The 448,614-nt window shown below is 62.9% G+C and carries 439 protein-coding genes, 4 tRNA genes, 1 other RNA gene, 10 pseudogenes and 2 riboswitches (1 of these 456 only partly in view); of the genes and pseudogenes, 202 read left to right on the top strand and 252 right to left on the bottom strand.

Going from position 1 to position 448,614, the window contains the following annotated elements; all coding sequences use genetic code 11:
* From secA to NKH03_RS02260, 3 genes are all read left to right on the top strand, one after another.
* Window positions 1-2,364: the 3' portion of a preprotein translocase subunit SecA gene (gene secA / locus NKH03_RS02270; RefSeq protein ID WP_352966926.1), read on the top strand. It extends 369 nt beyond the left edge of the window; 2,364 of the gene's 2,733 nt are visible here — the last part of the coding sequence; its start codon lies off the left edge, out of view; its stop codon occupies window positions 2,362-2,364.
* A 472-nt stretch (window positions 2,365-2,836) separates the two neighbouring features.
* Window positions 2,837-4,237: a lipopolysaccharide biosynthesis protein gene (locus NKH03_RS02265; protein ID WP_352966924.1), complete on the top strand. Its 1,401-nt coding sequence runs from the start codon at window positions 2,837-2,839 to the stop codon at window positions 4,235-4,237.
* Window positions 4,237-5,517, top strand: a complete 1,281-nt coding sequence (locus NKH03_RS02260) for a GNAT family N-acetyltransferase (protein ID WP_352966922.1) — start codon at window positions 4,237-4,239, stop codon at window positions 5,515-5,517. The genes NKH03_RS02265 and NKH03_RS02260 overlap by 1 nt, the downstream gene beginning before the upstream one ends.
* A 42-nt stretch (window positions 5,518-5,559) precedes the next feature.
* On the opposite strand, the gene NKH03_RS02255 is transcribed toward NKH03_RS02260, so the two are convergent.
* Window positions 5,560-5,644: transfer RNA gene (locus NKH03_RS02255), tRNA-Leu, on the bottom strand.
* Between the two features lie 238 nt (window positions 5,645-5,882).
* Here NKH03_RS02255 and NKH03_RS02250 point away from each other — a divergent pair.
* Window positions 5,883-6,470, top strand: a complete 588-nt coding sequence (locus tag NKH03_RS02250) for a YqaA family protein (protein WP_352966920.1) — start codon at window positions 5,883-5,885, stop codon at window positions 6,468-6,470.
* A 35-nt stretch (window positions 6,471-6,505) separates the two neighbouring features.
* Window positions 6,506-7,024: a disulfide bond formation protein B gene (locus NKH03_RS02245; protein ID WP_352966918.1), complete on the top strand. Its 519-nt coding sequence runs from the start codon at window positions 6,506-6,508 to the stop codon at window positions 7,022-7,024.
* A 276-nt stretch (window positions 7,025-7,300) separates the two neighbouring features.
* On the opposite strand, the gene NKH03_RS02240 is transcribed toward NKH03_RS02245, so the two are convergent.
* The gene (locus NKH03_RS02240; RefSeq protein WP_006328497.1) at window positions 7,301-7,858 is read right to left on the bottom strand and encodes an HNH endonuclease; all 558 of its coding nucleotides are present in this window, start codon (window positions 7,856-7,858) and stop codon (window positions 7,301-7,303) included.
* A gap of 128 nt (window positions 7,859-7,986) precedes the next feature.
* Complete coding sequence (locus tag NKH03_RS02235) at window positions 7,987-8,628, bottom strand: DNA-3-methyladenine glycosylase family protein (RefSeq protein WP_352867842.1); 642 nt, start codon at window positions 8,626-8,628, stop codon at window positions 7,987-7,989.
* A 73-nt stretch (window positions 8,629-8,701) separates the two neighbouring features.
* Here NKH03_RS02235 and gluQRS point away from each other — a divergent pair, with 73 nt between their 5' ends.
* Window positions 8,702-9,577, top strand: coding sequence for a tRNA glutamyl-Q(34) synthetase GluQRS (gluQRS, locus tag NKH03_RS02230; protein WP_352966981.1), 876 nt, complete (start codon window positions 8,702-8,704; stop codon window positions 9,575-9,577).
* Between the two features lie 150 nt (window positions 9,578-9,727).
* Window positions 9,728-10,603 (top strand): DMT family transporter, encoded by an 876-nt coding sequence (locus NKH03_RS02225; RefSeq protein ID WP_352966916.1) that lies wholly within the window; start codon window positions 9,728-9,730, stop codon window positions 10,601-10,603.
* A 113-nt stretch (window positions 10,604-10,716) separates the two neighbouring features.
* On the opposite strand, the gene NKH03_RS02220 is transcribed toward NKH03_RS02225, so the two are convergent.
* The gene (locus NKH03_RS02220) at window positions 10,717-11,568 is read right to left on the bottom strand and encodes a YihY/virulence factor BrkB family protein (protein WP_032906951.1); all 852 of its coding nucleotides are present in this window, start codon (window positions 11,566-11,568) and stop codon (window positions 10,717-10,719) included.
* Between the two features lie 55 nt (window positions 11,569-11,623).
* On the opposite strand from NKH03_RS02220, the gene NKH03_RS02215 reads away from it, so the two are divergent.
* From NKH03_RS02215 to NKH03_RS02185, 7 genes are all read left to right on the top strand, one after another.
* The gene (locus NKH03_RS02215) at window positions 11,624-12,490 is read left to right on the top strand and encodes an SDR family oxidoreductase (RefSeq protein WP_352867851.1); all 867 of its coding nucleotides are present in this window, start codon (window positions 11,624-11,626) and stop codon (window positions 12,488-12,490) included.
* Window positions 12,491-12,513: 23 nt separating this feature from the next.
* Entirely contained in the window at window positions 12,514-12,705 is a 192-nt protein-coding gene (locus tag NKH03_RS02210) for a twin transmembrane helix small protein (RefSeq protein WP_352867854.1), read from the top strand.
* 24 nt (window positions 12,706-12,729) lie between these two features.
* A complete protein-coding gene (locus tag NKH03_RS02205; RefSeq protein ID WP_352966914.1) occupies window positions 12,730-13,311 on the top strand; it encodes a cob(I)yrinic acid a,c-diamide adenosyltransferase in 582 nt (193 codons plus the stop codon).
* Between the two features lie 27 nt (window positions 13,312-13,338).
* Entirely contained in the window at window positions 13,339-14,139 is an 801-nt protein-coding gene (locus NKH03_RS02200) for a rhomboid family intramembrane serine protease (RefSeq protein WP_352867860.1), read from the top strand.
* A gap of 184 nt (window positions 14,140-14,323) precedes the next feature.
* The gene (locus NKH03_RS02195; protein WP_352966912.1) at window positions 14,324-15,073 is read left to right on the top strand and encodes an electron transfer flavoprotein subunit beta/FixA family protein; all 750 of its coding nucleotides are present in this window, start codon (window positions 14,324-14,326) and stop codon (window positions 15,071-15,073) included.
* Between the two features lie 157 nt (window positions 15,074-15,230).
* Window positions 15,231-16,160, top strand: a complete 930-nt coding sequence (locus NKH03_RS02190; protein ID WP_352966910.1) for an electron transfer flavoprotein subunit alpha/FixB family protein — start codon at window positions 15,231-15,233, stop codon at window positions 16,158-16,160.
* A 116-nt stretch (window positions 16,161-16,276) separates the two neighbouring features.
* Entirely contained in the window at window positions 16,277-17,155 is an 879-nt protein-coding gene (locus NKH03_RS02185; RefSeq protein ID WP_352867869.1) for a 3-hydroxybutyryl-CoA dehydrogenase, read from the top strand.
* Between the two features lie 296 nt (window positions 17,156-17,451).
* Here the strand turns inward: NKH03_RS02185 and NKH03_RS02180 are convergent, their stop codons facing one another.
* Both NKH03_RS02180 and NKH03_RS02175 read right to left on the bottom strand, forming a co-directional pair.
* Window positions 17,452-18,090 (bottom strand): NrsF family protein, encoded by a 639-nt coding sequence (locus NKH03_RS02180; protein ID WP_352966908.1) that lies wholly within the window; start codon window positions 18,088-18,090, stop codon window positions 17,452-17,454.
* Between the two features lies 1 nt (window position 18,091).
* Window positions 18,092-18,643 carry a sigma-70 family RNA polymerase sigma factor gene (locus NKH03_RS02175; RefSeq protein WP_352966906.1) on the bottom strand — a complete coding sequence of 184 codons (552 nt, stop codon included), beginning with the start codon at window positions 18,641-18,643 and terminating at the stop codon, window positions 18,092-18,094.
* Between the two features lie 203 nt (window positions 18,644-18,846).
* Between NKH03_RS02175 and NKH03_RS02170 the strand changes: the two genes are divergently transcribed.
* From NKH03_RS02170 to NKH03_RS02160, 3 genes are all read left to right on the top strand, one after another.
* Window positions 18,847-19,854 carry an iron ABC transporter substrate-binding protein gene (locus NKH03_RS02170; protein WP_352966905.1) on the top strand — a complete coding sequence of 336 codons (1,008 nt, stop codon included), beginning with the start codon at window positions 18,847-18,849 and terminating at the stop codon, window positions 19,852-19,854.
* A 174-nt stretch (window positions 19,855-20,028) separates the two neighbouring features.
* Entirely contained in the window at window positions 20,029-21,609 is a 1,581-nt protein-coding gene (locus NKH03_RS02165; protein WP_352966979.1) for an ABC transporter permease, read from the top strand.
* Window positions 21,606-22,688: an ABC transporter ATP-binding protein gene (locus NKH03_RS02160; protein WP_352966903.1), complete on the top strand. Its 1,083-nt coding sequence runs from the start codon at window positions 21,606-21,608 to the stop codon at window positions 22,686-22,688. The genes NKH03_RS02165 and NKH03_RS02160 overlap by 4 nt, the downstream gene beginning before the upstream one ends.
* A 38-nt stretch (window positions 22,689-22,726) precedes the next feature.
* Here NKH03_RS02160 and NKH03_RS02155 read toward each other — a convergent pair whose 3' ends face one another.
* The 5 genes from NKH03_RS02155 to NKH03_RS02135 form a co-directional block, all read right to left on the bottom strand.
* The gene (locus NKH03_RS02155) at window positions 22,727-23,536 is read right to left on the bottom strand and encodes a phosphodiesterase (protein WP_352966978.1); all 810 of its coding nucleotides are present in this window, start codon (window positions 23,534-23,536) and stop codon (window positions 22,727-22,729) included.
* Between the two features lie 62 nt (window positions 23,537-23,598).
* The gene (locus NKH03_RS02150) at window positions 23,599-24,699 is read right to left on the bottom strand and encodes a sn-glycerol-3-phosphate import ATP-binding protein UgpC (protein ID WP_352966901.1); all 1,101 of its coding nucleotides are present in this window, start codon (window positions 24,697-24,699) and stop codon (window positions 23,599-23,601) included.
* An 18-nt stretch (window positions 24,700-24,717) separates the two neighbouring features.
* A complete protein-coding gene (locus NKH03_RS02145) occupies window positions 24,718-25,632 on the bottom strand; it encodes an ABC transporter permease subunit (protein ID WP_352878974.1) in 915 nt (304 codons plus the stop codon).
* A gap of 7 nt (window positions 25,633-25,639) precedes the next feature.
* Window positions 25,640-26,524 carry a carbohydrate ABC transporter permease gene (locus NKH03_RS02140; RefSeq protein ID WP_352867887.1) on the bottom strand — a complete coding sequence of 295 codons (885 nt, stop codon included), beginning with the start codon at window positions 26,522-26,524 and terminating at the stop codon, window positions 25,640-25,642.
* A gap of 111 nt (window positions 26,525-26,635) precedes the next feature.
* Window positions 26,636-27,988 (bottom strand): extracellular solute-binding protein, encoded by a 1,353-nt coding sequence (locus NKH03_RS02135; RefSeq protein WP_352867890.1) that lies wholly within the window; start codon window positions 27,986-27,988, stop codon window positions 26,636-26,638.
* Between the two features lie 244 nt (window positions 27,989-28,232).
* On the opposite strand from NKH03_RS02135, the gene NKH03_RS02130 reads away from it, so the two are divergent.
* Complete coding sequence (locus NKH03_RS02130) at window positions 28,233-29,273, top strand: endonuclease/exonuclease/phosphatase family protein (protein ID WP_352966899.1); 1,041 nt, start codon at window positions 28,233-28,235, stop codon at window positions 29,271-29,273.
* Between the two features lie 64 nt (window positions 29,274-29,337).
* Here NKH03_RS02130 and tlpA read toward each other — a convergent pair whose 3' ends face one another.
* Entirely contained in the window at window positions 29,338-30,027 is a 690-nt protein-coding gene (gene tlpA / locus NKH03_RS02125) for a thiol:disulfide interchange protein TlpA (RefSeq protein WP_352867897.1), read from the bottom strand.
* 34 nt (window positions 30,028-30,061) lie between these two features.
* Here tlpA and argH point away from each other — a divergent pair, with 34 nt between their 5' ends.
* The 3 genes from argH to lysA all read left to right on the top strand — a co-directional run bounded on the left by argH (window position 30,062) and on the right by lysA (window position 33,127).
* A complete protein-coding gene (gene argH, locus NKH03_RS02120) occupies window positions 30,062-31,462 on the top strand; it encodes an argininosuccinate lyase (RefSeq protein ID WP_352867899.1) in 1,401 nt (466 codons plus the stop codon).
* A 117-nt stretch (window positions 31,463-31,579) separates the two neighbouring features.
* The gene (locus NKH03_RS02115) at window positions 31,580-31,786 is read left to right on the top strand and encodes a lipoprotein (protein ID WP_352878959.1); all 207 of its coding nucleotides are present in this window, start codon (window positions 31,580-31,582) and stop codon (window positions 31,784-31,786) included.
* 72 nt (window positions 31,787-31,858) lie between these two features.
* A complete protein-coding gene (gene lysA / locus NKH03_RS02110; protein ID WP_352867905.1) occupies window positions 31,859-33,127 on the top strand; it encodes a diaminopimelate decarboxylase in 1,269 nt (422 codons plus the stop codon).
* Between the two features lie 32 nt (window positions 33,128-33,159).
* On the opposite strand, the gene NKH03_RS02105 is transcribed toward lysA, so the two are convergent.
* Entirely contained in the window at window positions 33,160-33,462 is a 303-nt protein-coding gene (locus NKH03_RS02105; RefSeq protein ID WP_352659115.1) for an ArsR/SmtB family transcription factor, read from the bottom strand.
* 50 nt (window positions 33,463-33,512) lie between these two features.
* On the opposite strand from NKH03_RS02105, the gene NKH03_RS02100 reads away from it, so the two are divergent.
* The 3 genes and pseudogenes from NKH03_RS02100 to NKH03_RS02090 all read left to right on the top strand — a co-directional run bounded on the left by NKH03_RS02100 (window position 33,513) and on the right by NKH03_RS02090 (window position 37,692).
* Window positions 33,513-34,454: a threonine/serine dehydratase gene (locus NKH03_RS02100; protein WP_352867908.1), complete on the top strand. Its 942-nt coding sequence runs from the start codon at window positions 33,513-33,515 to the stop codon at window positions 34,452-34,454.
* Between the two features lie 219 nt (window positions 34,455-34,673).
* Window positions 34,674-37,262 carry a TIGR02302 family protein gene (locus NKH03_RS02095; protein ID WP_352966897.1) on the top strand — a complete coding sequence of 863 codons (2,589 nt, stop codon included), beginning with the start codon at window positions 34,674-34,676 and terminating at the stop codon, window positions 37,260-37,262.
* Between the two features lie 116 nt (window positions 37,263-37,378).
* A pseudogene (locus NKH03_RS02090) lies at window positions 37,379-37,692 on the top strand (glyoxalase superfamily protein).
* Here NKH03_RS02090 and NKH03_RS02085 read toward each other — a convergent pair.
* The gene (locus tag NKH03_RS02085) at window positions 37,671-38,552 is read right to left on the bottom strand and encodes a LysR family transcriptional regulator (RefSeq protein ID WP_352966893.1); all 882 of its coding nucleotides are present in this window, start codon (window positions 38,550-38,552) and stop codon (window positions 37,671-37,673) included. The pseudogene NKH03_RS02090 and the gene NKH03_RS02085 overlap by 22 nt on opposite strands.
* A 223-nt stretch (window positions 38,553-38,775) precedes the next feature.
* Here NKH03_RS02085 and NKH03_RS02080 point away from each other — a divergent pair, with 223 nt between their 5' ends.
* Complete coding sequence (locus tag NKH03_RS02080; protein WP_352878943.1) at window positions 38,776-39,723, top strand: DMT family transporter; 948 nt, start codon at window positions 38,776-38,778, stop codon at window positions 39,721-39,723.
* Here the strand turns inward: NKH03_RS02080 and NKH03_RS02075 are convergent, their stop codons facing one another.
* The 3 genes from NKH03_RS02075 to NKH03_RS02065 form a co-directional block, all read right to left on the bottom strand.
* Entirely contained in the window at window positions 39,724-40,101 is a 378-nt protein-coding gene (locus tag NKH03_RS02075; RefSeq protein WP_352966892.1) for a response regulator, read from the bottom strand. It lies immediately after the preceding gene.
* Between the two features lie 75 nt (window positions 40,102-40,176).
* Entirely contained in the window at window positions 40,177-40,719 is a 543-nt protein-coding gene (gene hpt / locus NKH03_RS02070; RefSeq protein ID WP_352966890.1) for a hypoxanthine phosphoribosyltransferase, read from the bottom strand.
* Window positions 40,720-40,739: 20 nt separating this feature from the next.
* Complete coding sequence (locus NKH03_RS02065; protein WP_352966889.1) at window positions 40,740-41,381, bottom strand: hypothetical protein; 642 nt, start codon at window positions 41,379-41,381, stop codon at window positions 40,740-40,742.
* Window positions 41,382-41,576: 195 nt separating this feature from the next.
* Between NKH03_RS02065 and ftsE the strand changes: the two genes are divergently transcribed.
* The 3 genes from ftsE to NKH03_RS02050 all read left to right on the top strand — a co-directional run bounded on the left by ftsE (window position 41,577) and on the right by NKH03_RS02050 (window position 44,036).
* The gene (gene ftsE / locus NKH03_RS02060; protein ID WP_010911739.1) at window positions 41,577-42,236 is read left to right on the top strand and encodes a cell division ATP-binding protein FtsE; all 660 of its coding nucleotides are present in this window, start codon (window positions 41,577-41,579) and stop codon (window positions 42,234-42,236) included.
* Complete coding sequence (locus NKH03_RS02055) at window positions 42,229-43,224, top strand: cell division protein FtsX (RefSeq protein WP_352966887.1); 996 nt, start codon at window positions 42,229-42,231, stop codon at window positions 43,222-43,224. The genes ftsE and NKH03_RS02055 overlap by 8 nt, the downstream gene beginning before the upstream one ends.
* Before the next feature lie 86 nt (window positions 43,225-43,310).
* A complete protein-coding gene (locus NKH03_RS02050; protein WP_352966886.1) occupies window positions 43,311-44,036 on the top strand; it encodes a YdcF family protein in 726 nt (241 codons plus the stop codon).
* A gap of 4 nt (window positions 44,037-44,040) precedes the next feature.
* Here the strand turns inward: NKH03_RS02050 and NKH03_RS02045 are convergent, their stop codons facing one another.
* Both NKH03_RS02045 and NKH03_RS02040 read right to left on the bottom strand, forming a co-directional pair.
* Window positions 44,041-44,691 (bottom strand): pyridoxamine 5'-phosphate oxidase family protein, encoded by a 651-nt coding sequence (locus NKH03_RS02045; protein WP_352966885.1) that lies wholly within the window; start codon window positions 44,689-44,691, stop codon window positions 44,041-44,043.
* 21 nt (window positions 44,692-44,712) lie between these two features.
* Window positions 44,713-45,183, bottom strand: a complete 471-nt coding sequence (locus tag NKH03_RS02040; protein WP_352966884.1) for a nuclear transport factor 2 family protein — start codon at window positions 45,181-45,183, stop codon at window positions 44,713-44,715.
* A gap of 122 nt (window positions 45,184-45,305) precedes the next feature.
* Between NKH03_RS02040 and NKH03_RS02035 the strand changes: the two genes are divergently transcribed.
* Both NKH03_RS02035 and NKH03_RS02030 read left to right on the top strand, forming a co-directional pair.
* Complete coding sequence (locus tag NKH03_RS02035; protein WP_352966882.1) at window positions 45,306-46,208, top strand: LysR family transcriptional regulator; 903 nt, start codon at window positions 45,306-45,308, stop codon at window positions 46,206-46,208.
* Between the two features lie 115 nt (window positions 46,209-46,323).
* On the top strand, window positions 46,324-47,112 hold the full coding sequence (locus tag NKH03_RS02030; protein WP_352966881.1) for a lysophospholipid acyltransferase family protein: 789 nt from the start codon (window positions 46,324-46,326) through the stop codon (window positions 47,110-47,112).
* A 22-nt stretch (window positions 47,113-47,134) separates the two neighbouring features.
* Here the strand turns inward: NKH03_RS02030 and NKH03_RS02025 are convergent, their stop codons facing one another.
* The 3 genes from NKH03_RS02025 to NKH03_RS02015 all read right to left on the bottom strand — a co-directional run bounded on the left by NKH03_RS02025 (window position 47,135) and on the right by NKH03_RS02015 (window position 49,443).
* A complete protein-coding gene (locus tag NKH03_RS02025) occupies window positions 47,135-47,761 on the bottom strand; it encodes a LysE family translocator (protein ID WP_352966880.1) in 627 nt (208 codons plus the stop codon).
* A 90-nt stretch (window positions 47,762-47,851) separates the two neighbouring features.
* Window positions 47,852-48,799 (bottom strand): aldo/keto reductase, encoded by a 948-nt coding sequence (locus NKH03_RS02020; RefSeq protein WP_352966879.1) that lies wholly within the window; start codon window positions 48,797-48,799, stop codon window positions 47,852-47,854.
* Window positions 48,800-48,921: 122 nt separating this feature from the next.
* Window positions 48,922-49,443, bottom strand: a complete 522-nt coding sequence (locus tag NKH03_RS02015; RefSeq protein WP_352966878.1) for a gamma-glutamylcyclotransferase — start codon at window positions 49,441-49,443, stop codon at window positions 48,922-48,924.
* Between the two features lie 151 nt (window positions 49,444-49,594).
* Here NKH03_RS02015 and NKH03_RS02010 point away from each other — a divergent pair, with 151 nt between their 5' ends.
* Window positions 49,595-50,593 (top strand): DUF2125 domain-containing protein, encoded by a 999-nt coding sequence (locus tag NKH03_RS02010; protein ID WP_352966877.1) that lies wholly within the window; start codon window positions 49,595-49,597, stop codon window positions 50,591-50,593.
* 10 nt (window positions 50,594-50,603) lie between these two features.
* Window positions 50,604-51,527: a sugar kinase gene (locus NKH03_RS02005; RefSeq protein ID WP_352966876.1), complete on the top strand. Its 924-nt coding sequence runs from the start codon at window positions 50,604-50,606 to the stop codon at window positions 51,525-51,527.
* A gap of 7 nt (window positions 51,528-51,534) precedes the next feature.
* Here the strand turns inward: NKH03_RS02005 and NKH03_RS02000 are convergent, their stop codons facing one another.
* Window positions 51,535-52,470 carry a prephenate/arogenate dehydrogenase family protein gene (locus tag NKH03_RS02000; protein WP_352966875.1) on the bottom strand — a complete coding sequence of 312 codons (936 nt, stop codon included), beginning with the start codon at window positions 52,468-52,470 and terminating at the stop codon, window positions 51,535-51,537.
* A gap of 6 nt (window positions 52,471-52,476) precedes the next feature.
* Window positions 52,477-53,586 carry a histidinol-phosphate transaminase gene (hisC, locus tag NKH03_RS01995; RefSeq protein WP_352966874.1) on the bottom strand — a complete coding sequence of 370 codons (1,110 nt, stop codon included), beginning with the start codon at window positions 53,584-53,586 and terminating at the stop codon, window positions 52,477-52,479.
* Window positions 53,587-53,721: 135 nt separating this feature from the next.
* Window positions 53,722-53,799: riboswitch (SAM riboswitch) on the top strand.
* Window positions 53,800-53,911: 112 nt separating this feature from the next.
* Between hisC and metX the strand changes: the two genes are divergently transcribed.
* The 4 genes from metX (at window position 53,912) to NKH03_RS01975 (ending at window position 57,633) form a co-directional block, all read left to right on the top strand.
* The gene (metX, locus tag NKH03_RS01990) at window positions 53,912-55,081 is read left to right on the top strand and encodes a homoserine O-acetyltransferase MetX (protein WP_352867951.1); all 1,170 of its coding nucleotides are present in this window, start codon (window positions 53,912-53,914) and stop codon (window positions 55,079-55,081) included.
* Window positions 55,078-55,692, top strand: a complete 615-nt coding sequence (metW, locus tag NKH03_RS01985; protein ID WP_337123558.1) for a methionine biosynthesis protein MetW — start codon at window positions 55,078-55,080, stop codon at window positions 55,690-55,692. Before metX ends, metW begins: the two co-directional genes overlap by 4 nt.
* 11 nt (window positions 55,693-55,703) lie before the next feature.
* Complete coding sequence (locus tag NKH03_RS01980; protein ID WP_352966977.1) at window positions 55,704-56,504, top strand: Stf0 family sulfotransferase; 801 nt, start codon at window positions 55,704-55,706, stop codon at window positions 56,502-56,504.
* Window positions 56,505-56,625: 121 nt separating this feature from the next.
* Complete coding sequence (locus tag NKH03_RS01975) at window positions 56,626-57,633, top strand: glycosyltransferase (RefSeq protein WP_352966873.1); 1,008 nt, start codon at window positions 56,626-56,628, stop codon at window positions 57,631-57,633.
* Between the two features lie 57 nt (window positions 57,634-57,690).
* Here NKH03_RS01975 and NKH03_RS01970 read toward each other — a convergent pair.
* A pseudogene (locus NKH03_RS01970) lies at window positions 57,691-58,007 on the bottom strand (DUF1330 domain-containing protein).
* A 370-nt stretch (window positions 58,008-58,377) separates the two neighbouring features.
* On the opposite strand from NKH03_RS01970, the gene NKH03_RS01965 reads away from it, so the two are divergent.
* Window positions 58,378-59,313, top strand: coding sequence for a glycosyltransferase family 2 protein (locus tag NKH03_RS01965; RefSeq protein WP_352966871.1), 936 nt, complete (start codon window positions 58,378-58,380; stop codon window positions 59,311-59,313).
* Between the two features lie 67 nt (window positions 59,314-59,380).
* Here the strand turns inward: NKH03_RS01965 and NKH03_RS01960 are convergent, their stop codons facing one another.
* The 3 genes from NKH03_RS01960 to NKH03_RS01950 all read right to left on the bottom strand — a co-directional run bounded on the left by NKH03_RS01960 (window position 59,381) and on the right by NKH03_RS01950 (window position 63,039).
* On the bottom strand, window positions 59,381-60,184 hold the full coding sequence (locus tag NKH03_RS01960; protein ID WP_352966869.1) for a DUF1194 domain-containing protein: 804 nt from the start codon (window positions 60,182-60,184) through the stop codon (window positions 59,381-59,383).
* An 81-nt stretch (window positions 60,185-60,265) separates the two neighbouring features.
* Window positions 60,266-62,098, bottom strand: coding sequence for an ABC transporter ATP-binding protein/permease (locus NKH03_RS01955; protein ID WP_352966868.1), 1,833 nt, complete (start codon window positions 62,096-62,098; stop codon window positions 60,266-60,268).
* 152 nt (window positions 62,099-62,250) lie between these two features.
* Window positions 62,251-63,039, bottom strand: a complete 789-nt coding sequence (locus NKH03_RS01950; RefSeq protein WP_352870748.1) for a class I SAM-dependent methyltransferase — start codon at window positions 63,037-63,039, stop codon at window positions 62,251-62,253.
* Window positions 63,040-63,254: 215 nt separating this feature from the next.
* Here NKH03_RS01950 and gloB point away from each other — a divergent pair, with 215 nt between their 5' ends.
* Complete coding sequence (gene gloB / locus NKH03_RS01945; RefSeq protein WP_352966866.1) at window positions 63,255-64,022, top strand: hydroxyacylglutathione hydrolase; 768 nt, start codon at window positions 63,255-63,257, stop codon at window positions 64,020-64,022.
* Window positions 64,023-64,045: 23 nt separating this feature from the next.
* A complete protein-coding gene (locus tag NKH03_RS01940) occupies window positions 64,046-64,474 on the top strand; it encodes a cupin domain-containing protein (RefSeq protein WP_352966865.1) in 429 nt (142 codons plus the stop codon).
* On the opposite strand, the gene NKH03_RS01935 is transcribed toward NKH03_RS01940, so the two are convergent.
* Genes NKH03_RS01935 through NKH03_RS01925 form a run of 3 tightly spaced genes read right to left on the bottom strand, consistent with a single transcriptional unit; the run spans window position 64,471 to window position 66,875 of the window.
* Window positions 64,471-65,145 carry a lysoplasmalogenase family protein gene (locus NKH03_RS01935; RefSeq protein WP_352966864.1) on the bottom strand — a complete coding sequence of 225 codons (675 nt, stop codon included), beginning with the start codon at window positions 65,143-65,145 and terminating at the stop codon, window positions 64,471-64,473. The two genes, NKH03_RS01940 and NKH03_RS01935, sit on opposite strands and share 4 nt — an antisense overlap.
* Window positions 65,142-66,056: an aromatic amino acid exporter YddG gene (yddG, locus tag NKH03_RS01930; protein ID WP_352966863.1), complete on the bottom strand. Its 915-nt coding sequence runs from the start codon at window positions 66,054-66,056 to the stop codon at window positions 65,142-65,144. Before yddG ends, NKH03_RS01935 begins: the two co-directional genes overlap by 4 nt.
* A gap of 33 nt (window positions 66,057-66,089) precedes the next feature.
* Window positions 66,090-66,875: a DUF3108 domain-containing protein gene (locus NKH03_RS01925; RefSeq protein WP_352966861.1), complete on the bottom strand. Its 786-nt coding sequence runs from the start codon at window positions 66,873-66,875 to the stop codon at window positions 66,090-66,092.
* A 257-nt stretch (window positions 66,876-67,132) separates the two neighbouring features.
* Here NKH03_RS01925 and rpmB point away from each other — a divergent pair, with 257 nt between their 5' ends.
* From rpmB to NKH03_RS01910, 3 genes are all read left to right on the top strand, one after another.
* Window positions 67,133-67,429, top strand: a complete 297-nt coding sequence (rpmB, locus tag NKH03_RS01920) for a 50S ribosomal protein L28 (RefSeq protein WP_056583698.1) — start codon at window positions 67,133-67,135, stop codon at window positions 67,427-67,429.
* 162 nt (window positions 67,430-67,591) lie between these two features.
* Window positions 67,592-68,272, top strand: a complete 681-nt coding sequence (locus NKH03_RS01915) for a queuosine precursor transporter (protein ID WP_352966860.1) — start codon at window positions 67,592-67,594, stop codon at window positions 68,270-68,272.
* 59 nt (window positions 68,273-68,331) lie between these two features.
* On the top strand, window positions 68,332-69,012 hold the full coding sequence (locus tag NKH03_RS01910) for a spermidine synthase (RefSeq protein ID WP_352966858.1): 681 nt from the start codon (window positions 68,332-68,334) through the stop codon (window positions 69,010-69,012).
* Window positions 69,013-69,247: 235 nt separating this feature from the next.
* Here the strand turns inward: NKH03_RS01910 and NKH03_RS01905 are convergent, their stop codons facing one another.
* The 4 genes from NKH03_RS01905 to NKH03_RS01890 all read right to left on the bottom strand — a co-directional run bounded on the left by NKH03_RS01905 (window position 69,248) and on the right by NKH03_RS01890 (window position 74,039).
* Window positions 69,248-70,213: an esterase-like activity of phytase family protein gene (locus NKH03_RS01905; RefSeq protein WP_352966857.1), complete on the bottom strand. Its 966-nt coding sequence runs from the start codon at window positions 70,211-70,213 to the stop codon at window positions 69,248-69,250.
* Between the two features lie 185 nt (window positions 70,214-70,398).
* Window positions 70,399-72,297 (bottom strand): cobaltochelatase subunit CobT, encoded by a 1,899-nt coding sequence (cobT, locus tag NKH03_RS01900; protein ID WP_183448136.1) that lies wholly within the window; start codon window positions 72,295-72,297, stop codon window positions 70,399-70,401.
* An 11-nt stretch (window positions 72,298-72,308) separates the two neighbouring features.
* Window positions 72,309-73,295: a cobaltochelatase subunit CobS gene (gene cobS, locus NKH03_RS01895; RefSeq protein WP_109671608.1), complete on the bottom strand. Its 987-nt coding sequence runs from the start codon at window positions 73,293-73,295 to the stop codon at window positions 72,309-72,311.
* Window positions 73,296-73,418: 123 nt separating this feature from the next.
* On the bottom strand, window positions 73,419-74,039 hold the full coding sequence (locus NKH03_RS01890) for a J domain-containing protein (RefSeq protein WP_352870737.1): 621 nt from the start codon (window positions 74,037-74,039) through the stop codon (window positions 73,419-73,421).
* Between the two features lie 189 nt (window positions 74,040-74,228).
* On the opposite strand from NKH03_RS01890, the gene NKH03_RS01885 reads away from it, so the two are divergent.
* Window positions 74,229-74,531: a BolA family protein gene (locus NKH03_RS01885; RefSeq protein ID WP_352870736.1), complete on the top strand. Its 303-nt coding sequence runs from the start codon at window positions 74,229-74,231 to the stop codon at window positions 74,529-74,531.
* 30 nt (window positions 74,532-74,561) lie between these two features.
* Here the strand turns inward: NKH03_RS01885 and NKH03_RS01880 are convergent, their stop codons facing one another.
* Both NKH03_RS01880 and NKH03_RS01875 read right to left on the bottom strand, forming a co-directional pair.
* Window positions 74,562-76,115 (bottom strand): acetolactate synthase large subunit, encoded by a 1,554-nt coding sequence (locus NKH03_RS01880; protein ID WP_352966856.1) that lies wholly within the window; start codon window positions 76,113-76,115, stop codon window positions 74,562-74,564.
* A 106-nt stretch (window positions 76,116-76,221) separates the two neighbouring features.
* Window positions 76,222-77,028: an alpha/beta hydrolase gene (locus tag NKH03_RS01875; RefSeq protein ID WP_352966855.1), complete on the bottom strand. Its 807-nt coding sequence runs from the start codon at window positions 77,026-77,028 to the stop codon at window positions 76,222-76,224.
* Between the two features lie 410 nt (window positions 77,029-77,438).
* Here NKH03_RS01875 and NKH03_RS01870 point away from each other — a divergent pair, with 410 nt between their 5' ends.
* From NKH03_RS01870 to NKH03_RS01860, 3 genes are read left to right on the top strand one after another with little or no spacing between them, the layout of a single operon-like run.
* Complete coding sequence (locus NKH03_RS01870; protein WP_352870733.1) at window positions 77,439-79,388, top strand: PrkA family serine protein kinase; 1,950 nt, start codon at window positions 77,439-77,441, stop codon at window positions 79,386-79,388.
* 18 nt (window positions 79,389-79,406) lie between these two features.
* On the top strand, window positions 79,407-80,714 hold the full coding sequence (locus tag NKH03_RS01865; protein WP_352966853.1) for a YeaH/YhbH family protein: 1,308 nt from the start codon (window positions 79,407-79,409) through the stop codon (window positions 80,712-80,714).
* Between the two features lie 9 nt (window positions 80,715-80,723).
* On the top strand, window positions 80,724-82,268 hold the full coding sequence (locus NKH03_RS01860) for a SpoVR family protein (protein ID WP_352870731.1): 1,545 nt from the start codon (window positions 80,724-80,726) through the stop codon (window positions 82,266-82,268).
* 116 nt (window positions 82,269-82,384) lie between these two features.
* On the opposite strand, the gene NKH03_RS01855 is transcribed toward NKH03_RS01860, so the two are convergent.
* The 3 genes from NKH03_RS01855 to NKH03_RS01845 are packed head-to-tail and all read right to left on the bottom strand — an operon-like array spanning window position 82,385 to window position 85,028.
* Window positions 82,385-83,281 carry an HlyC/CorC family transporter gene (locus NKH03_RS01855; protein ID WP_352870730.1) on the bottom strand — a complete coding sequence of 299 codons (897 nt, stop codon included), beginning with the start codon at window positions 83,279-83,281 and terminating at the stop codon, window positions 82,385-82,387.
* Window positions 83,278-84,420: a 3-dehydroquinate synthase gene (aroB, locus tag NKH03_RS01850; RefSeq protein WP_352870729.1), complete on the bottom strand. Its 1,143-nt coding sequence runs from the start codon at window positions 84,418-84,420 to the stop codon at window positions 83,278-83,280. The genes NKH03_RS01855 and aroB overlap by 4 nt, the downstream gene beginning before the upstream one ends.
* Window positions 84,417-85,028: a shikimate kinase gene (locus NKH03_RS01845; protein WP_352870728.1), complete on the bottom strand. Its 612-nt coding sequence runs from the start codon at window positions 85,026-85,028 to the stop codon at window positions 84,417-84,419. Before NKH03_RS01845 ends, aroB begins: the two co-directional genes overlap by 4 nt.
* Window positions 85,029-85,238: 210 nt before the next feature.
* On the opposite strand from NKH03_RS01845, the gene NKH03_RS01840 reads away from it, so the two are divergent.
* The 5 genes from NKH03_RS01840 to NKH03_RS01820 all read left to right on the top strand — a co-directional run bounded on the left by NKH03_RS01840 (window position 85,239) and on the right by NKH03_RS01820 (window position 89,143).
* The gene (locus NKH03_RS01840; protein WP_183454671.1) at window positions 85,239-85,391 is read left to right on the top strand and encodes a histidine kinase; all 153 of its coding nucleotides are present in this window, start codon (window positions 85,239-85,241) and stop codon (window positions 85,389-85,391) included.
* Between the two features lie 17 nt (window positions 85,392-85,408).
* On the top strand, window positions 85,409-86,326 hold the full coding sequence (locus NKH03_RS01835; protein WP_352966851.1) for a site-specific tyrosine recombinase XerD: 918 nt from the start codon (window positions 85,409-85,411) through the stop codon (window positions 86,324-86,326).
* Between the two features lie 99 nt (window positions 86,327-86,425).
* Complete coding sequence (locus tag NKH03_RS01830) at window positions 86,426-87,376, top strand: acetyl-CoA carboxylase carboxyltransferase subunit alpha (RefSeq protein WP_352870726.1); 951 nt, start codon at window positions 86,426-86,428, stop codon at window positions 87,374-87,376.
* A gap of 217 nt (window positions 87,377-87,593) precedes the next feature.
* Window positions 87,594-88,892 carry a L,D-transpeptidase family protein gene (locus NKH03_RS01825; protein ID WP_352966850.1) on the top strand — a complete coding sequence of 433 codons (1,299 nt, stop codon included), beginning with the start codon at window positions 87,594-87,596 and terminating at the stop codon, window positions 88,890-88,892.
* Between the two features lie 8 nt (window positions 88,893-88,900).
* Entirely contained in the window at window positions 88,901-89,143 is a 243-nt protein-coding gene (locus NKH03_RS01820) for a sulfurtransferase TusA family protein (protein WP_352870724.1), read from the top strand.
* A 3-nt stretch (window positions 89,144-89,146) separates the two neighbouring features.
* Here the strand turns inward: NKH03_RS01820 and NKH03_RS01815 are convergent, their stop codons facing one another.
* Window positions 89,147-90,277, bottom strand: coding sequence for a CobW family GTP-binding protein (locus NKH03_RS01815; RefSeq protein ID WP_352966848.1), 1,131 nt, complete (start codon window positions 90,275-90,277; stop codon window positions 89,147-89,149).
* Window positions 90,278-90,365: 88 nt separating this feature from the next.
* The gene (locus NKH03_RS01810) at window positions 90,366-91,529 is read right to left on the bottom strand and encodes a D-alanyl-D-alanine carboxypeptidase family protein (RefSeq protein WP_352966847.1); all 1,164 of its coding nucleotides are present in this window, start codon (window positions 91,527-91,529) and stop codon (window positions 90,366-90,368) included.
* A 216-nt stretch (window positions 91,530-91,745) separates the two neighbouring features.
* On the opposite strand from NKH03_RS01810, the gene NKH03_RS01805 reads away from it, so the two are divergent.
* The 3 genes from NKH03_RS01805 to NKH03_RS01795 all read left to right on the top strand — a co-directional run bounded on the left by NKH03_RS01805 (window position 91,746) and on the right by NKH03_RS01795 (window position 93,816).
* On the top strand, window positions 91,746-92,909 hold the full coding sequence (locus NKH03_RS01805; protein ID WP_352870721.1) for a M20 aminoacylase family protein: 1,164 nt from the start codon (window positions 91,746-91,748) through the stop codon (window positions 92,907-92,909).
* An 85-nt stretch (window positions 92,910-92,994) separates the two neighbouring features.
* Window positions 92,995-93,071, top strand: a tRNA-Arg gene (locus NKH03_RS01800).
* 133 nt (window positions 93,072-93,204) lie between these two features.
* On the top strand, window positions 93,205-93,816 hold the full coding sequence (locus NKH03_RS01795; protein WP_352870720.1) for a cytochrome b: 612 nt from the start codon (window positions 93,205-93,207) through the stop codon (window positions 93,814-93,816).
* Here the strand turns inward: NKH03_RS01795 and NKH03_RS01790 are convergent.
* The 3 genes from NKH03_RS01790 to NKH03_RS01780 form a co-directional block, all read right to left on the bottom strand.
* Window positions 93,799-94,233 carry a YqaA family protein gene (locus NKH03_RS01790; protein ID WP_352870719.1) on the bottom strand — a complete coding sequence of 145 codons (435 nt, stop codon included), beginning with the start codon at window positions 94,231-94,233 and terminating at the stop codon, window positions 93,799-93,801. The genes NKH03_RS01795 and NKH03_RS01790 overlap by 18 nt on opposite strands.
* Complete coding sequence (locus NKH03_RS01785) at window positions 94,227-95,747, bottom strand: multicopper oxidase family protein (RefSeq protein ID WP_352966845.1); 1,521 nt, start codon at window positions 95,745-95,747, stop codon at window positions 94,227-94,229. The genes NKH03_RS01790 and NKH03_RS01785 overlap by 7 nt, the downstream gene beginning before the upstream one ends.
* 215 nt (window positions 95,748-95,962) lie before the next feature.
* Window positions 95,963-96,316 (bottom strand): cupin domain-containing protein, encoded by a 354-nt coding sequence (locus NKH03_RS01780; RefSeq protein WP_352870717.1) that lies wholly within the window; start codon window positions 96,314-96,316, stop codon window positions 95,963-95,965.
* A 158-nt stretch (window positions 96,317-96,474) separates the two neighbouring features.
* On the opposite strand from NKH03_RS01780, the pseudogene NKH03_RS01775 reads away from it, so the two are divergent.
* Both NKH03_RS01775 and NKH03_RS01770 read left to right on the top strand, forming a co-directional pair.
* Window positions 96,475-96,897 (top strand): annotated as a pseudogene (locus tag NKH03_RS01775) (carbohydrate kinase); the annotation flags it as partial.
* Window positions 96,893-97,520 (top strand): annotated as a pseudogene (locus NKH03_RS01770) (TIGR01459 family HAD-type hydrolase); the annotation flags it as partial. The pseudogenes NKH03_RS01775 and NKH03_RS01770, both read left to right, overlap by 5 nt.
* On the opposite strand, the gene NKH03_RS01765 reads toward NKH03_RS01770, so the two are convergent.
* Window positions 97,507-98,517: a sugar-binding transcriptional regulator gene (locus NKH03_RS01765; protein WP_352870716.1), complete on the bottom strand. Its 1,011-nt coding sequence runs from the start codon at window positions 98,515-98,517 to the stop codon at window positions 97,507-97,509. The pseudogene NKH03_RS01770 and the gene NKH03_RS01765 sit on opposite strands and share 14 nt — an antisense overlap.
* 157 nt (window positions 98,518-98,674) lie before the next feature.
* Here NKH03_RS01765 and NKH03_RS01760 point away from each other — a divergent pair, with 157 nt between their 5' ends.
* On the top strand, window positions 98,675-99,475 hold the full coding sequence (locus NKH03_RS01760) for a hypothetical protein (RefSeq protein WP_352966844.1): 801 nt from the start codon (window positions 98,675-98,677) through the stop codon (window positions 99,473-99,475).
* A gap of 15 nt (window positions 99,476-99,490) precedes the next feature.
* Here the strand turns inward: NKH03_RS01760 and ptsP are convergent, their stop codons facing one another.
* Genes ptsP through NKH03_RS01735 form a run of 5 tightly spaced genes read right to left on the bottom strand, consistent with a single transcriptional unit; the run spans window position 99,491 to window position 104,208 of the window.
* Entirely contained in the window at window positions 99,491-101,470 is a 1,980-nt protein-coding gene (ptsP, locus tag NKH03_RS01755) for a phosphoenolpyruvate--protein phosphotransferase (RefSeq protein ID WP_352966843.1), read from the bottom strand.
* Between the two features lie 55 nt (window positions 101,471-101,525).
* Window positions 101,526-101,906 carry a PTS glucitol/sorbitol transporter subunit IIA gene (locus NKH03_RS01750; protein WP_352879157.1) on the bottom strand — a complete coding sequence of 127 codons (381 nt, stop codon included), beginning with the start codon at window positions 101,904-101,906 and terminating at the stop codon, window positions 101,526-101,528.
* 27 nt (window positions 101,907-101,933) lie between these two features.
* Window positions 101,934-102,932 carry a PTS glucitol/sorbitol transporter subunit IIB gene (gene srlE, locus NKH03_RS01745; protein ID WP_352870712.1) on the bottom strand — a complete coding sequence of 333 codons (999 nt, stop codon included), beginning with the start codon at window positions 102,930-102,932 and terminating at the stop codon, window positions 101,934-101,936.
* A 16-nt stretch (window positions 102,933-102,948) separates the two neighbouring features.
* A complete protein-coding gene (srlA, locus tag NKH03_RS01740) occupies window positions 102,949-103,710 on the bottom strand; it encodes a PTS glucitol/sorbitol transporter subunit IIC (RefSeq protein ID WP_352870710.1) in 762 nt (253 codons plus the stop codon).
* Between the two features lie 60 nt (window positions 103,711-103,770).
* On the bottom strand, window positions 103,771-104,208 hold the full coding sequence (locus NKH03_RS01735) for a transcriptional regulator GutM (protein ID WP_352870709.1): 438 nt from the start codon (window positions 104,206-104,208) through the stop codon (window positions 103,771-103,773).
* A gap of 195 nt (window positions 104,209-104,403) precedes the next feature.
* Here NKH03_RS01735 and NKH03_RS01730 point away from each other — a divergent pair, with 195 nt between their 5' ends.
* Both NKH03_RS01730 and NKH03_RS01725 read left to right on the top strand, forming a co-directional pair.
* Window positions 104,404-105,045 carry a hypothetical protein gene (locus tag NKH03_RS01730; protein WP_352870708.1) on the top strand — a complete coding sequence of 214 codons (642 nt, stop codon included), beginning with the start codon at window positions 104,404-104,406 and terminating at the stop codon, window positions 105,043-105,045.
* A gap of 92 nt (window positions 105,046-105,137) precedes the next feature.
* Window positions 105,138-105,812: an HAD family hydrolase gene (locus NKH03_RS01725; protein WP_352966976.1), complete on the top strand. Its 675-nt coding sequence runs from the start codon at window positions 105,138-105,140 to the stop codon at window positions 105,810-105,812.
* A 4-nt stretch (window positions 105,813-105,816) separates the two neighbouring features.
* Here the strand turns inward: NKH03_RS01725 and NKH03_RS01720 are convergent, their stop codons facing one another.
* The 6 genes from NKH03_RS01720 to NKH03_RS01695 form a co-directional block, all read right to left on the bottom strand.
* The gene (locus NKH03_RS01720; protein ID WP_352966975.1) at window positions 105,817-106,980 is read right to left on the bottom strand and encodes a DUF930 domain-containing protein; all 1,164 of its coding nucleotides are present in this window, start codon (window positions 106,978-106,980) and stop codon (window positions 105,817-105,819) included.
* A 163-nt stretch (window positions 106,981-107,143) separates the two neighbouring features.
* A complete protein-coding gene (locus NKH03_RS01715) occupies window positions 107,144-107,902 on the bottom strand; it encodes a 5'/3'-nucleotidase SurE (RefSeq protein WP_352966842.1) in 759 nt (252 codons plus the stop codon).
* Entirely contained in the window at window positions 107,899-109,068 is a 1,170-nt protein-coding gene (locus NKH03_RS01710) for an MBL fold metallo-hydrolase (RefSeq protein ID WP_502913477.1), read from the bottom strand. Before NKH03_RS01710 ends, NKH03_RS01715 begins: the two co-directional genes overlap by 4 nt.
* On the bottom strand, window positions 109,065-110,144 hold the full coding sequence (locus NKH03_RS01705; RefSeq protein ID WP_352966841.1) for an ABC transporter ATP-binding protein: 1,080 nt from the start codon (window positions 110,142-110,144) through the stop codon (window positions 109,065-109,067). Before NKH03_RS01705 ends, NKH03_RS01710 begins: the two co-directional genes overlap by 4 nt.
* Window positions 110,132-111,835 (bottom strand): ABC transporter permease, encoded by a 1,704-nt coding sequence (locus tag NKH03_RS01700; protein WP_352966840.1) that lies wholly within the window; start codon window positions 111,833-111,835, stop codon window positions 110,132-110,134. Before NKH03_RS01700 ends, NKH03_RS01705 begins: the two co-directional genes overlap by 13 nt.
* A 92-nt stretch (window positions 111,836-111,927) precedes the next feature.
* Entirely contained in the window at window positions 111,928-112,914 is a 987-nt protein-coding gene (locus NKH03_RS01695; RefSeq protein WP_352966839.1) for an ABC transporter substrate-binding protein, read from the bottom strand.
* Window positions 112,915-113,174: 260 nt separating this feature from the next.
* On the opposite strand from NKH03_RS01695, the gene NKH03_RS01690 reads away from it, so the two are divergent.
* A complete protein-coding gene (locus NKH03_RS01690) occupies window positions 113,175-114,146 on the top strand; it encodes a sugar-binding transcriptional regulator (protein WP_352879167.1) in 972 nt (323 codons plus the stop codon).
* Window positions 114,147-114,176: 30 nt separating this feature from the next.
* On the opposite strand, the gene NKH03_RS01685 is transcribed toward NKH03_RS01690, so the two are convergent.
* The 5 genes from NKH03_RS01685 to NKH03_RS01665 all read right to left on the bottom strand — a co-directional run bounded on the left by NKH03_RS01685 (window position 114,177) and on the right by NKH03_RS01665 (window position 119,401).
* The gene (locus NKH03_RS01685) at window positions 114,177-114,545 is read right to left on the bottom strand and encodes a hypothetical protein (protein WP_352870700.1); all 369 of its coding nucleotides are present in this window, start codon (window positions 114,543-114,545) and stop codon (window positions 114,177-114,179) included.
* Window positions 114,546-114,645: 100 nt separating this feature from the next.
* Window positions 114,646-116,040 (bottom strand): pyruvate dehydrogenase complex dihydrolipoamide acetyltransferase, encoded by a 1,395-nt coding sequence (locus NKH03_RS01680; protein ID WP_352966838.1) that lies wholly within the window; start codon window positions 116,038-116,040, stop codon window positions 114,646-114,648.
* A 3-nt stretch (window positions 116,041-116,043) separates the two neighbouring features.
* Complete coding sequence (locus tag NKH03_RS01675) at window positions 116,044-117,042, bottom strand: alpha-ketoacid dehydrogenase subunit beta (protein ID WP_352966837.1); 999 nt, start codon at window positions 117,040-117,042, stop codon at window positions 116,044-116,046.
* Window positions 117,042-118,070 (bottom strand): thiamine pyrophosphate-dependent dehydrogenase E1 component subunit alpha, encoded by a 1,029-nt coding sequence (locus NKH03_RS01670; RefSeq protein WP_352966835.1) that lies wholly within the window; start codon window positions 118,068-118,070, stop codon window positions 117,042-117,044. Before NKH03_RS01670 ends, NKH03_RS01675 begins: the two co-directional genes overlap by 1 nt.
* Before the next feature lie 2 nt (window positions 118,071-118,072).
* A complete protein-coding gene (locus NKH03_RS01665) occupies window positions 118,073-119,401 on the bottom strand; it encodes an NAD(P)H-dependent oxidoreductase (RefSeq protein ID WP_352966834.1) in 1,329 nt (442 codons plus the stop codon).
* A 150-nt stretch (window positions 119,402-119,551) separates the two neighbouring features.
* On the opposite strand from NKH03_RS01665, the pseudogene NKH03_RS01660 reads away from it, so the two are divergent.
* Window positions 119,552-119,686: pseudogene (locus NKH03_RS01660) on the top strand (Lrp/AsnC family transcriptional regulator); the annotation flags it as partial.
* Between the two features lie 17 nt (window positions 119,687-119,703).
* On the opposite strand, the gene NKH03_RS01655 reads toward NKH03_RS01660, so the two are convergent.
* Entirely contained in the window at window positions 119,704-120,237 is a 534-nt protein-coding gene (locus NKH03_RS01655) for a TetR/AcrR family transcriptional regulator (RefSeq protein WP_352870695.1), read from the bottom strand.
* Between the two features lie 145 nt (window positions 120,238-120,382).
* Here NKH03_RS01655 and NKH03_RS01650 point away from each other — a divergent pair, with 145 nt between their 5' ends.
* Together NKH03_RS01650 and NKH03_RS01645 are read left to right on the top strand one after the other, a co-directional pair.
* Window positions 120,383-121,720 (top strand): efflux RND transporter periplasmic adaptor subunit, encoded by a 1,338-nt coding sequence (locus NKH03_RS01650; protein ID WP_352966832.1) that lies wholly within the window; start codon window positions 120,383-120,385, stop codon window positions 121,718-121,720.
* Complete coding sequence (locus NKH03_RS01645; RefSeq protein WP_352870693.1) at window positions 121,717-124,800, top strand: efflux RND transporter permease subunit; 3,084 nt, start codon at window positions 121,717-121,719, stop codon at window positions 124,798-124,800. Before NKH03_RS01650 ends, NKH03_RS01645 begins: the two co-directional genes overlap by 4 nt.
* A gap of 111 nt (window positions 124,801-124,911) precedes the next feature.
* Here NKH03_RS01645 and NKH03_RS01640 read toward each other — a convergent pair whose 3' ends face one another.
* Complete coding sequence (locus tag NKH03_RS01640; RefSeq protein ID WP_352870692.1) at window positions 124,912-125,367, bottom strand: L,D-transpeptidase; 456 nt, start codon at window positions 125,365-125,367, stop codon at window positions 124,912-124,914.
* Window positions 125,368-125,722: 355 nt separating this feature from the next.
* Between NKH03_RS01640 and NKH03_RS01635 the strand changes: the two genes are divergently transcribed.
* Window positions 125,723-126,055 carry a hypothetical protein gene (locus NKH03_RS01635; RefSeq protein ID WP_352879182.1) on the top strand — a complete coding sequence of 111 codons (333 nt, stop codon included), beginning with the start codon at window positions 125,723-125,725 and terminating at the stop codon, window positions 126,053-126,055.
* A gap of 55 nt (window positions 126,056-126,110) precedes the next feature.
* Window positions 126,111-126,278 carry a hypothetical protein gene (locus tag NKH03_RS01630; protein WP_352870690.1) on the top strand — a complete coding sequence of 56 codons (168 nt, stop codon included), beginning with the start codon at window positions 126,111-126,113 and terminating at the stop codon, window positions 126,276-126,278.
* 72 nt (window positions 126,279-126,350) lie between these two features.
* Here the strand turns inward: NKH03_RS01630 and NKH03_RS01625 are convergent, their stop codons facing one another.
* A complete protein-coding gene (locus NKH03_RS01625; RefSeq protein ID WP_352966831.1) occupies window positions 126,351-127,052 on the bottom strand; it encodes a winged helix-turn-helix domain-containing protein in 702 nt (233 codons plus the stop codon).
* 46 nt (window positions 127,053-127,098) lie between these two features.
* On the opposite strand from NKH03_RS01625, the gene NKH03_RS01620 reads away from it, so the two are divergent.
* Window positions 127,099-127,872, top strand: coding sequence for a response regulator (locus tag NKH03_RS01620; RefSeq protein ID WP_352870753.1), 774 nt, complete (start codon window positions 127,099-127,101; stop codon window positions 127,870-127,872).
* A gap of 79 nt (window positions 127,873-127,951) precedes the next feature.
* Window positions 127,952-130,039 (top strand): ATP-binding protein, encoded by a 2,088-nt coding sequence (locus NKH03_RS01615; protein ID WP_352870688.1) that lies wholly within the window; start codon window positions 127,952-127,954, stop codon window positions 130,037-130,039.
* Window positions 130,040-130,154: 115 nt separating this feature from the next.
* On the opposite strand, the pseudogene NKH03_RS01610 reads toward NKH03_RS01615, so the two are convergent.
* Window positions 130,155-130,564: pseudogene (locus NKH03_RS01610) on the bottom strand (hypothetical protein).
* Window positions 130,565-131,058: 494 nt separating this feature from the next.
* On the opposite strand from NKH03_RS01610, the gene NKH03_RS01605 reads away from it, so the two are divergent.
* Window positions 131,059-132,261: an aromatic ring-hydroxylating oxygenase subunit alpha gene (locus NKH03_RS01605; protein ID WP_352966830.1), complete on the top strand. Its 1,203-nt coding sequence runs from the start codon at window positions 131,059-131,061 to the stop codon at window positions 132,259-132,261.
* Between the two features lie 202 nt (window positions 132,262-132,463).
* Here the strand turns inward: NKH03_RS01605 and NKH03_RS01600 are convergent, their stop codons facing one another.
* Window positions 132,464-133,885, bottom strand: a complete 1,422-nt coding sequence (locus tag NKH03_RS01600; RefSeq protein ID WP_352966973.1) for an aminotransferase — start codon at window positions 133,883-133,885, stop codon at window positions 132,464-132,466.
* A 271-nt stretch (window positions 133,886-134,156) separates the two neighbouring features.
* Here NKH03_RS01600 and NKH03_RS01595 point away from each other — a divergent pair, with 271 nt between their 5' ends.
* The 3 genes from NKH03_RS01595 to NKH03_RS01585 are packed head-to-tail and all read left to right on the top strand — an operon-like array spanning window position 134,157 to window position 137,006.
* Window positions 134,157-135,074 carry an ABC transporter permease gene (locus NKH03_RS01595; protein ID WP_109665225.1) on the top strand — a complete coding sequence of 306 codons (918 nt, stop codon included), beginning with the start codon at window positions 134,157-134,159 and terminating at the stop codon, window positions 135,072-135,074.
* Window positions 135,071-135,895: an ABC transporter permease gene (locus NKH03_RS01590; protein WP_352879197.1), complete on the top strand. Its 825-nt coding sequence runs from the start codon at window positions 135,071-135,073 to the stop codon at window positions 135,893-135,895. Before NKH03_RS01595 ends, NKH03_RS01590 begins: the two co-directional genes overlap by 4 nt.
* Window positions 135,896-135,932: 37 nt before the next feature.
* Complete coding sequence (locus tag NKH03_RS01585; RefSeq protein ID WP_352966829.1) at window positions 135,933-137,006, top strand: ABC transporter ATP-binding protein; 1,074 nt, start codon at window positions 135,933-135,935, stop codon at window positions 137,004-137,006.
* On the opposite strand, the gene NKH03_RS01580 is transcribed toward NKH03_RS01585, so the two are convergent.
* From NKH03_RS01580 to betI, 4 genes are all read right to left on the bottom strand, one after another.
* On the bottom strand, window positions 136,970-138,280 hold the full coding sequence (locus tag NKH03_RS01580) for a flavin monoamine oxidase family protein (RefSeq protein WP_352966828.1): 1,311 nt from the start codon (window positions 138,278-138,280) through the stop codon (window positions 136,970-136,972). The two genes, NKH03_RS01585 and NKH03_RS01580, sit on opposite strands and share 37 nt — an antisense overlap.
* Window positions 138,277-139,353, bottom strand: coding sequence for an extracellular solute-binding protein (locus tag NKH03_RS01575; protein ID WP_352966826.1), 1,077 nt, complete (start codon window positions 139,351-139,353; stop codon window positions 138,277-138,279). Before NKH03_RS01575 ends, NKH03_RS01580 begins: the two co-directional genes overlap by 4 nt.
* A 111-nt stretch (window positions 139,354-139,464) precedes the next feature.
* Window positions 139,465-140,547 (bottom strand): ABC transporter substrate-binding protein, encoded by a 1,083-nt coding sequence (locus tag NKH03_RS01570; RefSeq protein ID WP_352966824.1) that lies wholly within the window; start codon window positions 140,545-140,547, stop codon window positions 139,465-139,467.
* A gap of 30 nt (window positions 140,548-140,577) precedes the next feature.
* Window positions 140,578-141,285, bottom strand: a complete 708-nt coding sequence (gene betI / locus NKH03_RS01565) for a transcriptional regulator BetI (protein ID WP_352871842.1) — start codon at window positions 141,283-141,285, stop codon at window positions 140,578-140,580.
* A gap of 339 nt (window positions 141,286-141,624) precedes the next feature.
* On the opposite strand from betI, the gene NKH03_RS01560 reads away from it, so the two are divergent.
* Genes NKH03_RS01560 through NKH03_RS01545 form a run of 4 tightly spaced genes read left to right on the top strand, consistent with a single transcriptional unit; the run spans window position 141,625 to window position 146,322 of the window.
* Window positions 141,625-143,244: a phytoene desaturase family protein gene (locus NKH03_RS01560; protein WP_352966822.1), complete on the top strand. Its 1,620-nt coding sequence runs from the start codon at window positions 141,625-141,627 to the stop codon at window positions 143,242-143,244.
* Window positions 143,231-144,796, top strand: a complete 1,566-nt coding sequence (locus tag NKH03_RS01555; RefSeq protein WP_352966821.1) for a phytoene desaturase family protein — start codon at window positions 143,231-143,233, stop codon at window positions 144,794-144,796. The genes NKH03_RS01560 and NKH03_RS01555 overlap by 14 nt, the downstream gene beginning before the upstream one ends.
* A 3-nt stretch (window positions 144,797-144,799) precedes the next feature.
* Window positions 144,800-146,065 carry an aminomethyl transferase family protein gene (locus NKH03_RS01550; protein ID WP_502913476.1) on the top strand — a complete coding sequence of 422 codons (1,266 nt, stop codon included), beginning with the start codon at window positions 144,800-144,802 and terminating at the stop codon, window positions 146,063-146,065.
* Window positions 146,062-146,322, top strand: a complete 261-nt coding sequence (locus tag NKH03_RS01545) for a hypothetical protein (protein WP_352871851.1) — start codon at window positions 146,062-146,064, stop codon at window positions 146,320-146,322. Before NKH03_RS01550 ends, NKH03_RS01545 begins: the two co-directional genes overlap by 4 nt.
* A 6-nt stretch (window positions 146,323-146,328) precedes the next feature.
* Here NKH03_RS01545 and NKH03_RS01540 read toward each other — a convergent pair whose 3' ends face one another.
* From NKH03_RS01540 to NKH03_RS01525, 4 genes are all read right to left on the bottom strand, one after another.
* The gene (locus NKH03_RS01540) at window positions 146,329-147,387 is read right to left on the bottom strand and encodes a dipeptidase (protein ID WP_352966819.1); all 1,059 of its coding nucleotides are present in this window, start codon (window positions 147,385-147,387) and stop codon (window positions 146,329-146,331) included.
* Between the two features lie 144 nt (window positions 147,388-147,531).
* Window positions 147,532-147,831, bottom strand: coding sequence for a GNAT family N-acetyltransferase (locus tag NKH03_RS01535; RefSeq protein WP_023763762.1), 300 nt, complete (start codon window positions 147,829-147,831; stop codon window positions 147,532-147,534).
* A gap of 2 nt (window positions 147,832-147,833) precedes the next feature.
* The gene (locus NKH03_RS01530) at window positions 147,834-148,454 is read right to left on the bottom strand and encodes an alpha/beta hydrolase (protein ID WP_352966818.1); all 621 of its coding nucleotides are present in this window, start codon (window positions 148,452-148,454) and stop codon (window positions 147,834-147,836) included.
* A gap of 3 nt (window positions 148,455-148,457) precedes the next feature.
* A complete protein-coding gene (locus NKH03_RS01525; RefSeq protein ID WP_352871857.1) occupies window positions 148,458-149,390 on the bottom strand; it encodes a VOC family protein in 933 nt (310 codons plus the stop codon).
* 226 nt (window positions 149,391-149,616) lie between these two features.
* Between NKH03_RS01525 and NKH03_RS01520 the strand changes: the two genes are divergently transcribed.
* Window positions 149,617-151,188, top strand: coding sequence for an alkaline phosphatase family protein (locus tag NKH03_RS01520; RefSeq protein ID WP_352966816.1), 1,572 nt, complete (start codon window positions 149,617-149,619; stop codon window positions 151,186-151,188).
* A gap of 50 nt (window positions 151,189-151,238) precedes the next feature.
* On the opposite strand, the gene NKH03_RS01515 is transcribed toward NKH03_RS01520, so the two are convergent.
* Complete coding sequence (locus tag NKH03_RS01515; RefSeq protein WP_352966813.1) at window positions 151,239-152,543, bottom strand: PRC-barrel domain-containing protein; 1,305 nt, start codon at window positions 152,541-152,543, stop codon at window positions 151,239-151,241.
* Between the two features lie 277 nt (window positions 152,544-152,820).
* Here NKH03_RS01515 and NKH03_RS01510 point away from each other — a divergent pair, with 277 nt between their 5' ends.
* A complete protein-coding gene (locus NKH03_RS01510) occupies window positions 152,821-153,741 on the top strand; it encodes a diacylglycerol/lipid kinase family protein (protein WP_352966812.1) in 921 nt (306 codons plus the stop codon).
* A 29-nt stretch (window positions 153,742-153,770) separates the two neighbouring features.
* On the opposite strand, the gene NKH03_RS01505 is transcribed toward NKH03_RS01510, so the two are convergent.
* Window positions 153,771-153,944 (bottom strand): hypothetical protein, encoded by a 174-nt coding sequence (locus NKH03_RS01505; RefSeq protein ID WP_023757374.1) that lies wholly within the window; start codon window positions 153,942-153,944, stop codon window positions 153,771-153,773.
* A 137-nt stretch (window positions 153,945-154,081) separates the two neighbouring features.
* Here NKH03_RS01505 and NKH03_RS01500 point away from each other — a divergent pair, with 137 nt between their 5' ends.
* On the top strand, window positions 154,082-155,614 hold the full coding sequence (locus NKH03_RS01500) for a sensor histidine kinase (protein ID WP_352966810.1): 1,533 nt from the start codon (window positions 154,082-154,084) through the stop codon (window positions 155,612-155,614).
* An 88-nt stretch (window positions 155,615-155,702) separates the two neighbouring features.
* On the opposite strand, the gene NKH03_RS01495 is transcribed toward NKH03_RS01500, so the two are convergent.
* Both NKH03_RS01495 and NKH03_RS01490 read right to left on the bottom strand, forming a co-directional pair.
* Window positions 155,703-156,161: a hypothetical protein gene (locus NKH03_RS01495; protein ID WP_352966809.1), complete on the bottom strand. Its 459-nt coding sequence runs from the start codon at window positions 156,159-156,161 to the stop codon at window positions 155,703-155,705.
* A gap of 12 nt (window positions 156,162-156,173) precedes the next feature.
* The gene (locus NKH03_RS01490; RefSeq protein WP_023757377.1) at window positions 156,174-156,500 is read right to left on the bottom strand and encodes an ElaB/YgaM/YqjD family protein; all 327 of its coding nucleotides are present in this window, start codon (window positions 156,498-156,500) and stop codon (window positions 156,174-156,176) included.
* A 341-nt stretch (window positions 156,501-156,841) separates the two neighbouring features.
* On the opposite strand from NKH03_RS01490, the gene NKH03_RS01485 reads away from it, so the two are divergent.
* Entirely contained in the window at window positions 156,842-157,246 is a 405-nt protein-coding gene (locus NKH03_RS01485) for a response regulator (RefSeq protein WP_502910878.1), read from the top strand.
* Window positions 157,247-157,280: 34 nt separating this feature from the next.
* Here the strand turns inward: NKH03_RS01485 and NKH03_RS01480 are convergent, their stop codons facing one another.
* The gene (locus NKH03_RS01480; RefSeq protein WP_027037058.1) at window positions 157,281-157,832 is read right to left on the bottom strand and encodes a sigma-70 family RNA polymerase sigma factor; all 552 of its coding nucleotides are present in this window, start codon (window positions 157,830-157,832) and stop codon (window positions 157,281-157,283) included.
* Window positions 157,833-157,835: 3 nt separating this feature from the next.
* Window positions 157,836-158,039 carry a NepR family anti-sigma factor gene (locus NKH03_RS01475; RefSeq protein WP_352966808.1) on the bottom strand — a complete coding sequence of 68 codons (204 nt, stop codon included), beginning with the start codon at window positions 158,037-158,039 and terminating at the stop codon, window positions 157,836-157,838.
* Between the two features lie 222 nt (window positions 158,040-158,261).
* On the opposite strand from NKH03_RS01475, the gene NKH03_RS01470 reads away from it, so the two are divergent.
* The 6 genes from NKH03_RS01470 to NKH03_RS01445 all read left to right on the top strand — a co-directional run bounded on the left by NKH03_RS01470 (window position 158,262) and on the right by NKH03_RS01445 (window position 161,712).
* Complete coding sequence (locus NKH03_RS01470) at window positions 158,262-159,056, top strand: response regulator (protein WP_352871874.1); 795 nt, start codon at window positions 158,262-158,264, stop codon at window positions 159,054-159,056.
* 203 nt (window positions 159,057-159,259) lie between these two features.
* Window positions 159,260-159,424, top strand: a complete 165-nt coding sequence (locus NKH03_RS01465; protein WP_006203859.1) for a DUF1328 domain-containing protein — start codon at window positions 159,260-159,262, stop codon at window positions 159,422-159,424.
* Window positions 159,425-159,611: 187 nt separating this feature from the next.
* Entirely contained in the window at window positions 159,612-160,643 is a 1,032-nt protein-coding gene (locus tag NKH03_RS01460) for a sensor histidine kinase (RefSeq protein WP_352871876.1), read from the top strand.
* A gap of 44 nt (window positions 160,644-160,687) precedes the next feature.
* A complete protein-coding gene (locus tag NKH03_RS01455) occupies window positions 160,688-160,945 on the top strand; it encodes a hypothetical protein (protein ID WP_352966807.1) in 258 nt (85 codons plus the stop codon).
* Between the two features lie 111 nt (window positions 160,946-161,056).
* On the top strand, window positions 161,057-161,383 hold the full coding sequence (locus NKH03_RS01450) for a hypothetical protein (protein ID WP_352871880.1): 327 nt from the start codon (window positions 161,057-161,059) through the stop codon (window positions 161,381-161,383).
* A gap of 83 nt (window positions 161,384-161,466) precedes the next feature.
* On the top strand, window positions 161,467-161,712 hold the full coding sequence (locus NKH03_RS01445) for a YMGG-like glycine zipper-containing protein (RefSeq protein WP_023757387.1): 246 nt from the start codon (window positions 161,467-161,469) through the stop codon (window positions 161,710-161,712).
* 97 nt (window positions 161,713-161,809) lie between these two features.
* Here NKH03_RS01445 and NKH03_RS01440 read toward each other — a convergent pair whose 3' ends face one another.
* The 4 genes from NKH03_RS01440 to xylF all read right to left on the bottom strand — a co-directional run bounded on the left by NKH03_RS01440 (window position 161,810) and on the right by xylF (window position 166,939).
* Entirely contained in the window at window positions 161,810-163,456 is a 1,647-nt protein-coding gene (locus NKH03_RS01440; protein WP_352966806.1) for a CHASE domain-containing protein, read from the bottom strand.
* Window positions 163,457-163,608: 152 nt separating this feature from the next.
* Window positions 163,609-164,409 carry an ATP-binding cassette domain-containing protein gene (locus NKH03_RS01435; RefSeq protein WP_352966804.1) on the bottom strand — a complete coding sequence of 267 codons (801 nt, stop codon included), beginning with the start codon at window positions 164,407-164,409 and terminating at the stop codon, window positions 163,609-163,611.
* A 13-nt stretch (window positions 164,410-164,422) separates the two neighbouring features.
* Complete coding sequence (locus tag NKH03_RS01430; RefSeq protein ID WP_352879227.1) at window positions 164,423-165,754, bottom strand: sugar ABC transporter permease; 1,332 nt, start codon at window positions 165,752-165,754, stop codon at window positions 164,423-164,425.
* Window positions 165,755-165,898: 144 nt separating this feature from the next.
* Complete coding sequence (gene xylF, locus NKH03_RS01425) at window positions 165,899-166,939, bottom strand: D-xylose ABC transporter substrate-binding protein (RefSeq protein WP_352486460.1); 1,041 nt, start codon at window positions 166,937-166,939, stop codon at window positions 165,899-165,901.
* A gap of 271 nt (window positions 166,940-167,210) precedes the next feature.
* Here xylF and NKH03_RS01420 point away from each other — a divergent pair, with 271 nt between their 5' ends.
* On the top strand, window positions 167,211-168,455 hold the full coding sequence (locus NKH03_RS01420) for an ROK family protein (RefSeq protein ID WP_352966803.1): 1,245 nt from the start codon (window positions 167,211-167,213) through the stop codon (window positions 168,453-168,455).
* Between the two features lie 116 nt (window positions 168,456-168,571).
* On the opposite strand, the gene NKH03_RS01415 is transcribed toward NKH03_RS01420, so the two are convergent.
* The 12 genes from NKH03_RS01415 to NKH03_RS01360 all read right to left on the bottom strand — a co-directional run bounded on the left by NKH03_RS01415 (window position 168,572) and on the right by NKH03_RS01360 (window position 184,960).
* On the bottom strand, window positions 168,572-169,891 hold the full coding sequence (locus tag NKH03_RS01415; protein ID WP_352966802.1) for an HlyD family type I secretion periplasmic adaptor subunit: 1,320 nt from the start codon (window positions 169,889-169,891) through the stop codon (window positions 168,572-168,574).
* Window positions 169,892-169,894: 3 nt separating this feature from the next.
* Window positions 169,895-171,652, bottom strand: coding sequence for a type I secretion system permease/ATPase (locus tag NKH03_RS01410; protein ID WP_352966801.1), 1,758 nt, complete (start codon window positions 171,650-171,652; stop codon window positions 169,895-169,897).
* A gap of 44 nt (window positions 171,653-171,696) precedes the next feature.
* Complete coding sequence (gene eglC, locus NKH03_RS01405) at window positions 171,697-173,121, bottom strand: endo-1,3-1,4-beta-glycanase EglC (RefSeq protein ID WP_352871894.1); 1,425 nt, start codon at window positions 173,119-173,121, stop codon at window positions 171,697-171,699.
* A gap of 737 nt (window positions 173,122-173,858) precedes the next feature.
* Window positions 173,859-174,548, bottom strand: a complete 690-nt coding sequence (gene phoB, locus NKH03_RS01400) for a phosphate regulon transcriptional regulator PhoB (RefSeq protein ID WP_010911896.1) — start codon at window positions 174,546-174,548, stop codon at window positions 173,859-173,861.
* 19 nt (window positions 174,549-174,567) lie between these two features.
* Complete coding sequence (phoU, locus tag NKH03_RS01395; RefSeq protein WP_023757396.1) at window positions 174,568-175,275, bottom strand: phosphate signaling complex protein PhoU; 708 nt, start codon at window positions 175,273-175,275, stop codon at window positions 174,568-174,570.
* Window positions 175,276-175,300: 25 nt separating this feature from the next.
* Window positions 175,301-176,104 carry a phosphate ABC transporter ATP-binding protein PstB gene (pstB, locus tag NKH03_RS01390; protein WP_352879239.1) on the bottom strand — a complete coding sequence of 268 codons (804 nt, stop codon included), beginning with the start codon at window positions 176,102-176,104 and terminating at the stop codon, window positions 175,301-175,303.
* Entirely contained in the window at window positions 176,101-176,952 is an 852-nt protein-coding gene (pstA, locus tag NKH03_RS01385; protein ID WP_352633396.1) for a phosphate ABC transporter permease PstA, read from the bottom strand. Before pstA ends, pstB begins: the two co-directional genes overlap by 4 nt.
* A 3-nt stretch (window positions 176,953-176,955) precedes the next feature.
* Window positions 176,956-177,939: a phosphate ABC transporter permease subunit PstC gene (pstC, locus tag NKH03_RS01380; RefSeq protein ID WP_352871899.1), complete on the bottom strand. Its 984-nt coding sequence runs from the start codon at window positions 177,937-177,939 to the stop codon at window positions 176,956-176,958.
* Between the two features lie 65 nt (window positions 177,940-178,004).
* Window positions 178,005-179,060 (bottom strand): phosphate ABC transporter substrate-binding protein PstS, encoded by a 1,056-nt coding sequence (pstS, locus tag NKH03_RS01375; RefSeq protein WP_352871901.1) that lies wholly within the window; start codon window positions 179,058-179,060, stop codon window positions 178,005-178,007.
* A 512-nt stretch (window positions 179,061-179,572) separates the two neighbouring features.
* The gene (locus tag NKH03_RS01370; RefSeq protein ID WP_352966800.1) at window positions 179,573-184,129 is read right to left on the bottom strand and encodes a PAS domain-containing protein; all 4,557 of its coding nucleotides are present in this window, start codon (window positions 184,127-184,129) and stop codon (window positions 179,573-179,575) included.
* Between the two features lie 334 nt (window positions 184,130-184,463).
* On the bottom strand, window positions 184,464-184,649 hold the full coding sequence (locus NKH03_RS01365; RefSeq protein WP_352966799.1) for a hypothetical protein: 186 nt from the start codon (window positions 184,647-184,649) through the stop codon (window positions 184,464-184,466).
* A gap of 74 nt (window positions 184,650-184,723) precedes the next feature.
* Window positions 184,724-184,960, bottom strand: a complete 237-nt coding sequence (locus NKH03_RS01360) for a hypothetical protein (RefSeq protein WP_352871906.1) — start codon at window positions 184,958-184,960, stop codon at window positions 184,724-184,726.
* 314 nt (window positions 184,961-185,274) lie between these two features.
* Between NKH03_RS01360 and NKH03_RS01355 the strand changes: the two genes are divergently transcribed.
* A complete protein-coding gene (locus NKH03_RS01355; protein ID WP_352966798.1) occupies window positions 185,275-185,490 on the top strand; it encodes a hypothetical protein in 216 nt (71 codons plus the stop codon).
* A 52-nt stretch (window positions 185,491-185,542) separates the two neighbouring features.
* Here NKH03_RS01355 and tolA (NKH03_RS01350) read toward each other — a convergent pair whose 3' ends face one another.
* Complete coding sequence (gene tolA, locus NKH03_RS01350; RefSeq protein WP_352966797.1) at window positions 185,543-185,911, bottom strand: cell envelope integrity protein TolA; 369 nt, start codon at window positions 185,909-185,911, stop codon at window positions 185,543-185,545.
* A gap of 132 nt (window positions 185,912-186,043) precedes the next feature.
* Between tolA (NKH03_RS01350) and NKH03_RS01345 the strand changes: the two genes are divergently transcribed.
* A complete protein-coding gene (locus NKH03_RS01345) occupies window positions 186,044-186,247 on the top strand; it encodes a hypothetical protein (RefSeq protein WP_352966796.1) in 204 nt (67 codons plus the stop codon).
* A gap of 29 nt (window positions 186,248-186,276) precedes the next feature.
* On the opposite strand, the gene NKH03_RS01340 is transcribed toward NKH03_RS01345, so the two are convergent.
* The 6 genes from NKH03_RS01340 to NKH03_RS01315 all read right to left on the bottom strand — a co-directional run bounded on the left by NKH03_RS01340 (window position 186,277) and on the right by NKH03_RS01315 (window position 189,457).
* Window positions 186,277-187,086: a glutathione S-transferase family protein gene (locus NKH03_RS01340; RefSeq protein ID WP_352966795.1), complete on the bottom strand. Its 810-nt coding sequence runs from the start codon at window positions 187,084-187,086 to the stop codon at window positions 186,277-186,279.
* Window positions 187,087-187,107: 21 nt separating this feature from the next.
* The gene (locus NKH03_RS01335) at window positions 187,108-187,689 is read right to left on the bottom strand and encodes a VOC family protein (protein WP_352966793.1); all 582 of its coding nucleotides are present in this window, start codon (window positions 187,687-187,689) and stop codon (window positions 187,108-187,110) included.
* 395 nt (window positions 187,690-188,084) lie between these two features.
* The gene (locus NKH03_RS01330; RefSeq protein ID WP_352871918.1) at window positions 188,085-188,261 is read right to left on the bottom strand and encodes a Flp family type IVb pilin; all 177 of its coding nucleotides are present in this window, start codon (window positions 188,259-188,261) and stop codon (window positions 188,085-188,087) included.
* Window positions 188,262-188,470: 209 nt separating this feature from the next.
* Window positions 188,471-188,545: transfer RNA gene (locus NKH03_RS01325), tRNA-Glu, on the bottom strand.
* A 90-nt stretch (window positions 188,546-188,635) separates the two neighbouring features.
* On the bottom strand, window positions 188,636-189,043 hold the full coding sequence (locus NKH03_RS01320; protein WP_352871920.1) for a VOC family protein: 408 nt from the start codon (window positions 189,041-189,043) through the stop codon (window positions 188,636-188,638).
* Between the two features lie 30 nt (window positions 189,044-189,073).
* On the bottom strand, window positions 189,074-189,457 hold the full coding sequence (locus NKH03_RS01315; protein WP_352966792.1) for a fimbrial protein: 384 nt from the start codon (window positions 189,455-189,457) through the stop codon (window positions 189,074-189,076).
* A gap of 26 nt (window positions 189,458-189,483) precedes the next feature.
* Here NKH03_RS01315 and NKH03_RS01310 point away from each other — a divergent pair, with 26 nt between their 5' ends.
* Both NKH03_RS01310 and rpoH read left to right on the top strand, forming a co-directional pair.
* The gene (locus NKH03_RS01310) at window positions 189,484-190,524 is read left to right on the top strand and encodes an RluA family pseudouridine synthase (protein WP_352966791.1); all 1,041 of its coding nucleotides are present in this window, start codon (window positions 189,484-189,486) and stop codon (window positions 190,522-190,524) included.
* A 189-nt stretch (window positions 190,525-190,713) separates the two neighbouring features.
* Window positions 190,714-191,625 (top strand): RNA polymerase sigma factor RpoH, encoded by a 912-nt coding sequence (gene rpoH, locus NKH03_RS01305; protein WP_023757412.1) that lies wholly within the window; start codon window positions 190,714-190,716, stop codon window positions 191,623-191,625.
* 318 nt (window positions 191,626-191,943) lie between these two features.
* Here rpoH and NKH03_RS01300 read toward each other — a convergent pair whose 3' ends face one another.
* The 4 genes from NKH03_RS01300 to NKH03_RS01285 form a co-directional block, all read right to left on the bottom strand.
* Window positions 191,944-192,816, bottom strand: coding sequence for an MBL fold metallo-hydrolase (locus NKH03_RS01300; protein ID WP_352878284.1), 873 nt, complete (start codon window positions 192,814-192,816; stop codon window positions 191,944-191,946).
* 145 nt (window positions 192,817-192,961) lie between these two features.
* Entirely contained in the window at window positions 192,962-193,621 is a 660-nt protein-coding gene (locus NKH03_RS01295; protein ID WP_352966789.1) for a peroxiredoxin, read from the bottom strand.
* A gap of 221 nt (window positions 193,622-193,842) precedes the next feature.
* Window positions 193,843-194,208: a cell division protein ZapA gene (locus tag NKH03_RS01290; RefSeq protein WP_352871927.1), complete on the bottom strand. Its 366-nt coding sequence runs from the start codon at window positions 194,206-194,208 to the stop codon at window positions 193,843-193,845.
* Window positions 194,209-194,228: 20 nt separating this feature from the next.
* A complete protein-coding gene (locus tag NKH03_RS01285) occupies window positions 194,229-194,501 on the bottom strand; it encodes a DUF4164 domain-containing protein (RefSeq protein ID WP_013529251.1) in 273 nt (90 codons plus the stop codon).
* 263 nt (window positions 194,502-194,764) lie between these two features.
* Between NKH03_RS01285 and tkt the strand changes: the two genes are divergently transcribed.
* The 7 genes from tkt to NKH03_RS01250 all read left to right on the top strand — a co-directional run bounded on the left by tkt (window position 194,765) and on the right by NKH03_RS01250 (window position 204,291).
* Window positions 194,765-196,756: a transketolase gene (tkt, locus tag NKH03_RS01280; protein ID WP_352966787.1), complete on the top strand. Its 1,992-nt coding sequence runs from the start codon at window positions 194,765-194,767 to the stop codon at window positions 196,754-196,756.
* 153 nt (window positions 196,757-196,909) lie between these two features.
* A complete protein-coding gene (gene gap, locus NKH03_RS01275) occupies window positions 196,910-197,920 on the top strand; it encodes a type I glyceraldehyde-3-phosphate dehydrogenase (RefSeq protein WP_352966786.1) in 1,011 nt (336 codons plus the stop codon).
* Window positions 197,921-198,137: 217 nt separating this feature from the next.
* Complete coding sequence (locus NKH03_RS01270; protein WP_352966785.1) at window positions 198,138-200,027, top strand: potassium/proton antiporter; 1,890 nt, start codon at window positions 198,138-198,140, stop codon at window positions 200,025-200,027.
* A gap of 144 nt (window positions 200,028-200,171) precedes the next feature.
* Window positions 200,172-201,368 carry a phosphoglycerate kinase gene (locus NKH03_RS01265; RefSeq protein WP_352966783.1) on the top strand — a complete coding sequence of 399 codons (1,197 nt, stop codon included), beginning with the start codon at window positions 200,172-200,174 and terminating at the stop codon, window positions 201,366-201,368.
* 126 nt (window positions 201,369-201,494) lie between these two features.
* On the top strand, window positions 201,495-202,520 hold the full coding sequence (locus NKH03_RS01260) for a class I fructose-bisphosphate aldolase (protein WP_352966782.1): 1,026 nt from the start codon (window positions 201,495-201,497) through the stop codon (window positions 202,518-202,520).
* 257 nt (window positions 202,521-202,777) lie between these two features.
* Entirely contained in the window at window positions 202,778-203,518 is a 741-nt protein-coding gene (locus NKH03_RS01255) for a DUF899 domain-containing protein (protein WP_352966781.1), read from the top strand.
* 59 nt (window positions 203,519-203,577) lie between these two features.
* Window positions 203,578-204,291: an SGNH/GDSL hydrolase family protein gene (locus tag NKH03_RS01250; RefSeq protein ID WP_352966780.1), complete on the top strand. Its 714-nt coding sequence runs from the start codon at window positions 203,578-203,580 to the stop codon at window positions 204,289-204,291.
* Between the two features lie 32 nt (window positions 204,292-204,323).
* Here the strand turns inward: NKH03_RS01250 and NKH03_RS01245 are convergent, their stop codons facing one another.
* Both NKH03_RS01245 and NKH03_RS01240 read right to left on the bottom strand, forming a co-directional pair.
* Complete coding sequence (locus NKH03_RS01245; protein ID WP_352871938.1) at window positions 204,324-204,503, bottom strand: hypothetical protein; 180 nt, start codon at window positions 204,501-204,503, stop codon at window positions 204,324-204,326.
* A 98-nt stretch (window positions 204,504-204,601) separates the two neighbouring features.
* On the bottom strand, window positions 204,602-205,549 hold the full coding sequence (locus NKH03_RS01240; protein ID WP_352966779.1) for a ring-cleaving dioxygenase: 948 nt from the start codon (window positions 205,547-205,549) through the stop codon (window positions 204,602-204,604).
* 309 nt (window positions 205,550-205,858) lie between these two features.
* Here NKH03_RS01240 and NKH03_RS01235 point away from each other — a divergent pair, with 309 nt between their 5' ends.
* The 4 genes from NKH03_RS01235 to NKH03_RS01220 all read left to right on the top strand — a co-directional run bounded on the left by NKH03_RS01235 (window position 205,859) and on the right by NKH03_RS01220 (window position 207,992).
* Window positions 205,859-206,026: a hypothetical protein gene (locus tag NKH03_RS01235; protein ID WP_352864666.1), complete on the top strand. Its 168-nt coding sequence runs from the start codon at window positions 205,859-205,861 to the stop codon at window positions 206,024-206,026.
* A gap of 95 nt (window positions 206,027-206,121) precedes the next feature.
* Window positions 206,122-206,712, top strand: coding sequence for a DJ-1/PfpI family protein (locus NKH03_RS01230; protein WP_352966778.1), 591 nt, complete (start codon window positions 206,122-206,124; stop codon window positions 206,710-206,712).
* 74 nt (window positions 206,713-206,786) lie between these two features.
* Window positions 206,787-207,200, top strand: a complete 414-nt coding sequence (locus NKH03_RS01225; RefSeq protein ID WP_352966777.1) for a hypothetical protein — start codon at window positions 206,787-206,789, stop codon at window positions 207,198-207,200.
* Between the two features lie 72 nt (window positions 207,201-207,272).
* Entirely contained in the window at window positions 207,273-207,992 is a 720-nt protein-coding gene (locus NKH03_RS01220) for a helix-turn-helix transcriptional regulator (protein ID WP_091578656.1), read from the top strand.
* Window positions 207,993-208,070: 78 nt separating this feature from the next.
* Here the strand turns inward: NKH03_RS01220 and NKH03_RS01215 are convergent, their stop codons facing one another.
* The 3 genes from NKH03_RS01215 to NKH03_RS01205 form a co-directional block, all read right to left on the bottom strand.
* Entirely contained in the window at window positions 208,071-208,766 is a 696-nt protein-coding gene (locus tag NKH03_RS01215) for a DUF1013 domain-containing protein (protein ID WP_352864675.1), read from the bottom strand.
* A gap of 277 nt (window positions 208,767-209,043) precedes the next feature.
* Window positions 209,044-209,184: a DUF1127 domain-containing protein gene (locus tag NKH03_RS01210; protein ID WP_352864678.1), complete on the bottom strand. Its 141-nt coding sequence runs from the start codon at window positions 209,182-209,184 to the stop codon at window positions 209,044-209,046.
* Window positions 209,185-209,365: 181 nt separating this feature from the next.
* Window positions 209,366-210,376 (bottom strand): NAD(P)H-quinone oxidoreductase, encoded by a 1,011-nt coding sequence (locus tag NKH03_RS01205; RefSeq protein ID WP_352878306.1) that lies wholly within the window; start codon window positions 210,374-210,376, stop codon window positions 209,366-209,368.
* A 113-nt stretch (window positions 210,377-210,489) separates the two neighbouring features.
* On the opposite strand from NKH03_RS01205, the gene NKH03_RS01200 reads away from it, so the two are divergent.
* The 3 genes from NKH03_RS01200 to NKH03_RS01190 all read left to right on the top strand — a co-directional run bounded on the left by NKH03_RS01200 (window position 210,490) and on the right by NKH03_RS01190 (window position 212,314).
* On the top strand, window positions 210,490-210,681 hold the full coding sequence (locus NKH03_RS01200) for a DUF1192 domain-containing protein (RefSeq protein ID WP_023757432.1): 192 nt from the start codon (window positions 210,490-210,492) through the stop codon (window positions 210,679-210,681).
* A gap of 90 nt (window positions 210,682-210,771) precedes the next feature.
* Window positions 210,772-212,019, top strand: a complete 1,248-nt coding sequence (locus tag NKH03_RS01195) for an MFS transporter (RefSeq protein WP_136618343.1) — start codon at window positions 210,772-210,774, stop codon at window positions 212,017-212,019.
* Between the two features lie 31 nt (window positions 212,020-212,050).
* Window positions 212,051-212,314 carry an ArsR/SmtB family transcription factor gene (locus NKH03_RS01190; protein ID WP_352864683.1) on the top strand — a complete coding sequence of 88 codons (264 nt, stop codon included), beginning with the start codon at window positions 212,051-212,053 and terminating at the stop codon, window positions 212,312-212,314.
* A gap of 26 nt (window positions 212,315-212,340) precedes the next feature.
* Here the strand turns inward: NKH03_RS01190 and NKH03_RS01185 are convergent.
* The 3 genes and pseudogenes from NKH03_RS01185 to NKH03_RS01175 all read right to left on the bottom strand — a co-directional run.
* Window positions 212,341-212,457: pseudogene (locus NKH03_RS01185) on the bottom strand (transcriptional regulator); the annotation flags it as partial.
* A gap of 5 nt (window positions 212,458-212,462) precedes the next feature.
* Window positions 212,463-213,119, bottom strand: coding sequence for a glutathione S-transferase family protein (locus NKH03_RS01180; RefSeq protein WP_352966776.1), 657 nt, complete (start codon window positions 213,117-213,119; stop codon window positions 212,463-212,465).
* 118 nt (window positions 213,120-213,237) lie between these two features.
* Entirely contained in the window at window positions 213,238-214,074 is an 837-nt protein-coding gene (locus tag NKH03_RS01175) for an alpha/beta fold hydrolase (protein ID WP_352966775.1), read from the bottom strand.
* Between the two features lie 98 nt (window positions 214,075-214,172).
* Here NKH03_RS01175 and NKH03_RS01170 point away from each other — a divergent pair, with 98 nt between their 5' ends.
* The 3 genes from NKH03_RS01170 (at window position 214,173) to NKH03_RS01160 (ending at window position 215,597) form a co-directional block, all read left to right on the top strand.
* The gene (locus tag NKH03_RS01170) at window positions 214,173-214,694 is read left to right on the top strand and encodes a winged helix-turn-helix transcriptional regulator (RefSeq protein WP_352966774.1); all 522 of its coding nucleotides are present in this window, start codon (window positions 214,173-214,175) and stop codon (window positions 214,692-214,694) included.
* 78 nt (window positions 214,695-214,772) lie between these two features.
* Window positions 214,773-215,006, top strand: a complete 234-nt coding sequence (locus tag NKH03_RS01165) for a hypothetical protein (RefSeq protein WP_352864693.1) — start codon at window positions 214,773-214,775, stop codon at window positions 215,004-215,006.
* A 159-nt stretch (window positions 215,007-215,165) separates the two neighbouring features.
* Window positions 215,166-215,597, top strand: a complete 432-nt coding sequence (locus tag NKH03_RS01160) for a GlcG/HbpS family heme-binding protein (protein ID WP_352864695.1) — start codon at window positions 215,166-215,168, stop codon at window positions 215,595-215,597.
* A gap of 73 nt (window positions 215,598-215,670) precedes the next feature.
* Here the strand turns inward: NKH03_RS01160 and NKH03_RS01155 are convergent, their stop codons facing one another.
* From NKH03_RS01155 to NKH03_RS01145, 3 genes are all read right to left on the bottom strand, one after another.
* Window positions 215,671-216,072, bottom strand: a complete 402-nt coding sequence (locus NKH03_RS01155) for a hypothetical protein (protein WP_013529226.1) — start codon at window positions 216,070-216,072, stop codon at window positions 215,671-215,673.
* 243 nt (window positions 216,073-216,315) lie between these two features.
* Window positions 216,316-216,498, bottom strand: a complete 183-nt coding sequence (gene rpmF, locus NKH03_RS01150; protein WP_008834724.1) for a 50S ribosomal protein L32 — start codon at window positions 216,496-216,498, stop codon at window positions 216,316-216,318.
* A gap of 140 nt (window positions 216,499-216,638) precedes the next feature.
* Window positions 216,639-217,400 carry a biosynthetic peptidoglycan transglycosylase gene (locus NKH03_RS01145; protein WP_352878316.1) on the bottom strand — a complete coding sequence of 254 codons (762 nt, stop codon included), beginning with the start codon at window positions 217,398-217,400 and terminating at the stop codon, window positions 216,639-216,641.
* 77 nt (window positions 217,401-217,477) lie between these two features.
* On the opposite strand from NKH03_RS01145, the gene NKH03_RS01140 reads away from it, so the two are divergent.
* The 3 genes from NKH03_RS01140 (at window position 217,478) to NKH03_RS01130 (ending at window position 221,930) form a co-directional block, all read left to right on the top strand.
* Window positions 217,478-218,395, top strand: a complete 918-nt coding sequence (locus tag NKH03_RS01140) for a polyprenyl synthetase family protein (RefSeq protein ID WP_352966773.1) — start codon at window positions 217,478-217,480, stop codon at window positions 218,393-218,395.
* 160 nt (window positions 218,396-218,555) lie between these two features.
* Window positions 218,556-219,362 (top strand): class I SAM-dependent methyltransferase, encoded by an 807-nt coding sequence (locus NKH03_RS01135; RefSeq protein WP_352966771.1) that lies wholly within the window; start codon window positions 218,556-218,558, stop codon window positions 219,360-219,362.
* 231 nt (window positions 219,363-219,593) lie between these two features.
* Window positions 219,594-221,930: a response regulator gene (locus NKH03_RS01130; protein WP_352966770.1), complete on the top strand. Its 2,337-nt coding sequence runs from the start codon at window positions 219,594-219,596 to the stop codon at window positions 221,928-221,930.
* Here NKH03_RS01130 and NKH03_RS01125 read toward each other — a convergent pair.
* From NKH03_RS01125 to NKH03_RS01110, 4 genes are all read right to left on the bottom strand, one after another.
* Complete coding sequence (locus tag NKH03_RS01125) at window positions 221,899-222,852, bottom strand: Stf0 family sulfotransferase (RefSeq protein WP_352966769.1); 954 nt, start codon at window positions 222,850-222,852, stop codon at window positions 221,899-221,901. The two genes, NKH03_RS01130 and NKH03_RS01125, sit on opposite strands and share 32 nt — an antisense overlap.
* Window positions 222,853-222,854: 2 nt before the next feature.
* Window positions 222,855-223,709, bottom strand: a complete 855-nt coding sequence (locus NKH03_RS01120) for a transglycosylase SLT domain-containing protein (protein WP_352966767.1) — start codon at window positions 223,707-223,709, stop codon at window positions 222,855-222,857.
* 5 nt (window positions 223,710-223,714) lie between these two features.
* Window positions 223,715-224,965 carry a flavodoxin-dependent (E)-4-hydroxy-3-methylbut-2-enyl-diphosphate synthase gene (gene ispG, locus NKH03_RS01115; protein WP_352878323.1) on the bottom strand — a complete coding sequence of 417 codons (1,251 nt, stop codon included), beginning with the start codon at window positions 224,963-224,965 and terminating at the stop codon, window positions 223,715-223,717.
* Between the two features lie 333 nt (window positions 224,966-225,298).
* Window positions 225,299-225,478 (bottom strand): YdcH family protein, encoded by a 180-nt coding sequence (locus NKH03_RS01110; protein WP_013529217.1) that lies wholly within the window; start codon window positions 225,476-225,478, stop codon window positions 225,299-225,301.
* Between the two features lie 240 nt (window positions 225,479-225,718).
* On the opposite strand from NKH03_RS01110, the gene NKH03_RS01105 reads away from it, so the two are divergent.
* Window positions 225,719-225,922, top strand: a complete 204-nt coding sequence (locus tag NKH03_RS01105) for a YdcH family protein (protein ID WP_023757446.1) — start codon at window positions 225,719-225,721, stop codon at window positions 225,920-225,922.
* A 23-nt stretch (window positions 225,923-225,945) separates the two neighbouring features.
* Here the strand turns inward: NKH03_RS01105 and NKH03_RS01100 are convergent, their stop codons facing one another.
* Window positions 225,946-226,734 (bottom strand): IclR family transcriptional regulator, encoded by a 789-nt coding sequence (locus tag NKH03_RS01100; protein WP_352966766.1) that lies wholly within the window; start codon window positions 226,732-226,734, stop codon window positions 225,946-225,948.
* Window positions 226,735-226,855: 121 nt separating this feature from the next.
* Here NKH03_RS01100 and NKH03_RS01095 point away from each other — a divergent pair, with 121 nt between their 5' ends.
* The 14 genes from NKH03_RS01095 (at window position 226,856) to NKH03_RS01030 (ending at window position 240,064) form a co-directional block, all read left to right on the top strand.
* Window positions 226,856-227,728: a transporter substrate-binding protein gene (locus NKH03_RS01095; protein WP_292643047.1), complete on the top strand. Its 873-nt coding sequence runs from the start codon at window positions 226,856-226,858 to the stop codon at window positions 227,726-227,728.
* 174 nt (window positions 227,729-227,902) lie between these two features.
* On the top strand, window positions 227,903-228,568 hold the full coding sequence (locus NKH03_RS01090; RefSeq protein WP_352966765.1) for an amino acid ABC transporter permease: 666 nt from the start codon (window positions 227,903-227,905) through the stop codon (window positions 228,566-228,568).
* A 1-nt stretch (window position 228,569) separates the two neighbouring features.
* Window positions 228,570-229,220, top strand: a complete 651-nt coding sequence (locus NKH03_RS01085; protein ID WP_352966764.1) for an amino acid ABC transporter permease — start codon at window positions 228,570-228,572, stop codon at window positions 229,218-229,220.
* A gap of 2 nt (window positions 229,221-229,222) precedes the next feature.
* Window positions 229,223-230,017 (top strand): amino acid ABC transporter ATP-binding protein, encoded by a 795-nt coding sequence (locus NKH03_RS01080; RefSeq protein WP_352864728.1) that lies wholly within the window; start codon window positions 229,223-229,225, stop codon window positions 230,015-230,017.
* A 37-nt stretch (window positions 230,018-230,054) separates the two neighbouring features.
* Window positions 230,055-230,516: a RidA family protein gene (locus NKH03_RS01075; RefSeq protein WP_352966763.1), complete on the top strand. Its 462-nt coding sequence runs from the start codon at window positions 230,055-230,057 to the stop codon at window positions 230,514-230,516.
* Window positions 230,517-230,539: 23 nt separating this feature from the next.
* A complete protein-coding gene (locus NKH03_RS01070; RefSeq protein ID WP_352966762.1) occupies window positions 230,540-231,745 on the top strand; it encodes an aminotransferase class V-fold PLP-dependent enzyme in 1,206 nt (401 codons plus the stop codon).
* A gap of 235 nt (window positions 231,746-231,980) precedes the next feature.
* Entirely contained in the window at window positions 231,981-232,970 is a 990-nt protein-coding gene (locus tag NKH03_RS01065; protein WP_352966761.1) for a sugar phosphate isomerase/epimerase family protein, read from the top strand.
* Window positions 232,971-233,014: 44 nt separating this feature from the next.
* The gene (locus NKH03_RS01060) at window positions 233,015-234,067 is read left to right on the top strand and encodes a sugar ABC transporter substrate-binding protein (protein ID WP_352864736.1); all 1,053 of its coding nucleotides are present in this window, start codon (window positions 233,015-233,017) and stop codon (window positions 234,065-234,067) included.
* 69 nt (window positions 234,068-234,136) lie between these two features.
* On the top strand, window positions 234,137-235,651 hold the full coding sequence (locus NKH03_RS01055; protein ID WP_352966760.1) for a sugar ABC transporter ATP-binding protein: 1,515 nt from the start codon (window positions 234,137-234,139) through the stop codon (window positions 235,649-235,651).
* 9 nt (window positions 235,652-235,660) lie between these two features.
* Window positions 235,661-236,629: an ABC transporter permease gene (locus tag NKH03_RS01050; RefSeq protein WP_352864741.1), complete on the top strand. Its 969-nt coding sequence runs from the start codon at window positions 235,661-235,663 to the stop codon at window positions 236,627-236,629.
* Complete coding sequence (locus NKH03_RS01045; RefSeq protein ID WP_352864744.1) at window positions 236,626-237,501, top strand: MurR/RpiR family transcriptional regulator; 876 nt, start codon at window positions 236,626-236,628, stop codon at window positions 237,499-237,501. Before NKH03_RS01050 ends, NKH03_RS01045 begins: the two co-directional genes overlap by 4 nt.
* Window positions 237,498-238,391 carry a ribokinase gene (locus NKH03_RS01040; RefSeq protein WP_352864748.1) on the top strand — a complete coding sequence of 298 codons (894 nt, stop codon included), beginning with the start codon at window positions 237,498-237,500 and terminating at the stop codon, window positions 238,389-238,391. Before NKH03_RS01045 ends, NKH03_RS01040 begins: the two co-directional genes overlap by 4 nt.
* A 102-nt stretch (window positions 238,392-238,493) precedes the next feature.
* Complete coding sequence (gene purE, locus NKH03_RS01035) at window positions 238,494-238,991, top strand: 5-(carboxyamino)imidazole ribonucleotide mutase (protein WP_352966758.1); 498 nt, start codon at window positions 238,494-238,496, stop codon at window positions 238,989-238,991.
* Window positions 238,988-240,064, top strand: a complete 1,077-nt coding sequence (locus NKH03_RS01030) for a 5-(carboxyamino)imidazole ribonucleotide synthase (protein WP_352966757.1) — start codon at window positions 238,988-238,990, stop codon at window positions 240,062-240,064. The genes purE and NKH03_RS01030 overlap by 4 nt, the downstream gene beginning before the upstream one ends.
* 14 nt (window positions 240,065-240,078) lie before the next feature.
* Here the strand turns inward: NKH03_RS01030 and NKH03_RS01025 are convergent, their stop codons facing one another.
* Window positions 240,079-240,501: a lysozyme inhibitor LprI family protein gene (locus tag NKH03_RS01025; protein ID WP_352966756.1), complete on the bottom strand. Its 423-nt coding sequence runs from the start codon at window positions 240,499-240,501 to the stop codon at window positions 240,079-240,081.
* Between the two features lie 229 nt (window positions 240,502-240,730).
* Here NKH03_RS01025 and ykgO point away from each other — a divergent pair, with 229 nt between their 5' ends.
* From ykgO to NKH03_RS01010, 3 genes are all read left to right on the top strand, one after another.
* Window positions 240,731-240,856 carry a type B 50S ribosomal protein L36 gene (gene ykgO, locus NKH03_RS01020; RefSeq protein ID WP_006327841.1) on the top strand — a complete coding sequence of 42 codons (126 nt, stop codon included), beginning with the start codon at window positions 240,731-240,733 and terminating at the stop codon, window positions 240,854-240,856.
* Window positions 240,857-240,967: 111 nt separating this feature from the next.
* On the top strand, window positions 240,968-241,573 hold the full coding sequence (locus NKH03_RS01015; RefSeq protein WP_352966755.1) for a tetratricopeptide repeat protein: 606 nt from the start codon (window positions 240,968-240,970) through the stop codon (window positions 241,571-241,573).
* A 155-nt stretch (window positions 241,574-241,728) separates the two neighbouring features.
* On the top strand, window positions 241,729-242,796 hold the full coding sequence (locus tag NKH03_RS01010; RefSeq protein WP_352966754.1) for an alpha/beta fold hydrolase: 1,068 nt from the start codon (window positions 241,729-241,731) through the stop codon (window positions 242,794-242,796).
* Window positions 242,797-242,823: 27 nt separating this feature from the next.
* Here the strand turns inward: NKH03_RS01010 and pyk are convergent, their stop codons facing one another.
* Together pyk and NKH03_RS01000 are read right to left on the bottom strand one after the other, a co-directional pair.
* Window positions 242,824-244,260: a pyruvate kinase gene (gene pyk / locus NKH03_RS01005; RefSeq protein WP_352864763.1), complete on the bottom strand. Its 1,437-nt coding sequence runs from the start codon at window positions 244,258-244,260 to the stop codon at window positions 242,824-242,826.
* The gene (locus tag NKH03_RS01000) at window positions 244,257-244,703 is read right to left on the bottom strand and encodes a DUF1036 domain-containing protein (RefSeq protein WP_352966972.1); all 447 of its coding nucleotides are present in this window, start codon (window positions 244,701-244,703) and stop codon (window positions 244,257-244,259) included. Before NKH03_RS01000 ends, pyk begins: the two co-directional genes overlap by 4 nt.
* A gap of 286 nt (window positions 244,704-244,989) precedes the next feature.
* Between NKH03_RS01000 and NKH03_RS00995 the strand changes: the two genes are divergently transcribed.
* The 3 genes from NKH03_RS00995 (at window position 244,990) to NKH03_RS00985 (ending at window position 247,381) form a co-directional block, all read left to right on the top strand.
* Window positions 244,990-245,787, top strand: coding sequence for an N-formylglutamate amidohydrolase (locus NKH03_RS00995; protein WP_352864765.1), 798 nt, complete (start codon window positions 244,990-244,992; stop codon window positions 245,785-245,787).
* A gap of 10 nt (window positions 245,788-245,797) precedes the next feature.
* Window positions 245,798-246,106, top strand: a complete 309-nt coding sequence (locus NKH03_RS00990) for a DUF1244 domain-containing protein (protein WP_352966753.1) — start codon at window positions 245,798-245,800, stop codon at window positions 246,104-246,106.
* 99 nt (window positions 246,107-246,205) lie between these two features.
* Window positions 246,206-247,381 carry an MFS transporter gene (locus NKH03_RS00985; RefSeq protein ID WP_352966752.1) on the top strand — a complete coding sequence of 392 codons (1,176 nt, stop codon included), beginning with the start codon at window positions 246,206-246,208 and terminating at the stop codon, window positions 247,379-247,381.
* On the opposite strand, the gene NKH03_RS00980 is transcribed toward NKH03_RS00985, so the two are convergent.
* On the bottom strand, window positions 247,345-248,253 hold the full coding sequence (locus tag NKH03_RS00980) for a LysR family transcriptional regulator (RefSeq protein WP_352966751.1): 909 nt from the start codon (window positions 248,251-248,253) through the stop codon (window positions 247,345-247,347). The genes NKH03_RS00985 and NKH03_RS00980 overlap by 37 nt on opposite strands.
* A 114-nt stretch (window positions 248,254-248,367) precedes the next feature.
* Between NKH03_RS00980 and NKH03_RS00975 the strand changes: the two genes are divergently transcribed.
* Together NKH03_RS00975 and NKH03_RS00970 are read left to right on the top strand one after the other, a co-directional pair.
* A complete protein-coding gene (locus NKH03_RS00975; protein ID WP_352864773.1) occupies window positions 248,368-248,577 on the top strand; it encodes a DUF680 domain-containing protein in 210 nt (69 codons plus the stop codon).
* A 90-nt stretch (window positions 248,578-248,667) separates the two neighbouring features.
* Window positions 248,668-249,627 (top strand): SDR family oxidoreductase, encoded by a 960-nt coding sequence (locus tag NKH03_RS00970; protein ID WP_352966750.1) that lies wholly within the window; start codon window positions 248,668-248,670, stop codon window positions 249,625-249,627.
* A gap of 68 nt (window positions 249,628-249,695) precedes the next feature.
* On the opposite strand, the gene NKH03_RS00965 is transcribed toward NKH03_RS00970, so the two are convergent.
* The 6 genes from NKH03_RS00965 to NKH03_RS00940 form a co-directional block, all read right to left on the bottom strand.
* Window positions 249,696-249,854 (bottom strand): DUF3309 family protein, encoded by a 159-nt coding sequence (locus tag NKH03_RS00965; protein WP_032908138.1) that lies wholly within the window; start codon window positions 249,852-249,854, stop codon window positions 249,696-249,698.
* A 96-nt stretch (window positions 249,855-249,950) separates the two neighbouring features.
* Window positions 249,951-253,130, bottom strand: a complete 3,180-nt coding sequence (locus NKH03_RS00960; RefSeq protein WP_352864778.1) for an efflux RND transporter permease subunit — start codon at window positions 253,128-253,130, stop codon at window positions 249,951-249,953.
* Between the two features lie 76 nt (window positions 253,131-253,206).
* Window positions 253,207-254,382: an efflux RND transporter periplasmic adaptor subunit gene (locus NKH03_RS00955; protein WP_352864780.1), complete on the bottom strand. Its 1,176-nt coding sequence runs from the start codon at window positions 254,380-254,382 to the stop codon at window positions 253,207-253,209.
* A 155-nt stretch (window positions 254,383-254,537) separates the two neighbouring features.
* Window positions 254,538-255,146: a hypothetical protein gene (locus tag NKH03_RS00950; protein WP_352966748.1), complete on the bottom strand. Its 609-nt coding sequence runs from the start codon at window positions 255,144-255,146 to the stop codon at window positions 254,538-254,540.
* A complete protein-coding gene (locus tag NKH03_RS00945) occupies window positions 255,143-257,416 on the bottom strand; it encodes a xanthine dehydrogenase family protein molybdopterin-binding subunit (RefSeq protein WP_352966746.1) in 2,274 nt (757 codons plus the stop codon). Before NKH03_RS00945 ends, NKH03_RS00950 begins: the two co-directional genes overlap by 4 nt.
* Window positions 257,417-257,418: 2 nt before the next feature.
* Complete coding sequence (locus tag NKH03_RS00940) at window positions 257,419-257,880, bottom strand: (2Fe-2S)-binding protein (RefSeq protein ID WP_352966745.1); 462 nt, start codon at window positions 257,878-257,880, stop codon at window positions 257,419-257,421.
* A gap of 123 nt (window positions 257,881-258,003) precedes the next feature.
* Here NKH03_RS00940 and NKH03_RS00935 point away from each other — a divergent pair, with 123 nt between their 5' ends.
* Window positions 258,004-258,600, top strand: coding sequence for a TetR/AcrR family transcriptional regulator (locus NKH03_RS00935; protein ID WP_352966744.1), 597 nt, complete (start codon window positions 258,004-258,006; stop codon window positions 258,598-258,600).
* Window positions 258,601-258,633: 33 nt separating this feature from the next.
* On the opposite strand, the gene NKH03_RS00930 is transcribed toward NKH03_RS00935, so the two are convergent.
* The 3 genes from NKH03_RS00930 to NKH03_RS00920 form a co-directional block, all read right to left on the bottom strand.
* Complete coding sequence (locus NKH03_RS00930) at window positions 258,634-259,764, bottom strand: patatin-like phospholipase family protein (RefSeq protein ID WP_352966743.1); 1,131 nt, start codon at window positions 259,762-259,764, stop codon at window positions 258,634-258,636.
* A 49-nt stretch (window positions 259,765-259,813) separates the two neighbouring features.
* Window positions 259,814-260,596, bottom strand: coding sequence for a 3-hydroxybutyrate dehydrogenase (locus NKH03_RS00925; RefSeq protein WP_502910879.1), 783 nt, complete (start codon window positions 260,594-260,596; stop codon window positions 259,814-259,816).
* A 216-nt stretch (window positions 260,597-260,812) separates the two neighbouring features.
* Complete coding sequence (locus NKH03_RS00920; protein WP_352966742.1) at window positions 260,813-261,901, bottom strand: citrate synthase/methylcitrate synthase; 1,089 nt, start codon at window positions 261,899-261,901, stop codon at window positions 260,813-260,815.
* 94 nt (window positions 261,902-261,995) lie between these two features.
* Here NKH03_RS00920 and NKH03_RS00915 point away from each other — a divergent pair, with 94 nt between their 5' ends.
* Window positions 261,996-263,135, top strand: coding sequence for a citrate/2-methylcitrate synthase (locus NKH03_RS00915; protein WP_352966740.1), 1,140 nt, complete (start codon window positions 261,996-261,998; stop codon window positions 263,133-263,135).
* Window positions 263,136-263,223: 88 nt separating this feature from the next.
* Here the strand turns inward: NKH03_RS00915 and phaR are convergent, their stop codons facing one another.
* On the bottom strand, window positions 263,224-263,835 hold the full coding sequence (gene phaR, locus NKH03_RS00910; RefSeq protein WP_352864801.1) for a polyhydroxyalkanoate synthesis repressor PhaR: 612 nt from the start codon (window positions 263,833-263,835) through the stop codon (window positions 263,224-263,226).
* Between the two features lie 309 nt (window positions 263,836-264,144).
* On the opposite strand from phaR, the gene NKH03_RS00905 reads away from it, so the two are divergent.
* The 6 genes from NKH03_RS00905 (at window position 264,145) to NKH03_RS00880 (ending at window position 272,256) form a co-directional block, all read left to right on the top strand.
* Complete coding sequence (locus tag NKH03_RS00905; protein ID WP_352966739.1) at window positions 264,145-265,329, top strand: acetyl-CoA C-acetyltransferase; 1,185 nt, start codon at window positions 264,145-264,147, stop codon at window positions 265,327-265,329.
* A 123-nt stretch (window positions 265,330-265,452) separates the two neighbouring features.
* Window positions 265,453-266,178 (top strand): acetoacetyl-CoA reductase, encoded by a 726-nt coding sequence (gene phbB / locus NKH03_RS00900; RefSeq protein WP_352966738.1) that lies wholly within the window; start codon window positions 265,453-265,455, stop codon window positions 266,176-266,178.
* A 721-nt stretch (window positions 266,179-266,899) separates the two neighbouring features.
* Window positions 266,900-270,334: a helicase-related protein gene (locus tag NKH03_RS00895; RefSeq protein ID WP_352966737.1), complete on the top strand. Its 3,435-nt coding sequence runs from the start codon at window positions 266,900-266,902 to the stop codon at window positions 270,332-270,334.
* Between the two features lie 15 nt (window positions 270,335-270,349).
* A complete protein-coding gene (locus NKH03_RS00890; RefSeq protein ID WP_352966736.1) occupies window positions 270,350-270,736 on the top strand; it encodes an RNA-binding S4 domain-containing protein in 387 nt (128 codons plus the stop codon).
* A 234-nt stretch (window positions 270,737-270,970) separates the two neighbouring features.
* Entirely contained in the window at window positions 270,971-271,309 is a 339-nt protein-coding gene (fdxA, locus tag NKH03_RS00885; protein ID WP_352864812.1) for a ferredoxin FdxA, read from the top strand.
* 365 nt (window positions 271,310-271,674) lie between these two features.
* A complete protein-coding gene (locus NKH03_RS00880) occupies window positions 271,675-272,256 on the top strand; it encodes a CarD family transcriptional regulator (RefSeq protein ID WP_013529179.1) in 582 nt (193 codons plus the stop codon).
* An 87-nt stretch (window positions 272,257-272,343) separates the two neighbouring features.
* Here the strand turns inward: NKH03_RS00880 and NKH03_RS00875 are convergent, their stop codons facing one another.
* The 3 genes from NKH03_RS00875 to NKH03_RS00865 form a co-directional block, all read right to left on the bottom strand.
* Entirely contained in the window at window positions 272,344-273,117 is a 774-nt protein-coding gene (locus NKH03_RS00875) for an amino acid ABC transporter ATP-binding protein (RefSeq protein ID WP_352966735.1), read from the bottom strand.
* Window positions 273,114-273,794, bottom strand: coding sequence for an amino acid ABC transporter permease (locus NKH03_RS00870; RefSeq protein WP_352966733.1), 681 nt, complete (start codon window positions 273,792-273,794; stop codon window positions 273,114-273,116). Before NKH03_RS00870 ends, NKH03_RS00875 begins: the two co-directional genes overlap by 4 nt.
* Before the next feature lie 138 nt (window positions 273,795-273,932).
* Complete coding sequence (locus NKH03_RS00865) at window positions 273,933-274,706, bottom strand: amino acid ABC transporter substrate-binding protein (protein ID WP_352864821.1); 774 nt, start codon at window positions 274,704-274,706, stop codon at window positions 273,933-273,935.
* A gap of 329 nt (window positions 274,707-275,035) precedes the next feature.
* Here NKH03_RS00865 and NKH03_RS00860 point away from each other — a divergent pair, with 329 nt between their 5' ends.
* The gene (locus NKH03_RS00860; RefSeq protein WP_352966732.1) at window positions 275,036-275,899 is read left to right on the top strand and encodes an RNA polymerase factor sigma-32; all 864 of its coding nucleotides are present in this window, start codon (window positions 275,036-275,038) and stop codon (window positions 275,897-275,899) included.
* Between the two features lie 40 nt (window positions 275,900-275,939).
* On the opposite strand, the gene NKH03_RS00855 is transcribed toward NKH03_RS00860, so the two are convergent.
* From NKH03_RS00855 to thiB, 4 genes are all read right to left on the bottom strand, one after another.
* On the bottom strand, window positions 275,940-277,409 hold the full coding sequence (locus NKH03_RS00855; protein ID WP_352878381.1) for a M48 family metalloprotease: 1,470 nt from the start codon (window positions 277,407-277,409) through the stop codon (window positions 275,940-275,942).
* A gap of 260 nt (window positions 277,410-277,669) precedes the next feature.
* Entirely contained in the window at window positions 277,670-278,446 is a 777-nt protein-coding gene (gene thiQ, locus NKH03_RS00850; protein WP_352864830.1) for a thiamine ABC transporter ATP-binding protein, read from the bottom strand.
* The gene (thiP, locus tag NKH03_RS00845; RefSeq protein ID WP_352966730.1) at window positions 278,439-280,058 is read right to left on the bottom strand and encodes a thiamine/thiamine pyrophosphate ABC transporter permease; all 1,620 of its coding nucleotides are present in this window, start codon (window positions 280,056-280,058) and stop codon (window positions 278,439-278,441) included. Before thiP ends, thiQ begins: the two co-directional genes overlap by 8 nt.
* A 240-nt stretch (window positions 280,059-280,298) precedes the next feature.
* A complete protein-coding gene (thiB, locus tag NKH03_RS00840) occupies window positions 280,299-281,297 on the bottom strand; it encodes a thiamine ABC transporter substrate binding subunit (RefSeq protein ID WP_352966729.1) in 999 nt (332 codons plus the stop codon).
* 43 nt (window positions 281,298-281,340) lie between these two features.
* Window positions 281,341-281,455, bottom strand: a riboswitch (TPP riboswitch).
* Window positions 281,456-281,542: 87 nt separating this feature from the next.
* Between thiB and NKH03_RS00835 the strand changes: the two genes are divergently transcribed.
* Window positions 281,543-282,187 (top strand): thiamine diphosphokinase, encoded by a 645-nt coding sequence (locus NKH03_RS00835; RefSeq protein WP_352966728.1) that lies wholly within the window; start codon window positions 281,543-281,545, stop codon window positions 282,185-282,187.
* 1 nt (window position 282,188) lies between these two features.
* A complete protein-coding gene (locus NKH03_RS00830) occupies window positions 282,189-284,009 on the top strand; it encodes an ABC-F family ATP-binding cassette domain-containing protein (RefSeq protein WP_352966727.1) in 1,821 nt (606 codons plus the stop codon).
* A gap of 94 nt (window positions 284,010-284,103) precedes the next feature.
* On the opposite strand, the gene dcd is transcribed toward NKH03_RS00830, so the two are convergent.
* Together dcd and NKH03_RS00820 are read right to left on the bottom strand one after the other, a co-directional pair.
* Complete coding sequence (dcd, locus tag NKH03_RS00825; RefSeq protein ID WP_352966726.1) at window positions 284,104-284,634, bottom strand: dCTP deaminase; 531 nt, start codon at window positions 284,632-284,634, stop codon at window positions 284,104-284,106.
* Between the two features lie 592 nt (window positions 284,635-285,226).
* Complete coding sequence (locus NKH03_RS00820; RefSeq protein ID WP_352966725.1) at window positions 285,227-285,508, bottom strand: DUF6471 domain-containing protein; 282 nt, start codon at window positions 285,506-285,508, stop codon at window positions 285,227-285,229.
* A 54-nt stretch (window positions 285,509-285,562) separates the two neighbouring features.
* On the opposite strand from NKH03_RS00820, the pseudogene NKH03_RS00815 reads away from it, so the two are divergent.
* A pseudogene (locus tag NKH03_RS00815) lies at window positions 285,563-286,472 on the top strand (IS1595 family transposase).
* Here NKH03_RS00815 and NKH03_RS00810 read toward each other — a convergent pair.
* The gene (locus NKH03_RS00810; protein WP_352966723.1) at window positions 286,469-287,062 is read right to left on the bottom strand and encodes a hypothetical protein; all 594 of its coding nucleotides are present in this window, start codon (window positions 287,060-287,062) and stop codon (window positions 286,469-286,471) included. The pseudogene NKH03_RS00815 and the gene NKH03_RS00810 sit on opposite strands and share 4 nt — an antisense overlap.
* 564 nt (window positions 287,063-287,626) lie before the next feature.
* Between NKH03_RS00810 and NKH03_RS00805 the strand changes: the two genes are divergently transcribed.
* Window positions 287,627-287,830, top strand: a complete 204-nt coding sequence (locus tag NKH03_RS00805) for a hypothetical protein (RefSeq protein ID WP_352966722.1) — start codon at window positions 287,627-287,629, stop codon at window positions 287,828-287,830.
* Between the two features lie 21 nt (window positions 287,831-287,851).
* Here the strand turns inward: NKH03_RS00805 and NKH03_RS00800 are convergent, their stop codons facing one another.
* Window positions 287,852-288,322, bottom strand: coding sequence for a hypothetical protein (locus NKH03_RS00800; RefSeq protein ID WP_352966721.1), 471 nt, complete (start codon window positions 288,320-288,322; stop codon window positions 287,852-287,854).
* Window positions 288,323-288,426: 104 nt separating this feature from the next.
* Between NKH03_RS00800 and NKH03_RS00795 the strand changes: the two genes are divergently transcribed.
* Window positions 288,427-288,696 carry a type II toxin-antitoxin system CcdA family antitoxin gene (locus tag NKH03_RS00795; protein ID WP_352966719.1) on the top strand — a complete coding sequence of 90 codons (270 nt, stop codon included), beginning with the start codon at window positions 288,427-288,429 and terminating at the stop codon, window positions 288,694-288,696.
* A gap of 32 nt (window positions 288,697-288,728) precedes the next feature.
* Here NKH03_RS00795 and NKH03_RS00790 read toward each other — a convergent pair whose 3' ends face one another.
* Together NKH03_RS00790 and NKH03_RS00785 are read right to left on the bottom strand one after the other, a co-directional pair.
* The gene (locus tag NKH03_RS00790) at window positions 288,729-290,378 is read right to left on the bottom strand and encodes a hypothetical protein (protein WP_352966718.1); all 1,650 of its coding nucleotides are present in this window, start codon (window positions 290,376-290,378) and stop codon (window positions 288,729-288,731) included.
* Window positions 290,379-290,454: 76 nt separating this feature from the next.
* A complete protein-coding gene (locus NKH03_RS00785) occupies window positions 290,455-291,753 on the bottom strand; it encodes an adenylosuccinate synthase (RefSeq protein ID WP_352864843.1) in 1,299 nt (432 codons plus the stop codon).
* 206 nt (window positions 291,754-291,959) lie between these two features.
* Between NKH03_RS00785 and NKH03_RS00780 the strand changes: the two genes are divergently transcribed.
* Window positions 291,960-292,871, top strand: a complete 912-nt coding sequence (locus NKH03_RS00780; protein WP_352864845.1) for a DMT family transporter — start codon at window positions 291,960-291,962, stop codon at window positions 292,869-292,871.
* Between the two features lie 55 nt (window positions 292,872-292,926).
* Here the strand turns inward: NKH03_RS00780 and serA are convergent, their stop codons facing one another.
* From serA to glmM, 5 genes are all read right to left on the bottom strand, one after another.
* Complete coding sequence (gene serA, locus NKH03_RS00775; RefSeq protein ID WP_352966717.1) at window positions 292,927-294,525, bottom strand: phosphoglycerate dehydrogenase; 1,599 nt, start codon at window positions 294,523-294,525, stop codon at window positions 292,927-292,929.
* A 175-nt stretch (window positions 294,526-294,700) separates the two neighbouring features.
* Entirely contained in the window at window positions 294,701-295,876 is a 1,176-nt protein-coding gene (locus NKH03_RS00770) for a phosphoserine transaminase (protein ID WP_352966716.1), read from the bottom strand.
* Window positions 295,877-296,076: 200 nt separating this feature from the next.
* Entirely contained in the window at window positions 296,077-296,841 is a 765-nt protein-coding gene (locus tag NKH03_RS00765; protein WP_352966715.1) for an outer membrane protein, read from the bottom strand.
* Window positions 296,842-297,049: 208 nt separating this feature from the next.
* A complete protein-coding gene (locus tag NKH03_RS00760; protein ID WP_352864854.1) occupies window positions 297,050-297,886 on the bottom strand; it encodes an outer membrane protein in 837 nt (278 codons plus the stop codon).
* A gap of 253 nt (window positions 297,887-298,139) precedes the next feature.
* Window positions 298,140-299,492, bottom strand: coding sequence for a phosphoglucosamine mutase (gene glmM, locus NKH03_RS00755; protein WP_352864855.1), 1,353 nt, complete (start codon window positions 299,490-299,492; stop codon window positions 298,140-298,142).
* Window positions 299,493-299,859: 367 nt separating this feature from the next.
* On the opposite strand from glmM, the gene NKH03_RS00750 reads away from it, so the two are divergent.
* Entirely contained in the window at window positions 299,860-300,723 is an 864-nt protein-coding gene (locus NKH03_RS00750; protein ID WP_352966714.1) for a hypothetical protein, read from the top strand.
* A gap of 454 nt (window positions 300,724-301,177) precedes the next feature.
* Here NKH03_RS00750 and ftsH read toward each other — a convergent pair whose 3' ends face one another.
* The 10 genes from ftsH to ybgC all read right to left on the bottom strand — a co-directional run bounded on the left by ftsH (window position 301,178) and on the right by ybgC (window position 311,577).
* Entirely contained in the window at window positions 301,178-303,106 is a 1,929-nt protein-coding gene (gene ftsH / locus NKH03_RS00745) for an ATP-dependent zinc metalloprotease FtsH (protein WP_352864859.1), read from the bottom strand.
* 124 nt (window positions 303,107-303,230) lie between these two features.
* On the bottom strand, window positions 303,231-304,601 hold the full coding sequence (tilS, locus tag NKH03_RS00740; RefSeq protein WP_352966713.1) for a tRNA lysidine(34) synthetase TilS: 1,371 nt from the start codon (window positions 304,599-304,601) through the stop codon (window positions 303,231-303,233).
* Between the two features lie 52 nt (window positions 304,602-304,653).
* On the bottom strand, window positions 304,654-305,760 hold the full coding sequence (gene ybgF, locus NKH03_RS00735; RefSeq protein ID WP_352966712.1) for a tol-pal system protein YbgF: 1,107 nt from the start codon (window positions 305,758-305,760) through the stop codon (window positions 304,654-304,656).
* 223 nt (window positions 305,761-305,983) lie between these two features.
* A complete protein-coding gene (gene pal, locus NKH03_RS00730; protein WP_352966711.1) occupies window positions 305,984-306,490 on the bottom strand; it encodes a peptidoglycan-associated lipoprotein Pal in 507 nt (168 codons plus the stop codon).
* A gap of 246 nt (window positions 306,491-306,736) precedes the next feature.
* Complete coding sequence (locus tag NKH03_RS00725) at window positions 306,737-307,114, bottom strand: four helix bundle protein (protein WP_352966709.1); 378 nt, start codon at window positions 307,112-307,114, stop codon at window positions 306,737-306,739.
* 24 nt (window positions 307,115-307,138) lie between these two features.
* A complete protein-coding gene (tolB, locus tag NKH03_RS00720) occupies window positions 307,139-308,449 on the bottom strand; it encodes a Tol-Pal system beta propeller repeat protein TolB (RefSeq protein WP_352864870.1) in 1,311 nt (436 codons plus the stop codon).
* Window positions 308,450-308,489: 40 nt separating this feature from the next.
* Window positions 308,490-309,647 (bottom strand): cell envelope integrity protein TolA, encoded by a 1,158-nt coding sequence (tolA, locus tag NKH03_RS00715; RefSeq protein WP_352966708.1) that lies wholly within the window; start codon window positions 309,645-309,647, stop codon window positions 308,490-308,492.
* A gap of 8 nt (window positions 309,648-309,655) precedes the next feature.
* Window positions 309,656-310,108 carry a protein TolR gene (tolR, locus tag NKH03_RS00710; RefSeq protein ID WP_352966706.1) on the bottom strand — a complete coding sequence of 151 codons (453 nt, stop codon included), beginning with the start codon at window positions 310,106-310,108 and terminating at the stop codon, window positions 309,656-309,658.
* Window positions 310,109-310,118: 10 nt separating this feature from the next.
* Window positions 310,119-310,829, bottom strand: a complete 711-nt coding sequence (gene tolQ, locus NKH03_RS00705) for a protein TolQ (RefSeq protein ID WP_352966705.1) — start codon at window positions 310,827-310,829, stop codon at window positions 310,119-310,121.
* 271 nt (window positions 310,830-311,100) lie between these two features.
* Window positions 311,101-311,577: a tol-pal system-associated acyl-CoA thioesterase gene (ybgC, locus tag NKH03_RS00700; protein WP_352966704.1), complete on the bottom strand. Its 477-nt coding sequence runs from the start codon at window positions 311,575-311,577 to the stop codon at window positions 311,101-311,103.
* Between the two features lie 57 nt (window positions 311,578-311,634).
* Here ybgC and NKH03_RS00695 point away from each other — a divergent pair, with 57 nt between their 5' ends.
* Entirely contained in the window at window positions 311,635-312,885 is a 1,251-nt protein-coding gene (locus tag NKH03_RS00695; protein ID WP_352966703.1) for a glycoside hydrolase family 5 protein, read from the top strand.
* A 201-nt stretch (window positions 312,886-313,086) separates the two neighbouring features.
* Here the strand turns inward: NKH03_RS00695 and ruvB are convergent, their stop codons facing one another.
* The 7 genes from ruvB to NKH03_RS00660 all read right to left on the bottom strand — a co-directional run bounded on the left by ruvB (window position 313,087) and on the right by NKH03_RS00660 (window position 317,477).
* Window positions 313,087-314,124, bottom strand: a complete 1,038-nt coding sequence (gene ruvB / locus NKH03_RS00690) for a Holliday junction branch migration DNA helicase RuvB (protein ID WP_352864883.1) — start codon at window positions 314,122-314,124, stop codon at window positions 313,087-313,089.
* A gap of 40 nt (window positions 314,125-314,164) precedes the next feature.
* A complete protein-coding gene (gene ruvA, locus NKH03_RS00685; protein WP_352966702.1) occupies window positions 314,165-314,785 on the bottom strand; it encodes a Holliday junction branch migration protein RuvA in 621 nt (206 codons plus the stop codon).
* 15 nt (window positions 314,786-314,800) lie between these two features.
* Complete coding sequence (locus NKH03_RS00680; RefSeq protein WP_352966701.1) at window positions 314,801-315,214, bottom strand: type II toxin-antitoxin system VapC family toxin; 414 nt, start codon at window positions 315,212-315,214, stop codon at window positions 314,801-314,803.
* 2 nt (window positions 315,215-315,216) lie between these two features.
* Window positions 315,217-315,468, bottom strand: coding sequence for an AbrB/MazE/SpoVT family DNA-binding domain-containing protein (locus NKH03_RS00675; protein WP_224700539.1), 252 nt, complete (start codon window positions 315,466-315,468; stop codon window positions 315,217-315,219).
* A 61-nt stretch (window positions 315,469-315,529) separates the two neighbouring features.
* On the bottom strand, window positions 315,530-316,039 hold the full coding sequence (gene ruvC / locus NKH03_RS00670; RefSeq protein ID WP_352864890.1) for a crossover junction endodeoxyribonuclease RuvC: 510 nt from the start codon (window positions 316,037-316,039) through the stop codon (window positions 315,530-315,532).
* Between the two features lie 75 nt (window positions 316,040-316,114).
* A complete protein-coding gene (rcdA, locus tag NKH03_RS00665) occupies window positions 316,115-316,648 on the bottom strand; it encodes a protease adaptor protein RcdA (RefSeq protein ID WP_352864892.1) in 534 nt (177 codons plus the stop codon).
* Window positions 316,649-317,096: 448 nt separating this feature from the next.
* Complete coding sequence (locus NKH03_RS00660; RefSeq protein WP_352864895.1) at window positions 317,097-317,477, bottom strand: hypothetical protein; 381 nt, start codon at window positions 317,475-317,477, stop codon at window positions 317,097-317,099.
* A 332-nt stretch (window positions 317,478-317,809) separates the two neighbouring features.
* Between NKH03_RS00660 and NKH03_RS00655 the strand changes: the two genes are divergently transcribed.
* The gene (locus NKH03_RS00655) at window positions 317,810-318,361 is read left to right on the top strand and encodes a DUF2269 family protein (protein WP_352966700.1); all 552 of its coding nucleotides are present in this window, start codon (window positions 317,810-317,812) and stop codon (window positions 318,359-318,361) included.
* 32 nt (window positions 318,362-318,393) lie between these two features.
* On the opposite strand, the gene NKH03_RS00650 is transcribed toward NKH03_RS00655, so the two are convergent.
* Both NKH03_RS00650 and NKH03_RS00645 read right to left on the bottom strand, forming a co-directional pair.
* A complete protein-coding gene (locus NKH03_RS00650) occupies window positions 318,394-319,164 on the bottom strand; it encodes a sulfite exporter TauE/SafE family protein (protein ID WP_352864900.1) in 771 nt (256 codons plus the stop codon).
* Between the two features lie 202 nt (window positions 319,165-319,366).
* Window positions 319,367-319,846, bottom strand: a complete 480-nt coding sequence (locus tag NKH03_RS00645) for an Lrp/AsnC family transcriptional regulator (protein ID WP_352966699.1) — start codon at window positions 319,844-319,846, stop codon at window positions 319,367-319,369.
* A gap of 132 nt (window positions 319,847-319,978) precedes the next feature.
* Here NKH03_RS00645 and NKH03_RS00640 point away from each other — a divergent pair, with 132 nt between their 5' ends.
* From NKH03_RS00640 to NKH03_RS00605, 8 genes are all read left to right on the top strand, one after another.
* Entirely contained in the window at window positions 319,979-320,896 is a 918-nt protein-coding gene (locus tag NKH03_RS00640; RefSeq protein WP_352966698.1) for a DMT family transporter, read from the top strand.
* A gap of 132 nt (window positions 320,897-321,028) precedes the next feature.
* Complete coding sequence (locus NKH03_RS00635; RefSeq protein WP_352864906.1) at window positions 321,029-321,676, top strand: thiamine phosphate synthase; 648 nt, start codon at window positions 321,029-321,031, stop codon at window positions 321,674-321,676.
* Between the two features lies 1 nt (window position 321,677).
* Window positions 321,678-322,712, top strand: a complete 1,035-nt coding sequence (locus NKH03_RS00630) for a tetratricopeptide repeat protein (RefSeq protein WP_352966697.1) — start codon at window positions 321,678-321,680, stop codon at window positions 322,710-322,712.
* A gap of 139 nt (window positions 322,713-322,851) precedes the next feature.
* A complete protein-coding gene (gene efp / locus NKH03_RS00625; protein WP_013529127.1) occupies window positions 322,852-323,418 on the top strand; it encodes an elongation factor P in 567 nt (188 codons plus the stop codon).
* Between the two features lie 24 nt (window positions 323,419-323,442).
* Complete coding sequence (locus NKH03_RS00620; RefSeq protein ID WP_352864910.1) at window positions 323,443-324,243, top strand: inositol monophosphatase family protein; 801 nt, start codon at window positions 323,443-323,445, stop codon at window positions 324,241-324,243.
* Window positions 324,244-324,364: 121 nt separating this feature from the next.
* Window positions 324,365-325,051, top strand: coding sequence for a PAQR family membrane homeostasis protein TrhA (gene trhA, locus NKH03_RS00615; protein WP_352864912.1), 687 nt, complete (start codon window positions 324,365-324,367; stop codon window positions 325,049-325,051).
* Between the two features lie 107 nt (window positions 325,052-325,158).
* Complete coding sequence (locus tag NKH03_RS00610; RefSeq protein ID WP_352864914.1) at window positions 325,159-326,184, top strand: MotA/TolQ/ExbB proton channel family protein; 1,026 nt, start codon at window positions 325,159-325,161, stop codon at window positions 326,182-326,184.
* A 1-nt stretch (window position 326,185) separates the two neighbouring features.
* On the top strand, window positions 326,186-327,217 hold the full coding sequence (locus NKH03_RS00605) for a peptidoglycan -binding protein (RefSeq protein WP_352966696.1): 1,032 nt from the start codon (window positions 326,186-326,188) through the stop codon (window positions 327,215-327,217).
* Window positions 327,218-327,344: 127 nt separating this feature from the next.
* Here NKH03_RS00605 and NKH03_RS00600 read toward each other — a convergent pair whose 3' ends face one another.
* Window positions 327,345-327,698, bottom strand: coding sequence for a DUF1304 domain-containing protein (locus tag NKH03_RS00600; protein WP_352966695.1), 354 nt, complete (start codon window positions 327,696-327,698; stop codon window positions 327,345-327,347).
* A 141-nt stretch (window positions 327,699-327,839) separates the two neighbouring features.
* Here NKH03_RS00600 and NKH03_RS00595 point away from each other — a divergent pair, with 141 nt between their 5' ends.
* On the top strand, window positions 327,840-329,327 hold the full coding sequence (locus tag NKH03_RS00595) for a carboxypeptidase M32 (RefSeq protein ID WP_352966694.1): 1,488 nt from the start codon (window positions 327,840-327,842) through the stop codon (window positions 329,325-329,327).
* 35 nt (window positions 329,328-329,362) lie between these two features.
* Here NKH03_RS00595 and NKH03_RS00590 read toward each other — a convergent pair whose 3' ends face one another.
* The gene (locus tag NKH03_RS00590; RefSeq protein WP_352966693.1) at window positions 329,363-331,162 is read right to left on the bottom strand and encodes an ABC transporter transmembrane domain-containing protein; all 1,800 of its coding nucleotides are present in this window, start codon (window positions 331,160-331,162) and stop codon (window positions 329,363-329,365) included.
* Between the two features lie 206 nt (window positions 331,163-331,368).
* Here NKH03_RS00590 and rpmE point away from each other — a divergent pair, with 206 nt between their 5' ends.
* Window positions 331,369-331,590: a 50S ribosomal protein L31 gene (rpmE, locus tag NKH03_RS00585; protein ID WP_352966691.1), complete on the top strand. Its 222-nt coding sequence runs from the start codon at window positions 331,369-331,371 to the stop codon at window positions 331,588-331,590.
* An 84-nt stretch (window positions 331,591-331,674) separates the two neighbouring features.
* Here rpmE and NKH03_RS00580 read toward each other — a convergent pair whose 3' ends face one another.
* Window positions 331,675-332,316, bottom strand: a complete 642-nt coding sequence (locus NKH03_RS00580) for a TetR/AcrR family transcriptional regulator (RefSeq protein WP_352966689.1) — start codon at window positions 332,314-332,316, stop codon at window positions 331,675-331,677.
* A gap of 127 nt (window positions 332,317-332,443) precedes the next feature.
* Between NKH03_RS00580 and NKH03_RS00575 the strand changes: the two genes are divergently transcribed.
* Window positions 332,444-332,923 (top strand): anthrone oxygenase family protein, encoded by a 480-nt coding sequence (locus NKH03_RS00575; RefSeq protein WP_352966687.1) that lies wholly within the window; start codon window positions 332,444-332,446, stop codon window positions 332,921-332,923.
* Between the two features lie 79 nt (window positions 332,924-333,002).
* The gene (locus tag NKH03_RS00570; protein ID WP_502913475.1) at window positions 333,003-333,152 is read left to right on the top strand and encodes a glycine zipper domain-containing protein; all 150 of its coding nucleotides are present in this window, start codon (window positions 333,003-333,005) and stop codon (window positions 333,150-333,152) included.
* Window positions 333,153-333,170: 18 nt separating this feature from the next.
* Here the strand turns inward: NKH03_RS00570 and NKH03_RS00565 are convergent, their stop codons facing one another.
* The 3 genes from NKH03_RS00565 to NKH03_RS00555 all read right to left on the bottom strand — a co-directional run bounded on the left by NKH03_RS00565 (window position 333,171) and on the right by NKH03_RS00555 (window position 334,749).
* Window positions 333,171-333,467 (bottom strand): Rdx family protein, encoded by a 297-nt coding sequence (locus tag NKH03_RS00565; protein WP_352966683.1) that lies wholly within the window; start codon window positions 333,465-333,467, stop codon window positions 333,171-333,173.
* Window positions 333,464-334,213, bottom strand: coding sequence for a YebC/PmpR family DNA-binding transcriptional regulator (locus tag NKH03_RS00560; protein ID WP_352864930.1), 750 nt, complete (start codon window positions 334,211-334,213; stop codon window positions 333,464-333,466). The genes NKH03_RS00565 and NKH03_RS00560 overlap by 4 nt, the downstream gene beginning before the upstream one ends.
* Window positions 334,214-334,425: 212 nt before the next feature.
* Window positions 334,426-334,749, bottom strand: a complete 324-nt coding sequence (locus NKH03_RS00555; RefSeq protein ID WP_352966682.1) for an ArsR/SmtB family transcription factor — start codon at window positions 334,747-334,749, stop codon at window positions 334,426-334,428.
* A gap of 51 nt (window positions 334,750-334,800) precedes the next feature.
* On the opposite strand from NKH03_RS00555, the gene NKH03_RS00550 reads away from it, so the two are divergent.
* Entirely contained in the window at window positions 334,801-335,283 is a 483-nt protein-coding gene (locus NKH03_RS00550; RefSeq protein ID WP_352966680.1) for an SRPBCC domain-containing protein, read from the top strand.
* A 65-nt stretch (window positions 335,284-335,348) separates the two neighbouring features.
* Window positions 335,349-335,811 (top strand): annotated as a pseudogene (locus NKH03_RS00545) (SRPBCC family protein).
* Window positions 335,812-335,832: 21 nt separating this feature from the next.
* Here NKH03_RS00545 and NKH03_RS00540 read toward each other — a convergent pair.
* The 4 genes from NKH03_RS00540 to ssrS form a co-directional block, all read right to left on the bottom strand.
* Window positions 335,833-336,600 carry a TerC family protein gene (locus NKH03_RS00540; protein WP_352864933.1) on the bottom strand — a complete coding sequence of 256 codons (768 nt, stop codon included), beginning with the start codon at window positions 336,598-336,600 and terminating at the stop codon, window positions 335,833-335,835.
* A gap of 74 nt (window positions 336,601-336,674) precedes the next feature.
* Window positions 336,675-337,499: a TIGR00282 family metallophosphoesterase gene (locus NKH03_RS00535; RefSeq protein ID WP_352631978.1), complete on the bottom strand. Its 825-nt coding sequence runs from the start codon at window positions 337,497-337,499 to the stop codon at window positions 336,675-336,677.
* Window positions 337,500-337,569: 70 nt separating this feature from the next.
* The gene (locus NKH03_RS00530; RefSeq protein WP_352878689.1) at window positions 337,570-338,157 is read right to left on the bottom strand and encodes a 5-formyltetrahydrofolate cyclo-ligase; all 588 of its coding nucleotides are present in this window, start codon (window positions 338,155-338,157) and stop codon (window positions 337,570-337,572) included.
* Window positions 338,158-338,252: 95 nt separating this feature from the next.
* Window positions 338,253-338,408: non-coding RNA, 6S RNA (gene ssrS / locus NKH03_RS00525), on the bottom strand.
* 162 nt (window positions 338,409-338,570) lie between these two features.
* Between ssrS and NKH03_RS00520 the strand changes: the two genes are divergently transcribed.
* The 6 genes from NKH03_RS00520 (at window position 338,571) to msrB (ending at window position 342,423) form a co-directional block, all read left to right on the top strand.
* Window positions 338,571-339,410, top strand: a complete 840-nt coding sequence (locus NKH03_RS00520; protein ID WP_352864935.1) for an AAA family ATPase — start codon at window positions 338,571-338,573, stop codon at window positions 339,408-339,410.
* A 90-nt stretch (window positions 339,411-339,500) separates the two neighbouring features.
* Window positions 339,501-339,947 (top strand): GNAT family N-acetyltransferase, encoded by a 447-nt coding sequence (locus NKH03_RS00515; protein WP_352966679.1) that lies wholly within the window; start codon window positions 339,501-339,503, stop codon window positions 339,945-339,947.
* Between the two features lie 62 nt (window positions 339,948-340,009).
* Entirely contained in the window at window positions 340,010-340,204 is a 195-nt protein-coding gene (locus NKH03_RS00510) for a type II toxin-antitoxin system HicA family toxin (protein ID WP_352966678.1), read from the top strand.
* Window positions 340,205-340,215: 11 nt separating this feature from the next.
* Window positions 340,216-340,620, top strand: coding sequence for a type II toxin-antitoxin system HicB family antitoxin (locus NKH03_RS00505; RefSeq protein WP_023758609.1), 405 nt, complete (start codon window positions 340,216-340,218; stop codon window positions 340,618-340,620).
* A gap of 6 nt (window positions 340,621-340,626) precedes the next feature.
* The gene (locus tag NKH03_RS00500; RefSeq protein WP_352966677.1) at window positions 340,627-341,817 is read left to right on the top strand and encodes a vWA domain-containing protein; all 1,191 of its coding nucleotides are present in this window, start codon (window positions 340,627-340,629) and stop codon (window positions 341,815-341,817) included.
* A 201-nt stretch (window positions 341,818-342,018) separates the two neighbouring features.
* Complete coding sequence (gene msrB, locus NKH03_RS00495) at window positions 342,019-342,423, top strand: peptide-methionine (R)-S-oxide reductase MsrB (RefSeq protein ID WP_352864945.1); 405 nt, start codon at window positions 342,019-342,021, stop codon at window positions 342,421-342,423.
* A 187-nt stretch (window positions 342,424-342,610) separates the two neighbouring features.
* Here msrB and NKH03_RS00490 read toward each other — a convergent pair whose 3' ends face one another.
* From NKH03_RS00490 to NKH03_RS00430, 13 genes are all read right to left on the bottom strand, one after another.
* A complete protein-coding gene (locus tag NKH03_RS00490; RefSeq protein ID WP_352966675.1) occupies window positions 342,611-342,922 on the bottom strand; it encodes a hypothetical protein in 312 nt (103 codons plus the stop codon).
* A 6-nt stretch (window positions 342,923-342,928) separates the two neighbouring features.
* Complete coding sequence (locus NKH03_RS00485; RefSeq protein ID WP_352864949.1) at window positions 342,929-343,369, bottom strand: hypothetical protein; 441 nt, start codon at window positions 343,367-343,369, stop codon at window positions 342,929-342,931.
* 50 nt (window positions 343,370-343,419) lie between these two features.
* Window positions 343,420-343,680 (bottom strand): DUF2312 domain-containing protein, encoded by a 261-nt coding sequence (locus NKH03_RS00480; protein ID WP_013529099.1) that lies wholly within the window; start codon window positions 343,678-343,680, stop codon window positions 343,420-343,422.
* Between the two features lie 180 nt (window positions 343,681-343,860).
* Window positions 343,861-347,319, bottom strand: coding sequence for a pyruvate carboxylase (pyc, locus tag NKH03_RS00475; protein ID WP_352966674.1), 3,459 nt, complete (start codon window positions 347,317-347,319; stop codon window positions 343,861-343,863).
* A gap of 301 nt (window positions 347,320-347,620) precedes the next feature.
* Entirely contained in the window at window positions 347,621-348,739 is a 1,119-nt protein-coding gene (locus NKH03_RS00470; protein ID WP_352864953.1) for a branched-chain amino acid ABC transporter substrate-binding protein, read from the bottom strand.
* A 137-nt stretch (window positions 348,740-348,876) separates the two neighbouring features.
* Entirely contained in the window at window positions 348,877-349,224 is a 348-nt protein-coding gene (locus NKH03_RS00465; protein WP_352864956.1) for a DUF6867 family protein, read from the bottom strand.
* A 111-nt stretch (window positions 349,225-349,335) separates the two neighbouring features.
* Window positions 349,336-350,064: an ABC transporter ATP-binding protein gene (locus NKH03_RS00460; protein ID WP_352966673.1), complete on the bottom strand. Its 729-nt coding sequence runs from the start codon at window positions 350,062-350,064 to the stop codon at window positions 349,336-349,338.
* Complete coding sequence (locus NKH03_RS00455; protein WP_352966672.1) at window positions 350,064-351,617, bottom strand: ATP-binding cassette domain-containing protein; 1,554 nt, start codon at window positions 351,615-351,617, stop codon at window positions 350,064-350,066. The genes NKH03_RS00460 and NKH03_RS00455 overlap by 1 nt, the downstream gene beginning before the upstream one ends.
* Complete coding sequence (livM, locus tag NKH03_RS00450; RefSeq protein WP_352864961.1) at window positions 351,617-353,212, bottom strand: high-affinity branched-chain amino acid ABC transporter permease LivM; 1,596 nt, start codon at window positions 353,210-353,212, stop codon at window positions 351,617-351,619. The genes NKH03_RS00455 and livM overlap by 1 nt, the downstream gene beginning before the upstream one ends.
* Window positions 353,213-353,216: 4 nt before the next feature.
* Entirely contained in the window at window positions 353,217-354,119 is a 903-nt protein-coding gene (locus tag NKH03_RS00445; protein ID WP_352966670.1) for a branched-chain amino acid ABC transporter permease, read from the bottom strand.
* Window positions 354,120-354,453: 334 nt separating this feature from the next.
* Window positions 354,454-355,455 carry a 4-hydroxyproline epimerase gene (locus tag NKH03_RS00440; protein WP_352966668.1) on the bottom strand — a complete coding sequence of 334 codons (1,002 nt, stop codon included), beginning with the start codon at window positions 355,453-355,455 and terminating at the stop codon, window positions 354,454-354,456.
* A gap of 32 nt (window positions 355,456-355,487) precedes the next feature.
* Window positions 355,488-356,738, bottom strand: a complete 1,251-nt coding sequence (locus tag NKH03_RS00435; RefSeq protein WP_352966667.1) for an NAD(P)/FAD-dependent oxidoreductase — start codon at window positions 356,736-356,738, stop codon at window positions 355,488-355,490.
* A gap of 56 nt (window positions 356,739-356,794) precedes the next feature.
* Window positions 356,795-357,688, bottom strand: a complete 894-nt coding sequence (locus NKH03_RS00430) for a dihydrodipicolinate synthase family protein (RefSeq protein ID WP_352966666.1) — start codon at window positions 357,686-357,688, stop codon at window positions 356,795-356,797.
* Window positions 357,689-357,757: 69 nt separating this feature from the next.
* Here NKH03_RS00430 and NKH03_RS00425 point away from each other — a divergent pair, with 69 nt between their 5' ends.
* Complete coding sequence (locus NKH03_RS00425) at window positions 357,758-358,450, top strand: GntR family transcriptional regulator (protein WP_352864969.1); 693 nt, start codon at window positions 357,758-357,760, stop codon at window positions 358,448-358,450.
* A gap of 47 nt (window positions 358,451-358,497) precedes the next feature.
* On the opposite strand, the gene NKH03_RS00420 is transcribed toward NKH03_RS00425, so the two are convergent.
* Both NKH03_RS00420 and NKH03_RS00415 read right to left on the bottom strand, forming a co-directional pair.
* Window positions 358,498-358,701: a hypothetical protein gene (locus tag NKH03_RS00420; protein ID WP_352966663.1), complete on the bottom strand. Its 204-nt coding sequence runs from the start codon at window positions 358,699-358,701 to the stop codon at window positions 358,498-358,500.
* 409 nt (window positions 358,702-359,110) lie between these two features.
* A complete protein-coding gene (locus NKH03_RS00415) occupies window positions 359,111-360,607 on the bottom strand; it encodes a CoA-acylating methylmalonate-semialdehyde dehydrogenase (RefSeq protein ID WP_352864972.1) in 1,497 nt (498 codons plus the stop codon).
* Window positions 360,608-360,769: 162 nt separating this feature from the next.
* Between NKH03_RS00415 and NKH03_RS00410 the strand changes: the two genes are divergently transcribed.
* Window positions 360,770-361,651 (top strand): LysR family transcriptional regulator, encoded by an 882-nt coding sequence (locus tag NKH03_RS00410; RefSeq protein ID WP_352878646.1) that lies wholly within the window; start codon window positions 360,770-360,772, stop codon window positions 361,649-361,651.
* A gap of 132 nt (window positions 361,652-361,783) precedes the next feature.
* Here NKH03_RS00410 and NKH03_RS00405 read toward each other — a convergent pair whose 3' ends face one another.
* The 8 genes from NKH03_RS00405 to rsfS form a co-directional block, all read right to left on the bottom strand.
* Window positions 361,784-363,040, bottom strand: coding sequence for a D-amino acid dehydrogenase (locus NKH03_RS00405; protein WP_352966661.1), 1,257 nt, complete (start codon window positions 363,038-363,040; stop codon window positions 361,784-361,786).
* An 89-nt stretch (window positions 363,041-363,129) separates the two neighbouring features.
* A complete protein-coding gene (gene alr / locus NKH03_RS00400) occupies window positions 363,130-364,269 on the bottom strand; it encodes an alanine racemase (RefSeq protein ID WP_352966660.1) in 1,140 nt (379 codons plus the stop codon).
* 78 nt (window positions 364,270-364,347) lie between these two features.
* Entirely contained in the window at window positions 364,348-364,863 is a 516-nt protein-coding gene (locus NKH03_RS00395) for an RNA pyrophosphohydrolase (protein WP_352864980.1), read from the bottom strand.
* 156 nt (window positions 364,864-365,019) lie between these two features.
* Window positions 365,020-366,201 carry a divergent polysaccharide deacetylase family protein gene (locus NKH03_RS00390; RefSeq protein ID WP_352966659.1) on the bottom strand — a complete coding sequence of 394 codons (1,182 nt, stop codon included), beginning with the start codon at window positions 366,199-366,201 and terminating at the stop codon, window positions 365,020-365,022.
* Between the two features lie 199 nt (window positions 366,202-366,400).
* A complete protein-coding gene (locus tag NKH03_RS00385) occupies window positions 366,401-367,732 on the bottom strand; it encodes a S41 family peptidase (RefSeq protein WP_056586250.1) in 1,332 nt (443 codons plus the stop codon).
* The gene (locus NKH03_RS00380) at window positions 367,733-369,070 is read right to left on the bottom strand and encodes a murein hydrolase activator EnvC family protein (protein ID WP_352966658.1); all 1,338 of its coding nucleotides are present in this window, start codon (window positions 369,068-369,070) and stop codon (window positions 367,733-367,735) included. It abuts the gene before it with no gap.
* 179 nt (window positions 369,071-369,249) lie between these two features.
* Window positions 369,250-369,732 carry a 23S rRNA (pseudouridine(1915)-N(3))-methyltransferase RlmH gene (rlmH, locus tag NKH03_RS00375; protein WP_352864985.1) on the bottom strand — a complete coding sequence of 161 codons (483 nt, stop codon included), beginning with the start codon at window positions 369,730-369,732 and terminating at the stop codon, window positions 369,250-369,252.
* 56 nt (window positions 369,733-369,788) lie between these two features.
* Window positions 369,789-370,166, bottom strand: a complete 378-nt coding sequence (gene rsfS / locus NKH03_RS00370; RefSeq protein ID WP_023758584.1) for a ribosome silencing factor — start codon at window positions 370,164-370,166, stop codon at window positions 369,789-369,791.
* A 241-nt stretch (window positions 370,167-370,407) separates the two neighbouring features.
* Here rsfS and NKH03_RS00365 point away from each other — a divergent pair, with 241 nt between their 5' ends.
* Window positions 370,408-371,259: a mechanosensitive ion channel family protein gene (locus NKH03_RS00365; RefSeq protein WP_352966657.1), complete on the top strand. Its 852-nt coding sequence runs from the start codon at window positions 370,408-370,410 to the stop codon at window positions 371,257-371,259.
* Between the two features lie 4 nt (window positions 371,260-371,263).
* On the opposite strand, the gene NKH03_RS00360 is transcribed toward NKH03_RS00365, so the two are convergent.
* The 5 genes from NKH03_RS00360 to obgE form a co-directional block, all read right to left on the bottom strand.
* Window positions 371,264-372,553, bottom strand: a complete 1,290-nt coding sequence (locus NKH03_RS00360; RefSeq protein WP_352966655.1) for an MFS transporter — start codon at window positions 372,551-372,553, stop codon at window positions 371,264-371,266.
* A 68-nt stretch (window positions 372,554-372,621) separates the two neighbouring features.
* Window positions 372,622-373,254: a nicotinate-nucleotide adenylyltransferase gene (locus tag NKH03_RS00355; RefSeq protein ID WP_352966653.1), complete on the bottom strand. Its 633-nt coding sequence runs from the start codon at window positions 373,252-373,254 to the stop codon at window positions 372,622-372,624.
* Between the two features lie 204 nt (window positions 373,255-373,458).
* Complete coding sequence (locus NKH03_RS00350) at window positions 373,459-374,745, bottom strand: glutamate-5-semialdehyde dehydrogenase (protein ID WP_352966652.1); 1,287 nt, start codon at window positions 374,743-374,745, stop codon at window positions 373,459-373,461.
* A gap of 2 nt (window positions 374,746-374,747) precedes the next feature.
* Complete coding sequence (proB, locus tag NKH03_RS00345; protein ID WP_352864991.1) at window positions 374,748-375,920, bottom strand: glutamate 5-kinase; 1,173 nt, start codon at window positions 375,918-375,920, stop codon at window positions 374,748-374,750.
* A gap of 4 nt (window positions 375,921-375,924) precedes the next feature.
* Window positions 375,925-376,956: a GTPase ObgE gene (gene obgE, locus NKH03_RS00340; protein ID WP_352864992.1), complete on the bottom strand. Its 1,032-nt coding sequence runs from the start codon at window positions 376,954-376,956 to the stop codon at window positions 375,925-375,927.
* Window positions 376,957-377,090: 134 nt separating this feature from the next.
* Here obgE and NKH03_RS00335 point away from each other — a divergent pair, with 134 nt between their 5' ends.
* Window positions 377,091-377,960: an endonuclease/exonuclease/phosphatase family protein gene (locus NKH03_RS00335; protein ID WP_352966651.1), complete on the top strand. Its 870-nt coding sequence runs from the start codon at window positions 377,091-377,093 to the stop codon at window positions 377,958-377,960.
* 177 nt (window positions 377,961-378,137) lie between these two features.
* Here the strand turns inward: NKH03_RS00335 and NKH03_RS00330 are convergent, their stop codons facing one another.
* The 3 genes from NKH03_RS00330 to NKH03_RS00320 form a co-directional block, all read right to left on the bottom strand.
* Window positions 378,138-378,725 (bottom strand): GNAT family N-acetyltransferase, encoded by a 588-nt coding sequence (locus tag NKH03_RS00330; protein ID WP_352966649.1) that lies wholly within the window; start codon window positions 378,723-378,725, stop codon window positions 378,138-378,140.
* Between the two features lie 118 nt (window positions 378,726-378,843).
* On the bottom strand, window positions 378,844-379,113 hold the full coding sequence (gene rpmA / locus NKH03_RS00325) for a 50S ribosomal protein L27 (RefSeq protein ID WP_015315190.1): 270 nt from the start codon (window positions 379,111-379,113) through the stop codon (window positions 378,844-378,846).
* Between the two features lie 98 nt (window positions 379,114-379,211).
* A complete protein-coding gene (locus tag NKH03_RS00320; protein ID WP_352864996.1) occupies window positions 379,212-379,895 on the bottom strand; it encodes a 50S ribosomal protein L21 in 684 nt (227 codons plus the stop codon).
* A gap of 403 nt (window positions 379,896-380,298) precedes the next feature.
* Between NKH03_RS00320 and NKH03_RS00315 the strand changes: the two genes are divergently transcribed.
* The 4 genes from NKH03_RS00315 to NKH03_RS00300 all read left to right on the top strand — a co-directional run bounded on the left by NKH03_RS00315 (window position 380,299) and on the right by NKH03_RS00300 (window position 383,001).
* Window positions 380,299-380,388: transfer RNA gene (locus NKH03_RS00315), tRNA-Ser, on the top strand.
* 160 nt (window positions 380,389-380,548) lie between these two features.
* A complete protein-coding gene (locus tag NKH03_RS00310; protein WP_352966647.1) occupies window positions 380,549-381,829 on the top strand; it encodes a tyrosine-type recombinase/integrase in 1,281 nt (426 codons plus the stop codon).
* Window positions 381,830-381,874: 45 nt separating this feature from the next.
* Complete coding sequence (locus NKH03_RS00305) at window positions 381,875-382,120, top strand: hypothetical protein (RefSeq protein WP_352966646.1); 246 nt, start codon at window positions 381,875-381,877, stop codon at window positions 382,118-382,120.
* Window positions 382,121-382,236: 116 nt separating this feature from the next.
* Window positions 382,237-383,001 (top strand): hypothetical protein, encoded by a 765-nt coding sequence (locus tag NKH03_RS00300; protein WP_352966645.1) that lies wholly within the window; start codon window positions 382,237-382,239, stop codon window positions 382,999-383,001.
* 81 nt (window positions 383,002-383,082) lie between these two features.
* On the opposite strand, the gene NKH03_RS00295 is transcribed toward NKH03_RS00300, so the two are convergent.
* Window positions 383,083-383,565 (bottom strand): hypothetical protein, encoded by a 483-nt coding sequence (locus NKH03_RS00295; protein WP_352966644.1) that lies wholly within the window; start codon window positions 383,563-383,565, stop codon window positions 383,083-383,085.
* Window positions 383,566-383,746: 181 nt separating this feature from the next.
* Here NKH03_RS00295 and NKH03_RS00290 point away from each other — a divergent pair, with 181 nt between their 5' ends.
* Window positions 383,747-385,579, top strand: a complete 1,833-nt coding sequence (locus NKH03_RS00290; RefSeq protein WP_352966643.1) for a competence protein CoiA family protein — start codon at window positions 383,747-383,749, stop codon at window positions 385,577-385,579.
* Window positions 385,580-386,014: 435 nt separating this feature from the next.
* On the opposite strand, the gene NKH03_RS00285 is transcribed toward NKH03_RS00290, so the two are convergent.
* Both NKH03_RS00285 and NKH03_RS00280 read right to left on the bottom strand, forming a co-directional pair.
* On the bottom strand, window positions 386,015-386,494 hold the full coding sequence (locus NKH03_RS00285) for a hypothetical protein (RefSeq protein ID WP_352966642.1): 480 nt from the start codon (window positions 386,492-386,494) through the stop codon (window positions 386,015-386,017).
* 2 nt (window positions 386,495-386,496) lie between these two features.
* On the bottom strand, window positions 386,497-386,688 hold the full coding sequence (locus NKH03_RS00280) for a hypothetical protein (protein ID WP_352966641.1): 192 nt from the start codon (window positions 386,686-386,688) through the stop codon (window positions 386,497-386,499).
* Window positions 386,689-387,416: 728 nt separating this feature from the next.
* Here NKH03_RS00280 and NKH03_RS00275 point away from each other — a divergent pair.
* Complete coding sequence (locus NKH03_RS00275; RefSeq protein WP_352966639.1) at window positions 387,417-388,031, top strand: hypothetical protein; 615 nt, start codon at window positions 387,417-387,419, stop codon at window positions 388,029-388,031.
* Window positions 388,032-388,431: 400 nt separating this feature from the next.
* Here the strand turns inward: NKH03_RS00275 and NKH03_RS00270 are convergent, their stop codons facing one another.
* On the bottom strand, window positions 388,432-389,073 hold the full coding sequence (locus NKH03_RS00270; protein ID WP_352966638.1) for a recombinase family protein: 642 nt from the start codon (window positions 389,071-389,073) through the stop codon (window positions 388,432-388,434).
* A gap of 1,048 nt (window positions 389,074-390,121) precedes the next feature.
* Here NKH03_RS00270 and NKH03_RS00265 point away from each other — a divergent pair.
* Complete coding sequence (locus NKH03_RS00265; protein ID WP_352966637.1) at window positions 390,122-390,964, top strand: hypothetical protein; 843 nt, start codon at window positions 390,122-390,124, stop codon at window positions 390,962-390,964.
* A gap of 33 nt (window positions 390,965-390,997) precedes the next feature.
* Here NKH03_RS00265 and NKH03_RS00260 read toward each other — a convergent pair whose 3' ends face one another.
* The 4 genes and pseudogenes from NKH03_RS00260 to NKH03_RS00245 all read right to left on the bottom strand — a co-directional run bounded on the left by NKH03_RS00260 (window position 390,998) and on the right by NKH03_RS00245 (window position 396,406).
* Window positions 390,998-391,438 (bottom strand): hypothetical protein, encoded by a 441-nt coding sequence (locus tag NKH03_RS00260; protein WP_352966636.1) that lies wholly within the window; start codon window positions 391,436-391,438, stop codon window positions 390,998-391,000.
* Window positions 391,439-391,561: 123 nt separating this feature from the next.
* Entirely contained in the window at window positions 391,562-391,969 is a 408-nt protein-coding gene (locus NKH03_RS00255; protein ID WP_352966635.1) for a hypothetical protein, read from the bottom strand.
* A gap of 1,186 nt (window positions 391,970-393,155) precedes the next feature.
* Window positions 393,156-393,515: pseudogene (locus tag NKH03_RS34975) on the bottom strand (primase-helicase family protein); the annotation flags it as partial.
* Between the two features lie 2,474 nt (window positions 393,516-395,989).
* Window positions 395,990-396,406 carry a hypothetical protein gene (locus NKH03_RS00245; RefSeq protein WP_352966633.1) on the bottom strand — a complete coding sequence of 139 codons (417 nt, stop codon included), beginning with the start codon at window positions 396,404-396,406 and terminating at the stop codon, window positions 395,990-395,992.
* A 364-nt stretch (window positions 396,407-396,770) separates the two neighbouring features.
* On the opposite strand from NKH03_RS00245, the gene NKH03_RS00240 reads away from it, so the two are divergent.
* Window positions 396,771-396,920, top strand: coding sequence for a hypothetical protein (locus NKH03_RS00240; RefSeq protein WP_352966632.1), 150 nt, complete (start codon window positions 396,771-396,773; stop codon window positions 396,918-396,920).
* Window positions 396,921-397,234: 314 nt separating this feature from the next.
* Here the strand turns inward: NKH03_RS00240 and NKH03_RS00235 are convergent, their stop codons facing one another.
* Both NKH03_RS00235 and NKH03_RS00230 read right to left on the bottom strand, forming a co-directional pair.
* Window positions 397,235-397,528, bottom strand: a complete 294-nt coding sequence (locus NKH03_RS00235) for a type II toxin-antitoxin system RelE/ParE family toxin (RefSeq protein WP_352864998.1) — start codon at window positions 397,526-397,528, stop codon at window positions 397,235-397,237.
* Window positions 397,528-397,782, bottom strand: a complete 255-nt coding sequence (locus NKH03_RS00230; protein ID WP_352865000.1) for a type II toxin-antitoxin system ParD family antitoxin — start codon at window positions 397,780-397,782, stop codon at window positions 397,528-397,530. Before NKH03_RS00230 ends, NKH03_RS00235 begins: the two co-directional genes overlap by 1 nt.
* On the opposite strand from NKH03_RS00230, the gene NKH03_RS00225 reads away from it, so the two are divergent.
* Both NKH03_RS00225 and NKH03_RS00220 read left to right on the top strand, forming a co-directional pair.
* A complete protein-coding gene (locus tag NKH03_RS00225; RefSeq protein WP_352966988.1) occupies window positions 397,748-397,981 on the top strand; it encodes a hypothetical protein in 234 nt (77 codons plus the stop codon). The genes NKH03_RS00230 and NKH03_RS00225 overlap by 35 nt on opposite strands.
* Before the next feature lie 485 nt (window positions 397,982-398,466).
* Entirely contained in the window at window positions 398,467-398,961 is a 495-nt protein-coding gene (locus NKH03_RS00220; RefSeq protein WP_352878606.1) for a hypothetical protein, read from the top strand.
* A gap of 77 nt (window positions 398,962-399,038) precedes the next feature.
* Here NKH03_RS00220 and recQ read toward each other — a convergent pair whose 3' ends face one another.
* The gene (gene recQ / locus NKH03_RS00215) at window positions 399,039-400,874 is read right to left on the bottom strand and encodes a DNA helicase RecQ (RefSeq protein WP_352966631.1); all 1,836 of its coding nucleotides are present in this window, start codon (window positions 400,872-400,874) and stop codon (window positions 399,039-399,041) included.
* A gap of 248 nt (window positions 400,875-401,122) precedes the next feature.
* On the opposite strand from recQ, the gene NKH03_RS34970 reads away from it, so the two are divergent.
* Complete coding sequence (locus tag NKH03_RS34970; RefSeq protein WP_502913473.1) at window positions 401,123-401,800, top strand: hypothetical protein; 678 nt, start codon at window positions 401,123-401,125, stop codon at window positions 401,798-401,800.
* On the opposite strand, the gene NKH03_RS00205 is transcribed toward NKH03_RS34970, so the two are convergent.
* The 8 genes from NKH03_RS00205 to uxaC all read right to left on the bottom strand — a co-directional run bounded on the left by NKH03_RS00205 (window position 401,797) and on the right by uxaC (window position 409,015).
* The gene (locus NKH03_RS00205) at window positions 401,797-402,132 is read right to left on the bottom strand and encodes a cupin domain-containing protein (RefSeq protein WP_352966630.1); all 336 of its coding nucleotides are present in this window, start codon (window positions 402,130-402,132) and stop codon (window positions 401,797-401,799) included. The two genes, NKH03_RS34970 and NKH03_RS00205, sit on opposite strands and share 4 nt — an antisense overlap.
* A gap of 112 nt (window positions 402,133-402,244) precedes the next feature.
* Window positions 402,245-403,009: a 2-dehydro-3-deoxy-D-gluconate 5-dehydrogenase KduD gene (kduD, locus tag NKH03_RS00200; protein WP_352966628.1), complete on the bottom strand. Its 765-nt coding sequence runs from the start codon at window positions 403,007-403,009 to the stop codon at window positions 402,245-402,247.
* A complete protein-coding gene (gene kduI, locus NKH03_RS00195) occupies window positions 403,006-403,857 on the bottom strand; it encodes a 5-dehydro-4-deoxy-D-glucuronate isomerase (protein ID WP_352966627.1) in 852 nt (283 codons plus the stop codon). The genes kduD and kduI overlap by 4 nt, the downstream gene beginning before the upstream one ends.
* 21 nt (window positions 403,858-403,878) lie before the next feature.
* Window positions 403,879-404,655 (bottom strand): FadR/GntR family transcriptional regulator, encoded by a 777-nt coding sequence (locus NKH03_RS00190; RefSeq protein WP_352865016.1) that lies wholly within the window; start codon window positions 404,653-404,655, stop codon window positions 403,879-403,881.
* Window positions 404,656-404,724: 69 nt separating this feature from the next.
* Window positions 404,725-406,005, bottom strand: a complete 1,281-nt coding sequence (locus NKH03_RS00185; protein ID WP_352865019.1) for a TRAP transporter large permease — start codon at window positions 406,003-406,005, stop codon at window positions 404,725-404,727.
* Window positions 406,005-406,532: a TRAP transporter small permease gene (locus NKH03_RS00180; RefSeq protein ID WP_352966626.1), complete on the bottom strand. Its 528-nt coding sequence runs from the start codon at window positions 406,530-406,532 to the stop codon at window positions 406,005-406,007. Before NKH03_RS00180 ends, NKH03_RS00185 begins: the two co-directional genes overlap by 1 nt.
* 59 nt (window positions 406,533-406,591) lie before the next feature.
* The gene (locus NKH03_RS00175; protein WP_352966625.1) at window positions 406,592-407,569 is read right to left on the bottom strand and encodes a TRAP transporter substrate-binding protein; all 978 of its coding nucleotides are present in this window, start codon (window positions 407,567-407,569) and stop codon (window positions 406,592-406,594) included.
* 33 nt (window positions 407,570-407,602) lie between these two features.
* Window positions 407,603-409,015, bottom strand: coding sequence for a glucuronate isomerase (uxaC, locus tag NKH03_RS00170; RefSeq protein ID WP_502913472.1), 1,413 nt, complete (start codon window positions 409,013-409,015; stop codon window positions 407,603-407,605).
* 143 nt (window positions 409,016-409,158) lie between these two features.
* Between uxaC and NKH03_RS00165 the strand changes: the two genes are divergently transcribed.
* Window positions 409,159-410,676 carry a mannitol dehydrogenase family protein gene (locus NKH03_RS00165; protein ID WP_352966624.1) on the top strand — a complete coding sequence of 506 codons (1,518 nt, stop codon included), beginning with the start codon at window positions 409,159-409,161 and terminating at the stop codon, window positions 410,674-410,676.
* 140 nt (window positions 410,677-410,816) lie between these two features.
* On the opposite strand, the gene NKH03_RS00160 is transcribed toward NKH03_RS00165, so the two are convergent.
* The 7 genes from NKH03_RS00160 to NKH03_RS00130 all read right to left on the bottom strand — a co-directional run bounded on the left by NKH03_RS00160 (window position 410,817) and on the right by NKH03_RS00130 (window position 417,424).
* Window positions 410,817-411,224, bottom strand: coding sequence for a F0F1 ATP synthase subunit epsilon (locus tag NKH03_RS00160; protein WP_352865027.1), 408 nt, complete (start codon window positions 411,222-411,224; stop codon window positions 410,817-410,819).
* A 100-nt stretch (window positions 411,225-411,324) separates the two neighbouring features.
* Complete coding sequence (gene atpD, locus NKH03_RS00155) at window positions 411,325-412,917, bottom strand: F0F1 ATP synthase subunit beta (RefSeq protein ID WP_352865030.1); 1,593 nt, start codon at window positions 412,915-412,917, stop codon at window positions 411,325-411,327.
* 70 nt (window positions 412,918-412,987) lie between these two features.
* Entirely contained in the window at window positions 412,988-413,872 is an 885-nt protein-coding gene (locus NKH03_RS00150) for a F0F1 ATP synthase subunit gamma (RefSeq protein WP_352966623.1), read from the bottom strand.
* Between the two features lie 31 nt (window positions 413,873-413,903).
* A complete protein-coding gene (gene atpA / locus NKH03_RS00145; protein WP_352865033.1) occupies window positions 413,904-415,433 on the bottom strand; it encodes a F0F1 ATP synthase subunit alpha in 1,530 nt (509 codons plus the stop codon).
* Window positions 415,433-415,993, bottom strand: a complete 561-nt coding sequence (locus tag NKH03_RS00140; protein WP_352966621.1) for a F0F1 ATP synthase subunit delta — start codon at window positions 415,991-415,993, stop codon at window positions 415,433-415,435. Before NKH03_RS00140 ends, atpA begins: the two co-directional genes overlap by 1 nt.
* A gap of 246 nt (window positions 415,994-416,239) precedes the next feature.
* The gene (locus tag NKH03_RS00135; RefSeq protein WP_109664413.1) at window positions 416,240-416,635 is read right to left on the bottom strand and encodes an AGROH133_08824 family phage infection protein; all 396 of its coding nucleotides are present in this window, start codon (window positions 416,633-416,635) and stop codon (window positions 416,240-416,242) included.
* A gap of 93 nt (window positions 416,636-416,728) precedes the next feature.
* Window positions 416,729-417,424, bottom strand: coding sequence for an aspartate/glutamate racemase family protein (locus NKH03_RS00130; RefSeq protein WP_352966620.1), 696 nt, complete (start codon window positions 417,422-417,424; stop codon window positions 416,729-416,731).
* 76 nt (window positions 417,425-417,500) lie between these two features.
* Between NKH03_RS00130 and NKH03_RS00125 the strand changes: the two genes are divergently transcribed.
* Complete coding sequence (locus tag NKH03_RS00125) at window positions 417,501-417,737, top strand: type II toxin-antitoxin system Phd/YefM family antitoxin (protein ID WP_352966966.1); 237 nt, start codon at window positions 417,501-417,503, stop codon at window positions 417,735-417,737.
* A complete protein-coding gene (locus NKH03_RS00120) occupies window positions 417,734-418,189 on the top strand; it encodes a type II toxin-antitoxin system VapC family toxin (protein WP_352966618.1) in 456 nt (151 codons plus the stop codon). Before NKH03_RS00125 ends, NKH03_RS00120 begins: the two co-directional genes overlap by 4 nt.
* 10 nt (window positions 418,190-418,199) lie before the next feature.
* Here the strand turns inward: NKH03_RS00120 and NKH03_RS00115 are convergent, their stop codons facing one another.
* Window positions 418,200-420,383 (bottom strand): primosomal protein N', encoded by a 2,184-nt coding sequence (locus tag NKH03_RS00115; protein WP_352966617.1) that lies wholly within the window; start codon window positions 420,381-420,383, stop codon window positions 418,200-418,202.
* Window positions 420,384-420,473: 90 nt separating this feature from the next.
* Between NKH03_RS00115 and fsa the strand changes: the two genes are divergently transcribed.
* On the top strand, window positions 420,474-421,130 hold the full coding sequence (gene fsa / locus NKH03_RS00110) for a fructose-6-phosphate aldolase (protein ID WP_352865039.1): 657 nt from the start codon (window positions 420,474-420,476) through the stop codon (window positions 421,128-421,130).
* 74 nt (window positions 421,131-421,204) lie between these two features.
* Here fsa and NKH03_RS00105 read toward each other — a convergent pair whose 3' ends face one another.
* The 3 genes from NKH03_RS00105 to leuS all read right to left on the bottom strand — a co-directional run bounded on the left by NKH03_RS00105 (window position 421,205) and on the right by leuS (window position 427,322).
* Window positions 421,205-423,910 (bottom strand): DNA translocase FtsK, encoded by a 2,706-nt coding sequence (locus NKH03_RS00105; RefSeq protein WP_352966614.1) that lies wholly within the window; start codon window positions 423,908-423,910, stop codon window positions 421,205-421,207.
* 222 nt (window positions 423,911-424,132) lie between these two features.
* Window positions 424,133-424,711, bottom strand: a complete 579-nt coding sequence (locus tag NKH03_RS00100) for an LPS assembly lipoprotein LptE (RefSeq protein ID WP_352966613.1) — start codon at window positions 424,709-424,711, stop codon at window positions 424,133-424,135.
* Complete coding sequence (gene leuS, locus NKH03_RS00095; protein ID WP_352966611.1) at window positions 424,698-427,322, bottom strand: leucine--tRNA ligase; 2,625 nt, start codon at window positions 427,320-427,322, stop codon at window positions 424,698-424,700. The genes NKH03_RS00100 and leuS overlap by 14 nt, the downstream gene beginning before the upstream one ends.
* 155 nt (window positions 427,323-427,477) lie before the next feature.
* Between leuS and NKH03_RS00090 the strand changes: the two genes are divergently transcribed.
* The 3 genes from NKH03_RS00090 to NKH03_RS00080 all read left to right on the top strand — a co-directional run bounded on the left by NKH03_RS00090 (window position 427,478) and on the right by NKH03_RS00080 (window position 429,831).
* A complete protein-coding gene (locus NKH03_RS00090; RefSeq protein ID WP_352966610.1) occupies window positions 427,478-428,140 on the top strand; it encodes a YggS family pyridoxal phosphate-dependent enzyme in 663 nt (220 codons plus the stop codon).
* 105 nt (window positions 428,141-428,245) lie between these two features.
* The gene (locus NKH03_RS00085; protein WP_352966609.1) at window positions 428,246-428,665 is read left to right on the top strand and encodes a hypothetical protein; all 420 of its coding nucleotides are present in this window, start codon (window positions 428,246-428,248) and stop codon (window positions 428,663-428,665) included.
* A 116-nt stretch (window positions 428,666-428,781) separates the two neighbouring features.
* On the top strand, window positions 428,782-429,831 hold the full coding sequence (locus NKH03_RS00080; protein WP_352865053.1) for an aldo/keto reductase: 1,050 nt from the start codon (window positions 428,782-428,784) through the stop codon (window positions 429,829-429,831).
* A 48-nt stretch (window positions 429,832-429,879) separates the two neighbouring features.
* On the opposite strand, the gene NKH03_RS00075 is transcribed toward NKH03_RS00080, so the two are convergent.
* Window positions 429,880-430,788, bottom strand: coding sequence for a LysR family transcriptional regulator (locus NKH03_RS00075; RefSeq protein WP_352966608.1), 909 nt, complete (start codon window positions 430,786-430,788; stop codon window positions 429,880-429,882).
* A 119-nt stretch (window positions 430,789-430,907) separates the two neighbouring features.
* Here NKH03_RS00075 and NKH03_RS00070 point away from each other — a divergent pair, with 119 nt between their 5' ends.
* Both NKH03_RS00070 and NKH03_RS00065 read left to right on the top strand, forming a co-directional pair.
* Window positions 430,908-432,089, top strand: a complete 1,182-nt coding sequence (locus NKH03_RS00070) for an MFS transporter (RefSeq protein WP_352966607.1) — start codon at window positions 430,908-430,910, stop codon at window positions 432,087-432,089.
* Between the two features lie 57 nt (window positions 432,090-432,146).
* Window positions 432,147-433,181, top strand: a complete 1,035-nt coding sequence (locus NKH03_RS00065) for an aldo/keto reductase (RefSeq protein WP_352966606.1) — start codon at window positions 432,147-432,149, stop codon at window positions 433,179-433,181.
* Between the two features lie 308 nt (window positions 433,182-433,489).
* Here the strand turns inward: NKH03_RS00065 and NKH03_RS00060 are convergent, their stop codons facing one another.
* Window positions 433,490-433,762, bottom strand: coding sequence for an usg protein (locus NKH03_RS00060; protein ID WP_352865063.1), 273 nt, complete (start codon window positions 433,760-433,762; stop codon window positions 433,490-433,492).
* Window positions 433,763-434,077: 315 nt separating this feature from the next.
* On the opposite strand from NKH03_RS00060, the gene acs reads away from it, so the two are divergent.
* Both acs and NKH03_RS00050 read left to right on the top strand, forming a co-directional pair.
* Complete coding sequence (gene acs / locus NKH03_RS00055; protein ID WP_352966605.1) at window positions 434,078-436,033, top strand: acetate--CoA ligase; 1,956 nt, start codon at window positions 434,078-434,080, stop codon at window positions 436,031-436,033.
* Window positions 436,033-436,782 carry an MOSC domain-containing protein gene (locus NKH03_RS00050; RefSeq protein ID WP_352966964.1) on the top strand — a complete coding sequence of 250 codons (750 nt, stop codon included), beginning with the start codon at window positions 436,033-436,035 and terminating at the stop codon, window positions 436,780-436,782. Before acs ends, NKH03_RS00050 begins: the two co-directional genes overlap by 1 nt.
* A 1-nt stretch (window position 436,783) precedes the next feature.
* On the opposite strand, the gene NKH03_RS00045 is transcribed toward NKH03_RS00050, so the two are convergent.
* The 3 genes from NKH03_RS00045 to NKH03_RS00035 all read right to left on the bottom strand — a co-directional run bounded on the left by NKH03_RS00045 (window position 436,784) and on the right by NKH03_RS00035 (window position 441,060).
* Entirely contained in the window at window positions 436,784-438,052 is a 1,269-nt protein-coding gene (locus NKH03_RS00045; protein WP_352966962.1) for a class I SAM-dependent methyltransferase, read from the bottom strand.
* A gap of 390 nt (window positions 438,053-438,442) precedes the next feature.
* Entirely contained in the window at window positions 438,443-439,861 is a 1,419-nt protein-coding gene (locus tag NKH03_RS00040) for a pilus assembly protein TadG-related protein (protein ID WP_352966604.1), read from the bottom strand.
* A 329-nt stretch (window positions 439,862-440,190) separates the two neighbouring features.
* A complete protein-coding gene (locus tag NKH03_RS00035) occupies window positions 440,191-441,060 on the bottom strand; it encodes a transglutaminase-like domain-containing protein (RefSeq protein WP_352966603.1) in 870 nt (289 codons plus the stop codon).
* Window positions 441,061-441,226: 166 nt separating this feature from the next.
* Here NKH03_RS00035 and NKH03_RS00030 point away from each other — a divergent pair, with 166 nt between their 5' ends.
* On the top strand, window positions 441,227-441,892 hold the full coding sequence (locus NKH03_RS00030) for an HAD-IA family hydrolase (RefSeq protein ID WP_352966601.1): 666 nt from the start codon (window positions 441,227-441,229) through the stop codon (window positions 441,890-441,892).
* Between the two features lie 82 nt (window positions 441,893-441,974).
* Here the strand turns inward: NKH03_RS00030 and NKH03_RS00025 are convergent, their stop codons facing one another.
* Window positions 441,975-442,196 (bottom strand): DUF1674 domain-containing protein, encoded by a 222-nt coding sequence (locus NKH03_RS00025; protein WP_352865076.1) that lies wholly within the window; start codon window positions 442,194-442,196, stop codon window positions 441,975-441,977.
* Window positions 442,197-442,301: 105 nt separating this feature from the next.
* Here NKH03_RS00025 and htpX point away from each other — a divergent pair, with 105 nt between their 5' ends.
* The 4 genes from htpX to purH all read left to right on the top strand — a co-directional run bounded on the left by htpX (window position 442,302) and on the right by purH (window position 448,445).
* Window positions 442,302-443,318, top strand: a complete 1,017-nt coding sequence (gene htpX / locus NKH03_RS00020; RefSeq protein ID WP_352966599.1) for a zinc metalloprotease HtpX — start codon at window positions 442,302-442,304, stop codon at window positions 443,316-443,318.
* A complete protein-coding gene (locus NKH03_RS00015) occupies window positions 443,315-444,703 on the top strand; it encodes an RsmB/NOP family class I SAM-dependent RNA methyltransferase (RefSeq protein ID WP_352966598.1) in 1,389 nt (462 codons plus the stop codon). The genes htpX and NKH03_RS00015 overlap by 4 nt, the downstream gene beginning before the upstream one ends.
* A gap of 249 nt (window positions 444,704-444,952) precedes the next feature.
* Window positions 444,953-446,677 carry a heparinase II/III family protein gene (locus NKH03_RS00010; protein ID WP_352966596.1) on the top strand — a complete coding sequence of 575 codons (1,725 nt, stop codon included), beginning with the start codon at window positions 444,953-444,955 and terminating at the stop codon, window positions 446,675-446,677.
* A gap of 151 nt (window positions 446,678-446,828) precedes the next feature.
* Window positions 446,829-448,445 carry a bifunctional phosphoribosylaminoimidazolecarboxamide formyltransferase/IMP cyclohydrolase gene (gene purH, locus NKH03_RS00005; RefSeq protein WP_352966595.1) on the top strand — a complete coding sequence of 539 codons (1,617 nt, stop codon included), beginning with the start codon at window positions 446,829-446,831 and terminating at the stop codon, window positions 448,443-448,445.
* Window positions 448,446-448,614: the final 169 nt, after the last annotated feature.

The following is a 448,614-nucleotide window of genomic DNA, read 5'->3' as shown; positions in this document are numbered from 1 at the left end:
GCTGGCAAGGGCGTCCACGTCGTCACCGTCAACGACTACCTTGCCACCCGCGACTCCGAATGGATGGGCCGCGTCTACAAATTCCTCGGCCTCTCGGTCGGCGTCATCGTGCACGGCCTGTCCGACGAGGAGCGCAGCGCCGCTTACGCCGCCGACGTCACCTACGCGACCAACAACGAGCTCGGCTTCGACTATCTGCGCGACAACATGAAATACGAGCGCGCCCAGATGGTGCAGCGCGGTCACAATTACGCGATCGTCGACGAGGTCGACTCCATCCTGGTCGACGAGGCGCGCACGCCGCTGATCATTTCCGGTCCGCTCGAGGACCGTTCGGAAATGTACAACACCATCGACACCTTCATCATCCAGCTGCAGCCGCAGGATTATGAGATCGACGAGAAGCAGAAGACCTCGATCTTCACCGAGGAAGGCACCGAGAAGCTCGAAAACCTTTTGCGCGACGCCGACCTGCTCAAGGGCGAGTCGCTCTACGACGTCGAGAACGTCGCCATCGTCCACCATGTCAACAACGCGCTGAAGGCGCACCGGCTGTTCCAGAAGGACAAGGACTACATCGTCCGCAACGGCGAAATCGTCATCATCGACGAGTTCACCGGCCGCATGATGCCGGGCCGCCGCTATTCGGAAGGCCTGCACCAGGCGCTCGAAGCCAAGGAGCATGTGGCGATCCAGCCGGAGAACCAGACGCTCGCCTCCGTCACCTTCCAGAACTACTTCCGCCTCTACAAGAAGCTTTCCGGCATGACCGGCACGGCGCTGACCGAGGCCGAGGAATTCGGCAACATCTACAATCTCGACGTCACCGAGATCCCGACCAATTTGCCGGTCATCCGCATTGACGAGGACGACGAGGTCTACCGGACGGTCGAGGAGAAATACAAGGCGATCGTCAGGGAGATCCGCGAAGCCAGCGCCAAGGGCCAGCCGACGCTGGTCGGCACCACCTCCATTGAAAAATCCGAGCAGCTGGCCGAACGCCTGCGCAAGGAAGGCTTCAAGGACTTCGAGGTGCTGAACGCCCGCCACCACGAGCGCGAGGCGGCGATCGTCGCCCAGGCCGGCAAGCCCGGCGCCATCACCATCGCCACCAACATGGCCGGTCGCGGCACCGACATCCAGCTCGGCGGTAACGCCGACATGCGCATCGCCGACGAGCTGGGCGACATGCCGGAAGGCCCCGAGCGCGAGGCCATGGAAAAGGCCATCCGTGACGACGTCGAGCGCCTGAAGGAAAAGGCGCTCGCCGCCGGCGGCCTCTATGTGCTGGCCACCGAGCGCCACGAATCGCGCCGCATCGACAACCAGCTGCGCGGCCGCTCCGGTCGTCAGGGCGACCCCGGCCGCTCGAAATTCTTCCTGTCGCTGCAGGATGACCTGATGCGCATCTTCGGCTCCGAGCGTATGGACGGCATGCTGCAGAAGCTCGGCCTCAAGGAAGACGAGGCGATCATCCATCCCTGGATCAACAAGGCGCTGGAAAAGGCGCAGAAGAAGGTCGAGGCGCGCAACTTCGACATCCGCAAGAACCTTTTGAAATACGACGACGTCTCCAACGACCAGCGCAAGGTGGTGTTCGAGCAGCGCATCGAGCTGATGGATGGCGAAGGCCTCTCTGAAACCATCGGCGAGATGCGCGAGGGCGTCATCGACGAGATCGTCGCCAAGGCCATTCCCGAAAACGCCTATGCCGAGCAGTGGGATGTCGCCGGCTTGAAGGCCGAGGTCGCCGAGTTCCTCAATCTCGACCTGCCGATCGACGAGTGGGCCAAGGAAGAGGGCATCGCCGAGGACGACATCCGCGAGCGCATCACGCAGGCCGCCGACGCCGCCGCCAGGGAGCGCGCCGAGCGCTTCGGCCCTGAGGTGATGAGCTATGTCGAACGTTCGGTGGTGCTGCAGACGCTCGACCATCTGTGGCGCGAGCACATCGTCAATCTCGACCATCTGCGTTCGGTCGTCGGCTTCCGCGGCTACGCCCAGCGCGATCCGCTGCAGGAGTACAAGAGCGAGGCGTTCGAGCTGTTCCAGGCGATGCTGGGCAATCTGCGCCAGGCCGTCACCGCGCAGCTGATGCGCGTCGAACTGGTCCGCCAGGCCGCCGAAGCACCGCCGCCCGAGGCGCCCGACATGTTCGGCACCCACATCGACGGCACCACCGGCGAGAACGACTTCGAAGGCGGCGAGACCGCCCTGCTGGTCCGCCCGGAGACAACCGCCGTCGTCGCTCCCGAAGACCGCGACCCCAACAACCAGGCCACCTGGGGCAAGGTCGGCCGCAACGAAGCCTGCCCCTGCGGCTCGGGGAAGAAGTACAAGCATTGCCATGGGGCGTTCGCGTAAGCGCGGCGCCTCTTTCCCTTCTCCCCGTCACTATACGGGGAGAAGGTGCCCGAAGGGCGGATGAGGGGCGGCGCTGGCGTTCGCGATTAGCCAATCTCCCCACCTGAGGGGGAGATGGCCGGCAGGCCAGAGGGGGGCGATATGGCACCTCGCGCAGTCAGGCAGCCTCGCCCACGGATATATATTGTCTTCGACTAGCCGGCGATCTGCATGGCGCCAAAGCCGCATCCTGCACCGGCCGGACGGGGCCTTTGCCTCCGGCAACTCTCCGGCGTTCGCTCGCCCTTCGTCGTGCCACCGGCGCACCAGCGGCCTGCCGGCCCTCCGCTATGGCTCCGGGCGTTCGTCGCTCGAAAAGCCAAATCGTTGGCTTTTCGTCCGCTGCGCGGACCGCTCCCCACCCAACCGTTTCTTAATGTGTTTTCGCTACACCCAACCTCGAAAAAGAAGCGGAAAACGGAGAGAAATCGGGGTGCGCTTTTCCGCGGCCACGACTGCCGGGCGGTTCTTGCCGCAGCGTTGGGCGCTGCGCATGGGGCCGCTGCTTGGCCGCATCGATGCCGCGCTGTTCACCGCCGACGAGCGCGGCGAGGCCGGCCGCATGTCGGTCATCGCCTTCTCCATCCGCATCGTCAGCGCCGTCATCGCCTTCATCAGCCAGGTGCTGATGGCGCGCTGGATGGGCTCGTTCGAATACGGCATCTTCGTCCTCGTCTGGGTGACGATGGTCATCGTCGGCAACCTCGCCTGCCTAGGCTTCCACACCTCGGTCATCCGCTTCATTCCCGAATACCGCGAGCGCGGCCTGATGGACGAACTGCGCGGCATCGTGCTGGCCAGCCGTCTGTTCGTGCTGCTCGCCTCCACGCTCATCGCCGGGCTCGGTGCGCTCGGCGTCTGGCTGGCGGCACCCTGGATCGAAAGCTACTATGTGATCCCGTTCATCCTCGGCGTCATCTGCCTGCCGATGATCGCCATGTCCGACCTTCTGTCGGGACTGGCACGCGCCAACAGCTGGGCGCTGTTTGCCCTGTCGCCGACCTATCTGGTGCGACCCATCCTGATCCTGCTGTTCATGGCGCTGATGCTGCTGGCCGGCTACGCTCCTGACGCCAGGACGGCGATCTTCGCCTCGATCGCCGCCACCTACGCCACCACGCTTGGTCAGCTGATCGGTGTCACCCAGCGCATGGAACGGCAGATCCCGGCCGGGCCGATGAAGGTGCATTTCGCGCAATGGTTCGTCGTCTCGCTGCCGATCTTCCTGGTCGAGAGCTTCTTCTTCCTGCTCACCAATGCCGACGTGCTGATGGTCGGCGCCTATATGGATCCCAACGACGTCGCCGTCTATTTCGCCACGGTGAAGACGCTGGCGTTGGTGCATTTCGTCTATTTCGCCGTCAAGGCAGGCGTTGCCCAGCGCTATGCGCAGTTCACCCATGGCGACCCCCAAAGGCTCGCCGCCTTTGCCCGCGAGACGGTGTCGTGGACGTTCTGGCCATCGCTGTTGATGGCGCTGCTGGTGCTGGCGCTCGGCGAGCCGATGCTGGTGCTGTTCGGCCCTGAGTTCAGCAGCGGCTATCCCTTGCTGTTCCTGCTCGTCTTCGGCGTCGTGGCCCGCGCCGCCGTCGGCCCCTGCGAAAGCCTGCTGACGATGAGCGGCAACCAGAACATCTGCGCGGCCGTCTATGCCATGACGCTGGCCTTCAACATCGCCCTCAACGTGGTGCTGATTCCGATGTTCGGCCTATGGGGCGCGGCCATGGCCACCGCCTTTGCCATGATCTTCGAAGCCGGCGCGCTGTCCTTCACGGTGTGGCGCAAGCTCGGCATCGTCATGCTCATCTTCGTGCCCGCGAAAGGAGCCGCGTGATGGCCGCCATCCCGTTGCTTGAGGAAACCAGCGGCGGCACCGCCGGCGCCATGGTGTCCGGCCTTGCCGGGCTGGCCCGCGACCCCGACCCCGCTCATATCGAGATCTTCGCCAACAACCGGCCCGAGCGCAAACTCGCCATCTACCCGGCATCGGCCGGCTTCGACCTGGTCGAGGAGCTGGATTACCTCTGCGCCCGCGCGATCGAGCCCAACGTCTTCTTCAATCCGCGCTTCCTGGCGCCGGCCATGCCCCGGCTGGAGGATCGCGAGGTGCGGCTGGCGGTCATCCGCGACGGCGACGAATACCGCAACCGGCTGCGCCTTCTGGTGCCGTTCTCGGTGGAACGGCCGGCCATGCCGCTCGGCGTGCCGGTCATGCGCACATGGTCGAGCCCGTTCGGCCCGCTCGGCACGCCGCTGGTCGACCGCGACGACCCGGTCGGCGTCGTCGAGGACTTCTTCTCGATGCTGTCGCGCCCTCACCTCAAGCTGCCGAAAGTGTTCGTCCTGCCCGATATCCGGCTCGATGGCCCGGTGGCGAGCCTGCTTGCCACCGTGGCCGAGACGCGCGGTCTGATGCTGGTCACCACCGGCCAGACCCAGCGCCCGGCGCTCGAGAGCGAAACCGATGGCGACGATTATCTGAAGGCTTCGCTGCGCGCGCACCATTATCGCGAATTCCGCCGCCTGAAGCGGCGGCTTGGCGACCTCGGCAGGCTTGAGCATGTCGTGGCGCGCGGACCCGAGGACATCCGCCACGCCATCGAAAGCTTCCTGACGCTGGAAGCGGCCGGCTGGAAGGGTCGCGAGCGCACCGCCATGGCGATCGACCGCTACCGCGCCGCCTTCGCCCGCGAGGCCGTGCACCGGCTGGCCGAGCAGGACATGTGCCGCATCCATTCGCTGACGCTCGACGGCCGCACCATCGCCTGCCTGATCGTCTTCGTCGAAACCGGCATCGCCTACACCTGGAAGACGGCCTATGACGAGACGCTGGCCAGCTATTCGCCCGGCACGCTGCTGATGATCGAGGTGACCAGGCAGCATCTCGACGATCCCAACATCATGATGACCGATTCCTGCGCCGTGCCCGACCACCCGGTGATGAGCCGGCTGTGGGCCGAGCGCAAGCCGATGGGCACGCTGGTGATCGGCCTGACGCCGGACGCCGACCGCCTGACCCGCCAGGCCGCCTCGCAACTGCACCTCTACCGCGAAACCCGCAACATGGCCCGCCTGCTGCGCAACCGCATGAAGAGCCTGCTGGGACGGCGGTAGGAGCCTGTCCCAAAACACGGATTGGCTGCCGGGAGAAAAGTTTGGTGCCCCTAGCCGGGATCGAACCAGCACTCCTTGCGGAACTCGATTTTGAGTCGAGCGCGTCTACCAATTCCGCCATAGGGGCTCAGGCCGGGCGGCCTGGATGGCGCGGGACTATACGGTTGGGAGCCTGTTCGTCAACTGGCCAATTCTCCGGCATGAATTCTCCGGCATGCCGGATGCGACCAAACTGCGCCTTTCGATTTCGTGACGGCGCTGCCATTGTGCAGTGCGGAAAATCTTTCTAGACAGGCGGCGCGTCAAAGCGCGGCATGTTCGGAAAGATCGCCGCGCACCTTTGGGGCGACATGCTAGGAGTGGCGATGCTTCGCGGACTTTACGACTGGACCTTGTCGCTGGCGGCCCGCAAATCCGCCGAATGGTGGCTGGCCTTCATCGCCTTCGTCGAAAGCTCGGTGTTCCTGGTGCCGGCCGACGTGCTCTATCTGCCGATGGCGCTGTCGCGGCCGGATCGCGCCTACCGCTATGCGCTGATCGCCACCGTCGCCTCGGTGCTGGGCGGCATCGCCGGCTGGTTTATCGGCCATTACGCCTATGACGCGGTGGCGCGGCCGATCCTCGAATTCTACGGCAAGTACGACGAGTTCGAGACGCTGCGCGCGGGCGCGGGTGTCGGCTTCATCATCCTGATGCTGGTCACTTCGGGCGCGGCCCATTTGCCGCCGATCAAGGTGGTGACGATCCTGTCCGGCGTCATCGGCGTCAATTTGCTGCTGTTCATCGTGCTGGCGATCGTGGCGCGCGGCGGCCGCTTCCTGCTGCTCGCCTGGCTTTTGCGCCGCTATGGCGAGCCGATCCGCGATTTCATCGAAAAGCGTCTCGGCCTGATCGCCGGTGGCGCGGCCGCTGCCCTGATTTTGCTCTATATAACAGTCAAATACGCCCTCTGAAGACAGCCATCGCGAGCCGGACGGAGCCGATTGAAATGACCGCGACGATGAATGCCGATCCCGCACGCCAGCGGACGCGCACGGCCCTGTTCCTCGCCGTCGCCATGGCCGCCACCGTCGGCTCGGCGCTCGGCTTCCAGTATCTCGGCGGCTACATCCCCTGCCACCTCTGCCTGGAGCAGCGCACACCCTACTACATCGGCGTGCCGCTGATGGTGCTGGCGGCGATTGCATCGATGCTGCACGCACCGGCTTGGCTGACGCATGGCCTGCTGGCTGTCGGCGGCCTGCTGATGCTCTACGGCCTCTATCTCGGCGTCTATCACTCCGGCGTCGAATGGCAGTGGTGGGCCGGCCCGACCGATTGCACCGCGGGTGCTGGACCGGTCGACACCGGCGGCAAGGGCGTGCTCGACGCGCTCGACAAATTCGTGCCGCCATCCTGCGACAAGGCCGCACTGCGCATCCTTGGCCTGTCGCTGGCCGGCTGGAACGCCATCGCCAGCCTGATCCTCGCCGCCGTCGCCTTCCGCGGCGCTTTCGCGCGCGACTGAGCCAGCGCGAGACAGAAACTCGCGCCGCCCGGCCTGCGGCTGGACTTGAGGTGTTGCCGCCGCCCCTTTGCCCTGCCGGGCATTTCTCCCGGTATGGCGACGGGGAGAAAGACGCTGTCATCGCCGATTTCGCCAATCACCAACGTTGCGAGGAATGCGCCGAGGGTGCCGCAGCTTCCCTTCTTCCCGTCACTATACGGGGAGAAGGTGGCGGCAGCCGGATGAGGGGCAGCACCAACTTCGGCAGTTGCCTTGCCATAGCTGATGTGCCGAACTCTACGGCTCCAGCTCGACATCCCAGTACAGGTAATCCATCCAGCTCTCATGCAGATGGTTGGGCGGGAACAGGCGGCCGTTATTGTGCAGATCATGCACTGTCGGCTGGAAGGGCTTCTGCAGCGGCCACATCTTGGCGTGCGCCGGCATCATGCCGCCCTTCCTCAGATTGCAGGGCGAGCAGGCGGCAACGACATTCTCCCACGTCGTGGCACCGCCGCGATGGCGGGGGATAACGTGATCGAAGGTCAGGTCCTCCGGCGTGCCGCAATACTGGCACTGGAAGCGGTCACGCAGGAAGACGTTGAAGCGGGTGAAGGCCGGATGCCTCGACGGCTTCACATAGGCCTTGAGGCTGACCACGCTCGGCAGCTTCATCGAGAAGGTCGGCGAGGAGACGGCGTGCTCGTATTCGGCGACGATGTTCACCCGATCGAGGAACACCGCCTTGATCGCGTCCTGCCAGGACCAGAGCGACAACGGGTAATAGCTGAGCGGGCGGTAATCCGCATTCAGCACTAGTGCTGGAAGCCCATCCGGAGATACGGCAACCGTCACGTGTTTACCTCCTTGGTTCTAGAACCGAACGGCGAGGATACTGTAAGCCCGACATGACAGGGATGTGAAGCGGATTGTCGCGTCGTCGAAGCGGCAAAAAGACATGATTTTCAGGCTTTTTTGCGGTTTCAGGCCGGCGGTGCGGCGTCCCGACCTCTGGTTTCGCGATAATAGGACCAGAAAAGCCGCGACGCGACACCTCGCCAGGGGCTCCATGATTCGGCGAGTTGGATCAGTGTTTTCTCCGGCGGACGCGGGTCGATGCCGAGCGCGTGGCCGACCGCGCTCTGCAAGGCGACGTCGCGCGCTGGGAAGATGTCGGGGTGCCCAGCGGCAAACAGCAGGTACACTTCCGCCGTCCATGGACCGATGCCGGACACCGCCGTCATCGTCGTAATCGCCTCCTGGGCATCGAGCGAACAGAGGTGATGCAGGTCGAGGCCGTCGACCACCGCCTGGGCAACAGCGATCAGGCCACGCTGCTTCGGCCGCGACAGGCCGGCCTCGCGAAACATGTCTTCGCCGGCGGCAAGGATAGCCCGCGGCGTCAGCGGATCGACGAGTTTGACCAGCCGGCCGAAGATCGCATCGGCGCTGGCGCGCGACACTTGCTGAGAGACGACAATCGAAGCCAGGCTTCGAAACCCCGGTTCGGAAAGCCGCAGCGGCACCTCGCCGGCCATGCCGCGTACCTTTTCCAGGCGCGGGTCGATCACGCAAAGCGCATCGAGCCCCCGGGCAATGTCGTCCGATGTCACGATACGCTGCATGCTTTCTTGTTCCTTGACCGTCGACAGGGTAGCAATTGGCGAAGCGCCGCAAAACATGTTTGCCGCCCGAGAGATGACACTCCTGACATTCCGCTTCGCGCCCAGCCCCAACGGCGACCTGCATCTCGGCCACGCCTATTCGGCGCTGCTCAACCAGAAACTGGCGACGCAGGGTGACGGCCGGCTGCTGCTGCGCATCGAGGATATCGACACGGTGCGCTGCACGCCGCAATTCGAGGCCGGCGTGCTTGCCGACCTGAAATGGCTGGGGCTTGGCTGGGAAGAGCCGGTGCGCCGCCAGTCCGAGCATTTCGCCGAGTACAAAGCGATGCTTGACCGGCTGATCGCGGAAGAACTCGTCTATCCCGCCTTCATGAGCCGTGGCGAGATCCGCGCCTTTATCACCGACAGCGAAAAGCACGGACGCGACTGGCCGCGCGATCCCGACGGCGTACCGCTCTATCCCGCCGCCGACAAGGCGCTGCCGATGAAGGAACGCAAGCGGCGGATCGCCGAGAATACGCCCTTCGCCTGGCGACTGGATGTCGGCGCCGCCATGGCGCGTGTCGGCAAGGCCCTGTCATGGACGGAGTATTCCGACGAGACGCTGCTTGCGACGCGCTCTGTCGAAGCCCGCCCGCGGGAGTGGGGCGACGTGATAGTGGCGCGCCGCGACATCCCGACGAGCTACCATCTCGCCGTCGTCATGGACGATGCGCTGCAAGGCATCAGCCACGTCGTGCGCGGGCAGGATCTGTTTTCCGCCACCGGCGTGCAGCGCCTGCTGCAGCAACTCCTCGGGCTGCCGCAGCCTGCCTATTTCCATCATCGTCTCATCCTCGGGCCGGATGGACGAAAGCTGTCCAAGAGCCTCGGCGACACCGGCCTTGCCGCCTTACGCAACGCCGGCGCATCGCCTGATGACGTCAGGCGGATGGTCGGGCTTTAAGCCGGGCGAGATCGGGGAAACCACCTGCCAAACGTCCCGGCCGTTGAATTCCGATGATGCATGGATCAATGGTTTCGCTTTGCGCGTCGGATTGAAGCGCAGTAGAGCAGCGTCACGGTCAACTCTCCCCAGCACGGCGGTCTCCGGAACATGCACAGCATAAAGCGGTTCATTCCCGCCACCTTCGTTGTCCTGTGGGCGACCGGCTTCATCGGCGCGCGCTACGCCATGCCGTGGGCGGAGCCGTTCACCTTCCTTGCCGCGCGTTTCGTCATCGCCGCCATTCTGCTGGCTGTTTTGATGCTTGTGCTGGGCTCCAAGAGAGCCACCCGCGAGGAAGCGCTGCATGCCACCGGCGCCGGCATCCTGATGCACGGCGTCTATCTCGGCGCCGTCTTCTGGGCCATCCACAGGGGCATGCCGGCCGGCTTTTCGGCCCTGATCGTCGGCCTGCAGCCGCTGATCACGGCGGTGGTCGCCGGCAAGTTTCTCGGCGAGGCGATCCTGCCGCGCCACTGGCTGGGCCTTGGCATCGGCCTCATCGGCATCGTCATCGTGCTGTGGCCGAAGCTCGGCGCGCTCGGTGGCGGCGTAACGGCGGCGACACTGACCGCCTCGCTGGTCTCGGTGCTCGGCATGAGCGCCGGCACCATCTGGCAGAAGCGCTTTGCCTCCGGCGGCGACCTCGTCGCGGCGACCATGTGGCAATATGTCGGTGGTGCGTCGCTGATGCTCCTGGCCGCGCTGGCCTTCGAGACGCACACTGTCGTCATCAACGGCGAATTGATCTTCGCCATGGCCTGGCTGGTGCTGGTGCTGTCGCTCGGCGCCATCTTCCTGCTGATGGTGATGATCCGCGACGGCGAGATGTCGAAAGTGGCCTCGCTGTTCTATTTGGTGCCGGCGGTGACGGCCATCATCGCCTGGGCCTTGTTCGACGAGCAACTCAACGTGCTGCAGATTGCCGGCATGGCGATCACGACATTCGGCGTTGGCCTGGCAACAGCTCGGCCGAACAAGGGATGAATTGAGGAACTGAGGAACTGAGGAACTGAGGAACTGAGGAACTGAGGAACCCAAGCGACAGCCCATTCTTCAATTCTTCAATTCTTCAATTCCTCTATCCGCCCAGCACCGACTCATCCGACCCGCGCGCGTGCCTCAAGATAGCGGCTGATCGCGGCATTGAGTTCGCCGCCAAGGATGAAGATCGCCGAGACCATGTAGAGGAAGACCACGGCGATCATGATCGAGGCGAGGCCGGCGTAGGTCGTCACGTAGGACGAGAAATGGTCGAGATAGGTGGCGAAGACAGTCGAACCGACAAGCCATCCGGAAAGCGTGAAGATGATGCCCGGGACGATCGACACCAGGCGGCGCTTGCCCGCCGGCAGCCAGAAATGGACGGCAAACAATCCGCCGACGATGACCGCCGAGGCGATCACGTAACGCCACAGCGTGATCGTGCCCATATAAGGCTTGATCCAGTCGATATGGGCTTCGGCGAGCCGCGCCAGCAGCGGCGCGAACACTAGGAGCACGCTGATCGCCAGAAACCCGGCCGTTGCGATGAGCACGAAGATGATGCTCTGCACCCGGCGGTAGATGATGCCGCGCGTTTCCGAGACGCGATAGGCGCGGTTGAGCGATGTGCGCAGCGCCTCGATGCCGTTCGAGGCAAAATAGGCGGCAAGCAGCACGCCGTAGGTCAAGAGGTCGGTGCGCCTGACGGTCAGCACATTGAGCACTTCGCGCGCGATCGGCTTGGCGATCTGTTCGGGCCAGGTGTCGAACACCAGGTGCACGGCCGTGTCGGAGAACGCCTGCGCGCCGAGGAAGCTCGCCAGCGTCGTGGCGAAGATCAGGAACGGGAACAGCGCCATCAGCGATGTGATCGCCAGATGGCTGGCCATCGCCCAGCCATCATCGGTATTGAAATGGCCAAGCGCGTCGTAGAGGACCCGTTTGAGGGCAACGATCTTCCGCAACAAGAACCGTGCCCTCCAATTGTCTCCACGCCGGGAATATGGGAAGGGATTGCGGCAAATGGCAACCCTTGGCGAAACCACGAGCAGTCCGGCGCAAGAATTGCGCTCGATCATCGTCACCGGCGCATCCTCAGGAATAGGCGCGTACTGCGCCCGCGCGTTGAAGGCGGAAGGCTGGCGGGTGTTCGCGACGGCGCGCAAGCCCCGGGACATCGCCGCACTCGAGGCCGACGGCATCGAGGCCTTCTATCTCGATTATTGCGAGCCGGACTCCATCGCCGCGCTGGTTACGGCGGTGCTCGACCGCACGGGCGGCAGGCTCGATGCCCTGTTCAACAACGGCGCCTATGCGCAAGCCGGCGCCGTCGAGGATTTGCCGGTGGCAGCGCTCAAGGAGCAGTTCGAGGCGAATTTCTTCGGCTGGCATGACCTGACCCGCCGGCTGGTGCCGGTGATGCGCCGCCAGGGTTACGGCCGCATCGTCCACTGCTCGTCGATCCTCGGCCTGACGCCAGTGCGTTTTCGCGGCGCCTATTCGGCGTCGAAACACGCGCTGGAAGGTCTGATGCTGTGCCTGCATCAGGAAGTTGGGGGCAGCGGCATCCATGTCTCGCTGATCGAGCCGGGGCCGGTAACGTCGAAGATCGCCAGCAATGCGCTTCCCTGGTTCTTGAAGAACATCGAGCACGAGACTTCGGTCCACCGCCTCGATTATGCGGCGCAACTGGAGCGGCTGCGGGCTGGCGGCAGCCAATCGGCCTTGAAGCCCGGGCCGGAAGTGGTTCACGCGGCGCTGCGCCATGCACTTCTGTCGCGGCGCCCGCGCGCCCACTATGTGGTAACGGTGCCGGCCAGGATCGGTGCGGTGCTCAAACGCATCCTGCCCGCATCGATGCTCTACCGCATCCTTGCCAAACGCGCCTGAATCAACCGAACTGGGAACACACCATGGCAACCGCCTTCAACATCCTCGCCATTCTGGTCATGGTCGCCGTGGTGATCGTGCTTGTTCGCGGCCTCATCAACATGATGCGCGGCGGCTCCGGCGTCACCTCGAACAAGCTGATGCAAGCACGCGTTCTGTTGCAGGCCGTGGCGCTGGCGCTGATCCTGCTTGCGGTGTATTTCACCCGCAAGTGAGGATATCGGCGGCCGGGAGGCGACGTGGTCAAGCTCAACAAGATCTACACCCGCACCGGCGATGATGGCACCACGGGTCTCGGCACCGGCGAACGGCGGCTGAAATCCGATCTGCGGGTGGACGCCTACGGCACGGTCGATGAGGCCAATGCCTGCATCGGCATCGCCCGGGTGCATACGGCATCGGCTCACCCCGCGATCGACGCCATGCTTTCCCGCATCCAGAACGATCTATTCGACCTCGGCGCCGATCTCGCCGTGCCCGACGACGGCAAGCCGCTCGGCTATGAGCCGCTTCGCATCGTCGCCGTGCAGACCGACCGGGTCGAGAAGGAGATCGATATGCTCAACAAGGAGCTTCAGCCGCTCAAATCCTTCGTGCTCAATGGCGGCACACCGGCGGCCGCCGCCCTTCACCTTGCCCGCACCGTGGCGCGGCGGGCTGAACGGCTGATGGTGGCCCTGGCCCAGGACCCGAACGAACACGTCAACCGCGACGGGCTGAAATACATCAACCGCGTCTCGGATTTCCTGTTTGTCGCCGCCCGGGCGGTCAATGACAACGGAAACGCCGACGTGCTATGGGTTCCCGGCAAGAACCGCTGATGGTCGAAAGCGGAAGAGGGCCTGGGCATGTTCATCCCGCTTTACGACACCAACAGGCTGCGGCACATCCGCCTGCAATATGTGACGATCGGGCTGATCGTGGCCAACGCGCTGGTCTATTTCGCCACCGCGCTAGGCGGCGAGAGTTTCACCAATGCCGCCGTGCTTGGCCTCGGCTTCATCCCGTCGGTCGTGCATGACACCGCCGAGCTTGACCCTCGCTTTATCGTCATCCCCGAAAGCCTGAGCTATCTCAGCTATTCCTTCCTGCACGCCGACATCTTCCACCTCGGCGGCAACATGCTGTTCCTGTGGGTGTTCGGCGACAATGTCGAGGACGCGCTCGGCCACATCCGCTACCTCATCTTCTACCTGTTATGCGCTGTTGCGGGAGCGGCCTTCCAGGGGCTCGTCGCCTGGGATTCGCAGGTGCCGCTGATCGGCGCGTCCGGGGCCATCGCCGGCGTGGTCGTCGCCTATCTGATCCTCTATCCCAGGGTGAAGGTCTGGGTGCTGGCCTTTGCCCGCATCCCGTTGCGCATTCCAGCGTTCATCCCGCTCATTCTGTGGGTGCTGTTCCAGGTGGTGATGTTTGCCGCCGGCGGCGAGGATCAGATCTCCTGGGCCTGCCACATCGGCGGCATCATCGCCGGCGCCATTCTGGTGCTCATATTGCGCAGCCGCGGTGTGCCGCTGTTTGCAGGCCCTGACGAAGACGTCGCGCCCACCGCTCCCAACCAACAGCACGTTGCCACGGAACCGCTGATCCCCGACCCACCCGCCGCGACGCCGCGCTGGGGGCGAGGAAGCGCTCCCAGTTCGGACTGAACCGATTTGAGCTGCTTGCAGCGTATTGACGTGCAGGGTTGCCGCAACTACGGAAACGTCTCCGCCGCGGCCAAAAGGCGGTCAAAGACCAGAATTTCCATCCGGAATGTCGGCTTTCGACAACTCAGCAGGGGCGCAGGCTGCTATAGGCGCGCCCAACTATCTCAAGAGAGGTGACAGGCAAATGAAGATCCTTGTGCCCGTGAAGCGGGTTGTGGATGCGAACGTCAAGGTTCGCGTGAAGGCTGACGGTTCGGCGGTGGAACTCGCCAACGTCAAGATGGCGATGAACCCCTTCGACGAGATCGCGGTGGAAGAAGCGATCCGGCTGAAGGAAGCCGGCAAGGCGGAAGAGATCATCGTCGTTTCGATCGGCCCGCAGCAGGCGCAGGAAACCCTGCGCACCGCGCTCGCCATGGGCGCCGACCGCGCCATCCTGGTCAAGACCGACGAACAGACCGAGCCGCTCGGCGTCGCCAAGGTGCTGAAGGGCGTCGTCGACGCCGAACAGCCCGGCCTCGTCATCCTCGGCAAGCAGGCGATCGACGACGACAGCAACCAGACAGGCCAGATGCTGGCGGCCCTGCTGGGCTGGGCGCAGGGCACCTTCGCTTCCAAGATCGTGCTCGAGGGCGACAAGGCCAAGGTGACGCGCGAGGTCGACGGCGGCCTGCAGACGGTGGAACTGAAGATGCCGGCGATCGTCACCGCCGACCTTCGCCTCAACCAGCCGCGCTATGCCTCGCTGCCCAACATCATGAAGGCCAAGAAGAAGCAGCTCGACGAGAAGACCCCGGCCGACTACGGCGCCGACGTCAAGCCGCGGCTGAAGGTCATCAAGACCGAGGAGCCGAGCGGCCGCAAGGCGGGCGTCAAGGTCAAGAGCGTCGCCGAGCTGATCGACAAGCTCAAGAACGAAGCCGGCGTGCTCTAGGAAATCCGATGAGGCCGGCCTGCAAACGGCCGGTTTCTCCGCTTGCCGAGGCGACGTACTGAAGTACGCTCCGCTCCGGTTCTCGAAACCAACCGTTTTCGACTCGGCCTGACCGGATTTCAGGGAGCCGCGAAAACGAAAGTCAGGAATATCATCAATGGCTATTCTTCTGATTGCAGAACACGACAACGCGACCCTTTCCGACCAGACCGCCAAGGCGCTGTCGGCCGCCCTGCGGATCGGTTCGGACGTGCATGTGCTGGTTGCCGGCAAGGGGGCCAAGCCGGCGGCCGACGCTGCCGCCAAGCTGAAGGGCGTCAGCAAGGTGCTCTTGGCCGAAGCCGACGAACTCGCCGAGCGCCTCGCCGAACCGACTGCGGCACTGGTTGTGTCGTTGGCCGGCGCCTACGACACCATCATCGCGCCGGCGACCTCGTCGGGCAAGAATGTCGCGCCACGCGTGGCTGCCCTGCTCGACGTCGCGCAGGTGTCCGAGATCATCGAAGTCGTCTCGCCCGACACCTTCAAGCGGCCGATCTATGCCGGCAACGCCATCCAGACGGTGCAGTCGACCGACGCCAAGAAGGTGATCACGGTCCGCACCGCCTCTTTCCAGGCCGCCCCCGAGGGCGGCTCGGCCCCCATCGAGACCGTCAAGGCCGCGGCCAATCCGGGCCTGTCCACCTTCGTCGAGAACAAGCTCTCGGAGACCGACCGTCCGGAGCTGACCTCGGCCAAGATCATCATCTCGGGCGGCCGCGCGCTGGGTTCGGCGGAGAAGTTCCAGGAAGTCATCCTGCCGGTCGCCGACAAGCTCGGTGCAGCCGTCGGCGCTTCCCGCGCCGCCGTCGATGCCGGCTATGCGCCGAACGACTGGCAGGTCGGCCAGACCGGCAAGGTCGTCGCCCCCGATCTCTACATCGCGGTGGGTATCTCCGGCGCCATCCAGCACCTCGCCGGCATGAAGGATTCGAAGGTCATCGTCGCCATCAACAAGGACGAGGAGGCGCCGATTTTCCAGGTTGCCGACTACGGCCTCGTCGGCGATCTCTTCGTCATTTTGCCGGAGCTGCAAAAGGCGCTTTGACGCTTTCTGCCAAAGCGTATTAAATGGTGAGGGTGGGGTAGACGAAGTCGCCCCGCCCTTTTAGTTTGCACCGCACAAAAAGCAGGCCGCAAAGGCCTTTTGACGGGATCGGTGTAATGAGCAAGATCGAGACGATCGGCATCATCGGCGCGGGCCAGATGGGCGGCGGCATCGCCCATGTCTCCGCGCTTTCGGGCTACAAGGTGCTGATCCACGATATATCCCCCGACCGCATCGAGAAGGGCATCGCCACCATCAGCGGCAACATGGCCCGCCAGGTGGGGTCCGGCAAGCTCGAGGAGAAGGTGCGCAACGACGCGATGGCGCGCATCTCTTCCGCGCCGGCGATGGCGGATCTTGCCGGCGCCGATCTGGTGATCGAGGCGGCGACCGAGGACGAGACGGTCAAGCGCAAGATCTACGCCCAGCTTTGTCCGCAGCTCAATCCCGAAGCTATCCTGGCGACCAACACCTCGTCGATCTCGATCACGCGGCTTGCCGCGCAGACCGACCGGCCGGAGCGGTTCATCGGCATACATTTCATGAACCCGGTGCCGCTGATGAAGCTGGTCGAGCTGGTGCGCGGCATCGCCACCGAGGACCAGACCTTCGAGGCGGCCAAGACCTATGTGAAGCAGCTCGATAAGACGATCACGGTCTCGGAGGATTTTCCGGCCTTCATCGTCAACCGCATCCTGCTGCCGATGATCAACGAAGCGATCTACACGCTCTATGAGGGTGTCGGCTCGGTCGATGCCATCGACACCGCCATGCGGCTCGGCGCCAACCATCCGATGGGGCCGCTGCAGTTGGCTGACTTCATCGGGCTCGATACCTGTCTGTCGATCATGCAGGTGCTGCATGACGGCCTGTCGGACTCGAAGTACCGCCCTTGCCCGCTGCTGGTGAAATATGTCGAAGCCGGCTGGCTCGGCCGCAAGACCGGGCGCGGCTTCTACGACTATCGCGGCGAGCATCCCGTTCCGACGCGCTGATCAAACCGCGTCAGCAGCAGGCTCTTTTCGGGACCGGTTCTGATCAAGACGCAACGGCCAGTGGCGCGGGCGGTTCTTCCCGATCGGCCCTGCTTTCGCCGTCCGGCGCCAAGGAAACGCAGCCATGGCCGGCCGCCTCGCCGCCATTGGCGTTGATCGCAGCCAGCCCATGCTGGCGCCGATCGCGTGAGTGCGGCGGTCCCAGGTGAAGTCCATAGCGGTGCTGTCGCTAACCGACAAACGGTTGCCGGCATGATTAAGGATCGGCGAGCACGGATCGTGATCGCGGTGGCGCACTACCAGCGCACGAAGAATCGCCCGCCAAGCGCGCCAAGCAGCGCGAGCGCCGCGATCGCCAGCGAGTACCAGGTGGCGACGAAAAGCGGCGAATCGTCGAAGCAGTGCGCGGCGTAGAAGGTCGCCGCCAGCCCGCCGGCGAGCAGGCCCGCAGCCGCGCCGGCAAGCACCGGCCGTGTCGGTGCGCCATAGCGCAGCATCCACAGGAAAATGGCAAGCGGACCGACGCCGATCAAAGGGATGAATGCCATGCAGATCATCATGTTGGAGCCGACCATCCTTGTGCCCCACAGCGCCTCCGGCACCATGAAAAGCTCCAGAACCACCGCCACGGCTATCAACACCGGCGCAGCGGCCATCCAGGCCATTGCCCGGCCCGTCGAGGCTCCCGGCGTCGACAAGGCGCGGACCAGGGCAAAGGCACTGACGGCAAGCACGATGGTGAAGACGAATTTGGAAAGAAAGCGTATCGTGTGGGCGGCCGCCATGAAGTCCGGGCGCGGGCCGATGGTCAGCAGGAAAACGACGGCGGCGATCACCGCTGCCGCACCGGCGGCCATCCACCAGGCCGATTGCAACGGCATCGCCTTGCTACGGGCATCGGCGTCCAGCGCCTTGATGAGATCGTCCGTCCTCATGTCATTCCCGCCCGAATCGCCCCTGCCCGAACCGCTTGGCAATCGCGGCAAGTCCCCGATGCAGCGACACACGCACCGCCGTCTCGCTGATACCGAACTTTGCCGCCGTCTCTCCAATGGAGCGACCTTCCACCGACACGGCTGAGACCACCGAGCGCTGCGCCGGCGACAGGCCGTCCAAAGCCCGGTTGATTTCGCGCTCGCTGACGGTTTCCGTTTCCGGCTCGGCGAACGTCTCGGCGATATCTTCGACATCGATCTCGATACGCCGTCCACGCCGCCGGAACGCGTCGATGAGCTTGAAGCGAGCGATTGCATAGATCCACGGCAACACCGGCGCATCCTGGCGCCAGGTATGCCGTTTCACATGAATGGCCAGCAAGGTTTCCTGCACGACATCCTCGGGATCGACCCCGCCCCGCACGATCTTGCGCCTGACAAAACCGCGCACCAGCGCGGCAATCCGGTGCAGAAAGTCGGCATAGGCCCTTTCATCTCCCGCGATCGCGGCCCGCATCAGCCGGGAAAGCTCGGCCTCGTCCTTGCCGCTCACAAGAGTTCACTCCCCCGATTTTCGCGTCTCGGCGCTGATTTGTTACGTGGCCGGCGAAATAATGTCCAAGCCAAACTAGCGGCAAATCACGAAAGTTTGCAGGCGCTCGATCAAAATCAGCAAAGCAATGTTGACTATCCTGGTCAGGTATCGATAGGTGCGGCCCTGAAAGACCGAAGACCCCGGAGATCGAGGACAATGCGATGAAATACGCTCTTTCCACCCTCGTCGGCGCCACCGCGCTGGCAATCACCCTGCTCGCCGGTCCGGCCATGGCGGAGGATGATGGCATCATTGTCTACAATGCCCAGCACGAGAGCCTGACCAAGGCATGGGCCGAAGGCTTCACCAAGGAGACCGGCATCAAGGTCACCGTGCGCAATGGCGGCGACAGCGATTTCTCGAACCAGATCGTCGCCGAGGGCGCTGCTTCGCCCGCGGACGTGTTCCTGACGGAAAACTCGCCGGCCATGGTGCTGGTCGAAAATGCCGGCCTGTTCGCGCCGGTCGAAGCCGACACACTGGCCCAGGTTCCCCAGGACTATCAGCCGGCCAGCGGCAAATGGGTCGGCGTCGCGGCGCGCAGCACGGTGTTTGCCTATAACAAGACCAAGCTGGCCGCCGACCAGCTGCCCAAGTCGATGCTTGACCTCGCCGATCCGAGCTGGAAGGGCCGTTGGGCGGCCTCCCCCTCGGGCGCCGATTTCCAGGCCATCGTCAGTGCGCTGCTTCAGCTCAAGGGCGAGGCCGCCACGGCGGACTGGCTGAAAGCGATGAAGACCAATTTCACTGCCTACAAGGGCAACAGCACGGTGATGAAGGCGGTCAACGCCGGCGAAATCGAAGGCGGCGTGATCTACCATTATTACTATTTCGGCGATCAGGCCAAGACCGGCGAAAACAGCAAGAATGTCGAGCTGCATTATTTCAAGAACCAGGATCCGGGCGCGTTCGTCTCGATTTCCGGCGGCGGTGTGCTGGCTTCGAGCAAGCATCCGAAGGAAGCCCAGGCCTTCCTGAAATGGGTGACCGGCAAGGGCGGCCAGGACGTGCTGAAGACCGGCGATTCCTTCGAATACGCGGTCGGCAAGGGTGCGGAGTCCAACCCGAAGCTGGTGCCGCTCGCCGATCTGCAGGCGCCGAAAGTCGATGCCACGACGCTGAACTCCAAGAAGGTCACCGACCTGATGACGGCAGCCGGCTTGCTTTAGTTGCCATTCCTCCTAAAAGGACAACCGACCACGCTCCCGCGGGAATTCGCCTTCCGCGGGAGTGATTTTGCTTTTCGAGATGGCATTCGTCGATGACGACACGCTGTGTTCCCGACCGCGATCGCGGTCCTTCAATTGCTGCCGCTGGACGGCAACGGCGCGGCGTCTGACCTGATGCCGTCTGCGGTCGATCTCGCGCGCTCGGGCCTGCCTTCGGGCACAGGCCGAAGGGCTCGGCGACGCGCACCGCTTTGGCTGGTCATCGCCGCCGTCTTCGTTGCGCTGCTGGCGCTGCTGCCGCTTGCCTTCATCATCTGGATCGCGGTGCGGACCGGCTGGGAAGCCGTCTCGGCGCTGGTCTTCCGGCCACGTGTCGGCGAGCTTCTGGTCAATACTATCCTGCTGGTCGCGCTCTGCGTGCCGATCACCATCGTGCTGTCGGTTGCCCTGGCCTGGCTGACCGAGCGCAGCGACTTGCCGGGCGCCCGGTTCTGGGCCTGGCTGTGCGTGGCGCCGCTCGCCATCCCCGCTTTCGTGCACAGCTATGCCTGGATCACCATGGTGCCAGGACTGCACGGCCTGTGGGCCGGCGTCCTGATTTCCGTGATCGCCTATTTCCCGTTCCTGTATCTGCCGGTGTCGGCGGCGTTGCGCCGTCTCGATCCCGCTCTCGAGGACGCCGCCGCCGCACTCGGCCTTGGGCCCCGGCGCGTGTTCTGGCGTGTCGTGCTGCCGCAATTGCGGCTGGCCATCTGCGGCGGTTCGCTGCTGGTCGGGCTGCATCTGCTGGCCGAGTACGGCCTCTATGTCTTCATCCGCTTCGACACCTTCACCACGGCGATCGTCGACCAATTCCAGTCGACCTTCAACGGCCCGGCCGCCAACATGCTGGCCGGCGTGCTGGTGAGCTGCTGCTTCGTGCTGCTCGGCCTCGAAGTGCTGGTGCGCGGCGAGGAGCGCTATGCCCGCGTCGGCTCCGGCGCCGCGCGCTATCAGCAGCGCACAAGCCTCGGACGGGCCACCGTCCCTTGCCTCGCCTTGCTTGTCGTCACCACGCTGCTGGCGCTTGGCGTGCCGTTCGTCACCATCGGCGGCTGGCTTGCCGCCGGCGGCGCGGCTGTCTGGCGCTTCGACGAGATCGGGCTGGCGCTTGGCCAAACGCTGTTCCTGGCGCTCGCCGGCGCATTGCTCGCCACGGTCGCCGCCATGCCGATGGCCTGGATCTCGATCCGCGCGCCGGGGCCATTGCAGCGTCTGCTGGAGGGCTGCAACTACATCGTCGGCTCGTTGCCGGGGGTCGTCATCGCGCTGGCGCTGGTCACCATCACCGTGCGCATCGCGCTTCCGCTCTACCAGACCCTGTTTACCATCCTGATGGCCTATGCGCTGATGTTCCTGCCGCGCGCTCTGGTCAGCCTGCGGGCGTCGATCGCGCAGGCGCCGGTCGAACTCGAACGCGCCGCTTCCAGCCTCGGACGGCCGCCGCTGCAGGCGCTGTGGTCGACCACGATCCGCCTGTCGGCGCCAGGTGCCGCGGCCGGCATGGCGCTGGTGGCGCTCGGCATCATGAACGAACTGACCGCCACCCAGATGCTGGCGCCGAACGGCACCCGCACGCTGGCGATGGCGTTCTGGTCCTACAGCGGCGAGATTGATTATGCCTCCGCGGCCCCTTACGCCTTCATCATGGTGGCCATGTCGCTTCCCTTGACCTGGCTGCTTTATGTCCAGTCGAAACGGATGGCCGGACGATGAGCTTTCTCGAAATCAGCGGCCTGCACAAGCATTACGGCCCGGTGGCGGCGCTTGCCGGCGTCGACCTGAGCGTCGCCAGTGGCAGCCGCACGGCAATCGTCGGTCCGTCCGGCTGCGGCAAGACGACTTTGCTGCGGCTGATCGCCGGCTTCGAGGCCCCGGACCGGGGCCGCATCACGCTCGACGGCGAGGTGCTGGCCAATGGCGGCGCGGCGGTGCCGGCATATCGCCGCGGCATCGGCGTGGTGGCGCAGGATGGCGCCCTATTCCCGCATCTGACCATTGGCGACAATATCGGCTTCGGCATGGCCCGCGGCGAGGACAAGCGCACCGAGCGCATCGTCGAGCTCGCCTATATCGTCGGGCTCGACAAGGCGATCCTCAAACGCCGCCCGCACGAGCTCTCCGGCGGCCAGCAGCAGCGTGTGGCACTGGCCCGCGCCATGGCGATGAAGCCGAGACTGATGCTTCTCGACGAGCCGTTCTCGGCGCTCGATACCGGCCTGCGCGCCTCGATGCGCAAGGCGGTGGCCGAGCTTCTGGAAACCGCTGGCATCACCACCATCCTGGTGACGCACGACCAGGCCGAGGCGCTGTCCTTCGCCAGTCAGGTCGCGGTGATGCGCGACGGCAAGTTCTCGCAGATCGGCACGCCGCGCGAACTCTATTTCAAGCCGAAGGACAGGATGATCGCCGAGTTCCTCGGCGACGCCATCATCCTGCCGGCAAAGATATCCGGTGGCTTCGCCAGCTCGCCGCTCGGCCGCATCGCGCTCGACACCAATGAAAGCCGCGACATTGCCCGCATCATGCTGCGGCCGGAGCAGATCGCGCTGAAAAGAACGTCGCGCGAGGGAATGTCGGGCACTTCGGACATGCTGTTCGGCGAAGTCACGGAATCGGAATTCGCCGGCTCGATGTGCACGATCGCGGTGCGGCTCTTGAACAATGCCGATCCGCCCGATGCGGCCGCCATCGGCAACACGCCGCTGGTGCTGCGCAAACCGGGCATGGACGCGCCGGCGGTCGGCGAGATCGTCCGGCTGACCGTGTCGGGAAAGGCGCATGTCTTCGCCTGAACGGTCGAAAGCTTTTCGGCGCTGCGCCTCAATCCGACTCACACGGTGATGCGTTCGCCGGTCTCGCCGGAATAGATCGGCCACTGTTCGAGAAAATCGCAGCCGTGCACGACCACGTGCTCGTTGGCGCTGTCGACGAGGACGACCGCGTAGGAGGGCGGCGCTTGCTCGACAATCTCGCTCGATCTGTCGAGGGCAAGCTCGAACCTGGCATGCAGGCCGCGCTGCGCCGAGAACGGAATGCCGGCGACCGTGCCTGCGATGTCGCGATGGACGTGGCCGAAGAAGATGTGGCGGACGTTACCATGCCCCCGAAGCAGGCCCAGCAACCGTTCGGGTTGCTCAAGGGCGAGCGGATCGAGTTGCGGCAGGCCGAGCGTGACCGGCGGATGATGCATGAAGACATAGGCGGGCCGGCCTGCCGCTTCTTCGAGCCGGGCTTCCAACCAGGCAAACCGCTTGTCGCACAATTCGCCTTCGACACGGCCCTCCGCCAGGCAATCGAGGAACAGCAGCACCTCGTCGGCTGTTTGGCGAGCCGACTGCACGAAGCCGTTCTCGTCGACCGGAATTTCAGGAAACGCCGCAACAAGATTGGCCCGCCGGTCATGGTTTCCCGGAAGCAGTTGAAAGGGCACCGACAGCTCGCTCAGAGCGGCGCGGAGATCGGCATAGCTTTCGGGCGCGCCGGTCTCGGTCAGGTCGCCGGTGAAGACGCAAAGCGCGGCATCGGTGTGATGCGCATTGATGTGCGCGATGCATGAAGCCAGCCGCTGATGCAGGTCGACGCCATAGCGGCGCTCGCCTTGCCGGCCAAGATGGACGTCGGTGACCTGGATAATCTTCATTGCGGGCTTCTTCGCCTTGCCGGTGGTGCCGGTCCCGTCATCGGCGACAATGGCTTTAGAAATCAAAGTGCCGGTTCCGGCACCGAAGCCTTGAAGACCTCGAGACGGGTTCCCGCATCCGACGAGAAGAAATGCAGATCGTCGGGCGAAAACCGCAGACCCACCGCGCTGCCGGGTTCCGGGTGGACGGCCTCCGAGGTCATGACGGAAAACGGCGCGCCGTCTAGATCGACATAGATGACGCGGCCCGCGCCCAGTTCCTCGACCAGGTCGACGGTCGCATTGAGCGCGCCTGCGGTGCCCGGCGCCACCAGCCGCACGGCTTCCGGCCGGATACCGACCGCCACCTGCGTGCCGACCGCCAGGCCGGCGCGCGGAACGGCAAGATGCCGGCTGCCGGCGAGCAGCGAGACCCCGTCGAGGTCCACCGTGCCTTCAAGAATGTTCATGGCCGGCGCACCGACGAAGGTGGCGACGAAACGGCTGGCCGGACGGCTGTAGATCTGGGCTGGCGTGCCGACCTGTTCGACGCGCCCGCCATTCATCACCACCAGCCGGTCGGCAAGCGTCATCGCCTCGACCTGGTCATGGGTTACGAAGACAGACGTCGCTTTCAGCCGGCGATGCAGCTTGCGTATCTCCGAGCGCATCTGGACGCGCAGTTTCGCGTCAAGATTGGACAGCGGTTCGTCAAAGAGAAAAACCTTGGGCTCGCGGATCATCGCCCGGCCCATGGCGACGCGCTGCCTCTGGCCGCCGGACAACGCCATCGGCTTGCGGTCGAGCAGATGTTCGAGCTCCAGCGTGCGGGCGACCGCCTGGATGCGCAGCTGGCGCTCGGCGGCGGCAACGCCCGCGACCTTGAGCGAATAGCCGATGTTCTGCGCTACGCTCATATGCGGATAGAGCGCGTAGTTCTGGAACACCATGGCGCAGCCGCGCTCACGCGGCTCCAAATTGTTGACCACGGTGTCATCGATAGCGATCTCGCCGCCGGATATGTCCTCCAGTCCCGCGATCATCCGAAGCAGCGTGGACTTTCCGCAGCCTGATGGCCCGAGGATGACGACGAATTCGCCCGATGCGATGTCGAGGTCGACGCCATGCACGACCTGCATTTTGGCGTAGCTTTTCTTGACGTCGCGAATGGTGATGGAGGCCATCTTTCGTCTCCTTTCAGGTCACTTTTCGGTGGCGATCAGGCCGCGCACGAACCAGCGCTGCATGGCCACGACAACGATCAGCGGCGGCAACATGACGATAAGCGTTCCGGCCATGGCGATGTTCCATTCCGGAATGCCGCCGACATTGGGGATGAGCTGCTTGAGTTCCGTGACCGCCGTCGCATGCGACTGGTCGGTGGTGATCAGCAACGGCCACAGATACTGGTTCCACGCCCACAGGAACATGATGGTCCCAAGCGCGGCCATGTTGTTGCGCGACAGCGGCAGCAGGATGTCGATGAAGAAACGCAGCGCGCCGGCGCCGTCCATGCGCGCGGCCTCGGTCAGTTCATCCGGAACGGTGAGGAAGAACTGCCGGTACAGGAAGGTCCCGGTGGCGGTCGCGACCAGCGGCAGGATCAGGCCGGTATAGGAATTGAGAAGGCCGAGGTTGAGCGAAACCTGGACGCCCGATACCTTCTCGATCAGCCAGCTGATTCCGGTCAGGTCGAGGATGGTCTGATAGGGCGACAGCACATTGGCGACGACCGCGTAGGTCGGCACGATGCGCACTTCCAGCGGCAGCATCAGCGTCACGAAGATCAGCCAGAATATGAAGGTGCGGCCGGGATAGCGGAAATAGACGATCGAGAAGGCGGTGAGCGCCGATATGATCACTTTGCCCGCCGCGACGCCGACGGCCATGATGAAACTGTTCAGAAGCTTGGGGCCGAGGTCGGCCGTCGTCCAGGCCGTCTTGATGTTCAGCCAGAAGTCGCTGCCCGGCAGCAGCGACATCGGTACGTCGTTGACATCCCTGAGATTGTGCGACGCCGCGATGGCGACGATCACGAACGGCGCGACGCACAAGACGAAGCCGATGAACAGGATCAGATGCGTGAAGAAATTGAGGAAGGGGGTGCGCTCTACCATATCGGCATCACCTGTAGTGCACGCGCCGCTCGATGAAGCGGAACTGGAAAATGGTCAGCACGACGATGAGCACCATCAGGATGATGCTCTGCGCGGCGGCGCCCGAATAATCGAGGCCTTTGAAGCCGTCGGAATAGATCTTGTAGACCATCAGATTGGTGGCGTTCGCAGGGCCGCCGGCGGTCATGATGTCAACGATGCCGAAGGAATCCTGGAAGCTCTCGGTGATGTTGATGACCAGCAGGAAGAAGATCGTCGGCGTGATCAGCGGGAACTGGATGTCACAGAAGCGCCTGACGACGCCGGAGCCGTCCATTGCGGCTGCCTCTATCAGCGAACGCGGAATGGCCTGGAACGCGGCGAGGAAGAAGATGAAGTTGTAGCCGACATACTTCCAGGAAAAGGCGATGATGATCGAGGCCATGGCATCTGTGCCGTCAAGGCCGGGATCCCAGAAGCCGGGCCAGACCTGGTTGACGACGGCCATGAAGCCGGCTTCCGGCGCAAGGATGAAGCGGAACGCCATTGCCAGCGCCGGCGCCGCGATGCCGTAAGGCCAGATCAGCACCACGCGATAGAAACGCGATCCGGCAAGTTGCCGATCGGTCAAGGCGGCCAGCACGAGGCCAATGAACATCGCAAGCCCGGTGCTGACGGCGGCAAAGACAACACTGGCGATGATCGAGTTCCAGTAGTCGGTATTGGAGAGGATCGAGCGGAAATTGTCGAGCCCGACCCAGATGTTGCCGCCGCCCCAAGGCTGCTGCAGCGTCAGCGACCAGTACACGGCCTGACCGGCGGGCCAGTAGAAGAAGGTGAAGATCAAGAGGAGCTGAGGCACCGCGAAAAGGATGCCGATCGTCCAGCTGCCAAAGGTAACGCGTTTTTCCATCGGTCCGCCGATGCCGCTCAACGGCCAGTCACGTGTGCATTAGATACGCGAAACACCCGCCCGTCGACTCAAGCATGAGGCTCGACGGGCGGCCTGAAAATCGCCTGTGGGTCAGGGCAGGGTCTTGCCCGGATAGGTCTGCTGGAAGCGGTCGAGGATGGCGTCGCCATTCTTGACCAGCGTGTCGAGGCCTTCCTGGACACTGACCTTGTTGGCGAAGATCGCCTGCATCTGGGTGCCGAACTCGGCGCGGATCTGGGTGAAATTGCCCAGCCGCACGCCGCGGGTGATTTCGGTCGGCTCGGACGCGGTCAGGCTGGCGATCGCGACTTCGCGGCCCTTGTAGGGCGCCTTGTCGTAGAAGCCGGTGGACTTCATGTAGTCGAAGCCCGACTTGGTCACCGGGATGTAGCCGGTGTTGGTCGACCAGAACAGGGCGGTCTTGGGGTCATGGATGAAGTTGAGGAACGCGGCCGCGCCCTTGTATTCGGCATCCGACTTGCCGGAGAGAACCCAAAGCGAAGCGCCGCCGACGAGTGAATTCTTGCGCTCGGTGCCGGCATAGACGGGCAATTCGGCGACATCCCAGTTCATGCCTGCCTTCTGCGTCTTGCCGACCGTGCCGTGGTCGCCGACCGAAGTCATGATGACCTGGCAGGTGCCGGAGGCGAAGGCCTGGACCATGTCCTGGCCGAGGTCCTTCGACTTGATCTTGATCAGGCCGGCATCATACCACTTCCTTAGGTCGGTCACGTATTGGACGAACTTGGTCTTGTTGACTTCCAGACGCGCGTCGAGGCCGTCATAGCCATTGTTCCTGGTGGCGATCGGCTGATTGTGGATGGCCGAGAACTGCTCCATCAGCTGCCAGCTTTCGTTGGCCGAGATATTGATCGCCATCGGGCATTCATAGCCGGCGTCCTTCATTGCCTGAAGATCGGTGCCAACGTCTTCCCAGGTCTTCGGCGCTTCGGTCTTGCCAATCTTGGCGAAGGCGTCCTTGTTCCAGTACATCAGCGCGGTCGAGGAATTGAACGGGAAGGACAGCATCTCGCCCTTCGAGGTCGCGTAGTAGCGGGCGATGCCGGGGAAATAGTCGGCGTAGTCGATCTTGTAGCCGTTTTCTTCCATCAGCTTGTCGGCCGGCTTGTAGGCGCCCGACAGCATCATGGTGGCAGTGCCGACATCATAGACCTGGACGACGGCCGGCTGCTTGCCGGCGCGGAAGGCGGCGATCGTGTTCTGCAGCGTGGCGTCGTAGTTGCCCTGGCTGGTGCAGACGACTTCATAGTCGGCCTGCGAGGCGTTGAAGTTCTTGCACAGAGTGTCGACGACGCGGGCAAGGTCGCCCGAAAGGCCGAACCAGAAATCGAATTTCACCGGCTCTGCGACGGCGGGCATGGCAAGCGCGATGCTGAGCGCGCCTACGGCAAGGGCGGCAAAGCCCCGCTTGATGATGGTCATGATTTCTTCCCTCTTGAGTGGCTGTTGACAAGGGTCTTGCGCAAGTCCTTGCCCGCTCTCTTAGAGAAGGTATGTGACAGTTCTGCTGTGGCCCCTCAGGCCTGTGGACAGCCTGTCTCTCCTCCCTCCAGCGGTTGCGCCGGCATGAAAATGTCATGCTGGCGCTCTAGGTAGCTAGGGCGGCTGTCAAGGACGTAAAGACCTGAAGAGCAGTCATGATTATCCGGCTAAAGGGATGAATGAAATGCTGGTGCCACAGCTGACACATGTTCCACTCGCCGAGCGCCAGGCCATGCGCGACGGTCCCCGTGATAGCGCCACCCATCTTCGTTTGGCCGGCGCCACACCGGCACTTGGCCAGATCGAGATCGGCGGTAAGGCTTCACGCGAAGGCACGGGCGAAACGCTCACCGTCGTGGCCTGGAACGTCGAACGGCTGCGCCATGGCGATGCCATCGCGGCAACGCTTGCCGACCAGTCACCGGATGTCGTGCTGCTGTCCGAGGTCGACGAAGGCATGGCGCGCTCAGGCAACGGCCATCCCTTGCGCGCCCTTGCCGACCGTCTCGGTCATGCCTTCGCCTATGGCGTCGAATTCGTCGAGCTCGGCGGCGGCAATGAGACTGAGCAGGCTGCAACCGGCGCCGTCCAGAATACGGAAGGCTTCCACGGCAATGCCGTGACCAGCGCCATCCCGCTGCTTCGCCCTTTCCTGGTCCGCCTCGACGCGGCTGGCGGCTGGTTCCGGCCGGAGCGGGGCCAGCCGCGAATCGGCGGGCGCATGGCCATCGGTGGCCAAGTGCAGATCGGCGACCGCAGGGTGACGATCGTCTCGGTGCATCTGGAAAACCGCACCGATCCCGCCGGCCGGGCCATCCAGGTCAGCCATCTTCTCGATGCCATCGACAGATATGATCCAGAGGCGCCGGTGCTGCTCGGCGGCGACTTCAACACGCTGACATCGAGCCATGAGAACCGCCACGACGATCCCGACGCCTGGGCGGCGCGCATCGCGGCCGAGCCTGATCGGCTGATCGATGTCGAACGCCATGAACCGCTGTTCGCGGTCTTCGCCGGGCGCGGTTACGACTGGAAGGCCGCCAACAGGCTCGACCTGCCCACGCAGCGGCGCGAGTTCGGCGATCCTACCCCGACCGGCCACATCGACTGGTTCTTCACGCGCGGCCTTGTCGCAACAGCCCCCGCCGTCCTTCCGGCTGTGCTGGCGGACGGCAGCCCGAGCTCCGATCATGAAGCAATTGTCGTGACGGTTCGCATCGCCTGACTAGCGCGGCCAGCCGGCTACACCAGAGAAGTAGTCAGTCGCCCTTCTCCGGAAAAACCCGACGCTAGAAGCTTTCGGGCTTGAGCGCCGTCTCGACCAGTCTCCTGGCGTCCGGTCCCGACCATTCGGCCGGGCCGTTCATATGGGCGAGCAGGCAGCCCTCGCCGTCGATCAGCATGGTGACGGGAAGGCCGAGCGCCAGGCCGCGCTTCTTAAGGTCATTGAACAGCGCCATCGTCGAATCCCGGTAATAGCCGAGCGTCGTGACGCCGGTATCGCTGAGGAATTTCTTCGGCTTCACATCGTCGCCGGCATCGACATTGACGGCGACCACCTGAAAGGCATCGCTGCCCATTTCCTTCTGCAGCGCATCAAGCGCCGGCATTTCGGCGCGGCACGGCGCGCACCATGTCGCCCACAAATTAAGCAGCACCGTCTTGCCGGCATGGTCGGCAAGCGTCATCAGCTTGCCGTCCGGACCGTTAAAGGCGAGGCTTTTCAAGGATTGCGGCGGATCGGCCGGCAACAGTGCAGCGACCTGACCGGTGGCCGAGGCCGCGACCTTCTTGGCGCGATCGCTCTTGGCGGCGCAGGCGACATCGTCCTTGCTGTCGCCGACGACAGCTTGTGCCGGTGCATTGTTGCCAGACCGGCTCTCGCTGACATATACCGCGACCGCGCCGGCCAGCGCGCCCGCCACCAAGGCGGCGAGGATCAGGCGCGAGGCCGGGAAGAATCTATTGCCGTCTGCCATTTTCTCAAACTGCTCCGAAGCACGGGTTATAGCCATGAGCGACAAGAAAACCAGCAACCAGATGTGGGGCGGACGTTTTGCCTCGGGTCCGGCCGCGATCATGGAAGCGATCAACGCGTCGATCTCCTTCGACCGCAAACTCTATGCGCAGGACATCAAAGGCTCGATCGCCCATAGCGAGATGCTGGCGCAAACGGGCATTATTTCGGCGGCCGATCAAGAAAAAATCGCTCACGGGCTGAACACGATCCTGAAAGAGATCGAGGCCGGCAGCTTCGAGTTCTCGACCCGGCTGGAAGACATCCACATGAATATCGAGGCGCGCCTTGCCGACCTGATCGGTCCGGCGGCCGGCCGGCTGCACACCGCCCGCTCGCGCAACGATCAGGTGGCGGTCGACTTGAGACTGTGGGTCAAGGATGAGTGCTTTCGTGTCGCCGAGGCGTTGAAAGGGCTGATCAAGGCACTGCTGGAGCGGGCCGAGGAGCATGCGGCGACGGTGATGCCGGGCTTTACCCATATGCAGGCGGCCCAACCGGTGACCTTCGGCCATCACTGCATGGCCTATGTCGAAATGTTTTCGCGCGACCTGTCGCGTGCGCGCGATGCAATCGAGCGGATGGACGAAAGCCCGCTCGGTGCCGCGGCCCTCGCCGGCACCAGTTTCCCGATCGACCGCCACCGGACCGCCAAGGCGCTCGGCTTCCGTGAGCCGATGCGCAATTCGCTCGACAGCGTTTCGGACCGCGATTTCGCGCTGGAGTTCCTCGGCATGGCGGCGATCTGCGCCACGCATCTGTCGCGACTGGCCGAGGAGATCATCATCTGGTCGACGCCGCAGTTCGGCTTCGTCAGGCTGTCGGACTCGTTTTCCACCGGCTCCTCGATCATGCCGCAGAAGAAGAACCCAGATGCGGCCGAATTGGTGCGCGGCAAGACAGGCCGCGTCACCGGCCATCTGGTCGGCCTGCTGACGGTGATGAAAGGGATGCCTTTGACCTATGGCAAGGACATGCAGGAAGACAAGGAATCGGTGTTCGATGCCGCCGAGACGCTGGACCTGATGCTGGCCGCGATGACCGGCATGGTTTCGGACATGACGGTCAACGCGGCCGCGATGAAGAAGGCCGCCGGCGCGGGTCACGCGACAGCGACCGATCTTGCCGACTGGCTGGTGCGCACGCTCGGCCTGCCGTTCCGCGAGGCGCATCATGTCACCGGCCGGGCGGTGGCTCTGGCCGAAGAGAAGAAGGTCGGGCTGGAGAAGCTTTCGCTGGAGGATCTGCAGTCGATCGATCCCGCCATCACGGCGGACATATTTTCGGTGCTGGCGGTGCAGAACTCGGTCAAGAGCCGCACCAGTTTCGGCGGCACCGCGCCGTCGGAAGTGAGGAAACAGATCCGCACCTGGAAAAAGCGACTGGCGAAAGCGTGATTCCGGCTGCTGCGACCAGCAATATCCCTGATATTGCGACCAGCAATATCCGGGGTGCAATACGCCGAGAACTCGGCTAAAAGCGGCGGCTGGCAAACGTTTCGGACGGATGGATCGATGACCGGAAGCAGGATTTTGGTGACTCTGACGCTTCTGGCGGCGATCGCGGCCGTTTCGGCCTGCGGCAGGAGGGGCGGTCTCGACACGCCCTATGAGGCAGCCGTGCAAGCGCGCAAGGATGCCTCGAAGGCGCACCAGCCAGTACCGCCGGAGCCGGAAAAACCGGTCGAGGACAAGAAGTTCATCCTCGACCCGCTGATCTAGAGCAGCCATGCGACTGGGTTTTGGTCCTTCTAAACCCGATCTCATCGTGCTCCAACTTCCGGAACCACTCTCGTGAACCATTTCGACTACCGCGACGGCGTGCTCCATGCCGAGGACGTGGCGATCCCCGATATCGCCGCGCAGGTCGGCACGCCGTTCTACTGCTATTCGACGGCCACGTTGACCAGGCACTACCGGGTGTTCGCGCAGGCCTTTGCCGGGCTCGAAACGCTGGTCTGCTACGCCATGAAGGCCAATTCCAACCAAGCCGTTCTGCGGACGCTGGCGAAGCTCGGTGCCGGCGCCGACGTGGTTTCGGAAGGGGAGTTGCGCCGGGCGCTGGCCGCCGGCATCCCGGCAAGCAAGATCCTGTTTTCGGGCGTCGGCAAGACCGCACGGGAAATGGACTTTGCCCTTGCCGCCGGCATCCTCTGTTTCAACGTTGAATCCGAGCCTGAACTCGAGCTCCTGTCGGCGCGAGCCGTGGCGCTCGGCAAGGTGGCGCCGATCTCGCTGCGCATCAATCCCGATGTCGACGCCAGGACCCACAAGAAGATTTCCACCGGCAAGGCCGAGAACAAGTTCGGCGTTCCGTGGCAAAAGGCGCGTCAGGTCTATGCCCGCGCGGCAAAGCTTCCCGGCATCAAGATCACCGGCATCGACACCCATATCGGCAGCCAGATCACCGAGCTGCAGCCTTTCGACGACGCCTTCGCCCTGCTTGTCGATCTGGTCGGCGCGTTGCGAACTGACGGCCATGTCATCGAGCATATCGATCTCGGCGGAGGCCTCGGCATTCCCTACCGCATCGACAACAATCCGCCGCCCCTCCCCGATGCTTATGCCCAGATCGTCAGGAAGCATGTCGGCAAGCTCGGATTGAAGGTGATGTTCGAGCCGGGCCGGCTGATATCAGGCAATGCCGGGATCCTCGTCTCGGAAGTGATCTTCGTGAAGGAAGGCGACGCCAAGAACTTCCTGGTCGTCGACGCCGCCATGAACGATCTCATCCGACCGACGCTCTACGATGCTTTCCACGACATCCGTCCGGTCGTGCAGCCGCCGGCCGACGCGCCGCGCATGATGGTCGACGTTGTCGGCCCGGTCTGCGAGACCGGCGATTATATCGGCCTCGACCGCGATCTGCCCAGGCTGAAGTCCGGCGACCTGATTGCCGTCTTCACCGCCGGCGCCTATGGCGCGGTGCAGGCAGGCACCTACAACACTCGCCTGCTGGTGCCGGAAGTTCTGGTCGACGGGGACCGCTTCCACGTCGTGCGTCCGCGCCTGTCCTATGACGACCTGATCGGGCTGGATTCCGTACCCGATTGGCTCGCATAGAGGCCACATCGTCTCGAACGCCGACGGTAGCGCTATAGCCGGTTCTGGATGAGCGCCCTTGTTTCGGCGATCCTATCCTCGTCGCGGCGATAGAATGTCCATTGCTTGATGCGCCTGGCACGCAACAAGCCGGCTTGGGTGAGCACGCGCATATGCTCGCTGAGCGTCGCCTGTGTGATGCCGAGCTTCTCGGCGATCAGCAGCGCGCAGACGCCGTCCTCGACCAGATCGCCATCCGCCTGGGGTGGGAAATGCGCGCGCGGATCCTTCAGCCAGTCGAGTATCTGCAGCCTGCGTTCGTTGGCAATCGCCTTGAAGACATCGACCTCTTGCATTTAGCCATTTTGCCAAGTTACTAATTACTGTCAATCCCGAGGAGACGTCGATGACGAACGGCAACACTGTCACACGCGAGCGCATTGCCGCGATGGAACCGCGCATCCGTCCCTATGTGCGCCACACACCGGTGCTGCGCGTCGACATGGCCGACTTCGACCGGCCGCCGCTGGCGATCGACCTGAAGCTCGAATGCCTGCAGCATTCCGGCTCGTTCAAGGCGCGCGGCGCCTTCACCAATCTCCTGGAACGGCCGGTTCCCGAGGCCGGTGTCGTCGCCGCGTCGGGCGGCAACCATGGTGCTGCCGTCGCCTATGCCGCCATGCGGCTTGGCCACAAGGCGACCATTTTCGTGCCCGAAGTGAGCCCGCCGGCCAAGCTCGAGCGGATCCGCTCCTACGGCGCCGATCTGATCGTCGGCGGCGCCCGCTATGCCGAGGCACTGGCCGCCAGCGAACGGTTCGCCGAGGAAACCGGCGCCTTGCAGATCCATGCCTTCAACCAGCAGGAGACGCTGATCGGCCAGGGCACGCTTGGGCTGGAAATCGAGAGCGATTTGCCTGAGATCGACACATTGCTGGTCGCCGTCGGCGGCGGCGGCCTGATCGGCGGCATCGCTGCCTGGTTTGCCGGCCGCATCCGCATCATCGCCGTCGAGCCGGAAGGGGCACCAACGCTTTACCGCGCCTTTGAGGCCGGACACCCCGTCGATGCGCCGGCCGAGGGCATCGCCGCCGATTCGCTGGCGCCAAAGCGTGTCGGCGAGATGATGTTCCCGATCGCCGAGGCCTTTGTCGAACGCTCGATCCTGGTCAGCGACGACGACATCATCGCCGCGCAAAAGGCGTTGTGGAACCGGGTTCGCATCATTTCCGAGCCGGGTGGCGCCGCCGCCTTTGCCGCGATCCTGTCCGGCCGCTATTCGCCAGCGCCGGGCGAACGCGTCGCCGTGCTGGTCTGCGGGGCAAATGCGAACCCCGCAACCTTCTGACTGCAGCATGGAACTATAATAGCGGCCTTCACGTTTTTCCAAACCGCCTCGCCTTTGCCGTGTTTGCTGGTATTCTTCGAGTCGTGAGGCTTGGGCTATCCTGCCCGCCCACAGCATGATCCCCGAAAAGTGGAATCCGGTTTTCGGAACAGATCATGCTCAAGGAGACAGAGCCCCGTCCCGGTTCTTTCGGATGGAATAGGGCTCGAGGAAGGGCCGATGACGCGACGACCCACCTTCAGCAGCGATCCCGGCCTGGCCGGGCGCCTAGCCTTGAGCCGGCTGGCGACGCGGGTCTCGATTATGGTCGAGCGTGGCTGGCCGTTGCTGCTTCCGCTCGTCATCGTCGCCAGCCTGTTCCTCAGCGTCTCCTGGCTCGGCCTCTTCTCCCGGCTGCCGGATATGGCGCGCATCGGCCTTGTCGCCGCCTTCGCCATCGCGGCGCTGGCCGCGCTCTATCCCCTGCGCTTCTTCCACTTGCCGGGTGCCGCCGAAATCGACCGCCGCATCGAGGCGGCCAATCAATTGCTGCACAGCCCGGTGCTGGTGCAGACCGACCGGCCTAGCGGCAGGGAAAGCAGCTTCTCGCAAGCGCTCTGGCGCGAGCACCAGAAGCGCATGGCCGGAAAGCTCGACAGCCTCGGCGCCGACCTGCCGCGCACACGGGTGCCGGAGCGCGACCCCTGGGGGCTGCGCGCGGTGGCGGCACTTTTGCTCGTTACCGCCTTCGCCTTCTCCTTCGGGCCGACGGGCGGCAGGGTCAGCGACGGGTTCAATGCCCGTGGCGCGCAGGATACCGTGCCGCCGCGCATCGACGCCTGGGTGACGCCACCGGCCTACACCGGCAAGCCACCGATCTTCCTGACCGCCGACGCCAACCAGGCGACGCCGACCTTCACCGTTCCCGAAGGCAGCGATGTGTCGTTGCGCGTAACCGGCGGTTCGGGCGAGGAAACGCTTGCCTACGCCGACAAGAGTGGCAATTCCCGCGCCATCGACCCGGCCGGTCCGCAGGCCGCCACGGCCAAGCCAGCGGCAAGCCCGGCGACGCCGTCCAAGATACGCCAGTTCACCGGCAAGCTGACCGGCGACGGCACGCTGACGCTGACGTCGGGCGAGGATCAGCTCGGCCGCTGGGCCTTTGCGGTCATAACCGACAAGCCGCCGCGGATCCGCTTCGTTGGCGAGCCGAAGCGGGCGGCCAACGGCGCCTTCGAACTCAACTACCAGATCGACGACGACTATGGCGCCGCCACCGCCAAGACGGTGTTCACGCTCGCCGATCCGCAGGCACCGAATGCGCATCCGCTCTATGGTCCGCCTGAAATGCCGCTTTCGCTGCCGCGACGCGGCGGCAAGTCGAATGCGGCCAAGACCTCCAAGGACCTGACCGAGCATGTCTGGGCCGGCAGCAACATCAAGCTGACGCTGGTTGCCACCGACGATGCCGGGCACACCGCATCAAGCGAAACCAAGACGCTGATGATGCCGGAGCGGCCGTTCGCCAATCCGCTGGCGCGAGCCGTGATCGAGCAGCGCCGCCTGCTCGCGCTCGACGCCAATGCCAAGCCGCGCGTGCTCGACCTGATGGACGCCATTACGCTGCGGCCGGAAGACACGTTCGACAACATGTCCCACTACCTCGCCATCATGAGCGCCCGCAGCCGGTTGAAGATGGCCGACAGCGACGATCAATTGCGCAGCGAGGTCTCCTATCTCTGGGAAATCGCGCTCGGCATTGAGGAAGGCAATCTCTCGGCCGCGGAAAAGCGGCTGCGCCAGGCACAGCAGGCATTGCAGGACGCCATCAAGAATGGCGCCAGCGACGCCGAAATCGAAAAGGCGATGAAGGAACTGCGCGAGGCGATGAACCAGTTCCTGCAGGAATTCGCGGAGCGCGCCAAGCAGAATCCCAGCGCCCCGCAGATGCAGCAGAATGGCCAGGAACTGCGCCAAAGCGATATCGACCGCATGATGGATCAGATCGAGAATCTGGCGAAGTCGGGCGACCGCGACAAGGCGCAGCAATTGCTGTCGCAACTGCAGGACATGATGAACAATCTGCAGGCCGGCCGTCAGCAGCAAGGCGGCCAGCAGGATAGCGAGATGCGCCAGCAGATGGATAAGCTCGGCGATATCCTGCGCCGCCAGCAGGAGATGATGAACGACACCTTCCGCATGGACCAGATGCAGCGCGGCGAACGCCAGCGCGGACAGAACCGCGACGAACAGCTCGGCCAGGACGAGCAACAAGGTCAATCAGGCGAAAACGGCAAGCCGAACGAGGGCGGCCAGCCGAAGCCGATGACGCCGCAGGAATTCGCCGATGCGCTGAAGCAGTTGCAGCAAGGCCAGGGCCAGCTGAAAAGCGACCTCGAGCAGTTGAAGAAGGGGCTCGAGGGCATGGGCATGGAGCCCAATGAAGGATTTGGCGAGGCCGGCAAATCTATGGGCAATGCCGAACAGGCGCTCGGCGAGGGCGAAGGCGATGAGGCCGTCGGCCATCAGGGCCGGGCGCTGGAAGCGCTGCGCAAGGGCGCCAAGGACATGATGAAGCAGATGCAGGCCATGCAGGGCGACCAGGGCGGCAGCGAACAAGGCGGCCGCCAGCAGAATGCCGATCGTGACCCGCTCGGCCGGCCACGCGCCAGCCAGGGGCCCGATTTCGGCGATTCGGTGAAGGTGCCCGACGAGATCGATGTGCAGCGCGCCCGTCAGATTCTGGAAGCGATCCGCAAGCGGCTCGGCAACGCGCTGAGTCCCGACATCGAACGCAGCTATCTGGAACGGCTGCTCGAGCTGAAATAGAGCAATTCCAGGAAAAGTGTGAAGCGGTTTTCCGTCCGGAATTGCGATAAAACAACAAAGGGATTGCGGCCCCGCCTCGACCACACCCGAAAACCCTCCCGGACGGTTGCAGCACCATGCCTAAACTTGGCGCTGTCACCCCTATCCTGCGCATCTTCGATATTGCCAAGGCGCGTGAATTCAACGTCGGCTTCCTCGGCTTCGAAGTGCGGTGGGGGCATAGCTTTGACGACAACGCGGCGACGGTGCCTCGGCGTTGCCGTGCGCATAAGGGTCGGGGATATCGCGGCGCTGCATGGCGAATTGATCGGCAAGAAATACCGCTTCGCCAGGCCCGGCCTGGAAGAAAACGCCGTGGAAGACCCGCGAGGTATCGGTCGCCGACCCGTTCGGCAACCGCCTGCATTTCTACGAGGATGCCGCCGGCTGATTCAGCCTGTTGACGAACGCCTCGCGGATTGCCTCCTGCATGCCGTCGATCGCCTCACCTGAGGCATTGGGGTTGCGGTGCATCACCACATTCGAGGAATCGATGTCGCCGAACCCGTCCGCGGCCGTCAGTTCGCGACAGCCGCTTGGGATGTTGCTGCGCGAAATCGGCGCGATCGCCAGTCCGGAGGTGACGGCGAGCTTGAGGCCGCCGGTGGTGTCGCTGGTATAGGCGACACGATAGGCAAGACCGCGCTGCTCCAGTGATTTGATGGCGAAGTCCTTGCACCAGCCGGCCCGGTTGTAGAGCGCGATCGGCACCGGCTGTTCCTCATGCATGTGATGCAGGGTCGACGTCACCCACACGGTAGGATCGTGCATCAGCACTTCGCCGCCCGCAGGATCCTGCCATTCGAACACCACGCACAGATCGAGTTCGCCCGCAGCAAGCGCCGCTATCTGTGCCCCCGAATGCGCATAGCGCACGGTGACCTCGACCTGCGTGTGGCGCTTCGAAAAGGCGCCGAGCGCGCGCGACAGGATGGCGTGGCCATACTCCTCCGGAATGCCGATGCGCACCGGCCCGCCAAGCGGCGCCGCCGCCATCGACGCCGCCGTCTCGTCGAGCAGCGAGACGATGCGGCGGGCATTGACGATGAGTTCGCCGCCGCGCCGCGTCAGCGCGACGCCGCGCGAGCCGCGCTCGAACAGGCTGTCGCCGATCAGCTCTTCGAGCTTCTTCATCTGCATCGACACCGCCGACTGGGTGCGGCCGGCCTGCTCCGCCGCCTTGGTGAAATTGCCGGTCTCGGCAATCGCGACGAAGGTGCGCAGGAGGTCGCTGTCGAGGGTCGGTCGCATGAAATCCGCCATAAGGAAATTTGATCGCTGGTATCATCCCAATTCGTTTGCAACATGTCAAACGCAGGATGATAGTGGCCACTCCCATTGGATATGCGGCTGCGAAATCAGCCGCGGACCAATCAAGAGTCCTCACTCGTGCCCGCTGCCCGAAACGGTGGCGGGTTCTTTTTAGCTTGCGGCAAGCGTGCTTGCGGTCGCGGTACTGGAGCCTGGAATCGTCATGCGGAACCGGATGGTGCGCGGCATCCTGAGCCTGTGTCTCGGCGTGCTGGTCTTCTCGTTGCAGGACCCGCTCGTCAAAGCCGTGTCGGGCGGTTATCCGGTGACCGAGGTGATGGCGATCCGATCGATCGTCGCCTTGCCGATCCTGATTGTTCTGGTCCATGCCGATGTCGGCCTGCCGGCGATCCTGTCGAAGCGATTCGGCATGCTGACGATGCGCGCCTTCATCCAGTTCACCTCCTATACGATGTACTATCTCGCCATCGCCGCTTTGCCGCTCGCAGACGCGGTGGCGCTCTACTTCATGGCGCCGCTGTTCATCATGGCGCTGGCCGGGCCGTATCTTGGCGAGCGCGTCTCCTGGCAAACGATGGCAACCGTGCTGATCGGGCTGTTCGGCGTCCTTGTGATGCTGCGCCCGGGCGCTGGGCTGTTCGACTGGGCGGCACTGCTGTCGCTGGGCTCGGCGGCGCTCTACGGTTTTTCGCAGTTGATGGCCCGCAAGATCGGCGATACCGAATCGTCCACCGTCATGGCCTTCTATCAGAACGGCGCCTATCTGGTAGGCGCCGCCGTGGTTGCCGGCGCGTTTCACCTGGCCGGCATCACCCACGCCGCCCACCCGAGCCTGGAATTCCTGGTGCGGCCCTGGCTTTGGCCGACCCTGCCGGATTTTCTCAAGATGGCGGCCTGCGGTTTCGTCGCTTCCGCCGGCATGATCCTGCTGTCGCAGGCCTACCGGATGGCGCCGGCCAACCGCGTTGCCACCTTCGAATACACCGGCATTCTGTGGTCGCCGCTGTGGGGTTTCCTGTTCTTCGCCGAAGTGCCGCGATCGACGACCGTGATCGGAGCGGCCCTCATAATCGGCGCCGGCCTGCTGGCGCTCAACACCGAACGGCGCAAGAGCGCTCCACCCGCGCTCACTGCTGCCGATCCCGCCTGATCAGGCGAAGCAGATCAGAGCCAGAGCCCGTTCGACGCGCGAGCGAATTTCTGCCAGCGTAAAGGGCTTCTGCACGACATCGAGGATGATGCCGTTCAATTCCTCGGCGCGTTCGCGCTGGTCGGCATAGCCGGTCATCAGCATGATCTTCATCGCCGGAAAGAGCGCTGCCGCCGCGATCGCCATCTCGATGCCGTCCATCTCCGGCATGCGGATGTCGGAGACGACGAGATCGTAGCCGCCACGCGCGGCCTGGATCAGCGAAAGCCCTTGCGCGCCGTCCGCCGCGATATCGATTGTATGCCCGGCGCGTTCAAGCGCGCGGGCGGCCAGGGTGCGTACGGACTCATCGTCCTCGACGATCAGAAGCTTTGCCATGACCGGCATACTTGGCGCTGAAAAGTTGACTTTTTCTGAAAGCGCGGAGGATCAACAAACCTTTTTTGAAGTCGCTCACGCGTCCCCTTTCACGACGCCGACAAACGGCAGTTCGCGAAAAGCGTGCGCGACATCCATGCCGTAGCCGACGACGAAATAGTCGGGGCAGTCGAAGCCGACATGGTCGGCATTGAGCGCGGTCTGGCGGCGCATGCGCTTGTCGAGCAGCACGGCGACGGAACAGCTCTTGGCGCCCCTCGACAGCATCAGGTCGCGGGTGAAGCTCAGCGTCTTGCCCGATTCGAGAATGTCGTCGATCAACAGCACGTCGCGGCCGGCGACCTCATTGTCGATGTCGCGCAGCACCTTCACCTCGCCGCTGGTGGTGCCAGCGCCATAGCTGGAGATGAAGATGAACTCGACCTCCGGCGACAGGCCGACATCGTGCATGGCGCGGATAAGGTCAGCGGCGAAGATGAACGAGCCCTTCAGCACCGAAATCACCAGCAGATCGTGATAGTCGTGGCCGGCGATCTCCTTGGCGAGCTCAAGGTTGCGCCGGGCGATCGCCGATGCTGAAAACAGGACTTCGATGTCCTTGCCGCGTACGATTGGCATTGGTGTTCCTCGATAGTCGCCTATTGAGCGAAAGTGACTAAAACGGTTCTTACGCCGTTCTTAGGCACGTCGAGCCGGCTGGCAAAGCCGAATCTTTCGCGCGGCGCCAGCGCGCGGCCGGATGTCCCCAACGTATAGCGGGTTGTACGCCCGTCATTGCTCGTCACCCGAATTTCGAGCGGCGGCAGCCGCACCGGTTTCGCACCATCATTGGCGGCCTCGCCACCGACGAACAGCGCGGGGTTCGGCCCCGACGCGTCGATGCGAGACGTGACGCCTGAAATGCTGAGCGCCGACGCCTGCGCGCCGGACAGGAACGGCGCCTGGCGCACCAGCGCATGCCCACCGGAGACCCAGAAGGCGGCAAGGGCGGCCCCTAGGCCGGCGACCCAGAAGATCGGCCCGCCGCGCGAGGCCGGCGGCCGCTCCGCCGGGGCCTCGGGCTTGCGCAGCATGTCCATGCCCTCGATGGCCGGTGTGACGATCACACGCGGCAGCGGCAAAACGCTTTCCACGACAGGGACAAGACGCGGCATCACCACATAGTCGGCATCGACGATGTCGGCAGCCGAACCACGCATGAACCGGTCCGCTACGGCAATTGCCGCCGGATCGGTCATGATTTCGCCGGAAACCGGGCGCGCGGTTCGATCGTCAGCCATATGGCCCCAGCATTGCAGAACGTGTTCGCTTTTCGTTTCTTTTTGCGTAAACACAAATGGTTAACGCTTCCCCACCGGAGCCCTCGTGACGAACCGAAAGAACGCAGGAATTAACCGCCGGTTAACCATGCCGGCCGATGGTCTTTACCCAGAACAGGCCGGCTCGCCGCCGTGCCGAATTTCAGGTCGCCGAAATTGATTCGCTTCGAAAATGTCGGCCTCCGTTATGGCATGGGTCCGGAAATCCTCCGCGACATCTCCCTGCACATTCCGGAGCGCTCCTTCCAGTTCCTGAGCGGGCCTTCGGGCGCCGGCAAGACGACGTTGCTGCGCCTGCTGTTCATGTCGCTGAAGCCGACGCGCGGGCTGATCACCATCTTCGGCAAGGACCGCTCGCGCATCTCGCGCACCGAGTTGCCGCATCTGCGGCGCCGCATCGGCGTGGTGTTCCAGGACTTTCGCCTGCTCGACCACATGACCACCTACGAGAATGTCGCGCTGCCGCTGCGCGTGCGCGGGCGCGAGGAGGCGAGCTACCGCACCGATGTCACCGAACTGTTGAAGTGGGTTGGGCTGGGCGAGCGCATGCATGTGCTGCCGCCGGTTCTGTCCGGCGGCGAGAAGCAGCGCGCCGCGATCGCCCGCGCGCTGATCGAGCAGCCGGAGATCCTGCTGGCCGATGAGCCGACCGGCAATGTCGATCCGCCGCTGGCGCGACGCCTGCTGCGGCTGTTCATCGAACTCAACCGTCTCGGCACCGCCGTGGTGATCGCCACCCACGATCTCGGCCTGATGGAACAGGTCGACGCGCGCCGCATGATCCTGGCCGGCGGAAGGCTGGACATTTATGACTGAACTGTCCGCCGGACATCTTGTCGAACGAACGCAGGACGCCGAGGCGACCGAGGCAAGGCCGCGCGCCCAGCGCAGGATGGCACCGATCGTGCCGGCGCAGAACATCGCCGGCCGGGCGCTGGTGCTGGTCATCGCCATCATGACCTTCCTTTCCTGCCTGACCTTCGGTGCGGTGACGCTGGTGCGCGACACGGCTTCCGTCTGGGAGAACCAGATCTCGCGTGAGGCGACGATCCAGGTTAAGCCGGTCGACGGCCTCGACATGGAGGCAGCCCTTGCCCAGGCTTCGCAGATCGCCGGCGAATTTCCCGGCGTCAAGGCGACCCGGATCATCGATCGTGAGGCGACCGCCAGGCTGTTGGAGCCGTGGCTCGGTTCGGGCCTTAACATCGACGAGCTGCCGGTGCCGCGCCTGATCATCGTCACCATCGACGAGAGCAGCCCACCCGATTTCGCCGCCATGCGCGCCGCGATCACGCCGAAACTGCCGAGCGCCTCGCTCGACGATCACCGCACCTGGGTCGACCGGCTGGTGGCCATGGCCCGCACGACGGTGACCATCGGCATCGCCGTGCTGGCGCTGATGCTGTCGGCGACCGTGCTGACCGTGGTGTTCGCCACACGCGGCGCCATGGCCGGCAACGGCCACATCATCGAAGTGCTGCATTTCGTCGGCGCCGAGGCGCGCTTCATCGCACGCGAGTTCCGCCGGCATTTCCTGGTCACCGGCATGAAAGGCGCGGCAGCCGGCGGCGCGGCCGCGGTGCTCGTCTTCATCGTCTTTTCCTGGTGGTCGTCGCGCAACATGGCAACGCCGCAGGCCGACCAGGCGACCGCCCTGTTCGGCAATTTCGCCATCGGCTCGGCGGGCTATCTCGGTGTCGTCTTGATGGTGCTGGTGATCGGCGGACTGACGGCGGCAACCTCGCACGCCACCGTCGTTGCCTATCTCAGCGACATCGACGTCCGCCAACCGGACGCGGGCTAACGACATGGACAGATCACGGATGGAGAATTCACGTAACGCAAAGTGCGTCTTTTAACTACCCAAGGTCGCATTTCAGGATTAACCATATGGCGATGGACTCGCGGGATTCAACCGGTACGGCTGGGCAGATGCCAGTGGTGGTTGCCCGTTCGCATGACCGCCGCGCAGTGAGCCGGATAAGGGCCGCGTTGCGTATGTCCGCTCTCTCCTTGCTCATCCTCGCGACATTGTTTGCCGGCGGCTTCGGCTGGTTCGCGAACAAGGTCAGCCACCTGACCACGCCCGCCAATCCGGCCAGGGCAGACGCGATTATCGTGTTGACCGGCGGCCAGTCCCGCCTTGACGCGGCGATGGACCTGCTTGCGTCCGGCAAGGGCGAGCGGCTGCTGATCAGCGGCGTGCATCCTTCCGCCAGCCGTCGTCAGCTGCAGGCGGCGACCGGTGGCGACAAGCGATTGTTCTCCTGTTGCGTCGACATCGACCGCGCCGCGCTCGACACGATCGGCAATGCCGAGGAAAGCGCCAAATGGGTGGAGAGCCATGCCTATGGCACTGTGATCCTCGTCACCAACAATTATCATATGCCGCGCAGCCTGCTGGAAATGGGCCGGCTGCTGCATGGCGCCAAGCTTGAGCCCTATCCGGTGGTCAATTCCAACCTCGACAATGGCGGCTGGCTGACCAAGCCGCGGGCATTGCGCGTTCTGTTCACCGAGTACAACAAATACTTGCTGGCGCTGGCGCGTGGCATCGTGCCGGTGAAGCCAACTCCAGCCGGTATAGCACTGGCCGAAACCGCGGCCGGCGGCTGAACCATTATTCCCCGGCGGCCGCGCCTGCCCTGGAGGCAGCGCCCGACATCCCCTTGAGCCGCGCGACCTCCCGTTCGAGGCGCTCGATCCGCTTGTCTCTCTCGCCGAGTGCAGCCGCCACGTCGGCCGCCTCGAAACGCTGCGGAATATGTTGTGGGCAATTGGCATCCCAGGCCGAGACCGTGAACAGGATCACCTGCTCGGGACGGGCCTTGTAGTCCTGAGGCATCAGCTTCGCCATCAGCTCGGCATCGTTCTCGACAACGCGCGCCGTACCCCAGAGCTTGATGCGCTGGCGGTGCATATAGTCGATCAGGAACAGGAAGGCCTGCGGATTGTCGGCCAGATTGCCCTGCGTGATGAACTGCCGGTTGCCGGCAAAATCCGCGAAGCCGATCGTGTGTTCATCCAGCACCTTGAGGAAGCCGGCCGGTCCGCCGCGATGCTGGATGTAGGGCTGGCTATCGCCATTGGCCGTCGCCAGGAAGACGCTGGTCTGCATCTCGATGAAGGCGGCAAGGTCAGGCGTGATCACGGCTTGCCAGCCGCCACGCTCCTCGACGCGGGCATAGGACTGGCGTGAACCCTTGCGTGCCTGGATCGCCTTGACGGTCGGCGTGAAGGCGACGTCGCTGGTGAAAGCATGCGCGTTCATCGAAAGCCTCCTGGAATTGCTCTAAAGCCCGAGTTCCGACAGTGTTGGGTGATCGTCCGGCCGCCGGCCGAGCGGCCAGTCATACTTACGATCAGCCGCGCCGATCGGCAGGTCGTTGATGCTGGCGATACGCAGGCGCATCAAGCCGTGGTCGTCGAATTCCCAGTTCTCGTTGCCGTAGCTGCGGAACCATGAACTGCTGTCGTCGTGCCATTCATAGGCGAAGCGCACGGCAATACGGTTGCCGTGGAATGCCCAGACCTCCTTGATCAGCCGGTAGTCGAACTCGCGGCTCCATTTGCGCGCCAGGAACGCCTGGATTGCATCGCGGCCTTGCAGGAATTCGGCCCGGTTGCGCCAGCGGCTGTCCGTCGTATAGGCAAGCGCGACCCGTGCCGGATCGCGGGAGTTCCAGGCATCCTCGGCCATGCGCGCCTTTTGCGCTGATGTCTCGGCTGTGAACGGCGGCAGCGGTGGCCGGGCTTCGGACATGGTTGCTCCTTGCAGGCTGTGGCCATGCTACAGGCAGGCCGACAATGACAATATAAAGCCTTCCATCGTTCCGATGCAGATGGCATATTTGCAACTCGTCCTTCCATTTTCCGGAAGAAGCTGTGGATCGTCTCGAAGCAATGTCTCTCTTTGTCGCCGCGGTGGAGGCCGGCAGCCTGTCCGCGGCAGGCCGCCGTTTCGGCATTCCGCTGGCGACGGTCAGCCGCAAGGTTTCCGATCTGGAACGCCATCTCAACACACGCCTCTTGAACCGCTCGACGCGCCGGCTGACGCCGACCGATGCCGGCCAGGCCTATCTTGCCGCCTGCCGCCGCATCCTCGACGACGTCGGTGAGGCCGAACGCACGGCTGCCGGAGAATACAGCGCTCCAACCGGCGAACTGGCTATCACCGCGCCGGTCGTCTTTGGCCGCCTGCACGTGCTGCCGGTCGTCACCGGCTTTCTCGCAGCCTACCCCGACGTGGACATACGCCTGACATTGGCAGACCGCATAATCCAGCTGGTCGAGGACCATTTCGACCTCGCCATACGCATCGGGCAGTTGCCCGATTCGAGCCTGGTCGCCATGGGCGTCGGCGCGATCCGCCGCGTCGTTTGCGCCAGCCCCGCCTATCTGGCCGAACACGGCACGCCGACCACCCCGGAGGACCTCGAAACACACGATTGCATCACCTTCGAGGGACTTGCTTCCGCCGCCGCCTGGAGCTTCACCAAGGGCAAGGCCGAAATCCCGGTCCAGGTCCGTTCACGGCTTCAGGTCAACAGCGCCGAAGCGGCCATCGACGCGGCGATCGCCGGCGTCGGGCTGACCAAAGTGCTCTCCTACCAGATCGAGGCCGCGCTGCGGTCCGGCTCGCTGCGCGTCCTGTTGGAGGAGTTCGAGCCGGCGCCATGGCCGGTAAGCCTGGTGCATGCGGGCCACGGCCTGTTGCCGGTGAAGCTGCGTGCCTTCCTCGATTTTGCCGCGCCGCGCCTGAAGGAGCGGTTGGCGCGGTTGATGTAGCGGAACCTGGACCGTCGACGGATCGCTCTTCATCGCGATCGGAGCGCCCGTCGGCCATTTCCTTTTTCCCCGCGCTTGGTGTAACCAACGCTCACCTCCTCACCGGGCCTCCCCCATGCTCTATGCCAGATCGCTGACGTTCAATTTCGTCTTCTACGTCAACCTGATCGTCCAGATGATCCTCTGGACCCCCTATTATTTCCTGTCGCCCCGTCACCGCGCCTGGTTCGTGCCGAAATTCTGGTCGCGCACCTCGATGTGGCTCTTTGACAAGATCGCCGGAACGAAGAATGACATCACCGGCCAGGAAAACCTGCCGGCAGGCTCGTTCATCCTGGCGCCCAAGCACCAGTCGTTCTGGGACGCGATCGCCTTCTTTCCCTTCCTCCAGGACCCGCTCTACATTTTGAAACGAGAGCTGACCTGGATCCCGTTCTTCGGCTGGTACATCATGAAGATGCGGATGATCCCGGTTAACCGCGGCAGCCGCTCGAAGGCGCTGAAGGCCGTGGTCGCCGCGACCAAGGAGGAGATGGCGTGCAACCCTCGCCAGCTGATCATCTATCCCGAGGGCACGCGCCGGGCGCCGGGCGACGAGCCGGCCTACAAATACGGCATCGTCGAAATCTATGCTCAGCTTGGCGTTCCGGTCGTGCCGGTTGCCCATGTCGCCGGCCTTTATTGGCCGAGGCGGAAATTCCTGCGCTACCCCGGCACGATCAAGGCGCGCTTCCTGCCGCCGATTCCACCGGGACTGAGCAAGGACGAATTCATGGCCCGGCTGATCGGGGAAACGGAAGCTGCCTGCGACCAGTTCCTGATTGATGCGGCGCGCGGCCCGAACCCACCCGCCTTGCCGCCGACAGCGGTGAAGCGGTTGCGGGAACTCGGCGCTAAAGCCTGAGCGAAAACTCCGGGGCCAGTTTTCAGCGGAACACGGCCAGCGCGGTGGTCAACACCAGCGTCCCGGCAAAGACCAAATTGACGATCCGCGAGGTTGCCGGCTGGCGCAGGAACCGCGCGAACGCTGCTCCCGCGACGAGCCACACCGCATGGATGGCGACGATCATCAGGGCGAGAACCGTCAGCCCAAGCCATGGACCGATCTCAGCGACGCCTTGTTTCGACGAAGCGCCGGCGAACACGGCGGCGATCGCCACATAGGCCTTTGGGTTGGCGACAGCGAGAAGAAACCCGGCCACCAATGTCGGGCGCGAAGCCTCGGCGGCGCGTGCCGCCAAGGGTGGTGCCGTGGCGATCTTAAAGGCGAGATAGAGAATGTAGGCCGCGGACGCGACAGCCAGCAGCGGCGCCAGCTTCGGCATCGAGGTGAGCACAGCCATGACCCCGGTCGCGACAACCAAAAGCACGGCGATCGTGCCCAGGATGATCCCGCAGGCATAACCCAGCGAGTGGCGCAGGCCGAAGGCGGCACCGACGGCGGTGACGCTTATCGTTGCCGGCCCCGGGCTGCCCATGACGACCGTGGCGGCAAGCACCAGCGCGAGCAGCTGACGCCAAAGGTCCGGCCGCGAAAGCAGCGGCTCAGTCATCTCACCCTCTGCCTTGCCCCTGCGAAAAACGGTATGGCAAGACGAGAGGGTGGTCTTGGACGTTCGTGCGAGGAGCGGTCGCCGAAAGCTTCAGCCGCTCGCCTTGTCGAGTTCGGCCATGTCGTTGCCGCTCAGTTTCAGCGACGCCGCCTTGATCAGGCTGTCCATCTGCTCGGGCTTGGTCGCGCTGGCGATCGGCGCGGTCACACCTGGCCGCGCGATCACCCAGGCAAGTGCGACTTCCGCTTGCTTGGCCGAATGCCTGGCCGAGACCGCGTCCAGTGCCGCGAGGATGCGATATCCGCGCGCATTGAGATAGTCCTTCACCCCGCCGCCACGCGGGCTTTGGCCAAGATCGGCCTCGCGGCGGTATTTGCCGCTGAGAAAGCCCTTGGCCAGGCTGAAATAGGTGATGACACCGATGTCCTCGGCCACGCACAGATCGCGCAATGGCCCATCGAAGGACGAGCGATCGTAAAGATTGTATTCCGGCTGCAGCACTTCGTAGCGTGGCAGGCTGCGCAGGCTCGCCACATCGAGTGCGGCGCGCAACTGGGCGGCGTCGAGGTTCGAGCAGCCGGCATATCGGATCTTGCCCTTGGCGAGCAGCTTTTCATAGGCGCCAAGAGTTTCCTCGTAGGGCGTCGTCGGGTCCGGCCAGTGCGACAGATAGAGATCGATCGTGTCGGTCTGCAGCCGCTTCAGCGATGCGTCGACGGCCTTTTCAATGTATGCGGCGGACAGGTCCTTGTGGCCCTGCCCCATATCCGAACCGACCTTGGTGACCACGATGACCTTGTCACGATTGCCACGGTCCTTCATCCACTTGCCGATGATGGTTTCCGACTCTCCCCCTTTGTGGCCGGAGACCCAGCGCGAATAGGCGTCCGCCGTATCGATGGTGTTGAGGCCGGCGCCGACGAAGCGGTCGAGCAGGTCGAACGAGGTTTTCTCGTCGGCGGTCCAGCTGAAGACATTGCCGCCCAGAACCAGCGGCGCGATGGAAAGGTCGGTGCGACCGAGACGGCGTTTCTGCAAGGCGTATCTCCGGGATAATTGGGGCGGGCGAATGGCGCCCGCGGGGCTGAGGTTCGGAGCCTAACCTAGGTCTTGACTGATCGAGGTCAAAAGCCTGGCCGCCTTTTTCCGCAGCGCCAGCTTCACAAAGGCGCGACCTGCCGCGCCACCTCTTCCAGCCAGTGGTCGCGAATGCCCAGCGCCTCGAGGTGCTCCAGAGTGCTCTGCACATAGTCCTCGTTGATGCCGGACTGGCCCGCCGCACCGCGCACCACGGCCGCCGCCTCCGCCGCGTCGAGGGCGCCGGCATATTGCTCGTGCTGGCGGTCGACGATATAGGCCACCGCCTCGACCGTGGGGCCTCCGTCGAGACGAATCTTGAGCATACGCTCGAGATAGACGTTGGTGACCAATTCGCGCTCGCGCAGATAGGCGATGACCTCGTCGCGCAAGTCGCCGGGAACGCGGAACGCCAAGCCGATGCAGGAGCCGCCACGATCCAGGCCGAGCACCAGCCCCGGCCGTTCACGCGTGCCGCGATGCACGAAGGAATAGACGCAAAGCGAGCGCCGGTAGCCGTGCAGGCGGGCACGCTGTGTCTCGACATGCGCGAAACCCGGCCGCCACATCAGCGAACCATAGCCAAACACCCAAAAATCGCCCATATCGCCGCGCCTGATTGCAAAAGATGCCAACACCGCACCGGGACCGGTGTCTTTTCCGCCTGTCCCCGTCTACCCATTCGTCTCTGTCTACCTATTGTTGGCGGGATCGACTGTCCGTCCGCGACACACATGCGTTAACGAGAGCCAAAGTATGACGTCAAGTGACGAACGCCAGCCGAGTAAACGTCGCCGCCTGTTGTGGCTTGCCGCGCTCGTCGTGGTGCTGTTTGCCATCTACAGCGGCGGCTGGTTCTATCTGGCTGACCGGGTGAGGAGCGAGGCCGACAAGGCGGTTGCCACGCTGAACAAAACTGGCGTCGAAGCCGGCTGCGCCAACCTCCAGGTCAGCGGCTATCCCCTGAGCTTTACCGTCTCCTGCGACAATTTGGCTTACGAGGACGATGCCAGGAACATCGCCGCTTCGGCCGGCAGTTTCAACGCAGCCGCCCAGATCATCCAGCCTCTGTCACCGGTTGCCAATCTGCGCGGCCCGCTCAGGACTTCCGTTCCAGGCATGGCGCCGCTGTGGATCGACTGGGACAATCTGCAGGCCAACGTGAAATTGTGGTGGCCGTTACCGCAACGGATTGCCCTGGAGGCGGAGGGCTTGTCCGGCCAGACCGATCCGGCCGACGATACCGATCCGGTGCAATTGTTCAGCGCCGGCAAGGCGGCCGGCCAACTGCGGCCGAATGGGTCGGACATCGACTATCTCGGCAGTTTCGGCGATCTCGAGATCGACCCCGGCGCGATCGGCGGGCGCGTGCTGCCGGCGCTCGATGCCAGCGGCGACGCAACGCTGAAGAACGGCGTCGCGTTGATTGGCACGCAGGTGAAAAGCCTGCGCGGCCAGGCGATCGAAATCCGCAACCTCGACCTGTCGTCGGGGACGGCGCGCATCACTGTTTCGGGACCGCTCTCGGTCGATGCCGAGGGCCTGGTCAACGCCAATCTGATGATCAGGCTGAAGGACCCGAAGGCGGTGGCGGCCATCCTCGGTGCCGCCATACCCGAGCAGAAAAGCCAGATCGAGCAGGGCTTTTCTGCCCTGGCGGTGCTCGGCAACGAACCGTCGATGCCGCTCAAGGTGGTCAAGGGCAAGGCCTCGCTCGGCTTCATCCCACTGGGCAAGATCAAGCCGCTCAATTAAGCATCCCAGTATGAACAGACCGGCAAAGCTTCTAAGCGTCGGCGCGCTGACGCTCGACACCATCCTGCGTGTCGAGACACTGCCCGTGCATCAGGGCAAGTTCATCGCCTCCGACAGCGTCCAGATCGCCTCGGGCATGGCCACCAGCGCTGCCTGCGCCGCGCACCGCCTGGGCGCCGAGGTATCGCTTTGGGCGAGCGCCGGCGACGATGTCATCGCCGACCAGCTCATCGCCAGCGTCGAGGCCGAAGGCGTCGATTGCACCTTTGTGCGCCGCGTCAGAGGCGCCCGCTCGGCGCTGGCCTCGATTCTGGTCGACGCGCATGGCGAGCGCATCATCGTGCCGTTCTATGACAGGCTTGCCCAGGCCGATCCCGAAGCCTTGCCGGTCGCCGACCTCTCCGCATTCGATGCCGTACTGGTCGATGTCCGCTGGCCAGGTGCGGCAGCACTTGCCCTGAAGGCGGCGCGCGCCGGTGGCCGGCCGGCGATCCTCGATGCCGACACCGCTCCGCTGGAGGTCCTGGAACAGCTGTTGCCGCTCGCCACGCACATCGTTGCATCGGAGCCGGCGGCTCGCATTGTCTGCGGCCAGGCGCTCGATCCGGAAACGGCTTGCGCCGATCTCGCCAGCCGCACCGACGCCTTTGTCGCGGTGACTGGCGGCGCGGCGGGGAGTTGGTGGCACGACCGTTCCGCAGGCCGTGTGCGCCACGTCGCGGCGCCGAGAATCAAAGCGGTCGACACATTGGCCGCCGGCGATGTCTTTCACGGCGCCTTCGCCGTCGGCCTGGCGGAGGACATGCCCGTCGAGCAGGCTTTGCGCTTTGCCAGTGCGGCCGCCGCGCTCAAATGCCTGCGCTTCGGCGGCAGGCTTGGTGCGCCGAATAGAGCCGAGACGCTGGCCATGGTTGCCGCGACCTGGCCCGCCTGAAACAGACTTAGGTCTTTGCCGGGTGTTCGACCGCCTGGCGGCCAAAATCGGGCACGTCGATGTCCTGGCCGGCCTCGATGATCGAGCGGCGCACGGCGCGGGTGCGGGTGAACAGGTCGAAGAGTTTTTCGCCGTCACCCCAGCGGATCGCGCGTTGCAGCGACGCCAGATCTTCCGAGAACCTCGCCAGCATTTCGAGGATGGCATCCTTGTTGTGCAGGCACACATCCCGCCACATGGTCGGGTCGGAAGCGGCAAGGCGGGTGAAGTCACGAAAGCCGGAAGCCGAATATTTGATCACCTCGGACTTGGTTACCGACTGCAGATCATCGGCGGTGCCAACGATGTTGTAGGCGATGATGTGCGGCAGATGCGAGACGATGGCCAGCGTCATGTCGTGATGCTGGGGATCCATCGTATCGATGTTGGCGCCGCAGCGGCGCCAGAATTCCGACAGCCGTTCCAGCGCGTCCGGGTCGGTATCGGGCAGCGGCGTGAAGATACACCAGCGATTGTCGAACAGGTCGGCGAAACCGGCATCGGGGCCGGATTTTTCCGTGCCCGCCAGCGGATGACCGGGAATGAAATGGACGCCGGCCGGCACATAAGGCTGCATCTGCGCGATGACGGATGCCTTGGTCGAGCCGACATCGGTCAGGATCGCGCCCGGCTTCAGCGCCGGTGCGATTTCCTCGGCCACGGTGCCGGACGAGCCGACCGGCACCGAGACGATGACCAGATCGGCATCGCGAACCGCCTCCTTCGCATCGGTGGTGTAGCTATCGCCGAGCCCAAGTTCTTTCGCTCGCGCCAGTGTCGCGGCACTGCGGGTCGAGATAGCGACGTGGTGGGCCAGACCCTCGCGGCGGATGACGCGGGCCAGCGACGAACCGATCAGGCCGATGCCGACCAGCGCGATCTTTTCAAACATCGGTGATGTCATGGCGTTCTAGCTTTTCAGGAATGTCGTGAGTGCGGCGACAACGCCGCGATTGGCCTCTTCGGTGCCGACGGTCATGCGTAACGCGTAGGGAAAGCCGTAGCCGGAAACGCGCCTCAATATATAGCCGCGCGCCGTTAGATACTCATCCGCCGCAGCTGCGGAATGTTTGTCGTCCTCGGGAAAATGAACGAGGATGAAATTGCCGACGCTCGGCGTCACCCGCAGTCCAAGCTTTGTGAACTCCTCGCTCAGCCATGCCAGCCAGATCTCGTTGTGCGCGACGCTGCGCTCGATATGGGCGCGGTCGCGGATCGCCGCGATGCCGGCCTCGATCGCCGTTGCATTGACGTTGAAGGGGCCACGCACGCGGTTGATCGCATCGATGATGTGCATCGGCGCGTACATCCAGCCGATCCGCGCCCCGCCAAGGCCGATCTTGGAGAAAGTGCGGGTCATCACCACGTTCTCGGCGCTGCCGACCAGTTCGATGCCGGCTTCGTAATCGTTGCGGCGGACATATTCTGCATAGGCCGCGTCTAACACCAGAAGCACGTGCTTTGGCAGACCGGCATGCAGGCGGCGCACTTCCTGGAACGGCACATAGGTGCCGGTCGGGTTGTTGGGATTGGCGAGGAACACGATCTTGGTGCGCGGCGTGACGGCGGCCAGGATGGCGTCGATGTCGGCGCGCTCATCTTTTTCCTTGATCGTCACCGGAACGGCACCCGCCGACTGGATGTAGATCTTGTAGACCATGAAGGCGTGTTCGGTGATGACAGCCTCGTCGCCGGGCGCCAGATAAGTCTGCGCCAGCAGGCCGAGGATCTCGTCGGAGCCGTTCGAGCAGATGATGTTGGCCGGGTTCAGGCCATGCACTTCGGCGATCGCTTCGCGCAGCCGCCTGGCGGTGCCGTCGGGATAGATATCGAGCTTTCCGGCAATCTCGCGCGCGGCTTCGATCGCCTTTGGCGACGGACCGAGCGGGTTCTCGTTCGATGACAGCTTGTAGACCTTGGCGATGCCGGCCGGCGCCGTGCTCTTGCCCGGCACATAGGCATCGATGTCCATGATGCCCGCGCGCGGGGTTGGACGTGCCTTGTCCGGTGTCTGGCTCATGTCGTAAAATCCGTCGAGAACGCTCCTCAGGGAAGCCGCAGCGGAAATACAAGCCGTGGCCCGCAATGTCGAGAGGTGACCGCCTCCGGACAAAGGCTGGCCGTTGACGCCAGCACGCCACGGGCCTAGAAGGGTGCGAACTTCCGTGGTGATTTGGCCGGTCGGCTTGCAGCCACGTTAAACAACTTGCTAAAGGGCCGCTTGCATCCTGTAACCGGCTTTGCGACTGCAATGCCGGTTTTTTGTTGTCCGCGCCGGCCGGATACCGCATCGGCATCGATTTTCGAAAAACACGGTGCAGGGATCAAGGTGTGAGATGGATGCAATGGCCGCTCTGCGTGCTCGCAAAACCAACAACGAGGCCGACCAGCCATCGAGCCCGGTTTTGCGTTTTGGGCCTGACAAACCGCTCAAGCTGGACGCCGGTACGCTGCTGTCGCCGTTCCAGATCGCCTACCAGACCTATGGCACGCTGAACGACGCCCGCTCCAACGCCATCCTCGTCTGCCATGCGCTTACCGGCGACCAGCACGTCGCCAGCACCAATCCGGTGACCGGCAAGCCGGGCTGGTGGGAGGTGCTGATCGGCCCCGGCAAGATCATCGACACCAGCCGCTTCTTCGTCATCTGCTCCAATGTCATCGGCGGTTGTCTGGGGTCCACCGGACCGGCCTCGACCAATCCCGCCACCGGCAAACCCTATGGGCTCGACCTGCCGATCATCACCATCCGCGACATGGTGCGCGCGCAGCAGATGCTGATCGACCATTTCGGCATCGAAAAGCTGTTCTGCGTGCTTGGCGGCTCGATGGGCGGCATGCAGGTGCTGGAATGGGCGTCGAGCTACCCGGAGCGCGTCTTCTCGGCGCTGCCGATCGCCACCGGTGCGCGCCATTCCTCGCAGAACATCGCCTTCCACGAGGTCGGCCGGCAAGCTGTCATGGCCGATCCGGACTGGCATGGCGGCAAATATTTCGAACACGGCAAACGCCCGGAAAAGGGCTTGGCGGTGGCGCGCATGGCCGCCCACATCACCTATCTGTCGGAGGCCGCCCTGCACCGGAAATTCGGCCGCAACCTGCAGGATCGCGAAGCTCTGACCTTCGGCTTCGACGCCGACTTCCAGATCGAGAGCTATCTGCGCCACCAGGGCATGACCTTCGTCGATCGCTTCGACGCCAATTCTTACCTCTACATGACGCGGTCGATGGACTATTTCGACCTCGCCGCCGACCATGGCGGCCGGTTGGCCGACGCCTTTGCCGGCACCAAAACCCGCTTCTGCCTGGTGTCCTTCACCTCGGACTGGCTGTTTCCGACCGAGGAGAGCCGCTCGATCGTGCATGCGCTCAACGCGGCCGGCGCGTCGGTATCCTTCGTCGAGATCGAGACCGATCGCGGTCACGATGCTTTCCTGCTCGACGAGCCGGAACTGTTTGCCGCCATCAACGGCTTCATCGGCTCGGCGGCCCGGGCGAGAGGATTGAGCCAATGAGCGTCAACCGCGACCAGCGCGTCGACCTCGAGGTCGTCGCCAATCTCATCCCGCCGCGGTCCCGCGTGCTCGATGTCGGCTCGGGCGACGGCTCGCTGCTTGAATTGCTGCAGGACACCAAGCAGGTCGACGGCCGTGGACTCGAGCTGTCGCAGCGCGGCGTCAACGAATGCGTGGCGCGCGGCCTCTCGGTCATCCAGGGCGATGCCGACAAGGACCTCGAATTCTATCCCGACAAGGGCTTTGACTTCGTCGTCCTGTCGCAGACGCTGCAGGCCACCCGCAACCCGAAGCTGGTGCTCGACGAATTGCTCAGGATCGGCAACCGGGCGATCGTGTCCTTCCCCAATTTCGGCCATTGGCGCGTGCGCCTTTCGCTGTTCCTCAACGGCCGCATGCCGGTGACCAAGGACTTGCCCTATTCCTGGTACGACACGCCCAACATCCATTTCTGCACCATCCGCGACTTCGTCAATCTGTGCGACGAACTCGGCGCAACCGTGGAAAAAGCAACCGCACTCGACGCCAATGGCCAGAAGATCGGCCTGTCGATGCCGTGGTGGTTTTGGAATTTCTTCGGCCAGCAGGCTGTGTTCTTACTGAAGCGGTAGTCTTGATCGCCATGCATCTTTTTCGTAGGCGCCCTCTGCCAGTTGAAATCCCGCCGGAAATGCTGGCTGGGTTGAAAGCCGGAATTCTCATCTGCACCTCACCGCGCAGCGGCAGCAATCATCTGGCCGGATTGATGGCGGCCACCGAGCTTGGCAACCCCCTCGAGTGGTTCGGTGGCCGCCGTGTTCTCGCAATGCCGAACTATCCTCGCGATCCCCGTGCCCAGGTTTTGCGTGCATTGAAAGATGGGCGGTCTCCCTCTGGAATTTACGCTGCCAAACTGTTTGCAAGCCAGTTTTTGCAGGTGGCCAAGACTGTGGATCTCCCAGCCAGCCTTCCAGGACTGCACTACGTGCGCTTGACTCGCCGCGATCTCCTTGGTCAGGCAATCTCTTGGTCACGCGCTCGTCAGACCGGTCGGTTTCGCTCTACTGAGGCTGTTCAGAACTCACCACGCTATGACGGCGCATCGATAGCGGAGGCCCTTGAAAAAATCGTGCTGGAGAATCTGTCGTGGGACATCTGGCTTGCAAAAAACGGATTGTCTTTCCTGTCCTTGACATACGAGGAACTCTTGGCAAATCCACAGGCCAGCCTTGAGAAAGTCGCGGGTCTGGTAGGCGCGCAACTCACATTTGAATCTGCTGAATCTGCACCAGCCCCCAGTTCAGGTCTCGAAATCCAACGAGACAACGTCAATAGGGAGTGGAGGGAGCGCTTCTTGTCGCAATACTCGGACCCCTCAAAATTCAACCTCAGCAATCATCGCGCTTTCGGCACTCTTAGAAACCTGGGCCAGCGTCCGATCTGATCGAAAAGGCGATGTGAAGATCATAGGTGACAAGGAGCGCTTTGCGAATCTACTGCCGCTTGATCCGTAGGGTTGTCTTTACATTGGGTTGCGGCGACGATAGCCACCTAGACGCTGATAAATGGTCGGTGCAGAGATGGTTGAGGAACGCGCAACATACTCGCTCGTCTTGGAAATGGAGAACGCCAAATCCATAGATTGGGGCGAAGTCGGCGTTGGACTGAAGGCGCTGGCGCGTGAAATCACTTCGGTTTCCTCAGCCGGCTTGGCCAGACCGAAGGTTGTCATCTCCCACGGCGGAACAGAGGCGGATGCAAAAACGCTTCGTAGCGACATCACAGCGGAAGCGCCGCAACTGGAACGAGTTGCCGACGTCATCTTTGCCGCTTGCCCAGGAGGGCGATATTACGACCTGAAGAATAATGGAATCTTGAAAGCCGATGGGGACGTAATTGTCTTATCCGACTCAGATACCGTAGCTGAACCCGGATGGCTATCAACTTTACTTGAGCCGTTCGCACAATCTGAAATTGTTTGCGTGAACGGATATACCTACCTATTGCATGATGACTTCTTTTCTAGAACGTTTGCCTTGATTTGGTTTTTTCCAATGGCACATGGGGACGGGAGATTTGCTTCAAAGAGGGCAATTAATGCCAATAATGTAGCTTTTCGGCGCGACTGGATTACAAAAAATCCTTTTCCAAAACATAATGGGTTCAAAGTCTCCTGCACATTGCTGATGCGCAAGCTAAAACTTGAAGGTCACAAGATCTATAACGTCAATGCACGCGCTTATCATTACTCGCCACGTGGCTGGAAATTCTTTTACTGGCGTGCACTGGTAACCGGTCGCGATGCCGACCGCAAATATGTGGAGCTTAGTGCGCCTAGCCGCACGCAACGGGTGGCGAAGTCTTTCAGCCGATGGTTCACCATGTCGTGGCGCACAACACGACGTATCGTTGGCCATGCCCGAGAAGCAGGGATGCCGCTTTGGCAAATTCCATTTTCCCTGATTGTCGGTCAGGCATTTTATGGCTTGGCGTTTTGGGGCCAGTTCAGTTTCGCTGCCGGCATGGTTCGCGACGAAATCGAGACCGTGCCTGACTATGTCGGGCACAGCTAGGCGATTTATCGCGATCCCTTGCGCCACGCCCGCAACGTTGGATTGGTCTGGGACCAGTCAACTCAGAACATCCGTGGCCTTGTGCGGATATTCGACGCCATCGGCGAACACCACGTCGGACTCTGAATTGTCCGTACGCAGCGCCAATATCGCCTGGTAGGCCGGCGAGCTGTACCAGTTACGCGCATGCTGCCTGTCGGGAAATTCGATGATGATCAGATGACCAGGCCAGTCGTTCTCGATCACCTCCACATCGCCGCCATGAATCAGAAAACGGCCGCCGAAAGGCTCCAGGCATCGATCTTGTGCAGATATTCGACGATCTGCGGGCCCATCGTGGCCTGGCGCATATGGGCAACGGCGTAAGCGGCCACATGATTTGTATTCCCTTTGTATCGAAGCCGACCAGCTGGCCTCGCAACAGCAATCTGCTCAAACGTTGAACGCAAAACGATTACGTCCGAGGTAATGGAATACGCGCTATCGGTCGCGCATGTCGCTTCCGTGGTGATTCGCAAATGCTCTGTCCGGCAGTGCTGTTGCAATTGGAGCGCTAACAATGGGAATTCGTTATCTCGCGCGGGCCAAGGACCGGCACGGTGAGTGACACGGGCAGCTGGTTTTTGTAACGTCACATCGACTATGAGGTGTAGCGGAAAGGAAAGTCCGATCCATTCGACCGTTCTGAAAATCGAAAAGTCCTGGATAGACGCGCGACCCTGCGCAGGAAACAGCTGACACGACATGGCCGGGATCATCGAACCGACCCCTCTCATCACGGTCATAACGCCGACCCACGATCGGCGCGAATCAGTGTTGCGCGCCGTGGAAAGCGTGCTTTCCCAGAGCATGCCAAGGTTCGAGCATATTGTCGTTGACGATGGCTCGACCGATGGAACCGAGGCGGCGCTCGCCCGCATTCAAGACCCGCGGCTGATCTATGTCGGCGCGAAATGGCGAGGCGCCAACGCCGCCAGGAATGCCGGCATCGAGCGAGCGCGGGCGCCCGTGGTGACGTTCCTCGATTCGGACGACGTCTACCTGCCGCACCGGCTTGAACGGACCCTGGCCTGCTTCGATGACAATCCGACTCTTCAGGTGCTGATCAGCTCTTTTGTCTCCCTGAAGGGCAACCGCGCCACCAATTGCGTCAACCGCGACGCATTCGTGAGCCCGACGATGCTGGAACGGACGCTGGTCGCGCAGACGATCTTCATCGCCGGCTCCGCGATAACCGCCCGCCGCGAGGCCTTGCTGGGCATTGGCGGCTATGACAGCGACATCACCCGGATGCAGGATCGCGAATTGCTGCTGCGGCTTGCCCGCCGCCATGGCGCGCGTTTGTCCGAGGACATCGACTGGACGAAATACAATTCGGAAAACTCGATTTCGGGCCGCCGTAACGGCTATGTCGAAGCCTATGCGAACCTGATGGGCAAACATCCGCATATTGCCGACGCCTACCCGCATATTCCGCCCTACATGATCTCACGGCAGATTATCGCCGATATCCTCCGAGGCCGGATACCTCAAGCATTTGAGGGCTACATGGCCAATCGCTCGTCGACAGCGCTCGGCTACTCGTTGCCGGAGCTACTGCACGGCTATGTCCATGGCCGGCGCTGGCGCCGCGATCTCTACAACGAGTTCCGCGACAAGTTTGGCGCCCGACCGGCCTGATTGCATGTCGCCCAAAAGTGTCCAGCGGTTTTGGGACAACGGCATGCACGACAAGTCCCGGCAAGGCTCACCGGTCAAGTTCCGGAAAATACGGATCTGACAGGAACCGCCTGTCCCGCTCGCCTTGCAGACAGTCTATCGGCGTGGCCGCGTCGACGGGGATGATTCTCGCCTTGTTCTGAATGCCGCTTACTTCGAGGATCAGCTTGCGCCGGATGGCCGTCGAAAATTCGGCGGCCGCATAGATCGGCAGCACGAAGGAACCGGGGCCCCCGATCACGCACTGCGCATAATACTGGTCGAGATGACTGAAGGTGGGCGATGGGCTGATCAGGATCGGCAGGCCATTGACGACGATGCCTTTTGCGGTCGCCGCATCGCGCGTCGCGGTGACCGGCGGCCCGATATTGTTCGGACCGTCACCGGAAATATCGATGACGCTGCGTTCGCCCTCGAAGGACGTGCGATCGAAAAGCTCGGTGCCGAAGGCCAGCGCACCGGAAATCGAGGTGCCGCGGAAGCTCCGGAACGGGCGGGCCGCAACCTTGTCGGCAAAGCTGTTGGCGCTCTCGGCGCTGTCGATGATCTGCCAGCCGATGACCGCGTCGTCGCGCACCGTGCCGGCCCATTCGAAATAGGTGAGCGCGATCCGGCCCGTGGGGCCGGCGCGAACAGCCTTGATAAAGTCGGGATGCCGCAGCGCCTCGACATAACCGGCGCGCTGCAGGGCGAACTCCTTCTCGTCCATCGATAGCGAGATGTCGACCGCCAGCACCAGCTCGACGTCGACCGCCAGCGCATCCGGCGGCAAGGCGGCGGGAGCGGCCTGGGCGCAGGCGAGACAGGCAAGCAGGCGCAGAGCATCAAGCATGGCCGTGGCCAGGGTTGTTTCTCCCGACAAGCTTGCTGCGCGATCACGGCAAAATAAAGCTTTGCACCCCTCGCCTGGATATCAGCTTACTTTCTCGCGGCGAGCGACGGCAGGCGGCGGTTCGATCGCGCCGGCCCTGACGCGGGCGGGCTTCAGAGCTGGAGCGCCGGAATCCTTGACGATCGTCAACGCGCGAGGAAAGAACTGATTGTTGTGCTGGCCCTGCCCGATGTTGAGGATCGCAGTCCCAGGCAAACGCTTCTCGAGCATCGTCAGCACCCGCCGTAGCGACGGGCCGTCGAACGCATCCAGCGCTTCATCGATGATCACCCATTTCGGCCGCCGCAAGGCGAGCCTGGCGAAGGCCAGCGAGCGCTGTTCGTCATCGCCCAGCTCGTGGTCCCAGCGCCCGGCGCGGTCGAGTGACGACGACAGCCGTTCGAGACCGACCTCGGCGAGCACCGCCGAAATGTCGGCATCGCTCGCCGGCGCGGCTCCATTCGGATGATCAAGCACCTCGCGCAACGTACCGACCGGGAAATAGGGGACGCGCGGCACGAATATTGGGGATTCCCCCGCCGGCAGGCTGATCCGGCCGCTTCCCCATGGCCACAGGCCGGCAATGGCGCGGAAGAACAGCGTCTTGCCGGCGCCCCGGTCGCCGGTGATCATGACGCGCTCGCCGGGGCGGATTTCGACATGCTGGTCGGCCAGCCTGGTGCAGCCCTCCGGCGAGGCCACTTCGAGCTTCTCGAAAGTCAGGCTGCCATTGGCGTTTTCGCCAAAGGCGATGCGCCTCTCCGTGTCGTGCAGCACATCGGTTTCGTCGAGCGCGATGCGGAAGTCGGCGACGCGCATGAGCGTGGCGCGCCAATCGGCGATACTGCCGATGTTGTTGATGAACCAGCGCAAGGACGAGTGAACCTGGTTGAAGGCGCCCACCGCCATCATCAGTCCGCCAAAGCTGATATCGCCTGAGAAATAGACCGGCGAGGCGACCAAGATGGGTGCCACGACCGTGATCCAGCCATAAGTGTCGGTCACCCAGGCCAGGTTGATCTGGGCGCTGTAGATGCGCCGCATGGCGCCGAGCACCGTGCCGAGGTCGAGTTCGAGCCGTCGCCTGGCGTCGGCCTCGCCATGGTACAACGCAATGGCATCGACATTTTCGTTGACGCGCACCATCGAGGAGCGCAGCTCGGCTTCGCGCGTGTAGCGGTCGCTGTTCAGGCCGATGAGCGGGCGTCCGACCAGCCAGCTCAACCAGGAGGCGGTGCCGGCATAAAGGATGGCAGCCCAGACCATGTAGCCCGGTATGGCCAGCGCGGTCCCGCCGATGTGGAAGACGAAGCCCGAGGACAGCTCCCACAGCACGCCGACGAAGGATACGAGCAGGATGAGCGACTGCAGCAGCCCGACACCGAGGTCGGTCGACAGGTCCGAGAGGTGCGCCGCATCCTGCTGCATGCGCTGGTCGGGATTGACGCCGATGGCGCCTGCATTGGCCAGCCGGAAGGCGCGCGCGGGCCTCGTCCACTGGTCGATCAGGTCCAGCGTCAGCGCCTGGCGCAGCTTGAGCCGGATCATCTGGTTGAGCCAAGTCTGGCCGACATTGAGCACCAGCAGCCCGCCAGCAATGGCTGCAAAGACGAGAAGCTGGTGCAGGAAGGCCGCCATGTCGCGGCGCGCGAGCGCATCGTAGAAAGGCTGATTCCAGCGGTTGAGGAGAATCTGGCCGATCGACGTTGCAATGATCACGGCCATGATGCCGACCGATGTCCAGAGCAACCACTTGCGAACCGGCGATCCCGCCAGCGCCCGCCTGATCGTCGCCACCTGATCGCTCAGGCTGCTGGCTTCGACCGCCACGGCAACCGGCTGAAAGGTGGCGGCATAGTCCGGTTGATCAGCCATGGCCGGGATCCTTGCGTTCAGTGCTGAAACCGGTTGGAGAGACTTGAAGGCATCCGTCGTTCAAATGGACTGCCAGATGCGCTGTCAAGATGCGCTGTCAGTCCACTTGCGACAGATAGGCAGGGAAACGACGCCGGGCACTCTTGCCGTGATCACGAAGCCGTCACCCGCGCAACCGATGGCTTGGCATCCCCGGGCTCATTTCGGCGGCCGAGCCGGGTTGCGCCATGCGGCGACAGCACCGGCACGAAGACGCGGCGCGAGGCGCGCTGGGCGACCGGCACGCCTTGATAGAGCCGCTTCTGTGCCTCGACGACGATGACCCCGGAAAAGATCGGCCATAGCCGCCGGCCGACGCGTTCCAGCACATTATGGAACCGCATCATGAAGCGCCGCCGCGACGGCGGAAAGAACAGCGCATCGGACCATGAGGCGGGCGTGAAATTCGCCTCGCGCAGCAGTTCGGTCAGCTGGCCGCGCGAGAAAGGCCGGCCATTGCCGAACGGCGTGTGCTCGAAGCGCGCCCAGACGCCGCGCCGGTTGGGCACGACGATGACGACCCGGCCCGCCGGCGACAGCACACGCCAGATCTCGTTCAGCGTCTCACGCGGGTTCTCGACATGTTCGAGCGAATGGACGAGCAGCATGCGGTCGATGCAGGAATCGACCAGCGGCAACTCCTCGTCGAAGACCAATGCCGTCGCCGTCGGCCCCGTCGCCGGCCACACCACCGCGCCCTGCGTTGCCGGCATGAAGGCGAAGACCCGCTCGGCATCGGCGCCGAAGCGCTCCAGCCAAGGCAAGGTGTAGCCGAGACCGACCAGCCGCTCGTTTGGCACGGCTGCCCATATCGACGACAACGCCATTGTGATCGAATGCTCGGCGAACCGGCCGAGCGTTGTCGAATAGAAGGAGCGAAGATCGACGATGTCGGAATGCATGGCAGGGATGTAGCCGTGATATCGTCGGGTTTCAACAAAAGGCCTTGATGACCGGATGACATCCGCGAGCCAGCGCCCTATGTCTGCGGCGATTCCCGCATCGGCCCGAAAATCGGTTTCGATTTCGGAAAGCACGATGCAGCAGATAAAAAGTGTCAGAGCGTCCTTTGTGCGTCCAACTGGACGCACAAAGGACGCTCTAACGGAGAGATGCGATGCCGGTCGAAATCGAACAGTTCATGTGCCGCACCGACAATTTTGGCGTGCTGGTGCATGACCCCAAAAGCGGCCAGACCGCGATCATCGACGCGCCCGAGGAAGCGCCGATCCTGGCCGCGCTCAAACGCACCGGCTGGACGCCGACGATGATCCTGACCACGCATCATCATGCCGACCATGTCGAGGCCAATCTGGCGCTCAAGGCGCGCTTCAAACTGCGCATCGTCGGCCCGGAAGCGGAAAAGGCCAAGATCCCCGGCATCGACGAAACGGTCGAAGACGGCTCGGTTCTTCACCTTGGTGATGAAAAGATCGAGGTGATCGCCACGCCCGGCCACACAGCCGGCCACGTCTCCTACTATTTGCCTGGATCGAAAGTGGCGTTCACCGCCGACACGCTGTTTGCGCTGGGGTGTGGGCGGCTGTTCGAATGCAAGCCGCCGATAATGTATGATTCGCTGAAGAAACTGGCGGCGCTTCCGGCTGAAACGGTCGTCTATTGCGGCCACGAATACACGCTCTCCAACGCTCGTTTCGCGCTGACCGTCGACCCGACCAATTCGGCGCTGAAGGAACGCGCCGCCAAGATCGAGGCGCTGCGCACCGCCGACAAGGCGACGCTGCCGACGACGATCGGCGAGGAACTGTCGACCAATCCCTTCCTGCGCTGGCACGATCCGGCGATCCGCAAGCATCTTGGGCTGGAGAAAGCCTCGGACGCCGAGGTCTTCGCCGAAATCCGCAAGCGCAAGGATAATTTCTAGAGCCCGGTGGTATCCTCGAAGCCATGACCAGCTCCGCCGAAATCATCGCGACGCTTGGCCTGAAGCCGCATCCGGAAGGCGGCTGGTACGCCGAGACCTTTCGCGATGACGCCGGCGGTGCGCGCGGCCATTCGACCGCGATCTATTTTCTGCTGGAACGGGATCAGGTTTCGGCCTGGCACCGGGTCAAGGACGCCGCCGAGGTCTGGCACTTCCATGCCGGCGCCCCGCTGGCGCTGGCGATGTGGGAAGAAAGCAGCGCCGTTGTCGAGCAGGTGCTCGGCATCGATCTCGCAGCCGGCGAGCGGCCGCAGATCGCCGTCCCGGCAGGCCGGTGGCAATCGGCGCGCAGCCTGGGCGAATGGACGCTGGTCGGCTGCACGGTCGCACCGGGTTTTGACTTCGCCGCCTTTGAGCTGGCAGCACCTGGCTGGCAGCCGAAACAACCCTAACGCAACAAGAACCCAAGCGTGATCGCGAGTTGGGCCGCGTAGTAGAGCACCCAGACGGCAAAGCGCATCCAGGCGCGGTGCGGCGAGATGGCGGCCACCAGGAATTTCTCCGTGGCGAGCAGACCGTCCGATGCCATGAACAACATGGCGCCGCCGATAATCCAGACGCTGCTTGTCGTCAGCGCCGAAACGCCCATCGCCAGGATCGCAGCGACATAGACGGCGATCGGAACGCGCAGGCCGAGGCCGACGCGTCGCCACAGCGCCGCCAGCATGACGATCGCAAACACCGCCATGGCCAGCGCGATCGCGCCACGCCACGATTCGGCGCCCAGCAATTCCAAGCCGCCGCCGCTGCGCAGGAACAGCACGACATAGACTATATGGGCGACGAGAAAGCTGGCCAGCCCGCCAAGAAAGGCCTTTTCGCCGTCGCGCGACAGGAAGGCGTCGCCAACGGCGCTGAGCGCGAGCGCGGCGACCAGCAGCAGCGGCCCGCCTTGCAGCGCCGCCAGCACGGCAAGCATCGCCACGGCAAGCGTCTTTGCCGCCGAGCGTGCGAGCGTCGGCGGCATGCCAAGCGTGAAGGCGTAGATCACCGCCGCCGCCAGCGAAAAGATCAGCGTTGCGTTGGCGTTGGCGTCAATGCCGCCCGGGAACGGCATCGTCATGCCCCGGCTCTGCTTTCGGATGCCCCGGCTCCGCTCTCGGTCACGGCGGGCTTGCGCAGGAACAGCGACTTTGCCGCCAAGGCCGCCCCGCCGGTGATGAGCACACAGGCGGCGACGATGCGCAGCGATGGCTCGGCGACACCGGCCGCGATCAGCACCAGCGTCGACAACAGCGGTGCGGCGTAGCTTGCGGCACCCAGTACCTGGATGTTGCCGCGTTTGACGCCGATGTCCCAGGCGTAGAAGGCAGCACCGACCGGCATCAGGCCAAGGCCAAGCACGGCCAGCCACTGCCCGGCGCCGTCAGGCAGAACCGTTTGTTCCAGCGCCAAGTGGCAGGCGAGCGACAGCACCGCGGTCGCGGCGCAGAACCAGGTGACGATGCTGGTCGGCACCGACGGGAAGCGCCGCGACAACAGCGAATAGGACGACCACAGCACGGCGCAGACGGCGGCCATGGCATAGCCGAAGGCGTAGCGGGCGTCGAAGGCCAGCCCGCCGCCCTTGGTGACGATCAGCACGGTACCTGCAAGGCCGAGCAGCGCGCCGACGACATGGTTCCAGGCCAGGCGCTCGCCCGGCATCAGCGCCGAGCCAAGCACGATCAGCAAAGGCCACAGATAGGCGATCAGGCTCGCCTCCACCGTCGGCGCATTGCGCAGCGCGGTGAAGTAGAAGAAATGGTAGCCGAACAGGCCGGCAATGCCGATCAGCCAGACTTGGCGAGGGATTTTCTGGCCCTTGTCGGGCGCCGGCATGAACAGCCGCGCGACGAGCCCGACCCCGGTGCCGATCGAGAAGGTGATCGCCGACAGCAGGAACGGTGGCACCTGGCCCGACCTATCGGTGAGCAGCGCCAGCAGCGCCCACATGGCGACCGCCGAAAAACCGATCAGCGTTGCGCGCGCCATTCCGTCTCCAGTGGCGCGCGTATGGCGCCTGCCCTACTGTACTGCCTCGAAACGCCTGGCGCTGATGGTCAAGGTGCCGATCTGCGTGCCCACCGTGGCGTGGATCGGCGCATATACGCCAGTTTGGCCGAGCGATGCAAACGTCACCATCATGCGGCTGCGGTTCTTAAGATAATTCAGCGCCTTGCGGCCCTTGCGGTAGCCCGCCACCGGCTCGAAGCCCATTCGGCAGGTGATGGTGTCGCCCTTGTAACCCGGCACCGAGATCGTGCCTTTCGAAGCGTAGGTCAGTGTCAGATCGGCACGCATCTCGCCGTCATAGAACCTCACCGTGCGGCCACAGACCTGGTCGAGACTGTCGGCATGGATGACGGTGGCGGCCAGCGGATCGAGCACGGAGACCAGATCGCCGGCACCGATCGGCACCCAGCTCTTGGGGTCGCGCTTGCCCGGCGCCGGGACGACCCGCGTCGAGGTGACCGCGCCATCTGCAAAGCGGATGTCGACCGTCGATGCCTTCTTGCCAGAGGTGTAATCGGCACGGAACGCCCGCGGCACCATCTTCTTGCCCGAAATCGTGCCTTTCGACGAGATCGTGCCGCGCGTGTCGTCGAACAGCCTGGCCAGACCCGCGGCGGTAACGCTGCCTTCGATCGCGTAGGCGCCGTTCTCATAGTGGCTGGAAAACGTCGATTTCGCGATCGAAAGACCAAGGAACGACACTGTGTACTCACCCTTGAACGACTGTGGCGAGGCAGCAGAAACGGCGGACGGCAAGGCAATGGCGAGCAGGGCAGCAAGGGCATGGCAACGAAGCATGGCGGGATCGGGTCCTTGATTTTCGGCCGGAGGCGGGCAACTCCGGTCTGGCATGTCCCTATGAGACCGCTTATAGGATGAATTCCGGCCTTAATATGAAATGCCGGGCGCGTCCGTGGGGAAGCCGGTGCTTGACGCCTCGGCGAAATGCAACTATGGAACGCCAACTTTTTCCATAAGGCCGCCTGACCAGAACCGCGCGCCACCCGGCGTGGGCACAAAGGTTTGGCAGACCCCGAGAACTGAAGGTTAGAACCATGTCCCGCACCTGCGAACTCACTGCCAAGGCAGTCATGTCCGGCAACAATGTGAGCCACGCCAACAACAAGACCAAGCGTCGCTTCCTGCCGAATCTCGTCAATGTGACGCTGATTTCGGAAGCGCTGAACCAGAATGTGCGCCTGCGCATTTCGGCCAACGCGCTGCGTTCGGTCGAACATCGCGGCGGTCTCGACGCCTTCCTGGCCAAGGCCGACGTCAAGGAATTGTCGCAGCGCGCCCGTCTGTTGAAGAAGCAGATCGCCAAGAAGATCGCCGAGCAGCCCGCTGCCTGATATCGTTTAAAGGCGGGGGACGAACCGCCCTGGCCAACCTCTTGTTGGCCTTGGGCATCGGATGGAACCCGCAAGGTTTCGGCAATCCGATGCTCAAATACGAAGCGAGCATCGCCCGGATGGGCATGATGCTCCGCTGGTTCCATTACCCAGGATAAAAAAATGACTTCGTTCTCGCGATACCTGCCATTCGTGGCCGCCATGGCGCTTGTCGTCGTGGCGTCGAACATTCTCGTGCAATTCCCGATGCAGGGCCAGATCGGCGGCCTGTCGCTGGCCGACCTTTTGACCTGGGGCGCCTTCACCTACCCCTTCTCGTTCCTGGTCACCGATCTCGCCAACCGCCGCTACGGGCCCACCGTGGCGCGCAGGATCGTCTTTGTCGGCTTCATGACGGCGGTGGTTTGCTCGATCCTTGTCCCGCCCTTCCTGTTCCGCCACGGCCTGATCGAATTCGAGACCGCCGCCGACCGGCTGGTGCGCATCGCGGCGGCGTCCGGCGCGGCGTTCCTTTCCGCGCAACTGCTCGATGTGACCGTGTTCAACCGGCTGCGCCGGCAGAGCTGGTGGCGGGCACCGATCGTCGGCACGCTGGTCGGATCGGTGTTCGACACCGCCGTGTTCTTCACCGTCGCGTTTTCGGCCGCGTTTGCCTTCGCTGGCCCGAACGACAGCTTTGCGCTTGAAACCGCACCTTTGATGGGCGTCTTCCATGTCGATGCCATGCGCTGGGTTTCCTGGGCGCTTGGTGACCTGTCGGTGAAGCTGATCATCGCGGTGGTCGCACTCATCCCCTACCGGCTGCTCGCCACCCGCTGGAGTCAACCGGCCGTCACGGCTTAAACCATGATCCCGAAAAGTGGGACCCGGTTTTCGGAAAAGATAATGGTCGGACAAAGGCCATGATTCCGTGGGTCCAGCTAGACTCCGCGAAGACCCCGGATGGCGCACAGGAGCTTCGCCTCAAGCGGCGTGGCACCGAATTCTCGATCATGCTCGGCACCAACGAGCTGATGAACAGCCGTCTCAGCGGCTCCGAGGAAGCGCTGGCAAACTTGTCTTGCCAAAGGATTGCCGGCCATCGGCAGCCAAGGATCCTGATCGGCGGGCTTGGTATGGGCTTTACGCTGCGGGCCGCACTCGCAGAGCTCGGCAATGACGCCAGCATCGTCGTCGCGGAGTTGGTCCCGGCGGTCGTAGCCTGGGCACGCGGTCCGATGGCCGAGATCTTTGGCGGCTGTCTCGACGATCCGCGCGTCATCATCCGTGAGACCGACGTCGGGCAGTTGATACGCTCGGAGCCCGCCGCCTGGGACGCCATCCTGCTGGATGTCGACAACGGCCCGGAAGGCATCGTCCACAAATCCAACGATGCGCTTTACAGCCTGCAGGGACTGGGCGCTGCGCGCGGCGCCCTCAAGCCGGGTGGCGTCCTGGCGGTTTGGTCGCAAGGCCCTGACAGCGGCTTCACGCGGCGGCTGAAGCAGGCAGGCTTTACGGTCGAAGAGGTCAACACGCGCGCCAACGGCAAGCGTGGCGCGCGCCATGTCATCTGGATAGCCGCCAACGGCTCACGATCCTGACCGGATGCCGTCGTAGCTCTATTAATGAACGGTCGACCCCCACTCCGTCGAGCTTCGCTCGCCACGCTCGCCGATCGACGGGTAGAGGAAGGACATGCGTTCGCCCACCAAGCTCGATCCTCTCCCTCCGGAGGGAGGAGAGTTGGCGCTGCGAAGCAGCGACGGAGTTGGGGAAGGCGTCCGACCAAAATCGAACCCGCCGTCCTCGACTTCAGGTCCGCGGTTGGAACGTCGCTCAATCCTGGTGCAGGATGAATTCCAGATAGAGATTGCGCTGCAGGATCGAGTGGTTGTCGTCGGAAATCATCGACACCATCAGCGCACCGTCGTCGCGGGTCCAGACGTCGAGCCCTTCCATGTTATCAATCTGATAGCCCATGTCGGCTTCCAGCAGTACCGGCCCGTCGGCGACAGCGCCCTTCTCGACGCTCTCGCCATAGATGCGCCGCAGCCGCATCTTGACGCCTCTGGCCATCGAAAAACTGCGCTCCAGAAGCAACAGGTCGCCATCCGGCAGGAAGGCGCCGTCGGTGATGTCGAAATCGCCGTTGCGCTTGACGGTAAAGACGCCCTTGTGCGGCCCTTCGATGATGGCAGCGTAGATGTTGCCGGCCTTGTCGAGGCTCTTCTCGGAGACCACCACCAGCCCGCCCTCATGCTGGCCGTAGGCATTGGCATGGGTGACGGTCTCGAAGCCGCGATTCTGGCGCAGCTCGTGGGCCGGAACCACGAAATCCAGCTGCCTGAACGGCGCCTTCATGTCATGGGAGGCGATCTTGAACTGGGCGACGCGGTGGTTGCGCTCGAAGCCGACGGTGGCAATGCCGTCCTTGACCGCGAGGCCTTCCGCATCGACCTCCCATTTCTTGTCGATCGGCCGACCCGTCTCGTCGACCATCTGCTGCATGCGGAAATTCTGGATACCGTATGGCCGCTTGTCGGCGTCGCGGACCACCGTGCCGAAGAACCAGAACCCGGTGTCGGCAACGCCAATGAAGTCGCCGCCGGCTTTCAGGAAGCGGAGGGCCGACAGCGCACCGAAATCGCGCGTCGGCGATGTCATCTCCAGCCCGCCGACGAATTCGAGCGTACCGAACTGCTTGCCGGCACGGCCAATGTGGAATTCGGTGATCGGGCGGGCCGAGACCTCGACCGGTTCGACCGAGGTGGAATCAGCCGAACCGGCTGCAGCCGAAGCCATGCCGGTAAGCAGGGCGATGGCAGCGAAAAGCGTTTGCCGAAAGCAATTCCAGGAAAAGTATGAGACGGTTTTCCCGGGAAAAGCGCATGGCACTTTCCCTTGGGAATTGCGTAAGAACAAAGAGTTGGAGCGGTTCGGCATTTCCGTGAAACGATGAGCCGCTCTAGAACCGCCGCGCGAAAAGATCATCCGGCGCGCCGCATGCCGCCGCGCCGCGTATCCTTGGCGCTCTCCTCGGCGAACAGCGAAGCCAGCTGCTCGGTCATGGCGCCGGCCAGTTCCTCGGCATCGACGATGGTGACGGCACGGCGATAATAGCGCGTGACATCATGGCCGATGCCGATGGCCAGCAATTCCACCGGCGAGCGCGTCTCGATCAGCTCGATGACCGCGCGCAGATGGCGCTCGAGATAATTGCCAGGGTTGACCGACAGCGTCGAATCGTCGACCGGCGCGCCGTCCGAGATCATCATCAGGATCTTGCGCTGTTCCGGCCGTGCGATCAGCCGGTTATGCGCCCACAACAGGGCCTCGCCGTCGATGTTTTCCTTGAGCAGGCCCTCGCGCATCATCAGGCCGAGATTGCGCCGTGCCCGCCGCCACGGATGGTCGGCCGATTTGTAGATGATGTGGCGCAGATCGTTGAGCCGGCCGGGGTTCGGCGGCTTGCCGTCCTTCAGCCACTTCTCGCGCGCTTGCCCGCCCTTCCAGGCCCGCGTGGTAAAGCCGAGGATCTCTACCGAGACGCCGCAACGCTCCAGCGTGCGCGCCAAAATGTCGGCGCAGGTGGCGGCGACCGTGATCGGCCGGCCGCGCATGGAGCCGGAATTGTCGAGCACCAGCGTCACCACCGTGTCGCGGAATTTCGTGTCGCGTTCCTGCTTGAAGGACAGCGGCTGCATTGGATCGATGACGACACGCACCAGCCGCGCCGGGTCGAGGTAGCCCTCTTCCAGGTCGAAATCCCAGGAGCGGTTCTGCTGCGCCATCAGCCGGCGCTGCAGCCGGTTGGCCAGCCGGCCGACGACGCCCGACAGGTTGGCAAGCTGCTTGTCGAGGAAGGCGCGCAGCCGGTCGAGCTCTTCTTCCTCGCACAACTCCTCGGCGCCGACCGTCTCGTCGAAAGCGGTGGTGAAGACCTTGTAGTCGATCTCCTTCGGCAGATTGGTGAAGGGATTGTCGTTGCGGCGCGCCTCGCCAGGCGTCTCGGCGTCCGCATCATCATCGTCGGACAGGTCGTCGGCGGTGGCGTCGGAGGCTTCGGTCTCGGCCGACTGCTCGTCATCGGCCGATGCCTCGGCATCCTCGGACTGCGACTGCTCGGAGCCGGAATCCTCTTCGCCGCCCTCCTCGCTCTGCTCCTCGCCTTGCGGCTGGTTGTCGTCATTGTCCTCGGAGTCTTCCGTCTCCTGGTCGTCGCCGAGTTCCTCGGCCATCTCCATGGAGGCGAGCATCTCGCGCACGACGCGGGCGAAGGCCTGCTGGTCGCCGAGCTTGGCCGACAATCCGTCGAGGTCGGCCTTGGCCTTTTCCTCGACCCAAGGGCGCCAAAGTTCGACCAGCCGCTCACCGCTCTTCGGGATCGGGCGGCCGGTCAGCTTCTCGCGCACCATCAGGGCGAGTGCTTCCTCGATCGGCGCGTCGGCCTTGTCCTTGACGTCGACGAGGTTGGCCTTGGCGTATTTGTCCTCCAGCATCGAGCCGATGTTGTCGGCGACGCCTTGCATGGCGCGTGAGCCGATCGCCTCGACGCGGGCCTGCTCGACCGCATCATAGATGGCGCGGGCCGCCTTGCCTTCCGGCGCCAGCTTGGTGTGGATGCGTACATCGTGGCAGGCGCGCTTCAGCGCCATGGAATCGCCAAGCCCGCGGGTAATCGCAATGTCGGTCTTCGACGCCTTCTTCGGCAGTTCGGGCAAACGCGCCCGGCTGCCGGCGAGTGCGGGCCTATCCTTGGCGAAGCCGACCTCGAGTTCCTTGTCGCCGGCGATGGCACGCATGCAGACGGTGACGGCGCGCTTGAAGCTGTCGGCTTCAGACCCCGTCTTCGACTTGTTGCGCGTGTTGTCGCCCGGACCGGCCATCGAGACTCTGCTTAGCCCAGCACCACGTTGGCCGCGCTCTCGGGCAGATCCTCGCCGAAGGCGCGCTGATAGAACTCTGCCACCACCGAGCGCTCGAGCTCGTCGCACTTGTTGAGGAAGGTCAGCCGGAACGCCATGCCGATATTGCCGAAGATCTCGGCATTTTCGGCCCAGGTGATGACGGTGCGCGGGCTCATCACGGTCGACAGATCGCCATTGATGAAGGCCGAGCGCGTCATGTCGGCGACGCGCACCATCTTGTTGACGATCTCCTTGCCCTTGGCGTCGCGATAGTGCTTGGCCTTGGCCAGCACGATGGCGACTTCATTGTCGTGCGGCAGGTAATTCAGCGTGGTGACGATGGACCAGCGATCCATCTGCGCCTGGTTGATCTGCTGCGTGCCATGATAGAGACCGGTGGTATCACCCAGGCCGACCGTATTGGCGGTCGAAAACAGCCGGAAGGCCGGATGCGGGCGGATAACCCGGCTCTGGTCGAGCAGCGTCAGCCGGCCCGACGATTCCAGCACGCGCTGGATGACGAACATCACGTCCGGACGGCCAGCATCGTACTCGTCGAAGCACAGCGCGACATTGTGCTGGTAGGCCCAGGGCAGGATGCCGTCGCGGAATTCGGTGATCTGCAACCCATCCTTGACGACGATCGCGTCCTTGCCGACGAGATCGATACGGCTGACATGGCTATCGAGATTGACGCGCACGCAGGGCCAGTTGAGGCGGGCGGCGACCTGTTCGATATGGGTCGACTTGCCTGTGCCGTGATAGCCCGACACCATGACCCGGCGGTTGTAGGCAAAGCCGGCCAGGATCGCCATCGTCGTGTTCTTGTCGAACAGATAGTCCGGATCGATGTCGGGCACATGCTCTGATGTCACCGAATAGGCCGGCACAACCATCTTGGACTCAAAGCCGAATTTCTCCTTCACCGACACCGTCGTGTCGGGCAGGTTGGCGATGTCGCGATCGACCTTGTTCATATCTCTCAACGTCTCCACGGGCGAAAAGCCTGATTTCGCCGGCAATCGATTTTGTCCGGGGGCGGTCTTAGAGCCTTTTCCAACCTTATGAAAGTTGGAAAACGACACGAACCGTATGGTCGCTCAGCACAGGCCCGCCTGTTTGAGCACGCGATAGGCCTGCAGCACATCGCGGAACCGGTCTTCCGAACCTCTGTCGCCACCATTCGCATCCGGATGGTGGAGTTTCACCAGTTCCTTATAGCGCGCCTTGATCTCCTTGCCAGTCGCCTTTGTATCAAGGCCAAGCGTTTCCAGCGCCTTGGCCTCAAGCGGCTTGGCCTTGCGCGCGCGCGCCTCGCGCGGATCCTTTGGCCCCTTGAACAGGTCGAACGGGTCGCGCATGCGGTTGTAGTAGCCGGCGCGGCCGGAACGCATCTGCGCCACATCCGGCGACGAACGCGTCGAGGCGCCGTTGACGCCCATCTTCCAGGTCGGCCGGTGACCGGTCATCGCTTCCTTCTGGAAGCGCGCGACCTCGGTGTCCGGCACGCCGGAGAAATAGTTGAAGCCCTTGTTGTACTCGCGCACATGGTCGAAGCAGAAACGGAAATACTCGCCCTCCTTCATCCGCCCGACCGGCGCGCGATGGGTGCCCGCCTCCTTGCAGCCGTCCCACTGGCAAATCGGCGAGTGCGACTTTAGCTCCGCGTCCTTGTCGGGGCGGACGCGAATCTTCTCGAAATATTTGGGGTACGGCTTCATCTAACCCATTTATGGGGCGTTCGCAGATGCGAAACAAGAATTGACATTTTCGCGATCATCGCCCTAACCGCTGAATCGCGGCATAAAGCAGGCGAATGGCGGATTTTGTTGCACGGCAGCGACTTTTGCGAAGACCGATTTTCGGTTTCAGGCTGATGCGCCAGCCATATGTGGTGAAGGGAGACGGCGATGTCCATACAGGCGACCATGGAAGACAAGCTCAACAAAGCATTTTCGCCGGAGCGGCTGGTCATCATCAACGAGAGCCATCTCCACGCCGGCCATCACCACCACGGCTCCGAACATCACGGCGCCTATGACGGCACCGGCGAGACACATTTTCGCGTCCGCGTCGTCGCTTCCGCCTTTGCCGGCATGAGCCGCATCGACCGCCACCGCGCCGTCAATGAACTGCTTGCCGACGAACTGAAAGCCGGCGTGCACGCGCTGGCGATCGAACCGGCGGCTCCCGGCGAAAAGACCCGCTGGTAGCCAAGGGTCCGACGCCCACTTTCCGCGCGCTCAGAGCACCGCTTCGATGAGGAACGGCCCGCGCCGCGACAGGGCACTGTCCAACAGCGCGTCGAACCGCTCGCACGTATCGGCGCGGGCCGCCTCCACGCCCATGCCTTTGGCCAGCGAGACCCAGTCCAGCGAGGGATGGTCGAGGTCCAGCATGCGCTTGGCGTTCTCGCCGATCGCCTCGACGCCGACATTCTTCATCTCGCCATGCAGGATCGCATAGGCCCGGTTGGAAAACACGATCGTCACCACGTCGAGATTCTCCCTGGCCTGGGTCCACAGCCCCTGCACGGTGTACATGCCGCTGCCATCGGCCTCGAGATTGATCACCTTGCGGTCCGGACAGGCGATCGCCGCCCCGGTCGCCATCGGGATGCCCCCGCCGATCGATCCGCCTGTGCCCATCATGTAGTCGTGCGGCGCGGCAAAGGCCGATAGCGCGAAGAAACGCCGCGCCGAGGTAACCGCTTCATCGCAGACGATCGCATCGGCCGGCAGTTTGCGCGCCACCGACAATGCGATGGCATCTTCCGTCAGCCTGCCGCTCGGCGGTGTGTCGTCGGGAAAGGCGGTCGCGAACGCCTGTTGTTGCGCCGGCTTTATGCCGAGTTCGTCGCGCAGCGCCTCCAGCGCCGCATTCAGATCGCTGCCATGGCCGGCCAGCGTCAGCACCTGGCACCCCTCACGGACAAGCCGCCCGGGCTTTCCCGGATAGGCGAAGAAGGCAACCGGCTCCTTCGCGCCGACCAGCACTAGAACATCGATATCCCTGAGCACCGCCGTCGCCGCATCCACCGGATAGGGGATGCGGGTCGGCGCGACTCGCCCGCGCCCGCGTTGCATGCGGGCGATCAGGACGTCGCTGAACAGACGGACATCGCTGCCTGTCGAAATCCGCCCCGCGATGGCAAGCCCATCGGCTCGTGCGGCCTTCCCGCGAACGACCATGCCAACGCGACCCGGAGCGGCACGGATCGCTGCCGCGACCATGCGCACGGCGTCCATGTCGACGGCGGGCGGCGGCGCCAGCCTTACCTTACCGACCGAAGCCGCACCGACTTCACCCCAGGCCGCATCGGCCGGCAGGATCAGCGTCGTCACGCCGGGAGGCGTCAGCGATGCGCGCAAGGCCGCCTCGGTCGCCGGCGCGACATCGTCCGGGCCACCGATGCGGCGCACCCAGTTCGACATCGGCGCCGCGAGGCTCTCTATATCGCTGGTCAGTGGCGCATCGAGCGGCAGATGGTAGGAGGCATGGTCGCCGACAATGTTGATCATCGGGCTGAGCGCGCGCCGCGCATTGTGCATGTTGGCGAGACCATTGGCCAAGCCGGGACCGGTATGCAGCAGCGTCGCGGCCGGGCGATCGGTCATCCGCGCATAGCCATCGGCGGCCCCCGTCACCACGCCCTCGAACAGGCCGAGGACGCAACGCATCCGCGGTTTGCGGTCAAGCGCTGCAACGAAATGCATTTCTGACGTGCCGGGGTTGGCGAAGCAGACCCTCACATCATTGGCCAGAAGCACGTCACACAGGACATCGGCGCCGTTCATGCAATTCTCTCCCGATCAAAGAGAGCACTTGCACCCGGGGGCGCCCGCACGGCAATATCCCGCCAGTGCTTTTGGTCTGATCCAGCAGCTAACGCACGAGCCTCGATCAGCCGACCGTCGATTTCAGGAATGCCAGCGCGGCAGCGGTCAGCGCATCGCCGTCGTCGCCGAAATCGCGATTGATCGACATGTGCGTATAGGCGCTGCCGTCGAACAGCGTAACCCTGGTGCCGGTGGCGCGCAGGCGCTTGGCAAAGGCCTTGGAGGCCTCGCCACGGCCAGGCGCCCGCGAATAGGCGATGAATGTCGGCGGATGCTTGCGGCCGTCGACATAGCTGATGGGTGACAGTGCGGCCCATTGCGCGGGGTCGGAAAAGACCCGCGCATAGGCCCGCACCATGCCGCCATTCTTGGCAAGCGCTGCAAGGTCGTAGGCTCTTGTATCGACGAGAAGTAGGGCAGCGACGCCAGGCAACCCACCGCGCATGCCAGTCAGCGCAATCAGTTGGCAGCCGGCCGAATGGCCCATGCCGACAACGCGATTAGGGTCGCCGCCATGCTGAGCGATGTTGGCCCTGATATAGCCGTAGGCCTTTTCGACGTCGCCGGCCTGGGTTGCGACATCAGCCTCAGGCAACATCCGGTAATCGATGGAGACGAAGCAGAAGCCATTGGCCAGCAGGAAGGCCGGCTTGGCGTTGACTTGGCTTCGCTTTCCAGACTGCCAGGTGCCGCCATGAACGAAAAACACGACCGGCAGTGCGGTTGCACCTGCGGGGGCATAGATGTCGAGTTTCGCCGGCCCGTAGTCGACGGTTTTTGGCGCCGGTTGGCGCAGCCGCCACGCGGCCGATGCTCCCAAGGGCAGCATCGCCGCCACGGAAGCCAGAATGAGGCTTCGCCGATCGATCATCGTGGTCTCCGACCGTGTCGGCCAAGAGTGCCCCCGAGCGCCGCGAGCGTCCAGTTAAGGATTGGCAATATCCAAAGATCTGGTTCGGCGATCGATCATCGATCCGAACCGCGATCGACCTGCTTCATCGAACCCGCATCGGGCGACAGCTCTCACCGCGTCAAATGCACCGCGCTCGCGGTTCAGATCACGAAATCAATATTTGTCCTCGATGGCTTCATCTGGCCATCACCGCCCTAAGTTGTTGGATACGCATTCCAATCACATGGGGTGCCGTCCCGGGTTTCGACGCGAGGTCTCCGAGTTTCGATGCCAAGTGCATCATCTGAAGGGAACCACAATGCACTCCCGGTAGTTGAATAGATTGAGGAGCCATCCGGCGGCCAGAACGGCTTTGAGGGCAGAATATCATGCGTGAGAATCAGTCCGACGTCTTCGATCTGTTTTCGGAGATTTATGCGAACGCGGCCCAGGAAGAAATCAGCCTCCAGCAGTACCTTCTTGCCTGCCGAGAGGACAAATCGATGTATGCCTCGGCGCCTGAACGGATGGTCGAGGCAATCGGCGAGCCGAACTTGGTCGACACCAGCAAGGACGAGCGACTAGGCCGCATTTTCTCAAACCGCACCGTCAAGATCTATCCCTCCTTCTCCGACTTCTATGGAATGGAGGATACGATCGAGCGCATCGCCGGATATTTCCGCTATGCCTCCCAGGGCCTCGAGGAGCGCAAGCAGATCCTCTACCTTCTCGGCCCTGTCGGCGGCGGCAAATCCTCTCTGGCCGAGCGGCTGAAGAGACTGATGGAGGAACGCCCGATCTACACGCTGAAGGTCGGTAACCAGATCAGCCCGGTTTTCGAATCGCCGCTTGGCCTCTTCCATCCCGATCGCATGGGCGACCTGCTGCAGGATAAATACGGCATAGCCCGACGCCGGCTGAACGGGCTTATCTCGCCATGGGCGGCCAAGCGCCTCGACGAACTGTCCGGTGACATTTCCAAGTTCAGCGTGGTCAAGCTGATGCCTTCGCGATTGCGCCAGATCGGCATCGCCAAGACCGAGCCCGGCGATGAGAACAATCAGGACGTCTCGGCCCTGGTCGGCAAGGTCGACATCCGGCAATTGGAAAATTTCAGCCAGTCCGATCCGGACGCCTATTCCTATAGCGGCGGACTGAACCGGACCACCCAGGGCCTGCTTGAATTCGTGGAAATGTTCAAGGCGCCCATCAAGGTCCTGCATCCGCTGCTGACCGCGACCCAGGAGGGCAGCTACAACGGCACCGAAAATTTCGGCGCCTTTCCCTACCAGGGGATCATCGTGGCCCATTCCAACGAATCGGAATGGCAGCAGTTCAAGAACAACAAAAACAATGAGGCCTTTCTCGATCGCATCCTCGTGGTCAAGGTGCCCTATTGTCTGCGGATCACCGAAGAGAGGCAGATTTACGAAAAGCTGCTGCGGGAGAGCGAATTGGCCGCCAGCCCCTGCGCCCCCGAAGTGCTGGACATTCTCAGCCGCTTCACCGTCTCGACCCGCCTGGCCGAGCATGACAATTCGCCACTCTACACCAAGATGCGCGCCTATGACGGCGAGAACCTGAAGGACGTCGACCCTAAGGCGAAGTCGGTTCAGGAATATCGCGACGCCGCCGGCGTCGCCGAAGGCATGACCGGCGTCAGCACACGCTTCGCCTTCAAGATTCTGTCGCAGACATTCAACTACGATACGAAGGAGGTGGCTGCCGATCCCGTGCATCTCATGTACATCCTGGAAGAGGCGATCAAGCGCGAGCAGTTTCCAAAGGAGACGGAAGCGGCCTATCTCGAGTTCATCAAGTCGGAGCTGGCAACGCGCTATGCCGAGTTCATCGGCCACGAAATCCAGAAGGCCTATCTGGAATCATACAGCGAGTATGGCCAGAACCTCTTCGACCGTTACATCGCCTATGCCGATGCCTGGATCGAGGATCAGGACTACAAGGATCCCGATACCGGCCAAGTTCTCAATCGCGAGATATTGGACAAGGAATTGTCGCAGGTCGAAAAACCGGCCGGCATCGCCAATCCCAAGGACTTCCGCAACGAGGTGGTGAAGTTCACATTGCGCGCGCGCGCAAGAAACCACGACCGCAACCCGGCGTGGACAAGTTACGAAAAGCTGCGGGAAGTCATCGAGAAGCGCATGTTCGGCCAGGTCGAGGACCTCCTGCCGGTGATCAGCTTCGGCTCCAAGCAGGATAGCGTCACGGAAAAGCGGCACAATGAGTTCGTGCAGCGGATGGTCGAGCGTGGCTACACCCAGCGGCAGGTGCGTCGCCTTGTGGACTGGTACATGCGGGTGAACAGGGCGGGTTGAAAGAGCCCGGATGGTTCCATGCCGATCTTCATCGACCGTCGCCTGAATCCGAAAGACAAGAGCCTCGGCAATCGCCAGCGCTTTCTCAGGCGCGCGCGCGAGGAGCTGAAGCGGAGCATACGCGATCAGATCCGCACCGGCAGCATCGCCGACGCCGATACCGAGCACGCTGTGCCCATGCCCGAAAGTGGCACGGGCGAGCCAAGCTTCAACAACGCCCGCAACAGCGGCAGGCGCCAGCACATCCTGCCGGGCAACAGGCATTTCTCCCCTGGAGACCTGATCCCCAAGCCCGGCGGCGGCGCGGGAGCGTCGTCCCCGGGGAACACGGCGTCTGAAGACGACTTTCGTTTCGTGCTGTCACGTGAAGAGGTGCTCGATCTTTTTTTCGAGGATCTCGAACTCCCAGATATGGTCAAGCTCAACCTCAAGGAGATCCTTGCCTTCAAGCCGCGCCGGGCTGGCTTCGCCGCCACCGGTTCACCGACCAACATCAATGTTGTGCGCACGATGCGCAACAGCCACGGCCGCCGCATTGCGCTGAGGCGTCCTAAGCAGGAGGATTTGGACGCGATCCTTCAGGAAATCGCCACGCTTGAGTTGGTGCCGTCCAGCCCAGCGGCGCGCCAGCGCATTGCGGCGTTGCGCGAAGAACTTGACCGGCTGGAGCGGCGGCGCAGACGAATTGCCTATGTCGATCCGGTCGACATCCGCTTCAACCGCTTCGATCCCCGACCTGTGCCGAACGCCAATGCCGTCATGTTCTGTCTGATGGATGTGTCCGGCTCGATGGGTGAGCGCGAAAAGGATCTGGCCAAGCGCTTCTTCGTACTGCTGCACCTGTTCTTGAAACGGCGCTACGACCGCATCGAGATCGTCTTCATCCGCCACACGCATCTGGCCCAGGAGGTCGATGAGGAAACATTTTTCTACAACACGCAAAGCGGCGGCACTGTCGTTTCCACCGCGCTGGAGGAAATGCACCGCATTATTGGCGAACGTTACCCCGCCCACGAATGGAACATCTACGCCGCCCAGGCCTCGGACGGCGACAATTTTGGCGGCGATTCTGAGCGATGCATGGCATTGCTCAACGGCAAGCTCATGCGGCTGTGCCAGTATTTTGCCTATGTCGAGATCATCGACGAGCGAGAAGCCCATATCTTCGGCACGACCGAAAACGGGACATCGCTATGGCGTGCCTATAGCGAAATCGACCTGAGATGGCCGAACTTCCAGATGAGCCGCATTGCCACGCCCGCCGATATCTACCCGGTTTTTCGCCAACTCTTCGGCAGACAGCCGGCTTCCCTCAAGAGGGCATGAGGGGGTCCGATGGCCAGACAAGCCAGTAAATCCAGCCTGCTTTTTTCAGGGTCCGACTGGGATTTCAAGACATTGTCGCGGACCTATGACGCGATCGAGGCAATCGCGGTCGAAGAGCTTCATCTCGAAACCTACCCCGTACAGATGGAGATCATCTCCTCCCAGCAGATGCTCGACGCCTATTCATCGGTCGGCATGCCACTGATGTACCGTCACTGGTCTTTCGGCAAACATTTCCTCCACCAGGACCTGCTTTATCGCAAAGGCGGGCGAGGCCTTGCCTATGAACTGGTCATCAATTCCAATCCTTGCATCGTCTATCTGATGGAGGAAAACACCATGGCCCTGCAGGCCTTGGTGACGGCCCATGCTGCGCTCGGGCACAACCATTTCTTCAAGAACAATCAGTTGTTCAAGCAGTGGACGGACGCCGGGGCGATCCTCGGCTACCTGGACTTCGCAAAGGGCTACATTGTCCGTTGCGAGGAGCGGCACGGCCTCGCCGCCGTCGAGACTATTCTTGATTCCGCCCACGCGCTGATGGCGCAGGGCGTATTCCGCTATCACCGGCCGCCGAAGCTGTCGTCGGAGCGGCAGCGTGAAGGGCTTCGCGAGCGCCTCGAATACGAAGAACACTCCTATAATGATTTGTGGCGCACGCTGCCGCCGTCGCGGCAAACGGCCAACGACAAGGGACACGACGAGCCGGAGCGGAAGAAATCGCTCAACCTGCCCGAGGAAAACCTGCTTTATTTCCTGGAAAAGAACAGCCTGGTCCTGGAGCCTTGGCAGCGTGAGGTGATCAGGATCGTTCGTGTCATAGCACAATATTTTTATCCTCAACGGCAAACACAGGTGATGAACGAGGGCTGCGCCACTTTCGTTCACTATACGCTGATGAACATGCTGTTCGATCGCGGCCAGATCAGCGAAGGTGCCATGCTCGAAATCCTGCGGAACCATTCCAACGTGGTCTTCCAGCCGGCATACGACGATCCGCGCTTTTCCGGCATCAACCCCTACGCTCTCGGCCTCGATATGATGCAGGACATTAAGCGCATCTCGACCGAGCCGACGGCGGAAGACCGGGAATGGTTTCCCGACATCGCCGGCCACGGCGACTGGCTCGAGATCCTGCTCGATGCCTGGGCGGACCACCGCGATGAGTCCTTCATCCGCCAGTATCTCAGTCCGACCTTGATCCGGAAATGGCGGTTCTTTGTGCTCGGTGACGTTGCCGACCAACCGCATTGCCGGGTCGCCTCGATCCATAACGAACGCGGCTATGCCAAGATCCGCGCCGCGCTTGCCCACAGCTACGAGATCGGCGCGAACCAACCGGACATCCAGGTGGTGGACGTCGATCTGCTCGGCGACCGGCATTTGAGACTGCGGCACAAGGTCAATGACGGCATCCTTCTCGAGGATGCCAGCCGCGATGCCACGCTTCGTCACATCCGCAGGCTTTGGGGTTATGAGGTCAGCTTGGCGGCCGTCGACGCTGAGACGGGCGCGGCTATCCACGAACGCTCGACGAGCCAGATCGCGGAATGAGGCTCCATAGCTGCGCTGGTTTTCATGGCGCTAAAAAGTGCGCGGTGGTCCTGCGCGACATGCATTGAACAGGGGCTTGAAGCGCGTCGCCTGTCTTCGTTTCAATGGGATGCGTTTTAAGCGTCGCCGGCTGGCCTGATCCTCAGCCTGGCAATCCGGTTCTTGTCGCGCTTCATGACGGTGAAGCGCTTGCCGTGGAACGTGAAAGCCTGCTTCTCCTCGGGGATCGACTGCGTCTCGTGGATGACGAGCCCGGCAATGGTGGTCGCCTCCTCATCCGGCAGGTTCCAGTCGAGCGCCCGGTTCAGGTCGCGGATCGGCACGGTGCCGTCGACGACGACGGAGCCGTCGGCCTCCTGCTTGACGCCCTGGATGTCTACATCATGCTCGTCCGCGATCTCGCCGACGATCTCCTCGATAATGTCCTCCAGCGTCACCAGCCCTTCGACCTCGCCATATTCGTCGACGACGACGGCGAAATGCGCCTTGCGGCGCAGGAAGGCGTTGAGCTGTTCCTGCAATGTCGTGGTGTCGGGCACGAACCACGGTTTCGAGGCGATCTTCATCACGTCGATCCTGGAGAAGTCGTTGCCGACTTCGTTCAAGGCGCGCAGCAGATCCTTGGCGTGCAACACGCCGACGATGTTGTCGAGCGAGCCCTTCCACAGCGGCATGCGGGTGTGCGGGCTCTGCAAGATCTCGCGCACCACCGCCTCCGGCGCATTGTCGGCATTGACGGAGCGCATGTTGGTGCGGTGGACCATGATGTCGGAGACTTCGAGCTCGGCGAGATCGAACAGGCCGCCGACGCGATCGCGATCCTCGCGCACCACCTGGCCGTCGCGACGGAAATCGTCGACCGCGCCGCGCAATTCGTCCTGGGTCGAGCGCTGCGGCTCGATGCGCGACAGCTCATAACCAAAAGCGGCAAGCAGGCGCGTGCGCACGGCAACGACCAGCAGGATGAGGATGGCAAGGACAGCGACGACGATCCAGCCGGTCTCGTTGTTCATTTCAGCCGGCTTTCCTGCTGGCTGGGATGGTTTTCTTTCAGGAACGACAGCACTTCCGACGCTGGAACATCCTTGGCGATGAAGGCCTGGCCGATACCGCGCGTCAGAATGAACGTCAGCGCACCGCGCGACACCTTCTTGTCCTGGGTGATGAAGGCAAGAAGTGCCTCGGCATCCGGCAAATCGCCTGGGATATCGGCCATGCGCCAGGGCAGGCCGACGGCGCGCAGATGCGCCTCGACGCGCGCCGCGTCGTCGGGACTGGCCAGGTTCAGCCGCGACGAGAACCGATGTGCCAGCGCCATGCCGATGGCAACGCCCTCGCCATGGACGAGGCGGGTTCCGTCATACTGGGTGGCGGCTTCCAGTGCGTGGCCGAACGTGTGGCCGAGATTGAGCAGCGCGCGGTCGCCGGTCTCGAACTCGTCGCGCGCAACCACGTCGGCCTTGGCGCGGCAGGCTTCGGCAATAGCCTGCGCCCTCTCCGGTCCGCCGGCAAAAACCTGCACCCAGTTCTCTTCCAGCCAGGTGAAAAATTCCGGCCGGTCGATGAGCCCGTATTTGGCGAGCTCGGCATAGCCGGCGCGGAATTCGCGGATCGGCAGCGTGTCGAGCACTCCGGTGTCGGCCAGCACCAGCTTCGGCTGATGGAAGACGCCGACAAGGTTCTTGCCGCGCGCGCTGTTGATGCCGGTCTTGCCGCCGACCGAGGAATCGACCTGTGCCAGCAGTGAGGTCGGGATCTGCACGAAATTCATGCCGCGCCGCACGATTCCGGCGGCAAAGCCGGCGAGATCGCCGATAACGCCGCCGCCGAAGGCGATGACGATGTCGCCGCGTTCCAGTTTCGCAGCCAGCACGCCGTCGACCACCTCTTCGAGATGGGCAAAGCTCTTGGTCTTCTCGCCGGGCGGCAGCGTGATGACGGCTGGTTGGATGCCGCTCGTTTCGAGGCCGGCCTTCAGCGCATCGAGATGCGCTGCCGCGACATTGGCGTCGGTGATCACAGCGGCGCGGGTACCCGGCAGGCGGCGCGCAATCTCGGCACCGGCGCGCGACAGCAGCCCCGAGCCGATCAGGATGTCGTAGGTCCGGTCGCCAAGGCCCACTTCGACAACAACGGGTTCATCGACGCTCACGATCGCACCTCGCCTGTCGCGGCAGTCTCATCGATGCCGAAATGCCGGCGCAGCGCGTCCACCACCTCGGTCGCGATGACCTCCTTGCGGTCGTCGCGGGTCGGCACGGTGACGTCAGATGTCGCGTAGACCGGATAGCGCTCGCTCACCAGCCGCTCCAGCACGGCGCGAGGATCGGCACTTTTCAACAGCGGCCGGTTCTGCTTCTTGGAGACGCGGTCCATCAAAAGATCGAGTTCGGCCTTCAGCCAAACCGACACGCCTTGCGCGGCGATAGCCTCGCGCGTCTGCGCGTTCATGAAGGCGCCGCCGCCCGTCGACAGCACTTGCGGGCCGTTTTCCAGCACGCGCAGGATGACGCGCTGCTCCAGCGCTCTGAACTCGGTCTCGCCATAGCGCTCGAACAGTTCCGGAACGGTCATGCGCGAGACGCTTTCGATCTCCTGGTCGCTGTCGATGAAGGGCAGCGCCAGCATCGTCGCCACCTTGCGGCCGATCGCCGTCTTGCCGGCGCCCATCAGCCCGACAAAGACGATGGAACGGCCGCCCAGCCGGCCAAGCAGCGCGGCGTGGGTCTCGTCTGGGGGATTTGCTGGCAGCGCGTTCATCGAATGTTTCGAGGGCCCTCTTTGCCGGCGTATCGACATGAAAAGCCCGTTTGCGTCAAGCGCGGCAAGCACCTTGAGCCCGATATGGGCTGGCTGGGTCCGCATCGGAAGTTGCTAACAGGCCTCAGCTTCTTCCTTGAATTGGGCGGATTGGCGTCCCATAAGGGCACAGGGTTTGGAAACGCAGAACAAGAAGACGGGCGAAAATTGATGCCGACACTGTTTCGCTTTGTCGTGATAACAGCGATTCTAGCTGGCATTGCCTATGGTACGATGTTCGCGCTGGTGATGTTCGTGGAGCCCAAGAAGGGGGAAATGAGCGTGCGCATCCCCGCGGAAAAGCTGAACCCCAAGAAAAGTTGAATGACAAGAAAAGCTGAATGAACAGCGCCGCCCGCATCGAAGCCTTTCTGGAAATGATGAGCGCCGAGCGGGGTGCGGCCGAAAACACGCTTTCCTCCTACCGCCGTGACCTCGAAGACGCCTCGAGCGAGATCGATGGCGGGCTCGCCGGCGCGGCGGCCGCCGACATCCGCGCCTATCTCGATGACATCGCCGCGCGCGGCTTTGCCGCCACGTCGCAGGCGCGCAAGCTGTCGGCGATCCGCCAGTTCTTCAAATTCCTCTACGCCGAAGGCCTGCGCGGCGATGACCCGACGGGCACGCTGGACAGCCCGAAAAAAGGCCGCCCGCTGCCCAAGACGATGAGCGAGGCCGACACCGGCCGGCTGATCGACCGCGCGGCACTTGAGGCCGGCGGTTCAGGGCTCGGCAACAGTGAGTGGCTGGCGGCACTGCGCCTGCATGCGCTGGTCGAGGTGCTTTATGCCACCGGCCTGCGTGTTTCCGAGTTGGTCGGCCTGCCGGTGACGGTGGCACAGCGCGACGACCGCTTCTTCATGGTGCGCGGCAAGGGTGACAAGGAGCGCATGGTGCCGCTCTCGGTCAAGGCGCGCACGGCAATGAAGACCTGGCTTGCCGCCCGTGCCAAGGTTCCAGCCTTCGCCGACAGTCCATTCCTGTTCCCGGCCGCATCCGACAGCGGCTATCTCTCGCGCCAGGTCTTCGCCCGCGACCTGAAAGGGCTGGCGGCGAGGGCCGGCATCGCCTCGGCGAAAATCTCGCCGCACGTACTGCGCCATGCTTTCGCCAGCCATCTCCTGCAGAACGGCGCCGATCTCAGGGCGGTGCAGCAGTTGCTCGGCCATGCCGACATATCGACGACACAGATTTATACCCATGTGCTGGAAGAGCGGCTGGTGCGGTTGGTCAACGATCATCATCCGCTTGCCGACTAGGCCTCATATCGCTATGTGAGGACGACGTTTCACCGCCCGGAGCCTTGGATATAAGGGTTCCGTCAGCCATTGCCTTCCGATGTATCGGTCCGCCCACGCATGTATAATTACCTCGATTTCGAAAAGCCGGTGCAGGACCTCGAGGGCAAGATCCTCGAGCTGAAGAAGCTCGCCGAGAATGGCGAGGCGGTCGATGTCGGCGACGAGATCAGCCGTCTCGAGAAGCGCTCCCGCGACGCGCTGCGCGACGCCTACAAGGCGCTGACGCCATGGCAGAAGGTGCAGGTCGCGCGCCATCCCGACAGGCCGCATTGCGTCGACTACATCAAGGGCCTGTTCAACGATTTCACGCCGCTGGCTGGCGACCGCAATTTCGGCGAGGACCAGGCGATCGTCGGCGGCTTCGCCCGCTTCCGCGGCGAGCCTGTTGCCATCATCGGCCAGGAAAAGGGTTCCGACACGACCAGCCGCCTGAAACACAATTTCGGCTCGGTGCGGCCGGAAGGCTACCGCAAGGCGGTGCGGCTGATGGAACTCGCCGACCGGTTCAACATCCCGCTACTGACACTGGTCGACACCGCCGGCGCCTATCCCGGCGTCGGCGCCGAGGAGCGCGGCCAGGCGGAAGCCATCGCCCGTTCGACCTCCACATGCCTTAGGCTCAGGGTGCCGTCGATCTCGGTTGTCATCGGCGAGGGCGGTTCGGGCGGCGCCATCGCCATCGCCACCGCCAACCGCGTCTACATGCTCGAACACTCCATCTATTCGGTGATTTCGCCGGAGGGTGCGGCCTCGATCCTGTGGCGCGACACGACGCGATCCAAGGACGCGGCGACGAACATGAAGATCACCGCCCAGGATCTTCTTGAGCTGAAGATTATCGACGCCATCATTCCCGAGCCGCTCGGCGGCGCGCATCGTGGCGCCGAAACCGTGATCGCCGCGACCGGCGACCTCATCGCCCGGACGATGAAGGAATTTGCCGGAGCCAACACCGATTTTCGCGAGCAGCGCCGCGAGAAATACCTGGCAATGGGCCGCAGCCTCTGACCACAGGCAACCTTGCCCGCCACAATTGTGGCGGCGCGGAGCATTTTTGCCACAAAAATGCCGCTGCATTCGGCTCAATGAGACTGCCGCAGAGGGACGCGTCGGCACTTGCGGTAAGGAATTTGTTAGGGTTAACGGGCTTAGGGTCCGTCCACGTTCAGTGCAGTAGCCGGGTATGAATTGCCCTCGCGCCAGAGAAAAGACGATATCCGCAGCCATGTTTGTCAAGCTTGCCCGCACCGGAATCCTGATCGCCGCCCTCGGCGTTGCCGGGTGTAACAATTCGTCGATGAAGGATTTTGCCCCGGAGGCCAACAAGCCGCTGCCCGACAAGATCCTCGCCGACATGAGGGCCAAGGGCATGGTTCGCACCTCGTCGGTGATGGCCCGCATCTTCAAGGAAGAAGGCAAGCTCGAAATCTGGAAGGCCAAGACCAACGGCCGCTACGACATGGTGGCCAGCTACGACATCTGCAAATGGTCGGGCAAGCTCGGGCCGAAATACACCGAAGGCGACCGCCAGGCGCCGGAAGGCTTCTACACGGTGCGCCCGGCGCAGATGAACCCGCGCTCGAACTACCATCTGTCGTTCAACATCGGCTATCCCAACGCCTACGATCGCGCCAATGGCCGCACCGGCTCCAATTTGATGGTGCACGGCGCCTGTTCGTCGTCGGGCTGCTATTCGATGACCGACGCGCAGATCGAACAGATCTACGCCTTCGGCCGCGACGCCTTCCAGGGCGGCCAGACCGAATTCCAGATCCAGGCGTTTCCGTTCCGCATGACCGCCGCCAACATGGCACGCTACCGCAACGATCCGAATTACGAATTCTGGAAGATGCTGAAGGTCGGCTACGACAATTTCGAGATCACCAAGGTGCCGCCGAAGGTCGATGTCTGCGAGAAGCGCTACGTCTTCAACCAGGTTGCCGCCGACGGCCAGACATTCGATCCGACCGGTGCCTGCCCGGCGACGACGCAGCCTGATTCGCTGAAAAGCGCCTACAACTCCTACATGAGCACCTACGACGCGGCGTTCAGCGGCGCGGTCAAGGCCAGCGTGCCGGCGCCCAAGCCGACCATCGCCGGCATCAAGGAAGCCAGCATCGTCTCCGACTGGTCCAAGCGCAGGGCGCGCGGCGAACGCGTGCCGATCAACCCGCCGTCGCTCAACAACGACGGCTCGGTCACCGAGACGGCCCGCATGGGCCGTATCGATTCGCCGGCCGGCCGCAAGATGGCCGCCCTCGACGCCGAAAAAGCCGCCAAGCAGAAGGCCGAGGAGCAGAGGCTGGCTGCGATAGAGGCGGCCAAGCAAGCCAAGGAAGCCGCCAAGGCTCAAGCTCTGGCTGAAAAGGAGGCCGAGAAGGCCGCCAAGGAAGCCCCTGTCGCCACGGCGACCATCGCGGCCCCTTCCGAAGCCGCGCCAGTGGCTGAAACGCAAGCGGCGAGTGCCGACGAGAGCCGGGTGACGAAGCTGAAGAACAAGTTGCTCGGCATGTTTGGCGGTTGATCTCACCCGTGGCTGATCGCGCCGTTGTCTATGACCTCAAGGGACTGAACTGCCCCCTGCCCGTGCTCAAGGCCAAGAAGCGCCTTGCCGGCATGCAACCGGGCAGCCGGCTTTGGTTAGAGACCACCGACCCACTCGCCGTCATCGACATTCCGGCATTCTGCTCCGACAGCGGCCACCAGTTGATCGAAACGGCGGCGATGTCCGGTGGTCATCGCTTTCTGGTCGAGCGCGGAAAACAGCAATCGTAGAGTTCAACGTCCGGCAATCGCTAGCGGATTGTTTTCCAGCGCCGCGCGGTCGGGCGTATCGATTGACGGCCGGTTGGTGAAGGCGGCGAACAGCCGGCGGATATAATCCTCCGGCATGTCGAGCGTGATCAGCACCAGCCGCGTGCCGCGCTGGCCATCCGGCCAGGCCGGCAGTTGCACCGGCGGATGCAGGATTTTTTGCACACCATGGATCACCAGCGGCCGCGACGGGTCTTCGCTGAGTTCGATGACGCCCTTCATCCGCAGCAGGCGCTCGCCATGCGTCGAACGCAGCAGGTCGAGAAACATCTCGATGGCTGAAAACGGCACCGGGCCGTCATGCACCAGCGAATAGGAGCGCACACGCGAATCGTGCCGATGGCCGTGGTCATGGCCATGTTCGTGATCATGCCCATCATGATGATCGTGGTCGTGATGATGATGGTGGTGGTGATCGTGCGCTGCTTCCTCGCCAAGCCAGCGCCGCACATCAGCGGATTTGGTGGCGGGATTGTAAAGGCCGCAGTCGAACAGCGCCGCCACTCCTGTTCCGGTGTCGGCGGCATCGAACAGTTCGGCGCCCGGATTGATGTGCCGCAGGCGCGCGCGCAGCGTTTCCAATTCGCGGGGGTCGCTGAGCAGATCGGCCTTGCTGAGCACGATACGGTCGGCAACGGCAACCTGCTTGACCGCCTCGACATGGGCATCGAGCGTGGCCTCCCCGTTGACCGCATCGACCAGCGTGATGACGCCGTCGAGCCGGAAAGCCTGGACCAGCGCGGGATGCGCCATGATCGACTGCAGCACCGGCGCCGGATCGGCAAGCCCGGTGGTCTCGACGATGACCCTGGCAAGACGGGCGATGCGGCCGGTCTGCAGCCGGTCGACCAGATCGGCCAGCGTATCGACCAGTTCGCCGCGCACCGTGCAGCACAGGCAACCATCGGAAAGCTGGATGATGCCGTCGGAAGACTGCTCGACCAGCAAATGGTCGATCGCCACCTCGCCGAACTCGTTGATGATGACCGCCGTGTCGGCCAGCGCCGGATCCTTCAACAGCCGGTTGAGCAGCGTCGTCTTGCCGGCTCCGAGGAAACCGGTCAGCACCGAGACGGGGATCGGGAAGCCGCTCATTGATCTCTATCTGCCTGTTTGAGCATGTCTTTTCCGAAAAACGGTATCAAAGTTTCGCTGTCGCGGACCTTCGGTTCGGCATCAGGCTTTAGTTCGCAACCTTGACCGGCTGGTCGCCCTGCGCGGCGGAGCCGGCAATCTTCGGGCCCGCGCCGGTCGGCGCCGGTCTGTCGGGCCGCCAGCTCGGAATAGGCACGTCGGCGTATTCTTGGCCGCCCTGGTCGAGGATGGCCTTCGGTGCCGGACCGGTGGCGCCGCCAAGGCCAACGGCTACCAGCGTCGGCACATGGTCGAGCTTTTTCTGATAGGGCGATTTCGGCACGTTCTTGGCAACAACCGGCGGCGCTTCGGATTGTTCCTGCGGCGCCTTCCTCTTGCAGACCTCGTCATGCATGTCGTTGGGCGAGACCAGATCGCCATAGGGCGCCAGCGTGGTGACGGTGGCCGACCCGGCGGTCGGCGTGTCAAAACCCTGGTCGAGCAGTCTCGCAGCGGTCTCGGCACGGGTGACCGCCGATTTCTCGCCAAGCACCACCGCGACCAGCGTGCGCCCGTTGCGGGTCGCCGAACCGATCATGTTGAAGCCGGAGGGGCAGACAAAGCCGGTCTTCATGCCATCGGCGCCGGGATAACGGCCGATCAAAAGATTGTAGTTCGCGATCGCCTTCTTGCCGACGGCAAGCCCTTCTATCGAAAACCAAGACGCATATTGCGGGAACTCGCGGCGGATCGCCATCACCAGGACGGCAAGGTCGCGCGCCGTCGTGTACTGGTCCGGCGAATAGAGCCCGTTCGGATTGACGAAATGCGTGCCGTTCATGCCGAGCCGGGTGGCTTCGGCATTCATCCGTTCGGCAAAGGCTGCCTGCGAACCGCCGACATTCTCGCCGACGGCCATGGCGATGTCGTTGGCCGATTTGACCAGCATCATCTTCAGCGCGTTGTCGAGCCGCATCACCGAGCCCGGCTTGAAGCCCATCTTGCTTGGCGGCTCGGAAGCAGAATGTTTCGTCACCTTGATCGGCGAATCAAGCTGGACCTCGCCGGCCGCGATCGCCCGAAAGGTCACATAAGCAGTCATTAGCTTGGTCAACGACGCCGGATACCAGCGCTTGAATGCATCCTGATGCTGCAGGATCTGGCCGCTGCCGAGGTCGAAAACAACCACCGGATTGGCCCGCGCAGGCCCGGCCAGGACCGACAGCGCGATTGTGCCAGCCGAAAATAGCTTGAGGAAATGCCTGTGCCGCATGATCAAATCCGAAATCGCCTCTTGCCGTAGTCGCCCCTGGCTCCGTAAGATTTCGTTACGCGGTCGCCAGCATGATAGGTCCGACCCTCAAAAACCGGACCGCATCGATGCGGTGCTATTTACCCTATGTGACGCCAAGATGGCAAAGTGCCTGGCGATCACAATTGCAAGGCAGCGGCCAACACCCGCCTGTCCCAACAGCGAGATGGAACCATCATGCCAATCCTGAACCGTGCCGCCGAAATGCAGGACGAAGTTGCCGGCTGGCGCCGGCATCTGCACCAGACGCCAGAATTGAACTTCGACGTCTTCAAGACCGCTGCCTTCGTCACCGAAAAGCTGAAGGCCTTCGGCTGCGACGATGTGGTCACCGGCCTTGGCAAGACCGGCGTGGTCGGCATCATCCGCGGCCGCCAGGGCCAAGGCCCCACCATCGGCCTGCGCGCCGACATGGACGCGCTGCCGCTCAACGAGATCACCGGCAAGTCCTACGCCTCGACCATTCCCGGCAAGATGCATGCCTGCGGCCATGACGGCCACACGGCGATGCTTTTGGGTGCCGCGAAATATCTCGCCGAGACGCGCAACTTCACAGGTTCGGTGGCGGTGATCTTCCAGCCGGCCGAGGAAGGTGGCGGCGGCGGCAACGAGATGGTCAAGGACGGCATGATGGACCGTTTCGACATCTCAAAAGTGTTCGGCATGCACAACATGCCAGGCCTGCCTGTCGGGCAATTCGCCATTCGCCCGGGCCCGATCATGGCCGCCACCGCCGAATTCACCATCACCGTGCGCGGCAAGGGCGGCCACGCGGCGATGCCGCACGGCACGATCGACCCGATCGTCATCACCAGCCAGCTGGTCGGCGCCTTGCAGACGATCGCCTCACGCAGCACCGACCCGGTCGAGGCGGTGGTGGTGTCGGTGACCAAATTCCATGCGGGTGACGCCTACAACATCATCCCGGAAACCGCCGAAATCGCCGGCACCGTGCGCACCTTGCGCAAGGAAATCGCCAAGAAGTCCGAAGAGCGCATCCGCACCATTTGCGACGGGCTGGCGACCGCGTTCGGCGCCAAGATCGAGGTCGATTATCAGGCAAATTACCCAGTGACCTTCAACCACGCGGAAGAGACGGTGTTTGCCGGCGACGTCGCGATCGGTGTCGCCGGCGACGCCCATGTCCACCGCGGCATCCAGCCGGTGATGGGCGGAGAGGATTTCTCCTATATGCTGGAAGCCCGCCCTGGCGCCTTCATCTTCATCGGCAATGGCGACACCGCCGGTCTCCACCACCCGGCCTACGACTTCAACGACGAGGTCATCCCGCACGGCATGAGCTACTGGGTGAAACTGGCGGAAACGGCGCTAGCGGCCTGACGCCTACCGCGCGGAGAGCTGGCCGAATTGCGTTCGGCCGGCCTCTTGGCGAAACGATCCGAAGCGGCTATGTGTCTGCCCGCGTGGTCCCGTAGCTCAGTAGGATAGAGCGGCAGATTCCTAATCTGTAGGTCACAGGTTCGATTCCTGTCGGGATCACCATGCTTTTCAATGGCTTAGTGAAGAACCGCCATATTTTTTGCGAAACTAGGCCCGTTGGAGAGGGTGAAACCATCACGCCCTCATGCGCGCATTTGACAATCGTCGGGCCTCGGATGTGAGAGAGAACCCTCGCTTGCGCTGGCATTTTGGCATTCGTATTCTGCATTGGCTAACCGTGATCGCGCTCGCGGCGCAGATAGCCATTGCCTTCGGGCCGATGAACGGGCCGGGTATGGCGACGATGAACTGGCTTCCGCTCCATATGTCGATCGGCGTGACGATCCTTGCCATCATTGTCCTCAGGCTTTGCTGGCGCGTCCTCACCCAGGCTCCTGCCGGGCAAACTTCACAGCCCGTACGATTTGCGACTTCATTCTTCCACGTGCTTCTCTACGTCACGATTCTCGCCGTCCTGATAACGGGATGGCTGGGCTACCGGCCAATGCCTTTCATGCCTCCCGCACGGCTTTTCGGATACTTGCCTGTCCCGCCGGCGCCATCCGTCGGAGCGGCAAGGGCTTTCGCGTTCATCCACGCAAAGCTGGTCTGGATACTGCTTGGATTCGTCGGCATTCACATCCTGGCTGCGTTTGTGCATTTCGTGCTGCTTCGCGATGATGTCATGTACACCATGCTCTTTGGACGTTCGGACATCGTTTCGCGCAAAGAGGACATCGCTTCGCGCAAAGAGAAAGCGCAGCTTGCTGTCGACGATGACGCCGGCAGCTCACGCAATCGCCCATAATCCTCCCGCAATGACAGCCGCGTATCGCGCCGCCTTGCCCAAGGCGACGAGAACAACGAACACGCCGAGATTCACCCGTGCCGCGCCTGCCGCGATGGTGAAAGCATCTCCGATTACCGGAAGCCACGCAAACAGCAGCGTCCATTTGCCAAATCGTCGGAAAGTCCGGCTTGCCTGCTCATAACGATCGGGAGTGACCGGAAACCAGGGTCTGAGCCGGAGCGTATCGACGCCACGCCCCACAATCCAGTTCACCACGGAGCCGAGCGTGTTGCCAATCGTGGCGACTGTCAGAAGCAGCGCCGGATCACCACGACCCGATGCGATAAGGCCGGCGAGGACCACCTCCGACGAGACCGGCAGGATGGTTGCGGCGAGGAACGCGCTGATGAACAGCGCGCCATAGAGCGTCACCACGCCGGACTATGCCCCATGTCTACAACGCCCATCATGCCCAGCTGCTCATGCTCAAGGATGTGGCAGTGATACATTCTCGGCCCCGGCCGATCCTGCCGCAACAGCAGCCGCACCGTCTCTCCGCGCGCGACGTTGACGGTGTCTTTCCAGGCGCGATAGGCCGGCTTTGATATCTTGCCGCCGCGCTCGTGCTCGACCACCTGGAACTGCGTCCCATGCACATGGAATGGATGATCCATGTCCGCCTTGTTGACGATCTCCCAGAGTTCGACCTGTCCAGCTTTGCCGACGACGTCGACGCGGCTCATGTCGAAAGCGACGCCGTTGATCAGGAACCCCATCTCCATGCCGGTGGCATTCATGGTCATGGTCTCGGTGAAGACGAAGCGACGGCTGACGCCAGGAATGCCGAGGGCCGCGATTGGCCGCAGCCTGTCGGGCAGTGGCGGGACCGGCTCGGCCGGCGTCTCCGAAACATTGACCGTAAAGAGCGTCAGGCCGGCATCGGCGGGACGTCCAGGACCCATCCAGCCGCGATCGTATTCGAGCGTGTACAGCGTGACGGGGCCAGGCTTCTCGAAGGAGACAATCAGTTCAAGCCGTTCCGCCGGGCTAAGCAGGATGTCGTCGGCTGCCACTGGCGCCTCCAGCAGACCGCCGTCCGTTCCGATGATCGTCATGGCCGCACCGTCGAAGGAGAGCCGCAAGAAGCGCGCGTTGGTCGCGTTGTAAAACCGGAAGCGCCGCTTCGTGCCGAAAGGGACCGTCAGCACCGGATTCTTCTGCCCGTTGACCAGCACATGGTCGCCGACGCGCCCATTCATCAGGTCGGTCATCGTATTGTCCGGCATCGTGCCATCGGCTGCGAGGCGTAGATCCGTGAACACCAGCACGGTGTCGCCGTAAGCGGCCGGGATCGGATCGGCCTTCGGCTTGACCACGAACGCGCCGGCAAGGCCGCGATAGACCTGCTCGGCCGTCTTGCCGTGCGGATGCGGGTGATACCAGTAGGAACCGGCGCTGCCTTCCGGCAGGTCGAAGCTGTAAGTGCGATCGGTGCCCGTTGCGACCGGGTCCATCGGATTGCCGTCCTGGTCGGCTGGTACCGGCATGCCGTGCCAATGGATGGTGCTCGCCTCGTCCGCAATCCGGTTGGCGAAGGTGATCTCGACCCGGTCGCCCTCGACCGCCTCGATGAGCGGCCCGGGAGTGGTACCGTTATAGCCGAGGATCGGCGTGTCCAGCCCTTCTGCAAAACGCACCGTGGCGGCTTCAGCCGTCAGCCTCGCCTTGAACAGGCCGGGCGTGCTGGCTTCGTTGGCGAGGCGGGACAAGTCGCGAAGGGCTTCTCCTTCCGGCAGCACGGCTGAGCCTTGCGGCGCGGCGCCCATATCGTGGCCTGCGTGGCCGCCCATATCCACGTCAGGCATGTCGTCCATCTTCATCTGGGCGATGGCACGCTCGCTCACAAGAACCGTCGCAAGACCTGCCGCCAGAAAACCGCGTCGATGCATCTGCCGTCTCCCCGATCAGTCCTGGAGCGCCAGGGATGATCCTAAGAAGAAGACTGCCAATACCCGGTCAGGTCAATGCGGCGTTTAGGCCATCTGATCGACCCAGCATCATGGCCATTGGAAGCTCGTCGGTGATCGAGCAGTCCGCGCAACCGTCGCGCCAAAGACCCGCCATGGGCGCCGACCCGTCTGCGGCTGACGCGAACAGGGCCGCCTTAGCCGACCCTGACGACAAAGTGCTTCGTCACCGGCTCGATGATCTTCCAGGTTCCCTTGAAATCGGCCTCCACCACGAAGGCGTCGCCGGGGCCCACTTCGACCGGCGTGCCGCCGTCGGGGGTGATGATGATGCGGCCGGCGATCATGTGCACGAACTCGTAGTCGGTGTAGGTCGCATGATAGGTGCCGGGCGTCGCTTGCCAGGTCCCCGACAACACCTTGCCGTCCTCGGTCGTGTGCTGCACGGCGGTTTTCATGGTCGGCTTGCCCTCGACCACTACCCAGCCGGCCAGATCGCCGGCTTCCGCGTTTTCGACGGCGCCGAATTTGAGGATCGTGCTGCGTGTCATGTCCTTGGCTCCGTCTATGCGTTGTGGGCGTTATTTGCCTGGACGGTCAGATATCCGATGCACTTGCCGCGGGCAATGCCGCCGGCAGTGCCAGGCGCCCGCGCATCCGGTTTGGGCCTAGGGTTTGTGCCGGGCCGAAACCAGCTCGGCCTTGCGCCCTCACCGCGGCCGCCTCGGAGCTGTTCGGCCTGCCGCGCGATGTGGCCGTTGTCGCCGGCACCACGGACGGCTGCGCCTCGTTCCTGGCGACCGATGCTGCGGCCATCGGCGACGGCGTCACGGCGCTGGGATCCTCGCTGACCATCAAGATCCTGTCCGACAAGCCGATTTCGGCGCTTCGCTTCGGCATCTACAGCCATCGGCTCGGCAATGCCTGGCTGGCGGGCGGCGCGTCGAATTCGGGCGGCAAGGTGCTGGCCCAGCATTTTACGCTCGCGCGTATCATCGAACTCAGCGCGGCAATCGACCCGGGGACCACGACCGGCCTCGACTACTACCCGCTCAGCGCCGCTGGCGAGCGCTTCCCGATCGCCGATCCGGCGTTGCCGCCACGCCTCCTGCCCCGGCCAGCGGCGCAAGCGGGCGCAGCCCAATGAAAGCCGGCTCATAAAACTTGGCTTCGAACCGGGGAAGCTGGGACCATTTTGTCTCCTTCGGAGAGGTGCGCCCGGGGACAAAATGCCTGCTGATCAGCCGCGACGACGACCGCACGGCCATCGAGGGCCTGCCTTTTATACTGACCGAGGCCGGCGAAGACGCCGAACTGGTGCTGCTCTCGGCCAGCGGGGGCGACCGCTACGATCTCGACCATTACCGCCGGCTGCTTGGCCCGGCAGCGGCGCGGCGCGTGCCATGCTTCTGCACCAACCCCGACAGGATCATGCTGACGGCGGTCGGCCCCCGCTTCGGCGCCGGCGAGATCGCCGATCTCTACGAAAGCCTTGGCGGCAACGTCATCCGCATCGGCAAGCCCTACAGGGCGATTTTCGACGTGGCCCTGACGCTGGTCGGCGACCCGGAGCGCCGTGGCGTGGTCTGCGTCGGCGACAGCGTCGAGCACGACATATCGGGGGGAAAAAGCGCCGGAATCGCTACCGCGCTGGTGCTAAGTGGAATACTGGCGGACACTTCAGATCTCGCCGCCGTTTTCGACGAACAGCAGGCCTGGCCGGACTATATCACCGAAAGCTTCAGCTTCCGGTGACCGCTTCCAGCATGCGCCGCGCGCTTTCCTCGTCGGTGATCAGGATCGTCGGTGCGATCAGGGTCATGGCGCCGAGCAGCGCCTCGGTCTTCTCCGCACCGCCGGAGGTGAGGATGCGGATCGGCGCCTTGCGCAGACGGTCGACATCCACCGACATCACGTGGCTGTTGACGGGATGGTCGACCAGATCGCCATTGAGGTCGAAGAAATGGAACAGAAGGTCGCCAACGGCGCCACGCGCAAGCAGGGCCTCCCGATCCGCTTCCTTGAGAAAGCCGCCGCGAGAGAAGGTGGTGGCCGAGGCGATGCCGCCGACGCTCAGCAGAACGGCATCGAGCACGTTGGCCATTTCAAAAACCTCCTGCAGGCCGCAGCGCTCGACCAGCGCGATCTTGGTCTCGACGCTGTCGACGACGGCCGGCGTCGGGATCAGATAGCCGTCGCCCTGGAAGATTTGGGCGAAGCGCCAGGCGAACTCCGCCGGGTTGTAGCGCCGCACGACGCCGACGCCGCCAAGCAGAGAAATGACCTTGAAGTCGGTGAGCGACTTGGCGCTGATGAAGGGCAGGCTCGAGAACAGCGTCCGGCCCCAGCCCACGCCGACCCGCATGCCGGATTTCATCGTGTCGGACAGGAAACTGCCGGTCTTGGCGCTGATTGCCGGCAACGGATCGGCGTCGGGCGTGGAAAGCGGCGCCACCAGCGCCTGCTGCAGCCCGAACGTCTTTTCCAGCGCGCGCTCCAGCCGCACGATTTCGGACAACTCGCTTTCGATGCTGATCTTGACCTCGTTGCGCGCGCGGGCGTCCGCCAGCATGCGTACGATGGTGACGCGGCCGACCCCGAGCACGTCGGCGATCTCGTTCTGCGTCATCTGCTCGACGAAATACATCCAGGCGGCGCGGATCCTCAGGCGATCCGTCCGGCTTTCGCTGGCGACCTGCTCGGTTGCCTCGCCTCGGCCGTTTTCGCTTTCGCCCTGTCGTCGCCTGCCCACGCTTGTCTCTCCCCCTGCGGCAATGGACGAGCGCGCCGTCGCCGATTCTGCATGCTGGTCTAGTATCGCCTATTGATCTACCAATCGATAGGAACAATGTAGAGGTGATGGCGGCACCTGTTGGCGGCCATCCGCAGCAATTTCGAGGCGATCCGCGATGCTCCGACAAATCTCCGAAGATGTCCGCGTCAATCTGAAAGACCGGCTGCGGGAAGTCCGCGACGTGATCCGCCAGAGCCGCCATGACGGCAGCGGCGACGCCAGTGTCCTGCGCGAAGCAACCAGCCATCTGCCGCCGTTTCCGGGCAAGGGCATCGAAGGCCTGCTCAGCCATGCCGCGAGTGCCGTCGACGAAGCGCTGTCGATCGCTGAATCCTTCGTCCCGCATGAGCGCCCGATAAAGGTGGACGGCACGACGGTAAAAGGCCTCGGCACCTATTTTCCGGTCGGCAACGAGGATCGCCAGCTGAGCGCGGAGCGCCTGTTCCGGCGCGATATGTACTATCTGACCAAGGCAGTGCTTGCCGGCCTGAACATCGACAATGCCCGCATCCACGAAGCCGATTTCGCGGCCGTCCATGCAACGATGCGCAAGCGGCATGGCGACCTTTTGGCCGCATTGGCCGCGCCGGGCGCCGGACTGCAGGCGATCGCGGCCATTTGTTCGGCGTTGCTGGTCGAGTGCCTCAACCAGCGTCCCGTTCGCTTTGCCGAGACCGCGCCGGAAACGCCGGCGGTGGGCGGCCAAGCGCTCGACATAAGCTGCCTGGCGCCGCTCGCTTTGGCTTGCGGCCTGGCCACCACCGGCAGGGACGGTTCGCCGGAGCCGGATATGCTGGAGATCGCGATCCTGGCAGCCGATATCCGCCACGACCGCATCGTTCAGGCCTGCGCCAGGGCGAACCCGATCAGTGAATTGACACCGGTTTTCGCCACCTTGCTTGCCCATTTGCCGTAATTATCGAGACCTCGGCTAGCCTTCCGCCGCCATCGCCATGATCGTTTTCTTGGCGCGCTGGATCGAGGCCGGGCTCATCGAGAGTTCGGTCAGCCCCATCCTCACGAAGGTCGCAATGAGATCGGGGCGGCCGGCCGCCTCACCGCACATGCCGACCATGATGCCGGCGGCGACGCCGGCTTTGGCCGTCAAGTCGATAGCCGACATGACGGCCGGATTGGTGACATCGTTGAGCTTCGCCACGGTCGGGTTGAGCCGGTCGGCGGCCATGATGTACTGGGTGAGGTCATTGGTGCCGATCGAGAAGAAAGCGACCTCCCTGGCCAAAGCCGGGGCGATCAGCACGGCGGCCGGGGTTTCGATCATCACGCCGAGATCGAACGTCGCATGTGGCACGCCTTCGGCTTTCAGTTCGGCGGCGCATTCATCGACCAGAAGCCGCGTCCGCCTGACCTCACCAATATCGGACACCATCGGCAGCATCACCTTGATGTTGCCGTGCACGGCCGCCCGCAGCAGCGCCCGCAGCTGGCGCTTGAAGATGTCGGGCCGGTCGAGGCACATGCGGATGCCGCGCCAGCCGAGGAAGGGGTTTTCCTCATCGGGAAATTCGATGCCGGCAATCGGCTTGTCGCCGCCGATATCGAGTGTCCGCACGATGACCGGGTAGGGCGCAAAAGCCTTGGCCAGCGCCGCATAGGTCTCCGCCTGCATATCTTCCGAGGGCAGGTGCATATGGCGCATGAACAGAAGCTCGGTGCGGAACAGGCCGACGCCCATGGCGCCGGCCTCCTGCGCCGCCTCGATTTCTTCAAGCGAGCCGATATTGGCCGCGACCTCGATGATCCTGCCGTCGGCGAGCTTCGGCGTCACCGTCTTGAAGACGGTCAGCCCGGCGCGCTCCCTTGCCGCCGCTTCGACGCGGCCGGCGAAATCGGCGCGGGTCGCCTCGTCGGGGTCGATGATCACATGGCCGGCATTGCCGTCGAGAGCGACTTCTCGCGCCGTGCGCAAGGCATTGACCTGGTCGCCGAGGCCGAGCACCGCCGGAATGCCGTGCGAGCGGGCGATGATGGCGATGTGCGAGGTCGCGCCGCCATGGCCGCAGACCACGCCGCCGATGCGCTTCAGCGGCGCGCGCGCCAGATCCCAGGCGCCGATGTCGTCGGCAATCAGGATAGCCCCTTCGGGGATGTTTTCGAGGCTGACATCGTCCTGCCCCAGCAGCACCAGGCAGATCTGCCGGCCGACCGCCTGGACGTCGTCCGCCCGCGCGTTGAGATAGTGATCGTCGACAGCACCGAAATCGGCGGCGATGGTGGAAGTTGCTGTGATGACAGCCGAAATCGCATCGTTGCCGCCCTTGATCAAGGTCTCGGCCTCGCCGGTCAGGCTGTCGTCGGCGGCGATGTCACGAAGCGCGGCGACGATGCCGCGGTCTCCAGCCGACAGGCTGTCCTGCGCCAACGCATGGTCCATGCGCGCCTGGACGGCGCCAACGGCGGCGCGGAACCTGTCGATCTCGCCGGCAATCTCCTCCGCCTGCAACATGCGGCCTTGTCCGGCAATATCGGGCGGGAAATGCGCAAAGGCCGGTCCGATGGCAAATCCTTCGCTTGCGGCTACACCACGCAAGCCGGTTGCTCGACCAAGCGTCGCCGGCACGGATTCGGGCGCTGGCGCGGGTGCCATTTCCTGCCCATTCGCCGGGCTCTGCGACTCAGCTTCATCATCCAGGCCCGCTCTCGGATTTTCCAGATAGCCGATCAGCGCCTCGATCGCCTCGATGGCGTCGGCGCCGTTCGCCCGCACAGTGACTTCCTGGTTCTCCTTGATCGCCAGCAGCATGAGCTTGACTGAGCTCTTGGCGCTGACCGCCTTGCCGTCCTTGACCAGTTCGACATCGGATTCGAAACCCTTGGCGAGTTTGACGAACCGCGTCGCGGGACGGGCGTGCAAACCTTCATGCACTCTGACGATGGTCGAGCGTTCCATGGCAAATACTCTGCTTTTCTTGGCGCCACCGCCAGACGGGACGGCGCGAATGCTGTCAGGCGGCGATGGTGATGATCGTGCCGGTCTTCAGGGCGGTCACGAGCGCTTCCGGATCGACCGGCGATGCGCAGATTTCCCCTGGCCTCTCGGCCTCGGCGGCGCCGTTGAACGAGATGACGACATGGCCCATTTCAAGCACCTTGCTCCAGGCGCTGGCGCCGATCGCCGTTATGACAGCGGAAACCGGGCCGAGGGTGATCGACGCGCCCTTTTGAGGCGCGCCGTCGCTGGGTCCGTACTCCGTCTTGTGGAGCACGGAAACTTCTGCAAGCTCCGGCGGCGAGCCATCCGCAAACAGTATGACCACGCCCGCTTCGGCGAGGTCCGCCACTTCGGGGCCGATGGCGGTGACCCGTGTTCTCAGAAGAACCGTCATATGGCGAACCTCATTGTGTACCTGTCTTCAGAACACGATCAGGCTGACGACCCAGGCGATCAGCACAGAGACCGGGCCCATGATCTGGCGGCTGATGAGCACCGCCGGAACCCCGATTTCGATCGTCTTCGGTTTGGCTTCACCGAGCGCCAGGCCGACAGGGACGAAGTCGCAGCCCACCTGGGTATTGTAGGCAAACAGCGCCGGCAGCGCCATTGCCGGCGAAATCGTGCCGTTGGCGATCTGCGGGCCGATGATGGCGACGCCGATGACCTGCGCGATAACAGCGCCCGGCCCGAGGATGGGCGACAGGAACGGCAGGCCGCAGATCGCCGAGATGATCAGCAGGCCGACGATGTTGTTGGCCAGCGGACCCATCGGCTGTGCCAGCACATCGCCGATACCGGTGTAGAGGATCAGGCCGATGAGCATGGTCACGAAGGCCATGAACGGCAGCACGTTGCGGATGACCTGATCGATGGTGCGGCGGCCGGCGTTGAAGAAGATGCCGACGATACGACCCATGACGCGGCCGATCGTGCTGATGAGGCCGATCAGCCCGCCCTCGCTAGGGAGCGCCGTCGGCGTCGCATTGGTGTTGCTCGAACTCATCGCTGCTGCTCCCCCTGCAGTCGTGACCGTTTCGGATCCGTCCGCCATTGTGATGTTGGCCGGCTTTACGCCCGAAACGTAGATGTCCTCGGTGATGAACTGGGCCAGCGGCCCGGATTGACCGACCGGCGTCAGATTGACGGTCGGGATACGCTTGCGCGGATAGACGCCGCATCGTGCGGTGCCGCCGCAGTCGACGACGACAACCGCCATCTCGCTTTCGATCGGCGGTGCCCTGAACCCGTCGACGGCTTCGGCACCAGTCATATCGGCGATGAGTTGCGCCACGGGATGAATGCCACCGCCAGTCACCGAAACAACCTTGCTTCGCTGCGCGGTCGGCTCGATGACCAGCGGGCCACCCCAGCCGGTCTTGCCCTGGGAAATCCGTACGGCTTTGTATGTCCTGTCCATGATGTCCTCCCCGCCCTTACAGCTCGACGCCCTGGCGGCGCGCCATGATGGCGGTGATGCGTTCGGTCAGCATGCCTTTGAGCAGGATGATGACGAGACCGACGATGGCGTACCAGATCGCCACCTTGACGTGGTAGCCGGCCACGACGACGCCCTTCTTCTCCAGCTCCAGCAGCGCGACGAGAATGCCGCCCCAGACGAAATATTCGCCGGGATTGATGTGCGGGAACAGGCCGAGCGGCGGGTGCACATAGGACACGGCCGCGTCATAGAAGGCCGGCTTGTGCTTTTCTTCCAGGAACGATCCGAACGTATAGGCCATCGGATTGGTGAGGAAGAACACCGCAAGCAGCGGCAACAGCGTGTAGCGGGTCAGTGCGATCCGGCCGGCGCCGCGCGCCAGGCCATGCACGCGCTCTTCGCCGACCAGTTCGGTGACGGCATAGAAGGCCGTCATCAGCACCACCAGCGTCGGAATGATGCCGGTGACGAAGCCGGCGAAGACCTCGCCGCCCTTCTGGAAGATGCCGATGAAGTACTTGCCGATGGCGGTCAGCCAGCCGAGTTGCTCTTCCTGCTGAACGTCTTTCAGTTTTTCCTTGAACTCATCGACGGTGATGGGTCCGCTGTCCGCTTGCGCCAGGACAACGAGATGGTCGGAGGCATGCTCGACGGCGAGCTTGCCATGCAAAGCAGCATCCGAGACCATGGCACCTGCGACATGCAGATTGTGCACGGCCATGTCGGCATGCTGCGCCAACAACGAAAATACAGACATTTCTCCTCCTTATGCCGCCCGCCGGTTAATCCCAGTCGGTGCGCGGCGTCCTCTCGTCCTCTAGGCCCTTGCTACGTTCAAACCGGACAGACCCGGCTTCTTCCCCGGCTCCGACCGTGTTTTGTCGATCTGTTCGATCGCCCGTTTCACGGCCTCGGCCACACCGGATTCCCCCTCCCCCATGATTGCAGGGTTGGACCGGAGCCGATCGAGGGGAACGCCCTCGAACTCTTCATGTCTTTTGAATTTGGTGAACACGGAACGGCCGCTCATCACCATCAGGCGGCGCACGACCAGATCGGGTGTCACCACGACAAGCGCGATGGTGCCCTTGGCCAATCGACCGCGAAAATTGCCGGCTCCGACGAAGCCATCCTTGTACTGATCGGTGACGCCCCTGAAGACATCCGAATAGTGCCGCATCTGCAGCCAGACGCCGAGCGATTGCAGCGCCCACACGATAACCAGCAGAAGCAGTCCCCACTGCCAAATCGCCATTCGGTTCTCCTCCCGAAGCCTCAGTTGAACCGCACCTTGGACCAGCACGCGACAACAGCAAAGTGAGAACATTTGTTTCCGAGAATGTCAATATGTATGATATTGACCTTATCTGCCATCATCCACAGGAACGCTGACAGATTTCGGCGACGGCGCCATTGTGCTACCCTGGCCGGGAAACAGGATACGAGGAATATGGATCTGCCCTTTAGGGACGAACTGGCCTTAATGCCCGACCTTCGCCATCGGTTGCGGCAGCTGCGCTGGTTCCGCGCCACCTTTCGCGGCAGCGCCAAGGTGGTTTCGGAGACTTTTGGCGTGCGCTTTGAAATCGACGAGGCCAAGCTCACCAGGGCCTTTCTCGACTGGGTCGAGATCATGGAGGCGCAGAAGCGCTTCGCCGCGATCGACCGCGCCGACTTCATCGTCTTTGCCGCCGGCCTCGTGCTGCGCGAGCTGATCAAACAGGCGCCGGCCAGGGAAATCTCCGGCCTCACTCAGCTGATCGAAACGGAAACGAATGCCGGCACGCTGGAAATCGTCCGCTTCTGGCCGGAGGGTTTCCTCTACACCAACTACTGCGTCTCGGTGATTTCGGCGATCCACGAGCAGGAATTCGGCACGGCACCCAGCATCGACAAATGCGCCGACGACCTGCGCACCTGGTGGTCCTATCGCGAGAACGTGACCGAGGTGCCGGCCTATGCGGTGGCTTTCCTCGACCGCTTCCTCGGTGCCGAGCCGAACTGGATAACGCCGGATCGAGCGCAGTCCCGGCAAGCCATGCAACGGGCACTCGGGACTTCCCGTGCGAGCGATGCGCTGCGCCAGCTTTGAGCCCGTCGGCTTGTGGCCCAAGACACCCGCGCTATTGAACATTTGATTTTTTGCCGATAGCGATGTGCGGAATTGACTCGATGGAGAAGCGCGTGGCGCGACCAAGGCCTATTATTTTCGATTGCGACGGCGTTCTCGTCGACAGCGAACCGCTGGCCGCCAGGGCCTATGAGCGCGTCTATGAAAAGCACGGCATGCCCGGCGTCCATGGCGGCATTATCGCCCAATGCGTCGGCATGAAGCAGTCCGACATCATCGCCAAGATCAAGGATTTGACCGGCCACCAGTTTCCGGCGGCGGCGGATGGCGACATCTGGGCCGAGACCAAGGTGGTGTTTTCGCAGGAATTGAAACCGACACCGGGCATCACCGCGTTTCTGCGGACTCTTGCCGGCGACCGCTGCGTTGCCTCGTCATCCTCCGTCGAGCGCATCAACCACAGCCTGGCCGTTACGGGACTGGCGCGATTTTTCGGCGATGCGATCTACAGCTCCTCGATGGTCAAGAACGGCAAGCCCGCGCCAGACATTTTCCTGTTCGCCGCCGACAAGATGGGCGCCAACCCCGCCGACTGCATCGTCATCGAGGATTCGCCCTTCGGCATCAAGGGCGCCGTCGCCGCCGGCATGACGGCGATCGGCTACACCGGTGGCGGCCACACCTACGCCGAACATGGCGCACGGCTGATAGCGGCGGGTGCCGATTTCGTCTGCGTCGACTGGCATGAAGTTAGCCGGCAATTGGCTGGACTCGGTGTTCCTGCCTGATCTGCTAGCGAACAGGCAGTCCAAGACGGACCCAATCGCCAGGCGGGATCACTGGCCCGACACGGAAATTGAAAGACAAGACCCTCGTCGCATCGCTGTCGACCTCGCATCGAAAGCCCAGATGATACCAGGTGGTTGTCGTGCGGAAGGCTACATCGGGGGCGTCGAGGATGTTGCCAGCCTTCAGCGGAACACTTGGGATCAGCTCGGGGAAATAGGAGGCATCCAGCAATTGCTGCTGCAACGCGCTGGCGCAAAGTTTGGCTGCCCGCTTGCCGCGAGGCACTCCGGCCATCGAGCTTGTGGCCGACGCGTCGCCGGTCGCGCCCTGTGAGTAGAGCTTGCGGACGCCCGGAAGGTCCGAATAGCGCCGCGATGCAGCGGCTACGTCCGTGGAACTTGGCCTCCTAGCGCTCTCGCTTGCGGACTTCGAGACCTTTGAAGGCTCGGGCTTTGGCGCATTTGCAGGCCTGGGCTTCGGCGCTTCGGCTGATGTGGGAAGCTCGATTGTGGGAAGCTCGGCCTCACTGTCGCTACCCGCCGTAGTCAATGGCGTTGGTGCCTCGGCCGTTTGCTTGTTTGCGTCGTGCGCGTCTTGTTCGACTGCCTGCTGTTTGTCTACGTCCTGGGCTGAAGCTGCCTGTTTCTCCTGCGTGGGCTCGGCCTGCTTGGCTGCGGTTGCCGGCTTCTCGCCGACTCTGGTTGAATCTGCCGGCGCGATGGATTTTTCCTCTGCCTGCTTCGGCACGACAGGCTTCGAATCCTCATCCTTGGCCGGCGCGGGCGAATTGTCTTCAGCGCTGGCCCCATCCAGGGATTTCCTGGGGCCGCCATCCTTGTCGCCGAACTGAAAAACGGGCTTCAGGACCTCGATTGGAGGGGGCTTGCGCGCCTGCTTTTCCGGCGGAGGCGGTTTTTCAACTTTCTGTTCGGGCGGCTTTTCAACCTTCGGTTCCGGCGGCTTAGGGGGCAACACGGGAGCAGGTCTCGGCTTCGGCTGCTCGGGCGGAGGCACGAGCGCGACATTGACTGGCTGCTCCTCCTGCGGCTGTTCCGGAGGCGTGGGTATGCCATATACCAGGAGCGCCGCGACAAGCGCATGCAGGATCAGCGATGCGGGGATGCCCCACAACAGATTCCGACGCCGTTCTCCTGTCTCGCCCTTCATCCTGACCGATGTGGAATGAAATAGCGGCGGCTTCAAGCATAAGCACTGGATTGGCGCAATTTGGCCGCTGACAGGTTGGTGATCTGGATCACCACGCGCAGGGCCTTGCTATCGAGGCGCGACTCAACAAGCGGCCGCCCGTCCGATTTCATCAGACCTGGGATCAGCTAGCTTGCTGCGGGCCCAGGACCCCGTTCAGAAGCCCCTGGTCCAGCCGCGTTTCTCCAAACCAGTTCAGCCGGTTGATGCTGATGAAGCCTGCATCGATCGCCGCGTTTTCGTCGCCCGGCTGGCTGGCATGGTCGCGGCCGCGCGGAATGGTGATGACCGTGCGATTACCATCGCTCTCCATGATCTCGGCCTTGCGGGCGATCTTGTCGCGGCCGATGCGCGGCTGCCTGACTTCGGCCGGCAGCGAAGTCGGCAGGTTGATGCTCAACCAATGGCCATCCGTCGCCCAGTCGGCACGCGACCGCCACAGTGAGGCGATCAGTGTGCCCAGCCACTGGTCATCGGCATCGGTGAAGTGAGGGTTCTTCACGCGAGAGCAGCCTATGGCAGGCAAGCCCCAGAAGGTCGCCTCTCGCGCAATCCCAAGCGTGCCGGAATAGGCGAGATCCTCGGCGACGTTGCGGCCGTCATTGACGCCCGCCAGCACCAGGTCCGGCTTCCGCGCATCGGCAAACAGCCACGTCATTGCGCTCACCACGCAGTCGGCGGGCGTGCCGGAACAGGAATACCAGCCCGGCCTCACGCGCTGCATGGTCAAGGGCCGAGCGATCGTCAGCGACGAACCGGCGGCGGTGCGCTTGCCATCGGGCGCGACCACCCACACATCGTCGCTCAACAAGCCGGCGGCCTTGACGAGACGGGCAAGCCCCGGGGCTTCGATGCCGTCATCGTTGCAGATCAGAATTCTCATGGTTTTCTTGCCTCCGGCACCGTGATGCGCTGGCCGGTGCGGCATTGCGTGCGCAGCGGCGGGATGTGGCTTTTGAGATCATCGAGAAGATCGGCGGCGCAGGAATGACCGAGCGCCATAGGGCGCCCCGCTCTTTCCCAGATTTCGACATTGCCCGACAGCGTCGGATGGGTGGGCATGCGCACCCAGTCCGCCCGACCGGCCTTGTGCAACAGATCGCCCGGCGAGCCGGACGGCAGATGCCCGGTGAGCAGCACTGGAAAACCGGCCTGGTCGGCGCGCGGCAGCAGCCGCGACGAGGGTCCGGCCTCACCCATGCCGTCATCGGCAAGCAACGGCAGCGACGGCAGGGGATCGGCATCGGTCCAGTCGGCTGCATCCTGCAATCGGCGAAGCAAGAACTCCGAGACACCTGGCAGCAGGGATGCGGTGGCGCCGATCTGCGCTTCCAGTGACGAACGCATGCCGGCATGGATGGCAAACGGTCCCGGCAAGGCCGCGATCAATTCGAGCGACCGGCCCGACAGCGGCGTCGGCAAAAGACACCCCTGCGGATGCTTCGCCACCCACCGCGAAATCTCGCGCGCCCGCGCCGCGCCCGGCACTGGATCGGCGCCGTAGGAGGCGTCGAGGACAAGAAGGTCGCATTGTGGGATCGTGTCCATGACGAAGACATTGCTGTCCGGCACCACGTCGGCGGAATAGGCAACGCGGCTTTCGCCATCATCGACGGCAAACCAGGCGCCGCCAACGACATGCCCTGACCGTCCAGTCCTGATGGAGAGATTGCCGCTCTCCAGCGTATCGCCGGGCTCGAAAAGCTCGACGCGATCTTTTGGAAAGGGGAACTGCTTGAGATCATTGGGGTCCGCGTAGCCGGCAAGTGCGGCCGGAGCCTCGTCGCGGGTCTCGGCCGTCATGAAGATCGGGCCGACATAGCCGCGCGACAACAGCCAGCTCAGCGCGCCGATATGGTCCTCATGGGCATGCGACACGAGCAGCGCGTCGATGTCGGCGATCGACCCGTTCAGCGCCGGATAATATTCTGCTCCGGAAGCGCCGACCTTGATGCCGATGTCGAGCAGGATGCGATCGTTTCCGCTGCTGACAGCAAGACTGGTGCGGCCCTTTTCCCCAAAGCCACCGAACAGATCGAGCATCATCATGATACCGCCCCCACCGCCGGGATCAGCCAGCCGGATCGTATCCGCAGGCGCGCCTGGGCTCCGCTCTCCAGCACGACCGGGTCGGGCTGTTCGAAATGCAAGATGAGGTCGGGGCTGGCGAAAGGCGTGAATTCGATGCGCGCCGAGCCGCCCTGGTAGATCACTCGCTTGACCAAGCCGTCGAAACCGGGGCCGTCCGGCGACACGTCGAGATCGGCTGACCGGCAGCAGATCCTTGCGCCAGCGCGCGGCCGCTCGCCAAGCCGGCAGCGGACAACCAGATCAGCGCCGAGAACCCGGACCTTGCAGTGACCTGCCTGTTCCGCGCCGAGCACATCGGCGGGCAGCAAAATACCTTGCGAAATGAAGGACGCCACCATTTCATTTGCCGGCTCATGATAGAGTTCGCGCGGCGTCGCCAGCTGGGCAAGGCGCCCGCCATCCATCACCGCGATGCGGTCGGCCAGAGCCATCGCCTCGGCCTGATCATGGGTGATGTAGACGATGGTCGTGCCGGTGCGCTTGTGGAAGGACGCGAACTCGTCCTCCATCGAGGCCCTCAGATGCACGTCGAGATTGGCGAGCGGCTCGTCGAACAGCACCAGCGAGGGCGCGGCGACAAGGCAGCGCGCCAACGCCACGCGCTGGCGCTGGCCGCCCGAGAGATTGGCCGGCCGGCGGTCGCCCAGCCCTTGCAGGTTGACCAGCGCCAGCGCATCGGCAACCTTCCGGCGTGCGACAGCCCTATCGAGCTTCGCCACCTTCAGCGAATAGCCGATGTTTTCTGCCACCGTCATGTGCGGCCACAGCGCATAGTTCTGGAAGACGATGCCGACCCGCCGCTTCTCCGGCGCGACACTGCTGCCCTTGCCCGACACGACCTCGCTGCCGATGCGGATTTCGCCTGATGTCACTTTCTCGAATCCGGCGACCAGCCGCAGCAACGTCGTCTTGCCGCAGCCGGAGGGCCCGAGCACCGCCAGGAACTCGCCGTCGGCGACATCGATCGACACATCCTTCACCGCATCGAAATTGGCGAAGCTCTTGGTCACATTGTCCAGGCTCAATCGCGCCATGGCAGCACTCCGCTGGGAAGGTAGGGGGCAAGCAGATTGGTCACCAGCATCAGCACGAAGGTGACCGCCACCGTGATGACCGACATCGCCGCCGCGTAGTTGGAATCGCCGCCCTGCTCGAAGGAAAACATCACGACGCCGATCGTCTCCGAGCCCGACGACCACAGCAGCGCCGACACGGTAAGCTCGCTGAGCGCGGTCATGAAGATCAGCAGGCCGCCGGCGATCGCCGCGGGTGCGACGAGCGGAAAGATGATCGTGCGCATGCGCGTGAACAGCCCGGCGCCCGCCACTTGCGCAGCCTCCTCCAATGCCCGGTCGATCTGATGATAGCCGCTGATGGTTGGCCGCAGCGCCAGCACCAGGAAGCGGGCGAGGTAGGCATAGAGGATGATCCAGACCGTGTTGTAGAGCTGGATGCCGGTCAGCGGGATCGGCCGCAGGAACAGCAGCAGCGAGGCGATCGCCAGCACCACGCCCGGCAAGGCATAGGGCAATTCGACCGAAAGGTTGAGCAACCGCACCCAGCGCTGCTTGCCCCAGGCGATCAGATAGCCGATCGGCACGGCGACGATGACCGCGAAGAAGGCAGCCGCGATCGATAGCCAGAAGCTGTTGAAGAAGGCGCGATTGGCCGCGTCATGCTCGAACAGCACGAAACGATAATTGTCGAGCGTTATCGTCTTGGCGGTGAGCGCAATTCCGTAGCCCGGCACCAGCGACGTCAGCGCTAGCCCGAACAGCGGCAGGACCAGCACCAGGACGACCAGCAGCCACATGCCGGCCTGGACGGCGGGCCGCCACCGGCCGAGTTCATAGGGCTCGGCCGCCAGCGATGTCGAGCTGATGCGATAGTCGCGGCGGCGGCTCATGACCTCCTGGGCCAGCATACCCGCCATGGCGATGACGCCGATCAGCACCGACAGGAATGCGGTTTCGCCCAGCACGGCGGGGCCGCCGCCGGCCAATTTTTGATAAATCAGCGTTGGCAGCACGAGATAGTTGGCGGGAATGCCAAGGAAGGCCGGGATACCGAAATTGCCGACGCAGGACACGAAGGCGAGTGCCGCTGCCGCCATGATCGACGGCGTCATCAGCGGCAGCACGATGGTGATCAGCACGGTGAACCAGCCGGCGCCGCCCGCCCGCGCCGCCTCGACCAGTTCGCGCGGCAGCTTGCGCAGGCCGGCACGCACCAGGAGGAAGACCAGCGGGCCGTACTGCACGCCGAGCAGCAGGACAATGCCTGATGTGGAATAGAGCGGATTTTTGGTACCGAGCGGCGGTGCCGCGCCGAAGAGTTTGAGGAACGGGCTCGCCGGGCCGAACAGTTGCAGCCAGGCCAGCGCCGTCACCTGTGGTGCGATCATCAAGGGCATGACGTAGCAGAGCACCAGGGCACCGCGGCGACGGATATCGGTCAGCGTGATGAGGAGGGCCACCAGCGTTCCAGACAGCACCGCCAGCAGGGTGCCGCCGACGCCGACTACCAGCGTGTGCCAGGTCGCGATCCAGGTCGCTGGGCTGGCGAGCCCCGCCTTTATCGCGGCGGCCGACAGTGTGCCGCCGGGTGCGACGATCTCCTTGATGAGGCGCAGCATCGGCAGCAGCGACAGCAGGACGATGACGATGGCTACCGCCGCCGTCAGGGCCATTTCCTCGCCACGGCTTTCCCTGATCCGTGTTGACATGATTGCTTTTCCTGGGGATCGATCGGCCGATGCGCTCGGGTCTCGCCCGTCAGGGATGCCGTTGTGACGGCATCCCGCCGGGATTTGCCGGCTCAGCCGCCGAACAGTTCCGAGAACTTCGCCTTGTCGGCGACGGTCTTGGTGACGATTGCCTTGGTGTCGAACGGCATCACCTTGATCTTGACGCCTTCCGGCAGCCATTCGGGGCGGCCGACCGAGGCGCGCGCCGGCAGATAGCCCATGGACAGTGCGAGCTTCTGGCCGTCGTCGGAAAGAATGAAGTCGACGAACTTCTTGGCGCCGTCGACATTCTTGGCGGTCTTCATGATGGCGACCGGTTCGGTCACCGCCGGCACGCCTTCGCTGGGGAACACGAACTCGACCGGCGAACCCTTCTTCTTGGCATTCATCGCCATGAAGTCGACCAGGATGCCATAGGGCTTCTCGCCTGATGCCACCGACTTCAGCACGGCGCCATTGCCGCGCACGCTGACGGTATTGTTGGCCTTCAGCTTCTGGAAGAAGTCCCAGCCATAATTGGCATCGCCGACGAAGCCTGAAAGCAGGTAGGCGGCCGCACCCGAATAAAGCGGGCTCGGCATGACCAGGCCATCGGCATAGACGGGCTTGGTGAGGTCGGCCCAATGCTCCGGCTTTTCAGCGGCCGCTGTGTTATAGACGATGCCGGTGGTGATCAGCTTGCTGCCGAAATAGGTCTTGTCGGCGTCATAGGCATCCGGCTCGATGCCATCAAGCTTTGCCTCTGGATAAGGCAGCAGCCGGTCGTCCTTCTTCAACAGCTCCATGCTGACCGCGTCGGCGATCAGAAGCACATCGGGCTGCGGGCTGCCGGCGGCGAACTCCGCCGCCATCTTGGTGAGGATGTCGCTTGTTCCGGAGCGATAGATGTTCACATCGATACGCGGCTGCGCTTTCTTGAACGCATCCACGGTCTTGGCCGCGTCGGCTTCAGGCTGTGATGTATAAAGCGTCAGTGTTTCGGCGTTTGCCACGCCGGCAAACAAAGTTGCCGCGAGCGCCAGCTGGCTGGCCAGCAGCTTGATGAAGTGCGTCTTCATGAGACCTCCTGTCTTTCTGTGCATGACCGGTCCGGCCCCTGGCCAGTTCCCCGTCTCTTCCTCCCTGCACGGCGCATATGACTGGTGGATGACACAGCGCGTGAAACCCACAAAATATGTTCATATGTACAATGTCAATTACAAATGAACAGGATTGTGCCACAGTCGACGCGCCGGAAACCGGCATCAGTTGACATCCGGCCGCCGTTTCTCCGAAGAGGGCATCCGGCCATGCCATGGCTCATGAAGGAGGAGGACCGATGCCCACGGAAAAACCCACACCGGCTCGCCTCCCGATGGTCTCGTCGGATCTCAACGTCAAGACGGCGTGGCTCTACTATGTCGAAGGCTTCACGCAGGAGCAGATCGCCGAAAAGCTCGATGTCTCCAGGGTGAAGGTCATGCGCACACTTGCCGCCTGCACCGCCGAAGGCATCGTCGTCACCATGATCAATGCCCCGACGGCCGAACAGGTCGGGCTCGAGCGCGCGCTTGAGAAGCGCTGGGGTCTCAACGCCGCCGTGGTCATCCCGACGCCTTCGGCCCATGACCATCTTGAAAAGGCGATCGGCCATGCCGTCGCCGCCTACCTCGGCGAGCAGATGCGGGACGGCATGACGCTGGCGATCGGCGGCGGCGCGACGCTGCATGCCAGCCTCGGTTTCCTCGCCCGCCGGCAGCTGAAGCGCGCCTCCGTGGTGGCGCTCGTCGGCAGCCTGCCGCACTCGCAATGGATCAATCCGTCCATCGTCGCCGCCAAGGTCGCCGATGTCTTCGATGTGGACAGCTACCAGATTACCGCGCCGGTGATCGTCGACTATTCCTCGCTGCGCGATCTCCTCTGGGCACAGCCGACCCTGCAGGACGTACGCCAGCGCGCGGCCGCCGCCGACATCGCGCTACTGACGGTGGGCGACATGTCGCCGGATGCCACCATCTTCCGGCACGGCATCGTGCCATCCTCGCTGATCGCCTCGCTGAAAGCGAAGGGCGCGGTCGCCAACATGCTGTGCTATTTCGTCGACGCCAATGGCGCGTTGGTCGACCATGAAGTCAACGGACGTGTCATGGCCATCGATCTCGATGTTGTCGCCCAGGTGCCGAACGTGGTGCTGGCCGCCGGCGGCAAGCGCAAGGTCGCGGCGATCCTCGCCGCGCTGAAAGCCGTCAGCACCAATGTGCTGATCACTGATAGCAATACGGCCACGGCGCTGCTTGCCAAGGGTGGCTGAAACGGCTTCGATCCGACGGGTTTTTACGGGCTATATCAGCCCGCGCTCGCGCAAAAAATCCTCGACGCCGACATGGGTCATGGACTCGAACTCGGCGATCGCCTCGGCCACCCGCTTGCGCTGGGCCGCCAGCAGCGTGAACACCTGCTTCATCTCGCCGGAAACGCCAAAACGGCTCCAGCGCTCTGCGATATGCAGGGGAAGGCCGATGTCGGCGCAGAACGCATCCAGGCTGTCATAGCCGAGGCCGACGACAAGCTGCCTCGTCTCCTCCGCCGACATGCGCGGCTCGAAGGCGTGATCGTGCAGGCGCTGGGCCACCAGCTTGATATCGGACGGCGACGCGCCCATGACCTTGCTGAACAGGGTTTTGACGTCAGATGGGTCGAATGCGGGCATGTTGGCCTCCGTGGATAGCGATCCATCTAGAACATGGGTCAAGGGTCGGCGCCTGACAAGTCGTTTCTGTTTGTGAGCCGGCGCATCATCTGGCGCCGGCCTAGACCAGCATGCCCATCGGGTTCTCAATCAGCCGCTTGAAGGCGACGAGCAATTCGGCACCGAGCGCACCGTCGACGGCACGATGGTCGGTCGACAATGTCACCGACATCACGGTGGCGATTTTGATCTCGCCGTTCTTGACCACTGCCCGCTCCTCGCCGGCGCCGACCGCCAGGATCGTCGCATGCGGCGGGTTGATGACCGCGGCAAAATCCTTGATGCCGAACATGCCGAGACTGGACACCGCCGTGGTGCCGCCCTGATACTCTTCCGGCTTCAGCTTGCGGCTGCGCGCGCGACTGGCCAGATCCTTCATCTCGTTGGAGATGGTGGACAGCGTCTTTTCGTCCGCCTTGCGGATGATCGGCGTGATCAAGCCACCCGGGATCGACACGGCAACGCCGACATCGGCATGCTTGTGCTTGACCATGGCGCTTTCCGTCCACGACGCATTGGCATCCGGCACCGCCTTCAGCGCCATCGCCATCGCCTTGATCACCATGTCGTTGACCGACAGCTTGTAGGCGGGAGCCTCGCCCTTTTCGGTCTTCTTCACCGGCGCCGCCGCATTGATCTGCGTCCGCAGCGCCAAGAGCGCATCGAGTTCGCAGTCGAGCGTCAGGTAGAAATGCGGGATGGTGGTCTTGGCCTCGACCAGCCGGCGCGCGATGGTCATGCGCATGTTGTCATGCGGGACCAGTTCGTAGGAGCCCGCTTCGAACAAGCGCAGCACGTCCCCCTCCCCGTTGAGGGGAGGGTGGCCGGCCAAAGGCCGGTCGGGTGGGGTCGCTTCGACCGGACTCGGCGCAAGGGCGGTGCCTTCTGAGGCGACCCCCTCCGTCCGCTTCGCGGACACCTCCCCCTCAAGGGGGGAGGAAAGTGCCGCATCGACATCGGCCTTCACCACACGGCCATGCGGGCCCGTGCCTGATATATTGGAGAGCGCAATGCCTGCCTCACGGGCAAGGCGCCGTGCCAAAGGTGTCGCGCGGGTTCTCCCCTCCCCCTCGAGGGGAGGGTGGCCGGCCGCAGGCCGGTCGGGTGGGGTCCTCTCGGCAGTGCTCGACGCGGGGGCGGTGCCTCCTGAGGCAACCCCCTCTGTCGACTTTGTCGACATCTCCCCCTCGAGGGGGGAGATTGGCGCATAGCTTTCATCGTCGGCATAGATCCACGCGACAGCCGCGCCGACCGCGATATCGACACCTTCCTTGCCGGTGACATCTCGCAGGACGCCGCTGGCCGGTGCATCGATTTCCATCGCCGCCTTGTCGGTCTCGATCTCGAACAGCACATCGCCCTTCTTGACCCTGGCGCCTTCCTCGGCGAACCAGCGCGAGATCTGTCCGGTCGCCATGTCCATGTCGACCTTTGGAAGAATGACTTCGGTCGGCATGGGCTAGCGAACCCCTTTCACGAGGTCGCGCGCGGCGGTGATGATGTCGGGAACCTGCGGCACCGTCGCTTTCTCGAGTTCCGGATTGTAGGGGATCGGCGTCTCGGCGCCGCCCAGCCGCACGATCGGCGCGTCGAGATAGTCGAACGCCTCGCTTTCGGCGATCATCGCGCTGACCTCGGCGCCGATGCCCAGCGTCTTGACCGCTTCGTAGACGCACATCAGCCGCGACGTCTTCTTGACGCTGTCGATCACGGTCTGCTTGTCCATCGGCCGGATGGTTCGCAGATCGACGACTTCGACGTCGATGCCTTCGCTCTCCAGCGCGGCAGCGGCGTCGAGCGCCTTCTGCACCATGATCGAGGTGGCGACGATCGTCAGGTCGCGGCCCTCTCGGCGGATATCGGCCTTGCCGATCGGCACCGTGTAATAGCCTTCGGGCACCGGGCCCTTCGTCTTGTAGAGCAGCTTGTGCTCGAAGATCATCACCGGATCGGGATCGGCGACCGCCGCCAGCAGCATGCCCTTGGCGTCGTAGGGCGTCGCCGGCTGGATGACTTTCAGACCCGGCACATGGCCGAGCCAGGCCTCGAGGCTCTGGCTATGCTGGGCCGCCGCACCGGTGCCGGAACCGGCGGGAAAGCGCATCACGACGGGAACCGAGACCTCGCCACCCAGCATGAAGCGCATCTTGGCCGCCTGGTTGACGATCTGCTCCATGGCGAGCGTGGCGAAATCGGAAAACTGGAACTCGAAGATCGGCCGCATGCCGGTGAGGGCAGCGCCCACCGCGACGCCCGCACCGCCCAGTTCCGAGATCGGTGTGTCGATCACGCGGTCAGCGCCGTAACGTTCGACAAGATCGCCGGTGACCTGGAAGGCGCCGCCATAGACGCCGATATCCTCGCCCATCAGGAAGACGCGTTCGTCCATGTCCATGGCGATCGCCATGGCTTCCTGGATCGCCTGGGCGTAGCTCAGTTCACGCACCATCGCGTCCATCACGCCTGCTCCGTATAGACATAACTCCCGGTGTCGCGAACGTCGGGCGACGGGCTCACCTTGGCGAACTCGACGCCGTCGGCGATCTCCTGCGCCACCGCGTCACGGATGGCCTCGATACCCTTGTCGTCGATGAAGCCGAATTCCCTGAGCTCGCTCTCGAACAGGGTGATCGGATCGCGGTTCGACATCCAGTCCTCGATCTCCTCCTTGGTGCGATAGCGGTTGCGGTCGCTCTTGGAATGGCCGCGATGGCGATAGGTCTTGGATTCGATCAGCGTCGGCCCCTCGCCCGCGCGGGCTCGGGCGACGGCCTGATGAGACGCCTCGGCGACCTCGGAGAAGATGTTGCCGTCGACGATGACGCCCGGCATCGAATAGGCGGCGGCGCGCTCGGCGATGTTCTTGACGGCGGTCGAGCGGGCCGTCGATGTCGACATGCCGTAGCCGTTGTTCTCGCAGACGAAGATGACCGGCAGCTTCCAGATCGCCGCCATGTTGAGTGCCTCGTGGAAGGCGCCTTCATTGTTGGCGCCGTCGCCGAAGAAGGAGACCACGACCTTGCCGGTCTTCATCATCTTGGAGGAGAGCGCCGCGCCGACAGCGATCGGGATGCCGCCGCCGACGATGCCGTTGGCGCCGAGATTGCCCTTGCCGACATCGGCAATGTGCATCGAGCCGCCGCGTCCCTTGCAGTAGCCGGTGGTCTTGCCGAAGAACTCGGCGAACATGCGCTTGACCTCGGCGCCCTTGGCGATGCAGTGACCATGGCCGCGATGCGTCGAGGTGATCTGGTCATCCTCGGCGAGCGGCATGCAGATGCCCATGGCGCTGGCTTCCTGGCCGATCGACAGATGCATGGTGCCGTGGATGAGGCCTCGCGTGTAGCACTCCTCCGCGCCCTCCTCGAAACGGCGGATGAGGTACATCTTGTAGAGCACCTCCCTGAGCTGCTCGGCGCTGTACTGGCGATAGACGAAGGGCAGGTTGGCGCGACTCTCAGTGACGGCTTTGCTGGCTCCGGCCATGATCACGCCCCCACGGACCCGTAGACGAGCTTGTCCTGGCGGGCGCGCAGTTCGGCGATCTTGGAGCCCGCCGCGGGAGCTGCATTCGCATAGGTGATGAGCTCGCCCTTCTTGATCGGAGCCGTGACCGAGCCGCCCTGCAGCAGGCCGCAGGGAATGGCCTTGGCGGCGCGCGCCTCCGGCGTCGTCATGATCCAGGCGCGGTAGCAATATTCGCCGATCGCATCGAGCTTCTCGCCCGGCTTCATGTCCTTCTTGGCCACCGCGCAGACCTCGGCCACGGGCTTCGCCAGCGGCACCATGTCGGCCTTGCCGTAGAGCACGACGCGGGCGCAGGTCAGCGGCACTTCGAGCGAGGTCAGGTGATAGGGACGGTGGAAGGTGAAGTACGGGCCTTTGCCCATCTTCAGATCTTCCATGCGCTCGGAGATGCGCGGATGCGACATGTCGGCGACAACGAAGACGCCGGGCGCGACACCCTTGCCGATCGAATAGTCGACGACGCCGACCTTCGACAGAACGCCGCCATCCTTTTGCGGCACCAGGACCTTGGACAATTCGCCGAGCGTCGCGGCCGGGCCGTGCATGCCGGCCTTGTCGGGAACCAGCCCGGTGGCGTTGGCGATCGCCGCCATCTCGACCATGGTCTTGGAGCCATCGACGAATTCGACCAGCATGCGCACATTCATGTGCCGGCGCTTGGCTTCCTCCTCATAGTCGGGGGGAATGGCGTCGATGTTGAGCGGATTGTTCTTGCCCTTGCCGGCGGCAACGATCGGATGTCCCATGGCCGAGACGAACTCGATCAGCTCCATGCAGGAAGACGGCTCGTCGCCGGCGCCCAGTGAATAGGCGACGCCGAGGCGGTCGGCCTCGCTTTTCAGATAGGCGCCGATGGTGACATCGGCCTCGACATTCATCATCACCAGATGCTTGCCGTGTTCCATGGCACGCAGCCCGATCTCGGCGCCGACGGCGGGAACCCCGGTGGCGTCGATGACGACATCGATCAGGTCATTGTTGATGACCAGGCTGGCATCATTGGTGACCGCCACCTTGCCGGCCTCCATCGCCGCCGTCATCGCCGAAGCGTTCGAGACTTCGCGCGCGTGCCCTGTTTCCTGGAAGGCGATATCCACCGCCTTGCTGGCGGCGGGCAGGTTCAGTTCTGAAATGGCGCCGATCTCGATGCCCGACATATGGGCGACGCGGGTGACGATATCGGTTCCCATCTCGCCGGCGCCGATCAGCCCGATGCGGATAGGCTTGCCCGACTTGGCGCGTTCCTCGAGATCGCGGGCAAGACCCGTCAACGAAACATTGGAAGCCATATCGCTTATTCCTCCCACATTGCAGGCTTGTTCAATTGCCTGACGGGTATTGAACATATGTATTTCTGTCAAGACTAATGTCCATATTCCGTCGGCTTTTAGGCCACTTTCCCGGCAGTCCGGACGGGAGCGAAAAAGAGGCGGGGAATGCTCATTGTCGAGGTCGAGGTGCCATCCATCGACAGGCTGAACACGCTGCGCGATCTCATCGCCACTCATGGCGTTGTCGAGGATTTGACAACCGCGATCGTCCTGCGCCGCGACATTGAGCGCGCCGTGGATTGAGCGCTTCGATCAGGCGCCTATTTGGCAATCTCGAGCAAGGACGACACGAGCAGCTCTCGTTCGTCCTTCGACAGGACATCCGCGTCGAAGAGGTTCATGCTGCGCAACCCCTCAATGGCGAGATAGCAGACCAGCAGCGATTTGAGGTCTGGCGTCTCACCCTTCAGCCGCTCGAAAAGTTGCCGCTTGAATGTCTTTATCGGCGTCATGAAATCGGGATCCTCGGCGATCGCCGAGAATATCCAGGACGCGGACGGCCGCTTCTCCTCGCAATCATTGGCCGACAGCCTGATGTAGACGGCCAGCGGGTTTTCGTCCTTGTCATTCGCGCGGGCGGAGTCCAGCGCTTGCTCGAACTCGCGCAGATAGCCCTCGACCAACCCCTGCATCAATTTGGCCTTGGTCGGGAAATTGTAGAGCAGCCCGCCCTTCGATACGCCGGCGCGGCTGGCGACCGCTTCCAGCGACAGGCTGCCGGGCCCGGATTCCCGTGCGACGTCGGCCGCCGCGGCGAGAATCTTCTCGCGCGAGTTCGTTCGCTGGACTCTCATGGGGTCTCCCTTCGCAAACTTAGGCCCAATTGACAAGACCGTCCAGACGGTACAGTAAGATCGCCGTTATTTGAAATCGGGACCCGCAGTCGATATGTGTCCCGATGTCCGCGCTTCGCGCCGGATTTCGACTGAGGGGACTTCCTTGTTCAAGCGCATACTTCGTATCTTTCTTATCGTTCTGGTTCTGGCCGTGCTCGTCGTCGTGGTCGGCGGCATCGTCGGCTTCAACTTCCTGCGCGACAACGGCATCAAGCAATATTTCGCATCGATGAAGCCGCCGGCGGCAACCGTTTCGACGACCATCGCCAAGCCGTCGACCTGGACGCCGGGCGTCGAGGCGATCGGTACGGTCAAGGCGGTGCGCGGTGTCGACCTGACGGTTGAGACCACCGGCATCGTCAAAAACATCCTTTTCCACGCCAACCAGAAGGTGGCGGACAATGCCGTTCTGTTGCAGCTCGACGACGCCGTCGAGCGCGCCGATCTCGACGCCCAGAAGGCGCAGGCGGCGCTCGACCAGACATCGCTGGCCCGCGCCATCGAACTGACCAAGCGTGGCGTCGGCTCCGATTCGACGCTGGACACGGCGCGTGCGGCGGCCTCGGCCTCGGCGTCCCAGGTTACCAAGCTGCAGGCCGTGCTCGATCAGAAGCAACTGGCGGCGCCTTTCGGCGGCACGGTGGGCATTCCCAAGATCGATATCGGCCAGTACCTGGCCCCCGGCACCGCCGTGGTGACGCTGCAGGATCTCGACACGATGCGGGTCGATTTCTCGGTTCCCGAACAGCAACTCCCGTTGCTCAAGATCGGCCAGACGGTTCGGTTGGGCTTCGGCGGTGAGGACAGGCCGTTTGCCGGCGCCATTCGCGGCATCGACCCGAAGATCGACTCGTCCAGCCGGCTGGTGAACATCAGGGCGGAGGTCGCCAATCCCGACGGCAAGCTGACCCCTGGCCAGTTTGTGCAGGTGCGTGTCGAACTGCCCGAAGAGCAGAACGTGCTGACGCTGCCGCAAACGGCACTGACGACCAGCCTCTATGGCGACTACATATTTGTGGTGCGGCCGGCGAAGCCCGCCGAGGCGGCCCCGGCGCAGGCAGACAAGCCGGAAGAAAAACCCGCGGCGCCGGCAGCCGACAAATCGGCGGACGCCAAGCCCTCGGACACGAAGCCGGCCGATGCCGCGAAGCCCGCGGCTGACGCAGCCAAGCCTGCCGCCGATGCGGCAAAGCCGGCGGACAAGGCTGCCGATCCGGCCAAGCCAGCGGCGGAAGGTGACAAGCCCGCGCTGGTGCTGTCGCAGGTGTTCGTCAAGCCAGGCCGGCACAATCAAGGCATGGTCGAGATCGTCGAGGGTCTGAAGGCTGGCGACGAGGTCGTCACCGCCGGTCAGAACCGCCTCTTCAACGGCATGTCCGTCGTTGTGGACAACACCATCGACCCGACCAAATCGGCGAACAAGCAGGCCGACCGGCAATGAGCGTTTCCGATCTCTTCATTCGCCGGCCTGTCCTCTCGACGGTCCTTGCTTGCATGATCCTGCTCTTGGGTTTCCAGGGCATCTTCAACCTGTCGATCCGGCAGTATCCGAAGGTCGACGAAACGGCGATCACCATCACGACGGCCTATCCAGGCGCCAGCGCCGATCTGATCCAGGGCTTCATTTCCGCCCCGATCGCCCGCGCCGTCGCCTCGACCGAGAACATCGACTACGTCACCTCGTCCAGCCGCCCGTCCTCCAGCACCGTTACGGTGCAGATGAAGCTCGGCTCCAACCCTGACGTCGCGCTGACCGAAGTGCTGTCCAAGGTCCAGGGCGTGCGCGGCACCTTGCCGGACGCCTCCAAGGACCCTGTCATCGTCAAGGGCACCGGCCAGCAGTTCGCGATGATGTACATCTCGATGCAGAATCCGAACATGACGAAGGAGCAGCTGACGGAGTACATCGAGCGCGTCATCAGGCCACGCATGTCGACGGTCGAAGGCGTCGCCGACGTGCAGATCTTCGGCGCCCAGGAATACTCGATGCGCGTCTGGATCGATCCGATCAAGCTTGCCGCGCGCGGCGTGACGGCCTCCGAACTGCTGACGGCGATCAACAATTCCAACTTCCTGTCGGCGCCCGGCACCACCCAGAACGAGTATGTCGTCTCATCGATCACCGTGCGCTCGACATTGCAGACGCCGGAGGCGTTCGCCGAGCTGCCGCTGCGCTCGACCGACGGCAATGTGGTGCGGCTGCGCGACGTGGCTCGCGTCGAACTCGGCGCCGAGAACACCGATACCAGGGTCAGTTTCAACGGCAAGCCCGGCACCTTCCTCGCCATCTTCCCGACGCCGGCAGCCAATCCGCTGACCACGGCGGCGGCGCTCACCAAGCTGGTGCCGGAGATTCAGGAGACTCTGCCGAAGGGCATGACGATCGAGGTCGTCTACGACGCGACCGAGCAGATCAGCGCCTCGATCGAAGAGGTGTTCAAGACCATCGCCGAGGCGGTTGCCATCGTCGTCGTCGTCATCCTTTTGTTCCTTGGCTCCTTCCGTTCGGTGATGATGCCGATCGTCACCATCCCGCTGTCGTTGATCGGCGTCTGTTTCCTTTTGTTTGCGATCGGCTATTCGATCAACCTTTTGTCGCTGCTGGCCATGGTGCTGGCGATCGGCCTGGTCGTCGATGACGCCATCGTGGTGGTGGAGAACATCCATCGTCACATGGAAGAAGACCACATGTCACCGATGCAGGCTGCGTTCAGCGGTATGCGCGAAATAGCGTCAGCCATCGTTGCCATGACCATGACGCTGGCAGCTGTGTTCGCGCCGCTGGCCTTCACCGGCGGCCTGACCGGCGCGCTGTTCCGTGAATTCGCGGTCACGCTCGCCGGCTCGGTGGTGCTATCGGGCGTCATCGCCATCACCATCACCCCGATGATGTCGGCACGCCTCCTGAAATCCGGCACGCCGGGCCGTTTCCAGCGCATTGTCGACGGCACCTTCGCACGCGTCGAACATGTCTATGAACGGGCCGTCTCCGGCTCGCTCAACTATCGCCCATTGACGCTGATCATCGTGCTTGCGCTTGCCGGCGTGACCGGTTTCATGTTCACCAAGACCTCAACCGAGCTGGCGCCGGAAGAAGATCAGGGCTTTCTGCTCTCGATTGTGACAGGACCACGTTATGCGACGTCCGATTACACCGAGACATACGTCAATCAGATCCTCGGTCTGGTGAAGGATATTCCCGAGACACGGGCGCAGTTCTCGGCCGTTGCCTTCGGCGGCACGACAAACAGCGCCTTCGTCGGCTATGCCTTCAAGGATTGGGCGGAACGCAAGCGCAATTCGAAGGAACTGCAGGCCGACATTACGGCCCGTATTGCCAAAGTCGCCGGCGTCGAGGCCTTCGTCTTCGCGCCGCCGACGCTGCCGGGCTCCGGCGGCGGCCTGCCGATTTCCATGGTGGTGCGATCGACCGGCGCTTCCTCGGAGGTGTACGAGGTGGCCGAGCAGATCAAGAAAAAGGCGCAAGCCTCCGGCCGCTTCATCGTCGTGCAGAATTCCATGGCCTATGACGCGCCGGAAGTGACGGTGACCATCGACCGCGACCGCGCAGCGGCGCTGAACCTGCCGATCGCCGATATCGGCCGCACGCTGACACTGCTGGTCGGCGGCGCCGAAGTGGCGCAGTTCGACCGCGACTCCAACAGCTACGACATCATCCCGCAGGTGCCGCAGGAATTTCGCGACAACCCCGACAAACTCGGCGAATACTTCGTGCGCAGCGTAACGGGCGAGATGGTGCCGCTGTCGGCGGTGGTCAAGATTTCGACCAATGCGGCGCCGGCGGCAATCGAGCAGTTCAACCAGTTGAATTCATCGACGATTTCAGCGCTTCCGTTGCCCGGCGTCACCACTGGCGACGGGCTGAAAGCGCTGGAGGACATCGCCAGGGAGAGCCTGCCCGACGCCTTCTTCCTCGACTATTCCGGCCAGTCCCGACAGGAAAAGGAACAGGGCAACACCATCCTGATCGCTTTCGCGGCGGCCGTTGTCGTGATCTACCTGGTTCTGGCGGCGCAGTTTGAAAGCTTCCGCGACCCGCTGATCATCATGATGGCGGTGCCGCTGTCGATCTTCGGCGCGATCGTGCCGCTCAATCTGGGCCTCGGCACGCTCAATATCTATACGCAGGTCGGCCTGATCACGCTGATCGGCCTGATCACAAAACACGGCATCCTGCTTGTCGAGTTCGCCAACCAGCAGCGCGAAATCCATGGCATGCGGCGGCGTGACGCCATCATAGCCTCGGCCAAGGTACGCCTGCGGCCGATCCTGATGACGACAGCGGCGATGGCGCTTGGCGTTGTGCCGCTGATCACGTCCAGCGGCGCCGGTGCCGCGGCCCGCTACTCGATGGGCCTGGTGATCTTCACCGGCATACTGGTCGGCACCATGTTCACGCTCTTCGTCGTGCCCATGTTCTACACCTTCATCGCCAGCAAGGACCTGCCTCATCTGGCCGAGAAACCAGATCCCAAGCTGATGCCGGCACTGCCGAGCTAATTGCACAAAAAATAGCTGGAAATAGAAAGTGGCCGGATTTTTCCGGCCTCTTTTTCTGACGGTCGCTCCACGGCTTCGGCGCAATGGGCCGAAGGCAGCGACCCCGTCAGGCTACTTTACGATGACGATGCTGGTGTTGGTCGCCCCGAAGGTTTCGACGAGCTGGTAGAAATCGGCGGCGTTGTCGGGATGCAGCCGCACGCAGCCATGCGAAGCCGGCTGGCCGAGACGCTTGATCGCATAGGTCGCATGCACCGCGTAGCCGCCGCTGAAGAAGACCGAGTGCGGCATTGGGGCGTTGTCGTATTTCTTCGAGTACCACATCTCATGCATGCGGGTCGGCTTGAACGAGCCGGTCGGCGTCACATGGGCCCGATCGCCGGTGGAAACCTTCCAGGCGAAGGTCGGGCGGCCGTCGACCGAGACTTCCATGATCTGCTGTGAAAGCGAAACGCGCGCCACGATCTTGTTGGCGGCGTGCGCGGCTCCCGAGCCAAACAGCAGTGCGGCACCCGTCAAGGCGGCTGCGGTGATGTTGATGAGCTTGGCGGCAATGGCGGTATGCATGATGATGTTCCCCTCTCTCTGCCGGTCCAGCCGGCTCCAATTCGATGGCTGCTTATCCCAACGTCATGTTTCGAGCAGATTTCGCAAAACACTCGTTTGTGTTTCGAATCTGTTTCCACTGGTTAACAAGTGCAGCCCTTCCTAGAGCCCAATAAGAGCGGTTCCGTAGTCCGGCGGGCTAGGCCGAAGTCGGGAACATGGGTATCCGCCTCTAAACGAAAGTGCGAATTGTCACTATACGAAGAAAATCCGACGATCTCGAAACCGAATTGCAACAAAGCGCGGCTTCGAGCGGCATGATCCGGATACGCGCCGCAAGCAAGGTTGACGCAACGAAAACAGCCGGTAACGAAACATGGGAACGAAATCGAACGCGCTGTCCTGGCTTCTCAGGATCAGCATCGCGGCAACTGTCATCGGTGGCGTCGGCACGGTTGCCGGCACCCCATTGGCAAGGCTCGGCGCGATGACTTCAGGCGAGATTTCGACGCTGCATGCCGCACTGTTTTTCGCCTCGGTCTGGATTGTTTCCAGCCTGCGCATTGCCCGGCTCAAGGCCCTCTGGCGGGTCGGCCTTAGGCTGACGGGTTTGCGCGGCCCCTCCGGCAACTTGCTGCCGAGAGGACCGAAGGCCCGCGCCGAGACGGGGGGTTCCGTGGGCGGCGCGGGCACTTCGGGGGTGTCCTGAAGCGACCCGCAACACATTCATTTTGAAGAATTGGCATTTCTGGGGAACTGCTACGATGAAAACGAAATTTGCCGCTTCGGTGCTGTCGGCACTGCTCTACGCACAGGGTCTGCTCGGCTTTGCCGGCCTTGTCACCGTGCTGCTCAGGGACCGCGCCCATGCCAGCGAGCTCACCATGGGCGGTGACATGCCGGTGGGGCCGTCGCTTCTGCTGGTACGCTGAGCGCCAGGAGCATCGGCCCCAGAGATGGAAAATCCGATGCCAACCAAAAGCGACTGCGTCGGCGCCCGGCAATCAGTCGGCGAACTGCCGCGGCGGATCGAAGCGGTAGCCGGCGCCGCGTATGGTGGTGATGGTTTCGGTGTCGAGTTTGCGGCGCAGCCGCACGATGCGCGAATCGATCGAGCGATCGAAGGCGTCGGCGTTTTCCGCCGGTGCGGCGGCGATGATATCATCGCGCGTCAGCACCTTGCGCGGACTGGCCAGGAACAGCCTGAGCAGCGCCACCTGACCCGGCGAGAGCTGTTCCTCCGTGCCGGAGCGATGCATGACCATGGCCGACCTCAGATCGACGGTCGCGTTCTCCAGCACGATCAGTTCCTGGTTGCCCCTGCCGCGTCGCGAAAGCAGGCCGCCAACACGGGCGGCCAGCTCCCTGACATTGAGCGGGCTCTCGACGACGTCGGCCGCACCAAGCTCCAGCGCCAGCACCTTGTCGACGAGATCGGCCGGCCGGCAGATCAGGATGAAATCCGGCCCGCCCTCGCCGCCCCCGCCTTGGCCACCATAACGCCGGAGCAGATCCCGCCCCTCCGCTTGGCTGAGACTGTCGCCGACGACGACGACATCGATGCCCTTTCCCGACAGCAGCGATTCGGCCTCCCAGGGCTGGCGCGCCTGATGCACATCATGGCCGCGCCGCTCAAGATGGTCGGCGAGCTCGGTCGCGACCACTTCGGCAACGGAAACAAGCGCGATGATCGATCGTGCGGCCATGTTTTCTAAACCGTTCCCTGGCAACCGGATATGAGTGCTGGACATCATGTTTATACCCAATCTACTTTCCACTGAAAGTGGGAGCGAAAACATCGTGCGGGCAAGAATTGTCATCGTCGAGGATGAGCCCGATTTGAGGGACGCGGTCGCCGAATATCTTGGCGCCGCCGGCTATGACGTGGTCACGGCTGAAAGCGCCGCCGCCGCGCGCAGCCTCGTTGAAACGCAGTCGTTCCATCTCGCCATCCTCGACATCGCCATGCCCGGCGAGGACGGCCTCTCGCTCGGCCGCTGGCTGCGCTCGAAACTGCCGATCGGCATCATCTACGCGACCGCCGCCGGCACCGCGCTCGACCGCATCGTCGGGCTGGAACTCGGTGCCGACGACTACATCGTCAAGCCCTACGAATTGCGCGAAGTGCTGGCGAGGGTCCGCAGCGTGTTGCGCCGGGTTCCCCAGCCGCAGGAGCTTCAGGACAAGAAGGCCAGGACCGATCGCCGTGCCGTTGCCTTCGGCCCTTTCCAGGCCGATCTCGACGGCAGGCTGGTCACCGGCGCCAATGGCGCGGTGATCGACATGGCCAAGAGCGAATTCGACGTGCTGGAGGTTTTCCTGACTCGCGCCAACCGGCTGCTGACCCGCGCCGCGATCTCCGAGGCGATCGGCTTCACCGAAGACCCGGAATCGTCGCGCGCGGTCGACATTCGCATCATGCGGCTGCGCAAGAAGATCGAGACCGACCCGGCCAACCCAAAATTCCTGCGCACGGTGCGCGGCGAGGGCTATATCTTCTCGCTGCCGACCGGCGACGGCAACTGAGCAGCGAGGCCAGAGGGGTTAGGATTCGCAGCAATTGCTCGCCGATCGAATTGGCACGACTCCGGAATGACGGCACAAGATGATCGCTGAGGCAGCAAGCACGGATATGCAAGGGTTCAGGCAGGGCGCGGCGATGGCGGCCGTGCGTGTCGTTCGCCGGCTGCGTGAGGCCGGCGACTGGCAGCGCGAGATGGACGGCATCCTGGAAACGCTCTGCCGGGCCATGGATTGCCAGCGCGGCATCCTGTTTCGCTTGCGCGAGCTGCCCGGCCAGGGTTTCGCCCAATCCGTCGCCGCCTACTGGATCGACCCTCTTTTCGGCGGCGAACTGGCGTCGCCGACCGTCATCATGCAGTCGGTCGTCAATTCGGATCCGCTGCTGGAGCGGCTGGCCGAGGACGAACGGCAAGGCAAGATCTTCGCTGGCCATACGCGCGATCTCGAAGGCTTTCTGAGGACCGACTTCGAAAAGCAGAACATCAAGTCGTTCCTGTCGGTGTCGGTCTTCGCGCATGGCCATCTGTGGGGCACGCTGGCGGTCAATGACTGCGTCAACGAGCGCGAGTGGACCGACGAGGAAGAAGCGACGCTGCACATCATCGCACTCGCCATCGGCGACGCCATCGAGCACTCGCCCTCCGAAGCCCATGCCAGCGAGGTCATTCGCCGCACCATGCTGCAGGCCTCGCTCGACGCCATCGTCGTCATCGATGAGACCGGCTCGATCATCGAATTCAATCCGGCCGCCGAGAAGATGTTCGGCTTCCAGCGCAGCGACATCCTCGGCAAGGACCTGCTCGATACCATCGTGCCGATCTACTACCGAAAGGGCTATGCTTCGGGGGCCGAATACATGTCCGGCCGCGGCGCGCCGATGGTCGGCCAACGGCTCGAGACGGTGACCCAGAACGCCGCCGGCGAAGTGTTCCCGATCGAACTGACGGCGACCGAGATGCGGGTCGCGGACCGTCGCCTGATCTTCGGCTCCATCCGCGACCTGCGCGACAAATTGCGCGCCGAGGAGGAGATCGGCCGTCAGCGCGAGAAGTTGCATCAGAACGAGAAGATGGCGGCGATGGGTTCGTTGCTGGCCGGCGTCTCGCACGAGTTGAACAACCCGCTGGCCGTCGTGGTGGCGCAATCGACGCTGCTGCACGAATTCGCCTCCGATCCGCAGACCAAGGTGCGCGCCGAGAAAGTGCGCGCGGCCGCAGAGCGCTGCGGCCGCATCGTCAAGAGCTTCCTGTCGATGGTCCGGCTTCATCCGGCGGCGCAAGCCGAGACCGACCTCAACCAGGTGATCCGGGCGGCACTGGAAGTGACCGCCTATGGCGCGCGCTCCAGCGGCATCATCATCGACACCGACTTCGCCGCCGGTCCGCTGCTGGCCATGGCCGACGCCGACCACGTGACGCAGGTGGCGGCCAACTTCCTCATCAACAGCCAACACGCCTTGGCCGGCATTGCCGGCGACCGGCTGATCAAGGTGCGGACGTTCCGCAGCGACCGGGGTCACCCCTGCTTCTCGGTCGAAGACAATGGGCCCGGCGTGCCGGAAGCGATCCGCGGCCGCATCTTCGAATCCTATTTCACCACCAAGCCGGTCGGCGTCGGCACCGGCATCGGCCTGTCGATCTCGAAATCGATCATCGAGCGGCACAATGGCAATGTCTGGTTCGAGGAAGCGATGCCGAGGGGGGCGCGTTTCGTCGTCCAGCTGCCCGCCATTGTAGCCGGCCTCGCCACTGTTGGCGACAACCAGCCGCGATCGAGCGGCCTGCGCCATGCCCTGATCATCGACGACGAGCCGGATGTCGCCGGCTCGCTCTCCGACATTCTCGAATTGATGGGCATCAAGTCGCGGATCGCTCCGGTCTGGGAATCGGGCGCGGCCACCTTGGGCGGCCACATGCCGCCCGACATCGTCTTTTCGGACCTGCGCATGCCCGGCATCAGCGGCATATCGATCTATCGCGAGCTGCTCGCCGAAAAGCCTGACCTGGCGCGGCGTTTCGTGCTGGTCACCGGCGACCTGATCGGCGCAAAAGCCGAAATCGAGGCCCTGCCCGCGCAGCAGCGGCCGCAGATCCTGGAAAAGCCGTTCAGTACGCTGGATGTGCGCAGTGTGCTGTCAGCCATCGCCGAACAGGCGGCCTTGAAAGGATAAAAAGGAGGCCCCCGGGGGCGGGGGCCGAAGAAGAGCGCGCCTGGAGGGAGCGCTCGGGGAGTTCAGAGCATGATCCCAAAGTGGGAACCGGTTCGGGATCATGCTTCGACGGAAATCAGAAAATGTTCGGCGTGCCGGTCAACGGCGCGGCGTTGGCGATCATGCGTATCGCACGGGTCTTGTGCGCTCCGGACTGCTCGGCGATGGCGTGCAGGCAATCGATGCTCTCGGCACCCCAGGCCTGGCCCTTGCAGGCGAAGTCGGTCACCGGCATCGGCAGACGCGCGGTCCTGCTCGTCGTCTGCGCGCCGTCGATGAGGTTGGCCGGCGGATTCAACGAAGCGAAGGCCGGCCCGATTGTCGGCATGAACGCCATGCCGACGAAGGCGCAAGCAGCCAGCACCATGAACATCGCCATGGGTGGTCGCTGGCCCGCTGGCGCAGCGCCAGCTTCGGACGGCGGTCATTGCGCTCTGGAGCCTGAAGGCGGCAATCGCCGCGGATCGTCTGGATTTTCGCATGCATTGCCTTCCCCTTCGCTGAGTTTCTTTTTGGTGATGAAACGAACTTAGCCGCGCTTTGTAACAAGGCAACGGTGGCGCATGACTGACAATGTAACGAGTTGGAAACAGCATTTCGGGCAGAATCGGGCAAAAGCGGGCGCGCTGATGCGTTCTTCATCCCGACAGCGACTCTCGACCGATTCCGCCGACTGTGCTGATCCGAATGCCTGTGAATCAGCGAACCGGCCGGAGAATAGCGAAGCCATTTTCGCCCTCGGGAAAGCGCCTGGTCCTGCGCCCCTTCGCTTCCGAAGTCGGGTCGGTACAGTGTCCCCTGAAACCCCGACTAACACCCGGGATTCTCCGGGACTTTCCGGGCCTACAGCTGAGTGGATTTCGGCTCCGGACGAGATGAAAATTCCACTGCGGAAACCGTCTAATTTTCACAAGCCATTGCATTTCAATAAGAAATATGCTTTTATTGAATAAGTATTCAATAAAAGGAAGAGACGTTTTATGAACCCGCACCTCCGTGACGTGGCGATCCCCAACGATTGGGACCGGCGGGGGCTCCCGGGCTGGAGTTACCATTCCGATGCTCTTCTCGAGCTTGAGAAGGAGCATGTTTTCCGCAATCACTGGCAGATCGTCGGACACGTTTCGGACGTGCCTGACGCCGGCGACTATCTAACCATGGACGTTGTCGGTGAACGCGCCTTGATCGTGCGCGGCAAGGATGGCGTCGTGCGCGGCTTCAACAACATGTGCCGCCACCGGGGCAGCCGCGTCGTCGCCGACAGCCAGGGCAATTGCAAGAACGCGCTGGTGTGCCCGTTCCATGGCTGGGTCTACAATCTGGACGGCACGCTGCGCGGTGCCGCGCGCCCGCGCTCCTTCCCCGATCTCGACAAGACCGAGTTCGGCTTGATGCCGCTCGATCTGGAGGTCTGGATGGGCCTTATCTTCATCCGCTTCCGCAATGGCGGGCCGCAGCCCTCGGTCGCCGAACTGATGAAGCCGATCGAACCCGAATTCGCGCATTACAACGCCGCCGACATGGTGCCCTCCTGGGGCATCTGGAGCCAGAAGACCCCGGTCAACTGGAAGTCGGTGCGCGATGTCGACAATGAGGGCTATCACGTCGCCATGGCGCATCCCGCCTTGCAGGATCTTTATGGCGCGACCTATTTCGACGAGCCCTTCATCAACGGCGTCTCGCGCTCATTCGCCACCTACAACCCGCATGCCGGCCGGCGCTGGAGCGTCAAGAACTACGTCGAGATCGCGCCCGAGCCGGCGCATCTGCCCGACTATCTGAAGAAGGCCTGGGTCTATTACGGCATCTTCCCCAATGCGGTCATTTCGGTGATGCCGGAATCGGTACAGTTCTATCAGGAATTTCCACTGTCGACGGGTGAGACGCTGCTGCGCGGCGCCATCTACCGCTACCGCGACGAAAGCCGCGAGCAGGCCGCCGCCCGCTACCTCTCCTTCCGCATCGACCGCGACACCATGTCGGAAGATGTGCAACTGTCGGTGTGGTCGAACGAATCCATGCTGTCCGAAGCCTTCGAGGGTTTCTATCTCTCGGACCTCGAATACGGCGTGCGCACCCACCACGACCACCTGCGCAAGATGCTGCCGGTGCTCGGCCTGGAGACCGCGCCCGAGGAGAAGGACATGTGGAACTTGAACGACGCGCTGAGGTCGCGGTCGTAGACGACGTTGGTGGTTGGCGAAATCGCCGATGAGAGCGCCCCTCTCCCGGTTCTACGGGAGAGGATGCCGGCTGGCAGGTGAGGGGCAGCGCCGAACTTGCAAAATTGTCGCCTCGACAGACGACTGCTTTGCAGCGGATGCGGCCAATCGCCAACGCCGCCCCTCATCCGCCTGCCGGCACCGTAGAACGGGGAGAAGGGAGTTACCCCCGCCACACGCCTTCTTTCCTCAGATCATCCATCGTTCGTGAAATGCCCTCGCGCAGAATGCCGACCATGTCGTCGATCTGCTCGCGCGTGATGACCAGCGGCGGCGACATCACGCACATGTTGATCAGCGGCCGGACCAGGAGGCCGAGCTCATGGCAATGGGCGTCGATGCGTTTTCCCACATCCTTGTCGAGCTGCAGCGGGTCCTTGCTTTCGCGGTCCGCCACGCATTCGACGCAGCCCATCAGTCCGAGGCCTCGCACCTCGCCGACCAGTGGCAGATCTTCCAGCGTCTTCAGCTGCGCCTGGAAATAAGGCGCGACCTCCTGCGTGTGGGCAAGCACGCCCTCTTCCAGCAGATCGAGGTTCTTCAACGCCACGGCGCAGCCGACGGGATGGCTGGTGTAGGTCAGGCCGTGACCGAACATTGCATCGGGGTGGTTTGACCGGCGCAGCTCTTCCAGCAGCCGCTCCGAGATGATGACGCCGCCGAGCGGGAAATAGCCCGAGGTGACGCCCTTGGCGAAGGTAATCATGTCCGGATCGATGCCGAACATTTCGCCCGAGGCGAAGACATGGCCAAGCCGGCCGAAGGCCGTCACCACCTCGTCCGACACATAGAGGATGTCGTTGTCGCGGCAGATCTCGCGGATGCGCTTGAGATAGCCATCGGGCGGCACCACGACGCCGCCGGATGCCTGTACCGGTTCGCCGACGAAAGCACCGATCCGTTCAGCGCCGACACGGGCGATGGTGTCGCGGAACTGATCAACGAGGAAATCGGCGAAGGCGGCAAGGCTCATGCCGTGCGGACGACGGAACGGATCGGGCGACGACAGCTTGATGACCAGTTCGCCGGCACCGTCCATCCAGTCGCGGTCGCGGGGGCGGCCGTTGAGCGAGGCCGACAGATAGGTCGAGCCGTGATAGGCGCCGCCGCGGCTCAGGATCAGCTTCTTTTCCGGCCGGCCACGCACATTGTTGTAGAACTGCATGAAGCGCAGCGCCGTTTCGACCGCGGAAGAGCCGCCGGTGGTGTAGAAGACGTGGCTGAGGTCGCCCGGCGCGTGGCCGGCGATGCGCGTGGCAAGCTCCGCCGACGGCGCGTTCATCGTGTACCACGGCGTGTTGTAGGACAGCGCCATCGCCTGGTCGTACATCACCTTGGCGAGCTCCTCGCGGCGGTGACCGAGATTGACGCACCACATGCCGGCGGGCCCGTCGATCAGCCGCTTGCCGGTGCTGTCGGTGATGTAGATGCCGTCGCCCTCGCCGATCAGCGCGCGAGCCTCGGTGCCGACCGAACCGGCGAACGGCCAAGGCTGGACGAGATGGCGCTTGGCCAGTTCGACGGCATGGTCGCCGGGCTCCCCGCCGGCCATCTCGGTCGCCTTCAGGTCTCTTGCCGCAGCCATCATCGCCTCACATTGCTTCACAGAATTCATCCGTCATGAAATGAGATGCCAAGCATCGGAAACAGCGGCTTTCGTCACTTCATTTTGAATGTTCGTTCAATCAATATTTCAGAATTGGCGCTTGATTTCAATCCAAGGATGCGCGCATGATGAAAGAAAGCCGGCAAGGGGAAAAAGCAGCCGGCGCCAGCACAATGGGATGCCGCATGGCGGGACAATCCAGGCCAGCAACCGAGATCTCACCTGGGGCCCTGTCCCGCGGAGCCTGGCAATGACGGCGGCCGCGGAAGGGTCGCCCCCGTTGCGCATGACGCGGGCCAGACGAAATGCCCTTCTGCAGTCCGAACCCGTACAGGGCCTCGCTCTGATCAGCCCGACCTTCATCTACGCACTCATTCTTCTGGTCCTGCCGATCCTGGTGGTCATCGCGCATTCCTTCTGGACGCAGCACTACCTGACCATCGACCGCACCTTCACGCTGGAAAACTACCGCGTCGCGCTGACCGAGCCGATCTACCGTGATCTGCTGTGGCGCTCGCTCTACATCTCGCTGACGGTCAGCCTGCTCACAGTCCTTTTGGCCTATCCGATCGCCTACTTCATCTCGTTCCATGGCGGCCGCCACAAGAGCCTTTGGCTGTTCCTCATCACCATCCCGTTCTGGACCAGCTATCTGCTGCGCGTGATGTCGTGGAAGGTCATCCTCGGCTACAACGGCGTCCTGAATTCCGGCCTGATGGGTCTTGGCATCATCGACGAGCCGTCGACAGCCCTGCTCTACAATTCGAGCGCCGTCATCATCACGCTCACCCATGCCTGGGCGGCCTTCGCCATCCTGCCAATCTTCGTCTCGCTGGAAAAAGTCGACCGCACGCTGGTCGAGGCGGCCACCGATCTCGGCGACGGCCCGCTGCGCTCGTTCCTGCGCGTGACCTTGCCATTGTCGGCGCCAGGCGTCATCTCGGCGGCGCTGATCGTCATGATCCCGACCGTCGGCGACTACGTCACGCCGAAGCTTGTCGGCGGCAAGGACGGCGTCATGATCGCCAATGCCATCCAGGCGCAGTTCGGCAAGGCGTCCAACTGGCCACTGGGTGCCGCCCTATCCGTCACCACAATGCTGATCGTGACCCTGATGGCCGGCGCCACGGTGCTGATCATCCGTGCCGTCCAGAGGCTGGCGCGATGAGTGCGGTGCGGCGCTTCCTGTCCGGCGGCTGGCTGGCCGTCTATGCATTTCTCTACGTCGTGTTCCTCTATCTGCCAGTCATTTTCCTGCCGATCTTCTCGGTCAACACGGCGGCGACACCAAAATTCCCGCTCACCGGCTTCACCTTGCATTGGTATGAGGACCTGCCGCGCACGCCGGCACTGCTCGACGCCACCTGGAACAGCCTGATCGTCGGGATGTCGGCAGCGGTCTTGTCCACTGTGCTCGGCATCCTCGCCGCCCGTTCGATCACCCGCTACCGCTATCCCGGCCGTCGCACCATCAACGGCCTGATCATGGCGCCGCTGGTGCTGCCGGAAGTCATCGTCGCCATCTCGATGCTGCTGGTGATGCTGCAGCTTGGTTTGAGCCTGTCGCTGTTCACCGTCGTGCTCGGCCATGTGCTGGTCTGCATTCCCTATTCGATGACGGTGCTGACCTCCGGCTTCGAAGGCTTCGACCGCAGCCTGGAGGAAGCCTCCGCCGACCTCGGCGAGAGCGCCTTCGGCACCTTCCGGCGGGTAACGCTGCCGATGGTGGCACCTGCCATCATCTCCAGCCTGCTTGTCTGCTTCACCATCTCGCTCGACGAGTTCATCATCGCCTTCTTCCTCACCGGCACCGAGGCGACGCTACCGATCTACATCTGGGGGCAATTGCGCTTCGCGGCCAAGCTGCCGGGCGTGCTGGCGCTGGGCACACTGTTGCTGGTTGCCTCTTTCCTGTTGATGACCGTCGCCGAAACCCTGCGTCGCCGCACGGCCAGACGCACCCGGAACGAGGGAGGCCTCTATGCCTGAGCAGCCCCAAATCTTGCGCCCCCAATCCGACCGATCCATGATCGAGATCAAGAGCGTCACCCGCAGCTACGGGGCGTTCAAGGCGCTCGACGACGCCTCCTTGACCATTAGGGAAGGCGAGTTCTTCTCATTGCTCGGCCCGTCCGGTTGCGGCAAGACCACGCTGCTGCGCATGATCGCTGGCTTCGACAATCCGACCAGCGGTTCGATCTCTGTCGGCGGCCAGCCGATGGAGGGCATCCCGGCCAATCGCCGGCCAACCAACATGGTGTTCCAGAGCTACGCGATCTTCCCGCATCTCAATGTCGAACAGAACGTCGCCTATGGGCTGAAGCGGCTGAAGCTGCAGGGCGGCGAGGAAAAGCGCCGGGTCGAGGAGGCGCTGGCGCAGGTCTCGCTGACCGGCTTCGGCAAGCGCCTGGCGACAGAACTTTCCGGCGGCCAGCGACAGCGCGTCGCGCTCGCGCGCGCTCTGGTCATGCGGCCCAAGGTGCTGCTGCTCGATGAGCCATTGTCGGCGCTGGACAAGAAACTGCGCGAGCAGATGCAGGTCGAACTGCGCCGCCTGCAGCAGGCGGTCGGCATCACCTTCGTGCTCGTTACCCACGACCAGTATGAAGCGCTCGCCATGTCCGACCGCATCGCCGTGATGTTCGGCGGCCGGATCGCACAGGTCGCCTCGCCCAAGGAAATCTACCAGCGGCCGGTCACCCGCCAGGTCGCCGACTTCCTCGGCGGCATGAATTTCGTCAAGGCTCGGATCGTCGAGGAGAACGGCGCGTCGCTGGTTGTCGACACGCTTGGCTTCGGCCGGATCAAGACCGACAAGCCCAAGGCTTTTGTCCGCAATGGCGGCGGCGCCACGCTCGGCATCAGGCCGGAGCGCCTACGCGTGCTGTGGGACAATGCGACAGCGAAGTTCGAGGTTGCCGGCAAGGTGGTCGAACGCCACTATTTCGGCGAGATCACCCATCTGATCGTCGAGATACCGGGACTGGAAAAGCCGCTATCGGTGACCGAAACCAACGATTTCGGTGCCGATGACATCCCGGTCGGAACCTCGATCCGCCTCGCCTACGATCCCGAGGCCTTGGTGGCGATGGCCGATTGAAGCTCGGCGGTGATTCTTCGCGCGGCAATGCGCCCGGCAACGATCGCGCCTTCGACATAGCCGGGAAATGACGGCGACAGTTCCGACGACGCAAAATACACCGGCGGCGCGCCGGCCAGGATGGTACGCTCGGCGTCGGTCGCATCCACGTCGACGATGAGGTCGCTGTAGCCGCCAACGCTGCCATTGTCGTCGAACCAGTATCGGACGGCAAAGCCGAGCCATTTCGCAGCATCTGGACCGAGAGCCGCAGCGAGACGCGCCGCAATTCTGGTGCGGAGGCCTTCCTGCCCAAAGCCGCGCCATTCGATGGCTGATGGACCGCCAATGAAAACCACCAGCGCCGGATGATCGTCATCCTTGCTGGCGTCGCAGGCGAACAAACCTGGCTGGTCGCGCCACATCACCATTCCGCTCAAGCCCTTGGCTCGCCAGAAGGCGGTGGGATAGCGCACCAGCATCTTGATCACCGTACCGCTCCGCCAGACACCGAGTGCTTTCTCCAAGACCGCCGGCAGTGGCGGCGAATAGTCGATCCTCGACGCCATGACTGGCGGCACGGCGACGAGCAGACAACGAGCCTTTATCGAACCCGTGCCGGCATGGATTGACACGCCATTTGCGCCTTGCTCGATGCGCGTGACATGCGCGCCAAGCCGCACCCGGACGCCCAGATCTTGAGCCAAATCCTCCGCCAGCGAATGCATCGTCTCCGCGAGAAAATATTGCAGCTCCGACACCTCGTTGGTAATACGGCGATCATTGTCGATGAGGTGCCAAAGCGGCAGCTTCTCCAGTGCTTGGCACCACAGACCTTCGATCATCGAGCGAAAGGCTGCCTTGGCGTCCTCGGGGTCGCCCTGGCGATCGAGCCAGGCGGCAACTGATAAGCCGGCGATATCGGGATCATCAGGCGCGATAGCATTCATGCGATCGCGGATCGCCATCGAGCCGACATAGGTTTGTGCCGCCTCCCCCGCGGACATCGCCGGCTGGGCGATAAATTCGCCGTCTACATAGGTCTCGACCAGCGTCTTGCCGTGCTCCTCGACCAACGCCATCAGCGCCGGCATATCCTCGCACAGGAACTGACCACCGCTGTCGACACGCTCGCCGTCGCCGATCTCCATGGACTCGACCCGCCCGCCGACGCGGTCGCCCGCTTCGAGCAACAGAAAATCTATGCCGGCTGCCTTCAGCTCAAGCGCCGCCGACAGGCCGGTGAAGCCGGCGCCGACGATGACGACATCGGTTCTTTCCTGTTCGCTCTTCAATAGCCGGCCTTGATCTTCTCGAACTCGGCGGCCATGCGCTGCTTGAGCTCCGGCGCCACAGGCTGCTGAAACAGCGTCTTGTCGAGAAACTCGTCGAGATTGTCGAAGCCGCGCTCGGCCAGCACCTTGTGGTCGATCGCTGCCATGCCGGCGCCGTTGCCATGGCCGTAGCCGAAGTTCTTGACCAGGTAGTCCGACACGTCGGGTGCGTTGACGGCGCTCAGGAATTCATAGGCTTCGTCGAGCTTGCCAGGCGCGTCCTTCATCAGCACATAACCGCACACCCAGGTCGAAATGCCTTCCTTGGTGTCGCGGTTCATGGCGATCGGCATCCCTTGCCCTTTTAGCGTCACGAAGGTCTCGTTCCAGCCCCAGACGAGATCGATCTCATTGCCGATAAACGCCTGGTTGAGGTCGGTGTCGTCGGTCCAGTAGAAGCGGATATTCTTGTGCACATCGCGCAGGAAGGCGGATGCCTCTTGGAACTGCGCATCGGTCATCTTGGTCCAGTCCTTGAGGCCGATCACCAGGCTTGCCAGCGCGTAGGCGTCATCGACATTGTCGCCGATGGTGACGCGGCCCTTGAACTTGGGATCGGCGAAGACCTTCAGCGACTGCGCCTGTTCTGTCGTCACCTTGTCGGTGCGGTAGAGCAGCGAGGTGTTGCCCCAGTCGAACGGCATGAACCAGGCCTTGCCGTCGGCGGTGACGGCGAGATCCTTCATCGCCATGATGCCGGGATTGAGATCCTTCCAGCCTGATATCCTGGACGTGTCGAGCGGCTGCAACATGCCGGCCTCGCGCCATTTGACCACGCTTTGCGAACAGGGATGGGCGATGTCGGCCTTGAAGCCGGCGCGCATCTTCTCGAACGCTTCATCCTCGTCGCCGAAGAAGGCGAAGGTCGGCTCGGCGCCATATTTGGCGGTGTAGGCCGGATGCAGCAACGGATCTTCATAGCCCGACCAGTCGAACACCACGAGGTCGCCGCCGCCCTCGGCGAAGGCATGGACCACGCCGACGCCGATCATGCATGCGGCGGCAAGGGCAAGGCGGCGTAGCATCGATTTCATGGCTGAGAATTCCCCCGGTCGCGAAAACGTCACCGCAAAGTTAGGAGAATTCCCAGACTTTTGCGAGCCCTGCCGCTCGATCGACGCGCAGGCGGGACACCCAGAAAGGGGCTAGTAACCGGCTTTGATCTTCTCGAACTCGGCGATCATCTTGAGCTTGAGGTCCGACGGTACCGGCGATTGGAACAGCGTCTTGTCGACGAATTTCTGCACATCGTCATAGCCCTTTTCCTTCAGCACCGCCTGGTCGACGCCGGCCATGCCCCTGGCGTTGGCCTGGCCATAGCCCCAATCCTTGACCAGCACCTTGGCCGTCTCCGGATCGTTGACCGCGTTCAGATAATCATAGGCTTTGTCGACGTTTCCGGGCACGTCCTTGAACAGCACATAGCCGCAGACCCAGGTCGAGATGCCTTCGTCGGTGTCCTTCTTCGCCATGATCGGCACGCCGGCTGCCACCGACTGCACGGTTGCGTCATTCCAGGCCCAGGCGAGGTCGACCTCGCCGCCGCTCAACAGCTGAACGACATCGGTGGTGTCGGTCCAGTAGGAGCGGACGTTCTTGTGCACCTGGCGCAGGAAATCCGACGCCTGCTTGAACTGCTCGTCGGTCATCTTGTTCCAGTCCCCGAGGCCGATGGCGAGGCTGGCCAGCGCATAGGCGTCGTCGACATTGTCGCCGATCGATACCTTGCCCTTGAATTTGGGATCGGCAAAAGCCTTCAGCGATTGCACGTCCTTGGCGTCGATCTTGGAGGTATTGTAGGTGAGCTGGGTATTGCCCCAGTCCCAGGGCATGAACCACGCCTTGCCATCCGGCGTGGTGGCAAGATCCTTCATCGCCATGATGCCGGGATTGAGATCTTTCCAGCCCGTGATCTTCGACGTGTCGAGCGGCTGGAGCAGGCCCGCTTCGCGCCATTTAACCACGCTCTGCGAGCAGGGATGGCCGAGATCGGCCTTGAAGCCGGAGCGCACCTTTTCGAACGCCTCGTCCTCGTCGCCGAAGAAGGCGAAGGTCGGCGAGTCGCCGTTCTTCTCGACATATTTCGGATGGAAGCTGGGGTCCTCGTAGCCGGACCAGTCGAACACGATCAGGTCCTTGTCGGCTGCGACCGCAAGTGCCGCGGCCGATGCCGCCAGCGTTCCAGCCAGCGCCAAGGTCAATGTCAGCCGTCGAGCCAATGTCTTCATTGCTGTTCCATCCTCCGTGTTCTGATTTTCTTATGGTTTCGTCGCGTCCTTCAGCGGGTAGTGTTTCGGGAATGCCGCCGACAGGAATTCATTGGCCGCTTGCAAGGCGGTCTCGCGGGTGGTGTCCTCGGTCCCCATCATCAGCCGCAGCCATAGCCCTTCGAGCATGGCGCTGAGCGCCAGGGCCATGACCTGCGGCTCATAGGCATAGTCGCCGCTCTGCTTGAGTGTCACGCACAGGTCGATGAAGATGGTCTGATAGACGGCGTCGCGGGCGCTGCTCAGCGCCTGATAGGTCGGCCGCGACTTGGCCTCGCCCCAGAACGCGCACCATGCGGCCAGCTTGCGCTTGTTACAGATCGAACGGTCGAAATCGGCGGAGACCAGAGCGTGAAGCTGATGGGCGGGGTCATCGCCTGCCTTCTGCAAGGCATTGCGCCAATGCGCCGAGTACTCGTCATACATATGCTGCAAGGTCGCGATCAGCAGCTTTTCCTTGCTCTCGAAATGGAAATTGACGATGCCGCGCGACAGGCCGGCGCCGTCGGCGACATCGGCCATCGTCGTTTCCGAATAGCCGCGCTTGGCCAGGGAATCGATTGTCGCTTCGATGAGCTGAAGCTGCCTGACCTCCTTCGAGGCCTTGCGTCCGCGCTTTTCAGCCTCGCTTTTCCGCACCGAATCAAGGAGGGCTTCCCTGGCGACTGCTGTCTTCATGGGTCCGATGGTCTCCAGCATCGCCGGCTATCCAACCGGCTTTCGACCGCGAAGATGAGTGGGACGGTGCTCACCACTGTCAAGCATCTTCTGCATCGCTTCCCAGGTTCGTATGTTGTTGTCGACATAGACTGCGGCCGCTATCTGCCGTTTCGATCATCGGATGTCGTCCTCGTCAGCCGATTTCAGAACTTTAGAACGCCGGCAAAGCGTAACGCATGGCAGCGAAAACGCAATATCATTTGTTGAACATTCATTCAGTACGGCTGGACAGAATGGCTACCCTCGTGCCAAATTCCGCGCATTCGGGAACAGATCACGCAAAAATGAGCGCGGGTCGCACACGAGAACTGGGCCAAAATGAAAGCTTGGGATGCGATCATCATCGGCGGCGGACATAACGGCCTCGTCAACGCCTGCTACCTGCAGCGCGCGGGCCTCGACGTGCTGGTAGTCGAGAAGAACGACTGGGTCGGCGGCGCCGCCACCAGCAGGGAACTGACGCCGGGCTTCCTCTACTCCAACTGCTCCTATGTCTGTTCGCTGTTCCGGCCGGAGATCATGCGCGACCTCGAACTGCCGCGCTTCGGCCTGCAGGTCATCTCCTACGAAGGCGGCGCGGTGTTCACTCGCGACGGCGACTACCTCGCCAACTACCGAGACCACGACGCGCACCGGCGCGAGTTCGCCCGCTTTTCCAAGCGCGATGCCGAAGCCTACGACCGCTACGCCCGCGACGTGACGCGACAGTGCCGCTTTATCCAGCCGCTGTTGATGCGCACTGCCCCCGATCCGACCAGCCTGCGGCCCCGCGACATCGGAGAACTGCTCTATCTCGGCAAGAAATTCGCCGATCTGTCGACTGAGGAAATAGCGCTGACGCTGCGCTTCTGGACCATGTCGATCTCCGAGTTTCTCGACGAGTATTTCGAGACCGATGTCATCAAGGCGAACTTCGCTTTGTCTGGCATCATCGGAACCGCACTCGGGCCGATGTCACCGGGCACGGCTTACGTGCTGCTGCACCACTATATGGGCGAGGTCGACGGTTCTGTCGGCGCCTGGGGCTATGCGCGCGGCGGCATGGGCGCGGTGACCAAGGCACTGGCCGCGTCGTTCAAGGCGTCCGGCGGAACCATCCGCACCGGCGCCGAGGTCGACCATGTGCTCGTCCAGCGCGGCAAGGCCAGGGGCGTCGTGCTGGCCGGCGGCGAGGAGATTTACGGCAAGCTCGTCGTCTCCAACGCCGACGTCAAGCGCACCTTCCTGAAACTGGTCGAGGAAAAGGAACTGCCCGACATTTTCCTGCGCCGGGTCAGGAACTTCAAGATCCGCGGTTCCTCCGGCAAGGTCAACATCGCGCTCGATTCGCTGCCGGAATTCCCGGCGCTGCCGAAGGACTCGCCGGTCTATCGCGGTGACATGCATTTCACCGATTCGATGGAGCGCATGGAGCGCGCCTATGACGACTGGAAGGACGGCCGCTGGTCGGCCGATCCGTTCCTCGACATGGTCATCCCGACGACACTCGACCCAACCATGGCGCCGCCCGGCAAGCATTTCATGAGCTGCTTCGTGCAATACGCGCCGCCAAAGGTGAACGGCCGCGAATGGACAGATGCCGACCGCGACGGTTTCGCCGAAAGCGTGATTTCGCAGATCGCTGAATACTCGCCTGGCTTTCGCGACCGCATCGTCCACATGGAGGTGCGTACGCCGCGCGAGATCGAAGCGGAAGTCGGCCTCACCGAGGGCAACATCTTCCAGGGCGAACTGACCTTCGACCAACTGCTGTTCAACCGGCCGGTGCCGGGCTACGCGCAGTACCGTTCGCCGCTCAGTGGGCTCTATATGTGCGGTTCCTCGACCCATCCTGGCGGCGGCGTCATGGGCGCGCCCGGCCGCAATGCGGCGGCGGAAATCCTGCGCGATCTTGCCAAATCGACCTCCCACATGAGCCCGGCCCATGACGTCATTTGATGCAATCGTCATTGGCGGTGGCCACAACGGCCTCATCGCCGCTGCCACGCTGGCGAAAGCCGGCCGCAAGGTGCTCGTGCTGGAAGCTGGAAGCGAGGTCGGCGGCGCCGCACGCACCGAGGAATTCGCACCGGGCTTTCGGGTCTCTTCGATCGCCCATCTGCTGAACCGGCTGCATCCCGATGTGGTGAAGACGCTGGAGTTGGAAATGCACGGGCTGCGGGTCGCCCGCACCGATTTCATGCCGTCGGTGGCGCTGTCGAAGGACGGCCCGTCGCTTGTCCTGCATGGCGCGTATGGCGAGGTGCTGACCGGCGCCAGTCCCTCCGAGCAATCGGCCTGGAAGGACCTGCGCGCCCAGTTGCTGCGCTATGCCGGCATATTGAAACCGTTCCTCTCCCGCCGGCCGCCCGATCTCGCCGGCATGTCGCTGATCGAGACCGCTTCACTCGGCCAGACCGCGCTGGCGCTGAAAAAGCTCGGCAAGGAAGACATGCGCGACTTCCTGCGCGTGCTGCTGATGAACGTCGCCGACCTGCTCGACGAGCAGCTTGCCGATGTCAGGCTGAAAGGCCTGCTCGCCTTCGATGCGACGCTTGGCAGTCACCTCGGCCCGCGCTCGCCGACCTCATTGCTCGGCCTTTACTATCGCCTCGCCGGCGAGGCTGGCGGTACAGCCGGCGCGCAGGTCCTGCCGCAAGGTGGCATGGGCGCGGTTATCGTCGCCATCCGTGCCTCCGCGGAGAAGGCTGGCGTCGAAATCCGCACATCGGCGCCCGTAGCAAAAATCATCGTCGAGAAAGGTCGCGCCGTCGGTGTCGCGCTCGAAAATGGCGAGGTGCTGCGCGCGAGAACGATCGTCTCCGCCATCAATCCGGCCACCACCTTCCTCGACCTTGTCGGACCGCGCGAGATCGACACCGGCTTCGTCCGCAAGGTGAAGAACATCCGCATGAAGGGCGATGCAGCCAAGCTCAATCTGGCACTCGACCGGCCGCCGCAATTCAGCGGCGTCGATGCCGCCGGCCGCAAGGGCCGGCTGGTTATCGCCCCCTCGCCCGATCACGTCGAGCGCGCCTTCAATCCCTCCAAATATGGCGAGTTCTCGCCCGAGCCGGTGATGGAGATCACGCTACCCAGCGTGGCTGACCCATCGCTCGCGCCCAACGGCGCCTGCGTGCTGTCCGCGGTGGTTCAATATGCGCCCTATGCGCTGAAGGAGGGCTGGGCTTCCGGCAAGCCGAAATTCCTCAAGGCGATCATGACGCAGCTCGAGTCTCACGCGCCTGGTATCGGCAAGAGTGTGGTCCATGCCGAGCTTCTGACGCCGGCCGACATCGAGATACGCTACCGCATGCCGGGCGGCCACTGGCATCACGGCGAATTGCAGGCCGACCAGATGCTGGTCTCGCGCCCCATGTCCGGCTGGTCCGGCTACGATACGCCGGTCGAAGGGCTGTTCCTGGCCGGCGCCGGCTCGCATCCCGGCGGCGGCGTTTCCGGCGCTCCTGGCCTCAACGCCGCGCGGCGAATCATTGCGATGAAGGGATAGGCCATGGCTCAGGCAAACAGAAAGAAGCCCATGGCAAAGACAGCCGGTGCAGCCGCTTCCGATCGAGCAGCCGCACAGGCTCATTTCCGCACGCTGCGTCTGGGCACGCCGTTCCAGCCGCGCATCGATGCGCTGGCCAGAACCCAGGACTGGTACAATTGGGCCGGCTACCGCGCCCCGCATTCGCTGTGGGACGAGGAGCTCGAATATTTCGCCATCCGCAGCCAGGCGGCGCTGTTCGACATTTCGCCGATGACCAAATATCGGATCGAGGGTCCGGACGCCGAAGCCTTGCTCGATCGTGTCACGCTGCGCGACGTCACCAAGCTCAAGCCCGGCCGCGTCCACTACACCGCCTGGTGCGACGATGAGGGCTTTGTCCTCGACGACGGCACGCTGTTTAGGCTGTCGCCGACCCACTTCCGCCTCTGTTCGCAGGAGCGGCACCTGCCCTGGCTGCTCGACAGCGCCATTGGATTCAACGTCACAATCAAGGAAGAAACCGAGGCCGTCGCTGGCCTCGCTTTGCAAGGCCCGACCTCCTTTGCCGTGTTGCGCGATGCCGGCTTCGCCGGCGTCGAGCGGTTGAAAATATTCGACCTCGCCGACTTCCCGCATGATGGCGGTGCCGTCAGCATTTCGCGCACCGGCTTCACCGGCGATCTCGGTTACGAACTGTTCGTGCCGAACGGCAAAGCGCTGAGCCTGTGGGACCGGTTGATGATTGCGGGCGAACCGCGCGGCATCCGCGCTATCGGTTACACCGCGCTCAACCGCGCGCGTCTCGAGGCCGGGCTGATCGTTGCCAACACGGATTTCACCACAGCCGAGCACGCCATCCGCACAGACCGCTTGCGCATGCCCGACGAGATCGGGCTTGGCTTCATGATTGATCTGGAAAAGGGCCATTTCAACGGCCGCCGCGCCATCCTCGAGGCGAGAGCGAAACGCAAGCTGCGCAATGTGCTGGTCGGGCTGGAGATCGAAGGCAACATCCCGGCCGAACAAGCCATCGTCTACCACAAGAAGGCTCGGGAGGTCGGCCTAGTCAGCGCCGCCATGTGGTCGCCGATGGCCAAGCGCAACATCGCCATCGCCTCGCTGGCGCGGCCATATGGTGATACCATGGTCGAGGATCTCTGGGTTGAGATTTACGCCATGCGCGAGCTGCGGTATCAGAAGCTGATGAAGCGAGCCAAGGTGGTGGCGCGGCCGTTCGTCAAGCTCGACCGCCGCACTGCCAACCCGCCGGCGGACTTCTGCTCATGACCGACGAAGCCGACAAGCTGGATGGAGACGGGGAAGCAGCCGAACAGTGGGAGCTGGTCAACACGCCGCTCGGCGAAAAATGGTCAGGCCGCACGCGCTATGCCGCGGCCATGTTTTTCTACAAGCGCGACGAGATGAACGCCGAGACGCTCGAAGTCTACCGCATCTGCGCACGGCTCGATTCGGAAGATCCGCTGCCGATCATCCGCGTTCGCGGCGTCGGCAGGGACTGGCTTAAGCGCATGGGCTTCCAATAGGTCGTCCTAACCTATCGTTTTTTCCAGCATGTTGAGCCAGTTGCGATAGGCGATCTTCTCGATCAGCGCGCGGCCGAAGCCACGCGCGGCCAATGCATCGAGCAGCTTCGGCAGGCCGGCAACGTCGCCGATCACGGCCGGGATCATGGCGCCGTCGAAATCGGAGCCGAGGCCGACGCCATCTTCCCCCAGTGCCTGCAGCAGGGAATCGACGTGGCGCACCATGATGTCGAGGCTGGTGTCGGCATTCATGCGCCCGTCCTCGCGCAAGAAGCCGGTGGCGAAATTCAGCCCGACCATGCCGCCGGACTCACGGATCGCGCCGAGCTGCCAGTCGGTGAGATTGCGCGAATGACCGCAGATCGCATGCACGTTGGAATGGGTGGCGACCAGCGGCGCATCGCTGAGCGCGGCGACATCGCGAAAACCCTTCTCGTTGAGATGCGACAGGTCGATCATGATCTTCAGCTGGTTGCAGGCCTTGACCAGCGCCTTGCCGGCATCGGTCAGGCCGGGCCCGGTGTCGGGCGAGGACGGAAAGCGGAACGGCACGCCGTGACCGAAGGCATTGGGCCGGCTCCAGACGATGCCGAGCGAGCGCAGGCCGGCGGCGTGCAACACGTCGAGCATGGTGAGTTCGGGATCGATCGCCTCGACCCCTTCGATGTGGAACACCGCCGCGATCGAGCCTTGCGCCATGGCGTTGCGCACGTCGCCGGCGCTGCGGCAGACGGTGAGCGCTCCGGCCCGTTCCAGCCGGAATAGGATCGAGGCCATCGCAATCGTCGAGGTCAGCGCGTCATTGCGCGGAACCTCGGGCGGCAGCGGCTCGGCATGGCTCGGCGCCAAGGGCACGGCGCTGCGCCTGGATTTCTCGACAGGCGGCGGAAAGACGGCGAACATCCCGCCGGCAAAGCCACCGGCCTTGGCACGCGGCAGGTCGATATGGCCGCCCGATTTCCCCTCTATGAACAGCTTTTCGACGTCGGTGTCTTTCGACTGATAGAGTCTGAGCAACGTATCGTTGTGGCCGTCGAAGACGGGAACGAGGTCGGTTTCGGTCATGGGGGGATCATTCGATTCGTTTGTCGGCAAGGTGGCTGCGATAGATCATATCTACTTAGGCAGGATGCGCCACCCGGGCAAATGCCAAAGCCACCCCGGTGAGACCGCAGCCGCCTGCCGCGCCGTTTGCGAACGCCAAAATCCCTACTGCTTCAGCACGTCGGCCCATTCCTTGTGGCGGCGGAATTGGGCGTTGGCGAACGGGCAGAGCGGAATGATCTTTTTCCCCGCCGCGCGCGCATCCTCGACGGCGCGGGTGACGAGCCGAAGCCCGGCACCCTGGCCGCGAAACGCGTCTGGTACCTCTGTGTGATCGATGATGATCTGGTGCTCGCCGATCTTGGTGAAGGTCATCTCTGCTTCGGCGCCACCGGGCCCGCGAAGGACGTAGCGACCCTTGGAACCGCGATCCTCCAGTTCGATCTCAGGCAGTTGATCCGGCATCGCTATACTCCTTGGGCAGCACCGGCAAAGAGCCGCCGTGCCGCCTCGATCTCGTTTGGCCGCACCTCGTGCCCGCCTTCATGCCACTCCACTGTGACATCGGCGCCATCGGCACGCAAATAGGCTTCGAGCCGCGTCGTCAGGTTCGGCGGGCTGATCGGATCGCGCTTGCCGGCGGTCACGAGAATGTGACGGCCGGCAAGGCTGCCCTTGACCTCCGGTTCGAACGGGATCAGCGGATGCATCAGCACCGAAGCCTCGAACTGCGCCGGCGCCGCAAACACCACCGAGGCCAGGATATTGGCGCCGTTGGAGTAGCCGAGGCCGAGCACGGCCGATGGCTTCGCCGCCTCGACATGCGCCTTGACGAAGCCCGCCATCTTGGCCGTCGCCCGCGCCAGATCGTCCATGTCGTAGACGCCTTCGCCAGTGCGACGAAAGAAGCGCGCGGCACCTTGTTCCGACACATCGCCGCGCGGCGAGATGATGGTTGCCCGCGGCGCGAGATCGCGCCCCAGCGACAGAAGCTGGTTCTCATCGGCCCCCGTGCCATGGAAGACGAACAGCAGCGGACCGCCCGGCGAACCGGGCAGCAGCTTGTGGATGTACGCGTCCTTGCTCATGGTCTAGCCTTCCAGCTTCTGCAGATGCTGTTCGAGATAGGGTCGCAGGTGCTGGTGCTGCGTCGGCAGCTTCAGCGCCTCGCCGAGATGAGCGGTATCCTCATCGCGATCGAAACCCGGCTCGTTGGTGGCGACTTCGAACAGCACGCCACCCGGCGTGCGGAAATAGATTGCCCAGAAATAATCGCGATCGATCACCGGCGTCACTCCATAGCCAGTGTCCATCAACGCCTTGCGCACTTCGAGCTGCTTGGCGCGGTTCTCGACGGCGAAGGCGACATGGTGGACGGAGCCAGCGCCGAGATCGGCGAAGGCCGTGGTCGGCAGCGATTCGATATCGACGACGTCGGCGCCGTTGCCGTTCTTCACAGCGAGCCGCCTGACATTGCCTGATTTCTCGATCTCCTCGTAGCCCATGAATTTCAAAAGCTCCTCGGTAGCGCCGCCATCCTTCAGCCGGAGCGACACGGAATGGAAGCCGCGGATCGCCTCATCAACGGGGATGCCGCCTTTCGCCCATGGCGCTCTGCCGTCTGCCTTGTCCTCGACCAGCGCGAAACCGTCGCCATCGGGACCAGCAAAGGCCAGACGCTTCTCGCCGAATGCCTCTTCGCGCGACACGCCGGTGACGCCTTCATCGGCAAAACGCTTTTCCCAGTAGGCAAGCGTACCTTCGGGCACCGAATAGACCGTGGTGCCGACTTCGCCGACGCCATGACGGCCCTTGCCGATGTTGGGGAACGGGAAATAGGTCATCACCGAACCGGGCGTCCCGGACTCGTCGCCATAGTAGAGGTGGTAGACATCGGGCGCGTCGAAATTGACGGTCTTCTTGACCCGGCGCTGGCCAAGCTTTTGGGTGAAGAACTCATTGTTCTGCCGGGCATCCCTGGCCATCGATGTGACGTGATGCAGGCCCTTGATCTGGTCGAGCATTGTCTTGCTCCTTCTCTTGGTGCTTGTGCGGCCTCGCCGCTGTCCACGCCAATATGAGGATGCGAGCGCTTTGGGCAAAGACGGCAAACACAGAATGGACTGTGCTGTAAAAGTGAACAAAGGAAAGAGGTTTGTTCACCAAATGACTCGCGAGACAAACTTGCGCCGTCGCCGGAATTCGGTTCCATGAGCGGCGTTCGACCATCCAGTGACAAGGGTATCGCGAATGACTGGAAAAGCCAGGCGGCCTAACATTCTGCTGATCACATGCGACCAGTGGCGCGGCGATTGTCTGTCGGCCGCGGGCCATCCGCTTGTGAAGACGCCGAATGCCGATGCGCTCGCCGCGGAGGGAGTGCTGTTCAAGCGGCACTATGGTGGTGCTGCGCCCTGCTCGCCGGCTCGCGCGTGCCTCTACACCGGCCTCTACCAGATGAACAACCGCGTCTGCCGCAATGGGACGCCGCTCGACGCCCGTCACGGCAACATCGCGCTGCAGGCCCGCGGCCTTGGCTATGATCCGACGCTGTTCGGCTACACCGACGTGTCGCTCGATCCACGTTTGCTGGCGCCGGGCGACCCTCGGCTGCAAAGCTATGAAGGCGTGCTGCCGGGCTTTACGGTGCGCCAGTTGCTGCCTGAGCATCAGAAGCAGTGGCTGTCCTGGCTGAAGCAGCGAGGTATCGACACCAGCGCCGGATCTCCCGACATCCACCGCCCGGTGACCGACGGCAAGGCCGGTGCCGGCGTCAGCAACGCGCCGCCTATCTATTCCGAGGACGAAACGCCGGCCGCGTTCCTGACCCGCGAATTCACGCGCTGGCTCGGCGAGCAGGAGCACGCATCACCTTGGTTCGCGCATCTGTCCTTCATCAGCCCGCACCCGCCCTTCATCGTCCCGGAGCCCTACAACACGCTGTATGAACCAGCAGACGGTCCCGCCTTCCAGCGCGCGGCAAGCTGGCAGACAGAGGCGGAAAGCCATCCCTATCTCGCCTATGACCTCGGCCGGCAGAAGCAGGCCAAGTTCCGTCCCGACGCCAGTGGCATGGTGCATGACTGGAGCAATGAAGACTTTCGCCGCCTCCGCGCGATCTATTACGGCATGATCTCCGAGGTCGACGCGCAGCTCGGCCGCGTCTGGCAAGCGGTCAAGGCCGCGGGCGCGTGGGACGACACAATCATCGTGCTGACATCGGACCATGCCGAGATGATGGGCGACCATTTCATGCTGGGCAAGGGCGGCTACTTCGACGGCAGCTACCACATTCCGCTGATCATCCGCGATCCGCGTCACCGCAAGGCGGCCGGCGGCAGCGTCGATCGCTTCACCGAAGCGGTGGACCTTGTGCCGACGCTTCTCGACCTGCTCGGCGAGGATCCCGCGCCGCACCTCGACGGCCATTCGCTGAGGCCGTTCCTGGACGGCAAGAACCCTGCAGCCTGGCGCGATGCCGCGCATTGGGAGTTCGACTTCCGCTCGGTTGCCGAAGGTGAGGCCGAACGCCATTTCGGCATCGCCTCACGCCAGTGCAATCTCGCCGTCATCCGCACGAAAAGATTCAAATATGTGCATTTCGGTGGCGGCCTGCCGCCGCTGCTGTTCGATCTGGAAAGCGATCCGGGCGAACTGCACAATCTCGCGGCCTCCCCAAAGCATCTCGCCGTGCGGCTGGAGTTTGCCGAACGGCTGCTTGCCTGGCGTGCCGAACATCTCGACCAGTCGCTGGCACTGGCCGAACTCACCGAGCACGGAATTGCAGGCCGCGCCGCCGGTCTCCCTCCGCGCCTGACATGAAAAAGGTCCGCCCCGTTGCTGGGGCGGACCGTCTTCAAGACTGAACCGAGCTACCGCACAATCATGCGCTGCTGATCGCGCTTCTCGGCATAGCTGCCCTTTTCATAGGCGGTTTGAGCCTCGAGCTGTTCCTTGGTGAAGGTCGTGTAGAGATACTTGTTGCCGTCCTTGTCGGTCATGAATTTGAGATTATCCATACCGACCGCGACTTCCTTCGCGCCAATGCCGAGGAAGCCGCCGACATCGACGATCACGGCATCGGGTTTTTTGTCGGGGGTCAAGACGACGTCGCCGATCACGCCGACCTTGGCATCGTTGGCACCGTAGACGGTGGTGCCCTTCAGATCGTCGGCGCGGATCTCACCAACCGGCATTTCGGTCAGCGCGGACTTGTCGATGGCTGCGGTCTGTGTCTGGTCAGGAGCCGTCGGAACAGCCGCGGTCTTGTCCGCCGGAGCGACGGTGGGAGCGGTCGTGGCAGAAGGTGCGGCGGCCGGTGCGGTTGCTGGCGGCGCATTGGAAGCCGTCGTTGCCGGTAGCGGATCATAGGCCTTGCGGTCGAAATCCGGCTGCGCCTGCAGCTCTTCCTTGGTGGTCTGGGCCACCAGCCAGCGATCGCCATTCTTCTCGGCCCATTTGGCCTTGTTGAAATCATAGGCGACGTTCTTGGCCCCTATACCGAGGAATCCGCCGACGCCGATGATCAGGGACTGCGCTTTGCCTTCCTTGGTCAGAACGATATCGTTGACGCTGCCGATGTTCTGCGCGTCATCGCCGGTGCCGTTGTAGACGGTTTCGCCGAGGATGTTGGTGGCAAGGTTGCCGTCGGCGCGCTTCACCGGTTCCGTCGGAGCGGCGTTCATGTCGACAGGCTTTTGCGCGGTATCCGTCGTCGCGGGTGCTGTTGGCGCCGCGGTCGATGCGGCAGGTGCAGGAGCGTAAGGCTTGCTATCGAATTCTGCCTGCGCCGTCAGCTCGTCCTTGGTCGTCGGGGCAACCAGCCAGCGGTCGCCGTTCTTTTCGGCCCATTGCAGCTTGTCGTAGTCGAAAGCGACGTTCTTCGCTCCGACACCCAGAAAACCGCCGACGCCGATGATGACGGATTTCGCCTGCCCATCCTTGTCGAAGACGACGTCAGTGACCTTGCCGATGTTCTCGGCATCGTCGCCGGTGCCGTTGTAGACGGATTCACCGACGATGTTGGTGACGATGCTGCCTTCCGCGCGCACTACCGGAGCGGCCGGCTCCTGTACGGCAGGTGCATCCGCAGGTGCCGGGGTTGTCGTACTCTGCGCGTAGGCCCCGGTCGCGACCAGCGCTGCGAGTGCGGTCGTGGCTAAGAGGTTGCGGGTCATGATGTTCTCTCCTCGTGCCTGATTTCGTGCACGCCGCGCTCATCGTCGCTAAAAGAGATCGGACGCGGCGTCTTTTACAGCTTCACAACGTCGTGAGCATGCTGTTGTTCCGACAAAAAGCGCGGGCGTCCGTGCCAGAAAGCACCGAGCGATGTAACCTTGGTCGCAGAGCGACCCGAGCGAATGTCAATTGCTCTCGAGCGGAACCTTTCCCGCTTCGCCGCGTTTCAGCCTGCGGCTGGGTCTGTCCCGGTCCAACCGAATGACGGGAGCGGGCATGAAATTCGCGGCGGTGCTGAACCGGGATGGTGGCACCTTACGCACAACTGACCTTGCCGCTTTCTCCGACAGGATGCATCAGACGCTGGAGACGGCAGGTCACTCTCTCAGCATCGAGATTGTCGCAGGCAAGGATGTGGTGGAAACGCTCGACAGCGCGGCTTCACGCCGCTCCGTCGACGTCGTGCTGGCCGGCGGCGGCGACGGGACCATTTCCGCCGCGGCTGCCCGGCTGATGGGCACGAAGAAGGCGCTCGCCATATTGCCGGCCGGCACCATGAACCTGTTCGCACGCGGGCTGGGTATTCCGCAGTCGCTCGATGCCGCGCTCAAATCCTTCGCCGACGGCGAAATCATCGCGGTTGACATGGCGACTGCCAACGGCCGACCCTTCATCCACCAGTTCTCGATCGGCATGCATGCGAAGATGGTGCAACTGCGCCAAAAAATGGAGTTCGGTTCGCGGCTGGGAAAGATCCGTGCCTCGGTCAGGGCGGCTTGGGTGACGATCAAAAATCCACCGGCGATGAACGTGACGCTCAGCATCGGCGAAGCCGAGATGGCGGCCCGCATTACCGGCATCGGCATCACCAACAATCTGTTCGGCGAAGGCCACTTGCCCTACGCCGACAACCCGGCGGGCGGCGTGCTTGGCGTCTATGTCACGGTGGCGCGGCAGCGCGCCGAACTGGTCAAATTCTTCTTCAACATGGCGCGCGGCAAATGGCGCGACAACGAACATGTCGAAATCCATCAGGCGAGCAAAACGGTCCTGAAAATCCATTCGGGGAGCAGCAAGTTTCGCGCCGTGATGGATGGAGAACTGGTCCGTCTCGACCGTGAAACGACGATCGAAATCCACCCTGGCGCACTGAATGTGCTGGTGCCGGCCAGCGTCGCCGAGGCAAAGGCCGCCTGATGCGATCTCTAACCACGAAGCCCGAAAATCTAGCCGCTCGGCGCACTTCCTTGCTCTGTCGCCGGCGTCTTGACAATTTCACCATAGATCTCGGCGATGCCCCAGGCTGCGAAGGCCAGCAACAGCGCGGCAATCAAAATGCGCAGGCCGTGCCAGCCCCATCGCCCCTGACGCGCTTTGTTTTCGGGAATGATCTTGGGCATGGTCGGTCCTTATCTCGTTTTGCACCAGGTGACGCGTCCGGCACAATATTGTCAGGTAACGGTTCCTCGCTAGGATGGTTCCGGGTCGACGAAGACAGCGCGGGGGCGAAGACGAAGACCGGGCATTGGGGACTTGGGTGAATAGCAAGGCGGAGATAGTGCCGGATTTGCCGGCCGAAGTTGCGCGCGCGGTCGAGGACGAAGACCGGCTGGCGGTGCTGCATGGGCTGGAGATACTGGATACTGCGGCCGACCCGGATTTCGACCGCATCAGCAGCCTTGCCGCGGCGGTGATGCAGGTGCCGATCGCCCTGGTCACGCTCGTCGACCATGGGCGGCAATGGTTCAAATCCTGCTTCGGCCTGGACGAGACCGAAGCCGCGACCGACACCTCCTTCTTCGCCCATGCGATTGCCGCCGGCAACGAACCGATGGTGGTCGCGGACGCAACGATGGACCCCCGTTTCAGGGCCAACCCGCTGGTCACCGGCAAGCACCATGTCCGCTTCTATGCCGGCGCGCCGATGATCGCCGCAGGTGCCTGCATCGGCACGCTGTGCGTGCTCGATCGCAAGCCGCATGCCTTTCCATCCCGCGCCGAACTCGACCAGTTGAAGGCGCTCGCCGGCCTCGCCGCCAGCCTTTTCACCTTGAAGGACGCCACCCGCAGCGGCGCCATCGCCGAGGCCGCACTGGCGCGTGAGGAAAAGCGGCGCGCCATCGCGCTCGATGCGGCGTCGCTCGCCAGCTGGGCGTGGGACATCCGCACCGACATCATCGAATGCGACGCCTTGCTGTCGGAACTGTTCAACCTGCCGCGCTCGAACCGGCTGCGGGCACGCGACATCCTCACCGCCATCGATCCGCGCGACGTCTATCAGACCAAAACCCGCTTTCGCGATGTCTTGACCGGCAGCGACGACTATTTCGGCGAATACCGGGTGAAGGGCTTTCATCCGCCACGCTGGCTCGCCACGCGTGGCCGCGTCATCGAGCGCGGCGGCGACGGCAAGCCGACGCTGATCTTCGGCGTCAACTACGACATATCAGAGCGCAAGCTTGGCGACGAGCGGCAACGGCTGCTGCTGCGTGAGGTCAACCACCGCGTCAAGAACACGTTGGCGACGGTCCAGGCACTGGCGACGCAGACCGTGCGCCATGCCCGCCAGCCGAGCGAATTCCTCGAAGCCTTCGGCGCCCGGCTTCAGGCCCTGGGCATCGCCCACAATTTGTTGTCGGACCGCGAGTGGCGCGGCATCGGCATTCGTGAACTCGTCAAGATCGAGGTCAGGCCTTTCGAAACGGCAGAGCAGCCGCGCATGACGATCTCCGGCGACGATTTGCTGCTGTCGCCCGACCAGGCTATCGGTCTTGGCCTGATCCTGCATGAACTGGGCAGCAATGCACTGCAATATGGATCGCTGTCGGTGGTATCAGGCAAGGTTGATCTCGACTGGAGGACGCAAGGCAGGAAGGGTGCCCGACGCCTTGTGCTGACCTGGCGCGAAAGCGGCGGCCCGCAAGTCGCTCCGCCGGAGCGGCACGGCTTCGGCTCGATCCTCATCCGCCGCGGCCTTGCCAAGGTCGTTTCAAGCGAAGTGACCCATGAGTTCCGGCCGGAAGGCGTGTTTGCCGAAATATCGATGCCGCTGGAGGATCTGTCGAAGTGACGGACCATGATCCCGAAAAGTGGAAACCCGGTTCTCGCGGCCAAACGGTTCCGTTTGTCCAGAGATCCTGGTCAAAGAGAAAAACGACCTATTTCCGCTCGCTCTCATCTGGATCGTCGGATTTCACATTCTCGCGGTAGATCGCGTAAGCCGCGAGCGCCACGGCCGGACCCAGAATGACACCGAGACCGCCCTTTCCCTTGAGCAGCGTCGGCAGCACGGCCAGTGCGGCGGTGATGCCGATTGCTTTCATGTCGGCATTGCGGCGCTGCGCCCGGCGCCGAGCGCGCGAGCCCGCGGATATCAGGTAAATCAGCAGGATCAGCCCGGCAAGCACCAGGAAACCGGCGCCAAAGCCCAGCGCGGCGGCAAGCGACCCGTAGCGCGTCGCCGCCCAGATATAGGCTGCCCCGACCAGAAAGCCGAGGCCACAGAGCGCTGCCGTTATGGCGAGCCCATAGACGATTGCCGCCGTGCGCGCCCGGTGGATGGCGGCAGCGGTTTCGCCCGACGCCAGGCCGGAAATCAGGGATGCGAGCATTCCCATCCGAGGATGCGATTAGCGACGCGCGAGGAGCGCGAAGAGGAAGCCGACGCCGGCAGCGATCGCCAGTGACGTCACCGGCTTTTCGCGCACGCTGGCCATCATCTGAGCTTCGATGTCCTTGGCGTTGCTGCGCAGACTGTCGAAGGCGGCTTCGCCTTGCGCACGCAGTTGCTCGACCCCTTCAGTGGCCGCACGGCGCGCCGTGCCATAGCCATGCTCCCCGGTCTTGGCCAACTGCTTGGTGAGCTTGTCGATATCGGCCTTCAGCTGCCTGATGTCGGCTTCGAGGTCCGCATTCGCACGGGCGTCGCTTGCGGTCTTTCCTGCGGCAGTTGCCATTGCTTAACTCCTTGTGATTGCTTGGTTTCAAACGCGCCGCGTGTCTCAAGGTTCCGACACCAGGGACAAACTAGCCGAAAACGCGTCCGCGCGCACCCTGTCCGCCGACATAGTAAAAAAAGCGCTTCGTCAGATCAGCGGCCGGCGGCCGCAACGGGCAGTTCTCGCAAGGATACTGGCGGCTGGAGAAAGCGCGATTGTCCTGCGCTGACATTTCGACCCCTCTTCGAAAGCCCGCTCTTTGGAAGAGCTGCATTTCAACGCGTTGCAAGGATTGAGGTTCCGCCGCCTGCCACATGTCTTTTTTAAATGACAGCACGCCGATTAGCGATCATGAGTCTATGCGTTTCAAGGAGTCCTTGCCTGTGCCCACATTGCTCGACGGATTGCGGATTCTCGTCCTGGAGGACGAATTTCTTATCGCCATGGATGTCGAGCAGCTTTGCCGTGACCACGGCGCCGGTGAGGTGGTGATCGCGCGCGATCTGACCGAGGTCGATGGCCGGGAGGTCGCCTTGCAATTCGATGCGGCCATCGTCGACCTCATGCTGGGCGGCGCCTCGACACTCGATTTCGCGTCGGGGCTGCGCGCGGCGGGCGTTCCTTTCGTGTTCGCGTCGGGCTATTCGGATGCCGATGAAATCAAGGCATCGTTTCCGGGTGTCAGGCTGGTCGGCAAACCCTATTCGGGCGAAGACCTCGTGCAGGCGGTGGCGGCGGCCTGCGGACGTTCTGCTCCCGGTTGAGACAAGATTTCGACCCGCGCCTGGCGATCGCGGGTCAGCTGGCTGGCGAGCCCGTTACCTGGGCCGAAATCGCATCCGGACCATACTCGTCTTCGCCCGATATTTTCAGGATCTCCTGCAGGCGCGTGCGGGCCCGGCTGACGCGGCTCTTGATCGTCCCGACCGCGCAACCGCAAATCTCGGCCGCCTCCTCGTAGGAGAAACCCGACGCACCGATAAGGATGATGGCTTCGCGCTGGTCCTCCGGCAATTGTTCAAGGGCGCCGCGAAAATCCTTCAGATCGAGCTGGCCATGCTGGGCCGGATGAACGGCAAGCCTGGCCGTCATGATGCCGTCGCTGTCTTGCACTTCGCGCCCGCGTTTGCGCATCTGCGAATAGAATTCATTGCGCAGGATCGTGAAAAGCCATGCCTTGAGATTGGTGCCGGGCTGGAAGCTCTCATGCTTGTCCCATGCCTTGACCAGCGTTTCCTGGACGAGGTCGTCCGCTTTGTCGGCATTCTGCGTCAACGACACGGCAAAGGCGCGCAAGCTCGGGATCGCCCCAAGCAAATCGGTCTTGAAGCCTTGGGAGACCGCTGCCATGCCTCAGTCCTTCTTCTGTGCGGGTTCGGCCTGTTCCAGTTGGCTGAGCAACTGGGCGAAGCGATCCGGCACATCGTCGGAGACCAGCTCGTCGTAATATTGTTTGAGTTTGCGTCCGATTTCGGAGTTCGGCCCGAGGGCGTCACCAGAACCGTTCCGGCGCCTCTCCGCGGCGCCAGCTAGAATATCTTTCGTCATATCCTTCATTTTGCCCTTGTATTCCCAGAACCCAAGCCGCTCACAACAGACTCAACAAACGCAAGCGGCACCCTCGTCTGGTTGCCCATCCCGGCGCCTAAACGCCGTCTGCCCGCATTAGTTCCATCGAGATCGGAACTTTTTCTCAGGACCAGCGTTGTTTGACCGGGGTTGCAATCAGCTTAATCTGCAATCTATGCAATTACGTCATTCTGAGGGAGACGTCCTATCATGAGCTTATCCGCCACCATCGCACCACATCTGCCGTTCCTGCGCCGCTTCTCGCGGGCCGTTTCCGGATCGCAGGAGAGTGGCGACGCGCTGGTCGCCGCGATGCTCGAAGCCATTATCGCCGATGTCGATATCTTCCCCGAGGCATCGAGCGATCGTATCGCGCTGTACAAGGTTTTCGCCAAGCTGTTCACATCGGTCGCCATCCGCGTCCCGCAGGAGCAGGTGCAGTCGGCATGGGAACAGCGCGCCGCCGCCAATCTGAATGCTATAGCGCCGCTCCCCCGCCAGGCCTTCCTGCTCGTCGCCGTCGAAGGTTTCAGCGAGGACGAGGCGGCGGAGATTCTCGATGTCGGCGACCAGGAGTTTTCAGAGCTGCTTGCCCAGGCAAGCAACGAGATTTCCCGCCAGGTGGCAACCGACGTGCTGATCATCGAGGATGAACCGCTAATCGCCATGGATATAGAGGAAATGGTCGAGAGCCTCGGGCACCGCGTCGTCGGAACGGCGCGCACCCATGCCGAGGCGGTGATGATGTTCGGCAAGACACGGCCAAAGATGGTGCTGGCCGACATCCAGCTCGCCGACGGCAGTTCGGGCATCGAGGCGGTAAACGAGATCCTGTCGTCGACATCGGTGCCGGTCATCTTCATCACCGCCTTTCCCGAGCGTCTGTTGACCGGCGAACGTCCCGAACCGGCCTTCCTGGTCACCAAGCCGTTCAATCCCGATATGGTCAAGGCGCTGATCAGCCAGGCGCTGTTCTTCGATCGCCAGGCAAAAGCCGCCGCCTAGACTCGCGGCACGTCCTGCCGGCACGACATTGAGGACCGCCCGATGCGATACATCGGGCGGCTTTGTGGCGAGCCGGATTCATCATCGGCGAAATTGCCGCACCTCCGGCTTCGAACGATTTGCAAGCATCGTCTTTTTCGGCAAAGGGTGGAACAAACCGCATCTACCCACGTTTTCATCGCACCATTCGAAGGAGATGGACCATGCTTTACTGGGCGCTCGTATTTCTCGTCGTGGCAATCATCGCCGGCGCGCTTGGTTTCGGCGGCATCGCCGGTACGTCTGCTGGCATAGCGCAGATATTGTTTTTCATCTTTCTCGCTTTCCTGATCATTTCGCTTCTTGCGGGCCTATTCAGACGGGCGTGAGGGCCGAGCGATCATCCGAGCGAACACTGGAAGCCGCACCCCTCAAACGGTTTCCAGTCACCGCCGGGCGGTATCCTGCAAAGGGCACTGTCCGGCGGACCGCTTTTGGAGGCTGGTTTCGGGAATCTCTTTTGGAACCCATTCAACAGTGAGCCGTTCAGCCTGAGTTGGGTGGACAGTTTGGCCGATGCGTTCCAGAACCGGAGATAGGAAGGACGACGTGCAAAGCGATGAAGTCATCGCCCTGCATCCTGCCGAAAGCGGTATGCAGCTTGGCCGGGCTCTTCTCCACGCCTTGCACAATGCCGGCATTTCCGTTCTCTATCAGGATCGCGAGATGAAAACCGTATGGGCGCGCAACATGCGCGCGCCCTGGGTTTCCGACACCGCCGACAGCAACGGCATCCTGCCGGCGGCGCAGGCCGACCGCATTGGCGCGGCCAAGCGCGACGTCATTGCATCCGGCAACCCGCAACGTCTCGAGATCAGCGTTCCCGTCGAGGATGGCATCCGCTGGTTCCAAGTCTGGATCGATGCCGACCACGGCGATGGCGGCACGGTGCAAGGCGTCGTCACCACCATGGTCGAGACGACCGAGCAGAAACGCCGTGAGCAGACCCTGACGACGCTGCTGCGCGAAGTCAGTCATCGCTCGAAGAATCTGCTGGCGATCATTCAAAGCATAGCCACCCAGACCGGGCGCTACTCCGACAGCATCGGTGATTTCCTGACACGCTTCCGCGGCCGGCTGCAATCGCTGGCTTCGTCCCAGGATCTCGTGACCTCCTCCAATTGGAGAGGCGCCGCACTTCGCGAACTGGTATCGGGCCAGGTTGGCCGCTACGGCGGAGATCCGGTGCGCAGCCTGCGTTTTCAGGGGGCAAACCCCTATCTCAATCCGAACGCTGCCCTGCATATCGGCCTCGCCATGCATGAACTCGCCGTCAACTCGGTGAGCTATGGCGCCTTGTCGCGGCCGGATGGGTTCGTCGAGGTTACAGCCAGCCTGCCCGCGGCCGACACCGGGACCTCCCTGTCTCTGACATGGGCCGAGACGATCGGAGCCAATGATATCACGCGTAGCGAGAAGCGCTTCGGCAGCGTCGCGCTTGAACGGGTCGTGCCGGCGTCGCTGAACGGCACGGCGACGCTTGAAATCGAGGCTGGTCGCCTCGAATACCGCCTTGTCGTTCCACGGGGCAATTTCGAGACGGAATGAGCGACCGACGCCGATCCTTAACCGGGTGTTCACCATAAAAGCGGATGCTGTTTTTCCAGATACCGCTGGAACCTGTTGCATCGCCGGACATTGCCGCGGCAGGACTTGCAGCATGGTGCGGGAGGAATGCCTTGACGGTTGCCGATATGAACAGACTGGAACAGGCCGCTCGTATCTCCATGGGCGAGTTTGAGGACTCCGAGGCGTCCGTACCACCTGTCCCCCATGCCTCACTGCGCCTTCTCGCCTTAGGTCTGGCCGCGGTTGTACTCGCAGCCGTGCTCTTCCAGTTGGCTTTCTGACGTCGAAGCCCGGCGCGCCCAGCCCGCCCCATCCTAATTAGCTGGTAAGCCTTGCGATGCAGGAACTTTGTCCAATATGGACCGTTACTGTGGCGGGAGGACTTTTCCGCCATGGAACACATCGCTGCATTGTTGCTGGTCATCGGCTGCTCGAACACGATGGCCGACTGCCGTGAACTCCAGGTTCCTGTAAGTGTCTTCGAAACCGCTGACCAATGCATTGCCGAACGGCCGTTTGCGATGAGCGATGTCCAGGGGCAGGCTCAGCATATCGTGGGCAAGTGCCTTTCGGTCGATCCGGCTCTGGAAGACGACTATGACCAGATCGTCTGGAATGTGCATCCGGACGGCACGCTCGACGCTTCCCTGGCGATTTCCAGCGTCGTGATGGCGTCGAACACGGTGCGCCCAGAAAAAGACTATCTTCGGCAACAATAGATTGCAGCAGCAAAGGCCTCCATTTCATGCTAAATGGCGGTTGGAGCTTATTAAAGTGAGGACACAAAGTGAGGAGTGACTCTATGCGGAAGATGATTATCGCCATGGTTGCGGTGGTGGCGGTCAGTGGCTGCACCTCGACCGAACAGGACGTGGTTGGCGGCGGCTTGATTGGCGCCGGTGTCGGCGGCTTGGTCGGCGGCGGCAAGGGCGCGCTGATCGGCGCGGCCGTGGGTGCCGGTTCCGGCCTGCTGGTGCGCAATCTGCGCAATGGCTATTGCCAGTATCGCGATCATCGCGGCCGGATCTACACGGCTCGCTGCAACTAGTTCGGGCGATAATCGAAACGTTGATCCGGAGACCGGTCGGCCGGCCTCCGGATTTTCGATGTTTGGATGCTTGATCCTGGCCGCCTGACGATCGCCGTCAGCTCGCCAGAGGGATTCTGATTTCCACGTTCAGCCCATTGGCCCGGAAATCGCGCTTGATCGTGCCGCGCAATTCGCGCGTGACGTTGAGGTCTATCAGCTTGGTACCGAATCCGGTCTTGGCGGGCGCTTCGAATTTCTTCTGCCCGGTTTCGCGCCAGTTGAGAGCCAGCGTCCTGTCACGCCCGCGCCCTTCGAGCGACCAGTCCACTTTCAGCGCCCAGTCCCCCTTGAGCGAATTGGCCGAATTGCCGGCTTCGCCGTATTTCAGCGCATTCGTCGCCAGTTCGTGAAAGGTCAGGCCGAGCGCTTGCGTCGTGGTTTCGTCGAGCAGCACCTGCGGCCCTGACAACAGCCCTTCGGGCAGCTCCTTGCCGAACACCTGGCCGAGCTCGATACGCAAGAGATCGCCAAGATCGGCTTTCTGCCAGCGCGAGCGCGTCAGCATGTCCTGGGACGCCGCCATCGCCTGGAGCCGGGCCGAGAAGGATGCGGAAAACTCATTGACGTCGGTGGCCCGCGAAGCCGTCTGCCGCGCGATCGCCAGCACCCTGGTGATCGAATTCTTGATGCGATGCTTCATCTCCTGCAGCATCAGGTCTTTTTCGAGCAGGCTCTTTTCCGTCGTCTCGTGCAAACGCGACGCCGCCTCATAGGCCCGTTCCTGATAACGCGCCACCAGCGCGATGGCGCCCGCCAACAGCAGGCCGAACAGCCCCAGCATCACCGGAATGGCGCGCGACGAAGGCTGCGAGAAGGCGCTCGTCGGCCGGAACAGAACAGTCCATGGCCGCCCGGCCACAATGATCTTGCGTGTGACCAGCAGCCTGTCCCCGAAGGTCGAAGCCGGTGGCGTCTCAGACCGGAACAACAGATTGTCGCCGCTCACGGCGCCGTCGCCGTCGTAGATTTCCGTGTTGACCGGCAGCAGCGGTGACCGGCTGAGCGCGGTCTGGAACAGGTCGCGAGCTCGAAAGGCCGCATAGAGAAAACCGGCTGTGGAGGATCCGGGCGCATTGATGGCATCGGGTGCGGTTTCCACATCGAGCCGAACGAAGACGAGGAAGCCGGTGAACGTCTGCGCGGCACCGGTGTCCTGACCCAGCTGCACCAGCCCGCTGGCGTGCTGCTGGTTGTCCGACATCGCTTTTTCGATCGCCGCGCGCCGCACCGGTTCACTGAACATGTCGTAGCCGACGCTGGTCTGGTTGGAAGGATCCAGCGGCTCGAACAGCACGACGGGGGTGCGCCAGGGCTGCGTGGTATCAGGATAGATTGGATGGCTGACGCCATGGTCGTGCGGCATATCGCGTTCGATCGCCGCCTCGTCTCCAGCCCTTGCCAGCCTGAGATAGCCGATGCCGCGCAAGCCGGCAAAGTTTCTGTCGACATCGAGCGCTTTGAAGAACGCGTTGAACTCGTTGCCGGAAATATTGCCGTTGCGGGCATCGAACAGGGCCTGCGTCGAGCGCAGCAGCGAGAGGTGCAGGTCGATGCGGCTCTCGATCCGGTTGAGCGCGTCGTCGGCTGTCGCTTCGAACTTGATGCGGGCGGCCTCTTGCGTCGCGAAATAAGCAAACCCCGCCATCGTCATGCTGATCAGCGCGACGGCAATGAACGCGACGATTGGAAAAAACCTTTTCAACGGATGATGCGATCCCTGGGCATGTCGGGCCTTTATGGGCAAGTCGCCGTGCCAATACAATGGCAAGGCCAAGCCATCCTGACGGCTGGCACATCAGATGGTCCGAGACCCGGCATATTCGTCCAGCCAGCTGGCACCGCTACCGGCAGGCCTCAAGCGGCGATCTTCAGCGCGCCCGGTCCGGGGATCGCGCCTGGCGGGCATTTGCCCAGAATGATCATGCCGAGCACCTCGTCCTGGGTCACGTCATTGGTGCGGGCGGTGCCGACCACCTGGCCGTTCTTCATGACGCAGACCCGGTCGGCAAGTTCGAACACATCATGGATGTCGTGGCTGATCAGGAAGATGCCGATGCCGTCGGACTTGAGCTGCTTGACCAGGTCGCCGACCTGCGCCGTTTCCTGCGGGCCAAGCGCCGCCGTCGGCTCGTCCATGATCAGGATCCTCGCGTTGAACAGGATCGCGCGCGCGATCGCCACCGACTGCCGCTGGCCGCCCGACAGCTTGATCACCGGCTCCTTGAAGCGCTGGAAGCGCGGATTGAGCCGGCCCATCACCTTGCGCGCCTCCGCCTCCATGGCAACGTCGTCGAGCGTGCCCCAGGCGGTCATCAGCTCGCGGCCGAGGAACAGATTGGCGGCGGCGTCGACATTGTCGGCCAACGCCAGCGTCTGGTAGATCGTCTCGATGCCGTATCTCTTGGCGTCGCGCGGATTGGAGATAGCTGCCTCCTCGCCATTGACGAAGATCTGGCCCGCATCGCGCTTGTAGGCGCCGGACAGGATCTTGATCAATGTCGACTTGCCGGCGCCATTGTGGCCGAGCAGCGCCACGACCTCGCCGGGGAAAAGATCGATCGAGGCGTCGTCGACGGCGCGAATGCCGCCAAAGGCGATCGAGACGTTGCGCATGTCGATCAGCGCGGTGCCGGTGGGAGCGGTCTTGTCTGCCATGATCTTGTCCTCCCTAGACGCGCTTGCGATAGACGGTATCGAGCCAGACCGCGACGACGAGCACGGCGCCGACGACGATGCTCTGCAGCGGCGAGTCGATGCCAAGCAGCACCATGCCGGACTGCAGCGACTGCATCAGCAGCGCGCCGAGCATGGCGCCGAGCACCGTTCCGGAGCCACCGGCAAGCGAGGTGCCGCCGATGACGGCGGCGGCGATCACCAGCAACTCGTCCAACGTGCCCAGCGCATTGGTCGCCGCGTTGAGGCGGGCCGACGAGATCGCCGCGCTGATCGCTGCCAGCACGCCCATGATCATGAACACCTTCATGGTCACCCAGCGCGTGTTGATGCCGGCGAGATTGGCGGCCTCCGGATTGCCGCCGATGGCAAAGACATAGCGGCCGAAACGGGTGCGCTTGGTGATGAAGGTCATGACGATGCCGACCGCGACCGCCATCAGCACCGGTATGGCGATGCCGTGGGCGATGAACAGCCCGCCCTCGGGAATGGTGATGCCGTTCTGCTGCGCATACTGGCGCACGATGCCGATTGGCCACGGATAGGAATTGGCGATCCAGACGGCTCCAAGGATGGCAGCGCAGGTGACCACACCGAGGAAGGTTTCCGCCCAGACGGGTCGCAGCGGAAAGTTGAACCGCTTGCGCTGCGACCGGCCGTTCAGCAGCGCGAAAGCGACAGCCACGCAAGCGACGATGCCGATGATCCAGCTGGCGGTGGCGCCGACGGAGCCCCGCGGCCCGCCGCCCATCAGCTGGAACGTAGCGTCAAGCGGCGCGACCGTGCGCCCGTTGGTGATCAGCCATGCCATGCCGCGCCAGACCAACAGACCGCCCAGCGTCACAATGAAGGCAGGAACTTCGAGATAGGCGATGATGAAGCCCTGGAAGGCGCCGATCACAAGACCGAGCACCACGCCGGCGGCCAGGGCGACGATCCAGAGCCAGGGATTTCCAAGCTGGAAGCCGATGACGCGAATGAGGAATTCGGCTTGCGCCACGCCCATGATCATACCGATCACGCCTTCGACGGAACCGACCGAAAGGTCGATGTTGCGCATGACGATGACCAGCACCATGCCAGTTGCCATGATCGCGACCGAGGAGGTCTGCACCGACAGGTTCCAGAGATTGCGCGGCGTCAGGAACAGTCCGCCCGACAGGATGTGAATACCAACCCAGATGACCAGCAACGCACCGACCATGCCAAGCATGCGCGTATCGAGTTCGGTTGCCTTGAGAAAGCGTCCGACAGTGCTCAGTTCGGACGCACGGGCCTGGTCTGCGGGGGTATTTGCAGCAGGTAGGTTGGACGTCGTGTCGGTCATGATTTTCTCCCAACCGGCGGGCCGTCTGACGCGAATACCGGAACCAGCCTAGAAGCTATCCGCGTGATGCGGAAACACAAATCTTTTTGAGAAAACGCCGCGGCTTTTGGGCCGCGGCGTTGAGAATGCAGAAAGATCCCAGTTTTAGTTGCAGGCCGCGACGGTGCCGGCGGCGACGCCCGCGCAGACTTCGTCCTTCTTGATCCAGCCGGCGTCGATGACGACGTTGAGATTGTCCTTGGTGATGGCAACCGGGGTCAGGAACAGCGACTTGACGGTGTTGCCGCCCGGCGTCGTGAAGTCCTTGGCGCCTGCAATGTCGCCCGTCTTCTTGCCGTCGGCCAGCTGCGAGGCGATCTCGGCGGCATTCTTGCCGAGTTCGCGCGCATCCTTCCACACCGACACGGTCTGAGTGCCGAGTGCGATGCGGTTGAGTGCTGCATGGTCGCCGTCCTGACCCGAGACCGGCACGGTACCGGCCAACCCTTGAGCCGTCAGCGCCGCGACGACGCCGCCGGCGGTGCCGTCATTGGCCGCAACCACGGCATCGACCTTGTTGTCGTTGGCGGTCAGGAACTGTTCCATGTTCTTCTGGGCGTTGGCGGGCAGCCAGCCGTCCGTATAGGCCTCGCCGACATTCTTGATCTTGCCGCTGTCGATGGCTTCCTTGAGCACTTCCATCGAGCCGGCGAACAGGAAGTCGGCATTCGGATCGGCGCCCGAACCCTTGATGAAGACATAGTTGCCTTCCGGCTTGACCTTGAACACTTCGCGGGCCTGCATGCGGCCGACTTCCTTGTTGTCGAAGGTCAGGTAGAAGACGTCCTTGTTCTCGATCAGTCGGTCATAGCCGACGACTGGAATGCCTTCGTCCAGCGCCTTCTGCACCGCCGGGCCGATAGCCGAGGCATCCTGCGCCAGGATGATCAGCGAATTGGCGCCCTGCGAGATCAGGCTCTCGACATCGGTCAGCTGCTTGCCGGGATTGGACTGCGCGTCGGCGGAGATATACTTGTCGCCGGCAGCCTCGATCGCCGTCTTCATGGCGGCCTCGTCGGTCTTCCAGCGTTCTTCCTGGAAGTTGGACCACGAAACCCCGATGACCTTGTCCTTCGCCTGCGCGACCGACGCGAGCGTCAGTGACATGGCGACACCCGCCAGGATGGCGGCTGTGAATCTTTTCATATTATCCTCCCTGCGCCGCGTATGGCGCGACCAAACTGACCCGAAGGCCGGCACAGAGGCTCTATTTTTTCGAGCCTCGAAAAAATACTGATCCAACGCCCGAACGCTGTCAACATCGATTCTGATGGATTTTGAGGTGCTCGCGAATTTTTTTCGAGCTCCGGAATAAATAAATGACAGAGTGGACAGCTTCTGCCAGTATTTGGCTGCGTTGCCGACAGCGTTCGAGGGGTACGGAGAACCGCGGCGACCGGGAGGACTTGAAGAGGACATGTCGGTCGGAATCCGCCACGACGATTTGCGCCGGCGCAACCGGGCGATGGTGATCGCCGCCGTACGCCGAGCCGGACAGCCGTCACGTACCGAGATCGCCGCGACCACGGGCCTAAGCCACTCGACCATATCGGCGATCTCCTCCGACCTGATCGGCGAAGGCATCCTGGCCGAAAGCAAGCCAAGCGAGGCCGCTTCGCTCAAACGCGGCCGGCCGCAGGTCGGCCTCAGCCTCAATCCGGAAGCCGCGACGGTGATGACCGTGGTGCTGTCGCTGAATTTTCTCTCCGTCGCCGTCATCGACTACGCCGGCCAGGTGATATCGGAGGAACAGCGTCGGCTGGACACGCTGACAATGCCGCGCGACGCGCTGATCGGCGAATGCATGGCAATCGTGCGGCGCCGCTTCGAAGACCCGGACCTCGACGTGCGCAGCGTCGCCCGCATCGCGTTGGCAATCCAGGGCATCACCGACACCCGTGCCCGCGCAATGCTGTGGTCGCCGATCACCCCGCACACCGACATCGCCTTCGCCGACATACTCGAAGCCGAGTTCGGCATCCCCGCCACCATGGAGAACGACTGCAACATGATGGCGATCGCGCTGCGCTGGCGCGATCCCGATCGCTACCGCGACGATTTCATCGCCATCCTGCTGTCGCACGGCATCGGCATGGGCCTTGTGCTGAAAGGCGAGCTGTTTACCGGCACCCATTCCTCGGGCGGCGAGTTCGGCCACATGATCCATCAGCCAAACGGTGCGCTGTGTCGCTGCGGGCGGCGCGGCTGCGTCGAGGCCTATGCCGGCAACTACGCCATCTGGCGCAATGCAAGGCAGATGGGCGAAGACGCGGAACCAGTCGCCGATGTCAGCGACGCCGACATGCGGGCCCTGGCAACCGCGGCACGCGAAAGGGATGGGCCCGAGCGCGAGGCCTATCGCAAGGCCGGTGAAGCGCTCGGCTACGGTCTCGGCAGCTTGTTCGCGCTGATCGATCCGGCGCCCGTTGCCATGGTCGGCGTCAGTGCCGCCGCCTTCGACTTGATCGAGCCTGCATTGCGGCAGGCCATTTCCCAGACCGCCGGCGGCCAGCACTCGGAATCGATCTCCTTCGACACCGAGCCGAACGAACTGCCGCTGATCCGCGAAGGCTGCGCGATGCGCGCGCTGACCTTTGTCGACCAGGAGATTTTTGCACCCGGCGCGCAGACGAGAGGGAGCGTCGGAAAGAGCGTTGCGTGAGGACCAGGGTCAAAAACCAATCATTCTAAACGACCGAGTTCGACCCTGAGCGGAAGTTCGCACGCCCTCGGTTGAACTCTCATACCCAGCCCTGGTGATTGCGCGGCCCGCAACATCTACCGCTCGGTGAAAGCGCGAGCGAAGGAATCAAGCATCGGCCGTGCGAGATACTCGAAGAAAGTCCGGTCGCCAGTTCTGATGAACGCCTCTACCGACATTCCGGGGTAAAGCTGCTCCGCTTTCACGCCGGGCGGCAGGTCGGCGGCAATCTTCAGCTTGGCACGAAAATAGGGTTCATGCGTAGCCTCGTCGATGAGCCGGTCCGCGGAAACTTGGGTCACGATGGCTGAAATCTCAGGGGTGAGCCGCATGTTCAACGCGGACAATCGCAATTTTGCCGGCTGGCCGATACGAACCTGATCGATGTCTTTCGGCGGCAGCCGTGCATCGACTATCAGGCCCGATGCCGTAGGCAGGATCTCCATGATCTTTTCGCCTGGGGCAATCACGCTGCCCTTGGCATTGTAGGTGGACGACACCACGATGCCCGCTGCCGGTGCCTTGATCGTCGTCCGCCGCAGCACTGCCTCGGATGCGCGCATCTGTTCGTCAATGTCGGCCAGCGAAGAATGCACCTCGTCGAGCTTCGTCAGGGCTTCCTCCACGCGTTGCGTGGTCAGGCGCTCGATCTGCTCCTGGGCTTCGACGATCTCGGTGTTGGCCGATGCAAGATTTGCCTCCAGCGCCCCTGCCTGCCCGACGAGATCGGCCTCGCTGCGCAAAAGCTGCGAATATTCGGTGCGATTGGTGAGGCCTTTGTCCAACAGGCCGGTCTTGATGCCGAGTTCTTTCTTCACGACTTCGGCCTGTTGCTGAATGGCCTGTTTCTGGGCCTGCAATCCCACGACCGACTGGCGATGCATGGCAACCCGTTGCCTGAGGATCGATTGTTCCGATCGAAACCGGGCGAGCCTGGCGTTGAATTCCTTCTGCTGTTCTTGAACCAGAGTCTCGAAATCGTGCTGGAACGGTGGTGGCGCAGCCTCCGCGATTGGCGCAAGCCGGTCCAGTCCGTCGCGCTCCGCCTCCAGCCGCGAGGCGCTGGCCTTGAGCGCGACAGACTGTCTCGCCAGTCGGTTGAGCTCGGCTTGCGCGGCTGTTCGATCCAGTATGATCAGATCCTGGGCCTGTTGCACGCGATCACCTTCATGAACCAGCAATTCCTGGATGATGCCGCCTTCGGGATGCTGAATGAGAATGTTGCCGCCCGTCGCCGAGATCGTGCCTTGCGTGATCACCGCTCCGGACAACGGTGCACTGACCGCCCAATAGCCAAGGCAACCCACCAATATTGCTATTGCCGCGTATCCGGCGAATGCCACCCGCCGGATGTCGGTGCGTGCTTTGCCTTCCCAGACAAGACTCTGTGCTGCCATCTTCTAGGATCCAAAGCGGACGCTATGAGGGGTGCTGCGGATCGTCGTGGCAAAAGACCCTGTCACCACCGTGTCGCGCTGTGGGGGAAGGCCGTTACCGGCAATCGACCGCCGCAATACGTCGCCGCTTGGACCGAAGGCTTCGATCACTCCACCGCGCAGAAGCATCACGCGGTCGCAGGCCGCGGCGATCGAAGGGCGGTGCGTTATCAGGATTGTCGTAACGCCCGCCGCTTTCGCGGCGGCAAGCACTTCTTCGAGCGCGGCTTCGCCGCTGCCGTCGAGATGGGAACTGGGCTCGTCTAGAACCAGAATACGCGGATTGCCGTAGAAGGCGCGCGCCAGCCCGATCCTTTGGCGTACGCCGCCCGACAGTGTTCTGTCCGACGGACCTATTTTGGTCTGATAGCCGTCTCGCTGCTCCAATATCAGCTCATGCGCCTGGGCATTCTTTGCCGCTTCGACGATCGAGGTGTCACTTGCATCGGGTTCAAAGCGGGCGACATTTTCCGCGATCGATCCGGGAAAGAGTTCCACCTCCTGAGCGAGGTATCCGATATGACGGCCAAGCTGCTTCTCGTTCCAGGTTCTGAGGTCGGCGCCGTTGATCCTGATGCAGCCGCTGGTCGCTTGGATCGCACCGACAAGCAATCTTGCCAGGGTGGACTTGCCGGCTCCGCTTGGACCTATTATCGCAACCGCTTCGCCGGCGCCGATGTGGAAGTTCAGTCTCTTGATGATGGGTTCGGTGCCGGGCGTGGCGTTCGGCGCGACAAAGATCAGGTCCTGCACGACGATTTCGCCCGACGGATCCGGCAATGTCAGTTTTTGCGTTTGTGCCGGATGGGCGGAAAGCGCCTTGTCCAACCGCTTCCACGATCGTCTGGCGTCGACGATCTGGCGCCATGAACCGATCAGTTGGTCGAGCGGCTGCAGCGCGCGGGACGACACCAGGGAAGACGCGAAGATCATCCCGGCCGTCATCTTCCCTTGCAGCACGAGCCATGCTCCGACACCCAGTATCGCCAGCTGAAGCATCATGCGTACGGCTCGCGACGTTCCGCTGAAAATCGCGTTGGCCATGGACGAACGGTCATGAAGAATTAGCGCCTCCGCCACGTGCCTACCCCAGACGCGCGCGGCGTTTTGGACCATGCCCATGGCGAGCAGCGTCTCCGCGCTGCGGGCAAAGGCCTGCTCCGACAGGCTGGCGACAGCCGAACGTTCCGCGGACAAAGCGTCGTTCCTGCCGACGGCAAGCTGATTTGCCACGACCAGCGCAAGCAACAGCGCAACTCCTGTCAGCGTAAGCCAAAACAGAAAAGGATGGATGAGGTACAGCAGGGCGAGGAAGAACGGAGCGAACGGCAGGTCGAACAAGACCGCCGCGCCGCGTGACCTGATGAAGGCGCATACCGAGGCAAGGTCGCGCAGTGGAGACAGAGCTGCGCCGCCGGCGTACTTAGCCTCAAGCGAGACGGCGAATGTCCTCGCGCCCAATCTGTTGTCGACCGTGGCTGCAACGCGCTGTGTGTAAACGGAGCGGACCGTATCGAGGAGACCGAGAAAGGCGAGCGCGAGAACCGCGATAGCAGAGAGGTAGAAAAGCGTCTCGACGCTGGAGGACGGCAGGACGCGGTCATAGACCTGCAAGAGATAGAGGGGGATCACCAATAGCAGGATGTTGATGAGGAACGAGAAAACACCGACATCTACGATGGCGCGCCTCAAGACTGCCCGCAGACCAGACTGTGCAATCATTCCCGCGCTCCCAACGGCTCATGGCCCCAACGTGAGGGCGTCGCTTAGACCGAATGGTCGGCCGCGATGTCCAAGGGGTGGTGCTGCAGGTCGTCCAGCGTATAGGCGCGGATGTAGTCGATTTTCATCTCCGCCGGCGTCGCCAGATGGTCAGGAGGCTGGCCGGCAATGCCGCCCACCGCGAGATTTGCCAATATGTACATGGGGTCGTGCATGTCGGACGGCGTTGCCGCTTGGGCGACCTTTACACCATCGTAGGTCCAGACAAGCTCATCCTTCGTCCAGAGCAGGCCATAGGTGTGGAAACCGTCGGTGTCCGCAACGTTCACCGTGGACGAAACCTTCGTGTGCGCTCCCGTCTCATTGGTATGCGCCGTCATGTAGAGCGTGTTCAGGTCCTGGCCGCGCGTTTCGACAACGTCCAGCTCCGGCGGCCACGATCCGTCTTCCGGAAGCAGCCAGAAGGCCGGCCATGCTCCGGCTGTTTCGGGCAGGTCCGCCCGCATTTCGAAATAGCCATAGGCTTGCGCGAAGGTGTCGTGCGTCGTCAGGATCCCCGAGGTGTATTCGTAATTGTTGATCAGAGGCTTGATGTCCTCCGGCGCCTGCGCCGCGGTGATGGTGAGGACGCCGTTTTCAACGCTGAACGGGTGGACGGAACTCGTCGGGCCATAATTGGCGTCGACATACCATTGCAACTCGCCATTGCTGCTCAATGTGCTGCCGTTCGGCGCTCCCCACCAGAAATTGGAATTCCAGGTGCCGTCCTGTCCGTTCCGAAGGCTCAGCGTGTTAAATTCGTCGGAGAAGGACAGCGTCATTCCGGACTTGTCTATCGGCAGCTCGAACTGGGTGGGCTGCAACTTGTCGATGGTCGTATTCTTGAACACCAGGATCTCGTCGGATCCGAGGTTCAGCATCACGTTCGATTCCACCTGAACCATCTGTGAACGGACGGCATCGAACGAAGTGAAGTCATAGCCGTTAAGGCGGACCGTATCGGTCGCACCGAAATCGAAGATAAGATCACTTCCATTTCCTTTAGAGATGGCGAAAGTGTCGGCGCCGTCTCCGCCGATCAGGACATCGTCGCCCTTGCCGCCATCCAGCGTCTGATGACCCGACCCGCCCTTGATGATGTTGTCCAACGCATTTCCGAACGCATATCGATTGGCGCCGGTAACGACGAGGTTCTCGAAATTGTCGGGGAGCTTGTAGCTCATCCATGTGTCGATCGTGTCGATTCCTGCCCCAGGATCCTCGACCACCTTATTGTTGGTGGAATAGAGGTGATAGTAGTCGTCGCCGGCGCCACCGTAGATCGTGACCTTGACGCCGGTGTCTCCCCAGAAGGAGTCGTTGCCGGAGGTGCCATGCAGTTCCGGTCCAGACCCAGTGGCCGAGAACCAATGAGTGGAAGCGCCGGTGTAGGGAAGAGGGATGCCTTTGGCGTTTACGACGGTGCTCATCAGAAATCCTTCCTCATGGTATCCGACCTGGTGAAATCATTCGATACGAGTCCCAGCGACTGCTTCCCAAGCAACGTTGCAACGGATGAAATAGTTCCAGGGAATCGTCATCCGATCCGAGATAATATTGACCATTCGGCGCACATACACTGAATAAAGAGAAGGAATCCGTCCTCCGTCAAAAATGTAATTTTAATAAAATTCTATATTTATGTGAAAGTCGCGTGCTTTGACGGATATAGATAAATGCATTAGTTCAATCCTCGCTAGAAGGAGCACGATTTGGAGGGCAGAGTTTTACGGGCAAAATGGCGATTATGACCGACTAATCGCGAACCGTTCTTCCCGCGGCCAGCCGGACACAACAGCAGTTTGAGAGATCGCAGAGCAATCGAGTTGTGAGGGGACCGACCAGTTAGCCACGCACAATCAATTCCAGCATGGCTCACTCCGCTGCGGACGTTTCGCTGCGACCGGGCAACGACCGCGAAGGGTCGGTTAAAGATTTCAATCCCGCCTGCTTGAATGTCCGCCATCGCTTTTTGGATGCCAGAAGCCGCCTGTCGCCTTGGCCCAAATGCGGTCATTCGAAAACTGATGGGATGACCGCTCCTGTGCGCCACATGCTCGTTCTCCACCGATGAGACGAATGCAACATTCCACCCTTCGCGGCCGTTGGCGACCGCCTGCTGACCGAGCTTGAACCTGGGTTCCGATTTATCGGGATGGGATGGGAATTAATCTTCCCTGATCGCGTAGCCTGCACCTCGAATGGTGCGGATGACGTCGGGCATGCGGCCGTTGTTGACCGCCTTGCGCAGCCGGCCGACATGCACGTCCACCGTGCGTTCGTCGATGTAGATCGTCTCGCCCCAGACATTGTCGAGCAGCTGGCTGCGCGAGAACACGCGGCCGGGATGGCGCATCATGAATTCGAGCAGGCGGAATTCTGTCGGCCCGAGCCGGATCTCGCTCTTCTTGCGATAGACCCGGTGCGATTCTCGATCGAGCACGATGTCGCCGACCTTCAGCACGCTGGACAGCACTTCCGGCTTGGCACGGCGCAGCAGCGCCTTGACCCTGGCCATGAACTCCGGCGTCGAGAAAGGCTTGACCAGATAGTCGTCGGCGCCGGTCGAGAGGCCGCGCACGCGGTCGCTCTCCTCGCCGCGCGCGGTCAGCATGATGATCGGCAGCCGCTCGGTCTCGGGGCGCATTCGCAGGCGCCGGCAGAGTTCGATGCCGGAAACCGCCGGCACCATCCAGTCGAGCACCAGAAGGTCGGGAACGTTCTCCTGCAGCCGGATCTCGGCCTCGTCGCCGCGCGTCACCACCTCGACCTGATAGCCCTCGGACTCCAGATTATAACGGAGCAGCACGCCTAGCGGCTCCTCGTCCTCCACCACCATGATGCGTGGCGCGATCATCGGCTGGTCACCCCTATCGTCATGCCGCCGGCGCGGACATTGTCGTCTCGTCCTGCTTCGGACGATTGGCCGGCAGCTGCGTGCCGGTCAAAACATAATAGGCATTTTCCGCGATGTTGGTGACGTGGTCGCCGATGCGCTCGAGATTCTTGGCGCAGAACAAAAGATGCGTGCACGCGGTGATGTTGCGCGGGTCTTCCATCATATAGGTGAGAAGTTCGCGGAACACGGAGGTGTATTTGACGTCGATGCGTTCGTCGTCGGCACGCAGTTTCGCCAGCGCGGCGGCGTCACGCGCCGCATATTCCTCGATGACGCCCTGCACCTGGATCAGCACCAGCTGTGCCATTCCATCGATCGAGTGCGAAAGGTCGCGCGGCGTAACGCTGAGGCCGACAGTGCCGACGCGCTTGGCGATGTTCTTGGCAAGGTCGCCGATGCGTTCGAGATCGCCGGCCATGCGGATCGAACCGACGACATGGCGCAGATCGTCGGCCATCGGCTGCCGCTTGGCGATCAGCGTGATGGCGCGGTCGTCGAGCTCCCGCTGGCGCGCGTCCATGATCGCGTCGTCAGAGACGACGCGCTGTGCCAAGGCGTTGTCGGAATTCAACAGCGCCTTGGTCGCACCGCCGACCATCGAGCTGGCGAGATCGCCCATGTCGCTGATCAGTTTGCTGATCTGACCGAGATCCTCGTCGAAAGAAGCGACTGTGTGTTCGCTCATGATCCTGTTCCTCGTATGCCTGAGCTCAGCCGAAGCGGCCGGTGATGTAGTCCTGCGTGCGCTTCTCGCGGGGCGACGTGAAGATCTTCTCGGTGCGGTCGAACTCGACCAGCTCGCCCAGATACATGAAGGCCGTCTGCTTCGACACGCGCGCCGCCTGCTGCATGTTGTGGGTGACGATGACGATCGTGTAGTCGGCTTGCAACTCGTCGATCAGCTCCTCGATCTTGGCGGTCGACAGCGGATCGAGCGCCGAGGCGGGCTCGTCGAGCAGGATGACTTCCGGCTTCACCGCCACGGTACGGGCGATGCAGAGTCGCTGCTGCTGGCCGCCTGAGAGGCTGAGGCCGCTGGCGTCGAGCTTGTCCTTGACCTCGGTCCAGAGTGCCGCGCGCTTCAGCGCCTGCTCGACGCGGCCGTCCATCTCGGATTTGCTCAGCTTCTCGTAGAGCCTGATGCCGAAAGCGATGTTTTCATAGATCGACATCGGAAATGGCGTCGGCTTCTGGAACACCATGCCGATCTTGGTGCGCAGCAGGTTGAGGTCCTGCGAGCGGTCAAGAACGTTCTGGCCGTCGAGCAGCACCTGACCTTCGGCCGTCTGCCTGGGATAAAGCTCATAGATGCGGTTGAAGACGCGCAGCAGCGTCGACTTCCCGCAGCCCGAAGGCCCGATGAAGGCGGTGACGCTGCGCTCCGGCAAGGACAGCGTGATGTCCTTCAGCGCCTTCGATTGGCCGTAGTAGAAATTGAGGTTCTTGACCTCGATCTTGGCCTTGGCGGTGGCCTCGGCGGCGATCGTCATGTCTGGAGACAACATCTGGCTCATTTGTCCTCTCTGCGTCCGGTCAGGCTGCGCGCAACGATGCTGAGCGCGAGAACCGTCAATGTGATGATAAGTGCGCCGGTCCAGGCCAGTTGCTGCCATTCCTCGTAAGGGCTGAGAGCGAATTGGAAGATGGTGACAGGCAGGCTGGCCATCGGCGCGTTGAGATTGCTCGACCAGAACTGGTTGTTGAGCGCCGTGAAGAGCAGTGGTGCCGTCTCGCCGGAGATACGGGCGATCGACAGCAATATGCCGGTGACAATGCCGGAAAGCGCGGCGCGGTAGGCGACCGACTTGATGACCACCCAGCGCGGCGCGCCGATCGCGGTGCCGGCTTCGCGCAAGGCGTTCGGCACCAAATTGAGCATGTCTTCGGTGGTGCGCACCACAACCGGAATGACGAGGATGGCGAGCGCGACAGCACCGGCGATTGCCGAGAAATGCCCCATCGGCCGCACCATCAGTTCGTAGACGAACAGGCCGATGATGATCGACGGCGCCGACAGCAGGATGTCGTTGATGAAACGCACCACGGTGGTCAGCTTGGAAAAGCGACCGTATTCGGCCATGTAGGTGCCGGCCAGTACTCCGATCGGCGTGCCTACGATGACGGCGATGATCGTCATCACCACGCTGCCATAGATGGCGTTGAGCAGGCCGCCGGCGTCGCCGGGAGGCGGCGTCATCTGCGTGAAGACGTCAAGGGACAGGCCGGCGGCGCCCTTGTAGACCAGCGCGCCGAGGATGAGCGCCAGCCAGGCAAGTCCGATGCCCGCCGCAGTGACGCACAAGGTCATCATCACGGCATTCTTCCTCTTGCGGCTCTGGTGAAGCGATGTGGCTGTCGACATCGGTCAGGCTCCGGTGCGGGCGTCGATGCGCATCAGCATGTAGCGGGCGATGGCAAGGATCAGGAAGGTGATGACGAACAGGATCAGGCCGAGCGCCACCAGCGAAGACGTGTAGAGGTCGCCGACGGCTTCGGTGAATTCATTGGCGATGGTCGCGGAGATCGTCGTTGCCGGCGCGAACAGCGAGGTCGAGATGCGGTGCGCGTTGCCGATGACGAAGGTCACCGCCATGGTTTCGCCGAGCGCGCGGCCGAGGCCGAGCATGACGCCGCCCATGATGCCGATCCTTGTGTAGGGAATGACGACGCGGCGGGTCACTTCCCAGGTCGTGCAGCCGATGCCGTAGGCGGATTCCTTCAGCACCGGTGGCACCGTGTCGAAGACGTCCTTGGTGATCGAGGTGATGAAGGGCAGCACCATGATGGCCAGGATCAGCGACGAGGTCAGCAGGCCGATGCCATAGGGCGGACCGGCAAACAGGCTGCCGAGGCCGGGAATGCCGTGGAACACGCCGATGATGAACGGCTGCACGATCGTCTGCAGGAACGGCGCCAGCACGAACAGGCCCCAGATGCCGTAAATGATCGAGGGGATGCCGGCCAGCAGTTCCACCGCCATGCCGATCGGCCGCCGCAACGGGCGTGGGCAAAGCTCGGTGAGAAAGATGGCAATTCCGATGCCGAGCGGCACGGCAATCAGGATGGCGATGGCCGACGTGATGATGGTGCCGTAGATCGGTGCCAGCGCGCCGAACTTCTCCGTCACCGGATTCCAGCTTTCGCTGGTCAGGAAAGAGAAGCCGAAGGTCGACAGGGCTTGCCAGGATCCGGCAAACAGCGAGATCGCGACGCCGCCAAGCAGGACCAGCACCAATATGGCGGCGGCCCGGGTCATCCCGTGGAAGATTGCGTCGGTCAGCGCGAATCGTCTGACGATCGCATCGCGCGAACCTCGAATGGCTGGCAAGGCTTCCTGGACAGCGCTCATGTGAAGCTCGGCTCTTTGAGTTGAGGAAAAAGGAGCGCCGCGCCGCGGCGCTCCTTCAAAGGTTATTACTCGCCTGCGTAGACGGGCTTCCCGTCGGCCTGGATGTCGGCCTTCCAGGAGGTCTTGATCAGGTCGACGACGCTGTCGGGGATCGAGACATAGTCGAGCGCCTTGGCGGTTTCCTTGCCGTCCTTGTAGGCCCAGGCAAAGAACTTCAGCGCTTCACCGGTGGCGGCGGCATCGTCGGGAACCTTGTGGATCAGCACCCAGGTCGAAGCAGCGATCGGCCAGCTGGTGTCGCCGGGTTCGTTGGTGATGATGACGTTGAAGTTCTTCGCGCCTTTGAAATCGGCATTCGAAGCAGCCGCACCGAAGGATTCGAGCGACGGCTCGACGACCTTGCCGGCGGCATTCACCAGCTTGGAGTAGGAAAGGCTGTTCTGCTTGGCATAGGCATACTCGACGTAGCCGATGCTGCCGTCGGTCTGCTTGACGGTATTGGCGACGCCTTCGCTGCCCTTGGCGCCTACGCCCGTAGGCCATTCGACGGCTGTATCCGAACCGACCTTGTCCTTCCAGTCGGGCGACAGCTTGACCAGATAGTTGGTGAAGTTGAAGGTCGTGCCCGACCCGTCCGAGCGATGCACGACGGCGATCGCGGTGGACGGCAGGGTCAGGGTCGGGTTCAGCGCCTTGATCGCAGCATCATCCCAGGTGGTGATGGCGCCGAGGTAGATCTGGGCCAGGGTCGCGCCGTCAAGAACCAGTTCGCCCGGCTTGATGCCGGTCAGGTTGACGATCGGCACGATGCCGCCCATCACCATCGGGAACTGCACGAGGCCGTTCTTTTCCAGGTCGGCATCGGACATCGGCTTATCGGTGGCGCCGAAGGTCACGGTCTTGGCGATGACCTGCTTGATGCCGCCGCCCGAACCGATCGACTGGTAATTGAGGCCGACGCCGGTGTCTTTCTTGTAGGTGTCGGCCCATTTGGCGAACACCGGATAGATGAAGGTCGAGCCGGCGCCGGAAAGATCAGCTGCCATTGCCGCGGAAAGGGTGAAAGTGGACGCCGTAGCCATTGCGATCGCAACGGCCGCCGAGCGGATGAAATGTCTCATGTGGCCTGCTCCTGTTCGGAAGATGGTCTCTCGGCGCCATTGCTCTCGGCGCCCGCTGAGGCCAATAGCCTTCGATTATTACAGTCGCATGACAGTTTGATGTCACCCCGGTAACGCATGATCGGGACGAACAAATTGTGGACTGGCCAGCACTCCCGATGGAGCCCGGCTTTGTCCCCGGAATCAGGGACTTGCGACGTTTAGGCCCGAGGCTGGCCGGCGATTTGAGATCAGCAGGGCTTTATAAAGAAAAGCCGGACGGGAGCGCGTTGCTCTCGGCCACGGTGTCGTGGCCGGGCCATCGCCGAAAACAGGTCCGTTGGGGTAGGTTGACGCTGTCTCATGCCGGCGGTCGCTGCTCCCGCCCGTAACTGGGAAGAGCGGAATTCGAATACGGCCATTGTCTTGATCAGGCACAGTTTTGATATGGTGCGATCGCGCCATAGTGCTGCGCGCGGGACGCGTCGCGAATCTTTGCTTGGCTTCTCGCGAACCGGTGCGGCGGGAACCCCTTACCCGGCGTTGCGCTGAGCCTGACGGCTGGCGCCGATCCAGCGCTCGACCTTCTCGAGCAGGGCCCTGGGGCTGATCGGCTTGGGCAGATAGTCGTCCATGCCGGCCTCCAGGCAGCGCTCGCGATCGCCTTTCAGCGCATGCGCGGTGACGCCGACGATCGGCACATGCGTGCCGGTTTCTTCCTCCAGCCGACGAATGGCGGCGGTTGCCTCCAGCCCGTTCATCTCCGGCATCGAGACATCCATCAGGATCATGCACGGATTGAGCCGGCCGAAGGCGTCGAGCGCCTTGCGGCCATTGCCGACGATCTCGAAACCAAAACCGGTCTCGCCGAGAATCTGGGTGAACACTATCTGGTTCACCTCATTGTCCTCGGCCACCAGTATGTCCAGCCTGTCGTCGCCACCCGTCGTGGCTGGCCGTGGGCGAATCGAAGGCGGCTGCAGCAGCGCCCGCTGTTCCGCCGGCGCCGACGGCTGTGGCCGCGCTACAGGGACGGTGCCTGCGAGCGGCAGGTCGTCGCCGCCGCTCGTGTTGTGGCGATGCCGCTGGATGGTGGCGACCAACGTTTCCAGCAGCACCGATGAGCGCGCCGGCTTGATCAGCTGGGCATCGATGCCGAGATCGCGATAGCTGGTGTTGGCGAGCGACTGGTCGACCGAGGTCAGCATGATGATCGGTGTGCGGGCAAGGCCGGCGGTGTTGCGCACGATCCGCGCCATTTCGGCGCCGCTCATCTCAGGCATCTGGTAGTCGAGCACGACGCAATCGACCGGCACGCCATAGGCGGCGGCGGCGATCAGCACTTTGAGGCCCTCGGCGCCGCTTTCGGCCGCGCAGGAATCGAACGTCCACGATGTCATCTGTTCGGTCAGGATGGCCCTGTTGACGGCATTGTCGTCGACGATCAGCACGCGCGCGCCGGTCACGTCGATCGGCATGATGCGCTGCCCGTTCTGCTCTCCGGCGCTGGGCAGCGTGACCGCGAACCAGAAGGTCGAGCCCTTGCCTTCGGCGCTCTCGACACCGATGTCGCCGCCCATCAGCTCGACGAGTCGCGAGGTGATGGCGAGGCCGAGGCCGGTTCCCTCGTGCCGCCGCGTCGATGAGGTGTCGACCTGGCTGAACTTCTCGAACACGAGTTTCAGTTTTTCCTCGGGGATACCTATGCCCGTATCGGTGACCGAGATGGTGAGCTTTGTTCCGATCGCAACCCTCTCGCCGGTGACATCGACCAGCACATGGCCTTCATCGGTGAATTTCACCGCATTGCCGAGCAGGTTGGTGACGATCTGCCTGATGCGGCCCACATCGCCGACGAACAAGCTCTCGAGACGAGGCTCAACGCGCACGATGAGCTCGAGATCCTTTTCCTTGGCCCGTGTCGACACCAGCGTCGCCACATCCTCGATCGCCTCGGCAAGATTGAAGGGCGCCGGATCGAGCACCAGCTGACCGGCGTCGATCTTGGAGAAATCCAGGATGTCGTTGATGATGGTGAGCAGCGCGTTGCCCGATTTCACGATGATGTCGGTAAATGTCTTCTGCTTCGGGTCGAGATCCGATTTGGCAAGCAGTTCGGCCATGCCGAGCACGCCGTTCATCGGCGTACGGATCTCGTGGCTCATATTGGCGAGGAATTCCGACTTGGCGCGGTCGGCGAGAATGGCGCGCTGCCGCGCCTCGCGCAGTTCGGCCTCGCGCGTCTTCAGCTCGGTGATGTCGGTGGTCGAGCCGATCAAATAGAGCGAACCGTCGGATGCGATCATCGCGCCCTTGCGGGCGAATTGGTGCCTGACGCTGCCGTCGGCCGCCGTAACGGTCTCTTCGACCTCTTGCGTTTCACCGGTGCGCAGTACCGCAAGGTCGCTGTCGACGAAGGCTTCGCCATCAGGCCCGAAGATTTCGATGTCGGTCTTGCCGATCGCCTCGTCCTTGCCGAAGCCGGTGAGATCGCTCCAGCCCTTGTTGACGTAGAACTGCCTGAGGTCGGAGCGCTTGGCGTAGATCGACACAGGTACGTTGTCGATCAGGCTGCGGAACACCTCGTTCTCGCGCATGCTCTCTTCCAGCGCGCGCTCGCGCGCCTTGACGTCGGTGATGTCGGTGCTCGAACCGACCAGATGCACGGATCCGTCCAGCGCCACCAGGCGGCTCTTGCGCGTCATCAATTGCCGAACCGTGCCGTCGCGATGGGTGACGGGTTCCTCGACCTCCTTGACGGCGCCGGTCACCGCGACTTGTGCATCGTCATCGCTGTAGCCATCGGCGTCCTGCGCACCGAACAGCTGGCGGTCGGTGCGGCCGATGACATCCTCCTTGCCCAAGCCCGTGATCGCGCACCAGGCTTTGTTGACGAACTCGATGCTCAGGTCCTGCGCCTTGATGAAGGCGGCGACCGGCAATTCGTCCAGCACATGCCGGAACAGATCGATCTGGCGCATCGAGTCGCGCAACGCCGCCTCGCGGCTCTTGATCTCGGAGATGTCGACGCGAACACCGATGAAGGTGCCATCGTCGGTCCGCATGTCATAGACCTGATACCAGCGGCCATCGGGGTTGTGACGCTCGTAGGAGGAATTGGGCAAGCGGTAGCGGGCGAGGATCGCGTCCAGCCAGCGATCATGGTCGCTGTCGTAGAGCTGGTCGACTTGCGGATCGCCACTGTTGCGGAAATAGCCGTTCGCATGGCCGAGGACGAGCGCCTCGCGGAATGTACAGCCGGGCTGCCATGCCGGCTTCAAGGCCGGCAGCGTGTCCTGGATCTTGCGGTTGGCGAAAACGAACCTGTCGTCGCGATCGTAGATGATCACGGCGGCCGGCAAGGATTCCAGCACGCTGGCGAGATGCTTGCGCGCATCCTGCGCCTCGGTCTCGCGGCGCTTCATGTCGGAAATGTCGAACAGGAAACCGGCAACGTAATTGCGGCCGCTGGGCATGCCGACGCGGCTCTTCCTGACGATGCGCGAACGGCTGGCGCCATCGGCCTCGAAATTTTCTTCCACTTCGTACGGGCGTCCGCTGGCAAGCACGTCCCGTTCGCTCTGCTCGAAAAGCGCGACGGCGTTCGTCGGCAGGAAATCGCCGCCGGGTTTGCCGAGCATGGCTTGCGGCGTCTGGCCGAACAAGGCGGCGAACGCCTCGTTGACGAAGACGAAGCGCAGATGGTCGTCCTTGACGAAGATCGGATCCTTGACCGCGTTGATCACCGCTTCCGCCAGTCGCGCTTTCTCCAGCGCGTCGGCAAGGTCGGCCTCGCGGTCCTTCATGTCGGTGACGTCGACATAGGAGATCAGCCGCTTGCCGCCGGCCAGCGGCGCCATCGACGATATCAGCGTGCGGCCGTCATTGCGCGGGAACTGCCGCGATCCGGCGGTGCCGGCCCTGATTTCCGCCTCGCGCTCGGCGATATGCCGCTGCCATGTCGCGTCGTCGGAACCAAACGGGTCGATGTCGCGGCTGGCATCCATCAGATCGCGGAAGCTGCAGCCGATCTCGGCGCGCCGGGCGTCGATCTGCCAGAAATCGTAGAAGGCACGGTTGATGACTTCGGCGCGCATATCGGCGTCGAGGACGAGGACACCGATCGGCATCTGGTCGACCATGATGCGGAGATTGGCGAAGGTCTCGGCGATTTTGGCGTTGGCGTTCTCGATCTCGGCATCGCGATGCTTGATCTCGGTGACCTCATAGTAGGTCAACAGCCGCTTGCCTCCGGACAGCGCCGTCACCGAGAACATCATGGTCCTGCCGTCGGCGTGGAGAAACTCGCGCGGCGCGACGGAGCCGGCGCGAATTTCCTCGATGCGGGTGGCGAGATAGCGCTGCCATTGCTGTTCGTCGATGTCGCCATAGATGCCGTTGCGGCGGTTGAGTTCCATCAACAGGCTGAACGGAGCGCCGACGGTGACAGTGCCGTCCGGAATCCTGGAAAGCTCGCGATAGGCCTTGTTGACGATCAGCGTGTCGAACCTGGCATCGAGAAGCACGACGCCCATGTGCATGGCGTCCATCGTCCGCTCGAGATCGACCAGATGCTGGTCGGGTTCGCCGACCGCCGATGATTCCTGCCTCGGGGTTTGGAAGGCGCCGGCCAGTGCCGTGATGTTGCAGCCGACACCGCGATAACCGGCGAATTTTCCCTCGTCGTCGAACCTTGGAAAGCCCGATGTCAAAACCCAGCGGCAATCGGCGCTACCACCTTTCAGTTCATAGACGAAGTCGCGAAACGGCCGGTGCGCCTGCAGATCCTCCAGATGCGCGGCACCGCTGCGGTCGCCGTTCAGGACCTGGTTGAGGAAGTCGAAGCGGAACCGGCCAAGCACTTTTGCCGGATCGATGCCGGTGGCTGCCTGGTAGTTTTGCGAAAGCCAGGAGAAGCGCAGTTCGGCGTCGGTCTCCCAGACCCAGTCCGCTCCGGCTTCGACCAGTTGGCGAAGCGCATGGACCGACCCCCTACCTGTGGCGGACGATGATGTATCGTCGCCATGCATTGTCGATTTGCGAGGCCCGCGCTTGCCGCGCGCGCCGATTGTTTCGTCCGCTTCCGCCATGCCGTCCCCACCCCGAAAACCAAGGCCGAACCCTCCTTCGCGGTTCGTCGGCGGAATGTGCCCGAGAAGCATTAACGATCCGCTAACCATAACGGACTCGGCGGACAAATTGACCGGCACGAGCTGCGTTGTTCCGCCCGGTTGTCGGCGGGACCGAAGCCGCTATATAAGCGCTGGCAGGGGTAATGCTGATGTCTGGACGGATCGTGCCTTTTTTCATGGGGCTGGCGCTGCTTTTGGGCAGCGGCTGCTCGCGCAGTTATGACGGCACCGTCGTCATCCCGAGGCCGCTCGATGTCCGGCGGTTCTGGGACCGGCCACCCCCGAATGTCGACTACGGGCCTTCCGAGGTCGAGAACAGTGCCTTTCCGGTGGCGCCACAACCGCCGAGGCGATTTTCCGACAGCAAAGTGATGACGCATGCCGCGCCGAGACGGCACCAGACGAGGCTGCCCGCGTCAGCCTCTCTATCCGCCCCGGCGAAGCCGCTGGTATGCAGGAACGTCAGCGAACCAGGCAAGAGAGCTCGCATGGTTTGCGACTAGATCGCGGTCAAACGAGAAGCGATCGGCAAATAGCTTCGGTGAACTGCCCTCACAGCGAAGCTGCGCCCTTTTTCGGCTGTTTCGCGCCGAGCTTGTCGAGTGCAAGACGAACCTGACGCAAATCGTCCTGCCAGCCGTCATCGTCGTCCATCGGGCTCTCCGAGGCCGCCCGCTGCAGCCCGCGCGCCTCGGATTCGATCTCGCGCAGTTCAGCGATTTTCTGTTCGGTGGTCAGGGAGTCGTCTTCGACGATCTCCAGCACCCGCATTTCCCTGAACGTAGCCATGGCGTTTCTCCTGGCTGATGTCGATCACAACGCCGTGAACGCCTCTCTGTTCCGGATCGCAAGAGGGTTCGCTGCAATAGATTTTGACAGTCGCATGCCTTGAAATTCATCGCGGCCGCCGGCACTTCGGTGTACCGGCTTGCGCGTGTCGAGCGCGGCCATCTGATCGGTTTCAAGGCTGGCGTCGCCTCACGTGTAGGGTGGCAATGATCGTCGAAGGCCTGCGGCGCGACGAACCCGTGATATCCGTTGCCGCCGGGCGCCTTTGAAACCTTTGCCCCGTCTTCGGCGTTCAGTGGCCAAGGAGAACGCAGATGTCGATCCACTTCACGGTCTCGGACCTGACAAGAAACCTGTTTCACTCACTGGGACTGGATCACGAGCGCGCGCCAAGGCCTCTCGACCCCGAGCAAAGCCTGTTGTTGGAATGCTATCTGGCCGGCCAGGTGCCGGAATCGGCCTGGAACGACTATGTCTTCGAGACGCCCGACCTTGCCCGGCATGCCGAGGCAAGGCGCGGCCACCGCTGAGCCGACGAGCCGTGCGCACGGCTGCGGACAGTGACTTGCACTGCTTACGGGCTTACTCCGGAGAGGCGAACTGCAACGTGAACACGTTGCCAGCGATGCCTTGCGCCAGCTTCGGCGAAAAGGTCAGCGGCAGACATTTCCGCAAGGCCGTTGTTGCTGCCTCGACAAACGATTTCTTTGCGTTGGCATCGCCATCCACCTTGATGGCCGTCGGCCTCGGTGGACCGATCAGCGTGCCGTCCCGCCTGAAGCTGAAGCTCAAGGTCACGCTGGCGGTTCCGGCGTCCGCCGGTGGCGTCCAGCATGCCTGGATGGCGGCCCCGACATCGTTCATGGTGTTGAGTTCAGCCGCATTCGAAGGATAAACGGCGCTCGCCAGCATCACGCCCGCAACCGCGACCCGCCTCGCAACGCTTTTCATCGCCAGCCCTCATCTCACGCCTGACCGACAATCCATGCCGGACTGCCGAAATGGATGGTAGGGCCGACGCCGGCAATGACAATATCTCCCGGCAAAGATGACGCCGAAAAAGCGACACCGGACGCGGCTTGCGTGGCCCGATCGCTGCTCGATCATGTCCGGATAGCACAATGCCAGGAAAAGTGTGAAACGGTTTTCCGTCCCGGAATTGCGTCAAACAAGGAGATGGCGCGCGAAAAGCAAAAAGGCCGGCATGGCGCCGACCTTTCCTATCGCTACGACGTTCTGCGCCAGTACATCCGTGGTCGCGGGCCGAAAGCGAATTACCGGCAGTAGACAGGGCTTTGGTTAACGAGTCCTTAAGCTCAGGCCTTGGCCTGCGACTTCACATAGGCGATGTAGCCGCGCACGTCGCCGGCCGGCTCGCTATACGCCTTGCCGAGCTTCTTCTCGACCGCTGCCACATAGTCCTTCGCCCATTTGGGCAGGACATAGTCGATGACGGCCAGGAATTCGAGCGTCGCCGCCAGACGGATGTCGGCGATGGACGGGTTCTTGCCGCCGATGAACGGCTTGCCGTCCCTGAAGAAGCTGTGGAAGACCTCCAGCGGCTCGGCGATCGCGGCCATCGCGGCCTTCTGGGCTTCGGACTTCTTGTCTGGATGGGCGTCGCTGTGGCCGACCTCGCCGGCATATTGCGGAAAACCGAGGAACGGATAAGTGGCGCGCGCCACATAGGGGTAGAGCGTACCGACCAGGTAGAACATGGCGCTGTCGATCATCGCCCGCTTGGCTGGCGCCTTCGGATAGAATTTCTCCAGGCCGTGCTTGTTGGAGAGGTATTGCATGATGGCACAGCTTTCCCACAACACGCCTCTGGGAAGACCCTTGTCCTCGATCATCGGCGTCAAATGGGCCGGGTTGCGCGCCATGAATTCCGGTGAGCGGGTGTGGCCCCAGGCATCGGTCTCGGCGGCATCCAGCCCGGCCGCGCGCGCGAACACCCGAACCGTCATGTTGTTGACGCTGGGCTTCAGCATGCTGAGCTTCACGCCAGGCCTCTTCGCCGGCTTCGCCTTGGCCCTAGGCGCGGCTTTTGCCGTCGCCTTCGTGGCGGGCTTGGCGGCTGCTTTGGCCGCGGATTTCTTCGCACTCTTCGTCGCTGTCTTGGCCATGTGTTCCTCCCTCTGGTCTGTTCAGTATGGGTTCTTCGGTGCCCGGTCGTCCGACAAGGTTGCGCGGGAACGCTCGACGAGCGTCTGGATCGCATCGGCGAGGTGCACTTCCGCGATGTTGTAGTCGCCGCGCGCGACACGCAGCGTGTGCGCTTCCATCAGCACGTCCGCATGGGTGAAGCCCGCCGGCGGCTCGAAGCGGTAGGAGGCGAGTTCGATCAGCAGGCCGAGCGGATCCTCGAAATAGATCGAATCCATGAAGCCGCGATCCTTGACGCCGCTGTGCTTGATGGCGCGCTCGTCGAGGCGTGCGACCGCCTGCAGGAAGGTGACGCGCGACACCGAAAAAGCGATGTGGTGGACGCAACCCGGATCGGTCGGCGTGCGCCGTTTCTCCGGCGTGCGGCTCTCGTCGGTGAAGATAGTGATCAGCCTTCCGTCGCCCGGATCGAAATAGAGGTGGCTTTCGCTCGCCTTGTCGAGGTTCGGCTGCTCGAAGATGAATGGCATGCCGAGCACGCCTTCCCAGAAATCGATCGAGGTCTGGCGCCCAGCGCCGACCAGCGTGATGTGATGGACGCCCTGCGATTGCAGTTTCTGCATTGGCCTTCTCCCCATGGCATCAACTGTCCGCCCGGATCTGCCCGGCACCCCGCGCTCTGCGCGCCGCTTGAGCCTCGGAATCCATGAAGGGATGCTAATGCAATCGGCCCCGCCGCGCCAGAAGCGACGAAAGCGGCGACGCAAGGGGGTAAAGCCGAGATCGGTTGGCTGTGTCAGGCACTTGCGCGGCGAGGAAGATACGCGGCACGCATCGCTACAGGACTTCGCGATGCAGATGGCCGTGGGTAAGATGAGACTGGAGCGCGCAGTCTGCTCGGCTATAGGCGTCGCCAGTACGGCAAGTAGCGTGCCGTGCCGGATATTGGCAGGTACACGCTACGCTTTTGGAGGCCGAAGTCGACGAATCCGGCCGGTGGGCCGAACCGAATACCGACTTACGACCCGCTGCTGTTGACCGTAGTGCCTATATTCGTGAACATGCCGTTGAGCGAATTGCCGACCGCGCCGGCGCCGGTGATGATCGCCAGCGCGATAAGAGCCGCGATTAGGCCATACTCGATCGCGGTCGCGCCAGACTCGTCCCGAGCGAAACGGTAGATTATTTTCCGCATTTCAATCTCCTTGGCTAATAAAGGCAACACTAATATACCGCCGCGAGTTGCGGGGCGGTTAAGGTTCTCGGTTGCGAGTCAGTTAATATTTGCCAGAGAAATGAAATGAAGGCTGGGGCCGCGGGTGCCATCGCGGTCTTCAAGGTTGCGGCCACAAGGTGGGCGCCCGGGATGGCGCGATGGCATTCTGCGAATTTGTCGAAATTCCTTGGTACGCCCAAGGGGAATCGAACCCCTGTTCCCGCCGTGAGAGGGCGGTGTCCTGACCGCTAGACGATGGGCGCGTTCAAGAACCGGCGATATAGGCTGACGGCTGGGAAAAAGCAACTGGGGTTCGGCCGCTTTACCGCTTCGAGGAGAAGACGGCCGTCAGCCTATCGTTTCGGCTCGATCAGGTCCCAGAGATTGCCGTGCAGGTCGGCGAAAACGGCAACCGTACCGTAGGGCTCGAAGCGCGGCGCTTCGCGGAATTCGACGCCCTTCTCCAGCATCGCTGCGTGGTCGCGGGCAAAATCGTCGGTTTCGAGGAACAGGAAGACCCGGCCGCCGGTCTGGTTGCCGATGCTTTTGCTCTGTGCCTCGTCGGAAGCCTCGGCCAGCAGCAGCCTGGCGCCTTGCCCGTTGGCTGGCGCCACCGTGACCCAGCGCTTGCCGCCGCCGAGATCGACGTCCTCGATGAGCAGAAAGCCCAGCCGATCGACATACCAGTCGATCGCCTCGTCATAGCTGGCGACGACCAGGGCGACGGTCGCGACGCGGCGGTGTTCAGCGAACCCGGTCATGCCTGAGGCTTGCGCATCGTTACTGCCCGCTCATTTGTTGCGGATCGCAAAACGGCCGATCAGGCGGCGCTCGGCGATGTCGTAGACGAAGATCGTGCGGCTGCCGTCGGCTAGCTCGGCATCGATGGAGACGCGATTGCCGGACAGCGATTGGCTGACCACCTTGGCACCGACCGGCAGCACGATATCGCCGTTGATCGGTTCGCCGGCGGGGGTCTGGATATCGCCAGCCAGCGGCGGGTTCTCAGGAGATGCTTTGCGGGATTTGTAGACAACCGCCGCGATCACCACCATAAGAGCCAGCAAAAGCAGGCCGAGATTGATGGCCATGAAGCGGATGAGCTTGCCACGCACCTTGTCGATCTCGGGGTCGAGCGGCTTTTCTTCGTCTTCGTCGGCAGCGGGCCGGGCCATGGCAAACATTCCGGAACGGTTTTTCAATGAGCGCTCATAGCGAAGAGGCCCCTGAATTGATAGAGGCCGCGCCGACCGTGCTGGTAGCAGGCGCGGATGCGGCCGGTCAGCGCCTCGACCAGTGGCTGGCGGCAAGCCTCGGCCCGGACATGTCGCGCAGCCGCGTGCAGATGCTGATCAGGCAGGGCGCGGTGAGCGTCAACGGCAAACCGGTCGACGAGACCAAGCGCAAGATGACGCCGGGCGAAAGCGTGTCGGTCGCCATGCCGGAGCCGGAGCCGGCCGAGCCGCAAGGCGAGAACATCGCGCTCGATGTGCTCTATGAGGACGACGAGCTGATCGTCATCAACAAGCCGGCGGGGCTTGTCGTGCATCCCGGCGCCGGCAATTGGACCGGCACGCTGGTCAATGCGCTGATCCATCACTGCGGTGACAGCCTTTCCGGCATCGGCGGCGTGCGCCGGCCGGGCATCGTGCACCGCCTCGACAAGGAGACCAGCGGCGTCATGGTGGTCGCCAAGACCGACCGCGCCCACAAGTCGCTGTCCGAAGCCTTCGCCGATCACGGCCTGACCGGCGATCTCGAACGCGCCTATCTGGCGCTGGTCTGGGGCATACCGCAGAGGCCGACCGGAAAGGTCGATGCGCCGCTCGGCCGCGCCGCCGATCGCGTGCGCCGTGCCGTGGTGCCGGAAGGACGCGACGACGCCCGCCATGCCGTTACCCACTTTGCCGTGCAGGAGCGCTTCGGCGAGACACAGCAGGAATTCGCGACCGCCAGCCTGGTCGAGTGCCGACTGGAGACCGGCCGCACCCACCAGATCCGCGTCCACATGGCGCATATCGGCCATCCCGTGATCGGGGACCCAGACTATGGCCAGGCCTTCCGCACCAAGGCCAACCGGCTGCCCGAACCGCTGAAAAGCCAGGTCAAGGCTTTTCCCCGACAAGCTTTGCACGCCCGGCTCCTTGCATTTCGCCACCCGAGTACCCATCTAACGATGAGGTTCGAAGCACCTATACCGAGGGATATGGAGGAACTCGTAAGCGGCTTCCGCAAGCTCTGAACCTGGTCCAGAAAACTTGAGCAGCATTGTTCACTTCAACGTGACACACTGTTTCGTGTTGAGCAAATGCCTGTCTTTTCTGGGTTTGTTCCTGTATAACAACTGACGTCGCGAGCGAGCCGTTTGGTGCTCGCGTCACATGCCCGCCGCGTTTCGGGGGCATCACTCCAATAGAGAGGGGGCGCTATCATGGCCCAGTCATTACCCAGTATCGTTTCCGGCGAAGGCGGCCTCAGCCGCTACCTGGAAGAAATCCGCCGCTTTCCCATGCTGCAGCCGCAGGAAGAGTACATGCTCGCCAAGCGTTACGCCGAGCATGAAGACACTACCGCTGCGCACAAGCTGGTCACCAGCCACCTCAGGCTCGTCGCCAAGATCGCCATGGGCTATCGCGGCTACGGCCTGCCGATCGGCGAAGTGATCTCGGAAGGCAATGTCGGCCTGATGCAGGCCGTCAAGAAATTCGAACCCGAGCGCGGCTTTCGCCTCGCGACCTATGCCATGTGGTGGATCAAGGCCTCGATCCAGGAGTACATCCTGCGCTCGTGGAGCCTGGTCAAGATGGGCACGACCGCCAATCAGAAGCGCCTGTTCTTCAACCTGCGCAAGGTGAAGGGCAAGATCCAGGCGCTCGACGATGGCGACTTGAAGCCCGACCAGATCGCCGAGATCGCCACCAGGCTGAACGTTTCCGAAGCCGAAGTGGTGTCGATGAACCGCCGCCTGTCGGGCGACGCCTCGCTCAACGCCCCGATCCGGGCGAGCGAAGGTGAGTCCGGCGAATGGCAGGACTGGCTGGTCGACGACCACGAAAGCCAGGAAGAGATGCTGATCGAGCAGGACGAGCTGGAAAACCGGCGCGGCATGCTGTCGGGCGCCCTTGCCGTGCTCAACGAGCGCGAGCGGCGCATCTTCGAGGCCCGTCGCCTCGCCGAGGAGCCGCTGACGCTGGAAGAGCTGTCGTCCGAGTTCGACATCAGCCGCGAGCGCGTGCGCCAGATCGAGGTGCGCGCCTTCGAGAAGGTGCAGGATGCCGTCAAGGCCGCCGCCAAGCGCCAGACGCAGGCGCTGCGCACGATCGAGGCGCAGCCGGCGGCGTAGCCGGGATCGGTAATGAAACAAAAAGGCGGCGCCAGGAAACTGGCGCCGCCTTTTTGTGTCTACGGTTGCGCAGGCGATTGGCGAAAACCAGGGCGACAGCCAATCTCCCCCCTTGCGGGGGAGATGTCCGGCAGGACAGAGGGGGGTGTGAAGGATCGCTACTTTTCGGCGTCAGTCACCCAACCGAAAGACTGAAGGCATAGCCACAATTAACTGACAGGTCGGAGGGGCAGCACCCCCCTCTGCCCTGCCGGGCATCTCCCCCGCAGGTGGGGAGATCGGCAGTTTCACCGGCCGCGCCCGCCACAGAAATACTCCTCAAAGCCCATTCAGCGGAAACTTCAGGTACCGCCGGCCGTTGGTCTCCGGTTCCGGCAGCCGCCCGCCATTCATATTCACCTGCAGCGCATGCAGGATCAGCCGCGGCATCGGCAATGTCTTGTCGCGCGCTTCCCGCAAGGCGACGAACTCGGCCTCGGTGTGCGCCGCAACCAGGTGGACATTCTTCGCCCTTTGCTCAGCAACAGTGCTCTCCCAACGCGGCTCGCGGCCACCCTCCTGGTAGTCATGGCCAACGAATACGCGCGTGTCGTCCGGTAATGCCAGGATGCCCTGGATCGAGCGCCACAGCCGCGCCGCGCTGCCACCGGGAAAGTCTGCCCTTGCCGTGCCACTGTCGGGTATGAACAGCGTATCGTGGATGAAGGCTGCATCGCCAACGACGTAGGTGATCGAAGCCAGTGTATGGCCGGGCGAGAACAGCACCTTGACCGGAAGGCTGCCGATCCGAAAGGTATCGCCTTCGCCAAACAGCCTGTCCCACTGCGAACCGTCGGCGGGAAAATCCGGCCAGTTGTAGATCGCCTTCCACAGTTTCTGGACCTCGATGACCCTGTCGCCGATCGCCGTCGGCGCGCCGGTCTTCTCATGAAGATAATGTGCCGCCGAGAAATGATCGGCATGCGGATGGGTATCGAGGATCCACTCGAGTTCCAGTCCGTTTGCCCGGATGAAGTCCAGCAAGGCATCGGCGCTTTTCGTCGCCGTCGCGCCGGACCTTTCGTCGAAATCGAGGATCGGGTCGATGATGGCGCAGCGCTTCGTCGCCGGGTCGGCGACGACATACTGTATGGCTCCGGTCGGCTTGTCGTAAAAGCCGCTGACCAGCGGCTTGGCCAAAGCTGCGTCCAATTTCCGGCCCCCTGCCCATCGCTCCGGCAGGAATGATTTTCTCTGCCGGAATGAACTAAGAGCATGGTCATCTAGCAAGGCGGGCTCGTCAAGCACGCCTTGCCAGAAACAGGACAAAAATCGAAAACGACCGGGTCGAGAAAACCTAGGCCGACGGCTGCTTGGTCTTCCTGAGATAGGGCAGGATTGTCTCGTAAGCGCCGAAACGCTTGATCGCATCCTCGTTGGAAACGGCGGCGGTGATGATGACATCCTCTCCCTGCTTCCAGTTCGCCGGCGTCGCCACCTGGTGTTTAGCGGTCAGCTGCATGGAATCGACCGCGCGCAGGATTTCGTCGAAGTTGCGGCCCGTGGTCATCGGGTAGGTCAGCACCAGCTTGATCTTCTTGTCCGGTCCGATGACGTAGACAGAGCGCACCGTGGCGTTGTCGGCGGGCGTGCGACCTTCCGACGTCTCGCCGGCTCCGCCCGGCAGCATGTCGTAGAGCTTGGCGACCTTGAGATCCTTGTCGCCGATCAGCGGATACTGCACCGTTTGGCCGGTCGCCGTCTTGATGTCGTCCTGCCATTTGCCATGGCTTTCGACCGGATCGACCGAAATACCGATGATCTTGACGTTGCGCTTCTTGAACTCGCCCTCGAGCCCGGCCATCGTGCCAAGCTCGGTCGTGCAGACCGGCGTGAAGTTCTTCGGGTGAGAGAACAGGATCGCCCAGCCGTCACCAATCCATTCATGGAACTTGATCGTCCCTTGCGTGGTCTCGGCGGTGAAGTCCGGCGCGATATCATTGATACGAAGGCTCATGGCATATCTCCCCTGTAAACAGATTCCGCTAGAAGCAAGAGGCGGCAGATCATGCCGCCATCACATGTCCACGCTCCGGCAATCCCCGCATCTTAGCGCAAAAATTGCGACCGCGAGATAATATCAAACTCTTGTCGGCGGCAGAGCGAGAATTTTCATGCTGCCGGCGGCACCGCCAGCGGATGAGAGCCTGGGGTTGAACTCGAAGGCTGCGCTTTGCCTCAGGCCTTGTTGACCGCCAAGGTCGCCGTCAGGTCTTCCATGCGCTGTGCCAGCGCGCCAAGCGCGTTGGTCAGCACGCTGTCGTTCTTGTCGGCCTTGGTCAGCGCATCGTCGCGCGTCTTGCGCAAGGTCAGCACTTCGCTCTCCATGCCCTTGACGCGTTTCTGCAGTTCCGAAAGTTCGTCCATCACCATGATGCCGGCCATCACCGTCAGCCGCTGGTCGCCGATCTCGCCAAAGGAGTCCTTCAGATGCGAGACATAGCGGTCGAAACGTTCGGCAAGGTCGATCAGATGATCTTCCTGGCCTTCGTCGCAGGCCATCCGATACTGTTTGCCGTCGATGGAAACCGTGACTTGAGCCATGAGCCTACCTGTCCAGCCCCCTACCTGTCCAACACAGCGCGGATGGTTTCCATGGCGGTCACCAGCCGTCGCGAGACTTCCTTGTTGGCGTCTTCCAGCCGTTCGGCGCGCGCTTCGGAATTGTCGAGTTCCTGCGCCAGCCGGGAACGGTCGGCATTCATCCGCTGCACCTCGGCCTCGGCTTCCGAGTAATCGCGTTCATGCTCGAGCTTAGCCGCGACGGCGTTTTCCAGCCCCTCGATGGCCTTGCCCAGCCTGGCGATAACTTCCTTGAGTGTGGCTTCCCCGGTCATGGCCTTCGTCCTGTGCCCTGCCCATCACCGAATCGTTCGCGTTCAGAACGCGTTATCCAGGAAACATTAGGCACCGGGTGAAGGCAACGTCAACAAAGCTCTCGCGACTGTCCCCTGCTAACGCTAATGTAGACCCGCCGCCGGCATCACAAGGCCGGCAAATGTGCACCCGATTTGTTGACTAAAAGCGCGCGCCTGCTATGTGTCGCGCACCCTTTTCAAGGGCTCTCCCAAGCCCCCAAACCCCCACTTCTGGAGGAACCATGACGTCGCGTGAACAACATGACCGGATGGCCAATGCGATCCGCTTTCTCTCCATGGACGCCGTCGAGAAGGCGAATTCCGGCCATCCCGGCCTGCCCATGGGCTGCGCCGACATCGCCACGGTACTGTTCACGCGCTTCCTGAAATATGATCCCAAGGCCCCGCACTGGGCCGACCGCGACCGTTTCATCCTGTCGGCCGGCCATGGCTCGATGCTGCTCTATTCACTGCTGCATCTGACCGGCTACGAAGACATGACCATCGACCAGATCAAGCACTTCCGCCAGTTGGGATCGAAGACCGCCGGACACCCCGAATACGGCCATGCCGCCGGCATCGAGACGACGACCGGCCCGCTTGGCCAAGGTCTCGCCAATTCGGTCGGCTTCGCGCTCGGCGAGCGCATCATGAACGCCGCCTTCGGCAACGACCTCGTCGATCACTACACCTATGTGCTGGCCGGCGACGGCTGCCTGATGGAAGGTGTGTCCCAGGAAGCCATCGCGCTTGCCGGCCACCTCAAGCTCAACAAGCTGATCGTCTTCTGGGACAACAACAACATCTCGATCGACGGTCCGGTGTCGCTGTCCGACAACACCGATCAGGTCGCCCGCTTCCAAGCCTCCGGCTGGAATGCCAGCCATATCGACGGCACCGATCCGGAAGCCATCGCCTATGCCATCGAAGCCGCCCGTCATTCCGACAAGCCGACGATGATCGCCTGCAAGACGACCATCGGCTTCGGTGCGCCAACCAAGGCCGGCACCAACAAGGCGCACGGTTCGCCGCTCGGCGCCGAAGAGATCGCCGGCGCGCGGAAGTTCTTCAACTGGGATTCGCCGCCTTTCGATATCCCGGCCGACATCCTCGACGCCTGGCGCACCGCCGGCAAGGCCGGCGTCAAGGCGCGCACCGACTGGGAAGGCCGCCTGGCCAAGGCCGACGCAAAGCTGAAGGCCGAGTTCGAACGCCGAATCGATGGCAAGCTGCCATCCAATTTCGACGCCGTCATTGCCGACTACAAGAAGAAGCTCGCCGCCGACAAGCCGAAGGTCGCCACCCGCAAATCGTCCGAGATGGCGCTGGAAGTCATCAACGGCGCCGTGCCCGAGACCATCGGCGGTTCCGCCGACCTGACCGGCTCCAACAACACCAAGACCAGCCAGACTAAGAACATCACGTCGGACGATTATGGCCAGCGCTATGTCCACTACGGCGTCCGGGAGCACGGCATGGCGGCCGCGATCAACGGCCTGACGCTGCATGGCGGCCTCATCGCCTATGGCGGCACCTTCCTGTGCTTCTCCGACTATGCCCGTCCGTCGATGCGGCTGGCATCGCTGATGGGCATCCGCTCGATCTTCGTCATGACCCATGATTCCATCGGTCTGGGCGAAGACGGCCCGACCCACCAGCCGGTCGAGCATCTGGCCGCATTGCGCGCCATCCCCAACCACAATGTCTTCCGCCCGGCCGACGCGGTGGAAACCGCCGAGTGCTGGCAGATCGCCCTTGCATCGGAAAAGACGCCGTCGACGCTGGCGCTGACCCGCCAGAACCTGCCGACGGTGCGCAACGAATTTGTCGCTGAGAATCTCAGCAGCCAGGGCGCCTATGAACTGGCCGCGGCCAGCGGCGAGGCGGCGGTGACGATCTTCGCCACCGGCTCCGAGGTCGAGATCGCGCTCGGCGCCCGCGACCTGCTGGAAAAGCATGGCCATCCCACCCGCGTCGTCTCGGTGCCTTGCTTCGAACTGTTCGACCAGCAGAGCGCCGACTATCGCAAGAAGACGATCGGCAACGCACCGATCAAGATGGCGATCGAAGCCGGCATCCGCCAGGGCTGGGATCATCTGGTCGGCTCCGACGGCATCTTCATCGGCATGACCGGCTTCGGCGCTTCGGGCACCATCGAACAGCTTTATCCGCATTTTGGCATCACCGCCGAAGCTGCGGCCAAGGCGGCGGAAGCCCGCCTGCATGCCAATTAGGTTCAAAGCCGGCGAAATCGCGCAATGCGGTTTCGCCGGGCTGGCCCAACCTAATCGATTTAAATCCACGTCGCCGCGGCTGGATTCTTTCCGCTTCCGCCGCTATGAAACCGCGGACCCATTGTCTGCCGTCCAGCTCCCAGGGAGAGAATAATGACCGTCAGAGTTGCCATCAACGGATTCGGCCGCATCGGCCGTAACATCCTGCGCGCCATCCATGAATCCGGCCGCAAGGACATCGACGTCGTCGCCGTCAACGATCTCGGCCCGGTCGAGACCAACGCGCACCTCCTGCGCTACGACAGCGTGCACGGCCGTTTCCCGCATGAAGTCTCGGTGTCCGGCGACCAGATCACCGTCGGCAAGGAGGCGTTCAAGGTCACCGCGATCAAGGATCCGACGCAGCTGCCGTGGAAGGAACTCGGCATCGACATCGCGCTCGAATGCACCGGCATCTTCACCGCCCGCGACAAGGCCGCCGCGCACCTGACCGCCGGCGCCAAGCGCGTGCTGGTCTCGGCGCCCGCTGACGGCGCCGACCTCACCGTGGTCTACGGCATCAACCACGACCAGTTGACCAAGGACCACATCATCATCTCGAATGCGTCGTGCACCACCAACTGCCTGGCGCCGCTGGCCGCCGTGCTGCACGAGACGGTCGGCATCGAAAAAGGCATGATGACGACCATCCATTCCTATACCGGCGACCAGCCGACGCTGGACACCATGCACAAGGATCTCTACCGCGGCCGTGCCGCCGCGCTGTCGCAGATCCCGACCTCGACGGGTGCCGCCAAGGCGATCGGCCTGGTGCTCCCGGACCTCAAGGGCAAGCTCGACGGCATCTCGATCCGCGTGCCGACCCCGAACGTCTCGGTCGTCGATTTCAAGTTCATCGCCAAGCGTGCGACCACGGTGCAGGAGATCAACGACGCGGTGATCGCCGCCTCCAACGGCAAGCTCAAGGGCATCCTCGGCGTCACCCATCACCCGAATGTCTCGATCGACTTCAATCACGATCCGCGTTCCTCGATCGTGGCGCTCGACCAGACAAAGGTGATGGACGGCAACTTCGTTTCGGTGCTGTCCTGGTACGACAATGAATGGGGGTTCTCCAACCGCATGGGCGACACAGCAGTCGCCTTCGGCAAGACCATCGCCTGATCGCGGACCCCTCTTTCTCGAGACTTGAAACGCCCGGCTTCGTCCGGGCGTTTTTCATGGGTGCGCCTTGCGCCTTCACAATTGGTGTCCTGAGCGTCAAAACATCCAAAAATCAGCGGCATAGGCAAAAAACCACCCCGCCGCCTTGCACTGGTCATGTCTTCGCCCCACTCTGCCGTAAAGCGAGAGAAAGAGGAATTCGAGGGGCAAATCACGGATGGAGCATGCGATCTATCTCGTCACGCTGGTCGGTACAGCGCTTGTCGTCGCCGCCGCCTTTTCGAGCCTGATCGCCTTCCGCTTCGGCGCCCCTCTTCTGCTCCTGTTTCTTTGCATTGGCCTGGCCACCGGCACCGACGGTCTCGGCATCCATTTCGACAATGCCCGCATCGCCTATTTTGCCGGCTCACTGGCGCTCGCCGTCATCCTGTTCGATTCCGGCTTCGGCACGCCACTCAACGCCTTGCGGCAGGCGGCAGGCCCGGCCCTGTCGCTGGCGACCTTCGGCGTGCTTGTCACCACCGGCCTGTTCGGCGCCGCCGCCCACTATCTGCTCCACCTGACCTGGCTGGAATCCTTCCTGCTCGGCGCCGCTGTCGCCTCCACCGATGCCGCGGCCGTGTTCTTCCTGCTGCGCGCGGGCGAGATCAATCTGCGCGAACGCGTGCGCTCTACGCTGGAGGTGGAATCCGGCACCAACGACCCGATCGCCATCTTCCTGACCATCACCTTGGTCGAGGTAATCGCAGCCCACGCCAACCCAGAGACAAATGTCCTGGTCACCAGCCTGTTCCTCGGCTTCCTCCTCAACATGGGTCTCGGCGCCATCGTCGGCGTGCTCGGCGGCCTCGCCATCGTACGCCTCGTCGACCGGCTCAATCTCGACCACGGCCTGCTGCCGATCTTCGTATTGACCTTGTCGCTGATGGTGTTTGCCGCCGCCGGCGCCATTGGCGGCTCGGGCTTCCTGGCGGTCTATATCGCCGGCCTCATCGCCGGCAACTCCGACATCCGCGCCGTCACCATCCTCAAGCGCTTCCAGGACGGTATGTCATGGTTGGCGCAGATCATCATGTTCCTCATCCTTGGCCTGTTCGCGACGCCGTCGCAGTTTCCGGCGATCATGGTGCCGGCGGTGCTGCTCGGCCTGTTCCTGATGTTCGTCGCGCGGCCGATCGCGGTCTGGCTGTGCCTGGTCCCATTCCGCCTGCCGCGTCCCGAGGTCGCCTTCGTTTCCTGGGTCGGCCTGCGCGGCGCGGTGTCGATCCTGCTCGCCATCACCCCGCTGCTTGGCGGCCTGGAAAACGGCCGCGTCATCTTCAACACCGCCTTCATCATCGTGCTGGTGTCGCTGGTCATCCAGGGCTGGACGGTCGGGCCGCTGGCACGCCGCCTCGGCCTGATCGTGCCGGCGCGCCTTGGACCGCTGGACAAGGTCGAGTTGGAATTGCCGGGCTCGGCGCATCACGAGCTTCTCGCCTATCGCGTCGCACACGGCAGCCCGGTGGCGCGCGGCGAGCGCATCCCGCGCTGGGCACGGCCCTCGCTGGTGCTGCGCGACGGCCGCTCGATGCGCTTCCAGGACATGGGCCGGCTCGCCGCCGGCGACCAGGTCTACATCTTCGTGCCGGATCGCTATCCGCGCCTGCTCGACAAGCTGTTCGCCAGTCGCGCGGTGGTCGATCCCGAGGACGCCGATTTCTTCGGCGCTTTCGCCGTCGATCCGGCACGCTCCGCCGCCGAACTGGAAGTGGCCTATGGGCCCGGCCTCACCGACGCGGAGCAGCAACTGACCGTCGGCGCGCTGGTCACGGCGCGGCTCGGCGGCCATGCCGAATATGCCGACCGAGTGCTCCTCGGCCCGATCGAACTGATCGTTCGCGACGTCGACGACAAGGGCAAGATCACAGGCCTCGGCCTTTCCTTCGAGCCGACCGCGCCGGTGGCGCGGGTGCCGGTTTTCCTCAGCGCCGGCGAAATCGGCGACCGTCTCTCCGCCTTCATCCGCAACTGGCGCAAGCCTACCGAGACGCGGGCGGACGAGGCGCGGGTGGACGAGACGCCGACCCCGGAACCCGCGCCCGAAAAGGCGGCGCCCGGAAACTGACAGCTTCGATTGTCGGCGCTGCCCTTCATCCGGCCACGGCACAAAATCGTGCCGCCTTCAAAAATTCGTTTCGAACCCGGCCTAAGCCTTGCATCGTCGTTGGCGCGGGGTATGGTCCCCCGATTTTTCGCGAAAGGAACCCGAATGGCCGCCTTCAAGACACTCGACGACATCGGCAGCATCAGCGGTAAGCGCGTGCTGGTGCGCGTCGATCTCAACGTGCCCGTCACTGAGGGCAAGGTCACCGACGCCACCCGAATCGAACGCATTGCACCGACAATCGCCGAACTGTCCGGCAAGGGCGCCAAGGTCATCCTGCTTGCCCATTTCGGCCGGCCCAAGGATGGTCCCTCGCCCGAATTCTCGCTGGAGCCTATCGCCAAGGCGACGGCCGACGTGCTCGGCCGCCCCGTTGGCTTCGCCAGTGACTGCGTCGGCGACACGGCGGCAAGCGCCGTCGCCGCCATGAACAAGGGCGATGTGCTGCTGCTCGAAAACACCCGCTTCTACAAGGCCGAGGAAAAGAACGATCCGGCCTTCACCGAACGGCTCGCCGCCAATGGCGACATCTTCGTCAACGATGCCTTTTCCGCAGCGCACCGCGCCCATTCGTCGACCGAGGGGCTGGCGCATCTGTTGCCGGCCTTTGCCGGCCGCACCATGCAGGCCGAACTCGAAGCGCTGGAGAAGGGTCTGGGAAAACCGGTCCGTCCGGTCGTTGCCATCGTCGGTGGCGCCAAGGTTTCGACCAAGATCGACCTGCTGATGAACCTGGTGAAAAAGGTCGACGCGCTGGTCATCGGTGGCGGCATGGCCAACACCTTCCTTGCCGCGCGCGGCACCGATGTCGGCAAATCGCTGTGTGAGCATGATCTCGCCACGACCGCCAAGCAGATCATGATCGAGGCGGCCGAGGCCGGCTGCGCCATCATCCTGCCGGTCGACGGCGTCGTTGCCAAGGAATTCAAGGCGGGCGCGGCCTGCGAGACCGTCGCCATCTCGGATGTGCCGGCGGACGGCATGATCCTCGATGTCGGCGCAAAGACCGTGACGACCATCGGCGAATGGATCGACCGCGCCGCGACGCTGGTGTGGAACGGCCCGCTCGGCGCCTTCGAGATCGCGCCTTTCGACCATGCGACGGTGGCGGCGGCCAAGCACGCGGCTCAACGCACCAGAGCCGGCAAGCTGGTCTCGGTTGCCGGCGGCGGCGATACGGTGGCGGCGCTCAACCATGCCGGTGTCGCCGACGACTTCACCTATGTCTCGACCGCCGGCGGCGCGTTCCTGGAATGGATGGAAGGCAAGCCGCTGCCCGGCGTCGATGTGCTGAGGCGCTGAGGCGATCAACACCAGGAGAGCGAACAAGGACGCCCGAGGCTTTCAATCGATTCGAGCTTTCCGATGCCCTTCCTTTGGCGGTAGACTTCCCTTAAGCGCGGAACGAACCCCTTCAGGAGAAGCAGAATGAGCGAACGTCTCGAAGACATTGCCGCCGCGATCGTCGCCGATGGCAAGGGCCTGCTGGCCGCCGATGAAAGTTCCGGAACCATCAAGAAGCGCTTCGACGTCATCGGCGTCGAATCGACCGCCGACAGCCGCCGCGACTACCGCGAGATGATGTTTCGCGCCAGGGACGCGATGACCCGCTACATTTCCGGCGTCATCCTCTACGACGAGACGATCCGCCAGAAGGCCGCCGACGGCACGCCGCTGGTCGACATCATCAAGGCGGCCGGCGCCATACCCGGCATCAAGGTCGACGCCGGCGCCAAGCCTCTGGCCGGCTTTCCCGGCGACACCATCACCGAGGGCCTCGACGGCCTGCGTGAGCGCCTTGCCGACTATTATAAGCTCGGCGCCCGCTTCGCCAAATGGCGCGCGGTGATCGACATCGATCAGGCCAAGGGCGTGCCCTCGGCCAACTCGATCAACTCGAATGCCCACGCACTTGCCCGTTATGCGGCACTTTGCCAGGAGGCCGGCATCGTGCCGATCGTCGAACCGGAAGTGCTGATGGACGGCGCCCACGACATCGACACGTGCTACGACATTTCGAAGGCGACGCTGATCAAGCTCTATGACGAACTCCATGCGGCGCGCGTGGTCCTCGAAGGCACCATTCTGAAGCCTAACATGGTGCTGGCCGGCAAGAAATCGGGCAAGGTGAGCAGCCCTGAAGAAGTCGCGGAAAAGACCATAAAACTGTTTCGTGAGACCGTACCGGCAGCCGTGCCGGGCATCGCCTTCCTCTCCGGCGGCCAGGAGGACGAGGAAGCGACCGCCAACCTCAACGCCATCAACGCCATCGGCCCGCACCCGTGGAAGCTGACCTTCTCCTACGGCCGCGCGCTGCAAGCCGCGCCGCAGAAAGCCTGGAGCGGCAAGGCGTCGAACGTTGCCGCCGGCCAGGCCGCCTTCACCCATCGCGCCCAAATGAACCATCTGGCGGCGCTTGGAAAATGGAAGGCGAGCCTCGAACGGGCCGCCTGATCACAGCGCTTCCGTATTCCTTCGAACCCGGGCCGATGCGCCCGGGTTTTTGTTTGCGGCCTTGCCGGGCTTGGGATGGAGCCTTCCCGTCTCTATCTCCTTTGCGGCGCTGGAGCATGATCCCGAAAAGTGGAATCCGGTTTTCTCGGACAAACGGAAACCGTTTGTCCGAGATCATGCTCAGACAAACAGCCGGCAATGTCGGTTTGCGCCCATCCCGAACGTCCTTGGGGGGTGGCACGGACACGGAGAGCGTCATGCATCGCAACAAGGTCGTTTCGCGCGAAGACTGGTTCCGGGCGCACAAGGCGCATCTGGCGCGCGAGAAGGAACTGACACGGCTTCGCGAGCGGATCGCGGCTGAGCGGCGTGAACTGCCCTGGCTGAAGATCAGGAAGGACTATGTCTTCGAGACCGAGCAAGGGCCGAAGAAACTGACCGACCTGTTTGCCGGCAACAGCCAACTGATCGTCTACCACTTCATGTTCGGGCCGGGCTGCGGCCATCATTGCGAGGGCTGCTCATTCCTTGCCGACCATATCGACGGCGCCAATCAGCACCTCAGGCATCACGACGTGTCGCTGGTCGTGATCTCGCGCGCGCCGCTGGCGGAACTTCTGCCCTACAAGCGGCGCATGGGCTGGAAATTCGACTGGCTGTCGTCCTATGCCTCGGATTTCAACTTCGACATGCAGGTCTCGTTCACCGACAGGCAGATCGCCGCCGGCGACACCACCTACAATTTCGAGACCCGTCCCCGGACATCGAAGGAGCTTCCCGGCACCAGCGTTTTCTACAGGAACGAAACCGGCGACATCTTCCTCACCTTCATGTCGCGCGCCCGCGGCGGCGAGGCGCTGATCGGCACATATGACTATCTCGACATGACGCCGAAGGGCCGCAACGAAAACGGCCCCTATCACGGTTTGATGGACTGGGTGCGGCTGCACGACGAATATCAGGACCGGCGGGCGGCAAAGCCGAATTGCTGCGACTGAAGGCTTTCAACCGGGCACAAACTTGCGCTAAGGCTGCCCCGATCGTTAACGGTATTGCCATGCACTTCCCGGCCCTCCTCACCTGGCTCGCTTACCCGGTATATGTCTGGCAAGGCCTCGGCGTGCGCCGCCGCACGACGCGCATGCTGCCGGCGCAGGGGCCGGTCATGCATGAAATATCAGGCACGGCGCCGGCGATCTCGCTTCTGGTGCTGGGCGATTCCTCCGCCGCTTCGGTCGGCATCGGCAATTCGGAAAACGGACTTGCCGCGCAACTCGCCGTGCTGATTGCGCAAAACACCGACCGCGCCGTGCGCTGGCGAGCCGCCGGCTTCAATTCGGCGACGTCAGGCCAGATCCGCGACCATGTCCTGCCCAACCTGTCGGCCGATCCATGGACGCACATCGTGCTCGCCATCGGCACCAACGACACCAAGAATTTTCATTCCGTGCCGCGCTTCAAGAAGGAATTCGGCGGCCTGCTCTATGCGCTCCGTGCCAAATGGCCGGAGGCACGGGTGGTGTGGTCGCCGGTGCTGGAGTTCACGCGAGCGCCGGCGATGCCGCCGCTGCTCGGCAAGATCCTCGAGATCCGCGCCACCGAAATGAACCGGATGGGCGAACGCCTCTGCCTGGAGCGCGGCGCGGTGCCAGCGGCGCGCCTGCCGATCACCAATCCCGAGGCGGGCTTTGCCTCCGACGGCTTTCACGCCTCGGAAGCAGGCTACCGCGCCTGGGCCGAGCATCTCGTCGATCCGGTGCTTGCCAGCTGAAGGCTGACGCGGCCGCCTTGGCCGGTGCGGGCCTAGGTCCAGTGCCCAAGCACGGCCGTTATCGAAATCGCCGCCATCGCCAGCAGCGCCAGCTTCCAGAAGTCGCCGCGCCGTTTCAGCCCCGGCCAGCCGAGCGGCTTGATCAGCTGGATCACCATAATGCCAACAATGACGAGCGCGAGGAGTTTCGACATGCCGCCTTTGACCAGCAACGCGGCCGGCTGTCAAAGCGCGTCCTTCGTTGCCTGAGAAGAATGGGCGCCGCGATCCCGAACCGGAACGCGGCGCCCACCTTTGATCAGGGAGCGATCTACTTCAGCGGCTTGAGGCCGGCCTCGATCGAGGCGCGTTTCGCTTCGAGGAAGGGCGGCAGGGCCAGGCTTTCACCCAGTGTCTCCAGCGGCTCGTCGGCGGTGAATCCCGGCCCGTCGGTGGCGATTTCGAACAGGATGCCGTTCGGCTCGCGGAAGTAGAGCGAGCGGAAGTAATAGCGCTCGACCTCGCCGCTCGACGGCAGCCGGAACTCGGCCAGCCGGGCAGTCCATTGATGCAGCGTCTCCTGGTCCGGCGCCCTGAAGGCGACATGGTGAACCGCACCCGCACCTTGCCGCGCCGGCGCCAGCCCTGGCTGCACCAGGACATGCAGCTCCGACGCCGGCCCTCCCTCTCCCATTTCGAAGACGTGAACCTGGCCTTCCGGCGACACATACTTGCGTGCCTCGCGCATGTTCATAACCTTGATCACCACCGCCTCGGTGTTGGCGATATCAGGAACGCTGATGACGATCGGCCCGAGCCCGCGGATCTGATGCTCGGCCGGCACCGGGCTTTGCGCCCAGGGATGGCTGTCGCCCTTGCCGCCGTCGCTGACGAGCCGCAGGCGCTGGCCTTCGGGATCCTCGAAATCCAGGCTGGGGTAGCCGCCGATGTCGGCGATCTCTCCTGTCGCGATGCCTTCGTCCGCCAAGTGCTGCTTCCACCAGGCAAGGCTGTCCTGGCTGCGGACCCTGAGGCTGGTCCGCACGATGCTGTGCGTGCCGCGCTTCTCGCGTCCCACCGGCCAATCGAAGAAGGTGAGATCTGTGCCCGGTGTGGCTTCGCCGTCGGCATAGAAGAGGTGGTAGGCCGAGGTGTCGTCCTGGTTCACCGTCTTCTTGACCAGCCGCAGACCCAGCACCTTCGTGTAGAAGTGAAGATTGCCCGGCGCATTGGCGGTGATGGCGGTGAGATGGTGGATTCCTGTCAGTTGCAAGCTCATGGTTGTCTCCCTGTTTTTGGTGAAGAATTTTCTCCCTTCATATCAGAACGGCGGCCACATCGCTGAAGACCATGCGTGCCGACAGTCCGTCGCTGGAAGCTGAACAGCAGCGCCTTGACCAGTACCTTACGGTGAACGGTCGCCAGCCAAGAGCCTGCCGTGGGCTCGGTCTGATGTGGTGAGAAAACGATGCTTTTCCTGCCGGAGGTTCCGGTCGGAACTATTGTCGTGTGCCCTGCCACCCTCCTGACAGACTGCTGTCAGGAGGGGTATGCGATAGTGTCTCCATACACAGAGAGGAGACTAGCCATGAACGGTTTTACCATTCTGCGCGGCATGCAGCACTATGTCGGCAAGATCCGCACGATGCGCAACGAGATCCGCACCCAGCGGTTCATGAACTCGCTGCCGGAGGACATTCGCAAGGATATCGGCTGGCCGGACATGTATGCCGACCGTCGTTTTCGCGGCAATTGAGACGAATTTCGACCCGGCGGTTGGACGTGGGCGCGTCAACGCCCAGATAAAAAGCCCAGCAGCAAGGTTTGGCGCGCGAGGAATGGAGCGAGCTTATGCCTGAACGAAAGACAATCGGCTTTCTTTTCATCGAAGGCTTTGCCGACTGGGAATACGGGCTGCTGGCGGCCTCGGCGGTCGAATGGTTCGGCGCTCGCGCCGTATCACTGACGCCCGACGGCAAGCCGGTGACCGGGATCAGCGGCTTTCGGCTGATGCCCGATCGCTCGGCAGGGGCGGATGAGAATACCGATCTCGACGCCGTCGCCGTCATCGGCTCCGATCAGTGGTTTGGCAAGGCACCGCCGGATGTTACCGACCTGCTCAACGCCGTTGCATCGCGCGACGGCGTGGTCGGCGGTATCTGCGCCGGCACGCTGGCGCTGGCCCGCGCCGGCCTGTTCGAGAAAGCCAGGCACACCAGCAATGGCCGCGACTGGATCAATGGTCATGAGGCCGGCTATGCCGGCGACAGCAATTATCAGGATGTGCCGCATGCCGTGGCTGACGGCAAGATTGTTTCCGCGCCCGGTTCGGCGCCAGGCACCTTCGCACTCGCCTTTCTCAACACACTCTATCCGGAAAGAGGCAGCGATCTCGCCCAGATGCGAACACTGTTCGCCAAGGAGTATGCTGAAGCCTCCTGACAGTATGCTGTCAGGAGGGACGTGCGATGGTGCGAGCCTCAGACACTGCGCATCGGCGGTCGAAAGGGCGATCGATGAAGAGTTGGAACGACAGGCTGGACACACCAGGCAGCAACGGCGTGAAGCCGACGCCGCGCACGATGGCCGATGTCGTCGAAGGTCAGTCGATGCTGGTGCCGACGCCGCGTCAGGTCGATGATTTCATCCGCTCGATTTCCGAAGGAGTCGAGGTGGACGTGCGTGCGTTGCGCACGGCGCTCGCCATCGAGCATGGCGCCGAAGTGACATGTCCTGTCACCATCGGCTATCATCTGCGCACGGTTGCGGAGGCCGCCAATGAGGATCTCGAGCACGGCATGACGCTGAGGGACGTAGCACCCTTCTGGCGCGTGCTTGATGCGAAGACGCCGACAACGACAACGAGTAAACTGTCCTTCGGCGCGGAATTCGTCGCCACGCAGCGCAAATGCGAAGGGCTGACGCCGTAATGCATGTCGTCTGGAAGTGGACCCGGTCCGGGAGCCACGGCATGCATGGGAACAACACTGGGGAAGCAAACGATGCGCCGCGCCGACAGGCTCTTTCAGATTGTGCAGCATCTGCGTGGTGGCCGTCTGGTCACCGCTCAGAAGCTCGGCACGTGGCTCGAGGTTTCCGAGCGAACCATCTACCGCGATATTGCCGACCTGCAGTCGACCGGCGTGCCGATCGACGGCGAGGCCGGCGTTGGCTACATGATGAGAGAGGGTTTCGACCTTCCGCCGCTGATGTTCACGCGTGACGAGATCGTCGCGCTGGTTGCCGGCGCCCGCATGGTGCGTGCTTTTGGCGGCGCAGCCATGGCGCGCGCCGCCGACGAGGCACTGGTCAAGATCGGCGCCGTACTGCCCGACGCCGAAAAGGACCGCATCGCCCGCACCGAGATCCATACGCCGATGTGGGTGGTCAGTGATGCCGCCCGCGAGGCGATCGACCTGATCGAGCGCGCGGTCGAAAAGCGCCAGGTGCTGACCATCGACTACTCGGACGAGGCCGGCCGCGGCACCGCCCGCGATATCCGTCCGCTTGGCTTGTGGTTCTGGGGCAAGGTGTGGACGCTGGTCGCCTGGTGCGAGATGCGCGATGACTTCCGCGCCTTCCGCATCGACCGCATCGCCTCGGTGGTGATCGCCGGCCGCATCTTCAAGCCGGAGCGCGGCAAGCAGCTCGCCGACTTCTACCGGGCTGTGGAGCGTAGCGAGGATTACGGCATGGCGCCGGATCGCGCCGCGCGGACCTGAGACCTGACGCACCCCACAAAAAAAGCCCGCTCGAAGCGACCGCTCGAAGCGGGCTTTTTCTTGGAATGTCGGACAATCTTACTCGTCGTCGTCGTTGTCCGTGTTCTTCGACTTCAAGGCCGAGAGCTTGGCGAACACGGCGTTGGCGTCGAGTTCGGCATCCTCGTCCTTCGGCTTCTCGGGAGCCGGCACCAACCGCTCGGTCAGGGCCGCCGGCAGCAGCGTGTCGCCGACCGGCTGCGCCTGTTCGCGACCGCGCGAGGCACGGTTGACTTCCATGTCGAGGTCGATCTGCGAGGCAAGGCCCAGCGTCACCGGATCCATCGGCTGCAGATTGGCCGAGTTCCAGTGCTTGCGCTCGCGAATCTGCTCGATCGTCGACTTGGTGGTGCCGACGAGGCGCGAGATCTGCGCGTCCTTGAGCTCGGGATGGTTGCGCACCAGCCAGAGAATGGCATTCGGCCGGTCCTGCCGCTTCGACAGCGGCGTGTAGCGCGGACCCTTGCGCTTGGATTCGGGCACCCGCACCTTGGGCTCCGAGAGCTTCAGGCGCTGGTTCGGGTCTTTCTCGGCGCGCGCGATCTCGTCGCGGGTCAGCTGGCCGGTCATGATCGGATCCATGCCCTTGATGCCTTGCGCCGATTCGCCGTCGGCGATCGCCTTGACCTCGAGCGGATGCAGCCCGCAGAACTGCGCGATCTGCTCGAAGGAAAGCGCGGTGTTGTCGACCAGCCAGACGGCGGTCGCCTTGGGCATCAGCAGCGTATTGGCCATTTAAAAATCCTTCTCGTTCGCCCGCGTTCCCGCGCGGGCGGTGGTTTGGAGCCACCAAAATGGGAAATTCGCGGCCTGTATAACCGTTCCATTGTTGTTTCGCAATGTTTTTGGAAGCAATGACTGGATGGCGCTAGCGCCAATGCCGCGAGCGAAACTGCGCCCAAAACGACAAAACCCGCCGGACTGTGTCCAGCGGGCTCGGAACCGCGACGGGAATCCCGTCTGACGCGGCTCTGCCTTGCCAGGCGTGACCTTCGCGGGTCACGCTCGACGGTTAGATGGCCCTGCGGGCGATCTTTTCGATGTCGGCGCGGTTGATGCCGAGGTCGCTGAGCTGACGTGCGTTGAGGCGGTTCAGTTCGCGGACGGTCTCGTTGTACATACGCCAGTTACGGTAAGCGCGGATCGGGTTCATGGTAGTCCTCCAAATCGGTGTTTGTTTCGATGGTGCTCAAATAGGCGTCATCGATGAGGACTTGAATGGCTGATTTTGCATAGCAATGATGCAAATGCTGCATTGCAGCATTAAGCATCTGTTCATCTTGTAGGCAGTGAGGCGCACGCCCGGGACGTATTCGGCTTCAAGTGATGCCGGGTTAGCCGACGTCCAGCACGATCTTGCCGATATTCTCGCCGTCTTCCATGCGCTCATGCGCCCGCCAGGCTTCGCTGAGCGGGAAGATCATGTCCATCACCGGCGCCACCTTGCGGGTACCGAGCAACGGCCACACCTGCGCTTCCAGCGCCGCCGCGATCGCCGCCTTGAACTCGACGGTGCGCGGCCTCAGCGTCGACCCGGTGTGGACGAGCCGCTTGACCATGATCTTGGAGAAATCGGCGCTCGCCACGGCACCGGCCTGCACGGCAATCTGGACGATACGGCCTTCGACCGCCGCGGCCTCGTAGTTGCGCGCCACATAGTCGCCGCCGACCATGTCGAGGATGACATTGGCGCCCTTGCCGCCCGTTGCCTCCTTCACCGCGGCAACGAAATCCTCCTCGCGATAGTTGATCGCGCGGTCGGCGCCGAGCTTCAGGCAGGCATCGCATTTCTCCTTGCTGCCGGCGGTGGTGATGACATAGGCGCCGAAGGCCGAGGCAAGCTGGATTGCCGTGGTGCCGATACCGGACGAACCGCCATGGACGAGCAGCGTCTCGCCGCGCTTCAGGCCGCCGCGCTCGAACACATTGTGCCAGACGGTGAAGTAGTTTTCCGGCACGGCCGCTGCTTCGGTGTGGGTGAAGCCGGCCGGCAGCGGCAGCACGCTGCCGGCATGAACCTTGACATATTCGGCATAGCCGCCACCGGGTGTGAGCGCGCAGACGCGGTCGCCAATGCGCCAGCGCGATATGTCGTCGCCGACGGCCGCCACTTCGCCCGACGCCTCGAGGCCCGGCAGGTCCGACGCGCCGGGCGGCGGCGGATAGGCGCCCTTGCGCTGCTGGATATCGGGCCGGTTGACGCCGGCGGCATGCACCTTGATCAGTATCTCGCCGGGGCCGGGCTGCGGCACGTCGCGTGTTTCCGGCTTCAGCACCCTTGGGCCACCCGGCTCCGAGATCGCAATGGCCGTCATTCTTGCCGGAATTTTCTGTCCGCTCGCCATGAGATTTCCCGTCTTTCCTCGCCGTTATCCGATCGGCCGTTTGCATCGACGCCCCTGCCCTATGTATGCTGATTGCCAAATCAGGCAAATGGCCAAATCAGGGAGGAGCGACGATGGCGATCTTCGACGACGAACCCAAGAAGGCGCGCCCGCACGAGATCGGGCAGGACCTGTCGCTGCTTTCCGTCGGTGAATTGTCGGAACGCATCGGCATCCTGCGAGACGAGATCGCCAGGCTGGAGGCCGAGCTCAAGGCCAAGGACACCACCAAATCGGCTGCCGAGGCGCTGTTCCGCCGCGGATAGCAGCGCGGGCGCAAAGGCCCGCCGCCGAAAAGCCCGAATGCGACGGTCTTCAGACCCAGCGCCCCTGTCAAACACGAGCCGGATCAAACAATGTTCGCAACCTACCGCCCGATCCTCTCGCTGCTTCGTGGCACTGCCTTCCTGCTGGCGGCGTCCGGATTGCACGGGCTGCTGCTGCCGCTGCGCGGTCAGTTGGAAGGCTTCTCGACCGCATCGCTCGGCCTGATGGGCACGGCCTGGGCCGGCGGCTTCGTCACCGGCTGCTTCTTCGCGCCGCGCATCGTGCGCCGCGCGGGCCATGTGCGCGCCTTCGGCGCCTTTGCCGCGTCGGGCGCCATCGTGGCGCTGCTCACCGGGCTGATCATCGACGAATATGTCTGGATCCTGCTGCGCGCCTTCACCGGCTTCACCATGGCCGGCGCCTTCATGGTCATCGAAAGCTGGCTGAACGAGAAAGCCACCAACGAGAATCGCGGCACCGTCTTCGGCCTCTACATGATGGTCACCTATGCCTCGATCATGGGCGGGCAGATGATCGTCGCCGGTGGCGATGTGAAATCGGCGTCGCTGTTCATGATCACCGGCATCCTGTTTTGCCTGTCGCTCATTCCGACCGCGGTCTCGAGCGCTTCCCACCCCAAGCCGCTGCAGGATGTCTCGCTCGACGTCAAAGGCCTTTATGCCAATTCGCCGGTGTCGGCGGTCGCTTGCGTGTTGATCGGCATCGCCAACGGCGCCTGGGGCACGCTTGGCGCGGTCTATGGGGCCCGCATCGGCATTTCCACGGCCGAGATCGCCTTGATGATGAGCCTTGTGGTCGTTGCCGGTGCTGCCATGCAGCTTCCGGCCGGGCGTCTGTCCGACAAGACCGACCGGCGTTTCGTGCTGGCGGGGGCGGCTTTCGGCGCGGCCCTGTTCGCGCTCATGATCTTCCTGTTCGAGCCACGCTCCAGCGTCTTCGTCATCGTCTTCACCGCGGCCTATGGCGCCTTCGCCTACACGCTCTATTCGATCGCCGTGGCGCATGCCAACGACCACGCGCGCTCGGAGGATTTCGTCAAGGTGTCGGGCGGCCTGCTGCTGCTCTACGGCTTCGGCACGATGATCGGACCCTTGCTGGCCGCCGCCCTGATGGGCTGGATGCGCCCGGAAGGCCTGTTCCTGGCGACCGCCTTCGCGCATCTCTGCCTGGCCGGCTATACGCTGCTGCGCATCAGCCGCCGCGCGCCGGTGCCGATCGGCGATCGTGACGCCTTCAAGACGCAGCCGGCCGACCGTTCGGTGACGCCGGAAGCATTGCGGCTTGATCCCAGAAGAAAAGCAGAAGCAGACGGTTGAGATTCGAAAGGCTTTGCCCCACAAATAAGGCATGATGTTTTCCGACGCCTTCATGGCGATTGCCGATCCCAACCGGCGCCATCTTCTGGAAGAACTTCGCCGCGGCCCGAAAACCGTCAACGAACTCGCTTCGGGTTTGCCCGTATCGCGGCCAGCCGTTTCGCAGCATTTGAAAGTACTGCTCGATGCCGGGCTGGTCCACGCCAAGGCCGAAGGCACAAGGCGCGTCTATACGGTGAGCAATACCGGCTTCCTCAAACTCAACATCTGGCTCGATCAGTTCTGGGAAGCCTGACCCGTTCGGCCGGCCGTGCCGTTGCCCTCGGCCAGCTGGCTGACCGAAGCGGGGCCGCGCGACAGCCGATCAACCATCTGCCGCCGGGCCGGGTCGGCCAGCGCCTGGAACATCCGATCAATCTGGGCAGGATCGTGCAGCATCGCGATCAGCCGTCGTTGTAGGGGAAGAACTTGAAGTAGGGCTGCGCCTCCTCGATCACCCTGGCGAAGGGAGGCCGTTGCACCAGCCGGTCGTGATAGCGCTTCACGGCCGGGTCGTTGTCGCCGAACGGTTCGACCTTGTTGGCATAGAACAGCGCGGGGGACGCCGCGCAATCGGCCATGGTGAAGGTGTCGCCCATCGCCCAGGTCTTCGAGCGCATATCCTCTTCGATGATGGCGTAGGAATTGCGCAGCTGGCCGCGTGCCTGCTCGACACCGAACGGATCGGTCTTGTCCTGCGGCCGCAACCGGTCACCGACGATCTTCTGCATCGGCTCCTGCACGTGGAAATCATAGAAGCGATCGGCCTGGCGGACCGCCAGCGCCAGATCGATGTCGGCGGGAACGAGGTCGACCGGTCCCGGATAATGCGCGGCCAGATATTCGACGACGATGGTCGACTCCAGCACTGTGCGGTCGCGCGCATCGTCGCGCAGCGCCGGCATCTTGCCGCTCGGCGAAATCTTCAGGAAGGCCGCGCGCGATTGCTCGTCGCCGAGATCGACGATATCAGGCGTAAACGGCGTGGCGTTCTCATAGAGCGCGATCAACGGCTTCCAGCAGAAGGAGGCCAGCGGATGGAAATGAAGCGTCAGGGACATGTCTTGCTCGTCTGTCTCGTGGTTCGGCGATGGCCGGCGCTGTGCTGCCAAGCAGAGGCAAATACTGAAGCATTAACTTTGCGACAGGCGCTGTCCGTCAAGGCCCGCTTTTGTCGCCCTAAGCGGCTTGGGTGTGGGCGACGATAGCGGCGGATATCTCCGTCCAGTCGTCCGGATGCAGTTCATGGCCGCCGCCTTCGATGCGGATGATTTTCGCGCCGGCGACAGCCTTGGCCAGCGCCTCGCCATGCTCGACCGGGAAGATCGGATCCGCCGTGCCATGGATGACCAGCAACGGCGCCGTCATCTCGTGCAGCCGGCCCTTCCATGCGTCACCGCCCCGAAGCATGAAATGGTTGGTCGCGCTCAGGAAGCCGCCGGAACGATCGTAGTCCTGCTCGACGAACGCCCTCATCCGGGCCTCGTCGAATGGGTGCGCGGTGCTGGCGATCGCCCGCGCGTCCCTGACGATGAAATCGATGACTTGGTCACGGTCCGACCAATCGACCTTGGCTCCCTCGGCTGAATGCTCGGCATAGGCATCACTGGTTTGCGGCAGATGCGACGTGTCGATCCCTATCGGCGAGCTGCTGATCACGGTCAGCGATGCGACACGGGACGGGTGCTTGAGCGCCACAAGCTGCGCGATCATGCCGCCCATCGACATGCCGGCGACATGCGCCTTGCCGATGCCGTGGTCGTCGAGGACACGCATCGCATCGTCGGCCATATCATCGAAAGTGTAAGGGGGCTCGCCCGGTCTATATTTGGTCGAACGGCCGGTATCGCGATTGTCATAGCGGATCACGAACAGGCCGGAATCGGCCAACTTCCGGCACAGCGCCTCCGGCCACCACAGCATGGAGGCCATCGCGCCCATGATCAGCAACAGTGGCGGGTTCGCCGGATCACCAAAGGCCTCGGACATGATTGCGGGACGTTCGATCGTCGTCATGACGCGGTCTCCCCCGTTGTAATACTGATTGTATTTTGCAATCGGTTGCACGATAATAAAACCGATACGATAATGCAACCGGTTTTGGAGAAAAATCTATGAGCATGGATCGCCGGTCCGGATGTCCGATCAACCTGTCGCTGGAAGTGTTCGGCGACCGCTGGAGCCTGATCATCCTTCGCGACATGATCTTCGGCGGCAGACGCCATTTTCGCGAGCTGCTCAACGGGTCGATGGAAGGCATCGCCTCCAACATCCTCGCCGACCGGCTGAAGCGCCTGATGGAGCTGGGCATGCTGACCAAGGCCGACGACCCCTCGCACAAGCAGAAGGCGATCTACAGCCTGACCGAGATGGCGATCACGCTGGTGCCGATCCTCGCCCATCTCGGCGCCTGGGGCCGCGTATGGCTGCCGGTCAGCGAAGAACTCTCGATCCGCGCCGAGCTCTTGGAAAAGGGCGGACAGCCGATGTGGGACAAGTTCATGGACGAGTTGCGCCACGAACATCTCGGCGTGCCGCTCGACACAGCTTCTGGTCCTTCTGTCCGCGCGACCCTGCAGGCCGCCTATCAGGCGGTGGTTGCCAGCAAGGCACCCGCCGCCAACCCGGCCGCTTGACCAACTTATTTTCCCGTTTTCGGACCGGCTCTGCTACAAGAGGCGGAAAATCAAGATTCACGGGATTGGATAAAGCTCTTGGTTGAGAACTCTAGGGATGCTGCCCGCGCGCGCGCCGAGCTGCGTTTCAAGAAGCAGGAAGAGGCGGCAACCGTCCGCCAGAAGGCGATGGCCGAATACGTCGCCGAGAGCGACGCCCGCCAGGCCAAGACCAACAAGCTGCGGGCGCTCCGTCTCGCCAAGGAAGCCGAAGATCTTGCCAATGCGCCGGCGGCGCCCGCCAAGAAGCCGGCCCGCGCCAAGAAAAAATAGCCATCCCCAGACACGCAAGCGGTAACGCCGTATCCGGATGGTGTCGGCGAAGGCCGCTCCCATCCCGCCTCTTCACGCGAAGCAATTTCAACCGAAACGGGGATGTTATCTCGCCCGTCGACGGTCAATGATCGACGCGTTTTCAAACAGGAGACCGCCATGACCGCACTGCCACTCGAAAAAGCCAGGCAAATCATCGATGCCGCCTTTGCCAAGGGCGCCGATCTCAAGCTCAAGCCGCTCGGCGTCTCGGTGCTCGATGCCGGCGGGCATCTGGTCGCCTTCCAGCGCCAGGACGGCGCCTCGTTCCTGCGCCCGCAAATGTCGGCCGGCAAGGCTTATGGCGCGCTGGCGATCGGCATGGGCTCGCGTAAGGTCGAGGCTTTCGCCAAAGAGCGTCCGCATCTCGTTGCCGGTATTTCGGACGTCTCCGGCGGACGCGTACTGCCGGTGGTGGGCGGCGTGCTGATCCGCGACAAGGCTGGCGCCATCATCGGCGCCGTCGGCATCTCCGGCGACACGTCGGACAATGACGAGGCCGCGGCCATCGCCGGCATCGAGGCAGCCGGTTTCTCCGCCGATCCGGGCTGAACGTCACTCGGCATCGGAACCAGAGTGTGTCGAGATTTAGGTCAGGCCGGCATCACTTGAATGTCAATGCGGCCTAATTCAAATTGATATCCCGGCTGGCCGATCGCATCGACACCGCGAATCCGGCCAGCACATCGAACAGCGCGATGACCATCAGCGTGAAGAAGACGGAATGGGCGGCGCCCTTCACCAGCAGGAACTCGACCAGGAACGCCACGAAGACCAGCGTCGACAGAAGGTGATCCATGATCGATGCATTGGTCGTGCGCACCGACTTCGCCATTTCGAGGAACAGGAAGATCAGCCCGATCAGCACCATCAGGTCGCCGAGCGTCATCGAGAACACGCCACCCGACATCATGCTGAATGAAAAGACCTCGCTCGCCCACGGATCGTCACCGCTTCCGAATATTCCCAGCAATCCGAGATTGTAGAGCACGAAAGGCACGATCAGCAGCGGAATGGCACCGAACATCTGGCGTCTCCATGTGGGGCAATCCTTTGTAGAATGCGCCACAGGCACGCCGTCAAGATTTTTCGGTGGCAGCGCTGAACACGGTCGAAGACCGCACGCAACAACCATGTCAGCCGGTTGCCCGCCCAGGGAACTGCGCCGATGCCGCCCACGCTTCGAGACGAGCGCTACCTGGCCCCCAAACACAAAAAGACCGGCCACTGGCCGGTCATTTTGTAATTCAAGCTTTTGGAAAAGCTGGTCTCAGCTTTCCTTGGGCGTCAACACCTGACGACCGCGATACATGCCGGTCTTCAGGTCGATGTGGTGCGGACGGCGCATTTCGCCGGAATTCTTGTCCTCGACATAGGTCGGGGCCTTGAGAGCGTCGGCCGAGCGGCGCATGCCGCGCTTGGACGGAGAGGTTTTTCGTTTCGGAACGGCCATGGATATGCTCCACTACATGGTCAAAAGCCCCGCCCGCCCTCGTGAAAGGGCCATGTCGGGGCCTAAATCTGAGAAAGTCGGGTGCCTATACACGCCCTGTTCCGTTTTGGCCAGCACTGCCGCGAATTTTTTTGAGTTGGCTAGCGGAGGCAACCGACATAGGCGCCGGAGCGGCCGGCGCGCCGCTCGATCAAATTGGCCAGCCGTCTCAGGCCCGGTCCGGGTTTGGCCGGATTGCGGGCGATCGGATTTGGCAAGGAGACTGCAAGCAGGGCGGCCTGCCGTCGCGACAGCTGTTTTGCCGAAACGCCGAAATGATGCCGTGCCGCGGCCTCGATACCGTAGATTCCCGGCCCCCACTCGGCGATGTTGAGATAGATTTCCATGATGCGCCGTTTCGACGTCACCGCATCGAAATAGACGGCCAGCGGCAGTTCGACCACCTTGCGCATCGAACCCAGTGGCCGCGACCATAAGAAGAGGTTCTTCACCGTCTGCATGGTGATGGTCGAGGCGCCGCGCGTTGCTTCACCGGCCAGCGCGTCGTCGACGACGCCCCGCAATTCGCCGAGATCGACGCCACGATGGAAGCAGAACTGCCCGTCCTCCGACATGATGACGGAATTGGCCAGCACCGGCGACACGTCATCGATCGATACCCAGCGGCGGTCATAGCCGGAGAATGTCGCCAAGTCCTTCAGCATCAGCGTCGAGACCGGATGCACGAAGAATGGCAGGTACAGGAGCGTCAGCACCGTCGGTATAAGCGCCAGCACCGCGGCCACGACGATACCGCGCCGGACCCAGCGTTTGAGACCACGGCGGTTCACGCCTCGCGATCTCGTCGCCATGTCCAGCTTTTCGGTTTCATGATCGACGATCGGTTCCGCCAAGCCGCCCAATCCGTGCTCTCCCTGCCCCGGCATAATGGCGCTTGGCTTCTTGCGCAACGTCTGAGTGTCGGCTACCGGTCCCGACCATGACGAATGACGACGAGATGGCGTTCGAAATGGCGCTTATCAGACGGGCAGCCGCCGTCGAGGTGCTGCTGCGGCGGCTGCTCGACGACCGCGCGCTTTCGGGCGAGATCGCCCGGCCTGACCGGCTGATGGCGGCGATGCGCCACGGCGTGCTGAACGGTGGCAAGCGCCTGCGCCCCTTTCTGGTCATGGAAAGTGCGGCAATTTTTTCCGCTGACGGCGAGGCGGCACTGCGCGTCGCGGCAGCCCTTGAATGCGTGCATTGCTATTCGCTGATCCACGACGATCTGCCCGCCATGGACGACGATGATTTGCGTCGTGGCCAGCCGACGGTGCACATGGCCTTCGATGAGGCCACCGCCATCCTGGCCGGCGACGCCTTGCTGACGCTTGCCTTCGACATCATCGCCGGCGAGGCGACGGTGCTGCCGGCGGAGCGGCGGGCGGCATTGGTGCTGGCGCTTGCCCGCGCGGCCGGGGCCGGCGGCATGGTCGGCGGCCAGAAGCTCGACCTCGAAGCCGAACAGGCGCCGCCGGACGAGGCCGGCATCATCCGGCTGCAGGCGATGAAGACCGGCGCGCTGATCCGCTTTGCCTGCGAGGCCGGCGCCCTCATCGCCGGCGCTCCCGCCGAGGACCGTGAACGGCTGGCCGAATTCGGCTCCGCGATCGGCCTGGCCTTTCAGCTTGCCGACGACCTCCTTGACCTGACCGCCGATGCCAGCCAGATGGGCAAGGCGACCGGCAAGGATGCCGCCGCCGGCAAGGCGACGCTGGTGGCGCTGCACGGCGCCAATTGGGCGCGCAGCCAGCTTCACGGCCTCGTCGAACAGGCCCATGCGCTGCTTGAGCCCTATGGCGACGACGCCCAGCTGCTGAAGGAAGCGGCGGCATTCGTCGCGACCCGTACCAGTTGAGGTTGGGACAACCAAGACATCGTCCTGGCTAAGGCACATGCGTCCTCCGCCGGCCGCTTCAGAGATTGAACTTGAACGGAAGCCTGCCGAAGCAGAGGATCGACATCGCTTTGCCATCCACACGGCAACCACGCGGTGCGGACAGAGTTGGAGGGATGGCATGTCGACCACCGACAACCTGTTCACCGGTTCCATTCCCGAGGTCTACGACCGGGCGATGGTGCCGCTGATCTTCGAGCCATATGCACGAGATCTGGCGGAGCGGGTGTCTAAGCTCGGGCCGCAATCAGTGCTCGAAGTGGCGGCGGGCACCGGTGTGGTGACACGTGCGCTCGCAGCGAGACTGCCGGCGCAAACACGCATCGTGGCCACCGACCTTAACCAGCCGATGCTCGACCACGCGCGCACGCGGATGGCGGACGATCCTCGTATCACCTGGCAGCAGGCCGACGCCCAGGCGCTGCCCTTCGAGGACGCCCGGTTTGATGCCGTGGTCTGCCAATTTGGCGCGATGTTCTTCCCCGATCGAGTGGCCGCCTACGGGCAAGTCCGGCGGGTGATGCGGCCGGGCGGGCATTTCCTGTTCAATGTCTGGAGTGCCATCGAAGAGAACGAGTTCGCCGAGGAAGTGACGCGGGCGCTCGGCACTTTCTTCCCCGCCGATCCACCGCGCTTCATGGCGAGGACGCCGCACGGCTACCACAATGCGGACACCATCCGCGCCGACCTGCATGCCGCCGGATTTCGCGACGTCACCGTCGAGCCTCTGGGCGCCGTGAGCGCCGCTCCGTCGCCGTATGATGCGGCCGCGGCCTATTGCCAGGGCACAAACCTGCGTGGCGAAATCGAGGCGCGCGGCGGCTCGCTGGAGGAGGCAACGCGACACGTGGCGCATGCCATGGGGAAGCGGTTCGGGGAAGGGCCGGTAAGTGGCCGCATCCGCGCGCTCGTCGTGGTGGCGGCCTGATGCATGTCGCCCAAAAGCGACCTCGGTTTTGAGAGAACGATATGTATAAAAACAAAGACCTGAAGCGGGTCGCCTGAATCCGTTCGGACGCGACACGCTTAGCGACGAAAGGACGTTCAAAAAGCTGTCATCCATCCGGTGGTCCGCATGGTTCGCTATCCACACGAAATTTTAATGTAAATGAAGCGTAATCCCGACCAATAAAATGGTGCGTATGTGTTGGGGTTGCGCATGCCGGAATATTCGTCCTTCATCCGGTCAGTCCGGATTCGCTATATTTCAGGGTTGCTGATCTTCGCGCTGGCTTCCGTGGCAATCGTGGTTGCGCTCGATCGTGTCAATTCCTTTCGCCGTGACATCGATGCGCTGAGCAGCAACCTCGTCATCTTCACCCGCGACCTGCGCAACGCGACCAGCTTCGCCGAGACGACCGGCACAGCCTGGCGGGCGGAGACACGCGATGCGCTGACCACATCGGCGCGCGGCCATTCGGAACGCCTGACCGGCGAGATCGAGACGCTGACCGCGCAACTCGCGGCGATCAAGCCGCGCCTGTCGGTCAAGACCGCCAACGAGCTCCAGTCCGCTTCCGTCAACGGCGATCTGTTCTGGTCGCCGCGCGACATGGTGCGCAACTTCAACCTGATGTCGGTGGCGCAGAAGGTCGATGAGTGGAGCTATCGCGAAATCCGCAACCAGAACGACCTCTTCGCCCAGCCCATGCTGGTCCGCGTCCGCACCGCCATGGATGATGAGCGCCATCTGGCGGACGCCTCCAGCGACAGGCTGCTGCTGTGGGCAAGCGGCATCCTGTTCGCGGCCCTTGCCATCGTCGCCTTCTGGATTTTCCGCCCGATGGAAGTGGCAATCCGCCGCGCCTTTGCCGAATCCGCGGAATCCCTGTTCAAGGCCGAGGCCGCCGACCGTGCCAAGTCGGAATTCCTGGCCAATATGAGCCATGAAATCCGCACGCCGATGAACGGTGTGCTCGGCATGGCTGAACTGCTGGCCAAGACCGATCTGACGGCGCGGCAAAAGACCTTCACCGACGTCATCGTCAAATCCGGCAATGCACTGCTCACCATCATCAACGACATCCTCGATTTCTCGAAGATCAATGCCGGGCAGCTCACCCTCGACCCCGCTCCCTTCCGTCTCTCCGAGGCGGTCGAGGACGTGGCGACGCTGGTATCGGCGCGCGTCGCCGAAAAGAACCTCGAATTGATCGTGCGTGTCGACCCGCGCCTGCCGGCCCATGTCGTCGGCGACGCCGGCCGGTTCCGGCAGATCGTCACCAACCTCCTCGGCAACGCGGTAAAGTTCACCGAGAAGGGTCATGTGCTGATCGATGTCGGCGGCGAGATCGTCAACGACGTGGTTCAGCTCAAGGTTCGCGTCGAGGACACCGGCATCGGCATACCGGCCGAGAAGCTGCAGAACGTGTTCGAGAAGTTCGCCCAGGTCGACGGTTCGTCGACCCGCCGCCACGAGGGCACCGGTCTTGGCCTCGCCATCGCCGCCCGCCTCGTCGACCTGATGGCGGGCAAGATCGGCGTCGAGAGCGAGATCGGCCGCGGCTCGGTGTTCTGGTTCGCGGTGCCGCTGCCGGCGCATCAGGCCGCGGCTCGCGACGAGATCGTGCCGGTCGACGTCACCGGCGCGCGTGTGCTGGTCATCGACGACAATCCGGTCAATCGCGAAATCCTGCTTGAGCAGCTCAGAAGCTGGAGCTTCGATTGTGCCGCCGCCGAAAGCGGCGCCGTGGGCCTGGCCTTCCTCGATCGCGCCTTTCAACTGGGCGCCGCCGTCGACTGCATCATCCTCGACTACCAGATGCCGGGCATGAACGGCGCCGACGTCGCCAGGGCCATTGCTTCCGACAGTAGGCTGTCCTCCATCCCGGTCGTGTTGCTGACCTCGGTCGACCAGGTCGATTTCGGTAAGATGATCATCGACTTCGGCATTGCCGCGCATCTGACCAAGCCGGCACGCTCCGCGATCCTGCTCGGCACCGTCATCTCGGTCGTGCAGAAGGCCCGCTCGCAGGTCGGCAAGGCGCAGTTCGTCCGCGAACCGATCGTGCGGGCTCCCCCGGCGGCGGCACCTGCCTTCACCGTCATCCGCGGCCCGGCGATGCCGGTCGCGGTGGTGCCGGAATCGGCCACGCCGAACGGACCGATCGACATTCTCATTGCCGAGGACAATGACGTGAACCAACTGGTGTTCGGCCAGATCCTCAATGGGCTGGGCCTCAGCTACCGCATCGCCGGCAACGGCCGCACGGCGGTCGAGATGTACCGGGCGCTGCGCCCCAAGCTGATCCTGATGGACGTTTCGATGCCGGAGATGAACGGCTACGAAGCAACCCGCGCCATCCGGGCGATGGAGGTCTCGGCGGGCACCCGCATACCGATCATCGGCGTCACCGCGCATGCGCTGAAGGGCGATCGCGACAAGTGCATCGAAGCCGGAATGGACGATTATCTGCCGAAGCCGGTTTCGCCCGATCGCCTCGGCACCAAGATCGGCACCTGGCTCAGCGAGACGGTGGTGGCGAAGACGGCATAGCCCGCATCCGCCCGATGCGTCGGACGGCTGCGTCCAGACGATAGCGGCGCATCCAGTCGAGGCTCGTGTCGTCGGAGAGCTTTGCAACGCCGGGGCTTACATCCTCGGCGTCGGGTGCTCGGACCCCCAGGGCTTCGCAGATGCCTAGCAATGTCGCAGCCGGGTTCGCGGCAAGACGCTCATAGCCGACCCGCAGCGGGGATATGCCTTGCTCCGCGAACCAAATGTTCCAGGCTGCATCATAGGTCTCGAGTTCCGTGACCTCGCGTCTGATCCGCTCGAAATCATATTGGGGTTCCTTCGGTGGTGCGACCCTTTCGATCTCGGTTCCGTCAGGAGCAATATGCCAAAGCCCGGTTTGCTCTGCTTTGATCACGGAGACAGCCTGCGCGAGCTTGTCCTCCCGGGAGAGGTGTATGCAGAGAATGCGGCCAAAGGCCTTTTCAAGACGCGCTCTGTCGGATGGCAGCTGCGGGAAAATCTGGTCGAGGATAGCCGAGAGTTCATCCAGATTTTCGCGCATCAAACGAAGGCCGAAGATGCCGGTCCCACCCTTGCCGGCAGCGATCGCCGCATTGAGATAGGCGGCATTGAATTCGAGCTCGCTCATCGTGTCGCGGTCAGGCAGCTTCCACTCTTCAGCCCACTCCGACACGTCCTGCCGCCGATAGAATGAGTGGGGCGTGCCGGCCGTCCTCGCGGACTCCAGAAGCTTGCAGAGCAAAGTGCTTCCGGTCCTCGGCGTGCCGCAGATAATGTATCCATCGAACATGTTGCGGCCCATGCTGGTCGTCAAAGGTAGGGCTGCCGCCCCCTGGTGAAGATGGCCGCCGCTATAGCTGAAATCCTTGCTGGATGCGACGTCTTGGCGGCCACCTTCAAATGCCTCTCTCAGACAAGACACCTTGTCGGCGGTGGACAAAACTACCGGTTGCGCACCACCACGCACGCTCCGCCGACGCTTTGCAATTTCTGGCAGATGACATTGGCGGCGGCACGGTCGTCGACACCGATCCTGACCGCATAGATACCGCGCCGGCCGATCGGCGTGCGTACCCGGCTGACCACCGGATCGTGCCCGTCGAGCAGGGCCGGGAACCGGCTTCTTGCCCGCAGCCATTGGTTGATCGCGGCACTGCGGCGGAAGTTGCCGGCCACCTGGATGCCCCATGGTTTTATGTTGATCGAGGCCATCGCCACGGTCCGCGACATGATCACCGGCAGCCTGCGGCAGGCGTCGGCAAAATCCGCCTTTGAGTCGAGCGGCTCGATCCTTCCGGCATAAGCCCGGTCGGTGAACTTGTCCGCCGGCTCGCCCATGATGTCGAAGACATAGCTTTCGGTCTCCATCGGCAGGAAGCCGCCGGAGCTGAGCCAGCGCGACACCCGGCTTTCGCCGGCATTGTAGGCGGCGGCCGCCAGACCGAGATTGCCGTAGCCGGTTTTCATTTCGGCGAGATACTTCGCCGACGCCGGGATCGCCTGGTTGATGTCGAAGGAATTGGCCAGCCCGCGCATCTTGGCGGTGCCGGGCATGAACTGGGCGATGCCTTCGGCGCCGACCGGGCTGACGGCGTCGGGATCGAAACGGCTTTCTTTCCAGATCAGCCGGGCGAAGTAATCCCTGGGCAGGCCGTTCTTGTCGGCATGCGCCTGGATCAGGTTGCAGACCTTGTCGATCAGCCTTTGCTTGGCGGATTGCGGCGGATCAGCCTGAACCAGCGTCGACCAATCCAGGGCGCAAAGCAGAACCAGCGTAGCCCTGAGGAAACGCTGCATCGCGCCTACTCTGCCGCGGCCTTGCCGCGGCCAAACCGTTGCTCGATATAGTCGGCGACCATTTTCTCGAAATCCGCCGCGATCGACGGCCCGCGCAGCGTCGCCGCCTTCTTGCCGTCGACGAAGACAGGCGCCGTCGGCGTCTCGCCGGTGCCGGGCAGCGAAATGCCGATGTCGGCATGCTTGGACTCGCCCGGACCGTTGACGATGCAACCCATCACCGCGACCTTGAGGTTCTCGACGCCTGGATATTTTTCGCGCCACACCGGCATGTTCTTGCGCAGATCCGCCTGGATGTTCTGGGCGAGTTCCTGGAACACGGTGGAGGTCGTGCGGCCGCAGCCAGGACATGCGGCAACGATCGGCACGAACTGCCTGAATCCCATGGTCTGCAGCAATTCCTGCGATACCTGCACCTCACGTGTGCGGTCGCCATTCGGCTCCGGCGTCAGCGAAATGCGAATGGTGTCGCCAATGCCTTGCTGGAGCAGGATGCCCATGGCGGCCGACGAAGCCACGATGCCTTTCGAACCCATGCCGGCCTCGGTGAGGCCGAGATGCAGCGCATGGTCGGAGCGGGTGGCGAGCTCGGTATAGACGGCGATCAGGTCCTGCACGCCGCTGACCTTGGCCGACAGGATGATTTTCTCGCGACCGAGGCCGATCTCTTCCGCCAGCTCGGCCGACAGGATGGCCGACTGCACGATCGCCTCGCGCGTCACTTCCTGCGCCGTCAGTGGAAAACCCTGGGCCTGGTTGTCGTCCATCAGCCGGGTCAGCAGTTCCTGATCGAGCGAACCCCAATTGACGCCGATGCGCACCGGCTTGTCGTATCTAATCGCCATCTCGACGATATCAGCGAACTGCCGGTCCTTCTTGTCCTTGAAGCCGACATTGCCCGGGTTGATGCGATATTTGGCCAGCGCCTCGGCGCAGGCCGGATGGTCGGCCAAAAGCTTGTGGCCGATATAGTGGAAATCGCCGACCAGCGGCACGTTGATGCCAAGCCGCTGAAGCCGCTCATGAATGCGCGGCACCGCGGCGGCGCTCTCGTCGCGATCGACGGTGATGCGCACGATCTCGGAGCCGGCCCGGTGGAGTGCCGCGACTTGCGCAACGGTCTGGTCGATATCGGCCGTGTCGGTGTTGGTCATCGACTGCACGACAACGGGCGCACCGCCGCCGACGACCACGCCGCCGACATCGACGCCGACCGAGGTGCGGCGAGGGAAAGGAGAGGAAAAATATCCGGTCATGCCGGCAGCCTTTTGTCTCTGGAGCGCCGAACGTCCCCTTGGACGCACAGAGCGCGCCCCGGGCCGATGCGCTAAAGTCCGGGCATGAGGTGGATGAGCAAAGATGGCTTGTCAATGGCGACAGGTCGCCACTGGCCGGAATCGGCCCGCCGCCAAGGACCAGAAACGATCGATGATCTGGCGAAATCTGGCGACGGCCGAAGCGGAAATTAAGCGGGTGGAAGTCCAGCTCAGGCCGATGGCCCAGCTCTGGAAATCGAAAACCCCCAGGCCGGCGGCAGGTGCCGCCGGGAAAAGAGGCCGCGGATAGTGAGCGGCGATGTCAGGAGGGCATCAATGCGTGGTCGGTTTCCCTCTCAGTTTTTCAATCTCGTCCTTGAGTGCCAGCTTGCGTCGCTTGAGATTCACGATTTCGAGGTCGTCGACCGATGGATGGTTCATCGCGTCATCGATTTCACGTTCGATGTCACCGTGTTTCCGCTGCAACTCATCAAGATGGGATGCAAGAGACATGATTGGTTCTCCCTTTCATGGTTTCCTCGATTGCAGCCGTCATGGCGCGTCCACCGCAGGTTCGCTTCTGTGACGGCATAATGACAGTGTGTCACCTTCCGGCAGCGATGTCGAATGATCCGTGGTAGCATTCCACGACAATGTGAAATGTGATATGGGCTGCGCGCCGGTTGCAAAATCCCACCGGCCCCGCCCAATCAGGCCCATTTTTGGGCGCCGCAGACGTGCAGACGGTAGATAATGTCCGATCAGGAACAGGCTGATATCCGGCTCGAATATTCCCGGCTGAAGCAGGAGCACGCCGATTTCGATGCGGCCATCAACGCGATGATCGCCATGGCCTGCGATCCGCTGCAGATCCAGCGCATGAAGAAGAAAAAACTGTTCCTCAAGGACCGACTGATGGCGCTGGAAGACAAGATCATTCCCGACATCATTGCCTGAGAGAGCATCCGCTCGTTCGCGTCCTAGGCCGCGGTCGAAAGTCTCGCGGCACGATCACGCAGCAGGCCGATGAGCTCGCCGGTCCGCTCCTCGGACGTATCGATGGGGACCACCAGGCACATCGTAGCCTCGACCTTGCCCGGCGCCGAAAAGACCGGCGCGGCTAGGCATTTCGTATAGGCATCGACCAAGCCCGAGGTGACGCAATAGCCGGCAACTCGCGCCTTTGCGATATCGGTGACAAAATCGTCAAGCCGCAGTTTGCGACCATCGGGCAGCACGAGATCGTCGTCCGGCACCATGGCTTCGATTTCAGCCCGCTCCAGCCCCGCCAGAAGCAGCCGTCCCGAGGCCGTCCAGGGCAGCGGTATCTGCAAGCCGGTGGCGGAGCTGATGCGGAAAGGCCTTGTGCCCGGGCTCGCGTGGACGATCGTGTAGCGACCGCTCTGCAGCATGCACAGTTCGGAGGTCTCCCCGGTCTCGCGCGACAGATTGTCGACCTCCTGACGCCCTCGTCTGAGGAGGTCGTTGCCCCGCACATAGTCCATTCCATAGAGATAGAGCTTCTTGCCGAAATAGACGCGATTGCCGTCGCCTTCCATTTCCAGCAGGCCTGCGTCGACCAGCGACCGCACCAGCGTGTAGGTCGTCGAACGGGGTGCGTTCACCCCTTTGGCAAGGTCGCCAATGCCGATCGCCCGCTGGGTCGTGTGAAGAAACTCCAGAATTTCGAGCACTCGGTTGAGGCCCTTTTCACGGGAGCTCGAAATTTTCTCGCCGGCTGAAATCGCGGAAACATTGCCATCTTGCATTGTCGATTCCCGGTGTTAATATCTGTCTTGTACAGGATACACTCGTCCCTTGTAAGAGACAAAATCACGGACGCGTGTCTTGCCTGTGCACAAGGGGAACACAACACGAAAGGAGGTCGCCGTGAACGACACATCCGGAAGACGTGATTTTCTGAAATTGGGAATGGCAGGGCTGGCCACGGCCGGCGTGCTGGCAACCGTCGATGCCCAGAAAGCCGCTGCCCAGGCAGCATCCGACAGCCTGCTGCGCACCGTGCTCGATCGCGGCAAGCTGATCGTCGGCACCGGCAGCACCAATGCACCCTGGCACTTCGAAAACGATGCCGGCGAATTGGTCGGCATGGACATCACCATGGGGCGTATTCTCGCCAAGGGCCTTTTCGACGATCCGACCAAGGTCGAATTCGTCATGCAGGATCCGGCTCAGCGCATTCCGAACGTGACCACCAATAAGGTCGACATCACCATCCAGTTCATGACCATGAGCGCCCAACGCTCGCAGCTGGTCAACTTTTCCCGGCCCTATTATGTCGAGGGCGTTGCCCTGCTGAGCCTGCCGACCGCCGAGAACAAGACTTTCGACAAGCTGCTTGCCGGCGGCGCTGCAACGCGCATCTCCATCCTGCAGAATGTCGATGCCGAGGCGCAGGTGCATTCGGTGCTGCCCGAGTGTCAGGTCATGCAGATCGATACCCAGGCCAACGTGCTGCAAGCGCTGGAATCGAAACGCGTCGACGCCGCCGCCGTCGATCTGTCCACGGTGCGCTGGCTCGCCTCGCGCAATCCGGACAAATACTTCGATGCGGGCAAGAGCTGGCTGAGCATGCTTTATGGCGCGGCTCTGCGGCAAGGCGACCTTGACTGGCTGACCTTTGTCAACTCAACCTTCACCATCGCCATGTTCGGCCACGAGAACGCCCTCTACGATGCCGCGTTCAAGGACTATTTCGGACAGGAGCCGCCGGCGCGCCATCCGGGCTTCCCGGCCATTTGACCTGCATCGGGCGGGAGGGTGTATCCAGCGCCCTTCCGCCTCCCTAGAGCAATTCCAGGAAAAGTGTGAAACGGTTTTCCGTCCGGAATTGCGTCAAAACAAAGAGTTAGAGCGGTTTGCCGTTTCCGTGAAACGGTGAACTGCTCTAAGGCCTGCGGCAACCGAGGCGGACGCATGGGCTATGCCCTCAATTTCAATCTGATCTGGCGGCATTTCGACAAGCTGTGGGGCGGCCTGCTGCTCAGTCTCGAACTCGCCGTCATCTCGATCGCCATCGGCATCGTCATCGGCCTTGTCCTGGCGGTCTGGTACGTGTCTGCCGGGCGTGTGGTGCGTACCATCATCGCCGCCTATGTCGAATTCATCCGCAACGTGCCGCTGATCCTGCTCGTCTATCTCGTCTTCTACGGCCTGCCGACGGTGGTCGATATCGCCTACAGCGCGCCGACCTCGTTTGTCGTCACGCTCTCGCTCTACAGCGGCGCCTATCTGGTCGAGGTGTTCCGCTCCGGGCTCGAGGCGGTTCCGCGCGGACAGCTGGACGCCGGCAAGGCGATCGGCCTGACGCCCTGGCAAAGGCTGCTCAACGTGCGCCTGCCGACGATGCTGCGCATCACGCTGCCGGCATTGTCCAACACCTTCATATCGCTGTTCAAGGACACGTCCGTCGCCTCGGTCATCTCGGTGCCGGAACTGACCTACGGCGCCCAGTGGATCAACTTCAACACGTTCCGGATCGTCGAGGTCTATCTCGTGGTGACGGCGATGTACCTGCTTACCGGCTACATGCTGCTTTTCGCGCTTCGGCTTGTCGAACGCCGGTTCAGGGCGGCGCGCTGACATGCTCACCCAGATCGCCTATGCCTTGCCTTTCCTCGCCCAGGGCTTTGCCCTGACATTGTGGGTATCCCTGCTGGTCGTGGTGTTCTCCCTGATCGCGGGCGTGATCATGGGCGTCGGCCTCGTCTATGGCCCGGTACCGTTGCGATGGGCCGTGCGCATCTTCAGCGATACCATTCGCGGCATACCGATCCTGGTGCTCATCTTCTTTGTCTATTACGGCCTGCCGGCCGTCGGGCTTCATCTGCCGTCCTTCTGGGCCGCCGTGCTGGCGCTGACCTTGTTCAAGACCGCGCAGGTCGTCGAATATCTCAGGGGTGCGGTCGGATCCATTCCGAAGGGGCAGTCCGAAGCGGCAATGGCGATCGGACTGACCTTTCGCCAGCGCCTGGCCTACGTCATCTTCCCGCAGGCGTTCAGGCGCTTCCTGCCGCCCTGGATCAATGGCGTCACCGACGCGGTCAAGGGCAGCGCGCTGGTGTCGCTGCTCGGCATCACCGATCTGATGCAGGCCATCAACCAGGTCATCGGCCGCACCTATGAGGCGATGCCGCTCTACCTCCTCGGCGCGCTCATCTACTTCGCGGTCAACTATGCCCTCTCGCTGGCCAGCCGGCGGCTCGAGCGGCGTTTCTCCTTCATTCGGGATTAGCAATGTCCACAGGTTCGAACGACACCCCGGCGCTTCTCGACATCCGCGACGTCTCCAAAGCCTTTGGAACCGTCCAGGTTCTGCGTTCGGTCAGCCTGCGGGTGGCGCGCGGCGAGGTGGTGACGGTCATCGGCCCCTCCGGCAGCGGCAAGACCACGCTGCTGCGCTGCGTCAACTTCCTCGAAAGCTACGACAGCGGCTCGATCCGCATCGACGGCAAGGAGGTCGGCTTTCGCGAAGCCGGAGCCCGCCAGCGCCGCAGCGAACGCGATCTCGCCGCGATGCGGGCCGAGACCGGCATGGTGTTCCAGAGCTTCAACCTCTTTCCGCACCTAACGGCGGCGGGCAACATCATGCTTGGCCTCACCAAGGTGCGCGGCAAGAGCAGTGCGGAGGCCCGCACCATCGCCGAACACTGGCTCGGCCGGGTCGGCCTTGCCCACAAGGCCGACAGTCTGCCCGCCGAACTGTCCGGCGGCCAGCAGCAGCGTGTCGGCATTGCCCGCGCCGTGGCCATGGGGCCGAAGATCCTGCTTCTCGACGAGATAACCTCCGCGCTCGACCCGGAGCTGGTCGGCGAGGTGCTCGAGGTCGTGCGAAGCCTGGCCGAGGACGGCATGACGATGGTGATGGTCACGCACGAAATGGCCTTTGCACGCGATGCCTCGAGCCGCATCATCTTCATGGCCGATGGCGGCGTCAGCGCGGCGGGTCCACCCGCCGAAATCCTGGCGGCGGACACCGACAATGAGCGCCTGCGCACCTTCCTGGCACGTTTCCGCGCATCGCATTTCTAAACGGGACAGCGAGCGCTGTCGCAAGGAGCCTTCTTTCATGACGCCTTATATCCGGCTCGCCGCGTTGGGCCTGACGCTGCCCGAGCCGCCGACCCCGATCGCCAATTTCGTCACCCATGCCGAAAGCGGCCGGCTGATCTTCCTGTCCGGCCAGGGGCCGCTGCGGACCGACGGCACGCTGTGCACCGGCAAGGTGGGAGATGATGTCACCGTCGAAGAGGCTTATGGCCACGCCCGCCTCACCGGCCTCAACCTGCTCGCCGTGATGCACGCGGCCACTGGCGATCTTGGCCGGATCGTGCGCATCGTCAAGCTGCTCGGCTTCGTCAACGCGATACCAACCTTCAGCGACCACCCGAAAGTGGTCAATGGCTGTTCCGATCTGTTCGCCGACGTGTTCGACACCATCGGCGGCCATGCCCGCTCGGCGATCGGCGTCGGCTCCTTGCCTGGAAACATCACCGTCGAAATCGAGGCGGTCGTCGAGATCGCCGCCTGACCCGTAGAAATGGAATCCGAGAGATGAGAACCACTTCCACCGACGGCTCCAACACCACGATCCGCGAGCGGCTCGGCCTTCGCCCGATCATCAACGTCTCCGGCACGATGACGGCGCTCGGCGCATCGATCATCGTGCCTGAAGCGGTCAGCGCCATGGCGGAAATGGCCTCGCAATGGGTGGAGATGGATGATCTGCAGCGTGCCGCAAGCACGATCGTGGCGCGTCTCACCGGCGGCGAGGCCGGTTTCATCACCGCCTGCTGCGCCAGCGGCATCACCATGGCGATCGCCGGCGCGATGACGGGAACCAACCTGCTCGCCATCGAGCGGCTGCCGGACGACACCGAAGGGCTGAAGTCGGAGGTCATCGTCCAGCTCGGCCACATCGTCAACTACGGCGCGCCAATCGACCAGTCGGTCCGGCTGGCCGGCGCAAAGGTCGTGCCCGCTGGCACCGTCAGCGTTACGCAGGACTACCATGTGCGTGAGGCGATCAACGATCGCACGGCGGCAGGTCTCTATGTCGTCGCCCATCATACCGTGCAGTACGGCATGCTCTCATTGGAGGAATTCTGCGAGATCTGCCACGCCAGGGGCGTCCCGGTGATCGTCGACGCGGCCTCCGAATACGATCTGCGCGGCTTCCTTTCGCGCGGCGCCGACATCGTCATCTACAGCGGACATAAATTCCTGAGCGGACCGACCAGCGGCATCGTCACCGGGCGCAAGGATCTGGTTCGAACCGCCTATCTGCAGAACCGCGGCGTCGCGCGCGCCATGAAGGTCGGCAAGGAAAGCATCGCCGGCACCATGGCCGCACTGGAAGCCTGGGAAAAGCGCGACCATGCCGGCATCCGCCGGCGCGAAGAAGCGGCACTGAACCTGTGGAAGGACACGTTGCAGGGGCTGCCGGGCATCGTCGCGCAGATCATCCCCGACCCCACCGCCAACCCTCTGGATCGGTTGCAGATCTTTGTGTTGCCTGAAAGCCGGTTCACGGCGGCCGGTCTCGCCTCGGCATTGGCGACAGGTTCGCCGCCGATCATCGTGCGCAACCATGAAGTGGAGCGCGGCCATTTCTTCCTCGACCCCTGCAATCTTCATCCCGGTGAGGCCGAGATCGTCGCCGAACGGCTGCGCGCCATACTGACCGCGGCCGACCGGCCCGCCAATGCCATGAAGCCTGCCCGCAAGGATTCGTCCGGTGTCTTGCGCTGGCCGGATTGAAACGCGAGACGGACCGCTGCTTGAAAATGTGCCGGTCGCGATTAGTGCACGCTATCACGCGACCATCGCCCTGACGGATTCCCAACCTACGGCGTCGGCTAGGAAACTGCCGGCGCGCCTCTACGCGACTTAGCCCAGCCGCAACGGCGGCCTTGCGGCTGTTCACCGTCCCGCAAAACAATAACTTTACAAATATTCGTGTTTATGTGAAGTTATGACTATTGAAGGGTCGATCATGATAGCCAATCGCTTCGCCACGCGCCTGAATTCCTTTGCCTCGCGGCCGCTGGCCGAATGGCCGGACCTTACCGGCAAGCCGTCGCTGCTGCAGATGGCGGCGCGCGCTGCCAAGGTAGCTGGATTGACCGACCTCGATCTGAATTACCCCGACCATGTCGGCGAAAAGCCTGCTGAAATCGCCCGCAAACTCGGCGACCTCGGCCTTTCCATCAATGGCTTTGCCATGCGTTACTACTCCAACCCGGCCTTCAAGCTCGGCGCCTTCACCAATCCGGACCCGGCGGTGCGCCGTGAAGCAATCGACCTGACCAAATCCGGCATCGACGCCGTGCGTGAAGCCGGCGCCAGCCTGATGACGCTTTGGCTCGGCCAGGATGGCTTCGACTACGTCTTCCAGGCCGACTATTCGACGCTCTGGCAACACGAAATCGATGGGATTCGTGAAGTTGCCGCGCATGATCCCGACTGCCAGATCAGCTTGGAATACAAGCCCAACGAGCCGCGCTCCTACAGCCTGATGCCGGACGCGGCGACGACCTTGCTGGCGATCCGCGATGTCGGCCTGCCCAATCTCGGCGTCACGCTTGATTTCGCCCATGTGCTCTATGCCGACGAACAGCCGGCCTTCGCCGCGGCCCTGGTGGCGCGCCACAGCAAGCTGCTCGGCGTGCATCTCAACGACGGCTACGCCAAGCGCGATGATGGCCTGATGGTCGGCGCGGTGCACACGCTGCAGACCATCGAGCTGCTCAGGCAGATCCGCCGCGACGGTTACGCCGGGGCCATCTATTTCGACACGTTCCCCGACATGACCGGGCTCGATCCGGTTCGCGAGTGCGAAGTCAACATCGCCACCGTCAAGCGCATGCTGCGCGTCGTTGACCGGCTGGAGCAGGACAATCGCCTGTCCGCCGCCATGGACAGCCAGGACGCGGTGACATCGCAGGCCATCATCCAGGAAATCATGCTCGGGCCGGATAGCTGAAGCCTCGGCCGGGCCATCACCGTTTTCAACAAGGGAGGAATACAATGAAACTTCTGCTTGCCACCGCTACCGCCGCACTGATGGCGCTGTCCATCGGCTCGGCCTTTTCAACAGATCTCGCGCCGCTGAATTCCGATACGGAAAAGGACCGCATCGATTGGTCGCAGGTCGAGGCCAAGTTCGGCGCTTTCCCCAAACTGCCCGAAGGCACCAAGGCGGGTGCCGTCTCCAAGACGCTAACCAACGAATACTGGCGCTCGCTGGGCGAGGGTTACAAAGCGTTCGGCGACAAAGTCGGCGTTCCCGTCGTCTACCAGGCGGCGCAGAGCGAGGGCGACCAGCTCGGCCAGCTGACCATCGCCGAAGGCCTTGTGACGCAGGGCTACAACGTGCTGCTCGTCTCGCCGCAGACCGACGCCAATCTGCAGCCGATCATGGAGCAGGCCAAGGCCGCCAATGTGCCGGTGGTCAACGTCAACGATGCGGTCATCCCGCAGTCCGAGCACTATGTCGGCAATGTCCAGCGCGACAATGGCGTGCGCGTCGCCAAATGGTTCATCAAGAACCGTCCGGATGGCGGCAAGGTCGCCATCGTCGAAGGCCAGGCCGGCGTCTATGCCGCCGTGCAGCGCACCGACGGCTTCAAGTCCACCATCTCAGAAGGGGGCAAGTTCGAGGTCGTCGCCAGTGTTCCCGGCAACTGGGACCGCCAGACCTCCTATGACGCGGCCACCAACATCCTGCAGCAGCACCCCGACCTGATCGGCTTCTATGCCAACAATGACGGCATGGCGCTGGGCATTGTCGAGGCGGTCAAGGCTGCCGGCCTGCAGGACAAGGTTGCCGTGTTCGGCACTGACGGCATTTCCGACGCCTATGCCTCGATCCGCGCCGGCGAATTGACCGGCACGGTCGATAGCTTCCCAGTGCTGACCGGCGAAGTGGCCCTGGAAACGGCGCTGCGACTGGTGGCCGGACAAAAGCTGCCGCGCGTCGTCGCCACGCCGCAGGCACTGATCACCAAGGACAATGCCGACCGCTATTCCGGCACCGGCGCGCGCAAGGCGCTGCTCGAGGATGCCGCCGCGGGCCAGTAAGGCCAATCGACGAGTGCCGGCCAGGGCAATTCGCTCCCGGCCGGCACCATTGCCCGGAAAGAGAACCCAATGTCACCCCGGCTGCAATTCCAGGGAATTTCCAAGCTGTTTCCGGCGGTGCGGGCGCTCAACGACGTGTCGTTCTCGATCAGCGCCGGTGAAATCCACGGTCTGCTCGGCGAGAACGGCGCCGGCAAGTCGACGCTGCTGCGCATCCTGTCGGGCGTCTACAGACCGACGGCGGGAAGCGTCCTTATCGACGGCAAGCCGGTGACGCTTGCCAATCCGGTCGCGGCGCGCGCCGCGGGCATCGCCATGATCCATCAGGAATTGCAGCAGGTGCCGCGGCTCAGCGTCGCGCAGAACATGTTTCTCGGCCATCCGCTGACGCGCGGCGGTATCTTCGTCGCCCGGGGAAAGCAGGAACGCCGCGCTGCCGAGGCTCTTGCAGCCCTTGATCCGTCCATCGACCCAGCCGCTCCTCTCGGAACCCTGAAGGTGGCGCAGCGCCAGATCGTCGAGATCGCCCGCGCGCTGCTCGATCGCGCCCGCATCGTCGCCATGGACGAGCCGACATCGAGCCTGACGCCGAGCGAATTCGAACGGCTGGCGCAAGTCATCACCGGCCTCGCTCGAGACGGCGTCGCCATCGTCTACGTCTCGCACAAGCTGGACGAGGTGTTCGGCATCTGCCGGCGCGCCACCATCATGCGCGACGGCGTGGTCATCGATACCGTCGACCTGAAAGGCCTGTCGGAAAAGGCGGTCGTGGCGATGATGGTCGGCCGCGAACTGGCGCAGGAACAGCATAACTCCCATGCCTCCGACGAGGTCATGCTGAGCGCGCGTGGCCTCTCCTCGGCAACGAAGGTGCGCAACGTGTCGTTCGATCTGCATCGCGGCGAAGTGCTGGGCATCGCCGGCCTCGTCGGTTCCGGCCGCACTGAATTGCTGCGCCTTCTGGCAGGGGCGGATCGAGCCATCGCAGGTACGATCGCAATCGATGGCAAGGCGACCCGATTTTCAAGCCCGCGCGATGCGATTGCCGCCGGCATCGGCCTGGTGCCGGAAGAGCGCAAGCGTGAGGGCATCGTGCCGCTGCGCTCGATCACCAGCAACATGGCGCTGGCCTCGATGGGCGTATTCGCGCCGCGCGGCGTCATCGATCACGCCAGGTTGAAACAGGTGGCGGCCGACAAGATGGGCCGCGTCAACCTGCGCCCATTCCTGCTCGACCGGCCGATCCGCCTGTTCAGCGGCGGCAACCAGCAGAAGGCGATCATCGGCCGCTGGCTGGCAGCGGGAACGCGCATCCTTTTGTTCGACGAGCCGACGCGCGGCATCGATGTCGGCGCCAAGGCGGAGATCTATCATCTGATTGAGGAGCTCGCCGCCGAAGGCCATGCGGTGATCGTCGTCTCCTCCGAGCTGCCCGAGGTGATCCGGCTCGCCGACCGCGTGCTGGTGATGCGCGACGGCACCATCGCGGCCGAACTCCACAGGGACGATATCAGCGAACAGGCGATCGCGGCACACGCCATCCCCCAGACGCAAACGCCGGCCGCACAGCAGGCAAGACAGTAGGTGACGGATATGTCGGATACCATTCTGGTGCGGCCACGGGCCGAATTCCTGCGCGGTGTTTCCATGCGCGATGCCGGCACGCTGATCGGCCTTGTCGTGATTCTCGCTGTCTTCGGCGCGCTGGTGCCGGGCTTCTTTGCCGAGCGCAACCTGATCAACATCCTGCAGCAGTCGAGCATCAATGCCTGCCTGGCGCTGGGCATGACGCTGGTCATCATCTCCGGCGGCATCGACCTGTCTGTCGGACCGACGGCGGCACTCTCGGCCGTCATCTCGGCCTCGATGATGGTCGCCGGCGTGCCGTTTCCGCTCGCCATCGCCGCCGGCTTCGCCATTGGTCTCGCCTGCGGCCTCGTCAACGGCATCCTCGTCGCCTATGTCGGGCTGCAGCCCTTTATCGTCACATTGGGAACGCTCAGCACCTACCGGGCGCTGGCGCTGATCTACACCGGCGGCAATCCGGTGCTCGGCCTGCCGGCAAGCTTTCGCGCCGTCTTCAACGGCTCGCTGTTCGGGCTGCCGCTGGCGGTTATCATCGTGGCCTTCGTGGCTGTCGTCGCCTGGGTCGTCTTGAAGAAGACGCCGTTCGGCGAATATCTGCTCGCCGTCGGCGGCAATGAGGAGGCTGCCTACATTGCCGGCGTGCCGATCGCCCGCACAAAGATCGCCGCCTACATGATCTCCGGCCTGCTGGCAGCCCTTGCCGCGCAGATCCTGATCGGCCGGCTCGGTGCCGCCGAGCCCATCCTCGGCAATCTCTGGGAACTCGACGCTATCGCAGCTGCCGCCATCGGCGGCGCCTCGCTGATGGGCGGCAAGGGCAGTGTCGTCGGCACCATACTGGGCGCCGTCATCCTCGGCGCCATGCGCAACGGTTTGACGCTGATGAACGTGCAGTCCTTCTATCAGCTTCTGGCAACTGGTCTTATAATCCTCGCCGCGATGCTTATCGATCGCGTGACGAGGGGGCGTGGATGACCTTGAGCGGGCTGGACCTGAAGGCGGTAGGACCGCGCATCCGCATGATGATGCCGCATCTCACCCCGCTGGAGGCGAAGGTGGTGGAAACCGTCTTTGGCCGGCGCGGTTTTGACGAGAGCATCCCGCTGAAGCAGATTGCCGAGGAGGCCGGCGTATCCGAGGCGATGGTGGTCAAGATCGCCAAGAAGCTAGGCTTTTCCGGCTATCGCGATTTCCGCACCGCCGTCTATGAATACAGCCGCCTGCCGACCGCCGAGATGCATCAGGAACTATCATCCGACGACAGTTCGGCCGAGATCGTGCAAAAAGTGTTCCGCACTTCCATCCAGGCACTGGAGGAGACACTGGCGATCCTCGACATCGAGGATTTCGACCGCGCCGCCGATCTTCTCTACCGTGCGAAGAACCGGGATTTCTATGGCGTCGGCGGCTCGGCGCAGATCGCGCGCGACGTCTCCCACAAATTCCTGCGCATCGGCATCCGCGCATCCGTCTACGACGATTCGCATATGATGCTGATGTCGGCCTCGCTGCTCGGCGGCGATGATATCGCCGTCGGCTTCTCACATTCGGGCAACACCTCTGCCGTCATCGACGCCATTCAGCTGGCCCGCAAGAACGGTGCGCGCACGCTGGCCATCACCAATTACGACAACTCGCCGCTGGCCGCCGTTGCCGACATCGTGCTGTGCTCGACCGCGCAGGGCTCGCCGCTGATGGGCGAGAACGCGGCGGCGCGCATTGCCCAGCTCAACATCCTCGACGCGCTGTTCGTCGCCGTGGCGCAGCGCGACTACCAGGCGGCGGAGCGCAACCTCGGCCGCACCATGTCGGCGGTGGCATCGAAGCGAAAAGACCGGGGCTCATGACGACACCGCCGCTGGTCACCGTGTTCGGCAGCCTGCACTACGACATCATGGTCGACGCGCCCGACCGCCCGCGCAAGGGCGAGACGGTGACCGGCCATGCCTGGCACCCGAAATGCGGCGGCAAGGGCGGCAACCAGGCCGTCTCTGCGGCAAGGGCCGGTGTGCGCGCGGCGATGATCGGCGCGGTCGGTGACGATGATTTCGGGCGGGCGTTGCTGGCCAATCTCGATCGCGCCAGCGTCGATCGCCGCTTCGTGCGGGTGGCCGCTGGCGCCGGCTCCGGAATGAGCGTGGCGATCTTCGACCAGGGCGGCGACTATGGCGCGGTGATCGTCTCGGGCAGCAATCTCACTCTGGGCGATGCCGACATTGCCGCCGCTTCTGAAATGATGTCCCAAACGGCGGTGCTCCTGCTGCAGAACGAAGTGCCGGAAGCGGCCAACATCGCCGCCGCGCGCGTGGTGAAGGCGCAGGGCGGCCGCGTCGTGCTCAACGCGGCTCCGGCGCGCAAACTCTCCGGCGATTTGATCGCGATGGTCGACATATTGGTGGTCAACGCCATCGAGGCGGAGTTCCTGGCCAGTACGGCGGTGGTCGAGACGCTTGACGGGGCCTCGCAAGCCGCACGGCTGCTGGCCGATCTTTGCTCAGTCGCGATCGTGACGGCGGGCGGCGAAGGCGTCGCCTGTTGCGATCGGGCCGGCGAGGCCTTCGCGCTGCCTGCCATCCCGGTCAAGGTCGTCAGCACGCATGGCGCCGGCGACGAATTCGTCGGTGCGCTGGCTGCGGGGCTTGCCCGTGGACGGACCCCGCGAGCGGCCGTCACCGCCGCCAACGCGGCTTCGGCCTTGCTGGTCTCGACACCCGAGGCCGAGCGCGACGGCATCTGACTGGCTGGTTTCCACCTTGCCGAACCGCCGCGGCGGCCGCCTATCCTTGCGGCTTGGCGCGAATTCCGCTAAGGCGCGCCTTTGTCGCCGGGGAACACGGACTTGGACGATCAACGCGCCGATGTCGCCATCATCATGGGCAGCCAGTCCGACTGGGCGACGATGCGCCTTGCGGCCGAAACGCTGGAAGCCCTGGGCATTTCGCACAAGCGGCTGATCGTCTCCGCGCATCGCACACCCGACCGGCTCTATGATTTCGCCAAGGGCGCCAAGGCGGCCGGCTACAAGGTGATCATCGCCGGCGCCGGCGGTGCCGCGCACCTGCCCGGCATGACGGCGGCGATGACGCCGCTGCCGGTGTTCGGCGTACCGGTGGAATCGAAGGCGCTTTCCGGGCAGGATTCGCTGCTCTCCATCGTCCAGATGCCCGCCGGCATTCCGGTGGGGACGCTGGCCATAGGCAAGGCCGGTGCCACCAACGCAGCCCTTCTGGCCGCTGCCGTGCTGGCGCTGAATGATGGCAAGCTCGCCGTCCGTCTGGATGCCTGGCGCGCCGCACAGACCGCCAAGGTCGCGACCGAACCGACGGACACGCCGTGAGCCTGCCCGCCGGATCCACCATCGGCATCATTGGCGGCGGCCAGCTCGGCCGCATGCTGGCTGTTGCCGCCTCCCGCCTCGGCTACCGCACGGTGGTGCTGGAGCCGCAAGCGGATTGCCCGGCGGCGCAGGTCGCCAACCGGCAGATAGCAGCCCGCTATGACGACCCGGCAGCCCTTGCGGAACTGGCCGCGTCGAGTTCCGTCGTCACCTACGAGTTCGAGAACGTGCCGGTCGCAGCCGCCAGCGCTCTGGCCGCCAAGGTTCCGGTCCATCCGCCGGCGCGCGCGCTGGAAGTAGCGCAGGACCGGGTGGGCGAAAAAACATTCCTCAACGGCATCGGCATTGCCACTGCGGATTTTCACGCCGTCGACAATGATGACGAACTGACGGCAGCGCTGAAAGCGTTCGACGGCAGCGGCATCCTGAAGACCCGCCGCATGGGCTATGACGGCAAGGGCCAGCGCGTCTTCCGCAACATGGAAACGGGTGGCTTCGCCGGCACCTGCGAGGCAATGGGCAATGTGCCGCTAATCCTGGAGTCCTTCGTGCCGTTCGAGCGCGAGATTTCGGTGATCGCGGCGCGTGGGCTGGACGGCGAGGTCGTCGCCTACGATCCGGCCGAGAATATCCACCGCAACGGCATTCTCCACACATCGACCTTGCCGGCCGCCATTATGCCCGGAACCGCGGAAGCGGCACGAATGGCGGCATCGAATATCCTGTCGGCGCTGAACTATGTCGGCGTCATCGGCGTCGAGTTCTTCGTGCTCGCCGACGGCTCGCTGCTGGCCAACGAAATCGCGCCGCGTGTTCACAATTCCGGCCATTGGACGGAAGCAGCCTGCATCGTTTCGCAGTTCGAACAGCACATCCGCGCCGTTGCCGGTCTGCCGCTGGGGAATCCCCAGCGGCATTCCGATTGCGTGATGGAGAACCTGATCGGCGACGATGTGCTGCGTGTTCCGGCCCTGCTCGCCGAGCCGGACCTGATGCTGCACCTCTATGGCAAGGCCGAGGCACGCCCCGGCCGCAAGATGGGCCATTTCACCCGGATCAGCCGTCGCGCCTAACTCCCGAAACAGGCTTACTGCACGTCGTCGCTCACGTCTTCGTCGGGGCTGGCGCAACTGGCATCGCCTTCCTCGCAATTGGCGGCGGCAGCGAGCTGCTCGATGCGATCATTGGTCAGCCTGGCCAGGCATTGCGAAACTTCCATCGGATGGATCGAACCGCCCGCGCTGGCCGCGGTGGAATGCGCGCACTCTGCATCGCGAAAAGCGATCCAGGCGCGTTGCGCCACCTGCAGCAGTCTCTTGTCGTCGGCGTCATCCGCGCTGATGAGGTCTTGGTAGGCCTTGTTGAGCCTGGAGTCGGCTTCCTGGTAATCCTCCCCGGCGCAGATGTTCATCATCTGCTGGCTGTCGTCGCCGCGATCGCATTCCTGCGCGCGGGCAACCGAAGCTCCCGCCAGCACGAGAATGCAGGCAGACAGGAAAATTCGGCGCATATCCATCCCCAAATCACTTCATGATGGCCGCATCATCCCAGCCGGCTGGAGCCCGCGCAATGCCGCAAGGCCGACATGGCGGATATTTGATGATATGGAGAGACGGAGCACGCTTGCGGTTGACACGGACAAGGCTCCTCGTTTATGAGCCACCCACAGTTCAAAGGCGCGTCTTCTGGCGCGCCTTAAAATTTCGACCCAGACCGGGTCCACACCGACAGGCAAGACCATGAAGATCAAGAATTCGCTCAAGGCGCTGAAGGCGCGTCACCGCGACAACCAGCTGGTTCGCCGCAAGGGCCGCGTCTACATCATCAACAAGACCGCCCCGCGCTACAAGGCACGCCAGGGCTGAGTTTTCGGGCTGGAGGCATCGCCTCCGCCAGTTGATGCTTGTCGCCGGCCTGCCGGCCTTCTCACGCTAAAATCACTTTGACGTTCCGCCACCCGGGGCTAGAGTCCCGCGATGCGGATTCTTTTTGCATTTTTGACGTCTCTGCTTGTTTCCGGCGCCATTTATGGCCCGGCACGGGCGGATGATGCTGTCGCGCCGCCAGCCACCCAGGACGCGCCGCCGGTCGCAACGACGAAGCAGGCCCGTCTCGACCGGCTGTTCAACGACCTGAAGCGCGAGCGCAACGAAAAGGTGGCCGAGCGCATTGCCGGCGAAATCTGGAATGAGTGGTCGCAATCCGGCAGCGCCTCGATCGATCTGATGATGCAGTGGTCGCAGAAGGCTGTCGAAGGCCAGAAGTTCGACGTCGCGCTCGATTTCCTCGACCAGGTGGTGACCTTGCAGCCGACCTATGCCGAAGGCTGGAACCGGCGCGCCACCGTGCATTTCATGATGAAAAACTACGGCAAGTCGATGTCCGACATCGACCATACGCTGCAGCTCGAGCCGCGCCATTTCGGCGCGCTGTCGGGCTTGGCGCAGATCATGGCGCTGACCGGCCACAAGCAATCGGCACTCGAGGCCTGGCAGAAAGTGCTGGCCATCTATCCGATGATGCGCAGCGCCCAGGACCAGGTCGGCACGCTTTCGGAAGAGCTTGCCGGAGAAGGCATTTAAGGGAGTAGGCAGTAGGGATTAGGCAGTAGGTGAGATCGCGTTGCGTACATTCCTACTGCCTATTCCCTACTGCCTACTGCCTATTCCCTACTGCCTATTCCCTATTCCCTATTTGCTACTCCACAACTTATCCCCCTCCACCCCGTATCTCCCCCATGAACCTGATCTACGCCGCTCTTGCCTTCCTGATGACGCTTGCCTTCGGCTTTGTCGGCGTCACCCGCGCCGGTTCATGGCTGATCGAACGCGGCAATCCGTCGATTGGTGAATTCGCCGACATCGATGGCGCCCGCATCCACTATGTCCATATTCCAGGGTCCGTGAACGCCGAGTTGCCACCGATCGTCTTCATCCACGGCGCTAGCGCCAATCTCAGGGATCAGATGCTGCCGCTGCGGCCATTGCTCAAAGGTCGCGCCGAAATGCTGTTCTTCGACCGACCAGGCCACGGCTGGTCGGGTCGTGGTCCCGGCAACAACGAGGACCCGTCGGCTCAGGCCAACACCATCGCCGCGTTGATGGACCGTCTGGGCATCAGGAAGGCTGTTATCGTCGGTCATTCCTTCGGTGGTGTGGTGACATCGACTTTCGGCCGCGAGCATTCCGACAGGACGCTTGGCCTGGTCTTTCTCGCGCCGGCAACTCATCCGTGGCCGGGCGGCGCAACCTCCTGGTACTACCATCTGACGACCATTCCGGTGATCGGCTGGCTGTTTTCCGAGACGCTGACCTATCCGACGGGAAGGCTGCGGATGGAAGACGCCACGACCTGCGTCTTCTCGCCCAACAAGGTGCCGGACAACTATCTCGCCGCGGCCTCTATCCCGTTGGTACTGCGACCATCGGCCTTTCGTGCCAACGCCGCCGATGTCGCCGGGCTCTATCGCTACGCCCTTGGCGCCGCACCGCACTACAACCAGATCAAGGCGCCAACCGTGGTCATTTCGGGCGATCGCGACAAAGTCGTCTATGCGGAGATTCACTCGATCGGCCTCGCCCGCGACATTGCCGGCGCCGAACTCATCTGGGTGCACAATCTCGGCCACAAGCCGGACTGGATCGCGCCCGACCTGGCCGTCGGCGCCATCGAGAAGGTCGCCGGCAAGAACATCGACCTGCAGGCGATTGCGAAGGCTGTGGAAGCGCGCGTCGCCGGCGACGCTTACGGCGCCGGCGGATGTGCTGATATCAAGGCGCCGCAGGCCGAACTCGCGCCGACCTGATCACGCCTAACGGTTCGGACGGTCGATCTAACGGCTCGTCTGCACGTCCGATCCGACATAGGCGATGCGCAGCATATTGGTCGAGCCCGGCGTCCTCAGCGGCACGCCGGCGGTGATGATGACGCGGTCGCCGGGCTTGCCGAAGCCTTCCTCGAAGGCGATGCGACAGGCGCGGTCGACCATGTCGTCAAGATCGATTGCGTCGGGTGAGACGACGCAATGCGTGCCCCATAGCAGCGACAGCCGCCGCGCCGTGTTGACGATCGGCGACAGCGCGATGATCGGCACTTGCGGACGTTCGCGGGCGGCGCGCAGGCCCGTGGTGCCGGACGCCGTGTAGGTGATGATCGCCGACAGTTTCAGCGTCTCGGCGATCTCGCGGGCGGCCAGCGAAATGGCGTCGGCGCCGGTCGCTTCCGGCTCGGAACGCTGGGCGTTGATGATGCCGGCATAGGTCGGATCGGTTTCAACCTTGGTGGCGATACGGTTCATCATCGCCACGGCTTCGACGGGATAGGCGCCCGCCGCCGATTCCGCCGACAGCATGATGGCATCGGCGCCTTCGAAGACGGCGATCGAAACATCCGACACCTCGGCACGGGTCGGCACCGGTGCTGTGATCATAGATTCCAGCATCTGCGTGGCTACCACCACCGGCTTGCCGGCGCGGCGAGCCGCGCGCGTGATCTGCTTCTGGATGCCGGGCACCGCCTCGAGCGGCATCTCGACGCCGAGATCACCGCGGGCGACCATCAGCGCGTCGGACAGCTCGATGATTTCGGCCAGCCGGGCGACGGCTTGCGGCTTTTCGATCTTGGCCATGATCAGCGCCCGGCCGCGCGCGATCTTGCGCGCCTCGGCAAGATCCTCCGGCCGCTGCACGAAGGACAGCGCGACCCAGTCTACGCCTGTGGCCAGCACGGCATCGAGATCCTTGCGGTCCTTCTCGGTCAGCGCGCCGACCGGCAGGTCGGTGTCGGGCAGGCTGACGCCCTTCTTGTCGGAGATCGTGGTGCCGGCGACCACGGTGCAGACGATCGACTTGCCGTCGCTTCTCACCGCTTTCAGCTCGAGCTTGCCGTCGTCGATCAGCAGGCGATGTCCGGCCTCGACCGAGGTCAGGATTTCGGGATGCGGCAGATAGACCCTGGTCGAGGTGCCGGGCTCGGGATTGTCGTCGAGCGTGAAGGTCTGACCGACAGTCAGCACTTCCTTGCCATTGGCGAACTTGCCGACGCGCAGTTTTGGTCCTTGCAGATCGGCCAGGATGCCGATCGGCCGGCCGACCGCTTCCTCGACAGTGCGGATGCGTCCGACCAGCGTGCGCATCAGCTCGTGATCGGTGTGGCTCATATTGATGCGGAACACATCGGCGCCAGCTTCGAACAGTTTCTTCAGCATCTCCTCCGACGAGGAGGCCGGACCGATGGTGGCTAGGATCTTGACCTTGCGGCTACGTCTCATTGACTGTTTGTTCCCGGGGCGGCTGGAGCGCCTCCCGTTGTGGACTCATCGGTCAGCTGGACCATCCAGCTTGCCTGTTCGCCCGTGTCATATTCCTGGAATCCGGCGCGCTGGAAGCCCCGGGCGACGCAATCGGTTACGCCGGCGATCTTGAACTCTTTTTCAGCCACGCACATGTTGATCGGGCCGTCCCAGCGTCCGCCGCGCTCGGCGTCTTCTGCATAAAGATAGTAAAACCTTGATGACAGCGGCCCTTCGATCAGCGTCTTGCAGCTCGATCCCTCGATGTGCCACCAGCCCTCGGTGATCCAGCCGGCCTTGGCGCGATAGCCGATACCGACACCGACCAGGTTCTGCGTGGCGTTGCAGACGCGGAAATCGGCACGCGCCGGCGAGGCCATGACCATCGTCGACAGGCCGACGGCAAGGATCAGGAGCGGCATGGCAAAGGCAGAGCGCATGCGCTGCCTGCCAGCGGAACTCATCCGAAAACCCCTCAAGAACCACATCAGCATCTCTCTGCGCCCCTTTTCGGAAATGTCCGGGCGCATGTCAACGCACCGTTTTGTTCAATTCCAATCGATTTAGAAGGCTCCGGCGCACGATTCACCGAGCTCCGCCAGATTTCCCGGGAAACCTTGGCCAAACAACGGCATTGCGCAAGCGTCGTCTTCGTGGAATGACGATAGCACCCTCCCCGGAAGCCAGCGAACAGACCATTTCCCGCCAATGACCCGATCCACAGTTTTCGCGCCTTTCGACGTTGTCGAAGGCGACCGCAAGCGAGGCATCGTGCTCTTGTGCGACCATGCCCGCCGCGACCTACCCGACGATTATGGCAGGCTCGGCCTGCCGGCGGCGGAGTTCGACCGCCACATCGCCTACGACATCGGGGTCGAAACGGTAACGCGCGAACTGGCCGCCTTGCTCGGCGTGCCGGCGGTGCTCGCCAATTTTTCGCGGCTGCTGATCGATCCCAATCGCGGCGAGGACGATCCGACGCTCATTCGCCAGCTTTATGACGGCACCGTCGTGCCCGGGAATTACCCCATCGCTCCCGAGGAGCGTGAAAGGCGGCTCGATGGCTTCTACCGGCCCTATCACGACGCTGTCGGCGCCATGATAGCCTCGGTCGCACGGGCTTCCGCGTGGACGCCCTTCATCTTCTCCGTGCATTCCTTCACGCCTGTCATGCAAGGCATACAGCGTCCCTGGCATGTTGGTATCCTGTGGGACCGGGACGACCGGGTGGCACGGCCGCTGATCGACATGCTGGCCGAGGACAAGAGCCTGGCCGTCGGCGACAACGAACCTTACGACGGCGCGCTGCGCGGCGACACCATGTACAAGCACGCCATCGTCAACGGTTTTGCTCATGCGCTGATCGAGATCCGCCAGGATTTGATAGCAGACCAGAAGGGCGCTCTGGCATGGGCCGAACGGTTGGCGCCGATCGTTGACGCGATCAACCGTCGTCCCGATATACATGTCGTCAAGCAATTCGGCTCCCGCACCGGGCCGCTGTAAGGAGGTTTCGATGACCGGACTCAGCGACGAGCAGCAACGCGCTTTCGAGGCCGCCGCCTTTCGCCGGCTCGTCGAGCATCTGCGCGAGCGCAACGACGTGCAGAATATCGACCTGATGAACCTCGCCGGCTTCTGCCGCAACTGCCTGTCGAACTGGTACCGCGAGGCGGCCAATGCGGAGGGCGTCGACCTGAGCAAGGACCAGTCGCGCGAGATCGTCTACGGCATGCCTTACGCGCAATGGCAGGCACTCAACCAGACCGAGGCCTCCGACGCCAAGAAGGCCGAATTCGAGGCAAGGCGTCCCAAGGACCACTAAGCCCGCTTTGGCCCAAGCGCTTTCGAAATAGAGCGCTTGACTGAAAATTGAATCGATCTAATTTGCCGCGCGAAGCCATTTTCTGACCGGATTCGCCTTATGAACGCGTCAAACGCCATGCAGACTGCCATTCGCGGACGATGGGCCGTCGCGGCCATTTTCCTCGCCAACGGCTTTCTGACCGGCAGCTGGGCGCCGCAGATCCCGGTGTTCCTGACCCGGCTCGACATCTCGAAGTTCACGCTCGGCCTGCTGATCCTGCTGTTTGGCGCCGGCGCCGTCGCCGCCATGACCTGGTGCGGCCATTTGATCTCCAGACATGGTTCGCGCACCGTGCTGCGCTGGTTCGGCCTTTGCGGCAGCCTCGGCCTGCTGGTCGTGGCGCTGGCGCCTAATGTGCCGCTGGCGGCCATCGCCATGTTCATCTTCGGCGGCTCGATCGGCGGCATGGATGTCGCCATGAACGCCAATGCGGTGGTGGTCGAACGGCGGCTCTCCCGCGCCATCATGTCGTCCTCGCATGGCTTCTGGAGCCTCGGCGGTTTCGCCGGCGGCGGCCTCGGCGGCTTTGCCATTCAGACCTACGGCCATCTCGCCCACGCGGCGGTGGTCACCGCTCTCGCCCTCGCGGTGATCGCGGTGGCGGTTCGCCATCTGGTCGGCGAGGATAGGCCGCGGGCGGCCGAGCATCACAAATTCACGCTGCCGGCAAACCCGCTGGTTTATCTGGTCGGCCTGATGGCGCTGCTGACGATGATCTCCGAAGGCGCGGTGCTCGACTGGGCGGCGCTGTATCTCAGGCAGGAACTCGGCGCCGACCTTGCCATCGCCGGCCTCGCTTACGCTGCCTTTTCCGGTGTCATGGCGATCATGCGCTTCTTCGGCGACGGCGTCCGCAATCGCTTCGGCGCGGTCGCGACCCTACGCGGCTCGGCGGTTGTCGCGGCCGCCGGCATGCTGATCGCCGGGCTGTCGCCCTCGCCCTGGCTCGCAATCGCCGCCTTTGCCCTGTGCGGCTTCGGCATCGCCAACATGGTGCCGATCATCTTCTCGGCCGGCGGCAACCAGGAAGGCATGTCGTCGGGCATCGGAATGAGCGTCGTCACCACGATGGGCTATTCCGGCATATTGGTGGCGCCCTCGGCGATCGGCTTCGTTGCCGAGCATTCCAGCTTCGGCCCGATCTTCGTCGCCATGTCGGGGTTGCTGATCGTCGTTCTGCTGATGGCCGGCCTTGCTCACCGCGCGGAGTTCGCCGCCGCGCCGGCCGAATAGCGCTTCAGTTCCTCGTAGAGGAAATCCGCGACGCGGCGGATGCGCACGCTGGTGCGCACGTCGCGATGCATCGCCAGCCATACCGGCAGAACCGGCAGTGGCAGGCCCGGCAGCAGCTTCTCTACCGATGGATCACGGTCGACCACCGGCTCCTGGCCGAGACCGACGCCGTTTCCCGCCCGCACCGCCTCCCACAAAACGATCTGGTTGTCGGCCCTGAAGCGGAAACTGCTCCGGGTGACAGGGATGCCATACTGGGTAAAGCCTCTAATGATGTCGTCGCTGCGGTCGAAGCCGACCAAATCGTGGTCGACAAGGTCGGCAGGCTCCAGCGGCCGGCCGCGCCGGTCGAGATAGGATTTGGCCGCGCAGGCGCAAAGCGGAATATCGCAGACCTTGCGCGCCGTCAGCTCGTTCTGCGCCGGCTTGACCATACGGATGGCGATATCGGCATCGCGGCGCAACAGGTTTTCGACTTGATTCGAGGCAACGATCTCGACCTCGATACCCGGCTCCTCGAGCCCAAGCCGCGCCATCATGGCCGGCAGCACATAGGCAGCCACCACTTCGCTGGCGGCGATGCGCACCGTGCCTTCGATTGCCTCGACCGATCCCAGCGCCAGCAGTGAGAAGGCGCTTGCCTGCTCGCTGACCGCCTTGCCGCGTTCGAACAACGTGCTGCCGGCTTCCGTCAGTTCATAGCCGCGCCGCCCGCGCCGGAACAGCGTGACACCCAGCGCCTGTTCGAGCTCGCCGATGTGACGACCGAGCGTCGGCTGACTTGCCGAGAGTTTTCGCGCCGCGGCCGACAAGCTGCCGGTTTCCGCAACGGTGACGAAGCTCTTGATCAGGTTCCAGTCGATTTCAGTCATTCATTTATGAATAACAAAGCTCCAGCGATAGTCAATTTCCATTCGCATTCGAGGCGACCATATTCCGGCTGCAGACACCAACACGGACTGCAAACACCAACCTGGAGAACTCAAATGACCAAGATCGCTCTCACCGCCGCCGCCATCCTCATTTCCGCCAGCGCTGCTTTTGCCGGCAGCGACAAGTTTGGCTCGAACGACGCCAGCCAGCCGACTGTGGCCAGCATCGACAACACGACCACCACGTCGATCGGCAACCCGGACGCGGCCGTCCAGAAGCCGGCGACGCAAGGCAGCAACCGCGAGATCTTCGGCAACCGCTGATCCGATCGCGCTTGTCGCCGATCCGATCGCGCTTGTCGCTGATCGCCCCTCCCCAACGACCACGCAAATTCCAAATCAGGAGTATTTCCAATGACCAAGATCGCAATTCTCGGTGCCAATGGCCGGCTCGGCCGCGTGGTCGCCAAGGCCTTCATCGATGCCGGCTACGATGTCCGCGCAATCACCCGCAGCGGCAAGGTGCCGGCCGAGCTCAACGGCGCCACGGCGGTCGCCGGCGACGCGCTCGACCGTGAAGGCTTGATCCGCGCCACGCAAGGCGTCGACATCATCTTCAACGGCCTCAACCCGATCTACACCGACTGGGGCAAGTGCCTGCCGATGGCCGAGAACGTCATGGCCGCCTGCCATGCGAATGGCACGCTGCACCTCTTCCCCGGCACCGTCTACAATTACGGCTCGCCGGTGCCGGCGGTGATCACCGAGAACACGCCCTTTCACCCGACGACCGAGAAGGGCCGCATTCGCACCGCGATGGAAGACCTGTTTCGCCGCGAGGCCGACGCCGGCCGGGTGCGTACCATTCTCTTGCGCGCCGGCGACTTCTTCGGCGGCACCGGCAGCGGTTCATGGTTCGACCTGGTCGTCGCCGCCAAGATGGCCAAGGGCATCTACACCGCACCTGGTCCAGTCGATCTGGTGCATGAATGGGCCTACCTGCCGGACTTCGCCAAGGCCTTCGTCGGCCTGGCGGAAAACCTCGATAAGCTCGGCACCTATGAAGCTCTGAACCTTCCCGGCCATGCAATCACCGACCGGCAACTCAAGGCCGCGGCAGAGAAGTCACTCGGTCGCCCGCTCAAACTGACCTCCATGCCGTGGTGGGTGCTGCGCGCCGGCAGCCCGTTCGTGGCGATGTGGCGCGAGATCGTGTCGATGTCCTATCTGCGCTTCGAGCCGCATCAACTGGTTTCGACGCGGCTGGAAGGCATCATCGGTGCGATCCCCCACACGCCGCTGGATCAGGCGGTCACTGAAGCTCTTGAGGATATCGGCATCGCCACCGTGAATGGCGCTGCGAAAGCTGCCTGACAGGCCCGGCGGGCAGCCATGGCGGCCTGCCCGATCTCTTTACATCGATAGGTCTCCTGGAAGGGCGGCTAGACCCGCCCCATCAACACCAGCACCAGGAGCACTACCAGCACCACCCCGACAATGCCCGACGGCCCATAGCCCCAGGAACGCGAATGCGGCCAGGCTGGCACAGCGCCAATGAGGACGAGGACCAGAACGATGATGATAATGGTGGTGATCGGCATGGGAAACTCCCTGCACGGCATTGCTCTTGGAGAGAACAATGCGAAAGGCCGCCCGGTTGTTCCGGGCGGCCTTTGCCGGTCAAATCGGCATTGGGTCTATTCGGCGGCTTTTGGAAAGGCGATCTCCGGCTCCGCTCCGACATCCTGCCCCGGCGCATCGGTCGAAGAAATCTCGCCCTTGCCGCGCCGGAACAGCCGGCTGAACCAGCCGCGCCGCGTGCCGGGCTTGACCTTGGCGCGGGTGAACACCATCAGCATCGACGGCGTCACCACCAGCGTCAGCACGGTGGCGAAGGACAGGCCGAAGACGATCGCCGACGACAGCGAAATCCACCATTGCGTCGACGGTGCGTTGATCGTCGTCTCGTGATGGAAGATTTCGAGGCCAAGGCCGAAGGCGATCGGCAGCACGCCGAGAATGGCCGACACCGCCGTCAGCACCACCGGGCGGGCGCGTTCGCGGCAGGTCTGCAGCACCGCCTCGACCTTGTCCCAACCCTCTTCGCGCAGCCTGTCATAGGTGTCGATCAGCACGATGTTGTTATTCACCACCACGCCGGCCAGCGCGATGACGCCGATGCCCGACATGACGATGCCGAACGTCTCGCCTGTTATCAGCAGTCCGAGGAACACACCGATCGTCGCCATGACCACGCAGGACAGCACCAGCCAGACGCTGGTGAACTTGTTGAACTGCGCCAAAAGCACGAGGAAGATCAGGAAGATCGCCGCTCCGAAGGCCTTGCTGAGAAAGGCGCTGGCTTCGGCGCTGTCCTCGTTCGAGCCAGCCAGCTTCCAGCGGATGCCGCTGCCCAGATCCATATCGGAGACGGCCTTGCTGACCTGCTCCTGCACTGCCGCGACCTGGGCGCCGGCGGCAACGTTGGCCTGGACGACCACCGTACGGGCGCCGTCGATGCGGTTGAGGATACCGACTGTCGGTTCAGGCTTGCGCACGACGAAGTTCGAGATCGGTACCGAGCCTTGCGAGGTCTGCACCCGCAATTCGTCGAGCGTCGACAGCGTGCGCCGGTCTTCGGGCAGGCGAAGCCGGATGTCGACGGCGTCATCGGCGCCGGCCGGACGGTATTCCGAAAGTTTCAACCCGTTGGTCACCAGTTGCACCACGGTGCCGACCGAGGTCGGGCTGATGCCGTACTGCGCCGCCTTGGCGCGGTCGACCTCGAGCGCCCAGTCGACGCCGGGCGGAGGCAAACCATCGGAGATATCTATGACGCCAGGAACCTTGCCGATGCGCGCCGCGACCGCACGGGCTTTGTCGTCGAGCCCCTTGGGGTCGACGGCCGAAAGCCTGATCTGGATCGGCTTGCCGGTCGGTGGGCCGGCCTCCGGCACGCGCACCTCGACATCGACGCCGGGAATGCCGGCCATGACGCCGCGCAAATCGTCCAGGATATGGTTCGCCGACTTGCGCTCGCGCCAGTCGATGAACTCGTACTGGATGACGCCGACGACGTCTTCGGGAATGTCCTGGCCGCCGCCTTGCGTCTTGCCGACGCGGGTGTAGACCGACTTCACACCCGGCCAGCCGAGCAGCCTGTCTTCCGCGATCTTGGTCGCCGTATCCATTTCGGCCAGCGAAAGATTGCCGCGCGCGTGCACGTAAAGCAGGCCGTAATCCGGCTCGACATTCGGGAAGAACTCGACGCCGGCGCCGTATTTCGAATAGGCAAAACCGACGCCGAACAGCAGCGCGACGGTCAGCACCAGCACGGTGATCGGGAAGCGCACCGCTTGCTTGACGATCGCCATGTACCAGCCGTCGCGATTGTCATCCTCGTGATGCGGCGGCGCCTTGGCGAAGATCGCACCCAGCGTCGGCGCGAAGACCAGCGCGTAGAGCATCGAGGCCGACAGCGTGACGATCAGGGTGATCGGCATGTACTTCATGAAGTCGCCGATGATGCCGGGCCAGAACAGCAGCGGCGAGAAGGCGGCGATACGCGTCATCGTCGCCGCGATGACCGGACCGGCCATGCGCTTGGCGGCGAGCGCGAAGGCTTCCTCCTTCGGCATGCCTTCGCTCATCCGTCGCTCGGCGAACTCGGTGACGATGATGGCATCGTCGACCAGCATGCCGACGGCCAGGATGAGGCTGAACAGCACGATCATGTTGATCGTGTAGCCCATCATCGCCAGCAGCAGGATGCCGATCAGGAAGGACGACGGAATGGCCAGGCCAATGAGCAGCGAGGCACGGCCGGACAGCGCATAGAGGATGACGATGAACACCAGGATGACGGCGATCATGACGTGGTTCTGCAGATCGCCCAGCAGCTGGTTGACGAAGACGGACTTGTCCTGCGTGTAGGTGACGTTCATGCCCGCGGGCATGGATTTGACGAACTCGTCGGACACCGTCCGCACCTTGGCGATGGTATCGATCAGGTTGGAGCCTATGCGCTTCTTGACTTCGATGGCGATGGCCGGCTTGCCGTTGAGGCGGGTCACCGTCTCGGCATCCTTGAAGGTCGAGCGGATCGTGGCGATGTCCTTGGCCTGCACCACGGCATTGGGGCCGGCGACCACCGGCAGTGCCGCCACATCCTCCGGCGTCTCGATCAGCGAAGGCACCTTGACGGCATACTTGCCTTCCGAGCCTTCGATGTTGCCGGCGGCGACCAGACTGTTGGAGTTGCCGACCGCACCGATCAGCTGATCGAGCTGCAGCCCGTAGGAAGACAGCTTCATCGGGTCGATGACGACCTCGACCAGGTCGTCGCGCGCACCTTGCAGCGAGCCTTCGAGAACGCCCGGCACTTCCTCGATGCGGTCGCGCAGTTCGCGTGCCGCGGCGGTCAGCACGCGTTCGGGCAATTCGCCCGACAGCGTGACGACGAGCACCGGAAACTCGGAAATGTTGACTTCGTTGACTGTCGGTTCCTCGGCCGCCTGTGGCAGGTCGGCCTTGGCGTCCTGCACCTTGCTGCGCGTGTCCTGCAGCGCGGTGGCCAGATTGGTCTGCGGCTGGAATTCGACCAGCACGTAGCCGCCGCCCTGGAAGGCGGCCGAACGCATTTCCTTGAGGCCCTTCAAGCTTTTCAGCTTGCTTTCCATCGGCCGCAGCAGAAGCCGCTCCGAATCCTCAGGCGAAATGCCCTGATAGATCAGGCTGATATACATCATCGGAATCGGAACGTCGGGCTCCGCTTCCTTCGGCGTCGACTGATAGGCGACCGCCCCGGCAAGGATCAGGAAGACCAGGACCGAGATGGTCAGCCGGGCATTGTTGATTGCGAGTCTGACGATATCCATGGCTAACGCCTGTTTTTGAATTTCAGGAGCTGCGTCGCAGCCGATTGTCCCCGTCCAGGGCTAGTCCATCGCGATATTACTGCGTGCCGGCCGTTGCCTCGCCCAGCAGCTTCTTGATGGTCGCCTGGTCGGCCTCGACCGGATTGACCAGATCGCCTTCCTTCACCAGTTCCTGGCCGGCGACGATGATGCGCGCATCGGCCGGAATGCCGCCGAGCACGAGGCCGGTCGGCGTATCGTCGACGAGGTCGATCGGGAAGAACGCCACCTTGTTGTCCTTGCCGACGGCACGGATGCCGAGGTCGCCCTTGTCGCCCAGCGTCACCACCGAGCGCGGCAGCAGGACCGCGTCGGTCGGTTGTGCGTTGAGCGCGATTTCGGCCGTCATGCCAGCCGGCACGGAGCCGTCGCCGTTGGGGATCGCCACCTCGACGCGGAAGGTGCGGGTCGCCGACGATGCGTCGCGGCTGATGTAGCGCACGGTGCCTTCGACGGTCTGACCGCTGACCAGTCGCACATTGGCCTTGTCGCCCAGCTTGAGGTAGCCGAGGTCGCGCTCGCTGATTTCGCCGCGGGCAATCACCGGATCGAGCTTGAGGATGGTTGCCACCTCGCCGCCCTGCATGATGGAACTGCCGAGCTCCACCGGCACCCGGTCGATGACGCCGTCGAAAGGCGCTTTCACCTCATTGCGGTCGAGTTCGGCCTGTGCGGTTTCCAGCAGCGACTGCGCCGAGGTCAGGTTCGAGCGCGCGGTGTCGAGCTGCAGCTTCGGCAGATTGCCAGTCTTCATCAGCCGCAAACCCGCGTCCAATTCGGCCTGGCGCTGCACCACGAGCTGCCTGGCGTTGTCGACCATGGAGATCTTTTCTTCCGCCGCAAGCATCAGCACCAGATCGCCGGTCTTGACGTGCTGGCCCTGCTTGACCGGCAGCTTGTCGATGACGCCGGCGACGCGCGTCGCCAGCACCGCCCGCTTGTCGGCTTCGGTCAGCCCGGAAACGCGGATGGCGCGTGCATAGGTCTTGCGCGGCGGCGTCACCACCGCCACGGTGCGCAGCGGTGCCTTCGGCTCGGCTTCCGCCGCTCTGGGCTTGTTGGCGTCCGGCGCCTTGGCCTGCTCGACTTCGGCTGCCTTGGCCTTGTTGGCGGCCACGCTGCCGACGGACGAAAACTCGCCTGTCGCCATCCAGGCCGCGAAACCAATGAGCACAACAATGGCTGCAAGCTTGTGAAACCTGATTCTCGGCATCTTCGTTGTTTTCCACTGCGGGTTCGGCCGGCGTCCTCATAACGCGGGCGCGTCGCCGATATGGGTGCGCGCCAAGCCGTGTTCAATTTGCCGTGATCGGCGAAGCGTGCTTCTACATCAAAGTTGTACCGCAATATAGTCCGAAAGTTGCAAGATCATTGCGCCACCGGACAAGATGCGCCCGCCGCTATCCAGTTTTCGATCGCCTCGTATGTCTCTTCCGCCGAGCCTGGCGCCGACTCGCGATCTCCACCGGGGGCCCAGCCCCAGGCAACCAATTTGTCGTCGCGCACATGCAGCGCCACATCCTGCAGGCTGCGCCCGCCATTGCGGGCGGGATCCTTGATCTGGGCGCAGATTTCCGGCGAGGACTCTCCGAACCAGACCATCTCGGTCGGTGCCAGATGCCAGTTCTCGGCCCCGGGCGGCCCATGCAACATATTGGAATTGCTGGAGAAATGGCATGTCGTGCAACGCAAGCCCGGATTGCCGAAGCCAGACCCGTCAGCACCGCGCTGGACATTGAAGGCGTGAACGCGCGTGCCGCCATAATGCGCGCCTGACCAGCGCGGCCGGTCGTCCGCGACATGACAGCCGGCGCAGCGTGGATGCGAGAACACCGCATAGACCTTGTCCCATTCGGCCAGGCTTTTTGCGGCGCCGGCCAACGCCGGCGCCAGCGTCTGGCTCTCTTGCGCGATCGCGAACGGCACTGCCAGGACAAGCATGGCAGCAGGCGTCAGCATAGTGAGGAGCTTCTTCATGCGAAGGCCACCGTTTTCGACAGCGGCAGCGTGCGGATGCGCTTGCCGGTCAACGCGAAGATGGCGTTGGCCAAAGCTGGTGCCGCCGGCGGTGTGCCGACCTCGCCGACGCCACCCATCTTGTGAAAGTTTTCCAGGATGGCGACTTCGAAGACCGGGCACTGGAAGATCCGCATGGCATCGAAATCGTGGAAGTTCGACTGTTCGACCATGCCGTCGGCGAAGGTGATCTCCTGGCCCATCGCTGCCGAAAGACCGTAGATGGCGGCGGAAATCAGCTGCGCCTCGATGATGCCGGGATCGAGCGCGGTGCCGACATCGGCGGCGATCCACACCTTCTCGATACGGATGCCGGCTGGCGCGTCCGCCACCTGGACGATCTCGCCGACCCAGCTGCCGAAGGACAGCGTGAAGGCCATGCCCTTGGCCTTGCCGGCTGGCAGCGCTTCGCCCCATTTCGCCATCGCGGCGACTTTCTCCACCACCTTCACCGCCGAGGGATAGGCGGCCATCAGTCTCTTGCGCATCTCGACCGGATCGACTTTCCCAGCAGCGGCGATCTCGTCCATGAACCCCTCATGGAAGAAACCGTTGACCGAACTGCCGACCGAGCGCCAGGAACCGACAGGGATGGAGACGGGCGCCGCGATACCGCTGACCCGGTAATTCGGGATGCTGTAGGGCTGGTCATAGGCGCCATCGACAATGGTCTTGTCGGGACCGAGCGGTGATATCGAGGGGAACAGCCGACGCAGCGTGCCGGCAATCACCGATGGCGAGGCCATCTTCATGTCGACGGCGACCGGCATGCCATCGTCGCCGAGCCGCGCCTGGAACTTGCCGATAGCGGCCGGTCGATAGGCGTCGTGGCGCATGTCTTCTTCACGCGTCCAGGTCACCTTGACTGGACGCCCGCCCGCTTCCTTGGCCATCAGCGCCGCATAAAGCGCATAGTCCATCTCGATGCGCCGGCCGAAGCCGCCGCCGAGGAAGGTCGTGTGCACGGTGACCTTGTCCTGCTCGATGCCGAGTTGATTGGCGCAAAGCTGCCGCACCAGGGTCGGCGCCTGGTTGCCGCACCAGATGGCGAGGGCACCATCCTTGAGCTGCGCCGTCGCGTTCATCGGCTCCATCGTCGCGTGCGCCAGATAGGGCACGGCATAGTCGGCCTCGACGATCTTTTCGCGCGGCGCATCGGCGAAGGCGCTGTCGACATCGCCATTGTCGCGCATCACCGAACCCTTGGTGCCAAGCGCCTGCTTCAGCACATCGGATATGGCGGCGCTGCTGAGCGGATATTCGGGATCTGACCACTCGGCGTCGATCGCCTCGGCAGCCTTGAACGCCGTCCATGTGTTGTCGGCGATGATGCCGAAGCCATGGCCGTAATTCGTCTCGAGCGGTACGATCTTGATCACGCCGGGCATTTTCTCGGCCCTGGAGAGGTCCGCCTTGATCGGCCTCGACCAGAAGCGCGGGCTCATCTTGACCGTGCCGTAGAGCATGTCGGGCAGCCGGACATCGATGCCGAAGATCGGCGCCCCGGTGACCTTGGCCAGCATGTCGATGCGCTTCTGCGGTTTTCCCAGCAGTTTCCAGTCGGCCCGGTCCTTGAGTTTGACTTCGGCCGGCGGCGCCATCGCCGCGGCGGCCGCGGCGACCGAGCCATAGGTCAGAGACTTGCCGGACGCCTTGTGCAGGATCGAACCGTCGGCCGTTTCCAGATCGGCGGCGGCGACACCCAGTTTTTGCGCCGCGGCAGCGATCAGCATCTGCCGGGCGGCGGCACCCGCTTGCCGCATCTTGTCAAAGCCATCCCGTGTCGAAGACGAACCACCCGTGCCCTGCAGGGCAAGGAACTTGCCGACCACGCCGAGGCCCGAGCGCACCGCTTGCGCGGTCATGCTTTCGTCGAAGAAGGCGAACGGGCCGCCCTCTTCGAGGATCGCGGCGTTGTAATAGGCATGGGAGGCCGGCCCGTGTTCGACCTTGACCCGATCGAGGCCGACATCGAGTTCTTCGGCGACCATGACGGCAAGCGTCGTCGAAATGCCTTGCCCCATCTCGGCGCGCGGCGCGACGATGGTGATGGTGTTGTCGGCGCCGATCTTCACATAGGGGTTGAAGGTCGCCTCGCCCTTGCCGAGATCGGCTTCGAGCGGGTTCGCAAAAGGCTTGCGATAATAGTAGTAGCCGACGGCAACGCCGCCCGCGACAGCGACCGCGCCCATCAGGAACGTGCGGCGGGCGATCTTTCCGACACTGGCCATGGTCAGAGCCCCGCCGTCTTGAGCGCCGCGGCCTTCTTGATGGCCGAGCGGATCCTCGGATAGGTGCCGCAGCGGCACAGATTGCCGCCCATGGCGTTGTCGATGTCGGAGTCGCTCGGGTCGGCGACCTCGTCAAGCAGCGCCACCGCGCTCATGATCTGGCCGGCCTGACAATAGCCGCATTGCGCGACCTGTTCCGCCAGCCATGCCTGCTGCACCGGATGCAGCCTGCCCGCCGTGCCGATGCCTTCAATGGTGGTGACAGCCCCGCTGACCTGGCCAACCGGAAGCGAGCAGGAACGCACCGGCTGACCGTCGACATGAACCGTGCAGGCGCCGCAGGCGGCAATGCCGCAGCCGAATTTGGGTCCGGTCTTGCCGATGAGATCGCGCAGCGCCCATAGCAGCGGCATGTCCGGATCGGCGTTGATATCGAATGACTGCCCGTCGACGGTGAGGCGCATGGGGATACCCTTTGTTGTCGTCCACTGCCCAAGGTGAAATGACCAACCGGACATCTCGTCCCGATACAGATTGACAAATTACGTCATTATGTCAATAAAGATTTTGCAGGATAGAATTGCTCCATGAATCAGATCGAAGACATCGCCACCGCCGACCCCAAACGCGTCCGTATCCTGGATGGAGCGATGAAGGTGTTTTTGGCTTATGGCTTCTCCCGCACCACCATGGACGACATCGCGCGCGCCGCCGACATGTCGCGGCCGGCGCTCTATCTCCTGTTCAAGAACAAGACCGAAATTTTCCGCGCCATCGGCATGATGATCCTGTCGCGCTCGGTCGAGGCGGCAAAGCTGGCTCTGGCCGGCGACGGCGCTTTCACCGAGCGCATGATGCGAGCCATCGACGAGGCATTCATCTCGATGATGGGCGCCGTCGTTGCCTCGCCGCACGGCGCAGAACTGCTGGACATGAAATCGAGCCTTGGCGATCTGGTGGGCTGCTGGCGCGGCGGGCTTGGCAAACATATCGCCGCCGCGATCGAGGGCGAAGCAGCCAGGAACCGCGTCGATCTGGCGGCCAGGGGCCTGTCGACGCAACTGCTTGCCGACATGCTGCTCGACGGGCTGGAAGGCATGAAGGCGCGGATCAGCGATCCCCAGGGACAGCGGCAAGCGGCCGCCGCCCTGATCAGGGTGATCGAACTCACTCTGAAAGCATGATCGCGAGCCAATCGATGAACATCGATTGGCCGTTCACGCCCGACGGCGAACCACCTCCGGATTTTTGCGCGCAGCAAGGAATTCCTTGACCCGCCGGCCAGGTGCGGGACCGCGCACCGGCTTGAAGCCGTCATCGAGTTCGCCCGAGAGATCGAGTGTCGGGTGCTTGCCGACGGCGTCGTAATTCTCTTCCAGCCAATCGGTCGCGGCGGTGCGGCCGAGATCGCGCAGATAGGTCAGGAACGCCCATTCGGCATTGACCTTCGATGATGCCGACAGGTCCTTGAACGCCTCGTCGGCATCGATACGGTGCATGCGGATGTCGCGGTATTCGCCATGCGGCAGACGGCCGGCGGCGATCAGTTCCTTGACGAAGGCAATCGAACGGAATTCGCGCAACAGCCCGGCGTTGAAGGTGATCTCGTCGATGCGGTTCTGGATCTCGTTGGCGCTCCTTGGTGTTCCCTCCCGCACCACCGGATTGATCTGCACCAGCAGCACGTCCTCGGTCGCCGCCGTCTTGAAGAACGGATAGAGCGCCGGATTGCCGCCATAGCCGCCGTCCCAATAGGGCACGCCGTTGATCTCGACGGCGCGGAACAGTTGGGGCAGGCAGGCCGAAGCCATCACCGTGTCGAGGTCGATCTCGCCGTCGGAAAAGACGCGCAGCTGTCCGGTTTCGACATTGGTCGCCGAAATGAACAGCTCCATCGACTTGCAGGCGCGGACATTCCTAAAATCGATCTCCCGCGCGACGACGTCGCGCAGAGGATTGAGGCCCAGCGGGTTGGCGGCATAGGGCGAGAACACCCGCGACATGGTGTCGAAAAAGACATAGCCCGGCGTGTTCTCGATCGACCAATTGCCCCAGGCGACATCCCACGGCATGCGCTGCACCGGGCTGAACCGGCCCTTCGCCGCCACCGCGCGCCAGAAATCATCGAGCTTCTGGCGTGCGCCATCGACCCCGCCACGGACAAAACCGTCGGCCAGCGCCACCGCGTTCATGGCGCCGGCACTGGTACCTGACACCGCTGATATCTCCAGCCTGCCGTCCTCCAGCAGCCGGTCGAGCACACCCCAGGAAAAGGCCCCGTGCGAGCCGCCGCCCTGAAGTGCGATATTGATCTTCTTCGTCTCCTCCGCCTTGCCGTTTTTGGTCATGGCGTCGTCCTCGGTCTGTCCCGTTTGGTAGATGAGAAAATTCTGGGCCTCACGCGGCGGTCCAGCCGCCGTCGACCGACAGATGCGTGCCGTTAACCTGCGCCGCCGCGTCCGAACACAGGAACACCGCCGCTGCCGCGATCTGCTCGACCGTGACGAATTCCTTCGTCGGCTGCTTGTCCAGCATGACCTCGCGGATGACGGTCGCGCGGTCCATCTCGTGAGCTTTCATCTGGTCGGGGATCTGCGCCTCGACCAGCGGCGTCAGCACGTAGCCGGGGCAGATGGCATTGCAGGTGATCTTGTCACGCGCCAGTTCGAGCGCGACCGTCTTGGTCAGCCCTAATATGCCGTGCTTGGCCGCGACATAGGCCGATTTGAATGGCGACGCGACCAGCCCATGCGCCGAGGCGATGTTGACGATCCGGCCGCCGCCGGCCTTTTTCATCAGCGGAATCGCTGCCGCGATGGTGTGGAACGCCGAAGACAGGTTGATGGCGATAATCGCGTCCCATTTCTCGATTGGAAAGTCTTCCACCGGCGCGACATGCTGGATGCCGGCATTGTTGATCAGAATATCGACCGACCCGAACGTTTCTGCAGCCTTTGAGACCAGCGCCCGGCATTCTGCCGGTTTCGACATGTCGGCCTTGATGTAGGCAGTCTTCACGCCGTGCTGTTTGGCGATCGCATCGGCGATGGCGTGGTCGGCTGCCGTGTCGGAGAAGGAATTGACGACGACGTCATGGCCTTCGGCCGCCAGCGCCTGGGCGATGGCCAGGCCAATGCCGGATGTGGAGCCGGTGACAACTGCGGTTTTCCTGGTGGCCAAGGGCGGAATCCTCTGGTTGCGGCAAAAGCAGGTCTATGTTGCAGTGCAGCATATATGCTCGATGCGACGCAATAACAGCGGCCAGAATTTTCGGCGAGATGAAATTTTCGTCATGAGCGGCGGCACAGCCGCTCACCACGACAACATCGACCGGACCGCCCCGCCCATCGGCGGGCGCAACCTTCCTGCAAAAATCCTGCAGAGCCCAAAAAAGCTTCAGGCAACAAGGTCAGGCACCGGCCCGACATAACGCGACTGCGGCCGGATCAGCCGACCGGTCGTCTGCTGCTCGCGCGCATGCGCGATCCAGCCAGCGACACGCCCGGCGGCAAAGATATTGCTGAAGGCTTGGCTGGGAAAGCCCGCCGCTTCCAGCAGCAGGGCGGTATAGAACTCGACATTGGTCTGCAGCGAGCGCGACGGCTTGGCAACCCGCAGCACGTCGAGCGCCGCTTGCTCCACCGTCTCCGCGAAGGCCAGCCGGCGGCCGGCTTCGCCCTCGTTGCCGAGTTGCCGGACCACCGCCTTCAGCACATCGGCACGTGGATCGCGCACCCGGTAGATGCGATGCCCGAACCCCATGATGCGCTTGCCATGCGCTATCTCTGCGCGCAGCCAGCCGGCCGCATCGCCATGCGCCTGGATTGCATCCAGCATCTCGATGACAGGGCCAGGCGCGCCGCCGTGCAGCGGCCCCTTGAGCGCGCCGAGCCCGGCCAGCACGGACGATGTCAGGCCGGCCTGCGTGGACGCGACCACGCGTGTTGCAAAGGTCGATGCATTGAGACCGTGATCGCAGACCGTCACCAGATAGGTGTCGAGCGCCTTCGCCAGCCCTGGCGAGGCGACGCTGCCGCTCAGCATCCGCAACATGTCGGCGGCATGATCGCCGCGGCTGTCCGGCGCGATCGCCTCCTCGCCGTGCCGGAGGCGCAGCAAGGCCGGCGTCAGCACGGCGGGCGCCGCGATCAGCAGCAAGGCGTCCGTCAGCGTGTCGCCGTCCGGCAGCAGCGCCATGCCGGCGCGCATGGCGCTGTAGACATCGAGCGATGCCAGCAAGGGCAGCGAGGGCAAAACCCGCTCGAACACGTCCGCACGCGCCTGGCCCAGAGCCGGCGTCAGTTCCGCATCATCGGGAAGGCCGTCGAAAAAGCCATCCAGCAGCAACCGAACCACCTGGGCATAATTCCAACGGCCGGCCAATTCCGGCAGCGAATGACCACGGATCGTCAGACGGCCGCCAAGACCATCCACGTCGGAGAGCACTGTTTCCGCCGCCACAACTTCATCGAGCCCATTCGCCATAGCCTGTGTCTCCTTGAAGCATTTCGGGATTGGAGATAAGGCTGGGCAACACGGCCATCAATCTTGATCAATAGAATCAATATGAGAGTTCGATATGTCCGAGTGGCTGTCGCGAGAAGAAGCGCTTGAACGTCTCCAGGTGCGGGCGCAGACGCTGTACGCCTATGTCAGCCGTGGGCGCATCGGCATGCGGCCCGACCGCGCCGATCCGCGCCGCAGCCAGTATCGTGCCGACGACATAGCGGCGCTGGCAACGCGGAGGGCACGTGGAAGAAGTCCCTCGGCAATCGCCGAAAGCGCGATCGCCTGGGGCGAGCCGTCAATCGTCACCTCGATTTCGACCGTCTCGCACGGTCGCCTTGTCTATCGTGGCCAGGACGCCGCTGCACTTTCCGAGAATGCCACGCTGGAAGAAACAGCCGCGGTGCTCTGGGCTCTGCCTAAACCGGTGGCTTTCGAAGCGCCGTTGCTGGAGGAGCCCTATCAAGCTGGCCGGGCCGCGGCCTTTGCGCGACTTGCGGTGCTTGCCGGCCAGGGGCGCCCATCGCTCGGGCGCAGCGCCGCGTCGCTGCATGCCGATGCCGCGCACGTGGTCGGCGTGCTGGCCAGTGCCTTGGGCACGTCGGCGGGATTAGAGCCAATCCATCAACGGCTGGCACAGGGCTGGTCGGTGGATGGTGGCGGGGCGGATGCGATCCGCCGAGCGCTTGTCTTGCTTGCCGATCACGAACTGAACGCGTCGACCTTCGCCGCCCGCGTCGCGGTCTCGACCGGCGCGCCGCTGGCCGCTTGCCTGCTCGCTGGGCTTGCGACCCTGTCAGGCCCTCGCCATGGCGGCGCCGGCGAAGCGGTGATGCAACTGGCCGAGGATGCGGCACGGCATGGCGCCGATGCGACGATCCGGCGCTGGCTCAGCCATGACCGACCGTTGCCGGGGTTCGGTCACCAGCTTTATCCCGACGGCGATCCGCGGGCAGAGGCGCTGCTGTCGGTGATCGAGGTCGACGGCACACTATCGTCGCTGCGCGACGCTGCCCTTGCCGCGACCGGCGCGCTTCCCAACATAGACTTTGGGCTGGCCGCGCTGACGCGCAACCTTGGCTTGCCGCGCGATGCACCGTTCCGCCTGTTCGCGCTCGCACGCAGCGTCGGCTGGGCCGCGCACACGGTCGAGCAGATAACAAGCGGAGGCCTTATCAGGCCGCGCGGCCGTTATGTGGGAGTGCTGCCATAGGGCCGAAAAGGGGTACCGGTCTTCGGAAAAGATGGAACGGGCAGCGACCCGATGCGCCGCAGCTATCGGATCTTTCGATCCGAACGCGTCAAGACATCGTGTCGAGCTTGCGCTGCATGGCCGCGATCTGGTCCTTCAACTCCTGCAGGTCGTCGGGCTTGTCAGGCGTTTCCTTCCTGGCCGGCTCGGGCGTCGGTGCAGCCCCTGGCGCGGTGCCCGCGGGCGGAAACGGCGTGAACAGCCGCATCGCATTCTGGAACATTTCCATGTTGCGGCGCGTCTGCTCCTCCAGTGCCTTGATCGGCGTGGTGATTTTCATCATGTCCAGCGGCGACTTGCCGAGCGCACCCTTCATCTGCTCGCGAAAGCGTTCCTGCTCCTTGGAGAAGGCGAGCATCGACTGCTCGAGGAAGCTCGGCACGATCATCTGCATCTGGTCGCCGTAATAGGCGATCAGCTGGCGCAGGAACGGGATCGGCAGCATGTTCTGCCCATCCTTGTTCTCCAGCTCGAAGATGATCTGGGTCAGCACCGGATGCGTGATGTCGTCACCGGTCTTGGCGTCCTGGACGGTGAACTCCTCGCCCTTCTTGACCATCTCGGCGAGGTCCTCGAGCGTCACATAGGTGCTGGTACCGGTGTTGTAGAGGCGGCGATTGGCATATTTCTTGATGATGATCGGATCGTCTTTAGCGGCCATCTACATCCTCCCGGGGACACCGGCGCGCCTCTGAGTAAGCCGCCGATAGCGATTGTGCCTTTTTTTTGAGGATATGCGCAAAAGCCTCACAATTCCAAGCAGTTTGTGCAGTGCGGGATCATTAAATGCTGCATAGCGGGCAAAAAATATGCTGCGCAGCAATGAGGGAACTGCCGCCCCGGCGAGGCACGACCCGCTTGTGGCGCATGGGCGCCATGCCCATTTCCGGTTTGACTTGGATCATGGAAAGGGCAAGAAAAGTCGCCAACAACGCCCAAAAAAACGACAGCTCGAAGTCCGGAGAAGAAAATGACCTCTGCCAATTCCATCGTTGTCGCCAGCGCCGCACGCACGCCGGTCGGCTCCTTCAACGGCGCCTTCGCCGCCACCCCGGCACATGAGCTCGGTGCCGTCGTCATCAGGGAATTGCTGTCGCGCGCCGGTGTCGAACCAGGCGAGGTCGACGAGGTCATCCTCGGTCAGGTGCTGACCGCGGCGCAGGGTCAGAACCCGGCCCGCCAGGCATCGATCAATGCCGGCCTGCCCAAGGAAACCACCGCCTGGGGCCTCAATCAGGTTTGCGGCTCGGGTCTGCGCGCCATTGCGCTCGGCATGCAGCAGATCGCCACCGGCGATGCCAAGGTGATCATCGCGGGCGGCCAGGAATCGATGTCGCTTTCGACGCATGCCCAGCACCTGCGCGCAGGCGTCAAGATGGGCGACTTCAAGCTGATCGACACTATGATCAAGGACGGGCTGTGGGATGCCTTCAACGGCTATCACATGGGCAACACCGCCGAAAACGTCGCGCGCCAGTTCCAGATCACCCGCGACGACCAGGACCAGTTCGCACTGGCCTCGCAGAACAAGGCCGAGGCCGCGCAGAAGGCCGGCAAGTTCAAGGACGAGATCGTTGCCGTCACTATCAAGGGCAAGAAGGGCGACACCATTGTCGACCAGGACGAATACATCCGCCACGGCGCCACGATCGACGCCATGACCAAGCTGAAGCCGGCTTTCGACAAGGACGGCACGGTAACCGCCGCCAACGCCTCCGGCATCAATGACGGCGCCGCGGGTGCTGTGCTGATGAGCGAAGCGGAAGCGGTGAGGCGCGGCATCACCCCGCTGGCGCGCATCGTATCCTGGGCAACCGCCGGCGTCGATCCGCAGATCATGGGCACCGGCCCTATTCCTGCCTCGCGCAAGGCATTGGAAAAGGCTGGCTGGTCGGTCGGCGACCTCGACCTGATCGAGGCCAATGAAGCCTTCGCGGCGCAAGCCTGCGCCGTCAACAAGGACATGGGCTGGGATCCCTCGATCGTCAACGTCAATGGCGGCGCCATTGCCATCGGCCATCCGATCGGCGCATCTGGCGCCCGCATCTTCAACACGCTGGTCTACGAGATGCGCCGCCGCGGCGCCAAGAAGGGCCTCGCTACGCTCTGCATCGGCGGCGGCATGGGCGTCGCCATGTGCGTGGAAGCACCCTGAAGAAAAGCAAATAGCGAATAGGGAGTAGCGAATAGGGAAGAATGGCGTCAGCGCGACGGGACATCAAATCCCTACTCGCTATTCGCCACTCGCTATTCGCTCCCGACCAAAGGGAGGAACTTCATGACCAAGGTAGCAATCGTCACGGGCGGATCGCGCGGTATCGGCGCGGCGATCTCGATCGCATTGAAGACCGCCGGCTATTCGGTTGCCGCGAACTATGCCGGCAATGACGACGCGGCGGCGAAATTCAAGGCCGAGACCGGGATTCCGGTCTACAAATGGTCGGTCGCCGACTATGATTCCTGCGCCGCCGGCATCAGCCAAGTCGAGGCCGATCTCGGCCCGGTCTCGGTGCTGGTCAACAATGCCGGCATCACCCGAGACGCCATGTTCCACAAGATCACGCGCGAACAGTGGAAAGAGGTCATCGACACCAATTTGTCTGGCGTCTTCAACATGACGCATCCGCTGTGGAGCGGCATGCGCGACCGCAAGTTCGGCCGCGTCATCACGATCTCCTCGATCAACGGCCAGAAGGGCCAGGCCGGCCAGGTCAACTATTCCGCCGCCAAGGCAGGCGACATCGGTTTCAGCAAAGCTCTCGCTCAAGAGGGCGCGCGCGCGGGCATCACCGTCAACGTCATCTGCCCCGGCTACATCGCCACCGAGATGGTCAAGGCGATCGACGAGAAGGTGCTCAACGAGCGCATCATTCCGCAGATCCCCGTCGGCCGCCTCGGCGAGCCCGAAGAAATCGCGCGCTGCGTCGTTTTCCTCGCTTCCGAGGATGCCGGCTTCATCACCGGCTCGACCATCACGGCCAATGGCGGCCAGTATTTCGTCTGATGACGGCGGTGCGGGCGGACAGATCGACGGGCCAGCCCACCGGCCCGTTTTTTCGTTGCCGGGCCTGATCCTTTCGACACGCCCTCGTCGGGTGCTGACCCAATCCGGCACGCAGAGGTTAACGGCGGCTGGCCGCCCTGTGCGAAACCGGTTCCCAAGCCTGTGGATTCTCGGTGGATAAGCTGTTCACAACACAAGATGTTGGGGTGAACAAACCAAGAATATTCCGGCATCGCTGATTCGTCGCCGATTCGTTCCGGCTTTGACCGGAACGTTAACGGCGACAGCTGGAATCGCCTGCCAATTCCTTAACGCGGATTAGGAAAGATCAACAATTTCATAAGCTTGGGCGAGGCATACCAAGCCATCATGATCGCTTCTCGGCAAAGGTTAACAGCAACGCCCCCTTGCACCCTCTTAGCATGAAACGGGCCAGTTCGGCGATTCAGCATGTGGTGCGACTCCCAGTCGCAAAATCCACATGTAGCCGTGAACAAAAGCTGAATCTGGTCGAGTCACTGATTCGTCGCCGATTCGTTCCAGACTCGTTCTATCCGTTAATCCGCGGCCGATTGAGAGCTTGACAAAGACACCTTCTGGCCGCCGATGGAACATTCCGCTTTCGCTTCGCGCCCGAAATCCCTATGTGTCGCCTGTCATACGCGCCAGTTGAGGCACGCTCCCGACAACCAGAGGCCAGAAAGCCTTATTCCCAGGGTCGATGAACATCCAGCCGAAACACACTGAGCCGCTAATCCTGTCTGGCCGCGACGTGACCGCCGTGCTTGGGCCCACCAACACCGGCAAGACCCATCTCGCCATCGAGCGCATGGTGGCTCATGAAAGTGGCATCATCGGCCTGCCGCTCAGGCTACTGGCGCGCGAGGTCTATGCCCGCGTCTGCGAAAAGGTTGGCGCTCACAAGGTCGCGCTGATCACCGGCGAGGAAAAGATCCAGCCGGCGGGCGCGAAATATTCGGTCTGCACCGTCGAGGCCATGCCACGCGAGACCGATGCCGCCTTCGTCGCCATCGACGAGGTGCAGCTTGCCGGCGACCTCGAGCGCGGACACATCTTCACCGACCGTATCCTGCACCTGCGCGGCCGCCAGGAAACGTTGCTGCTCGGTGCCGCCACCATGCACGGCATTTTGCAGCGCCTGCTGAGAGGCGTCTCTGTGGTGACGCGGCCGAGGCTGTCGCATCTTGCCTATGCCGGCCCCAAGAAACTGACACGGCTGCCGCGGCGCACTGCGATCGTCGCCTTCTCGGCCGACGAGGTCTACGCCATAGCCGAACTGATCCGCCGCCAGCAAGGCGGTGCCGCCGTCGTGCTCGGCGCGCTAAGCCCGCGCACCCGCAACGCCCAAGTGGCATTGTTTCAGTCCGGCGATGTCGACTATCTCATCGCCACCGACGCCATCGGCATGGGCCTCAACCTCGATCTCGATCACGTCGCCTTCGCCCAGAACCGGAAGTTCGATGGTTATCAGTATCGCAACCTGACGGCGGCCGAGCTTGGCCAGATCGCCGGCCGCGCCGGTCGGCACCTGCGCGACGGCACCTTTGGCGTCACTGGCCAGGTCGACCCGCTGGACGAGGAACTGGTCAAGAAGATCGAAGGCCATGATTTCGATCCGGTGAAGGTGCTGCAATGGCGCACCGCGCGTTTCGACTTCGCCAGCCTCGATGCGCTGAAGCGCTCGATCGAAACCAATGCCCCGGTCGAAGGGCTGACGCGTGCGCTGCCGGCGGTCGACGCGCAGGCGCTTGAATATCTGTCCCGCGATGAAGACATCCGCGCTCTTGCCAGCAATGCCAAACGCGTGGCGCTGCTGTGGGAAGCCTGCGCACTGCCCGATTACCGCAGGATCGCGCCGGCCCAGCATGCGGATCTCGTTGCTTCGATCTACACCGACCTTGCACGGCATGGCCATGTCGACGAGAATTACATGGCCGAGCAGGTGCGCCGCGCCGACACCACCGAGGGCGACATCGACACACTGTCGCATCGCATTGCCCAGATCCGCACCTGGACATTCGTGTCGAACCGGCCCGGTTGGCTGGCCGATCAGGCACACTGGCAGGAAAAGACGCGCGAAATCGAAGACAGATTGTCGGATGCGCTGCATGAGCGGTTGACGAAACGCTTCGTAGACCGCAGGACTTCCGTCCTCATGCGGCGCCTTAGAGAAAATACCATGCCTGAAGCCGAAATTAGTCCTACCGGAACCGTCCTTGTCGAAGGCCACCATGTCGGCGAGTTGCAAGGGTTCCGCTTCACCGCTGATCAAACCGCCGGCGGTGAAGACGCCAAGGCGGTGCGCACCGCCGCCCAGAAGGCGCTGGCCGCCGAGTTCGAGGCGCGCGCCGAACGCTTCGGCGCCTCGGCCAATGGCGACATCGCGCTTGGCTCGGATGGCACGCTGCGCTGGATCGGCGCGCCGATCGGCACACTGGTCGCGGGCGAAGACGCGCTGAAGCCGCGCCTGGTGCTGCTGGCCGACGAACAGCTGACCGGCCCGGCGCGCGACAAGGTCGCCGCGCGTGCCGAGCGGTTCGTCAATTTCCAGATCGAGTCGCTGCTGAAGCCGCTGGTCGACCTGAAGAATGCCGACCAGATTTCTGGCATCGGCCGTGGCATCGCCTTCCAACTGGTCGAGAATTTCGGCCTCATCAACCGCCGCGACATCGCCGAGGAGATGAAGTCGCTCGACCAGGAAGGTCGCGCCGCGCTTCGCCGGCTCGGCGTGCGCTTCGGCGCCTACCATGTTTTCGTGCCGGCGCTGATCAAGCCGGCACCCGCCGGGCTTGTGACGCTGCTGTGGGCGCTGAAGAATGACGGCAAGGACAAGCCCGGCTTTGGCGACGTGGTTCACGCCCTCGCCTCCGGCCGCACCTCCGTGGTCATCGACCCAGCCTTCGACAAGACCTTCTACAAGCTGGCGGGCTACCGCAATCTCGGCCGCCGCGCCGTGCGCATCGACATCCTGGAACGGCTGGCCGACCTGATCCGTCCCGCGACCAACTGGAAGCCCGGCCTCGGCCAGCGTCCGGACGGGGCCTATGATGGCCAGTCCTTCATGGTGACGCCGCCGATGATGTCGATCCTCGGCGCCACCGCCGACGACATGGAAGAAATCCTGAAGGGTCTCGGCTACCGTGCCGAGCCGAAGCCGCCGGCTGAAGTGAAGGCGCGGCTCGAGGCACAGGACATTGCCGCACGCGAGGCCGCGGCGGCGAAGCTTGCAGCTGAAGAGACAGCGCGCGCGGAGCAGGCCAAGACGGCGGAAGCAGCGGCAACCGATGCGGCCGCGGAAGCAGCGGTCGGAGGTTCGGAGCCGGCATCGGACGCAGTGGCCGCTTCGGAAACCGCAGCCGAACGTCCCGCCGAAGTCGTCGCGGACGCCGCGGCGGAACCTGCTGTGCCCGAGGTGGCAGAACAGGCGGATACTCCGGTCGAAACCGAGCAGGACGAAGCGCCGGTAGCCGACATTGTTGCAGGGAACGCCGAACCTGCGCCGGCTGAACCGAGGGCAGAGGCTGAAACTCCCGAGATTGAAGCCGCGCCTGCAGACGAAGCCGCATCGGCCGAGCTGGCGTCTGATGCCGCGCTCGTAACGGACGCCGCGCCAGACGACCCTGCCGCGACGGCGGAAGCAGCGGTCGGCGAACCTGTGCCGGAAGCCGAAGCGCCAAAACCCATCCTGTTGTGGCGTCAGGGTCGTTTCGAACAGCGCCCGCGCAACCGCGACGACAACCGCAGGAACAATCGCCCACGCAACGGACAAGCGCGCGGCCGAAGCGATGCGCCCGCGGATGCCGCCGGCGCATCGGCTACGGCTGGACCCGGAGAACGTCCGGCCCATGAGGGCCGGCGCGACGGTGCCGGCAAGCCGCGCTTCGATCGCTCGAAGTTCAAGCCCAAGCCGCAGGCCGAAGGCGAACAGCGGCGTGACGGTCGGCCGCAAGGCGAGCGCCCCGACCGCCGCGAAGGCCGTCCCGACTGGAAGGGCGGCAGGCCGGATGGCAAGGGTGGTCCGCAAGGCGGCAAGCCCGCTTTCCAGCCGAAGCCGCGCGAGGAGCGCCCGGTGCGCTTCGATCCGGACTCGCCCTTTGCCAAGCTCGCCGCTTTGCGCGACCAGCTGAAGAAGTAGCCTCGGCTCGCCTCGATGGTCGTCGAAGGCCGCCAACGCATCGACAAATGGCTGTTCTTCTCGCGCGCGGTGAAATCACGCTCCCTGGCGGCGAAACTGGTGGTCGCCGGCCGGGTTCGCATCAATCGCGACAAAGCAGCGCAGGCCTCCGATCAGGTCAAGCCCGGCGACGTGCTGACCATCACGCTCGAGCGGCGCATCTTCGTCTGGAAGGTGCTCGGCGCCGGGGTGCGGCGTGGCCCGGCCGAGGAGGCACGCACGCTGTACGAGGATATCTCGCCGCCGCCCGCGCCAAAGGGCGAAGCCCCTGCCGATGCGATACCGGCGCTGCGCGAGGCCGGCAGCGGCCGCCCGACCAAGAAGGAACGCCGCCAGACCGACCGCTTGCTTGGCGAAGACTGATGCCTGTCGCGCCTAAAACGCACCGCTGTTTTGGGACAACGACACGCTTGAGGCAAAACTGAACTCAGCAAACAAGACGCTCTACGGGACATGACCGACTTCCGCCGGGCCCGCCGTCTGGAATTCCATTCCGGAAACACCGGCACCGGCCGCAATGGCTGCCCTTGCAAGCGGCCGATAAAGGCGTTACCTGACGGAAAAAGCCCAACAAAATGGGACTCCCGGAGCCGACCGATGACCTATGTCGTGACCGACAATTGCATCAAATGCAAATACATGGACTGCATCGAGGTCTGTCCGGTCGACTGTTTCTACGAAGGCGAGAACATGCTCGTCATCCATCCCGACGAGTGCATCGACTGCGGCGTTTGCGAGCCGGAATGCCCGGCCGACGCGATCAAGCCCGACACCGAGCCGGGGCTCGACAAATGGCTGCGGATCAACACCGAATACGCCGATAAATGGCCCAACATCACCGCCAAGAAGGAGCCTCCGGCAGACGCCAAATCCTTCGACGGCGAGGCCGGCAAGTTCGAGAAATACTTCTCGGCCGAGCCCGGCGAAGGCGATTGACAACACGGCCGCAAAGGCCGGTACTGCGCAGGGTAAGAAGCACGTCACATTAACCGCCTTGACAGGCGGCGCTGACCTGTGGCCTTCGCTTATGCAGCAAAACCTTGATTCTTCCGACTTTTTGTGTTACATCAACCAAACATGCCGGTGACACAACGTCGATTTATGGCGCAGACGCCCCAAATCACTGAAAGGTGAAGATCCCATTCGGACCAGAGCGATCTGGGCCAGGCGGCCGCAATATTGCGTTTGCCGGTCCGGCTTTTCCGATGGGTCATCTGTTGTGCGGCAAACGATCGGCTCCCCCGATCGCGCGAGTTCGGGCCGGCAGGACGCCGGTACCACAACAAGGAGTTCAGGGCGTAATGGCTACGATCACCCCGCAGAAGAAGTCCACCGCTGCGCGTCACGGTTTCAAGACCGGCGAGTACATCGTCTATCCGGCGCACGGGGTCGGCCAGATCGTGTCGATCGACGAGCAGGAAGTTGCTGGACATAAGCTGGAACTATTCGTCATCGACTTCTCGAAGGACAAGATGCGCCTGAAGGTGCCGGTCGCCAAGGCGACCTCCATCGGTATGCGCAAGCTGTCGGAAGAGGATTATGTCGAGCGAGCGCTGAAGGTCGTGCAGGGGCGCGCCCGCGTCAAGCGCACCATGTGGTCGCGCCGCGCCCAGGAATATGATGCGAAGATCAATTCCGGCGACCTGATCTCGATCTCGGAAGTTGTGCGCGACCTCTATCGCGCCGACAACCAGCCGGAGCAGTCCTATTCCGAACGCCAGCTCTACGAGGCGGCGCTCGACCGCATGGCCCGCGAGATCGCGGCCGTCAACCGCATGTCGGAAACCGAAGCCGTGCGCCTGATCGAGGTCAACCTCAACAAGGGCCCTAAGCGTGGCGCCAAGGCCGACAATGAGGAAGCCGAGCAGGAAGAAGCTGCCTGAGCTTTTCCGCCTTTAAATTCATGAAAAACCCGGCCTTGCGCCGGGTTTTTTGCTTTTGGGAGGATAAGGCTGAAGCGAGGATCGCGCTTACGGCTCGCCGCCAGCTTCCTTCATCGCCTCCTGCTTCAGCGTCGCAATGAACCGCTTGGTCCGCTGGTGCTCCGGATTGCCGAACAGCACCTCCGCCGGCCCCTTCTCGACGATGACGCCGGCATCGAGGAACACCACTTCCTGGGCGATCTTGGAGGCGAGGCGCAGGTCATGCGTCGCCATCACCATGGTCGTGCCTTCGCTGGCGAGCTTGCCGAGCACGTCGACCACCTCTTGCGCCAGTTCCGGGTCAAGCGCCGAGGTCGGCTCGTCGCAGAGCAGCACTTTCGGCGACGGCGCCAAGGCACGAGCGATCGCCACGCGCTGCTGCTGGCCGCCCGACAGTGTCGCCGGCCAGGCATTCGCCTTGTGCACCATCCCTACTTTTTCCAGCAGGGCGAGCGCCCGCTGGCGTGCCCTCTCCGGCGGCCATTTCAGCACCGTCACCAGCCCTTCCATGACATTTTCGATCGCGGTGCGATGCGGAAACAGCTGGAAGTTCTGGAACACCATGCCGGTCTGCAGCCGCAGGCGCTGGATATCCCTGGCCGGAATCCTGCCGCCGGGGTGGAATTCGAGCGCCTCGTCGCCGATGCGCACCGTGCCCGAGGTCGGGATCTCCAAGAGGTTGATGCAGCGCAGAAGAGTGCTTTTGCCGCCGCCCGACGGCCCGACCAGCGCCGTGACGCTGCCTTCGGCAATGGTGACCGTCACGCCCTTCAGCACAAGATTGTCGCCGAAGCGTTTCTCGATGTTGGTGAGGCCGATCATGAGCGCGCCTCCAGGAAGCCGCCATAGCGGTTGAGCCGGATTTCCAGCCGCGTCTGCAAGGCCGACAGCACCGAACTCATCGCCAGATAGAGGATCGCCGCTTCGACATAGAGGATCAGCGGCTCATAGGTGGTGGCGACGATGCGCTGCGCCGCCTGGAACATTTCCGGCACGGTGATCGCGGCCGCCAGCGACGTATCCTTGACCAGCGAGATGAAAGTATTGGAGAGCGGCGGCACCGCGACGCGGCCGGCCTGCGGCAGGATGGTGCGCCGCATCGCCTGGCTCCAGGTCATGCCGATCGAATGGGCTGCCTCCCACTGGCCCTTCGGCACCGAGCCTATCGCAGCGCGGATGATTTCCGACGTGTAGGCGCCGATGTTGAGCGTGAAGCCGATCAACGCCGCCGTGAAGGCGTCGAGCAGGATGCCGACCGACGGCAGGCCGTAGAAGATCAGGAACAGCTGAACCAGGAGCGGCGTGCCGCGAAAAATCCAGACATAGAAGCGCACCAGCGCGACCAGGGGCTTCGGTCCAAACAGCCGGGCGAGCGCGGCACCCAGGCCGACCGTCAAGCCGAGAGCGAAGGACAACAGCGTCAGCGGCACGGTGAAGATCAGCGCCGCCCACAACAGCGAAGGCAGCGACTCCAGCATCAGTTGCAGCCAGTGCGGCACGTAAGATTCTCCAATGGTCGAGGCGGCTCATCAAGGCGTGAATGCGTCGGACATATCACGACAAAAGCGGCGGCCGGTCAAAGACGGTCCGCCGCTTGATATGTCTGGTGGGCCGGGAGACCGGCCCGCCTCACAGGATTACTTCGAAACGTCCTGGCCGAAATAGGTGTCTGCGATCTTCTGATAGGTGCCGTCGGCCTTTATGTCGGCCAGTGCCTTGTTGATCGCCGCAACAAGTTCCGGATCGCCCTTGCGCACGATGACGCCGGAATAGTCGGCGTTTTCTTCTTGCGCGGCAATCTTTACATTGGCGTCGGGCTTGTGCTTCTTGAAGTCGAGGAACGACAGGCTGTCATTGATGGTGGCGTCGGCACGGCCGGTCAAAAGCAGCTGGATCGACTGGTCGAAGCCATCGGTGCCGACCAATTCGGCGCCGTTCGCCTCGGCCAGCTTGCCGAAATTCGAGGTCAGCGACTGCGCCGACTTCTTGCCCTTGAGATCGGCGAACGTCTTGATGTCGGTATTGTCGCCGCGCACGATCAGCACCGCCTTGGAGGCAATGTAGGGATCGGAGAAATCGTACTTGGCCTTGCGGGCGTCGGTGATGCCGACTTCGTTGATGACGGCGTCATAGCGATTGGCGTCGAGGCCGGCGATCAGCCCGTCCCACTTGCCTTCGAGGAACTCCACCTCGACACCGAGCTTGTCGCCGATCGCCTTGGCGATCTCGACATCGAAGCCGACCAGCGCGCCGGAAGTGTCATGATAGGTGAATGGCGCATAGGTGCCTTCCGTACCGACCTTGATCACCCCGGCATGCTTGATCTGGTCGAGATTGGCGCCGGCATGGCCCGCGGTGACGGCCAGAGCCTGCAGCGTTCCGGCGACAATGAGCGACTTGAGCCATTTCATTTTTCTGTGATCCCGTCCTTGGCCTGATATCCGGCACGTTGTGAAAGCTGGAAACTGACAGATGCAACCGGAAAAAATAAGGAACATGATTTCAAAAATGGCACATTTCTGAAATCAGATTCTCGAAATGGCGTTTCTTGGCGGCACTCGAAGTCGTTACCCGCCCGTGCGGACATGGTTCGAGCAACACGATCCGCCTGGCAACAACCAGGGAACCATTCCCGCACACCGCACGTTCTGGCTGTTCTAGGGCACGACGCCGTCATTTCAACCCGGGCGCCAGCCAAGTTTGCAAGGTCATCCGCATCGCCTGAGCCAGGGAGCGCCTCATGATGGAAGACACGGCAGGACGGGTCATGGTCCGCGCGGCAATGAAGGCTCCCTACCTCGAACGTGACGAAGAGCACCGGCTGGCATTGCTCTGGAAAGAGGACAACGACCAGAACGCGTTGCACAGCATCACCGTCGCCCATATGCGGCTGGTCATTTCCATGGCCTCGAAATTCCGCCACTACGGCCTGCCCCTCGGCGATCTGATCCAGGAGGGCCATGTCGGCCTGCTTGAAGCCGCCGCCCGCTTCGAGCCGGAGCGCGAGGTGCGGTTTTCGACCTATGCGACGTGGTGGATCCGCGCCTCGATGCAGGACTACATCCTGCGCAACTGGTCGATCGTGCGCGGCGGCACCAGTTCGGCGCAGAAGGCGCTGTTCTTCAACCTGCGGCGTCTGCGCGCGCGACTGGCGAATGGCGCCGAGCCGCTGTCCAACGCAACGCTTTATCGCGAAGTGTCGGAGGCACTAGGCGTCTCCGAAGCCGATGTGGCGATGATGGATTCGCGGCTGTCGGCGCCCGACTCCTCGCTCAACATGCCGGTTGCCGACGACGCGGGTTCGACCGAGCGCATGGATTTCCTGGTCTCGGACGATCCGCTGCCCGACGAGATCGTCGGCGACAAGATCGATGTCGCGCGCCGCTCGCTCTGGCTTAGGGAGGCGCTACGCGCGCTCAACGCGCGGGAGCTCCGGATCATCGAGGAACGTCGGCTGAACGACGAGGGCGCGACACTCGAAGCGCTCGGCGAAACCCTCGGCATATCCAAGGAACGTGTCCGCCAGATCGAGGCCCGCGCCATGGAAAAGCTCAAGGTAGCGCTGGTGAAACAGAACCCGGAGTTCATGGCGACCGCCGCCTGATCCGCAACAGACGTCCAGCGGATGAATTTCCGGCTGGCTCTTACTTGTCGGTGACGATCTTGACCTTGTCGCCGGCGGAAACCGCGGCACCCGGCGACAGCGCATTGAGCACGCGGAACAGGTCGAGCTTGCGGTCGACGCCAACCATCTGGGCCGAAAGCGAACCCATCGTCTGGCCCGGTTGGACGGTGACGACGCGGATGTGCAGTGGCTTCAAAGCAGCCTTTTCGGCAGCACTGAGGATCCTGAACGAGCCGCTGACCGAACGCGCCACGGTGTCCAACGTGGTGCTGGCCGAAGGTGCCGCGGTCAGCAGCCTGTAGACCTGGCCACCGGCACGGATCACGGCAATGTCGAACTGCCAGCCTTCGGCGCCGGCATGCGCGGTCGCCGCCTCGTTGCCGTTGATCGTCTCCTGCCTCACGCTGCTGTCGTCGAGGCCGGCCACCCACCCGCTGCGGATATAGTCGGTGAGCGCGCGGTTCTTGTCGATCGAGACGCCGTCGAAGCGGATCGCCATATCGCCGGGGCCGGTTGCGGTCACCGCGGCGGCCGAATTGTCGATGATGAAGCCCTGCGGCACCGAGAAGGATACGCCGAGGCCCGGATGCATGAAGGTTTCGCCGCGCACATAGCCTTCCTCGGGCGTGTCGCCATAGAGCAGGCCGTCTATGCCGGCGAGGAAGGAATCGCGATCGCGCGTACCGACGCCGGGCGCGCCGAATTGGCGGGCAAGGCGCTGCGCCAGATCGATGCGCTGCGGCGTGTTGGGGTGCGTGGCCAGGAAGTCGAGGCTGGCGTCGGTGGCGCCGCTGATCGAACGGAAGTCCGTATAGGCCGACATCGACTGCAGGAAGCGGCCGGCGGCGAAAGGATCGTAACCGGCTTCGCCGATCGATTTGATGCCGATGGCGTCGGCTTCCAGCTCCTGATTGCGCGAGAACTGCGCCAGCCTCAGCTTGCCCCGAATCAGCGCCGCCTTGGCGGTCGGGCTGCCGCCGAGCACATCGGAAACCACCTTGGTCGCCAGGCCTTCCTCGGCCTCGAGTTGCTGGCGCTGCAGGCCGTGATTGGCGGTGACGTGGCCCATCTCATGCGCGATGACAGCGGCAAGCTCTGCCGAATCATTGGCCAGCGCCAGCAGGCCGCGGGTGATGTAGAGATAGCCGCCCGGCAGCGCGAAGGCGTTGACGTTGGGCGAATTCAGGATGGTGATGCGATAGGTCTGCGTCGGGTTGGCCGACACCACGGTCAGATTGCCGACCACCTTGGCGACCATGCGCTCGAGCTTGGGATCGGAATATTCACCGCCATAAGTCGCCAGAATGCGCGGGTGCTGCGCCTTGGCCAGTTCGGCGAGCTTGTTGTTGGCGCCGACATTGTCGACCGTGATCGGCTTGTCGGAAGGCTGGAAGCCGGACTCCTGTACTTCCGGCGGCATGAACATCTGGCAGCTCGCCAGCGCCACGGCAAAGCCGGCCAGCGCAAGAAAACGCGCCAGCGGATTCATTCGTAGTCTATCAACGCCGATCGCCAGAACGGCTTCCTTTCGGGTCCCGGCGCATGACCACGAAAACCGGGGGCGATTTTCGGAACATGTCATGCGCTATCTCAAACGGCTGCAGCATCCGTTGCCCGTCCCTTAGGGCACGAGCGGCGGATGCTGCAGGCAAATCACGGCCTGTGCCGGACCAGTAGGGCGGACCTAGCCACACTCCTCCAGTCATGGCAAGCAAGCGCCACATCGCCTGGAGTCGGTTTGACCGTAAATTATGTCCGCTTCCGGGCAATATCTCGTGATACACCGCCACTCGCGCCCATATAGCGCCGGAACGCTTCCGGACCAGCCCCGGTGAAGAAATCATCCGCTTTGCCGACTGCCGCCACCAACCCGTTGTCGAGAAACACCATGTGTTCGCCGATACGGCGGGCGTCTTCAGGCTGGTGGGTGACAAACAGCACCGTCATGCTCCGCTCGGCATGAACGGCGGCGACCATATCCAGCATATCGTCGCGCAAAGCGGGCCCGAGCGAGGCGAAGGGTTCGTCGAGCAGCAGCACCGGCCGGTCGCGCACCAGAACGCGGGCCAATGCGACGCGCTGGCGCTCCCCGCCGGAAAGTTCGCGCGGCAGGCGCTTTTCCTTGCCCCCAAGGCCGGTTCGCGCAAGCGCCTCGGCGATCGCGGCGCGGTCCGTTTCGGTCAGCCGCAAGGCTGGCGAGCGGCCGAGCCCGACATTCTGCTCGACGGAAAGATGGGCGAAGAGGTTGTTCTCCTGGAACACCATCGATACCGGGCGCACCGAGGCCGGCTCGGCGCTGACATCAGCGCCGCCGATCAGCACGCGGCCCGACTGTGGCATCTCGAAGCCGGCGACCAGATTGAGCAGCGTCGACTTGCCCGACCCGCTCGGCCCCATGATCGCGGTGATCTTCGACGTGGCGAACTCGACATCGAAGACCAGCGGCGTCTCGCCGTAGCTGAACGCCACCTTGTCCAGCCGCACCGGCGCGCCTTTTTCAAGCCCGCTGGCCTTTCCATCAAGCATCCCGGACCCTCTCCCTTCCCAGCGAGTGCGCCGCCACGATCAGGGCGAGGCAGACGAGGCCGAGCAGCAGTGCCAGGCCGGCGGCATCCTCGGTGCGGTAGCTGCCCATGCGCGCCAGGAGAAGGTAGGGCAATGTCTGCACGGAATCGCTGCCGAACAAGGCAATGACGCCGAGATCGCCGAGCGACAGGGCCATGGCGAAAGCGAAGGCGGTGGCGAGCGGCCGCCGCAGCGACGGCCAGTCGACCAGCACCAACCGGTTCCAGCCCGCAATGCCGAGCTGTGCACAGAGCCGTTCGTGACGCTCACTGGCCGCGTCGTAGGGGGGACGGATGGCGCGCAGGGCGAACGGCATCGCCATCACCGCGTTGACGGTGACGACCATGACCGGGCCGATGGCGAAGACATCGCCGACATGGCGCAGCAACAGGAACCAGCCGGCGCCGACGACGATCGGCGGCACGACCAGGACGAAGCCGGCGCCTGTATCGGTGGCATGCTCAAGCATTGTCCGGGGGCCAGCCCGGCGGTTCAACGCAAGCGCCCGGCGCGCCACGGTCAACGCCAGCGATAGCATCACCGAGAGCAGTGCGGACAGGAAGGCCAGCACCGCACTGGTCAGAGCCGCCTGCCGCACGGTGGCCTCGCCGGCCAGCCGGCCGAGATCGGCACCCAACCCGGCCGTCACCGTCGCCGCCATCGGCCCGACGACGAACAGCAGCGCCAAGACGATGACCATGGCGTTCAGCCAGGTCTCGCTCCTCTTGACCGAGAGATAGCGGCGTTGCGCAACCGGCAGGTTGGTGTCGCCGACCACATTGGCGCCCAGCCGCGTCAGGGCCAGCACCACGATAAAGGTCAGGGCGATCTGCAGCAGCGTCAGCGTCACCGCCCGCGCGGGATCGAAATCGAAGCGCAGCGCCTGGTAGATGCCGACCTCCAGCGTCGTCGCTGCTGGCCCGCCACCGAGCGTCAGCACAATGGTGAAGGATGTGATGCAAAGCATGAAGACTAGCCCGGCGACACCCGGCAATGCCGCACGCAGCGTTGGCCATTCGATCAGCCTGAACGCCGGCCGCGCTGCAATGCCGAGTTGGCTCGCCAGCCGCCATTGGTCGGCCGGTATAGTCTGCAGCGACTCGAGGAACAGCCTTGTCGCCAGCGGCAGGTTGAAGAAGACATGGGCGACGAGAATGCCCGACAGGCCGTAGATGCCCGGCCAGCTTCCACCGCCGATCACAGTAAACACGCCAGCGAAATAGCCGGCGCGGCCATAAAGCGCCAGCACGCCGAGGGCCGCGACGATGGCCGGCAGCGCCAACGGCACGGCGAAGATCTGCAGTATGAAGGCGCGGCCAAGGAAGCGTGGATGCCGCGACATCGCCCGCGCGACAAACAGCGCAGGGACGACGGAGAGGAGCGTCGACAATGCCGCTTGCCAGAGCGTGAAGCGCACGACGCGCAGCAGATAGGGATCGAAGGCTGCCCAGGCGCCCGAGAGGTCGTGGCCGCCTTCGAAAAGCAGGCCGGCAAACGCGCCACCGATGAGCAGCGCGATTGCGGCGAGCGCGAGGATGCCGGCGCTGATGCGGGGGTCAGACGCGCGTTGCACGCTGGACCACCTGACTTGAGGTTCTTAGCGAAGGCCGCGTTCCTTCGCGCCCCCCTCTGTCCTGCCGGACATCTCCCCCACAAGGGGGGAGATTGGCAGTTTCCGCGCCTCGCTCATTCCAGCAACGTTGGCGATTGGCGAAATCGCCGACGACAGCCAATCTCCCCCCGTGTGGGGGAGATGTCCGGCAGGACAGAGGGGGGCGCCGTAGGGCACTCATCTTTCGATCATAGGACCAAATTACTTGCTCATCACCGTCAGCCACTCATCTACCCAGGCCTTGCGGTTGGTGGAGACCTCTTCGGGGCTGAACAGCAAGGTCTTGGTCGGCTTGACCAGTTTGTCGAAGGCCGGGTTGAGCGGCTTGTCGGTCTTCCCTGCCGGGAACATCCAGTTGGTCTCCGGGATGGCATCCTGGAACTTCGGTCCGGTCATGAAGGCCATGAACTTCTCAGCCAGTGGGTTTTTCGCCCCTGTCGTGGTCATGCCCGCCACCTCGATCTGCAGGTACTCGCCCTCCTCGAAGGAGGCCGCCTGGTAGCGCTCGGTGTTTTCCGCCACCATGTGGTAGGCCGGCGACGTCGTGTAGGACAGCACCATCGGCGCCTCGCCCTTGGTGAACAGGCCGTAGGCCTCGCTCCAGCCCGGCGTCACGGTCAGCACTTTCGCCTTCAGCTTGGCCCAGGCTTCCGGCGCCTTGTCGCCATAGACCGACTTGACCCACAACAGCAGGCCGAGGCCCGGCGTCGAGGTGCGCGGATCCTGGATGACGATCTTGTCGTCGGCGCTGCCTTCTACCAGTTCTTTCAGGCTCTTCGGCGGGCTCTTCAGCTTCTCCGTGTCGTAGACGACAGCGAAGTAACCGTAGTCAAAGGGGACAAAAGTGTCGTCGCTCCAGCCACCCGGCACAGTGGCATCCGCCACCGCGCCATGCGGCGCGAACAGGCCGGTGGCCTTGGCATCGGCGGTAAGGTTTGTGTCGAGGCCAAGCACGATATCGGCCTTCGTTGATGCGCCTTCCAGCTTGACGCGGTTGAGCAGCGCGACGCCATCGGCGACCGAGACGAACTCCACATCGCAGCCGCATTCGGCCTCGAATTCCTTCTTCACCACCGGACCCGGACCCCAGTCCGCGGTGAAACTCTCATATGTGTAGACGGTGAGTTTGTCCTTGGCCAAGGCCGGCCCGGACAAGACCACGGTCATTGCTGAGACAAGAGCGTATAAAAGCGTGCGCATCGGCGCCTCCTTCGTTCGAATTGAAAGGAATTGAGGCGTCGGACTGTCCGAAACGTCTAATCCCTCCGCCGGTACAAACCGGATCAGGTTCAGCGGGTTGGCGAGACTGCCTCTCAGCCGGTCCGCGAAGATCGCGTCCGGCACCCCGTTAGAGCGTTTCGACACATAGGCCCGGCCGATCCCTCACGCAAGTGGGAGTTTGCCGCCTTCCGTTTCCGGTGCCGGGCTGGTAAGGGCCACACGATATGAGCACATTCACCATCCTGCTTGGCGGCGACCTCATCCGCACGCCACGGCTCGACCGCCAGGTCGAAGGCTCCCGCGTGATTGCCGCCGACGCCGGCATCGGTCATGCGCGGCTGCTCAGCCTAGTCCCGGAACTGTGGGTGGGGGATTTCGATTCCGTGCCGGCCAACCTGCCGGAAAATCTCGCCACTGTCCCCCGCCGGACCTTCCCGGCGGAAAAGGACCAAACCGATGGCGAACTGGCCATCGCAGCCGCACTGGAGCTCGGCGCGACCAGCCTGGTGCTCGCCGGCGCCTTCGGCGGCAAGCGCGCCGACCACGCTTTCCTGCATCTTGCGCTTGCCCTGCGCCTTGCCGAGGCCGGAACGGAGGTGCTGCTGACCAGCGGCGCCCAGGAGGGCGTTCCCCTGCTCCACGGTAGGGCCGGTTTCGACTATGCCGACGGCACGCTGTTTTCGGTGCTAGGCTTTTCCGAACTCGCCGGCCTGACCGTCGCTGGCGCCAAATGGCCACTAAACCACGTCAAGGTGGCGTTCGGTTCGTCGCTGACCATTTCCAATGAGGTCAAGGGCTGCCTCGAAATCGCGCTCGGCCACGGCCGCGCGATGCTGCTCGCTCATCCCTTTCCCTTACCTGAAAGCTGACATGGCCCCGCCCCTTCTCAACCTCGACGGGATAAAACTGACCTTCGGTGGCACGCCGCTGCTCGATGGCGCCGCCTTGACCGCTTCTGCCGGCGACAAGATCGCGCTGGTCGGCCGCAACGGGTCGGGCAAGTCGACGCTGCTGAAGATCGCCGCCGGCCTGATCGAGCCGCAGGACGGCGAGGTGTTCCGCCAGCCTTCGGCGACCGTCCGCTATTTGCCGCAGATGCCCGACATGGAGGGTTTTGCCAGTGTCCGCGCCTATGTCGAGGCCGGACTTGGACCCGCCGACGACCCCTACCGCGCCAGCTATCTGATGGAGCATCTCGGCCTCTCGGGTGAGGAGCGGCCGAACGACCTGTCCGGCGGCGAGGCAAGGCGCGCGGCCCTTGCCCGGGTCATGGCGCCCGAACCCGACATCCTGCTGCTCGACGAGCCGACCAATCATCTCGACCTCTCGGTGATCGAATGGCTGGAAGAGGAGCTCGTCCGCACCTCATCGGCACTGATCGTCATCTCGCACGATCGCCGCTTTCTCGAGCGTGTATCGCGCGCCACCGTCTGGCTCGATCGCGGCCAGACGCGCAGGCTGGACAAGGGTTTTGGCCATTTCGAGGAATGGCGCGACCTGGTGCTGGAAGAGGAAGAACGCGAGCAGCACAAGCTTGGCCGCCAGATCGTGCGCGAGGAGCACTGGCTGCGCTACGGCGTGACGGCGCGGCGCAAGCGCAACATGCGCCGGCTGGGCGAGTTGCAAACCATGCGCCAGCGTTTTCGCGGACATCGCGGCGCCGAAGGCTCGGCCACCATGGTGGCGAGCGACGCCGCCGAATCCGGCAAGCTGGTGATCGAGGCCAAGAATATCGAGAAGAGTTTCGGCGATCTCACCGTGGTCAAGGGGTTTTCGACCCGCATCCAGCGCGGCGATCGGGTCGGTCTGGTCGGGCCGAACGGCGCCGGCAAGACGACGCTCTTGAAGATGCTGACCGGCGAGATGAAGCCCGACGCCGGTTCGGTGCGGCTCGGCACCAATCTGGAGATCGCCACGCTCGACCAGAAGCGCGAGGCCGTCGACCCGCAGGAGACACTGGCGCAGTATCTCACCGACGGGCGCGGCGAGAACCTCGTCATCAATGGCGAGCAGCGCCATGTCGTCTCCTACATGAAGGATTTCCTGTTCAAGCCGGAGCAGGCGCGTACGCCGGTGCGCGAGCTGTCCGGCGGCGAGCGAGCGCGGCTCTTGCTGGCGCGCGTGCTGTCCCGACCGGCAAACCTGCTGGTGCTCGATGAACCGACCAACGATCTCGACATGGAGACGCTGGAACTGCTGCAGGAACTGGTCGCCGGGTTTGCCGGAACGGTCATCCTGGTCAGCCACGACCGCGATTTCCTCGACCGCACCGTGACCAGCCTGATCGCGCCGGATGGTGACGGCCGCTGGATCGAATATGCCGGCGGTTATTCCGACATGCTGGCGCAACGCGGCGGCACCAGGCTCGACGACCGTAAGGCGCGCGCGAAAGCCGAAAATGGCGAAGTTCCGGCACCGGGCAAGAGCGAGGCAGCCGCGCCAAAGGGGCCGCCGAAGAAACTGTCGTTCAAGCAGAAATTCGCGCTGGAATCGCTGCCCAAGAAAATCGAAGCGGTGATGGCGTCCATCTCGAGGCTTGAGAACAACATCGCCGATCCGGCCTATTACGAGCGCGATCCGGCTTCCTTCCAGAAGACCATCGCCGCCCTCGACAAGGAGCGCGCCACGCTGGCAGCCCTCGAGGAGGAATGGCTGGAGCTGGAGATGCTGCGCGAGGAAATGGAGGGGTAGTGGTGTGTGCAAGTTTTATGCATCTATACGGTATTATGGAGCAAACTCACCAAATATGATGATGTTTGTCGTCATTATCGTGACGATCTAGGGATTAATTCCCTTGGAAGATTCCAGAGTATCCCTTATCGGGAGTGCCTGCGGTATGTTCAAAAACTAACTGACAAACCCACATTCCTGCGTCAAGAATGACTTCGTTCTGGCCGAAGTTGAACATTTCAAGTTGGATCTGGTTATTGAATCCAGCGTGGACTATGGGCGCTGTGACGTGGACGCTGACGCCAAGCCGAGCCAAGGAGCTCTTGCCCTCCACTCTTGCTGCCAATCGAGATGTGTAAGGGATGTTCACACGCTGTGTTGTCCACGCGAGGACGAACGAACGAGGCTTTAGCGGAAAAGTCTGGGCCTTGATCTTTTCTTGTAGCTTGGCAATGGCAGCGTAACTATAGCCGGGGGCACCCGGTCGGATGGACATCCCTGCTATTTCGGGCCATATCGCGAAATTATCGTCAAGCGTTAAATCGATGCTCGTTGACGAGATCGCGGTGGTTAGATCAGGTTCGGGCTCAATGACTATTTGCTTTTGCTGAAGAGCAATCCGGATTTCACGATCCGTCAGTATCATTGAGCCCTCCCAAAATTATGCAGCCTCCGCAGTTTCCCTGAATTGGTTTCGGGAAACCCAAACCCGCCAACGGCCAGACGCCGACTCAGTTGGCAGTTCAATCAGTATGCGATTTTTGTCCTGATCTGTAGCCAAGGGTGGCCCAACCTCAAGAAATCCATGGCGTACAAGCCCGTTATACACTGCTACTTCTTCTTTAGTGCCTTCCGCTGTCTGGATCGAAACGATCATTTCAGACGGTCCTGGCCCCTCCAACATAGTTTTGCATTCTACGAACATTTTAGCTGCCCTCCTTGGCGAGTGAACGGGATAGGAACATAACATGAACAAATAAGGAACTAAACCGCAGACTTCGAATCATCGTAGCTTGGATTTCGGTGTTCCGCTCGGACGTCCCTGTGGACAAACGGTTTTTGATAGAATCATCAAACCGCACCCCTTTGAATCACGATTTGTTCGATATTCCAACGGCGCGGTTAACGATCCGTTCCGCGCCGGACCCGGATCGGACCCTTCCAAGACGACGGTGGCCTGTTTAGGCCGAGCCGGTGCAGCCGCCAAATGATGGGGCGGAAGAGCGCCTTCGACAACGTTAAACCTCTAGACTGACTTGCCGGACGCCGATCACATCCATGCACATCATGAAGAACGCGGCGGTGAAGCTGCCCCGGCTTATCTTGTTCGCCAGATTGCGCTCGCTTTCGTGCGCGCCCTTCTCGGTCAGCTTCTCGGCCAACGCGGCGTAGGTTATGCCACGGCGTTTCAGTTCACCTTTCAGTATGTTCCTGGCTTGCTTCTCATAGGGTTCAGTCGGGGAATTATCCGCCATCATCATTTCTCCTGAAAAAACATCACGGATGATGATATAAACCATTGCATGTGCTGATTCAATGTCCTATATCCGATGCACAACATCATCGGATTTGATATGTCTCAGCATTTCCTCCTCTCCCCCGCCGCCAAGACGCTCTCGCTCGTCAAGGTCATGCGTATGTCTGACGTGGAAGCTCGGACGGCTTTCCGCAAAATACGCTGGTCTGAAACGGATGGTGAGCCGGTTTGCCCGGAATGCGGCGGCCTCGATGCCTATGACCTCAAGACGCGCCAGGTTTACAAGTGCAAGGCTTGCTCGAAGCAATTCAGCATCACGTCCGGCACGATCTTCGCCAGCCGCAAAGGGCTATAGCGCCCTTCAACTCTCCCGCGACCTTTCCGTTGATTACAAGACGGCCTTCGTGATGCTTCACAAGGTCCGCGAAGCCATAAAGCTTGCTCGCAACGAAGGCGCGCTTGCCGGCAACGTCGCGGTCGACGGCGCTTACTTCGGCGGCTACGTGAAGCCGGCAAACAACAAGAGCGACCGCAAAGACCGTCGCCTGACCGAAAATCAGTCCGGCAAGCGCCAGTCGGTTATTGTTGCCCGCGAAACCGATGGCCGCACCATCACCCATGTTGCGCGCACCGAAGCAGATGGCGTTGCATTCGTGGCCGCCAACGTGAAGCACGGTTCGACCGTTCATGCTGACGAGGCTTCACATTGGGATAAGCTGGCGGCCTACTTCCCGATAAAGAGGATCAACCATCAGGAAGCGTATTCCAAGGATGGTGCTTGCACGAATGCGGCTGAGAGCTTTTTCTCGCGCATCCGCCGCGCCGAGATCGGCATTCACCATCGCATCGCTGGCGACTATCTCGGCTCCTATGCCGCCGAGATGGCATGGCGCGAAGACAACCGCCGCGAGGAGAACGGCACTCAGTACGCGATGGTTGTTAGCGCGGTAGGCGTCGCGCCGAAGTCAAACCAATGGTGCGGTTATTGGCAGCGCCGCAAGGGCTAGTGGTCACGGCCCTCATCGCCGCTGACAAATCTTGCGTTAGCACGGCGCTGCATCCTTCGAATGAAAAGCTTCAGGTGGTCCTCTAGATCCCCAAAGCTTTCCTCCGAGAGGTTTACAGGGAACGTGATGGTTACGTCTCCCTCGTCCAGTGCGATGATCTCTTGTCGCATTCCCGGCTTAAGCGGCTGCGCGTCGGTCATCTCGGATCGCCGCTGAATCGGACGTGACGGCTCTGGAGCCTGCATAGTCTCATCCTCCATGGGGGTTGGCGAGTGAGGGTACCCCCTCTCCATACTAGTCGCAAGCGCGATTGTGGCCAGATAAGTCTTTGAAGCCTTCGCTGCGCCGTCCGGTGAGAAACCCCGTTTGGCGAGCCAATAGCGAAGATTGCTGTCACTCGGTGGCGTCGCAAACTCCTTTGCGATGTCCCTGAAAAGACCCGGTTGGAATGCCATTCGCCGAAGTGCGTCAACTCTGTCCAAAGAGTCTTCCGGGGCCATTAGCGCCGTAATGGCATCTTCGGTGATTCGGTTCTCGTCACCAGCGCCATCCACAAGGCCATATGCGCGCAGTGCCCCGATCTTACCCAAGGCTGGCCCGCTAAGGCTATCGTGCCCCAAATGCGACGCTAGAGCCGATTTGGACACTTTGTTTCGCCCGTCTTTCTCATAGAGCTTTCGGGCCATGGCCAAAGCGCTAGCCAGGTCGACAACGGGGTAATTGGGGCTGCGAACGTTAGCCATAAGCGCTCTCCGGTTCTATCTGCTCAAATTGTTCTATCTGCTCAATAGAACAATCGAGAGAATAACTCCAGTGGCTAACTCAGAATGCACTTGTCAAGCGAACGCTTTTCAATATGCTCCGAGCCGCCGGGAGAAAATCCCGACGATTCGGAGCATAGGAGATGCGATGGAACCCATATGACGCCTGCTTCCTGATCTGACGAGGTCTCGAACACCTGGTCAGTTTCAGCAGCCGCCGCTGGGCGGTAGGGGCCGTGGCGCAAATGCCCGGCTCCACAACAACGGACCCGGAAATAGGTCCGGGTTCGAACAATGACCGAATAACAGATCACTCAGCGGAACGACAATGATTCATCCTTGAATCAGCGTCAACTGTTTATTCGGTCGCGCCTTTTCGTGAAAGGAAAAGGAATGCACGACCTTAAGGTAACGCCGGATATGGCCCCGGTGATTAAGTTGGCCCGCCACTTGGACATCCCGTACTCGTGGATTTCGGGCTACTACCCCGGTCTCAACTTTGGCCGGATTGCTGACGTGATGTCTGGGAAGCTGTTCCCCGAAATCCCCGCAGCGACGGAACTTCCCCCCGACTTTCCGATGCGGGCGGCGGCATAAGCGAAGGAATACAGGGGCGGCCTACTGGTCGCCCCTTTTCAATTTCCACAGCTTGTAAGGTCCGAATGCGTCGTGATCGTCCGTCCAGCCGCATTCCTCAATCAGCCCTTGGATCACGCAGACCTTTATGCAGGCGCCGATGCACTTCCTTATCGTGGTGACGGTCGCTTCGTCGGCGGCTAGGCCACGATCAGCAACCCATAGCTCGGTCACCTGACGCGATGTAAGCGGCGCGGTGGCCTCCCGCATGGTGTTGAGGACGAAACGCTTCACAGAGCCCTTCTGGGCGCGGTGCTTGGTGACGTACTCTTTCAGGGGAGACGTGTCGGCGTCCGGGTCAAAGAGCCTGATTGCCGCGTCCAAATGGTCTATGTCGACCGTCAGCTTTTTGATCTCGGCGCGGTACTTCTCACGCAGGGCGGTTAGCTCGGCGTGCTTGCCGACAAGGCCGGCAACGGTGTTGGGTCTATCGTAGTCGTAAATGTTCACCATATACGATGATATAAACCGCGATAGTGATTATGTAAACATCATATTTGGTGAGTTTGCTCCATAATACCGCATCTATATTGGACGCATAAAAGGAGGCGAACTCCATGCTTCAGCCAAAGCCGAAACCTCAGCGAAAATCAGTGAGCATATCCATCAGCTCACAGTTGATCGAAGACGCCAAAGCGTTGGACGTCAACCTCTCCGGCGCCGCAGAGGTGAGTATCGCCAAAGCGATTGCTGCGGAAAAGACGCATCAATGGCAAGAAGAAAACAAGGAAGCCATCGAAAGCTCCAATGCTTATGTCAGGCGGACTTCCGTTGGCCAAACATCGGCTGTTTTGACGCGGCGCTACCGACCCTATCCAGACTCCTGACAGACTTTTGAGAGGCGCCAACGACGGCCTTCTCAGCCCGCCGTCTTCGCCTGCCAGGCTTTGATCGCCTCGTCGAACACCTTCTCGCCGGGAATGCCTTTTTCCATGGTCAGCAATGCCCGCCGCCCGGTCTTGTAGACGACCGGCACGTCGATCCAGTCCTGGCCGCGCAGCAAGGTCATGTTGGCGTCTTCGTCGGCCTTGGTGTCGTTCAGCGCGACCAGGAAGAAGCCGTCGGCGATCTTGGCCGGAATACCGATCAGCGGGCTGCCGGCATCCTGTTCCGAACCCTTCATGGCGACGCGCAGAATGTTGTCGACGCCACCGCCTTCAAAGCCGTCCGGCGTCAGGAAGATCATCTCGATGATATGGCTGGCCGGCAGCGTCTGGTCGGTGTTGCGGCGGATGGTCATGCGCAACTGGATGTCCTTGCCGGGAATGGTCGCCTCGGCGCGGATCGCCGGCTCCGGCGGCAGGTCGCCACCGGGCGATTCCTGTACCAGCGACCAGACGATGTTGCCCGGCTCCGCCGAACCCTGTGCGGTGCTGGTGCGCTCCTCGTAGAAGATCGCCTTCTGGCCGACCGGCAGCGCGGTTTCCGCGGGCGCGGTGGCTGGGGCCGCCGGCGCGGCACCCGCCGGTGCTGGCGGAGTGGCGGCGGCATTGGCCGGCGCCGCCGGGGCTCCGTTGGCAGGCGGCGTTGCGGGGGCGGCACCTGCCGCCGGAGGCGTAGCAGCGGGAGGAGTGCCGGCGGTCGGTGCGGAAATCGGCGGCGCGTTGGTCGCCGAGGGCGGCGTGGTCAGCGCGGCGACCGATTCGCCTTCGCCGATGCCGCTTTGTCCGCCGGCCGGGCCGGGGTCGACTTCACTGCCTTGCGGCGTCAGCCGCTGGGTGAATTTCGTGCTTTCGGCTTCCGTGCCGCCAGCTGCGGGCGCCGGCGGCGGCGCAGCGGCATCGGTTGCCGGCTTGGTAGGTGCCGGCTTCACGGGTTCGGTCTTTGTCGCGACCTTGGTGCCGTCGAGGCCGAGCATTTTACCGAAGGCGTCCTTGTTCAGCCAGATGCCGTAGCCGCCACCGGCGATGACCAGAAGCGCGACGACGGCGGCGATCAGCCCGCCATAGCTGCGCTTGCGCTCCGCCGGGCGCAGGCGCTGGAAAGTGTCCGACGCCGGCTCTTCGTTGCTGGAAAAGACATCGACGCCGCCGTCGGCGTCCTCTGCGCCCATCCCTGGAAGAGGCGTGTCGGCGCGAGCCGGCTGGGCAGGCGCCGGCGTTGGCCTTTGCCAGCTTGGCTCGACCTTGGCGGCAGGTGTGGGCGCGGATTGATAAGGTTCGGGCTTGGCCGCGGGCGGTGCCGGCCAGGCCGATTCCGCCTTCGCCGGTTGCCGTGTGTGGCTCGGCTGGTTCTTGTTGCGATCGATCGAGGAAAAGATGTTTTCCAGTTCCGCGAGCGGGTCGGTCTCCGGCTCGCTCCTGGCATAGTCCCGCTCGACGCTCGCAATGGCATCTTCCAGACCACGTTTCTGCTTGGCGACATCCTCCGGCGAAAGCGGCGGATCGCGCTGGGCAATCTTCGCTGCGATCGTGGAGCGGGCCTTTTCGTAGACCTTCGCCCGCATCCCTGGCGACTGATCGCCGAGACCGTTTATCGCTTTCTTCAGAACAAAAACGAAATCTGCCATGCTTCAGTCGACCTGTATTTTTGTTTCCGCGCCGGCCCCCGCAAATCAGCCGCGATGCCCGGAAAGGCTTCAGAAACTAGTCTTGAAACGGATCGGTCACAAGTATCGTGTCGTCCCGCTCCGGGCTGGTGGAAAGGAGCGCGACCGGGGCACCGATCAGCTCCTCGATGTAGCGGACATATTTGACCGCCTGGGCCGGCAGATCGTTCCAGCTGCGCGCGCCGGCGGTGGTGCCTTTCCAGCCCTCCAGCGTCTCGTAGACCGGTTCGACACGCGCCTGCGCGCCCTGGCTGGCCGGCAGATAGTCGATCATCTCGCCGTCGAGGCGATAGCCGGTGCAGACCTTGATCTCGTCAAGCCCGTCGAGCACGTCGAGCTTGGTCAGCGCGATGCCCTTGATGCCGTTGACGGCGACGGCCTGGCGCACCAGCACGGCGTCGAACCAGCCGCAGCGGCGTTTGCGGCCGGTGACGACGCCGAATTCATGTCCGCGCGTGCCGAGGAATTCGCCGATCTCGTTCTTCTGCTCGGTCGGAAACGGACCTTCGCCGACGCGCGTCGTGTAAGCCTTGGTGATGCCCAACACATAGCCGATGGCGCCCGGGCCGACACCGGAGCCGGCAGCCGCCTGCCCGGCGACCGTGTTCGACGAGGTGACGAACGGATAGGTGCCATGGTCGATATCGAGCAGTGTGCCTTGCGCGCCCTCGAACAGGATGCGCTCGCCAGCCCGGCGCTTGTCGTCGAGGATTTTCCATACCCGGTCCATATAGGGCAAGATCTCGTGCGCGACCGAAGTCAGCTCCTGCATGATCGCATCATGTGTGACTTCCGCGTGGCCGAGCCCGCGACGCAGCGCATTGTGGTGCGTCAGCAGCCTATCGACCTTCAAGGGCAGCGTTTCCAAATCCGCCAAATCCATCACCCTGACCGCACGCCGGCCCACCTTGTCCTCGTAGGCGGGGCCGATGCCACGACGGGTCGTGCCAATCTTCGTTCCGGAATTGGAAGCTGCGTCCTCGCGGAATCCGTCCAGTTCCCGATGCAGGGACAGGATAAGCGCTGTGTTTTCGGCTATTTTCAGGCGATCCGGCGCCACTTCGACACCTTGAGCCTTGAGCTTGGCCACTTCGGCGACGAAAGCGTGCGGGTCGAAAACGACGCCATTGCCGATGATGGACAGCTTGCCCTGGCGCACGACGCCCGACGGAAGCAAAGACAATTTGTAGACCTTGCCATCGACGACCAGCGTATGGCCGGCATTGTGGCCGCCTTGGAAACGCACCACGACATCGGCGCGCTCCGACAGCCAGTCGACGATCTTGCCCTTGCCTTCATCGCCCCACTGCGAGCCGACGACCACCACATTGGCCATGTTTCTTTTCCCTTGAGACGCCGCCAAGCGGCTTGAATATGGTTCGAAACGACAGGCCTCTATAACGTCAAGACCTCACGAGTGCGACCTTTCTTTGCCGCCGAAAATGCCCTGAGGCACAACAATTTTCGGCTTTGACATCATTTACTTGGACGCACGGGGGCAATAGGCCGACAAACACCGCGGCCCGCGGCCGGAATCCCGCGATGCATCGAAGCGCCTACATAGTCCTGCTGCTCACCACCTTGCTGTGGGGCGGCAACTCGGTGGCCGGCAAGCTGGCGGTCGATCACGTCTCGCCGATGACGCTCGTCTTCCTGCGCTGGGTGCTGGCCGTGGCGATCATGCTGCCGATCGGCTGGAAGACGATACGCAAGGACTGGCCGGTGGTGCGCAAGCACTGGCTCATCCTTTCGGCCCTCGGTGCCAGCGGTTTCACCCTGTTCAACACCATCTTCTACACGGCGCTCAACTATACGACTGCGATCAACGTCTCGATCGAACAGGCGGCGATGCCGATTCTGATCATGACAGCCAATTTCGTCTTCTTCCGCCTGCGCGTGAACTGGGCGCAGATTGTCGGCGTCGTGCTGACCATCGCCGGCGTGATCCTGACCGCCTGCCACGGCGACCCGCGCCGGCTGTTGACGCTGGAGCTCAATTTCGGCGACGCCATAATGCTGGCCGCCGTGTTTCTCTACAGCGGCTATTCGGTCGGGCTGCGGCTGAAACCGATGATGCATTGGCAGAGCCTGATGCTCGCCCTGTCGGTCGCCGCTCTCGTTACCTCGGTGCCTTTCTTCCTGTGGGAGATCGCCGCCGGCACGGTCATCGTGCCCGACGCGCGCGGCTGGGCGGTCATCGTCTATACCGCGATCGGCGCCTCGGTCATCTCGCAGATCTTTTACATCAGGGGCAACGAGCTGATCGGTGCCAACCGCGCCGGCCTGTTCATCAATCTGGTGCCGATCTTCGGCACGCTGCTGTCGGTGCTGATCGTCGGCGAGACGTTCCAGCTCTACCAGGCACTGGCTTTGGTGCTCGTGCTGGGCGGCATCGGGCTTGCCGAATACAGTGGGCGCAAAGCGGCGAACCTGCCATCAGCCAGGACACGCTGAACACAAAAAGCGCGGACCAGGCCGCGCCCTTCGATCTTTCACAGCAACTCCTGGGTCACATCGCGTTGATGTCGAAATGCAGCCTCTTGGCCGAATCGATCGACTTGTGCGCCTTGACCTTTTCCAGCACGGCCTCCGGGAACGGCGCGTCGAGATAGAGCAGCGCGATGGCATCGCCGCCCGGCCGGTTGCGGCCAAGCTGGAAGTTGGCGATGTTGACGCCGTTCTCGCCGCAGACGGTGCCGAGCAGGCCGATGATGCCCGGCGCGTCGGCATTGGTCGTGTAGAGCATGTGCTGGCCGACCTCGGCATCGAGATTGATGCCCTTGATCTGGATGAAGCGCGGCTTGCCATCGGAGAAGCAGGTGCCGGCGATCGAGCGCGTCTTGTGCTCGGTCGTCACCGTCAGCTTGATGTAGCCGTCGAACACGCCCGACTTGTCGCGCTTGACCTCGGCAACGATGATGCCGCGCTCCTTCACCATGATCGGCGCCGACACCATGTTGACGTCGGAGACCTGCGGCCGGATCAGCCCGGCAAGCGCCGCACTGATCAGCGCGCGGGTATTCATTGTCGCCGCCGAGCCGTCGAACAGGATCTCGACCTCCTTGATCGGGTCTTCTGTGACCTGGCCGACAAAGGCGCCGAGTACTTCTGCGAGCTTGACGAAGGGCTTCAGCCGCGGGGCTTCCTCGGCGGTGATCGACGGCATGTTGATGGCATTGGAGACGGCACCCTTGATCAGATAGTCGGCCATCTGTTCGGCGACCTGCAGCGCGACATTCTCTTGCGCTTCCGCCGTCGAGGCGCCGAGATGCGGCGTCGCCACCACATTCTCCATGCCGAACAACGCATTCTGCTCGGCCGGCTCGACCTCGAACACGTCGACGCCCGCGCCCGCCACCTTGCCGCTCTTCAGCGCCGCGACCAGATCGGCTTCGACGATCAGCCCGCCGCGGGCGCAGTTGATGATGCGCACACCGTTCTTCATCTTGGAGATGGCCGCGGCGTCGATGATGTTGCGCGTCTTGTCGGTCAGCGGCGTATGCAGCGTGATGAAGTCGGCGCGGGCGAAAAGCTCGTCCAGCTCGACCTTGTCGACGCCGAGTTCCTCGGCGCGTTTGTCCGATAGGAACGGGTCGAAGGCGATGACATGCATCTTCAACCCGACGCCGCGCGTCGCGACGATCGAGCCGATGTTGCCGCAGCCGATCACGCCCAGCGTCTTGCCGGTGATCTCGACGCCCATGAAGCGGTTCTTCTCCCATTTGCCGGCATGGGTCGAAGCGTTGGCTTCCGGGATCTGGCGGGCAAGCGCGAAGATCATCGCCACGGCATGTTCAGCTGTCGTGATCGAATTGCCGAAGGGGGTGTTCATCACGATGATGCCCTTGCGGCTCGCCGCCGGGATGTCGACATTGTCGACGCCGATGCCGGCGCGGCCGACGACTTTGAGTTTCGTGGCGGCGTTGATCAACTTTTCGGTGACCTTGGTCGCCGAGCGGATGGCGAGGCCATCATACTGGCCGATCACTTCGAGCAGCTTTTCCTTGTCCTTGCCGAGATCGGGCAGATAGTCGACCTCGACGCCACGATCCTTGAATATCTGCACGGCGGTGGGAGAAAGTTTGTCCGAGACGAGAACGCGGGGCATAGTTTGGTCCTTTGCGATTGGCGTCCCTCCCCCTTGAGGGGAGGGTCGGCGCGAAGCGCCGGGGTGGGATCGGTACGGCCGGACGCGGCCTAATCTGCTGATGTTGGTAACGTGGAGCCGGGTGGAGAGGACCCCACCCGGCCATTCGGGCCACCCTCCCCTCAAGGGGGAGGGATCAGGCAGCCGCTTTAAGCGACGCCTTCTGCGCGGCGAAGGCCCAGTCGAGCCAGGGCAGCAATGCTTCGAGATCCGACGTCTCGACGGTCGCGCCGCACCAGACGCGCAGGCCGGGCGGTGCGTCACGATAGGCGCCGATGTCGTAGGCGACACCTTCCTTGTCGAGCGTGGAGACCAAGCCCTTGGCGAAGGCCGCTTGCCCATCGGCGTCGAGCGCGGACACATCCGGATCGGTGAAGGACAGACACACGGACGTGTTCGACCGCGTCGCCGGCTGGACGGCGAGATGACCGAGCCATGAGGACTTGGCGACAAAGCGATCGAGGACGGCCGCATTGGCATCCGCCCTGGCGATCAGCCCTTCGAGGCCGCCGATCGACTTGGCCCAGTTGAGCGCATCGAGATAGTCCTCGACGCACAGCATCGACGGCGTGTTGATGGTCTCGCCCTTGAAGATGCCTTCGATCAACTTGCCGCCCGAGGTCAGGCGGAAGATTTTCGGCAGCGGCCATGAAGGCTTATAGATCTCCAGCCGCTCGACCGCGCGGGGTGACAGGATCAGCATGCCGTGCGCGCCCTCGCCGCCCAGCACCTTCTGCCAGGAGAAGGTGACGACATCGAGTTTTTCGAAATCGAGCCTCTGTGCGAAGGCGGCCGAAGTCGCGTCGCAGATGGTCAGGCCCTTGCGATCCGCGGGAATGAAATCGCCATTCGGCACGCGCACGCCGGACGTGGTGCCATTCCAGGTGAAGACCACATCGCGGTCGAAATCGATCTTTGTGAGGTCGGGCAGTTCGCCGTAGCCGGCTTCGATCTTGCGCACATCGGCGAGCTTCAATTGCTTGACCACGTCGGTGACCCAGCCGGAGCCAAAGCTCTCCCAGGCGACCATGTCGACGCCGCGCTCGCCGAGCAGCGACCACAGCGCCATCTCGACCGCGCCGGTGTCCGACGCCGGCACGATGCCGATGCGGTAGTCCGCCGGGACCTGGAGAATTTCCCGCGTCAGCTCGATCGCCTGTTCGAGCTTGGCCTTGCCGATCTTCGCGCGGTGGGAGCGACCGAGCGCGGCATTGTTCAGGGCCTCGACCGACCAGCCAGGGCGCTTTGCGCAGGGACCTGAGGAAAAATTGGGGTTTGCCGGACGGAGTCCGGGCTTCGTATGCGTCGTCATCGTGGTCTATCCTTCCAGATAGTGGCCCCTCGTTGGGGAGGGGTGGCCCACGGACGGCGATATGCGTTCAGGCTTCGGGCGTCAAGAGGAAAGTTTTTGTCGCTGGCGGGATACTGGCGATCTGTGATCAGGATGGCGTGACTTCAAACGCAAACGGCGGACCCGAAGATCCGCCGTCCTGATCCTCGTGCTCGCGGCGCCTACCAGAGATCGTAGCGCAGCCCGAGCTTGACCTGGTGGTTGCTGATCCCCTTTTTGATCGGATAGGAGGTCAGGCTTTCGGCTGTCACATATTCGGCATCCGGGGCGGAGAAATACTGATAGCCCAGATCGACGGAAACGTTCTTCGTCACCTGATAGGCAAGGCCGGCATTCAGCGTATAGGCCAGGGAGTACTGGGTCTTGCTGTCATTCAGTACGAAATCATCGCTGGGATCGCTGTTGTCGGTGAAGTAGCTAGCCGAGAGGCTGCGCTTGCTGCGGACGACACCGATACCGGCGCCGAGATAAGGCGTGATCCCGACATAGGTGCCAAGATCGACATAGCCATTGAGCATGCCCGAGAAGGCGTAGTTCTTCAGGGACGCCGATGCCACGGTCGGCTCTGCCGCAGTCGCTGAATCGTCATAGCCGACGCCGATCTTGTTGCCGGGCAGATAGCCCAGATTGAGATCGGCGCGCAGATAGTCGTTGAAATGGTAGCCGAAGCCGATGCTGGCAAAGATGGGGTCTTCCTTGTCGCTGAAGCTTGCCGGCGTGAAGGCGAAATTGTCGTTCCTGAAGCTCTTCTGCGCCAGGTACGAGACATCGCCGCGCAGATACCAGCCGGAGCCGACCTCGACCGGCACATAATCGGGCGCCTGGTCGACATAGATCGGCGGGTCGTAGTCGGCAGCATGCACGGGCGTCAGCGGCAAGAGGGCTAAGGCGCCAAGTGCCAGCGTCTTACGCGAAATGATTTTCATGGTCCCCGACTCCCGAATTTGGCGCCGCCAGGAATAGCAACGGCAGCCATCGTTTCAGGAAGCATTGTTAACCATAGTGGTTAAGTGCCGGTTAAGGCTAACAGAGCGTTAGCGAATTCATTTCCGGCAGGGTCTCATCGGGGCGGTGCAAACGAAAACCGCCCGGCTGATGCCGGGCGGTTCGCGAGAATTTCAGGTAATGCTGGTGTTACTTGGTGTAGATCGGCTCGGGTTCGGGCTGGTAGGCCACGACCGGCGCGGCGCAACCGTTGTTGCCGCCGAACTGATAGCGCAGGCCACCGCGCACTTCGTGTGTGTTGATGCCGCGATCGAAGCCGGGGCCGGAGCTGCTGACATCCCATTCGAACATGCGGCCGCCCTGGATGTGGCTGAAGCGATAGCCCGCGTCGAGGATGATCTTGTCGGTCAGGCAGTAGGAAGCGCCGGCCATCAGAGCGTAGGCGAAGCGCCAGTTGGACGCTCCCGGGTTGGTCTCGGTGGTGTTCGGGTCATAGACAGTATCCCACTTGACGCGCGCACCGCCGATGCCGGCGCCGACGTAGGGCGTGATGCCACTATAGGTGCCGAGATCGACATAGGCATTGGCAAGCAGCAGCAGGGCGCTCATCTTCGACACTTCGGTCGAAGTCCCGTTGATATCCGACGTGCCGCCGTTGAAGTTCGACTTGAACCAATAGTCGGCGGTCAGATCGGTGCGGAAGTAGTCGTTGATCTTGTAGCCGACGCCGGCGCCGAGCGAGAAGCCGCCCTTGAGCTTACCGAAATCGAAGCTTCTGGTGCCGGGCGTGACCGTACAGTTACAGGGATCAACGGTATAGGTCATATAGTCGATGCCGCGCAGGGTCGACTTGTGATAGTCGATGTCGCCGCGGATATACCAGCCGCCGACTTCGACCGGCTGCTCGTAGACGGCCGGAGGCGGAGCTTCCTCGACCACCGGTTCCGGCAGGTCGGCCGCGAACAGCGGTCCTGCCAGGCCTGCGAACAGTAAGGCGAGCAGGACCTTTCTGGCTGTATTGAACATGCTTGTCACCCCTGAGAAGTTCGGAACGGCTATCGTGTCCGAATGCAATTGCTTTTCAGTCGTGGATAATGAAGTGCAAAGGTTAAAGGGCGTTTAACCCTGTTGCTTAACCACGAATCCCGAAACTTCGAGGCATGGTAGAGCGGCCTCAGGATGCCGGAATCGACTGCCGGACCGACCAAAAAGCCCGCCGGAAGGGCGGGCTTGAGCTGGCGAAGATATGTGTGCGGCACCCTCGCGGGCGGGCTTGTGATTAAGCTGCGCTGCGCGTTTCGGAGATAACCTCAACGATCCCATTGACGATGGACTCGACCAGTTGCGGGTCGTCGCCCTCGGCCATGACGCGGATCAGCGGTTCCGTGCCGGAGGGCCGAATAACCAGCCGCCCGGCCTTGCCGAGGCGGTGGCGGGCGTCTTCGATGGCCGCCTTGACTGGCGCTTCCTCGAGCGGCTTGCCGCCGGAAATATGGACGTTCTTCAGGAGCTGTGGCACCGGTTCGAACTTCTTCGACAGTTCGCTGACCGGCCGCCCCTGCCGCTTGATGCAGGCCAGTACCTGCAGTGCCGAAACCAGGCCATCGCCGGTGGTCGAGAAGTCCGACAGCACGATATGGCCGGATTGTTCGCCGCCGACATTCAGCCCGTGCGCGCGCATATGTTCGACGACATAACGGTCGCCGACCTTGGTGCGGTGCAATTGCAGCTTCATGTCGCCGAGGAAGCGCTCGAGGCCGAGATTGGACATGACCGTCGAAACGACGCCGCCGCCGGCGAGCCGCCCGCTCTGGTGCCAGGATTCGGCGATCAGCGCCATGATCTGGTCGCCATCGACGATCGCACCGTTCTCATCGACAATGACGACGCGATCGGCATCGCCATCGAGCGCGATACCGATGTCGGCGCGCACTTCGTGCACCTTCTTCTGCAGGCCGGCGGGATGGGTCGAGCCGCATTCCTTGTTGATGTTGAAGCCATTGGGCTCGACATTGATGGCGACGACTTCGGCGCCCAGTTCCCACAGCGCCTCGGGTGCCACCTTGTAGGCCGCGCCATTGGCGCAATCGACGACGATCCTCAAGCCCGAGAGTGACATCGAGCGCGGCAAGGTGCGCTTGGCGAATTCGATGTAGCGGTCATGCACGCCGTCGACGCGCTTGGCGCGGCCAAGCCCGTCGGAATCGGCGAGCGCCAGTTCGATATCCTTGTCGAGCATGCTCTCGATGCGCTCCTCGATCTCGTCGGAGAGCTTGTAGCCGTCGGGTCCGAACAGCTTGATGCCGTTGTCGTAATAGGGATTGTGCGAAGCCGAGATCATGACGCCGATATCGGCGCGCAGCGAACGCACCAGCATGGCGACCGCCGGAGTCGGGATCGGGCCGAGCAGGAACACGTCCATGCCGGCGGCACAAAGACCGGCGACCATGGCATTCTCGATCATATAGCCGGAAAGCCTGGTGTCCTTGCCGAGCACGACACGATGACGGTGGCTGCCGCGCTGGAAGGAGAGGCCGGCAGCCATGCCGACCCGCATCGCGATTTCCGCGGTCATCGGAAACTTGTTGGCGCGCCCGCGAATGCCGTCCGTGCCGAAATAATTCCCTGCCATGCTAGCCCGATTCCTTAACGTTCTTCCCCAGCACGTCATGCCACAATTGGCCGGGGCGCCTTGATCACATTGTGTGATTATATGTTACCAATCCTTAGAAAATCCTTGTTGTGCACTGCACACAACCTGGCTGCAACCTGGCATGCTGAGACTGCCATGTTGAATATACCAGTCATGCGAGACTTTCAGCGCGGATGCACATGGAAAATCTTGCTTTGAAGCCGGCAACGAACAACGATTTCATCACCTTATCGGCAAAGCCCCAGCTTTCGCCGATATATACGCTACTTAGCATCTGGCGCAACCGGCCGTTGAGCGTTATTGATTCGTCGGGACGTATCATGGGCTGCCGCAACGGAGAAACGCTATGCTCATCCACCGACTTGCTACTTTGACCGGCCTCGCCGTCGCGACCTTGTTTCTGGCCGCGCCAGCCAACGCACTGACGATGGCCGAGTGCAGCACGAAATACAACGCCGCCAAGGATGCGGGGACACTCGCCGGGGCGACCTGGAACCAGTTCCGCAAGGCCCAGTGCGGCGCAGACGCAGCGGCCAAGACCGACACCAAGGCAACCGACACAAAGGCAGCCGACACAAAGGCAACCGCCGACACCAAGAAGGCTGCCGAGACGAAGCCGGCCAAGGCGGCCGCTGCGGCCGACGACAGCACGGCCAAGGGTCTGACGGCGAAGGAATGCAGCGCCAAGTACCAGGCGGCGAAGGCTGCCGGCACTCTGAACGGCATGAAGTGGAACGACTTCCGCAAGTCCGAATGCGCCGCCGGTGCATCCGCCGCTGCCGCCAAGCCGGCAACCACCAAGGCTGCCGCGGCTCCCGCCGACAGTGGCGGCAAGGGTCTGAGCATGGCCGAATGCAGCACCAAGTATCAGGCTGCCAAGACAGCCGACACGCTGAAAGGCATGAAGTGGAACGACTTCCGCAAGACCGAGTGCGGCGCCAGCGCGTCGGATGACGACACCGTACCGGCCGCCGACGAGGCGAGCTACACCAAGGAGCCGGCGAAACCGACCACTGTTGCACCCAAGGGCGTCACGTTCCCGTCAGCGATCTCGCCGAAATATTCCAGCGAGACCCCCGGCAAGGGCCGCATGCATACTTGCCTCGACCAGTACTATGCCCTCAAGGACGCCAATGCGCTTGGTGGCCTCAAGTGGATCCAGAAGGGCGGCGGCTTCTACAGCCTGTGCAACGCCAAGCTGAAGAGCTGAACGACAACAACATCTGAACAAGAGAAAGCCCGCGAGCCCAAGGTTCGCGGGCTTTTTTCTTGTCAAATGCCGGGCGGGCCATTCGCGCTCGATGGCGCCGCCCATTGCCCTGCCGGGCATTCGTCGTTCGAAAAGCCAAGCAATTGGCTTTTCGTCCGCTTCGCGGACCACTCCCTCAACTCCCCGTATAGTGGCGGGGAGAAAGTAGCTGACCGCAACGCCGGCGCCATCCTGGCAACGCAGGTGATTGGCGAAATCGCCGGGAGGCGGCGCACTTCTCTCCGTCACTACACAGTCACGATATGGGAAAAGATGCCGGCAGGCAGATGAGGAGCGGCGCCGGCTTCAACAATTGGCCCGCCTTCAAGCTAAGGCAGACGAGTGCCAAAGCCTCCAAACAAAAAAACGCCGCGGACCATGCCGCGGCGTTTCTAAAATCAATTTCTTGTCGAACTCAGCTCGATGGCTGCGGTTCCATGCCGCCTTCCGGCTCCGGTCCCTTCTTGCGCCGGCCGCCGGACTTCGGCACGGCCGAGCCCCGGCTTGGCGGCGTGTCGTCGCCGAGGTCGCGCGCGGGCTTGTGGCCGGCGATCAACTGCTTGATCTCCTCGCCGGACAGCGTCTCGTATTCCAGCAGGCCTTGCGCCAACGCGATCCATTCCTTCTTCTTCTTGGTCAGGATGGACTTCGCCGTCGAATAGGCCTCGTCGATCAGGCGGCGCACTTCGGCGTCGATGATCTGCGCGGTCTCTTCCGAGACGTTCTGCGTGCGCGCCACTGAATGGCCGAGGAACACTTCCTCCTGGTTGTCGCCGTAAGCGACATGGCCAAGCTTGTCGGAAAAGCCCCAGCGCGTGACCATGGCGCGGGCCAGCTTGGTCGCCTGCTCGATGTCCGAGGAGGCGCCCGAGGTGATGTTTTCCTTACCGAACTTGAACTCCTCGGCGACACGGCCACCCATCATGATGGCGAGACGCGAGATCATGTATTTGTAGCTCATCGAATAGCGGTCGCCTTCCGGCAACTGCATGACCATGCCGAGCGCCCGGCCACGCGGGATGATGGTGGCCTTGTGCAGCGGGTCGGCCGACGGCACGTTGAGCGCGAGAATGGCATGACCGGCCTCATGGTAGGCGGTGAGCTCCTTCTCGGCCTGCGTCATGGCCGACGAACGACGCTCGGCGCCCATCATGATCTTGTCCTTGGCGTCCTCGAATTCGGCCATGGTGACGAGGCGCTTGTTGCGGCGTGCCGCCATCAGCGCGGACTCGTTGACGAGATTCATCAGGTCGGCGCCGGAGAAGCCGGGCGTACCGCGCGCGATCACCTTGAGGTCGACATTGGGTGCCAGCGGCACGTTGCGCACATGCACCTTGAGGATCTTCTCGCGGCCGACGATGTCGGGGTTCGGCACCACGACCTGGCGGTCGAAGCGGCCTGGCCTGAGCAGTGCCGGATCGAGCACGTCGGGTCGGTTGGTGGCGGCGATCAGGATGATGCTTTCGTTTGATTCGAAGCCATCCATTTCGACGAGCAGCTGGTTCAGCGTCTGCTCGCGTTCGTCATTGCCGCCGCCGAGGCCAGCGCCGCGATGGCGGCCGACGGCGTCGATTTCGTCGATGAAGATTATGCAGGGCGCATTCTTCTTGGCCTGGTCGAACATGTCGCGGACGCGGCTTGCACCGACGCCGACGAACATCTCGACGAAGTCCGAACCGGAAATTGTGAAGAACGGCACATTGGCTTCGCCGGCAACCGAACGGGCGAGCAGCGTCTTGCCGGTTCCCGGAGGACCGACAAGCAGCACGCCGCGCGGAATCTTGCCGCCGAGCCGTTGGAACTTCTGCGGATCGCGCAGGAACTCGACGATCTCTTCCAGATCTTGCTTGGCTTCGTCGACGCCGGCGACATCCTGGAAGGTGACGCGGCCATGCGCTTCGGTGAGCAGCTTGGCCTTCGACTTGCCGAAGCCCATGGCGCGCCCGGAGCCGGACTGCATCTGGCGCATGAAGAATATCCAGACGCCGAGGATGAGGATCATCGGCAGCCATGAGATCAGATAGCCGAACAGCGAATTGGAGCCGTCGGACTCAGGCCGCGCGTTGATGGTGACGTTCTTGTCCTGCAGCCGCGAGACCAGCGACGGATCGCCGGGCGAATAGGTCTGGAAGCCGCTGGCATTGTCGGTGTAGGTGCCGGTGATGCGGGCTCCGGCGATGGTCACCGTCTTGACCCGGCCCGCCGCGACGTCCTGCAGGAACTGCGAATACGGCACATCGCTGGAGGCCCCTCGCGTCTGCGGCGTCTGGAACAGATTGAACAGGGCGATGAGCAGGACCGCTATGATCGCCCAGAGCGCGAGGTTGCGATAGTTCGGATTCATCAATTGTCCCGTTGGCGTCCGCGGGGCGGACACGCGTCATGAGAGGAAACTTGCGCCTAACATAGGGAGAGCGCCTCCCCTTGCCAAGCATAACAGCACGTCGGGGTTAAGCTTTCGCCCACCATCAACCGGCACTGTGGCCGCGGAAAGGCAAGGGCGGGACCGGGGCAGCGCCAATCAGCCCGGCGACGGCCCGCGCCGGCGCCAGGTCGAAGGACGGCAGAAAGCGGGCGAAGGGCGCAACGACCGGCCGCGCTTCAACCGTCGCGGACAAGGTTCCATGCCCGGGCAATCCAAGGCATTCACCGGATCGCCACAATGCCGGCTCGGCGGCGAGCGCGGCGCGCATCAGGCTCGGCGGGGTTTTTCCGTCGCCCATTGCCAGCCGCTTCGCCGCCGTGCCGAACGGGGCAATCAACAATGCGCCGCTGCTGTCGTTCAATGTGATGTGCCGGCGGCCATCCCACAGGGTGCTGTCGGCGGCAGCTGCTGCGGGCAAGCCGCGCGCCTCGCGCCGCAGGAAGATGCCGGCACGCCGGAAATCGACAACCGTCCGCGACAATGTGGCGCAAAGAAATCCGGCCTTGAGCCGGCCGAACAGCGCCTCGCCGCGGGCCTGATCCGGCAGGAAGGCGATCCCGCCGATGGTGGCCAGCAGGATGCGCAACGCATAGACGGCTGCCCGCTCGTCACCCGTGCTCAAAAAACCCGGATCGAGACGAACGAGCCCCGCCCCAGGCTGAGCCGCGAAACGGCGGATCAAGTCCGCGGCTGCGAGGCCAAGCTGCCGGCGCGCCTTGCCCTCGTGCGCGGCCAGCGCCAGCGCATCGTCGATGCGCCGCACGCCGTCCCGGCCGGCGAGCATAGCGCGCATGCGCGGCCGCTCGAAAGCCTCGTCGACATTGGTCGGGTCGTCGGCCCAGTCGACATTTCGACGCCGCAGGACGTCGCGCAGTGCCGAGCGCCGCTCACCGAGGAGCGGCCGCACGATCCAACTGCGCCAATCATACAAGGTAGCCGGCGCCATGCCGGCAAGTCCGCGGCCCGCCATACCGGCAAACTCTCGGCCATCATCCCGTGCTTGCCGCATCAGCACCGTTTCCGCCTGGTCGTCGGCGGTATGGCCGGTCAGGATCAGGCCGATGCCTTCCGCTTGTGCTGCCTCGGCCAGCAGCCGGTAGCGCACTTCGCGCGCCGCTGCGGGCAGACCGGTCGACGGCTTGGGGCCAGACCACGTCATGATGCGGTGTGAAATTCCGTATGTCGCGCACAGCTTCGCCACCGCTTGCGCTTCCGCTGCCGAACCGGCCCGCAACCCGTGTTCGATCGTCACCGCCAGCAGCTTGATTGCTGGCGCCGTGCGGTCGAGATGGTGTTTGAGAAGAAGGAGCAGGGCGGTCGAGTCGCTGCCGCCGGACACGGCCGCAACAGCGCCGCTGGTAAAATCGATGTGCGAAAAAATTCTGGTCGAAAATTCAGGCTCGATGTCGAGCATCAATGCGTGTCGCCCAAAAGTGGCCCCGGGACAACGACATGCATCAGAAAGATCAGCACGCAGCCAGGGCTTTCTCCTGCTTGACGCGTTCCTTGAGCGCACTGGAAATATCAGGGTAGCGCTTGCCGACCTCGCTGAAGGTGGCGCAGGCAACGTCATGCTGCTTGAGGCCGACCAGCGACACGCCGAGCTTCAGCAACATGTCGGGAGCCTTCTTGGCCTTGGGGTAATCCTTGCTGGCGGCAAGGAAAGTCTCCGCGGCGTCACGGTATTTCTGCTGGCCGAGCAGCGACTCGCCCAGCCAGTAATGCGCGTCCGCCGCCTTCGCGTCCCTGGGGAAGCGGGCGATGTGGTCGCGAAAACCCTGTTCGGCGGTGCCGTAATCGCCCGAGAGGATGAACTGATAGGAGTTGCGGTAGAGCTCCTCCGGATCGTTGGTGGCGGGCAACGCGGCGATCACCGTATCGGATTTGCCGGCCTTGGGAGGCGCGCCGGTGGCAGGCGCGGTTTCCTGCGCCGGCGTGGTCGACTGGGTGTTGCCGCCGGCATCGACGACATTGCCGTTCTTGTCGACGGTGATGGTTCCGAAGGTCTTTTCAGGCGCTCCCGTACCGGGAATCATCTTGCCGGGGTCGCCATCGGGCGATTCGACGATGACGTCCTCGACCGTCTTGCCGCCTGCTGACTGGTTGTTGCCGGGCGCGGCGCCGGCATCGGCCGGCGCCTGTGTTGCCGGGGCCGCTGCCACGTTGGAGTCGGTGCCGGTGGTGGCGTCTGATTTCTTCTGTGCCGGCGGCTGTGCTCCTTGCGTGCCGCCTTCAAGCTGCTGGAAGCGGAATTCGTTGTCTTCCTGCTGCTTGCGAATCTGCTCCTGCATCTGCAGGACCTGGAAATTGAGTTCCTCGATCTTGCCGTTCATCTGCCGCAACTGCTCTTCCAGGCTGGTGACGGCGGCAGGATCGGACTGCACCATCTGGACCTGATCCTGTTTTTTCTTTTGACCGAAAATGCTGGGCAATTCGATGCTGGGCAGATGGAAGGAAAAGCCGCTGTCGGTTGATTGCCCTGTGCCGCTAGCCCCCAAGCCGCTAGCCAGGGCGGTGACGCCTGATAGGAGCAGCAGCGCAAGCGTGCCGCTCAGAACCGATCTCAAATGCATGTGCCTCTCGCCGTGATTTCGTTAGCTTGTTCGCGCCTTCCAATCAGAATGGGACCAGCCAAGCGCCCTCGGCTCATAGCAGGAGCCGAGACTTCGGCCAAATTTTGTTTCGGGCATCCGGATATGAAAAAGGCGGCCCGGAGGCCGCCTTTCGCACAGGTATGTTGCATTTTTACCGCTGTACGCCGCGCATTTCTTGAGGCGCGACCGGCCGCGCGACGCCTCAGGAACCGGCGCCGCTGAGCGTGGTGACCGCACGGCGGTTCTGCGACCAGCAGGAGATGTCGTCGCACACCGCGACCGGACGTTCCTTGCCGTATGAGATGGTCTTGAGACGGCCGGCAGAAACACCCTTGGCGACGAGGAAGTCGCGGGTGGCGGCGGCGCGGCGGGCGCCGAGCGCCAGATTGTATTCACGCGTGCCGCGCTCGTCGGCATGGCCTTCGATGACGATGGCATACTGCTTGTACTGGTTCAGCCATTGTGCCTGACGAGCCAGCGTCGTCTGCGCATCGGCACGGATCGAGGTCGAGTCCGTATCGAAGAAGATACGGTCGCCGATGTTGACGGTGAAGTCCTGCGCCGATCCGGGCGTTGCCGCGCCGGCGCCGTTGAGGCCAAGATCGGCCGCGTTGTTCGGCGTCTTCTTCGAGGCGCAACCGGCGATGGCGAGCATCGCCACCAGCGCGATCATGACCGGGTTTCTGGTAAGTGCTGCGATACGGCCCATGCCGCCTCTCCTTCGTATTTCGAGTGATCGTATTCGAGTGATTTCGTTGATCACCCAGTAACCACGTTTGGGTTAACCGGCATTCAAGAAACACGGTTAAATTTTGGTTTAAGCTGCCCGTCCGCAGCTGTTTGGCCATGAGCCACAGTTGGCGCGGACCCTAGGCGGAAATGCGGCAAAAACGCGACCAATGCATGGAAAAGGGGGAATTGAAGAGGTGAGGAATCGAAGAACTGAAGAGAGAAATCACCTTAGCTTCTCTCTCAGATTCACCAGCATGCCGTAGATATGGGCATAGGATTGCAGCCATTCCACGAGCTGCGCTTGGGTAATGTATCCAAGGTCGAACGCGTACGAAATCCAGGTGTCCACTTCACTGCAGGACCCCATCGCCATTGAAATGAAACGTGCGAATTCGGGTTTGGAGTGCGTCTGTTTGGCGAACCCTTCAGCCAGATTGGCGCAGATTCCCTTGCTGGAACGGCGCAACTGGTCAGCCAGTGCGTATTGCTCCATCTTCGGGAAAGCAAGCGTGGCCCTGTGCACCTCAAGAGAAATTGCATAAGCGCGTTTATATACCTCTAAATCCCTCGCGCGCTTGATATAACTTCCCGGTTTCTCCATCTCTTCAATTCTCCAATTCGTCCCTTACTCCAGCAGCGGCGACCAGGCCGGGTCCGAAGCGAAATTCGCCGTCGGGATCGACTGCTCGTTACGCCCGGTAAGATCGACCGAAATCAGTTTTGGCCCACCGGCGGAGTCGCGGAAGAACATCAGCACGCGGCCGTTCGGCGCCCAGGTCGGCCCCTCCTGCTGGAAGCCTGAGGACAGGATGCGCTCGCCCGAGCCGTCGGTTTTCATGACGCCGATCTGGAATTCGCCGCCAGTCTGCTTGGTGAAGGCGATCAGGTCGCCGCGCGGTGACCACACCGGCGTCGAGTAGACACCGTCGCCGAAGGAGATGCGGGTCTGGCCCGAGCCGTCGGCGCCCATCACGTAGATCTGCGCACGGCCGCCGCGGTCGGAGGTGAACACCACCTTGCTGCCGTCGGGCGAATAGGAGGGCGAGGTGTCGATGGCGGTCGAATTGGTCAGCCGCGTCGTCGAACGGCTGCGCAGATCCATGGCGAAGATGTTGGAATTGCCGTCGTCGCGCAGCAGGCTCATGATCACTTTCTGGCCGTCTGGCGAAAAGCGCGGCGCAAAGGTCATGCCGGGGAAATTTCCGACCAGTTCACGCTGGCCGGTCTCGATCTGCAGCAGGTAGACCCGCGGCTGACCGCTCTCATAGGACATGTAGGTGATTTCCTGCCGGTTCGGCGAGAAACGCGGCGTCAGCACGATCGACTTGCCATCCGAGAGATAACGGATGTTGGCGCCGTCCTGGTCCATGATGGCGAGGCGCTTCTTGCGCGCGTTCTTGGCGCCGGATTCGTCGATGAAGACAACGCGGGTGTCGAAATAGCCTTTTTCGCCGGTCAGCCGCTCATAGATGGCGTCGGCGATGATGTGGGCGACACGCCGCTGATTGGCGTCGTTGGCGAAGAACTGCTCGCCGGACATCTGCTGGCCGGCAAACGTATCCCACAACCGGTACTGGGCGCGGATACGGCCGTCGGCTTCCTTGCTGACGCTGCCGGTGACCAAGGCCTGCGCGTTGATGACCTTCCAGTCGTCGAAGCGCGGCGCTGCATCCGGGTTGGTGATCTTCTCGATAAAGGCGCTCTTGTCGATTGGCGCGAACAGCCCCGAGCGCTTCAGGTCGGCGGTGACGATCTGCGAAATCTGCGCGCCAAGCGCGTCGCCGCCCTGGAAATCGGTGATGGCGATCGGCAGCGGCTCCACATTGCCCTTGTTGACGTTGAGCTCGACGAGCGCCAGCGCCGGCAACGTGCCGACAGCGGTCATGCCCATCGCCATTGCTGCGACCATCAGGAGCGGCTTGAGGATTGATTTCATGTCTTCTCGCTTCTCGTACTGATTTTCGGATACGCGGGCCCTAGAGGCCCAGCATCTCCCTTGGATCGAAGGTGACGCGGACGTCGGCCCAGATATCCTGCTTGCCGGCTGGAACCTGCAGGCCGGTGACATCGCATTTTTGCACCGCGCGAACGGCACTTTCGTCGAACTGACGGTTTCCGCTTGACTTTTCGACCGCCGGTCGCCCGTCCAGCTTGCCGGAGGCATCCAGGTTGAACCGCACCACGACGACGAAGTTCTCGGAACCTTCAAGGCCCGCGGGAAGGGTCCAGCAGCCGCCGAGCTGGCTTTCCAGGGCGCCCATTTCCGACCTGGAAAGCTTCTGGCCCTGATCCTTGTCGCCGCCGAGCGACGCCTGCTGGGTCGAGCGCTTGCCGCCGCCGCCCGAGGGCTTCTGCTTGTCGAGGAGAGCGGAAATCTCGTCGGCGTTGAATTGCTTGTCGTCGGACTTCGGCTTCGACGAGGCTTCCTTGACCGGCTTGTCGGCATCCTTGCGGTCCGGCGCCTTGGCGCTTTCGGCCTGTGCCGGCTGCGGCTTCGGCCGGGCTTCCGGCGCGGGTGCCGAGTCCGGCAGCTGTGTCGCTTCGGTGGGCGGCTCCTGCGCTATGGCTTCGGCGACGGCGTCAGGCTTGACCTCGGGCGTCGGATCTATTGCCGCGGTCTTGTCCTGCGGCGGCGGGGTCGGCGCCGGCTTGGCCGGTGTCGGCTTGGGGTCGACCTGCTTGACCGGCTCGGGCTTGACCTCTTCCTTGGGCGTCGGTGCCGGCGCCACTTCCGTTGCCGGCGTGGGCTTGGGCTTTTCCTGAGGCTTCGGCACGTCCTCGGGCTTCGGCTTTTCGATCGGTGTCGGCGCGGGCGGCGGAGCCGATGTCATGTCGACGGGCTTGGGCTTGGCTTCCGGCGTTATCGGCTTGTCGGTATCGACGCTGTTCTCGCCGACCTTCTGCGCATCCGGCACGATGTCCGGACGCTGCGTCGGCACAGGTGCAGGCTTTTCATGCATCACGGCCTTCTTGTCGCCCTGCAACGTCTGCGCGATGGCTTCCATCGGCACGATATCGACCGCTACCGACTCGACGTCGGAGGACGGAAGCGCGGCCGGCGCCGTCAGCGTGAACAGGCCGAAGGTCAGCGCCGCCGCATGCAAGATCACCGATGTGGTGAGGCCGGTCTTCATCTTCTTGTCTACTGATCCTGTTCCTGCAACGAAACGAGGCCGATATTCTTGTAACCGGCGGCCGAAATGCGGGCCATCACCTTCATCGCCGTGCCATAGTCGGTGGACTTGTCGCCACGGATGAAGATGCGCTCTTCATAACCGGTCTTCGAGATCGCCTGCAGCTTGACCACCAGTTCCTCGATCGGGATCTCGGTTTCCTGCAGGTAGATCTGGCCGGTGGCGTTGATCGAGACGGTGATCGGCTGCGTGTCGGCATTCATCGCCTTGGCCTGCGTATCCGGCAGGTCGATCGGCACGCCGACCGTCAGCATCGGTGCGGCGACCATGAAGATGATCAGCAGCACAAGCATCACGTCGACCATCGGCGTGACGTTGATCTCCGACATTAGTGCATGGTGACGGCCGCGCCGCCTGTGGCCGCGCCCGCCGCGCCCTCCCATGCCCATGGACATACCCATCTGCTACTCCTCAGGCCTTGGGGGCCACTTTTTCATCGATTTGGCGCGAGAGTATGGCGGAGAACTCGTCGGAGAACCCTTCCATGCGCACCGCTATCTTGCTCGCGTCGGACGACAGCTTGTTGTAGGCGATGACGGCGGGGATGGCGGCGAGCAGGCCGATGGCCGTCGCCAGCAGCGCTTCGGCAATGCCGGGCGCAACCACCGCGAGACTGGTGTTCTTGGAACCGGCAATCGCCTGGAACGAGGTCATGATGCCGATGACGGTGCCGAACAGGCCGATGAAGGGTGCCGCCGAGCCGGTGGTGGCGAGGAAGCCGAGGCGGCCCTCCAGCTTTTCCATTTCGCGGGTCAGCGCCAGGTCCATCGCCTTGTCGATGCGGGTCTGCAGCCCGAGCGGCGACTTGGCGCCCTTCTCGAAGCTCTTCTTCCACTCGCGCATCGCGGCCACGAAAATGGCTCCCATGCCGGTGGTCTTGCGGTCGGCGAGCGTCCGGTAAAGCTCCTCCAGCGACTGCCCCGACCAGAACACCTGCTCGAACCGGTTGAGCGACATTCGCATGCGGGCATAGGAAACCAGCTTGTCGACGATGATCGCCCAGGTCCAGATCGAAGCGCAGAGCAAGCCGATCATGACCAGTTTGACCACCCAGCTGGCCTGGCTGAACAGCGCCCAAACCGACAATTGCGCGCCCGGATCGGCGAGTGCGATATTTTCCATCGTTACGTCCTTAAGATTTTCCGGGCGAAGCTGGCGGCTGGCCCCTGGCATCCCTTGTGATCGGTCGCACGAAGCTACCGGAACAACCCCAAACTGTGCCGTTAGCGGCCTTTTCGGGGCAAATGTTGGTGAAAGGAAGGCGCACGATCACGCCAATCTTCACCAATCTCTTCATGAACCGTTATGGTTAAGGATGGGTTAGTATATAAGGCGCGGCGCATTGCCACGCCCAGTGGCAAGGCGCAAGCCATCCCTATTGATCGCAATGGGGCTAGTCAGCAGCGGCCTTGCGCATGAACGCCGCCACCCATTCCCTCGGAAAGCGCCTTGGGCGGCCATTCTCGCCGATGATCGCCGCCTCGACCTTGGCCTCGACCAGCACCTCGTCGCCGCGCTTGAGCTTTTGCGCCATGAAGATGCGCGCGCCGGAAATATCCTCGGTGCTTGTATCGACCGTCAGGATGTCGTCGATGCGGGCGGGACCGCGAAAATCGATCTCCATGCGCCGCACCACCCAAACAATTTTTTCGCCATGCTTGCCTTCGGCAAGTTCGGTGTGATGCACGCCAGTGAGTCTCAGATAGTCGGAGCGGCCGCGTTCGAAGAATTCGAGATAACGCGCATGATAGACGACACCCGAGAAATCGGTGTCGGCGTAATAGACCCGCGCCATCAGCCGGTGGCCGGACGCCGTCAACGCGCCGGAAAGCCCGGCCAGCAGCGTCGCCGATTCACCATGATCGCCCATTGCGCTTCCTTTTTCAGTCCCGACGAGGCACCTGTTTCTCGCGTGGCATAGCATCGGATGGCACTGTTGACGGCGATGATCAAGACCTTGACGGCGGTGTTGTTTGTGCTCACGGCGTTGGTGTGGCCCAGCCATGCGGCGACCTTCTCGATGAAGCGCGGCCTCAATCTGGACCAGTGGGTCACTTGGCCAGGCGAGGACCAGTGGGGCGACGCCAAGGCCATCCTGCCCTACCCCGAATGGCGCAAATTCCTTGGGGAAGACGATCTCAAGGCACTGAAGGACGCGGGCTTCGATTTCCTGCGCATGCCGGTCGATCCATCTCCGTTCCTGTCCGGCCAGACCGTGGCGTTGCGCGACGATCTCTATGCCAGCGTGCTGGATTCGGTGCGGATGATAAACCGCGCCGGGCTGAAGGTGGTCGTCGACATGCACCTGACCTCGGCCGGCGGCAGCCGCAAGATCGGCATGGCGCAAGTGATGGACGACCCGCAAACCTTCGACGACTATGTCGAGATGGTGCGCAGGATGGCCCGCACGCTGGCGAGCGAAGATCCCGCCCATGTCGCTTTCGAACCGATGAACGAACCGATCGTCGATTGCGACAGCGACGGCACCAGCCTGTGGCCGGACCGCCAGCGCAAACTGTTCGCCGCGGCGCGATCCTCGGCGACGAAACTGACCCTGGTGCTGACCGGCGCCTGCTATTCCGCCGCCTCGTCGCTTGAGAAGATCGATCCGAAGGCGATCCGGGACGACAATGTCATCTGGACCTTCCACTCCTACGATCCGTTCCTGCTGACCCATCAGGGTGCGACCTGGGCCGGCGACTTCATCCCGTATGTGACCGGCCTGCCCTATCCGCTGACCGCGGTGCCGCGGGCGCAGCTCGACGTGACACTCGACACCATCCGCGCCAGGATCAAGGCAGAGGCGCCATGGGCTCGGCAGAGCGGCCTGCTTGCCTATCTCGACGAACAGGTCGCCAGCATGGACAGTCCCGACAAGCTGCTTGGCTTGATGGATGCGCCGTTCAAAAAGGTCGAGGCGTGGGCGAAGGCCAACGGCGTCAAGCCCGAAAACATCACGCTGGGCGAATTCGGCATGATCCGCCAGGAATACGGCAACGCCTATGTGATGCCGGCCGAGTACCGGGCCGCCTATGTCAGGGACATGATCGCGCGCGCCGAAGCGCATGGCTTCTCATGGTCGGTGTGGAGCTATGGTGGCGCCTTCGGCATCGTCGATGCCTTCAGCGACGACAAGGCTGAGCCGGATGTGCTGGACACGATCAAGTCACTTCACTGAGGCGATTTGGATTTAGCCAAGGTCGATCTACAGGATTTCGGGGCGCATCCCAAAACGCACCGGCAGAATGCTGAAGCCGAGGCCGCCGGAGACGATCAACCAGCCGATCAACCGCAGGAACCCACATCTGGTTGTCATGGCTCGCCGGCAAGCCGACCAGGACGAGGAGAGTTTGCGCAAACGTAGCGGCGCGTTGGAAAATTACTCTTCCTGGAACAGGTTGATCTGCCGCTGCGCCAGGTCCTTCGGCGCGTCGAGGCCGAGATGGCGCCAGGCATTGGCCGTCAGCATCCGGCCGCGCGGCGTGCGCTGGATGAAACCCTGCTGGATGAGATAGGGCTCGATGATGTCCTCGATGGCGTCGCGCGGCTCGGACAGGCCGGCGGCGATCGTTTCGATGCCGACCGGCCCGCCGCCGAAATTGCGCGCGATCATCGACAGGTACCGGCGGTCGAGCGCGTCGAGGCCGAGCGCGTCGACCTCCAGCCGGGTAAGCGCCTCGTCGGCGATCTTGCGGTCGACATGGCCGTCGCCGGCGACCGAGGCGAAATCGCGCACGCGGCGCAGCAGCCGGCCGGCGATGCGTGGCGTGCCGCGCGCACGCCGCGCGATCTCCAGTGCGCCATCATCGCCGAGCGGCATTTGCAGGATGCGCGCGCCGCGCCGCACGATCTGCTCCAACTCCTCGACCGTGTAGAAATTGAGCCGCACCGGAATGCCGAAACGGTCGCGCAGCGGGTTGGTGAGCAGGCCAAGTCGCGTTGTGGCGGCGACCAGGGTGAAGCGGGCGAGATCGATCTTGACCGAGCGCGCCGCCGGCCCCTCGCCGATGATCAGGTCGAGCTGGAAATCCTCCATCGCCGGATAGAGGATTTCCTCCACCGCCGGGCTCAGCCGGTGGATCTCGTCGATGAACAGCACGTCGCCTTCTTCGAGATTGGTCAGCAGTGCCGCGAGGTCGCCGGCCTTGGCGATGACTGGACCAGAGGTCGAGCGGAAATTGACGCCGAGTTCACGCGCCATGATCTGCGCCAGCGTTGTCTTGCCGAGGCCAGGTGGTCCGACGAACAGCACATGGTCGAGCGCCTCGTTGCGGCCCTTGGCGGCCTCGATGAACACTTTGAGATTGGCCCGCACCGCCGCCTGGCCGACGAAATCGTCAAGCGTCTGCGGCCGCAAGGTCTGCTCGGCATCCTCGCCGCGTTTTTCCGGCGCAATCAGGCGGGGCGACAGGCTCATAACGCCTTCCTTGCACACGGCAAGGAGCTGAACAAGCGACTCACCGTGCCAGTTCCTTCAACCCGAAACGGATCAGCTTCGGCGCATCCGCGTCCCCGCCCGCCGTCTTCAGCGCAGCCGCCACTGCATTGGCGGCCGTGTCGCGCGAATAGCCGAGATTGACCAGTGCCGAGACGGCGTCGGTGATCGGCGCGGATGCCACGCCGTCGCCGAGCTCCTGCTTGAGGCCGATGGTGCCCGAAGCGGTCCCGGCATAGGCCGGCGCCTTGTTCTTCAACTCGGTGACGATGCGCTCGGCCACCTTCTTGCCGACGCCGGGTGCGCGCGAAACCATGGCGATGTCACGCAGCGCAATGGCATTGGCGAGATCTGCCGGCGCCAGCGTCGACAGGATGGCCAGCGCCACCTTGGTGCCGACGCCCGGCACGTTGTTCATCAAGAGCCGGAACCACTCGCGCTCGAGCTGCGACTGGAAGCCGTAGAGCCGCAGCATGTCCTCACGCACATAGGTCTCGATGAACAGCACCACGGCCTCGCCGGGCGAAGGCAGCGCGGCCAGCGTGCGCGCGGAGCAATAGGCGACATAACCGATGCCATGGATATCGACGAGGCAATGATCCTCGTCGATCTCGTCCAGCGTGCCCTTGAGCTTGCCGATCATTGGATGCAGCCCTCGTTAAGGGTGGGTATCGGGCGTAATGAGCTCGACATCTGGAAAGTACTTTCTGAAACCTACGGGATCGCGAGTAAGAATGGGGTAGCCTCGGATGGCAGCGTGGGCACCTATCAGGAAGTCGGGCATCACTCTCTCTCGAGGTCCGCCCAGCCGCCGGTAGACCGAAAACGCTCTCGACGCCGCAAAGGCCGCTTCGAATGGGAGCCCTTCGCGCCGAAACTCATCTTCGGGCAAGACATCATCGACATCATCGATGGCCTCATAGCGCATCGAAAACTCGGCGTAGATAATCTGATTGATGACCAGGCTGCCTTTCTCAAGGGCAGCCGCCATTTTTGACCGCGACCATTTCGACCAGACGGGATCGCGAACGGCGATATCAATAAGCACATTGGTGTCGACAAGTGTCGCCAAGATCAGCGATCCCGAGTCAAAGCCATGACATCGTCAGCATTCATTGTCTGATCGCCGCTGCCTTCAAGCCGATCAAGCGCAGCGAGAAAACGATCGAGTCTTTCGCGATCGGCAAGCCGTCCCCTGTCGTGCTTCGGCGTGATCGTGATCTTGCCCCCCTCAATGCCAAAGATGACTTCGCTGTTGGCGCCAATCCCGAATGTCTCCCGCAGATCCCGTGGAATTGTCACTTGGCCTTTGCTCGTCACGCGCATGGAACATACCTTTCTTACAAGTAAGAAATATTCCAACTATGCGAACAAGTCAAGAACATCTCTATCCAGCAAGCGCCATCCTGTAAGCCACGCTCTGCCGGTGATGCGCGTGGCAGATGGCGATGGCCAGCGCATCGGCGGCATGTTCGGTGTCGAAAGTGGCTTTCGGCAACAGCACCTTCACCATCATGTGGATCTGCTTCTTGTCGCCATGGCCGACGCCGATCACCGCCTTCTTGACGGCGTTGGGCGCATATTCGGCAACGACGAGGCCCGCACGCGCCGGCACCAGCATGGCAATGCCGCGCGCCTGGCCGAGCTTCAGCGTCGCCACGGCGTCCTTGTTGACGAAGGTCTGTTCGACGGCCGCCTCGTGCGGCATGGCGGTGTGTAGGATCTCGGCGAGCCCGTCATGCAATTGGCACAGCCGCGTCGCCAGAGCCGCCTTGTCGTCGGACTTCACGGTGCCGGAAGCAATGAAGCGCAGCGAATTGCCAAGGCTTTCGACGATGCCCCAGCCGGTGCGCCGAAGCCCCGGATCGATACCGATGATGCGAATCGCTTCCCCCATCCGTCCAGTCTACCTCCGATGGACAGCGATGCCAGCGAAATGTGAACAAACCGGAAACAGAGAAGTACCCGAGGTCTATCCTCTGGCGAAAGCCGTGTTGAGCAGGCTGATCTGGTCGGAAACCGGATTGAGGCGGCGAGCCATCGGCTGCATGTCGGCCAACGCGCCGGAGCCATAGATCTCCTCGTCCATGCGGCGGACCAGTGCCTGCAGGCGCAGCGAGCGGGTGACGAGGTCGAGGAAATCCTCGGGCAGTTCGGCCCAGCCGGCGGCTTCGTCATGGGCGGAAGCGGTATCGAGGCGCACCTTGGACTTTTCAGACGCGACCTGATCGCGGGTCATCTCGCCGGAGTTGGCGGCGCGCTGCAAAAGCAGCCAGGACGCAACCTGCATAAGCCTGGTGGTCAGCCGCATCGATTCGGCCGCATAGAGCGTGGCCGCCAGCCTGGACAGCTTCTTCGCCTCGGCGCGGCCCTTGCCATCGAGATATTCGGCCGCCTGTTCGACCAGGCCCATACCTTCCTGGTAAAGCGGCTTGAAGGATTGCGAGAAAACCCGGCGTTCCGCCAGCTTGACGGTTTTCGCACTGCCCTTCGAAAGCTCGTTCATCGATACGTCCCTGCACTTGCAACCGGCCGATTCGGCTCCCTGCCGATACACCCGGAAACCCGTCTGACTGAAGCTTGAAAATGCGCTTCGTCACCGGTGAAGGCAAGCACATGTTTAACAGAAGGTTAATGGGCGAGCCGATGTCGGGCGCCCCATCTGAAATTCGGGCAAAAGGCAAAATGCGAACAAAAAAAGAGCCGCGGATAAGGCGGCTCTCAGGAGTTTAACAGGGAGGCGTCAAACAAAGTGGCTCCAACCACTCGGTAAGAATCCAGATCACTGGATGAACATAGTAAACACCTGTAAAGCTTAATGAAGCCTTAACAGCGCATATGTTTTTTGACCGAACGCCGCCGTCCTGTGCCGTAACAGCACAGCACGAACCTCACACTCAGTTCAGGCCGTCTTCCAGACGGCCGGCACAGCTTTATCTTGCCTCATGCTCAGTTCAGGCGGTCTTCCAGACCGCCGGCAAGGCGATGAAGGCAAACAGCAGCAGGGCTACGTAGAAGCCCATCGAAGAGGCCGCCACCAGCGGTTCGATCGCGGCATTGCCGGCAAGCAGGAAAAAGAGGCCGATCAGCAGGCCGATGCCGCTGATTGCAGTCAGCCAGAAATGAACGGTGGCGAGCGTCTTTTGCCCGATTGCCGGAAACAGATGGTAGAAGAAGGCGAAGACCGCCGACATCAGCCACCCGGCCACCATCGTGTGGGCATGGGTCGGCATCTGGCCGTGATCCTGGCTGATCGCCATGTACAGGCCGAGCGCCATGCCGCACAGCGCATAGATGATGGCCAACGTGAAGAAATTCCGTGCTACCCCTTGCATAATGGTCCCCCGAATTGCCTTTCCCGTCTGCGGGAATGGGTTGATGGTCAGGCGATCGTTGTCGCCACCGGGCTCCCGGCGTCGGCGCACTAGCATCGGCAATGTTTCCAGACGATGTCGCGCCAACCCCTCCCGACATTTCGTACATTAGCAGAAAATCAGATTGCGCAATCACTATCTCAGCCGCTTCGTTCATTGGCAGGGCGCTGAAACAGAGCCGCGTTTTTCGCGACATCGTTTCGAAACAGGCGCCGGGCTAAACGCCCGCTCCTCTGACGGCCGGCGCAAATCAGCGCCGCCGCAAATCCAACCGGAACACGCAGGAGCAACCCATGGACTGGTACTCGATCGTTAAATTCCTCCACGTCATCACGGCCATTCTGTGGGTCGGTGGCGGCTTCGTGCTGTTCCTGCTCGGCATGCTTGCCGAGCGGGCGGGCAACATCGAGGACAAGCTGCAGGCGATGCGCGCCAGCGGCCAACTGGGCGGCAAGTTCTTTGCGCCGATGTCGATGCTGACGCTGATCTTCGGCCTCATGATGTGCGGTTTCTGGGTCGGCTTCTCCGATCTGTGGGTACTGATCGGCCTTGCCGGCTACGCCACGACCTTTTCGATCGGCATGTTCATCTTCAAGCCGACCGGCGAGCGCATGGGGGCGATGATCGCCAAGGAGGGCGTCACACCGGCTGTTCTTGCCATCGGTGAGCGCATGATGAGCGCGGCACGCTTCGACTATGCGGTAATGCTGGTGATCATTGCCGACATGGTGCTTAAGCCGACCGCGCATGACATCGGCATCCTCGCCGGCATGGTGCTGGCCGTCGTGGTTGGCGCGGCACTGGCCTTCGGCGGCAATCGTCGCCTCGTGCCGAGCGCCGCCTGACCCCCGGTGAAGGCGGCCGCGCGGCCGCCTTTCTACATCAAGCCAACAATGCCGTCCCACAGCAGCTTCAGCGCCACGACCGCGACGGTTGCATAGGTGAAGGGATAGAAGATTTCCGGGCGCATCCGCCGCACCAGCCACGCCCCGGCGATGGTCGACAGCGGCGCCAGCGGCATCAGCACCGCCGACGCCGTCAGATTGGCGGTGTCGAACTGGCCGAGCGCGAAATAGGGCACCAGCTTCAGCGCATTGGTGGCGGCAAAGAAGATCGCCGCCGTGCCCGACAGCACCTTGGGATCGAGCCGGATCGGCAGGGCATAGACCTGGAAGGGCGGGCCGCCGACATGGGCGACGAAGCTGGTGAAGCCGGCGACCGTGCCCCAGACGGCGGCGGCCACACGGTTGGGCGCGACCGCGTGGTCGGCGCCGTGGCGAAACTGCAGATAGAGCCAGCGCAGCACGAAGATGATGGCGACGGCACCAACGATCAGCCGCACCGCCCCTTCGGTGACCAGTGCCGCCGTAAGCCAGCCAAGGCCAATGCCGATGACGGCGCCCGGCATCATGTCGAACAGCATCTTCCGGTCATAGACACCCCACCATGTCCAAACCGAGACGATGTCCATCAGGCACAGGATCGGCAGCAGGATAGCGGCGGCCTGCACCGGCGGCATGGTCAGCGCCATCAGCGGCACGCCGACGAAGCCGACGGCGCCGCCAAACCCGCCCTTGGACAGGCCGACCAGAATGACCGCCGGAATGGCAGCCGCGTAGAACCACGGATCGAGAAGCAGGCCTGACATGGGAGGGGACTGGTCCGGAGGGAAAGCGTGTCGGTGCTTGAATAACCCAGAATCCCGGGCGGAGCGACAGCAAATATGAACGTGGCTCCTGCGCGCCGCCAATGGCAGGCGCTGCCTATCAGCGGGCCGAGACCAGCAGGAACACTGGCCGCTCGAGATCCTTCGATTCAGGCTTCCGAAAGCCGGCCGGGGTTAGTCCGGTTCAGGATGCCTGCAAGACCTTTGCCCTGTCCCGAGACGCGGTTGCATCGAGCGGCGGCGGCCGCCGCCGGATCGGCTGCGCCTTGATGATGGCGGTGCTGGTCTCGGCCTTGTCGGCGATGCGGTCCAAAATCCCGTCAAGATCGCCGATCGAACGCACGAACAGACGGGCGACGAAACAGTCATCGCCCGTCACCTTGTCGCATTCGCCGAATTCGGGGATCTCATCGATCAGCTTCTGGACGATGTGCAGCTTGCCCGGCAGAGGCCGGATGCGCACGATCGCCTGCAACGTATAGCCGAGCGCCAGCGGATCGATTTCGACGGTGAACGCCCGGATGACGCCGCGTTCCTCGAGCCGCCGAAGCCGCTCCGAAACGCTTGGCGAGGACAGCCCGACCTGGGCGGCCAGCTCCTTCAGCGACGTCCGTGCATCCTTGACCAGGATTTCGAGGAGATTTCGGTCGAGATCGTCCAGCATTTTACATTTCCCGCTGATTTGGAACCAGAGCCTAATATAATTAGGTGTCTTACCCATACCTCCTTTCTCATTCGATAGAAAGCCGCGTTACGGCATGAGATTATAACGGCTTAACCGATACGGAGGTTTGTTATGAACGATACAGTGCGTGGCACGGTCGAAATGTCGGCCGCGATGGCGATCCTGGGAACGATCGGATGGTTCGTCATCCTGTCCGGCCAGCCGATCATGGATGTGGTGTTCTGGCGCTGCGCGTTCGGCGCGCTGACGCTGCTCATCATCTGCATCGTCCTGGGCTTGCTGCGCAACAGGCTGTCGCCGCGCATCATCGGCATCGCCGTGCTCGGCGGGGTCGCCATCGTCGTCAACTGGCTTTTGCTGTTCAGCGCTTTCTCCCGTGCGTCGATCTCGATCGCCACGGCTGTCTACAACACGCAGCCCTTCATGCTGGTCGGCTTCGGCGCGCTCTTCTTCGGCGAGCGGCTGACCCTGACCAAGCTGACCTGGCTGGCCATCGCCTTCGCCGGGATGGTGCTGATCGTACAGTCGGCCCCCGACGCCGGCGCCAATGCCGGCATGCCCGGCACGGACTATTTTACCGGCATCGTCATGGCGTTGGGCGCGGCTTTCTTCTGGGCCGTTGCCGCCATCGTCACCAAGAAGCTCAAGGGCACGCCGCCGCACCTGATCGCACTGATCCAGGTCTGCGTCGGCGTCCTCATGCTGGCGCCGTTCGCCAATTTTTCGCAGCTTCCGGCCGATGCGTGGAGCTGGACCATGCTGGCGACGCTCGGCATCGTCCACACCGGCCTCATGTACATTTTGATGTATGGCGCCATCCAGAAGCTGCCGACGCATCTGCAGGGGTCGCTGTCCTTCATCTACCCGGTGGTCGCCATCCTGGTCGATGTCGTCGCCTTCGGCCATCGGCTGCATCTGAGCCAGGTCGTCGGCGCCACCGCCATCCTGATCGCCGCCGCCGGCATGAATCTCGGCTGGACGCTGTGGAGGTCGAAAACGCCCGTCGCAAGCCCACACCCGATCAAGTAAAGCGGTCCGCCGGCGTCCGGCGGGCCAATATCGCGATCCCGGCTGCCCGCCTGTTCAAAGCGGGCACTTTGCTCTATGCCGCAATCCAACCATCTTCGCCCGGCATAGGCGAAACGCGGGACCCGAAGAACCATGAATGACGCAACGCCCCCCAACCGCTGTCGCATAGTGCTGATCGCGCCGCCCGGCGTGCCGGCGGCCCGTATCGCCGCCGCATTCGAAGGCGGCGACGTCGCTTCGCTGATCCTTCCCGAAAACGGCATGGATGAGGCCTCCTTCCAGGCTTTCGCCGAACAGATCGTGCCGGCAGCGCAAGCCGCCGGCGCGGCCGTTATTATCGCCGGCGACACCCGCATAGCCGGCCGCGTCCAGGCCGACGGCATCCATGTCGAGGTCTCCAAGGCCGAGCTGGCCGAGACGATCGAGCATTTCCAGGCAAGGATGATGGTCGGCACCGGCGGCGCCAAAACGCGTGACAACGCGCTCGAACTCGGCGAGACACGGCCCGACTACATCTTCTTCGGCCGCTTCGGTTACGACAACAAACCCGAACCGCACCCGCGCAACCTGTCGCTCGGCAGATGGTGGGCGGATATGATCCAGATCCCGTGCATCGTCATGGCCGGATCCGACATCGCCTCGGTCGAAGCGGTAGGCGCCACGGGTGCCGAATTCGTGGCGCTGTCGAGCGCTGTGTTCGCCGACGGCACCGATCCCAAGACAGCGGTCGCCAGCGCCAACGCGCTGCTCGACGAGACCGCGCCGCGCTTCGAGGACTGACGTGCCCTCGGCGAGGCTTCCCCTCCAGGCTCTGCTTGCGGCGCTGATGGTCCAGGCAGCGGCCGCGGAGACCATCCCGCGGCCCAAGCCGGAAATCGGCATTCACACCGACAAGCCGATCGACAAGCCGCTGCCGCAGCCCGCCACCACGGCCGAGCCCGCGCCGCTGCCGTCGGCCGACACCATCAACCCTGACCGCTTCGGCGCAAAACCCGCCGACGCGGCCTATGGCGCCTTCCAGCGCGGGCTCTACAAGACAGCCTACAATCTGGCGCTGGTCCGGGCGCAAAACGGCGATCCGGCGGCGCAGACGCTCGTCGCGGAGATCCTGTCGCGCGGGCTTGGTGTGCCGCTCAATTCGGCTGAGGCGGCGAAATGGTACGCGCTGGCCGCCGAGCAGGGTGTGCCGGAAGCGCAGTTCCAGTACGCCCTGATGCTGCTTGACGGCCGCTACGTGAAGAAGGACGAAAAGGAGGCCTACGCGTTGATGCAGGCCGCCGCCGAAGCCGGCAACCGGCTGGCGCAATTCAATTTCGCGCAGATGCTGGTTCAGCAGGACCCCGGCGACGCCGGCATGGCGAAGGCGGTCTCCTACTATGAGCGCGCCGCCGCGACGGGCCTTGCCGACGCGCAGTATGCGATGTCGCAGATCTACGCCAATGGAGTCGGCGGCAGGCCGCGTGACGATGCGCAGGCAAGGCGACTGCTGGCGCAGGCGGCACGACAGAACTACGACACCGCGCAGATCGACCTCGCCGCCTGGATGATCGAAGGCCGCGGCGGTGCGCGCGACCTGAAATCCGCCTTCGGCTGGACGAAACAGGCGGCGGAAGGCGGCAATGTCGCCGCCGAGAACCGCCTGGCAAAACTCTATATGCAAGGCATCGGCACCGATCCGGACCTTGTCCTCGCCGGCGCTTGGTACATCGTTGCCCGCCGCGCCGGCCTCATCGATCCGCAGATGGACGACTTCCTGCAAGGGTTGAGCGACGACGAGACCAAGCAGGCATTGCAGAAGGCGAACCGTCTGCCGTAACCGCCTCTCCGGTTCGTCGCCGACTTGGCGCTCCCTTGCCTCTTCTGACGATTTGTGGTCTTGGGAGCCGAAATCGCTTTCCCAGCGAACACCCCATACCAACAGCCAGGCCGTTGGTATCATTCCGGATCACCTCATCATGGCCAAGATCAATGGCAACGAAATCCGTCCCGGCTATGTCATCGAGCATGATGGCGGCCTTTGGGTGGCGGTCAGGACCAACACCGTCAAGCCCGGCAAGGGCGGCGCATACAATCAGGTCGAACTGAAGAACCTCATCAACGGCACCAAGCTCAACGAGCGCTTCCGCTCGGCCGAGACGGTCGAACAGATCCGGCTCGACCTGAAGGATTTTTCCTTTCTCTACGCGCAGGAAGACGCGCTGGTGTTCATGGACACCCAAAGCTACGAGCAGCTCGAATTGAACAAGGACTTCGTCGGCGATCGCGCCGCTTTCCTGCAGGACGGCATGATGGTGACGGTTCAGCTCTACGAAGAGAGGCCGATCGGCATATCGCTGCCCGACTATGTGACGCTGACCATCACCGAGGCCGACCCGGTGGTGAAGGGCCAGACGGCGGCATCGTCCTACAAGCCCGCGATCCTGGAAAACGGCATCCGCGTGCTGGTGCCGCCATTCATCGGCGCCGGGGAGCGCATCATCGTCGACACCAACGAAATCACTTACGTGCGCCGCGCGGACTGACACGCAGCAGCAGGAAGAACCACTATGGCACGCTCAGCCCTTCTCAACGTCATGGTCCAGGCCGCAATGAAAGCCGGCCGCTCGCTATCGCGCGACTTCGGCGAGGTGCAGAACCTGCAGGTCTCGATGAAAGGCCCCGGCGATTACGTCAGCCAGGCCGACCGCAAGGCCGAGGACATCCTCTTTGCCGAGTTGTCCAAGGCACGGCCGGGCTATTCGTTCCTGATGGAAGAGCGCGGCGCGGTCGAGGGTGACGACGCCCAGCATCGCTGGATCGTCGATCCGCTCGACGGCACCACCAATTTTCTGCACGGCATCCCGCTCTTTGCCGTTTCGATCGCGTTGGAACGCCAGGGGCAGATCGTTGCCGGCGTCATCTACAACCCGGCGATGGACGAGCTCTACACCTGCGAACGCGGCGGCGGCGCCTTCATGAACGACCGCCGCTTGCGCGTCGCCGGACGCATCAAACTGGTCGACACGGTGATCGGCTGCGGCATGCCGCATCTCGGCCGTGGTCATCACGGCAATTTCCTCGTCGAGCTGCGCAATGTCATGGCCGAAGTCTCCGGCGTCCGCCGCATGGGCTCCGCCTCGCTCGACCTTGCCTATATCGCCGCCGGCCGCATGGACGGGTTCTGGGAAACGGGCCTGTCCCCCTGGGATATCGCCGCCGGGCTGCTTCTGATCCGCGAGGCGGGCGGCTTTGTCTCCGACATGGATGGCGGCCAGGACATGCTCGACAACGGCTCGGTTGTCGCCGGCAACGAGATCATCCAGCGAGCCCTGCTGAAGGCCGTGAAGAAGCCGCTCTCCTCTCGTTGACAGCCAAGCCGCGTTGAAGGCATGCCGCGCTGAAGCGCCGCAGTCGTAAAACCGCAAACAAGACTTGAAATACTGCCCGGCGAGCGTCCAAATTGGAGCGCTCGGCGCAGGAAACCCGGCAGTGAACGACATCAATCCCACCCCCGACATCCCATTCATCGGACGCTGGCACTATTCGCGCGCCGAGATGATCGCTGACGGCATCGTCCACGCGGTCGGCATCGTGCTGGCGATATCGGTCGGTTCGGCATTGCTGGCGCTGTCGGCCTTTCGTGTCGGGCCGGGCGAATACATTGCCGCCGCCTTCTATGTGGTCTCGCTGCTTACCGTGCTGTCGGTGTCGATGACCTACAATCTCTGGCCAGTGTCGTCGCCGGCGAAATGGGTCTTGCGGCGTTTCGATCACGCCGCGATCTATCTGCTGATCGCCGCGACCTACACGCCTTTCCTGGCCCAGCTCGAAGGCTCGCCGTTGGCGCGCTGGATGATAGTCCTGGTCTGGACCGCGGCGGTGCTGGGCATTGCCGTCAAGGTGTTTTTTCCCGGCCGTTTCGACCGGCTGGCCATCGGCTTCTATCTCGCCATCGGCTGGAGCGGCATCATCCTGGTCAAGCCGCTGGTCCAGACGCTGCCGACGACATCGATCGCCCTCATCGTCGCCGGCGGCATCGTCTACTCCTGCGGCGTCGTCTTCTTCGCCTGGAAGGGGCTGCGCTTCCACAATGCGCTGTGGCACGGTTTCGTCGTCACCGGCGCCGGCCTGCATCTGGCCGCCATGGTCGACTGTCTGGTCATCAATCGGCTCTGACACAGCCGTCGACGCGGCAATCTTGCCAAGCGCCATTCAATTTGGTCACAATTCCGTTTAGAGTCGCGGTTTACGTGATCGGCGGCGGCATCGGAAACGGGGGACGGATGGCTTTTCTCAAATCCTTCGGCATGGGCAGACGCTCTGACGTCCTGATCTACGACCCGCACAAACTCTCAAGCCCGCAGGTCTTTTTGCTGACCATGATGATCTTCCTGGTCATCGTCGCCTTCATCGCAGCCATCCTGACTCGGCAGATCTCGACCGCCTTTGGCAGCAATCCCGGCCTCAACGGGCTGATCGTGGGCGTCCTGGTGGTCGGCATCCTCTTGGCCTTCGCCCAAGTCGGCCGGCTGTTTCGCGAAGTTCGGTGGGTCAACTCCTTCCGGGCCGGCTCGGAGACCACCGAACCGGTGCTGCTGGCGCCAATGAAGGCGATGATCGGCCGCTCCTCGGCCACGGCATTCTCGACCAGTTCGATGCGCACGATGCTCGATTCCATCGCCACGCGCCTCGACGAAAGCCGCGACACCTCGCGCTACCTCGTCGGCCTGCTGGTGTTCCTAGGCCTGCTCGGCACCTTCTGGGGCCTGTTGAACACCATCGGCTCGATCCGCGAGACCATCGAATCGCTCGACCCGGGCACCGGTGACGCCGCGGCGGTGCTCGATTCGCTGAAGCAAGGGCTGTCCGCGCCGCTGGCCGGCATGGGCACGGCCTTCTCGTCCTCGCTGTTCGGCCTGTCCGGCTCCCTGGTGCTCGGCTTCCTCGACCTGCAGGCCGGCCGTGCCCAGACGCGCTTCTACACCGAACTGGAAAACTGGCTGTCCTCGGTTACGGACCTGTCGTCCGATATTGTCGTCGCCGACCCGGCCAAGACCGAATCCTCGGACGAGATCCGGGTCCTGTCGGAAAGACTGCGCAGCATGCAGGAGAATGGCGGCGGCTCCAATCCGCGCGTCGCCACCGCCATGGCCAATCTCGCCGACGGCATTTCCGGCCTGGTCAAGAACATGCGCTCGGAACAGCAGATCATGCGCGACTGGGTCGAGGCCCAGTCCGACGAGCAGAAGGCGATGCGCAACACGCTAGAAAAGATCGCCGACGCCCTGAAGAAGCCAGGGGTGCATTGACGTGGCACTTGCCAGGGGCCGGCGCACCGATCGCCGCATCGACTATTGGCCGGGCTTCGTCGACGCGCTGTCGACGCTGCTGCTGGCCATCATGTTCCTGCTCACCGTCTTCGTTCTGGCGCAGTTCCTGCTCGGCCGCGAACTCTCAGGCAAGGATACGGCGCTCACGCGCCTCAACTCGCAGATCAACGAATTGACCCAGCTTCTGGCGCTGGAGCGCTCGTCAACGCAGGACAAGGATGACTCGCTGGCCAATCTGCAGGCGTCGCTGTCGGCGGCTGAAGCGGAAAAGAGCCGGCTCGAACAATTGCTGGCGCAAGGTGCGGGTGCCGGCGACGCCGCCAACCAGCGCGCCGCGGCGCTGGGCGGCGAACTCGACAACCAGCGCCAGATCAGTCAGCAGGCGCTGAGCCAGGTCGAGATCCTCAACCAGCAGATCGCGGCTTTGCGCAAGCAGATCGGCGCGCTCGAGGATGCGCTCAACGTCTCCGAAACCCGTGACCGCGATTCCAACACCAAGATAGCCGATCTCGGCCGCCGCCTGAACGTCGCACTGGCGCAGCGCGTGCAGGAATTGAACCGCTACCGCTCCGATTTCTTCGGCCGTTTGCGCGAAATCCTCGCCGACCGCGAGAACATCCGCATCGTCGGCGACCGCTTCGTCTTCCAGTCGGAAGTGCTGTTCCCGACCGGCTCCGAGGAGATCAACGATGCCGGCAAGGTCGAGATGAAGAAGCTCGCCGACGCCATCATCGAGCTGCAGAAGGAAATCCCGCCCGAGATCAACTGGGTGCTGCGCGTCGACGGCCATACCGACAACAAGCCGCTTTCCGGCACCGGCCGCTACCGCGACAATTGGGAGTTGTCGACGGCGCGTTCGACCTCGGTGGTAAAATTCCTGATCGAGAATGGCGTGCCGGCCAACCGGCTCGTCGCCGCCGGTTTCGGCGAGTTCCAGCCGCTCGATCCCGCCGACACCGAAGAGGCGCGCAACAAGAACCGGCGCATTGAACTGAAGCTCACCGAACGTTGATCCATCATCACGGCGGCAACTACCCGAACGACTGGGGCCACAGCGCCTGAAACGGTCCGAGAGGAAGGAACCGCCTGACGCCCTTCGGGGCCGATCCCGCGGGCTTTCTTTTTACCAGCCCAGCTTCCTACCAGCCAAGCCAGACCGCGATCAGGGCAACTACCGCCGGCACGGTCTGGATGAACAGGATCTTGCGGCCGACCGTTGCCGCGCCATAGAGGCCGGCAATGGTTACGCACAACAGGAAGAAAACCTTGACCTGGAGACCGGCCGCACCGAGGTAAAGTCCCCAGATCAGGCCGGCTGCGAGGAAACCATTGTAGAGCCCCTGATTGGCGGCGAGCACCTTCGAGGCATTGGCGAATTCGGGTGTCAGATTGAAAGCCTTGCGTCCGCGCGGCGTGTCCCACAGCACCATTTCGAGGTAGACGATGTAGACATGGATCAAGGCCACCAGCCCGACCAGGATGTTGCCGATCATGTTATTCCCCCTCAATTGTTGCCGGCAGCATTTCACGCATGACCGCACCTGCGCAAGACGCGTCCCCCGCACGGTGCCTGAGGGTTGCAAACGTCTTTGTGTTGGTATCTTTTCGCGCCGTCCTCAATCACGGAAGCCGCCATGTCCTTTCAGAAACTCGATGACCTCGGCCACAAGCTCGAAGCGCTCGAGCATGCGCTGGCCATCCTCGGCGCCGACGAAGCCACCCACATGGCTGTCGGCGGTGGCGAGAAGCGCGCCGAGGCGATGTCGGCACTGGCCGGCATGTATCACACCAGGGCAACGGCGCCGGAGATAGCGGACTGGATCGCCGCGGCCGAAGGCGAAGCGCTCGGTGAGGAGCAACGGGCTGCTGTCGCGGAACTGCGGCGGCAATACACCAATCTGACCTGCCTGCCGGTCGAATTCGTCGAACGCCAGACGACCGCGCGCATGCGTTGCGAGCAGCTGTGGCGCGACTTGCGCGCCAAGAACGACTGGGCGGGCTTCCAGCCGGCGCTGGAGGGCGTGGTGACGCTGGTGCGCGAGGAGGCGGCGCTGCGTGCCGACGTGCTCGGCCTCGCCCCCTATGACGCGCTGATGGAGCAATACGATCCCGGCAACCGCACCGCCGACATCACGCCTGTGTTCACCGATCTGAAGGCTTTCCTGAAAAGCTTTGTGCCGGAGGCGCTGGCGATCCAGGAAACGCGGCTGCGTAAGCGCCCGTTGAAGCCGCTGTCGGGCACCTATGCGATCGACCGGCAGCGCGAGCTCGGCCTCGCCATGATGGCGGCGGTCGGCTTCGACCTGACACACGGGTCGCTATCGGTGTCGCACCATCCTTTCTGCGGCGGCGTGCCGAGCGACGTGCGCATCACCACCCGCTACAAGACGTCTGATTTCCTGTCGGCGCTGATGGGCGTGCTGCACGAGACCGGCCATGCGCTCTACGAACAGAACCTGCCGAAGGCATGGTCGCACTGGCCGCTCGGCAAGGCGCGCGGCATGGCCGTGCATGAAAGCCAGAGCCTGTTCGTCGAAAAGCAGCTCGGCCGCAACCCGGCCTTCTGGCGCTGGGCGCTGCCGGTGGTCGAAAAGCATCTCGGCGAAGCCTGGTCGCTCGACGACATCCTGCCGCATGTGCATCGCGTCGAGCGCGGCCTGATCCGTGTCGATGCCGACGAGGTGACCTATCCCCTGCATGTCATCCTGCGCTACGAACTGGAACAGGACCTCGTCTCGGGCCGGTTGGAGGTGGCCGACCTGCCCGAGGCCTGGGACGCCAAGATGCGCGACTATCTCGGTCTCTCCACGATCGACAACCCCGCAGACGGGTCTATGCAGGACGTGCATTGGCCGGGCGCCGCCTTCGGCTACTTCCCCTCCTATACGCTGGGCGCGATGATGGCGGCGCAGCAATGGGCGGCGCTGACGCGGGAACATCCTTTAGCCGACGAGGATCTTGCCAAAGGTAATTTCGAGGCGATCAACGACTGGCGCCGCCAAAAAATCTGGTCGCAGGGATCATGCTGGTCGACGCCGGACCTGCTCGAACGCGCCACCGGCGAAAAGCTCAACGCCACCTATTTCGTGAACCATCTGAAGCAGCGCTATGGAGCCGCGTAGGGCGGCCGCCACTTCAAGATTGCAGACAGCTTGAACTACTCCGCCGCCCCCTTGAAGGCGCTGGCGCCGGTTTCGAACTGCAGCTTGGCCAAGCGCGCATAAATGCCGCCCTTGGCGACCAGGCTCTGATGCGTGCCTTCCTCGACGATCGAGCCACCATCCATGACCAGGATCCTGTCGGCCTTCAGCACGGTTGCCAGCCGGTGGGCGATGACGATGGTGGTGCGGCCCTGCATCAGGCGCTCCAGCGCCATCTGCACCAGCGTCTCGCTTTCGGCGTCTAGCGCCGAGGTGGCTTCGTCGAGCAGCAGGATCGGCGCGTCGCGCAGGATGGCGCGGGCGATCGCCACCCGCTGGCGCTGGCCGCCGGACAGCGTCACGCCGCGTTCGCCGACCTGGCTGTCATAGCCTTTTTCCAGCCTGAGGATGAATTCGTCGGCCAGCGCGTCCTTCGCCGCCGTGTCGATCTCGGCCTTGCTGGCGCCCGGCCGGCCGAAGCCGATATTGTCGCGCGCGGTGGCGGCGAAGATGGTGACGTCCTGCGGCACGATGGCGATGCGCTGGCGGACCGAAACGGGATCGGCCTCGCGCACGTCGATGCCATCGATCAGGATCTTGCCTGTTTCGGGATCGTAGAAGCGCAGGATCAGCGAAAACACCGTGCTCTTGCCGGCCCCTGACGGCCCAACGATCGCCACCGTTTCCCCGGGCATGACCTGAAAGCTCAAACCGTGCACGGCGGCGCGATCGGGCCGTGCCGGGTAGGAGAAGGAGACATTGTCGAAGACTATCTCGCCTTTTGCGACCGCGGGCAGTGGCTTCGGATCTGCCGGAGCATGGATCGCCGGTTTCTCGGCCAGGATCTCGGTCAGCCGTTCGGCGGCACCCGCCGCTTGCGCAAGCTCTCCCCACACCTCCGACAGCGCCCCCAGCGCGCCGGCGGCGAACACCGAATAGAGCAGGAACTGACCGAGCGTGCCCGGCGTTATCGAGCCTTCGAGCACGTCGCGCGAGCCGAACCACAGCACCGCCACGACCGACGAGAAGATGGTGAAAATGGCAAAGAAAGTGAGGAAGGCGCGCGCGAAGATCGAGGCGCGCGCCGCCTCGAAAGCGGCTTCCACCGCGGCGGAGAAATGGCCGGTGACCAGCTTCTCGTTGGTGAAGGCCTGCAGCGTGCGCACCGCGCCGATCTGTTCGCTGGCATAGGCTGTCGCATCGGCAAGTGTATCCTGCGCCTGCCGGGACTTGCGTCGCACCGAACGGCCGAAGGCGACCAGCGGCAGCACGATGACGGGAATAGCGGCAATCACGAGGCCAGACAGTTTCGGGCTGGTGATTACCATCATCCCCACCGCGCCGAGGCCAAGGATGACGTTGCGCAGCGCGACCGAGGCCGTCGCCCCGACCGCCGACTTGACCTGCGTCGTGTCGGCGGCGAGCCGCGACACGATCTCGCCCGACTGGGCGGTATCGAAGAAGGAAGGGGACAGCGTCGTCACATGAGCAAAGACATCACGGCGGATGTCGGCGACGACGCGTTCGCCGAGCGTGATGACGAAATAGTAGCGGCCGGCCGATGCCGCCGCCAGCAGCGCGGCCATCGCCACCAGTGCGGCGAAATATTCGGCGATGAAAATGGTGTTGGCCGACGAGAACCCATGATCGATCATGCGCCGTACCGCCAGCGGCAGCGCCAAGGTCGTTGTCGCGGCGATGACCAGTGAGATGATGGCGCCGACGACCAGCGTGCGATAGTGCGTGATGTACGGAAACAGGCGCCCGAGCGGCTTGAGCGAGCGCCGGCGCTCGTCTGCGCTGCTGATTTGCGCCATCCCAGTGTTTCCTCTAGCCGCCCTTGAGGCATGCGCTTCAATATGCGCTTGCCGCGGCCTTGTGATTCAATTCCGGCTGATGTATAGGCTCGCCGACCGTTTTAGAAGCCGTGGCTCCTCAATAGCTGCGGCTTCGAGTTTTAAAAAGGGGCGCATCGACGCAGGCTTATGCCCGTCAGCAGCGCCGGCAAGCCAGGAACCGAACCATGAAGACCGACATTCATCCCGATTACCACGCCATCAAGGTCGTCATGACCGACGGCACCGAATACACGACCCGTTCGACCTGGGGCAAGGAAGGCGATACGATGAACCTCGATATCGACCCGACCACCCACCCGGCCTGGACCGGCGGCCAGCAGACCCTGCTCGACCGCGGCGGCCGCCTGTCGAAGTTCAAGAAGCGTTTCGAAGGTTTCGGCCTCTAAGCGCGATAATCTTTCTCGGATCGGAAAACCCGCCCTTGTGGCGGGTTTTTTGTTGCAGCATTCATCTTCGCGCTTTTCCGCCTGCTATTCAGCCAGCAATTCCCTGAGCGCCATCCGCTTGTAAGCGGCGACCAGCCTGTCGCCCTCCTGGCGCTCGACCGAGATCGCCAGCCGCATGGCGGCTTCACCCATCTGCCAGACCAGGAACGCCGTCGTTTCCAGCGCCACCGGATCGGCCGCCGGTCGCAGCCGTTTCAGCACCGCGGACAGAAACTCCGCATTGGCCCGGCTGTCGGCGAGTTCGAGCTGTCGCAGCGCCTTGTCGGCCTGCGTACCCGACCAGATGTCGCGCATCACCGGCTCGGCCAGGAACAACCGGTAATAGATATCGACCAGCTCCGAAAACGCTTGGCTCAGGCCTTCGGCATCGCCGACGCCGGCGAGTGCGGCCGAGATGCAGGCCTGGCTCTCTGCGGTGTAGCGCTCGGCCAGTGCCCAGACGATCGCCCGCTTGTCCGGAAAGAACTGGTAGAGTGAGCCGATCGATACCCCTGCCCGCTCCGCCACCTCACCCATGCGCATGGCGTCGCTACCTCGCTCGGCAATCAGCGCCGAAGCGGCGGCGAGCATGCGCTCGACCCGCTCGCGACTGCGCTGCTGGCTCGGCGCCCGACGCGGTGATGCGATCTGTTCCTGAGGCGAAACCGGCGAGGCCGTATCTTCCATGACTAACTCTCATGACAGCAAAAACGCTTGACTCGAAAAATACGAGGGTTTATCACGTTTAGCAAATGTGAGGATTATTCATATTCTAACGCAGAAGAATCCGATTCAGGCATCTGGAGCAATCGACATGACCGCGAAACTTCTCCCCACCCTCGTCTTCGTCGCCGCAATCGGCTCGGGAATCATCGGCGGCGTCTTCTTCGCCTTTTCCAGCTTCGTCATGCCGGGCCTCGCACGCATGCCCGCCGCCGGCGGCATCGCCGCGATGAATTCGATCAACGTCACCGCCGTGACGCCGCTGTTCATGACAGCGCTGTTCGGCACGGCGCTAGTGTGCCTTGTTGTCGGCGCCGGCGCGGTGATGGGCTGGAGCCAGCCGGGTTCGCTCTGGCTGGTTGCCGGCAGCCTGATCTATCTGATCGGCATCGTGATGGTGACGATGGTCTTCAACGTCCCGCTCAACGATGCGCTCGCCGTCGCCGATCCGGCAAGCGCCAGCGGCTCAAGCCTGTGGTCGCGCTACCTCAATGAATGGGTGATGTGGAACCATGTTCGCACCATGAGCGGCATAGCCGCACTGGCATCCTTCTGGTTCGCCACGCGTTGACGACAATGCGCGGAGCCGCCGGTGATCGACAGTGTGTCTCCGCGCTTGAAATTCATGGCGATCGTTTGGGAGACGCGTTTTGAAGGATCAGTACTCAAACATGGCCTTCGGCATGGCCATCGGAGTTGGTATCGGCTCGGCGATCGGCGCCGCTCTGGATGATTTGCCAATCGGCATCGCTATGGGCATTGCCATAGGCGCCGCCTTCGGAGCCTTGCGGCCCAAATGACGGCTGCGCCGGCGATCTTCAGGCCTTTGTTTTTCGATCCGAATGGCCGAGATCGCGATCCGGGTCGATGACATCGCGGACCAGTTGCTTGAGCTTCGCCGCGTCCGGAAAGCCGCCGTCGCGCTTGCGGTCCCAGACCAGCACCTCATTGCAGGAGATGGTGAAGATGCCGCCGGTGCCGGGCACCAGCGTCACTTCGCCGAGATCCGTGCCGAAGGTCGACAGTAGCTCCTGCGCCATCCAGCCGGCACGCAGCAGCCATTGGCACTGCGTGCAATAGGTGATGCGGATGATGGGAAGCGCTTTTTCGCTCATGCCGCGCTGAGCTTTGCCATGGTCTCGTCATCGACCTCGAAGTTGGCGTAGACGCTTTGCACGTCATCGTCATCCTCGAGCGTGGCGACCAACTTCATCAGCGACTGAGCCCGCTCCTCGTCGACCGGAACATTGTTTTGCGGCCGCCAGATCGGCTTCACCGATTCGGCCTCGCCGAGCGCGCCTTCCAGCGCCTTCGATACCTCGCCGAGATTTTCGAAGGCGCAATAGATCGTGTGGCCTTCTTCGTCGGACTCCACATCATCGGCGCCGGCCTCGATCGCCGCATCCATGATCTTGTCGGCGCTGCCGGCCGCTGCCGGATAGTAGATCTCGCCGGCACGGTCCCACATGAACGACACCGAGCCGGTTTCGCCCATCGCTCCGCCGGCCTTGGTGAAGGCGGCGCGCACGTTCGACGCCGAACGGTTGCGGTTGTCGGTCAGGGCCTCGACGATGACGGCGACGCCACCTGGACCATAGCCCTCATAACGCACGGCTTCGTAATTTTCGGCGTCACCCATCGAGGCCTTGTTGACGGCGCGCTGGATGTTGTCTTTCGGCATCGACACCGCCTTTGCGTTCTGGATCGCCAGGCGCAGGCGCGGGTTCATTGATGGATCGGGCGTCCCGCTCTTGGCGGCGACGGTGATTTCGCGCGCCAGCTTGGAGAACATTTTCGACCGCACCGCATCCTGGCGGCCCTTGCGGTGCATGATGTTCTTGAACTGTGAATGGCCAGCCATGGCGCCCCTGTCGTCTTCTCGGCTAGAGCATCCCGAAGCGAGGTGATCTCACCTCGTCTTCCGCAAATGCTCTAATTCAAAATCTCAGAGCGTCCGGGTGCTACTCTTGGAAGCACGGCGTTCTCTGTCGGAATGGCCGGCTTATAGATAAATCGGCTCAATTCGTCCAGCACACGACGTACGGGACGCACGACATGGGTCGCCGCCATCGCTCACGCCTCCAGATCCGACTTCAACCGGTCGATAATGCTGAGCGCGTGGCCTGCATACTGGCTGATCCAGCGGTCGTGGATCTGCTTGATCGGCAGCGCGTTGAGATGGTTCCAGCGCTCGCGTCCGTCGCGCCGCGCGACGATCAGGTCGGCCTCCTCCAGCACCTTGAGATGCAGCATCACGGTGCAGCGGTCGATATCGGGAAACGCATCGCACAGCATGCCGGTGGTCTTGGGCGCGTCCTTCAGCTGATCCAGGATTTCGCGTCGGCGCGGATGCGCCAGCGCCTTGAAAACATTGTCATCTTGCGATCGGCTTGACATGTTATGTTTCTATAACATATTCTTTGGCCAATCAAGGGAAGGAGTGTGGATATGTCACTTGGATTCAGTGTTTCCGGACGCATCGGCAAGCCGGTCGCCGAAGTCTTCGACGCGGTCGTCAATCCAAAGAAGCTCAGCGGCTATTTCACCACCATCGGCGGCGCCAGCGCCCCGCTGGAAGCCGGTGCCGGCGTCGTCTGGTGGGGCAAGGTGCCGGTCGAGGTCGACGAGGTGGTCAAGGACAGCCGCATCGTGCTGCGCTGGGATGCCACCGACGCCGACGGCAAGCCCGCCTACAAGACCCGCATCGAGATGAATTTCGAGCCGCTCGACGATGGCGGTACCTTCGTCACCATTGCCGAGAGCGGCTGGCAGGAGGGCGCGGTCGGCCTGAAGAAATCCTACCTCAACTGCGAGGGCTGGTCGCAGATGCTGGCCTGCATGAAGGCCTATGTCGAATACGGCATCAATTTGCGGGACGGCTACTACCGCGGCGAGATGAAGGGCGAACCCGCCAACGAGACCAATATCTGAGCGACCCCATACCTAGACCTGACGAAAGTAGCGCCATGAGCGCCAAGCTCGAAAGGGAGCATCCAATGGAGATCCGCGAAACCCCAACCGCCGAAGCCGGCATGCTGATCCGGCGACCTGTCGCCGAAGTGTTCGAGGCCATCGTCGATCCGGCCATCACCACGAAATTCTGGTTTACCCACGGCAGCGGCCGGCTGGATAGTGGCAAGGAAGTCCGCTGGGAGTGGCGCATGTACGGCGTCTCGACGACGGTCACTGTCAGCGAGATCGTCGCGAACGAAAAGATCGTCATGCGGTGGAGCGATCCGCCGACCACGGTGGTCTGGACCTTCACGGAAATGCCAGGCGACGCGACCTTTCTGGAGGTTCGCAATTTCGGCTTCGCCGGCAACGGCGATCAGCAAGTAAAAAGAAGCCGTCGATTCAACCGGCGGCTTCACCCTCGTGCTGGCGGGCGCAAAGGCGTGGCTGGAGCAAGGCCTGACGCTAGGCCTGATCGGCGACCGTCACCCGAAGTCGGGGCATTAGGCTTGCCCCGACGGACAAGGCTCAGTGCCCGCCGCCCGACTTCGCCTTCTTGCGCCGCCGCGCCAGCATGTTCAGCCCCTCGACCAGCGCCGAAAAGCCCATCGCCGCGTAAATATAACCCTTCGGCACATGGTAACCCATGCCGTCGGCGATAAGCGTCATGCCGATCATCAAAAGGAAGCCCAGCGCCAGCATGACGATGCTCGGGTTCCTGGCGATGAAATCCGCCAGCGGTCCGGCCGCCAGCATCATCACACTCACCGCGACGATCACGGCGATGTACATGATGGCTATCTCGTCGGTCATGCCGACGGCGGTGATGATCGAATCGATCGAGAAGACGAGGTCGAGCAGCAATATCTGGAAGATCGCGCCGGCAAGGCTGATCTGCAGCGTCTCGCCCAGCATCGTATCCCTGTGGTCGTCGGGATCGACCGTGTGATGGATCTCCTTGGTCGCCTTCCAGACCAGGAACAGGCCGCCTGCGATCAGGATCAGGTCGCGCCAGGAGAAGCCGTGGCCGAGGGCGGTGAACACCGGCGTCGTCAGTTGGACGATGATGGAAATGGTGGCCAGCAGCACCAGCCGCATGATCAGCGCCGCCGAAATGCCGAGCCGGCGGGCGCGGGCCCTTTGCGCTTGCGGCAGCTTGTTGGTCAGGATCGAGATGAAGATCAGATTGTCGATGCCGAGGACGATCTCGAGCACCACAAGCGTCAGCAGAGCGACCCAGGCCGTTGGATCGGACACGAATTGAAAATGCGGCGCCAGGAATTCGATGAGCTGCATGGAGGTCGTCCCCTCTTTTAACGATCTAGAGCAGTGTCGCCGGCAATTAGGTACTAAGCGCGCCTATATCAATGTCACGACCAGAAGGACGGCGCGGTTTCCTCCAGCCGTGGGCCGCGACGAAACGGCGCGATCCGCTCGGTCAGCCCGGTGCGGTCGGAAATATCGACCCCGACGCCGCACAATGTCGCCGGTCCGGTCGCGGCCTCGAAGCGCCCTTTCGGCACTTTCGATAGGAACCGGTTGAGCGGTTCCTCCTTGTCCATGCCGAGCGAGGAATCATAGTCGCCGCACATGCCGGCGTCGGACATATAGCCGGTGCCGCCATTGAGGATCTGGTGATCGCCGGTCGGCTGGTGCGTGTGGGTGCCGATGACGAGGCTGGCGCGGCCATCGACGAAATGCGCGAAGCACATCTTTTCCGAGGTCGCCTCGGCGTGGAAGTCGATGACCACCGCGTCCGCCTGCTCGCCGAGCGGACAGGCGGCAAGCTCGCGTTCGCCGGCCTGGAACGGATCGTCGAGCTCGGGATGCATGAACACCCGGCCCATGATGTTGGCGACCAGCACGCGCGCGCCGCTCCTGGCGATGTAGACGCCGGAGCCGCGCCCGGGCGTGCCTTTGGGAAAGTTGGAGGGGCGCAGGAAGCGCTCTTCGCGCGGCGCGAAGGCCAAAGCGTCGCGCTGGTCCCAGACGTGGTTGCCGGTGGTGACGACATCGGCGCCGGCCGCGATCGTCTCGCGAAAGATGTCTTCGGTAATGCCGAAGCCGCCGGCGGCGTTCTCGCCGTTGACGATGACGAAATCGAGTTTGAAATCGGAGATCAGCCCCGGCAGTTGTTCCCACACCGCCGTGCGTCCCGTTTTTCCAACCATGTCACCGAGGAAGAGAAGTCTCATAAGATCCCGCACCGAAAGTCAGCAAAGCAAAAGTTGCATGACGCCAGTGGAAGATCATGCGTCCATTTATCTACAATTTTGGCACGAAGCGGCGCAACCCGCTCTCGGTGAGTATTTCCGCGATGATGACGTCATGCTCCTCATCCGGCACCTGCGCCACCTCTTGGCAATCAAAGGCGATGCCGATCAGTCGCGGCGGCTGTCCCTTGTCGATCAGCCTGGCGATAGCGCGGTCGTAGTAGCCGGCGCCATAGCCGATGCGATGGCCGCGCGCATCGAAGGCGGCGAGCGGAACCAGCATCACCGAGGGGTCGAGCACCTCGGCTTCCTCATGCGGGCCGATCGTACCAAAACCCATGTCGACCATCGGCGCGCCGCGCACCAGCTCGCGAAAGACGATGGTGGTCTTGTCGAGAATGGCCGGCAGGCAAAGCCGTGCGCCCTTCTCGCGCAAGGCAAACATCAGCGGCCTGACGTCGACTTCCGAACGCATCGGCCAGAAGCCGGAAACGATCTGGCCCGCCTCGATGTGGAGGTGATCGCGCGCCGTCTCGGCCATTTCGAGCGCGACCTCGACCCGCCAGAACTCATCGAGCGCGTCGCGGCGCCCGAGTGCCTCGCGGCGAAGCTGCTTTTTCAGGTCTCTGGGAGAGGTCATGCGGCCAAGGTAGAAAAGGACAGGGCTGGGTGGAGGGTTGGGAGCGACGGTTTCCACCGCATCATCCACCGAAATGCGTGGACGCGAGGCAATAGTGACGGTCCACACAACCGGTGGAGAGAGCGATCCCGGGAACCTACAAAGTAGGTGGGCGCCGTGTGAGAAAACCCACGGGTCTTCCCAGGGACAGCTCCCTAAGGATCGTTAAGGCCCCGGGGAAAATGTTCTCCTGCCGGGAAGCACAGACCGTCATCTGCAATATAGGCTGCTCATCGGGCAAGCGCCAGAGAGACAGCGTTGCCGGCGACTTTATTCTCTGCGAATCCGTTACCCCTGTTCAGCGCCGTTCGCCGCCGTGTCTTGCACTGGCAAGTCCGCCTCCTTACGGTTGTCATGGCAACCAGGGAGCAAAAATGCGTTTCGAAGGCACGGCGGCCTATGTCGCCGACAAGGATCTGATGGTGGCCGTCAACGCGGCGATCGCGCTGGAACGGCCCTTGCTGGTCAAGGGCGAGCCGGGAACAGGCAAGACGGAACTGGCGCGCCAGGTGGCGGCGGCACTTGGCCTCGACCTGATCGAATGGCACGTCAAGTCGACGACCAGGGCGCAGCAAGGTCTTTACGAGTATGACGCCGTCTCGCGCTTGCGCGACAGCCAGCTCGGCGATATCAGGTTCAACGACATCAGGAACTACATCAAGCGCGGCAAGCTTTGGGAGGCGTTCGCGGCCGGCAAGAAGATCGTGCTCTTGATCGACGAGATCGACAAGGCCGACATCGAATTCCCCAACGATTTGCTGCAGGAACTCGATCGCATGGAGTTCTTCGTCTACGAGACCGGCGAGACGATCCGCGCCGCGGTCCGGCCGATCGTCATCATCACCTCCAACAACGAGAAGGAACTGCCGGACGCCTTCCTGCGCCGCTGCTTCTTCCACTACATTCGCTTTCCTGACGTCGACACGCTGCACAAAATCGTCGATGTCCACTATCCCGGCATCAAGCAGAATCTGGTGCGAGCGGCGCTGACCCAGTTCTACGAGATCCGCGGTGTGCCGGGGCTGAAGAAGAAGCCTTCGACCTCCGAGGCGCTCGACTGGATACGCCTGCTGGTCGCCGACGACATCGCGCCGGAGGATCTGCGCGCCGATCCGAAGAACGCCCTGCCCAAGCTGCATGGCGCGCTGTTGAAGAACGAACAGGACGTGCACCTGTTCGAACGGCTGGCCTTCATGGCGCGAAGGCAGCAATAGGGTAGCAGCAGCAGCGCTTTCCCTTCTGTGGACCGTTGCCGGCAGCCGAACAGGCAGGCAGGTTCGGCCAGAACCTTCGGAGGAGATGAAATGTCTGAGATTGTCGTCCGCCCGCTCGCGCGGTCCGACCACGCCGACTGGCGGCGGCTGTGGACCGACTACCTCACCTTCTATGAGACGAAGCTGCCGGAAGAGGTCTACGCCGTCACCTGGAGACGGCTGTTCACGGAAAGTGAGTTCGAACCGAAGGGCTTCATCGCCACCCTCGACGGCAAGGCGGTCGGCCTCACCCACTATCTCTACCACCGCTCCGGCTGGTCGGAAAAAGACAACTGCTATCTGCAGGACCTGTTTGCCGACCCGGATGTGCGCGGCAAAGGCATCGGCGCGGCGCTGATCAAGGCGGTACAACAAGAAGCGGCGAAAATCGGCGTCAAGAACGTCTACTGGATGACGCACGAGACCAACATCACCGCGCGCAAGCTCTACGACCATGTGGCGCGGCGAACTGGCTTCATCGAGTATGATCTATTGTGAAGAAAGTGGGAGATTGAAATGGTCGCCATTGCGCAATATATTGCGCATGATCTGAGTGTGTAATGCCGTTGATCGAGACCAATACGCGCAAAATTGTCATCAGGCTTTTGCGCGATGGCTGGATAAGTGTCGGCGGCAGCAAGCACGACAAGTATGAGCATCCGGAACGGCCAGAGGTGATGATCATCGTACCTAGGCATCGTGAACAATCTCCCGGTGTCGCCCGGTCGATCGCCCGACTGGCTGCATGGATTTGAGGACAGACCGCATGACGCATTATGTCGGAATTCTCGATGGGGCAGAGGACATCTGGGGGGTGCGAGTCCCTGATCTTCCCGGCTGCCACGGCGGCGGCGCAAGCCCCGAAGAAGCCATTGCCGATGCGACTTCCGCCGTGCGCGAATGGGTCGAAGCACGTGCGACGAAACATCTGCAGTTACCGGTCTCGCGTACGGTGGCGCAATTGCTCCTGCAAGACGAACTCGATACTGCCGCCGGCGAATCCGCCGTGATGATCCCGGTGCTGATCGACTCCGGCCGGCCCGTCCGAGCCAATCTGTCGCTCGACGCCGGTCTTCTGGCGGCGATCGACGAAGAAGCAGGCCGACGTGGCCTGACGCGTTCCGCATTCATTGCAAGCGCCGCACGAGAGAAGATCGAAGGCCACAGATAACCGACGATGTTCATCCCCTTCTTCCTCGAACTGAAGGCAGCGCGCGTTCCCGTTTCGCTGCGGGAATACCTGTCGCTGCTGGAGGGGCTGGAAGCCGGGCTGGTCGACTATGACGTCGAAGGTTTTTATTACCTCGCCCGCACCGCACTGGTGAAGGACGAACGCCACATCGACCGCTTCGACCAGGTGTTTGCGCATGTCTTCAAGGGCATCGAAGCGCTGGGCGGACCGGATGCGGTCGACGTTGCGAACATTCCCGAGGAATGGCTGCGCCGCCTTGCCGAAAAGCACCTGACCGACGAAGAGAAAAAGCTGGTCGAGGCGCTCGGCGGCTTCGAAAAGCTGATGGAGACTTTGAAGCAGCGGCTCGAAGAGCAAAAAGGCCGCCACCAGGGCGGCTCGAAATGGATCGGCACCGGCGGCACCTCGCCTTTCGGCGCCTATGGCTACAATCCCGAAGGCGTGCGCATCGGCCAGCACGAAAGCCGCAACCGCCGCGCGGTCAAAGTCTGGGACAAGCGCGAGTTCAGGAATTTCGACGATGCGGTCGAACTCGGCACCCGCAACATCAAGATCGCGCTGAAGCGCCTGCGCCGCTGGGTGCGCGAGGGCGCCGAGGAGGAGTTCGACCTGCCCGGCACCATCCACGCCACGGCCGAACATGGCTATCTCGACGTGCAGACGCGGCCGGAACGGCGCAACGCCGTGAAGCTTCTGATGTTCTTCGATGTCGGCGGCTCGATGGACGACCACATCAAGAGCGTCGAGGAGCTGTTCTCGGCCGCCCGCGCCGAATTCCGCCAGCTCGAATATTTCTACTTCCACAACTGCCTCTATGAAGGCGTGTGGAAGGACAATCGCCGCAGGCATGCCGAGGTGATTCCGACCTTCGACCTCATCCACAAATACGGGCCGGACTGCAAGGTGATCGTCGTCGGCGATGCCTCGATGAGCCCCTACGAGATCGCTCACCCCGGTGGCTCGGTCGAGCATTGGAATCCGGAAGCCGGGGTCATCTGGCTCGGCCGCCTGCTGCAGCAATGGCCGAACGCCGTATGGCTCAATCCTGAAAACCCTGAGAATTGGCGCTTTACCCATTCGATCGCCATGATCCGCGACATCTTCGGCGGCCGCATGTTTCCGTTGACATTGGCCGGGCTCGAAGGCGCGACGAAGCAGCTTTCAAGAAAGCACTGAACCTTGCCCGGCTTCTCGGAACTGGGCAGACGCGTAACAAATGCCTATGTTGGTGCGAATATGAGGTTGCAATCCGCGCATGACCCCGAACCTCCGGTTCGGAAAGGATCATGCGCAAAGCCAAAAGTGCTACAGCGCCCTTTGCGCGTCCGATGGACGCGCGGCGCTGTAGCAGCGAGCCGGTAAGGCTGAGGAGATCGAATGGACACCCGCACCTACCCCGTAACCCGTACCGACGCCGAATGGCGTGCCCGGCTGACGCCGGAGCAATATGCCGTCATGCGCGGCCACGGTACCGAACGGCCGGGAAGCTGCGCTTTGCTCTACGAGAAGCGCGCCGGCACCTTTTCCTGCGTCGGCTGTGACCAGCCGCTTTTTGAATCCAAGCTGAAGTTCGAGAGCGGCACCGGCTGGCCGAGCTTCAACGATCCGGTGCCGGGCTCGGTCGAGAACACTGTCGACCGCAGCTACGGCATGGTCCGCACCGAATGCCACTGCGCCCGCTGCGGCAGCCATCTCGGCCATGTCTTCGAGGACGGCCCGCCGCCGACCGGCCTGCGCTATTGCATCAACGGCGTGGCGCTGAAATTCGAGCCGGCGGCTTGATGCAAGTCGCCCAAAAGTGCGCAGCGGTTTTGGGACAACGACATGCATAGAAAACAGTAATTCAAAGCGCGACGCGCTTTGACCCAAACGATCGCTGGAAAAGTGGAAAGGGCGGCTGCGACCGCCCTTTTCTTTTCTTTGGGCGGCAGGAACTCCGGCGAACACGACAGGCGCCCGCCTCGCGCTATCAGGCCACGACCGTCAGGATCAGCCACAGTGTAGCCCCGAGCGCCATCAACGAGGCCTTGGTGCCACCGGCCCTTTCCGTGGTTCGCCAGACGGCAAAGGTCAGGAAGATGTTGTAGGGCACCAGCGCGAAATGCACCGCCAGAACCAGCACAAGCGGCAGCTTCAGCGCAAGCACGATAATCGCGGTCACCGCGGACGCAACGTTGAGCGCCGTTCCGACAAGGGCAAGGTCGTGCCAGAACAGCCGGTCGAGCGGCACCCGGCCTTGCCAACGTGAGCGGAAGAAGGATCCGACGCCTTCTGGCAACACCTGATATCACCCCTGCCCCAGGACTTCGGTCACCGCATGTTCGATACGCGAACATTCGGTCACCAGCCAGTCGGTCATAGCCGGCCAATTGTCCTCGGCATAACAATTCACCCGCCACATCGAATTGATGCCGAGGCCCTCGCAACTCTGTTCCGGCCTGAGCTTCAGCCTGTCTTCGATCGCCGGCTGGAACGGCTTCAACCGCGACCAGGCTTGCGTGGCGCCGAACTTCTCGTTGCGGCCGAAGAAGACGCCGACATGGTTCTGCGCCGGCGCGACATACATGGAAAGGACCAACGCGAAGTCGGGCAGCCCGCGTTGCCAGAACCAGGGTCCGCGCCTCGCCATCAGAGGCTTTTCTTCCGGATGCCGCTCGGCGAACAGCATCCAGAAGCCGCGTTGGCGGAATTCAGAAGCACGGCGGGCGCCGAAGTCGAATTCGCTCATGGTTCAAACCGTTTCTCCGGCAACCGCATTGGATGCCGGGTCGGTTAGTCTTACACCATGCCGAGCGCGGCCTTGTACAGGTCGAGGATAGTTTCCTCTTCCTGCCGCTCGGCCTGGTCCTTCTTGCGCAGCCGGATGATCGTGCGCATCGCCTTGGTGTCGAAGCCGGTGCCCTTGGCCTCGGCGAACACTTCCTTGATGTCATCGGAAATGGTCTTCTTCTCTTCCTCGAGCCGCTCTATGCGCTCGATGAAGGCACGTAGCTGGCCGGCGGCAACAGTCTGGCTGGTATCGGTGATATCGTCGGCCATTTTTTCTCCACATCGTTTCCGCGCCGCGACTCGGCGACGACGGCGGCAAATTCGAGCCGGTTCGATGCCCGACCGGCGGCGGCGGGTCAAGCCGTTATCGATGCTTCATGAAGGGTTGGGCACACCCTAAGGTGTGTTGAGATTGAGGTCAGGCCGGCATCATCTGAATATCAATACACCTTATCCGAAGACGATCAGCAGATCCTTGGCATCGATCTGGTCGCCGGCCTTGACCAGCACCTCGGCGACGGTGCCGTCGCGCTCGGCATGCAGCGCCGTTTCCATCTTCATCGCCTCGATGGAAAGCAGCACGTCGCCGGCCTTCACGGGCTGGCCGGCGGCAACCGAAAGTGCGGAGACGACACCCGGCATCGGCGCGCCGACATGGGCCTCGTTGCCGGGCTCGGCCTTGCGGCGGGCCTTGGCGGCGGACGCGCCATGCGCCCTGTCGGGTATCTTCACTCGGCGCGGCTGGCCGTTGAGCTCGAAGAACACGGTGACCATGCCCTTCTCATCGACATCGCCGATGGCAAGACACCGCACCACCAGCGTCTTGCCCTTCTCGATGTCGACGAAGATCTCGTCTTCCGGCTTCATGCCATAGAAATAGGTCGGCGTCGGCAGGACGCTGACCGGACCGTAGGTTTCCTGCGCGCCGGCGAAATCCGTAAACACCTTCGGGTACATCAGCCACGAGGCGAATTCGAACTCCGAGAGTTTGCGCTCGAGCTTCTCCTCGATCTCCTTGCGGTTGGCCTTGAGGTCCGCGGGCTTCAGCAGCGAGCCAGGCCGCGCCTTTATCGGCTTGTCGCCTTTTAGCACCTTCTTCTGCAGCTTCTCAGGCCAGCCGCCGGGCGACTGGCCGAGATCGCCGCGCAGCATCGACACCACGGAGTCCGGAAAGGCGATGTCCTTGCTGGGGTTCTCGACATCGGCGACGGTGAGATCCTGGCTCACCATCATCAGCGCCATGTCGCCGACGACCTTGGACGACGGCGTCACCTTGACGATGTCGCCGAACATCAGATTGACGTCGTGATAGGTCTGCGCCACCTCGTGCCAGCGTGTCTCCAGCCCGAGCGAACGCGCCTGCTCCTTGAGATTGGTGAACTGCCCGCCCGGCATCTCGTGCAGGTAGACTTCCGAGGCCGGTCCCTTGAGGTCGCTTTCGAAGGCGGCATACTGGTTGCGCACCGCTTCCCAGTAGAACGAGATCTTCCTGATCCACTGCGGATCGAGGCCCGGATCGCGCTCGGTGCCCTTCAGCGCCTCGACGATGGAGCCGAGACATGGCTGCGAGGTGTTGCCCGAGAGCGAATCCATCGCCGCGTCGATAGCATCGACGCCGCTGTCGACCGCCGCCAGCACCGTCGCCGCCGACAGGCCTGACGTGTCGTGGGTGTGGAAATGGATCGGCAAGTCGGTCGCTTCGCGCAGCGCTTTGAACAGCACACGTGCGGCGGAAGGCTTCAGCAGTCCGGCCATGTCCTTGACGGCGATGATGTGGGCGCCGGCCGCCTGCAATTCCCCGGCCAGGCCGACATAGTATTTGAGGTCGTATTTCGCCCGCGCCGGATCGAGGATGTCGCCGGTGTAGCAGATCGCCGCTTCGATCAGCTTGCCCTCGGCGCCGACCGCATCCATGGCGACGCGCATGTTCTCGACCCAGTTCAGGCAGTCGAAGACGCGGAACAGGTCGATGCCGCCGGCGGCCGCCTGCTTGACGAAATGCTGCACGACATTGTCGGGATAGTTGGTGTAGCCAACGCCGTTGGCGCCGCGCAGCAGCATCTGCAGCAGCACATTGGGCGCCGCCTCGCGCACCAGCGACAGCCGCTCCCACGGGTCTTCGGTTAGGAAGCGCATGGCAACGTCGAAGGTGGCGCCGCCCCAGCATTCGAGCGACAGGAGCTGCGGCAGGGCGCGCGCATAAGTGCCGGCAATGCCGGCGATGTCATGCGTGCGCATGCGCGTCGCCAGCAGCGACTGGTGGCCGTCACGCATCGTCGTGTCGGTGACCAGCACCTCTTTCCGGTCGCGCATCCAGCCGGCGAATTTCTCCGGTCCGAGCACGTCGAGCTTCTGCTTGCTGCCATCAGGCACATTGCCGTTGAGATAGGGCACCAATGGTGCGGCCGCGTCGGCCTTCGGCTGCGGCCGGCCGCGCGTCTCGGGATGACCGTTGACCGACACGTCGGCCAGATAGTTGAGCAGCTTGGTGGCGCGGTCCTGCCGCTTGACCTGCTGGAACAGCTCCGGCGTCGTGTCGATGAACTTCGTCGTGTAGGAATTGTCGGCGAAGCTCGGGTGGTTGATGATCGCTTCGAGGAAGGTCAAATTGGTGGCGACGCCGCGGATGCGGAACTCGCGCAGCGCCCGGTTCATGCGGGCGATGGTCTCCGCCGGCGTCGGCGCCCACGCCGTCACCTTCTCCAGCAGCGGATCGTAGAAGCGGGTGATCACCGCCCCGGAATAGGCGGTGCCGCCATCGAGGCGGATGCCGAAACCCGTCGCGCCGCGATAGGCGGTTATGCGACCGTAGTCCGGGATGAAATTATGCTCGGGATCTTCCGTGGTGATGCGGCACTGCAAGGCATGGCCGTTCAGCCTGATGTCCATCTGCATCGGCACGCCCGATTCCGGCGTGCCGATGGCGAAGCCGTCGAGGATGTGGATCTGCGCCTTGACGATGTCGATGCCGGTTACCTGCTCGGTGACGGTGTGCTCGACCTGGATGCGCGGATTGACCTCGATGAAGTAGAATTTGCCGGTGTCGGCGTCCTGCAGGAACTCGACCGTGCCGGCGCCGATATAGCTGGTTTCGCGGGCGATCTTCAGCGCATGGCCGCAAAGCTCCTCGCGCTGCGACATTTCGAGGTATGGCGCCGGCGCCCGCTCGACGACCTTCTGGTTGCGGCGCTGGATCGAGCAGTCGCGCTCGAACAGATGCACGGCGTTGCCATGCGTGTCGCCCAGCACCTGCACCTCGACATGGCGGGCGCGCTCTATCAGCTTTTCGAGATAGACCTCGTCCTTGCCGAATGCGGCTTTCGCCTCGCGCTTGCCTTCCGTGACTTCACGGGCAAGGTCGGCTTCGGCGCGGATGGCGCGCATGCCGCGGCCGCCACCGCCCCATGATGCCTTCAGCATCACCGGATAGCCGATCTGCTTGGCCAGTTTCTTGACCGCATCCATGTCGTCCGGCAACGGATCGGTGGCGGGGATCACCGGCACGCCGACCTCGATGGCGAGATTGCGCGCCGCGACCTTGTTGCCGAGCCGGCGCATCGTATCCGGCTTCGGCCCGATGAAGGTGATGCCGGCCTCGGCACAGGCATCGGCGAATTCGGGGCTTTCCGACAACAGGCCGTAGCCGGGATGAATGGCATCGGCGCCCGAGAGCCTGGCGACGCGGATCACCTCCTCGATCGACAGATAGCTTTCGATCGGTCCCATGTCCCGGGTCAGATGCGGCCCGCGTCCGACCTGGTAGCTCTCGTCGGCCTTGAAGCGATGCAGGGAGTATTTGTCCTCCTCGGCCCAGATCGCCACGGTTTTGAGACCGAGTTCGTTGGCCGCGCGAAAGACGCGAATGGCGATTTCGGACCGGTTGGCGACGAGGATCTTCGTGATGGCCAAGGACTGAGGCTCCAGCAACGGAAGGGAAGAGAAATCGGCGCAATGATTAGCGTGAAAATGCTGCAGTGCAAACGAAATTGACAGGCATTTAAACCGATTGAAATGGAATCTTTGCGCCAAGGGCGGTCGCATTCAGTCGAATACGCAGCGAAGCGATGGGCATTGCGGTCAACGCGCGATCGTTTCCGGGCTAAAGGCCCGGGCTGGATTGGTCTGCCGGCCTCGATGGAGAGGCAACGGCCTCAAAAGAAAAATGCCCGGCGCGAAGCACCGGGCATCCGTAGTCTGGAGACTGACGAGCTTACATCTTCTGGATGTAGGTGTACTTGCCGTCGGCGCCCTTCTTCCATTCGTACATGACGTAGCCGGGCAGCGTCGGGTCGCCCTTGGCGTCATAGGACAGGTCGCCGAGCACGGTCTTGAACGGGCCGTTTTCATGCAGCGCCTTGGCAACTGCCTGCGGGTCGTTCGACTTGGCAGCGGTCGCTGCTTCGGCGAGCGCCTGTACGGCGGCGTAGGAGTAGAGCGTGTAGGCTTCCGGCTCGAAGCCCTGCGCGCGGAACTTCTCGACGAGTTCCTTGTTGGCGGGGATCAGGCGCGGGTCCGGGCCGAACGTGTTGAGCGTGCCCGCAACCGCGTCACCTGCGATCGAAGCCAGCTCGTTCGACACGATGCCGTCGCCGGAAATCAGTGTCGCCTTGAGGCCCTGGTCAGCCGCCTGGCGGATGATAAGGCCGGCTTCGGTGTGCAGGCCGCCCCAGTAGATGATGGTTACGCCGGCTTCCTTCATCTTGGCGATCAGTGCCGAGAAGTCCTTGTCGCCGACATTGATGCCTTCGTACATGACTTCCGTCAGGCCCTTGGCATTCATCGCCTTCTTGGTTTCGTCGGCAAGGCCCTGACCGTAGGTGGTCTTGTCGTGAACGACGGCGATCTTGGCGTCCTTGAAGTTCGCGGCGAGATAAGCGCCGGCGATGCTACCCTGCTGGTCATCGCGTCCGCAGGTGCGGAACACGTTCCACAGGCCGCGCTCGGTGAGCTTCGGGTTGGTGGCGGCCGGGGTGATCTCGACGATGCCGTTTTCCGCATAGACTTCCGATGCCGGGATCGAGACGCCCGAGTTGAAGTGCCCGACCACGAACTTGACACCGTCGCCGACGAACTTGTTGGCAACCGAGATGCCCTGCTTCGGATCGGAGACGTCGTCGCCGACTTCGAGCTTGATCTGCTCGCCATTGATGCCGCCCTTGGCATTGATGTCGGCCACAGCGGCTTCCGCACCCTTCTGAAGCTGCGCGCCGAAGGCGGCATTCGGACCAGTGATCGGACCGGCTACGCCGAACATGACGTCAGCCCACGCGTTGCCGCCGAACGCGACCAGCGCGGTCAGGGCGACGGCGGACAAAAGTGACTTTTTCATTTAAACGCTCCCATTTACGGAGTGGGCGTGGATGAAGCTTTCATGCGATGCCCACCCTTATCGCAGAAAGCATAGTTTGCCGATTTTCAGGCACTTGTCACGCCGATTCAATTCCGATGCGGCGCTAATGATGAACGTCAACCTTTCGGTTTCCAGCTCAAGATTGAAGCTCTTTCGTAGAGCCAATTATACTGTGTCACCATCTGGTTGGTGCGCGTGTATTGAAAGCCGACAAAACCGAGGATCATCAGCACGATTGTATCGACGACATAGTAGTGCAGCGAGAACATCGTGCCGCCGAACAGCGCGTGATGAATGAAGCGGATGCCGATGCCGAGACCCAGCATGTAGGCGAACAGCTGGATGAAGCTGCGCCAGGTCTGCGCGCTGGCCTTGCCCGTCATCCAGGCCGCCCAGCCGCCGAGCAGACAGGTGACGAAGAAGAACTGCCAGATCGAGGGTTCCTCATAGAGAATGCCCTGCATGATGAAGTCTCCTTAGCATGATCCCGAAAAGTTGCAGACTTTTCGGACAAGGATCATGCGACAAACAAACAATTTGGAGCGGAATATCGAACGCACACATCCGCTCTAAACTCAGTGGTGTCCGCCTTCGAGATAGGCGGCGCGCACTTCCGGATTGGCGAGCAGTTCCTTGCCGGTACCGCTCATCGTCACGTTGCCGTTGACCATGACATAGCCGCGCGTGGCGAGCTTGAGCGCGCCGAAGGCGTTCTGCTCGACCAGGAACACGGTCAGCCCCTGGGTGCGGTTCAGCTCGCGGATGGCGTCGAAGATCTGTTTGACGATCAGCGGCGCGAGACCCAGCGACGGTTCGTCGAGCAAAAGCAGCTTTGGCCGCGCCATCAGCGCGCGTCCGATCGACAGCATCTGTTGCTCGCCGCCCGACAGCGTGCCGCCGCGCTGGGCGATGCGCTCCTTCAGCCGCGGGAACAGCGTGAACACCTTCTCGACGTCCTCGTCATAGTGCTCGAGGTTGTCGAGGCTGGCGCCCATTTGCAGGTTTTCCATCACCGTCATGCGCGGGAAGATGCGCCGGCCCTCGGGCGATTGGGCAATGCGCATGCGCGCGATCTCATGCGTCGGCATCTGGGTGATGTCGGTGCCGGCGAATGTGATGGTGCCGGTGCGGGCGCGCGGCGCGCCGAAGATAGTCATCATCAGCGTCGACTTGCCGGCGCCGTTGGCGCCGATCAGCGCCACGATCTCACCTTCCTTCACGGTGACATCGACGCCGTTCAGCGCCCGGATGTTGCCGTAATAGGTCTGCACACCCTTGATATCGAGCAGCGTTGTCCCGGCCATCACTTGCCCCCCCTGCGCTTGCCCGCCACGGGCTTGGCGGCAGTCTTCCCGGAAGCATGGCTGGTCGCCACCTTGCCCGCATCGACGCGGCGCGAAAATTCCGTGTCCTTGCCCTGGCCGAGCAGCCTGGCCTGCTTGACCCACTCCTCACGAGCGATGCGCCCATCGAAGGCAAGATAGGCTTCGGCGGCTTCGACGTCGGCCTTTTTCCAGGCGCCGATCTGGTCGAAGTGGAAGATGCCGTGATCGTTGAGCTTCTTCTCGTTGACCGAACCGATGCCCTTGATGCGGGTCAAATTATCGGCCTTGCCGCCGCGAGGCGCTGGCAGCCGGTTGGAGATTCCCCCAGCCGTCGCCGCAGGGGCCTTCGCGGCAGGAGCCTTGGCTGCCGGCTTGGCCGGCGCAGTCGACTTCACCGCCGTTCCGGTTGCCGCCTTTGACGCTTTCGGCGCAGGCTTTGCTTTTGCCGCGGAGACGGGCTTTGCCGAAGCCGCCGGCACAGCCGCCAGCGAGGCCGCCTTGTTTGCCGCGGCGAGCGATTTTGCGTCGACCTGACCGGCCTTTGACGCGCCCTTGGCCACCGTGACCCGCTCGCCCGAACTGTGGCCGACCGTGTCGGTCACCGGCCCGGCGAGATAGGACGACGATGTTCCCGGGCCGTGTGCTGCATCCGGTCCCGTATCGAGCTGTTCGATGACGTCTTCGTCGCCGACTTCCGTCAGCACCGACTCGACTTCCTCGTCGTCGACGCCGAGATAGGCTGCGATGACGCGCGGGTCGGTACGCACCGATTGCGGGCTGCCGTCCGAGATCTTGCGGCCATATTCCAGCACCACGACGTGGTCCGATATCTGCATGACCACCGACATGTCATGCTCGATCAACAGGATCGAGGTGCCTGATGTGTTCTTGATGTCGATCAGCAGTTCGTTGAGCGCTGCGGATTCCTTTGGATTGAGGCCAGCGGCCGGCTCGTCCAGGCACAAAAGCTCCGGACCGGTGCACATGGCGCGGGCGATCTCGAGGCGCCGCTGCGCGCCATAGGGCAGGTCGCCGGCCGGATCGTCGGCGCGGTCGACGAGATCGGCCTTCTCCAGCCAGTGCCTGGCAAGTTCGACCGATTCGGCGGAGGCCTTGCGGTAGCCGCTGAAGCCGAACAGGCCAAGGACCGTATAGCCCGAGGCTTTCATCAGCTTGTTGTGCTGGGCAACCAAAAGGTTCTCCAGCAGCGTCATGCCCGAGAACAGGCGGATGTTCTGGAAGGTACGCGCCACCTTGGCGCGCGCCGGGATCTCGTGGTTGGGTAGACGTTCGAGCAAATAGCTCGAGCCGTCGTTCCGGTTGAGCGTGATCATGCCTTCCGACGGCTTGTAGAAGCCGGTGATGCAGTTGAACACGGTGGTCTTGCCGGCACCGTTGGGTCCGATCAGCGCGGTGATCTCACCGCGCTTGGCGGTGAAGGACAGGTCGCCGATGGCGACCAGGCCGCCGAACTTCATCGACAGATGCTCGACCCGCAGAATCGCCTCGTTCATGGATGTGCTCGCATTCATCAGCCGTGGCCTTCCTTGGTGAAGGAACCGGAGACCGCTCTTCGCACCTTGAGGAAGGCGGTCGGCTCGCGACTGCCGACGAAGCCGCGCGGCTTCCACAGCATGACGATGACCATGGCCATGCCGAACAGAAGCATGCGGTAGAGCTCCGGTGTGAAGTCCGGCCCGAATATCTGCTTGAGGAAGTCGAGTTCGCGCAGCGCCTCGGTGCCGCCGATCATCACCATCGCGGCAACCGCGATGCCGACCAGCGAGCCCATGCCGCCGAGAACGACGATGGCCAGGATGATGGCCGATTCCAGGAAGACGAAGGATTCCGGGCTGACGAAACCTTGCCGCGCGGCGAAGAACGAGCCGGCGAAGCCGCCGAACATGGCGCCCGTGGCAAAAGCCGTGAGCTTGGTCGTCGTCGTGTTGATGCCCAGAGACCGGCAGGCGATCTCATCCTCACGCAGCGCTTCCCAGGCGCGGCCGACCGGCAGACGCCGCAGCCTGATGGTGACGAAGGCGGTGAGCAGGCACAGGCCCAGGATCAGATAATAGAGGAAAATCTTGTAGTAGGCGCCGGACTGGGCGATGCCCAGCACCTTGGCGATGTAGTTCGAGTCAGACACGTTGAACGACATCAGGCCGAAGAAGCTGACCTTGGGAATGCCGGAAATGCCGGCCGAACCGTTGGTCACGTCGCGCCAGTTGATCAGCACCAGGCGGATGATCTCGCCGAAAGCCAGCGTCACGATAGCCAGATAGTCGCCACGCAGGCGCAGCACGGGGAAGCCGAGCAGCACGCCCCAGAGGGCGGCCATGGCGCCGGCGGCCGGCAACAGGATCCAGAACGACAGGCCGAAGTGCGTGGCGAGAAGCGCATAGGAATAGGCGCCAAGCGCATAAAAGGCGACGTAGCCGAGGTCGAGCAGGCCGGCGAGGCCGACAACGATGTTCAGGCCCCAGGCCAGCATCACATAGATCAGGATCTGGATGCCGAAATTGTCGACCCATTTCAGCGAACCCTGCAGCCCGCTGGCGATCGACCAGGCGTTCAGCGACAGCACCGCCACCACGAGGATCGGATACAGCACCAGAGCCGTGACGCCCAATTTGTTGAAGTTAGCATGGATGAAGGCGCGGAAGTAATAGATCACGCAAGCCAGCAGATAGATGACCGCGAGCGCGCGCAGGAATTGCAGATAGCCGGCGGGTTCTGCTCCGACCCATCCGGGGAGAGAATTGCTGAAAACGAACAGCAGCACCGCGGCGATGACGGCCGCGATGAAGGCCGGCAACTGGAAGAAGCGTGATGCGACGCTGGCCGGCAACAGGCCGGTGGCAACATCGGCGATCTTCTGGTTGGCCAAGAAGGGCTGGCCATAGGCGACATAAAGAAACCGCCCGACCGCCGTGGCGATCACCACTGCGGCAAGCAGGCCCCAGCGCGCGGTCAGGACCAGTTCATTGGAGATGTTCTGACCGGTCTTCAGCCCGATGAACAGCACGAACAGGCCAAGCGCGATGGCGCCGGCATAGAAGGCTTCCTTGAGGGCGCGTTGGACAGGAGTGGCGACGACGTCGCGCTCCGGAGATACGGTGACGGCCATGGTCTCAGACCTTTTCGACTTCTGGCCGGCCCAATATGCCGGAAGGCAGGAAGATCAGCACGATCGCCAGGATCGAGAACGCCGCGACGTCCTTGTAGTCGATCGAGAAATAGGCCGACCACATGCTCTCGATGAAGCCGATCATCAGCCCGCCGAGCACCGCGCCCGGCAGCGAACCGATGCCGCCCAGCACCGCTGCGGTAAAGGCTTTCACGCCCGGCGTGAAGCCGTCCGAGAAGGCGATGACACCGTAATACATCAGGAACAAGGTGCCGGCGACGGCGGCAAGCGCCGCGCCCATGATGAAGGTGATCGATATGGTACGGTCGACATCGATGCCGAGCAGCGCCGCCATTTTGCGGTCCTGCTCGCAGGCGCGTTGCGCTCGGCCGAGCGAAGTCCTGTTGACCAGGTACCAGAACAGCACCAGCAGCAGCGCCGTGACGATGACGATGATGATCTGCTTCAGCGACACGCTGATGCCGTTGATGTTGTAGACTTGGCTGACCATCGGCGGGATCGGCTTGTTGCGCGGCCCCTGCGTCACTTGGACGAAGTTCGACAGCGCGATCGACATGCCGATCGCGGTGATCAGCGGCGCCAGCCGGAACGAGCCGCGCAATGGCCGGTAGGCAACCTTCTCGATCGTCCAATTGTAGAGGCTGGTGAGCAGCATAGCCACGATCATCATGAGCAGCAGCGCCAGCACCACGGGCACCGAATAGAACAGCGCGCCTAGAGCGAGGAAGACGATCAGGGCCGTGAAGGCACCCACCATGAAAATGTCGCCATGAGCGAAGTTGATCATGCCGATGATGCCGTAGACCATCGTGTAGCCGATTGCGATCAGCCCATAGATCGATCCCAGCGTCAGCCCATTGATAAGCTGCTGGACAAAGTACTGCATGTGTACGTGGCTCCCCTGGAATGTCGCCCATGCAGACGCATTCCTTTTCGTATTTCCCCTAGTCGTAAAGTTTCGAGCCCGGATTGCAACGTCATTTTTCAATCGTCGTGCGTGTTTTGTCGACACGCCGTCTGATTGCCCGTTTTTCCGTATCCGACCCCTGGACTATCGCGGACCCTACCATTGGCATAACGCAATGTCTTTGACGATTCGACCGCATCATGCACCTCGTTTCGAAGAAATCGCCGTCAAAATTAGGTGATGAGAAGAATCGTTGCGTTACTGACATAGTCCGTTTTTCGTTCCGCTCCTTTCCGTCGGGTCAGGTTTCCCTTCACTTGACCACAAAACCATGTGCGAACGGATCGCGGTCGTCGATGAAAATGGTGTTCAATCCGGTCATCCGCGCCCAGCCACCGATCGAGGGAACAATGGCCGGTTTGCCTGCGACGGTGACATCCTTTTCGACCTTGCCCTTGAACAGCGAACCGATGATCGATTCATGGACGAAGCTGTCGCCGGCCTTGAGTTTGCCCTTGGCATGAAGCTGCGCCATGCGCGCCGAGGTGCCGGTGCCACAGGGTGAGCGGTCGATCGCCTTGTCACCGTAGAAAACGGCATTGCGGGCGTCGGCCTCGGGGTTGGTCGGCGCACCGGTCCACAGCATGTGCGACAGCCGGTTGATGCCTGGGTTCTCGGGATGCACGAAGGAATATTTCTCATTGAGCCGCTGCCGCACCACCGGGCTCCAGGCGATGAAGTCGCCCGCCGAATAGTCGGCCATGTCGCGATAGTTCTTCTGCGGCTCGACGATGGCGTAGAAGTTGCCGCCATAGGCGACGTCGACGGTGATTTCGCCGAGCTGCGGGCATTCGACCGTCAGCCCCTCCGCATGGAGGAAAGACGGTACATTGGTGATGCGCACCTCCTCGACATAGTCGCCGACCTGCTTGTACTCGGCGATGACCAGGCCGGCCGGCGTGTCGAGCCTGAGCACGCCCGGCGTCTTCGGCTTGATCAGCCCGTGCTCGATCGCCATCGTCACCGTGCCTATCGTGCCGTGGCCGCACATCGGCAGGCAGCCGGAGGTTTCGATGAACAGGATGGCGATGTCGCAATCCTCGCGCGTCGGCGGATAGAGGATCGAGCCGGACATCACGTCATGGCCGCGCGGTTCGAACATCAGCCCGGTGCGGATCCAGTCATATTCGGCCAGAAAATGCGCCCGCCGTTCCATCATCGTCGAACCCTGCAGCAGCGGGCCGCCACCGGCGACCAGACGGACAGGGTTGCCGCAGGTGTGGCCGTCTATGCAGAAGAAGGATTTCTTGGCCATGACGCTCCTCGAAAAATCAAAACCCACGAAAATCAAAAACGATGTGGACTGAAGGGGGCCAGATCGATCGACGGAGTCTGCCCCAGGACGAGTTCCCGGATCAACCGTCCGGTGGCGGCTGCCTGGGTCAAGCCGAGATGGCCGTGGCCGAAAGCATAAACCACCGATCGGCTTCCCGATGCATGACCGATGACGGGCACTGAATCCGGCAGCGAGGGACGGAACCCCATCCATTCGCGCCCGCCCGAGGGATCGAGCCCCGGCAGGAATTTCTGCGCCTTCCGTAGCAGCGCTTTCGACCTGGCATAATTGGGCGGTCGCTCGATACCGCCGAGTTCGACGGCGCCGCCGACGCGCAGCCCCGTTTCGAGCGGCGTGATGACGAAGCCATGGCCGGAGAAGATCAGCATCCGCTTCACGTCGAAGGCGCTCGGCGGCAACGTCGTGTTGTAGCCGCGCTCGGTTTCGAGCGGGATGCGATCGCCGAGTTGCCTCGCCAGCAGATGCGACCAGGCGCCGGCGGCGACGACAAGGTGCCTGGCTTGCCTCGTCGTGCCGTCGGCCAATGTCAGCGCGGCGCCGTCATGATCCGCCGCGATGCGCTCGATCCGAGCCATCTCAAAGCGTGCCCCCTTGGTCTGCGCGTAGGCCCACACCGCCTTGCCGAGCAGTTTCGGGTCGGCGACCGTCATCCATCCCGGGACGAACGTGCCCTTGACGAAGCGCGGCGAAAGCCCCGGCTGCAAGGCAGCCAGGTCCTCGCCCTCGACATGGCGGAAACCGATGCCGAAACGCCCGCGCGCCGCCCAGCCAGGCAGCTCAGCCTGAAACTCGGCCTCGCTTTCGTAAAGCTCGAGCGAACCATCCTCACGCAGCATCGATCGTGTACCGGACCGATCGAGCAGGCCCATCCATTCCGCTTCGGCGAGCTTCATCATGCCCGCCTGAGCGGCGAGGCTCGCCTCGTATTTTCCCGGCGCGCCGGCGCGCCAGAAGCGGATCAGCCAGGGCAGAAGTTTCGGCAGATAGGCCGGCGGAATGCTGAGCGGGCCGAGCGGATCGGCCAGCCATTTCGGCAGCTGCCGCATCATGCCCTTATGCGCCATCGGCAGCACGTCGGAGAAGGCAAAGGCGGCGGCATTGCCGGAGCTCGTCTCCTCGCAAATGCCCGTCCGATCGAAGATCGTGACATCGCGTCCCGCCTCGGCGAGAGCGGCGGCGGCGCAGATGCCGATGATGCCGCCACCGATGATGGCGATGTCGATTGCAACGTTGCTATTCATCGTTGCACGCCAAGCCGCATGTCCAGTCTCCGCCCCGCTTCACCCTGCGGTCAGCCTCAGAACGACGGCAGCGTCGGCCGCACCGCCAGCGCGTCCTTGACGATCTTCTCGACCACCTTGCGGCGCTCGCCCGACAGCGGCTGGCGCGGCATGCGCACGCGATCATTGGTGTTGATCGCGAACACTTCGGCAAGCTTGATGTTCTGCACCAGATAGGTCGAGACGTCGAGATCGAGCAGCGGCCGGAACCAGCGGTAGATGGCGAGCGCCTCTTCGCGGCGGCCCTGCTTCATCAGCTGATAGATGGCGACCGTCTCGCGGGGGAACGCGGTGACCAACCCGGCCACCCAGCCGATGGCGCCGACCGACAGCGCCTCGAAGGCGAGATTGTCGACGCCGGTGAACAGGTCGTAGCGAGTGCCGAGGCGATTGATGATCTCGGTCGAGCGGCGGATGTCGTCGGATGATTCCTTGATGGCGACGAAGCGCTTGTCCGACGCCAGCTCCTCCATCTGGTCCACAGTGACGTCGACGCGGTAGGCAAGCCGGTTGGAGTAGATCATGACCGGCAGGTCGCCGGCCTCGGCTACGGCACGAAGTGCGGCGACCGTCTCTTCCGCATTGGTGTGGTAGATCGGGCTCGGCACGACCATCAGGCCGTTGGCGCCTTCTTGGGCCGCACGCTTGGCTATGCTGGCCGCCTCGCGTGTGCCGGCCTCGTTGACCGTCAGCAGCACCGGCTTCTTGCCGGCGACCTTCTGCGCGGTCTTCAGCACCTCGATCTTCTCGTCGGGCGACAGCATCGGCCCTTCGCCGAGCGATCCGCAAACGATGATACCGTCGCAGCCGGCCTCCATCTGCAGGTTGAAGCAGCGCTCCATCTCGGCATGATCGAGACGATCATCCGCGGTGAATTTGGTCGTGACGGCTGGAAAAACTCCGGTCCACATGATCATCTCTCCATCTGATATATCAGCCGTATATCTGTTAAGAAACGGCCTGTCAATACGGATTCCATTATGATATATGCAAGATATATCAGGAGAGCGCCTTTGATATCCATGGAAGCCAGCACCGTGACCGAGCCAGCCGCGACCAAGGCCTATCACGTGCTCGAGCACATGATCGTCACGCTTGAACTGGCCCCTGCGAGCTTCGTCACCGAAGGCGCCCTGATCGAAAGGCTCGGGCTCGGGCGGACACCGGTGCGCGAGGCGATCCAGCGGCTGGCCTGGGAAGGGTTGCTCGACGTGCGGCCGCGCGCGGGCATCGCGATCGCTCCGCTTCATCCCGGCGACTGGCTGCGCGTACTCGACGCGCGCCGCGGCGTCGAGGTGGTCCTGGCCCGCTCGGCCGCCCGCTTCGTCACCCGCGAAGCCGCCGACCTGTTTCACGAAGCAGCCCTTGCCATGCAGAAAGCAGTGATCGCGGGCAATGTGCTTGCCTTCATCCAAGCCGACAAGGCACTCGACGAAGCGCTGGCCCTGGCCGCCGACAATCCGTTTGCCGCTCGGCTGGCCGCCCCCTTGCAGACCCACAGCCGCCGCTTCTGGTTCCGCTACAAGGCCGACACCGGCTTGGCGGAATCGGCAGAACACCATGTCGCGCTGATCCGCTCGATCCTCGACGGCGACGAGGAGGCCGCAGCCAAGGACGCCAAGCGGCTGATGGCGCTGCTGCGCGGCCACGCCGAGGTGGCGGCGACACGCTGAGCGCCATTAGGTCCGCCGGGCGTTCGGTGTCTTTCCAACGCTTCGGTCTAGGTGCCTGGCAAGGCAGCCTCCACCAATGGACCGTCCCAACCTTCACCTGCCGTGATGACGCAGCTCTGACCCCGCGTATCGGTGGCCAGGATAGTCCAGGTGCCTTGGTCGGAAACGAAGATCTCGAGAATCACGCTCGGGTTGACCACGCCGCGCGCCGCCTCGCTTTCGTGGAACTTCTCGCCGAGCGCCTTGATCATGTCCGCTCGGGCAGCGCATTGTCCGGCCGCCAAGGCCGGGACGGCAAAAGACGAAGACGCAGCACAAAGTAACATTGCCATGAGACGTGTCATCAGACACCTCCTTGCGCCACGCGGTACCCCCGAAGCTGTCGCCAGCGCCGTTGGTTGATCTGCCGCACCTCCTTCGCGGCAGGATTGAAACTTAAGACTACAAACGCCCGTCCGGTTCCATCACATTAACGTTTAGGCCGATGCGGCCCGCGACCGGAATGCAAAAGGCCCGGGCGCAGCGCGCCCGGGCCTTGAGTTCAAAATCGATTGTCGTTCGGCCAGTTCATCGTCGGGATAACGAATTCCGCACCGTCCTTGATGCCTGCCCGCCCGCGGCAGTAGGTAGGCGAGGACGCGCAAGCAAGAAATCGTCCGTCTAGTTCATGGTCGGGATGACGAACTCCGCACCGTCCTTGATGCCGGACGGCCAGCGCGAGGTGACCGTCTTGGTCTTGGTGTAGAAGCGGAACGCGTCCGGACCGTGCTGGTTGAGGTCGCCGAAGGAAGATGCCTTCCAGCCGCCGAACGTGTAGTAGGCGATCGGCACCGGGATCGGCACGTTGATGCCGACCATGCCGACCTGGACACGCGAGGCAAAATCGCGCGCCGCGTCACCGTCGCGGGTGAAGATGGCGACGCCATTGCCCATCTCGTGGTCGTTGGCGAGCTTGATCGCGCTCTCATAGGTCGGCGCGCGCACGACCGAGAGCACCGGCCCAAAGATCTCTTCCTTGTAGATGCGCATGTCCGACGTGACGTTGTCGAACAGGCAGCCGCCCATGTAGTAGCCGTCTTCATAACCCTGCATGGAGAAGCCGCGGCCATCGACGACCAGCTTGGCGCCTTCCTTGACACCGGTGTCGACATAACCCTTGACCCGCTCCAGCGCCTGCGCCGTCACCAGCGGGCCGAAATCGGCGGAAGAGTCGGTCGAAGGTCCGACCTTCAGGCTCTCGACGCGCGGGATCAGCTTTTCCATCAGCCGGTTGGCGGTGTCGTTGCCGACCGGAACGGCCACCGAGATCGCCATGCAGCGTTCGCCGGCCGAGCCGTAGCCGGCGCCGATCAGGGCGTCGACGGTCTGGTCCATGTCGGCGTCGGGCATGATGATCATGTGGTTCTTGGCGCCGCCGAAGCACTGCACGCGCTTGCCGGCGGCGGTGCCGCGCGAATAGATGTAGTGGGCGATCGGCGTCGAGCCGACAAAGCCGATGGCCTTGATGTCGGGATCGTCAAGAATGGCGTCGACCACGTCCTTGTCACCATTGACGACGTTGAGGATGCCCGCCGGCAGGCCGGCTTCGAGGAACAGTTCGGCAATGCGCATCGGCACGCCCGGGTCGCGCTCCGACGGCTTCAGGATGAAGGCGTTGCCGCAGGCGATGGCAGGTGCGATCTTCCACAGCGGGATCATCGCCGGGAAGTTGAACGGCGTGATGCCGGCGACGACGCCGAGCGGCTGGCGCATCGAATAGACGTCAATGCCGGGGCCGGCGCCGTCGGTGAATTCACCCTTCATCATATGCGGCGCGCCGATGCAGACTTCGACCACTTCGAGGCCGCGCTGGATGTCGCCCTTGGCGTCGGCGATCGTCTTGCCGTGTTCGCGCGCCAGGATATCGGCCAATTCGTCATAGTCGCGAGCGACGAGTTCGAGGAACTTCATCAGCACGCGCACGCGGCGCTGCGGGTTCGTTGCCGCCCACTTCGGCTGCGCTGCCTTGGCATTCTCGACCGCCGCGCGCAGTTCCGCCTGCGAAGCCAGCGCCACCGTGCCGCGCACGGAGCCGTCCATCGGCTGCATGACATCCTGCTTGCGGCCGCTGGTCCCGGCGACATGCTTGCCGCCGATGAAATGACCGTAGTCGATCATGATTTCTCTCCCTTTGTTTATGATGGCGTATTGTCCGCCTTTGCAGCGGCGATGGCAACGCGAGGGAGAACGCAACCGTTGTGCGGAAAGTAGATAACGATTGACGGGCGAGCATCAATTCCCGCAAATGATGAGACCGCAACATACATTTCAAGGATCGCCATGAACTGGGATGACGTCCGCATCTTCCTGGCCGTGGCCCGCGCCGGCCAGATCCTTGGCGCGGCCAAACGGCTGGAGCTCAACCACGCCACCGTCTCGCGCCGCATCGCCGCACTCGAGGATGCGCTGCGCACAAAACTGTTTCGCCGGCTGACCACCGGCAGCGAACTGACGCCGGCCGGCGAGCGCTTCCTCGACATTGCCGAGCGTATGGAGGGCGACATGATCGCCGCGCGCTCGACCATTGCCGGCGAAGGCGACGACGTCTCCGGCACGGTGCGCATCGGCGCGCCGGACGGCTTTGGCGTCGCCTTCCTGGCCAAGCGCCTCGGCGAACTAACCGCGCTGCACCGCGAACTGACGATCCAGCTCGTGCCGGTGCCGCGTTCCTTCTCCCTGTCGCGCCGCGAGGCCGATATCGCCATCACCGTCGAGCGGCCGACCGAAGGCCGGCTGGTGGCGGGAAAGCTGGTCGACTATTCGCTCGGCCTGTTTGCCTCGCGTGACTATGTCGAGGCGTATGGCTTGCCCAAAACTGCCGCCGAGCTTGGCCAGCACACCCTCATCGGCTACGTGCCGGACCTCATCGTCAGTCCCTCGCTCGACTACGCGGCCGAGTTCAGCGCCGACTGGCGCACCAGCTTCGCCATCTCCTCCGCACTCGGCCAGGCCGAGGCGGTGCGCTCGGGCGCCGGCATCGGCATCCTGCACACCTTCGTCGCCCGCTCGATGCCGGAATTGGTGCCGGTCGATGTGGTCGCACCCATCCGTCGCGCCTACTGGCTGGTCTATCACGAATCGGTCAGGCCGCTGCGCCGCGTCCAGATCGTCGCCAGCTTCATCACTAAGATGGTGGAGCGGGAGCGGGGCCTCTTCACCTGATTTCGCAAATCCGGCAAAATAAATCCGCCATCTGGGGCGGGTCGAGCACAAACGAATTCACCACACGCTCAACCCTTGTCCGCCAATGGCGCCCATTCTACGAAGACTGGGTCCGGCAGTCGTTCCGACCTTTTATCGCAGATAGCGCTCCTGTGCGAGGTCGCGGACATCGATGTCCGGCACCCGGCTGGAGATGATATCGGCCAGAACCTTGCCCGAGCCGCAGGCCATGGTCCAGCCGAGCGTGCCGTGGCCGGTGTTGAGGTAGAGATTGGAAAGCTCGGTGCGGCCGATCAGCGGCGGGCCGTCCGGCGTCATCGGCCGCAGCCCGCACCAGAAGGTCGCGTCCCGCATCGCGCCGGCGCCCGGAAACAGATCGCCGACCGAGTGCTCCAGCGTGCGCCGTCGCGATTCATGCAGCCTGAGGTCGAAGCCGGAAATCTCCGCCGTACCGCCAACCCGAATGCGGTTCCCTAGCCGGGTGATCGCCACCTTGTAGGTCTCGTCCATCACCGTCGACACCGGTGCCGCCGCGGCATCCTTGATCGGCACGGTGATCGAATAGCCCTTGACCGGATAGACCGGGATCGGCCGCTTCACCCGGCGCATGAAACCCGCCGAATAACTGCCCATCGCCATCACATAGGCGTCGGCGGCCTTCCAGCCCTTGCTGGTGCTGAGATTTGCGATGCGGTTTCGGCTGCGGATGACACGCCAGATCGTCACGTCGTATTCGAACTTGATGCCGCGCGCCACGCAGAGTTCGGCCAGCCTGTCGGTGAACATCTTGCAGTCGCCGGTCTCGTCATGCGGCAGCCTGAGGCCGCCGACGAACTTTTCGCGCACCCCGGCCAGGCCAGGCTCGGCCGCGATGCAGCCGTCCTGGTCGAGGATCTCGTAGGGCACGCCATACTTCTTCAGCACCTCGACATCGCCGCCGGTGCCGTCGAGCTGTTTTTGCGTGCGAAACAGCTGCAGCGTGCCCTGGGTCCGCTCGTCATAGGCGATGCCGGTCGCTTCGCGCAGCGCCTTCAGCGTGTCGCGGCTGTATTCGGCCAGCGGCACCATGCGCGCCTTGTTGATCGCGTATCGCTCGGCCGTGCAGTTGCGCAGCATCTTGATCAGCCAGGTCCACATATGCGGATCGAAGGCCGGCCGCACCACCAGCGGGCCATGCTTCATCAGCAGCCATTTGATGGCCTTCAGCGGAATGCCGGGTCCGGCCCAGGGCGAGGCGTAGCCGGGGGATATCTCACCGGCATTTGCAAAGCTGGTTTCCAGCGCCGGGCCTTTCTGGCGGTCGAGAACCGTCACCTCGTGACCGGCTTCGGCGAGAAAATACGCCGTGGTCACCCCGATGACGCCACCGCCCAGCACCATGATCTTCATCGTACAACACTCCACGGCGACGCCCAAACCGATGCGATCTTCTGTCTGCCGGATTCTGTGGCGCCCGCCAAGGGGCTACACGCTAAGCGTTAGCTATCGACATAGCGCCGATGGAAGCGCGGGCCGAGGCTGGTCAGGATCTCGTAGCCGATGGTGCCGGCATGGCCGGCAGCCTCATCGACGCTTTGTGAGGGACCGAGCAGTTCGACGAGATCCCCCTCGCGGAGCTTGCCGGACGGCAGAGCGGAAATGTTGAGAATGATCGAATCCATCGACACCCGCCCGAGGAAGGGCAGGCGCGCGCCCTCGAACCAGGCTGCGGACGCCGCCCGCCGGTGCCAGCCATCGGCATAGCCCAGCGAGATCGTCGCGGCAGCGAGCGGAGCCGTCGTTTGGAACATGTGGCCATAGCCGACACCGGCGCCGGCCTCCAGCATGCGTGTCTGCACGACCTTGGCCTCCAGCCGTACCACCGGCAGCATCGGGTTCGGCCTGGCCGGTGTCGGATTGATGCCGTAGAGCGCGGCACCGGGGCGGGCGAGATCGTAGTGGAAGCGCTGCCCCAGAAAGATGCCGGACGAATTGGCGAGCGAGGCCGGCGCCTTCGGCAATAGTGCGCGCAGCCGCTCGAACGCCAGCCGCTGCCGCCCATTGGCCGGATGCTCCGGCTCGTCGGCGCAGGCCAGATGGCTCATCACGAAGTGGATGTCGATGCCGTCGAAGGCATGCGGATCGGCGGCAACGCGCTCCACGTCCAGGGGCGCCATGCCAAGCCGCGACATGCCACTGTCGACCTGGATCGCGGCCGGCAGTTTTCGGCCGGCGCGCCGAGCCGCCACGCGCCATGCCGCCAATTGTTCCGGGCTGTTGATCACGGCGCAAAGGTCTGCCGCCACCGCGTCCGGTTCGGCACCAGGCGGAATGCCGTTCAAGACGAAAATGGCGGGATTCGGCCCAAGCGAGCGGCGCAAGGTGACGCCTTCGGCCAGAAGCGCGACGAAGAAGGTATCGCAGCCTTCGCGCAGCAGCGCCGCCGCGACCTGGCTGGCACCAACACCGTAGCCGTCGGCCTTGAGCACACCAGCGCAGCCGACATCGCCCAATCGCGATTTCAGCCGCCTGTAGTTTTCACGGATCGCGCCGAGATCGATGGTGAGGACGGCGCCGGCCGCCACTTCGCTTGTGGCGGTGACCTCTTCGGGCAGCGACCTTTTGGGGGCGTCGTTCATGGCGACCCTTTGCGCAGTGGATACATACATCAATAGGACCGCCGGGCCGGCGCGGCAACCAGGGTCGTTGTGTTGAGCCTATTGCACCAGATGCCGAAATGCCGCCACCACATCCTCATAGACATGGCGCTTGAACGGCACGATCAGGTCGGGCAGATCCTGCATCGGCCGCCATGCCCATTTGTCGAACTCGGCGGTGTGGCCGCCCGGCGGCGGATTGATCTGGATCTCGCTGACATCGCCGTGGAAGCGAAACGCGAACCATTTCTGCGTCTGGCCGCGATACCGCCCCTTGAAGGCGATGCCGACGAGATGGTCCGGCAAATCATAGTTGATCCAGTCCGGCGCCTCGGCCAGCAAAGAGATGCCGCGCATGCCGGTCTCTTCGTAGAGTTCGCGCTCGGCCGCCTGCAACGGCTCCTCGCCCTTGTCGATGCCGCCTTGCGGCATCTGCCAAAGCTGAGTCGTGCCGGCGAATTCGCTGTCCGGCTCGGCAATGCGATGCCCGACCCAGACCAGGCCCTCGGCATTGAGGATCATCAATCCGACGCAGGGGCGATAAGGCAGCGTTTCGCGGTCAATCTTTTTAGCCATGCGTGATGGGGTCCAGCCGTTTTGAGAATTCGCTCCGGTGAGGCAGGTGGCGAGCGGTTTCGAGAACCGGAGCGGAGCGTACTTAAAGTACGTGAGCACCGGAAGCGCAGAAAACGTCGCCAGATGCCCGCCGGAGTAGAATTATCAAGACGGCTGTTAGCCTTTTTGCGGATCAATCGCCACCGCTGAAATCGGCACGATCTCGATGCCGCGCTTCTTGGCCTCGGCCACCCACGACGACACGGTGTCGACCGTCAGGCCGAAGGCCGAGCCGATGCCGACGGCAGTGCCTTTGGCCCGCGCGGTCGCTTCGAGACTGTCCAGTTTTTTGAGGATTTCGCCGCGATCCTGCACCGCATCGATCGCCATGTCGCCGGAAACGAAGGGCACGCCATCCCTGAGCGCCAGGTCGGGCGCCAGGCTGCGCGCCGACGATCCGTCATCGATATAGGCGAGGCCGCGTTTGCCGAGTTCGGCCATGAATGGTTCCATCGCCGCCGCGTCGGCGGAAAAGCGCGCGCCCATATAGTTCATGACGCCGGTGTAGTTGGTCGTCCGCGACAGCGCCCAATGCAGGTTCTTCAAATTCTCGTCCGCGCTCGCCGCCACCGTCAGCGTGTTACGGCCGGGATTGATGTTCGGATAGTCGAACGGTTCGAGCGGCACCTGCATGACGATCTCGTGGCCGCTTTGCCGGGCGGCCTGCATCCAGCGGCCGATGCTGTTGCCTTGCGGCGCGAAGGCCAGTGTCACTTCCGCCGGCAGCTTGGCGATGGCCGCCTGGGTGCCTGTCTGCGAAACGGAAAGCCCGCCGATGACGATCGCCACCCGCGCGCCGCGCCCGCCCGACCAGGGCCGCGCATAGACGTCGAACGGCCGCCTTCCATCGGTGGCGCGCACAGGCAAGGGTCCGGTATCGCTGGCTTCGATCAGCGCCTTGTCGGGAATATGCGCGATCTTCAGGTTCTGGCCGATGGTCGACGGGTCGCGAATGACGATCGCCGCCTTGGGCGGGCCATCGCCCTCTTCCGTCTGCACGCGGATGATCTGCGGCCCGCCTGTCTTTGTCGGCGTCTCCGTCTTGGGTGCCGTCACTGGGGCCAATGCGGTCGGCGCGGCAGCGGGTTCGGCTGCCGCTGTTACTTTCGGCGTCGAAACGGCAACCTCCTGCGGCTTTCGAAACGGCTTTTCCCGGAGCGCGATCGCACCGGAGACGCCGACCACCGCGAGCACGGCCACCGTTGCCATGATCGCACCGCCGCTGACCTTGCCAGCAGCGCGCGGCGACCGGACAGCCTGTCCGAGCGGGCGTTCGATGTCCTTGCCTATATCAGCCAAGCCTAATCCCCGGGGCGCATCAGCTTCGAAGACGAAACCGCTTCGAAAGGACATGCGCGAATTCATCAATCCTGGCGCACCCCTGGCGCCGTGTTTGGGGCTTTGCCTTGCCCCCGAATCAAACTGCCGGAACCTTTCGGTCCCGGCAGCATCGCATTGCTTCCATCGGGCGGCCAGACCTACTTGTCCGGCCCCACCGCTACTGGTTGAGAACGGCCTTCTGCGGATTGGGCGGGAAGGACGGATCGGTCTTCTGGCCGCGCAGCAGCTGCTCGGCATAGATGAGCTGCAGATCGTCCTTCGGATCCGGCGGCACATAGGCCGCCGAGCCCGAACCGGTCGTGCTCTCGTCGGCGCCCTTGATATGGCCCTTGAGGTCGGATTCGCCGCGCGTCAGGTCCCTGCCCTGCAGTTCCGGCGGCAGCGGCTGGTCGACCTTGATGTCGGGCGTGATGCCCTTGCCCTGGATCGACTTGCCGGACGGCGTGTAATAGAGCGCCGTCGTCAGCCTGAGTGCGCCATTCTCGCCGAGCGGAATGATGGTCTGCACCGAACCCTTGCCGAAGGACTGCGTGCCGACCACCGTGACACGGCGCAGATCCTGCAGCGCGCCGGCGACGATTTCCGACGCGCTGGCCGAACCGCCATTGACCAGAACGATCATCGGCTTGCCGTTGATGTCGTCGACCTGCTTAGGCTTGGCGTCGAAGCGAGTGACGTCCTTGGGATCGCGGCCGCGCGTCGAGACGATCTCGCCGCGGTTGAGGAAGGCATCGGACACGCTCACCGCCTGGTCGAGCAGGCCACCAGGATTGAGGCGCAGATCGAGAACGTAGCCCTTGAGCTTGTCGTCCGGCACCTGCTTCTTGATGGTGTCGATGGCGTTCTCGAGGTCGTCATAGGTCTTTTCGGTGAAGGAGGTGATCTTCATGTAGCCGATGTCATTCTCGACCCGGAACTTGACCGCCTTGACCTTGATGATGTCGCGCACGACCGTCAGTTCGATCGGCTTGTCGGCGCCCTGGCGCAGGATCGTAAGCTTGATCGGTGTGTTGACCAAGCCGCGCATCTTGTCGACCGCGTCGTTGAGGGTGAGGCCGCGAACCTCTTCGCCGTCGATCTTGGCGATATAGTCGCCGGCCAGCACGCCTGCCTTGGCGGCCGGTGTGTCGTCGATCGGCGTGATCACCTTGACCAAATCGTTCTCCATGGTGACCTCGATGCCGAGGCCGCCGAACTCGCCCTTCGTCTGGACGCGCATATCCTGCGCCTGCTCGGCGTTCATGTAGGAGGAGTGCGGGTCAAGCGAGGCGAGCATGCCGTTGATGGCGTTCTCGACCAGCGACTTGTCGTCGGGCGGCGTCACATACTGCGCCCGCACCCGCTCGAAGATATCGCCGAAGATCGCCAATTGCTTGTAGGTCTCCGACCCTGCGGCGTTCGCCGCCGAGCCGGGCGTGCCATAAACAAGGCTCATGGCGGACGCGCCCATCAGCGCACCGGCAAACAGAAGCGACAGTTTCCGCATTATTCACGTCCTTCCAGAAAAACGGTCCGCCCACCATGGGGCCGGATCGACGGGTTTTCCATCCTTGCGGAACTCGACATAGAGTTCCGGCGTGGCATTTCCATTCTTCGAAACCGAGGTGCTCGCCACCCTGGCCTCTCCCATCGCGCCGACCGGCTCTCCTGCGAGCACTGATTGACCGGTCGCGACGCTGATTCTGCTCATCCCCGCCAAAACGACATGATAGCCGTCGCCTGCGTTAAGGATCAAGAGTTGACCATAAGAGCGAAACGGCCCCGCATAAAGCACATTCCCATCCGCCGGCGCGGTAACGATGGCTCCTGATTGTGTCGCAACCATGTCGCCAAGCATCATCGCGCCGTTACCGTCATCGGCGCCGAATCGCCGTTTGATGCGGCCGGTCACCGGCAGCGCGATCTGTCCCTGCAACGCTGAAAAAGGTGCCGCGGCGGCAAGCCGATTGCCTTCCGGCACCGGCAGCGACGCCAGTTCCGCCGGCGTTGATGGCTTGTCGCCGTCCGCCGTCTTCTGCTCGGCGGCCTTGGCCGCATCGGCTGCCTTGCGGGTCTTGTCGGCCTGCGCTTCGAGCGATGCGATCAATTCCTTCAAGCTGCCGGCCTTGGCCGCCAGCGCCTCGGATCGCTGCTTTTCAGCGGCCATTTGGGTTTGCGTGTCGGCTTCGAGCTTCTGCTTGGCCTCCAGCAACATGCTTAGACGCTTTTTTTCCGTCGTCTGATCGCCGACCGCCGCAGTCAGCCGCGCTCGTTCGGCCTCGATCGAGGCCGTGACCCGCGACTGCTCCTTGAGATCGGCCAACAGGCCCTCGGTCTGCTGACGCAGTTCCGGCACGACGGCGCCGAGCAGGATGGCGCTGCGCACCGACGACAGCGCATCCTCGGGCTTGACCAGGATCGCCGGCGGCGGGTTCAGCCCCATGCGCTGCAGCGCGCCCAGCACTTCGGCCAGCACGTCACGTCGAGACGCAAGCGAGACGCGGATCTTCTGTTCTTGGCCCTTCAGCCCTTCCAGCCTTGCGCCGATGTCCTCTATGTCCTGGCCGAGCTTCTGCTCGGTCATCGCCGACTGGATCAGGGCTGCGGTGATTGAAGCGTGATCCTTCTTGATGGTCGCGATGTCGGCGGAGAGCTTGGCCAATCGTTCCGACGACAGCGTGATCTCCTTCGAGACCCGTTCGTATTCGGCGCGGCTCTGGTCCGGATCTGGAGCCAAGTCGAGCGAGTTCTCGGCCCGCCCCGCATGCAGCGACAGGACAAGCACCGCCGCCGCGATGCCGCAGCGCGCGCGCCATGAGCCCGTTCTCGATTTCCAACCTTCAGACATTCGGTGTCGACTCTATCCGCGGCTTCGTTAACGAACCATCAACCATGTTTGAGAGGCCCGTTTCCGAATGCATGTCGCCCAAAAGTGGTCCCGGTTTGGGAAAAACGAATGCAAAACCAAAGTCCAATCTTGCGCGGCATTGGGGCGGAAATCCGGGCGGGTCGCGCCAATTCACCAGTTTATGAGCGATGATAGGGATGTCCCGAAAGGATGGTGGCCACCCGATAAAGCTGCTCTCCCAGCATCACGCGCACCAGTTGGTGCGGCCAGGTCAGCAATCCGAACGACATCACCAGGTCGGCCTGATCGCGCAGCGACTGGTCGTGGCCGTCGGCGCCGCCGATGGCGATGATCAGCGCCTTGCGGCCACCGTCACGCAACAGGCCGAGGCGCCCGGCGAAATCTTCCGAGGAAAAACTCTTGCCGCGTTCGTCGAGCAGGATCAGCGCTGTGCCGGGTTGCAACTGCGCCTGCAGCTTCTGACCTTCCTCGCGCCGCCGCTCGTTGGCGGTCTGACCACGACCTTCGGCGATCTCGGCAATGCCGGCGAATTCAAGCCCCACCGCCGGGCCGCTCTTGGCGAAGCGCTCGAAATAGCGGTCGGCGAGCAACTTCTCGGGGCCGGCTTTCATCCGGCCCACGGCATGAACTGATATCTTCATCCTTGCCCCTATAAGCCGCCGATGCACGCGATGACATGCATCAAAACAAAGGCGGCTTAGTGGAGGGTCTCTTCCTCGAGATCCGGCGCCTGCCACATCTTTTCAAGATTGTAGAATTCGCGGACCTCGGGGCGGAAGACATGGACGATGATGTCGCCCGAATCGATCAGGACCCAGTCGGCACCTGCCAACCCCTCGACGCGCGCCATGCCGAGCCCGGCATCTTTGAGCGCTTTGAGAAGGTGATCGGCGACAGCCGAGACATGACGGTGCGATCGACCCGAAGCGACGACCATGTAGTCGCCGAGGCTCGATTTTCCCTGGATGTCGATGGAGACAATGTTTTCGGCCTTGGAGTCTTCCAGACTGGCAAGGACTGTCTTGATGGCGCGGGACACGGCGTCGTCTACGCTGATCCTGGCCGGCGAAGGCATGATATCGGCCTTCTTCCGCAGTGCTGTTCTCAGTGTATTTCCTTTCGCAGCAAGAACAACCAAATCACCCTTGAAAGCAGGTGACGCCCCTTAGATAGGCAGAGTTCCCTTACAGTTTCAAGACGGCACCTGCCTGGCACGAACGTATTCTCGTTCCTGTGGTTCGCCCGCACGCCGGAAAAGATCGGAACCCTCGCTCCCCGCACGGGTTATCGGCTCACCGACCAACCGGATTTTCACCATGCCGATCGACCCACAAAACACCCTTGCCACCGTCCAGGCCGGCCTGGCGCAACTGAGCACGCTGATCATTTCATACTCTTTCTCGGCCATCGGCGCCGTCATCCTTTTGGTTGTCGGCTACATCATCGCTGGGCTTGCCGAACGTTCGATCTTCGCCGGACTCGGCCATATCCATGGCTTCGACCAAACGCTGCGGCATTTCTTCTCCAAGATCGTCCGCTATGCCATCCTGATCCTCGTCACCATCATGGTGCTTGGCCAATTCGGCGTGCAGACGGCGTCGATCATCGCCGCCATCGGCGCCATAGGCCTAGCCATCGGCCTAGCGTTGCAAGGCACGGTGCAGAACATCGCCGCCGGCATCATGCTTCTGGCGCTGCGGCCGTTCCGCATCGGCGAATCCGTCGAGGTCGGCTCGATTGCCGGCACGATCGAGGAGATCGGCCTGTTCGCGACCAAGCTCAGGACCGCCGAAGGCGTCTATATCCTGGCGCCCAATTCGACGCTGTGGAATCAGCCGGTGCGCAACTTCACCCGCAACGGTGTGCGCCGCAGCGACATCACACTCTCCATCGGCTCCTGGAACGACATCGACCGCGCCCAGAAGACCTTGCTCGCCATTGCCGCCGCCGACCGGCGGGTGAAACGTGAGCCGGCGCCGATCGCTTTCGTCGCGACATTGGGCGACAGCACCGTGTCGATCGCCTTGCGCTACTGGACATCTTCGGCGGACTTCTTCGCCACCCAGACCGACCTCACCAAACGTGCCAAGCAGCAATTCGACTCGGAAGGCATATCGATTCCGCTGCCGCCACCGGAAGCGCCAGCGCCGGAGGCCCGCCGGCAATGATCGGTTAGCCGTTGCGCCGGTCTTGCTCGTCCGGCGCGAACGCAAGTTCGACCGGCAAAGGCGCCTGCGCGGTCATCGGTGCGAAACTGCCGGTTTCACCGGCGGGAACCGGACGCGTCGTGAACACACGCAGAAGCACGAACAGGCAGAAGGCTGCCGCGATGAGGATCGCTACATAGATGAAGGTCCGCGTCCCGAAGACGGCCGAAAGCGCCGTTACGATGCCCGGCACGATGAAGCCCGAAAGCGACCAGGCAAACAACAGCGTACTGGACATCGCCACCATATCCTCCTTACCGGCACGGTCGGAGGCATGCGCGCTGGAAAGCGAATAGATCGATTCCGAGGCGCCATCCCAGATGATGTAAATCACCACCAGCGCCGCCAGCGCGCCGCCGTCGAACCCAAGCGCGAACAGGCCGGCGACCATGGCGAGTGCGGATGCGGCGACCAGCACATAGCGGCGGTCGGTGCGGTCGGAAATCCAGCCAAGCGGGATCTGCAGGATCAGCGTGCCGACCGGCATCGCCGAAAGCAGCAGCGCCACATCGGCTTGGCTGTAGCCCTTGGCCGTGGCGTGGATCGGCGCGAAGCCCGCGATCGACATCGACAGGCCGCCGACCGCCAGCATGCCGGCGACGCCGACCGGCGAAATCCGCCAGGCCCGTCCGAGCGCCACCGAGGCCGCCCGCGGTGCCGGCGGCTGGGCCAGCCTGGTCATCCCGACGGGGAGGATCGACAAAGCGGTGAAGGCGATACCGATCAGCGGCGCATCCGCGGTCCTGATATCGATCAGCGCCAGCGTCGCGTAGCCGACGCCGAGCCCGGCGACATAGGCAACGTAGAAGAAAGCCATCACCCTGCCGCGGATGGCATTGGCAATGGCATCGTTCAGCCAGCTCTGCGCGACGATGAACAGACCGCATATGGCAAAGCCGTAGAGCGCGCGGGCGGCGATCCACAGCAGCGGATGCGGGCCGGCGCCGACAGCGGCGTTGGCCAGCGCGATCAGCGCCGACAGCACCATGAAGGCGCGGGCATGGCCAACCCTTCTGACCAGCGGTCCCGTCAGGATGCAGCCGGCGAGGCCGCCGGCCGAAAGTCCGGTGATGATCAGCCCGGCCCAGGTCGGATCGAAGCCCTCGGCGCCGAGCCGGACCGGGATATAGGCAAACATCAGCCCATTGCCCACGGCTATCAGCGCCATCGACGCGATGACGCTGGCAATCGCGATCAGCGGCGTGGGCTCGGTGCCCTGCTCGACTTCGCTGCGGTTTTTCCTGGGAATCGACATGCCTGCTCAGGATTGCCCACGAAACGGGCAAAGGGAGCGATAAAAGCGACATGGCCGGGCGAGTGGGATCAACCCTGTGCCAGTTTGCGGATCGCGCTCGACGATAGCGACGAACGCGGGCCGTGGATGAAAGTCCAGGCCGGCGCCTTCATGCGGGCAAGCCGTGGCGCATCGCCTTCGTCGACGCGGGCGTAGTCGAAGGTCTTGGCGACAACCGATGACAGGAACGACAGCGTCGCTCCCGGCCGGTCGATCACCGCGATCGGGAAGGTCATGACGATCTCGCGCCAGCGCTGCCAGCGATGGAAATCGCGCAAACTGTCCGCACCCATGATCCAGACGAAGTCGACGCCGGGATTGCGCGCCTTGACCAGCGCCAGCGTGTCGGCGGTGTAGCGGACATGATGGGCCGCCTCGACGGCGGTGACCTTGATCTTCGGGTTCTTGGCGATCTGCTCGGACAGTTGCAGCCGTTCGCTGAGCGGCGCCAGCTCGCCTGTGCTCTTCAGCGGGTTGCCGGGCGTCACCATCCACCAGAGCTGGTCGAGCGCCAGGCGTCGCAGCGCAATCTCGGCGACCAGCGCATGGCCGGCATGCGGCGGATTGAACGAACCGCCGAACAGGCCGACGGCCAGCCCCTTCTCGGCATGCGGCATCTTGAGATAGTGGGAGGGGATTGCGGGTGGGGAAGGGGATAGCATCGCGCTAGGCACCCCCCTCTGCCCTACCTGGCATCTCCCCCGCAAGGGGGGAGATCAGCAGTTTCGGCGTAGGCGCAAATCTTGCAGCGTTGAAGATTGGCGAAATCAGAAATGTCAGCCAATCTCCGCCCTTGCGGGGGAGATGTCCGGCAGGACAGAGGGGGGTGGCTGGGCGCAAGCTTCAGGCCCTTCGGGCAAAAGACGTCAAGGCCTCACCTGTCCGGACCCGCGCACGCGGTATTTGAACGAAGTCAGCTGCTCGACGCCGACCGGTCCGCGCGCATGCATCTTGCCGGTGGCGATGCCGATCTCTGCGCCCATGCCGAACTCGCCGCCGTCGGCGAACTGGGTCGAGGCGTTGTGCAGCAGGATCGCCGAATCGATCTCGTTGAAGAACCGCTCGACCGCTTGCGCATCCTCGGCGACGATCGCTTCGGTGTGATGTGAGGAGAACGTCTCGATGTGTTCGATCGCACGACCGATACCGTCGACCAGCTTCACCGCGATGATGGCATCGAGATATTCGGCCACCCAGTCGGCATCGGTCGCCGGCTTGGCGTCGAAAAACACTTTCAGCACTTCGGCATCGGCATGGATTTCGCAGCCGGCCGTGCGAAGTGCGTCGAGGATCGGCACCAGATGCGTGGAGGCAACCGCACGGTCGATCAGCAGCGTCTCGGCGGCACCGCAGACGCCGGTGCGCCGCATCTTGGCGTTGACGGCGATCTGTACCGCCATGTCGAGCTTGGCCGAGCGGTCGATGTAGAGATGGCAGATGCCTTCGAGATGCGCGAAGACCGGCACCCGTGCCTCGGTCTGCACCCGCCCGACGAGGCTTTTGCCACCGCGCGGGATGATGACGTCGAGCGTACCGTCCAGTCCTTTCAGCATCTCGCCGACGGCGGCGCGGTCGGTGGTCGGCACCAGCTGGATGGCGTCTTCCGGCAGGCCGGCTTCCTTCAGCCCCTCGACGAGGCAGGCGTGGATGGCGGCCGACGAATTGAGCGAATCCGAGCCGCCGCGCAGGATCACCGGATTGCCGGCCTTGAGGCAGAGCGCGCCGGCATCCGCCGTCACGTTCGGCCGGCTCTCGTAGATGACGCCGACGACGCCGAGCGGCGTGCGCACGCGCTCGATATGCAGGCCGTTCGGCCTGTCCCATTGCGCGATCACGTCGCCGACCGGATCGCGCAGCGCGGCGATCTCCCTGATGCCTTCGGCCATGGCCAGAATGCGCGCCGGATCGAGCTTCAGTCGGTCCATGAAGGAGACGGAAAGCCCGGATTCCTGACCATTCGAGACATCGATGGCGTTGGCGTCGAGGATATCCTGCCCACGCGCGACGATCGCCTCGGCCATGGCGAGGAGTGCGGCGTTCTTGGCGGCGGTCGTGGCAATGGCCAGCGGTCGGGCGGCGGCGCGGGCGCGGCGGCCGATATCGGCCATCAGCGCGACGGTGTCGTCCCCGGATTTTTCATGCAATTTCAGCATGCTCATCCTCCGCTTACATCGCCACCGGCCAGCACTTGGTTACCGGCTCCTACTTGGTCACTGGAATGGCTCACCACAAGGTCGTCGCGGTGGATCATCGCCGAACGCGCCTCGTAGCCGAGCACGGTTTCGATCTCGGCCGTCTTCAGACCAGCGATCCTTACGGCATCGGCGGCATCATAGGCAACCAGCCCACGGGCGATCTCGCGGCCCTCGGGCGACAGGATCGCCACCGTGTCGCCGCGCGAGAAATTGCCACTGACCAGCTTGACGCCGGCCGGCAGCAACGACTTGCCCGACAGAAGCGCACCAATGGCGCCGGCATCGACCGTCAGCCGGCCAGCCGGTTCGAGCTGGCCGGCGATCCAGGTCTTGTAGCCCTTGACCGGGTTGCTGCTCGGCCGGAAGAAGGTGGCGCGCTCGCCGCGTTCGATCGCCATCAGCGGCGACAGCCGCGTGCCGGACGTGATGATCATCGCCGTGCCGGCGGCGGTCGCGATCTTGCCGGCATCGAGTTTCGTGCGCATGCCGCCGCGCGACAGCTCGGAAGCGGCGGCTCCCGCCATCGCCTCGATGTCCGATGTGATCCGGTCGACCACCGGAATGAACTTTGCATTGGGGTCCCGCGCCGGAGGCGCCGTGTAGAGCCCGTCTATGTCGGAAAGCAGCACCAAAAGGTCGGCGCCCATCATGGTGGCGACGCGAGCCGCCAGCCGGTCATTGTCGCCGTAGCGGATTTCGGAGGTGGCAACCGTGTCGTTCTCGTTGATGACCGGCACCGCCTTCATCTTCAAGAGCGTCGAGATCGTGGCCCGCGCGTTGAGGTAACGGCGGCGCTCCTCGGTGTCGCCGAGTGTCAGCAGGATCTGGCCCGATTTCAGGCTGCCCTTGCCGAGCGCATCCGACCAGGCGCCGGCCAGTGCGATCTGCCCGACGGCTGCCGCGGCTTGGCTCTCCTCGAGCTTCAAGGCGCGCTTGCCGAGGCCAAGGATGGTGCGGCCGAGCGCGATGGCGCCGGACGACACGACGAGGATTTCAGCACCGCCCTGGGCAAGCACGGCAATGTCGTCGGCGAGCGAATCCAGCCAGTCGCGCTTCAGGCCCGTCGCGCGGTCGACGAGCAGCGCCGAGCCGATCTTGACGGTGATGCGCCGATATTTTTTCAGCGACTGCATAGTCCTATCTGTCCCAGCGCGTCTCGACCGGTGCAGCGATCCGCGCGCGTGCCTCGGCTACCACCGACATCAGCGCCCGCAGCACCGCCTCGACACCCTCGCCGGTGACCGCCGACAACAGCATCGGCGCGCGGCCCGCGGCGCGCTTCAGCGAGGCGACCTTCTTCTTGCGAGCCTCGGCGTCGAGCGTGTCGACCTGGGAAAGCGCCACGATCTCGACCTTGTCGGTCAGGCCGTTGCCATAGGCCTCGAGCTCGGCGCGCACGGTCTTGTAGGCCTTGCCCGGATTTTCCTCCTGCGCCGAAACCAGATGCAGCAGCACGCGCGTGCGCTCGACATGGCCAAGGAAGCGGTCGCCGATGCCGACGCCCTCATGGGCGCCTTCGATGAGACCGGGAATGTCGGCTATGACGAATTCGCGCGCGTCGATGCGGGCAACGCCGAGGCCGGGGTGCAGCGTCGTGAACGGATAGTCGGCGATCTTCGGCTTGGCGGCGGTGACGGCGGCGAGGAATGTCGACTTGCCGGCATTCGGCAGCCCGACCAGCCCGGCATCGGCGATCAGTTTCAGCCGCAGCCAGATGTTGAGCTCTTCGCCCGGCAGGCCGGGATTGGCGCGGCGCGGCGCCTGATTGGTCGAGGTCTTGAAATGCTGGTTGCCGAAACCGCCATTGCCGCCCTTGGCCAAGAGAAAGCGCTGGCCGACCACGGTCAGGTCGCAGATCAGCGTCTCGTTGTCCTCTTCGAACACCTGCGTTCCCGCCGGCACTTTCAGCGTGACATCGGCGCCCTTGGCGCCGGTCATGTTGCGGCCCATGCCATGGACTCCGGTCTTGGCCTTGAAATGCTGCTGGTAGCGATAGTCGATCAGCGTATTCAGCCCGTCGACGGCCTCCACCCAGACATCGCCGCCACGACCGCCATCGCCGCCGTCCGGCCCTCCGAATTCGATGAATTTTTCGCGCCGGAACGACACCGAACCGGCGCCGCCGTCACCGGAGCGGATGTAAACTTTGGCTTGATCGAGAAATTTCATGGGATTTCGCAGTTTCTACTAGTGGCTTTGCGGCATTGCTCTAAACCTTGGGCCTTGCTCTAAACCAAGGCGCGGCGAAGGGCGAGGGCGTTTTATGACAATGGCCGCGCGGGATCGGCCGGAGAGATGTTGGAATGAAGCTTGTAACTTACAACATCCAGTACGGTATCGGTCTCGACGGGCAGTACGACGTCGGGCGCGTCGCTGACGCCGTGCGCGGCGCCGATGTGATCGCACTGCAGGAGGTTACCCGCAACAACCCCAGGAACGGCGGCCGCGACATGGTCGCCGAGATCGGCGAGGCACTGCCCGATTACTTCGCCGTCTATGGCAGCAATTTCGAAGCCAACATCGGCTCCCACCTCGAGAACGGCCGCGCCATCACGAAAACCTTCCAGCTCGGCAATATGATGCTGTCGAAGACGCCTATTCATCTGTCGCGCAACCTGCTTTTGCCGCGCAGCCGCAGCTTCGAGATGATGAACTTCCAGCGTGGCGCGCTGGAAGCGCTGATCGAGACACCGCTGGGTTTCATCCGCTTCTATTCCATCCATCTCGATCACCGCAGTCCTGTCGAACGCGCCAGTCAAATCCAGTTCCTGCGCCGGCGCCTGTTGAACTATGCGCTCGAAGGCGGCGCGCTGTCCGGCGTCGCCGAGATCGGCCTGCCGGAATTGCCGCATCCCGAAGCCTTTGTCGGCATGGGCGATTTCAACATGCTGGCCGGCTCACCGGAATATGTCGAACTCGCCGGCCGGCCGGACCACGAATTCGGCATGCCGCTGACCGCCGATTTCGCCGTCGATGCCGCCTTGCGCCTGAACGCCACCGGCGACGATCTCGTCAGCTGGGTCGACCCCAAACAACCCACTGACCCCAACCGCCACAAGCGCATCGACTACATCTTCACCAGCGCTTCGCTTGCCAAATCCCTGAAGCGCCTGTGGGTCGACCGAAAGGCCGTCGGTTCGGACCACCTGCCGGTGTGGGTCGAACTGGGCTGACCCCAGTTGCCTCCCATTGGTCTCGCGCCGTACCCGATGTGTGTCGAGATTCAGGTCAGGCCGAGCCGAGAATAGTGGCTTCCGAGAACCGGAGCGGAGCGTACTTTTCGTACGCGAGCACCGGAAGCGAAGGAAGCCGCCATTCGCAGGCCGGCCTCACCTGAAGATCGGCACACATCAAAAGTGCACCCAGTTCCGCAGGCTGGTCCAGGTCTTCCTGTCGAGCCGGTAGCGCTCGACCGGCACCTGGCCGGCGACGATCGAGTTCAGCATGCCCTGGCCGGCATACTGGAAGCCGCATTTGTGGATGACACGGCGCGAGGCCGGATTGATGACCCGCGTCGAGGCATGCAGCACGTGGATCGACGTCCTCTGGAAGGCGAGGTCGACCAGTGCATGCGCCGCTTCGGTCGCATAGCCCTTCTTCCAGTACGGCTCGCCGATCCAGTAGCCGAGTTCCAGTCCGCGATCGGTGGTGTTGAGGCCGGCACAACCGACGAAAGTGTCGGTGCCGGCCAGCGTCAGGGCGTAGGCGATGCCCGCCCGGCGCGACTTGGCCATGGCGAGGAAGGCGCGCGCCTCGGCCTCGCCATAGGGGTGCGGCATGCGGGCCAGCATTTCGGCGACATGACGGTTGTCTGCAAGCTCGACCAGCTGCGCGATGTCGCCTTCGTGCGGCGCCCGCATCACCAGTCGCTCGGTGACCAGCACCGGGCAGTCTATCGCGTAACTTTCGTCTTCTGAGTCTTCCGCTTCGGCAACCATTTGAAGTCCTCCAGGCACAAGAAAAAGGGGAGATGGAAACCCATCTCCCCTGATCCTTTTCCTGGTTTTGCCAGACACCGGTCCCGAGATGGGCGCCGGTGTTCTAGTGCGGAACCGGCTACTCCGCGGCTTTGGTAATCGGGTTGACCGATACGTAGGTTCGGCCGTTGGCTTTTTTGTTGAACGTCACGGCGCCGGTCTCGAGCGCAAAAAGCGTGTGGTCCGTACCCATGCCGACATTGACGCCGGGATGCCACGTGGTGCCGCGTTGACGAATGATGATGTTGCCCGGGATGACGGCTTCGCCGCCGAACTTCTTCACGCCCAGACGCTTGGAATGCGAGTCGCGACCGTTGCGCGACGAGCCGCCAGCTTTCTTGTGTGCCATCTAACTAACTCCGTTGCGCCGCAAGGCGCCTAAAAGGCGTTATGAACGCGTTCGCGTTCCGTTTCAAGTCCGATCCGGCGACCTGATCGCCAGAAAAATTACTTCGCCGCCAATTCCTTGGCCTGCTCGCGCCAGTCCTTGATCTGGTCGGCGCTGAAGGGCATGTGCTCGTCGATCTTGGCGACATCCTTGTCGGTCAGCTTGGCGAGCTGGGCAAAGGTGATGATGCCCTGCTCGTTAAGATCCTTGGCTGCGACCGGGCCGATTCCCTTGATCACGGTCAGATCGTCCGGCTCGCCCTTCGGAGCCTTGAACAACGGCGCTGACGCGGTCTCGGCTGCCTTTGTCTCGGCTGCCTTGGCCTTGGGCTCCTTCTTCGGCGCGGCTTCCGCCTTCGCTTCAGTGGCGGCCTCTGCCTTGGCTTCCTTCTTCGGCGCCTTGACCGCTGCCGTCTTCGTCGGCTTGGCACCACCCAGCAGGATCTCGGAGATCCGCACGGTGGTCAGAAGCTGACGATGGCCGATCTTGCGGCGCGAATTCTGCCGACGGCGCTTCTTGAAGGCGATGACCGTGCGGTTCTTGCCCTGCTCGACGACTTCGGCGGTGACCACCGCGCCGTCGACGAACGGCGCGCCGAACGTGACATTTTCGCCCTCGCCATGCGCGAGCACGTGGCCGATCTCGACCATATCGCCGACATTGGCTTCGACTTTTTCGATCTTCAGGAGATCGTTGGCGGCAACGCGATACTGCTTGCCACCCGTTTTAATGACTGCGAACATTTTTTGCCTTTCGCTGTTCGGTCGGCCTTGATGAACCGCCTCTGGCGGTTCAGCCGTCTTTTTGTCAGTCTGCGGGTTCAAAAAACAAGCGGCGCGGAAGAACCCTCCACGCCGATTGCGCGCTGTCCCTAACCGAAGGTTGAGTGTGAGTCAAGGCAAACAGCCGCGCCGGGGACTGTTATTGGCGGCAGGCACTGGCCGTGTCGACAGCACCGCGCCGCGCTGCCGTCGTGGAGGCAAGGATGCGTGACTGGTCGGCAACCTGCCTCGGTCTCCCTGCACCGGACCCGCCGCGAATCCGCCGCTTGTCCGGCAAGCCAAATAACTGACGGATTTGGCCTTGTAACCTGCCCGTTCAGCCGTTATCTAGTGCGCCGCGCCGGCAACGGCCGACCATGACCGCGGAGAGGTGGCAGAGTGGTCGAATGCACCGCACTCGAAATGCGGCATGGGTGCAAGCCCATCGGGGGTTCGAATCCCTCCCTCTCCGCCACCAATTAACCGACTAATCTGCATTCAACCATCTGATTTTACTGGATTTTTTGCTTCTCGACTTCGAGCAGGGCGGTAACCATTCCATCGGTTTGCTCTGGTTCCTGCTCCTGAATTTGCTATGGTCTCTCCGCCAAGTGTCCAGCCGGAGTCCAGTGCAAATGGGTAAGCAGATCAAGCTCAAAAAACGCGGTGATACCTTCCATATGGTCCGGCATGTTCCTGTCCGGTATCGATCTGTTGAACCCCGAAAAGAGGTCTGGATTACCCTCCGGTTGGACTCGGAGAGTCTGGCTCGGCAGAAGGCCGAACAGGTTTGGTCGAAGACGATCGCAGCATGGGAGGCCAAACTAGCCGGCGATACCGGAGACGCAGAAAAGGCATTCGAGGCAGCGCACAATCTAGCACAGGCACGGGGCTATCGTTGGCTGACAGCCAGCGAGGTTGCCAAGCTGCCCAACGAAGAGCTTCTGGACCGTGTTGCCGCCGTAATCGCCAACGACCAACCGGACAGGAAGGAAGCCAAGGCCCTGCTGGGTGCGGCGAAGGAACCGGCAATCACCGTCAAGCGGGCTCTGGAACTCTATTGGGAATTGGCCGCCGAAAAGTCGATCGGCAAGAGCGACGACCAGATTCGCCGATGGAAGAATCCGCGCATCAAGGCGATGAACAATTTTATCAAGGTGGTCGGCAATAAGGCACTGAGCGAGATAACACGCGACGACATGCTGGATTTTCGGGATTGGTGGTCGAAGCATTTGGCGAAGGGCATGACCGCGAACAGCGCTAACAAAGACATTGGCTATGTCGAGAGCACGTTGCGTTTGGTCGAGGAAAAGAAACGCCTTGGCCTGATCCTGCCGTTCGGCAAACTCACATTCTCTGAGGACGGCGACGATCGTAAGCGGCCGGCATTTTCGGAGACGTGGATTAAGGACAAATTGCTTGCCAAGGGTGCATTGGACAAGCTCAACGCGGAAGCGCGCGCGGTCGTCCATGCCATCGTCAACACAGGTGCACGCCCTAGCGAAATCGTCGGCTTGCTGCCTCATCATATCCGGCTTGATCACGACGTGCCGCATATCGAGATTAAGGCGGAAGGGAAGCAGACCAAGAACAAGCCATCGCGGCGCGTGATTCCCTTGGTCGGAGTGAGCTTGGAAGCATTCCGGCAGTTCCCGAAGGGCTTCCCGACCTATCGTTTCAAGGACCGGATCAGCGATACCGTGAACAAGTTCCTTCGTGAAAACGGGCTGCTGGAAACAGAGGAACACACGCTGTACGGACTGCGCCACTCATTCGAGGATCGAATGCTTCACGCGAAGATCGATGAGCGAGTCCGGCGTGATCTAATGGGGCACAGTCTTGCCGGCCGGGAACGCTACGGCGCGGGCGCTACGCTGGTGCATGCGCGCGACCTTCTGGCAGCTATCGCTCACTAAAAGCGTTCCTAAGTAGTTGCTGACAAGAGGAAAATAGTCCTTTAAATGGGCGGCGTGATTTCAAGCGCCCTTCCCTCTCTGCCTTATTGTATTGCGCCGCGTTCGGGCACGTGGACGGTTGCACGTCTTCGTAAGGCGCTGCAAATGATTGCGCAGCTTGTTATCGAGGACGTTTCTTACCTGCCGATTTTTGAAAGGCTGGAACGGGAAGTCGCGCTTGCGGAAATGCAGGCCGGGACGCTTGATCCAGTGGAGAAGGCGAGAGCCATCGCACGTGCTGTCAGACATTGAGTGCAGACCGATGATCACGACGCCTAATTCGGCGTCGCGACCTGTCCTTTGCCGCCTACGCAGCCTATCGTCGCACGTGGGGCAACTTCGTTCGCGAGTTGATTGCAGAGGGTGGCATGCGGAACAATTCGACTATCGCGGTGTTTGCCGCAGGCTACGTGTTCGTGTTCGTCTTGCTCTTGACCATGAAGGCAATGTTCGTGCCTTCGGATGCGGCAGCGATTTGCAACGTGGGATGCCTCATCTATCGCGTTCTGAGCGAGTTTCAGACCCTGCTCGCGGCAGGCGTCGCATTAATCGCTGCGATGCCAGTTTGGCACCAAATCAAAAAGATGAATCTCCAGCAAGACATCATGGCACGGGAGATCATTGAGCGGCGGCTCGATTCCATTGAAACCAAAAGCCGCTATCTCGACATCAACACGGCGAAGCTGTTGCAAGATATTTGGCTGACCGTCTACGACCTCTCCGAAGAAGACGATTACGTCCCGTCTTTGGTTGAGCCGATGTGGGCCTTCAATATCGGCCAGCATGCGGGGCAGATAATTTCGGAGCTTGGAAGGCACCAGATCGCAAAGGCTGATAGTGTGCGGATTGAGGCAGCGCGTGCTGACGTAATCGACGCGCTTGCGGCACTTTCCAAGTGTGCGTCCACCATCTGCGCTCCAGCCGAATATGCTGGTGAACCGCTGCTGTCCGATGAAGATATGCAGCGGATGGAAGCCGCTGTGCCGGATGCATTGGCTAAGTTCCCGAATTTTGTCGATGCCGTAGATAAGGCTCGCAAGGCCTTCGTCGAGATCGCGGGCATCGAAAGTTCGTCGGTGCGTGAGCGACTCCGGGGCATCGCGGAACAGTTGATCCGCGATCACAAGGATTGATCCAATAGGATACGCGTGCTCGCTGCCGCAACCCTTTCAGATCACGGCCTGTCGCTGTCCAAGTCGAGGGGCTGCAAATGTTCAGATGGAAGTTTCCGGCCTCAAACTCGACAGCGCCGGCACCAAAACTACAGGTGCGACAGCGTTTCCCATCCGCATGTGTGCTGGCGAAATACGGACAATCGGATCGAACGCCGCCGCATAATCCGAGACATCCCATTCCCATGCTTCTTGGATACAGTACTCCCGGTTATAGAGAATCCAGATAAGGCGATCCCAATCGTAGTTTCTGGCCTTAGCACAGAGGGTGACCTTGCTTCCCGGTCTTCCACTGGGGCGATTTGCCTTGATTTGATATCGAACGCCGTCGCAGACGAAATCATACCCGCGTTGGACCGCCGTCGCTGTCAACTGCGATTGCTCGAATGCGGCCTCCGACATGCCAAGCAGCGTCACCGCCGCGTCGTACTCTGACAGCGCCGTGGTGATCGAAGGCGCTACGCCGTATCGCTCCTGCCACTGCAAAGCTGTTTCCACTAGCTGGTTTCGCAAGGTAAGTGCCATGGTCCTCCATCCTTGATCGCGCCGAGACACCGAACACGATAGTACCCCAACGCTTAAATTCGGGTAAGGTCGGTTTGTCCGGCATTCAGCGGGTGTGGGGATGGACGATCACCAAGAGGCAAGGAAGTCCTATGGCTCCGATCGTGCTCAGCTTGTCTACGGGCTGAGGCCGGACGGCACCTTGGCGCATATCAGCGAGGTTCAGCGCGGCGTCGCTTGCGGCTGCAATTGCCCTGCCTGTAGTGGGCGGCTGGTGGCTCGGAAGGGTGATGAAAAGGTGCCGCACTTCGGGCACGACGATGGCGAAGCGTGCGGCGGCGGTCCTGAAACGGTCCTGCACCTACTTGCCAAAGAAGTGTTTCGAGCCAACCCGACGATGCTCTTGCCGGAAAGGCTTGGTCTCAATACCGGCAACGTCGTGATGAAGCCGGGTCAGCAGGTCACGACACATTTCCTTCGGATCGAGTTCACCGACCCGAAAAGGATCATCCCAGACCTCTATGTTCGTGCGCTCGGCTACGACCTCTTTGTGGAAGTCGCGGTCACCCATGCGAGCGACGAAACCAAGATTCAGCGTCTCCGGGAATACGGCATCATGGCCGTCGAAATCGACCTGTCCAGATTGCCCCGAGACTCGACACGCGAGCAAATCGCGGATGCGGTGCTTCGATCTGCGCCACGGCGTTGGCTCTATCACCCAGACATCGATAGAGCGCAGGCGAAGAACCGCGCGGACGAAGAGAAATGGCAAGCTGCACAGGCGAAGCGGTACGCCGACTTTCAGGCCAAGCACGATAAACGGGTTGACGAACTGGCGCGCGCCTATGCGGAAGCACTTAGGCAATTGGCCGGAAAGAAGGTTCCCGTTCCACGCTACGCCGAGCTTCAAGCGATCGGACTCGCCGAACATGCTGGTATCGAGGTTGCGGGCTATGCCTGTTTCACCGTCCCGCCTGCGGTATGGCAAGCCACCATCTTGGCGGAGGTCTTCCACGACAATTGCCTTGGTGGCGGAGTTCGCAAGGCGGTGCCGATCGCCAAGCATCTCGAAAAGCGTCGTCTGATACGGCCGCAGTTCCAGCGTGTTTCGCGCGAGGTCGCGGATACTGTAATGGTTGAACCGCCCTTCGCGCCGCCATGGAAGGCCATTGACAGCTATTTGCTGCATTTGCTCGGCACTGGCGTGTTGGTCAAGCGGGGCTATAGCCTGTTGCTGGCAAATCCTTTCGCAGAGGAATGGACCGCGCGCACGTTGGCAGAGAAACAAAGAACCGCTGTCATGCATGCGGCAGTGCAAGCAGTCGATTGGATATTGGGACAGCTTCCCGACGCAGAGCGAGCGGACATGACTGGCGAATTGTGGCTCGATTCCATCCATGCGAAGTCCGGCATGACATATCGGGCCGCCATCCAGTCTGACATCGAAACGCCGAAGATTGCTGCCGAGATTGACGCCGTTGTCGCCATGATCGGAAACAGCGGCCCGGTTTCATATGCGACTGTAGGGTTACCGGTTGAAGGCGCAATCGAGCGCCGCAAAGCACGAATGGCTAAGCAGGCCGAAGAATTACGCGAAAAACAGGTTCAGGACGCGAAACGACTTCGGCAGTCACGAAGGGATCGGCTTTGCGTTGACGCTGAACAGGAATTGAGTGGTTCCGATCTTGGGGTATTCCTGAACACGAAACATAACGATCTGAGCGGAATGACGCCGTTGGAAGCGGCAGAGGATAGCGAGTCCGGATTGAGCCGAGCGCGCAATGTGCTGTCCGAATTGGTAAGGCAGCGCCGCGACGAGGCGGAGGCCGCAGTCGAGCGGAAGCGATATCAGGACATGCTCACCGCAGAAGCCACTCGCCGGTTGACTGCCAAGAATCTAAGCGCCTTTCTCAATGGCCGGGATGACGACCTTGGCCGAACAACGCCGCTCTTGTACGTCAGGAACGACGGCACCTATCAGAAGGCGCTTGGCAAACTCGCTGAATGGCAGAGGGGATTCGGAGGGCCGTTTTGACAATGGGAGCACGCTCCCGCGCGCGATCTAGCGCGGCTTGGATGAAGGGCGTTGGGTTTTGAGAAAGGTACCGATCAGGGCGTGTTGGGCGCGCTATCGAAGTGTCTGGACTTCGAGTGCGAATGGCAGCAGCCAGATTTATCAATCCCATGCTGGAAGGGCACCTGCCGCGCAGGCTGCTCGCTCACGTTCAAGTACCCTGATCGACGTCGCCAAGGCAGCCCTCTGGTGAGGATCGCGGCTCTTTTCGAACCTCGAATGCATGGCGCGCAACCGCGACTCCAACTCGGCCAGGACACGTTCTGACGGTTCATTCATATGCTAAACTCCAGAAGGTTCCCGCGCCTGCCCCAAAAGTACCCAAAAAGGGCAGGCGCGGGTGTGACCGGGCCTTGTCCGGCCGTTGCGCGTGCGGGGTGTCACGCGCAATAAGAATTAGGCGACCAAGAAGGGCGCGACGTACTGCCGGGCGCGCTCAGCGTCGAAACGGGTCTCCCGCAAATGCTCCGGGATTCCGGCCTGCGCCTCGCGATGGGCCTGCTCCAGTACCTGAAACCATTCAAAGACCTCTCCCCGCGCCGTGGGAGTGAGTCCCGAGTCTGCCAGCTTCTGCGTGTTGAGCTTCGGCGCGCCGGAAGGCTTTGCCGTGCCAGTGCCATCGGTCGTGTTGGAGCCCACGCTAGGAGCGCCAAACGCTTCGAAGAAGCCACGCTGGAACTCGTCGAGTTCTTCGACCGACTGCCCGCACAGATATTGAACCTGCAATTCAGTATACTTCGATGCCGGCTCCGGCTCAGCATCCGGCACATATTGCAGGTTGGCGAACTCCAGTTTTGCCGCGCTCCCCGGTTCGAAGTCATCGACAGACGCCTTGCCGCACGCGGCTAGATATTCTTTCTGGGCGATGTTGGTCATGATTACCCCTCGACTCGGGCGTTGATCACGGTCGGCTTGCGGGTGCCCGCACGTGCGACAGAGATCGCCGCTAGAGCGGAGTCATACGACAGCCACTCAGCATCGTAATTTTTTACCTGATCGGAGGCGTTGGCCCAGTCGAGATCGGAAACAACGCGGCCGTCTCGCAGTTTGATTGCATATGGATTGGTCATTGGTAGGTCTTTCTTTTGGCAAGTCGGTTACGTAAGCTCTTCGTGAAAATCGGCTTCGCTAGGAAAATAACGGTCGAGTGTGGCGCGGCGCTGAATCAGACAAAGCCTTAGCAAGGAAGGAACAGATCGACCCGTGCGCTCCTTCTCAGAAAGAGCAAAGTCAAATAGCTCGTCGGGGAGAGATACACTTACTACGCGAGACATCGACGTACCTCGCGGCGAACATCATCGGCACGCATCGCCGCTTCAAGAATTACGCCAATTTCGGCTGAAACGCTGGATGCATTTTGCCGAGCAAGTTTTCGCAGCCAAGCAAGGTGCTTGTTGACTAGATAAGCCGAAAACTGTTCGCCGGTTTTTGTGCGCATTCGAATGTCTACTTTCTTTAAGCGAATTAAAACATAGGATGGAACACATTCCTAGAAAAAGTTAGGAACGCGTCCCAAATGCAGGTCGAATGCCTTGGGCTTCTGCACTCATCCCCAGCGCCTGCATTTCGAGCGGAAAACGAAGTGTTGCTTCACGGCCGGGTGATGCGGCCACCACAGCGTTTCTCGGCTGGCACCTTTGGGTTTTAACGGTGTAACCCTCCGACCTGAAAGGCGACTTCTATGTCGTTCCGCAACGTGCAATAAATCGAGGCGCAGGCCTGTTCCAGGGGTGGGGAGACAGCAACAATGAGAAGCGGACTGAGGCTTTGCCGCGCGTGTATCGCGGGAGCCGTCCTCGTGATGGTCACTGCGTGCGGACCTGACGAAACAGCCGACAATGACAGGTTTTCCCTCGTGAACGAGGAAATAAACGACGTTCCTGTCAAAACACAGATAGAGCAACACGTAGTCGCCCAAGGCGTCCCTACGAAGAGTGAACTGGAAACTGAAATCTTGAAACGCTTCCGCGCAGCCGGAAAGCGTAGCGGCTTCCGGTACCATGACTCTCCGACGAACATTTACATCTATGTGTACGGCAGCAAAGAGCAGGCGCGAGCGGAACAAGGCCTGTGGATCGCGATGCTCGCGAAAAACTACTCTGATACGGGGGAGCCACCAGTACTCATCGACGAAGGCCGCCTTGCAGCGCTGTCAAAAGCCCCGGAGGACCGCTTTGGCTTGTCGGAGGACGTTCGGAAAACGGTTTTCAAGGAATGTGTCGAGGCAGAAAACAGGGCAAGTCGCGAGGCAATGGAGCGTATCCCGGACAGCAGACTGACCGAACAAACCAGCCTTGGAAATGAGTTGACCGAGAAATACAACGCGCAACTCGCTGCAAAACACAGCATCAACCGGGATCAACTTGTCGAGATACAGGTCGAAGGGTTCACCAAAGGGTGGCTCAGGCAGTGATCCTGTGGCCGGTTCCATCGGCGATATCGCTAGGAGAGTGATTTTCAGGGATGAGTGCAGACAAAGCTTTGAAACTTTATAGTCTCGCTAAGCGCACCGTGTGCGGCACAACTAGGCCGGGGCACCGTGCTCCCGTCTGGGTCCACTCCGGTGTGCCATGGGAGGAATCGAAGGCGGTGGGGGGTATGCCGAACGGGCTCGGCCTCTGCACTCAACCGGCAACGCGGCGCATCGTCGTCACGGACGACTGCCCCAATAGAGAAAGCCCGGCGCAATGGCCGGGCTTATAGGTCGCGTCGCGATGGCGGGCGGCCTAGTGCGGCCAGAGCATCGCTAGAACGAAGAGCCAAAAGAGAAGGCTCACAAGGGAACTGATTAGGCGCATGTTGCTGGGACTCCCCTACATGCGCCAGTTAGCCAAGGTCTGTTCCACATTGGCCGGGTTGTCCCGCATGCGGATGACGGTCTGGCGCTGGAGGCCGGTTAGCTTGGCGATGGCGCTAGGTCCCTCGCCACGTGCCACCGCAGCGGTGACGGTTTCGAAGTCCGCGCGGGTGTAGTCAGGCCGACGACCACGGTACTTCGCCGGGATAGCCTTAGCGGCCTCAATCCCCGCCTTCTGTGCCTCCTTGGTGGCCTCCGCCTGTGCCTGTGCCATCGCGGCCATGAAGGCAATCAACGTGTCGCGGATGGCTTCCTGTGTGGCATCTTTGGTTGCACCGTCGAACGTCATTCCGTTGATGATAGTCTTGATGATCACGCCTTTACGCATGAACTCACGGATCGTATCCGTCACGTCCCGATAGTTCCTGCCAAGCCTATCAACCCAGCGAACCACCAGCACGTCACCAGACCGGAGGATATCGAAGAGCCGTCGTCCGCCCTCACGATCCTTCAGAGGCGTGCTCACACCGGACACGCCATCGTCGGCGATCACGTCTTCATCGTTAAAGCGGTAGCCTGCGGCCTCCGCCTGTTGGCGCTGGTGACGAATGTTCTGGTCCGCCGTCGAAACTCGCATGTAAAGGACGTTCTTACTCATGACACCCTGACTCCTTGTCCAAAAGGGTTATGTCCAGAACTAGCCTGTCCATAAGTCGGAGTCAACTTCAACATACAGGTATCCGAGGGGGTAATCGCCCCGTGCGATGATGTAACCCAGGGTATACCCATATGGACATGGCGCGCGATGGCGGAGAGCGTCTTTGACCTAGCCAAGAGGATGGGGGCAGAGCATTTGATGCTCATTTTAACGATAGCGGATGCCGCGAAGGTTGAGTCCACATTCGGCCGTGACGATCATCCGGCCGGCGTGCGGCGTAGTGCGTGGCACGTTAAGCTTGGCGCGGCAGGTTTTGCCGCGAAGATTGAGAGCAGATGAGCGCGTAGGCATATCTGAAAAACGCTCCCGTTTGGGAATCTGCCCCGGTTGGAAAATCGTCCCGTTTGGAATCCGCTCCCGTTTGGGTTTGGCTCCCGTTCCGTTTGGGTGTGCAGATAGCCAGACCGGGATTAGATCGGCGGGATACGAGGATTCGGATGGTTTAGCCGGGAGGGTTGAGTTCAGATGCGACGCAGCGCGCCTTGGCGTCTGCCTTTCTCAGGCGAGGATCGTATTGATACAGACCTTACTGCCTCTAGCAGCGCACTGACAGTTCGCTTTTCTCAGGCGAGGATCGCACTGATACAAGCCTTACTGCCTCCAGCGGCGCACTGGCGTGCGTTTTTTTGTTGGTCTAGGCTACATTGATACAGCCCGTGCCGCCACCAGAGTTGCAGGATCGCGAAGGAACACCCGATATACAGGCGCGACGATTTCCCGAACTGTCAAAAATTTGCGTAAAGCGCACAAGCCAGCGATAGAGCCGATATACAAGAGAGGCGATTGTCGGCGGTTGCAATTTTTGCTGGAACGCGGCCCTTAAATGACTAAAGGCGCGGCCTTTAGAGCCACGCCTAGCCATATGTGGGTTTAGACTCTCAGGGTGCTACGGTAAGTGCCGTAGGCTCGCGTCACCATTGTTCCGCCACCTAGCGAGTAGCCTTGTTATAGGGCTAACATAAGAAAGATTCAAGGGGGAACCAAGGCCGTGTCCATAACGAAGCGTCATATCCCTACCATGGAGTTACTGGGAGAGTATCTGACATTCTGTCCGACACCGCGTCAGGTCGCGCACTTCGACGCAGACATGGGAACCTTGAACCCCACCATCTTACGGGACTCGATCAAGGAAGCCAAGGCCACCAAGGACCTCACTGGGATCAGTCACGCTGAACAGCGGATGATCATACATAGGATATATACTCGGAAGGTCAAAGAGTTCTCTGCCCTATATCCCGTGGTGTTCGCAGTAGAGAATGCCCTGAGGTCGAAGTTGGCCGACTTCCTAGCCGTGCATTTTAACCGCATGGATTGGTGGGTGCTGATAAGGGATGCAGTCCGCCTAGGGTATACCCACACTCACTTCGTCAATGGCAACATCTCTGGAAAGCCCGCTACCCAAGACTTCATCAAGCAGGCCTTTTTCGCGATGGACAAGGTACTTAACGTGCAGCAGATGGCCCGAAGGATCATGGGACAGGATCGAACGGACGAGTTCTACTACTGCCTCACCCTTGGGGAACTGGCACGGCTAATGGAGACCGATTGGACTCGTATCAGACCGATGTTCAGAGACGACGCCACTCTAGGCTTCAAACTTGATTTGACCGCGTTTCAGACGACCCTCGTGCTGCTGAGAGATGCCCGCAACGAGTTATACCATAGCAATCCCATCAAGAATCGCCCTCAAGTTTTTCAGGCAAGCGAGCGCATCCTGAACGCCTTGGACTTTCATCTTGGCGATTATGATTGCGACCTGCGAGACACATCGTACACGAGGATCGCCGCCGCCGTCATACGTGTGGACCGACACTTCCTGCCGGCGCGTTGAGGTCTACAAAGACGACAGGATGGATCCCGATCCTTACAGCCGCGTGACCCGACCAGCACCATCTAGGACAGCTTCGCACTGCCGTAATATTCCTTCAATGAAAGGAGCGCTGCGGGCGGCTGTGCCACGCATCTCATAAGCCTTCTGGAGCGCCAGTTCCCAATTACTGCCCCAGCCGCTTGCGGTGATCTTTTGCGAGAGATCATCCGTCATCTTGATCACCTTCAAGATATCGTCTTCCTGTAAATCAAGCACCTTCCGGCACTCGCCAGCGATCTCAGGATTTTCCGGGTGCTCCATCGCGCACCTACGCAATAGACCCAATCGACCCGCACGCAACATATCGAGAGAGCGCCCGAACTCCGCCGCGCTCTCGGCATTCAGACGCGCGACCTCCGCCCGCCTGTCGTTTACACGGTTCGCATGATCCCGCCCCATGCCGAGTAATGAAAGTAGAGTGCCGATGATGTCCACGAAGGTCTCCCCGCTAGCTTGGAGCTTACCAAACGTGAAGCTGGCGCACTACTGGCACGGTTATCGGGAAGGCTGGTGGGCGAGCACCGTGGTTAGGCATCGCCGCTTTAGTTGGTGTGCCGCTTAAATGGGAGAGCGAATGGCATGCGACACGCGATGAAGCGAGCGCGCGGTCTCTCGCAACTCAGACAGAGTGACTGTTTTGTCCATTTCGCCTAGCCGACAGGCGACCTCCGGTTCTTCCGGCTCCCATGGATTCGCGGAAGCGGACGCCAGCCCATGGGCAAGGCAGTTTCGGACGATTGCGAGACGGTCGATTTCTTTAAGCAACTCAGCCAATTCCGGCGTCGGCGGCTCAACCTTTCGCCATCGGAGCAGTACCGGGGTCTTCGACGCCTTCATATCGGCTGGACTGATCACGGAAAGACGTTTGCGGATCGCCGCTTCCACGTAGCCCCAGCATAGGAGCACTTCTCCGACTGCGGCCATGAGGTCGCGCATATCAGGTCCGGGAAGCGGAGTGTCGGTCATGCGTGAATGTCGCACGGGCGATCGGGCGTGAAAAGGTCGCGGTCTGCACTCATCCCCGGTCTGAACTCATCCTGCTTCGCGTGTCGGCATGTAGGCAATCGTGCGGCGATCTACACTGAACCGACGCGCCTGACGGTGCTGGGCTCCGCGATGGTTGATCGGACGCCGGGGGCTACCGGCAGGGTCAAATCGGTTGAGCGCAGAGACCGGATCGGTAGTTGGTGATTCCCCAACCTCCCCGACCTCCCCAACCTTTTTTCGACCCATGATAGGAATCCCGAAATCTACCCCTTCGAAAGCGTGACAACGGTGTGTGACAGCGGAGAGAGGGAGGATTCTCCGTTTCTATACGTATTTGAAAATTAGCCTGGGAAGGTTGGGGAGGTTGGGTAAATACGGCATGCCGGTGGTGTGTTTGACCGGCGAGCGGACGTAGGTTGGGGAAAGGTTGGGGAGGCGAAAAAGCCTCCCCATCGTATCACTCGCGGTCGAAGACGCCATTGATGAAGGTGTCGGCGACGCTCTCATAGGCTACCAACGCGGCATCATAATCCACCCCTTCCGCCCTCTTCGGCGGCAAGATCAAGTCTCCAGCGCTGACCACCGACGTATAGTCCAACGGGACCTTGGACTTCTCCGCATAGAACTCGCGCAGGGCAAGCAGCGACGGCAGCACAAAGCTGCGCCCCGTCTTGCCGTCGCCGTCTGTCTTGATAAGCGACGGCTCGCCCTTCTGCTTACGGAACGCGCCGATGAAGAACATGCTGATTGCTTCGGGCGATACCTCCTTGCCGTCGCGCGCCTTCACCATCGATCGATAGCTTCGATAGACGGTCTCCTTCGCAACATTGACGGACTTGTCTGCCCACTTCTTGCGTTCCGGTTCTGTCAATTCGCTATCCCCGTCCGCATTGGTGAACGTGCCGTCCGCCAGCACGGCGCGCAACCAACGGTCCTCCGCCTTCATGTTGATGAGAATCTGACTGATCAGCGCATCGGTGAGCGGCGGGTTGCGGAGGTCGACGCCGTAGGCATGTTCCACGGCTGCAATATCGAGCCTAAGCAGGTCATAGAGCATCGCTGCCGCAACCTTTCCGCCCCGAAGCTGGTCCGCGAGCTTCTGAAAATAGGCGGTGTTGCCCTTCATCTCTGCACTGGCAACCGTGACCGCGTAGCGCCGCGCGTCTCCCGTTGCCCTCACCACGTTCTCGGCATTCGACAAGAGGATAAAGCGCCGATAGTCGCCGACTTCGATGGCGTCCATGAACTTGTTTTCCATCATCATGCGGTCGCTGGTGATCATGTCCTTGATGATGGAGTCGATCTTTGGATCGCCCGCGAAGAATGCTTCCTCCGCAACGGCAAGCATCTTGCCCGACATGTGGCCGTTGAAGTTGCCCGTAAGCTGGCGTGGATCGCTCACCTTGACGCTATGGCGGTTGCCCCAGACCTGACGCACGAAGTCAGTGAAGAGGCTCTTGCCGGTTCCTTCGATGCTTAGAATGGCGAGCGCGGTCCCGATCTTACGGCCGGGATTCTGCACCATGTCAGCAAGCCATGCGTTCACATAGGCATAGAGCCGCTTGTCGCCGTTGCAGATGATACGGAAGACGTGGCGCTGCAAATCCAGCCAGTCGCCCTTGGCGGGCTCAATGGCAAAGCCGCGATACATGTTCAGTTCGTCAGGCGGGGTGTTGTCGGGCTGCCCATAGCGGTGCGGTTCGAACACAACGGCCGTGCGGTGATCGCGTGCGGGCGATTTCAGCCATGCCGAGAAAACCGAGTCTCGATCTTTTCCGGCCGTCCAAGGAGCATAGATGTCTTTAGCCGCCCGGAGTTTCAACCAGCCTTCGCCGTTGCTCCGCTTCTGGAAGATCACGGCATCGCCGCCACGCTGGACGATTGCAATTTCATTGTTCAGGGCAGCAATTGCCGATTCCATCTTCTTAAAGTGGGTGGTCGGTTTTTCGGTGGGCGGGTGCTCTCCACTAGGAACGCCATCGCCCGCCACGCCGAAATCCTCAAGCGCCTTGGCGAAGTCCTCCGGGTGCATGCAACTATTTGCAGGATCGGTCAGGGCTTCGATCGGAAACCAGTCCATTTCAATCGCCCGCTTAATCCGGTCCAGCGCATCGTGATCGGCACAGGAATCGTGGCTGCAATGGAAGGCGAAGCGCTCGGCATACCCGGCATCCTCGATATAGGCTCCGGGATCGTCTTCCGTACCCTCGCTTCCGTGGCCTTCACCATGCGGGCAGATGCATGCGAACTTTGACGGGCTGCGCTCCATCCGTCGATGCTCCGGGCAGTGATCGGCGAAAACGTTGGTCGGCTCGAAATGGCCTCCGAAGATCGCCGCCCACTTTCGCAGATTGAAGCTGCCGATCATGAGGCGGTCGCGGTCGTCCGCGCCGCCCATGTCGCCGCCGGCCGCGTCAAACGGGTCGGTCGGTGCCGCCTTGTAGTCCTTGGCCGAAACCTTGGTGATCGTCGTCCAGTCGAGTTTCTTCCCGGCGTTCACGATAATCCGAGCATCGGTCGCACCCGGAGCCTTGGACGGGAGGTAGAAGAGGCGTGCGCAGTCGCGCGCGGCCCGGTCGACCTTGATCCCGAGTTCACTTGCCAGCCCGAGAATCATATCGCCCCATGCGGCCTGAGCGTCCTTCTGGCTGCCCGGCTGTTGGGCCATCACGTACGGCTTGTGCAGAATGAAAACCAAACGGAACTTGTCCAGCGGACGGCAACGCAAGTTGATCTTGATGCCATCGACTTCGTGCGTTGTGTCCACATATTCGGCGGACGCGATCACGTCCCCAACGTACTTTCCTTCGTCGGTCATGAAGAGTCGAACGAGGCGGTTAGCCTCATCGCTGGAAAGGTCGTCCAGCTTCGCCGGATGTCCGTTGTCGCCCGCCCACTTTATGAAGCGGTCCTTCTTGTAGTCGATCTTCTGAGAACCGTGCGAGTGGGTTGTGTAAGCGATGAAGAAGAGCCCCTTCGACCTGAGCATGGCGATCGTTTTCGCCATGTTCTCACCGCTATCAACATCGAGCCCCATCATGTGCAGTCTGATAACGGCGTTATTGGTGCGCCGCCCGTCCTTAAGGACGCCGAGAACGAAACACTTGCCATCCTTGTTGCCGACTCGAATCTTCGTGAGGTCCGAGTTCAAGAAGTTGCTGAACGGCGCTTCCTTCGAGTTCGCAAACACCTTTGCATCGCACTTACCTGCGAAGGCAATCTGGAGCTTGGTGTTGAGGATGTCCGGACCAAGCTCGCCGATGACGCTCGCGTCATTGAGGGTCGACTCGGCGGACGGAGAGAATGCGGTTTCAATCTCCGCCACCGTGACAATGTCGAACTTCCCGCCCTCGGCCAGATGCTTGGCATCATCATCACAGAGCCGATAGTCGTCATCAGCGCCCAGCACGTCGAACTCGACATAAGCGTCGTCCGTATCCTGCTCCTGCCACCGCGCGACAAGCGCCTTGGCAAGCTCCCCCTCATGGTCGGCGACGAGATAGACAAGATGCGTGCTGTCCCGATCACCATAGAGGATGTACGACGGCGTCAATCGCGCGGCTGCGTCTCGCGCTTCGTCACGGTCGACAAACGCAAGGCGGACACCGTGGCGACCGTGTACGGCAGCCCGAAAAGGCGTGAGCGGATCAAAGGAGGTTGTGGCAGTCATAGGTACTCCGAAAGTCAGGGCGCACGTTGGCGCTCGCCGCGACACATGGTGCGGGCGTTGGGCATTTGACGGCGCGTTTTCGGAGGGTGCTGAGCCTTTTTCGAGAACTCGCGTCGTCGGCGAAATGAATTACGTCGTCCCCGACGACGGGACTGTCTTTCGAGATGCCACCCGCCCCTAGGTGGGAACGGGTGGCCGCGATTTCTCGAAGGTCAGCAGCCTTGATATAAAGTTGTTGGCAGGCATTTTCAATCGAAACTTAGGAACGGTGTCCTACGGCGCAGTTTCGTGCATCATGCAATATTTGGAATGACTGAAAGCGCTACAGCCTATTCTCGCAATTCGATCGCATCCATGACTCGATCTGCCAGTCGGAACGAATTTCCAGCCAGAAACATGGTTCGGCCAAACGTGGCTCCCGTGTCGGTCTCATCAAACCGGAACGACACGCCGCGAGGCCGCATTGCCGAGATTTCGTAGTCGATCGCGCATTCGGCCGTCTCGCCAGAAGTGTCCTCGCGAACGTCGAATAGAGTCATGTCAAGTACGACGTTTCGCCCGCGCCCGCGCAAATCGGCGGCGGCAGCCTTGCATGCAGCCGACCACTGGAAATGATGGTCGATCCACGCCCGCTTGATCTCAGGTGACGCGTGGAAGAGTTCCTGCCAAGCGGCTACGCCGAACGGATCAGCGTGAGGATTGTAGAGCGCCAGAACGGCTTTGGAGAGGTTCGGAGCGTCGAACATGTGTGTCCTTCCAAGCGGGCGAGCCGCTTCGGTTCAAAGAGAAAATGGGAGGTCAGGAAGGGCTCACCGAGCCTGCGCAATTTGCGCATTGCACGGTCTAGCCGCGCGCAGCACCCTCCGGGTGCCGCATTTGCTTCACCGAAGCAGGAATGTGTCTGGAAAAAAGACGCGGCTATGCCAGCGTCATGCCACTTGTCTCATAATAGTGTGGCGGCAGTATGGCGAAATGAACTCCGGCTAAAGTACAGTTCGGAGTGATATGGCACTCCGGCGAAGTGTCTTTTGTCCAGAAATGCTTGCAATTGACTTAGCTTGATTGGATCGCATTCTGAGTTAGTCAATCTTAGCGCAAAGGAGCTTTCCTATGTACAACTATCCTGAAGAAACCCTCGTCGCTGCAACTCTGATAGGGGATGAAATAAAAGAGATCGGTCAGAATCAGGTGTCAAATACCGCCGAAGGGATAGCGGCCGGCCGCGCGCTCCAACAGCAAATCGGCAAACTTCAGCAATAGCTTCACGATTGGTATCTGCCAGCGGCAACCCGAACACACCGGTTGTGGTGCCCTTCGGCCACAAAGTGCGCCGTAAGTGATTTCACTGTTCTGCACTCAACCTGCACGCGGCCGGGATTGGCACTTCCGGCCACATTTCTTGCTCTGATTCTTGCTCTGGTTTTTGCCCGTTCTATCCAGCTAACTGGTTGATTTTATTAATGTCATGATCCAGGCTGGCGGCCTCCCTCTCCGCCACTCTGCTTCGGTCCATTCCGCTGCCGAAAATCACCGAGTATCTGGAAGGATACGGCAGTTTTTGGCCCTAATCCAATCTAGAAAGGGTCGCCCGCCCAATCCTCATGTCCGTGGCGGATTCGGACAATGAGGATGTCGCCGTCCGCTTCGATCCGGTACACGACAAGATGGGCCTTGCACGGGTGGATGCGCATTGGCGGCGAGATCTCCCGGCGCTCCCGCGCCATGCGCGGATTGGCGGCGATCAACTCAAAGACCGCAAACAACCCCTCATGATACTGTCTAGCCTGCACCGCGCCGAACAGACGCACTCCCTGCTCGGCAATAGCGACAACGTCTTCTTCCGCCGCCAGGGAAAGGCGGAACCCCATTACCCGTTGCCGCGCGTCGCATCGGCCCGAGTCAACGCGGCTGCAAAAAGTGCGTCTTTGGAACGACCCCCGATGCCACTTTTCAGCCCGTCATCGACATAGCGCTGCATGGCCGCAATCTTGTCATTGCGCTCCTGATCCCGGCGGATCAGATCACGCACATAGTCGCTGGCATTTGCATAGCGACCTGTTCTAGTTTGCGCCTCGACCCAGTCTTTCATGGGGTCGGGCAAGGATACGTTCATAGTCGCCATATCGGCCTCCATTGATTGCCATTATGGGGTATTTTGGCAAACTTTGTCAAAAACCTTTGCTGTTCCGCCACATCGCCAGGACGAGACGGACACACGAACTCGGGAAATAGCGTTTGATTTCAACTCCTGGCAGAGCCTGCTCGTCACGCTTACCGGCCTGGCGCCGATCACGCTGATCAGCATCGGCATCGCCTGCTGATAGTGTTCACGAATCTACAGCGCCGCGAGCGCATGGACTGCCGGATCAACGAGCGCCCACGCACCTGATCGCTGCCGACAGGGCACTGGATGGATCATTCACCGGAACATGGCTGTCGATCCTATCCATCTGCGCGACTTCGCGAGCGGGAATCGTGGAGGACGATACGACCGTCGACCTCAAGGTCGAATGCGTCGGGGATCGGACCACGCTCGCAGCATCCGCAATGCGGTCGAAGCATGCCTGTCCGACATCCTGCTGCTCGGCACCGAAGGCGTCCAGCCACGGCCGGGGCCATCCGCGAGTTCGTGGTCGCACATCTCCGCCCCTCCGATGCAGAAGAGTAATAACCGGGTATACCTCTCGCGGTGACCCGGATATACTTTGCGATCCGCGCCGACGAGAATTTGCTGAAATAACTGCCGTCTCTTGCGGAAATATTCGCTTTAGGAGATGCTGATCCCTGGCCTTGGGAGGGCTTGGGGATGAAAAGAAGAACATTGATGGCACTCACTGCCATTGTGCTGCTCGGTGGCTGCCAAACAAGCAATCAAGCCGACTACATGCAAATCGGATATGGACCCAGTTTCGAGGTTGCGCATGCTCAGTGTGAGATGCGGAAAGGGTCGGTGGACCAAGGTTATCTTGCCATCGGATCGCCGGCCTTTGTTGCCGGCGCTGGCCTTGGCAACGCACTCGGCAATGCGATAGCCGAAGATCAATACATGAAGAACTGTCTGATCATCAGCGGCTGGAAACGGGCACCTCAAGGAAAGGCGTCGGCCGCAGTTGCCAATCCGGCCACTCCGGCCGGTGGCTTTGGCCAGCAGCGCGCACCTGGCAGCTGGATAAATACCGCCCTACTGGATTGGTCGTCAGCCAATAATCAGTGCATTGCCGGCAACAAGTCCGCCTGTGCTACCCGGACCAAACTGGGGGCTCAGCTAAGGGCCGCGGGCGTCAATCCGGCGCCGATCTGAGTTCCTCAAGATCGGGACCGAAGTCGTAGCCAGGAGACATGGGGTTTAGGTATTCTCTGCAGGGGGAAGGCCTGACGTCAGCCCGCACCACCCGCCCGGTGCCCCTCGATCGCGTTCAGAAAAACCTGGCCAAACTCCTTCAGCTTGGCAGCACCGACGCCATTCACCTCGGCAAAGGCGTCGAGGTCGCGAGGGCAGCGTTCGGCCATATCGATCAGCGTGCGATCGGAGAACACCACATAGGCCGGCACCTGACGCTCCTTGGCGAGCCGCAGGCGCAGCGCCTTGAGCGCGGCCAACAGCGACGCATCGATGCCCTCGGCGTTCATACCCTCGGCCGCTCGCATCTTGCGCAGGGCGCGGGTGCGGACTTCGACACGATAGTGGAACGGCATCTCGCCACGGCCAAGCGCATGGCCTTTTTCGGCGATGGCGAGCCCGCCATGGCCGGCCGGATCAGGTTCCAGGAACCCGCCCGCGGCAAGCTGCCGGATCAGCGACAGCCAGAAATCCTTCTTGTGCGCCAGTCCGCTGCCGAAGCTGGCAAGCCTCTGGTGGCTTCTGGTCAGCACCTTCTCGGTTTCATGGCCGAGCAGAATGTCGATGACATGACCGGCACCAAAACGTTCGCCGCTCTGCGCGATGGCCGCCAGGATGACCTGCGCCTCCGCCCCGCCGTCGGCGCGCGGCGCCTGATCGAGGCAGGTGTCGCAATTGCCGCAGGGCGAAGCCTCTTCACCGAAATAACCAAGCAGCACCTGGCGGCGGCACTGCGCCGTCTCGCAATAGCCGATCAGCGTGTCGAGCCGGCGATGCGAGCGCCGTTTGTGCTCCACGGCAGCGTCCTCATCGTCGATGAAAAGCCGGCGCATGCGGATGTCGCCAAGGCCGAACAGCATATGCGCTTCCGCATCCCGCCCATCGCGGCCGGCACGGCCGATCTCCTGATAGTAGGCCTCCAGGCTGCCCGGCATATCGGTGTGGAAGACATAGGCGACATCGGGCTTGTCGATGCCCATGCCGAAGGCGATGGTCGCCACCATGACAACGCCGGAGAGCGTCATGAAGGCGTTTTGATTCGCATCACGTGCCTCCTTGCTCATGCCGGCATGATAGGCGAGCGCGGTGACGCCGTTCTTTTCGAGGAAGGCCGCCATCTCTTCCGTCTTCTTGCGCGACAGGCAATAGACGATGCCGCTGCGGCCGGGATGACGCTCGACGAAGCGCAGCAACTGGCGCTTGCTGTCCTGCTTGGCCTCGATCGCAAGCTTGATGTTCGGCCGGTCGAAGCCAAGCACCAGGGTTTCGACACGCTCGCCGAACAGCCGGGCTTCGATATCCGTGCGCGTGCTCTCGTCTGCTGTCGCCGTCAGCGCGATGATCGGCACGTTGGGGAAAATGCCGCGCAGCCGCGACAGGTCCTCATACTCGCGCCGGAACGCCGGACCCCATTGGGAAATGCAATGCGCCTCGTCGACGGCAATCAGGCTGATATCGAGCCTGGCCAGCGCGTCGAGCATCCGCTCGGTCATCAGCCGCTCCGGCGCGAGGTAGAGCAGCCGCGTCTGGCCCGAAGCGACGCGCCGCCAGGCGGCGATATTGGCGTCGCGGTCGATCGAGGAATTGATCGTGTCGGCCGCCACGCCGGCAAGGCGCAAGGCGGCGACCTGATCCTGCATCAGCGCGACCAGCGGCGAGACGACAATGGTGAGCCCGCCCAGGACCAGCGCCGGCACCTGATAGCAAAGCGATTTGCCCGCGCCCGTCGGCATGACAGCCAGCACATGGCGCCCGGCCAGCAGCGCATCCATGACATCGGCCTGGCCGGGACGAAAATCATCGAAGCCGAACACGTCCTTCAGGACACGCCGCTTGGGATCCTCGGCTGGGACGCTCATTGCCGATGCCTGCATCAGGCAGACACTGGGCTGGAATTTCGTGGACTGGCGAGGATGTGGAAACCGGTCAAAACGACTCTCTGCATGGACGCCTTGGCTTAGCGCAGCTGGCATCGGACCACAACATGAACAGGTCGGTATAAGCAGGCCGACCGATCGGCGGCATTGAGCAAGGGCAGGCCTTCTCCAGGGGCAGCTCCACCCCCGCTGGTTCCCTCACGCACCACGATGTAAGCTCGGCCAGGCAAGCCAGGGAGGGCGCGATGCTGCGGACCAGACAGGATGCTCTCGGCGAGCGGTTCCAATTGCAGCACACCGCCTTCGAGGCGCAGCCTTTCCCTGACATTGGCGTCCGCAAGGATCGCCTGAGGCGCCTGCTGGCGCTGACCGGGCGGCACGAGGCCGAGATCTGCGCGGCCATCGACGCCGACTTCGGCGGCCGTTCCGCTCACGAGACGCGCCTGGCGGAACGAGCCGGCATCCGCCACGCGCTGTCCCACTTTAAGGGCTGGATGCGCGAGCGTCGTGTCGCCACCACCATGCCGTTCCTGCCGGGCAGAAATCGCCTCGTCGCGCAGCCGCTCGGTGTCGTCGGGCGCCCTGGAATTATCCTTTCCAGCTCGCCGTCGCGCCGGTCACGGCGGCGCTCGCCGCCGGCAACCGCGTGCTCAATCCCGCCTGAGCGCCGGGGCCTTGCTGCGCCCGCCTTACGGCAAGACGTTCGAGCGGCTTTTCAGCCTGCTACGGCACATCACCCGACCGAACGCGGCCATCAGCCATCGTCACCACTCGGAACCGGCGCGTTAAGACTATCTTCACCATCATGCGGCAGCTTCCGCATCCTGCGGTCATGTCTTGAGTACCGCGGCGCCACAAGCGCCCAGGCAACAACCCGCGCCTCCTTGGGGCGCGGGTCTTCCCTGCTCGATCTCTTCGGCTAGGCGAGAAAATCGGCCCGGTGCGGCGTAAAGCTGTCGACCAGCCGCCCCGCTTCCAGCGCCTTGACGCCGTGAACCAGACCGGACGGCACGATGAAGCTGCCGCCGGCCGCGAGGATTTCGGTCCGGCCATCGATGGTCACCTCGAAGCGACCCTCGGCGACGTAGCTCGCCTGAACATGCGGGTGCGAATGCAAGGCGCCGACCCCACCCTTGTCGAAGCCGAACTCGACCATCATCAATTCGTCCGTGTGCAGGAGAACACGTCTCCTGTTGCCGTCCGGCGTCACCGTCCAGGCGCCTTCGCCGGCATGCGCGAAAATCCTTGCTGTCATCGTCATCTCCTCAGAGCAATTCCAGGAAAAGCGTGAAACGGTCTTCCGTCCGGATTTGCGTCAAAACAAAGAGGTAGCGCGGTTCGGCGTTTCCGTGAAACGATGAACCGCGCTAGCGCGCCAGCCAGCCGCCATCCACCGGCACCACCGCGCCATGCATGTAGTTCGATGCCGGCGCCAGCAGGAAGACGGCGGCGTCACCAATATCACCCGCCTCGCCCCACCGGCCGGCCGGGATGCGCGCCAGGATAGCGGCGCTGCGATCGGGATCGGCACGCAGCGCCTGCGTGTTGTTGGTCTCGATATAGCCGGGCGCGATGGCGTTGACGTTGATGCCCTTTTGCGCCCATTCGCAGGCGAGCAGCCGGGTAATGCCGAGCACGCCATGCTTCGAGGCGGTGTAGGACGCGACGCGGATGCCGCCCTGGAAACTCAGCACCGAGGCGATGTTGACGATCTTGCCCTGACGCCCGCCGGCCAGGACACGCCTGGCAAAGGACTGGCAGAGCAAAAAAGCCGTCTTCAGGTTGACGTCCATGACGTCGTCCCAATCGGTCTCGCTGAGATCGACGGCATCGGCGCGCCGGATGATGCCGGCATTGTTGACCAGCCCGTCGAGCGGACCGCTTCCGTCCCAGATACGGTCGAGCATCGAGCCGGCGGCAGCCGTGTCGGCAAGGTCGGCGCTCACCGCCTCGAATTCCCCGCCCAACGCGGCGACCCTGCTTGCCGTTTCGTCCATCGACGAGCGGCCGACGCCGATCACCGCGCCGCCGGCGCGTGCGATCGACACCGCGATGCCCTGGCCGATGCCGGTGTTGGCGCCGGTGACGAGGATGCGCTTTCCGGCCAGGCCGAAGGCGGAGAGGTCGCTCACCGCAATTCGTCCAAGGCCACCGGGTCAACGTCGGTATAGTCGACATTGTCCCCGGCCATCGCCCAGATAAAAGCGTAGTTGGATGTGCCGGCGCCCGAATGGATCGACCAGCCCGGCGACAGCACCGCTTCCTCGTTGCGCATCACCAGATGGCGTGTCTCGTCCGGCTCGCCCATGAAGTGGAAGACGCGCGCCGTCTCGGCCAGGTCGAAATAGAGATAGGCCTCCATGCGCCGGTCATGCACATGGCACGGCATGGTGTTCCACACCGAGCCCGGCGCCAGCTGCGTCATGCCGACCACCAGCTGGCAGGTCTTTGCGCCCTCGGCATGGATGAACTGGAAGATCGAGCGTTCGTTGCAGGCATCTTTGCTGCCGAGATCGAGGCGCTTGGCATCGCCGATGCGGATCAGCCGGCTGGGATGAGCCTGATGCGCCGGCGCGCTAAGCAGGTAGAATTTGGCCGGCGCTGCCTTGGCCGCCGAGGCGAACGACACGTCGGTGGTGCCCATGCCGAGATAGAGCATGTCGCGCGCCTGCAATTCAAAGGACTGGCCGCCGGCCTCGATGACGCCTGCCCCACCGATGTTGACGGCGATCAGCTCGCGGCGGTCGAGGAAGTTCTTGGTGCCGGTCGGCTTGATCGCCTCCAGTTGAAGCGGCGAACCGGTCGGCACGGCCCCGCCGACGATCATGCGGTCGTAATGGGTGTAGGTCAGGCTGACGCGGCCGGACTGGAACAGGTCTTCGATGTGGAAGTTGTGGCGCAGCTCATCGGTTCCCATCGCCGCGGCGGCGACCGGATCGATGGCAAAGCGGGAGGTGAAGTCGATATGGCTCTGGCTCATTGTTGTCCTGACTTGAGATAATTATTCGCCGGTAGCGGCAGCTTTGACCGAGTCGGTGTAGAAAGCCTGACGCGCATGCAGGCGCTCGCGGTAGCGCTGCTGGCTGGCGGTGAGATGCGTCCGCATCGCTTCACGGGCGGCCTCGGCATCGCCTGATGAAATGGCGTTGAGGATCACCAAATGCTCGCGCTGCAGCCCGCGCTGGTAGCTGTCGGATTGCACCAGCTCTGTCGACCAGGGCGAGGTCACATCGCACGGAATGGCGCGCCGGCCGAGCACGTCGAGCATCTCGACATAGAACGGGTTGTTGGTGGCGCTGGCGATCGCGCGGTGGAAGGCGAGATCGGCCGGACCGGTCGGCTCGCTGGCAAGCAGCAGCCGCTCGAACTCGAAGAAAGCTTCCTGGATTGCCGCTTCCTGCGCGGCGTTGCGACGGATGGCGGCAATCCCCGCAGATTCGATCTCGATCGCAAGCCGCACTTCGAGCACGTTGAGCGCGATCGAATCCTTGCTGCCCATGTCGGCGGCCAGCGCGCCGAACATCGTCGAGATGTGCTCGGTGACGAAGACGCCGGCGCCCTGGCGCGGCTCGACCAGCCCGTCGGCGGCAAGTTTGGCCAGCGCCTCGCGAACGACGGTGCGGCTGACGCCGAAGGTCTCGGTCAGCTGGCCCTCAGTCGGCAATTTGTGGCCAGGCTGAATCTCGCCCGCCTGCAGCTGCCTGCGGATCGCCGCGACGACGGTTTCCGACAGCTTGGGTTTTCTCTCGACCTTGAGGTCGGCGGATGCAGCGGACACTTGATGGTCTCCTTAAGCAATTCCAGGAAAAGTGTGAAACGGTTTTCCGTCCGGAATTGCGTCAAAACTCTAGTGGAACAGGCTCGGCAGCCACAATGAGATTTCCGGTATGTAGGTGACAAGCATCAACACGACGAAAGCGGCGCCGTAGAACGGCCAGATCGAGCGCATCGCCGTCCAGATCGGGATGCGCCCGATGGCGCAGCTGACGAACAGCACCGCCCCCACCGGTGGCGTGCACAGGCCAATGCCGAGATTGAGGATCAGGATGACGCCGAAATGCACGGGGTCGACCCCGTAGGCCATCACCACGGGCAGGAAGATCGGCGTGGTGATGATGATCAGCGGCGACATATCCATGAACGTGCCGAGGATAAGCAAGACGACATTGATCATCAGCAGGATGACCAGCTTGTTGTCGGACACGGACTGCAAGAAGGCGACGAGCGCGGCGGGGACCCTTAGATAGGCCAGCAGCCAGCCAAAGGCAGCAGCACAGCCGATGATCATCAGCACCATTGCCGTCGTGCGCACGGCCGCGGTGGTGGCGGCGACGAAGTCGTTCCAGCTCATCGAGCGGTATATGAAAAGCGTCACCAGGAAAGCGTAGACGATGGCAATGCACGAGCTTTCAGTGGCCGTGAAGATGCCGGAGCGGACGCCGCCGAAGATGATGCCGATCAGGACCAGGCCTGGAATCGCGGCGACAAGCAGTTGCAATGCGCGGCCGAAGCCCGCGAAAGGCTCGGTCGGGTAGCCGCGACGGCTGGCGACCCAATAAGCCGTGATCATGAGAGACAGCGCCAGCAGCAAGCCGGGTATGACGCCCGCGGTGAACAGGTCGGCGATCGAGATGCGGCCGCCGGCCGAGATCGAATAGATGATCATGTTGTGCGAGGGCGGGATCAGCAGCGCAATGATGGCGCCGACGGAGGTGATGTTGACGGCATAGTCGACGCCATAGCCGCGCGCCTTCATCTGCGGGATCATCAGCCCGCCGACCGCCGAGGCATCGGCCACCGCCGAGCCGGAAATGCCGCCGAACATGGTCGAGGCAGCGATGTTGACCTGACCTAAGCCGCCGCGCAGATGGCCGACCAGTGACCCTGCAAGCGCCACCAGCCGGGCGGCGATGCCGCCGCGCACCATCAGGTCGCCGGCGAAGATGAAGAACGGGATTGCCATTAGCGAGAACACGGAAACGCCCGAGTTGAGGCGCTGGAACACCACAAGCGGGGGCAGGCCCAGCACCAGAACCGTCGCGAAGCTGGCGACGCCGAGGCAGAACGCGATCGGCGTGCCGATGATCAGCAGGAAGACGAAGGTGCCGAACAGAACCGTCAGTGCCATCACAGACCCTCCTCGCCCGTGGCGTACTGATCGGCATCGACCGGCAGTCCGGCAAACCGTCCGGCCAGCCGCTCAAGCGAAAACAGGCAGACAAGCGCGCCGCCCAGGATGACCGGCAGGAAGCCGATGCCGCCCGGGAAAGCCAGAGACGGCATCACCGTGTTCCAGGTCAGCCTGGCAAGCTGGACGCCGTAGACGATCATGCCGGCACCGAAGGCGAGCACGACGATATCCGAAATGCTGCGCAGCACCGCCTTGGCGGCGGACGGCAGAAAATAGAGCAACACATCGAAACCCAGATGGGTGCGCTCGCGAACACCGACCGCTGCGCCCAGGAAGATGAACCAACCCATCAAGAGCACCGAGAAGGGTTCCGTCCAGCTCGGCGAACTGTTGAGCACATAGCGCGAAAATACCTGCCAGAAGATGATCACCGTCATCAGGGTCAGCCCGATGCCGCTGATCCATAGCGCAAGCCTCGCCAATCCTGACAGCAGCCGCTCTATTGCGAGCCAAAATGATTTCATATGCACGCCTCCCCCGGATGATGGCGCGGACAATCGCCCCATCATTTGCCACGAACGGATTACTTGGTTGCCTGGATACGCGACGCGAGGTCTTTCAACTCGGGCGTCGACAGATACTTGTCGTAGACCGGCTTCATCGCATCGATCAGCGGCTGTTTGTCGATCTCGCTGACCTTGACGCCGGCCTTCTCGACGATGTCGCGCGACTTCTTCTCCTGCGCGTCCCACAATTCGCGCATCTTGACGACGCTGTCTTTTGCCGCTTGCCGGACGATCGCCTGGTCTTCCGGCGCGAGCTTGTCCCAGCTCGCCTTCGACATAACCAGCACTTCCGGAACGATCTGGTGCTGGTCCATGGTGTAATGCTTGGCGACCTCGTAGTGCTTGGCGGATTCGAAGCTCGGCCAGTTGTTCTCGGCGCCGTCGATGACACCGGTCTGCAGAGCCGAATAGACCTCGCCATAGGCCATCGGCGTGGCGTTGGCGCCCAACGCATTGACCATGTCGACGAACACGTCCGACTGGATGACGCGGAACTTCATGCCCTTCATGTCGGCCATCGAAGTGATGTCCTTCTTGGTGTTGTAGAAGGAGCGGGCGCCGGAATCGTAGAAGGCGAGGCCGACGAGATCGTGAGTCTCAAAGGCTTTCAGGATTTCGTCCCCGATCGGGCCGTCCATGACATGGCGCATATGCTCGACCGATCGGAACATGTAGGGCAGGGACGGAACCGCCGTTTCCGGCACGACACCGTTGAACGGTCCCATCGAGACACGGTTGAGGTCGATGACACCGGCCTGGGTCTGCTCGATCGTGTCCTTTTCCTCTCCGAGCTGCGCCGAATGGTAGACCTCGATCGAGTAGCGGCCATTGGTGCGCTGCTTGATCAGGTCGCCCATATATTTGACCGCCTCGACGGTCGGATAGCCATCGGGATGGGTATCCGATGACCTCAGCACGGTGTCGGCATTGGCAATGCCGACCAGCAGTGAGCCGAAGGCAAACGTAGCCGCCGTCAATTTCGAAAAATGCAACATGACTTCCTCCCTTTTAAAATCGTAGCGCCCGGCTCAGAGCCGGTACGCCTTCTTCGCAAGCGTGTAGGCAAGCTCCCGCGCAAGCTCATGCGCCTCGTCCTCGCGCAGCCTGTGCTCGACGACGAGACGCGCGAGGAACGCGCAGTCGACCCGCCGCGCCACATCGTGACGCGCCGGGATGGATGGAAAGGCGCGGGTGTCGTCGTTGAAGCCGACGGTGTTGTAGAAGCCGGCCGTTTCGGTGGTCATGTCGCGGAAGCGCCGCATGCCTTCCGGGCTGTCGTGGAACCACCAGGCCGGCCCGAGTTTCAGCGCCGGGTAGACGCCGGCGAGCGGCGCCAGTTCGCGCGCATAGCTGGTCTCGTCGAGCGTGAAGAGAATGATTGTGAGGTCGCGTTCCAGCCCGACGCAATCGAGCAGCGGTTTCAGCGCCGTCACATAGTCGGTCCGGGTTGGGATATCGAACCCCTTGTCGCGGCCGAACTTCTGGAAGATTGCCGTCGAATGGTTGCGCCATGAGCCGGGATGGATCTGCAGCACCAGCCCGTCGTCTAGGCTCATCTTGGCCATCTCGGTCAGCATCTGGGCGCGAAACAATTTGCGCTCGCGTTCGTCGTCGGAACCACGGCGAATCCGATTGAACAGCTCCTCGGCCGCCGCATCGGAGAGATTGGCGGTCTCCGCCGTCGGATGGCCATGATCGGACGAGGTCGCGCCAAAACTCTTGAAGAAGGCGCGCCGCCGGCGATGCGCATCGAGATAGCCGGCCCAGCTGCCGGTGTCGCAGCCGGTGATCTCGCCGAGCCGGTCGAGATTGGCCGAGAATCCTTCGAAGTCGGGATCGACGACCGCGTCCGGCCGGTAGGCGGTGATAACGCGGCCCTCCCAGCCGCTGTCGCGGATCATCTGGTGCCATTTGAGATCGTCGAGCGCGCCCTCGGTCGTCGCGATGACCTCGATGTTGAAGCGCTCGAACAGCGCGCGCGGGCGGAAATTCTCCCACTGCAGCAGCGTCGCGATGGTGTCGTAATGGCTGTCGGCGCTCGCCGCGGTCAACGGTTCGTCGATACCGAACAGATGCGCCAGCACATGGTCGAACCACAGCCGGGTCGGCGTGCCGCGAAACAGATAATAGTGTTCGGCAAAGCGCCGCCAGATCGTCCTGCCGTCGGTCTCGACAGGCGCGCCGTCCAGCGTCGCCACGCCGAGATCCTCGAGGCGGACGCCCTGGCTGAACAGCATGCGGAAGATGTAGTGGTCCGGCACGATGAGCAGTTGCGCCGGATCCGGGAACGGCTCATTCAGCGCATACCAGCGCGGGTCGGTGTGACCGTGCGGGCTGACCAGGGGCAGATCCTTGATTCCGGCATAGAGATCGCGCGCGACCGAGCGCGAATGCGCCTCGGCGGGAAACAGCAAATCCGCATCGGTCAGTGCCACGATCATCCTCCCAGCGGCTATCGGTAGGGTTGGCAAGAAATAATGTCAACATACAAAAATTAGATTGTTGTATGATGACTTTTCGGCCCATTGTGTGGCAGGAAATCGAATGTTACGCCGCTTGCCGACCACTCCCTGAGGCTTTTTTCATGCCATCCGACCGGACCAGCCGCGCCACAACGACCAAACGCCTTTCCTCGATAACGGCGCGGGCATTGCCGGCTTCGATCGCGACACCTTCGTACGATCGCAGCCGCGTCGTCCCGGGCATCGTGCATCTCGGTGTCGGCGCCTTCCATCGCGCGCATCAGGCGGCCTATGTCGACGACTGCCTGACTGCTGGCGAGACAGGCTGGGGCATAACAGGTGTGTCGCTGCGCAGCGCCGACACACGCGACGCGCTCACGCCGCAGGACGGCCTCTATACGCTGGCGATCAGAAGCAGCGGCGAGGAAAAGCTTCGCGTCATCGGTTCGATCGCCTCGATGCTGGTGGCGCCGGAAGACCCAAGCGCGGTGCTGGCCGCGCTGACCGATCCGCGCACCCGCATCGTCACGCTGACGATCACCGAAAAGGCGTATCTGCGGGCAGCGGGCGGTGGACTGGATACCGCTCATCCCGATATCGTCCACGACCTGGCAGAGCCGCAGACGCCGAAGACGGCGCATGGTTTTCTGACCGAGGCGCTTGCCCGGCGACGCGCCGCCGGCACGGCGCCCTTCACCGTGCTGTGCTGCGACAACCTGCCGGCCAACGGCGCCACGCTGCACCGGCTGCTGATCGAATTCGCCGAATTGCGGGATGCCAAGCTCGATGCGAAGGGCGATGCCGGGCTCGCCAAACACATCGCCGATGCGGTCGCCTTTCCGTCGAGCATGGTCGATCGCATCGTGCCGGCAACCACCGATGCCGACCGGGCGCGGGTCGCTGTCGAACTCGGCGTCGAGGACGCCTGGCCTGTCATGACCGAGCCGTTCTGCCAGTGGGTGATCGAAGACAATTTCCCAGGGGGCCGCCCGGCCTGGGAACAGTTCGGCGTCACCATGGTCGACGACGTCAGGCCGTTCGAAGACATGAAGCTGCGCCTGCTTAACGGATCGCACTCGGCCATCGCCTATCTCGGCCTGCTCAACGGTCACGCCACCGTCGACCGAGCTTTCGCCGATCCGGCGATACGGGCCTTTGTCGATACACTCTGGGCCGAGGCCATTCCGACGCTACCGAGGAATGCCGGGCTGGATACGGCAAGCTATACGGCTGAACTGGCCGAGCGTTTTTCGAACACCGCTCTCGCCCACCGCACAGCGCAGATCGCCAATGACGGCAGCCAGAAACTGCCGCAACGCATCGTCGCTTCCGCCTTGGAGTGCCTCGAAGCCGGCGCTGTGCCCGAACATCTGACGCTGGTGATCGCCGCCTGGATCGCGGCCTGCGAGGCGCGCGGCAAGACCTTGCCGGAGGGCCATTTCACTGATCCGCTTGACTCAGCACTGGCCACGCTTTTCGGTCGGAATCTGCCGACGGAAGAGACGGTAGCGGCTGTATTCGACCTCGCCGGCTTCGCCAAGGACCACGCCTCGCGTCAGACGCTGATCGAGTTCGTGGCCACCCACATCGTCCATCTCAAGCAGGGCGGGCCAGCCCTTGCGAGCAATCCTGAGCTATGACTTGATGGTTGTGATGGGCGCAGACCGTTGACGTCGGCGGGACAGAGGGGGGCGTGAAGGATCGCTACAGAACGCTCCTTTGCGCTACTGCGCTCCGCCTCGCGTTCGCTCTACCCGGATGGCGAGGAGATAGCTGGCCCTTACGCCGGCAGGATGGCAGCTTCCAGCGTCGTGAGCTGGCTAAGGAACTGTTCGGCCTTGCTTCTCGCTTGGTCGTCCTTGGCGTCGGCGGCGTCTTCCCTGGCTTCCTGGATGCGGCGCGCGAGATCGGCGCGGTCGACATCCTTCACCGCGACAGCCGATTCCGCCAGCAGCGTGCAGCCGGCCGGAACGATGTCGGCGAAGCCGCCGAACACCACATAGCGTTCTTCGCCGCCCGACACGGTCTTCACCGTGACGACGCCGGGCTTGATCGTGGTCATGACCGGCGCGTGATGCGCCATCACGGTCATCTCGCCTTCGGCGCCCGGAATGACGACGGATTCGACCTGCTCGGAAACCAGCAGGCGCTCCGGCGAGACCAGTTCGAACTTGAAAGCTTCAGCCATGTCAATTTAGCGAATAGCGAATAGCGACCAGCGAATAGTCAGAAGAAGAATTCGCCGGCCCATATTCCCTATTCGCTACTCCCTATTCGCTATTCGCTTTTTATGCTGCTTCAGCCGCCAGGCGCTGTGCCTTCTCGACTGCTTCCTCGATGCCGCCAACCATGTAGAAGGCAGCTTCCGGAAGGTGATCGTAGTCGCCGTTGCAGAGGCCCTTGAAGCCCTTGATGGTATCGGCGAGATCGACCAGCTTGCCCGGCGCGCCGGTGAACACTTCCGCGACGAAGAACGGCTGCGACAGGAAGCGCTCGATCTTGCGGGCGCGGGCCACGGTCTGCTTGTCCTCTTCCGACAGCTCGTCCATGCCCAGGATGGCGATGATGTCCTGCAGCGACTTGTAGCGCTGGAGGATCGACTGCACCTGGCGCGCGACGCCATAGTGCTCGTCGCCGACGACCAGCGGGTCGAGCATGCGCGAGGTCGAATCGAGCGGATCGACGGCCGGGTAGATGCCCTTTTCGGCGATGGCGCGGTTGAGCGTCGTCGTCGCGTCAAGGTGGGCAAACGAGGTCGCCGGCGCCGGATCGGTCAAGTCGTCGGCAGGCACGTAGATGGCCTGCACGGACGTGATCGAGCCCTTGGTGGTGGTGGTGATGCGTTCCTGCAGCGCGCCCATGTCGGTGGCGAGCGTCGGCTGATAGCCGACGGCCGACGGGATACGGCCGAGCAGAGCCGACACTTCCGAGCCCGCCTGCGTGAAGCGGAAGATGTTGTCGACGAAGAACAGCACGTCCTGGCCCTGGTCGCGGAAATATTCGGCGACCGTCAGGCCGGTCAGGCCGACGCGGGCGCGCGCGCCCGGCGGCTCGTTCATCTGGCCATAGACGAGTGCCGCCTTGGAGCCTTCGCCACCGCCCTTCTTGTTGACGCCGGACTCGATGAACTCGTGATAGAGATCGTTGCCTTCGCGGGTGCGCTCGCCGACGCCGGCGAACACCGAATAGCCGCCATGCGCCTTGGCGATGTTGTTGATCAGTTCCTGGATCAGCACGGTCTTGCCGACGCCGGCGCCGCCGAACAGGCCGATCTTGCCGCCCTTGGCGTAAGGAGCCAGTAGGTCGAGCACCTTGATGCCGGTGATCAGGATCTGCGCTTCCGTCGACTGCTCGACATAGGTCGGAGCTGGCTGGTGGATGGAGCGCATTTCGATCGCGTCGACCGGACCTTCTTCGTCGACCGGCTCGCCGATGACGTTGATGATGCGGCCGAGCATGCCCGGACCGACCGGCACGGTGATCGGCGCACCGGTGTCACGCACGTCCTGGCCGCGAACCAGACCTTCGGTCGAGTCCATGGCAATGCAGCGGACGGTGTTTTCACCCAGATGCTGGGCAACTTCGAGCACCAGGCGGTTGCCGACATTGGTCGTCTCGAGCGCGTTCAGGATCGCCGGCAGGTGATCGCCGAACTGGACGTCGACGACGGCGCCGATGACCTGGCGGACCTTACCGACAGCGCCGGTTGCCTTGCTGGCCACTGCCGATGTCTTGGCTGCGGCGGCCTTCACCGGTGCTGCGGCCGTCTTGGGCGGAGCCGCCTTCGCTGCTGGAGCCTTGGCCGCCGCTTTCGCGGGGGCCGCGGTCTTCGCGGCTGCCGCCTTGGGGGCCGCCTTCTGGGGGGTCGCTGCTTTCGCCATCGTCTTTACCCTTTTTCGTCCTTTGTTTCTCACGCGGTCCGGTCGCGGGTCGATGACCCGCGGACCGCGCCTAGAGCGCCTCGGCGCCCGAAATGATTTCGATCAGTTCCTTGGTGATCTGCGCCTGCCGCTGGCGGTTGTAGGTGATCGACAGCTTGTTGATCATCTCGCCGGCGTTGCGCGTCGCATTGTCCATGGCGCTCATCTTGGCGCCCATTTCGCCGGCCGCGTTTTCGAGCAGCGCCCGGAAAACCTGCACCGAGATGTTGCGCGGAATGAGGTCGGAGAGGATTTCGCCCGGCTCCGGTTCGTACTCGTAGACGGCGTTGCCGCCATCCGTCACTTCCGCCGGAGCCGAAGCAATGCCGGCCGGGATGATCTGCTGCGCGGTCGGAATCTGGCTGATCACCGACTTGAACTGCGAATAGAACAGCGTGCAGATGTCGAAGCCGCCCTCGTTGAAGAGCTGGATGACCTTCTTGGCGATGGCGTCGGCATTGACGAAGCCGAGCGTCTTGACCTCGCGCAGATCGACACGGTCGATGATCAGCGATGCATAGTCGCGGCGCAGGATGTCGAAACCCTTCTTGCCGACGCAGATGATCTTGACCTGCTTGCCGTCGGCCAGCAGCTTGCGGATGTGGTCGCGGGCGACGCGGGCGATCTGCGAATTGAAGCCTCCGCACAGGCCGCGCTCGGCTGTGCAGACCACGAGCAGATGCACGTCGTCGTTGCCGGTGCCGGTCATCAGCGCCGGGGCATCGCCGCCGCCACCGATCGCCTGGGTGATGTTGGCCAGCACGGAACCCATGCGCTCCGAATAGGGGCGCGCTGCTTCCGCGGCCTCTTGCGCACGGCGCAGCTTCGCCGCGGCGACCATCTGCATCGCCTTGGTGATCTTCTGCGTCGCCTTGACCGAGGCGATACGGTTACGAAGGTCTTTTAATGAAGGCATGCTTCAAACCTGATCCCGTCTTGCGCTTCGCTCAGGCGAAGGTCTTGGCGAAAGCGTCGATCTCGGCCTTCAGCTTGGCGCGCAGATCGTCCGACAGCGCCTTTTCGTTGCGGATGGCTTCGAGAACGTCCTTGCCGGCCGCACGCATGTGGCTGAGCAGGCCATGCTCGAACTTGCCGACCTGGTTGACCGGCAGCTTGTCGAGATAGCCGTTGACGCCGGCGAAGATCACCGCGACCTGCTCTTCCGTCTTCAGCGGCGAGAACTGCGGCTGCTTCAGGAGTTCGGTCAGGCGCGATCCGCGGTTGAGCAGGCGCTGCGTGGCGGCGTCGAGATCCGAGCCGAACTGCGCGAAAGCCGCCATTTCGCGATACTGCGCGAGCTCGCCCTTGATCGAGCCGGCGACCTGCTTCATTGCCTTGATCTGCGCGGCAGAACCGACGCGGCTGACCGACAGACCGACATTCACCGCGGGACGGATGCCCTGGAAGAACAGGTTGGTTTCGAGGAAGATCTGACCGTCGGTGATCGAGATCACGTTGGTCGGGATGTAGGCCGACACGTCGTTGGCCTGCGTTTCGATGATCGGCAAAGCGGTCAATGAACCACCGCCCAGATCGTCGTTGAGCTTGGCTGCGCGCTCAAGCAGGCGCGAGTGCAGGTAGAAGACGTCGCCGGGATAGGCTTCGCGGCCCGGCGGGCGGCGCAGCAGCAGCGACATCTGGCGATAGGCGACGGCCTGCTTCGACAGATCGTCATAGCTGATCAGCGCATGCATGCCGTTGTCGCGGAAGTACTCGCCCATGGTGGCGCCGGCGAACGGCGCCAGGAACTGCATCGGCGCCGGGTCGGAAGCGGTGGCTGCGATGATGATCGAGTATTCGAGCGCGCCGCGCTCTTCCAGCACCTTGACGAACTGCGCGACGGTCGAGCGCTTCTGGCCGACGGCGACGTAGACGCAGTAGAGCTTTTCCTTTTCGGGGCCGTTGTCGTGCACCGACTTCTGGTTGAGCATCGTGTCGAGGATGATGGCGGTCTTGCCGGTCTGGCGATCGCCGATGACCAGCTCGCGCTGGCCGCGGCCGACCGGGATCAGCGCATCGATGGCCTTGAGGCCGGTCGACATCGGCTCGTTCACCGATTTGCGCGGAATGATGCCGGGCGCCTTGACGTCGACGCGCTTGCGCTCGACTGCCTTGATCGGGCCTTTGCCGTCGATCGGATTGCCGAGCGCGTCGACAACGCGGCCGAGCAGGCCGGGACCGACGGGAACGTCGACGATCGCGCCGGTGCGCTTGACGATGTCGCCTTCCTTGATGTCGCGGTCGGCGCCGAAGATGACGACGCCGACATTGTCGGCTTCGAGGTTGAGCGCCATGCCGCGGATGCCGCCGGGGAATTCGACCATTTCGCCGGCCTGGACATTGTCGAGGCCGTAGACGCGGGCGATGCCGTCACCGACGGACAGCACCTGTCCAACTTCGGAGACCTCGGCCTCCTTGCCGAAATTCTTGATCTGGTCTTTCAGAATTGCGGAAATTTCCGCGGCGCGGATGTCCATCAGCCGACCTCTTTCAGTGCAAGCTTGAGCGAATTGAGTTTGGTTTTGAGCGACGTATCGATCTGGCGCGAGCCCATCTTGACCACCAGCCCGCCGAGCAGCGACGGATCGACGGTGACGGAGATGGCCACGTCCTTGCCGGCAACGCTCTTCAGCGCCGCCTTGAGTTCGGTTTGCTGGGCAGCCGTCAGCTCGTGAGCCGACGTCACTTCAGCAGCGGTTTCGCCACGATGTTCGGCGGCGATCTGGCGGAACGCCTTGATCATGCCGGGAATGGCGAACAGCCGGCGGTTTCTGGCGACGACGCGCAGAAAATTGCCGGTGAAGCCGGTAATGCCGGCCTTGTCGGCGATCGCCGCGATGGCTTTGGCCTGGTCCTCGCTGGAGAACACCGGACTGTTGATCAGCCGGGTAAGGTCGGCGCTGCCCGCGAGCATGGCTTCGAAGCTGTTGAGATCGGCCTCGACCTTGGCGACGGAATTTGCCTGCAGGGCGAGTTCGAACAGCGAACCCGCATAGCGTTCTGCGACACCTGAGATTGGCGATGACGATTGAGCCACGGACCGTCTTTTCTCTTGTCTGACAGGCCGTAGATTGTTGGCGCGAGCAAAAACTCTGGCTAAATCTTTGACCTTACTGCATTTTTTCGAGCACGGAGGCGCGGCTTCCGCTATCCCCGGCCGAAAGTCGATTGCCGTCTAGCACAGGCATTTTAAGACCGCAATGCGTCGTTCCGCATGGTTTTCAGGCACTATTGTCGCATCCGGCGAAAGTCACCCGTCTTCCATCGCGGAATACCCAACGATTCAAGGCAGAAAGCCGAAGGCAAAGGCGAGCGGCAACGCCGCCAGCACCAATTCCACCACGATGGAAACCCAATTGAAAGGCGTGTTGGCGCCATCCGACATCATCGACAGCAGCCGGCCAAAGGCGGTGAACAGCCAGGAGAAGCCGAGCGCCATGTAGATCAGCGGCTGCGCCAGCAGGATACAGCACAGGCCGACACCCAGATAGAAGCCCGACATCCTGCCGCGCCCCTCGGCGATCGCCGCCGCCTTCTCGGGCTTGACCTGCAAGCGCAGGGCACGGAAGGCGAGGCTGGGTGCCAGAAAGAACAAAAGCCCGAGCAACACGGTGACGACGGCGCTCGACCATGCCAGCCATTCGCCCTGGCTCGTCGGCCACGGAAGCGCAAAATCCATCTTGTCCCCTCGAATGCCTGTTTTGAAATTCCGGGCATTCTAGCGAAGGAAAGAAACGACGCCAGATGGAGTCCGGCAATTTGCGGAAGCCTGTCAGCCCAGCGCGAATTCGACCGCCGCCTCGGCATGGATGCGCGTCGTGTCGAAGACCGGAATGTCGAAATCCTGCTGGCCGATCAGCATGGTGATCTCGGTGCAGCCCATGATGACGCTGTCGGCGGCCTCGTCGCGGCGCAGGCGCTCCGTCTCGGCGATATAGGCCGCCTTGGAGGCTTCGGTGACGATACCCTGGCACAATTCCTCGTAGATGACGCGATGGATCATGTCGCGCCCGGTCGAATCGGGCACGACGGGGCTCAAGCCAAATTTGTCGGCGAGCCGGCCCTTGTAGAAATCCTGCTCCATGGTGAACCGCGTCGCCAGCAGTGCCGGGCGCTGCATGCCGGCGCGCTTGACGGCAATCGCCGTGGCGTCGGCGATGTGGATCAGCGGGATCGACACCGACGCCTGCACCTGGTCGGCCAGTTTGTGCATGGTATTGGTGCACAGAAGCAAGCCTTCCGCGCCGCCCGCCTCGAGCTTGCGCGCCGCTTCGACGAGAAGCACGCCGGCGCCGTCCCAGTCGCCATGATGCTGCCGCTCGGCGATCTCGGCGAAGTCGAACGACCAGAGCAGCAGTTTCGCCGAATGCAGGCCGCCGAGGCGCTCGCGCACGATCTCGTTGAGCAGGCGATAGTAGATGGCGGTCGATTCCCAGCTCATGCCGCCCAGAAGGCCAAGGGTTTTCATGATTGGCTGTTCCTTTGCATGTACAGTGCCTATATTATGACCACATGAGACCACAAGGAGCGCCGCTGTGAAAATCATGCAGGTTCGGGAAGCCAAGGCGGGGTTCTCGGCACTCGTCGAAGCCGCCGAAAACGGCGAGCCAACCATCATCACGAAACACGGCAAGCCGACTGCCATGGTCGTGCCGATTGATGAGGGGCGGAAGCTTTACCCTCAGAGCAGCCAAAAAAAATTCGTCGACTTCCTGCTTCAGTATCCCGGAGGCATCGAGCTTGAGCGGAATGAATCGCCATCGCGGGACGTCGAATTTTGAGCGGCTACCTGCTTGATACATCTTTTCTCTCGGCCTTCGCACCCGATCGTAGCCCGCTTCCCTCCCACGTTCAGAAGTGGGTTGCCGAACAGCGGGAACGTGGCACTTGGCATATGTCATCGATCGTTGTTTTGGAGGTGGAAAGAGGCATTGCGAAACTGACGCGGTCAGGTGGGCTTGCAAAGGCGGAACGCCTGAGTCTCTGGTTCGAAAGCTTGGTCATCGAATTCGATCAACGCATCATCCCGGTCGATGCAGCCGTCGCGCGGGAAGCCGGACGGCTGGAAGACGCCACTATCGCGCGTGGCTTCAGTCCGGGCTTGGCAGATATCCTGATCGCAGCGTCTGCTCGTTTAAACGATCTTTCCGTGCTGACGGCCAACATCCGGCATTTTGCCGTTCTCGATGTGCCCTGCCTGAACCCATTCACCGAGAGCGGCTCGGCAGCGTAACCCTTCAATTTTACAAAAAGCTCTGCGGGTCGATGTCGACTTGCACCCTGACCGAGCCGCGCTGCTTCGGCCCGTTGGCCAGCATCGCGCGAATAAACCCTTGCATGTCGGCGCGCCGCTCGCCCTGAATCAGCAGGCGGAAACGGTGACGGCCACCGAGCAAGGACAGCGGTGCTTCCGCCGGCCCCAGCACGAACAGATCGGTCGCCTCCGGCGCGGCGCGGCGCAGGCCGCGTGCATGACCCTCGGCTTCCGCCCGCGTCACCGCGCTGACGATGACGCCGGCGAGCCGGCCGAAAGGCGGCAGGGCGGCCCGCTCGCGCTCGGCGATCTCGCGCTCGTAAAACGCCTCGGCGTCGCCGGAGACGATCGCCCGCATCACCGGATGCTCGGGCTGGAAGGTCTGCAGCAGGCCAAGGCTCTTCTTGCCGGTGCGGCCGGCGCGGCCGGTCACCTGACTGAGCAGCTGGAAGGTGCGCTCGGCGGCGCGCGGATCGCCATTGGCAAGGCCGAGATCGGCATCGACGACGCCCACCAGCGTCATGTTGGGGAAATTGTGGCCCTTGGCGACGAGCTGCGTGCCGATGACGATGTCGGCCTCGCCATTGGCGATCGCTTCCAGCTCCAGCCGCAGCCGCCGCACACCGCCCATCAGGTCGGACGACAGCACGATGGTGCGCGCGTCGGGAAAATGCGCGACGACCTCTTCGGCGATGCGCTCGACACCTGGCCCGCAGGCGACCAGATGATCCAGTGTCCCGCATTCAGGGCAGGCTTCGGGGCGGCGCTCATTGTGCCCGCAATGATGGCAGACGAGCTGGCCGCGAAACCGGTGCTCGACCAGCCAGGCCGAGCAGACCGGGCAGCCGAAGCGATGGCCGCAGACCCGGCACAGCGTCAGCGGGGCATAGCCGCGCCGGTTGAGGAACAGCAGCGACTGCTCCTTCCTCTCCAGCGTCTGGCGCATCTGGTCGAGCAGCACCGGTGACAGGAAGCCGCCGCGCGCCGGGGGCGCCCGGCGCATATCGACTGCCTTGAGATGGGGAAGCGCCGCCTCGGCGAAACGGGCAGAGAGGACGGCTCTGTTGTATTTGCCTTGGCTCGCATTGACGCGGCTTTCAACCGATGGCGTCGCCGATGCCAGCACCACCGGAAAACTGCCGATATGACCGCGCACCACTGCCATGTCGCGCGCATTGTAGAAAACACGGTCTTCCTGCTTGTAGGCAGGGTCGTGCTCCTCGTCGACGACGATCAGGCCGAGCTCCTTGAACGGCAGGAACAGCGCCGAGCGCGCGCCGGCGACGACCCGCACGCCGCCTTCCGCCACTTGCCGCCAGACTTTTTCGCGCATCCTGGGCGGCAGGTCGGAATGCCATTCGCCCGGCTTGGCACCGAAGCGCTGCTGGAAGCGCTCGAGAAAGGCATGCGTCAGCGCGATTTCCGGCAGCAGGATCAACACCTGCTTGCCCTGGTCGAGCGCGGCCGCCACCGCCTCGAAATAAACCTCCGTCTTGCCCGATCCGGTGACGCCGTCGAGCAGCGCGACGTTGAACACGCCGGCTGCGACATTGGAGCGCAGCATCAGCGCGGCGTCGCGCTGGTCCGGCATCAATTCCGGTATGGCGTAGCTGGAATCGGGTGCCGCCACGACCGGGCGCGGCGGGATCATCACCGTCTCGAACACGCCTTGCGCCCTCAGGCCGTCGATCACCGTCGACGACACGCCGGCAGCATGGGCGAGGCCGGACCGCGTCCAGGCCAGCCCGCCTTCAGCCGTCTCCAGCACACGCTCTCGGGCAGCCGTCATCCGATCGGGTGCGAGAAGCGTGCGCTGCAGCCCCTCGATCCATGGTTCGGGATCGAATGCTTCGGGTGCCCTGAGCAGCATGCGCGCCACCATGCCCGGTGGCGACAGCGTGTACTGCGCCACCCAGTCGACGAAGCGGCGCATCGCGCGATCGATCGGCGGGCAGTCGAAGACCTGTTCGATGGGGCGCAGCTTTTTCGCGTCGACCTTCTCGACGGCGCCATCCCAGACGATGCCGGCGACCTGGCGAGGGCCGAGCGGCACGCGCACGATCGAGCCCGGCACCACGCGCATGCCGGCGGGCACGGCATAGGTGTAGGGGCGTTCGGCGGGCATCGGCACCAGCACCGGTGCGGCCGCGACAAAGGGCGAATCTTCGATCATGAGGCGTGACCTTGCCCTGACTTTGGTCTAGATCAAAGGCCGACCCCGAATGTGCATGGCATGCACATAAAAATCTTCAGGAGACCCGCCATGAAATTTTTTGTCGACACCGCCGACATCAAGGATATCCGTGAGCTGAACGATCTGGGACTGCTCGACGGCGTCACCACCAACCCGTCGCTGATACTCAAATCGGGCGGCAAGATCGCCGACGTCACCAGGCAGATCTGCGATATCATCGAGGGTCCGGTCTCGGCGGAGGTCGTGGCGACCGAATTCAAGGACATGATGGCGGAGGCCGAGGTGCTGGCCAAGATCGCGCCCAATGTCTGCATCAAGGTACCGTTGACGCTCGACGGACTGAAGGCCTGCAAGACGATCCGCACCCAGATGAACCGTATGGTCAACGTCACGCTGTGCTTTTCGGCCAACCAGGCGCTGCTGGCGGCCAAGGCCGGCGCGTCGTTCATCTCGCCCTTCGTCGGCCGCGTCGATGACACCGGCTCGGACGGTATGGAGCTGATCCAGGAAATCCGGCAGATCTACGACAATTACGATTTCCAGACCGAGATCCTCGTCGCTTCGGTTCGCACCGTGAACCATATCAAGCAGGCCGCCCTGATCGGCGCCGATGTCGTTACCGCGCCGCCGGCGACCCTGAAGGCGCTGGTCAACCATCCGCTGACCGACAAGGGCCTCGCCGCTTTCCTCGCCGACTGGGCAAAGACCGGCCAGAAGATCGGCTGAGGTCACACCGTTTTCAACAACAAAAAGGCCGGGCAACCGGCCTTTTTTCATATGCGCTTCAAACGACCTGCCTATCAATCCGTGCCATCGTCGACAGGCGTGCTCGCCTGCTGGCGCCGGCCCATGATGATTTCGCGTTTGCCGACATGGTTGGGGGCGCCGACCAGCCCTTCCTTTTCCATCCGCTCGACCAGGGATGCGGCGCGGTTGTAGCCGACGCCGAGGCGGCGCTGGATGTACGACGTCGAACACTTCTTGTCGCGCACCACCACCTTGACCGCCTCGTCGTAGATTGCATCACTGTCCTCGGCTGCAACCGATCCCTTGTCGAACACCGCACCTTGGTCGGCTTCGGCTTCTTCCTCATCCTCTTCGGCTGTCACGGTTTCCAGATATTCAGGCCGGCCCTGAGCCTTCAGATGCGCCACGACGTGCTCGACCTCCGCATCTGAAACGAAGGGACCATGCACGCGGGAAATGCGCCCCCCACCCATCATGTGCAGCATGTCGCCCTGGCCGAGCAGCTGTTCGGCGCCCTGCTCGCCAAGGATGGTGCGGCTGTCGATCTTCGATGTTACCTGGAAGGAAATCCGGGTCGGGAAGTTGGCCTTTATCGTACCCGTGATGACGTCGACCGAGGGGCGCTGCGTTGCCATGATCAGGTGAATGCCGGCAGCGCGCGCCATCTGTGCCAGACGCTGGATCGCGCCTTCGATCTCCTTGCCGGCGACCATCATCAGGTCGGCCATCTCGTCGACGATGACGACGATGTACGGCATCGGCGCAAGGTCGATTTCCTGCTGTTCGAAAAGCGGCTCGCCGGTGCCCTTTTCGAAGCCGGTCTGCACGGTCATGACGACCGTCTCGCCCTTGTCGCGGGCAGCCGCCGCGCGCTCATTGTAGCCATCGATGTTGCGCACGCCGAGCCGCGCCATCTTGCGGTAGCGGTCCTCCATCTCGCGCACCGCCCATTTCAGCGCGGTGACGGCTTTTTTGGGATCCGTGACGACGGGCGTCAGAAGATGCGGGATGCCGTCATAGACGGAGAGCTCGAGCATCTTGGGATCGACCATGATCAGCCGGCATTCTTCCGGCTTCAGCCGGTAGAGCAACGACAGGATCATGGTGTTGATGGCAACCGACTTGCCGGAGCCGGTGGTTCCGGCCACGAGCAGGTGAGGCATCTTCGCCAGCTCGGCGATGACAGGCTCACCGCCGATCGTCTTGCCCAGACAAAGCGCCAGCTTGCAGCTGGTCTTGCGGAAGCCCTCCGATTCGATCAGCTCGCGGAAATAGACGGTTTCGCGCGTCTCGTTCGGAAGCTCGATGCCGATGACATTGCGGCCAGGCACGACCGCGACGCGCGCCGAAATCGCCGACATGGAGCGGGCGATGTCATCGGCAAGCCCGATGACCCGGGAGGATTTGACGCCCGGCGCCGGCTCGAACTCATAGAGCGTGACGACCGGGCCGGGGCGAACATGAATGATCTCGCCGCGCACACCGAAATCCTCGAGCACGCTTTCCAGCAAATCGGCGTTCTGCTCGAGCCGCTCCTGCGACATATAGAAGCCTTGTCCCTCCGGTGGCTGTTGCAACAGGTCTTCCGGGGGAAGCTCATAGGGATCGCCCGATTTTGATGGCACAGTTTTGCCGGTCCGAGGCAAGCGTGAAGAAGGACGCGCGGTCGCCACCCTGATAGTGGCGTCTCCACTTGCGAGGGCGGGCACGGGAACGGCATCGCGCGCCGCAGCGGGGATTGCAGCGGGCTGGGCCTTCAGTGACGCGTTGCTCGCTGGCACTTCAGCCTGGGCGAGAGCCTCGTTCGAGGTTGCCGGCCAAACATCCGGCAACGGCTTCGAGGCTTGGCCTGGAAGACATTCGATGACACGAAACAGCGAGGTGGCATCGGTCACTATCGGCGGGCGGATGCCGACCCACGCAGCGGCGACAGGCACCGCGGCGACCGGTGCAGGCGAGGCTGGGCTGGCCTGCCGGGCCTGTGACGAAACATCGACCAGATAGGGTGCCATGGCCTCGAAGAAGGCGTGATCCGAAAGATAGGGCCAGCGCGGCTTTTCGGCAGTGGCCGGTTTGATCGGCGCGCCCGGAGCGGCAATCCCGCGCGCGGAAGCTCGTCCCGTTGCGGCCGTCACCGGCGGCACCGGAGCAACGACGCGCGCGTTCTCCCTGGCGCGCCCCGGGGGAACGAAAGCCGCGGTCGGCGGTGACGGCCTTTGCGCGGCTCCTCGGTCGGCCAGCGGCTGGGAGGCATGGCTTTTCACCGACGCCGGCAATGCCAGGAGCGAGGGCGCGGAGGATGCCTCGTCAACCATGGCTTGCGCGACTGCCTGCTGCTTTGGGAGCGCGTCTGCATTGCCTTGCTCGACAATACGCTCCTGCCGCGGACGATGCTTCTTGGCCTCATAGTCCGGTGTGCGGGTAAAACGCACGTTCGGCGCGAGGAAGAAATATTCTTGCCAGGCAGGACTTTCGATATCGCCGACTTTCGAAGGCGCCTCCTTCGAGCTACCCCTCGGCTCCATATAGGGCCGCTTGTTGCCGCCGAGATCGACCACCGGCGCGGAATAGCCGGCCTGGTGTGTGCCGGGCCGCCGGCCGTCCAGTCCCGTGTGAGCCGGACGATCAAGATTGCCTGCCGCGGCTGAAGACGTTCGCTGCCCGCCCTTGTCGCCGATGCCGTCGTAACGCTTCACCTCGGGATCATCGGGCGATGCTGCCTTCAGTAAATTGACCCGGGAAAAACGCCTGGCTTCCATTCTCAAGACTCACTCTGAAATGTCTGCCGAGCAATAGGGAGCGAGTGGTTAACAGTTGCTTCCCGGATGGATCGGCAACGATCCTTGGGCAGCGAAATCGTCGTGACAAACCTCTGCGGACGACGCCGCCGGATCGTCATTCACAGCGCACGCCGGTGGCGCGATCTGCTCGCTGTGCGTGGGGAGTTTGATGGTGCTTGGGCGCTAGACCGATAAGCCGCGCTAGCCGGCCTTCGCGTGCCTGACCAGATCCTGGGCGATGGACAGTTGCAGCGCTTCGGCCAGTTCGCGCGCGGCGCGATTCTCGGCATCGATCTGCGCGCGGTAAGCGGCGAATTCCTGACGCGGCCTGTCGAACGAAGAGGTGATCGAACGCTTGCCGGATGCGATGACCACACCGGACTTCGCGTCGGACAGCGTATAGTTGCCAGTCAGCGTCACGGAACCGGCGGTCGGTTCGTCCTCGTTGGTTCCCACCTGCACAAGCGCCGCTGATTCGACGGCTTCGGTCACGCCGAGATTGAGCGAATAGGCCGGTGAGGCCGGCTCGGCGGCACCTCGTCCAAACCCGAAAATCAGATTGTTGCGCACCTGCTGGGCATAACGCGAGCCGACCGGCTTGATGGCGATCGAAGCCAGTTCGGCGCTGGCGCTCGCCTGCGAACCCGACAGCGCCGCGCTCGAATAGAGCGGCCGCACCGTGCAGGCCGAGACAAGCGCGAGCGAGCCGACCAGGCCGGCGAACGCGATATGGCGCAGCACACGGCTCAGCCCTGTCTTTTCCTGATCAGGCAACGACATTGACGATCCTCTGCGGCACGATGATCACCTTGCGCGGAGCCTTTCCTTCGAGCGCTTTCTGCACGAAGTCGAGAGCCAATACCGCTTTTTCGACAGCACCTTGGTCCGCGTCGCGGGCAATTGTCAAATCTCCCCGCTTCTTGCCGTTGACCTGCACCGGATAGGTGACTTCGTTGTCGACGACCAGCGCCGGATCGAACACCGGCCACGGCCGTTCGGCAACCAGATCGGTGCCGCCGAGCGTTTCCCAGCACTCCTCGGCCAGATGCGGCATGACCGGTGCGATCAGATGCACGAGAACCTCCACGGCCTGCCGGCAGGCGCCTTTCAGCACCGCTTCGGCCTTGCCTTCGGCCACCTCATTGAGCGGCGTGGTCAGCGCGTTGGCCAGTTCGTAGATACGGGCGATGGCGCGGTTGAAAGCGAGCTTCTCGATATCCTCGCCGACCGCCTTCAGGATCTTGTGCGCGGCCTTGGAAACCACAACGGCCTCGCCGCTGTCAGCCGCCGTTGGCTCGATGCCGGCCAGCGTCTCGGCCGCCGTCGACACCAGGCGCCAGATGCGCTGGATGAAGCGATGCGCGCCGGCGGCGCCTTCGTCGGTCCACTCGACGTCGCGCTCTGGCGGTGAGTCCGACAGCATGAACCAGCGCGCCGTGTCGGCGCCGTAGCCATCGGTGATGTCTTCCGGGCTGACCGTGTTCTTCTTCGACTTCGACATCTTTTCGAGCGGACCGATCGTCGCCGTCTCGCCCGTAGAGATCTCGATGGCGCGGCGCTTGCCGTCGACGTCCTCCAGCCGAACCTCGGTGGGCGCCAGCCAGCGGCCATTCGATGCCGAACCGACGCGGTAGGTCTCGTGCACCACCATGCCTTGCGTAAACAGGCCCTTGAACGGCTCGGCCAGATCGACATGGCCGGTCTCACGCATGGCGCGGGTGAAGAAGCGCGAATAGAGCAGATGCAGGATCGCGTGCTCGATGCCGCCAATATACTGGTCGACAGGCAGCCATTCATTGGCCGCCATGGGATCCGTCGGCTCATGCGCCCAGGGTGCGGTGAAGCGGGCAAAATACCAGGACGAATCGACGAATGTATCCATCGTGTCGGTTTCGCGCCGCGCATCCTTGCCGCAGCGCGGACATTTCACATGGCGCCATGTCGGATGCCGGTCGAGCGGATTGCCCGGCCGGTCGAAATCGACATCGTCGGGCAGCTTGACCGGCAGGTCGGCCTTCGGCACCGGCACCACGCCGCAATCCTCGCAATGGATCATCGGAATCGGGCAGCCCCAGTAGCGCTGGCGCGAAATGCCCCAGTCGCGCAGGCGGAAATTCACCTTGCGCTCGGCCATCGGCCGGTTGCCGATGGTCTTCTGTTCCAGCAGTTTCGCCACCTCGTCGAAAGCCTGATCGGGCTTCATGCCGTCGAGGAAGCGCGAGTTGATCATCACGCCGTCGTCGACATAGGCTTCATCGATGATCTGGAAACTCGCCGGATTCTCGCCCTCCGGCATCACCACCGGGATCACCGGCAGGCCGTATTTGTTGGCGAAGTCGAGGTCGCGCTGGTCACCGGACGGACAACCGAAAATGGCGCCGGTGCCGTATTCCATCAGCACGAAATTGGCGACGTAGACAGGTAGCGTCCATGTGTCGTCAAACGGGTGAACAACCCGGACGCCGGTATCAAAACCCTTCTTCTCAGCCGTCTCCAGCGCCGCCGCGGAGGTGCCCACATGGCTGATATCCTCGATGAACTTGGCCAGCGCCGGATTGCTCTCGGCGGCCTTCTTGGCCAGCGGATGATCGGCGGCGACGGCCATGAAGGAAGCGCCGAAAATGGTGTCGGGCCGTGTCGTATAGACTTCCAGCTCATGCTCGCCACCGGCAGCATCCGCCAGCGGCCAGCGGATCAGCAGGCCTTCCGAGCGGCCGATCCAGTTCTGTTGCATCAGCTTCACTTTTTCCGGCCATTCGTCGAGGCCCTCAAGCGAATCCAGCAGGTCCTGCGCGAAGTCGGTGATCTTGAAGAACCACTGCGTCAGTTCGCGCTGTTCGACCAGCGCGCCCGAGCGCCAGCCGCGTCCGTCGATGACCTGCTCGTTGGCGAGCACGGTCATGTCCTCCGGGTCCCAATTGACCTTGGAGGATTTGCGCGTCACCAGCCCCTTCTCGACGAAATCGAGGAACAACATCTGCTGGCGGTGATAGTAGTCGACGTCGCAGGTGGCGAATTCGCGCGCCCAGTCCAGCGACAGGCCCATGACCTTGAGCTGCTCGCGCATGGTGGCGATGTTCTGGTAGGTCCATTCCTTGGGATGGACCTTGTTCTGCATCGCCGCGTTCTCGGCCGGCATGCCGAAGGCGTCCCAGCCCATCGGGTGCAGCACGTTGAAGCCCTTGGCCCGCTTGTAGCGCGCCACGACGTCGCCCATCGTGTAGTTACGGGTATGGCCGATATGGATGCGCCCCGACGGATAGGGGAACATCTCCAGCACGTAGTATTTCGGGCGCGGATCGTCATTGTGCGCTTCGAACAGCTTCTTGGCGTCCCAGGCCTTCTGCCATTTGGGCTCTGACGCGCGCGGATTGTATCGTTCGGTTGCCATGGGATTATTTTCACTTAAAAGCATGCGCGAACCGCGGGCGACGGCTCGGCAGTTCAGGGAATGTGGTCCGGGTGTTCACCATGGTTTGGCAAACCCGTCAACCATATGGGTATCGCGTCTGACAAAAACGCGGGCCAAAACAGCGGGATTTACATATGGGCGACGCCGTTCAGCGGTTTTTCACGGTCAAGGCCAAGATTGCTGCGGCAGAACACGAGGCTGGCCGCCAAGCTGGCGCGGTGACGCTGGTCGCGGTTTCCAAGACTTTTGACACCGCCGATATACGCCCGGTCATCAAGGCCGGTCAGCGCGTCTTCGGCGAAAACCGGGTGCAGGAAGCGCAAGGCAAATGGCCGGCGCTGAAGGAGGCTTTCCCGGATATCGAACTGCATCTGATCGGTCCGCTGCAATCCAACAAGGCCAAGGAAGCGGTGACGTTGTTCGATGTCATCGAGACGGTCGATCGCGAGAAGATCGCCGCCGAACTGGCCAAGGAGATTGCCAGGCAACGCCTGGCACCAAAACTCTACGTCCAGGTCAACACCGGTTCCGAGCCGCAGAAGGCCGGCATCGAGCCGCGCGAGGCCGTCGCCTTCGTCGCCCGCTGCCGCGATGTGCATGGCCTCGCCATCGAAGGCCTGATGTGCATCCCGCCGGCCGACGAAAATCCCGGTCCGCACTTTGCCCTGCTGGAGAAGCTTGGCCAAGAGGCCGGCGTCGCCAAACTGTCGATGGGCATGTCCGGCGACTACGAGACGGCGATCGCCTTCGGCGCCACCAGCGTCCGGGTCGGTTCGGCGATCTTCGGAGCCAGGTAGCCGCGTCATGGCACCGCATTGCGAAGTCGGTGGCGTTCCCTAATTCCACCAGGGAACCCGAGCGACCATCATGGCCGTTCCTTTGCAATGTCGAAGGAGGCTATCATGAGCAACCAACACACCCACCAAGGGCAGCAGCCCAGTGACCAGCCTCACAACAGGCATCTCTCCGACGGGCTGCATTCAGACGTCTATCTTGCGATGGCCGGGCTTGCCGGATGGTATGCGCTGTCTGCCTGGGTGGGTTTCGGCGGCAGCAGCTACGCCGACTACCTTCTTGTCGTCATGACAGGATTCCTCGTCATCGCGGTGGCGCTGCCGGCGATCGCCGGACATATTCGGCATCGGCGCCAGCTTTGGACACCTTCGAACGTCAGTTTCGAGGATTGGATCGCTGGCGAATTCGATCTCGGCCAGGGCAACCGCGTCACCACCAAGCGAGCGCTGCTTGAAATTCTGCTGCCGCTCGCCGCCGTCGCTTTCGGCATGACCGCTTTCGCGATCGTGGCGCTGCTGGCCGGCTGAACGCCGGCAGGCACTATCGACGCCCGGCCAGATGAGGAATTTTTTGAGCAAGAGCTGGAAACGAAACGTTCCGTTCCTATTTACTCGGATGTTACAGCACTCTCTGGAGCTCGACCATGCATTACAACCAGCTTGGAAATACGGGGATGTTCGTCTCCGAACTATGCCTCGGCACCATGACGTTCGGTGCCGCCGGTGAAAATGCCCAATGGGGCCTGATCGCCAGCCTCGACCAGAAGGGCGTCAACGAGATCGTCGCCCGCTCGCTCGCCGCCGGCGTCAATTTCTTCGATACCGCCGACGTCTACTCCTTCGGCCAGTCCGAACGGCTGCTCGGCCAGTCGCTCAGGGATCTCGGCGTCGACAGACAGAACGTGGTCATCGCCACGAAGGTCCACGGCGCCATGGGTGACGGCCCCAACCAGCGCGGCTCGTCGCGCGGCCACATCATGGACTCGGTCGACGCCAGCTTGGAGCGGCTGCAGCTCGACCATATCGATCTCTATCAATTGCACGGCACCGACACGGTGACGCCGATCGACGAGACGCTGCGGGCGCTCGACGACCTCGTTGCCAGCGGCAAGGTCCGCTATGTCGGTGTCTCCAACTGGCAGGCCTGGCGCATCGCTAAGGCGCTCGGCATCGCCGACCGTAAGGGTTTTGCTCGTTTCGAGACCGTCCAGTCGTATTATTCGATCGCCGGTCGCGACCTTGAACGCGAAATCGTGCCGCTGCTCAATGAGGAGAAGCTCGGCCTGATGGTGTGGTCGCCGATGGCCGGCGGACTGCTGTCGGGCAAATACGGCCCCGGTGCACCGGGCAATGGCGAAGGACGCCGCGCTTCCTTCAACTTCCCACCGGTCAACGAGGACCGTGCCTGGGCGGCTGTCGCCGTCATGCGCGAGATCGCCAAAAAGCATGACGTGAGTGTCGCCACCGTGGCGCTCGGCTATGTCCTGGCCAAGCCTTTTGTGATGAGCGTCATCATCGGTGCGAGCCGCATGGAGCAGCTGGAGCAGAATCTTGCGGCGACACGGCTGGAGCTCGACACCGATGATCTCGTCCGCCTCGATGAGATCAGCGCCTTGCCGGCCGAATATCCCGGCTGGATGCTGGAGCGTCAGGCCGCGGGCCGACGCCCGGCCCCGTTCTCGCCGAAAGCATAACGCGGCCAACGCCGACATCTCGGGAGCCCATGGGCTTCCGAGTACCAGTCAGCTCAGCCGAACGTTTTCCCCGAGAAAATCGAGAAAGGCGCGCACCCGCGCTGGCAGATGCCGGCCTTGGCCGACATAGACGGCGTGGGTGGCCTCCTCGTCGCCTGGATTGAAATCCTCGAGCAGCGGCACCAGCCGTCCGACAGCGATATCGGCCGCCACATGCCAGCGGGCCAGCCGGGCGATGCCCGCGCCCGCCAGCGCCATCAGCCGCATCGCCTCGCCATCGCTCACCAGCGTGTTGCCGATGATTGGAACCATGATGGAATTGCCGGCCGTATCGAGAAAAGGCCAGCCGTCGAGGTGCCGCACGAAACCGAAACCCATCCGGTTGTGCCTGTCGAGATCGGCCGGTGTCGGCGGCGTGCCGTGCGTTTCGAGGTACGAGGGCGCCGCGACGACGACCACCGGGCTTTGCCCAAGCTTGCGCGCCATCAGCCGTGATTCGCTGAGCGGCCCGGCACGAATGGCGACATCGGCACGTTCCGCCATCAGGTCGATGACGCTGTCGCTCAGCACCAGATCGACCGAAATCTCGGGGTAGCGCTCGAGGAAGCGCGGCAGAAGCGGGATCAGCCGGTGCACTCCGAAGGGCACATAGCTGTTGACGCGCAGCCGTCCGCGCGGTGCCGCACCCGCCGCGGCCTCCTGCTCGGCCGCCGCCATGTCGGCGAGAATGCGCAGGCCGCTTTCGTAGAACGCGGTGCCTTCCGGCGTCAGCTGCAGTTTTCGCGTCGAACGGCTGACCAGCCGTGCGCCCAACCGGGCCTCCAGCCGCGCGATCAGTTTGCTGACCGCCGACGGCGTCATCCGCAATGCGCGTGCCGCAGAGGAAAAACTACCTTCCTCGACGACACGCACGAACACTTCGATCTCGCCGGAGCGATTGACGTCGGGTCTAGCCATCTGTGAATCTATTTCACAAAAAATGTGCCCGAGGCAAGTCTGGTTCACAATGCATGGCAACACGATCTTTCGGGTCGGGGCGCGGGACGGCGCTCGTCGCCATCGAAATGGAAACCGCCATGCCTCTTGCTCTCTACGCCCTTGCCGCCGGTGCCTTCGGCATCGGTGTCACCGAATTTGTCATCATGGGTCTGCTGCTCGATGTCAGCAAGGATCTCGGCGTCTCGATCTCGGCCGCCGGCCAGCTCATTTCGGGCTACGCGCTCGGCGTCGTCATCGGCGCGCCCTTGCTGACCATCGCCACCGGCAACTGGCCGCGCAAGACCGTGCTTCTGGCGCTGATGGCGATCTTCACGCTCGGCAATCTCGCCTGTGCGCTGGCGCCGGACTACTGGACGCTGATGGGCGCCCGCGTCATCACCGCCTTTGCCCATGGCACCTTCTTTGGCGTCGGCTCCGTGGTCGCCACCGGGCTGGTCGCGCCTAACAAGAAGGCCTCGGCGATCGCGCTCATGTTCACCGGCCTGACCGTCGCCAACATCCTCGGCGTGCCCTTCGGCACGTGGCTCGGCCAAGCCTTTGGCTGGCGGGCGACCTTCTGGGCGGTGACATTGGTCGGCCTGGCGGCCTTCGCCGTCATCCTGGCTCTGGTGCCGCGCAGCCGGACGGCGCCCGAAAAGAGCGATTTGCGCGCCGATCTCGCCGTCCTGCGCCGCACGCCCGTCCTGCTCGGCCTCGCCACCACCGTGCTCGGCTATGCCGGTGTCTTCGCCGTCTTCACGTACATCGCCCCGTTGCTGACCGAGATAAGCGGCTTCAAGGAAGCGGCGGTATCGCCGATCCTGCTCGTCTTCGGCGGCGGTCTCATCGCCGGCAATCTCGCCGGCGGCAAGGTCGCCGACCGCTGGCTGGTGCCCGCCGTGCTGGGCAGTCTCGTGGTGCTGGCGATGGTGCTCGCAACCATGACCTTCGCCATCCACAGCCAGGTGATGGCCGTCATCTATGTCGGGTTGCTGGGTGCTGCCGCCTTCGGCACCGTGGCGCCGCTGCAAATGTGGGTGCTGGACAGGGCGCAAGGTGCCGGCCAGAGTCTCGCCTCGTCCTTCAACATCGCCGCCTTCAATCTCGGCAACGCCGCGGGTGCCTGGCTTGGTGGCGCGGTGATTGCGCATGGCCTTGGCCTTGGTTCGCTGACCTGGGTCGCCGCCCTGCTGCCGCTCGCGGCACTCGCCGTGGCAGGATTGGCGCTGCGTCTCGATCGCACCGCCACGCTCGGCGCGCCTGCCTCCGTCCGGTCGTGAATACCTAAACCGGATCGCTTTCGACACCCTTCTGTCCACACCACCAGGAGCAAGAAAATGGACTATCGACGCCTCGGTGCATCGGGCCTGAAAGTGCCCGCACTCTCATTTGGCGCGGGAACCTTTGGCGGTTCCGGCCCGCTGTTCGGCGCCTGGGGCAACAGCGATGCCAGGGAAGCGCGGCGGCTGATCGACATTTGCCTCGAGGCCGGCGTCAACCTATTCGACACCGCCGACGTCTATTCGAACGGCGCTTCTGAAGAGGTGCTTGGCGAAGCGATAAAAGGCCGCCGCGATGCCGTGCTGATCTCGACCAAGACTTCGCTGCCGATGGGCGACGGTCCGGCCGATTACGGCTCGTCGCGTTCGCGGCTGATCAAATCCGTGGACGATGCGCTCAGGCGCCTCGGCATCGAATACATCGACCTTTTGCAGCTGCACGCCTTCGATGCCGGCACGCCGATCGAGGAGGTGCTGTCGACGCTGGACGAACTCGTGCGCGCCGGCAAGCTGCGCTATGTCGGCGTCTCCAATTTCTCCGGCTGGCAAGTGATGAAGTCGCTGGGAGAAGCCGACAAGCACGGCTACCCGCGTTATGTCGCGCATCAGGTCTACTATTCACTGGTCGGCCGCGATTACGAATGGGAACTGATGCCGCTTGGCCTCGACCAGGGCGTCGGCGCGCTGGTGTGGAGCCCGCTCGGCTGGGGCCGCCTGACCGGCAAGATCCGCCGTGGCCAGGCTTTGCCGGAAAAGAGCCGGCTGCACGACACAGCAAGCTTCGGGCCACCGGTCGAGGACGAGCATCTCTACCGGATCATGGATGCCCTTGACGCGGTGGCCGAAGAAACCGGCAAGACCGTGCCGCAGATCGCCATCAACTGGCTGCTGCAGCGCCCGACCGTGTCATCCGTCATCATCGGCGCCCGCAACGAGGAACAGTTGCGCCAGAATCTCGGCTCCGTCGGCTGGAGTTTGACGCCGGATCAGATGAAGAAGCTCAACGCGGCGAGCGAAGTCACCGCGCCCTACCCGTATTTTCCCTATCGCCGCCAGGAAGGTTTCGCCCGGCTCAACCCGCCGGCGGTTTGATATCGTGATCGTTCGTGTCGGCGGAACGTTCGAGATTGGCCGATGCTTCCCCAACTTCGTCATCCCTGGGCGAAGCAGGAGCGAAGCTCCGTCGCGGAGACCCTGGGATCCATTCCGTGACGGCTGTCGAGGAATGCGACGGAGCAGATTCTGGACCGCAGCAACGCTCTGAAATCGCGGCATGGATCCTCGGGTCTGCGCTGCGTCGCTACGCTCCTTGCTCCGCCCGTGGATGACGAAGATGATGGGCGTTTCCGCCAATCGCCAAGGTATGCGGTTCGCTGGCGTCAAACTTCTGCGCCAAGAAACTAATGCAGCACGAACTCGCCGTCGACTTTCCGCCATTCGTTCGGTGCGATCAGCTTCTGGTGTGTGTAGCTGATCGAATGCAGCGGCCCGTCCAACTCGGCCTTCCAGAACTCGATGAACTTGATCAGCACCGGAAACTTCGGCGCCAGATCGTAGTCTTGCCAGATGAAGCTCTGCAGCAGATGCGGGTGGTCGGGAAAATGATAGAGAATCTTGGCCGTGGTCAGGCCATAGCCTTTGAACATCAGATCCATTTCGGAATGGTCGCGCATGGCGGTCCCCTTGGGCGGTCTCTGGTTGAGTCTCCTTTCCTCCCAACGTCAGATTGTGCGCGCCGTTGCTTAACTGTCTATTGATTTTTCCTGATCGAAAACGGGTTTTCCGCGCGAAAACATGCAGTTAGCAGCGAGCCGAACTGAGTGCTGACAGCCCTGGAGAAGGTCCCTGCGGCATCCCGCCACGCGAATCCAACGTCTAATATTGCGATGGCGGACGAACTGGTAATAATGCCGCCGAATTCGCGGCGGCTTTGCCGCGATCCCGCCGGCGTTTCAAGCCGGCGGATCGGTTTGGGAGGAAAGTCAGGAATGTCCGAGGCTCATGTCCATCGCGTCCAGCCGGCGTGGAAGAAAAACGCGCTGATCGACAATGACACCTACCTGAAATGGTATGCCGACAGCGTCAAGAACCCGGACAAGTTCTGGGGCAAGCACGGCAAGCGCATCGACTGGTTCAAGCCCTACGGCAAAGTCAAGAACACCTCCTTCGATGGCAAGGTCTCGATCAAATGGTTCGAGGACGGGCTGACCAACGTCTCCGTCAACTGCATCGACCGGCACCTGAAGAAGCGCGGCAACCAGACCGCCATCATCTGGGAAGGCGACAATCCCTACGACGACAAGAAGATCACCTACAACGAGCTCTACGAGCACGTCTGCCGGCTTGCCAATGTGATGAAGAAGCACGGCGTCAAGAAGGGCGACCGCGTCACCATCTACATGCCGATGATCCCGGAAGCCGCCTATGCGATGCTGGCCTGCACGCGCATCGGCGCCATCCACTCCATCGTCTTCGGCGGCTTTTCGCCGGATGCACTGGCCGGCCGCATCGACGATTGCAAGTCGACCTTCGTTATCACCGCGGACGAGGGCCTGCGAGGAGGCAAGCCGATCCCGTTGAAGGACAACACCGACAACGCGATCGAGATCGCGGCGAAGGCCGGAACGAAAGTCGAAAAGGTGGTGGTCGTGCGCCGCACCGGCGGCAAGACCGGCTGGGTGGCCGGACGCGACGTCTGGTACCATGACGAGGTCGCGACGGTTAAGGCCGAGTGCAAGCCCGAGAAGATGAAGGCCGAGGATCCGCTGTTCATCCTCTACACCTCGGGCTCGACCGGCAAGCCGAAGGGCGTGCTGCATACCACTGCCGGCTACCTCGTCTACGTCTCGATGACGCACCAATATGTCTTCGATTACCATGACGGCGACATCTACTGGTGCACCGCCGATGTCGGCTGGGTGACCGGCCACAGCTACATCGTCTACGGCCCGCTCGCCAACGGCGCCACCACGCTGATGTTCGAAGGCGTACCGAACTATCCGTCGCAGTCGCGCTTCTGGAACGTCATCGACAAACACAAGGTCAACATCTTCTATACCGCGCCGACGGCGCTGCGCGCGCTGATGGGCGCCGGCGATGCACATGTCACCAAGACGTCGCGCAAGTCGCTGCGCGTGCTGGGTTCGGTCGGCGAGCCGATCAACCCGGAAGCCTGGGAGTGGTATTTCAACGTCGTCGGCAACGGCAAGGTGCCGATCGTCGACACCTGGTGGCAGACCGAGACCGGCGGCATCCTGATCACGCCGCTGCCTGGCGCCACCGATCTCAAGGCAGGTTCGGCGACGCGGCCCTTCTTCGGCATCAAGCCGCAGTTGGTCGACGGCGAAGGTAAGGTGCTGGAGGGTGCCGCCGACGGCAATCTCTGCATCTCCGATTCCTGGCCCGGCCAGATGCGGACCGTCTATGGCGACCACGACCGCTTCATCCAGACCTATTTCTCGACCTACAAGGGCAAGTACTTCACCGGCGACGGCTGCCGCCGTGACGCCGACGGCTATTACTGGATCACCGGCCGCGTCGATGATGTCATCAACGTCTCCGGCCATCGCATGGGCACGGCGGAAGTCGAATCCGCGCTCGTCAGTCATGACAGCGTTTCGGAAGCCGCCGTCGTAGGCTATCCGCACGACATCAAGGGCCAGGGCATTTACTGCTACGTCACGCTGATGGCCGGCGAGCAGCCGAGCGAGGAATTGCGCAAGGAGCTGATCGCCCATGTCCGCAAGGAGATCGGTGCCATCGCTTCGCCCGACAAGATCCAGTTCGCGCCCGGCCTGCCGAAGACCCGCTCGGGCAAGATCATGCGCCGCATCCTGCGCAAGATCGCCGAGGATGATTTTTCGGCACTCGGCGACACCTCGACGCTGGCCGATCCGGCCGTCGTCGACGATCTGATCGCCAACCGGCAGAACAAGAAGGCATGATGCAAACCAGGACCGCACTGGGTTCCGTCACCGAGCTTTGGCGTTATCCGGCGAGTTCGCTCGCCGGCGAGCGGCTCGACGCGATCCTTGTCGGCTCGGAAAGCATCGACGGCGACCGCTTGTTCGGCCTTGTCGACGCGTCCGACAACGAGATCGCACGACCGGACCGCGAGGCGAAGTGGCACAAGGTGCCGCGCATCCGGACCCGCCTGTCGCCTGCCCGCGAACTCGAGATCGCCGTCCCGGACGGCGACTGGCTGGCTGCGCCGGGTATCGAAAGCGACCGCGCGGTATCGGCCTATCTTGGCTTCGAGGCCTCGATCCGGCCGTTTCGCCGGGAGAACGCCGCCTCGGGCTATTCCGGCCCGCTGACGGCGGAACGCTATCGCAAGGCCCCGATCCATCTTCTGACCACGGCTTCACTGGCCCGCTTGAAGGCGCTGCATCCGGAAGGGGCCACCGACCCACGCCGCTTCCGCCCCAACATCGTCGTCGACATGGCGGCAATCGAAGGGTCGTTTCCCGAGACGGAATGGATCGGCCGCAAGCTTGCCATCGGTGATCTCCTGCTGACCATCTCGGAACCGTGCCGCCGCTGCGGTTTCACCATCATCGCCCAGGATGGCTTCGACAACGATCCGGCGATCCTGCGCAATCTGGTTCGCCACAACGCGCATAATTTCGGCGTCTATTGCACGGTCGACCGGCCGGCCAGCATGGAGATCGGCGACATGATGCGCTTCCGGTAAGCTACCGATACAGATCCGCCCGCGTCGGCGGCAAGCCGCTCGGGCCACGCGCCCGCTTGGTGGCAACGGTCTGGAAAATCTGCGCCGAGGCGCGCTCGAAGGTGATCGAACAGCCGGTCAGGTAGAGCAGCCACAGGCGCGCCTTCGGCTCGCCCACCTCGGCGATTGCCTCACCGAAGCGTGCGTGCAGGCGCTCGGCCCACAGCCTGCAGGTGCGGGCGTAGTGCTCGCGCAGGTTCTCGACATCGTAGACGAGAAAACCATGGGCCTCGAGATTGCCGAGCGTCATGCCGATGGTGTCGAGTTCGCCGCCGGGGAAGATGTATTTGATCAGCGCCTTGTATTCCGGTCCTTTGCGCAAGGTCTTTTTCATATCGCCCTTGCTGCGCCTGGTGATGGCGTGATGCAGGTAGATGCCACCCGGATTGAGCAGGCGATGAACGGTCGAGAAATAGGCCGCATGGTTGGCAAGGCCGAGATGCTCGAACATGCCGATTGACGATATCTTGTCGAACGAGCCGGAGAGTTCGGCATAGGATTTTATCTCGATGGTGATGCGGTCCTCCAGCCGTTCTGCGCGGATGCGCTCACGGGCAAGATTGGTCTGCGCATCCGACAGCGAGACACCGTGGCCGATGACGCCATAGTTCTTCGCGGCATGGATGAGCATCGCTCCCCAGCCGCAGCCGATGTCGAGCAGCCTTTCGCCGGGCTTCAGCCGGAGCTTGCGACAGATATGGTCGAGCTTGTCGATCTGGGCTTGATCGATGCTGTTGGCGAAATCCTTGAAGTAGCCGCAGCTGTAGACCATGCGCTCGTCGAGGAAGAGCCGATAGAAAGCGTTCGAGATGTCATAGTGATGCTGGATCGCTTCCTGGCTTGAACCGCTGACGAAGGGATTGCGTCCCGAAAGATCGGTCCGCGCCGTCATCTGCTTTCGCGAAAACAGAACTGCCGGCAGGTCTCGCAGGATCGCCAGCTTCGGCAGCGATTTGAGCTTCGTCCTCAACTTGCCCTGCGAAGGCAGCGCGTAGAAGTCGAATAGCGATCCCTCTTCGATGTCGACGGTCTTGGAAATCCACATTTCGATCAGCGTCGACAAGCTGGGGTGGCGGACCATCTGCCAGACGATGTCCTGGTCGTTGATGGTGAGCACGGGGCCGGTGACGGGGCCGATCCGTTCGCCGGTCCACAATCTGACCGCGAAGCCTGGCTTCAACGTCTCGATGATCGTTCGAACGATTCGAGCTGCTTTGTCGGCTGCCTCCATGCCGCTTTCCTCCCAGACCATGGCGTGGTCCGGCAGTTTGCCCGTCAGCTCGGCTGGTCGCAACCCACCTCGGGCTCGGGAGCTGCCTGGATGGCTTTTTCAAACCGACGCCTTGTCTTTTGCTGCAACGCACCCCATCATGAGGGTGTGTTCAACAAATCGAAAGGAGGTGATCCGATGTCGAGTGATTTCGTTTTCCAGAACGTGGCCTCAGCGGATTGCACTTTCGGGAAGCAGTCTTCCCGTTAAGGCGCGAGATGCGCGGCGGGTGGACTTTCTCATCGCCATAGGGCCGCGCCACGGACGGAAACACGGAAGGCCGCCAGCTTCGCGAGAAGCGGCGGCCTTTTCCGTTTGGGCGATCACGACTGAACCGCAGTTCTTGAGAGCTTATTTGGCAACGGTGACCTTCTCGATGTTCTGGACGATGTCATCGAACGCCTGCTTCAGTTCCGCACCGGTTGCGGCCTCGTAATAATGCTTCAGCGAGGATGTGTCCGCCGTGGAGCAATCCTGGAGCACGCTTTTCGCCTGGTCCCGTTCGGTCGCCGTCATGGTCGGATCGTTCAGGTCGAAGCCTATCGTGAAGATCTCGATGCCGTCGCGCTTCATGGCATCGCAGATACCTTCGGCATTGCCACGCGACATCTGGCCCGCGTTCTGTGATTTTGACGCTCCGCTACCGCCGGCGAACGCTGTGTTGAACTGGCCGTCCGTCATCAGGATGGCGACCTTGGCGACCTTCCTCTTGTCGAAATTGGCGGGACCCGCACCGAGCCCGGCATTGACGATCGTCGGGCGCCACGACGGCGAAAGCATGTAGTAGCCCCACTGCACGGCGATGCCGCCGGCGGTCACGCCTGCCGCGCTGAAATCGTCGATCGTGTCGAGCAGTTTCTCCTCGTCGGCCGACAACGGGATGAGCTCCGGCGTCGGGCACGTTCTCATGCGATCATCCCGATTGATTCTAGCCAGATACTCTTTGCCGTTGTTGTCCCACCGCGACGTGTAAGGCCCGTCGGATGACGTGTCGGCATAGCCATCCTTGTCCTTGCGCTCGTTGGCACATTTGTCCGGCGCGGGTGTCACCGACGCCGAAACGGGAGCATCCACAGGCGGCGGCAGATTCGGCCCGCCTCTCGTCTCGGCGAAGACGCTGTCAGCGAGACCACCGGTATTCACCGCCTCGGCATAGGGAACAATCGCCACCCGCACACGTGGGTTTTTCGCATCGATGTTGTTGTCCAGCAGATCACTGACAGCTCCAGAAGCGGCACTTTGCAGATCTGCGATCTTGTTGGTCTTGGCCCATGCGTTCGGCCCCATCGACCCGGTCACATCGAGCATCATCGCCACTTCGATGGTCTTGTCCGAATAGAGCGCCGTCGTGGAAGCGGTGACGCGCTTCATGTCGCCCATGCCGAGAATCGGGAAATACAGGGCGACATCGGCATGCACTTCCGCCGCGACCGTCTTGGCCGTCCTGTCGACAATCAGCCTGTCCAGCACGATCTGGTCGGCCTGCAGGATGCCCGCCGCGCTGTTGGCGTCAAGAAAGGCCTGCACCGATCTGTTGGCGTCGCCTTCCCCGATGACGCCAGTCGTCAGGTCGCGTGCCGTCGACGTAACCGCGGCGTCGAGCACGCCCTGCAGGCTGGATCTGGCATTGTACAGCTGAGAGACGTTGACAGAAAAGCCAACGCCCAGCGCCAGGACCGAGGTAGCAAGGCCGAACAGGACCGCGAAATTTCCACCGCGATCCCTGGCGAACCCGCCGACCGCGTGAACAAGACCCCCGTAATTCCGCATCCTACAGCCTCCGCTTGCCTCGGCCTCGTCGCCGCAGACAAGGCAATGCAGGATTCCCGCCGGACGACGCCGCTCGGCCTCCGAAAGCACATTACCCCATCAGCAACACATTGTTTTTGCTTGATTTCGCCCTTTGCGAAGGTGAATGACTGGTAAACAGAACAACGCGGGCCGCGACTGCGTTTACGAGCTGGTTACCATCCTCAAGATGAAGCGATCGAAGAAAGCTCAACGACGTCCTGTTGCGGCACAGGGCCTCTATGCCGAAGCGGACCAGCTGTCTCGAAACCACAGAACGCGAAATGGTCTGATCGGACGCCTTACGACTACTAGGCCAGCATCCGCGCGCTGACCGTCCTGTCGATGCCATGATAGGGCGGGTTGAACAGATTGCCTTCCTGTTCGTAGGTCCACACCTTGAACAGGCTGAGCCGGTGCGGGCCGAAGCTGTGCAGCAGCGGCACGTCGGTGGCGTCGCGGCCGCGCGCGATGACGACGCGACCGATCCTCGGCATGTTGTGGCGGGGGTCGAACGTGTACCACTTGCCGCCGAGGAACACTTCCAGCCATGCTGAGAAATCCATCGGCGCCGGATCGATCGGCACGCCGATGTCGCCGAGATAGCCGTTCACATAGCGCGCCGGAATGTTCATGCAGCGGCACAGCGTGATCGCCAGGTGGGCGTAGTCGCGGCAGACGCCGACGCGCTCCTCATGCGCCTGGGCCGCGGTGCGGGTCGAGCGCGCATAGCCATAGCCGAACGACAACCGGTTGTGGACATAGTCGACGATGGCTTGCACGCGCGCCCAACCAGGCGGGATGTCGCCGAAGAGCTGCCAAGCCAGGTCACTCAGATGATCCGTCTCGCAATAGCGGCTGCCCAGGAGATAACCGAGCACCTCGTCCGGCAGATCCGCCACCGGCACTTCCCTGGCCAGCGTGTTGACCTCGTCGGTCTCGCCGCTGTCCTCGACGACCGCGTCGTAAAGAATGCGAAAGCCGCCAGCGGGCGCGGTGAACCGGCGGCAGGCATTGCCGTATGGATCGTGGTAGAGCCTGGTCGGCACGGCAGGCGATGTCAGCACCCGCGTCTGCCGCTTGATGTCGGCCTGTCTGTCCTTGTGGACTTCGAGCAGCGAAATCACCGGGGTGGCCGCGTTACATTCGATGGCGATTTCGTAGCCGAGCCGGATCAGCATCGCGGTCCCCCTTCGATCGTCGTGGAAAGCAGTCTTGTTCAAACGCCGGGGGGTTGCCGTGGTTCCCTGGCCGATTGAAAAGCCCGACCCGTGTCTTCCCCTGCCGTGAGCGAGGCGTTAGGTTCGGGATCGCCACAGGCGCTCCCCCAAAGACTCAAGGAAAATCATGTACTCAGGCAGAAAATTCGCGGCCTTCCTCTTCGATATGGATGGCACGCTCATCAATTCCATCGCCTCGGCGGAACGGGTGTGGAGCGAATGGGCACGCCGTCAGGGCCTGGACGTCGCCGCCTTCCTGCCGACGATCCATGGCGTGCGGGCGATCGAGACCATCACCAGCCTGGCACTTCCAGGCGTCGACCCGGCGCACGAAGCTGATCTGCTGCTGAAGGCCGAGGCGGCCGATCTGGATGGCATTCTCCAGATCTCCGGCGCCGTGGCGTTTCTCGACGCGCTGCCGCCCGAGCGCTGGGCGATCGTGACCTCAGCGCCACGCGAGCTGGCGCTGTTGCGCATGAAGGCCGCCGGCATCCCTGTCCCGGCTGTCATCGTCGCGGCGGAAGATGTTTCCCGCGGCAAGCCGGCGCCCGATTGCTTCCGGCTTGGCGCTGAACGGCTCGGCTTCGATGCGCGCGGCTGCCTTGTGTTCGAGGATGCTCCGGCTGGCATCGCGGCCGCCGAGGCGGCGGGGTCTGCGGTCATGGTCGTCAACGCCACGCACCAGCATCCATTGCCAACGCAGCATGCCGCGATCGCCGGCTATGAGATGATCGGCGTCACCGTCCACGAAGATGGCTGGATCGCGCTCGAGCCGCAGCGCAGCGCCGCCTAGATATCTAGCGCAACGCCGTCTAAAGGTGTGTTGAGATTCAGGTCAGGCTTGCAGACCAGCATCACCTGAATATCAACACACCTTAGAAGTCGCTGGTCAGGCCCTTGACCTCCCAATCGCCATAGCGACCGGGCTCCTTGCCGCCGCGGCCGCCGATTTCCTTCGGCGCCGCTGCTTCCTTCTCCAGATATCTTATGCGTCTTGCTTCGGCTTCCGCGAGCGCACGTCTGGCTTCCGGCGTCAGTGCCTTTGGCCCAACGTCACGACCAGGGTCGGCATCGGTTTTACTGGTTTCGTCGTTCATGCGATATTTCCGGCCGATTGAAACAGGAACTGGCGTTTCCCATCATATAGCGATGAACCCACAACGATCGACCCTTTTTCGCTACCATCTGGACAGGAGCAGACGATGAACACACTTCGCACCGCCATGCTTCTTGCGGCGATGACGGCACTGTTCATGGGCGTCGGCTTTTTGATCGGCGGAACCGGCGGCATGATGATCGCTCTGCTGATCGCCGCCGGCACCAATCTGTTCAGCTACTGGAACGCCGACAAGATGGTGCTGTCGATGAACCGCGCCGTCGAGGTCGACGAAAGGACCGCCCCCGAATATTACGCCATCGTCCAGTCGCTGGCCAAACAGGCCGGCCTGCCGATGCCGAAGACCTATCTGATCGACAACCCACAGCCGAATGCCTTCGCCACCGGTCGCAATCCGCAGAACGCGGCGGTCGCCGCCTCCACCGGTCTTTTGCAGGCACTGACGCACGAAGAGGTCGCGGCTGTCATGGCGCACGAACTCGCCCATGTGCAGCACCGCGACACGCTCACCATGACGATCGTCGCCACCTTCGCCGGCGCCATCTCGATGCTCGGCAATTTCGCCTTCTTTTTTGGCGGCAATCGCGACAACAACAACCCGTTCGGCTTTGTTGGCGTGCTGGCGGCGATGATCGTGGCGCCCTTTGCCGCGATGATCGTGCAGATGGCGGTCAGCCGCACCCGCGAATACGAGGCCGACCGGCGCGGCGCCGAAATCTGTGGACACCCGCTCTGGCTGGCATCGGCCCTTGACAAGATCGCCCGCGGCGCCGAACGCATCCGCAACCCCGATGCCGAGCGCAACCCGGCGACCGCGCATCTCTTCATCATCAATCCTCTTTCCGGCGAGCATATGGACAGTCTGTTTTCCACCCACCCGAACACAGAAAACCGCATCGCTGCTCTCCAGGCGATGGCGCGGCAGATGCAAGGCGGCGGCGCTCAGGTTCCGCGCCGGGCCCAGACGCCGCGAGCAGACGAACAGCGGCCGTCGGGCCCATGGGGCCAAGCCGCGCAGCCCGAGCAACCGGCCGAGCCTGCAAAGCCGAAATCCAACCCGTGGGGTCGCAACCCGACCGGGCCCAAGGGCCGGTGGTCGTGAGCGTGGCGGACAGAGGACCTCGACGTACGGTTTCAGGTGACCAGGAACACAGGGACGGCGGCGACCTTGTTGCCGGCCTCGCCGCTCGCAAGGCAGCGGCGCGCCTGCTTGCCGCCGTCATCGATGCCAGGACCCCGCTTGACGGGCTGACCGACCACGAGAACGGCCATCCGCAATACAAGGCGCTCGATTTGCGTGATCGTGGCCTGGTCCGCGCCATTCTGGTCACCGCGCTGCGCTATCGCATGACCATTTCAGGGCTGCTGGCGCGGCGCCTGGAGAAGCCGCTGCCGCCCAACGCGACCGCGCTGTCGCACATATTGCATGTGGCGGCCGCGCAGATCCTGTTCCTCGATATCCCCGACAGCGCAGCAGTCGACCTGGCCGTGACCCATGCAAAGTCCGATCCGCGCACGGTGCGATTCTCCGGCCTGGTCAACGGCGTGCTGCGCACGTTGGCGCGGGCCAAGGAAACGGAACTTCCTGCCGCTCTCGCCGCTACCGACGAAGCGCCCAAATGGTTTTCCGACCGGCTGAAGGCCACTTACGGCAATGACAAGGCCCGGCGGATCCTGGCAGCTCACCGCGTGGAGGCGCCGGTCGACTTTTCGGTCAAGGCCGATCCCGAGCTGTGGGCCGAAAAGCTCGGCGGCATCGTCCTGCCGACCGGCACAATTCGGGTGGAGAATCTCGTTGGCCCCGTCACCGAACTGCCAGGCTTCGCCGAAGGCGCCTGGTGGGTCCAGGACGCCGCGGCCAGTCTGCCGGCCCGGCTATTCGGCGATGTCAGGGGACTTCGCGTCGCCGATCTCTGCGCAGCCCCCGGCGGCAAAACCGCGCAGCTCATTCTCGCCGGTGCCCGGGTCACCGCCGTCGACACCTCGAAAAACCGGCTGGTGCGGCTGACGCAGAACCTCGACCGTCTCGGTCTGTCCGCCGAGGTCGTCGAGGCTGACCTGCTCAAATACGAGCCGAAGGAATTATTCGACGCCGTTCTCCTCGACGCGCCCTGCTCGTCCACCGGAACAGTGCGGCGGCATCCCGACGTGCCGTGGACCAAGACGGCCGCCGATGTGGAAAAACTCGCGGACCTGCAACGCAGGCTTCTCGCCCGCGCCGTCACGCTGGTGAAACCCGGCGGCAGGATCGTCTTTTCCAACTGTTCGCTCGACCCGCTCGAAGGCGAGGACCTCTATCGCGCCTTTCTGGCCGGCACCGCTGAAATAGCCAACGATCCGCTGCGGCAAGGCGAGATCGCCGGCATTGACCCGTTCCTGACGCCGCACGGCACGCTGCGCACCACGCCCGCCGACCTCGACCTTGGTTCGCCCGGGATTTCCGGTCTCGACGGCTTCTTCGCGGCTCGCATCCGCCGAGCCGGCTAATGCATGTCGCCCAAAAGTGTGCAGCGGTTTTGGGACAACGACATGCATGAAACAGAAGACCAAAGCGCGTTGCATTCAACCGGTCGGGCGCGACGCGCTTTGATTTAACCGCCCCCGGATTTACTGGCTTTTTAGCGATGATCGGGGGCAAAGCCGGGTGAACCGGCGGCGTCCCATGGAATTCGCCTTCGCACGAGTCCTGCAATCATGTAAACTCGGCGTCGGGGTAATGGACGATCAGGAGGGGTTTTGGCACTTGCTGCCAGCAGCACGACGCGTCTGTGGACGCTTGTCGCGAAGGAGTTCTGGCGCAAAACGCGCCGGCGCCTGCGTGCCGGGCCGGTCTACCGCTGGCGCTATTCCGGCCGCACGCCGGAACGTGTGCTGATCGCACCGCCGGACCTGCGCCTCGCCGACCCACAGATCGCACTCGAAATCTACTACGGTCGCTATCCCCTGTCGGGGCATCTGGTCGAAACCGGCGGCAAGTCACCTTTCCAGATCAACGTGCCCAATCATGGCTGGCAGAAAACGCTGCACGGGTTTCGCTGGCTGCGCCACATGCGCGCCGCCGGCACCGAACTTGCCGCCGCCAATGCCCGCGCCCTGGTTTCCGACTGGATCGTCATGCATGGTAGCCACATTTCCGGCGTCGCCTGGGAGCCCGGCACCGCCGCCAAGCGCATCATCGCCTGGCTGCAGCACTCCCCCGTCGTGCTGCAGGGGGCCGAGTTCCCCTTCTACCGCGCCTTCCTGAAATCGCTCGCCGTCCAGATCCGCTACCTCAGGTCGATGGCGCGCGAGATGCCGGACGGCAAGGACAGGCTGCGCGCCCGCATCGCGCTCGCCTTCGCCGCTTTGTCCCTGCCGGCACCGGCATCGGCGCTGCGCGGCGCGACCCGCAACCTTGCCGCGGAGCTCGACCGCCAGATCCTGGCCGACGGCGGGCATATTTCGCGCAATCCAATGGTCGTCCTGGAAATCCTCGCCGACCTTCTGCCGCTGCGCCAAACCTATGCCAACCAGGCGGAAACGCCGCCGCAGGCGCTGATCGGCGCCATCGACCGCATGCTGCCGGCGCTGCGCTTCTTTCGCCATCAGGACGGCAGCCTCGCCCGCTTCAACGGCATGGGCGCCACCATCCACGACCGCATCGCCACCATCCTGCGCCACGACGACACCGCCGGCGCGCCACTGTTGCATGCGCCGCATTCCGGCTATGAGCGCCTGTCGATGGGCGGCGTGACGGTTATCGCCGACACCGGCCTGCCGCCGCCGATCGACGTGTCCAACGCCGCACATGCCAGCTGTCTCGCCTTCGAACTGTCGTCCGGGCGCCAGCACTATATCGTCAATGCCGGCATCGACACCTATGGCGCGGCTGAATTCCGGCCGCTGGCGCGCGCCACCGCCGCGCACTCGACCGCCACCATCAACGACACCTCGTCGGCGCGTTTCAGCCATTCGCTGCGCGTCAACGACCTGCTCGGTTCGCCGCTGATCGGCGGCCCCCAGCATGTGCAGTGCAAGCGCACCGACCAGAAGGGCGTTCAGGGGTTCATCGCCCGCCATGACGGCTACGTCCCGCGCTTCGGTTTCCTGCATGAGCGCGAACTGAAGCTCTCCTCGAGCGGCAATGTGCTGGCCGGCAGGGACCGCTTCCAGCGGCCCGGCAATGCGGCGATCCGCAACAACGGTCGTGACTTCGTCACCGTCCGCTTCCACGTACACCCCGACATCAACTTGCTGCAAGACGAGCATGATCGCCTGGTGATGACCGCCGATCAGGCCGACACCTGGGTATTTACGTGCGCCGAGGGGGTGCCGGAGGTCGAGGAATCGATCTATTTCGCCGGTCTTGGCGGCCCGCGCCGCAGCCGCCAGATCGTGCTTGCCTTCAAGGCCTCGGAAGTCGCCGAGGTCCACTGGCAACTGACGCGCACCAGCATCGCCGGTTACCCGGAAAACAACTGAAGTGTCGAGCATGATGCCGAAAGTTGCGGACTTTTCGGACAAACACCATGCGGCAAAACAAAGAGACAGGCGCCGCTTCCGGTTTGATTTCCCGATGGCATGTGCTACGGGCGCGGCATCCATCACACCAGCCGTGAAAGGCCGCCAGCCCATGGCCGTCGCCGCCAAGAACATTCCAGCACCTGACCTCGTTCCGGTGCGTCGCGCCCTGCTCTCCGTCTTCGACAAGACCGGCCTCATCGATTTCGCCAAGGCGCTGGCGGCGGCCGGTGTCGAACTGGTCTCGACCGGCGGCACGGCAAAGGCGATCGCCGAGGCGGGCCTGGCGGTGCGCGACGTCTCCGAACTCACCGGTTTTCCCGAGATCATGGATGGCCGGGTCAAGACCTTGCATCCCAACGTGCATGGCGCGCTGCTTGGCGTGCGCGACGACCCGGATCATGCGGCTGCAATGCGCAAACACGGCATCGAGCCGATCGATCTCGTGGTCTCCAATCTCTATCCGTTCGAGGAGGTCCGCCGCTCCGGCGCCGATTACGCATCGATCGTCGAGAACATCGACATTGGCGGACCGGCAATGATCCGCGCCTCGGCCAAGAACCACGCCTATGTCGCCATCGTCACCGATCCCGGCGACTACGCCTCGGTGCTGAACGCGCTGGAGCTGAACATCGGCTCGCTGTCGCTGGATTTCCGCAAGAAACTGGCGGCCAAAGCCTTTGCCCGCACCGGCACCTATGACGCGGCGATCTCCGGCTGGTTTGCCGAAGCACTCGAGATCGAGCACCCGACTTGGCGCGCCTTTGGCGGCAAGCTGGTCGAGGTCATGCGCTACGGTGAGAACCCGCATCAGAGCGCCGGCTTCTACCTCAATGGCGACAAGCGGCCCGGCGTCGCCACGGCACGCCAGCTGCAGGGCAAGCAGCTCTCCTACAACAACATCAACGACACCGACGCCGCCTTCGAACTGGCCGGCGAATTCGATCCCGACCGTTCCGCCGCGGTTGCCATCATCAAGCACGCCAACCCGTGCGGCGTCGCCGAAGGCACCTCGCTGAAGGCGGCCTACGCCAAGGCGCTGGCCTGCGATCCGGTCTCGGCCTTCGGCGGCATCGTCGCTGTGAATCGCATTCTCGACGCCGACGCCGCCGGAGAAATCGTCAAGACCTTCACCGAGGTGATCATCGCGCCCGGCGCGACCGACGAGGCAGCGGCAATCGTGGCGGCAAAGAAAAACCTGCGCCTGCTGGTCACCGGTGGCCTGCCGGACCCGCGCACGCCTGGTACGACGGTCAAATCCGTCGCCGGCGGCCTGCTGGTCCAGGGCCGTGACAATGCCGTCGTCGACGACCTTGAGTTGAAGGTGATGACCAAGCGCGCGCCGACATCGGCCGAAATGGACGACCTCAAATTCGCCTTCCGCATCGCCAAGCACGTCAAGTCCAACGCCATCGTTTACGTCAAGGATGGCGCCACCGTCGGCATCGGCGCCGGCCAGATGAGCCGGGTCGATTCCTCACGCATCGCCGCGCGCAAGGCGCTCGACGCCGCCGAGGCTGCGGGCCTTGCCGAACCGCTGACCAAGGGCTCGGTCGTCGCTTCCGACGCCTTCTTCCCCTTCGCCGATGGACTGCTGGCCGCGATCGCCGCCGGCGCCACCGCCGTCATCCAGCCTGGCGGCTCGATGAACGACAAGGACGTCATCGCTGCCGCCGATAAGCATGGCATCGCCATGGTCTTTACGGGCGTGAGGCATTTCAGGCATTGAGTACCTTACCCTCCCCCTTGTGGGGAGGGTCGGTGAACGATTTTTGCGAAGCAAAATTCGTGAGACGGGGTGGGGGCGGCGCCGCGGGGCGACCCCCCCCCACCGCGCCGCGGGGGCACCACACCACACCCGCGGCGGCGCGCGGGCGCGAGCAGGCGCACACGCGGGG

This window comes from Mesorhizobium sp. M1406, assembly GCF_040317555.1.
In the GTDB taxonomy this organism is placed as follows: domain Bacteria; phylum Pseudomonadota; class Alphaproteobacteria; order Rhizobiales; family Rhizobiaceae; genus Mesorhizobium.
Note: the sequence above shows the minus strand (reverse complement) of the source record. Positions and strands in the feature narration are given on the sequence as shown.

Excerpts from the sequence above, each read along its gene's own strand:
- NKH03_RS00135 (WP_109664413.1), bottom strand. The coding sequence starts at position 416,635 with ATGGATTTTGCGCTTCCGTGGCCGACGAGCCAGGGCGAATGGCTGGCA.
- NKH03_RS01155 (WP_013529226.1), bottom strand. The coding sequence starts at position 216,072 with ATGTTCGGTGCCATTCCGCTGCTGATCGTGCCTTTCGTGCTCTACAAT.
- ybgC (WP_352966704.1), bottom strand. The coding sequence starts at position 311,577 with ATGGGCGATCATGGTGAATCGGCGACGCTGCTGGCCGGGCTTTCCGGC.
- NKH03_RS01655 (WP_352870695.1), bottom strand. The coding sequence starts at position 120,237 with ATGAGAGTCCAGCGAACGAACTCGCGCGAGAAGATTCTCGCCGCGGCG.
- NKH03_RS00855 (WP_352878381.1), bottom strand. The coding sequence starts at position 277,409 with ATGAATCCGCTGGCGCGTTTTCTTGCGCTGGCCGGCTTTGCCGTGGCG.
- hpt (WP_352966890.1), bottom strand. The coding sequence starts at position 40,719 with ATGCCAATCGTACGCGGCAAGGACATCGAAGTCCTGTTTTCAGCATCG.
- NKH03_RS00865 (WP_352864821.1), bottom strand. The coding sequence starts at position 274,706 with ATGAAATGGCTCAAGTCGCTCATTGTCGCCGGAACGCTGCAGGCTCTG.
- NKH03_RS01130 (WP_352966770.1), top strand. The coding sequence starts at position 219,594 with ATGCCGGAATATTCGTCCTTCATCCGGTCAGTCCGGATTCGCTATATT.
- purH (WP_352966595.1), top strand. The coding sequence starts at position 446,829 with ATGGCCGTCGCCGCCAAGAACATTCCAGCACCTGACCTCGTTCCGGTG.
- rcdA (WP_352864892.1), bottom strand. The coding sequence starts at position 316,648 with ATGAACGAGCTTTCGAAGGGCAGTGCGAAAACCGTCAAGCTGGCGGAA.
- leuS (WP_352966611.1), bottom strand. The coding sequence starts at position 427,322 with ATGGCAACCGAACGATACAATCCGCGCGCGTCAGAGCCCAAATGGCAG.
- NKH03_RS00535 (WP_352631978.1), bottom strand. The coding sequence starts at position 337,499 with ATGAGACTTCTCTTCCTCGGTGACATGGTTGGAAAAACGGGACGCACG.
- NKH03_RS00820 (WP_352966725.1), bottom strand. The coding sequence starts at position 285,508 with ATGGTTTATATCATCATCCGTGATGTTTTTTCAGGAGAAATGATGATG.
- NKH03_RS00160 (WP_352865027.1), bottom strand. The coding sequence starts at position 411,224 with ATGGCTGAAGCTTTCAAGTTCGAACTGGTCTCGCCGGAGCGCCTGCTG.
- NKH03_RS02200 (WP_352867860.1), top strand. The coding sequence starts at position 13,339 with ATGTTCATCCCGCTTTACGACACCAACAGGCTGCGGCACATCCGCCTG.
- NKH03_RS00125 (WP_352966966.1), top strand. The coding sequence starts at position 417,501 with ATGCAGGTTCGGGAAGCCAAGGCGGGGTTCTCGGCACTCGTCGAAGCC.
- phoB (WP_010911896.1), bottom strand. The coding sequence starts at position 174,548 with ATGATCGCGCCACGCATCATGGTGGTGGAGGACGAGGAGCCGCTAGGC.
- hisC (WP_352966874.1), bottom strand. The coding sequence starts at position 53,586 with ATGAGCCAGACACCGGACAAGGCACGTCCAACCCCGCGCGCGGGCATC.
- ruvA (WP_352966702.1), bottom strand. The coding sequence starts at position 314,785 with ATGATCGGCAAGCTCAAGGGCACGCTGGACGAGATCGACGAGGATCAT.
- NKH03_RS00045 (WP_352966962.1), bottom strand. The coding sequence starts at position 438,052 with ATGGAGGCAGCCGACAAAGCAGCTCGAATCGTTCGAACGATCATCGAG.
- NKH03_RS01135 (WP_352966771.1), top strand. The coding sequence starts at position 218,556 with ATGTCGACCACCGACAACCTGTTCACCGGTTCCATTCCCGAGGTCTAC.
- NKH03_RS00635 (WP_352864906.1), top strand. The coding sequence starts at position 321,029 with ATGAATGACGCAACGCCCCCCAACCGCTGTCGCATAGTGCTGATCGCG.
- NKH03_RS00300 (WP_352966645.1), top strand. The coding sequence starts at position 382,237 with ATGCGGAACAATTCGACTATCGCGGTGTTTGCCGCAGGCTACGTGTTC.
- thiB (WP_352966729.1), bottom strand. The coding sequence starts at position 281,297 with ATGCGCACGCTTTTATACGCTCTTGTCTCAGCAATGACCGTGGTCTTG.
- NKH03_RS01000 (WP_352966972.1), bottom strand. The coding sequence starts at position 244,703 with ATGCCGCTCCTGATCCTTGCCGTCGGCCTGTCGACGATGGTCATGGCC.
- NKH03_RS01225 (WP_352966777.1), top strand. The coding sequence starts at position 206,787 with ATGAAGAGTTGGAACGACAGGCTGGACACACCAGGCAGCAACGGCGTG.
- NKH03_RS01840 (WP_183454671.1), top strand. The coding sequence starts at position 85,239 with ATGCCGACACTGTTTCGCTTTGTCGTGATAACAGCGATTCTAGCTGGC.
- NKH03_RS01825 (WP_352966850.1), top strand. The coding sequence starts at position 87,594 with ATGTTTGTCAAGCTTGCCCGCACCGGAATCCTGATCGCCGCCCTCGGC.
- NKH03_RS00695 (WP_352966703.1), top strand. The coding sequence starts at position 311,635 with ATGGCACTGTTGACGGCGATGATCAAGACCTTGACGGCGGTGTTGTTT.
- NKH03_RS01480 (WP_027037058.1), bottom strand. The coding sequence starts at position 157,832 with ATGGCAGCGGTCTCCCAAGGCTTCAAGACCGATTTGCTTGGGGCGATC.
- NKH03_RS00765 (WP_352966715.1), bottom strand. The coding sequence starts at position 296,841 with ATGAAAATCATTTCGCGTAAGACGCTGGCACTTGGCGCCTTAGCCCTC.
- NKH03_RS01835 (WP_352966851.1), top strand. The coding sequence starts at position 85,409 with ATGAACAGCGCCGCCCGCATCGAAGCCTTTCTGGAAATGATGAGCGCC.
- fdxA (WP_352864812.1), top strand. The coding sequence starts at position 270,971 with ATGACCTATGTCGTGACCGACAATTGCATCAAATGCAAATACATGGAC.
- NKH03_RS00980 (WP_352966751.1), bottom strand. The coding sequence starts at position 248,253 with ATGACTGAAATCGACTGGAACCTGATCAAGAGCTTCGTCACCGTTGCG.
- NKH03_RS00990 (WP_352966753.1), top strand. The coding sequence starts at position 245,798 with ATGACCGGACTCAGCGACGAGCAGCAACGCGCTTTCGAGGCCGCCGCC.
- fsa (WP_352865039.1), top strand. The coding sequence starts at position 420,474 with ATGAAATTTTTTGTCGACACCGCCGACATCAAGGATATCCGTGAGCTG.
- NKH03_RS01760 (WP_352966844.1), top strand. The coding sequence starts at position 98,675 with ATGCTCCGACAAATCTCCGAAGATGTCCGCGTCAATCTGAAAGACCGG.
- NKH03_RS02250 (WP_352966920.1), top strand. The coding sequence starts at position 5,883 with ATGCTTCGCGGACTTTACGACTGGACCTTGTCGCTGGCGGCCCGCAAA.
- NKH03_RS00115 (WP_352966617.1), bottom strand. The coding sequence starts at position 420,383 with ATGATCGAAGATTCGCCCTTTGTCGCGGCCGCACCGGTGCTGGTGCCG.
- NKH03_RS00150 (WP_352966623.1), bottom strand. The coding sequence starts at position 413,872 with ATGCCTTCATTAAAAGACCTTCGTAACCGTATCGCCTCGGTCAAGGCG.
- NKH03_RS00205 (WP_352966630.1), bottom strand. The coding sequence starts at position 402,132 with ATGACAGCAAGGATTTTCGCGCATGCCGGCGAAGGCGCCTGGACGGTG.
- NKH03_RS00800 (WP_352966721.1), bottom strand. The coding sequence starts at position 288,322 with ATGGTGAACATTTACGACTACGATAGACCCAACACCGTTGCCGGCCTT.
- alr (WP_352966660.1), bottom strand. The coding sequence starts at position 364,269 with ATGAACGACGCCCCCAAAAGGTCGCTGCCCGAAGAGGTCACCGCCACA.
- NKH03_RS00310 (WP_352966647.1), top strand. The coding sequence starts at position 380,549 with ATGGGTAAGCAGATCAAGCTCAAAAAACGCGGTGATACCTTCCATATG.
- NKH03_RS02135 (WP_352867890.1), bottom strand. The coding sequence starts at position 27,988 with ATGACCATCATCAAGCGGGGCTTTGCCGCCCTTGCCGTAGGCGCGCTC.
- NKH03_RS01915 (WP_352966860.1), top strand. The coding sequence starts at position 67,592 with ATGACTTCGTTCTCGCGATACCTGCCATTCGTGGCCGCCATGGCGCTT.
- NKH03_RS00245 (WP_352966633.1), bottom strand. The coding sequence starts at position 396,406 with ATGTTCGACGCTCCGAACCTCTCCAAAGCCGTTCTGGCGCTCTACAAT.
- NKH03_RS01590 (WP_352879197.1), top strand. The coding sequence starts at position 135,071 with ATGAGTGCGGTGCGGCGCTTCCTGTCCGGCGGCTGGCTGGCCGTCTAT.
- NKH03_RS01575 (WP_352966826.1), bottom strand. The coding sequence starts at position 139,353 with ATGAAATCGATGCTACGCCGCCTTGCCCTTGCCGCCGCATGCATGATC.
- NKH03_RS00165 (WP_352966624.1), top strand. The coding sequence starts at position 409,159 with ATGCCATCCGACCGGACCAGCCGCGCCACAACGACCAAACGCCTTTCC.
- NKH03_RS02195 (WP_352966912.1), top strand. The coding sequence starts at position 14,324 with ATGAAGATCCTTGTGCCCGTGAAGCGGGTTGTGGATGCGAACGTCAAG.
- NKH03_RS01640 (WP_352870692.1), bottom strand. The coding sequence starts at position 125,367 with ATGCATACCGCCATTGCCGCCAAGCTCATCAACATCACCGCAGCCGCC.
- NKH03_RS00435 (WP_352966667.1), bottom strand. The coding sequence starts at position 356,738 with ATGAATAGCAACGTTGCAATCGACATCGCCATCATCGGTGGCGGCATC.
- NKH03_RS01750 (WP_352879157.1), bottom strand. The coding sequence starts at position 101,906 with ATGACGGTTCTTCTGAGAACACGGGTCACCGCCATCGGCCCCGAAGTG.
- NKH03_RS01860 (WP_352870731.1), top strand. The coding sequence starts at position 80,724 with ATGGCCAGACAAGCCAGTAAATCCAGCCTGCTTTTTTCAGGGTCCGAC.
- NKH03_RS01015 (WP_352966755.1), top strand. The coding sequence starts at position 240,968 with ATGCGGATTCTTTTTGCATTTTTGACGTCTCTGCTTGTTTCCGGCGCC.
- NKH03_RS01465 (WP_006203859.1), top strand. The coding sequence starts at position 159,260 with ATGCTTTACTGGGCGCTCGTATTTCTCGTCGTGGCAATCATCGCCGGC.
- NKH03_RS00090 (WP_352966610.1), top strand. The coding sequence starts at position 427,478 with ATGGGCGACGCCGTTCAGCGGTTTTTCACGGTCAAGGCCAAGATTGCT.
- NKH03_RS01960 (WP_352966869.1), bottom strand. The coding sequence starts at position 60,184 with ATGCTTGATGCTCTGCGCCTGCTTGCCTGTCTCGCCTGCGCCCAGGCC.
- gloB (WP_352966866.1), top strand. The coding sequence starts at position 63,255 with ATGCCGGTCGAAATCGAACAGTTCATGTGCCGCACCGACAATTTTGGC.
- NKH03_RS00395 (WP_352864980.1), bottom strand. The coding sequence starts at position 364,863 with ATGGCTAAAAAGATTGACCGCGAAACGCTGCCTTATCGCCCCTGCGTC.
- NKH03_RS01810 (WP_352966847.1), bottom strand. The coding sequence starts at position 91,529 with ATGCGGCACAGGCATTTCCTCAAGCTATTTTCGGCTGGCACAATCGCG.
- pstS (WP_352871901.1), bottom strand. The coding sequence starts at position 179,060 with ATGAGACATTTCATCCGCTCGGCGGCCGTTGCGATCGCAATGGCTACG.
- NKH03_RS00880 (WP_013529179.1), top strand. The coding sequence starts at position 271,675 with ATGGCTACGATCACCCCGCAGAAGAAGTCCACCGCTGCGCGTCACGGT.
- rpmE (WP_352966691.1), top strand. The coding sequence starts at position 331,369 with ATGAAGACCGACATTCATCCCGATTACCACGCCATCAAGGTCGTCATG.
- NKH03_RS01700 (WP_352966840.1), bottom strand. The coding sequence starts at position 111,835 with ATGTCAACACGGATCAGGGAAAGCCGTGGCGAGGAAATGGCCCTGACG.
- NKH03_RS01410 (WP_352966801.1), bottom strand. The coding sequence starts at position 171,652 with ATGATTGCACAGTCTGGTCTGCGGGCAGTCTTGAGGCGCGCCATCGTA.
- NKH03_RS02005 (WP_352966876.1), top strand. The coding sequence starts at position 50,604 with ATGAACAGACCGGCAAAGCTTCTAAGCGTCGGCGCGCTGACGCTCGAC.
- NKH03_RS01010 (WP_352966754.1), top strand. The coding sequence starts at position 241,729 with ATGAACCTGATCTACGCCGCTCTTGCCTTCCTGATGACGCTTGCCTTC.
- NKH03_RS34970 (WP_502913473.1), top strand. The coding sequence starts at position 401,123 with ATGCTGCGGACCAGACAGGATGCTCTCGGCGAGCGGTTCCAATTGCAG.
- NKH03_RS01075 (WP_352966763.1), top strand. The coding sequence starts at position 230,055 with ATGACGCCTTATATCCGGCTCGCCGCGTTGGGCCTGACGCTGCCCGAG.
- NKH03_RS00085 (WP_352966609.1), top strand. The coding sequence starts at position 428,246 with ATGAGCAACCAACACACCCACCAAGGGCAGCAGCCCAGTGACCAGCCT.
- NKH03_RS00950 (WP_352966748.1), bottom strand. The coding sequence starts at position 255,146 with ATGAAGAAGCTCCTCACTATGCTGACGCCTGCTGCCATGCTTGTCCTG.
- NKH03_RS02245 (WP_352966918.1), top strand. The coding sequence starts at position 6,506 with ATGACCGCGACGATGAATGCCGATCCCGCACGCCAGCGGACGCGCACG.
- NKH03_RS02030 (WP_352966881.1), top strand. The coding sequence starts at position 46,324 with ATGCTCTATGCCAGATCGCTGACGTTCAATTTCGTCTTCTACGTCAAC.
- NKH03_RS01870 (WP_352870733.1), top strand. The coding sequence starts at position 77,439 with ATGCGTGAGAATCAGTCCGACGTCTTCGATCTGTTTTCGGAGATTTAT.
- thiQ (WP_352864830.1), bottom strand. The coding sequence starts at position 278,446 with ATGCTTGATGGAAAGGCCAGCGGGCTTGAAAAAGGCGCGCCGGTGCGG.
- NKH03_RS00355 (WP_352966653.1), bottom strand. The coding sequence starts at position 373,254 with ATGCTATCCCCTTCCCCACCCGCAATCCCCTCCCACTATCTCAAGATG.
- NKH03_RS01515 (WP_352966813.1), bottom strand. The coding sequence starts at position 152,543 with ATGACCCGCAACCTCTTAGCCACGACCGCACTCGCAGCGCTGGTCGCG.
- NKH03_RS00960 (WP_352864778.1), bottom strand. The coding sequence starts at position 253,130 with ATGGATATCGTCAGACTCGCAATCAACAATGCCCGGCTGACCATCTCG.
- NKH03_RS01665 (WP_352966834.1), bottom strand. The coding sequence starts at position 119,401 with ATGGCTTCCAATGTTTCGTTGACGGGTCTTGCCCGCGATCTCGAGGAA.
- xylF (WP_352486460.1), bottom strand. The coding sequence starts at position 166,939 with ATGAAAAGATTCACAGCCGCCATCCTGGCGGGTGTCGCCATGTCACTG.
- NKH03_RS02210 (WP_352867854.1), top strand. The coding sequence starts at position 12,514 with ATGGCAACCGCCTTCAACATCCTCGCCATTCTGGTCATGGTCGCCGTG.
- NKH03_RS01175 (WP_352966775.1), bottom strand. The coding sequence starts at position 214,074 with ATGACGACGATCGAACGTCCCGCAATCATGTCCGAGGCCTTTGGTGAT.
- NKH03_RS00920 (WP_352966742.1), bottom strand. The coding sequence starts at position 261,901 with ATGGCGAATGGGCTCGATGAAGTTGTGGCGGCGGAAACAGTGCTCTCC.
- NKH03_RS01160 (WP_352864695.1), top strand. The coding sequence starts at position 215,166 with ATGACCGCACTGCCACTCGAAAAAGCCAGGCAAATCATCGATGCCGCC.
- tlpA (WP_352867897.1), bottom strand. The coding sequence starts at position 30,027 with ATGGCAGACGGCAATAGATTCTTCCCGGCCTCGCGCCTGATCCTCGCC.
- tolA (WP_352966797.1), bottom strand. The coding sequence starts at position 185,911 with ATGAAAAGCGTTGCGAGGCGGGTCGCGGTTGCGGGCGTGATGCTGGCG.
- NKH03_RS02025 (WP_352966880.1), bottom strand. The coding sequence starts at position 47,761 with ATGACTGAGCCGCTGCTTTCGCGGCCGGACCTTTGGCGTCAGCTGCTC.
- NKH03_RS01435 (WP_352966804.1), bottom strand. The coding sequence starts at position 164,409 with ATGGCAGACAAGACCGCTCCCACCGGCACCGCGCTGATCGACATGCGC.
- NKH03_RS01965 (WP_352966871.1), top strand. The coding sequence starts at position 58,378 with ATGGCCGGGATCATCGAACCGACCCCTCTCATCACGGTCATAACGCCG.
- NKH03_RS01975 (WP_352966873.1), top strand. The coding sequence starts at position 56,626 with ATGGTCGGTGCAGAGATGGTTGAGGAACGCGCAACATACTCGCTCGTC.
- NKH03_RS01025 (WP_352966756.1), bottom strand. The coding sequence starts at position 240,501 with ATGCGCCGAATTTTCCTGTCTGCCTGCATTCTCGTGCTGGCGGGAGCT.
- NKH03_RS00425 (WP_352864969.1), top strand. The coding sequence starts at position 357,758 with ATGATATATGCAAGATATATCAGGAGAGCGCCTTTGATATCCATGGAA.
- NKH03_RS01210 (WP_352864678.1), bottom strand. The coding sequence starts at position 209,184 with ATGAACCCGATCCGCGCTTACCGTAACTGGCGTATGTACAACGAGACC.
- NKH03_RS00510 (WP_352966678.1), top strand. The coding sequence starts at position 340,010 with ATGCCGTTGATCGAGACCAATACGCGCAAAATTGTCATCAGGCTTTTG.
- NKH03_RS00945 (WP_352966746.1), bottom strand. The coding sequence starts at position 257,416 with ATGGCCAGTGTCGGAAAGATCGCCCGCCGCACGTTCCTGATGGGCGCG.
- NKH03_RS00995 (WP_352864765.1), top strand. The coding sequence starts at position 244,990 with ATGACCCGATCCACAGTTTTCGCGCCTTTCGACGTTGTCGAAGGCGAC.
- srlE (WP_352870712.1), bottom strand. The coding sequence starts at position 102,932 with ATGGACAGGACATACAAAGCCGTACGGATTTCCCAGGGCAAGACCGGC.
- NKH03_RS02145 (WP_352878974.1), bottom strand. The coding sequence starts at position 25,632 with ATGGTAGAGCGCACCCCCTTCCTCAATTTCTTCACGCATCTGATCCTG.
- NKH03_RS01595 (WP_109665225.1), top strand. The coding sequence starts at position 134,157 with ATGACGGCGGCCGCGGAAGGGTCGCCCCCGTTGCGCATGACGCGGGCC.
- NKH03_RS01675 (WP_352966837.1), bottom strand. The coding sequence starts at position 117,042 with ATGGACGCGATGGTGCGTGAACTGAGCTACGCCCAGGCGATCCAGGAA.
- NKH03_RS01885 (WP_352870736.1), top strand. The coding sequence starts at position 74,229 with ATGTCCATACAGGCGACCATGGAAGACAAGCTCAACAAAGCATTTTCG.
- atpA (WP_352865033.1), bottom strand. The coding sequence starts at position 415,433 with ATGGACATCCGCGCCGCGGAAATTTCCGCAATTCTGAAAGACCAGATC.
- NKH03_RS01600 (WP_352966973.1), bottom strand. The coding sequence starts at position 133,885 with ATGGCTGCGGCAAGAGACCTGAAGGCGACCGAGATGGCCGGCGGGGAG.
- NKH03_RS01625 (WP_352966831.1), bottom strand. The coding sequence starts at position 127,052 with ATGGCCGCACGATCGATCATCGCGCTTGTTTCCGTTGCCGAAGTGGTC.
- NKH03_RS01290 (WP_352871927.1), bottom strand. The coding sequence starts at position 194,208 with ATGGCTCAAGTCACGGTTTCCATCGACGGCAAACAGTATCGGATGGCC.
- NKH03_RS01315 (WP_352966792.1), bottom strand. The coding sequence starts at position 189,457 with ATGGCCCGGCCCGCTGCCGACGAAGACGAAGAAAAGCCGCTCGACCCC.
- NKH03_RS00500 (WP_352966677.1), top strand. The coding sequence starts at position 340,627 with ATGTTCATCCCCTTCTTCCTCGAACTGAAGGCAGCGCGCGTTCCCGTT.
- NKH03_RS01450 (WP_352871880.1), top strand. The coding sequence starts at position 161,057 with ATGGAACACATCGCTGCATTGTTGCTGGTCATCGGCTGCTCGAACACG.
- NKH03_RS00180 (WP_352966626.1), bottom strand. The coding sequence starts at position 406,532 with ATGAAATCATTTTGGCTCGCAATAGAGCGGCTGCTGTCAGGATTGGCG.
- NKH03_RS01085 (WP_352966764.1), top strand. The coding sequence starts at position 228,570 with ATGCTCACCCAGATCGCCTATGCCTTGCCTTTCCTCGCCCAGGGCTTT.
- NKH03_RS00785 (WP_352864843.1), bottom strand. The coding sequence starts at position 291,753 with ATGGCCAATGTGGTGGTCGTCGGCTCGCAGTGGGGCGATGAAGGCAAG.
- NKH03_RS01525 (WP_352871857.1), bottom strand. The coding sequence starts at position 149,390 with ATGCTCGACCAGATCAAGGGCCTGCATCACGTCACATCGATGGCCAGG.
- NKH03_RS01785 (WP_352966845.1), bottom strand. The coding sequence starts at position 95,747 with ATGCATCGACGCGGTTTTCTGGCGGCAGGTCTTGCGACGGTTCTTGTG.
- proB (WP_352864991.1), bottom strand. The coding sequence starts at position 375,920 with ATGCAGTCGCTGAAAAAATATCGGCGCATCACCGTCAAGATCGGCTCG.
- NKH03_RS00970 (WP_352966750.1), top strand. The coding sequence starts at position 248,668 with ATGACCAAGATCGCAATTCTCGGTGCCAATGGCCGGCTCGGCCGCGTG.
- NKH03_RS01905 (WP_352966857.1), bottom strand. The coding sequence starts at position 70,213 with ATGGCTTCGGCTGCAGCCGGTTCGGCTGATTCCACCTCGGTCGAACCG.
- NKH03_RS01535 (WP_023763762.1), bottom strand. The coding sequence starts at position 147,831 with ATGCCGGATCAACTGCCTGAGATCGAACTGGAGGATCGCGGTTCCAAG.
- argH (WP_352867899.1), top strand. The coding sequence starts at position 30,062 with ATGAGCGACAAGAAAACCAGCAACCAGATGTGGGGCGGACGTTTTGCC.
- pstA (WP_352633396.1), bottom strand. The coding sequence starts at position 176,952 with ATGTCGACAGCCACATCGCTTCACCAGAGCCGCAAGAGGAAGAATGCC.
- NKH03_RS01310 (WP_352966791.1), top strand. The coding sequence starts at position 189,484 with ATGAGCGCTCATAGCGAAGAGGCCCCTGAATTGATAGAGGCCGCGCCG.
- NKH03_RS01355 (WP_352966798.1), top strand. The coding sequence starts at position 185,275 with ATGTCGATCCACTTCACGGTCTCGGACCTGACAAGAAACCTGTTTCAC.
- NKH03_RS01260 (WP_352966782.1), top strand. The coding sequence starts at position 201,495 with ATGAGCGAACGTCTCGAAGACATTGCCGCCGCGATCGTCGCCGATGGC.
- NKH03_RS02130 (WP_352966899.1), top strand. The coding sequence starts at position 28,233 with ATGCTGGTGCCACAGCTGACACATGTTCCACTCGCCGAGCGCCAGGCC.
- NKH03_RS02050 (WP_352966886.1), top strand. The coding sequence starts at position 43,311 with ATGGCGATGGACTCGCGGGATTCAACCGGTACGGCTGGGCAGATGCCA.
- NKH03_RS00130 (WP_352966620.1), bottom strand. The coding sequence starts at position 417,424 with ATGAAAACCCTTGGCCTTCTGGGCGGCATGAGCTGGGAATCGACCGCC.
- NKH03_RS01475 (WP_352966808.1), bottom strand. The coding sequence starts at position 158,039 with ATGAAGGATATGACGAAAGATATTCTAGCTGGCGCCGCGGAGAGGCGC.
- pal (WP_352966711.1), bottom strand. The coding sequence starts at position 306,490 with ATGGGCCGTATCGCAGCACTTACCAGAAACCCGGTCATGATCGCGCTG.
- NKH03_RS01780 (WP_352870717.1), bottom strand. The coding sequence starts at position 96,316 with ATGACACGCAGCACGATCCTCAAATTCGGCGCCGTCGAAAACGCGGAA.
- glmM (WP_352864855.1), bottom strand. The coding sequence starts at position 299,492 with ATGGCAGGGAATTATTTCGGCACGGACGGCATTCGCGGGCGCGCCAAC.
- NKH03_RS01455 (WP_352966807.1), top strand. The coding sequence starts at position 160,688 with ATGCTGTTTTTCCAGATACCGCTGGAACCTGTTGCATCGCCGGACATT.
- NKH03_RS00805 (WP_352966722.1), top strand. The coding sequence starts at position 287,627 with ATGCACGACCTTAAGGTAACGCCGGATATGGCCCCGGTGATTAAGTTG.
- NKH03_RS01360 (WP_352871906.1), bottom strand. The coding sequence starts at position 184,960 with ATGGCTACGTTCAGGGAAATGCGGGTGCTGGAGATCGTCGAAGACGAC.
- NKH03_RS00440 (WP_352966668.1), bottom strand. The coding sequence starts at position 355,455 with ATGGCCAAGAAATCCTTCTTCTGCATAGACGGCCACACCTGCGGCAAC.
- ykgO (WP_006327841.1), top strand. The coding sequence starts at position 240,731 with ATGAAGATCAAGAATTCGCTCAAGGCGCTGAAGGCGCGTCACCGCGAC.
- NKH03_RS00660 (WP_352864895.1), bottom strand. The coding sequence starts at position 317,477 with ATGCAAGGGGTAGCACGGAATTTCTTCACGTTGGCCATCATCTATGCG.
- NKH03_RS01485 (WP_502910878.1), top strand. The coding sequence starts at position 156,842 with ATGCGTTTCAAGGAGTCCTTGCCTGTGCCCACATTGCTCGACGGATTG.
- NKH03_RS00565 (WP_352966683.1), bottom strand. The coding sequence starts at position 333,467 with ATGAGCGAAAAAGCGCTTCCCATCATCCGCATCACCTATTGCACGCAG.
- NKH03_RS01105 (WP_023757446.1), top strand. The coding sequence starts at position 225,719 with ATGTCCGATCAGGAACAGGCTGATATCCGGCTCGAATATTCCCGGCTG.
- NKH03_RS01615 (WP_352870688.1), top strand. The coding sequence starts at position 127,952 with ATGATCGCTGAGGCAGCAAGCACGGATATGCAAGGGTTCAGGCAGGGC.
- NKH03_RS00295 (WP_352966644.1), bottom strand. The coding sequence starts at position 383,565 with ATGGCACTTACCTTGCGAAACCAGCTAGTGGAAACAGCTTTGCAGTGG.
- NKH03_RS01875 (WP_352966855.1), bottom strand. The coding sequence starts at position 77,028 with ATGATCGATCGGCGAAGCCTCATTCTGGCTTCCGTGGCGGCGATGCTG.
- NKH03_RS02080 (WP_352878943.1), top strand. The coding sequence starts at position 38,776 with ATGCGGAACCGGATGGTGCGCGGCATCCTGAGCCTGTGTCTCGGCGTG.
- NKH03_RS01060 (WP_352864736.1), top strand. The coding sequence starts at position 233,015 with ATGAAACTTCTGCTTGCCACCGCTACCGCCGCACTGATGGCGCTGTCC.
- NKH03_RS01530 (WP_352966818.1), bottom strand. The coding sequence starts at position 148,454 with ATGAGCAAGGACGCGTACATCCACAAGCTGCTGCCCGGTTCGCCGGGC.
- NKH03_RS01255 (WP_352966781.1), top strand. The coding sequence starts at position 202,778 with ATGCATCGCAACAAGGTCGTTTCGCGCGAAGACTGGTTCCGGGCGCAC.
- metW (WP_337123558.1), top strand. The coding sequence starts at position 55,078 with ATGAGCGTCAACCGCGACCAGCGCGTCGACCTCGAGGTCGTCGCCAAT.
- tolB (WP_352864870.1), bottom strand. The coding sequence starts at position 308,449 with ATGAAATCAATCCTCAAGCCGCTCCTGATGGTCGCAGCAATGGCGATG.
- NKH03_RS00430 (WP_352966666.1), bottom strand. The coding sequence starts at position 357,688 with ATGTGGACCGGAGTTTTTCCAGCCGTCACGACCAAATTCACCGCGGAT.
- NKH03_RS02185 (WP_352867869.1), top strand. The coding sequence starts at position 16,277 with ATGAGCAAGATCGAGACGATCGGCATCATCGGCGCGGGCCAGATGGGC.
- NKH03_RS01805 (WP_352870721.1), top strand. The coding sequence starts at position 91,746 with ATGCCAATCCTGAACCGTGCCGCCGAAATGCAGGACGAAGTTGCCGGC.
- NKH03_RS01845 (WP_352870728.1), bottom strand. The coding sequence starts at position 85,028 with ATGAACGCGCTGCCAGCAAATCCCCCAGACGAGACCCACGCCGCGCTG.
- NKH03_RS00580 (WP_352966689.1), bottom strand. The coding sequence starts at position 332,316 with ATGGAAGATACGGCCTCGCCGGTTTCGCCTCAGGAACAGATCGCATCA.
- tilS (WP_352966713.1), bottom strand. The coding sequence starts at position 304,601 with ATGCTCGACATCGAGCCTGAATTTTCGACCAGAATTTTTTCGCACATC.
- recQ (WP_352966631.1), bottom strand. The coding sequence starts at position 400,874 with ATGCAGGCATCGGCAATGAGCGTCCCAGCCGAGGATCCCAAGCGGCGT.
- NKH03_RS00460 (WP_352966673.1), bottom strand. The coding sequence starts at position 350,064 with ATGGCCGGGACAACGCTGCTCGATATCAAGGGTGTGCAGACCTATTAC.
- NKH03_RS00350 (WP_352966652.1), bottom strand. The coding sequence starts at position 374,745 with ATGCTGAAATTGCATGAAAAATCCGGGGACGACACCGTCGCGCTGATG.
- NKH03_RS00915 (WP_352966740.1), top strand. The coding sequence starts at position 261,996 with ATGTCCGAGTGGCTGTCGCGAGAAGAAGCGCTTGAACGTCTCCAGGTG.
- atpD (WP_352865030.1), bottom strand. The coding sequence starts at position 412,917 with ATGGCGAAAGCAGCGACCCCCCAGAAGGCGGCCCCCAAGGCGGCAGCC.
- gap (WP_352966786.1), top strand. The coding sequence starts at position 196,910 with ATGACCGTCAGAGTTGCCATCAACGGATTCGGCCGCATCGGCCGTAAC.
- phaR (WP_352864801.1), bottom strand. The coding sequence starts at position 263,835 with ATGGCCGCTAAAGACGATCCGATCATCATCAAGAAATATGCCAATCGC.
- NKH03_RS00555 (WP_352966682.1), bottom strand. The coding sequence starts at position 334,749 with ATGTCAAGCCGATCGCAAGATGACAATGTTTTCAAGGCGCTGGCGCAT.
- NKH03_RS01685 (WP_352870700.1), bottom strand. The coding sequence starts at position 114,545 with ATGCCCGCATTCGACCCATCTGACGTCAAAACCCTGTTCAGCAAGGTC.
- NKH03_RS00255 (WP_352966635.1), bottom strand. The coding sequence starts at position 391,969 with ATGACCGACACTCCGCTTCCCGGACCTGATATGCGCGACCTCATGGCC.
- NKH03_RS02155 (WP_352966978.1), bottom strand. The coding sequence starts at position 23,536 with ATGAAGATTATCCAGGTCACCGACGTCCATCTTGGCCGGCAAGGCGAG.
- NKH03_RS00780 (WP_352864845.1), top strand. The coding sequence starts at position 291,960 with ATGCATCGAAGCGCCTACATAGTCCTGCTGCTCACCACCTTGCTGTGG.
- NKH03_RS00105 (WP_352966614.1), bottom strand. The coding sequence starts at position 423,910 with ATGGAAGCCAGGCGTTTTTCCCGGGTCAATTTACTGAAGGCAGCATCG.
- NKH03_RS00080 (WP_352865053.1), top strand. The coding sequence starts at position 428,782 with ATGCATTACAACCAGCTTGGAAATACGGGGATGTTCGTCTCCGAACTA.
- dcd (WP_352966726.1), bottom strand. The coding sequence starts at position 284,634 with ATGATACTGACGGATCGTGAAATCCGGATTGCTCTTCAGCAAAAGCAA.
- NKH03_RS01880 (WP_352966856.1), bottom strand. The coding sequence starts at position 76,115 with ATGAACGGCGCCGATGTCCTGTGTGACGTGCTTCTGGCCAATGATGTG.
- NKH03_RS00985 (WP_352966752.1), top strand. The coding sequence starts at position 246,206 with ATGAACGCGTCAAACGCCATGCAGACTGCCATTCGCGGACGATGGGCC.
- msrB (WP_352864945.1), top strand. The coding sequence starts at position 342,019 with ATGGACACCCGCACCTACCCCGTAACCCGTACCGACGCCGAATGGCGT.
- ruvC (WP_352864890.1), bottom strand. The coding sequence starts at position 316,039 with ATGGGGGAAGCGATTCGCATCATCGGTATCGATCCGGGGCTTCGGCGC.
- cobS (WP_109671608.1), bottom strand. The coding sequence starts at position 73,295 with ATGAACAAGGTCGATCGCGACATCGCCAACCTGCCCGACACGACGGTG.
- NKH03_RS00420 (WP_352966663.1), bottom strand. The coding sequence starts at position 358,701 with ATGATCAAGGCGCTCGGCGAGAAGTTCCACGAAAGCGAGGCGGCGCGC.
- NKH03_RS01195 (WP_136618343.1), top strand. The coding sequence starts at position 210,772 with ATGTTCGCAACCTACCGCCCGATCCTCTCGCTGCTTCGTGGCACTGCC.
- NKH03_RS01140 (WP_352966773.1), top strand. The coding sequence starts at position 217,478 with ATGACGAATGACGACGAGATGGCGTTCGAAATGGCGCTTATCAGACGG.
- NKH03_RS00220 (WP_352878606.1), top strand. The coding sequence starts at position 398,467 with ATGAAAAGAAGAACATTGATGGCACTCACTGCCATTGTGCTGCTCGGT.
- NKH03_RS00835 (WP_352966728.1), top strand. The coding sequence starts at position 281,543 with ATGAGCACATTCACCATCCTGCTTGGCGGCGACCTCATCCGCACGCCA.
- tolQ (WP_352966705.1), bottom strand. The coding sequence starts at position 310,829 with ATGGAAAATATCGCACTCGCCGATCCGGGCGCGCAATTGTCGGTTTGG.
- gluQRS (WP_352966981.1), top strand. The coding sequence starts at position 8,702 with ATGACACTCCTGACATTCCGCTTCGCGCCCAGCCCCAACGGCGACCTG.
- NKH03_RS01040 (WP_352864748.1), top strand. The coding sequence starts at position 237,498 with ATGACGACACCGCCGCTGGTCACCGTGTTCGGCAGCCTGCACTACGAC.
- NKH03_RS02115 (WP_352878959.1), top strand. The coding sequence starts at position 31,580 with ATGACCGGAAGCAGGATTTTGGTGACTCTGACGCTTCTGGCGGCGATC.
- phoU (WP_023757396.1), bottom strand. The coding sequence starts at position 175,275 with ATGAGCGAACACACAGTCGCTTCTTTCGACGAGGATCTCGGTCAGATC.
- NKH03_RS00030 (WP_352966601.1), top strand. The coding sequence starts at position 441,227 with ATGTACTCAGGCAGAAAATTCGCGGCCTTCCTCTTCGATATGGATGGC.
- acs (WP_352966605.1), top strand. The coding sequence starts at position 434,078 with ATGTCCGAGGCTCATGTCCATCGCGTCCAGCCGGCGTGGAAGAAAAAC.
- NKH03_RS01200 (WP_023757432.1), top strand. The coding sequence starts at position 210,490 with ATGGCGATCTTCGACGACGAACCCAAGAAGGCGCGCCCGCACGAGATC.
- NKH03_RS01830 (WP_352870726.1), top strand. The coding sequence starts at position 86,426 with ATGTATAATTACCTCGATTTCGAAAAGCCGGTGCAGGACCTCGAGGGC.
- NKH03_RS00935 (WP_352966744.1), top strand. The coding sequence starts at position 258,004 with ATGAATCAGATCGAAGACATCGCCACCGCCGACCCCAAACGCGTCCGT.
- NKH03_RS00075 (WP_352966608.1), bottom strand. The coding sequence starts at position 430,788 with ATGGCTAGACCCGACGTCAATCGCTCCGGCGAGATCGAAGTGTTCGTG.
- NKH03_RS02105 (WP_352659115.1), bottom strand. The coding sequence starts at position 33,462 with ATGCAAGAGGTCGATGTCTTCAAGGCGATTGCCAACGAACGCAGGCTG.
- NKH03_RS02140 (WP_352867887.1), bottom strand. The coding sequence starts at position 26,524 with ATGGAAAAACGCGTTACCTTTGGCAGCTGGACGATCGGCATCCTTTTC.
- NKH03_RS01335 (WP_352966793.1), bottom strand. The coding sequence starts at position 187,689 with ATGCAGAAACTGCAATCGCAGGGCGTCCATCACATCACGCTGGTCGGC.
- NKH03_RS01730 (WP_352870708.1), top strand. The coding sequence starts at position 104,404 with ATGGATCTGCCCTTTAGGGACGAACTGGCCTTAATGCCCGACCTTCGC.
- NKH03_RS00655 (WP_352966700.1), top strand. The coding sequence starts at position 317,810 with ATGGACTGGTACTCGATCGTTAAATTCCTCCACGTCATCACGGCCATT.
- NKH03_RS01080 (WP_352864728.1), top strand. The coding sequence starts at position 229,223 with ATGTCCACAGGTTCGAACGACACCCCGGCGCTTCTCGACATCCGCGAC.
- NKH03_RS00530 (WP_352878689.1), bottom strand. The coding sequence starts at position 338,157 with ATGACCTCTCCCAGAGACCTGAAAAAGCAGCTTCGCCGCGAGGCACTC.
- NKH03_RS00060 (WP_352865063.1), bottom strand. The coding sequence starts at position 433,762 with ATGCGCGACCATTCCGAAATGGATCTGATGTTCAAAGGCTATGGCCTG.
- NKH03_RS02075 (WP_352966892.1), bottom strand. The coding sequence starts at position 40,101 with ATGGCAAAGCTTCTGATCGTCGAGGACGATGAGTCCGTACGCACCCTG.
- NKH03_RS02190 (WP_352966910.1), top strand. The coding sequence starts at position 15,231 with ATGGCTATTCTTCTGATTGCAGAACACGACAACGCGACCCTTTCCGAC.
- NKH03_RS00305 (WP_352966646.1), top strand. The coding sequence starts at position 381,875 with ATGGGCGGCGTGATTTCAAGCGCCCTTCCCTCTCTGCCTTATTGTATT.
- NKH03_RS01545 (WP_352871851.1), top strand. The coding sequence starts at position 146,062 with ATGACCGACGAAGCCGACAAGCTGGATGGAGACGGGGAAGCAGCCGAA.
- NKH03_RS01710 (WP_502913477.1), bottom strand. The coding sequence starts at position 109,068 with ATGATGATGCTCGATCTGTTCGGTGGCTTTGGGGAAAAGGGCCGCACC.
- NKH03_RS01460 (WP_352871876.1), top strand. The coding sequence starts at position 159,612 with ATGCGTTCCAGAACCGGAGATAGGAAGGACGACGTGCAAAGCGATGAA.
- NKH03_RS00050 (WP_352966964.1), top strand. The coding sequence starts at position 436,033 with ATGCAAACCAGGACCGCACTGGGTTCCGTCACCGAGCTTTGGCGTTAT.
- NKH03_RS01415 (WP_352966802.1), bottom strand. The coding sequence starts at position 169,891 with ATGGCAGCACAGAGTCTTGTCTGGGAAGGCAAAGCACGCACCGACATC.
- eglC (WP_352871894.1), bottom strand. The coding sequence starts at position 173,121 with ATGAGCACCGTCGTAAACGCCAAAGGCATCCCTCTTCCCTACACCGGC.
- NKH03_RS00065 (WP_352966606.1), top strand. The coding sequence starts at position 432,147 with ATGGACTATCGACGCCTCGGTGCATCGGGCCTGAAAGTGCCCGCACTC.
- NKH03_RS01495 (WP_352966809.1), bottom strand. The coding sequence starts at position 156,161 with ATGGGAATGCTCGCATCCCTGATTTCCGGCCTGGCGTCGGGCGAAACC.
- NKH03_RS00760 (WP_352864854.1), bottom strand. The coding sequence starts at position 297,886 with ATGTTCAATACAGCCAGAAAGGTCCTGCTCGCCTTACTGTTCGCAGGC.
- NKH03_RS00360 (WP_352966655.1), bottom strand. The coding sequence starts at position 372,553 with ATGTCGATTCCCAGGAAAAACCGCAGCGAAGTCGAGCAGGGCACCGAG.
- NKH03_RS01695 (WP_352966839.1), bottom strand. The coding sequence starts at position 112,914 with ATGAAGACGCACTTCATCAAGCTGCTGGCCAGCCAGCTGGCGCTCGCG.
- NKH03_RS02010 (WP_352966877.1), top strand. The coding sequence starts at position 49,595 with ATGACGTCAAGTGACGAACGCCAGCCGAGTAAACGTCGCCGCCTGTTG.
- NKH03_RS02055 (WP_352966887.1), top strand. The coding sequence starts at position 42,229 with ATGACTGAACTGTCCGCCGGACATCTTGTCGAACGAACGCAGGACGCC.
- rpmB (WP_056583698.1), top strand. The coding sequence starts at position 67,133 with ATGTCCCGCACCTGCGAACTCACTGCCAAGGCAGTCATGTCCGGCAAC.
- NKH03_RS00890 (WP_352966736.1), top strand. The coding sequence starts at position 270,350 with ATGGTCGTCGAAGGCCGCCAACGCATCGACAAATGGCTGTTCTTCTCG.
- NKH03_RS01045 (WP_352864744.1), top strand. The coding sequence starts at position 236,626 with ATGACCTTGAGCGGGCTGGACCTGAAGGCGGTAGGACCGCGCATCCGC.
- NKH03_RS01430 (WP_352879227.1), bottom strand. The coding sequence starts at position 165,754 with ATGACCGACACGACGTCCAACCTACCTGCTGCAAATACCCCCGCAGAC.
- NKH03_RS00600 (WP_352966695.1), bottom strand. The coding sequence starts at position 327,698 with ATGATCGGCAACATCCTGGTCGGGCTGGTGGCCTTGATCCATGTCTAC.
- NKH03_RS00405 (WP_352966661.1), bottom strand. The coding sequence starts at position 363,040 with ATGAAGATCATGGTGCTGGGCGGTGGCGTCATCGGGGTGACCACGGCG.
- NKH03_RS01925 (WP_352966861.1), bottom strand. The coding sequence starts at position 66,875 with ATGCTTCGTTGCCATGCCCTTGCTGCCCTGCTCGCCATTGCCTTGCCG.
- NKH03_RS01120 (WP_352966767.1), bottom strand. The coding sequence starts at position 223,709 with ATGCAGCGTTTCCTCAGGGCTACGCTGGTTCTGCTTTGCGCCCTGGAT.
- NKH03_RS01370 (WP_352966800.1), bottom strand. The coding sequence starts at position 184,129 with ATGGCGGAAGCGGACGAAACAATCGGCGCGCGCGGCAAGCGCGGGCCT.
- cobT (WP_183448136.1), bottom strand. The coding sequence starts at position 72,297 with ATGGCCGGTCCGGGCGACAACACGCGCAACAAGTCGAAGACGGGGTCT.
- NKH03_RS02180 (WP_352966908.1), bottom strand. The coding sequence starts at position 18,090 with ATGAGGACGGACGATCTCATCAAGGCGCTGGACGCCGATGCCCGTAGC.
- NKH03_RS01270 (WP_352966785.1), top strand. The coding sequence starts at position 198,138 with ATGGAGCATGCGATCTATCTCGTCACGCTGGTCGGTACAGCGCTTGTC.
- NKH03_RS01520 (WP_352966816.1), top strand. The coding sequence starts at position 149,617 with ATGACTGGAAAAGCCAGGCGGCCTAACATTCTGCTGATCACATGCGAC.
- NKH03_RS01605 (WP_352966830.1), top strand. The coding sequence starts at position 131,059 with ATGAACCCGCACCTCCGTGACGTGGCGATCCCCAACGATTGGGACCGG.
- NKH03_RS00895 (WP_352966737.1), top strand. The coding sequence starts at position 266,900 with ATGAACATCCAGCCGAAACACACTGAGCCGCTAATCCTGTCTGGCCGC.
- ruvB (WP_352864883.1), bottom strand. The coding sequence starts at position 314,124 with ATGAGCCTGTCGCCCCGCCTGATTGCGCCGGAAAAACGCGGCGAGGAT.
- NKH03_RS01935 (WP_352966864.1), bottom strand. The coding sequence starts at position 65,145 with ATGACGATGCCGTTCCCGGGCGGCATTGACGCCAACGCCAACGCAACG.
- NKH03_RS00410 (WP_352878646.1), top strand. The coding sequence starts at position 360,770 with ATGAACTGGGATGACGTCCGCATCTTCCTGGCCGTGGCCCGCGCCGGC.
- NKH03_RS00230 (WP_352865000.1), bottom strand. The coding sequence starts at position 397,782 with ATGGCGACTATGAACGTATCCTTGCCCGACCCCATGAAAGACTGGGTC.
- NKH03_RS00575 (WP_352966687.1), top strand. The coding sequence starts at position 332,444 with ATGACCGCGAAACTTCTCCCCACCCTCGTCTTCGTCGCCGCAATCGGC.
- NKH03_RS02225 (WP_352966916.1), top strand. The coding sequence starts at position 9,728 with ATGCACAGCATAAAGCGGTTCATTCCCGCCACCTTCGTTGTCCTGTGG.
- NKH03_RS01470 (WP_352871874.1), top strand. The coding sequence starts at position 158,262 with ATGAGCTTATCCGCCACCATCGCACCACATCTGCCGTTCCTGCGCCGC.
- NKH03_RS02040 (WP_352966884.1), bottom strand. The coding sequence starts at position 45,183 with ATGTCCGAAGCCCGGCCACCGCTGCCGCCGTTCACAGCCGAGACATCA.
- NKH03_RS01585 (WP_352966829.1), top strand. The coding sequence starts at position 135,933 with ATGATCGAGATCAAGAGCGTCACCCGCAGCTACGGGGCGTTCAAGGCG.
- NKH03_RS01555 (WP_352966821.1), top strand. The coding sequence starts at position 143,231 with ATGACGTCATTTGATGCAATCGTCATTGGCGGTGGCCACAACGGCCTC.
- NKH03_RS00795 (WP_352966719.1), top strand. The coding sequence starts at position 288,427 with ATGCTTCAGCCAAAGCCGAAACCTCAGCGAAAATCAGTGAGCATATCC.
- NKH03_RS01890 (WP_352870737.1), bottom strand. The coding sequence starts at position 74,039 with ATGAAGCCGTACCCCAAATATTTCGAGAAGATTCGCGTCCGCCCCGAC.
- NKH03_RS01645 (WP_352870693.1), top strand. The coding sequence starts at position 121,717 with ATGAGCGTTTCCGATCTCTTCATTCGCCGGCCTGTCCTCTCGACGGTC.
- NKH03_RS01505 (WP_023757374.1), bottom strand. The coding sequence starts at position 153,944 with ATGCCCAAGATCATTCCCGAAAACAAAGCGCGTCAGGGGCGATGGGGC.
- NKH03_RS00750 (WP_352966714.1), top strand. The coding sequence starts at position 299,860 with ATGCTCATCCACCGACTTGCTACTTTGACCGGCCTCGCCGTCGCGACC.
- rpmA (WP_015315190.1), bottom strand. The coding sequence starts at position 379,113 with ATGGCACACAAGAAAGCTGGCGGCTCGTCGCGCAACGGTCGCGACTCG.
- NKH03_RS01950 (WP_352870748.1), bottom strand. The coding sequence starts at position 63,039 with ATGCATTCCGACATCGTCGATCTTCGCTCCTTCTATTCGACAACGCTC.
- NKH03_RS00320 (WP_352864996.1), bottom strand. The coding sequence starts at position 379,895 with ATGTTCGCAGTCATTAAAACGGGTGGCAAGCAGTATCGCGTTGCCGCC.
- NKH03_RS00860 (WP_352966732.1), top strand. The coding sequence starts at position 275,036 with ATGATGGAAGACACGGCAGGACGGGTCATGGTCCGCGCGGCAATGAAG.
- ybgF (WP_352966712.1), bottom strand. The coding sequence starts at position 305,760 with ATGCATTTGAGATCGGTTCTGAGCGGCACGCTTGCGCTGCTGCTCCTA.
- NKH03_RS02165 (WP_352966979.1), top strand. The coding sequence starts at position 20,029 with ATGCCGTCTGCGGTCGATCTCGCGCGCTCGGGCCTGCCTTCGGGCACA.
- NKH03_RS00955 (WP_352864780.1), bottom strand. The coding sequence starts at position 254,382 with ATGCCGAGAATCAGGTTTCACAAGCTTGCAGCCATTGTTGTGCTCATT.
- serA (WP_352966717.1), bottom strand. The coding sequence starts at position 294,525 with ATGCCCCGCGTTCTCGTCTCGGACAAACTTTCTCCCACCGCCGTGCAG.
- obgE (WP_352864992.1), bottom strand. The coding sequence starts at position 376,956 with ATGAAATTTCTCGATCAAGCCAAAGTTTACATCCGCTCCGGTGACGGC.
- NKH03_RS01445 (WP_023757387.1), top strand. The coding sequence starts at position 161,467 with ATGCGGAAGATGATTATCGCCATGGTTGCGGTGGTGGCGGTCAGTGGC.
- NKH03_RS01235 (WP_352864666.1), top strand. The coding sequence starts at position 205,859 with ATGAACGGTTTTACCATTCTGCGCGGCATGCAGCACTATGTCGGCAAG.
- NKH03_RS00070 (WP_352966607.1), top strand. The coding sequence starts at position 430,908 with ATGCCTCTTGCTCTCTACGCCCTTGCCGCCGGTGCCTTCGGCATCGGT.
- NKH03_RS00175 (WP_352966625.1), bottom strand. The coding sequence starts at position 407,569 with ATGTTGCATTTTTCGAAATTGACGGCGGCTACGTTTGCCTTCGGCTCA.
- NKH03_RS02215 (WP_352867851.1), top strand. The coding sequence starts at position 11,624 with ATGGCAACCCTTGGCGAAACCACGAGCAGTCCGGCGCAAGAATTGCGC.
- NKH03_RS02015 (WP_352966878.1), bottom strand. The coding sequence starts at position 49,443 with ATGGGCGATTTTTGGGTGTTTGGCTATGGTTCGCTGATGTGGCGGCCG.
- NKH03_RS00415 (WP_352864972.1), bottom strand. The coding sequence starts at position 360,607 with ATGATCGACTACGGTCATTTCATCGGCGGCAAGCATGTCGCCGGGACC.
- NKH03_RS02095 (WP_352966897.1), top strand. The coding sequence starts at position 34,674 with ATGACGCGACGACCCACCTTCAGCAGCGATCCCGGCCTGGCCGGGCGC.
- NKH03_RS01265 (WP_352966783.1), top strand. The coding sequence starts at position 200,172 with ATGGCCGCCTTCAAGACACTCGACGACATCGGCAGCATCAGCGGTAAG.
- NKH03_RS01715 (WP_352966842.1), bottom strand. The coding sequence starts at position 107,902 with ATGAGAATTCTGATCTGCAACGATGACGGCATCGAAGCCCCGGGGCTT.
- NKH03_RS00905 (WP_352966739.1), top strand. The coding sequence starts at position 264,145 with ATGACCTCTGCCAATTCCATCGTTGTCGCCAGCGCCGCACGCACGCCG.
- NKH03_RS02045 (WP_352966885.1), bottom strand. The coding sequence starts at position 44,691 with ATGAACGCGCATGCTTTCACCAGCGACGTCGCCTTCACGCCGACCGTC.
- NKH03_RS02170 (WP_352966905.1), top strand. The coding sequence starts at position 18,847 with ATGAAATACGCTCTTTCCACCCTCGTCGGCGCCACCGCGCTGGCAATC.
- NKH03_RS01705 (WP_352966841.1), bottom strand. The coding sequence starts at position 110,144 with ATGGCGCGATTGAGCCTGGACAATGTGACCAAGAGCTTCGCCAATTTC.
- tolA (WP_352966708.1), bottom strand. The coding sequence starts at position 309,647 with ATGAAGACCGGCCTCACCACATCGGTGATCTTGCATGCGGCGGCGCTG.
- NKH03_RS02150 (WP_352966901.1), bottom strand. The coding sequence starts at position 24,699 with ATGGCCTCCATCACCATTCGCGACGTCAAGAAAAGCTACGCCAAAATG.
- NKH03_RS01620 (WP_352870753.1), top strand. The coding sequence starts at position 127,099 with ATGTTTATACCCAATCTACTTTCCACTGAAAGTGGGAGCGAAAACATC.
- rlmH (WP_352864985.1), bottom strand. The coding sequence starts at position 369,732 with ATGAAGATATCAGTTCATGCCGTGGGCCGGATGAAAGCCGGCCCCGAG.
- NKH03_RS01070 (WP_352966762.1), top strand. The coding sequence starts at position 230,540 with ATGAGAACCACTTCCACCGACGGCTCCAACACCACGATCCGCGAGCGG.
- NKH03_RS01320 (WP_352871920.1), bottom strand. The coding sequence starts at position 189,043 with ATGACCGGGTTCGCTGAACACCGCCGCGTCGCGACCGTCGCCCTGGTC.
- NKH03_RS00790 (WP_352966718.1), bottom strand. The coding sequence starts at position 290,378 with ATGGCAGATTTCGTTTTTGTTCTGAAGAAAGCGATAAACGGTCTCGGC.
- NKH03_RS00185 (WP_352865019.1), bottom strand. The coding sequence starts at position 406,005 with ATGGCACTGACGGTTCTGTTCGGCACCTTCGTCTTCCTGCTGATCATC.
- NKH03_RS00330 (WP_352966649.1), bottom strand. The coding sequence starts at position 378,725 with ATGGTTGCCGAAGCGGAAGACTCAGAAGACGAAAGTTACGCGATAGAC.
- NKH03_RS00550 (WP_352966680.1), top strand. The coding sequence starts at position 334,801 with ATGTCACTTGGATTCAGTGTTTCCGGACGCATCGGCAAGCCGGTCGCC.
- NKH03_RS02260 (WP_352966922.1), top strand. The coding sequence starts at position 4,237 with ATGGCCGCCATCCCGTTGCTTGAGGAAACCAGCGGCGGCACCGCCGGC.
- NKH03_RS00930 (WP_352966743.1), bottom strand. The coding sequence starts at position 259,764 with ATGACCAAAAACGGCAAGGCGGAGGAGACGAAGAAGATCAATATCGCA.
- NKH03_RS01215 (WP_352864675.1), bottom strand. The coding sequence starts at position 208,766 with ATGGCCAATACGCTGCTGATGCCCAAGGCGACCGCCGTCTGGCTGGTC.
- NKH03_RS01980 (WP_352966977.1), top strand. The coding sequence starts at position 55,704 with ATGCATCTTTTTCGTAGGCGCCCTCTGCCAGTTGAAATCCCGCCGGAA.
- NKH03_RS00035 (WP_352966603.1), bottom strand. The coding sequence starts at position 441,060 with ATGCTGATCCGGCTCGGCTACGAAATCGCCATCGAATGTAACGCGGCC.
- NKH03_RS01330 (WP_352871918.1), bottom strand. The coding sequence starts at position 188,261 with ATGCGGAAAATAATCTACCGTTTCGCTCGGGACGAGTCTGGCGCGACC.
- NKH03_RS01170 (WP_352966774.1), top strand. The coding sequence starts at position 214,173 with ATGAGCATGGATCGCCGGTCCGGATGTCCGATCAACCTGTCGCTGGAA.
- NKH03_RS01220 (WP_091578656.1), top strand. The coding sequence starts at position 207,273 with ATGCGCCGCGCCGACAGGCTCTTTCAGATTGTGCAGCATCTGCGTGGT.
- NKH03_RS01420 (WP_352966803.1), top strand. The coding sequence starts at position 167,211 with ATGTCGGTCGGAATCCGCCACGACGATTTGCGCCGGCGCAACCGGGCG.
- ftsH (WP_352864859.1), bottom strand. The coding sequence starts at position 303,106 with ATGAATCCGAACTATCGCAACCTCGCGCTCTGGGCGATCATAGCGGTC.
- NKH03_RS00445 (WP_352966670.1), bottom strand. The coding sequence starts at position 354,119 with ATGCAGTACTTTGTCCAGCAGCTTATCAATGGGCTGACGCTGGGATCG.
- NKH03_RS01055 (WP_352966760.1), top strand. The coding sequence starts at position 234,137 with ATGTCACCCCGGCTGCAATTCCAGGGAATTTCCAAGCTGTTTCCGGCG.
- NKH03_RS01815 (WP_352966848.1), bottom strand. The coding sequence starts at position 90,277 with ATGAGCGGCTTCCCGATCCCCGTCTCGGTGCTGACCGGTTTCCTCGGA.
- NKH03_RS01735 (WP_352870709.1), bottom strand. The coding sequence starts at position 104,208 with ATGGCGATTTGGCAGTGGGGACTGCTTCTGCTGGTTATCGTGTGGGCG.
- ispG (WP_352878323.1), bottom strand. The coding sequence starts at position 224,965 with ATGACCGGATATTTTTCCTCTCCTTTCCCTCGCCGCACCTCGGTCGGC.
- NKH03_RS00595 (WP_352966694.1), top strand. The coding sequence starts at position 327,840 with ATGTCCTTTCAGAAACTCGATGACCTCGGCCACAAGCTCGAAGCGCTC.
- efp (WP_013529127.1), top strand. The coding sequence starts at position 322,852 with ATGGCCAAGATCAATGGCAACGAAATCCGTCCCGGCTATGTCATCGAG.
- NKH03_RS00975 (WP_352864773.1), top strand. The coding sequence starts at position 248,368 with ATGACCAAGATCGCTCTCACCGCCGCCGCCATCCTCATTTCCGCCAGC.
- NKH03_RS01670 (WP_352966835.1), bottom strand. The coding sequence starts at position 118,070 with ATGGCCGGAGCCAGCAAAGCCGTCACTGAGAGTCGCGCCAACCTGCCC.
- NKH03_RS00040 (WP_352966604.1), bottom strand. The coding sequence starts at position 439,861 with ATGCGGAATTACGGGGGTCTTGTTCACGCGGTCGGCGGGTTCGCCAGG.
- NKH03_RS01230 (WP_352966778.1), top strand. The coding sequence starts at position 206,122 with ATGCCTGAACGAAAGACAATCGGCTTTCTTTTCATCGAAGGCTTTGCC.
- NKH03_RS01680 (WP_352966838.1), bottom strand. The coding sequence starts at position 116,040 with ATGCCGACCGAAGTCATTCTTCCAAAGGTCGACATGGACATGGCGACC.
- NKH03_RS00485 (WP_352864949.1), bottom strand. The coding sequence starts at position 343,369 with ATGAGCGAATTCGACTTCGGCGCCCGCCGTGCTTCTGAATTCCGCCAA.
- NKH03_RS00285 (WP_352966642.1), bottom strand. The coding sequence starts at position 386,494 with ATGACCAACATCGCCCAGAAAGAATATCTAGCCGCGTGCGGCAAGGCG.
- NKH03_RS00470 (WP_352864953.1), bottom strand. The coding sequence starts at position 348,739 with ATGAAAAAGTCACTTTTGTCCGCCGTCGCCCTGACCGCGCTGGTCGCG.
- rsfS (WP_023758584.1), bottom strand. The coding sequence starts at position 370,166 with ATGCCTTCGCCGGCCAGGATCAGCGTAGACGACGCCGTGTCCCGCGCC.
- NKH03_RS00280 (WP_352966641.1), bottom strand. The coding sequence starts at position 386,688 with ATGACCAATCCATATGCAATCAAACTGCGAGACGGCCGCGTTGTTTCC.
- pstC (WP_352871899.1), bottom strand. The coding sequence starts at position 177,939 with ATGAGCGCTGTCCAGGAAGCCTTGCCAGCCATTCGAGGTTCGCGCGAT.
- NKH03_RS00540 (WP_352864933.1), bottom strand. The coding sequence starts at position 336,600 with ATGCAGCTCATCGAATTCCTGGCGCCGCATTTTCAATTCGTGTCCGAT.
- NKH03_RS02000 (WP_352966875.1), bottom strand. The coding sequence starts at position 52,470 with ATGACATCACCGATGTTTGAAAAGATCGCGCTGGTCGGCATCGGCCTG.
- tkt (WP_352966787.1), top strand. The coding sequence starts at position 194,765 with ATGACGTCGCGTGAACAACATGACCGGATGGCCAATGCGATCCGCTTT.
- NKH03_RS00235 (WP_352864998.1), bottom strand. The coding sequence starts at position 397,528 with ATGGGGTTCCGCCTTTCCCTGGCGGCGGAAGAAGACGTTGTCGCTATT.
- NKH03_RS01490 (WP_023757377.1), bottom strand. The coding sequence starts at position 156,500 with ATGGCAACTGCCGCAGGAAAGACCGCAAGCGACGCCCGTGCGAATGCG.
- NKH03_RS00270 (WP_352966638.1), bottom strand. The coding sequence starts at position 389,073 with ATGAGTAAGAACGTCCTTTACATGCGAGTTTCGACGGCGGACCAGAAC.
- NKH03_RS00610 (WP_352864914.1), top strand. The coding sequence starts at position 325,159 with ATGGCTTTTCTCAAATCCTTCGGCATGGGCAGACGCTCTGACGTCCTG.
- NKH03_RS01955 (WP_352966868.1), bottom strand. The coding sequence starts at position 62,098 with ATGGCTGATCAACCGGACTATGCCGCCACCTTTCAGCCGGTTGCCGTG.
- metX (WP_352867951.1), top strand. The coding sequence starts at position 53,912 with ATGGCCGCTCTGCGTGCTCGCAAAACCAACAACGAGGCCGACCAGCCA.
- NKH03_RS00640 (WP_352966698.1), top strand. The coding sequence starts at position 319,979 with ATGAACGATACAGTGCGTGGCACGGTCGAAATGTCGGCCGCGATGGCG.
- NKH03_RS00480 (WP_013529099.1), bottom strand. The coding sequence starts at position 343,680 with ATGGCCGACGATATCACCGATACCAGCCAGACTGTTGCCGCCGGCCAG.
- NKH03_RS01720 (WP_352966975.1), bottom strand. The coding sequence starts at position 106,980 with ATGAAGGGCGAGACAGGAGAACGGCGTCGGAATCTGTTGTGGGGCATC.
- NKH03_RS00455 (WP_352966672.1), bottom strand. The coding sequence starts at position 351,617 with ATGAATGCGAGCACATCCATGAACGAGGCGATTCTGCGGGTCGAGCAT.
- NKH03_RS00875 (WP_352966735.1), bottom strand. The coding sequence starts at position 273,117 with ATGATCGGCCTCACCAACATCGAGAAACGCTTCGGCGACAATCTTGTG.
- yddG (WP_352966863.1), bottom strand. The coding sequence starts at position 66,056 with ATGGCGCGCGCAACGCTGATCGGTTTTTCGGCGGTCGCCATGTGGGCG.
- NKH03_RS00830 (WP_352966727.1), top strand. The coding sequence starts at position 282,189 with ATGGCCCCGCCCCTTCTCAACCTCGACGGGATAAAACTGACCTTCGGT.
- NKH03_RS01690 (WP_352879167.1), top strand. The coding sequence starts at position 113,175 with ATGCCCACGGAAAAACCCACACCGGCTCGCCTCCCGATGGTCTCGTCG.
- NKH03_RS00645 (WP_352966699.1), bottom strand. The coding sequence starts at position 319,846 with ATGCTGGACGATCTCGACCGAAATCTCCTCGAAATCCTGGTCAAGGAT.
- srlA (WP_352870710.1), bottom strand. The coding sequence starts at position 103,710 with ATGTCTGTATTTTCGTTGTTGGCGCAGCATGCCGACATGGCCGTGCAC.
- rpmF (WP_008834724.1), bottom strand. The coding sequence starts at position 216,498 with ATGGCCGTTCCGAAACGAAAAACCTCTCCGTCCAAGCGCGGCATGCGC.
- pstB (WP_352879239.1), bottom strand. The coding sequence starts at position 176,104 with ATGAGCCAGATGTTGTCTCCAGACATGACGATCGCCGCCGAGGCCACC.
- NKH03_RS01910 (WP_352966858.1), top strand. The coding sequence starts at position 68,332 with ATGATTCCGTGGGTCCAGCTAGACTCCGCGAAGACCCCGGATGGCGCA.
- NKH03_RS02065 (WP_352966889.1), bottom strand. The coding sequence starts at position 41,381 with ATGGCTGACGATCGAACCGCGCGCCCGGTTTCCGGCGAAATCATGACC.
- NKH03_RS01110 (WP_013529217.1), bottom strand. The coding sequence starts at position 225,478 with ATGTCTCTTGCATCCCATCTTGATGAGTTGCAGCGGAAACACGGTGAC.
- rpoH (WP_023757412.1), top strand. The coding sequence starts at position 190,714 with ATGGCCCAGTCATTACCCAGTATCGTTTCCGGCGAAGGCGGCCTCAGC.
- NKH03_RS01050 (WP_352864741.1), top strand. The coding sequence starts at position 235,661 with ATGTCGGATACCATTCTGGTGCGGCCACGGGCCGAATTCCTGCGCGGT.
- NKH03_RS00770 (WP_352966716.1), bottom strand. The coding sequence starts at position 295,876 with ATGACGACGCATACGAAGCCCGGACTCCGTCCGGCAAACCCCAATTTT.
- NKH03_RS01540 (WP_352966819.1), bottom strand. The coding sequence starts at position 147,387 with ATGACCGAAACCGACCTCGTTCCCGTCTTCGACGGCCACAACGATACG.
- NKH03_RS02100 (WP_352867908.1), top strand. The coding sequence starts at position 33,513 with ATGACGAACGGCAACACTGTCACACGCGAGCGCATTGCCGCGATGGAA.
- NKH03_RS00465 (WP_352864956.1), bottom strand. The coding sequence starts at position 349,224 with ATGCAGGGCATTCTCTATGAGGAACCCTCGATCTGGCAGTTCTTCTTC.
- NKH03_RS00725 (WP_352966709.1), bottom strand. The coding sequence starts at position 307,114 with ATGGAGAAACCGGGAAGTTATATCAAGCGCGCGAGGGATTTAGAGGTA.
- NKH03_RS02160 (WP_352966903.1), top strand. The coding sequence starts at position 21,606 with ATGAGCTTTCTCGAAATCAGCGGCCTGCACAAGCATTACGGCCCGGTG.
- NKH03_RS01180 (WP_352966776.1), bottom strand. The coding sequence starts at position 213,119 with ATGTCCCTGACGCTTCATTTCCATCCGCTGGCCTCCTTCTGCTGGAAG.
- uxaC (WP_502913472.1), bottom strand. The coding sequence starts at position 409,015 with ATGATCGTGGCACTGACCGATGCGGATTTGCTGTTTCCCGCCGAGGCG.
- NKH03_RS01295 (WP_352966789.1), bottom strand. The coding sequence starts at position 193,621 with ATGAGCCTTCGTATCAATGATATCGCGCCGGACTTCACCGCCGAGACC.
- NKH03_RS01510 (WP_352966812.1), top strand. The coding sequence starts at position 152,821 with ATGAAATTCGCGGCGGTGCTGAACCGGGATGGTGGCACCTTACGCACA.
- kduI (WP_352966627.1), bottom strand. The coding sequence starts at position 403,857 with ATGAGCCAGAGCCATATCGACTTCACCTCCCGCTTTGCCATCGATCCG.
- tolR (WP_352966706.1), bottom strand. The coding sequence starts at position 310,108 with ATGGGTATGTCCATGGGCATGGGAGGGCGCGGCGGGCGCGGCCACAGG.
- NKH03_RS00365 (WP_352966657.1), top strand. The coding sequence starts at position 370,408 with ATGCCGATCGACCCACAAAACACCCTTGCCACCGTCCAGGCCGGCCTG.
- NKH03_RS00650 (WP_352864900.1), bottom strand. The coding sequence starts at position 319,164 with ATGTCAGGCCTGCTTCTCGATCCGTGGTTCTACGCGGCTGCCATTCCG.
- NKH03_RS01570 (WP_352966824.1), bottom strand. The coding sequence starts at position 140,547 with ATGAAGACATTGGCTCGACGGCTGACATTGACCTTGGCGCTGGCTGGA.
- NKH03_RS01635 (WP_352879182.1), top strand. The coding sequence starts at position 125,723 with ATGGGAACGAAATCGAACGCGCTGTCCTGGCTTCTCAGGATCAGCATC.
- betI (WP_352871842.1), bottom strand. The coding sequence starts at position 141,285 with ATGCTGGAGACCATCGGACCCATGAAGACAGCAGTCGCCAGGGAAGCC.
- NKH03_RS02235 (WP_352867842.1), bottom strand. The coding sequence starts at position 8,628 with ATGCAGCGTATCGTGACATCGGACGACATTGCCCGGGGGCTCGATGCG.
- NKH03_RS00240 (WP_352966632.1), top strand. The coding sequence starts at position 396,771 with ATGTACAACTATCCTGAAGAAACCCTCGTCGCTGCAACTCTGATAGGG.
- ptsP (WP_352966843.1), bottom strand. The coding sequence starts at position 101,470 with ATGGAACGCTCGACCATCGTCAGAGTGCATGAAGGTTTGCACGCCCGT.
- NKH03_RS01240 (WP_352966779.1), bottom strand. The coding sequence starts at position 205,549 with ATGAGCTTGCAACTGACAGGAATCCACCATCTCACCGCCATCACCGCC.
- NKH03_RS00335 (WP_352966651.1), top strand. The coding sequence starts at position 377,091 with ATGAAGCTTGTAACTTACAACATCCAGTACGGTATCGGTCTCGACGGG.
- NKH03_RS01630 (WP_352870690.1), top strand. The coding sequence starts at position 126,111 with ATGAAAACGAAATTTGCCGCTTCGGTGCTGTCGGCACTGCTCTACGCA.
- NKH03_RS01205 (WP_352878306.1), bottom strand. The coding sequence starts at position 210,376 with ATGGCGAGCGGACAGAAAATTCCGGCAAGAATGACGGCCATTGCGATC.
- NKH03_RS01855 (WP_352870730.1), bottom strand. The coding sequence starts at position 83,281 with ATGAACAACGAGACCGGCTGGATCGTCGTCGCTGTCCTTGCCATCCTC.
- phbB (WP_352966738.1), top strand. The coding sequence starts at position 265,453 with ATGACCAAGGTAGCAATCGTCACGGGCGGATCGCGCGGTATCGGCGCG.
- livM (WP_352864961.1), bottom strand. The coding sequence starts at position 353,212 with ATGGCCGTCACCGTATCTCCGGAGCGCGACGTCGTCGCCACTCCTGTC.
- NKH03_RS01550 (WP_502913476.1), top strand. The coding sequence starts at position 144,800 with ATGGCTCAGGCAAACAGAAAGAAGCCCATGGCAAAGACAGCCGGTGCA.
- NKH03_RS01865 (WP_352966853.1), top strand. The coding sequence starts at position 79,407 with ATGCCGATCTTCATCGACCGTCGCCTGAATCCGAAAGACAAGAGCCTC.
- NKH03_RS00025 (WP_352865076.1), bottom strand. The coding sequence starts at position 442,196 with ATGAACGACGAAACCAGTAAAACCGATGCCGACCCTGGTCGTGACGTT.
- NKH03_RS00225 (WP_352966988.1), top strand. The coding sequence starts at position 397,748 with ATGGGGTCGGGCAAGGATACGTTCATAGTCGCCATATCGGCCTCCATT.
- NKH03_RS00965 (WP_032908138.1), bottom strand. The coding sequence starts at position 249,854 with ATGCCGATCACCACCATTATCATCATCGTTCTGGTCCTCGTCCTCATT.
- htpX (WP_352966599.1), top strand. The coding sequence starts at position 442,302 with ATGAACACACTTCGCACCGCCATGCTTCTTGCGGCGATGACGGCACTG.
- NKH03_RS00100 (WP_352966613.1), bottom strand. The coding sequence starts at position 424,711 with ATGTCGTTGCCTGATCAGGAAAAGACAGGGCTGAGCCGTGTGCTGCGC.
- NKH03_RS00380 (WP_352966658.1), bottom strand. The coding sequence starts at position 369,070 with ATGTCTGAAGGTTGGAAATCGAGAACGGGCTCATGGCGCGCGCGCTGC.
- NKH03_RS00590 (WP_352966693.1), bottom strand. The coding sequence starts at position 331,162 with ATGGCGCAAATCAGCAGCGCAGACGAGCGCCGGCGCTCGCTCAAGCCG.
- NKH03_RS00940 (WP_352966745.1), bottom strand. The coding sequence starts at position 257,880 with ATGCGCCTCACCGTCGACGGGCAGTCATTCGATATCAACGCCGATCCG.
- NKH03_RS00620 (WP_352864910.1), top strand. The coding sequence starts at position 323,443 with ATGGCACGCTCAGCCCTTCTCAACGTCATGGTCCAGGCCGCAATGAAA.
- NKH03_RS01560 (WP_352966822.1), top strand. The coding sequence starts at position 141,625 with ATGAAAGCTTGGGATGCGATCATCATCGGCGGCGGACATAACGGCCTC.
- NKH03_RS01065 (WP_352966761.1), top strand. The coding sequence starts at position 231,981 with ATGATAGCCAATCGCTTCGCCACGCGCCTGAATTCCTTTGCCTCGCGG.
- NKH03_RS00505 (WP_023758609.1), top strand. The coding sequence starts at position 340,216 with ATGACGCATTATGTCGGAATTCTCGATGGGGCAGAGGACATCTGGGGG.
- NKH03_RS00675 (WP_224700539.1), bottom strand. The coding sequence starts at position 315,468 with ATGCGCGTGACGAGCAAAGGCCAAGTGACAATTCCACGGGATCTGCGG.
- NKH03_RS01090 (WP_352966765.1), top strand. The coding sequence starts at position 227,903 with ATGGGCTATGCCCTCAATTTCAATCTGATCTGGCGGCATTTCGACAAG.
- NKH03_RS02085 (WP_352966893.1), bottom strand. The coding sequence starts at position 38,552 with ATGCGACCGACCCTCGACAGCGACCTCCTGCGCACCTTCGTCGCGATT.
- NKH03_RS00560 (WP_352864930.1), bottom strand. The coding sequence starts at position 334,213 with ATGGCTGGCCATTCACAGTTCAAGAACATCATGCACCGCAAGGGCCGC.
- NKH03_RS01940 (WP_352966865.1), top strand. The coding sequence starts at position 64,046 with ATGACCAGCTCCGCCGAAATCATCGCGACGCTTGGCCTGAAGCCGCAT.
- NKH03_RS01340 (WP_352966795.1), bottom strand. The coding sequence starts at position 187,086 with ATGGCCAAGACAGCGACGAAGAGTGCGAAGAAATCCGCGGCCAAAGCA.
- NKH03_RS01100 (WP_352966766.1), bottom strand. The coding sequence starts at position 226,734 with ATGCAAGATGGCAATGTTTCCGCGATTTCAGCCGGCGAGAAAATTTCG.
- NKH03_RS01190 (WP_352864683.1), top strand. The coding sequence starts at position 212,051 with ATGATGTTTTCCGACGCCTTCATGGCGATTGCCGATCCCAACCGGCGC.
- NKH03_RS00520 (WP_352864935.1), top strand. The coding sequence starts at position 338,571 with ATGCGTTTCGAAGGCACGGCGGCCTATGTCGCCGACAAGGATCTGATG.
- NKH03_RS01285 (WP_013529251.1), bottom strand. The coding sequence starts at position 194,501 with ATGACCGGGGAAGCCACACTCAAGGAAGTTATCGCCAGGCTGGGCAAG.
- NKH03_RS00515 (WP_352966679.1), top strand. The coding sequence starts at position 339,501 with ATGTCTGAGATTGTCGTCCGCCCGCTCGCGCGGTCCGACCACGCCGAC.
- NKH03_RS01250 (WP_352966780.1), top strand. The coding sequence starts at position 203,578 with ATGCACTTCCCGGCCCTCCTCACCTGGCTCGCTTACCCGGTATATGTC.
- pyk (WP_352864763.1), bottom strand. The coding sequence starts at position 244,260 with ATGAGACGTAGCCGCAAGGTCAAGATCCTAGCCACCATCGGTCCGGCC.